The organism is Bdellovibrio sp. CKG001 (assembly GCF_055397465.1).
In genome coordinates this window covers 515,324-976,696 of the sequence record NZ_AP029173.1, presented here as the reverse complement: position 1 = coordinate 976,696, position 461,373 = coordinate 515,324, and the positions used below count along the sequence as shown (strand labels likewise).

Genomic DNA, 461,373 nt, shown 5'->3' with positions numbered 1-461,373 from the left:
CAGACCCAGATTCAGGATGGTGTCCATCATACCCGGCATGGAAGCACGAGCTCCGGAACGAACGGAGACCAACAACGGGTTGGCCACGTCGCCGAACTTTTTGCCGATTTTGGCTTCCACTTTCTTCATGGCCTCCAGAACAGAGGGACGAACCCACTCTGGCAGTTTTCCACCGGCTTCATAGAAGTGAGCACAGATCTCTGTAGAGATTGTGAAACCCGGAGGCACCGGAATACCCAAAGAGGTCATTTCCGCCAGATTGGCGCCTTTGCCCCCAAGGATGTTTTTCATTCCCGCATTGCCTTCGGAGTCCCCGGCGGCAAAGAAGTACACAAACTTCTGAGGAATGGTGGTTTTGGTCGTTTTATTTTCAGAGTTTACATTCTGGTGCATTAGTCTCCCCCACCGAAAAGTAAATTTATCGTCTATACGATGTAATAAAACATCGCTAAACCCTTAATATCAATGAAATTTATTGGCGCACCGAGGCTCTGTTTAATAGAGCTAAGATTCCACCCTCCGGGGTTGCGGAGACTCGCGGAAAAGCTTTCATTTATCGAATACTTAGGCATTTTTACAGGCTGACACAATACTGACACATTCCTGACGCCAACAAGCCACCCGCCGTGCTAGAAGAGCGCATTCATAAAATTCAAAGGAGAAAACCGTGAAAACACTTGCGTTCGCTCTGACCTTGCTTGTGGCCAGCTCGTCTTTTGCCTTCCCAAACTGCACTCAACTGGAAGCTCAAATGATGACCCAGGTGGCCTCGGTGGAACCTGTTTCCGAGACCCAATGCCGCGTAAAACTGGCGTGGACTGGCAACTGGATGTTCAATCCTTCGTATGTCTGCCCTCTGGATATCGACGAAGCCAGCTCTTTTGGCGTAATCACCTCCTGCAACTACAAAGTGGGCTCACAGATTGACGGCATCGTCTATCGCAATGTCGATGGTGATCCGGCCCACCTGTCATTGTACTAAATACATTCATGTGATTTTTGAATAATAACTTATTTCTTATTCACTTACCAAAAATCACACCGCTTGTTACAAGCCTATCCGTCATCACACATGGGGAGTTATTAAATGAAATTGTTTATTTTTGTCCTGTCTTTGTTCGCGGTTTCCACATCCTTCGCCAAAGGCCAAAAACTGGAAAACCTAAAAGAACTTTGTGCCTTGGAAGCTGAACACGAAGAGGACTACGACAACACTTTTGCAGAGCTGGGCACTCTGGACATCAAAGAAATCAATTCTTTGACCGCGTTTGAGCTGAAACTAGTGAATGCGCACCTGGTGCAGGAACAGTACACAACAAAAGCTCTGACTTTTGCTGAAATCAAAAAGTTCTTCTCTGAAGAGGGTGAACAACCTTTTAATGACCTGCACGTCATCACCTTCCAATCCAAAGTGACCGGTCGCACTTACATTCAGGTTAAAACCTGGCCGGGTGACAATCCTTATGGACTGATCTTTGATGCAAAGACGGGCAAAACACTGGCTCACAATGGCGATGACAGCATTGTGCTTCTGACTCAGAACGGCCCTTACTCCTGCTGGAGCTTGAACAAGTAGTTTTTCGAATGAGATGGAAATAAAAAAGGGAGCGGTAACGCTCCCTTTTTTGTTGCTGCTTCAGCTTACGGGCCGACAGGCCCTTCAGCTCTGCCGGCTGGAGCCGTGCTTCAGCTCTGCCGGCTGGAGCCGTGCTTCAGCTCTGCCCCTGACGGGCAGTTTATTGATTGAAAGTCTTCAGTTTTGCCGCGATGTAGGTACCCAGTTGAGAGATCGCTACACGCTCTTGGGTCATCTTGTCACGGTGACGAACGGTCACAGCCTGGTCGTTGATGGTGTCAAAGTCCACCGTCACGCAGAACGGTGTTCCGATTTCATCCTGACGACGGTAGCGCTTACCGATAGAACCGGATTCATCCAAAGTCACATCGAAGTCTTCTGCCAGTTGGTCACGAACTTTGTCGGAAATGGACGTCAGTTCTTCCTTCTTGGACAAAGGCAATACCGCCACTTTGTACGGAGCAATTTCCGGGTGCAAGCCCAGAACCACGCGTACGTCCTCTTTACCCGCCTCATCCGTGGTGATTTCCTCACGATAAGCATCGCACAGGAAGGCCAGGAACAGACGGTCACAACCCACGGCTGTTTCAATCACGTAAGGGATGTATTTCTTTTTGTTCGGTTCATCGAAGTATTCCAGACTTTTGCCAGAGAACTTCATATGCTGAGTCAAATCGAAGTCTGAACGGTTGTGAATACCTTCCAATTCAGAGAAGCCCATCGGGAATTTGTATTCCACGTCCACTGCTGCGCGCGCATAGTGCGCCAGTTTGTCATGGTCTTTGAATTTCAGATTTTCAGGCTTGATACCGTACTTGATATAGAAGTTCCAGCGGCGCTCTTTCCACTCCATAAAGAACTTTTCATCCGTGCCGGGCTCAACAAAATACTGCATTTCCATCTGTTCGAATTCACGTGTGCGGAAAATGAAGTTCCCCGGTGTGATCTCGTTGCGGAAAGACTTACCAATCGCCGCAATACCAAATGGAATCTTATAGCGAGAGGACTGCTGACAGTTCAGGAAGTTCACAAAGTGCCCCTGAGCCGTTTCCGGACGCAGGTAAATCACGCTGGCAGAATCCTCCAATGGTCCCATATGGGTTTTGAACATCAGGTTGAAGTTACGCTCTTCCGACAGGTTTTTGCTGCCACAGTTCGGGCATTTCTTTTCGTTGATGTAGGAGTCCGTGTTATCGGCACGGAAACGAGTCTTACAGTCTTTGCAATCCACCAAAGGATCCGAGAATCCATCGACGTGGCCCGAAGCCTTCCATACCGTTGGGTGCATCAAAATAGCTGCATCCAAGCCCACGATATCCGGGCGACGGGTCATGGCATTCCACCATGCACGTTTCACATTTAACTTCATCAATGAGCCCAGAGGACCATAATCCCAGCAACTTGCAAGACCACCATAGATCTCACTGGATTGGAAAACAAAACCACGACGTTTGCTGAGGCTGACAAGAGTATTGAGGTCCTCACAATGCTTAATTTTCATACAGAACTCCACAGGTTGGGTTTCAAGTTAATATGGGGTCTAGAACCAGTCAAGAAATCAGGGTCCTCCCTTGCCTGAGGCCGGGTCCTCGGAGAAGCTATTCCTATGCAGTGCATCCGAAAAAGCTTCTATCTTCTGACCCTTTTTTTGAGCCTTTCCATCCAGCCCGCACAGGCGCAGTCCGTGTCTAAATTCGTGACGAACGAAGAAAAGATCCGTGAAGAGATGATCGGCATTTCCCGCGAACTGGGAGTGACCTGCAACGCCTGCCACAATGTTCAGAACTTCAAAGCCGACGATAAAAAGGCCTTTAAAGTCAGCAAAGAGCACATGAAGTTGACGCAAATGCTGAGGGACAATGGCCTTGACGGAAAAAAAGGCCCCAAAGCCACCTGCTACATGTGTCATCGTGGGAAAATGATGCCCGACTACAAAGAGCCTGCTAACGCAAAGGCTTTCTAGATTTCCTCTGGTCTTACAAAAAGTCCACTCTTCCATGAACCTTCCAGGTCGCTCTTTCGTCTAAAGTGACATGCCCTCCAGTCCCCTCGTTGACTCTCGCTCAACTTGGGGAAAAATGAATTGTGCGAAAGGACTGCCATGAACTTGATTGACCTCTCGATCCGACGCCCGGTGTTTGCATGGGTTCTTATGTTCGCTCTGATCGTTTTCGGAGCCATCTGTATGAATCGCATGGGCATCAGTCAACTTCCAGATGTGGACTTCCCGGTGGTCAGTGTTTCCGTCGACTATGAAGGCGCTGCGCCAGAAGTCGTCGAAGCCGAACTCCTGGACCCTATCGAGGAACGCCTGCTGGCCATTGAAGGCATCAAGGAAATGCGCTCTTCCGCCCGACAAGGGTCTGGCTCTGTCACTTTGGAATTTGATATCAACCGCAATGTCGATGTCGTCCTGCAAGAGGTCCAAACCGCCCTGGGCCGCATGCGCTGGCCTCCCGGAGTCGATCCAGCCACCATCCGCAAACAAAATCCCGAAGAAGACCCGATCATCATTTTGTCCGTCTTTGGTGAATCACCTTTGCGTGACATGATCAATTGGACTGAAAATTACCTGCTGGACCAGGTCCGCTTCCTGCCGGGAGTCGGCGAGGTCAGTATCGGTGGATTCAGTCAGCGCAACCTGCGCATCTGGGTGGACACCAAAAAACTGGAATCCTTGTATCTGACCCTGAGTGATGTGGTAGCCGCGATCAACACCCAGCACCTGGAAAGTGCCGCAGGTCAGTTCACTGAAGGTCAGCGCGAACTTCGCGTGCGCTGGCTGGGCGAGGCCACTGACGTCAACGAGGTCGCTAATATCCAGATCCTGCGCCGGGGCGGTCAACGCATTTTTGATCGTGACATCTTCATCAAAGATGTGGCCCGCGTGGAAGACGGCCTTTCAGACATCCGTCGAACCGCTCGTGTGGATGGACGTCAGGCCGTTTCAATCATCGTGCGAAAGCAGCGTGGCACCAATGAAGTCACCGTTGCCAATGAAGTTCGTGAAAAACTGGAAAGCATCAAAAGTTCTTTCCCCGAAGGTTTCAATTTCCGGGTCAATGTGGACTTCACCCGTCCGACAGAGGCCACGGTCAATCTGACGATTGAAAAACTATGGGTGGCAGCCCTGATTACGATTTTGATCTGCTTCCTGTTCCTTGGAAACGTCCAGGCGGCCATCAACATTCTCTTCTCGATTCCGACCTCCATTGTTGGAACGTTTATCATTCTTTACTTCTCAGGCTTCACTTTGAATCTGTTCACTCTGCTTGCTTTGACACTGTCGATCTCCATCGTCGTGGATGATGCCATCATGCTGCTGGAAAATATCATTCGCCACTACCGCATGGGGAAAGGGTCCGCCAAAGGCGCCTCGGATGGATCAAAAGAGGTTCTGCCTGCCGCCATTGCCGCCACGCTGGCGGTGATCGCCGTGTTCCTGCCTGTGGTGTTCATGGACGGGATCATCGGCAAATTCTTCTTCCAATTCGGCGTCACAATGAGTGCCGCGGTTTCATTGTCACTGCTTGAAGCAGTCACCATCACCCCGATGCGGGCGGCGGCCCTTCTCAGTACAGAACCGAAAGTTTCAAAACTGGAACACTTCCTGGATGAGTTGTTTGAAAAGTTCGCTCACTCGTACCAAAAAGTTCTGCACGGGACTTTACGTTTCAAATATCTGGTGGTTCTGGGCTCGATGATCTTCTTTGTCGTGTCCTTGGTTTTAGTCAGCAAGGTCCGTCAGGAATTCGTCCCGGCACAGGATCAGGATTTTATTATTTTAAATGCGCAAATGCCCCCGGGCACGTCATTGGAGGCCACCAGCAAAGCCGCTGAAAAACTTGAAGCCGTCCTGAAGGGCGATGCCACGGTTGAAGGATTTGTTGTGTCTGTCGGCGGCGGTGGCGGTGGATCCAACGTCAATCAGGTGTTTATGCCTGTCGCCTTAAAACCCCGCGCCGATCGCAGCGAAGGACATTTGCAGATCATGAATCGCTGGCGTCAGGAATTCCGCAAGATCAAGGATATGCGTGTGTCCATGCGAGACATCTCGGCGCGAAATCTTTCCTCCGGACGACAAAATCCGCTGGCTATCAACTTGCGAGGGCCGGATCTGGATGTGCTGTTTGAAAAATCCAACGAGCTGATGGCTCGCCTGGAAAAAGAAAATCTGGCCGTGGATCTGGATACGGATTTCCGCAAAGGGATCCCTGAACTGGTTCTGACCCCGGACCGGAAAGCCATGGCGGCCCGTGGTGTTTCTGTCGAGGACGTCGGCGCCATTCTTTCCGCCGGCGTGGGTGGGCTTCGTCAGGGACGCTACACCGCCGATGGACGACGCTACGACATCCGCTTCAAGTTTCTGGAAGAGCAAATCCAAAAACCCGCGGATTTCAAACGTCTTTATGTGCGCAACAACTTCGGCAATCTGGTCCCGCTTTCACAGTTGGTGAAGATTGAAGAGAAAAAAGCCATCCAGGGCATCAGCCGCGTAAACCGTCAGCGTGCGATCTCGGTCTTCGGGAACCTGTCGCCAGGTCAATCCCAGGCCGCGGTGCTGGAACGTGCCAGTGCCATTGCTAAAGAGATTCTGCCTCAAGGGTATTCTTTTGCGCTGGAAGGGGCTTCGGCCGGATTTGCTGATTCTTTTAAAAGCCTTTATTCCGCCATGATGGTCGGAATTCTGGTGGCCTATCTGATTCTGGCGGTGCAGTTTAATTCTTTCATTCATCCCATCTCGGTTCTGGTGGCGCTGCCCTTCTCGGTGACCGGAGCATTGGTGGCTCTCTGGATGTTTGATATTTCCCTGAATCTTTTCAGCTTCATCGGCCTGATTGTTTTGATGGGTATCGCCAAGAAGAACTCTATCCTCCTGGTCGAATTCACCAACCAAGTGCGGCACCATGGACAAACCGACATCGCCAAGGCCTTGCTCGAGGCCTGCCCGATCCGCCTGCGCCCGATTTTGATGACCTCTGTCGCCACCGTCGCTGCGGCTTTGCCTTTGGTCATCGGTCATGGTATCGGTTCTGAAACACGTATCCCTATGGGTCTTTCCATTATTGGGGGAACCATTGTTTCAACACTGCTGACCCTGTTTGTGGTCCCAGCTTTGTATTTGATGCTTTCACCACTTGAAAGCAAAAGGAAAAAGGTCGAACTGTGAAGATTTTAAAGCAAACCCGACGGACAATTTATTTTGTGTTGGGTTGGCTGTTTCTGGTCTTGGGGGTCATTGGTGTCTTCCTGCCTCTGCTTCCCACGACACCGTTCTTGCTTTTGACGGCGTTCTTTTTTGCTCGCAGCTCCATTCGCTGGCACAAGTGGCTGCTGACGCAACCCCACCTGGGCCCGATGATTCTGGACTGGCAAAAACACGGTGTCATCCGCACGCGGGCCAAGATCATGGCCACGGTGCTGATGGTTCCTTTGGTGTCGATCTCCCTTTTCTTTGGCGACGTTCCACTGTACGCCAAGGTCAGCGCGGCTGTGGTTTGCTCCTGCGTATTGGCTTTTATCTGGACCCGTCCTTCGGCCCGAGACTGACAAGAGACGGCATTTCGACGTATCAACCTAAGATTTTGTCTGTGACCTCAGCTATAACCCATCTGACGTGTGCACGAAGCTTGCTCCTTGAAAAAGGAATGAAGGAGTGTGCATGCACTGGCCTCGTTTGATTCTCATTTTGGGACTGCTGTTGTCCGATGTTGCGCAGGCGCTAACGGCCTCACCCCCCTTGCCTGGCGCTGAGACCGCAGAAGGTTACTATCGCCTGATCAGTGGTACCGACAACTGCCCCACTGAAGTGGAGTGGGCGGAAGACTGCGACGGCTTCGCTCTGTATCCTTCTTCGCAGGGAGCCTCCATGGACACCATTCGATTCTGCCAGATCAACCGGGGATTTAAGGTTCTTCAATCACCGGGAAAAAAGGTTCTGCGCGAAGTGGTCAGTCGCGACAACTACATCACTAAAAAAGAGACGACCCTTTATTTGGATAAAGACAACTCTCTCAGCTTGCTGCAAGAGGACACTGTCATTCAGGACGGTCCCAAAAAATTCCTATGGGAACACAGCCGTAATGGGCGAGGCTACAGCTGTCTCTACACCAGGTAGTGTATTCCTCGAAACATTCTTTTTGTCTCAAAGTGGGAATATGAGCTTATTGGCTAATTGCAGGTCCTTTTTATTCCGAATAAATAGTCATGAATTGCCAGGCACGTCTCGGAAAAATTGGTGTTTTTCTCTCTCTGATATTGGCGTTATCAGGATGCAACCTTAGCGCACAGATTCAAGACCTTCTGGAAGCGGAATCTCAAGGCCCCATACAACTTAAGATCTCTGAAAAAAGTCCTTATCTTATCGTCAATGCCGCCAATGTCGCAGCCAAATCCATTTCAGGAACCTGCACGAACAATGATGGCTCCGTCCAAATTACGTTGAACACTGATGCCCTTGCATCCGCTGCCTGCAACAACAATCAGTGGTCCATTCTTCATGACTTCTCACCAACTCCGGACAGTGACAACCTGACTCTCACAGTCCAGGAAACTACCGTCAATGGAGAACTTCTCACAGATACAGCCGTGCTCCTTAAAGACACTCTTCCACCGCAACTCACTCCCCTGAGCAGCCAGCTTATACCTGCTCTACCGCAAACAGCCTCCTGGAGCTGCCTCGACCCTCTGGATCTGTGCCAGTTCCGCGTTCAGGAAAGTGATTCTCCAGCCTTTGTCTTCGTTGCTGAAGACTTCAACAGCACCGCCAGCGCTTCACTGTCTACGCCGGGCATTCGTTATCTATACATCCAAGCCACTGATAAGGCACAAAATCTGTCTGCTCCGGTCCAAGTCCAACTGTACGTGGGCCAGCCGAAAATATTCATCGGCGCGCTTTCAAAAGAACTGACTTTGAATGGTATCGAAGATCTGAATATCCTGGCCCCGGCCTCCCTTCCGGAGATGGCCCTGTTCAACAATGAAACTTGTTCTGGGACCAAGAATTGGATCAGCACCGAAAACTTTGTGCCTAACTGGGCACTAGACCCAACCGCTGAAGGTGGCACTGCCTATGTCAGTGTAAAGTTTAGAACTGCAACCATGCAGGAATCCGCCTGTTACCACGACTCCATTCAGTGGCCTATCTACACCTCCCACACTATGTGCACCAGCACCAGCTCCAGCCTTTCTCGCGGACGTATCGTCGACTCCGGTGGAACATCGGGACCTTATCAAAACAACGAAAACTGCGCACTGAACCTGACACTTGCTGGCCCAACAAACTTCACATTTGACCTTTTTGATACAGAAGAAGGCTATGACTTCATCAAAATCTATGACGGCGAGACCAAGATTTTAGATCACTCCGGCACCGAGTTGCCAGATTCTTTCACCACGACCTCGAACAACGTTCGGGTCGAATTCATATCAGATGTAAGTTACACGCAAGCCGGCTTTAATCTTCGTTGGGAAAGCGCTGGGACTGGCGCCACTCAAACCATCTCTTTAAATAACGGCGATGCGATCGCGGTCAAAAATCTTGTTGATGTCGCGCTCAGCACACCCTCTCCCATGTTCCAAACCTATCTTACCGAAGACCCCAGTTGTTCTTCTGGAGGAACCTGGACAGCATTTACCGCTTCGACAACCTGGACTTTTGCAACTGCCAGCTCAGGCCCCAAAGAACTTTTTGTCAAGTTTCGCGACGCCTTTAACCAGGAGACCTTCTGTTCTTCGGCCAGCATCCGTCTGGAACTTCCAGAGATTTCCATTGATTATCCCGCAACTGAGGATCAGATCGGCAATTCGCTTGTGATCGGTGGGTATTGTTCGATCCCCAATAAACAAGTCCAACTTAGCGGCACTCTTACAGGCAGTACGACCTGCGCCCCGGACCAGAGCTGGGAGCTTACGCTGGACACCAGCGCTCTGGCTAACAACTCGGCGGTCAATGTCACCGCCACCCTCAAAGACGGCAGCGAGACCCTGGCCAGCAATGCCAAGACCTATACAATCACCAGAACTCTTTCACTGCAAACGCCCGCTCCCGCAACCACGATCGGACCCACAACTCAATTTGGCGGTTCGTGCAATATTTCAGGGGCGACGATCAATATCACAAGTCCGGTGACGACAACGACCACGTGTACAGCTGGAAGCTGGTCGGCTTCCATCAATGTACCTGGAGCTGACGGAGCCACCATCACCTTAACCGCGCAGCTTCTGCACAATTCAATCGTTCAAGAGACAAAATCCGCCACCTACACTTTGTCCACCACTCCGCCGACGGTGCAGATCACAGGAGCGCCTTCTGGCGTCAGCGTTCTGAGCTCTGTAAATGTCAACTTTGGCGGCACCAACGTCGGCTCGGTTCGCTACAAAATCGGAAATTCCACCGATTGCTCTTCGTCAACAGGCTATTCAACGGAAACTGCAGCTCCGGCAACAAGAACGCTGGATATTTCCGGGCTGAGCAATGGTAACGTCACTCTGTGTGCCGTGGGTAAAAATCCGGTCAATGGATTATGGCAGGACTTCGCTTCGGCCAGCAGTGTCAGTTGGACCAAGGATTCCGAAGTGGTCGCCACCATCACTTCAAAAAATATTTCCGTCGACGAGGGCACCACCAATAACACGATCACCTTCGCCCTTTCCGGCACGAAGACCTATGACGTCAAAATTTACTTCGACTACTTCGGCAGACAAATCTACATGGCGGATCACAACCTGGCTCCCGGATTTGTCACAATCCCGGCGGGAACTCTCACTGCATCCGTCAGCTATGATACTTTCGATAACGGACTGAACGACAGCGATCGGGACTTAAGAATTTATATATCGCATACCGACCAGCCGGCCGTCCGCATTGGCGCGACAAGTCTGGTCTCTCATCTGATCAAGGACAACGACGCAGTCTTTAAAACCGTCCTCAAAGTCGTCGCCGCCCGCAACAATCAATGTGCTATTTATTCTGACAACCGCCTGTTCTGCTGGGGTGACAACTACTACGGTCAACTTGGTTTGGGTCACAAAAATCGGGTTGGCACTATTGTGGAGCCCCTTCCAGGAACCACCTTCATCGATGTCTCCATCACGACCCAATCCATTTGCGCCATCACCTCCGCCAAAAAACTCAAGTGCTGGGGATACAACTACTACGGCGATCTGGGGATCGGCTCCACCACAGATCAGACCTCTCCTGCAGATGTCGACAGTGCAGAAAACTATGTGCAGGTATCCCTTGGAGCCAATGGGGCCTGCGCCCTGACCGAACTCGGAAAAGTGAAATGCTGGGGGCGAAATGTGAGTGGAACGAACGGAGATGGCACCACCGCCAACAGCTCCACGCCTCAGTTGATTGACAGTTCTGTCACCTATACCAGTGTTCACCGAAAATCCGGTACTGCCTGCGGAATCACGGCGGCTCAGGAATTGAAATGCTGGGGCGGGAACTCTTACCAGCAGATTGTTGTCGGAAGCACCAGCAATGTGCTGACACCGACCGTGGTCGACGCCGGAACGACGTATCTTTCTGCGACTGGCGGGTCCACTGTCTGCGGGATTACAACAGCCAACAAATTGAAATGTTGGGGATGGAACAACAACTCAAATGTCGGAGCTTATGCTGGCACCAACCCCGTTGTCACACGGGCCACCATCGACGGCGCCACCAATTATCTTTTTATATCAGATGATATGGGTTATCGCTGCGCCATCACCTCTAACAATGACCTGAAGTGCTGGGGCGAGGTTCGCGGCACGGTCAACTCCAATCAAACCACACTTTTGACGTCGCCCACCGATGTTAACGACGGGATCAAGTACTCTCAGATTGCGATGGCTGGTTATGGGGCTTGTGGTGTTACTACGGATGGACAGATTGTCTGCATGGGCGATCACTACAACAACTGGTTTGAGCCCGCGATCCTCTTTGACCTGACCCTTGTGGATACCGATACCACCGTATCAGACTACGGCGTCGGGTCTGCGGGTGCCTGCGCGATTAAGTCCGACGGCCTGGCCCTGTGCCTTGGCGCACATGCCGGAGCGGGATCGACAGTGTCCACCCCCGCTATTGTCGACAACGGCTCTAACTTTACCGGAGGCAAGGCGGTTCCTTCGAATAACGGCAGTTGTGTCATCAATGGCAGCGGGCAGATGTTCTGTTCCGGAGCCAATGGCTTTGGTGCCGTCGGAAATGGTGCGACGGAATCGTATGTCCCTTATATGTTTCCGGTTGCTCACTCAATTGCTTTTGCCAACACAGCCAGGGAAACTTTCTATTGCGGGTATGGCATATCAACCAGCGGCACCTTTTACGCCTGGGGATCTGAATCAAGCTGCCCCAGTCGCACACCGGCAGCGGTGGATACGGGCACAACGTACAAACCTGAAACCCTGGCCGTCGCCGACAGTTTAGCTTGCGCCATCACCACCGGAGATCAACTGAAGTGCTTTGGCTACGATGGTGGAACAGGTCATTTGGGCGGTGTCTCGCGCAACACACCGACCCTTATGGACAGCGGCACCCAATATCGATTTGTGTCTGTCGCCTACGCGCTCATCTGCGGAATTACCACCGCGGATAAAGTCAAATGCTGGGGCGCAAACAGCACAGGTAAAGTGGGCAATGGTACCACCACCAACACCAGCGTTCCTTACACTGTGGACTCAACTGAAACCTTCACCAAGCTAAGTGTTGGCTCCAGCCCGGTCTGCGCGATCACCAGTGGACAAGTTTTGAAATGCTGGGGCTACTGGGGGGATTACACTGGGAATTTGACGGTCACTTCGCCCACTGTGGTCAACGCTGGAACATCCTATCTGGACATCAAGGTTGGAAGCAGCTCCGCCCTGGCGATGACCACGGACGGAAAACTGCACTACTGGCCAACCGCACGCTTTGACCAGGCACCCATAGCCATTCAGCCTGCGACGACTTTCACCAGCATCAAAGGTCATGGCGCAGGGTACACTTACTGCGCCATGGACACCTCTTCAAAACTGTGGTGTTCAAAAGCAAGATGGGATGGAACTTTCGTATCCACCCCACGCTATATGCCTTACCGAAGACAGTAAAAATTCTAAGCCGATTTATTAAGGATAGCCTTGTAAGCCGTCTCCAAAAACTCCAGCGATTCGCGGTCGCTGCGATGGATGGCGGCCTGATAGGCCTCGGTCACAATTTTGATGGAGGCCCCCGCAGGAACCCCTAAAACCTCATAGGCATCCCAGGAATGCCCATTGTAGTTAAACATCACATTTAGATTTTTGGATTGGCTCCCCGCAAGATCAGGGTGAACCTGAGGGGGTGCAACATTTCGACGCAAAGGCTCGACTGCCGGCGTCTGAGATGGCGCAGGATCGATTAAAGGCGGGGCACTGTCCTTTGCCTTCAGGTTCAGTTGCGTCGGACGACGGCTGCCACCCCGAGAAACGAGATACCAGAATATGAAAGCCCCTGCTCCCACTAGATTCAATGTCAAAAAGTCTTGGCTATTCATCCAAGTTCTATTATTGGTGGTGTGGACCAATTTAGCAAGGAGTCACCTTCATGGCAGCCCCAAATCCCTTTGAAAAACAGGCAGGCATTCCCGGAGTGAAACACATTATCGCCGTCAGTTCCGGTAAGGGTGGCGTCGGCAAAAGTACCGTGGCCACAAACCTTGCTATGGCGTTAGGCAGAAAAAACAAAGTCGGCCTTTTGGATGCTGATATTTACGGCCCGAGCATTCCTCGTATGTTAGGTACTCTGGCACAAAAGCCCCATATCAATCCGGACACCAATCAACTGGAGCCGATCGTTCGCTATGGCATCAAACTGATGAGTATCGGCTTCCTGGTCGAAGAAGGTGCCGCCGTGGTTTGGCGTGGACCCATGCTGTTTAAAGCGATGGATCAGTTCCTGCGTGATGTGAACTGGGGTGAGCTGGATTATCTGGTGGTGGACTTGCCTCCGGGGACTGGCGACATCCAACTGACTTTGGCGCAAAAAGTTCCGGTGTCCGGTGCCGTGATGGTTTCCACTCCGCAGAACGTGGCATTGGTGGATGTGAAAAAAGCTGTCGACATGTATGCGCGTGTGAACGTGCCTCTCTTGGGGCTTGTGGAAAACATGGCCTACATGATCAACCCTGCCAACGGTGAAAAGATGCAACTTTTCCCGAAGGGTGAAATCGATTCCTACGCAGAATCCAAGGGCATCAACAAGCTGGGTGAAATTCCCTTCAACCCGTCTGTGGGCATGGCGTGTGAAGCGGGTATTCCGATCGTGGAAGCCAACAGCAATGGCGCTGAAGCGCAGGCGTTTATGAAGATCGCCGAAGAAATTCGCGAACTGCTTCCAACCACCTAGTTCAAATTTTTGAAATTCTATTTTTTATTCTCAAAAAAGGCCGTCGTTCTGACGGCCTTTTTGTTTCAAGCCAAAACAAAAAACGACCTTGTTTCCCACCCTGATACGTAAATCTGACGTAATTTGAGAATCGACATCCGTGCTATTGAAATTAAAACTTTGGTCGGGCTATCCTGATTGTGTTGAAACCACAAGGCTCGTGAGACTTACCTCTGAGTAAGTGAATGCTAGTAGGGCCAGCTAAAGGAGGACACGGATGAATTTTCGTTTTTACGAACATCACGATGACGAACTGAAGTGAAGACGCGTCACCAGGATTATTACAAAGAGGTGCGGTTCATGCCTCTCTAAACAAGAATGGGCTGGTTGGATCTGATGAATAACTCAAAGGAGGTTCCTAGGGTTATACTCGTTAGGATTAAGATCCTTCCTTTGCCTCAAGGCAAACCGCTCGGAAACGGCGGGACGCAAAGCTAAAGGGGTGTCGGCGCAAGCCATGCCAGCCAGCTGCCAAAGGTCATGAGTCACCTGAGGAATCAGAGGTGTGCATATGGAAGGAACAAATACATACAAGGATTGGTTTCATTCCCCTTAGCTAGCGAGTTATCACTGACGATTCCTCGCTAGCACTTTTTTTGGGCCCTGCCTTTTCAAGACAACCCGGCCCGCACACAATCAATACAAAAACTATTTCTTAAGAGGCACCAGCCAGTTTAATTTATCCGGCTCAGTTCCACGCTGAATGGCCGTGATCTCTCGGTACAGTTCATTGCTCAGTGGACCATTTTCATTGTTATTGATGATCCAGTCTTTACCCTTGTAGTGCAACACACCCACAGGGGAAATAACCGCCGCTGTGCCAGTTCCAAAGACTTCTTTAAGCTCTCCCCGCCCCAGGCGCTCGATCACCTCTGTGATGGTAATACGACGTTCTACGACTGGCAGACCTTTGGAACGCAAAAGTTCCAAAATCGCATCACGGGTCCCACCCGGAAGTATGCTGCCGTTCAAGGCCGGTGTGACGATCTCGTTATCGAAAACAAAGAACACGTTCATGGTGCCGACTTCCTCGATCCCCTGGTGTTCCACATCCAACCACAGAACCTGGGAATAGCCCTGCTTTTTAGCCTCCAGGGCCGCCTTCAGACTGGAGGCATAGTTTGCTCCGGCCTTTACGGCACCCAATCCACCTGGCGCTGCACGAAGATACTTTTCTTCCGCCCAGATTTTTACCGGCTTGGTTCCTTCAGAATAATAAGAGCCCACCGGGGATAAAATAATAAAGAAGATCGTTTCACGCGACGGACGAACCCCCAGGAAAGGCTCTGAACCAATCAAGGTCGGACGAATGTACAAAGAAGTGTTGGGCTCTTTGGGAATCCAACGCTCATCAACCGCCACCAACTCCTGCAAAGCCTCCATGAAAAGCTCCAACGGGGGCGCTTCCAGACACAGGCGAGCAGCGCCATCTGCCATACGACGATGATTGAACTCCGGACGGAAGAACACCACTTTACCGTCCTCCTGACGAAAGACTTTCATCCCTTCAAACAGCGCCTGACCATAATGAAAAACAGAAGCCCCCGGATCCAGAGACAGAGGACCATAAGGCAGGATGGCAGCCTCGCTCCATCCTTTGCCTTCCGTGAACTTTGCCACGAACATGTGATCAGAAAAATGCTGTCCGAATCCAAGTTGATTGGACGGAGGAAGCGCCTTCGGCGACGTCGTCAGAGTTTTGGTAATTGTTGTCATACCAAGGACCTACCGAACATAGGCACTTTGGTCAAACTTCGATTGCGATTTTCACCTTTTAATAGACCCGAAGCCCCGTGTTAAAAGATATCACACGAACCTTGCTCATAAACTTTATTCACTAAAGCTTGAGCCCGCACAGCCGCAGGGTCTTCCGATGTGTCTGTGGTAATGTCAAAACCCATCAAGACACTGGTGGCACTGTTTAAATCTGCGGCAGAATGTGGAAGTCCCTGACGCTTCATATGCTCCAATTGCTGAGCCGCCACACAGTCCGCCTGAAGCTCCATTGCCAGCCCACTGGTGGCCAGCAATTCCTGTATCGAAGCTAAGAGGTCCCGGCCCGCCGGCCATTTGCCTGCTCCCACAGACTCATAGATAGTTTTCAGCTGATAAGCCACCGCCCCCAAAGGCAGCGGTGTTTTTTGCATATTGTGAGCTTTTTCAGAATGCGCCAACTCATGGGCAATCACGGCCGTCAACTGAGCCGGGGTCAACATCTCAACAATACTTTTGGTCAAGAACATGTTGTTACCAAAACTAAATCCGTTGGGCTCTCCGGGAAGACCCTGAATGATAACAATCGAAAGCTTGTCGTAACGATACTTGAACGCCGGATATTGATAGATTTTCTGAAGTGCCTGATCCGCCCTGCGCTTTATTTCGGGTGCCTCAATTTCCTTGAACTGTGGGTGACTGATCTCAGCCGCCGCCATCAAAATACCGCGCACCAACTGCCCCAGATAGTAATCCGGAGAAATATACTGCACAACCGAGGCCTGCACCTGAAAAGCCACCATAAAAGACAACACGAAATTGACAGCGAAAACATTCTTCCAACGCATAAGACCTCTTTCTTAGGTCTTAGCGATATTCGTACCCAGGCCATAAGCAACCTAAAGCCGAGAGAGGATCAAATAAACGCCTAAAATGATACCTCTGCCGCGAATGGGCCCTTGCCGCTGCGGGGCCCCTGTCTAACATATTAACAGCGTGAAGAACGCCATGAGGGCCTGACTTTCCCCTCAGTGTGGCTTCGGCTTTGCTGAAAAGCCAGACATGCGCATTCAAGCTTTTAAAGTCTTTATTTCAGCTTTACTGATCTCTGGCACCGCCTGGGCCACCGAGGTTCCGGCCCACTGCAAAGAACCCATTGTCCGTCTGAAGGATTCCGAGCAAAAAATTCTGAATCCGTCCCTGACAGGACACCTTTATCAGCGCGCCTTCCTGAAGCTTGCGCAAAGACTGAGTCTTGAAAATCTCAATACGATTGAAGCCTATGCCGCCACACTGAGCACACGCCTGAATAAAGATCAGATTGAAAGTTTCAAATCTGTTTTCGTGAACTACGGCCAGGCTTCAGATTATGAAAACTTCATTCAAACTTTGAAAAAAACCGATTACTGGAAACCTGCCACCCGCATGTCGAACTCTTATGTTGCAGTGCTGGCTGCGCTGGCCCGCCATCTGGGTGAAATCAATCTAAGCGACAGTGAAATCGAAAGCCTTTGGATTAGCCACAACTGGCCTCACATCGACGGAACTTCATTGTCTAAAAAACTGGCCTCTATTTCAGGGGCCACTGAAAAGAAACGTCACTTGACGGTTGTGGAGTTTAATTCCCTGCTGCGCAGTCTGGGCCGCGACTGTGGCACAATTACCGACGCTGAAATTCAAAAGAAAATGCGTCAGGATTATTGGCTGACTTTGCGTGAAAGTCAGACGTCCGACGTGGACGGCGCACGCATTATTGTGCTGGGACAAGTCTTTGTCGCAGTTCCTTCTGTCAAACTTCCCGATCAGCGCCTGAATCAGGGCACAACCCAGATTGTAAATCTGAAAAAATATCCTGCGGAAAAATATGAAACGTACATTCAAAAACGTCACGCCGTGAATCAGAAGGCGGATCTGGATGTCATTCGATATTTCCACACCCACTATGGTGATTCAGCCTATGTCGTTATCGACAAAAAACAAAAGCAACTGCTTTACTTCCGTCAGGACGGAGTTGAACTTTCCAGAACCGGACTTGAAACATTCGCCGGTGACGAAATCAACTCTGGGGGCGCCGGGATCTATTTCTATGCCTCCCAGTCTGCCGGCTTCCATTTCCTTCAAGCGGAAAGAGACAACCTGACCCGCGCTGTGTTTAAATCCAACGCTTCTGTCCCGGTTGGCACCCCTGTCTATGTGCTGCCGGCAACCACCGAGCATCGTTTCCGGATCCGCAATCACCGTCTGACCTTTGGTGCCAGCAAAGTCTTCCGCAACCGCGTGGCCTACAACTACACTCCACTGAATCGTGACTTCAAAAAGGTGTCTATTACCGTGAACCTGCAAGACAGCTTCACCAAAGCTTATGTCAAAGCCCTGCAGGACGAAAAAAGCACGCTGATGGCGTTGTTGCGAATTGAAGACGATGACTACAACATGCTGGCCCAGTTCGCCTTCGGAGTCTTGGCACCAGAAACAGACTACGGTCAGAACTGGAAATACAAAATCAAGGAATTGGCGCCGGTGCTGGTCTCTTTGGCCAAGGGAAACGGCTTTGATACGGACGCCAACAGTCGCGGCCCAACACAGATAAAACGCATTCCGGAAGTTATTATCGAGCACTATAAAATGGAAAAAAGTGATCTCAAAGACCCCAAATCAGCCGCCGTGGCAACACTGGCTTTCTGCGCGGACCTGATGAAGGATCTTAGAAACGTGGCCCATTACCATCCTGAGATCACAGAGGAAACTTTGCAGAACTATCTGTATTATCTTTATCAGGGACGTCGCTGGGAAATCCGTGAAGCCACCGCGACGCCGGATAAAAATGCTTCGATCCGCAAGATCAAGAGCGCCATTTCCCTGCTGTCAATTCAGGATATTTAGTAGCGAGCCGGGCAGGTCACAGTGACTTGCTCTGAATTCTTCTTTAAAGACAACGACAGGTCACTGTCGGTCATTGTGTGTACGGAAACATCCGCGAAAGTCAGCGTCGCCATATAATGCCCGTCAACTTCCACCACACGCACCTTGAATTCCTCAACCCATTGATCCAGCACCCAACTGGCCAGATCGGTGTTTTCTTTTACTTCCACTGTCAATTCCACCGGAATCTCATACGCTTTGGAGGGGCTGCGATAGTCCACCCTACAAACTGGATTTGCAGCCAATGCGGCGGACGTTGTCAAAAATGTCAAAACAGAAACAACAAGATTTTTCATAGGACCTCCACAACGAAGGCCCTTATAACGCTGAAATGATATAATCAAAATTGAATTAATTTTAATTTAATAATAAAATTTTATTATTATGTCTGAACCTAATATTTACCATCTGAAGTACTTTATAAAAGCCGCTGAACTGGGCAGTCTGGCCGCGGCCGCCAAAGCGCTGAACATCAGTCAGCCCGCGATCAGCCAAGCCATCAGAAAGCTTGAAGAAAACCTGCAATGTGAACTTCTTCTGCACACTAAAAACCGCTTCAAGCTGACGGAAGAAGGGCGCCTGCTGCTGGAGCGCTCCCGAGGCATCCTGACCCAACTTGAAGATTTGAAAAGCGAACTCAAAGGCCGCTCTGAAGTGATTTCCGGCCCCCTGACGCTTGCAACTTCCAGCGCGGTGGCGCACTATCTGCTGCCGAAATTTTTAAAGGACTTTCTGAAGACTCATTCCGCCGTTTCGCCGGAAATTCAATTTGGGTCAGTGCCTGAGATCCTGCAGATGGTCCGTTCTGGGAAAGCTGAACTGGGGATTATCATCGACGAAAACCGGCCACCGGGATTTGAAGGACGACTCTTGGGGGAAGGTGGTTTTAGCTGCATTCACAAATCCTCAACCACCCCTGCCCAGCCACGCTTTATCAGCACTTTGGAAGGCCCCGGCAAACACGAGCTGGAGAAAGCCTATAAGAGGGCCACAGGAAAAAATGCACTGACGGCCTTAACAGTGGAAAGCTGGGAGGTCATTGCTCAAATGAGTCTGCTGGGAATGGGTGTGGGCCTTGTCCCGGACTTTGTCGCCAGCGTCCAGACGGGTCTGAAAACCGTCGAAGAGTTTTCCGTTTGGGCCGAACGGATCCGCTATAAGATCTATCTGATTCATCTGGGAGAGCATCAGCTTTCCAAACCCGCGCGTCTTTTTGCTCACGAATTGACCCAGGGAATTTTAGAATAAAAAAAGGGACTCTTTTCAGAGCCCCTTCTTAGTATCAACCGTTTTGGCTATTTTATTGATTCACTTCGTTGGGGATCACAATACGTGTTCCAACCATCAAAGATGCCGGATTGCGGATATTGTTTCTTTGTTTAATATCCGAAACAGCCACATTGTACTTCGCAGCGATCACGGAAAGGTTCTCACCACGGCGAACAACGTGAACTTTGGCTTTAGGTTTGCTGGACTTAGCCACATCCACAGAAGCCTTCGCAATGGAAGAACTGCCTGGGACTGGCACTTTCAATTTCATGCCCACCTTCAAAGTACGGCCACGTTTGATGTTGTTCATGCGCTGCAATTCAGAAACACTGGTGGAGTATTTGCGTGCAATCGTGAACAAAGAGTCACCGGACTGAACGATGTAGTAACGACCATCAGCGCTGACGGTCACTGAGTTCTTTGGCTCTTCAGAGGTGGATTTCTTTGCCACCATGGAGCGCGTTGCTGGACGATCCTTCACTGGAGTGCGGTCCGGAACCTGAATGCGCATACCCACTTTCAAAGGTTTGCGACGAGGCAGATCATTCAAATCACGCAGGTAAGCCACTGTTGTGCGATAGCGACGAGCCACGGTGCTCAGAGTGTCACCGCGACGAATGCGATACGTCTGTGTATCACCAGAGTCTGCAACGAAACGAACACTGGATACAAAGCTTTCGGTTGCAGCCACTTTTGCTTCATTAGATGTACCCGGCGGCACACGCAGAACCAGGTCGCTGCCCTTAAGAATTGCCACTTCCCCTTTGAACTTCGGATTCAAAGCTTTGAAATCTTCATAGTTCAGATTCAGTTTTTCAGCCATCATACGCAGATTCACCGGTTGATTGACTGTGATGTGATCGAACTCAATGGGTGGAAGATAATCGATATCGTCGAAACCATATTTCGCCGGGTCTTTGCCGATCATTTTCGCGGCAATGAACTTAGGCACGTAATTGATGGTTTCAGCTGGAAGTCTTTTCTTACGAGCCAGTTCCCAGAAATCGCGCGTATAGTGGTTCATCACTTCGCGTTTCACGCGGTTTTCACCCACGTTATAGGAAGCCATCGCCAGATACCAGGAGCCGAACACGCTATAAAGGCCTTTGAAATATTCAGCGGCCGCTTGGGTTGCGAATACCGGGTCACGGCGTTCATCCACAAAGGCGTTGATATCCAAGCCATAGCGCTTTCCTGTACCACGAATGAACTGCCAGTAGCCCACGGCAGACGCATGAGACGTCGCACGGGAACTGAATCCGGATTCAATCAGGGCAATGTAGAAAAGATCTTCAGGAAGTCCGTTGTCACGCAAAACTTTTTTCATCAGTTTTTCGTAACGGGTGGATCTGGCCAGATAACGTTCCATGTGCGGGCGACCGCGACCTTGGAAGTAGGCAATCCATTTTTCTACCAGGGGGTTAACTTCAGTAGGGATGGATTCCAATTCCTGATCCACCACCTTGGGGCCTTCGGGGTCAGACAAGCGGAACGAGCCAATGTCCTTCAAATCCCCTTCACTGTTGGTAGCTGGTCTGCCAGCTTTTGTGCCCAAATCCTTATGAGCACACCCTGCCAAAAAGGCCAGGACCAAACTCAATGTTAAAAGTCTCCTCATGAGTCCTCCGACGCAGGTTTCAGGCTACAAAAGTCAGAGGACTTTTTCAATAAAACATCGTCCTTATTTTGCCTTTTTAATCAGCAAATCCTGCCATAGGACGGGATTTGGGGCATAATTTCCCTTCTCCGAGAGACGATAGAGCAGGACGTTCCTTAAGATGGCCTTCACATAAAAGCTCGTCTCTGTCCACGGCAGCTCGTCAAACCACAGCTCATCAAGGGGTTCAGAGCTGGGCTTGGAAACTAATTCGCTCACCTCAGCTCTTGCTTCCATCCACAATTTTACGCGATAGGGTCCTGCGTTATAAGCCGCCAAAGCAAATGGCACACTTCCTTGGAACTGGTCCAACATCTGGGAAATATAGAACGACCCCATCGGAATATTCACCTCTGGGCGGAACATATCATCAGGAAGCTCCACCTTCATTCCCAGCTTGCGCGCCACTTCCTGCGCGGTGGGAGGGATCATCTGCATCAAACCCAAAGCATTGGACGTGGAAACAGCTTTCAAGTTAAAAGCACTTTCCTGCCGAGTCAGACTCTTAAACAACACCGCATCCACGCCATAGCGTTCTGCCTCAGCCTGATACAAGCTCGAGAAAGCCTCCGGATAGCTGATCTTCACAAATTGCTCGCGACGCAGACGAGGATCTGCTTCCATCGCCTCATTGATCCAGCGAATGGCCGTGACGTACTGCTGGCGTTCCATCATTTTTTCCGCCAGATTCACTTTCAATGTCGCGTCTTTCATGAACGGCATAAAAGACAACTCTTCCTGCGCCTCGCCGACCCAACCAGCCTCTGACAGGGACTTAAAGCGCTGCCAAGCCGTCTTTTGCGAACCCACGACATAGAATTCATTCGTCAACGCCGGAACCTTGTCTTTGTTTTCAGGCCAGGTCAGTTTGCCCGCCTGAGACTCCGCCCGCAGGCGCAGCCCGTAATAGGAAAACGGATAACGCTCCATCAAATCCGCAGCCGCTTGTTGCGCCCGATCTGACTTGCTGCCTTGAAGTGAACGCACCAACCAGTACTGCCCGTTCAGTTCATAGCGTTCGCGCCCCTGCTGAAGAAGTCGTTCCAAAAGGGCTGACGCGTTGGTGAATTCCTTCTTTCTATAGTAAATCAAACCGGAACGGAATAAAGCCTCTGCAGCTTCGTCAGATCCCAGATGATGGGTGAAGAGTTTCTTGTAAAGATCCAATGCACGATCGTACTGCCCCAGAAAGTGCGCAGAACGCCCGGCAATCCACAACGCGGAGGTCGTGCTGGGTGCGGTGGGGCTTTTATCCAAAGCCTTCATCGCCAAAGACAGAGAGCCCGCATAATCCGCACGACGATGCAGACTCTGAGCCCAGTCCATCAGCCGTTGAGTGTCGGCCTCTTCCATTTCATTCAACGCTTTGACCTTCACCAACTGCTCTGACAATGAATTGTAGATCTCCAGTGGTTTGTCCTTCATGCGACGGGCGGCACGACTTCCGGGATATTCATTCAGAATTTGTATAGCGTCTTTCAGGGCCGAGATCGGATCATTCTGCTTCAGGGTTGAGGCCACACGTTCTTCCAGTTTGCCTTCCTCACCGCTGACCTCAGTGACGGTCGCCGCAGTCTTCACGGGTGTCACCACCGTGACTTTCGTGCGACTGATAAAATCCAGTTTATCCTGAAGATATTTTGAATCCCGCTGATCCTGCGCCTGCTCATAGAAAAACTGCGCTTCGGGATAATTATTATCCACAAGCGCCAGATCGCCCAACATCTGATACGCCCGGGACTTTTGCTCTTTGTTCAAAGAGTAGCTGCCCCCCAACAAAGCATCTATCCCAGCAGCCGCCGATTTAATTTTGCGATTGACCTGATCTTCCAGCGACATCAACTTCAGATTGACATAAGACTTCGCCAGATTGGCGGACCAAGGGCCTTCCTGCATCAAATCCTTGTGCGCTTCCAGAGTGCTTAGGGCCTTGTCGACAGACGCCGCATCCTTGCGCTTGCTCTGCGCCCCTTCCAGACAGTGCAACCAGGTCGTTGCCACCCAACCCCGCAGATCCTTGCGAGCATTGAACACTTGAGGCGCAAGCTTTGCACACTCCACCCACTTCAGATGAATTTCGTAATCCTTCAGTTGAGAAAGCGGCGACAATTTGACTTTCTTCTTTTCCGGCGTCACTCGATACAGATCCACCACTTTGCCAGAAAGTTCTTTTTTTACATCGACCTTATGTACTTGTGCTGAAACATTTAAGCCCGTCAAAAGACTTGCCAAGACCAAACTTTTTTTCACGGAGCATCCTCCTCTGAAGGGCCCACAACCTGCAGGCTTCCTTGGTAACCGCTCATATCAAAAGCGGACTTCTTCAAATACACGACACTGGCTTCCTTGCCCTGACGGAAAACTGTTTCAATCTTCCAGTAAGGTTCATTCAAAAGCAGTTCCAGTGGTTCGCTGTCGATTTTTTCGCAGAAATACACCAAGGCATCCGGCAAAACTCTTTTACTGCAAAGCTCAAAAGCGGCCCCTTTGGAGTCCCGCAGAATCCACGGCCACGGCCATTGTTCCTTGATTCCGAATTGCAAAGTTTCCTGACGCAATTCCGGATGATCCCGCAAGACGCCTGTGATTCGATCGGCCAACTCTGCCAGTTCGTAACTTGAATTCACATAAACATAGGGATGTGTCAAATCCATCGGCACCTGATAAACGGAAATATAAGTGCTTCGGAAACCTAGCAAAGCCAAGAGTCCCCCCACAGCCAGCAAAGGCCAACGCCCTTGGGATCGGGCTGAGAAAATCTGTTCCGCCGTGAATGCCAGAACAAAATAGAAACCCCACACCAGCGACAGCACGCACCATACGGTCTTATAGGGAATCAACGAATACACCAACAGTTGCACCAGCGAAAAAACACTGACAACTCGCAAGGCCTTCTGGCGGGAAAACACACCCCAGCACGAACAAGCCATCCCCAGCAAGACGAGCGGCTCTGCCGCATAAAGCACCTGGATCCAGTACCAGAAGCTTTTTTCGTGTCCCTGGCCATGCACTCCCGTTTTCAACCATGGCAAAATCGCCTTAAAGAAGTCCCCCAGTCCCGACGGATTCTTAAAAAAGCCGGTGAACAACTGCACGTACAGCAAAAGTAAAACCAAAAACAGCACAGTGACCGAACGAGTCCACGCCTGCGAAATGCGCCTGACTGAAAACAGTTCACGCAATGCCCGGGGCCCCAAAGCACCCAGCCCCACAACCCAGGCAAACAATGTGACAACGAAGGTTTCCTTCAAAGTCACCATCCCCCACAAACCCAGCAAGAAAAGCCCCAGGGCTTTGCCATCTTGCTGCTGCAACCAGCGCAAAAGCCCCAATGCAAAGATGAGCTGAAAGAACACGAAAGGCATTTCGTGAATACCGGATCGACCGAAGAAGATAAACGCAGGACTGATCAGCAGCAAAATAGCCATGCTTCGGTTCACAAATCGGGACGAAAGCGCCCCGTAAAAAAAGACCATCACACTTAAAACACTGAAAAATGCCGGAACAGCCCGAAGAACTTCCAGACTGCGCCCCCAAAGGGATTCGAACAACTGAAGAACATAGAAGTAAAGAGGTCCGTGATAATTATTGGGATCATATTTGTAAAACCCCAACTTGGACATCTGCATGACGAACCAGCCATTGATACCTTCATCAAAATGAATAGGCTTGTTTGTCAGCAACAGAAAGCGACTGAGAATTGCCAGCAGTAAAAGCCCCACCCACAGCGCCATTTCAGAGAAGTTCGTGACCTTCGATGATTTCATTGCTAACTATCGTAAAGATGGAATCTGCTGTGTCAACCCCGCTCTTGTCATTGGTGATATATTTGAATCAGGAAAACAAACACCTGACGGACTGTCTGCGTGATTTGCAGACCTTCTTTGCCAAGTTTCCACTTCCCTACGAAGTCATCCTGATGACAGAAAAAGGTGTCGTGGTTTCAGATCCACCCAAAGCTGTGAAGGTGATACGGAATGAAAAACATCTGGGCCGCGCTGCCAGCCTGTGGCAAGGACTGCAGGCTGCTCAAGGTCATTTCCTGACAATTTCATCCGTGGAAATGAGCACTCCCCTGGGTGATCTCTTCCGTTTGTTGCAACATTTGATGAGTGAAGAAAAAATAGACCTGTACTGGGGCAATCGCTACGCACAGAAGAACAGTTCTTTTTTAAAGACAGAAAATACCCGCCAGACGAATGAACATCTTTTCAACGGAATTCTAAAGGAAAAGTTCGGACCCGTGCCCGCGGACCCACTCAGTGATGTCCTCATGATCAAGCAGGACGCACTTAAAAAACTGACGGTGCATATGAAAAAGCAAAAGATACAAGGCTGGTATTTGGCACCGTCTGTCTTGCGAGCCCTGCGGCAGCAGCCTTTGCAGGTGGAACAACTGTCGGTCCTTGATTCTGGTCAGACAGCACCAGGTTATTCCCTATGGTGCACTCGCTGGAGTCTTTTCAAAGAGTGTTTGCTCTAGGCCACACAGGGCTTCGTAAAGATAATAGTCCAGCCAGCGATTTCCACCGACTGGCAATGCCCCCTGATGCAGATACCCCATGTGCCCGCCACGCTTTTCAATATGAAGCTGTACATACTTGGAAAAGGGCGCTTGAAAATAGTCATGAACGGAAACAAAGGGGTCGTCCCCCGCCGTCAATGAATACGTCGGGACGTCAATATTGCTGACATAATTGATTGATGAACAACGCTGATAATAGTCTTCACGACTGGAAAAACCCGATGCCGGAGCCGTGTAGATCTGATCCATGTCCCACAACGTGGCCCAAGGCGGAATTTCATAGCGCTCCGAGATCAGCCCCATCTTGTACTTTTCATCCACCAGTTTGCGCAAACGGGACACAAAACGCAGATCATAAAGCCTGTTCAGCCCTGACTTAAGCAGCAGAGATCCACTTTTAAGATTTAACGGCGCATTGACCGTGATCGCTCCATCGGGCTTTTCTCTTCCGGCGAATCCCCCCAACAAACACAACATGATATTGCCACTTAAGGAGTAGCCCACTGAAACATGCTTATGGTTCGGGAACATCCGACGCAAATGACTTAAGACGAGCGACACATCTTCAGCACTGCCGGAGTGATAAGGACGTCGCGCATAGGGTGCCCCTTCGCCGGCCCCTCGGTGATTGACCAGGACCACGGTATGTCCCAGCTTTTGGCAAATCAAAGCTGTTCTTTGCATGTAATCAGAGGAAATATCGCCAGACAAACCGTGAAAAAGACTGACCACGAGGGGTGATGAACCCGGCAGATAGGAACAAAAAAGCCGATCCCCGTCTGGAAGATCGACTTGAAACTTTTTACCAAAATCAGAAAGTTCTATGGATTTAAGGAAGTGCGCCCACAAAGTCTGACCATGACCGCTGTCGGCCCAAAAAGGCGCAGAGCATGGAATCAGATCAAGACGTCGCAAAGTTACTCCTTACAATAGAAGGTTCCGTTCACGTAAACATATCCGTCCGGTCTTCTGCCGCGCGGATCGTGATGCAGCCAGTGCAGCAGGCCGCCTTTGTTGGTCCAGATAAACTGACCACCCATCGCAACTCGATCACCCACTTTCAGCGGGACGCGAGGGCACATATCCAAATTATACACCGCCTGCATGGTCTCGCCATTAGAAAGACGCACAGTCCATTTTTGATGTTCAAGACCACTATTGTCGTCGGGCAGAATTTTGGTCACCACCATATCGGCGCCCTCAACAAAGTCCTCGCGGCGGCGGTTGTTGACAGCCTCCACCAAATCGCGATCGTCACTGATTAAATCATTTTCCTGATATTGCTTGAATCGAGCCGCCTCAGCAGACTCCATTTGAGAAAAGACAACAACCGCAAACGCACAAACATAGATCGCAACGCGAACCCAAGACTTCATCACATCCCCCTTCATGATTGAAGCACCCCACCACGGGGACGAAGTCTGCTTCAAAGGAGGACATCTGACAATCAAAAAGAGTCTTACATTCTCTGTAAAATTTACTGCTAACAGACCCCTAACACCATAAAAGAAAAAGGCTCACTTCTCTTTCTTTGGCACTCGAAGAGGGTCTTTGTTGGTCGCTGACATGTAGCGAATGTCGTTTAGAGAGAGTTTGAATTTCTCGCCCCACTTCTTCAGCAGGCCTTCGTACTCTCCAGAACGAATCAAACTGTCCATGCCGGCGTCAAATTTACGCGCCGTCTGCTCTCCCAGAGGATGCTGCTTACTGATCATCAGATAAAGGCCGCCGGTTCCTATCGGCCCCAGGACTTTTAAGTTCTTCTTCACTGTCTCGGTCTGTGTTCCCAGCAGATAGTAATAGGTCAAAAAATTCACCACGCCATGCGAAACTCGTTTGCCGGCCACAAGCTTTAAGACATTCGAGTCTGAACTGACAAACTGCTTTTCGATTTTAGGGTGATAGTCAAACTCGGGTCCGTAGGAAAAGCCATTGGTGACAGCCACCTTTTTCCCTTCCAGATCATTGACCTCATCCACCTTGCCTTCTGTACTGTCTTTATGAGCGATGGCAATGGCACTGGTAATGAGCAAGGGATAGTCGGGGAAAATCAGAACATTCAACATGGTCGGGTCATAAGTGGTGCTGAAACATCCCAGTTCCGTTCCAGCCTGCACCTTCGCCATACAGCGCGAAAATGGTACTGCCTCAAATTTAACTTCGATATGCTGAGTGCGAAACACACTGCGAACAATATCGACCGACAACCCTTCGACTTTATTGCCTTGTCCAGAGCTGTACGGAGGAAAGCCATCCTCCGCCAGAAGCTTCAGAACTTCTGCACGCGCAAAAGAAGCCAGAAATGTGAACCCTAGAAAAAGGACCTTCCACGCACATGGCACCCGCTCACCTCGCTGCAAACAAGATTCTTCGACCAGTACATCATGTCTGCCCACGGATGTAAAAACTTTGTAGCTCTCTCTGACAGCAAGAGCTGTCAGCTCGCAAACAAAAGGCTAACGAAACTCGACCTTGTCGATGGTGACAAACTCTTCCCCAGCCGGTTTGACAATGCGGACTTCGTCGCCCTCTTTCTTGCCCAACAATGCTCGCGCCACAGGTGATTTCCAGGAAATCTTGCCTTGTTTTGGATCAAACTCATCTTCACCGACGATCTGATAAACAACTTCGTCGCCATCTTCATTTACCAAAGTCACAGTTGCACTAAAAAGAACAGTGCTACCCTTCATCTGTTTTGGATCAACAAGTTCGGCATCTTCGATTCTTTTTGTCAGAAAGTGCACACGACGATCAATTTCGCGCAAGCGACGCTTGCCGTACTGATAGTCTGCGTTTTCAGAGCGGTCGCCATTGCTGGCGGCCCAGGCCACCACTTCCACCAACTTCGGACGCTCGACGTGCATCAGTTCGTGATATTCCGCTTTCAGCTTAGCCAGACCTTCAGGGGTGATATAATTCTTCTTGGTATCCATAAGCCAAGACTAGACCATCTGCCAGAGTCCTTACAAAGGTTTTTCCCTCGTATTCCATAATTTATCACCCGAACGGGGCGGACCTGGACTTAAGCGCCATTTAATAATGAGACTTTTTCTCCGAAAGAAGATTGAGGAGGAATCGATGAAAAAACAATGGAAACGTCTGCTTATCGCCGCTTTAAGCTCGTCTTCCGTGTTTGCAGGAACGTGGTTTTGGTATCAATCCACGGACAGCAATCGCGCCTCTCAATCCAATGAAAAACCGCTGGCTTACGTCGGAAAAATTGTTGAAGACATTCAGCGTCGCCCGGCATCGCGTCTGTTGTGGCAACTCGTCAACACAGGCGAGCCATTATATAACGGCGAAGCCATTCGCACCGGTGAACGTGGCGAAGTGCGTATTCAGTTTGTCGACTCGGATCGCTATTTGGATCTGGAGCCGGAATCTCTGATCGTCATTAAAAAATCCGAAGGCGAAATCGCTCTGGATCTGATGGAAGGTAGTTTGTTCGTTAATGCCAAAGCCGGTGCGGGCGACAGCAATGCCCCGGGACTGGTATTAAATTCCGCCAATGGCAAGGTCGATCTGTCCCAGGCATCCGCCTCCCTTTCAAAAGGCCGTGGTAACGCCGTGGATGTTCAGGTCCTCGAGGGTAAAGCGTCCATCAAAGACAGCAATGGTCAGACGCAGGATTTGACCACTCGTGAAGAAGTGCAGATCCTGTCTCCATCGCCGCAAAAACCTGTGGCGATGAATGCAGAAAGCCCTGATCCAGTCTCTTTCCAATGGCGCGGCTTCCCGCCTAACACGCAAGTATCCTTGTGGGTGGGCCCAAGTCGTAAGCAACTTAAAGAGATCAAAAAGGCCAGTTTGAATGCCAGTCAGCTCCAGGCCGCTTTGCCGTTTGGCCGTCACTACTGGAAACTTGTCGCCACCACACCTCAGGGCTCCGTCGCGGGTGAAAGCCCCGTTTACAAGACCGAGGTGTTGGCGCGCTATGCTCCGACAGTGACGTTCCCGACTGCAGATGCAGAAATTCAGGCTCCCCAAGTTCCTTATGATATGAATTTCAAATGGCAAAAAGGTGATGATACACGACAGGTGACTTTAGAAGTCTGGTCCGATGAACAAATGACCCGCAAAGTGGCAACCCGGACGCTTACCAAAGAAGATAACTTCACCCTGCCCGGCCTGAAAAGTGGGACCTACTTCTGGCGCATGACTTCATATTTTGTTGATACGGAAAAACCAGTTCTGGGCAAAGTGCAAAAATTCACAGTCGGTTCGTTGGCAGAGTTCAACGCCAAAAAAGCGCCGATCCCGGTGGTGGTGGATTTCACCATCCCAGAAAAGGATCTGGTGCAGTACTATGTTGAACAGCCTCAACTGGGTCTTTCTTGGAAAGGGGACCGGCCGGATCAGGTGGCATCCTGGAGAGTTAAATACCGTGGCGAAAATGACGCCCCCGAGTCCGCCCAGAGTATGAACGTCAAAGACACTAAGTTGACTGCTCCGGTGCACAAACCCGGCCGCTATATCGCTTCCATCGAAGCTCTTTCCGAGGACGGAAAAGTTCTGGGGGCGGCAAGCTCACAGGTCTTGACCGTCAGCCCATTGCCACTTTTACAAGCCCCTGTATTCACACCTGCCGAAGGTGTGCTGCAAGCCTCGAACGATGGTCGCAGTCAGTTGATCTGGAGCCAAGTGGAAGGTGCCAAGGAATATTGGCTGACCATCAGAAAAAACGGCAAGGAACTTAAGCGCAGTAAATATGCACAGAACTCCACTTCGCTAAAAAATCTTCTGCCGGGTGAATATGAGGTCGAAGTCTCTGCCGTGGACACTTATGGCCGAAGCAGCGAAGTTCTGCCTGCCCGCAAACTTTTGGTGCCGGATACTTCTAATATCAAGGCCCCTACTTTAAAGAAGATCAAGGTTAATTGATGAAGTTAACTAGTGCGTTCCTTCTTTTGCTAATCTCTTTCTGGACCTCACTGGTCTGGGCGGCGCCCTATCGCCGACTCGTGAACTTCGAGTGGGAAGCAATTGAAAACGCCAAGTCTTATGAGATCGAACTAAAACAGGTCAAAGCCAAAGGGGAAGAGGCCAAGACCTTCACCTTTAAAGTGACCGAAGCCGCCTGGAACGGCCGCCTGACCCCTGGCAAATACATGATGAAACTGCGTTCACGTGACTATCGCGGAGTTCCTGGGAAATGGAGCGAGGAAAGCGAATTCAATGTGGGCCTGGAAACCGCCGTGCTGAAATTCCCGGGCTCCCGCCTGCAACTGCCCACGCAGGAAAACGACAAGACCACTGTGAACTTCAAGTGGGAACCTGTTGGCGGGGCGGATCAGTATCAATTCACGCTGATCTCTGAAGACGGCAAAACTCAGATCTCGGAAACTTTGAAAGAACCTTCCTTTAAGGCAACGATTCCCGTGGCTTCCCACTATACCTGGAAGGTTTCCTCTTCCAATGCTGAAGGCATCGTCAGCGATGCCACTGCCGTGGGACAATTCACGGTCATGGGGAAACCTGTTGAAAACCCTCGTATTGATAAGCCCGAAACCGATTTCGTTCGCGAACTGAAATGGTCCAAGCCCGACTACGTCACCGGCTTTGATATCTATATTTTGAAATTCAACAAAACAGCCCGCAAATGGGAAAAGATGAAGGTCCTTGAAAACTATCAACAGGACACTCTGCCCTTTGATGAAAGCTGGCCTGGCGGACAATATCAAATTGGTATTCGCGCCAAATCAGATTTGCGACCTTCATCCAAACTGGCGAAACAGTCGTTCTCTGTGCGCCATGGAGATCGCTCTCCAGCCGCAGAATACACAACACTGGTCAGAAAATCCATTGAGCGGGTTACCGGATGGTATGCCGTGGCTAGCTATCTGATCACCGAAATGCAATACCAAGGGATCAATCCGGAAAAGAATTCTTCCGTGGCATACAAAGCTCTGGGCGGCACGGGACGCCTGGGAATTGGCTGGTTCAGCCCAACAACCCCTTGGGGGTTCCTGGGAATACTGGATTTAAGCGGATTCACCTTCAACGGCAAGACTCAAACCTTTGCTTCCGCCGAAGCCAATGCCGTCTATCGCAAGGCCGTGGGCGATCGCGGGGAAGTGCGCTTCCAAGCCGGGCCTTACTATAAAGAGCTGCCTGAAACTGTCGGTGATCCATTCTCGGGTCAATCGTCGGACTTAAAAATCAGCTCGGCCGGGCCGCATTTCGGAGCGGAATACTGGTACTCTTTGACGCCCAAATTGGGAGTTCAGGTCAATGCCCATCTTTATCTGTCACTGATGAAGATCAGCACCCCCAACGGCGAACCCATGGAACCGAAGATGTCCACACAGTTTGGATTCCTGGGAAGTTACCGCTTTACTCCGCGCTTTACGGGGTTGATCGGTTACGCCCGCCGTGAAGATAAAATGTCTTACAAGGCCGCCACAGGAACTGACAGCTTCGCCAGCGATGGGGACGTGAATGAATCCACCATCGTCGGAAATTATCTGAACGTTTTTGCCGAGTGGAGCTTCTAGTGATCAGGAGAGAATTATGAGAATACCCATTTCTACAAAACTCATCACGGTCACCATCCTGATTCTGGTGGCGGCCACAGGCACGATCACCTGGATCTCCTCTTCCTATTTCGAGAAGAAAGCCGCCGAACAGGTGGATATCGCCAACCTGGAATCTGCAGCCGCCAAAGCCAAGGAAATTGAAAACATCGTGGCAAGTCTGGTCGACAAGACCCGCACGACAGCTTCTTTGCTGACAAAGGGTGCCGCTTCGCAAACGGAGGCCGGTGATGATTTTGATTTTAACTTTACTAAAGATAAAAACTTTATTGCTTTGGAAGTCCTGAAGCTGGATGGCCCGGCGGTGGAAACCGTAGCCCGTAAAGTCAAAGAGGATGTGCTTAAACCGTATGGTCTGACTCCGGCTTATATCACTCACCTGCGCTCCTGGCAGAAATTTCCGATTCGCTCGGTAGCTCAGGGAAGCATTGAAATCAAAAATGCCTCTTATCCCAAAGCCCCAGCGATGATCACCATCGGGATTCCCCTGATCCGCGATGAACAGGGAAAAATCACGCACATTGCCCTGGCGGATGTGACGCTGGCTCCGTTCGAAAAGCCGTTCACCGATCCGTCCGAGCGCACTCAGTACCTGATTGATCGCAACGGGGAGCTTCTGGCTCACAAAGATGAACAAAAAGCCATGGCCCGCCTGAACATGGGGAAATACCCTATTGTGCAAAAGGCTTTGACACAAAAATCCCCGCAGTTCCAGACAAAGTTTCTGAATCCTGACAATGACAAAGACTATTTCGGAGCTTCAGTTAAGACTTCGTACGGCGCAACCGTGATTTCACAAACTTCAGAAGAAACAATTCTTGAAGTTTCCAATGAGGTGAAACGCCGGGCGATCTTTGTGGCCGGTTCCGCCATTTCCATGGCGATCTTCTTTATCTTCCTGTTTTCGATGACACTGACCTCCCCTATTGAAAAGTTGGCGGAGATGATCAACCTGGTTTCAAAAGGAAACTTCAACGTCAAAGCCCGCGCGGCCGTCAGATCCCACGACGAAGTGGGCGACCTGGCAGAGGCTTTCGATCAAATGACCGAGGGTTTAAAAGAGCGCGACAAAGTGAAAAGCCTTTTCTCGAAGTTCCACGGATCTTCTGTCGCTGAAGACTTGATCAACAAGGACATCGGGGTTGGTGGCCAGACCAAAGAGGTCGTGGTCTTCTTCTCGGACATCCGGGGTTTCACGGCGTTTTCAGAAAAGCGTTCGCCAGAAGAAGTCGTTGAAATGCTGAACGAATACTTTGGTGTTATGGTTAAAATCATCAACAGCCACGGCGGAGTTGTCGACAAGTTCATCGGGGATGCGATCATGGCGGTCTGGGGGGCACCGAAGAGTTCTGACCGTGATGCCCATCAGGCGGTACGCGCCTGTCTTGAAATGAGACGTGCCCTGGAAGAACTCAATGAACGCCGCATTGCCCGCAGCCAACCGCCAATCAACATCGGTATGGGCTTACACGCCGGGAAAGCAATTTCTGGAACCATCGGTTCAGACGAGCGTATGGAATATACGGTCATAGGAAACACGGTCAACACCGCCTCCCGTATTGAGGCCTCGACAAAAGCCTTCGGGGCGGATCTGTTGATTTCAGACACCGTCATTGAAAGAATCGGTGAGGATTTCAAAACGGAACTAGCCGGAGCGGCCGAAGTCAAAGGGCGTTCCGAGGCCCTGAAGATGTTCAAAGTCCGTGGCTACAGAGCTGAAGACGGAAGCATGGTTGAAGTCCGCACTCCTTATTCCGACTATGAAGCCGAGGCCGCAGACAAAGTGAAAATCAAAGACGCTGCCTAGCGTTCACTGGCTGGAGCGCGTGATCCTGACGTAACCACCGCACTTGCCGCGGTGGTTTGTTTTTCAACCATGGCGATCCGGCGAAACTCGGGATAGATAAAGGCCTCTGTCACATACAAATTCTTTGTGGGATCTTTTTTGGATGACACCAAAGATGGTGTGCTGGCGCAAGATACAACATTGATTAGAAGCAGGCACAACCACACAAGTTTCAACTTCATACATCCCCCCGGATATCGTAGATAGAACCTTTTGCATTCTTCCTGCCACCCCTATTGCAATAGGTTGCTTATAAACGGAAAGTCCTTAATCACTGTCTAAAATATATTAGACAGTCGTTTTTCATCGCATCACAACTGTACAGACTTAGCACATGTTCAAACATTTTCCGTTTTCTAAAAATCACACCTGAAAACAAGCACTCGCATCAAACTTGGAAAACTTTTGGCTGAATTTCGTCGACATTCAGATTTGTAAGATTTCAGCAGCTTAGAGGCTGGCCCGACCGTTGCTTTGTGATTCCTCGCAGGGGGAACGATGAAAAAGATTTTGTGGGCCATTTTATTTGTCGCAGCAGCGGTTCCGGAATATGCCTTGGCTAAAGATGTGGTGTCCACAGGCACCTTCAATCAAATGATTGATGAAGGCAATGCCGCCGCCAAAGATCTCAACGCCACAATCGCACGTAATGTCAGCTCCACCGGTGGAGCCACCTTTAAAGGCGACGTGATCACCGTCGTGGACAGTAAACGCAATCCAGTCAAATACAACCCGTTCCTGATTGAGGACGAGGTTGAGGTCAAGTCCATTCGCGATTCTGAATAGCATTTACGATCCGGGGGGATTCTGTGAATAAGCTGACTCAATTTTCAAAATTAGTACTGTGTGGAGCTCTTGTAGAGGCTGTCGTAGGTTGCAGCCAACCCGTACGTTTCGCCCCCTCAGCCCTTGAACAAAGCTCTTTGTCTGACAATGCCTTTGGCCAGACTCCAGTGATTCCGGAAGTGGAAATCCCTGAAGTTCCCAAAGTTGATCCATTTAGTCCCTATAAGCACATGACGGACGTTGCCAATGGTGACGATTCGATGACACCGAATCTGGCCAGTGCTGATTCCATCAATGGCAAACCGGTTTCCAACTGTGAGCGCATTCGTCCTGACGGTTCGGACCGCTACGAAGAGGAACGCCAGGCCGCTTTGCTTGCCGCCAAAGAAGACACCTCTTTGATTCCCGTACGCTTCTCGGTTTCCGCCGGGAGCGCCGTGGACAACATTGCACACTGGTCCCATCAACGATCCATTCTAAGAAAAGACACTGAGGGTGTGACGCCTATCTATGTAGGCGCGGCCAAGAAGGATACTGATGCCTGCAAATGGTCAACGAATTGCACCCCCAAAGCGACAATCACCAATCACTTCCATTATCTGGCGGATCACATGACAGCTCGCAGTGAATTCATCAGTGGTAAGAAGTGTTTCTTCAGCACGGTCCGCGCTATTGCCAGTGTTGAAAACACCGGTGCTGTGACTGTTTTCGGCGACACAAATCAGGTCATTCCTGATGCGGTAGCCCTGCAAAACCACTCTTTGCGCAACCTGTACTATGGTGAGTCTTACGCTGATGATGTGAACTCCGGCAGTCCCCGTCTTTTTAAAAGACTGGGTGATGGGACGCCGAATATCGTGAATCTTTATCTGGCGGACTTGCGTGAAAACATCAACGACACCAATCAAAAAGCCTTTAATATCCTGACTCCGGAGTTCGTTAAACTCAGTAAAGGTCTGACTCGTGGTGATGAAGTGACTTTGACCTTCAAACAGATCTTTGACCTGCGCACCGTATGGTCGCAACGAGACTTCATCACCGAAGTTCTTTCCACCCAAAGATCCGTAAAAACAGGGACTGGCACCACAGTCACAATGGGCTCCTGCAATACCGGAGATCTGTGTTATTCCGCCTATGAGGCGGTCCCACAACTGATTCAATGGATGGTTCATTCCGGAGTGGACGGTACCGCCATGTCAACGAAGTACACCCCACTGGTTCTGGATCTGGGTGAGAAAAACGTACAAACCTCCAGTGTGGAGGGTGGCACCTTCTTCAATCTGGCAAACCTGAAAGTGGACGGCAGCGACAACGACTTGGATGGAGGTCAAAAAGTCAGCCACATGACCGCCTGGCTGGGTGGCAAATTAGTTACCAAAGAGTCTGAAAACTCAGTGAATAAAACCTTGTTCAAAAGAGAAATCGAAGATGGTTTCCTGGTTGTTCCCAATGCCGATGGCAGCATCACCAGTGCAAAAAATCTTTTTGGCTCGGAAATGAAAGTGAAGGTCGGAGATGAGGAAAAAACTTTTGCCAATGGCTTTGAAACCCTGATCGCCTTGGCTGGCAAGGACTGTCAATCTGAAGACCCCAAGAAACACTATCTGGGACCTTGGGATGGTGAACTGTACAGTCAAAAGATTAAAGTATGGGTGGATAAGAACCGCAACGGCATCGCCGATGATTCCGAAGTGATTGCTCTGGCTGACGCGCGTGTTGCTGCGATCAATGCCTGCCACGTGGTCTATGCAAACGAAAAGGACAAATACGGTAACAGCACCGAGTTGCGCGCTCCGTTCCTGATGCTCGAACCGGGTGAGGTTCTGGCTTCCGCGGAACAAACAGAAGGTGTTTCTGAAGATGAAATTCTGACTCGTCTGGCGACAGGAAAAAACAAAGACGGCCAAACGGCGCAGTTCCGCCTCATGGTGGACATCTTCTTCAAAGCTAAAACAGATGTGATTCTTGAAAACGTGGACCCTTCCCGAGTCCAATCGACAAAGGGAGGTGTCCAGCTAGCACAGATTGGTCAATAGTTTAGATGATTCCAAAACCTAAGAGACATAAAGCCACCGCGGTCAAACAAGGTGGCTTTTTTCTTTAGGTACGAACGCTAAGGCCGTCTTTCAAAGCCAGCTTCTGAGCGCGCAGGGCCGGAATCAGGCCAATCACCGTTCCACCCACCAAAGTAATCAACAGATAGACCAACTCAGAACGTGTAAACCACGGCCCCACCAGATAAAGACCAAATTCAGTCTCGATCCAAGGCTTCAAAGCCGCCACCAGACCAACTGACAAAACCACCCCAGAGAAAACACCCACGGCGGTCAAAAGAGCGGACTCAAACACCAGCAACCCGACAATCTGTGTGGACTTCGCACCAACAGCGCGCAAAATGGCCATCTCACGACGGCGTTCATTCAGGGTCGTCGTCAACGCAATCAACATCGCCATAAATCCTACAACGACCACCATCCAGGAAATCATGCGAAGTACGCCTTCGACATAGGACAGACCATTCCAAAGCTCACTCAAAGTCGCCCCGGGAATGATCGCCAGCAAGGGCTCGTCCTTGTAGGTGTTGATTTCCCGCTGCAACTTCAAAGTTTCAATGCGGGACTTCGCCCCGACAAAAAAGGCCGTGATTGTGTGCACAGGCAGGGTCTCTTTACTTAGCTGGTTGTGAGGCACGATTTTATCCGGCGAAGGGGCTGAGCCATCCTGCCAGTCAATGTGCAAAGCCTCCATCCCCTGTAGGGACATATAAACCGCGCGGTCCAGTGGCGTTCCCGTAGCTTCTAAAATTCCGGAAATCTTAAACGGACGATCATCGTGCTGAAGAATGCCTTCACCCTTGGTCACCCCGTGAGTCACCACCACACGATCACCCAGCTTGTAACCCAGCTTGCGAGCCACCTCGGCACCGACAACCACATCCCAAAGGTCGTTGAACTCCTGTCCTTCAGCCAAAGTGACTTTGCGATCCCCACGATAGTGATAGTACTTAAAGAAATCCTGGGTGGTTCCGACAACTCGGAATCCACGATGCCCATCCCCCAAAGAATACGGAATCGTCCATTCTATCGCCGGGTTGGTGCGGACTTTTTCGTAAGTCTCGTAGGAGATATTATGGGTCGCATTTCCCATATTAAACACAGTGTACAGAATCAACTGCAATGGACCACTGCGAGCCCCGACAATCAGATCTGTTTTACTGATTGTCTGTGTGAAACCTTCCTCCGCAGCCCGCTTGGCACGTTCGACGGTCAACAGCAAGGCCACACTTAAAGCAATGGAAATCACCGTAAGCGTTGTCGCAAACGCCCGATTCTGCAAAGACTTGATTGCCAACTTCAAAAAGACCATCACACAACCTTGTTAATGGATTCTAAAGAAAGAGAACGACTGAATAGTTTTTCAATGCTGCGGTCATGGGATACAAAAATCACCGTGGTGCCATACAGCTCGGAAAGTTCGAACATCAGTTTCAGGAATTTTTCGCGATGATCCGCATCCAGAGCCGAAGTCGGTTCATCCGCCAGAATCAGATCCGGTTTTCCTAACAAGGCTCGGGCCACAGCTACACGCTGCTGCTGCCCGACACTCAGCTCAGTGACCTTCTTTTCCAGAAGGTCCGCAATCCCCAGGTTGCCGCACAAAGCACGGATCACCATTTCGGTATCCACAGTGCCCAGACGAGCCTTGCGGGACGCACTTAAATGCAATGGAAGTTCGATGTTTTCCTGCACGGAAAGATACGGGATCAAGTTGAAGCTTTGAAAGACATAGCCCATGTGCTCGGCACGGAAGGAATCACGCTGGGCATCGGACATCTTTGCCAGATCTTGCCCCAGAATCTCGACCGAACCTGAGGTCGGGCGCAGAACCCCGGCCAGAATTTCCAGCAAGGTGGTTTTCCCTGTTCCGCTGGGACCGTACAAAAACAGCTCTTCGCCTTTGTTCACCCGGAACTCAGGAACGTGCAACGTGGGAGTTGTCTGCCCACTGTATGTGTAGGTCAGATCTCTCAGGGTGATCAATTCACTACTTGAGCTCAAGACTTTCTCCGTTCTTTTTCACTTCCAGAGATTTTTGCACCTGGTCCACAAGAACTTCGACCTGCACCCTCTTCAGGCGAGGATAAAACTTCTGAAAGTTGAAGGTCACCGTGCTACCCGCCACCGGCGCCTCGCAATTCACAGCAAACTCTGCTTCGACGTCGGAATGGCTTTTTTGTTCGATGACTTCAAAGATCTCCTTTTTCACTTCGCATTTCAGCGAAGGATCAAAGACCATCATCTCGGACATGTTGTCGAGCTTGGCCAGACCTTCCTCTTTTTTCTGTTTGTCTTTTTTGCTTTTTGCGGAATGCTCGAAGCCGTAAATCGCTTCGGATGGAGCATGGAACTCCACTTTGCCTTTTTTACCGTCAAAGGCGATACTGACTTTTCCCGCGCCATGAACATGAGCTCCATGTTCCGTGTGCGCCAATGCCATCAATGACAAGAGAAGAACTTTTAACACAAAGACCTCCTTGAGGGTTTTTATTTATACGGTTCGATGGCCTCTCCGATCAGCTCGAAGGACGCATCCCCATACATAGATTTCTTAGTGACTAGATTCAAAGTTCCGTGAACCCAAATCGGGCCAATGGCCGCATCGGTTCCCTTTTTCATTTTCACATAGACCATTTGATTCGGAGGAGGTGGCGGCACGTGAATACAGGCTTGAGGACTTGGCACCAGCAGAAACTCCACCACTTCTTTTTGATTGTCCTCCAAAGGAACCATGAAACCCGGAATTTTCACCGTTTTCCCATCCAGTGCCTTCAACTCTGAAGAAGAATTCCCGGTGATATAATCCATTTCACCGAGCAACCGCCAATCCACTTCGACACCGTTTAAAACAGCTCCACCAGAGCCTGCCAGCTGATAAACAACTGCGGCTGTCACGGCCACCAAAATGAAAATTCCTGCTAAAACCCACTTCTTCATATTTCCATTAAAGACTCTGCCCCCATTAAATGCAATAGCTTTGCGCAGCGCCCGAGCCTCTGCTATAACGAGTACTTGTTAGTCAAAAAAGGGCCAATTTTATGAGCAGCAAAATTCAAAGTGTCCGCGGCACTCGAGATCTTCTTCCTGAAGACAACCTTCTTTTCCGATTTGTCGAAGAATCCGCCTATAAAAAGGCACTTCTGTACGGCTACGGCGAGATCGAAACCCCAATTTTCGAGTTTTCTGACGTTTTTCACCGCACTTTGGGCGAAACCTCTGATGTTGTTAATAAAGAGACGTATGATTTTACAGATCGTGGTGGAGAGAAATTGACCCTGCGTCCCGAGGGCACTGCTGGTGTGGCTCGCTCTTTTATCTCTGAAGGCATGATGCAGAATCTTCCTTTGAAGTTCTATTATTCCGGCCCGATGTTTCGTTATGAGCGACCACAAAAAGGACGTTATCGCCAATTTTACCAATTGGGCGCGGAGTGTTTAGGTTACGAATCCCCATTGGCCGACGTGGAGTGCATTGCCCTGGCGTGGGATCTGCTGAAACAAATCGGCATTTCCGAGGACTGCACACTGGAAATCAATACGCTGGGTGACGCCGAAAGCCGCGCGGCTTACCGCGACACCCTTGTTCAATACTTTACAACTCACAAGGATCAACTTTCCGAGGATAGCAAAATGCGTCTGGAGAAAAATCCTCTGCGCATTTTGGACTCCAAAGACGAGGGCGATAAAAAACTAAACGCCAATGCCCCGAAACTTGAACAATCCTTGAATCAGACTTCTCAGGACTTCTTCAAAAAGGTTCTGGCGGGTATTGAAAAGCTCGGCATCCCTTACAAGGTGAACAATCACCTTGTGCGCGGTCTGGACTATTACTGCCACACCGTTTTTGAGTTCACCACGTCCAAACTGGGCGCGCAGGGGACTGTTTTGGCAGGGGGTCGTTACGATGGTTTGATTGAAACCATGGGTGGGCCGAAAACTCCGGGTGTGGGATGGGCTGCGGGCATCGACCGTTTGGCCGATCTAGTTCCTAAAGAGCTGGCGGTGAAGCCCGAGGTTCTGGTGGCTGTGATTGGCGCGGATGACCAGGGTGAGGATGAAAGCGTGAAAGTCGCCCATGAAATCCGCAGCCGCGGCCTGAAAGCTGAAAACTTCCTGTCCGGCAAAATGGGTAAGAAAATGCAAAAGGCCAACAAAGCCGGTGCCCACTATGCTTTGATTTTGGGAGGCAACGAAGTCACAAATAAAACTGTGACGGTGAAGAACTTCGCCACCGGGGAACAAAAAGAAATTTCCCGCGAGGAACTGAAGACCTTTCCGTTTTCCATTTAAATCCTACGAAAGAAAAAACCCGCTTTGAAAAGCGGGTTTTTTTGATTCTTTCTTACTTGATATTTCGCAGTTTGAATTCCATTTTCGGGAAGATGATTCCCCCACCAAACCCCAGCTTCACCGCGACGTGAAACAAATCATTCACCCTGTTCTGAGCTGGCAACCAAGAACCCTCAAGTCCCAGAAAAGCCTCCGCGACGACGCCGACCCCCCGGCCATAAACCGCGCCATTGAGTTCGCTGATATTCACCCCGCTGGGAATGAAGCTGAACATCCACTTGTACGCAATCTCAAACTTGAGTCCGCCGTTTTTGAAGTCACACAAATACATCTCAGGGATCCGCACCACTTCGTCAGTTCCTGGCACCAGAAACGCAGCATCAAAGGTCCACACGTCGTGATCCATCAAAAGAGCCCCGTTCATGCCATGCGCATAAAGATAACCTTTGATGGGAATCTTCTGATCCGAATCAACCTTGAATTGCTGTTGCAAGGTCAAAACCAACTGATCAATCTGTTCCTGATTCAGACGAGTGTTCTTTTTCAAAGAGGCCACCAGAGTTTCCCGGGACATCCCCTCGTCCTTGTCAAAATCCAAAGCCCAAGCCTTTGACGGACTCAACGAAAGCCATCCCAACAACAACACGGACATGACAAGTCTGACGATCATGGTGATTTCTCCTTCTCAAAAAGGCTACCGCGAAAGGTCGGTCGTGAAAAGACTCTGTTGAGCTATTTTACTGAAATAAAGATCTCTATCTGCGTGTTGCCCGGATCAGCACTTCTGTGATCGTACACTTCAAAGTCCGCACGATAAGCACGCTCGCCACCCAACTGCGTGGCTGACAAGCTCCAAATATGCTGCCATGCCTCGATCACCACGTTCGGCATCGGACCTTTCGGGGTGGTGAATACGGAATACCTGGAAGCTGGCAGAACCTTTGACACCAATCCTGCAGGAACGTCCGCGAATGAGCCGACCTGCTTCCCAAGCACAAACGAGTATTCGCCATTCACATCACTTTCATAATCCGTATAAATCGCAAAGACGTCATCCGAAACGGCGTTAACGATCTGTCCCGCTACATTTTCCTGAAAAAACCTCTGCCAATGAGCACCAATCCTACCCGCCCCGTTCATTTCCGCCTGGTTGCTGGTACGCACTTCAATGCCCACAATCATAATATCGTTCTTTTCCATCATGACAGATTTCACTGCATTACCTCGTTTATTTCAGAAACAAAAAAGCCACCGGGAGGTGGCTTTGATGCTTTTACTTGCGATTCAACTTGATCGAGTGTCCCTTACTCCAGCCGGAGATCTTCAAAGAACTTGCTCGCGTCCAGACAAACATCATGATCAAACCAACGACAAACATCACCAAGCTCAACCACTGACCGCGGGTCAGCCCCAAAGCCTGGAATCCGATGTGTGCATCTGGCATACGGAAGTGTTCATCCACTACACGCACCACCGCGTAAATCAGGATAAAGCAAGCCGCAATGAAGCCGGGCTTGCGAGGCTTTCTCCACAAGAAGAACAAGAACAGGAAGATCACCAGCCCCTCGCCCACTGCGGCGAACAGTTGCGATGGATAACGGGGGGTCAGCAACGGTGCAATCGCCTCTTTGGCCGCCGTGTTGCCATCCTGAATGGACTCGATCACCTTATTCAAAATGGAATAAAGCTGATCACGCGCGCCCATGTCGAAGCGGAATTTATCGACGAGTTCCAACCACTGCTCGCGGCCCACGCCGATTTTCTCAACAACCGGAACCAGCTCGGACAACTTGCCGGCTTCCTGAGAGGGCCAGCTTGTGATGTCCTGCGGAAACTTCACTGCCAAAGGATAAGTCGGATCGCAAGGACGACCCACCAGCTCACCGTTGATGAAATTCGCGATACGACCGAAGAACACACCGACCGGACCGCTGACAGCCACTAGGTCAAAGAGATAAAGAGTGTTCACGGAGTACTTGCGTGCATACAACCAACAAGCGATCACGATACCGATTATACCACCGTGGCTGGCCATCCCACCTTCGTTCACCGCCAGGACACCCCAGTACGGGAAGGTTGCTTTGAATTTCAAAAACAGATCCGGGCCATAGAACAAGACATAACCCAAACGACCGCCCACCAGGGTTCCGATGGCGGCGTAGGTGATAAAATCGCCCACCATTTGCGCTGTCATGCCTGCACGCTGTCTGCGCACCAACCAGGTGATCAGCAGATAGGCGCAGATAAAACCCATCATGTACGACAGACCATACCAGCGAACGCCAAAGTCTCCGGAAATTCTTAATGCAAAGGGATCGAAATCATGAACCACAGGATATCCTTCTTTTTGTAAAACTAATTCTTAGTCCACGTCGCAAAGTGATGCACTCACGACATCGTGATCTACCTGATTTGAGACGCTCTATGGACCTGGGACCATAAAAGCGAGAAAATAGGGGTATGTCTAGGTTTTCATCTGTGCTTCTACTCTGCATTATTTTGACCGTGTCTCTGGCCGAGGCACAAAGTGCCAGCCGCTGGGGCAGCGGGATTGATTTCACCAAGCGAGCCGCCGCCCGGGAAAAGGGCCGCTGGTCTCTGTCTGAGTGGATGGAGACCAAAAACCGCAACCGCATGATGGACATGTGGCTGTCGGTCAACTCACCCTCCCCCTATGAGTTCGCTCTGGGAGGCACCTACAACTCTTTCAAAACGGAAGTGGAAGGTTCAGGCACGAGCGAATCTCACGTCTCGTACAGCGGTGAGGTTTCCGCCTATGCCCAGTTTGTCGGCCTGACCGGCGAATATGAAAACAACACGGAAGAAAACTTCAGCGACCTCGGTGGAATGCTCAACATCCGCCTGCTGGGGAACTCGATCCAAAACACCGCTTTTACTATCCATTACGGTCTGCGCACACGCGAAGGCACCGGAGACCGCCTGTCCCAGCAGTTTGGGCAGGTTTCACTGCAGGTGTATCTAACCAAGTATTTCGGAATCGACGGAAAATATCGTTATTTCCTTCCCACCTCCACGGATGATTTGGGGGATGTCGAAGGAAATCGGGCCGAAGCCGGGCTTTTTATAGACTTTAAAGCCGTCCGGATCTTCGGAAGCTGGTTTAAGGAGAGCCAGAAAACAAAAATCCCTGCCGCGACGGATGACACAGTCACCGATCGCACAGGGATCAGGTCAGGAATCAAGATCTTCTTCTAAGAAGACGAAACCCTCCCCAAGCAGAAAACCGTCAAAAAGGTTCGTATGCAAGGCGGAGGGTTTTTTGCGTATCGGAGGCCCGGATGGCCCGACACAAAACTAGCAGGATGCTAGTTTTGCGCGCAGCCCGAAGGGTTAAGGGCAGGAGCCCTTAACACGAAGTCAGACGGGCCTTTTTCACGGTTTTAATCCAACTGGATCAATTTGTTTTCGCCGCTTACGAAGTACGACTCAGTCGCTTGCTCGTAGGCCATTGGAGAAGTGGCTTTCCACTCCATGTTCATTTGCATACCAGCTACAGGATCACGTTTTGTACCTGTGTTGAATACAGAAGGGATCACGGCTGTTGCGTCGAAGTTGAAGCCCCAAGCAACAGAAAGGTTTGCAGGCATGAATGTCGCGTTTGTGATGTATTTACCAACGCCATCAGCAGAACCACCGGCAGTGTAAGTTACACGGTAAGAGAAATCGACAACAGCCATGCCGAAGCCGTTTTCATAAACTACATTGTAAACTTTGGACTGAGGAACATTCCAGCCATGAAGGTCAGACCAGCAAGTCAAACCAGCAGGAAGAGCATTGGCAGTGTCCATTTTCAAGTTAACAACAGATTTACCTGCGTTGATAACTGCGAAGATTTTTTTACCGATGTTGATGATTTGATCCACGATCAACTCAATTGCATTCAATGGATTCACTTCGTTCGCGATATCGCTTTCGCCAGTGAATTTCACGCGCAATGGACGTTGAGAGTTGCAATCCTGAGACAAACCGTTTGCACCTTTGGCAAACGTATCCATCTGCGGATACTGCTCAGTCACGTCACGAACTGTGACTTTTTTGATTTCGAAGTAAGCTTTATCAGTAGCAAAAGCGGAAGACGCCATACCCAGTGTCAACGCCGCTGCGATTAGAGAACGAATCATTTGGACCCCCTTGTTTCGTTGGCAGGGGTCATATCAAGGCAAATACGAGCTTTCAAACGAAAAAGCCCAACTGCTAACTATTTAATCTTCTGCATTGCGTTACCACTGCTTAGTGAGCGTAAGCATAGGGAAAATCCAGGATTTCGAGTTCGAATCGTTCGATTCCACTCCAGAAACAGTCTTCTTCGAGTAAGTGGCTAAATAGTAATTCAGTGATGCCCCCAAATGGAAGCCTTCGCGCACTTCTGGCATGACACCGAACTGAAACCACATGCTGGTCCCCGTCCACTCTTCTGTGGTGGTCCCATCGGAAAACTTGCCCTTGCTCAGAATATTGTAGGCCATGCTCAGGCTGTAAAGCTGATTGCGCCCGAACTGCCACTTCAGATAAGGTCCCGTGTCAGTAGAACTGTAGGTCGTGGTCGCCGTGTCCTTGTCCGTATGAGAAATGCCCGAGTAGTTCCACCCACCCCAGATATTCTTTTTCAGACTGAAAAGCGCCCCGAGATTATAAAAATACTTCGTTGAGGTTTGAGTTTCAGAGGTGGAAAGGGTGTCCCCCATATAGGTCCCCCCCACTTCCAGCAAAAAGCCGGCATGGGCGGTGCTTGATACGAACAAAAAAAGCAGCGGCAACAATAGTCTCACAGCTTTTCTATCGGAAGAATTGATTAGGACCCCAAGGCCAGTCAGGGTCCAGGAGGGTCCGGTTATTTGTTACGCTGAAGAAGGGCGGCATAGAAGCCGTCATAGCCCTCTTTATCCGGGCGCACATGAATCTGCTTGAGCAAAGTCCAGTCGGCTCCGTGTTCGCTCATGAACTTTTCAATCTGCTTTTCATTTTCGCTCGGGAACAGACTGCAGGTCGCGTAAACCATCTGCCCGCCTTTTTTGGTCATCTTGCAATAACCTGTCAGGATCTCGTACTGCAAACCGTGCAGGCGGTCGATCTCTTCATTGCTCAGCTTCCACTTGCTGTCAGGGTTGCGGCGCAAAACACCCATCCCTGAACAAGGCACATCCAAAAGCAGGCGATCGGCAGTATCGTACAGTCGTTTGATCACCTTGTTGGAATCAATCAAACGCGTTTCGATGATATCCACCCCGTCACGGCGCGCGCGGACTTTGAGTTCTTGCAGCTTCCACTCATGAATATCCAGAGAGATGATCTTGCCCTTGTTCTTCATCATCGAAGCCAGATGCAGGCTTTTTCCACCCGCACCCGCACACGCATCAATCACACGGTGGCCGGGTTCAACTCCCAACAAAGGTGCGACCATCTGAGAAGCCGCATCCTGAACCTCAAACAAACCCTTCTTAAAAGGCTCGGTGATGAATACGTTTTTACGTTCCACCAATCGCAAAGCATTCGGCAGATCCGGAGAAACTTTCGTGGCGTTGATACCAGCGGTCTCGAGCGTTTTGATCAGTTCATCCGGAGTCGTTTTCAAGGTGTTGGTGCGCAAATAAACTTCAGCGGGCTTATTCAGAGCGCGCATGGCGTCTTTCCACTCGTCGCCCAACTCCTGCTGTCCACGTGCGTGCATCCAGTCCGGGATCGACTGAGCCACGGCAAAAGAAGACACATTCTTTTCACGCGCAATCACTTCGGCCGGGTTCAACCCCTGCAGCTCTTCCCAGTCAGGAAGCTCATTTCCCTGACGAATCCAGTAAGCGCCCCAGACCTTCCAAAGATCATTGTCATCAGCCATGTGACTGAGCAGACGTTCCCAGCGCACGATTTCGTAGACGGATTCGGCAAAGAAACGACGGTCGCGGGAACCCCAGCGCGTGTTCGCCTTCAGGTGACGCTGAATAACTTTGTCTGCATAGAAGCCCTGTTCAAAGACTTCATCAAGGGCAGTAACGATTTCGGATACGAGGTGCTTATGAATTTTCAAAATGTAAATACCAGGCCAGTGGCCAAAAAGGTTCCGTTGAACTGCCCGGAGGACAGAATAAGAAGGTGGTTTTTTAAACCAGCTTCGATGAAGAATCCAGTATTTTCAAAGATATCAAAGAAACGAGCGCCTGCGATCAACTGATAGTCCAAAGACAGTGCAGATTTTCCAGAGGCCTGTTTAAAGAACACACCCAGCCCCAGCCCCGCACCGAAATAAAGCGGAAAACGTGAGGACGCATCAGGGAAGGTGATCAAAGGCAGGAAGGATAATTTCGTCGGATTTTCATCGGCCAGCTCAAATTCTGAATAATCCAGGCGCAGTGCCAGATCCATGGAGTTGTACCACTCACCCACTCGGTAAGTGACGCCAAACTGATTTTTCCCCGCATCGTCCTCCTGACCATTTTTACCCCAGTCATAGGATTGCGATGCCATATAGCGGCCGAAGTGCAAAGCCAGGTAATGATCAGAAGCCGCTCGCACCGAGTCTCCATAGGACTCAGCCGGATCACGGGGCTGGAAGTACTTGGCCGCCGCCTCACGTCCAACGACAGGCTGGGAATTTTGAGCTGTGGCCACAGAAGCGACAAACAAGGGCAAAATCAACGATAGAAAAGTCTTCACACGCACCTCAATTCTGCCCTCTATTCTATCCAGCTTTTAGCCCGCCACGGAAGGTCTATAACGCACATAGGCAAAGCCACTGGACCCGTTGACTCAAGACGGTCGGCTCCCTAATCTCCGGCTAGCTTTTGAGACGGGACTAAAGACTATGAAATGCCCATTTTGCGGACATGCTGATGACAGAGTTTTGGATACCCGAGTGCAGAAAGATGGCAGCATTCGCCGCCGTCGCGAATGCCTCGAGTGCAAGGCTCGTTTTTCAACAGTAGAAACCATCATGCTGGCTTTCCCGTTCATCATCAAAAAAGATGGACGCCGTGAACCGTTCAGCAAAGAAAAGATCCTGAAAGGCCTGCAAGCTTCCTGTCAAAAGCGCCCGGTCAGTCTGGCGCAGATTGATGCCGTGGTGGAAAAGATCTCTGCCTGGGTGATCAACCGCGGTGAATCCGAGATCTCTTCCCGTCTGATCGGGAAAAAAGTCATGGCGGAACTAAAACAACTGGATGACGTTGCCTATATTCGCTTTGCAAGTGTATACAGAACTTTCAAAGACGTTCAGGAATTTGTGGAGACCCTGGAAGACGCCGAGCTTCTTGATTTTGTCGACGCAAGTAATCCACAATTAAGCCTCACCGCTATGACATTTGTTGAAAGCGAGAAAAGTACGAACCATGAAACTGACAGCAAGACGCCAAGCCCGCGAACTCGCCCTCCAGGTCCTCTTTCAAACTGAGTTTGCTCCGCAGATCAGCTACCAAACCTTCCTTGAAGTGTTTGAGCAGAGTCTTGACCCCGAAGTGATTTCCTACGCCGATCAACTTGTGACCGGTGTGCAGTCGCAGAAAGCCGCCATTGATTCCAAAATTCAAGCCTCCAGTGCTCACTGGAAGGTCGAACGCATGGCCACAATTGATCGCAACATTCTGCGCATCGCAGTTTATGAAATGCGATTCGCCGCAGATCCGATCAAAGAAAACATCGTCATCAATGAAGCCGTGGAAATTGCCAAGAAATATGGCACATCGGATTCCGGCAGCTTCGTCAACGGTCTTCTGGATCAAGTCGGTAAGGCTCGCTAATGGCACTCAGCGTACTTTCCCAGGCCAGCGCACTGAACCCAGGTTCCGACCTGTGGATTGTGCCTGATCTGGAAAAGTCACCTTGGACCGCCAAGCTGGACTGGTATCTGAATTTTCAAGTTTGCAAATCTTCGCGCCATCACACTCCGGCCATTCCCGCGTTTGTGGAAACTGTTGTGCAAGAGGCAGAACTGGAATCTCCGTTTCAACCTGCCACATCTTCGGCCCCTTTGATGATCGCCTCTGAAAAACTGCTGCCCAATAAGTGGGTCGTGGTTCTTCCGTGGAACGGGGATCTTGCCGCCTGGACGGCGGAAGTGTTCGGCATCTGGAAAAACCTGAAAGAGCCGACCTTGCGCATTTTCCTGCCACCTGGACAAAGTACCGGGAACCTGCAGATTGCCTGGCAAGCCCACCACCCTGCACAGGATTTCACTGTCGTACTTGATTAAGTGCGTGTTTCTCCCCAGAATAAAATGATCAGCGTGGGAGAACGTCATGGAAAAACTGTCGCAAACAATCGTGTCAAAAATCACCAACCTACAGAAGCGTTTGGAATCCGTTCTGGATAATGATTTTGAGGCGAAGGTTGAAGCCAGCGAACGTACAGCCCACTTTGAGCCATCCCGAGATCTGTCCTTGGTGCGCGGTCTTTCCCTGGGGCTTCCAGAGGATCATATCGACCGTGCGATTGTGGTGTTTTCCCGACTGGCGATGTTGTTTGATGCCGGAGTTCTTCTGGAAAACAACGATGCTCAATGGAAGGCTCAAGCTTATTTCCATAAAGGGGCCACTCAGCTTTTAAAAAACAACTCCAAAGCCGTTCTGCGCCTGCCACCGATGAATATGCTTTCGGTTTTGACCACCAACTCCGAACAAATGCTTAGCAAACTGCAACTGCAGCATCTGGATCCGGAAAACAAAACGTCCTGCCTGCTGATCAAGGCCAGCCCTGACTTTGCGTTTTTACTGTTTTCGGGAATGGCCGATCTTTGGCTGAAAGAGCATATCGAAAATGTTCGCACAGCTCTGATCAATGGACTTGCTGACTAATGACGGACTCTCAAACCTACACGATCTATATTCTTTCAGACAGTACCGGTGAAACTGCCGCCACCATGATCCGTGCGGCTCTGGTTCAGTACACCACCAAAGACGTCAACATCATCCGCTGTAAAAATGTGCGCACCGAAGCCCAGGCCGAAGCCGTGATCGAAGAATGCTTTGAGCGCCGCGGAATGCTGGCCTACACGGTGGCCAGCCAAGGCCTGCGCGCCAAGATCCGGGAAATGGCTTCTGGCAAAGGCATCCCTTACTTTGACCTTCTGGGACCTTTGCTTTCCACCCTGGACACGTTCTTTGGACAACATTCCGAAGACGCCGTGGGCGCTTTGCGTGCGGTGGATGAAAGATACTTCAAACGCATTGAGGCGATTGAATACACGGTGAAACACGATGACGGAAAAACGTTTGCAGAGCTGGACAAAGCCGACATCGTGCTGGTCGGAATTTCCCGCACCAGCAAAACTCCGCTGTCGATCTTCCTTAGCCACAAGGGCTGGAAGGTCGCCAACGTGCCGCTGGTTCTGGACACCCCCCTGCCGGAAGAGCTTTTCAAAATTGATCAGCGCCGGATCGTGGGTTTGATCATCGATATGGATTCCCTGCAAAGAATTCGCAAAAGTCGATTGGAAAAGTTCGGCCAAGATCCCGGCGGATCTTACGCTTCAATGTCTCATATCGCCAAAGAAATCGAATACGCCGAGAAGATCTTTAAGGTGAATCGGCGCTGGCCGGTGTTTAACGTCACCGAACGCGCCTTGGAAGAAACGGCCAGCGAAATTGTGCGCATCATCGCCGCCCGTCTGGGACTTCCCGACAGCGTGATTTTCTAGGAATGGCGTACTTCTTGCTGCCATTAAGTTGACCTGCGGAGAGATTCCTCCAGCAAGGCAGGAGGATGAAGTGAAAAAGCTGATCTCATTAGTAGTTCTGTCTCTTTTTGGGACACTTCAGGTTCAGGCACAGAGTGCAGAACTCAATACTCGGGCCGCGATCGCCGCTCGTTGTACCCCCAGTGTCAACCCCCTTTACACCAAAGACTTCAAGTGGGGCTATGAGCTGCCGGAAATGCTGCTCAAATTTACAGAAATGTATGAGTCTCCGAAAAGACTTTCCAGGAACGCCTATTTCGATTCAACGACACAAACAATCCGCCTGCCCTATTATGCTGACCGAGGCGGAGATGTCGTGGTGGACGAATCCTTTGTGCAAACAGTGGCTCGCCACATAGAAAAAGGCCTTCAGTTGGATGTGGTTGATGCTGTGTTCTTTCCGGACATGGGACATTCCCATCTTTTGATTCCCGAGAAGTTAATGCAGGAGAAGTACGATCGCTTCCCTGTGCAGGCGATGTCCCGGTTCTATGAAGAGGTTTTCCGCGACGGTCAGATCAAGTTCCTGTATCACACGGCAGAACAGCTCAAGATGCTTGATGAAAATAATCAGGTTCTTCCCGATCCGAGAGTTCGTCACCGCCATAGAACACGAAACCTGGTGGGCGAAAATCACACCCAAGCGGAAATGTCTCTTGTGCAAAACCCAGCCAGCGCCGCCAATACGGCCAGTGAGGTGAAGGGATATTTCTGGTGGGGGGCTGGCTTTAATCTGAGCGCGAATAAAAAAGGTTGTTTTGCCTATCGCGCCCACGGCCGGGTCTATTACTTTGATATCAGTCTTTACGATCTGGAATATGATCCTTCCGACGGCGGATGGTAGTCTCTGATTCCCCTAGTATTTGAATTTGATTGTTTTAATTTTCAGGCCTTCGGATTCTTTGACGAAGGCCACATAACCTTCCCCATTCTTCGTTTTGCCTTTCAGTTCCATGCAGTAAAACTCAGATCGCTTTTGAGTCGGCTGGATTTTGTTTTTTTCGGTGCAGTCCTGCAATCCTGTGAACTCATAACCGATATCCAAAAACTGTATCATTTTGTTTTGCTCGGGCATCACCAGCGTGGAAGCTAAATATCCCCGAGCGCAGGACACAAATACATCCTGCGGTGTTCGTTTGGCGCAAGCCCGGAAATCCTTCCAGACTTTGTTGGCGTCATCCAGAGAGCCTTGCGCTGAGAGCACGAAAAAACTGGCAGCGATGGCAGCGCATATCGGAAGAATCCTCATCGCACACCCTGCCCTTTCTTTTCGCCGAACAACTTAAAGAGCAGATAGTTGGCGCCTCCGCCCATCACGGCCTGAGCGGTGTCGAGAACATCCTTCGTGGTCATGGCCGAGGCCTTTTCCACTTGAGATGTCCCTGTGCCCAGACAGCGCGGATGCAACAGCAAAGAGGCGAATTCGCCATTTTTGGATTTCATTTCCTCGCAAAGACCTTCCACCGCCGGGCACTTCTGTCCCCACTTCTTAGTGACCGTGGCTATCGCCTGATACATCTCCTGATCGGCGTAGCTGTTGCAATTGATGGTTTCATCCATCGATGGCACGAAGTAATCTTCGATTTTAAATTCCCGGTTCTTTACAAAACGACCGTTCTGACAAAGGGCAATGGCGGGCTTGCCATCAAAAAGATCCCGCCAGAAATAAAGCCCCTGATAGTTGGCTGACAGATCCGCATAGGACTTCACGCCCGGACGCTGCAATCCCCATGTGGCCTGTTCCTGCAGAACTCCGACCTCCAGGGCTTTTTTGACCTTGTCCTTGGGAAGAGCCGGATCCTGCCCGACCATGTCCCAATAAGTCGCCCCATGCGCGAAAAAGTGATCGATCTTATCCAGACCGATATAGAATGTCTGACCTTGGATGTTCACCTTATAGGATTGGGAAAAATAAAGATCGGTGTAAGGGCGGCCGGCCCGATAAGGCACTTCGCGGGCGAAGCGAGGCCCCGCAACAGGCGCATTCACATAGACGGCCTTATACACTTGCGGCAAATTGCGATCCAGATCGTCCTGCACAAAGTCCAAAAACTTCTTTCGATCACACCCGAACTTTGCGGGGAACTCCTGCAGATTCATGTCCAGAACGCCATTGATGGCTTTATTGATTTCCGCATTAGCGACCACGGCTTTGGAATCCCGGCGCGCAGAAAAATTATCGGGCTCTCCGGCACTGACGTTCCACGATAAGAGAAGGGCAATTAAAAAGGCCATGGAATCATTATCCAATGGCCTTTTGTTTTTGCCCAGACCCATCGCCGGTCCTTCTTTATATTCAGACCTAAGCCGCGCGCCCTAAGGAGCTTCGCCGCGTTTCCCTGCCCAGAGCCACAGCCCTTGCGGCCCCATCTGCAGGATAAAGCGATCCTCCATGGAGCTTTCAAAGGTCATTTCAAAAGACTGGGGAAAGTCTTGAGTTGCCACAAATGCCTTCACACTGCGCCCCTGAATCGTCACACTTTCAGACGGCAGGAAGCGAATGGTGCAAGTCGCTCTGACATCTTCACGGGCACATTCAATTTTCACACTTTCATCCACCGACAACCAACGGAAACGACTGTCGGCACCGACGGCGTCCATGAATTGCTGAATACGCCCCACTGCGGCTCGTTCATTCAACAGAACACCCACTTTTTCCGCGCGATGAAAGACTGCGACTGAATCAGCTGCTGCAAAAACTTGCGCCGAGCCCAAGAAGCTCACTAAGAATAAAAAAACCTTCTTCATAAAATCTCCTGTTTGTCAGATTGCGTTCGCGTTTGAAAAATTACCCGCTATTTCTGGAATGGTGTAATGCCCCTGCAACGCTTTGTTTGTAATCCCGCACCCAACCACAAAAGCGATGGATTGGAATCTGTAACCCCCGATACTCTTTCACAAAATCACCAAGGAGACACCCATGAAAAAAATGTTTTTACTGATTCTTACTTCGTTTGCATTTGCCGGCACGGCAGGCGCGATAGAAACCTATAGCTCAGCGCAGGATATCCCAGAGATGGCGGCTGTGGAGCCTATCTGGACAGCCGACTTCGAACGTCCCTCGTGCCCCAAGGGATACTTGGTTGCCAAGAAATACTGCTGGAGCAATTCGTCCCTCTGCTTTGAGCATTGTGGCTATATCTGCAGCAAAGTGCCTAAGCCAAATGATCCAAGCGAGCGTCACTGATTTAGACACCCCTGCAAGTTTTGCCCGTTGGGCAGGAAGGGGCTGGACACCGGCCCCTTCTGATTTTAGCTTCGTTTTCTATGTCTCGTTTATTTCTCGCTTTTATTACTGTTTTGGCGTCTTTTGCAGCGACGGCCTCATCCTGCCTTCCCAGCGACCAATCCTGCGACTTCTACGCCTGTAAAGAGCGCGAACAAGCCTGCGGCAAAAGAGGTTATTGGCAAAATTTCGGATATCCCTATTGTCAAAAATTCCTGAAAGATGAGGCCCGGTTTTCACCACAGTCGCAGATCTGGCTTCAGGATGTTCGATATTGCCTGCAGGAACGTATTCAGGAAGTGGCCGAAGGCACAAGCTGCAAAGACCTGCACACCATGGCCATGGACAGCCACGTCAGCTGTTACGTGGACACCGGATTCTGCGATCTAAAGTACATGGAACAAGTGCGCATCTACTGGTACTTAAAGGGAGCCCTGCGAAGCGCCGACACCTGGCGCGAGGCGTATCTTTTGAAACAAGCTTGCGCCCAACGTTTTAAGTAAAGAGCTCAATCGGTCTGTTTTTCCCAGATAAACTCCAGATCCTCTTCGCCCATAAGAACTTTCAAATAAAGACGCTGGTCTTTCAGACGAAGAGTCGTCCAGCTCTCAAAGCCCAGGCGCATGTCAGGATCCTGGGAACACCAGGACGCATTGTCAGGATGAACTTCGACAACCTTTTGATAGAGTTCTTCGCCCCGCCAGCTGTAACGAGCCCGTCTTTCACAGAAGCCATGTTCTCCGTCTCGCCAATAGCGCAGGATGTTTTCGCTTTCAGAGCCAAACTGATAAACGATGTGCAGTGCCGGGTTCGGCGGTGGCAGCTCGCGATCCTGATACCACAGACCCACAAAAATCCAGATCCCCAGCAAACTCATAACAACCCCCGCTTGGAAAGTATCGCCAAGGCCGCTCCGGCATCCTGAGCTGACAATTTTTCCAGACACACATCCTTCAAAGTTTTTCCAAAGTCGGCAAAATCGCTGCCTGGAACCAGTCGATTCAGAACGCTCATGGCGATTTCCAGGCCCTTGCTTGCACCCAACTGTTCAGACAACTCCCACAAGGTTCCGCTGACAATTCCAGAATCATGATACAGCCCCCCGTTGCGATCCCCCAAGGACAGGCTGTTCAAAACAGTTCTGCGAAAAGGTGCTTTCTTATAAGAGACTTCTCCCATCCGCGGACTGCCCAACTGCATGGCTGTGAAATAGTCGGCAAAGCCCTCATTCAAAGATCCGCCCTCTCCTTCAAAAGGAAGCTTGGCCAGCACATCAATCACTGCATGAGCACTTTCATGAATGACAATGGACGGATCCCGGGGAATGTGTTGATAGTACTCATCATCCCCCTGCCCCAAACGGATTTTTCCCTGATAATAAAAAGCTGAATTGGTCTTTTCCGGATAACCGACAAACACTTCCGCCTGCACTTGAAAAGGCAAGGTGAAGCCCAGACGACTTTGGAACCAACTAAAGGATTCGTTTAAGTAGACAAATGCCTGCGTCTGATCAAAGCGATGATCCTCCATCGAAAACTTCAAAGGCCCCGCAATTTTACTAATTTTATTTTCAGCCTGGGAACTGACATAAACCCAATGATTGGCCAACGCTGGCTCCAAATAGAGCCCCTTCAAGGGAACCTCCTGAACACCACCCCACAAAGGCCCGCGAGGAAACACCCAGGCACTGGTATCGATAAACTGCGAACCAGCGGGGCGAAGAGAGCGAACCTCCAGATTTTTATTCAGCTTCAGAGTCCACATACGACCTTTTTCATCGGCATAATCAACCTGCCAGACGATCTCGTAAAAGCCCTCGCGCTGAGTGATCACCGGAGTCACACTTTGTGGAGGTCTTTTGCGAAAAACAGGAAAGGCCGATTGCAGCTTTTGACGAATCCTCTGCGCATCCTGGTTGACCGCATTCGTATCCAGATGGGCCAAGGCAATTTCGGGTTTCACCACGCCAGCTCTTAGTTGCTTGAGCGCGCCCTTTTCAGAATGAATTTCTTTTCGATAAGAGGATTCAACCACAAAACCGCGATAGGTCTGAGGCTGAAGTCGAACCCACTCGCCCTGGGACAGATTTTTAGGGGCAGCGGCGAAGTCATAGACCGCAAGTTCTTGGGTGATGGGGTTCTCGTCTCCGGCTTTCCAGTCATACACTTGAAAAGATGATTTCGTGCAGGAAGCGAACACGAGAAAAAACAGAGGCAGGATCTTATTCATGACAGCATCCCTTCAAAAACAAAGAGGGCTCGTTGAAGCCCTCTTTTGGGTGCAATTTCTTACTCGATCATCACAGATTTTTCGATGTAAGTGCCATCCCCATTTTCAAAGTGCAAAGTGTGTTTTCCCGGCGCAAAACGGCCCAGACGAACTTCTTTCTGGAAGGGAATTAGTACCATCAGACACATGCCCGGGCTGACGGTCGCGATGGACTTGATATTGTGATAATAAGTGTCCTTGTGCTCGATCTCAGCATTCTTCCACTTGTAACAACCATTCTGGAAGATCCCGTTCACAACAACGTAAACGTCAGAGGCAGAATCAAAACCGCCTGGAACATAAACTCCACTGATACCAATTTGGACATCTTTGGCCACACCTTGTTCTTGGGATGCCAAAGCCACTGAACCTAAACTGACCAACGCTGCCATAATCAAAGAAACGATTTTCATAGTGACTCCTTGAACTCTGTCGTCCATCGACAGGGACCCTTGCTTGGGGTTGATTGCACTCTATCCCCTTCACAAAAAAATTAAGCATGACCAAGGTCATGCTTAATTCTGTGAGTCATGAAAATACAACCTCCTGGTGGAGGCGCTGACTTAGGCCGCTTTCCAGCCCTCTTCGTCCATTTCCGGATGCTCTGGTGGTGCCTTCGCCGTCAAAGTTGTCGCTGGAGCCGGCTGCTTGCCGTCCCCATAAACAACTGTGTTCAGTTCATCCACCACATTCTTCATGATCGCCGCCTGAGAGTTGATCTCTTGCGCTGTACCGGCGATTTCCTCAGAAGACGCGGCATTAGACTGAACTGACTGATCCAGCTGATTCATTGCCTTGGAGATCTGTTGAATGCCCGTGGACTGTTCTTCGCTGGCCATGGAAATTTCGTTGTTGAGATCCGCCACTTTCTTAACCGAAGTCACAATGTTTTTCAGCATTTCGCCGGATTTGTCTGCCTTGTGCGTTCCGCGATCAATTTTCTCTACAGATTCTTTGATCAGACCTGTGATGTCTTTGGCTGCACTGGCAGAACGCTGAGCCAATGTGCGCACGGCTTCGGCCACAACCGCAAAGCCTTTACCGTGTTCCCCGGCACGAGCCGCTTCCACGGATGCATTCAAGGCCAGAAGATTTGTCTGGAAGGCAATATCATCAATCACATTGATGATCTCTTCGATCTGTTTGGATGAAGAGGAAATCTCATTCATGGAAGCCAACAACTCGCCCATCTCTTTTTCACCCTGAACGGCTGTTTCAGAGGACTGCGCCGACAAAGCCGCCGCCTGTTTCGCGTTGTCAGAATTCATTTTTACCATGGAAGTCATTTCTTCCAAAGCCGCCACAGTTTCTTCCAAAGAAGCCGCAGAAGAACTGGAGGATTCCGACAAGGACTGCCCCGCAATGGACAACTGGTGAATTGCAGAAGACACCAGGTCACCAGAACTTTGCAGCTTGTTGGCCAGGCCACTGACAGATTTGGAGATCATTCGGGCAATTGCCATCACCGCCACCAGCAACACGAAGATGCCGGAAAGAGCGATAATAATCTGAGTCCAAACCATCGTGTTAGCTTCAGCCAACACCGTGCTGGTTGGAGTTCTGACGATCAAAGCCCATGGCTCTTGTGTGTGACCCAAATTCATCGGAGAGACCACATACAGGTATTCCTTTTGATCCTTCGGATCCACACCTGTGATCGTCAGCTCTTCACCCTTGCTGATCGCCGCTTTGAATTTTTCAGCTTCAAACGGATATTCAGCTGGTTTGGTAATCATCTTTTCATCGGGATGTGAAACGTAGTTACCACGAGCCGTCACAAGATATGCTTCGGAAGTTTCAAATGGCTTTACACCGTTGGCTTTGGCTTGAATCTCTTTCAAAGGCAGATCCACACCGGAGTTTCCAACGAACTTGCCATCAATAAAGATAGGTACAACCGCCGAGGTCATCAACACCTGTACACCGTCAATCGGATAGAGATAAGGCTCGATCATGGTTTCTTTACCACGGGCTTGAGGCACCAGATAGTAGTCTCCTTCACCCGGCTTGCTGTAACCGATCAATGGAGTCAAAGAAGACTTGCCGCCTTCCCAGTTCAAATATGGAACAAAGCGACCTGTCGTATCGTGCCCCTGAACTGAAACATAGTCAGCGTCCTTGCCATCCCAGGCATTAGGCTCCCAACCTGTCCAGGCACCAATCAGAAACTTGTTCTTTTCCAGAATTTCACGCAAAGCCTCGGCCACTTGAGAACGGCCCGTGGTGTTGCGCTTCTTAAATGATTCTAAAACATGAGCCATGCTTCGGGCGATATCCAACCCGCGCTCAACTTCCAGGCGCATTTCTGCCGCGTAGGCTCTTGCCGTGGCGACGGTTTTATCGGTCGCTCCCTTTTTGGCTGTTTCGTGGCCGTTGCGTGCCATCAAAAAGGTCATCGTTCCCAATACAAGCAATGCAATCAAAATAATAGGGACTGCCAACTTGACCTGAATAGAATACTGTTTCTTCATTTAAGACTTCTCCCGAAATAGAATCTGAATAATTCTTTCGGAAAAACTTGTTCATAAATGAATACTACAAAAGTCTAACCTTTTTCCTGTTGAGCCAGAGTTTGATAGAAGACCTCGACCAAGGCCTTGCTTTCTGAATTCTTTTTATAATAGAACATCAGATCAATTTCGTAGTGCATGTCTTTTACGTACACCCGATTCAAACGACCTGAACGCACTTGCTTTTTAATCGAGTGCGCGGGCAGGAATCCCCAACCCAACCCGGCTTCGATCACACGTTTTAATGTCCCCACATTGGAAGACTCAAAAATTGCGCTGACCTTCGCTCCTTGTGACTGAATCTTGCCGTGCAGTTCACTGTAAAAAGCCGGGAACTCTTCGGTGAAGTCCACCAAAGGGAAGGCTCCCATATCCTTCACCATAATCTGCTGAGGCATCTTTTCGTCTTTGCTGGAGCCCACCAGCCACATTTCCTCTTTCAACAAAAAGCGTTGTTCGCTGCCGTCAAGTTCAGAGTCGAACTCTGTCTTGGTGTCAGGCAGAATCAACACATCGTAGTGACCTTTTTTATAGCCCTTGATCAGCTCATCACCACGATCGTACTCGATCTTCAGGGTCAGTTCCGGATTATGCCGCATCAGACGCCCCACAATGGGACTCATCACGTGCAATCCCAAGGAGTTCAGTGTCCCAATTCGCAACTGCCCCTTCATCTGATTCCCGATGGATTTGATGGCTATTTCCGCCTGCTGGGTCAGATGTATAATCTTTTTGGCATACTCGTAAAGAACCTCCCCTTGAGGAGTGGCCTTAATGGAACGCACCCCCCTAACCAGCAGCTCAACCCCTAGATCTTCCTCCAGATTACGAATCTGCTGAGAGACTGCGGGCTGGGTCAGATAGAGCTTGTCCGCTGCCGCAGTCATGCTGCCCTCGCTGATGACGGTCACGAATGTGGTCAGCTGATAAAGGTTCTTCACAGGAAATCTCCCTTTTTTGCTCTTTGATCCCAGAGGAAATTGTTATTATACTTACTGCAGCCTACTTCGGTGAACCCGAAGTGTAAACCCATCCGGCACCGCCGGATTGTAAACCAGTACAGCACAGCCGAGGTCTGCATGAAGTATCGTTTGTTAGCATCACTCGCCGTTATTCTACTCAGTTTTAGCGCCCATGCAAAAGTCTTTCGTAACGCTTACATCGCATTTGAAATGCCAGAGTCCTGGAAGTGCAATCTGGAGCAAACCGAATGGGTCTGCCGAAGTGAACAAACCAAGGAAGCCAAAGAAGCCATCATCATTCTGACCGCCAAAGAAGTCGGTCCGACGGACACCTTTGCTCTTTATGAATCGCACCTGAACACACCTATTTCTGTGGCCTTGAAGGGCGGCGGCTCTGCCGAATCCAAAATCGTCTATAAATCCAAAAGTGTGCAGATCAACGACCAGACATGGGTGGATTCACTGCACCTGGGCTCTGAAGTTCCCAACTATTTCACTCGCTATTTGGCGACCATTAAAGACAAAATTGCCATCCTGATCACCTTCAGCGCCCACAAGCAGTACTACACCAAATACAGCCAGGATTTCTTCAAGGCGGTGATGAGCTTACGCGTGATCGCCTCTAAGAACCTTCTGGCTAAACCGGAACTGGGCCCAATCCGCCCTGGCTCGGAAACGTTGGGAGCCCCGATCAGTTCCGCCATGCCTGCGGATATGCTGCAAGGTGAAGAAGAAGGTGGCAAAGGCAACAATAAGACCCTGCTTCTGGCCGGAGCGATCCTGTTAGCTGCTTTGGGTGCCTTCATCTTCTTGAAGGCCCGCAAAAAACGCAGATAAGATCCAGATCAAAAGTTAAAAACAAAAACCCCACAACCTGCAAAGTTGTGGGGTTTTTATTTGTCTTTATGTCATCTTTTACTTCAGGCGCTCAATGACCGGCTTGTACTTTTCAAACTGAGGAATGATCTTTTCATCCCCGTAAACCAGAACCTTGAACTTAGCCGGGTTTACGACTTTCCTGAAGGCCGCATTGGCCTCTTTCGGCTTGATGGCTCCGACATTCTTGTTGAAATCCGTCAGATAATTGACCGGGATACCATAAAAATCCAAAGCCAGAAGATTGTAAGCCAGGCGATCTGCAGTCTCAATAGCTCTCGGGAACTGACCGATCAACTGGTTACGTCCCGCACTGACCTCAGCTTCGGTCGCCCCGTTATTGACAAAATCTGTCAGTACCTTCAAAGCCTCCTCCAAGGTCTTTCCAGCAGTTTCGTTCTTCGTAAAGGTCACGATGTCATAGCTTCCACGTTCTTTACGAACATCGAAGTACGAATAGATGGAGTATGTCAGTCCCAGATCATCACGTACTTTCTGGTTCAGACGACTGGCAAAACTGCCACCCACGGTTTCATTTGCCAGACGCAGGCGCAAGTAATCAGGATCTGCGCGATCGATTCCCACCTGTCCGATGCGAATTTGAGTCTGCTGCAGCCCCTTTTTCACTATCAGCTTCACCTGAAGGCTCTCACTGACTGGAGGAGCCTCGACCTGAACCTCTGGAGTGGTGCGCTTTGTCCATTTTCCAAAGACCTCTTTTACGCGGTTTTCATAGGCTGCATCGTAGCTTCCCACCACCGCCAGCAACGAGTTGTTCGGACGGAAGAATGTCAGATAGTGCTTGATCACATCCTGCTTGCCGATGGACTTCAACCCCTCCGGAGTGCCATTGGTGTCACGTCCATAAGGATGATTGCCAAAGATAAACTGATCCATTTTTTCGTCAGCAAAAGAGGACGGATTGTCGATCTTCTTTTGCAAACCCGCCAGCATCTGGGAACGAATGCGGGCGATTTCCGCATCTTTAAAGGCCGGGTTCATTGTCACATCCGCGAAAAGATCCAGTAACGTCTGGGCTCCGGTTGTCAAAGCATCAGCATACACCGTTGTGGCGTCTGCACTGGGGCTGATATCCACGCTGGAACCCAATTGCCCAAACTCATCCGCCAGTTTCAAAGCGTCCCGTGATTGAGTGCCCTGCTCCAGAAGATAGGACGTCAAGGCATTCAGGCCGGCCTTGGAGCCTTCCTGCATGCTGCCAGTCTTGATCATCAAAGTCAGACTGACCCGCGGAAGACTGGCATCATGAATGAAATAAACTTTCAAACCATTTTCCAAAGTGACTTCTTTATATGGCTGCAAAGTGAAGGACCCATTGCCCTTTGTGACATACCCCTCTGTCGGAGGCTTCACTGTTTTTTTGGTCGAGCTGGAACAAGCCACCAGCGCAGAACATACAAGAGGAAGTGTCAAAGCTGCGGTAAATATTCTCATGGCTATTGTTCCTTTTTCACTTTAGGTTCAAGAGTGATAATGGATCGCTGAGTCTGCTGCGTGAATTTGTCGGCCACACGTTTGATATCATCAGCAGTGACCGCCTGATACTTTTCAAGGTCGGTGAAAAGGCTTTCATAGGTGCCATTCACGATTTCATTCACTGCCAATGCACGAGCCTTGCCATCCATCGTTTTCAGACTGTCCACCAGATCCTTCATGACCTGAGTTTTGGCTTTTTCAAGTTCCTGAGGCGTCACCTTTTGATTACGCAACTTCCAGATCTCATTGTAAACAGTCTCCAAAGCCTCAGCGGACCCCAGCCCCGGCTTCATGTTCACTCCCACTGCGAACATCCCATGATCTTTCATGGAATAGTTGTAGGCATAAGCGGAGGTTGCTACCTGTTTTTGATACACCAGGCGCTTGTACAAACGGCTGGAGCTGCCGTTACCCAGAATATTGGCCGCCAGATCCAGAGCGTACATGTCGGGGTCGCCTTGTTTCGGGCTCTGATAAGCCACTACGAACGAGGTATTCTGAACATCTTTGCGCAAGGTCGCATTCTGCTGCGCTTTCTGCAGAGGCTCTGTCGCATACTTTCTTTCCGGCAAAGGACGGGACGGCAGTTTTCCATAATACTTTTCAATCAGGCTTTTCACTGTTGATGTCTTGAAGTCCCCGACAACAACCAGAACGGCATTGTTCGGCACATAGAAGGTATTATAGAAATAGCGAAGCTTATCCGAATCATAGGCTTCAATATCTTTCATATACCCAATGACTGGCCATTTGTACGGGTGAACTTTGAACAAGGTTCCCATCATCAGCTCACGCAACAATCCCATCGGATTGTTATCCACGCGCCAGCGACGCTCTTCCTTGACGACTTCTTTTTCACTTTTCAGATCCTCAGGACTGATCAGAAGTGAACTCATGCGATCCACCTCCATGTCCATGACCAGTTCCAGCTTCGAGCTGGGCAAGTTTTCATAGAAGCCTGTGTAATCATTCGTTGTGAAGGCATTATTGGTGATGCCATTTTCGTGGAAGATGCGATCGAAGGATTTGCCGTCGTATTTCTTAGCACCCTTAAACATCATATGCTCCAGCATATGAGCGGCCCCCGTCACACCCGGGGACTCATCCCGGGAACCCACGCGATACCAGGTATGATAACTGATCATCGGCACCGCATGATCTTCCAACAGAAGTACGGTCAATCCATTATCCAGAACAAATTTTGTGACAGGAAGAGACAGCTTCAGATCTGGGCGACTGTTTTCAGTCCATCCTTTGATAGCGCCAATCACCTCCTGCCCTTTCGGGGATGGTGCAGGTGACGGTTCGACGGCGTAGGCAGAGACAGCAAGCCCCAGCCCCAAGAGCAAAGTTGAAATCCGTTTCATAGGTGCTTCTTTCGTTAGTTAATACAGAACGACTCTGCACCTAGTTTGAAACCGCAGGGCTGTGATGACAATGACCTTAAGGACTTTTAAGACTTTTGGCAGATATCCTATTGAACAACGAAGTCAGAGAAGAAAACATCCTTCACAATGCCACGACGAAGGATGCCGTTCACTTCCCCGGCGATCTTGTCCTTCAAGAAAAGTTTTCCCTGAATACTGTCCAGGTCTGCAAAGGGTTTATCATTTAGCAGACGGACGATGCGATCGCGGGCTTTGGCGCGGTTTTCAGGCTCCATGACCTCTTCAAAACCTTCTTTACCCAGCATTTGCAGATTGATTTCAAGACGGATGGTGCGTTTGGGCTCACCACCCAAATTCACCGTGAATTTATCCATGGTATAGATCAACGGCGCCGTGTCCGCTTCACTGGCTGTGGAGGCCAATTCCCGCTCGGCCTCTTCTTCTGTCACCTTGGGGCTTTCCCATCCAATAGTCGAGGCATAAACCATGTAAGCCCCGCCCCCCATGACACCCAGATTCAGCACCGCGAAGGCCACTTGAAAGATCATTGCCATATTGCGCGGTTTCGCGGTCGATTGCTCTTTTTGTTCAGCCATGTATAAACCTCTTGTCATAGATTTTATCGGTGAGACAGGCTTAGGTCTTAAGATCTTAGACCTCATTATTTACAACTAAATTACGCGAAAAATGTCCAACCTCTGGACACCTGAGGACAGCCACTTGACAAGAACAAGACCTTTTCGGGCATAATAAGAATATGAGATGTTTCCTCACGGGCTGTGCTTTACTTTTCCTGAGTCTGCCGACCATGGCGGATCCTGTTGTCGCGCCCAAATCCCAAAACGAGAAAGAGCTGCTGCCCGCTTCTTTGCTGCAGATTTCAGAAACCGAAGCCTTTTCCCGCTATGTTTTTCTGGTCGATAAAGAACAGCGCAAACTTTCTGTCTTTGAACGCAATGGGGAACTGATTCAAAAGATCACCGAATACCCAGCCGACATCGGCAAAATGGGTGGCAACAAAACCAAGCGAGATGACCATAAAACTCCAGAAGGTATTTACTTCCTGCAAGAACGCCTAAGTCAGCCCAAGATTCCTTTCAGTCTTTACGGGGCACTGGCCTTTACCACGAACTATCCTAATCTTTTCGACAAACGCGAAAACAAAACGGGTTCTGGTATCTGGCTGCATGCTATTCCGGACTCAGTTCCCTTGACTCGTGGTTCCCGCGGCTGTGTTGTGGTTCGCAATGATGTAATCAAAAAGCTGGCGGACTACATCAAGCTGGGTGAAACACCAATTTTGATCTTTGATCATGTGGACTATGTCAGCAAAGACGAACACGACAAGCGCCGCCTGGCCCTGAGCAACTTCATTGAAAGCTGGAGACAGGCTTGGGAAACCCAGGACATCGAAAAGTACATGTCCTACTACGATGCGGGCTTTAAAGCTCCGGGTTTTAATTATAACTCCTGGAAGAATCACAAGAAGAGCCTGAAATCCAAGTACGAATACATCAAGGTTCACCTGTCCCAACCTTATATCGTTCAGCACAACGATCAGCTGTTGGTTAAAACGCTTCAACGTTATGAATCCGACAAGCACATCGACTACGGCGTTAAAACGATCTATGCGCTGAAATCCGGTGACTCTTTCAAAATCATCCGTGAAGAGTGGGCCCCCTTCAATCAAAACGAAGTCGCGGCAGCCATTGCTCGCGAAAACTCCATGACCGCCTCTTCAAACAAAACACAGTAACTCTTCAGCCCGACCCACCCCTTCACGGGCGTGGTCTTTTGGCCATAAAAAAAGCACAACCACTTTTGATGGTTGTGCTTCTTAGTCCCCAAAAGTTTTCAGCTGGGGCGGATCAGATCACCGGGAATTAGTGAGAGTCTTCATCCTTCGTATTTTTACCGTCCATAGTGAACGTTTCTACGTTGTGAGAAAGATCAGGAAGTTGCTCTAGGTGCTTCTGCCATTCTTCTTTGGACAACTCACCTGCGTTGATTTTGTTTTCAGTCATACGCTTATCATATTTCAAATTCTTATTAGCCTGAGCCAAAGACATAAAAACTCCCTTTTGCGATCGAGCCCTTTTTTATAGCGCAAAATCCCCGCCCCGTCCAGCGGAGGATGCCACATAAAACACCAGAAGCCTTGATTTTCACAAGGCTTCTGAAGTTAGTTCCAATATTTGGGGGGACGGTCGTTTTTATCGTTCTTTTCGTTATTAACGACCAGACGCAGGTTGCGCCCCTTGTTTTTAGACTTCTTCCGAAGGTCATTGCGATCCAGCCAGCCCTTGGTTTTCAGGCAGATAAAGCCCGAAACAATGCCCCCCAGATGGGCCAAATAAGCCACTTCCCCGCCACTGACGCTAGAGGTCATCAGAGAGGCCAACTGCACCAACCCCATTAAAGCCACGAAGAACTTGGTCTTCATCGGGAAAAGCATAAAGAAGTAAACAATACGCTCACCAAAGATCAACCCTTGAGCTAACAACAGACCAAACACAGCCCCGGAAGCCCCCACCACCGGCACAATCAATCCAGTCTGAGAACCCGTGGTCAAGGCATAGATCCAAACCCCCAGGCAGTATAAAATCGCCGCGCCAATGCCGGATACGAAATAATAGACCAGGAAGAACTTCGAACCCCAGCGCTGCTCCAGCTCGGCCCCGAAGAACCATAACATCAGCATGTTAAACAAGATATGTGTGACCTGCATTGAGTGCAGGAACATGTATGTGCCCAACTGCCAGATCTGGAAATCAAACAGAACCTTCCCCGGGAACAAACCGAAGATCGACGTGAAAGGAACACGCAGAAAACCTTCCATGATCACTTGGAAGACAAACCAGATAGCCACATTGATGATCAGCAACCACTTCACCGCCGGTGTCAGTGGAGCTGTTTGGAAAGTCACGCCTCTATTCATATTTTCTTAAAATACTCCAAACCTTCTCGTAGGTCTGCTCAAGACTTTCAACCAAGACCTTGGTCTCAGCAATTAAAGGGAAGAAGTTAAGGTCCCCGGTCCAGCGTGGAATGACATGGTAATGCAAATGTTCCGGGATTCCCGCCCCGGCCACCGCCCCATGATTCAAACCCACGTTGATGCCACCTGGCTGATAAAGCTCGTTCAAAGCTTTCATCACCAAACGGATGGTGTTCTGCAGATCCATGTATTCTTCATCAGAAAGTTTTAAAAGATCGCCACAGTGGCGCTTTGGCAATACGAGCAGGTGTCCACTGTTGTAGGGGAACTTGTTCAGCACCACCATGGAATGTTTGCTTTTAAACGCACAAAGAGTGTCAAAGCTGACTTTTTCTTCCGAGGCCCGACAGAACACGCAGCCTTCAGGTTTGATCAGCTTACGCACATACTTCATGCGGTCAGGACGAAAAAGAACATCGCGCTCCATCGGCCACACATCTTTGCCGATCTGAATTTTCCCGTGGGTCGCTGCCGGTCGTTTGATCGGCGCTTTCTTGGTGGAGGGTGTCTTTTTACGAGCCTTTTTGGCTGCCATGATTACTCCGTGCTGTCAGTGAAATAGCTGGAGGTGCCAACAAGACGATTTTCCACAAAGAAAACCATCACGCAGTTCTTGCGCATCTCAAAGCCAATTTCCGTTTTGTTTCCACCCGCAGGATTCAACAAAACCAATTCTGTTTCAAGCTGCGGCGTCTCGCACACCAAAGGTTTCAGCTCAAATACAGTGACAGGCACATAACCACCACCCCCGGTGATTCCGACAAATTCAAACTTCTGCCCGGTCTTAAAAATCACACCCGGCGCAGGCTCAATATCCGCCGTCAGATAGTAATATCCCTTCCAACGAATATCGAACCATGACTGGGGCTGACGAGGATCCTGAGGGTTGGCCTGGGCCCATCCTGCACAAAACAATGTCAGCAAAAAGAAACCTAGAGCTTTCATGACCTACTCCCAGTAACCCGGCATCAACATCAGCGGCTGATTCAAATACTTCGCGCGCAGGATGTACTTCATCGCACCTTCCATGTCCGCACCGAAAGATTTGCCTTTCAGAACATCGGCGAATTCCGCCAGGCTGTTGAGATCGTCTTCAGTTTCACCGCCCCCCAGGTCAAAGATGCTGACTTTCTTTTTGGGGATCTCGAAGACTTCATAGTGTTCACCCAGCTTCGCCGTTTCCGCCGCTAATTTCACCGCATCTTCGAAGTACCCTTCTTGATCGGCAAAGCCCATTTTCACGGCTGTGGCGCCCGTGAAGACACGTCCATCCGCGTACTCAGCAACAACATCTTCCTGAAGCTTGCGCTCTTTTGCCACGGTCCCTTTGAACTGGGCATAGACTTCATCAATCATGCTTTGGAACAAAGTTCTTTCATCTTCACGCATCGGACGGTACTCAGCACCCGAGTCCTTGAACTTGCCGGAAGTGATGGAATAGCGAGAGATCTTTGCCCAGTCGTAGAGCTTTTCCAGATTGGCGAACTCCATGATCACACCAATTGAACCCACCAAAGAGCCCGGAGCCACGACGATCTTGTCACAAGCCACCGCCGCATAATAAGCCCCGCTGGCCATCACGCCCGTACTGACACAGATCACAGGTTTTTTGATTTCATCACGCACGCGCTTGATCTCAGCAAAGATTTCCTGGGAAGGCCCGACAGAGCCGCCTGGTGAGTTGATGCTGATCAGGATCGCTTTCACCTTGTCATCATCACGGTATTTTTTAAGATTCTTGATGAACTTTTTGCCGTTAAGAATAACGCCGTTCATTTCCAGATGCAAAATGGTGTTCTTGGCCGTGACCTTTTTGTCCGGGCTTCCGAAGAAATCGCCGCCCATTTTCAGCAAAGCGCCCAACCCCACAAACACTAAAAAGATAATTACCAGTTTTTTGAAAAAGCTGCCCTTCATATCGGCCCCCGAACGGATGGATGAAAAAGGTCCCTTTTCAAATAAAAAAAGGGACCCTACTAGGGTCCCCTTTTAAGACTTGTCAGTCAATCGTCCTCGACCGGCTGAACCCTTGCGGGTCAGCCTTTGGTCTTGATCGAATTACTGCTTGTCAGTTTTTACGTTTTTCAACTGGTCAGCGAACAAGTCACCGAAAGTAGACTTGGAAGTCGCAGTTGCTTTTTTAACGTAATCGTCAACGTCCGCTTTTGCTTCGCGAAGTTTAACAAGTTTTGCAGACAAACCGATCTTACGAGCGTCTTTGTCGATAGAGATAACTTCTGCTTTTACAGATTGACCTGGCTTAATGAATTCTTCAACAGAGTTGATTTTGTCTGTTGTTAGTTCAGAAATGTGGATCAAACCTTCGATATCAGACTCAAGCTCTACGAAAGCACCGAAATCAGCTGTTTTCGTTACTTTAACATCGTGCTGAGTGCCGATAGCGTATTTGTTCTCGATGTTTGACCAAGGGTCAGACTCAAGTTGTTTGATACCCAAAGAGAATCTTTCGTTCTCGATGTCTACGCCCAATACAACCGCGCGAACTTTTTGGCCTTTAGTGTAAAGCTCATTTGGATGATTTACACGCTTAGTCCAAGAGAAGTCAGAGATGTGAACCAAACCGTCGATGCCTTCTTCGATGCCGATGAAGATACCGAAGTCAGTTACAGACTTCACTTCGCCTTCGATGATCGTACCTGGAGCATAAGATTCTTTCAATTCAACCCATGGGTTGGCTTGAAGTTGCTTCATGCCCAAGCTGATGCGGCGGTTTTCAGTGTCAACTTCCAGAACCACAACTTCAACTTCTTGATCAACAGCTACGATTTGAGAAGGGTGTTTTACACGTTTAGTCCAGGACATTTCAGAAACGTGGATCAGACCTTCAATGCCTTCACCAAGCTCAACGAATGCACCGTACTCAGCCAAGGAAACAACTTTTCCTTTAAGCTTAGTGCCTGGAGGATAAGAAGCCTTAACAGATTCCCAAGGATCTGCATGAAGCTGTTTCATACCCAAAGATACGCGTTCTTTTTCTTTGTCATACTTAAGAACTTTAACTTGGATTTCGTCACCAACGTTCAACATCTCAGAAGGATGTTTTACGCGGCCCCAAGACATATCAGTGATGTGCAACAATCCGTCCATACCACCAAGGTCGATGAACGCACCGTAGTCAGTGATGTTCTTAACAACACCAGTAACCACAGAACCTTCTGCCATAGTGTCCAAAGTTTGAGAACGCAAACTGTCGCGTTCTTCTTCAAGAAGCGCACGGCGAGAAAGAACGATGTTGCCACGCTTTTTGTTGAATTTGATAACTTTGAATTTGAACTTTTTGCCCAAGTAAACGTCCATGTTGCGAACCGGACGCAAATCGATTTGAGAACCAGGCAAGAATGCTTTAACGCCGATATCAACGCTCAAGCCACCTTTAACTTTAGCAACAACAGTACCTTCGATAACTTCTTCGTTCTCTGCTGCTTTAGAGATATCAGTCCATGCACGAAGCATGTCTGCTTTATCTTTAGAAAGAACGATCATGCCGTTTTCGTTTTCGATACGGTCGATCAAAACTTCTACTTTGTCTCCAGCTTTAACTTCGCGAACACCGTCAACGATACGGAATTCATTGATCGCGATCAAGCCTTCAGACTTGTAGTTGATATCAACAAGAACGTAGTCAGACTGAACTTCAACTACAGTACCTGTTACAACGTCGCCGACTTTGAAGTCTTGCTCTTTCATGGATGCTTCGAATAGAGAGTCGAAGTCACCTTTCTCAGATTTTGCATTCAAAATGCCAGGATTTGCTGGGACTTTGGAGTCCTCTGCATCCAAGAAAGCTAGAACTTTCTGTTTTTCCAATTCGGCTTTGTTCAATTGTTTTGTCATATCGTGTTTTGTAAACCTCCCACGTAGTAAGATCTCATGGACCCTACCCGTTACCTTTCTTCGCACTTAAGGCGAATCACTGGTTTAGCGACCTAAGGGGCTGGAAGTCAAAGGTTTTACGCGGTTTGGCAGAGATTTAAGAGTTCCCGGATTATGCGAACGCACATCCTCTGGGGGAATCCTAGACCAGCACTCCTTCAGATCAAACCTATTGGACCTGAGCACCTTCAAGGCACAAGCCCCCGATAGATCTCGCGGACTTTGCCTCTCATCTCTTTCGGCAAAGATTTCTGAAAATAATCAAAAATTCGGCCCCGGACGTTCTTTTCCACCACAACTTTTGAGATCTCTTTGATCGTGACCTCACCCCAAGGGGTCTTTTCGCAAGAGGCCCTGACCGAAATATAGGGGGGAGCCTCTTTCACCGGAAGATACTTCAGCAAATTTGATCCCTGTCCTTTGCGATGATTCCATTCTTCAAGGTAATACGACAGCACCCCGTCCAGCCGGTTCTTTTCCAGCATGGTGAATAGACCACCCACCGCCTGATCGCTGACGTGGCGGTAAGAGTCTTTCGCTTTCAAAATCACTTCATCTATTTTGTTGGAATAGGAACGCCCCTGCACAACCCCCAGCCGGAACTCCCCCCTCTGTACCAGCTTGGCCAGCTCCATGCCTTCGGAGGTTTCATACTGCTGAAACCTATTGTACGAGGTGGAGGACATCACAAGACCGATAGGCAAGGCTCTGGCCACCTCCGCTCCAAAAATCAAATAGCGGGCACGTTCGGGCGTGTCCTGCAAAAGCAATGTGCAAAAATGTCGTCCTGATAAAAACAATCTTTCCGCACGCAAAAAAGAAGCCCTGACAAATGTGTGCTTGTACTGCGGCAGGGATCTTTCCAGTTCACGATAAATCTCAGCAAACGGTCCTTGAGATTTTTGAATATCGACCTTAGCGCCATCGGAAGAAAGCAAAATAAACGGCGGGAAATCCGTCATCGCCCATTGAATGGTCTCTGCGCCCGGCTTTTCGGCAGCAAAAATCGAACAGTTCACAAGAAGTATGAAAATAGCAAAACCCAGAGCTTTCATTGCTTCATGATAACAAAGCCCCAGGTCGCATCCCTATGTGATTTCCAACACTGGCCCGAAAGAGCCCTGACGTTTTTCCGCATTGATTGGCTAGTTATTTGACGAAAACACCCCTGAAAGGAGCTGGCACGGGCTTGCATGTAAATAAACACTCTTGAACTTAAAAACGCACGAGGTGGTACGTGGTGAGATGGCGTTACTTTTTATTAACCAGCATCCTGGCTTTCACCAGCTCTTCCGGAGCTGAAACCTATCATTCCTTTATCTACAGGGACTCCTCCCTCTACAATCGCGCGGACATCGTGGAGGTATTTCCAAAGCTTCCGCTGGAGGTTTCCCGTCAGCACAATGACTCCGTGTCTCGCGTGACACTGGCTGATGTGGACCTCTATTTCTTCAATGAGCTGACTGAGCTGCTGAATACGGTCAACAATCCCAGCAACACCCGCTGGCGCCCTTTGTCGGCCACGAACCTCTGCGAAAGCCACAAGGGTCTTAAAACAGAACACCTGCAGAAAATTAAAAACCATTGCGTGTTCCCGCGCGTGACCTTCGCCAAAGTTTTTTCGGCGGAAAACCTGCGCGCCTCCTGTGAAGAGGCCTATCAGCCGGAACTTTACGTGAACGATCTGGGACCGGGAGAAATTCACTACTCAAAAATGGACGAGATAAGCGGACTGGCCCAGGCGATCGCCGCCCCGCTAAGATACGTGAACTTTGCTGCGAATCTGGTGACGCCGGAACTTCTGGAAAAAATGCGCCTGATGCTGAGCAAAGTTCGCATGACCGAGTTGCTGGATAAAGTGCAAAAACAGAAAAAGGACTATCAGCAGATCCTGAGTTTGCTGGATTCGAAGAACTGCCTGACTCTGTCCCCCCAAGAACGCGCTGAGCTGGCAAAGACCCTCGAAACTTTACAACAGGAGATCCAACAAGCCGAAGCACACCTGATCGACATTGATCAAAAAGGCCGTCAGCAGGCAGAAGCAGACCGGCAGGCCATCACAAAACAGGGACTGCACCGCCCGCGTCTGCCTTATCCCAATTTAAGCGACGCCGATCGTGAGTTTATCACCATGTACATCAGCTCCATCATGTGGAGATTCCGTGGTGGGGGCATCGTGGAAAAAAGCGACAGCACACAGATGAGACGCATTTTTTACACCTGGGCCCCCGTCAAAGCTTTGGGAAAGCTCAATGGCGGCAACGATGGCGATCAGTTAGGGCGTCAGATTTTCATGGGCCTGATGAAGGGCTGGGGTGAATACTTTGACATGGGCACTTGGCCGGCAGGTAAGGATAAATACTATGACTTCACGAAGATGACAGAACGAGGCATCTTCCAGGTAAAAAGAGCCGCAGCCACGTTACAAAACAAAGGCTACGACGTGACACCGCTAAAAATGGCAGGCCTGCAAATGGGACCTTGTTATTACTATTCGTATGATCAGAATTTGCCGCGCTTGAAATACGTGGGCAGAAAAGATTCAGGCTTTTTAGCCTTTGTGGAAGGTGGAACCGACTGGGGTGAAGTGTGCTTTGGCGCTGCGCTGGGGCTGGGAATTTCCAAGACACTATTGCAGGGATCTAAGAAATAGATCCCTCGGGTTCTGATTAGATTTTTCCTTTAACGTAATCGACGACTTTATCAACGACCTGTTCCAGGTTCAAAGTCGTCGTGTCCACGACCAGGGCATCCTCAGGAATCGCCATCGGCGCCACTTTACGTGTGGAGTCCTGCAAATCACGCTGTTGCTGAGCTTTCACCATATCACCATGATCCAGCCCCAGCTCCGCTGCCCGACGAGCGGCGCGGTGTTCAGAGTTGGCTGTCAGGTAAACCTTCGCTTCCGCCTTTGGGAAGACCACAGTGCCGCAATCACGACCCTCAGCCACCAAACCATGGGGGCCTTCAGAGCAACCACGCTGGGCATCCAGAAGGGCTTTACGCACTTCTGGATAATGACTGACCTTACTGGCAAAATTACCCACATCTTCATGAGCGATCAGATCTGTCACGTCCTGATCCTGGAAGAACACGCGGGTGCGGTCTTGGTCCATTCTCACACTCCACACGGGATTGTGAGTCAACTCAGCCAGATTTTTGACGTCATCAAGATCAATTTGCAGTTGAAGAGCGGCAAACGCCAAACCACGATAGAAAGCACCTGTGGAAACCCACTGCCAGCCCAAACGGCGAGCCAGCTCACGACTTACTGAAGATTTACCAGAGGCCGCAGGGCCATCAATCGTAATAACCATTCCCATAATTCTCCAAAACTACAGCGGCGGAATTTCTTTTAGAACTTCTGCCAAGGCCTTCAAAGCGGCCTCATTTTCATGCTCCAACCCTACACTCAAACGCAAATGCGTCTTGAACCCGTAGTTCAATAGCGGTCTCATAATAATTCCACGACGTAACAAGGCTTCGTTCACCTTGGCGGCGTCGCGGAGGGTGTCAAACATGACAAAATTTCCCTGAGATGGAATGTAAGGCAGGCCTAATTCTTCTAACTTCTTGTAGAAGTAATCAAGCCCTTTCCAGCAAATCTGCTGCGATCGCTCAATAAATTCTTTATCTTGCAGAGCCGCATTTGCAGCCACTTGCGCTAAATCGTTGACATTAAATGGTTTGCGCACCCGGTTAAAGACTTCAATCGTCTCTGCCGGCGCAATCATGGCCCCGATGCGGAAACCCGCCAGACCATAGATTTTAGAGAAAGTGCGAAGAACAATCAGGTTCTTATACTGCCCCATATAACTTTGTGCAGACGCATAGTCTTTAGCACGCACAAACTCATTGTAGGCCTCGTCAAAAATCACCATCACGTCGTCACGATTTCCGACCTTTTCCAAGAAGGCTTCGATCTCAGCCTTGGTGGCATAAGTGCCCGTCGGATTGTTGGGATTAGAAACAAAAATCAAACGGATGTTTTTTTCCGGATGAGACAGGAAATAATCCGCCACCGCCGGAAGATCAAAACGATAGCCTGCTGCCATGGGCACTTTGTGAATAACCGCTCGATTGGCCGGTGCGCTGACTTCATACGCATTAAAAGCCGCCACGGATGTCAAAACACCGTCTTTGGGTTCGCAATAAATGCGCGTTAAAAGGTCAATCAGCTCGTCGCTGCCATTGCCAATAGCAAGTTGTTTTGTCGGGAAGCCCCATTCTTTTGACAGAGTTTGCAAAAGCTCATAATGCGAAGGATCTGGATACAGATTTTGATGCTCCAGGGCCGCTTTCACCGCCACCATGGCTTTGGGGCTAGTACCCAAAGGATTCTCGTTACTTGCAAGCTTATACACTGTCGTGAGCCCGTACTCACGTTGTGTCTCGGAAATCGGTTTACCAGGTTTATACGGCACCAGATTCAAAATTTCGGGAGAAATCTTCACTTTAGAATCCTTTTCTTAGAGAGAATATTTTGCTATACCTGATCGCCTAACTTAATTCCAGTGTAAATTCAATAGAGAGCGTTCTAAAATGCATAACAGCCTTTTGCTGGGAGTGAGTGTCGGTGATTCTTTCGCCGAATTCTCTCTCCTGTCAGATTCCACTTCCCTTGCGCAGAAAAGAGTCTATCTTTCGCGTGAGAACCTTAAGACGTCGCTGACCCAGTTCGTCGCCCCCTACAAAGAGCAACAAATTGCCAAGGCATTTATCAGCCTGCGCGTGCCTAAAAAACTTCTGGACCACCGCCTGAGCGGCGCTGTGGCCCACGTCAGCACGGAAGGTGTTGAGCACTGGCTCAATATCTGCGGATCCCCGGAACACACATTGACCAGCAAAGACCTGCAATTCTCTGTGCGCGAGCGCATTTTGGCCGACGGTCAGGTCGAACTGCCTTTGCAAGTTGAAGAGGTTGAAGCCATCGCTGCCAAGGTGCAATTGATGGACTGCAAGAAAGTATGTCTGAACTTCCTGCACTCTGCGACGAATCCGGTTCACCTGGAGCAAGCTAAAAAAATCTTCCAGGAGAAAGGCCTGGAGGTCTTTGTCCCGGAAAAATCTGACAATCCACACGAAGTCAGCCGCTGGACCAAAAATGCGCTGAACGCCACACTTTCCGGCGTCTTTGCGGAAATCAAAAGCGAGCTGTATGCCGGCTTGGAAGCCGCCATCGACAGAAAGAACATCCACTTCCTGGACAGCGCCGGGGATCTTTTCCAGGAAGAAAGCCAGCGCGAAGTGGGAAGCCTGTTTGCGTCGCTGTCTGCTCTGGGGTTGGCCGACGCGTCCAACACCGCTGATATTCTTTATCTGGGACTTGAGCAGTTCGCCCTGATCTCCCCTTCACAGTGGGAATCTGCATGGCAAAGTCCATGGGGACCGGTCGAAGTGCGCCGTTTGAAAACCCACAACCTGGGCATTCAACCAACACTTGGCATTCAGCTCAACAGCTTTGGCCGTTTTGATTTTTCCAATCAACAGGAAGCGTGGGAACCAGGCCCGATGTTCCTGGGGCGTGGTCAGAAGATGAGTTTGCTGGATGTATGGTCTGACAACTCGAAGCTGGCAAAAATCGCAGGCCTTGAAGACCGTGTTTCCACACAAGGAATACAGCGCTTTAAAAACGCACTTTTGACTCTTTCGAAAATCAGCTCTTTGCGCGACACGGACTTGCATCACCTGACCAAGGAACTGCAAAGCCTGAGCGTACAGCGACTGGCGATGGAAAGCCGTCTGCGCCGTCAGACCAAGAAATTGAAAGTCACCGGCCCGCTGGCGCCTTTGTTTGCGAACATCTTCAAAAAAGATCCGCACACCACCATCATCGAGCAGGAATTCTGCGAATCTGAATCCACAGCATTGTGGGGCGCTCAAGCCCTGAAGGCGGCCTTGTCATGAACTATCAAATTGAACTTTTGCATTCCCTGCTGAATGACTTTTTGGTGGGTGAATCCGCACTGATGACTTTGGACGGCGATGTTCTGGCTGTGCGCGGGCAAATGCCCGTGACTTACGGAACCCTGACCACAGCCGCCACCACGGCTGCGAAATATTTAAATCTGCAGGAAGGCGACATCGCTCTTCTGAATGACCCTTACAGCGGCGGCAGCCTGCTTTCAGAGATGACTTTTGTCATGGCCGTGTCTGAAGATCTGTTGTGGGTCACTCGTCGTGTACTGGACACCAAAGTCACTCTGGTAAAATCCGTGGAAGAGGAAGGCTTGCGCATTCCGCCCATGCCTTTACGCCAAAAAAATCAGGTCAACGAAATGATCCTGACGGCCATGCAGGCCCACCCGGCCTGCCCCGCACATTTTGTGGATTGGCTGAAAGAGCAAGTTCAGGATCTGAGCTTGCGTGCGCAAAAACTGATCGAAGCCATCGAGTTCACCGGTTTCACCATCACGGGTGAACTGATCGAAGACTATTTGCAACTTTGCAAGCAGGCCGCCTCTCAGAAAATTTCTGAAAGCGCTTCGGGTGAAGCACGTGTGGACGTGGTGCTGGACAGCGGTGAGCTTCTGCGTCTGACATTGGAGATTCAGGATGGAAAAGTGTCCATGGATTTCAGCGGCACCAGTGCTGCAAAAACTGTTTCTTTGACCGAGTCTGCGACTTACGGCGCCTGCTTCCATGCGATCAGCCGTCATTATGGTTTCACAGATTTGGCCAACAGCGGGTCCTTCGCCGTTTTACAAATCACCAAACCCACTGGTTGTTGGCTGGTTGGAAAATATCCTGCCCCCACCTTCAAGGGCATGACGTGCGGGGTGGCGGCTTTACAGTCTGCAATCGAACTGGCCTTAGCACAGATTCATCACAAACAAGAAACCTCTTTAAGCAGCCACTGTGCCTTGCACTTTGATCTGCGCTCCGGCGACAAGCACCAATTGTTGCGTCTTCCTGGGGGCGAATCCGCCCGGGCTGACCGTGATGGTTCTTGCGCCACCCTGACTCCCTTTTCCCTGGAGCAGCTGGAGCGAGACTTCCCAGTCAAAGTTTTGCGCGTGGATCAACGCCAATCCAATGGCGGCAAAGGCAAGTTCAACGGCGGTCGTGGCTTGATTCTCAAGCTGCAAATGCGTGAAGAGGCGGAGGCCACCTGGCTGACCGACTTGACTCTGCACCGTCCCCGCCTTTTGAAAAACTGTTCCCACGGTGACCCGTGCGAGGTGGTGGTTGAAACTGGTGAGACCGCCAAACATCTGCCGGTTCTAGGACAGCAGAAATTCGCAAAACAAGACATCCTGACCCTGTGCTCGGGTTCGGGTGGCGGATACGGTCGCTCTGAATAGCAAATCTTCCTCACAAAGACCGACACCTTGTCGGTCTTTGTTTTTTGACATACTCAAATCCATTCAGATGCTGGCTTGTCAAATGTGTCGGTGCTAAAATCATTGCCATGAAAGCACTGATCACTTTAATTATTGCATTGGGTGTCAGCTTGAGTTGCCTTGCACAGACAACCAAGCCCAAGAAAGGAAACAACGTGAGTTCTTCAGAAGTGGCTTACCTTGCCGGCGGATGTTTTTGGGGTATGGAAGATTTATTGCGCAAACTGCCTGGTGTGCTTCAGACCGAGGTGGGTTACATGGGTGGGGAAACCAAAAATGCCACTTACAACATTGTCAAAACCGGCACAACCAATCACGCTGAAACCGTGAAGATCACTTTTGATCCGACAAAGTTGAAGTATCAGGATTTGTTGCTTTACTTCTTTAAGATCCACGATCCAACCACAAGCAACCGTCAAGGCAACGATATCGGCACTCAGTATCGCAGCGCTATTTTCTACACCTCTGACAAACAAAAAGATGAAGCGGAGATTGTGCGCGCTCGTGTGGAAAAATCAGACGCGTGGAAAAATCCCGTCGTCACCCAGATCGTCAAAGCTGCGGACTTCTGGAGCGCTGAAGAATATCATCAGGATTATTTACAGAAGAATCCGGGTGGATACACCTGCCATTTCGAAAGAAAGATTGAGTTCAAGTAATATAGGTTACATTTAAGAAAGGTCCCCCTTTTGTCCGTGCAACTTGCTGAACAGCACAGTATTGCATAGGAGTAAGTAATGAGAGGGGCCCTATGAACTCGGTCATTCTAACAGTCCTCATTCTGTTATTTGCCTCCGGTGCGAAAGCGGATGTGATTGTCCTGCGCTCGGACTACTGGTGCCCTTACGTCTGCAACCCGGACTCCTCCACGCCTGGCTATATGGTGGAAATCGCCAAAGCCGTCTTTGAGCCCCAGGGGCATCACATTCAAATCGTCACGACGAACTGGGCTCGCTCTATTAAAGACGCGCGCGCCAACAAAGCTCAGGGCATCTTAGGGGCCTGCGTGGCAGATGCTCCTGACTTTATCTTTCCGAAAAACTCTTTGGGTTTGATGAAGAATGCCTTCTTTGTTCCCAAGGATTCGCGATGGGAATACACCGGTCGCGGCTCTTTACAAGGAAAGCGCCTGGGGGTCATTAACGGGTATACCTATGGTGGCAGCATGGAACCGCTGATTCGTCACCGCCATCGCACGTTCATTCCTTTTTCTGGGGACCGTCCCCTGGAACAAATGATTCGCATGCTAAACGCCCGGCGTCTGGATGGATTTATTGAAAACCCTTTGGTGGTTCAGTACACCACTCACGCCAACAGCCATAACATTGAAAAATTCAAGATCGCTGGCTGGGTCGATGACGAGGCCGTGGACTTGTTTATTGCCTTTTCGCCCAACAATCCTCATTCGGAAACCTATGCCGACATTCTCAGTAAAGGTGTAGAAGAACTTCGTCGCAGCGGGAAATTGCAGCGTATTCTGAACAAATACAATCTGCACGATTGGAAGGAATCCCCACAAAAGTATTTGTCGCTGGATTCGGCGGAGAAAAATGATTCTGAAAATAGGAAGGCAAAACCCAGGGCCTCACACAATTTGATGACCCTGTATCCGGAGGCCTAAGATAGCAGGCCCTACGAGCCTGCCACCACTTTGGCACCTGTTTGCTCCAAGGCCACTTTGATTTTTTCAGCATGATCAATGCTTGAAGTTTCCAGAACGAAGTCGATGCGGGTTTCACGCAAAGACAATCCCTTGGAAACACGGTCGTGACGTACTTCCAGGATGTTGGCTTTCTGAGCGGCAATGGCCTGAGTCAAACGACTCAAGTTGCCTGGAAGGTCGTCCACGATCACAGACAACTCACACAGGCGCCCACGCAGAATCTGACCACGATCTATGATCTTGGAAACGATATTCAAGTCAATGTTTCCACCACTGATAATCACGCAGGTCTTTTTACCCAGATTCAAATTGCGCGACATGGCTGCGGCCATGGCGGCCGCTCCCGAGCCTTCGGCCACGGTTTTGGCTCTTTCCATAAGGAATACAATCGCCTCTGCGATTTCGTCATCACTGACGGTCACAACTTCATCCACGTACTTGGAAATAAAACTATCCAGCATCACCTGAGACGGATTCTTAATCGCGATCCCATCGGCAATCGTCGCGGCTCTTTTGGCCTGGGACAGAGGCTGTTTGTTAAATAGATGTGCCATTCCCGGTGAACGATCACTTTGCACACCGATCACACGTACATTCGGGTTGATGGACTTAACTGCCAACCCCACACCACTGATCAAACCGCCACCACCGATCGGCACGATGATGGATTCCAGATCAGGCACCTTCTCGAGAACTTCGATTCCGATAGTCCCCTGGCCCGCTATCACATACGGATCCTGATACGGATGCACGAAGGTATAGCCATGTTCTTTTTCAAGCTTCTGGGCATACTCGAAGGCCTCGTCATAGATCTCGCCTTTCAGAACAACATTGGCTCCATAGTCGCGAGTTGCCGAGGCTTTGCTGATAGACGCCGTTTCCGGCATCACAATGGTGGACTTTACCCCCGCAAGTTTCGCCGACAACGCCACCCCTTGTGCGTGATTTCCGGCAGAACTTGCCACCACGCCGCGGGCTTTTTCTTCCGCTGTCAGATTGGAGATCTTGTTATACGCACCACGGAACTTGAAGCTTCCGGTGCGCTGGGTGTTTTCAAATTTAAAATAGACTTCGCTCTTCAGAAGATTACTGGCACTGATGGAGTGGCTCAGCTCGGTGGGGCAAATGATGTCTTTTAATAACTCTCGGGCTTTCTGGATGTCTGCAAAGCTGACTTTCATTTTGGATCAGGGCTCCCAATACACAGTTAACCCCAATATCGGAGGATACTCCTTATGGGGAAGGACAGACGCCGTGCCTTTCACCCCGCTGATACTGGAGTAAAAATTCGATTCCGTCATGCCCATGGCCTTACTCTCGTCGAAAAAGTAAAAGGGTGCAAGGTGCTTTCCACAGCACTCACAGGCCGTCACAAGCTCGGCTTCCGCCGAGTTCACCGTATCGCAAATATGACACAATCGAAAATGAGTTCGGGTTGCCATAAGGACTCCTTCCTGAAGCCATCCTTATTCTAGGCCTCCCCAAGACCCCCAGCAAGACGCGGTCTCAATTTAAGTTATTGATATCAGGAAACTAGCTGCCCAATGACTTTTCGCGTTATGCGCATTTTGAGTCCCCCCATAAGCTTCCCGAAAAGATCTCGTGCAATCGCCTCGAAGCGAGACCGCAGGTTCTTGCGCACCAGCCCGAAGAGAGATAGGTTATTTGGATTGCTGAAAGGGCCTTTATGGAAACAACATTGGTAAAATCACTATTTAGAGAAACCGAAAAGCACCTGGACAAGGAAGTCTTTCTGTCCGGCTGGGTTCGCAAAATTCGCGATCAAAAGAATTTCGGATTCATTGAATTGAATGACGGAACCTTCTTCAAAGGGGTTCAAGTGGTCTTTGACACCAATCTTTCCAACTTTGAGGAAGTGGCAAAGCTTTCCATTTCAAGTTCCATCTACGTGACCGGCAAAGTGGTGAAATCCCAGGGCGCTGGCCAAAGCTTTGAAGTGATGGCTACCAAAATCGAAATCGTTCAGAAAGCTGATCTGGAATATCCTCTGCAAAACAAACGTCACAGCATGGAATTCCTGCGTGAGATCGCTCACCTTCGTCCACGCACCAACACCTTCTCGGCCGTCTTCCGCGTACGCTCCGTGCTGGCTTTTGCGATTCACAAGTTCTTCCACGATCAAAACTTTGTGTACGTGAACACCCCGATCATCACCGGTTCTGACGCAGAAGGCGCTGGTGAGATGTTCCGTGTGACCACTTTGAAGCTGGATAAACCTCCACGCAAAGAAGATGGCAGCATCGATGCCAGCCAGGACTTCTTCGGCAAAGAAACCAACCTGACTGTGAGCGGTCAGCTAAACGGCGAAACGTTCTGTGCGGCCTTCCGTAACATTTATACTTTCGGTCCGACGTTCCGTGCGGAAAACTCCAACACCTCCCGCCACGCGGCGGAGTTCTGGATGATTGAACCGGAAATTGCTTTTGCGGATCTAACAGCCAACATGGAACTGGCTGAAGACATGATCAAGTACATCATCCGCTATGTGATGCAGGAATGTCCGGAAGAGATGGAGTTCTTCAATCAGTTCGTGGAAAAAGGTCTGTTCGACAAACTGAACAATGTTCTGAACAACCAGTTTGCCCGCGTGACTTACACGGAAGCCATCGAGATTCTGCAAAAATCCGGCAAGAAGTTCGAGTACCCTGTGCAGTGGGGCATCGATATGCAATCTGAACATGAACGCTTCCTGGCTGAAGAGCATTTCAAAAAGCCGGTGTTCGTGACGGACTATCCAAAAGACATCAAGGCCTTCTACATGAAGTTGAATGCGGATGGAAAAACCGTGCGTGCGATGGACTTGTTAGCACCGGGAATCGGCGAGATCATCGGCGGATCTCAGCGTGAAGACAATCTGGAACTTCTGGAAGCGCGCATGAAACAAGTGGGTCTGCATCCGGAAGAATATTCCTTCTATACGGATCTGCGCCGCTATGGCACCTTCCCGCATGCGGGTTATGGTTTGGGCTTTGAACGCATGATGATGTACATCACCGGCATGGGTAACATCCGCGATGTAATCCCGTTCCCACGAACACCAAAGAACGCTTTATTCTAAAAAACTAAAAGGAGGCGCAAGCCTCCTTTTTACTTTCCCTTTGCTTCATTCCAAGACTCCCTCCTGCTGAGAAACCCTGTTCATCTCCTGTACGAATTCACGCCCCCCTGACAACGAAAGCCTCTCCAACTGCGTTGTAGTGTCCTCCGCCCGGGTACAGATATTGAATCAACTTTTTGAATACTTCGTTTACTGCCAAGAATCGATCTCAGACCGAGACACCTTGTAGGCCCCACGAAGTCAGCAGGACCTTCGACTTGTTTAAAGATGATCAGCTTCATATTTTAAACAAAAGTCCGAAGAGCCCTTTAGGAGTATTAATTTGAGTTTATTGAATCGCGTTCTTCGCATCTTTGTCGCACTGACCCTGCTGGGAAGCTCGGCCTTGGCTGAAGTCCCCCAGGAGCTTCAGGACGTGGTTTTCTCCGGAGACCTGAACGGCCGCTCCTCCGTCGACTTCCGCTCCAAGGCCCGCAATATCACATCCCTTGTCCCCAAGGACTCGGAAGCCACCATTCTTGAGACCCGGCAGCTGAAACGCACCGGCTCGTATGGCCTGAAAGTGCGCCTTACAAAAGTGGGCGCCGCCAAAGGAACAAACTCCGCCAAAGTCGGTGATGAAGTCTGGGTGTACTTCTCTCAAAAAGATCCCTGGCTGGAATTCAAAGACAAAGAAGGATCTGAAGTTCAAGACCCGGAAGTGGCCCTGACCTCGCGCGCACGCCGTGATGGGGAAGGTCTTCCCATTGAAGGAACTGTCGCCAATCCGACTTTGCCAACAAAAGAACTGGTCAAAGCCAACCAAAAGCCCTTGCCGTCCGTTGATCCCAACTTAGCTAAAAACACAGACCCCAAAAAAACAGAGGGTGACATCTGTATCAATTGCTCCGTGTCGCAAACCACGGATCCCGCTGAGCGAAATATTCAGAACATCAAAGACGTCGGCACTGAAATCAAACGTTCTTCTGATGAGTCCATCCCCCGCAATGCAGCGGCTGGTAAATGGGCCGATGATCCAATGATCATGCGCTATTCTGAAGGAAAAGAAGTTAAAAACTCCATCAGCTATGGGATGAGGAACAAACGTCCCCGATCGACGAAATACTGCTATCGCTTTGTCAAACGTGCTTTGATGGGTGGTGACATGATTGATCGCTATCCTCCGGGGGGCCATGCTCGCGAGGCCGTGCGTGATTTGAAAGCACAGGGCATGATCAATCTGCTGGACAATCCCAAGTACCGCGACATGATCAAAAGTCCTGCGGACGTTCCCAAAGGAGCCGTCATCGTCTATCATAACAATACCAAGGAATCCGGCGACGTTCAGATCAAAACAGACTGGGGTAACAACGGCGGATTCCTTAGTGACTTCTATTCCGGCAATTCGTTCTTAAGCTCTCCGAAGGCCCGCAGATATGCCGCCCAAGGAAAGCCTTACCGAATGATCGGCGTGATGATTAAACCATAGGAAGGAGAGCCCAATGAAAACAAAACTGATGACTCTGATTCTTTGTTCTTTCTTTGCCTTCCCTGCAACAGCAGCGTTCTATGACGTGCGCGAAGCCATCGAAAAGCTTCAAGCTGCCAAAGTGGATTCTTTAGTCACAGTCACAGAAGAAACCAAGCTCTCTGAAGATGACATGAAAGCCCAGGATAAAGCCTTTGCGGCTTTGGAGGCAGCTGTTGCCACAGCCATTAAAGAATCCGGTACCGATGAACTGCAAGACGAGATCATCAAAGCGGCCGTTGTGCTTCTGAAAAAAGATCCGACCCAGTATGCGGGTGAAGTGATTCTGCCCTTGTACGAGAAAAACAAAAAAAACTTCCTGAACAATCTCAAGAAGCTTTCCACATCAGACGCCAAGCTGGTTGAAGGCGCCGTCAAAGATGCCGCTCGCCAGAAAAAAATTGGCGACGGCTGAAGGAAATCAAATCCCGTTAAACGGAAGCAATCTCGCTGAAGGATTTTGCTTCCAAAGAAGCTCCTCCAACAAGGAAACCATTCACGTGTGGCTGCTTGATCAGTCCCGCAGCATTGTCCGGCTTGACACTGCCTCCGTAAAGAATCGGCGCAGATTCAAAGCCTAAAGCTTTCAAAATTGAATACACGTCAGTGTGCGTTTCTGCCACTTGTTCCGGTGTTGCAACCTTCCCCGTCCCGATGGCCCAGACCGGCTCATAGGCAATCACCACCGGTTTTGTTTTGTCGGCTTTGGCCAAACCCAAGTTCAGTTGGGTTTCCAAAACACGGAAGGTTTTTGCGGACTCACGTTCTTGCAGGGTTTCACCAATGCACAACATGGGGGTCAGTCCCAAGCCCTGCACGAAGGCCACCTTCTCAGCGACCAAAGCATCCCCTTCACCGAACAGACTGCGTCTTTCACTGTGACCAATCAGGATATAGCTGCCACCCAGTTCTTTCACCACCTGTGCTGAGTTTTCACCCGTGAAAGCCCCTTGCGCCTGGAAGTAAGCGTTCTGCGCGCCCCAATTGATGGCGGTTCCTTTTAAGGATTCACTGGCTGCTTCCAGGGAAATCGCGGAGGGGAAAAAGACCACTTCGCCGGTAGCTTTGCTCGCCAGCTCTTTGAACTGAGCAAAGAACTCACGCGTTTCTTTGGGAGATTTAAAAAGCTTCCAGTTAGCAGCAAAAATCTTTTTCATTAATTTCATCCTTTGAAAATTGAGAGGAAGACAGACCAAACCAAGGCTGATCAAAAGGGTCCAGATGCTTAGGGAGACGGCCCGCTGACAAGAATAGCAGGATGCTATTCTTGAGCGCTAGCCCGAAGGGCCAAGGGCAGGAGCCCTTGGCACAACGAAGTCTGATGGGCCCTTTTCACCAGCCGCCCTTAGCGGATGCGGGTTCTTAGTATTTCCAAACCTGGCAATTTATCGCCCTGAAGGTATTCCAAAGAAGCACCACCACCAGTGGAGATATGAGTCATCTTATCTGCAAAGCCGGAAGCTTCCGCCGCCGCAGCAGAATCACCACCACCCACGATTTTGATCGCGTTGCTTTCAGCGATGGCTGCCGCCACACCGAAAGTTCCTTTGGCAAAAGCCGGATTTTCGAAGATGCCCATAGGACCATTCCAGAAAATAGTGCCCGCTTCACGCAAAGCTGCCGAGAAGTTCTTGATGGATTTAGGACCGATGTCCACACCCAGTTCGTCTTCCGCAATCGCCACGTCATTGGTCACATGCGCGTGCGCTGTGTCCGTGATGCCTTTGGTAGCCACGTGATCCACGGGCAACAAAATAGTTTTGTTGCGGGCTTCAATACGTTCGATCATTTCTTTGGCATATTTAAGTTTATCATTTTCAACCAAAGATTTCCCGACTGGCAGACCTTGTGCTTTCAGGAACGTGTACGCCATCGCGCCACCCACGATAAAGCCATCCACAACGTCCATCAGGCGTTCGATCACTGCAATCTTGTCAGAAACCTTCGCACCACCCATCACCGCGATGTACGGGCGTTTTGGGTTTTGCAGCAAAGAATCCAGCATGGTGATTTCTTTTTCAATCAGAAGGCCAATGCCCTTGTCCTTCATCACTGAAGGCAAAGCATGAATGGTTGCGTGAGCACGGTGAGAAGCCCCGAAGGCGTCGTTGATATAAACGTCGCAGTAGTTGGCAATCTTTTGTGCGAACTCGATAGAGTCTTTGGTCTCCCCTTCTTCAAAACGAACGTTTTCAAGAAGGATCAACTGATTTGGTTTCAAAGATGGAAGCAGATGTTTGGGAGCATCAGAATCCGGTTCTTCCACCAGAATCACTTCGGCATTCAAAAGATCCTGCAGGCGCTTGGCCACTGGCTCTAAAGAAAACTCTGTGTCGTCTTTTGTTTTAGGACGACCCAGATGGGAAGCCATAACCAGCTTCGCCCCTTTTTCCATGCAATACTTGATTGTCGGCAAAGAAGCCGTGATGCGGTTTTCATCTGTGATCTTGCCGTTTTCCATCGGAACGTTCAGATCCAGGCGCAGGAAAACAACTTTTCCCGCCAACTCGAAATCACGAACTGTCTTAATGCCTTTCAGACCGTTAGCCATGGATTAAAGACCTTTCTGCTGCATGTACAAAGCAACATCCACCATACGGTTAGAGAAGCCTGTTTCGTTATCGTACCAAGCCAGAACCTTCACCATGCGAGGACCGACAACCATTGTGGAAGCCAAGTCGACGATGGAAGAATGCTTGTTGCCGTTGAAATCAACGCTGACAAGCTCATTGTGCTCAACAGCCAGGATGCCCTTCAAAGCGCCTTTGGAAGCTGCGATCAAGGCTTCGTTCACAGATTCTTTCGTCACGTCTTTTTTCGCTGTGAATGTGAAATCCACCAAAGACACGTTCGGAGTCGGAACACGTACGGAGATACCGTCGATTTTGCCTTTAAGCTCTGGCAAGACCAAGCCCACGTTTTTCGCAGCACCCGTCGTTGTCGGGATCATGCTGACCGCAGCCGCACGTGCACGACGCAAATCTTTGTGAGGAGCATCCAGGATTTTTTGATCGTTCGTGTAAGAGTGAACTGTCATCATGGTTCCGTGTTCAACACCAAAGGTGTCGTTCAGAACTTTTGCCAAAGGAGCCAGGCAGTTTGTCGTGCAGGAGGCGTTGGAGACAACCATGTGCTTGGAGGGATCATAGGATTCATGGTTGATACCGTAAACCATCGTGATATCCGCACCTTTTTCCGCAGGGCCGGAAACCAGAACACGCTTTGCACCACCCGCGATATGTTGCATGAATTCTGCTTTGTCTTTGAAAGCGCCGGTGCACTCTAGAACCAAATCAACGCCCCAGTCCTTCCAAGGAACTTCAGCCGGGTTGCGAGTTTTGGAAACGTGAATCTTTTGGCCGTTCACAACAAGGTTATGGCCTTCGGTGGAAACATCCGCACCGAAAACACCGTGAGCAGAGTCATACTTCAGCAAGTGAGCATCACCTTCGATGCTGTCCAAAGAATTGATTCCGACGATATCGAATTTTTCAAAACCCGCGCGGAAAAGAACACGACCAATACGACCAAAACCGTTGATACCAACACGCAACTTAGACATGAGTGAGCTCCTTGTTTTAAACCCACTCAATATCTGCTTTTGAACGCTAAAAAGCCAGTCTAGACACTGTTTGTCATAGACTGGCTTTTAGTGAAATTTCCTTAAAATTTCAGGCCCCTAGGCCGTTTTCAGGCCTCCCGAGCTTTCTAGCGACCTACAGACAAGGACGGGCGGTCCTGATTAGAAATCGCGTTCACCAAGATATCGGCATTTCCACCCATGGATTCCGCACGAAGGTCGATGACCTGGATGCGTTCACGGATGTTCAGATTCTCGGAAACTTCGGATTGACCCGCATAAATTGTGCGAGTGTTGGACAGGTAGTTGATGCGAACTGGCTGGTTGGAGGCTGTGTAAACCATCGCTTCATGGATTTTCACGCCTGCAGACAGCGCACGAACTTCAATACGCTCCAAAGTCACTGGATAACGAAGAGTCACACGGATCCACTCCCCGCCCGAACGACGAGTGATCTGGCTGATTTGCACAGAACCTTCGTAGCCACGACCATGCTGGCCTGGAGGAGGTGGAGGTGTCGGGCGAGTTGGCTGGGATGGGTACGTCGGTCTTACCGGTCCATCATTGTGTCGTCCACCGCCACCGTAGCCGCCGCGATTGTCAAAACGAACTTCGGTTTCACGCACTTCATACCAAGAACCGTCTCGGCGAGAGCACGCAATACCGCGGGTTTCTTCAGTACGGTCACGAAGGTAGATCACGCTTGTGTATTCACGGCAGTATTCACCAGTGCGGTTATTGTAACCTTCACGAGTAGAAGTGAAGCTTCCGCGAGCGCCCGTGCGGGAACCGTAGTCACGACCATCCCAGTCACGACGACTGCCCAGGCGGTCTTCCAACGAGCGTCTTTGCGCTTCTGCCAAGGCACGGCGATCAGCCTCATCCAGGTCCCTGCCGACTTTAGAGCCAATCATCGTCCCGGCAATAGCACCAATGATAATTGCCGCTTTATTGCCGTTCCCTTTACCGATCTGAGTACCAATACCACCACCGATGATACCACCGATAATTCCACCGATGGTTTCCTTATCCGCGAACGCCGGGCTTGTATATTGTACAAGGGAAGCGACAATAACTGATCCTAGAATGAGGTTCTTTTTCATAAACGTCTCCTTAAAGACTGAATAGTGAATCCGTTGAGCCTATATCCAAACTTTGTGCCAAGAAAAACAGTGTCAAAAGGGGACCGGGCCAATCCCCTTCCTATTATCTGTTAACAACTGTCAAAACATCCCGGGCAAAACTTTCTGCTATGCTGCCGGATGGAGCTCGGCGGTATTTGCCTTCAAATTCCTCTATCAAAGAATACTTTTGCTCTGCACTCATTGAAGACACCTGATTTTTCAGGATATCCAAGGCACGATGACGCGCTTTCAAAATCATCTGACGATACACGTCCTCGGAAATACTTCCAGAAGGTGCTGCGTTGTATTTCGCCACGAAATTTTCCAGCTCCGCCACAACCTGACGGAAGTTGTATTTTCTTTCCAGCTCTTTTTCGTATGCCGGAATGACTTTAGCCTTCGCCGCCACGATCAGTTTACGATAGTTGTCTTCTTCACGACTGCCCGAAGGAGCTCTGTTATAGGCTGCGATGTAGCCTGTCAGCATATTCAGAATCTGCTCGGAAGAACCATTCATTCTCGCGATCGTGCAGTCCATTTCGCGATTCATGACCTTCACACTGGCATCACTGAAGCCGCGAGCGAGCTTCGCATACACAGCCTCGGGACGACTGCCTGATGGAGCGGAATTGTACTTCTGATTATAGAACTTAAACAATTCCTGCATGTAAGCCAAAGACAACTGGTTGTGATTGTTTTGCAGAATGGACAAAACATCATTTACATATCTATCCAGTTCTTTGGCGGCAAAACTTTCCTGGGTACTTCCACCAGGTGCGGCATCCATTCGGCGACTCCACAACGCGATTGCATCCAGACGCTCTTTAATCAAATTATCACCGCGTGTGCTGGCAGAACAAACCTCGACAGAACCGGAGCCAGACTGCCCCCCATTGCCGTTTTCAACAACCACTGGACGGTAAGTCATTTGAGGACTGGAATACATACTAAAGGCAATCAAACGAATATCAGCTTCTGCGGAATAGGACTCGCCCACGATTTCAATAGCTGTGATTCTATCTGACAGATTCAGGTTTTCCGACGATGTGGTAGTGCCGGAGTTCAGCACGCCTGTATTCGTCAGTTCCCGAACAGACAGCGCCTGACCACGCTCAGTGATCACCTTTACAGAGTGAACCTTCAGACGGCTTTTAAGAACCTGCAGCTCAAGGCGACTCAATACAGTCGCTTGTGACAATGAAATACGATAAGTCGTCCCATTGGATTTACGGGAAAGGCTGCTAATGACGACAGAACCAGAGCGTTCCTGCTGCTGATTCGACACCGGCGGCGGAAGTGGCGGCGGAGTTCTTGGTCCGGATGACACTGTTGTCACTGTGGAGGATACAACCTGACTGCCAGATTCCCCAGGCACCGGGAGATCCGAAATGACTTCGGCGTGGGTTGTAGATTGCATCATCGTCAGAGCCAGCAAAACTGCCGTTACAAGTTTACGTTCCATATTTCTTATCTCCCTATCAAATCGTTTCAATATTTAATTTAAAAACTATTTCACCAGATTGCGAATTGTGACATGGTCCACGGAGCTGTATCCGTCGAACTTCACAGAGGCATATCCATTGCTGAAGACTTCTCTGACCGTGCCTGTATACTGATTGTTGTAGATCACGCGATTTCCAACACAGATCCCACCGGAGCAATTCATGGCGTGCCCCAAACGTTTGGTCTCGATGTAATCACTGCCAGAGTAACCATCAAAGCGCACCGCCGCTGTGCCATTGGCAAAAATCTCTCGGACAGTACCAACGTACACACTGCTGCCCGCGAATAGAACTCTTGTTCCCACAGAGAAGCTACCAACAGAAGTAACCGGCTTCGTCAAACGGTCGGCTTTGATGTAGTCATAACCACCGTATCCATCAAAACGAACTTTGGCTGAACCATCACCGAAGATCTCGGCCACGCGCCCCAAATAGTGGTTGCTGCCGTTGTAATAAAGTACGCGATCATCCACACAGATGCCCGAAGCGCAGGATTTATTCTTGTTCAATCTCTGGGTGCTGACGTAATCATTGCCGGAATACCCATCAAAGCGAACTGAAGCCTGACCACCGGCAAACACTTCCTGAACTGTGCCCGCATAATGATTGGAACCACTTTTGTAGACCACGCGATCTCCGCCGCAGATCTCGTCTGCACATTTCACAGACTTTTTGAGGCTTGCTGATCTGATATAAGATGGAGAGCTGTAACCCGGGAAACGCACCTGATGTTTGCCATCAGCAAACGACATCGTGATCACACCAACATAGCTATTTGAGGAATTCTGGAACAGAACCCGGTCCCCGACGCAACGACCATTTTTACAATTCACGGAACGCCCCAGGTTCTTAACATCTATTATGGATGGCTCAGAATAGCCCTCAAATTTTACACGCGCCTTGCCGGATTCAAAGATCTCAAGCACCTGACCAACATAGTCGTTGCCGTTGTCAAAATGAACTTTGTCACCGACGCGGATCACCGCCAACTCTTCCGCATGGTTGCCCGGAGCAGGCAGTGGTGCCGGTGTGGATGATTTCACAGCCGGCCCTTGCGCCGTCATATTCAGCGCCCCAGCATAAGACATTGCTGTCAGCAACAGATCACTTTCCACACCATAGGACTCTGCACGGATTTCGATCGCCGTGACTCTTTCACTGACATTGAGGTTCCCGGAAGAAAGCGTGGTGCCCGTGTTGGCGACAGCAGAATTGCGTAGTTCTCGCACGTCCACTCGCTGTCCACCGGCCAGAAGCAAGGTCACTTCATGAACTTTCAAACGGCTCTTCAAAATTTTAATTTCAAGATTCTGCAAAGTGATAGGTTCACGCAAAGTAACCTTACGAATTTCTCCGTCTTTTCTGCGGGACAGCTCATTGACCTGAACCTGTCCCGTGTACTGACGACTTACATCTTCCGTCACAGGAGGTGGTGGAGTTTTTGGACCGGAATGTTGAGTTGTGGTCACGGTTTCAGTGACTGCCATCTCGCCGGACTCTCCGGGCACAGGCAAATCAGAAATCACTTCTGCATAGGCAGATGCCTGCATCATTGTCAGCGCCAAAAGCACCGTCGCCACTAACCTACGTTCCATAGCAAGGACTCCCATCAAGTAACTCATTTTTTGAACAACCTCCCTAAAGCAAGGTACATACCAAAATGAGTTCCACTTAATTCCGCGTTCGAAAAAAGAAGTTGATCAGAAGTTTGTCAGCTTGCCCCTTTTTGTCTTTTTGCAGTTTACATAACCGCAACGGGCAAACAGACTATTCTCAAGATAGCAATTGGAGATTCATCAAGGAGCCACATTATATGAAAGCACTTCCACTGCTTGCCGCCGTCATCTTGTCCCTTGTTCTGGGCGCAACAGCCTGCAGCCCGAACTCTGCGTCGTTATCGAGTTCCAACGAAAGTTCTTCATTTGATATTATAGGTGGTACACCTATATATGAGCGCGCCAGCCAGGCGGCTCGCAGTGTGGTTTTACTTGATATCAAAAATCGTTTTGGCCAATCCTTGGGTTTCTGCACGGCCACCCTGATCGGGCCTCAGACGATTCTTTCTGCAGCCCACTGCTTTGATGAAAGTCGTATCAAGGGTTTTGCAGGCTTTGATGTGCGCTTTACGAATAACTACGATATCTCCAACTCGGTCGCCCGCAAAGGTTTGAATTACCAGCGTCATGGCACTTACAACTCCACCCTACGCTATGACCATGACATTGCAGTGGCCACCTTCCAGGGGGGCATCCCCGAAGGCTATGGCTATGTGGATATCGACATGGACACCAAGGCCAACTATGCGAACAAAACGGTCTATGTCTATGGATATGGGCGTTCGAAAGACTACACCGGGCGTCCGGGGGAGGATTCGTGGGCCTCGATCGGTCAGCTCCACAAAGGAATCATGAAGGTTGAAAGCACCTACAGCCGCTTTGCCGATCGCTACTGGCTGAACTCGGAAGTGCCGTCCTTTATATGCCAGGGCGATTCTGGGGGACCACAGTTCTTTCATGAAGGGGGAACCCTGAAGGTGATCGGCGTGAATTCGGCCGTCTTGGGTAAAAAACTTCCTAACGGCTTCAGCAGCTGCAAAGGCATTGGTCAGGCCACGAAGGTCGCACCATTTGCCGGATGGATTGCAAAAACACGCACCAAACTGCTGAGCATGTCCCAAGAGTTTGTCGAGTAAACTCTTGGTGTTTTACTACCACTGAATTTTTGGAAACATCTTTAGCGCATTGATTTTGGTCTGCTCACACAGTTGCTCAAGGCTGATCCCCTTGAGATCCGCTACGAACTTGGCGGTGTGAAGCACATAAGCCGGCGTGTTCTTTCTTCCGCGCATTGGAATCGGCGCCAGGAAGGGAGAATCCGTCTCCACATGAATGCGATCCAGCGGCAGCATTTTGACGGTTTCACGCAGACTGTCGGCACTTTTGAAAGTCACAACGCCACTGATAGAGATATTAAATCCGACGTCCAAAGCCTGACGCGCCAGCCACTCCGTCCCGGTAAAGCAGTGGATCAGACCATTCACTTCACCTTTGAACTCTTTTAGAATCTCAATCGTGTCTTCTTCCGCATCCCGCGTATGGATTTCCACAGGCATCTTGGTGCGTTTGGCGATCTCTAGCTGAGCCCGGAAGGCTTCTTTCTGCAGATCCCGCGGGGAATTGTCATAATAATAGTCCAGTCCGATTTCACCGACAGCCACCACACAAGGCTCGCTGACATGCTCTTCAATAAACTTCCCTGCCGCTTCGGTGTAGGTGCCTCCGTCATGCGGATGAACCCCAAGGGTACAGTACACTTCGGGATAGTATTTGCGGGCGATGTCCAGGACGATAGGATGATCCTCGGGCTGGGTCCCAATGGTGATGATCTTCTTCACGCCCACGGCTTTGGCGTTTTGAATAGCGGCGTCAACACCCTCTTCGAGCATGTTCAAATGTGCGTGAATATCAATCCATTCCATGGGGCGCAGTATATTCAACACCTCTAACAACTGTCTAGCCTGTTTTGTCACCAGGCCTGCTTAGATCCCCTATATTACAGACAAACAGGCCCAGCCTTTGCTTTTAAGGACTCTGAGTGAATTTTTATTTATTGAGTCTCATTCTGAGACATCAGGGAGCATTATGAAAAAGGCCTTTATAAGCGCTATTCTCGTTTCCTCCAGCCTCGCGGCCCAAGCCCAGGAAGCCAGCGGACTGAGTTCTGCTTATGCGTTCGGTGGAGCTTGTGCCTCCCAAGGGGTTTGGACTCAGAATGCTCTTTCCGCCACACAGAATTTACGCAAAATCACTTTGCAGTTAAAAGATGATCCAAACTGTCAGGCTCTGGGAAATGCCACCCGAGCGGCTATCGACGAACTTCAAGGACAGGTTAAAAACGTCTCTGACAGCCCCAAGCGCTCTGCCCGTCTGTCACAGATCCCGGCCGAAATCGAAGCTCTGCGCACTTTTGCCACCAGCAGTCCTGAGATGAAAAATCAGGTCATGAAACTGATGATGAATCGATCGATTGAAGGCGCAACCCTTTCCGCTCAAGTGGGCGCTGACAACGCCAGCACGGCCATGGCGCAAAACATGTCCAGTCGCCTGGAAGATTTTGGAGAAAGAATTCAACGAAGCACCAAAGCTGGTATCGGCATCCTCAATAAAGTCGTCGACAGCCTTCCCCAACTGGATCAGTGTTTGATGGGCGATAGCCAGCAAGTGATGGGTAACTTCCTGGCCTCCACGATTCAGGTGGCGACAGCCTTTGCGGGTTCTGGACAGGATTCCACAGGCAGCCAGATGGCCACCCTAGTGTCCAAACTTTCCAGCGTCGTGCGCGAACGAAAATTTTCAAAAGTTCTAAGAAAACTCAACGAACAGGAATTCCTGGCTTCCATGTCCTGTTTGATGGAAGTCACCAGTGAATCCTACTGTCAGGCCCGCGATGCCATGAGTTTATTCAAAGATGGCATGAACAATATCGAATGGCGCCAGGAAAAAGGCAGCAAAGTGGATGCAAAAAATCCGTTCCTGGGTCATTACGTTCTAAATACCCACATTCCGAACATCACCAAATGGATGCAAAAGATCCAGATCGGGGTAGACCCGAAACTTCCGACCGATGCAGACTTCCAAAACCGCATCCAGCAGGAAGTAGCAGACTTCTATAAAGGTCTAAAGACTTTGCTGGGAACATATAACTCCACTTTGATGACCATCAAACAGCTTCCGTCTTTGGAAGCCAAACAAAATGCCGTGGTGAAATTGGTTAAAACAATTTCCGAAGCCATGATCAACGGTGAAGGCTTCCGCGGTGAAGGCCGTACGAACTTCTTCACCATGAATAAGACTCCGCTGAAAATCCCATTCTTCCTAATCGGTATGGATGAGGTTCCGGATCAGGTCGCCGGTAAAGCCGTGGGAATGATGCCGATTTCAGCGGATGCCTGGTTGCAGGCACACTACATGGAACTGAAACAGTTCCAAGACCCGGTGACCTTGGCTGAAACGATTGGTCGCAACATGCAGGATCTCGGGCGGGAAGCCAATATCTCGGTTATTTCCTACTTCAGCAACTGGTACATCGTTGATAAGCAGGCTTTGGTGAACGAAGCCCTGACGGATGTAAACTACACCGTGAAAGACAGCTTGCGTGTGATCCATGACTATCTGGATATCGTGAAGGTGCGCGTGGAAAAATCCGGTGATGCCTCTGTGGTGTCCACCATCATGGACACCCAGTCCCGTATCAGCCGTATTTTGAACAGTTTCGATGAAGTCGAGCGTATCGGTAAAACCTTTGCATCGAAAGTGAACGCTCGCAACTTGACGGAAGAGGACATCAAGTCAGCAGCGACAGCAGCAGAAAAGCTGATCAACACGGTCTTTGATGAATTCATGGTGATGCAGGCTCGCTCTGGCTTCCTGGCAAACCGCCTGGTGAACTTCGTTTATCAGGACTATATCCAGCTCTTGAAGTCAGAGGAAAACTTCACAGAGAAGCAAAAAGAGATCTTCATCCAGGCCGGCATGGCGGCTTTGGACCGTATGCTGCAAATGTATAACGGGAATCCAGCCAACATTCAGTCTGACTTGAACATGGCTTTGAAGATCAACAAAGGAAATCTGGAAGCTCTGGAAGAACTTTTAAAGGACAACATCATTGCCAACATCGCAACGCTAAAACGCGTCAGCGACGGTCGCACGGGCCGCATGAGCACGATGGTGGACTCAACTCACCGTCTGATGCTGGACTTTATGAAGGATGACTGGGATCTTATCACGAATCCGACGTCTGCTTTGGGCATTTACATGTACTACTTCAAACATGCGGACCGCTATCCGTTGAAAAGCACTGGTACGACGTCACCGCAGAGTGAGTTCGATGAGTCCTCTTACCTGCAAGCGCAACTGTGTGTACAGGCTTTGGCCTTTAACGATCAAAGAGCTTTGAAAACGATCTGTAACGGCACCGTCCTGAAGTCCCCGTTCAAAGGCGTCACAGGCTACGATATGTCCTACGATCAGCGACTGAACAGCCACTTGAACGACAAAGGCGTGAGCAAACAAATGCAACAGGCTTTGAACCACTCTGAACGCATCTGCGCCTTCCGCGACTTCAACCGTAAGAACATGGTGCTGTTCATGTCGATTAATAAGAAATAAGCTTTCGCAAAGCCCTTGATAGAATCGCGGGCGTCGCAAAGTTCACGAAAAACAAAAAGGACTGCCGCAGGGCGGTCCTTTTTGTTTTACAACCGCATCAATGTCGGTGAGCTTGTTTTTTCCAATTAAAATAACTAAGGACGCGTGGAAATATAAAACTCTTCCACAACCAATTGCGGGTCACGGTTGGCGCCGAAGGCTTGTTCTACTTGCAAAGCTTTTTGGACAAGTCTTAGCAGATACTGACGATCGAGTTCTGCCAGGGATTTAATCAACGGAGCCTGATCCAGATTCACGATCTGGGTCTTTGCACCCTCTTGCAGACAGATGGCGTCTTTCACAAAGCCGATCCAGTAAGAAATCATGCGCTGACCTTGGGCGCGGTCTTTGAATTCTGTACGCCATAGTTCATTGAGCAGAAAATCACTGTCCTGAATAAACAACGTCAGAATCTCAACCGCTTTTTCGCGCACTTCCTGTTCGGGACCTTCCTGCAATTGCGCCAGCTTTTCAAAGCTGCCACCGGCGGCCTTCAAAGCCCAGGTCGGAGCTTTCACTTTTTTGCCCAGATCTTCCTGAGTCAATGGACGGAACTGCACAATGCGGGAACGCGAACGGATCGTTGGCAAAATCCCCGCCACACTTGGCGCAATCAAAAAGAAGAAGGTGCCTTCCGGCGGTTCTTCCAAAGTTTTCAGCAAAGAGTTGGCGGCTTGCGGATTCAGGGTCTGCGCCTGATCAATGATGATCACACGATTGCCCGTCAGACTTTTCAAGCTTAGGAATTCCAGAACCTCTTTGGCCTGTTCCATCTTAATGTTCGCCCCGGACGGAGCAATGACTTTCAACCCCTCGTGACTACCTTGAGACATACGGAAACAGGACGGGCACTTGCCACAGCCCCGTTTACTGGAAGGACAAAGCAGAGCCTGTGCAAACCCCATGGCAGTCAGTTTTTTGCCGATACCTCCGGGACCGACAAACAAAAACGTCTGGCCCGGTCTTCCGTTTTCGAAAGACTCCACCATTTTTTTGATTGTCTCCTGATGTCCCAGGACGAAATCGAGCATACGTGCCACAGGTTGCAATTCCTTTTAGTTCAAAATTTTTCTGTCTGCCAAAGCCTGAAGAAGTTGCTTGAAAAGAACTTCCGGAGTTTCACGCGCATCCAGAACCAACCACGCGGCCTCATCAGCGCGAGCTTGTTGCAGGAAGGACTGACGTACTTTTTCATGAAAAGTGTCGGCTTCAGACTCGATACGGTCTTCGCTTTCACCCGTCTGAGCCCCGCGGCCTTGACGGCGACGGCGGCTTTCTTCTACAGGAAGATCCAAAAGCACTGTCACATCGGGCTTCAATCCACTGGTGGCAAAGTTGTTCAGCATGACCACATCAGCTTCAGAAATTTCACGCCCACCACTTTGGAAAGCGACAGAGCTTGCAGCAAAGCGGTCACACAAGACCCACAATCCTTGAGCCAGCTTCGGGCGGATCACCTGATCGACATGCTGGGAACGGCTGGCTTCATACAGCAGCAATTCCGTGCGCGCCGTGGGGGCCGGGCCTTCTTTGCGTAAAATCATGTGGCGGATTTCATCACCCAGCGGGGTCCCACCAGGTTCACGCGTGCGATGAAACTCAATGGAGCGTTTTTGCAGCTCTTTTTCCAAAGCTGCCATCAAAGAACTTTTGCCGGAGCCATCAAGCCCCTCGAATACCAGAAATTTCATTTCGCACCGCAATATCTAGTTAAATACGGGGCCGCACGCACGGCGTCCGCCCAAGTGGACTTTTTCAGATATTGCACGATAGACGTCAACAAATCGCATCGCAACAAGCTGCATTCCGCCGCGAACATCGGCGATTTGGATACGAATAAAGCCAGGAACCACCGGGGACACCGTAATGCGGATCAAAGAATGTCGTTCAAAGCGGTTGGTAAAGGTCAAAAGATCTGCGAAAGGCGGAGGCGGAAACCCCAGGCTGGAGCTTAATCCAGACGCGAAAAACTCTGGCGAAGAAGTGCTGTAGCCCGGAATCGCCGGAGGATAAAATGAACTGCCCTTCAGGGTTTCAGCCCCTTGCCTGCGTCCCATGCTCACGCCCATTTTGCCGACAATCCCGGCCACCGTCACCGCCGCTTTCGAGTTATCAAAGCGTTCTGAATTATGAAACAGTTCAAACACAAAGGCCTTCTGGGCTTTATTGTAAGCCAAGCTAAAACCCACTTCCTGGGCGCCACCGCCGCCTTTATGAAGGACACCGGCTTCGGCGACAATACCCGCAGAAATACTCAGACCAAATTCATTGGAATCAATCACTAGCGGAGCTTGTGACCACAGCTTATAATCCAAACCACGTAAGATCGCCTGAGCGGCCTCGTGACTGCGAACCTGGAACGAACGCTGAACGCGGGTTTCAACTTCGACTTCTTTGCCGATCGCTTGTTTGGCTTTTACTTTAACGAAATTCAGACCGTCACCGACAACACTGCCCGCCCCATAGACAAACTTGGTGGCGTTCAAAATACGAGCGGCATTGGTCAGGAAGAGAACACGCATTTCCTGAAACTTCCTCTGGCGATCCGCCGGCAGACTTTCAAATGCCTTCATCGGATCGGCTTCTTCAATCGAACCACCACGGGCCAGGATCTCGGCTTTGACTTTCTCTGGAAGTTTCAGTCCCAGGGCCTCTTTCATCGCCTCGCGGTCCGGCGTTGTTTCGAACTCGAAAACCCGCTCCCGCTCGCCCTGCCCGATCTGAATACGCAGGCGTTCGGCTTGCTCTGAAGCCTGCACCTTTTCCAGGGTTGTTTCGATGACCTCGGTTTCGACTGTCTCAATTGAAGACGACAGACCAGCCCACGCCGGGAGGGAAGGAGCTAACAAAGCGGACGCCAACAAAAGGGAACCAAGTAGAGTTTTCATCTTAAGGGCGGCAGTTGCAAACCCAAGACCCGGTATTTTACATTGCTAACTATTTGATTCCTCTATTTTTCTCTGTTTAGGGCTTAGACAGCGAGCCCAAGCCTGCTCTGTCCTTGGTTCAGCCGACCCTTGACGGTCCCCGAAGCTTCTGGAAGTCTCCTCCCACTATGAAAGAATTTATGAAAGCCTTGATGATTCTTGGGACTCTATGGATGTTGGCTGCCTGCTCTGCGGAAAGCAAAGACGAAAGCTTCAGTTATCAGTTCAGCTATAACGGCTGCGACACCGGCAAACAGACTTTCAACTCGTTGAATGCTTACTGTGATGGTTTGCGTGATGAGGCCCGCAACAAGAGCTGCGCCTACACACTTCGCTATGACACTTTCACTGCAAAATGCCCCGGTAGAATCTGGTAAGGATTAAAACTCCACCACCCAAGTTCCGGCGGATGTTTTATTGAACTTGTAGGTGATCAAAGGCTGCTCGACAGTTTCTGCCGTGCCGCCGGTTTGCTGACCCACCAGACCTAAAGCCTCGCTAAAATTAAAGCGACGACTGCGCGAGTTTTCAATGCCCCCGGCGATCTTCGCCAAAGTCCGGCGCAGGGAAACCGGATAACTTTTCACGATCACAGCCGCCGTGGCCCGGGTTTGGCTTTGTAATTTCACTTCACTGACCATAACTTCGGATCGTTCCGTCATAAACTCTACATAAGCTTTGTTCAGCCAATCGGATTGTTTGATGTTTTCATCGGCTTCCTGCTGCAGAAGCTCCTGGAACTTTCTTTCTCCCAGCTCCTGAGCTTTCTTTTCAATTTTTCCCTCTTGAGAAGTGCATCCCCCAAGAAGCCCAAAAAACAGGCACAAAATCACAAAGCTGATCTTTTTCATAGACTCTATGGTGACCGGGAAGGCCGCGAGACTCAACACACCCATGACTATGCGCATCAAGTCGCTAGGATTGGGTCACTTTGGGGTGGACGAAAACCTTCAATATCCATATATTTGGGGGTCTTTGGGAGATTACAGAAAATGACTACATTTATCGGCGTTTTGCATATCATCGTTGCTCTCGTTTTGATCGTTTTGGTTTTGATCCAAGACTCAAAAAGCGACGGAGCTTTGGGCATGGGTGGTTCCAGCGGTTCTAACTCTTTGTTGGGTGCAACTGGCGCACAATCTTTGGCTGGCAAAATGACAGTATGGGCAGCCATCATCTTCGCAGTGACTTGCTTGGCTTTGGCGACAATGACTTCTTCCAAAACTAAATCTGTTGTTGATAGCCTTCCGCTGCCAACAGCCCCTTCTCAAGAGCATTTCCCAACTGAAGGAACTGACGCTGCTGCGGGTGCGGCCGCTGTTCCTGCTGCGACTCCTGCTGAAGCGGCAACTCCAGCCGCTTCCCCTGCTGCGACTGCAGCTCCTGCTCAGAAGTAATTTTAGTACATTCCTTACAGGTTCTTCGCTATAGTTTCTCTATGGCGAAGAACAACTGGCTGATCCCATCTCTGATTATCATTGGCGTTATAAGCGTCGCACTTTCTCTCTTCATCGCTTCACAAACTGAAAAAAGCAAACCTGGCGCACGCCCTTTGGCCCGTCTTGAATTGAATCTGGGAAAAGTCTTTGTTCTTCGCAACAACATGACTTCCAAGGAAACCCTGACTCGCAAATCCACCCTGTTCGCCCTGGATTCGGTTGAAACCAGTGTGGATGGCGATGCCACGATGGAATTTGATTCGGCCTATCGTATCCGCATTCTGGAAAACTCGCTCATCACTTTGGATGAAGAAAACGAACGCATTGTTCTGGTGATCAAGCGCGGCGATGTTCAGGTTGAAAACTACGGGCGCGAAGGCAGTGTTTATATTTCCAAAGACGGCGTTCGCTGGACCGCCACCGATTATGAAATGAACTACAAAAAACAAGCTCCGACGGAAACTTTGCCAGACCTGGCCCCGGCAGAGACTGAAGTTGCGGGTTCCCCGGCGGTGAAAGCCGAAGGCCTGACCTCGGAGTTTATTCAGGACACCTTGCGCACACATCGCAATTCGTTCTTTAAGTGTTACACCCAGTTGCTACAAAAAACACCGGGCGTGGTCGGACAGGTTTCCATCAGCTTTACAATTGAAAAAACCGGCAAGGTTCATCAGGCCGATATTGCCAGCAGCAATCTGAACGACCCGGCCTTTAAAAAATGTCTGCTGGAAGCGATTCGCCGTGTGGAGTTTAAAACCTTCGGTGGCGATCCGATTTCAACCGTCTTCCCGCTGCGCTTCGAATAGCGCTATTGTTTAGCAACCTCACGCCATACCTCTAGCGGTAGTCATGGATGTAATCAATGCGATCAGGAATCCAGGGTTCATGCACGCCCTCCATCTCATAGACGTGCCCTTCATCCACCAGCTTTTCTTTCAGTGGCGCGACGCTGGGCTCGTAAGAAGAATGCAGCAGACCTTTTTCGATAAAGAACGGACGAATCTCCAGGTAAGCTCTTTCGCCCAGAACCCCACGACGAATGAATTCGTCGAAGCTTTTCATCAATTCTTCCGGAGTATAGCCGTAGTTATAGACCATATCCTGAACCACGCTGTAGATGGCTTCCAAATTCAAACGATGATCCTGATAAAGATCCAAAGCCACCTGGAAAGTGTTGTAAGTCGCCAAGGTACGGCGGCCAAATTTAAGATAATAATCAGGATCCGTGTCTGTCGCCAGATTGATATAGATCTTTTCAACCGGATCGTTTTCCGGAATCTGCGCCTGCAGCTCCAGAATCGTATTGACCTGCTCGCCTGTGACGTTGAGCTTTTCCAAGATCGAACGGATATCACTGGGCCCCAATCGGCGCGAACAAATATCCGAATACAAATTATAGATGATGGCATCGGTTTCGCTGTCATCACCCCAGCAAATCTGACGGACATTTTCAGCCAGACGAGTGCGCAACTGCAAAAGGGCTTGCAGCTTATAACCCACTTGCTTGGTCAGGCGCCAGAACCGCCCCGGGCGAAGATTTGCCAGATTGTCTTTATAGAAGCAGCCAAACGGCCGGATGTTGTCGAGTGCGAACTTTTCAGAGATCCGCTCTTCCATCTGCGGAGGTGACGCCGTGATGAAATAGATCGGGAAATACATGTAACCTTTTTGCTGCTTGCGGAATTGGGAAAGAGACTGCAGCAAAACATTGGTCCCAGGAATGTTCTTTTTATTGAGAGCCCGCTCCAGAATGGTTGTCATCAACCCGGACAAAGAATCGATGGTCGTATCCAGATAAGTCTTATCGAGATCCCACAAAAAGACCTCTTCGTGACTTTTCTCCATCCCTTCGGAAACATACCGAAAGAACACCACATCCCCATTCATCTCGCTTCGATCACGCCAATCCGCCATACCAAGATTCTGAAGCAGCCAACCCCAGAGAGCAAGCAAACACCCTCCAAAAAAACGCGGCGCCCGAAGGGCCAGCCCTAACAAATGGATAAGCGGCCTGTCAAAAAGGTCCAGATGCAAGGCCTGCCGACAACGCAGCCAGATGGGTCTTTTTCACAAGTCGCGGCTAACAACCGGTAGTGTTTACGGGCTCCGCCATCTGACGGCAGCGGACTTGAGCTTTCGAACACTTCACACGCAGGTGGAAGTGATTGTGGTGGTCTTTTTCAGAGATCAGACGACGCAGGGTTTGCGCCGCCAGACTTTGCATATCGCCTTTTTTAAGCTCTCCCGTGGCAATCGCATGTTCACACAGGGCCTTCTTCAAAGTCCCGTGAATAAAGATACGATCGATCAACTGAGTATTAACAACTTCCTTAAAGAGCTTCCATTGCTGCTTCATCATCCAGTTCGGATGAGGTTTATTAATGGTCACAGCAGATGTGAACGCACCTTGCAAATTCTTATTGTCGAAATAAAAAGCCACGTCCGCATCCAGACCGTTGGTGTGGGACTTATGACGTCCCAGCTTCCCACCCTTTTCTCGGGACAAGTCGCCGATGGGTAGCTCATAGCCAGGCATATCCTTTTTCGTAAGATTTGCCATTTGCACGATGATGTAAGCCAGCTCATTGGTCGCAAAGTGAGCCTTACGTTCCGGACGGATCACGTGGAAACCTGCCGGTTGATGATTCTTTTCATACACCAGCATATTAGCCGCATTTTCCAAGCGACCAGCATTCACAGCTCCGATGGCCTGACTGACCTTGTTGATGACGGGTCCCACCGCAGGGGTTTCTTTCTTAGGCTCTTCCTTGGGCTCCTGCTTTGGTTCCTCTTTTTTGGGTTCTTCCTTCTTAGGCTCGTCCTTTTTGGGAGGAGCTGTTTTAGGTTCCTCTTTTTTAGGAGGAGCTTCCGTCTTAGGTGGCACTTTTTTAGGTTCTTCTTTGCGCGGCGGAGTCTCTGGCTTTGGCAGATCTTTTTTGGGCTCCTGCTGCTTTGGCTCTTCCTTCTTAGGCTCTTCTTTTTTCACTTCCGGCTTTTTGACTTCCAGAATTTTTTCGATATCATCCACAACGTCACCGACGTAACGGCCTGGCTCACCTTCCACATCATCAGAACCGCCTTCGGTTTCCAAGTCTTCCTCTGGAAGCTGCTCTTCCTCTGGATCAGCGGCTGTCAAATCATCCTGAATGGACTCGACCTGATGATGATAAACGATGTCATTGTGGTACACATAGATATCAATGAAAGACGAACGGCAGTCACCGGATTCACTTAAACAAGTGGCTTTGGCGGCCACTTTCAAGGACTCGGACTGCGCCTGTGCAAGGTTCATCGGTTTTAACACGATAAAGCCATTTGCATCCAGGACACCCGCCAGATTCAGATCCACAGTCTGCACGGTCTTGCTTCGTACGGGAAGAAACTCCACACGCCCCTTCAAGGTCATGCCTTTGGTGGTGGAATCGAAGTTCACACTCACATCCTGAACACGGGTTGAGCCACGAACGACTTTGTATCCTTCTTCATCTTGAATATTCGGCTGGGCGGGTTCGTAGGTGGTTTTCACCTCAGAACCCTGCTCACGGGAATCCGGCGCACAACCGGTGGTCATCATAACAAAGGAAACTAAAATGGTGAGTGTCTTGATAAAGTACTTCATCCTGCCGAATACGTTGCAAAAACGTGTCCCAAAGGAGACGCACTTTGTATTGAAATTAAACAGTACCCGCTACTTCAGGACTGTCGAAGTTTTAGATAGATAGGACGTGAATTGTTCCCGCAGCTCCCTGTTGCCCAGCTCGTAAAGGTCGCCATGATGTCCCCCGGGGATCACCCAGATCTCTTTGGGGGCCGCCGCTTCTGCAAACATCCTGTGGGTGTTTTCCGGCTCAACAGCCTTGTCATCGGACCCTGTTATAAACAGCATCGGAATCGGTGAAAACTGGCTTAGCGAGGCCGGGGCATACTCATCACTTAAAGCGAGATAAGTCATTGGCTGCAACGGCCATGTCCACCAACGACGACTTAAGACATCACGGCCCATACCCTTATAAGAGCGGAAACTGGCTTCGATCACAATGTTGCGCACGGGAATGCGGTCTTTGATTTCTTCAGCGGTCTTCAATGCCACAATCCCCCCAAGACTGTGGCCATAAATAATCAAAGGACGAGAATCTTTTTTCTGATGCAACCATTCCGCAGCGGCTATCCCCGCTTCGACGGTGCTTTCCGGACTGGGTTTGCCATCAGAAAGACCATAACCGGGGTAATCAAAGATGAAGTAGTTGTAGCCTTGGGCTGGCAACCAATGAAACATCAAAAAATGTGATGTGATGTTTTCCGCATTGCCATGAAAGAATAGCATCGTGCCACGACTGTCTTTTTGTGCAGAGGCAAAATACCAACCATGGACCGTGTTGCCCGATTGGGTTTTTAGGAAGACATCCTCTGGCTGCATTTTGACCTTGGCCGGATCAAAAAGCTTTTCTTTCATTGGATAATAAAAAAACGACTGACATCCCGTCAGAGATATCGTCGCAATGCATCCGAAAAAGAAACGGCGAAGCCTGGAAAACTTTGTCATACTGAAATCATGAAACGATTTGAACATCAATGGCAAGACTATAAGTGGGTAGACTGCGAAGCTCCTTCGCAAGAGGAACTTTTAAAGCTGGCCGAAGAGTTTCCAATCCCTTTAAATGCCCTGATGAGTTGTCTGGATCCGGAACATCTCCCCTCTTGCACGTTCTTTGAAAAGTCCTGCTTTTTCATTCTGCGCCACCACGATGCTACGGCAAAACCCAAGGCCGGAACCATTCAATCTTTAACCACCAAAATCGCGTTCTTCGTCGGACGAGACTTTGTCCTGACCATTCATCGCGCCCCCCTAGAATGCATTAACATCAAAAAAGACAAAGTGGCTTTTGAACAGATCCCCTTGCTGGCCCTGGTCAAATCCCTTTGCCTGCAAACGGTGAAAAGCTTTGATGCCCCTTTGGATGAACTCGATGCTAAAACAGATGTTATCGAAGAGCGCGTTTTCACCCTGAAACGCCGAAGCATTCTGCGGGAAGGCTATCAGATCAAACGCAAAGCCGCTTCGTACCGTAAGATTTTTAAGTTCACCCTGGATGTCTTTAACAAAATTCATCAGCACGAAGAACTGCCCCTGCGAGATCTTCAACAGGTGCGCGAGCCCCTGGAAAAGCTCAGCTTCTATGCCGATGACATCTATGAAGAGATCACCGGACTCTTAAGCCTGCATCTTTCCCTGATGTCACAAAAGACGAACGAGGCTTCGTACCGCACCAATGAAGTGATGCGGGTGTTGACCGTGTTCTCGATCTTCTTCCTGCCACTGAACTTCATTGCCGGAGTCTATGGAATGAACTTCGAAAACATGCCCGAGCTGCATCAGCCCAACGGTTACTATGTCACGCTCAGCTTTATGCTGTTCGTGGTGATCGGAATCACTTACTGGATCTACAAAAAGGGCTGGTTGAAAAAAGACGAGCTCTGACCGAAATTAGGTCCGAGCCCGTGCCTGTACAAACGAATAGAAAAAGACTGCATTCGGGTCATTGGCAACCCGGGCCATTTCATCTTTCATCCCCTGAACGACTTCTTCAGAAATACATTTAGCTTCGATCAACTGTTCACTGGCGCTCAGAAGAAGTTCCGTCCAATACTCGATGCAATCCTTGCGCGCCTGGGGATAGCGGTTGTCCAGGAACCAGGTTTTGATCTCGGTGTGAATATCATGGTATCCCAGCTGCATCAGGAAGTTCCCAAGCTTCGCACCAACGAAGGGATCACCACGCTGCTCGAGCTGGTATTCATTAAAGGCCATCCAGTACTTCCAGACATTCGGAGAATAAGGATCCAGGAAGAAGGACGCATTCATCACTTCTGTCACATACACGACGGACCCTGGGCGCAGGACACGGCGAACCTCTGACAAAACACGAATCGGATCCGGAACGTGCTCCAAAATCCAACACAAGAAAGCTCCATCAAAAGAGTTCGACTGGAACTTCATGGAGGTGGCATCCATCTCCTGTAAATGGAAACGCCCTTGTGCAAAAGGCAGACTGGAAAGTCTTTGCTGAGCTGCCGCCAGTTGCTTGGTGCTGCGGTCAATACCGGTTAATTGCAGATCGGGGAAACGGCGCAAAAGGATTTCACTTTGGGCCCCGACTCCACAGCCGACCTCGAGCAAATCCTTTACATTGGACAAATTGATATTCTGGTAAACCGTGTGCTCGCCGAAGCGCGCCTGTTTGCGCAGGCGATCTTGTTCTTCCGCGGTAAAACCATGCAGGTAAGGAAAATCAGCCATTAAACACCTCAATAGTAATTTAATAGCTGCAGACTGCTTTCCTCAAGGAATCTCTGGTTACGGTACACAGCGCGAAGTCCCCAAGTCTTGCTGAAACTCCATTGCGTCTGAATCTGGGTTTTTAGATAGTCCTGTCGGTCCCATGATGAGTCGCGGCGGTACTGCGCCAAAGCCTCTACAGACCAATATGAGTTCACCTGATAATGCAAATCCACCAGCGGACCGGCACCGCCCCATAAATTGTTTTCTGACAGCGTTGCGCCGTAATGCACTTCGCCCTGCAACTGGGCTGTTAAATCAAACTTTCCAAGACCAAAAGTCCAGCCATAGCCCAGACGAACCACGGCTTCATGGACGGGGTTGAAGTTTTCATTTTGAGTGCGTTCCACCCCCAACTTGAATCTCCAGGAGTTTTCCGGCAACAAGGACGTCCACTCACTGGCAGAGATCAACTCAAAGGCCGAGAAGTTTTCCAGATCAAACTTCTTTCGATCGGGTTCGGAATAGGATTCTCCATAGGAAAAATCCAAATCAAAAAAGGAAATCTGGGAATAGCGTGGATAGCCCCACGCCGGATCCAGACGATCATGTAAAGCGAAACGATGGGACAACAACAGATAATCGCGGTCCGCCGTATCGTGCTTGACACCCAGGCCCCAACGGCCTGAAGGATGCGCCAGGTGAGGCTGATCCTGCGGCAGTGGATTTATCGTCACAGCTTCCGGAGCCAGTTCAATTTCACTGCGCTTACCAAGCACCCGCATTTTCAACTGACCTTCGCGACTCGCCTCTTGCACTTCTGTGGAGTATCGAAAATCAATGAAGTCGATAAAAGTGTCCAAAACACGCGCCTGCGAAGCTGCGGGACTTTTCAAAAACTCCTGTGAATAGACGATTTCATCCTGCACCGTGATTTGATGCGCCAACCAAGACAACTGATCTTTTTCACTGTCTGTCAGCCGGTTCCAGCGCACAAAAAAAACTTCCCGCACAGAGGGACGATAAGCGAAGGACTTCACCAGATCTGTTTTCGTCCAGAGAACACGCACGGTGTCTGCCGGTATCACATACTGATCCAGTTTGCTTAGTACGTCCACACTCGGATCTGCGGCTTCCAGAATGCTCAGCATGTGATAGGAGCAGTTTTCAGTCAGATACCAGTAATCAATCCGGGCCGGTCCCAGTTCCCACACATGCGCCACCAGCATCGCGACGGCTTCAGGTCCCAGGCGCAGTTCGTACTCCCACAAGTCGCGCGACTCTGCATTGTTGTATTCACGAACTTTGTAATAGTAAGGAATCGCGCGGAAGGTGCCTGGGAACATTCCAAACAAGCCTTTAAATCCGTATAGGAAAGCGTTGTTGGTGTCTGTGTCCGCTGCGTAGTTCAGGCCATAGTCCAAAAGCTCGTGGCGCTGACCATCTTTTGCGGAGGGCTTTTTATTAATGCGCAAAAACGTATGACCAAAAGCCGAAGAGGGATTGTTCATGTAATAACTGGAGAACACCAAAGAGACGGACTCGCCTTGCAGACCTTTGGCAAAAGCCTCGTAGCGTTCGCAGGAAAGGTCCGGCCACTGAATCTTGAGATCTTTCAGTTGTCCCTTCAACCAGCGATAGCGCGCCGGAAAGCGGCATTGTGCGCGATCGTTGACATCAGTGGCCTCCCCTTGAAAGAAATTCTGTGCCGTGGCTTCAAGTTCGGCCACAGGATTCTTTTTCCCGACGGGTGAATAGAAGAAAGAATCACTGTCGATCTGACTTTCCTGAATACGGAAAAAATCTTTTTCAAAGTGCAAAAGCTTATGCCACTGCCGCTGGTTGCCAAGTCGGCGATCACGAATGGATTTTAGTACTAAATCCCAGTCGGCAGAGGCAGAAAAGGCCTCTTGCGAGGCCCCAAAAATCAAAACAAAAGCTAAGAAAATCCAACGCATAAACCCATCTTTGTGGGTTCATGCATTTTTATCAAGCCTTCTTTTTCTTCTTCCACCAGTAATAGGTGCCGGTGAAGTAAAACACCAGCGGCAGAATTCCTGATACAAACACCAGGAATCTTCCCAGTTCGCCCCAGAAATCACCGACGTGCCAGGCTCGCTGCAAGTCGCCGAACTTTTTCTTGAAGTCACGGTCCTTGACCAGCTTGGTATTCAAAAGCTCCCCCGTGGCCAGATCCCACTCCCAGCCGCTGATACCATGCTCCGGATCACGCGCCAAACCCATCAGCTTATTGTCCTTCATATCAATACGGAACTGCGCAATTTGATCTTCTTCCAGCAAAGAAGACAACACCGGCTGCACGACAGAGAAAGACAAGACTGATGAAGTCGCAGGCCCTCCACCCCCGGGACCGCCTCCCTCACCGGGACCACGTGGGAAGAACCAATCCGGCCTTGCCAGATAAATCCCCGAGAACGTCACAATACACATCAGAATCAAGGAATAAAAACCTAAAAACTTATGCAGCTCCAGATTGAATCCCAGAAAAGATCTTTGTTTGTTATAGCGAAGACTGCGCTTCCAACTTTTTCCCTGACCAGGCCACCACAAGTACAATCCCCCCAAAAGAAGAATCATGCTTAAAACCCCTGTCACCGCCACGATCGTGCGACCGGTCCCACCCGAGAATAAATCATGGTGGAACACAAAAAAGAATCCCCCCAGTGTTTCCTTGAACACCTCGGAGCCTTTGAATTCAAAGGTTGCGGCATCCACATAGGCCGTCACAAAGCGGCGCTTTTGTTCACCCTTGGGAATATTGAACATGATGCGATGATTGTAGCGCGAATCTTCAGAGGCGATCGTCATACGTGTGGGGTTGGAATCCACACCCAAACCCTGACGGGCACTTTGAACAATCCGCTCCAGATCCGGCACCACCGGCGCTGCGGAAGCCACTTTTAGATCAGGCTTCATCAAGGCATCAATTTCTTCGGTATAAACCAGATAACTTCCCGTCAATCCTAGAAGAACAAAGTGAATCCCAATGACAATCCCCAACCAGCGGTGGGCCCATAACATGAATTTGTGAACGGCTCTTTTCATGGCCACTGGATAACGGTTTCAAAGTGAATATACAACTTAGTGACCTTATTAGTTCTTCATTGATGAGATTTTGAAAATCTAATGAAAACCAATTATCAGGAAAATAAAAAACGCAGTGGGGTGACCACTGCGTTTTGATAGATTCTCAACTATTGAGATCTAGATATTAAGCACCACAAACATTGTTTTGGGAAACAACTGCATTGATGTTTGCTTCGATAGAAGCAGGTTGCATGTTTGTTTCAACAAAGATTTTGTTGTAGTTCTTTTTCAAAGTTGTGCCCATAGCTTTGGAATCACAACCCATCAAGTTTGCAAGACCCGCCAAAGTCTCACCTTCACCACGAGCAGCATCGTTAGCCAAAGCCACTTTGTTCACTTCGATGAAAGCTGGAACTTCTTTACCGGATTTGAAGATACCATCTTGCTGGCAGTTCAAAGTCCCTGTGGAGATACCGAAAGTTTGGTTACCAGAAGTGCCGTTTGTAGTTGCAGCAAGAATCTGATTACCACCAGAACCCATGACGATAGAACCCAAGCCACAACCTGCAGAACCATAACCTTGGCCGGACGCTTCTTCCAAAAGACCTTTTTTCTTTTGAGCGTGAGCCACACCAGAAACCAACATTGCTACAACAACAAATTTAACCAACTTCATTTCAACCTCCGAAGTATATTGGATTTGCCTGAAAAAATTGTGTCCTCGAATCACACAAACGGCAAATAGTTTTGTTATCGTTGGGCACAAGGACCTGTACGCAGATGGACACTGGGAGCTAGACCTAAGTCCAAAGATCTAGAACCCATCCCAACGCACGTTGATCTTCGGGAACTCAATCCAGTCTTCTGAAGAAGGGAAGCCCTCCGGACGAGGCTCGGTGCTGCCTTTGAAACTTAGGAACGCAGTCAAGGCACAGATAAAGGCCTCGAAGGCGTGATTGTTTTCGATCATCAACTTCACGTCCTGATCATAGACGAAGGCGACATTGTGAGCACTTAACGCGTGTAAGATCTCCCGTCGGCTTTCATCACCGCCAATGGCATGCTTATGGAAACGCAGGTGGCTTTTCATTACATTTAACGAGCGCCCGATGCGCCAGACGGAAAGCTTTGGAAAGACTTCCACACACTTCATTTTCAAATGACGGCGCAAGAACATGGCACGCGCCAACAACGGGGCACTGTTTGCGCCCATCGCATGTTGCAAGATAAATGGCTCTTCCAGCTCAGAAGACAGGTACATCTCAACGCATCTTTGTGTGTACGGCGTGAAGAGCTTACGTGGTTTCTTCTTCTTGTGCAGCTTGCGAGTGTATTCCCACATCCACTGTACATGGGGCTTCTTGCAGGTCTCTATACTTCCACAACAGTCCTTGGACTCCAGACAGACCGGAAAACGGAAGGGCACGTCAAAGGCCACCATATCAACTTCATTGTGATACTGGTCGATGACTTGCTGAACTTTGAAGTCCGCAGAATGGACTTCATCACTTTTAATTTTTTCAACCAGACGGGAAAGAAAGATTTTCTTGTGCTTGGGATAGTATTCCAGGACAGCAACGCAGGCTTTATCGGATTTGCCGCCCCCCAGGGACAAGCCGATAAAACGATGCACCTCTCCGGCATGTGACGACGACTCGGCCGCAGCTTTTTTGGGAGCTGCGGTCTTCTTCTTCGTCGTTTTCTTTACAGGGGATCGACGGGCTTTGCGTCCATCACCTGGAAGCCGGCTTTTTGGCATGCGTTGGCTACTCCCTCACGTTTATCCGGAGGACACCAGACCAGAACACATCCGCCGCCCCCAGCTCCACAAATTTTAACAGCCTCAGCCCCATTCTGCAAAGAGACTTCGGCAAGCTTGTAGATCTCAGGACTTGAAAATTCCGGGGCCAAACGAACTCGGGCATCGAACTCACGTTTAAACAAGGGTCCCAGCTCTTTCCAGTTTCCTGACCGGACCGCGTGCTCCGTTTCTATGGCAATGCTTTTTAAATCACGCAAGGCCTGAAGAGTCCGGGCATCCTTCACCACAGAGTCTTTCATCACCTCAAAGTTATTCAATCCCGAGTGATGAGCCTTCCCCGTGTAAACCAGCATGAACTTTTCAGCCAATGGAGACTGGGATACCGGCAATACACTTTGCTGGATTCCATCATAGCTATAATGAAGGACATTCAGCCCCCCGGAAGCCGCTGGATAGTAGTCCTGTGTTCCGGTCGGCGTATTCAGAATCTCCGCTTCGATATTATGAGCCACCTGCACCATATGATGAACATCACGGAACGGTTTCCCACAGAATTGCGAAAAGGCTTTCATCAAGCTGATTGTCAGACTTGAGCTGCCACCAAGGCCGCCTCCCACCGGGCTTTGCGAGGAGGTCTTCAGGGTGAAACCTCGCTCAGGCTTCCAATACCGAAGCTGAGTCTGCAACAGAACCATCTTAGGATCCGGATCAGACAACGCATCCACCAGATTGTTATAGGCTTTGCGAATCTTCAGATCAGCGGATTCCAGCACGATAGTCGCATCGTCGTGAGGGGTCAGCTCTGCCACGGTATAAATATCGATGGCCACATTCACGGTGGAAGCTCCATTGATAAACAAATAAAGGGGCCACAAATCCAGTGTGCCCCCTGCCAAATCCACGCGTGTGGGAGATTTAACGACAATCTTCTGCATTACTTTTCTTTCTGCTCGGCCATCATGGCCTGCTGCTCATCCGTCGTGCTTTTCTTATTATCCTTCGGAGCTTCCTCTTCGCGCAAGTCCGCGAGGACAATTTTGATAAAACGATCCAAAGCCCCCGCTTCCATTTTCATCTGCTGGGCCGGTTCGGAAACCTTGGCATAAATCCCCAGATCCTGCGCCTGCCCGACCTCGGCTTTCCATTTCAAATCCTTCATCACCAATTCCATGGTGAAAAGGTTTTTCAATGCGGGAAGCTTGCCTTCCACAATTTCAGAGGCTTTGGCATCTGCGATCTGACTTAGAAGTTCACGCACTTTGTTTTGATCCAGTGTCAGATCTTTCTTGTCCGGCGCCAGCCACTTGCCATCTTCACGGCGGATCAGTAAACGACCCTTGTCGTTTTTGATACTGATCTCATCGACACTGGCAATTTTATGACGTAGGAAGCGGCGTTCACGAAAGTCCATCACGGTCTTATTCACACGGTTCTGCCAGACAGAGTTGACCAGCAGAACACGGTTTTCACCATTACGACGGGCAAAAGTGTTATCCTCGAAGTTGCGTTTCTCTGAAATTTCAAAAACATCCTGAGTGCCAGCCGTGCTTTTGAAAGTGACTTTTCCCAAAGGCTTATCCAGCCCATAGAGGGCCCATTGTATTCCCTCACCCTCTTTGGCCACTTCGATGATACGCTCGGGGAAAGCCCCTTTGACAAAGTCATCCGCTGCGGTATTGTCTGCCGCGTCCTTCAACGGCTCCAGCATGGACCATCCGTCCACGCCGCGCTTCAGAACGATTTTCTGATTACCTTTTTCAACTTCGATCTGCTCCACCTGATCGAACTCCACGGTCATCAGACGGGCGTCCATGGCGCGCTTTTCTTCAGCCTTTTTTTCACTGAAGAAGTCATACACGGCATAACCGCCAAAAATCAGAAGACAAATGACAAGTATTGTACGCCCTTTGAGTTTCATTACGCATTTCTCCTTCTAAGCCACAGCCCAATGCTGGTTCCCAGCAAAAGAATAGGCAGTGGGATGATGAAAGCAAACAAGAAAACACCGAACTTGGTTTCTGTCATAAGCATTTGTGTCGCCATAGGTTCTTTCGGCGTGATGCTGATCAGGTTTTCCTCTTTAGCCAGAGCCGCTATCGAATTCAGAACAAGATCCCGGTTCAAATTCTGATAAAGCATCTGATTGGTCAGGAAGTCCACATCTCCGGCGACAATGGCCGTGAAGTCTTTGGCGTTTTCATCGCCACCCCACTTGCCGCTGACTTCATCCACCAGTGCATAGGCATCCTCAACACCTTCTCCTTTGATCTGCAAAGAAGGGAATGCCATCGCGTTCGGCGCTGTAGAAACAAGTTCATCCACCACGATGCCTTTCACGCTTTCCACCTTCTTCAAAGACTGCGGGAAACGGAACAAGGTTGCTTCGCTGCGACCAAATGGTTTGGTGATCTTGTTGTTCATCGAGAAAATCACACCCAAGGTCGGACCCTGGTTGATCCCGCGGCCCATCACTGTTTCCACCTGATTCAGGATGTAGTTGTTCCCCAACTGCAATCCCATCTTGGAGGTCAATTTTTCAAGACCCGCAGAATTCTGAGACTCCAGGGCCAGCAAAAGGCTGCCGCCGCCCTTCAGGTAATTCTCCAGCGCTTCAATTTCAAAACTCTGGAACCCCTGAACCGGCCCCGCGATCACGATCACATCCGCATCTTCAGGAATCTTCGGATTCTGAATCAACGGCAGCTCCTTGACCAGATAGCGATTGTTTTCCAGCAGGGACTTCAAGGAACCCAGCCCCAGGCCTTCTTTGTTGTCATTGAGGCTCTTTTCACCGTGACCGACCGTGAAATAAACTGTCTTGTTTTTTTCACGCGTCACTTTGACCAGAGCACTTGTGAAGTCCTGCTCATCGATTTTTTCGATGCGATTGCGGCGCCCCTTGTAATCCAGGAACACCACACCACTGCCTTTATCCACGCCAAATTCCTGAGACAGATCCGGACGTTCATTCACTTCCACAAAGTCCAGCTGGATTTTTGAGCTTTGATCCTGATACTTCTTAATCAGTTCCCGGAAAAGACGACGATTTTCCTCGTTGCCCTCAACACCCTTCTTATAGAAGAAGTACACTTTCAGATCGGAATCCAAAGACCTGACCAGCTTGATCGACTGATCCGACAAAGTATTGGTCTGGGCTAAAGAAAAGTCCCAGGTTTTGGTATGACGAACCCCGATGTAGTTCACCACAATCAACAGAGCCAGAGTCAGAAGGATCAAAACCCCCATGCTCATGCCTTCTTTGGTGGTCTTCATGGTGAAGAATTCCTTGAAAAAGCCGCGGTCTTTAACCAGACCCACAATCAGGAACAACACCGCCATCCCCAAAGACAGCCAGCAGAAAGGCACCCATTCACCTAAAAGGTAACGGGTGATGATCATCGCCACCAATGAGATACCAGCAAACAAAAATGAAATTTTACCTAATTTGCTCATTATTATCTCCAACGTGAGGATTCAACAACACGCTCTGCCAGGAAGCAGAACAACACAATAATACTCAGGAAGAAAACCAGACCATTGGTTCGCACGGTGCCTTCCACCAAACCCGACAAATGACTGCTCAGGGACACGTGCTCAAAGATCTTCCGTGCACGTTCCCCGTCCACCACTTCGGTGCCGATTCCAATGAACCAGACAGAAATGTTAAAGATCACCGACGCCACATAAGCCACGATGCTGTTTTCCGTCAGCGAAGACGCAAACAGGTTCATCGCCGCATAAACCCCACCCACCAGGAAAATACCCAGGAAGGCAATAAACAACGGGCCCCAGTTCACAGTTGCCAACAGCGAAGTTGCCAGCGGATACAGCAGTGCCAAAAACACGATGCCCGCGACAGCACCTAAAGCCGCCATATACTTACCCATCACGATCTGGAACGACGTCACCGGCGAGGTCAAAAGCAGATCAAAGGTGCGAAGCTTCTTTTCTTCTGCAAAAAGTTTCATGGTCAACGCCGGCACCACGAAAATCAAAAGCAGATTCAGATAAGAAAGCTGACGCAGGAACACACCATAGTGAATGTTCAACTGATTCTGCGGAACTCCCTGCTGCATCACATAGTTCATCAACAACTGCGAAAACAGATTCAGCTGAATCGGATACACCCAGCTAAACACCAGGCTGACCAAAAAACAAATCATCCAGAAAGTCGAATTCAGATAAAAACCTTTTAGTTCTTTTTTGAAAATCACGAGAGTGCCGCTCATGCCGGGCCTCCTTTTTCCTGTTGTCCATAAGTCAGTTTCAAGAACACATCTTCCAGATCACGCTTGGCGGGGGTGAGTTCCAAAAGACCATAGCCTTTGCCCACCAGAAGAGCAGAGATATTGTCCACCGCTTCTTCGCTGCCCTTGATATCAATGTCCCATTCTTTCGCCGAAGCTCCGGAATGAACCCCGATCACTGAACCCATGTCGGACAAAACACTTTGCATGTCTTCTACGCCTTTGCGCAAACGAACATGCAGGCGGATCTGTCCTTGCTCCATGGTCGCCAGATTGTGAATACTGTCTTCCGCGACAATGCGGCCTTTGTTGATGATGATGACTTTTTCGCAAGTTGCTTCCACCTCGGGAAGAATATGCGTGGAAAGAATAATCGTGTGCTGCCCCTTCAGGGCTTTGATCAGCTCGCGGATCTCAGCCACTTGTTTGGGGTCCAGCCCCACCGTCGGTTCATCCAGAATCAGAACCTCAGGATCCGACACAATGGCCTGCGCGATCCCCACACGCTGTTTGAAACCTTTGGACAAGTGATGAATCAAGCGCTTCTGCACATCGCCCAGATTGGTTTTTTCGATGGCATTTTTAACTGCGCTTTCGATTCTTTCTTTCGGCACTTGTTTCAAGGCTGCCACATAGCGCAGATAATCCTGCACATACATGTCGGCATAGACTGGCGGGATCTCCGGCAGATAGCCGATTCGTTTTTTAACTTCCAAAGGATTTTCAAAAACATCAAATCCTGCTACTGAAGCACTGCCCTGGCTGGGAGCCATAAAGCCGGTGATGATTTTCATAGTCGTGGATTTGCCTGCGCCGTTGGGGCCGAGGAAGCCCACAACATCACCTTTGGAAATAGAAAAGTTTAACTTATCAATGGCCCGTCTTGGACCATAATCCTTCGTGAGATCTTTGACTTGAATCATGGTGCAATCTCCTCTGTAGTCTAAATGAAAATTTTAGGCTGAGCCTGTCACCAGTCAATCCAAAAGGTACCTGCTTACTTTTGCAGAAGCGATGCGCCGTAGTGTCAGGAGAGTGCAAAATTTAATGTGCGTTCGGAATGATACGTCACGCGCCCCAGCTTGTCGCCTTTGATCGGACGAACGAAGCGGCATTCCACGATGACCACGGCCACCTTTTGACCGACCATCAGGGATTTTGCCGATAACGACTCTCGGGCCACCCAGGCGGAGACCTCTTGAATTTCTGCCGGCGTGATTTCCTGATCACGTTGTCTGTGAATAATAGCGTGCGCCCCCGGATAGTCGCGCAAATGCAGCCAGTAATCCCAAGCTTTGGCCTGACGAAGCAGCGCTAAATTGTCTGCCGCGGACTTCCCACAATAGGCTAAAGCGCCTGAATCCAGATGCAACTTGCGACCTCTGGCATCGGCCTTTTTCATCAAGTCTACCAAGGCGGGTTTTTTCTGCTTTTCAGAATAACGACTGTCTTCCAGCTTCTGGATTTCACGAACCAGCTCATCCAGGCGTTCGCGAGCTCCTTCTTTCTTTCCGACCAACTGCTTGGCTTTGGCAAAGCAGTTTTCGATATTCCAACTCAGACTCTGCTTGGTATCAACACAGGACTGTAGATTCTCCGGAACCTCCAGCGTACCATGGGTCTTCAAGAACTGACCCGCTTCATACCACACCTGTTCGCGATCGCTTTCGATTTGTTTTTGAATCTCAGCAAGCGCCCGGCGTTTTTTCTCCAGATCCTTTTGTTTTTGCCGCTCCCACTGCTCGGCCGGATCCAAGATCGTTTTCTTGGATCCAGCCCCCTGCTCAGCCAGCCATTCTTCGTGGATAGCCACCAAGTCCCGGGGCTGCGGAGGATTTTCCACATGCGGAGCCGGAGTCAGCTCCAGGGGGCGGTCCCAGGAAATCTGCTTACCCTGAGACTTCACGATAAGGTTGCTTTGTTTGGGAATCAGGCGAATCTCCAGATCACAATCCGACGAGGAGTTTCTAAGATGAAGTTCGACCACACGACCGAACTCCTCTCGCACCGTCATGCCGGCAAAGAAGAGATTGCGTCCATGGGAATTCAAAAAAAGACTGACAGGCTTGCCCTTGGGGGCCTTTTTAAAAGGGCACTGGTTTTCAAAACACAGCATCATCGGAGTGTTTGGCACAAGGTCCAGTATCAGCCAGAACATACTGCCGCGCAGATGGAACCCCAGGGCCAGACCTCGGTCGTTGGCCTGCACCTCTTGCAATTGAGCACCGTCCAAAATTGGTGCGAAGTAACGGACAAAATGCTGCAGTTCTTGCTGAGTCAGGGCTTTCATCCCTCCAAGTCTCTCATTCTTTGGACCAATTTTCCATCACTGATGCTCAGGTTCGTAAAAGGAAAGCCGATATTTCTAGGGTATGAATACAGACATGCTAATCAAGATCGTTGAGACCCAGCTGCAAGAGACCGCCAACCTGCGTGAAAAAAGCCATGACTTTATCCGCCGCGTGGTTCACCTCTACACCCTGCAACTAATGAAGACCGGTACCATTCCCTTGGAGTTTATGGACGATGTCCTGACCGACATTGAGGCCGAAGCCGTGGAAATCTATCGCAAGAAAACCTACGGCTTCCTGACCTTGGAAGAATACCGTCGCCACAAATTCCGTCAGAAAGACGACAACTAGTACAAACGACTTTGCGCCGATAAAATTCGGCGCGGACTGACGGAAGTGTCAAACTTCATGCACACTTCCTCCACCCCCAGCACCTTCATGGCATTCAAAGAGGCCAATAGCAAAGTGTCCGAAGTGACTCCACAAGCAACCCCTCCCGACGCCAAATCCAGACACAACTCCACTTCTGAAACTGTTTGTTTTTCAGGCAAGGCCGCAGTGTATTTCAGATCCTTACGAACCTGACCGCACAGCTTTTCCACCGGATTGCGGCCACCACAGGAACCGCACGACACTTCCGCCCGCGCCTGTGAAAAAACGACCAAACAAGACGCAGCAATAAACACCAAGACCGCGAAAAAAGATCTCATCCATGACTCCTTTTAATTTTTGTTGGAGGCACTAGTGTAGGGATCTTTTTGCGCCAGAGATAATTTCAAGTTTGTTATCTGCTTCTTATCAGAGGCCCTTTTGGTGAACTACTCTTCGACCTTCTCAATCACGGCAAAGTACAATGGACCAAAGCCGCATTGATCCGGCATATAGGCCACTCCCAACTCCGTCCGCTCGCCACCAACCCCCAGGGGGGCCTCCAGCAATTTGACCGCCGACTTCTTCTTTTTTAGAAGCTTGCGAACGACGTCATCATTTTCCGCCGGACTGATGGAGCAGGTTGAATAGACAATGCGCCCGCCGGGCTTTACTGCCAGGAAGGCCGCCGCCAACAAAGAGTACTGTCTGGCAGCAAGATGTTCGGTGCGGCGTGGACTCCATTCATCCTGTGCCGCTTGATTTTCCAGAATATGTCTTTCACCAGAGCACGGAGCATCCAACAACACACGATCAAAGCTGGAGGGTTCTTTCAAACCAAACTGAACACCGTCCTTGCCTGTCACCCACACCCGGTTGCGCACCTCGCGAGGCACATACTGTTGAATGACTTTCTTCAAACGCTCGCGACGCTCCGGGGAAAGATCGTTGCAGAAGATCTCACCGTCTTCACCGAAGGATTCAATCAGCACCAGACTTTTCCCGCCCGGAGCCGCGCACATATCCAACAATCGATCCCCCGGCTGAACATCCAAGGCTTTCGCCACCATCACACTGGCCGGGTCCATGATATAAATATCCAAAAGTTCATCCGCATTGCGTTCGGGCTGGCAGCCATGCGCCGGTGTCAGCCAATGACAACCCGGAAGCTCGGCTTTTTCAGGAAAGGTCGCCCAGGATTTTGTTTTTAAGTCAGAAGGGCTCCAGGCGTTAACACGAGCCACTTGTTGCTCACGCGTTTGCAGGGCCGCAAAAAGCGCGGGCCAGCGGGAACCATAGACTTTTTCAAAATGACGATAAAAGGGATGATCGGCGTTCATCCCCCGGATTTTACTTTCGGATTGGGAAAGAGCAAATAAATTCAGAGCCCTGGTCGATAATACTCTTCACAGCGACGGTCCCGCCATGACTTTGCATAATATGCTTCACAATAGCCAGCCCCAGGCCGGTGCCGCCCGCATCACGGGTGCGCCCCCGGTCAATGCGATAGAAACGTTCAAACAGCCGATCCAGATGCTGCTCCGGGATCCCCTGGCCGTCATCAATCACACGCAAAATGATATATTCCTTGATATCGCGCTCCCAACGGATGCGAATTGTTTTTCCCGCAGGAATGTATTTTACGGCGTTGGACACCAGATTGCGCAAAACCTGCTCAACCTTCCGCGCATCTGCCATAAACGGAGGCACATCCCCGTTCACGTGAATTGAAATATTCTTTTCCGCAGCCATCACCGCCAGCTCAGAAACCACGTGTTCTGAAATGGACAGCGGGTGAATCATTTCCAGCTTCAGCTCGGAATTGGAGGCCTCTAAAGAGTTGATACTCAGCATATCATTCACAAGGTCCATCAACCGATCAATGTTGCGGGAAACAATATCCAGGAACTTTCCGGCCTGCTGGATCTGGCCGGTCTTCACGTCCTCTTTCAGCGTATCCACATAACCCTTGATGGACGTCAAAGGAGTGCGCAGTTCATGAGAGGCATTGCCAACAAAATCCATACGGATCTGCTCGGCCCGCTTCATATCCGTGATGTCGTGGAAGATCCCCACAACGCCATAGATTTCGCGCGTCTTTTCATTGCGAATAGGATTCACCGACACGGCAAAGTAACGCGGCTGATTGTCAATCAAGGTCGGAAGCTTCACGGTGAAACGTTGAACCTTGCCCACTTGGATTGTCTTGGCAAAACCTTCCAGAACATCGGAAGAACGAATAGCATCTTTCAGACGCAAGACCTGCCCATCCATCAGGTTGGAAGACAGGAACTGCGCTGCAAACTGAGAGTTAAAATAAAGAATCTTTTCATCCAGACTGACGCTGACCAAGCCTTCGGCCACGGCACTCATAAAGGCCTGGGATTCCTCTTGCGCCTGCAGATAACGAGCCTTACGACGTTTCATTTTACGGTGGATGTGATCTAAAGCCACTTCCAATTCAGAGATGTCAGCGGTTTCATCATCGAGAAGATCATCATCCTGGCCTTCCACCAAATTCCCAAACGTGCGCTTGCTGGAAATGCGCAGGGCCTTCAAAATCACCCGATGAATGGGCTTGGCAAAACGGTACGAGGTCAAAGCCGCGACCAAAATGCTGAAAACAAAGAAATTCAAAAGGGCTTCGTTATAGACGAACGGACGCACGCCATAGCGAACATCGATGACAGATATCACGGCCAGAAAAAGACCGTTAAAAGCTACAACCTGCCAGGAAAAGTAGCGCCAATAGACTTGCCAAGGAAAACGGATAAATCGCTTCATGCGATATCTACTTTAACCCTATATCCGACGCCACGGATAGTCTCAATACGGTCGCCCCACTCGCCTAACTTCTTGCGCAATCCGAAGACATGGGTGTCAATAGTGCGTCCAACGACATTGATGCCCTCGCCCTGAATATTCTCAATAAGCTGTTCGCGAGTCAGAACACAACCATGATTCTGCACCAGAGCCCCCAGCAGCTTGAACTCAGAAGGCGTCAGGTGCAACGGCTCGTTATTATAAGAAATTTCATAGGATTTAAAGTTGATCTTAAGCCCCAACAGGGACACTTCCCCATCATCACTTGCGGGAGCCGCCTGCACCTGAGACCGGCGCAGAAGAGCTTTCACCCGCGCGATAAACACGGAAGGGTTAAAGGGCTTGGTCATATAATCGTCAGCACCCTTTTCAAGGCCCGAGACGATGTCCTGAGGTTCGGTCTTGGCAGTCACCATCAAAACCGAAGCTCCAGGATTTTTTGATTTAATTTTATCAACGATTTCAACGCCGCTCAGACCCGGCAGCATCCAATCAAGTACGAACAAAGAAAAACTCTGGCGATTCAATTCCTGCAAAGCCTCTTCGGCGGAAGCACATTCGGTCACTCGGTAACCCTGCCGCAAAAGGTGCAGAGCCATCAGCTCTCGGATCTCTTGCTCATCTTCCACCACTAACACTTGCACTGAGTTGTCAGCCAAACTTTCCCCCGTGTCGAACATCTTTGCCGGTGAAGGCAAAGATCACGTCTTCGGCGATATTCGTCGCATGATCCCCTAGACGTTCCAAATTTCTTGCAATCAAAATCAAATCCATGCCGGCTTCCACATCTTCCGAGTGGGCCTTCATGTGCGCCATCGATGCGTTGAACACCTTGTTCTTCAACGCATCGATTTCATCGTCCATCAGAAGAATTTTTTTGGACTGCTCAACGTCACCACGAACAAAGCAATCCAAAGACTCTTTCACCATGCGACCGGCGATCTCAGACATTTTCTGGATATCACCCAGCTGCGACTGGATCGGCTTGCGCCCCAGATAGTCCTTGCCGGAATAAGAGATATTCACGGCCTGATCCCCCATGCGCTCCAAATCGTTGTTGATCTTCAAAACAGAAATGATCAAACGAAGATCCTTGGCCACCGGTCCTTGTTTGGCCAGCAGGTGCATGCAGGCATTGTCCACCCGGATATGGTCTTCGTTGATTTGTCTTTCGATCGCATGCACGCCATCGAACATTTCCAGATCCCGAGACAACAATGCTGCTGTCACCAAAGACAGCGACTTTTCAACATGGCCACCCATCAAAAGAATCATTTTTTTGAGGTCTTCCAGTTGAATGTCTATCGCTCTTTCCATGGCATCCACCTTATTAGCGCTTGGCTTGATTTATAATGATTTGAGAAATAAAGACACCGCTTAACACGGCATCTCTATGGATTCTAACAGAAACTTAACACACTTTAAAAGAGGACCTGGGCCGCAAATTCGACTCGGGATCGGTCCCGCACTCCGGGGGCAAATTCCTCGGCATAACGAGTATAATCCACAGCAACAGCCGCTTTAATATCCTCAGTCACCTGATATCCCAGGGCCAGGAGGCCCGTTTGCAGGTCTTTGCCTTTTTCACCGACAGCCGCGTTTAAATAGTCATAACGAAGCATCACCTCCGCTTTAGGGCCCGTATGCACCACCGCGTAAAGACTGCCCCCCTGTCCGTGCACAGACTCCCCACTCAAGGAAGTCACATCCACGCCATCGGCCATCTTAAAGTCGCTAATGGCATCGGCAGGATCTTTGGAATCCAAAAACTCCAAAGCCACCGACCAGCGGCCTTGTTCCTCATAACTGATAAGAGCCTGTACACGCTCTTTCAACCCCACGCTTCCGCCATAGACCTCATAATTTCCACGCACATAATTGAAGCTCAGGGACCAGGGGGACCAGCGGAAGAACCGAACAAACAAGGCCGCCTCTTTGTGCGGACCTTTTTCTTCCTCCTCAGCACCTTCCCCGTTAGACAGGCTTACGGCCCATTCGCCGTAGTCATGCGGCAGTTCGGACATGAAGGACACCCCCAAATCCGAATAAGAAAGATACTTCCATTTTTCAGTGATGGCCCACGCCGTCCGCCCCAGGAAACGATAGTTGCTGGACTGATACTGAGCCTCCTGCCAGGTTTGAGGAATCAAACCCAAGCGCAAAGCCTTCATCCCGCTAAAGGTGCTGACCACATCCAAGTAGGCTTCGCGAAGTCCCACATCGAAACGGTTCGGGCTGGTTTCTTTTTCTTCAGAGCCTTCAAAAGACAGTACCAGAAGATTGTCGTCTTTCAGCGGCACATTGATATCCATAAACATGGAGGGCACATTAAAGGATGAGTTTCCACGCTCTCCTGTAGGCAGAGTCCACACCGATGCCGTCACATCCAGTTCGCCGGAAATCTCGATCTCAGAAAGAGCCACAGCCTGCGAGCAAACAAAAACAGAAAATAAAGAGCCCAGAACCATTTTTTTCATGCTCTCATGCTGCCATCTTTATATACTGTTGCCAAGGAAAGGGAAGTTTATCGTGTCACGTCGAGTATCCGCCATCGACATCGGTTCCAACGCCATCCGTATGATGGTCGCCGATGTTCATCCGCAAGCCCCCCACCTGCACATTGTTAAAAAATTCCGGGCAGCGGTTCGACTGGGGCATGATGTCTTCACCCAAGGACTGATCACCCCGGCCTCTCTGGAAATCGCCAAAGCCACCTTTCACCGCTATGCCCTGACCAATCAGGAGCTCGGCGTTCAACAGTGCCGGGCCGTGGCCACCTCGGCCAGCCGTGAAGCCAAAAACCAGAAAGAATTTGTCGATCTCATTTATAAAACTTCCGGCATTCAAATCGAAGTGATTAATGGCACTGAAGAAGGGCGACTGATCCATCTGGCCGTCCGCCGCGAACTGGATCTGGACAATCGCAAAACCATGTTGATCGATATCGGAGGCGGCAGCGTTGAAGTCACCTTTTCTCAAGGCGCCACCATGCTGGCCACAAAATCGTTTCCGATGGGCACAGTCCGCGTGCTGGAAAACTTAGCCAAAAGAAATCTGACAGAAAACCATCTGAATATTATGATGGGAGAGTTCATCACCGCCCTGGGCGAACACATTTACAAGAACTGCGATCTGGACCCAGTGGACTTCGCCATCGGAACAGGTGGAAACCTGGAATGTCTGGGGCAGCTGAAGGTCCAGCTTCTAAAAAAGTCCCCGCACACCTTCCTGACGCTGCCCGAGCTTTCGGAAATCATCGTGCGACTGCGCGCTTTGAAGATCAAAGAACGCATTGAAAAACTGAATCTGCGCCCGGATCGTGCCGACGTCATCGTCCCTGCCGCCATGCTGGTAGAGACCATCATGCGCCAGGCAGAAACACATAAAATCCTTATTCCGTCTGTGGGGCTTCGAGATGGCCTGATCTGGTCGATGCTGCAGAGCTAATCCGCCAGAAACTTCGGTGGAATTGCAAATAACAACTGCGCCCGCCCAGCCTCGGCTGTGGCAAAGGATTCAAGCTCCAAACCGATGATGCCACTTTTTTTCAGATCAATAAAACTTTCAGATCTCAGTGACAGCATGTAACTGGCAAAAGTGCTTAAGTGTGGCTCATGGCCGACAACGGCAATTCGCTTGTGATTCTTCCCTTGCACGCGCAACCATTTTAGAAATGCCTGCGGCGGACTGTGAGGCACCAGCTCCGGTGCCTCCACAACTTTGGTTTCATAGTAAATCTGGGACACGATTTCTGCCGTCTGGCGTGCCCGGGTCAAAGGACTTGAGACAATCAGGTCAAATTCCTTGATATAGTCGCGCAGATTCACGCAGACCTTCTGCATCCGCTTACGCCCCTTCAAGGTCAAAGGACGCAGATAGTCCTCCTGTCCCTTTTTAGCAAACTCTTCTTTGTCTTCGGCGACTGCGTGCCGGATGATGATCAACTCCACTGCTTTAACTCCGACCCTAATCTGAGGATGTGTTGGTGCTGTCCTCAACAAATGTAACCCGGGCTTTTGCAATTTGCATCAGAGTTTGATGAATTCCCACATCCGTGGAGTTCTGACGCACATAAGTTCCGTCAGCCTTCATCTCCCAGGACTGTCGCTGCTCTTTCACACACAGATTCAGGATCTCCCAGCACTTTTCTTTTAAAGTACGATCCAGAATCGGCACGATGGCCTCCACCCGAGCATGCAAATTGCGATACATCCAGTCGGCAGATCCCAGGAAGAACTCGCCATCCACCGGGTCCTTTTCCCCGTTTCGGAAATAGAAAATGCGGGAATGCTCCAGGAAGCGACCAATGATCGAAGTCACGCGAATGCGCTCGCTCATGCCCGGAACCCCCGGACGCAAGCAGCAGAAACCACGCACAATCATGTCGATGTCCACGCCTTTTTGTGAAGCCGCGTACAAAGCCACAGCGATATCATTTTCTTCAAAGTTGTTAAACTTTGCGATGATCCGCGCCGGACGCCCTGCCTTGGCGTGCTCTGCTTCCCGCTCAATCATAGCTTTAAATTTGGTAAACATATTCACCGGAGCAATCAACAGATTCTGATAATTGCTCTTCAAAGATCTTCCTGTCAGGTAATGAAAAAACTCCACAACATCGGAAGTGATTTCCTCGCGGGCGGTCAACAGCCCCAGATCTGTGTAAAAGCGCGAGGTCGCCACATTATAATTGCCCGTTCCAATGTGACAGTAACAGCGCAATCCCTCTTGCTCCTGGCGCACGACCAGAGCGGTTTTGGCGTGGGTTTTCAATCCCACCACCCCATAGACCACATGGACACCGGCATTTTCAAGCTCGGTCGCCCAGTAGATGTTGCGTTCTTCATCAAAGCGCGCTTTCAGCTCGACCAGACACACCACTTGCTTGCCTTGCTCTGCTGCACGAATCATGGCCCTGATAAACGGACTGTTGTCCCCGGTGCGGTACAACGTCATCTTGATAGCAAGGACCTTCGGGTCTTCGCTGGCGACACGAATGAACTTTTCCACCGATCCCGCAAAGCTTTCGTAAGGATGATGCACCAGCTGATCGTTCATCTTAATGGCATTGAACATGCCCGCTCCGTCTTCAGCAAAGGCAGGCAGAATCACTGGATTGTAAGGTTCAAACTTCAACTTTGGCAGATTCACATCAGAGATGGACGACAAATCGGTGAAATCCAAAAGACCCGGAGTTTCATAGATGTCCTCTTCAATCAACTCCAACTCTTCCATCAAAAACTTCAACATCCACGGATCAGGATTTGGCCCGTGCTCCAGGCGCACGACTTCGGCAAAACGGCGCTGGCGCAGCTCTTCCTCGATCGCCTCCAGAAGATCTTCCGCATCCTCCTGATCCTGGTCAGAGTCCGCATTTCGAGTCAAACGAAACGGCATCACCCCCAGCACCTGCATGGACGGAAACAGATCAGCCAGATTTTCCTTGATCACATCGAGCAAACTGATGAATCGATAAGATCCGCCTTCAGGATCGGTGCGCACCCATTGTGGTAACACTTTGGGAATCTTCACCCGGGCAAAAAGTTTTTCATCCACATGGGGATGCTTCAAAGTCACACCCAAAGAAATGGAAAGATTTGAAATAAATGGAAACGGATGCCCCGGATCCACCGACAACGGAGTCAAAACCGGAAAGACGTTTTTGTTGTAATATTTTTTTACGTTCTCTTTTTCTTTGTCGCTGAGAACCTTCCAACCCAGTAAAAAGATATTCTCTTTTTCAAGGGCGGGCTTCAGAACTTTATTAAAGACCTGCGCCTGATCCTGAATCATCGGAATCACGAACTGCCGGATTTCCTGCAACTGATGCATGGGGGTTTTTCCGTCCGCCGATTTTGGTGACACTCCGTACGCCACATGGCGCTTCAGCCCGCCAACCCGCTTCATAAAAAACTCATCCAGATTGGAGCCCGAGATACTGAGAAACTTCACACGCTCCAAAAGTGGATTGCGTGCATCCTCGGCTTCAGCAAGAACGCGTCTGTTAAAATTCAGCCATCCGATCTCACGGCTGGAAAAAAGACTTTCAGATGACAGAGGATGTTCGACAACCTTTGGTTTCCGTGTTGATTTCTTCTTAGATGTTCGCTTTGGCGATGTCGCCTTCGGTGTGTTCAAAGAATCCTCCTTGACTCCTGAAGCTTCTATTTCACAATAAAGTGACATCTTAAGCAATGTCTTCCCAAGGACAACGACATGCAAAACACTCCCAAAGAATGGTCCATGATTGAAAAGATCCGTTTTCGGGTCCAGCGTCAAAACAAACACAACATCGTCCCGTTGGGCGATGATGCCTTTGTTTTTAAGAACTATCCCGGATACTCCGTGATCTGCCAGGACATGATGGTTGAAAACGTTCATTTTAATTTAAAGTACACCAGCGCCTTTGATCTGGGCTTTAAAGCCTTGGCGGTCAACTTGAGTGACATTGCCGCAATGGGAGCCCAACCACACTATGCTCAGGTATCCCTGGCCCTGCCACCGAATCTGAACGAATCCTGGCTTGACGATTTCTATCAAGGTATGGCTCAGCTGGCGGACGACTGGCGGACTGAGGTTGTCGGAGGAGATCTTGCCGCGTCCCCCGACAAAGTGGTTGTCGACGTCAGCGTCCACGGCTCTTGCGAACATCCCATCACCCGCAAAGGAGCTCGTCCCGGCGATATGCTGATGTCCAGCGGCCCGCTAGGGCTGTCGTTCACCGGACTGACTGCTTTGCAAAAGAATCTGCCCGGGTTTGAAAGCGCGAAAGAAAAACATTTGCGCCCCCGCCCGCGCCTGGATTTAGTCAAGGGCCTGCAAACACATCACGCCCGAGTGCACGCCCTGATGGATTGCAGTGATGGCCTGATCAACGATGCCATGCAACTGACACCCCCAGGGGGAGGCTTTCATATTTTTGCTGAAAATCTTCCCGTGCACACAGAAAGCCAGCAAATGGCTTTGGAGCTGGGTATGCCTGTCTCTGATTTTGCTCTGTGGGGAGGCGAGGACTATGAACTCCTCATGGCGATTTCCCCTGATGATTATGACCATTTTTCAGGATGGCATATGGTCGGACAGTTCACAGAGAAGCCCGGTGTTTTTTTGACTTTCGCCAAGGGCCAGGAGGAAATCACCGACTTCAAAGGATGGCGGCATTTCAAGTAACCTAAAATCTCAATTCAAGACACTTGTTTGACTTCAGAGAAGGTCTGGTTGAACCGATAAGGTTTGCATGACAAGTCTTGCCCGCTATCATGGTCGATCACCTCGCTACATTCTCAACACTGAGGATGAAAGCCTGGTTCGTGTCGCGGGCCCCAAACAAATCCCCTGGGAGGAAGGCACCGAGATCAAAAATGTCTCGTTGACCGGACTGGCCTTCACGGCACCGGATGACCTTTGCCCTCTGCTGGGAGAAGTCGTTAAAATTCAATTCACACCGCCGGGCTCCCGACAGATGGCCTGCTACGGTATCGTGACTCGCCTGGAGAACATTTCAGATTCTCAAATGCTTGTGGGAATTCATTTCTACAAACTCGAAATGCAACAAAGAATTGTATTGGCGCAGGGCCTGGCCCGTCGGTTCAAGGAAAGCCAGGAGCGCGGTCAGATTGACGATCTTCTGAATCGCCCCCGCAGCAATCTAAGTCTGGCCAGTCTGCCTCAGCTTGTGGTGATGGGAATGCTGGCAACACTTTGGTGCGCCAGCATCTGGATGCTTCTGCGATATGAATACGTCGGACTTTATAAAATGATTCTTGGCTGGTTTTCCTAAAAAACCGCTTCTATTTCACTTCACAGGTAACAGCATACTCTGTGGCCGCGTTACCAGGAGCTCCCATATCCGTCAAAGTCCCGGCAAGCTTTTGATTCTCGCCAGCAACATTCAACTCAAGGCCCTTAGCATTGGTGAGATCAAGCATCATCACTTTCAAAGACGCATCGGTTCTTACCGTTTCCATCACCATGATATCCGCATTTTCACTCTCAGTCCCCGTCACAAGAGCCCCACGGATGTCTCCATCGATGACCCCAAGTTCAATAGTGACCTTTTCATCCCTGCTCTGACAGATAATGGACTCGGCCATCGCCATCTGTGAGCCCAACACACCAAGAGCCAAAACCAGCAGTGCCTTCTTCATAGAAACTCCTTTACTTAGACATGAGCCCAATAAAGCAATTTCTTTACCACCCAAAAGCAAAGCAGGATCCCCTTAGTGAGATCTGAGAGTCCCTCTCCTGTTTAAACTCTGCACACCAGGCAAGAACCGTCACCGCCAGAGCGTGTTTCGCGCGAAACTAACCAAAATACTCCTCTTTAAGGCGCTTATAGGCGAAGTCCATAAAGCGCTTCACCTTCTGGGAGGTTTCTTTCGTGTCCGGCGAAACCAGACTGACGGGCACCTCTTCGCTGCGCAGATTCTTATGAATATGAATCAAACGTCCGTCGCGCAGTTCTTCTTTGCACAGGAATTCAGGGATGTAGGCATAACCCTTCCCCAGCACGGCCATCTTCAGCAACAAGGCCGGATTGTTGGCGCTGAGAAAGGGATTGGTTTTTAAACTCAGTCGTTTTCCATCCGAGGTCCGCACCACCTCCAGCTTAGGATTCTGGGTCATCGCCAGAAACGGAGCTGCACTGAGTTTTTCCAAATCCTCAGAAACCCTGTAACGCTCCAAAAAACCAGGTGAAGCCACCAGCACACTGCGAACTGTTCCAACCTTTCGCGCCTTCAAGGAGCTATCCTTCAGATTCCCGATGCGAATCCCCACATCCACGGATTCTTTCACCAGATCCACATAAGCTTGGGTCAAGTACAGATCAAAACGCACCCGGGGATACTGACGGGTGAATTCATCCAAAATCAAAGGCAACTGCTTGACGCCCATATCATCCGAGGCTGTGACTTTGATCACTCCGGAAATTTCCGTGGTGGATTCACTGACTTCGCCACTTAATGTTTCCAGACCTTCAATCAACCCCCGGGCCCGCTCGTAATAAACCCGCCCCATTTCCGTCAGCTGAAACTGACGCGTGGTTCGATAAATCAACTGAACCCCAAGGTCCTTTTCCAACGCCGACAGCCTTCTACTGACGCGGGATTTGGGTTGTTTGAGAACTTCGGCCGCCTTGGTAAAGCTTCCAGCCTGCACGAGTTTTACAAATGTCCGTATCTGATTGAGATCAAATTGTTCCATATACGCAACAGTTTATCTCGAATGTGTCACCTTACGCAATAATCAAAATCGCTCGATACTAAACGGGTCGAACAAACAAAAAAAAGGAGACCTTACATGAAATCACTTATTCTTTCTTCCCTGGTAACCCTGGCAAGTCTTTCTGCATTTGCAGGCCAAAGCATTCCCGCGGGCAGCTACAATATTGACCCCGCTCACTCCAAAATCGGATTTGAGATTCCTCACTTGGTGATCTCGACCGTGGAGGGTCGCTTTTCAAAGTTTGATGGTTCTTTGGTTGTCGATTCAAAGCTTGAAAAATCCAAAGCCAGCCTGAATGTGGATGTGGCAAGCATCAGTACCGAAAACAAAGACCGCGATGATCACTTGAAAAGTGCGGACTTCTTCGATGTGGCAAAAAACCCTAAGATGACATTCGTCACTAAAAAAGTGATTGGCACGCCAGAGGCCCTAAAAATCGTTGGCGATTTGACAATCAAAGGTAAAACTAAAGAAGTGACCTTGGATGTTAAATATCTGGGCGACGTGAACGACGCTTACGGTAACAACAAGGTGGCCTTCTCTGCGACAGGCAAAATCAACCGTAAAGATTTCGGTTTGAACTGGAGCAGTGTTGTTGAGGCAGGTCCGGTTGTAGGTGACGAAGTGACTTTGATTCTAAAGATCCAAGCTGCTAAACCTGCTGCCAAGAAAGGTTAATATATGCCCTCCCTGATGCCTGTGCTGTTTTTTGGCCACGGCTCTCCGATGAATGCGCTCGACAAAAATCCCTTCACGGAAAGCTTAAACCAATTGGGCAGATCCCTGCCCAGACCGCAGGCGGTTCTTTCTGTCTCCGCCCACTGGGAGACAGAAGGAACCAAGGTTCTGTATCACCCCGACCCTCCCACGATTCATGACTTCTATGGTTTTCCCAAGGCCCTCTTTGATGTGCAGTATCCTGCGCGGGGGCCTCTTAATCTTGCCCACGACGCCCAACGCCTTCTTCCCAAGTCCGAACTCTATGACAAATGGGGGCTGGATCACGGCACCTGGTCTGTTCTGACTCACCTGTACCCGCATGCGGATATCCCCGTCTTTCAAGTCAGTCTGGATGTCACCAAGACGCCAGAACAACACATCGAGATGGGAAAAAAACTTCGTCCCCTGCGCGAACAGGGTGTGCTGATCATCGGCAGTGGCAATATCGTCCACAACCTGCGCCTGGTGCAGTGGAGAAATCCCACAGCGCGATTGCCCTGGGCGGAAGAGTTTGATGCCAAAATCAAAGACGCTTTGGAAAAACGCGATGACAAAATCCTGACGGACTATGAAGATCTGGGCGAAAGCGCCACGCTGAGCGTTCCAACCCCCGAGCACTATCTGCCGCTTCTGTATGCTTACGGAGCCTCCACAGAAAGTGACTCGATCAGCTATCCGTATGAAGGATTCGAGATGGGAGCGCTGTCCATGCGCTCCGTAATGTGGAGTCGCTAGAACACAGGCTTGGCGACAGCCAGCCAGATAGCGGCAACCTGCCCTTTGCGCAATCCTCAGGACAAGTACGGGAAAAAAGGCACCGAAGGCCGGATTCTTCTGGAAAAGATTGGGAAGTAAAAAAGCCCGGGATGTCCCGGGCTTTTCAGCTTTAAGCATCAAGGGCTTCGTTACCCACGGCCGCGAAAGCCTGCTTGGTTTTTTCACGAACTTCGTCGCGAGTCTTGAACTTATCCATCAGCAGGTAAACCGCCGGAACAACGAACAAGGTCAGTGCTGTAGAGACCACAACCCCACCAATCAGACAGATCGCCATCGGACGCATGGTTTCAGAACCGGCTCCGCGCGCTGTCGCCGAAGGGATGGCCGCTGCAATTGTCGCCACCGACGTCATTAGAATCGGACGAAGACGTGTCGGACACGCCTCAATCAGCGCATCCATCGCCGCACTGGTGCCGCGATCACGAACGGTGTTGGTGAATTCAATCAACAGGATCGAGTTCTTTTTCACGATACCCATCAACAACAACAAACCAATCATCGAGAACATATTCAACGACTGACCCGTAATCAGCAGGGCGAAGAACGCTCCACTGAAACTGAATGGCAAAGCCATCAGGATCGTCACAGGATCAATGAACGAGTTGAACTGGCTGGCCAGAACCATGTAGGCAATCACCAGACCCATGACCAAAGCAAAGATCAAGCTCTGGAAGGATTCTTTGAATGTCTTGGAGCTTCCGCCCTGATCAATCATATAACCCGGCTCCAGGATCTTTCGGGCTGTTTCCTCAACATAGGCCATGGCCGCCTGCTGGGACACACCCGGCTTCATATTGGCGGTCACAGTGATCGCTCTTTGACGGTTGGATCGCGAAATAGATTGAAGGCTTGAACCCACTTCTTCTTTGGTGACTCTTGGCAGAGGAATCAGATTTCCGACCGTGTTACCAACGAACAAAGTTTTGATCTCATCCAGAGGATTGCCCTGATCGACCAGTTTCACCTTGATGTCATAGCGATGCCCACCTTGCGGATATTCTCCGACCTTCACCCCGCCGATCAACGCACTGACCGTGGAGCCAATAGAAGCAATGCTGACCCCGTGATGAGCCGCCGAGATACGATCCGGCTTCACCTGAATTTCCGGCATACCCAACAGATAGTTGGAATCCACGTCGACCATCAGACCGCTGTCGGACATCGCCTTCATCATCTGTTCTGTGTACTTCGCCAGCTTATCCCAGTCCGATCCCAGGATCGTGAACTCGATAGGATAACCGCGTCCACCCGAGAAACCTTGCTGTGACAAGTCCATCAGGACCGGACGCATGTCTTCGATTTTTGCCAGGTTGGTACGGGCCACCTGCATGAATTCCTGCTGCGACAGAACCTTGCCTGTTTCCGGATCCGCCCCACGTTCTTTCTTTTCCTTCAGGGTGATAAACATCATCGTGACGTTGGCATCCGAAGCACCACCACCGAAGCCCCCCAAGGCCGCGTAGACCTGCTTCACTTCCGGACGAGACAACAGCCATTTTTCCGCTTTTTGTGTCTGCTGATCCGTGTACGCCAAAGAAGTTCCCACCGGCATTATCAGGCGGGCCATGAAGATGCTTTGATCCTGCGCCGGACTCATCTCCTTATTCAGGAATTTGATCGAGATAAAGGACACAGCAACAAACACCAAAGATCCGATCAAAACTTTCCACGGATGCTGCAAGGTCACGCGCAACCAGCGATCATAACCCAGGCGCGTGGCTTCCATGAAGGCCTCAAAGCCCTTACCCAATTTCGTTTTTCTTTCACCATGGTGAACAAACCCTGCACAACGCATCGGCGTGATCGTCAGGGACTCCACCAAAGACAGGAAGACCGCGATGGAAATCGTCACCCCGAACTGCATGAAGAACTTCCCGATGATCCCCTTCATGAAGGCTACCGGAAGGAAGATCGCAATAACGGCGGCCGTTGCTGCCATCGCAGCAAAGGAAATTTCGCGCGCACCCAGAATAGCGGATTCAATGCGCCCCCGCCCATTTTCATTGTACCGGAAGATATTTTCCAGAACCATGATGGCATCATCCACGACGATACCGATCGCCAATGTCAGACCCAACAAGGTGAATGTATTTAGCGTGTAACCCAGGAAATAAAGACCGATGAACGCCCCTAAAAGCGAGGTCGGAATCGACAATAGCACGTTAAAGGTGGCCGACCAGCTTCCCAGGAACATCCAGCACACGATGGACGTGAAGATCACCGCCAGCACCAAGTGTTTGTTCAGCTCGCCCACGGATTGTTCGATGAACTTTGTACTGTCAAAGTTCACCTGAATGTTCATGCCTTCGGGCAATTGCTTTTGAATCTCGACAATTTTTTCTTTTACCGCGCGGGCCACAGAAACAGCGTTCGTTCCACGCTGTTTACGAATTCCTAGGCCCAGTGCCGTCTTGCCGTTAAAGCGGGACATCTTTTCAATTTTGTCCAAACCCATGCTGGCATCGGCCACCTGGGAGATGCGCACCATATTCGTGGGATCGGCCACCGCACGACCACCACGCTTGCTGACGACGATGTTGCGGAACTCCTCTTCCGTTTTCGCCTCACCCATCGTGCGAACGTTGAAGGTCTTTTTTTCAGTCTGGATATAGCCGCCCGGTACTTCCGAGTGCTCGCTGCGGATGGCATCCATCACGTCGTTCACAGAAATATTATAACGAAGAAGATCTTTCGGGCGCACATGCACGCGCATCACCGGATCGGTGTAGCCCCCCAGGAAGATGTCACCGACACCTTCGACTGTGGTGAAGCGGTCTTTCAGATAGTCACGCGCATAACGCATCATGAATTCGGGATCGTTTTTATCGTAAGTCAGAGCCAACCACAGGATTGGCTGATCATCCGGATTGGTTTTGGAGATTGTCGGAGGATCCACATCATCCGGCAACAAGCGCTGAATACCGGAAATCTTTGCCTGCACATCCTGAACAGCCAGATCGATGTTGCGATCCAGATCGAATTCCACCGTAATGCTGGCGGTCCCCGTTTTACTGTTGGATTTGATGGATTCAATCCCCTCCACCGTCATCAGGGCACTTTCAATGGGATCCACCACCTGGGTTTCCATCACCTCAGGAGCAGCACCGCTCAGCGTGACGCTGACAGTCACGGTAGGGAAATCCACATCCGGCATCTGGCTGACACCCATGCGTGAGAATGAGATCAATCCGAATATCATCAGACCGAACATTAACATCCACGCAAATACAGGATTCTTAATAGAAATATCGGATAACCTCATGCTCACCCCTTAAAAATTCCTAGCCACTGTAGGTAAAGCGTTGAAATTAGTCATCTGGTTTTCTTTCAACACAACGCTCTCAAAGCCTTGAAATGATAGGATTTATAAAGGACGCCAAAGCAAGTCAATGGAGGGTTGACAGCCCCCTACCCGCAGTCTATTTCTGACGCACATTTATTCAGGGGTGACAGTATGAAATGGGGTCTTTTTCTATCCGTTCTTTTCTCTTCCGTTGTTTGCAGCGCACTCAGCCTGAAACAGCAAGCCGTTGCCGAAGCGAAGTTTGAAGGACTGGAAAAAGCCACAGCCACCGATGCGCAAGTTCCAGGAATGCTGACACTGAAAGATCCGCGCCCGGAAATCATCACGCGCAGCTGGAAGTATTCCGCAGCCCTGTCTCTTCAAAACTTCCAGCCCGAGGGCTTCGCCACCAAAGAAGGTTCAGGCACATTTGATCTTGGTCAAAATGGCACAACCGTGATGCCAGGTCTGGAGCTGGGTGTTCTAAGTCCCGCTTTCGCAACCAAGCAGGTTTTGTGGAAAGTCGGCTTGCGCGCCAAAGGCCACCTGGCGTCCCAAGAAACGTCTGTCACTCTGGATTCTGGATTTGAAATCAACGATGCTCGCTTGAACACAACTTTGTTCAGCGGCGGCCCGGTCCTGAATGTTTCCTGGGATCGCCTGCGCTGGTTGTCTCTAAATGTTTCTCCACAGATCGGCAGCCTGAGCTACACTCAGACCAGCTCCAACGACTTTGCGACCTTCTCCAAGACAGGATCCTTCAATGCCATGACCTATGGATTTGATTTTCTGATCGGGAGCAAGTGGTCGGTCTTCACTGAATGGACACAACGATCTCTTAAAGACAGCTCTGAAATCGCACTTCAAAAAGACAACTTTGAATTAGGGACAAAAGTAACATGGTAAAAGTTTTTCTCGCCCTCCTCAGTACGACTGCAATGTCGGGAGCTTATGCCCAAGCTCCCAAAGAAATTACTTTGAATCAAAGAACGGTGGCAGAGCTGGTTCTGAAGCAGGGACTTCAAACCAAGGAAGTCAATCTGAAGTACCAGCAGTTCCGTCTGGCTCCGGCCGAGGCCTTGTCCAAGTATGACTGGACCTTGAAAGCGGAAAGCGGATTTGAATATGACAAGTCGGCCTCTCTGCTGACTTCTTCCGATATCAAAGAAGACAAATTTGAACGCTATAAAACCACCGTCAGTCTGAACAAACCTTTCACCACCGGAACGACGCTGGGTCTGGAGCTAAGTCGCTTGTCACAAAAGGCTGACTATGACGGTTCTCCCACCAACCCACCGCCTAGCGAGCAGACTTTGGACAGTGCCGGTTTGTTGCTGGAACAGGCTCTATTGGGTAACTTCTTCGGGGTTGCCGACCGTGGCAACGTGAACGCGGCGGAGCTGACTTACGAAGCGCAGACCATCACCCGCGCCAATGATCTGGAAGACGTTGTACTCAATGCAATCCGCCAGTTCTGGAACACTTATGTTGCGCAAGAGAACTTCAAAGAATCTGTTGCCTCCCGCGATCGCACAAAAAAGCTGGTTGATGCCGTCAAACGCAAAACGTCTTTGGGCTACTCAAACCCAGGCGATCTGCCGCAAATTCAGGCCGAATTTGAAACTCGCGAACAAAGAGTTAAAACCTCTTCCACTGAATACCTGAACAACCTGGAAAATCTGATCACCCTGCTTTCCCTGGAGCCAGGCACAGAGATCAAATTCCAGATCCCGGAAGGCATTCCCCCGGTACCGAAACTTCCAACCAAAAAGGTGGAAGACTTGCGTTCCGTTCGTTCACAGAAACTCAAGGTGGAAGCTGCAGCTGAATCCCTGTCTGCTGCTGAATCTGAAAGTTATCCGACTTTGAACTTTGTGGGAAAAGTATATACCACAGGTGTGGATGAGAACTCCGAAGGTTCCTATTCTGATGTCGTATCGGGTTCCCGTCCGAAATATTATATGGGATTGCGTTTTGAGTACAAATTCGGTTCTGATGTTCAGAACGAAAAGATCATCAACCGTAAGCTGACCAAAGATCTTGAGGCGACTCGCTTGAGCCGTCAGCTGCTGGAGGCTGAAGACACCGAATTGCAGGCGCAACGCAAAGTTCAATCAACTTATGCCGTTGTTCAAAGTGCCCTGAAACAAAAAGGTTACCGTGAAAAGGCTTCTCAAGAGCTGAACCGATCCTACAACCAGGGCCGTACTGATATTTCCATTCTGATCACGGCGATGAACAATTACTTCGACTCGGAAGTACAATACATCCGTGCGCTGGGTGATTACGCCATCGCATTGAATGAGTGGGCCGCCAGCCGGGACGAACTGATCCCGGATGATGCTCCGGCCACTGACAAATAGTTTTTAATTTTTAAAGAGGGGTTACCATGTTAAAAAATCTTATCCTTGCCATGACAGTTCTTAGCTTGTCCGCTTGCGCTTTTGACCAGGACAAAAACGCTGACAAACAACGCGAGAACGAAAGAAATCAAGCTTTGCAAAAAAGCTATAAGCCTGTGATCGGGACTTACAAAGGCACCCTGACCACAGCGGATGGCGCTCAGGAAGTGGATCTGGTTTTCTTCGACCTCAAAGTGGCTAATGGCAAAAACTCTGATGGCTCGACTCGTTTGGTTTCCCAGCTTCACGCGACTTTGAAAAAAGCTGGCGGCAACTTCGACTTTATCGTGGCGTTGACCGAAGAAACGGGTGCAATCTCAATGGTAAATCTAAAAGATCTATCCGGCTTGGGTCGCGATGACATTCAAACCATCGATGCTCGCGTGAATGGCGATAAAATCGTGGGTGAAGCCAAAGGCATCGCTGGTTCCATTGGAATTCTGGACGTGGTCTTGAAAACTCGTGAAAATTCCGGCAACAACTCAGGTCGCGAAGAAGTCGCTTACTACGAGCGTATTCGTGCAAAGCTGAACACGATCGTGGGCACTTACACAGGCTCCCTGAAACAGGTCGGTGGCACCTTTGACGGAAAATCCGTGGGTATCACCGTGAAACTTTACATTCAGGAAGTTCCAAACGGTGCGATCACTGTTCCGACACTGATCGGTGACTTCAACCGTGCTGATGACGCCAGCGGAACCGTGGCTTTGAACCTGAAGGGCGAATACGACTTTGAATCAAACCCTCCGCGTTTGACACTGGAAGGTACTCCGCGCTTCAACCCTGGCTCCAACTACAAAGCCAGTATTTATGGCACAGTTGTAAATGGCGCTTTTGTCGGTGATATGACAACAAGTGTTGGTTTCGGTGGTGGTAAGTTCACCCTGGAAAAACAATCAAACTAAGGAGCTGACAATGAAAAAGATTTTGGTGTTTGCACTTGGAATTTTGGCACAACCGGCGTTGGCATCGGACGTGCCTTCGGTGGTCAGAACCATTGAGCACTCTTACAATGTGCAATGCTCTTACACTCGTACTTCCAAAATGGAACTCTGCTTTGGCTATATCTGTAAGTATAAGAAATATTATTCTTGTGAAGGTCAGCAGAATGCACTGGATCTGGTTTTGAATATCAAAACCATCCGCTATCCGGGCGAAGTTGCTGAAGAGCAAGTGACCGACTACTTAGTTGAGTATAAATAGAAAAAAAGGGGCATCGCTGCCCCTTTTCTTTTTCAATCTAACCTTGACCTTGAGACTTCTTTTCTAGCTCAGCCCAACGAGCATACAAAGCTTCAATCTTCGCCTGCAACTCTGAAATCTGCGCATACAGTTCTTGAACCTTACTGGCCTGACTAACAACTTCCGGCTTGCCCGCTTCCGCTTGCAGGTCGGATAGCTTGGCTTCAAGATCAAAGATCGTGGTTTCCATGTTCTCCAGTTCGAACTTTTCTTTGAAAGAAAGTTTCACTGGCTTGCTTGCAGCTGCCGCCTTTTCCACTTTCTTTTCCTTCTTCAGTTCCTGCGCCTGAAGTTCTTTTTGCTCCTCAAACCACTCTTCCCACTGCAGATAACCCGCAAAGCGCTCCATGGTGGTTTCGCCGTCAGGCTGCTTATGGAAGGCCAGGATGTCTGTTGCCACCTGGTCCATAAAGAAACGATCGTGCGTGACTAAAATCACGGCCCCGTTAAATTCCTTCAAGGACTCTTCCAACACGGTTAGTGTTGCCACATCCAGATCGTTGGTCGGCTCGTCCAGAATAAGAACCTGGGCTTCGTTGAGCATCAACTGGGCGATACGCAGGCGGCTTTGTTCACCACCAGAAAGCTTTTCGACCGGAAGATCCATCTGCTGACGATTAAACAGGAATCTTTCCAAATAGCTGCGCGCAAAGACGTACTGCCCCTGATAATGAACATAGTCCCCGTCAGGGCAGATGTTTTTAAGAACTGATTCCTTGGGCTTCAAGGTTTCACGGTTTTGTTCGAAATAGGAAATCTTCAACTTGTCGGCCTGAACCACCCGTCCCGAGGTCGGCTGCTCCTGCTGCAACAAAATACGAATCAAGGTGGACTTTCCTGAACCGTTGTCCCCCAACAAAGCCAAACGAGTCTTCGGCGTCACCAAATAGCTGAAGTCTTTAAACAGCACGCGACCATCGTAAGACTTCGTGACATGATCCACCTCGATCAGCTTTTGCGGATTGCGATCGGTTTCCTTAAATTCAATTTTTACTTTGCGAGCGGCATTCTTGGCAGAAAGCTCTTCGACATCTTCCTTCAAGGTTCCGGCCCGTTCAATGCGTGCTTTTTGTTTTGTCAGACGCGCTTTGGCCCCGCGACGAAGCCACTCAGTTTCACGGCGAAGAGTGTTCTTCATCGCCAGCTCTTTTTGCTCCTGTCCTGCCAACAAAATCTCTTTTGCTTCCAAGAATTCCAGATATCCACCATTTGTGGAAATCAGATAGTTGGGGTTCTTTGGATCCAGATCAAAGATCTTGGTCACCGTTCGCTGCAAGAACAAACGGTCGTGCGTGATCGTCAATGTCGCAAACGGAGCGCGGCTTAGGAACTCCTCCAGCCACATGATACTAGAAACATCCAGATGATTCGTCGGCTCATCCAGCAGCAGCAATTCAGGGCCCAGCACCAGTTCGCGAGCCAGGGCCACACGCTTCTTCCAACCACCAGACAGATCCTGAACCAGGAAGTTCTCGCCAAACTGGGAAAGTTCCAAGCGGGCAATCCACTCATAAGCGGACCCGATGGATTCGTGCTCGTCCTGACATTTACTCAGAATGGCTTCCAGGATGGTTTCGCCGGGGTTGAAAACAGGAGTCTGCTCTAGATATCCCAGGCGCAGACCTTTTTTTGCCGTCACTTCCCCAGCATCGGGACTCATTCGTCCGGCAAGAATCTTCAGCAGCGTGGATTTACCGGCGCCATTGGGGCCGACCAGACCAACACGCTCACCTTCTTCAATTCCAAGGCTGACGTTCTTAAACAGGACCTTGCCTGCAAAGGATTTCTCTAATTTATGGGTATTAATAAGAAGCATGACCCAACTTACAGTTGATTCTTGATATCGGCCAGAATTTTCTCTATGGGCATGACGAATTCACCCGTACACTCATTGTCATGACAATGGCGCACCGACGAACCATTTGGGGCCTCGCCAAATGTCGATTCATTAAAGTCATTCTCACCACTAGACAGAATTCCGACCAGTTTATTGCGATCTTTTGAATAGATCGGTGATCCAGAGTTACCTTCAAATACATCCAGCTCTGAAATCATCATTCCGTTATCCGCCTTAGCCAATCGGATCTTACCATCGGCCTTCTTTAAAGGACTGCCCAACGGATAACCCAAAGAATAAACTTCCGCTCCTTCACGCAATGCCACAGAATCTATCTGTGCTGCTCCCACATTCACCATTTGAGTCAGTTTCACCACAGCATAATCCAACCCCTTGGAGAAGTCCTGCCGAAGATGAGTAATCCCTTTGCACTCAAAGGCCTCCATTTGCGCTGCTGGCAGATCTTTACGATAGTTGCGAACAAAAACCGTGTTTTCGCATGTATGAAGGTCATCAAAGCAGTGACCTGCCGTAAGAACCACGTCGGAACTCATCAACACGCCAGAACAAAATGCGAGATGGCTCTGATCCCGCCAGACCAGTTCTTCGCCTGTACTATAAACTTCGTTGATAAAGCTTGTCTCGCCTGACGTTTTAAACAGATCCCAAGATTCACGAGATACCAGAGCAAAACTACTGCCCAGATTGAGCATCTCTGAAGTGACTTCCCGGACCGAGTCATCTCCATAGATCACACCCTGCCCGTTCTTTTCCGGACCAGAAACAAAGCCGGGCGTGGAGTTTTCTCCACACCCGAATAAGTTTATCAGCAGGGTCCCTATCAGGACGGCGCGAACTAATTTCACTTAGTGTCCTTTTGTGAAGTCCACTTCATCTGCGTGAGCCTCAGGCAAGTGGCCTAGTTCCCAACGCTTCTCAATATTCTCTTCGTCAATAGACTCAATGTCAGTGCCGATGGCTTTTACTTTATAAGTCGCTGTAGCAATCTCTTTGTTTGCTCTATTCTCAACAGAGATTCGAACCAATGCATCCTGACCAACTTCCGACCATTGACGAACATCTCTAAGATCCACAACACCGTCAATTTCTTTCGTCACATCACCTACAGTCACGAACTGCTTAAGGCCTTTCATCTTCGCATCGTTACCAACCAGATCCACTTTCATCAGGTCTTTCTCGGATTTCATTTGAATCGCCAGATCCAAGTGGCGTGGGGAAGTCGCCGATTTAGGACGTGGTAGTTTTGCAAACTCACCCTTGCGGAAAGCCGCAATCTCAGAAGCACTCTTGCCTTCAAGGAAGTTCATCAGTTCGGTGTAAGTCACACATTTTACTTCAGGCTTAGAGCAAACTTCGTTCGCGAACTCAAAGAACGCTTCATAGTAGGCTCCACCCATCCACTTGGAGAAGTGGTGACCGATATGAACTGGCGCACGGTTGCCATAATAGTTTGTGTTGAAGTAACTGCGATAGATTTCAAGCATATTTGCTTTTACTTTCGCCTTTTGTGCTGTTGAAACTGCATTCAAGCAATCACGGGCCTTATTCGCCTTCACAACCTGACCGTTTTTATCGGTCGTCATCATCTGCATCGTTTGAGGCTCTTCTTTCAAAACACGAGCTGAATCACGAACACAATAGTTATAATCCATGGAAATCCAATTGCGAGATCCACCAGGCTCAGGAACTTCAGCCAATGGGAAGTTCCATGTTCCATACTCGTTTTTCTCAGGCCAATAGTTTGGCCTGTTCAACTTGGAAGTATCGTATTTAATACCGAATTTAGGAAGATTCGGCCACAATCCATCACTGACACCCAAAACCGGAGCGCGGAAGCCGTTTATATCCTTTCGGAACAAAAGGCCCTTCCTCTCTTTGGGACGAATGTTGTTCAAAGAAAAGACATTGTCCACGATGTAATAGAATTGTTGGAACTCGGACTTCCAGTCAGCCTCGGACCAGCGCAAGTCCCACTTCCACTTGATATTATTGTCTGAATCACGCACGCACTTACGTGTAATGGGAGAGATTTCGCACTCCCTATATCCCGCATCGAAGTGGCCAACTGCGTGAGAACCAATTTCATGACCTTCGCGATAGGCCTCGTTCATTTGGTCGATACGCTGGGAGATATCCTCGCGGTCATCACCCCAGCCAATTGCTGAACCACGGTTTCTCGTTGCAACAATCTTATCTTTAGAGTCTCTGGTAAGGCGCATTCCCGGAGGATTATAGACATTCTTATTTTCCGGGCTTAGCAAATACACTGGATTAATAAAGAAAGTAAAACGGGTATCCACACCGCGATCTTTTCTCATCTGAGAGTAATCACGAGAATACTGCCAAACGTCGTTATTGTAAGAGCCGTCAAAAGCAAATAATACGAATTGCGGTGGTCTTTCCACCTTATGACTTTGCGCCCACGCAAAGTGTTGTGTGAACAACGACAACGTCACAAGACCTTTTGCAATTAAACTTCTCTTAGACATTTAAGCCTCCCAAATGTTATTTATTTCACAATGGAGGGGTTGCAACGCCTATGCCCGCGAAATCACGGGATTTAGGCCCAAAATGCTGTCTAGAAACTGAACAAAGAACAATTCACGCCTACCACTGTTTTAAAGTGAGACAGTCAGAGTTCACCGGCAGGCCAGATCAGATGAGGGGGCACATCTTTCTCTGGTTCTTCTTCATATTCATCGGTTAAAGGTCGGATTCGATCTGGCTGGGTTAGAAATGCCGCCTTCCAGGGAATCCTCGCCCCCACAAGATCCTCATCCTTCACCCCAGCCAGATAAGGAAACAGTACCCCCGAAAAATCAGCCTTTCCGGAACAATAGAAGCTGGTGAAATAGTAGATCACATCTGATTCGACCAGCAACGGACGCACATCTCGAGGATAGAATCTATTTAAAGAGACCACTTTCCCATCAAGAGTTTTGATAAGCTCAAATTTCGATCTTTTGATACCGGAGGTCGCCACGATCTCTTGCACTTTCTCATCTTCGTCTAAATCATAGGCACAGGCGGCATGCTCAATCCTTCTATGAATTGAACACTGCCCTTCCTTTAAAAATTCATTGTCTGCCGACCAGGCGATCCTAATTAACAATTCCGGCGCCAAATAAATGCCTGAATTGTCAATATTCCACATTGTGGACTTCAGATTAGGATGATGACTAAGATAAGCCAAAAGAACTGGTTCTGCGAATAACGATTGGAACTGTCGAATTAGCTCTCCTTCATACAGCAACTGAACCTGCGAAGATCCTAGCTCTTCCGCACAAGGAATCTTTTTCAGAAATCCCATCACCGCATCTGAGCTAGCAACTTCACCCATTTGAATGCTCTGTATGACTTGGGACTTCACAAAAAGACACGACAAGCCAACTCTCTCAATCGTTGAAAGCGCCGCGTTCACATTTCCTTCAGACACTTTGGTCAGAATCTCTTTTATAGCCTTCAAGTAGAAGTCCAATACGAAAACCGTTGTCTCGCTGGCCTCAACTTTGATCTCTTGTAATTTCCTGGTATGATTTAATAGCTTCAAAAGACTTTCATAACGTAGTGTCAGCACGTTCCCATTAAAGGCCGCCTGTTCACTTCCCAAGTTATAGGGCCCTATCGACCTCTCTATCAGAATCTTTGCAATCTCCAAATTGTCTGCTTTCAGAGCCATACCCAGCGGGGTTTCTGAAAGACCTGCAAATGAATACTCGGACATTTCCAATTTTTGTAGCTCCTGCTCGACCACAGTAACATTCCCCGAACGAACAGCTGCCAGTACATTCTTCTGCTGCAAAGAGGCCGTTGAACTAGTGACTGGCCTCATAGCTAAATTCTTATCGTCACCAGCATCCTTACTGAATGAACACGCCTGCAGCCCCAGAACTAAGACCACTAAAAAGAGAAATCTTATCATTGAGTTCTCCCTTCTGGAATACTGCAAAGCTCTGAACGGAATTTCGTTCCATCAGTAGGAGTAAGACCAGTAGAGCTGTCTTCAAGAGAGCGTCCGCTATAGAGTTCTTTGAATTGCGCCTTTGACAACCGAATATCAGGAAACTGATAACGGAACAACGCCCACAGACTGGCATTATTCTCTTCATCCTCAGGACAATATATACTGTCTTCCACGCAAGATAGCTTAATACTGCTGCTCATTCCCTCTGCAAGAGTGTAAGGATATGTATAGCTACCCACTTCAGGATTAATCAGCTTCGTCGCCACATCCATCCACCTTTCAAAAGAGGCCTTGTCACTAAAACAGGGTTTCTTTAGCATCAGCATGGTCACTGGACTAATCTCCGCATGACTGGAGCTCAAGCCCATTTTACCGGAGTGCCAACCACCCGCCGGTACCATGATACTGACTGTGGTAATTTTCTTTAGCCCCATCAAAGTCGTTAGAAAATTTATATCCTTAAATGCTGACTGAAACTGGTAGAAGTATTCAAAACTGATCCATTCAGAAATTTTATTCAAAGAAAAACGATCTTTGTACTTTGAGCACGCTTTGCTATTAATGACTTCCAAAAAAGCGGAACCCGTTGATGCATTAGAAGTATAAATGCTCTTCACCAGCATATCTGCCAGATCTTCACAGCCACTCGGGCCTAACTGATACTCCTCGAGGCGAGCATAAAATGCCTCCCGGTCAGTGGGTCCCGATCCAATAAAGTAACTTGAAGCAATATCACGAAAGCTCTCTCGTTGAGCAGACCGCACAAGGCTGCTCAACTCCTCATCATACCCAATCTTCTCCCGGCTGTCCTGATTCAGAACAAATGGACTGTGACCACTAATCAGCAGATAGCTCAAGATCTTGGTTTTCTTGTGTTTAATAGCCAAATCAATCGCACTTGTGGATGTGTCCTTGGCAAGAAGGTCGACCTCGGCCTTCCGTTCCGCCAGTTGCTCGATGGCTTGCTCTTCATCTTCACCGGCTATGATTTCCTCGATACTTGGAACAACAATCGGACGTGCCTTTTCTTCAACAAAGGTCACTTGAGTAGGCCGTACGGGGTTCTTCTTAAAAGAACACCCCGCCGTTGCCAGCAGCAACAACGCAAAGAATCCAGACATGACAAAACGACCTGACATTTCCATCGCTGCGCTTAGCTGCAAGGCCTGTTCCCACATGCCCGTGGGTCCAGGTGCAAATCAGTGTAAATCCTCTAACCACGGTGACATTTCACGTTCCGCCAGATGCCAGGACTAAAGCCCAAAGTTTGGAACAGTAAAGCAGTCAAGATCCTGCTAAAGATCAAAAAAATGTTCCGATTCAACTTTTCACAGTTAATATGAGGTTAATGAGAATACAGATCGTTGCCTTACTGACTTCAATAATTGGCGTGTCCTTTTTAAACTCCGAGGCCTTGGCCGGCTCCATGACCTGCAACAGAAAGCAGTCAGCCACCAATTGCATGGTCTGCAATTGCTATCACGAATCCCGTGGTGAATCCTTCGACGGCATGGTGGCCGTTACAAAGGTGGTCCTGTCCCGTATGGAGGCCGATTCTCACCCCGACAGCGCATGCGGCGTGGTGTATGAAGACTCCCAATTCAGCTGGACCCAGGACAAATACTCCAACAACATCAATCCCAGCCGGGAAGAAGATATCGAAGGCCTGGAGCAATGCAAGAAGGCCGTCAGCCTTGCCGTCAGCGAAGGACCCAATGATATTATCTACTATTATAATCCCGACGTAGCCCGGCCTTACTGGGCTCGGCACATGACCAGTTGCGGGACGATCGGAAATCACAGATTCCTGGTTCCCCGTGGCGAATCCTGTCCTAAAAAGCTTGGAGCCAACGGAAAAACATCACAGAAAAAATCAGGTGGTGGCAGCAGCAAAACAAGCACAGGAGTCCGCTAATGATAAAACCGTTTATTGCAACCCTACTGATTGGCACCTTCTGTTATGCCGCCCCCGTGGAAGTTTCCAAAACCGGCATGGTTGAAGTCATCGTCAATGACGGAAACGCAAAGATCTCTTTGCCAGCCGAAGCAAAAAAAGCTCTGATCTCCTGGAATCCGGAGTTTCTTGTTTTCGATCTGAAAGACTACAGTGAATCTGTTTTGAGTCTGGTCAAAGAAGTTGAACCTCAGGGTGTACCTATGGCCTTTATAGCAGACCTGGATAATAACGGCGAAAAAGATATCGTCCTTCTTGGCAGCGATCTGCATCGCCAATATGCCGTCGCGTTGACTAAAAAGGATAACAAATGGCAAGCCGTGGAAATTCAATCCTGGAATATTGCCAATATCAAGTCCACCACTCTGCCAAAAGTTGATAAATCAAAACCGGCTGAATCCGGCATTCCTTTGTATGTTCTGCCCGCGGAAGGCGAGCACGCAAAAAAACTGGGCAAGAAGATCGGCATTCAGGTTGAAAGATATATGGGTACAGCTTCGGTCTATGAAATCAAAGACGGAAAAGCAGCCCAGGTTCTTCTTAAATAAGTCCTTTCGAACTAAAATTCAGTACGAAACCTATCATGTGGTTTCGTACTGAAAATGTCTCTGTTCCAACATTTCCAGATATTGTTCACGATCCACAAGCTTGCCACCCATGCTGGCCACAACTGGCGTGACCATCTGCACATCCATCCACTGATGTCCCATCTCTGAAAGCACTTCGACCAGCCGCCACAGAGCCAGCTTCGAGGCGTTGGGCTTTTTATAAAACATGCTTTCCCCACTGAAGACACCTTCCACCAGAACACCATAGATCCCACCGATTAGAATGTTGTTCTCGCGAACCTCGACTGACATGCAATAACCCGCTTTGAAAAACTCCAGGTACGCCCGCTTCATCTGCGCCGTGATCCAGGTTCCTTCCTGACCCGGACGCGGCTGCTTGGAGCACTCCTCCAGCACCTGGTGAAAATCTTTGTTCACAGTGAAAGTTATTTCAGAATGACGCCGACGAAAGCGTTTTAAACTTTCCGGCACGTGAAAGTCCTGAAAATCCAAAATACCCCGCTGTTCGGGGGAAAACCACAGCATGGGAAGCCCTGGCTGCGGCCACGGAAAAATGCCTTTGCTGTAAGCGGTGTAAAGGGTGCCGACATCGAGAACTCCCCCGATGGCGATAATCCCCTCGGCCAAAGTGTCGCGGGCATCTGGAAAATCAACCGAAGATCGAAACTTTCCCTGCATTATTTCTGAGCCTTATAAGTAAGTCGATAAATCACCCCGGCCTTATCGTCAGAAATCAGGAGGGAACCATCTGGCAAAACCTCAACGTCCACAGGACGCCCCCAGGCCGAGTCGCCCTGCAACCAGCCTTCAATAAAGCCTTCGGTTTTTTCAACCTGAGACCCATTGAGTTTTACAAAGGTCAGACGATACCCCTGCGGAGTCGAACGGTTCCAGGAGCCATGTTCTGCCAGAAGAATGCTGTTGTGGTATTCTGCCGGGAACATATTACCAGTGTAAAATCGCATTCCCAACGGGGCCACGTGGGCCCGCAGCTCTACCACTGGAGCCACATAGTCGGAGCACTTTTTACCTTTGCCGAACTCGGGGTCCACGATGTTTTTGCCATGACAAAAAGGGAAACCAAAGTTCTGCCCTTGCACCGTCAGCCGATTGACCTCACAAGGGGGACGATCATCCCCCATCCAGTCTCGGCCGTTGTCTGTAAACCACAGTTCTTTGCTGACCGGATGAAAATCAAATCCCACCGTGTTGCGCACTCCCGAAGCGACCTCTTCCTTGGAGGTCCCGTTCACATCAATACGATAGATGCGTGCATAGTCCTTCCCAGGATCACAGATATTACAATTGGCACCAACGGGAACGTAGAGTTTGCCATCCGGTCCAAAACGAATGAACTTCCAACCATGATGCGTATCTGACGGAAATTTCTGTGGCAAAGTTCGCAAAGGTTTTAAAGGCAGCTTGGCCTTCGGACTGCCGTCATACTCATGAATACTTGAAATTTCGGCGATATACACTTTGCCATCTTTAAACGCAACCCCGTTAGGGCTTTCTAATCCTTGCGCAAAGACCTGGGTTTTTCCGTCTTTAACGACATACACTTTATCGCCCGAGCGAGACCCCACAAACACACGGCCATCTGGCGCCTGCGTCAGGGACCTGGCCCCCGGAACCCGAGCCCAGACAGAAATGGCAAAGCCTGGTGGCAATTTTAATTTATCCAAAGGCAACGACGCTGCCTCCAGAGAAAGCGAACTAAAAAGCAATCCCAACAAAAGTAAAACCACCCTCACGCGCCCTCCCAAGTCCAATCTCAAGTTTCAAATTTCGAATCTCTATTTTTTCTATTTTCTATTCTCGATTTTCCATTTTCACCAAGCAGACATCACACTTGCCACAAGGTGTTTTGTGCTCATGCCCGAAATAACTGTAGATGCGATTCATCCGGCATTCGCTGTCCTGATTCGCCCATTGCACCATTTGTAAAAGCTTGGTGTTCTGAGCACGCAAAATGGCCTCGCCATTTTCCGCTAGGAACTGTTCATCCGTCGGCGCTTGTATACAAGCATATGGGAACGGATCGTCGGATTTTTGCAGACAGCCCCAGCGCTCCAAAATACTGACCGCCGCTTCAGAACGGAAATCCCGGCGATTTCTAAAATTCATTTGTTCACGAAGGAAGTCAAATCCCCCCTGATCCACCTGCATTCTTTTGTCTTCTATCAATTGATAGATTTTTCGAATGAACTCAGGCTCGGGATGAGACCATTTCAAAAATTCCATCTGAATGCTGACATCGTCCTGATCGTACAACAAGTGACAGAAGGACTCCTGTCCGTCACGACCGGCACGCCCCACCTCTTGAAAATAGGATTCCAATGAGTTCGGAGTTTCCGCATGAATCAAAAGACGAACATTGCTTTTATCAATCCCCAGCCCGAAGGCAGGCGTCGCAATCATCAACGGAGCTTGTTCACTTTGAAAGGCTTTCTGATTGCGCTTGCGATCCTGAGGAGGCAAGTCGCCGTGATAAACCAGGTGCTTGATTCCCATACGACTTAATGAAGACGAGATTTTTTTTAACGTCTGAATCAGAGAGCAATAAATAATGGCGGCGCCATCAACCTGATGACGAAGACCCACGATGGCCCGAATTTTTTCATCCAGTCCGTAGATATCATGCACATTCAAAGCCAGGTTGGGGCGTTCGATCCCGGCCGAAACAATCGGCGCCTCTTCGATGTTTAGCTTTTTAAGAATGTCCTTTTGGACCTCGGGGGTTGCTGTCGCCGTCAAAGCCAGGGTCGGAGGATTCCCCAGCATGGCCCGAAACTCCCCCACCCGCGAATAGTCCGGGCGGAAGTCATGGCCCCATTGAGAGATACAATGAGCCTCGTCCACGGCCAAAAGCTGGATTTTACGCTTTTCGATGGCGCGCAGGAACTCTGATTTACGAAAACGCTCGGGGGTCACATAGATCAGTTTATAAGAACCTTGGGCCAAGCGCTCCTGCCGCGACTCACGTTCCTCGCGGCTTAAGGTGGAGCTTAGAAATGTGGCAGAGATCCCCAACTCCTGGGCTTTCTGAGCCTGATCCTGCATCAGAGCGATCAAGGGCGAGATCACGACCACCAGACCGTCTCGAGTCTTGGCTGGGAACTGAAAACAGAGGCTTTTTCCCATTCCCGTGGGCATCAAAGCCAGCAGGTTTTCATTTGCCCAAACTTTGCGCAGAATGGACTCCTGTTCGCCCCGAAAGGAAGTAAAAGGAAAGTTCGCTTTTAATAGGTGAAGAAGATCGGTCATAGTGCCGATCAGTTTACGCTACGAAGAAGGCGCTCGGAAGGCTTCCCATCCTAGATAGTTGCGGTGCGTCGTGAATCTGGGCTAGAATCTTTTTTTGCACTTAGTAGTATTTGATGATAATTCGATTGCTTTCATAAATTTTGCTAATGAAAACAGCGGTTAAAACCATATAAACGAAGGGTAAAGATATGTCCAAAAATTGGAATATTGATATGGTCAGAAACATCGGTATCTCGGCGCACATCGACTCCGGGAAAACGACCACTTCTGAGCGTATTTTGTTCTATGGAGGTAAGATCCACGCTATCCACGAAGTTCGTGGTAAAGATGGCGTCGGCGCGACAATGGACTCCATGGATCTAGAGAGAGAAAAAGGTATCACGATCGCTTCTGCTGCGACTCAAGTTCAGTGGAAAGACTATACCATCAACTTGATCGACACACCGGGGCACGTGGACTTCACAGTTGAAGTTGAGCGTTCTCTTCGCGTTCTTGACGGTGCGATCCTTTTGCTTTGCGGTGTTGCGGGCGTTCAGTCCCAGTCCATCACTGTTGACCGTCAGATGAAACGTTACAACGTACCTCGTTTGGCTTTCGTAAATAAATTGGACCGTCAAGGTGCCAACCCTTACCGTGTAACTGACGCTTTGATCGAAAAGCTTCGTTTGAATGCTGTTATGATCACTATTCCAATTGGTCTAGAAGACCAACACAGAGGTCACGTTGACCTTGTGGAAATGTGCTCTTACATCAACGAAGGTAAAGACGGTGAAAACGTTATCCGCGGCGAGATCCCACCAGACATGGTTGATCAAGCTAAGAAATACCGTCAGATCATGATCGGCAAACTTGCTGATATCGATCCTACCATCGAAGAGAAATTCTTGATGGAAGAAGAACCAACTCTTGAAGAGCTTCGCGCTGCTATCCGTAAAGGCACTATCGGCTTGAAACTTGTTCCGGTTCTTTGCGGTTCTGCGTTCAAAAACAAAGGTGTTCAACGTCTTATCGACGCTGTTACTTACTATCTTCCGTCCCCTGCTGAGAAAAAAGAGCAAGCTCTTGATCTTACTAAGAACGAAGAGAAGTTCGACCTTACACCAGACAACAACAAACCATTGGTTTCCTTGGCGTTCAAACTTCAAGAGACTCCATTTGGTCAGTTGACTTACATGCGTATTTACCAAGGTAAGATGTCCAAAGGTGACTTCGTTATCAATCAGTCAAACAAGAAATCTGTTAAGATTCCTCGTTTGGTGCGTATGCACTCTGATAAGATGGAAGATATCGACACAGCTTACGCTGGTGACATCGTTGCATTGTTCGGTATCGACTGTGCTTCCGGTGACACTTTCTGTGATGACAAGATCCAGGCGTCCATGCAATCCATGCACGTTCCTGAACCAGTTATCAGCTTGGCAGTTGCGCCGAAAGACAAAGCTGCAGCGAACAACTTCTCCAAAGCTCTTCAAAAGTTCCGTAAGGAAGACCCTACTTTCCGCGTTCACCGTGACGAGGAATCCAACGAGACTATCATCTCTGGTATGGGTGAGCTTCACTTGGAGATCTATGTTGAGCGTATGAAGCGTGAATTCAACTGTGAAGTTATCGTGGGTGCACCTCAGGTTGCTTACCGTGAGACTATCTCCGTTGAAGCTCCGTTCGACTACACTCACAAAAAACAAACTGGTGGTTCCGGTCAATACGCGAAAATCGTTGGTAAGATCGTTCCACTTCCACCACAAGAAGACGGCTCTGTATTCAAATTTGAAAACAAAGTTGTCGGTGGTCGTATTCCTAAAGAATTCATCCCTGCGGTTGAAGAAGGCTTCAAAGAGCAAACTGTTAAAGGTCCTCTTATCGGCTTCCCAATTGTTGGTGTTGAAGTTGTTCTGGAAGACGGCGCGTACCACGATGTCGACTCCTCATACATGGCGTTTAAAATCGCTGGTATGGCGGCTCTTCGTGAAGTTTACACGAACGCAAAACCAACTGTTCTTGAGCCAATCATGAAGCTTGAGACAACAGTTCCAGACGAATACCAAGGTGCAGCTGTTGGTCAAATCAACCAACGCCGTGGTTCTATCGTGGGCACTACTGCCTTCGAAGGAAACGCAGTTATCGAAGCGGAAGTACCACTGACAGAAATGTTCGGTTACTCCACAGATCTTCGTTCTGCGACCAAAGGTAAAGGTGAGTTCTCTATGGAATTCGCGAAGTACGCTCCAGTACCTCGCAACATCCAGGAAGAACTTGCGAAGAAATACCAAGCGAAGCGCGCAGCTGAGCAGAAGTAAGCCGCAAGGCTTATCCCGCCATAGCTTCAGCGATGGCGGATGGTATTTTCAGAGTTTTTTCCGCCTTTGCCCAGGCTTCGGCGGACAAGCAAACTTCAAAGCCCGGTGGAAACACCGGGCTTTTTTTTATCCAAAAAGACTCTGGACCTTGGTTCATCATCCCCCGACCTAAGCCTTCATCTGCCTTGCACGCCCTAAACAATCCCTACAAGCATGCCGAAAAGTCCTGCGTATTAATCCGAAGCAACTTCTTGAAGGGACAGCCAGCATGGATCGCGATCAGCTTATCGCCGAAATCAAAAAGCAACTGCAAGAGGAAATGAAGCAGTACACTCAAACCCTGAAGGACAAGGTCCCGGCCGAACACCGTGAACAGATGAAAGATCTTAAGGACACTTTAACTGTAAAGGTGAAAGACAATCCGTGGGTGTCCGTCGGCATCGCTGCCTTAGCGGGCTTTGTGATTGCTCGCATGCTTTACAAAAGAAAGGACGACTAAATGAACTTTCTTTTGCCGATTCTTTCATTCTTTATTGGTAACGCCAGAAGCCTTTTTAAAGAGCCTGGAACCGCAATCACTCAACAACTTGTTTTGCATCTGCGGGCCATCACGTTTGTTCTGATCTCCACCATAGGATCGCTGGCTCTGAGCTGCGTGGGGCTGTCACTGTTCATCGCAAGCATCGCCGGTCAATTGGATAAAGGCGAAGAGTTTCAAATCTCCGGAGGGATGATTGTCTATCTTTGTATGACTGTGGTCTCTGCCGGTGTGCTGGCCTACAGCTTAAACCGCAAGACCTGGTTAAAAGCACTGGGTTTTGAAGAACGTCCCGCCCCACCCAAGCAAAGTGGTGCCCTGGAAAATGCCGTGGCCCTGCTAGTGATGGACTACATTGAAGAACGCCAGAACAAAAGAAACGAAAAACAAGAACAGCAAGCGGGTTAAGAACCCGCTTCTTTTTTTGCTGTGTTCAGAAATAAAGAAGGGCTGGTGTTACCAGCCCTTTTCAATGCGAACTCTTACAGATAAGCTTTTACATCGGCCAGCGATTACAGAACTCCTGGCTTTCAGAAGAGATCACTTTGCCTGTAGCTTTAGCCACAACAAGCACAGAGATGGTCGTGCAAGTTTCATCATAGCTGATATCTTCTTGAGTGTGAGTTGTGTAAACTAGAACATCACCACGATCTTCTACTTTTGTAGAGGATGTCACAGGATAGGTTTTGGAGTTTGGCACAGAGAAGATCTCACCGATCATTCCGCCTCCGCCGCCATCGCCACCACCATAGCCGCCTCCATCGAAGCCGCCACTGCCGTAGCCACCACCATCAAAGGAACCACCACCACGGTCATTGCCTTCGTAAGTTTCTTCGCGAGGATCTTTTTCCTCACCACGCTCTTCACCGTCTTTAGGAGCTGGCTCACTTTTACCTTTTCCTTTTTTTGCAGAAACAACGTTCTGATCACCAGAAGTGATATTGGCGAAAGTAGGGGCCGCAAAGGCTACGGAAAGCAGGGCTGCCAACAAGATAGTTTTCATTCTTAGACTCCTTTTGTCTTCAAAACGAGTCTTTAGCACAAGGTGGTCCCGAGAGCCATTCCACGACACCACCCTTGCCATATTTTCATGCTTGTCCAGTTTCTGGACAGCTTAAAGACGCTTATTTTTTAACTGACACTGGCGCCACTTCGTCCAGGAAAGTTAACAAAGCCTGCCAGGACCTGCGAGCCGCAGCTTCATTGTAGGCAGCACCTTTGCTCGGATCATTGCCAGCCTCTTTCTGAGTAAAGGCATGAACGGCGCCCGAGTAAGCAATAAACTGATAGTCCACTTTGGCATCGTTCATCTCTTTCATGAATCCCTCCACCTCGGTGGTGGGGACATAGGGATCAATGGCTCCATGAAGAACCAAAACCTTGCCTTTGATATTCTTTGCCTCTTCAGGTTTTCCCGAAGCCAATCCCCCATGCACACTCACCGCCCCCACAACAGGAAGACCCGAGCGAGCGGCTTCCAAAGCCCCGGTCCCGCCGAAGCAATAGCCCATGATCACAATGTGCTTGGCATCGACGTTTTTGTTTTTCTTCAAGAACTCAAACGCGGCCTTTTCACGCTCCCGGAAAAGCTTGGTGTTCCCCTTGTATTCACCCGCCAGTTTTCCGGCCTCTGTCTGATTTCCGGGACGCTTGCCCTTGCCATAGTTATCAGCCGCTAAAACGACATATCCTTTTTCTGCCAACATGCGCGCACTGTTTTTTTCATGATCCGTAAGCCCCATCCACTGATGCACGATAATGACGGCCGGACGTGGACCCTTGATCGCTTCGTCATAGGCCAAAAACCCTTCCAGGATGGTTTTGCCGTCTTTGTATTCCACAGTTTCGGCCTTCACCTCAGCTCTTGCAAACGCGCCGGACAAAATGACTGCGCCCATCACCATTAAATTTCGTAGATTCATCTGAACTCCCTCTTACTTTACCAAAGTCTATGAAGGGGTCTTAGAAAGGTCAAAAACACCCATTTAAGGAGTGCTGAGTCACAAAAAGCTCAATTAAATCAAATATAACAGGACTTCTTGCAAGTTGCGTTATAGACAGGGGCCTTCCCCATCGTGGTACACTAAGACCTCATATGGAATATCACAGGCCTAGGCCCGTCACATTTAACTTCTCTGAATTAAGCATCACTCTATGACAATTATTATTGTTCTGTTCATCAGTACCATCGGTATCTCGTTTTTGTGTTCAATGCTCGAAGCTGTTCTTCTGACCTCGACCTCTGCGTACATCGGGGTGCTGGTCAAAGAGAATAAAAGAAGCGGAAAGCTTCTTGAACACCTGAAAGAAAACATCGACCGCCCCATCTCTGCCATCCTGACCCTGAACACCCTGTCCCACACCTTGGGTTCCGCTGCCATCGCCTACCAGATTCAGATTCAATACGGACAAGAAGCCGTCACGGTGGCCTCTTTTGCCCTGACTTTCATGATCCTGATTCTGTCTGAGATCATTCCCAAGTCTGTCGGCGCCGCCCACTGGAAAGCCCTGGTTCCCTTTGCCGCCTACACCATCCAGTTCATGATCCTGATATTGTATCCATTGGTGATCATGTCGGAATGGCTGGGTCGTTTCTTTGCAAAGACCTCTGAAGACCCGGAAGTGACCCGTGAAGAGATCCTGATGACCGCCGAAATCGGCGTGGAAGAAGGAACTTTAAAAGGCAAAGAATCCAACATCATCAAGAACCTGCTGATGCTGGATAAGATCTATGTGTCTGATATCATGACCCCAAGATCCGTGTTCTTTGCTTTGGACAAGGATCAAACCGTAGAAGAGGTGTTTAACAAATACCGTCCGCTGCGTTTCTCGCGCATTCCGGTTTACGATGGCAGCCTGGATAACATCATCGGCATGACCTATCGCTACAAGATCCACGAAGCCCTGTCGAATGATCAGCACGACAAAGTGATCGGTGATATCGTAACCCCGATCTCCAGCATCCCGGAACGCATGACCGTGTCCCAGGTTTTGGACTTCTTCATCAAAGAAAAAGAACACGTGGCTTTGGCCGTGGATGAATATGGCATCGTCGCCGGCCTGGTCAGTCTGGAAGACGCGGTTGAAACTCTGTTGGGTGTTGAAATCGTCGACGAACTGGACAGCGTGGAAGACATGCGCAAGTTCGCTTTGGAACAATGGCAACTGCGCAAACAAAAACTGCGCCGGAGCTAGGCTGTGATCCTGTTCTATATCCCCTGCCCTGACAAAACGTGCGCCGAAAAGATCGCCAGAACTCTTTTGGAAGAAAAACTGATCGGCTGCGCCAACATCATTCCGGGAATGGAATCGATGTACTGGTGGGAAGGAAAAATAGAGACAAGCTCTGAGCATATCTTGATCCTGAAAGTCTTGAAAACCTCTGACGCACAGGACTTAGTCACAAAAAGAGTCAAAGAGCTTCATCCCTACGATGTCCCTTGCATCATGACTCTCCCCGTCCTTGGAATTAATCCCGAATACAAGAAGTGGCTTGAAGAAACCTAGGTACAGACTTACTTTTGGGAGTGCGGGCGCAATAGAGACTTTTCGCGCCGGCACCAACCCTTAGCAAAAGGCTTATCTCGATGACTCGACAAGAACTTGCCAAGAAGATCTATGACATTGCCCATCTGACGGGAGAATTTAAATTGCGCTCCGGACAAATCTCCAACGAATACTTCGACAAGTATCGTTTTGAGGCACAACCCACTTTGCTTCGCGAGATCGCAAAACAGATGGCCCCTCTGATTCCCGCCGGCACCGAAGTTCTGGCCGGACTTGAAATGGGCGGCATCCCGATCGCCACGGCCCTGTCCTTGGAAACTGGCATCCCTTGTGTTTTCGTTCGTAAAGAAGCCAAAGAATACGGCACCTGTAAGTTCGCAGAGGGGCTTGAGATCTCTGGTAAAAACGTCTGCGTGATCGAAGACGTTGTGACCACCGGCGGCCAGGTGGTTCTATCCACGGCGGATTTGCGCTCGATCGGCGCGAAGGTTTCCACAGTTCTGTGCGTGATCCACCGGGGTCCGTCATTCCCTGAGCCGAAGCTGACTGAGATAGGGCTGGACCTTCGTCCGCTCTTCAAGAAATCCGATTTTTAGCCGATACAGAGAACTGGTTTATCTTATCAGGAGAAGACAAGATGAAACAGTTCTCTAAGGCACTTTTAGGCACAGCTATTGTTTTCGCCACATCGACGGCCGTTGCGGGGTATGACGACTTTGATTGTCGCTCTAATGGCACTATGGAGTTGACCGGGTTGAAGTGCGTTTCTTGCGGAATTCAAAAGTACTATCAAGATCAAGGCCAGGAAGTTGAAGTGTCTGACAAGTGGCTGGCTCTTATGGGGCTTCTGGTACAAAAAAGATTTGATGGCGATACGGTCAGGTCACCACAAAATCGTGAAGTCTTTCAAACTGCTGTCATCAAGCTCGTGCAAGCCTATGGTGCTTGCTCAGAGTATCTTGGAAAAGACACTGTAAAAAATGGTCGCAGCAGGCAATATCACGACATGAGTGTGGAAGAATGGAATGTCATTAAAAAATATCTAACGGGTACCTCTCCCGTTTCAGACAAGGAACTCAATAAAATCGCAAGTATGTTTGGCTTTGATTCATTTTTCTGGCGCCAGCAGGATAACAAAGACAGTTTGGATTACCTGTTCGATGGAGCCTTCGATGGACAAACCACGCTGGAATATAAACGCGACATCTTCAAGGAAAAGTTAAACCAAGCAACTATTCCTGATTACAATGTTTCTGGAGAAAAAATTGAGCGCCCCAAAGACTACATCAAAAAAGGCGAAAAGGACCAGGGACTGCGCAAATGTCTTGCAGACATAAAAGAGCGCTACTTTAGAAAGCAAATGGGCGACAAAGCATCTCATAAGTTCTGCGCAACTATCGCAGATGCCTGCGACATTCCAAGAAAAAACCTTGCTTCCACTACAGAAGACTTCTGTCTTCGCCAAGGCATGGCACTTCGCCCTTTCTCACAATCTCAGCCAAAACCATTTGGCAATGGTGGCGGGTCAAATGGCGGTAAAGGCCCAACACCTCCGGGACTTAGTCGTCCAGCTGGCGGCACAAGATAAAAAAAGGGGCTTTCAAAGCCCCTTTTGCATTTCTAAACTCCGCACTTCTTGTCGATAGCGTTTTGAATGATTTGCAGTTTCTTGGATGGGTTGGAAACATTCCACTGCCATTTGAAATCACGACAGTCCTGCCACCATGGGAACACCATTTCACCGAATCTTTCGTGACCGTCATCACGCAGCAAGCGCTTGTAAACGATTCCTTCAATAGGCAAATAGGCTTTCTTGGACAGAAGACCTCTGGAAATCAGATCTATTGTCACTTCCACACTGGTTACAAAACCAATCTGACCTTCCATCGTTGGATATTTCGAGCGATCCATTCGGGAATACGCTTCGCGGATGTAGCTCACCGCCGGAATCTGCGGGAACTCTTTCACCATTTGATCATAGACAATGGCATCAAACTGCCCGTTATCACCAAAGTAAATCACCAGCTCCGGCTTCTTCGTGGCCAAGAGTTTGCGAATGACTTTTTGCTTTAATTCTGGGTCTTGTTTCACGCCTGAGTTCATGTGTAATTGAGTGATCGGGAAACCATTTTCTTCCAGGAAGTCCGAGTGCTGATCATTCATCAGAACCTTGGGCGCCAGACTGACATAGTGGAATTCGATATCCTCGTGCTGATAGTTCAACAACTGGAAGATTTCCGGCATTCCCACAAACAGACTGTCGTCGTCCAAAAACGAAGTCGCTGCCCCTTTTTTGGAAAGGACATGGGACACCTTCAGGGTGTCATCGATATCGGAAACCACTAAAACCTTGGCTTCGGCAAAGACAGAAACCAACATTCCCGCCAAGAGTACTGCAAGCTTTTTCATCCGGTGCTCCTATCTGGAATCAATTTAAAGGCCCCCGGCGGAAGTGACAAAGTTCTAGACAGCCAGAGCCGTCCAGCGTCTTTCGATGCCACCACCTGCGGTTAAACCTGTTATCAATCTACATATCCCCGAGAAAGCAAGAAGAGCGCCAAAAGAAAAGGCGCTGAGGGTCCCCCATCAGCGCCTTATTAGATTTCATTTCAGATCAATTTTTTATTTCTCACCCACTACATAGGCAATCCAGCTTTCACAAGCCTCGCCGTGATCCACCCGAGTGAAGTTGCCATCCCCGGAGCCATCTGCCGCCGTGCCTTCCCAGAACACATGCACCTTGCGGAAACCCACTTCCTGCATCAGGTCCTTGATCTCCGGGATCGTCCACAAGCGCCAGTCATAGGTGAACACCTGCTCAAGCTTCTTCCCACCCACTTTGAAGTGGATATGGAAAAGGGCTTCATTGGTCACAGGATCAAAGTTCGTCTGATCCCAATAGTAGGTGAACCCTTCATGCTTGATCGTGTCTTCGATGGCGTCGTGGCACTGACTTCCGCCGAAGATGTCCACCAGGAACATGCCGTCTTTGTTCAGGGTTTTATAGACGTTGGTGAAATACTTTTTCATCAACTCCCGCTGTTTAAAACAGAAGTATGAAAAATTCATCGCCGCCACGATATCCGCCTTCGGCAGGTTCGGATCCAGAACATTGCCTTCGATCAAACGCATTCGACGCTGCTGTTCGGGCTTGAGCTTGGTCAGATAGTTGTTTTTTCCGTAAGCCATTGGCTCCGGATCAAGATCAATCCCAATCGCTTCATGACGTGGATTAAGCTTAATCCATTCAGTCGACAACGCAAAGGTCCCGCAGAAGTCCTCACGGAACAGACGAGGGGCCTTCCCCTTCAGTTCCCGGTATGTATTCTGGATGAACTGCACGTCATTTTCCGCCGACTGCACGGCCTTGCGATACAGCTCGTATTTATCAAACTGCATCTTGGAGGTTTTCTTGGCAACCCGGCGACGAACCTTCTTGCGATGGGAAAGATCTTTTTTACTCATTAAGGCACTTCCGCAACGACTTCACGAATTGCAGTTTCAATATCCTGCAACTGTGGCACAGAGTTCTTTTCAAGATTCGGATGCAAACCAATACCCGGCAGGTTTTTACCCGCCAGCACACGTGGACGCGCCATCAGATGATAGAAACACTCTTGAGTCGCACGATAAGCCAAGTGCTCTCCGAAGTTGGTCACTTCAGTGTCCTCGTTCACGAACAACACGCGACCGGTTTTTTCGATGGATTCTTTGATCATCGGCCAGTCATACGGATAGATCGAGCGAAGATCGATCACCTCAACAGAGATACCTTCTTGCGCCAGCTTTACCGCCACTTCGTCACACAAGTGCACCATGCGGCTGTAAGTGACAACCGTGATGTGTTCACCCGCGTGAGTGATCTTACCCTTTCCGATCGGAACCATGTATTTTTCAAGTTCCGGCCAGCGAGGCTTCCAGCCTTCAGAGTTCTGAACGGGTTTGTCGATCATGGCTTTGAGCTCTTTTTCATCCGCAGGTTCACCTGGGATCAGCTCATCGCCCTTATGGCGCATCAACGCCTTGGATTTCAAATAAAGAACCGGATTTGGATCTTCGATCGCAGAAAGCATTAATCCATAAGCATCCAACGGATTGGACGGCATTACGATCTTCCAGCCCTGCAGACGGGACGCCCATGCATCGAAAGAGTGAGAGTGGTAAACGGAACCAAAGATCCCCGCACCCACCGGAGTCATCACCACCATTGGCAGTTGGATCTGACCGTTGGTGCACCACAAAGTGTTGCCGGCGATTTTCAAAAGATCGATGGTGTTGAAAATATAATCCGCAAACTGGATTTCAGCCACACAGCGATCACCCGCCATCGCGATACCCATCGCCATGCTTATGATCCCACGTTCATCCAGTGTGGAGTTCCACGCAGTTTCCAAACCTTGAGTCGCCGTGAACACACCGCCCAATGGAGCGCCCACGTCCTGACCGAAGATGTCTTTAACTCCCATGTTGGCTTCACCATAGTGAAGGGCCATTCTGATGGCCTGAGCAATACTTGCCATTAGAATTTTCTCCAATCTGCATTTTCGTTGTTAACAAAGACATGATCCCAAACAGACTCCGGAGTCGGTACCGGTTCCTGACGGGCTTGTTCCTGGGCGCTGACGCCTTCGGCTTCATAATTTTCCCAGATCTTCTTCGCCGTCTTTGGATCAAGAATACCAGCGTCGATCAGGTTTTTCTCGAAAGTCAGAACCGGATCAAACAAGTGTGGCTTTTTATTGGCACCGTCAGCAGAAGAGTGACCGTACAAACGAGTAACCTTCGCTTCGATGAAGGATGGTTTGCCGGTTTTACGGATGTATTCCATCTCTTCTTTCAGAGCCAGATAAGTTTCAATCGGGTCATTGCCATTGATCACGCGGGAACGAATGTTGAACGCAGCAGCGCGGTCGGCGATGTTCGTTTCACCGTGCTGACCTTCGTACGGAGTCGAAATGCCGTAACCGTTGTTCTGCACGGTGATCAACATCGGAAGCTCCTGCCCTTTGCGGGACGCAAGAATCAAACAGGACGCGAAGTCACCTTCGGCAGTCCCAGCGTCACCGCCAGTCACGATGGAAATAGCACCCTTACCCACACGCTTTTGCACGTGAGCCGTACCGCAAGCGATCGGATATTGAACCTCCAACGGAGAAGTCACCGGAGCCACATTCCACTTCGGGAAACAGTAGTGACTGGAGAAGTTACGACCACCTGTGGATGGATCCGTCGCACGATTCATCATCAAACGAATGGAGTCGATCATGTCCATGCCCAATGCGACCATCGTTGGCGTACAACGATAGTGCAAGTGGAACCAGTCGTTCTCGGGACCAGAGCCTTTGCGCGCGAGCATTCCGAGTGGAACACCCCAAGCTTCCTCACCAGGACCACCGATCCAGAAGTAAGCCTCACCAGCTTTGTAGATTTTGATTAAACGCTCTTCCAGAACGCGCGACTTGACCATCAGGTCATGCATACGCAAAAGAATTTCTTCAGACAATCCACCAAAGCTCTGCTTCTTTTTCGCAGGAGCAGCAGCTTTCTTAGAAGCTTTCACAGTGGACTTCGCAGCAGGTTTCGCAGCTTTCTTGGTTGTCTTACCAACAACTGCCTTACCCCCTGTTTTCACAGTGGTCTTTTTAGACATCTCTAGGGCCTCCATTAATCGCGTCTATCTAAGCGAAAACACAACCCTTTGTCACGCCCAATCAACCCTCAAAAACCACCCCCGCCCCAAAGCCAATAAACAAGCCCCACCCCCTATAAAACCCATAAAAAATGCCCAAAAAATAAGCTGAAACTCCATCCCCCACCCCCCCCAGTTCCTCATCGGCGGCGGCAAGGCCCGAAGGGGCGCCCTCGCAGCGCAGGCGTGCTCCCTGCACGTCGGAGCGAGAAGGCGCCCCGACAACGCAGGAGATGGGCCCTTTTCACCACTCGCGGATAAAAAAAGCCCGGGTTTTTGCCCGGGCTTTTCAACAACAACGTATCGCTCTCTATTAAGTCACACTATTTGGCATTGGCCTGCTTCTGCGGGACAAGGGCTTTCCCCTCTTCCAACTGAATCAGATCCAGAAGAACATTCTCCGCTTCCTGAATATCAGGACGCTTCAAGTACTCTTCATTTTTCTTCGCCTTACTAGCGGTCTTTTTAGCTTTTTCTTTCTTTTCTTTTTCGTTCTTATCTTTAAGAACTTCGCTGACGCGGATGACTTTACCGCGGGATTTTGCCTTATTCAGCTCATCAACAATCTTTTTGAATTCATCGTTCTTCGCGACGCGCTCAGAAGATCTTTCACGCAAAGACTTCAGCCACTCCGGCTTGATCTCTTTCCAAGCCCCTGGGCCTTCTTTCACGTAAGCATCCGGAGACAGGAAGGACTCGATTGTTTTTGGCGGCAAAGAGTAGTCCATGTACTTTTCACCGATATCATCCGTGCTGAACGGACCAGGCAGAACCACGTCGGCATCCACACCACGGTGTTGAGTGGATTTACCACCCGGGATGAAGAACATGCCCACTGTTACTTTGATCGCCCCCAGATTGTTCGGGATTGGAAGAACAGATTGAACGCTGCCTTTACCATAAGTGTGGTCACCACCAACGATCACCGCACGCTTGTAATCCTGCAAAGTACCGGACACGATCTCAGAGGCTGAAGCTGATATACGGCTGGTCAGTACAACCAGTGGGCCTGCCCAATCCACCATGGGATCTGTATCACGCAAAGCCGATTCGGCGCGGCCTTCGTTTTTAGAAGACTGCTTCACCACGTTACCAGTCTGGAAGAACAAACCGGCGATTTTCACCGCGTCTTCAAGAGAACCACCACCGTTATTGGAAAGATCCAACACCAGGCCGTCCACTTTCTTTTCGTTGGCTTCCTTGATCAGTTTCTTCATGTCAGCCGCGGAAGATCTGCCACCACGGCGGGAGTCAGCATAGAAAGATGGGAAGTTGATGATACCCACTTTCTTCTTCTGACCGTTGATTTCACGATCCTGATAAATGATGGAAGCTGCTTCGTCTTCCAAGTTCACTTTTTCACGAGTCAAAGTAACGTCGAAACGCTTCTTCCCCTCGCCGGATTTTCTCAAGATGGTCAGGCGAACCTTTGTGCCTTTGTTCCCGCGGATTTTTTTAACAACGTCTTTCAAATCCTGATCGATCACGTTTTCCATAGGTCCTTTTTCCTGACCTACAGCAATGATCTTGTCTTGTGGCTCAATCAAACCGGATTTCGCTGCAGCTCCACCTGGAACCAGTTGTTCCACCACTGTGAAACCATCCTGAGAGGAAAGAGTCGCCCCGATACCTTCCAAGGACAAACGCATCTGGATTTCAAAGTCTTCCAAAACGTCACGCGAGAAGAAGCTGGAGTGCGGATCCAAAGCACGAGCGAAAGAGTCCAGATAACCAGAGTACAGGTCATCCTGGGTTGTCTCTTGCGTTCTCTTCACCGCGCGTTCGTAGTTTTTGATCACATTCTTTTTGGCTTCATCCATTTTCATGTCTGTTGCCATGTAGTTCCCGATCTGGAACTGAATGTATTTTTTCAGGTATTCGTTGGCTTCGTTGGCGTCTTTCGGCCAGGCCTTTTTTTCCGGATCAAAAACAAATTCTGTTTTTTCATCAAACTTGAAGTCTTTGCCCAGATACTTTTTTGCAAACTCAGCACGGTCTTTCACTCGCTCCAGAACGATCTTTTGTGCTTGATCAAGGAAAGAACAGTCACGATTCTTTGTTTTTTCAAAAACATTCCCGGCCGCTTTTCGAATTGCATCCACATCAGCCTGGGTCATATAGATTTTTGAAGGATCAAGTCTTTTCAGGTATTGCTCAACAACGCGATTCTGAAGATCTGTATCTCGATTCGTGTACTTAACGTGATTCGCCAAAAAGCCTTGTTCAATGACTGTCAGATAGCGGCACTCTAGGCCCTCTTTAAGTTGTGCGGAGGCCAGTGAAGACACTGCCAATGAACCAGCAACAACCAAACCTCTAATGCCTTTCGAGAATGAACTCATGATGATCCTTCCGTGACTCCCCGAACGGGAGCAATCCTAATTGCATTAGATTATCAAAGATTTAGCAGAGAGCATTCAATTTATGAAGCTCGTCATAAATTAGGACGTAGAAAGGATTCTTAAGACTTTCGTCGATCTTCTTCAAAGAAAGACAGTTGTGAGAGGTTGTCCACTTTGTCACCACGAAGCCCGCTCAATTTGACTTCGTGCTTAATAAAGCTTCCGTGTTGAGTCTCGATCATGAAGAAGGACATCTCCGGATACCTAGCCTTTAGTCGGGTCATTTCCTCGACGATCAGCTGGATATTCTTGGGATCGTCATCAGACATCCCGAATCGATGGTGGGCATTGTAACCATAAGTTTCAATGGCCTGCTCAACACTGGCGCGAATAGCCCGTTGCTTCAACTCCGCTGTACCTGCTTTGAAGTCCGAATCACCCAGCAAGACCCGCGTTTCTTTGTGGCTCACCGGATAAACGCTGAGATAGTTGGGCTCTAGCGGCAAAACTTTATTCTGCACAAAGACGCGGATGCCATCCTTGAGGGTTTCCGGGTGATGACCACGGGCTGTGATCACGGAAAGTGGACGCTGATTGAAGGCGGCGTGGTAGAAACATTCCCAGGAAGGTCCCTTCCACTGGAAGTCCGGAAAACCCAAGGCCGCAGCAACGTCTTGAACAAAAATCTGCTTCCTGCCGTTCATTTTTTCCAGCTCATCCAAGTGGACATCGCGGAAATTTCTAAAGGTGCCAGTCGCATCACAGAAATCAATTTCGTAATCGGCAAAAGGACCGGATTCACCAATGGATTGGTGATACTGGGCAAAGTCCCCACTGGAGATTTGCACTTCAGAACGATCTTTCTTATGGAATAAAATCAAAGGCGTGGTCAGGAACGCAATATTGTCGTCGAAATCGAAGAAATAGAAACTGCGGCCTCCAAGATGGAAGTTTCTATCCTTCTCTTTGGGGCGATTAATCCCCAGTTCCAATTGTCCCTTCAGGGGACTGTCACTCATACCGACCGTTCCTTCCAAGTTTTTCAAGCTAAACAGTGGGTTGAATTTACCAAATAAAAAAGACCCCGAAAAGGGGCCTGAACAAATTACTTCTTCGCCTTGCGAGTGACTACTTTTTTGACACCCAAGGCTTCGGCTTTCTCTTTCGCCGTGGCCGCTTTCTTCAAAGCCGGCTTTTTAGGAGCCGCTTTTTCACCAGCCGCCTTGGCAACCTTGGCTTTCGGGGTGGCTTTTGCCTTCCCTTTACCTTTGCCCTTTGCCGGGCCCTTTTCATTAATCAAGGCCACGGCCTGTTCCAAAGTGACCGTGTCGGGAGTTGACCCTTCCGGCAATGAAACATTGACCTTACCAGATTTGATGTACGGACCATAAGGACCGTTGAAGACCTGAATCGCATCACCCGTTTCCGGATGCGCACCCAGCTCTTTCAGTGGAGCCGCACGGCCACGTCCTTTTTTCGGTTGCGCCAGCATCTCCAGAGCTTTTTCCAAAGTGATGTTGAAGATGCTTTCACCCTTAGGAATCGAACGATAATCCCCGTCATGAACCACGAATGGACCAAAACGACCCAAGCCTGCTTTGATTTCTTTGCCTGTGCCTGGATGAGTTCCCAAGGTCTTTGGCAATGAAAGAAGGCTTAATGCCATCGCCAGATCCACTTGTTCTGGCTGAGTGCCCGGAGGCAATGACGCACGTTTAGGTTTGTCATCTTCCGGAGTCACATCCCCCAATTGCACATAAGGTCCATAGCGGCCATTTAAGACATACACCGGCAAGTCAGTCTCTGGATCATTGCCCAATGAATCTGCGCCGTTAATTTTTTGATCAATCAGTTTTTCTGCGATTTCCGGAGTGATATCCGCCGGAGACTCATTATCCGGCAAAGATGCGCTCACATCTTCGCCATCACGCTGAGTTGTCACATAAGCACCGTAACGACCAACATGGAATTTATACTTATCCATGCCTTCCAGGGTCATGGTACGAGCTTCATTCGGATCAATCTTGTCACCCTGACTGTCCACCAAGGCACGAAGACCTTTCGGCCCTTTGTAAATGGAGGCCAAGTAGCTTTCCCAGTCCAATTCGCCATCAGCGATGTTATCCAGGCTTTGCTCCATTTCAGAAGTGAAGCCCAGATCCACGTACTGGGACAAATACTGACTTAGTAATTTGGAAACAATCATCGCCGTGAATGTCGGCACCAGCGCCGTTCCGTTCTTACGAACATAGCCACGATCAATGATGGTCCCGATGACAGACGCGTACGTGGAAGGACGGCCGATGCCTTCTTTTTCCATTGTCTGAACAAGACTGGCCTCGGTGTATCGAGCCGGTGGTTTGGTTTCGTGGGATGTTGGGTCGAGTTTCGCACATTTCACAGCGTCTTTAACTTTCAACGCTGGTAAACGCACTTCGCGTTCTGCCAAATCCGCTTCTGGATCATCACTGCCTTCCACGTAAGCTCGCAAGAAGCCCGGGAATTCAATCGTCATACCGGAAGCCCCAAACAGCGCATCACCCACAGTGATCTTCGCGCTGACTTGTTTCTGACGAGCATCCACCATCTGAGAAGCGATAGTGCGCTTCCAGATCAAATCATACAAACGGAACTGAGTGCCAGTCAGACCTGTTTCATCCGGATCCATAAACTGGTTGCCGGCAGGACGGATCGCTTCGTGGGCCTCTTGGGCACCTTTGACTTTTTTGGCTGCGTAATTGCGCGGCTGCGGAGTCAGATACTCTTTCCCGTATTTGCTTTGGATGCACTCGCGGGACGCAGTAATAGCCTCGTTGGACAGGAAGGTGGAGTCCGTACGCATATAGGTGATGAAACCTTGTTCGTACAATTTCTGCGCAACCTGCATGGTTTCGCGGGAACTCAATCCCAGCTTTCTATTGGCTTCCTGTTGCAAAGTAGAAGTGATAAACGGAGGTGCGGGTTTACGGAAGGTCGGTTTTTCTTCGACATCTGTCACCTGCCAGTTGCCGGATTTCAAATCCATGGACAACTTGCCAGCCGTTTTTTCATCCAGCACCAGAACGTCTTTACCCGCGGTCAACTGACCAGTCAGACCGTCAAAATCCTTCCCTGTCGCCACACGCTGATTTTTGTATTGTTGCAGGCGGGATTCGAAGTTCACCCCGTCTTTGCTGAGTTCCGCCAGCACGCCCCAGTAAGAGGACTTTTTAAAGCGCACACGCTCTAGTTCCCTTTCCACAATCAGGCGAACCGCCACGGACTGAACACGGCCGGCGGAAAGACCGTAAGCTACTTTTTTCCAAAGCAGCGGAGAAATCGTATAACCCACCAAACGATCCAGCACACGACGAGCCTCTTGGGCGCGCACCAGGTTGAAGTCGATTTCGCGGGTGTCTTTCAAAGCTTTTTGAATCGCGTCCTTGGTGATCTCATGGAACACCATGCGTTTGGTTGGAACTTTCGGTTTTAGCACTTCCAACAAGTGCCAGCTGATGGATTCCCCTTCACGGTCTTCATCCGTTGCCAGATACAGCTCTGAGGCTTCTTCAAGTTTGTCTTTGAGATTCTTGACGACTTTGGTTTTGTCCTTGGGGACGCAGTACAGCGGCTCGAAGTTCTTATCGACGTTCACACCCAACTGAGCCCATTTTTCTTTTTTGACCTTCTCAGGGATGTCTTTGGCAGATTGAGGCAAATCGCGGATGTGTCCCATGCAGGATTCCACGACATAATCTTTACCCAAGAACTTACGGATGGTCTTAGCCTTCGTGGGAGACTCCACGATGACTAATTTGATTCCGTCTGATGCGTCGCTTTTTTTTGCCATGACTTTAAGCCCTTCGTCTAGGGGCCGTCATCAAGATGAGAAGCTGTAGCGGCCCCTATATAATAGACAAAACATGAAGGTGAAAGCGTCCTGGCGCAAGTCTAAACTTTGACGAGCCATATCAACTTAGACCTTGGCTCGATGTCCGGCTATAATGCAAGGATGAAAAATGCCTCTGAATTTTCCAGCCCTTTGCGCTTTCTGCTGACTGATATCGATGACACTCTGACTGACGAAGGACAGTTAGGTCCAGAGGCTTACGAAGCCCTGTGGGCTCTTCATCGTGCCGGCATTCACGTCATCCCCGTCACCGGACGTCCTGCCGGATGGTGTGAAATGATCGCCCGCGTCTGGCCGGTCAGTGGTATTGTCGGTGAAAACGGTGGCTTTTATTTCCGCTATCACAACAAAACCATGCATCGCCATTTCTTCTTTGATGAAAAAACTCAAAAAGAAAATCGCACAAAACTTCAGCAACTTGAAAAAGAAATTCTGCGGAAGGTTCCCGGCTGCGATCTGGCCAGCGATCAGTTCTGCCGATTGATGGATTTGGCCATCGACTTCTGCGAAGACGTCCCTGCCCTGCCGAAATCCGAGGTGCAAAAGATCGTGGACATCTTCCATCAGCATGGAGCCCAAGCCAAAGTCAGCTCTATTCATGTGAATGGCTGGTTCGGAAGCTATGACAAACTGACCATGTCTTTAAGATTTCTGGAAAAAGAATTCGGCGTGACTGCGGAAGACGCTAAAAGAGTTTGCGGATTCTCGGGCGATTCCCCGAATGATGAACCCATGTTCGCCTACTTCCCACACAGCTTCGCCGTGGCCAACATTCAAAACTTCATCGATCAGATAAAAAACAAACCCACCTATGTCTCTAAGCGACGAGGTGGGTTGGGTTTCACTGAAATTGCCAAAGCAATTTTAGAAAGTCATACGCAGGCCTAAGACGCCTCCGTCTGCCAAAGGCATAAAGCCAGGCTCAAAGGTGATTTCACCTTCACTGGCCGGCAGGCGGGATTTCAGTTCACGATAACGGCGGTTCAACTCCGGTGGAGCCGCCCACACATCGACGATCTCCCAGATACGGAAGCCGATAAAAGAAAAGGCCCCAATCCAGATCAAGCCCCCATTGCCATTGCAGTTGTCAGAGTGCCATGAGCTCATGCAGCTGCCCAAACCAGCAATAAGAACTGCCAAAGAACCCGCCTCACCCACCGTGAAGATCCAGCCTTTTTCTGTGAAACGCCCTTGAATGGCATGTCCAATACCAAAACCCAAAGGATAAGTGCCCAGAATTCCGCCAACCACATAACGAGTTTTAGAAATCTCACCGCGCGCCAGAATCTCGCGATCACGCTCGCTCAACGACGCATAGGAAATTCCGTCGGACTTGCTGACCTCCAGAGAAGATTCCACCGCCCCGGCCGCCATCACCGGCTCTTTGCTTGCTTTCTTTTCAAATGTCATCCCGGCCTGAACCTTGCCCGCCACAACTTTCACCAGGGCCTTCTTGCCTCCGATGGAAATCTTGGTGATTTCACCCTCCCCCGCCGTATCCAGCTTGGAATTCAGGAAATGAACCCGGTCCCCCACCTGCAAGGCGTCCTCAGCACTCAGATGAACGGTGGCCTCTGTGCCTTGAATTTTGATAACGGATTGTGCGAACGAATAAATGGAAGAGAAAAGCAGAGATAAAAATAAAACGAACTTCATAGCCCCTCTAAAAACTTTAAATAAGAATAGGGGGCAAAAGAATAAGCCGCAAATAATTACCCACAGGTACGGACTTACTTCTGGTAACAACAGCGCGCAAGTCCGTCCCTTTGGGGTTTAGCGAAGCTCCACTTTACCCTCTTTAGAAAAGGGAATTCTAAAGAACGAGAGCTTAGCGTCGCCTTCGATGCGATAGCTCACTTCACGAGCCATCAGGATGCTGCCGATATTGCCAAGAACCGCTGAATACTTCACAGGCAACGGAACCTCGACCTTCGCCGATTGCTTCGCTGGAACTGTGACAGGTTTTTCAGTCTTTGCTTCCGTCAGCTCTTTACCGGACAAGAAGACCTTGTAGGTGATCTCATCAACGTTAATGTCGCGTTCGTTGGGATTCTCAACGTCGATCACAAACACCAACGTCGTCCCCACCAAATCCGCGTCTTTGACATAGACCTCGTGCAGTTGGACTTTGGGTTCTTCTTTATAACCCAGCAGGCTGGCACATCCCAGCCCACTGACCAACATCCACACAGACAATACAACCGCAATAACGGACTTCATCTAGGCACCCGCAAAGCTCAGGGACTTCACCAACACATCCGGGCAGATAAAGGAGCTGCCTGGTTTGTTGTATTCATTCCCCAAAGCTTCGATATCACGAAGCAGGTCCAAGACATTTCCGGACATGACAAACTGATCTATTGGTCCCACCTTCTGTCCGTTTTCATACAAGAAACCTTCCGCTGGCATCGAGAAATCCCCGGTGGATTCTTTAAAGCCCGCATGCAGTCCGCCGGAAAACTCCGTCAGATAGACAACCTTGTCATGAGAAGACAAAAGCTGCTGCAGTGATTTTTCGCCTTTTGCCACCACCAAATTCGTCGGCCCAATCGCTTGTTGAGAAGCCGGACTGCGACGAGCATGTGCTGTGTGCGGAATATTCATCTTCTTCGCGTATTCCAAATTGGAAAGGAAGTTTTTCAAAACCCCTTTTTCAAACAAAACCGTTTTCTGTGAAGCAGCCCCTTCATCATCAAACGGACGCACGGCTGTACCACGAGTTTCGAAGGGATCATCCACAAGCTCAAATTTTTCGCTGGCAATTTTCTGACCCAGTTTCCCCTTGAACAAGGACTTCCCTTCATGAACTTCCTTTGCAGAGAAGTACTGATAAATCATCTGCAAGACCATCGGGAACTCATCCCGGCTGATCACAACCGCATAGTTGCCGGTCGCCAGCTTTTGCGCGCCCAAACGGGAAACCGCCTTATCGACGCCTTCATGCGCCACTTTCTCGGCATTGATGTCCTCAAAGCTGCGGGCAAAGAAACCTTCGCCGCCCATTTTTGAGCTTTCGCCCTCTTTCGCCAATGGATAAGCATAGCCGGAATAATAACTTTGCTTGAATTCCTGATCCAGGCCTTCCGAATTCAGAATCCGCTTGAAGCTGATGTTTTCACTGAAACCAGAATAAGGAACTGCTGTGATACGCGCATCTTTTTCAAGACATTTTTCTTCCAACAAGCGCGCAACTTCCAATTTTTTGTCCATCGCCACTTGTTCTGTCTTAAACAGATCATTCATCGCTTTCACAGTCTGAGGTTTCACCAGCTCCACTACCGCCGTGTCACCACTTTGCACGGTCTTGGCATTATTTAAAGCCTCCACATAGGTTCGCAACAAAGAGTCCTCAGAAAGGTTCTCGGTGTAGGCATAACCCTGACTGGCCCCCAGCACCACACGCAAACCCGCCATCTGGGATTGCGTGGACTCGAAAGATTCCAATTTCTTTTTAGAATAACCAATACTCAGACTTTCACCGCCAGAGATCAGCATCTCGACCTTCGCGCCATCTTGGCGAGCTTTTTCAACAATTGTTTGGAAGGTTGATTTAACAGTATCCATTATTTCGCTCTCCCCCCAACCATCAGGCTGGAAACAAGAATTTGCGGCTGACCCACGGCTGCCGGGATAGAACCACTAACTGATCCGCACATTCCGCGCGCCAGCTTCAAGTCATCAGACACTTTGGTGATTTTTCCCAAAGTATCAATTCCGCGACCAATCAGGCAGGCGCCCTTCACAGGCTCCTCAATACGGCCATTGCGAATGATGTAGGCTTCACCGACCTGGAAGTTGTAATCCCCCGTTCCCGGATTCACTGAGCCACCACCCATCTTCTTGGCATAAAGGCCATAATCCACATCGCGGATCATGTCCTCGAACTTATCCTTGCCGGCGGCAATATAGGTGTTACGCATACGGGACGCCGGAGCATACTTGTAAGACTGGCGGCGACCACTGCCCGTGATATCGTAACCGGTCTGGCGCGCCCCCATCTCATCGACGATATAGGATTTCAAAACGCCGTTTTCAATCAGCGTCGTCTTTTTGGTCTTATTGCCCTCGTCATCCATGTTCAAAGAGCCCCAGCCATTCTCGATCGTTCCATCATCAATCGCCGTCACGCTTTCATGCGCAATTTTCTGCCCCAGCTTTCCGCAGAACACAGAAGCATCCTTGGCAACAGAAGTCGTTTCAAGACCATGCCCGCAGGCTTCATGGAAGATCACCCCACCAAAGGCATTATCAATCACCACAGGCATTTCACCCGCAGGCGCATAAGCCGCAGTCGTCAACATCATGGCGCGATCCACGGACTGCTCGGCCAAAGATTTCAGATCCACCTGATCATAGATCTCCGAAGTTCCCATGTGGCCTTCGTCTTCAGAAGCGCTTTCTTTCACGCCATTATTTTCAACAAAGGTCTGCATGCGAATGCGGGTGTAAGCGCGTTCATCATAAGCCATCAGTCCGCGCGAGTTGGCGATTTGCACGCGTTGGAATTTTTCGTTCAGTCCCGCCTCGACCTGAGTCACTGCCGAGTTGCGCGCCCGAGACACCTGGTCGATCGTGTTCAACCAGCGGAACTTGCGATCACGGTTCATCTCCCACGGTTTTTCACCATAGGTGTGGATCGTATCAAAAGGCACCTGCATCAAAGGCATCGATTTGGATGCAGCTCCCGAACCGCGGCTTTGAGCCGCATTCAACGCCGCCTTCACCAGGCCTGCTTCAGAAAGATCATTGGTCGTCACATAGACAATCTCATGACCGAAGAACAGACGAATGCCCGCCCCATAAAGCTGACCTACAATGGCCTGCTCGGGCTTGGAATTCAGAACACTCAATTGAGAGGAATAAGTATCTTCCAAAAAGATATCAGCGAAATCAGCCCCTGTACTCAAAGCTGCATCCAGAGCTTTTGTCAGGATATGAGGTTGAACGATCATGAGGACCTCCTTAAGAACCTCAAGAGTATCCTACCTGAGTTCTCCTCCAAAGCGAAAAACCCCACAGGTCGTGCCGACACGCCCCAGAGTATCGCCAGATGGATCTTTTCATTTGGGAACTTATGGAACAGGGTTTGAATAATCCCTGCGCAGGAGTAACGAATGAACTCTCAACTCAAATTAAACCCCTTCCAATGTCGAGCCCTTTGACAAGGTGACGACTATTGCCGGCAGGGCTCGAGAATTTGAGGAATTGTAAGGAATTTGTATGAACGTGATAACATTGATTCTGTCCGCCGTGATGCTGTCAACTTCCGCCACTGCCAGCACTCAACCATCTGTAAGCGAATCTCAAGAAGCACTTCTTGTAGAGATCAAAGCAAAAACCATCGACCTGGTGGAAAAACAAAAAAGCGAGGCCGAGAAGCTGCGCCGATGTTTTGCATTCCCTAACTTGTGCGACGAAAAGATTAAAGCCAAGCTTCCTCTGATTCGCGCCGCCATTAAACAGAAGTCCGAGGAATATCGCCTGCTGGTGGGGCTTGCGAATGGCCAAAGCATCGCAGGACAGGGCATTTACTCCACCAACACCTCGGCCAGACTGGGCATGACTTTGCCCTATGTTCACTACGAAAAAAGATTCGATCAGGACCAGACCGAGCTGAAGTTACTGCGTAGCCTTTATAAGGAAGACTATCAGGCTATCGCTGACAAGGCCGCCTTAAAATATCAGGACGTTCCAAAAAGCCCTCGCTTTGATCCGACAGGATACGCCATTGAAAACGAGCTGAAACAAGCGGCGGAGTTTTATCGCATGCAGGCTCTGCTGATCATCCACCAGGTGCCGTTTGTGATTTATCTTCCCAATGACAAACCGACGGATCAGCAAGTCGCAACAGCCCTGGGGAAATATATCGAACGGGTGCAAAAAACCCTGGGCGAGCTTTACGACACAGAGAAAAATCCTCTGATAAGCTTCCTGGTCTATGAACCCATTGTTGCCAGTGTTGTGGCCGGAAATCCGGTCAAACAACGTATGGTTCAACTGATGCTGGTAGATCAGAAACACTCCGTGGGTCTGAAAGCCTGGATCGAAAGAAATTCTCCAAGCATCAAATTGGCGGCGTTTTCAACTTGCTCTTTGGTCGCTGCGGTCTTGCAGGCATGGCCGGTGTCCTTGGCCTGTGGTGGAACCGTCACTGCGATCACAGGAAAACAGCTTTACGATGACTATCATAAAATGAAAGACAATTTTGCCTTGTGGCTGACAGGGGCGCAAAGCCATGCGGCAGTGAAAAACGCCGAAGCACGCGTGTTGTACTCTACCCTGGCCTTGTTCTTTGCCGGACAATCCGTGGGTAACACCATTGTGGCCATTGAAACCAGTCTGGTGACGACTCTCAGCACGCTGCCGTCTGTGGCCGCCGCTCGCTTCACCAGCTTGACGGCTTTACGTGAAGGAGGCATCCGCTTTGCCTCAAGAACCATTGAGATGAAAGGAAAAGACCTGGGTGCCAGTTTGTTTGCCGCGTCCTATTCGAATGTGACTGACAAGGATCTGCACACATCTCGAGAAGACCGCATCTTTACTTACAAGGATCTTCTCCTGTTGCAACAAACTGCCCAGCAGCAGCCGTAGTCTTTTCTGAATCGATTTGAAAACAAAAAAAGCGCCCTTTCGGGGCGCTTTTTTCTTGGCAAAAACTACTTACGGATTTTTGCTTTGTACATACGTTTCTTGGTCAAGATACGTTTTTTTCTGTGACGGATACCTTTTCTGGATTTTCCTTTAGCTGCCATTTTAGTTCTCCTTATTATTTTTTATTAGTCGGAACGTTCATCAAAGCTGCAAACGGATTGTTGAACGGATTTGCAGGCTTCATCGGCGCCTGAGCAGGTTTTCCTGCCGGAGGACGCTGACCCTGACCCATTGGGCGGGAAGCCCCACGGTTTTCAGGACGACGTTCCCCACGTGGCGCAGTCGCCTCTGGTGCATCATCCATTTTCATGGTCAATGAAATCTGGTTCTTAACAACATCCACCTTCAAAACCTTCACTGTCACATGGTCACCCGGATTCACCACCTTACGAGGATCATCCACGAATTTGTGCGACAATGCAGAGATATGCACCAGACCATCCTGGTGAACACCGATATCCACAAACGCACCGAAGTTGGTTACGTTCGTCACGATACCCGGGCAGATCATGCCCTCTTTCAGGTCTTTTACTTCCATGATGTCATCACGGAACTGGAACACTTTGAACGGATCACGCGGATCGCGGCCTGGTTTTTCCAATTCTTTGACGATGTCGTCAAATGTGAACTCACCGACCAGTTGTGCCCATTTGGTTCTTTGCGCCATCAACTTCTTCGCGCCTTCGCCGATGATTTCAGACAAAGAAACACCAAGGTCCTTCGCCATATCTGTCACGGCCTGATAGCGCTCAGGGTGAATACCTGTGGAATCCAAAACCTGTTTGCTTTGTGGGATTCTCAAGAACCCTGCAGCTTGTTCGAAAACTTTTGCAGAGAACTTAGGAACTTTCAAAAGCTCAGAACGGTCGTTGAACAAGGCCTTCTTACGAGCCTCAACAATACCTTTCGCCAAAGCAGGACCAATACCCGCCACGTGCGACAGCAACGCTGCCGAAGCTGTGTTCACGTCAACACCCACGTTATTCACGCAGGACTCAACCACTGCTTCCAGGGATTTTTTCAACTGGGACTGATTCACATCGTGCTGGTACTGACCCACACCGATGGATTTCGGATCGACTTTAACAAGTTCAGCCAATGGGTCCTGCAAACGGCGCGCGATAGAGATCGCCCCTTTTACAGTCACATCCAGATCCGGGAACTCTTCACGAGCCACTTCAGACGCTGAGTACACAGAAGCTCCGGACTCAGACACCATCACAACCGGGATGTTTTTGCCCAGGTCTTTCAAAACTTTCTTTAGGAAGGCTTCAGTTTCACGACCGGCAGTTCCGTTACCGACAGCAATCGCTTCGATCTGGATCTGTTTCATCACGTCGCCGAACAAAACTTTCGCTTTACGTTCAGCATCGTCACCCAAAGTGTATAGAACGGTGTGAGAAATGAACGCACCAGATTTATCGATCAGGGCCACTTTACAGCCTGTTCTCAAACCAGGGTCCACGCCCAGAACACACTTCGGTCCGTACGGGGAAGCCAACAAAAGCTTACGCACATTTTCAGCAAAGACCGTGATTGCATCCTGGTCCGCTTTTTCTTTCAACTGACGGTGAACTTCGTTCACAACAGAAGGAAGAACGTAAACATTCAAAGCCAGACGAGCACACTGTTTCAGGTAATCGCCGATCGCATTATCCGGAGTGGATGTCGCGAAGTTTTCGTAAGATTTCAAGATCGCTTCATCGTCGCCTTTAACGTCAACGGTCAGCTCTTCTTCCTGCCAGCCACGTCTCATCGCCAGATAGCGGTGATTGTTTTTCGCATCCATCAGGTTTTTCACCGGCTCTTCAAATTCCTTGTACATTTCGTACTTGGAGTTTGCTTTGTAGCCCTTGGCTGCCTTGGCAATCACACGACCGCTGTCGTTATAGTTTTTCGCCACCATCGCACGAAGGTCCGCATCATTGGCGATTTTCTCGACGATGATATCCTGCGCGCCTTTAAGCGCCTCTTCGTAGGTGTTGATTTTTGCAGTTGGATTGAGGAAGTTTTTCGCCTTCATTTCCATCGTCTGATCGTCTTTGATCAGGCCGTGGCCCATTTCCCAGATCCAGTTTGCCAAAGGTTCCAAGCCCGCTTCGCGCGCGATGGTCGCTTTGGTTTTCTTTTTCTTTTTGAATGGTTTGTAGATTTCTTCCAACTCACCCAGATCCCAGGAAAGCTCGATGCGCTTCTGGATTTCCGCCGTCAGGTTGTTTTGTTCGCCGATTTCTTTAATCAGGAACGCCTTACGCTTGACGATTTCGTTGTAAGTTTCGTGACCTTCGATCACAGCGCGGATCTGAACCTCGTCCAGATTGCCTGTTTTCTCTTTACGGTAACGCGCGATAAACGGAACGGTCGCTCCTTCTGCCGCTAGTTCGATCACAGCCTGTGCTGACTTAACGGGAACGGTTGGAGCAATGCGAGCCAAATAACTCTGAAGAGCCTGATCCATAGAACCTCTAGATTTAATTGGAAATGTTAGAAGATATTAAATCGGTATTATTTATGACGGAATTGGATCAAGCCATGAGATGGGTCGTAAGGAGAAACCCCTACGCTCACACGGTCGCCCACAACCACACGGATATTAAAGCGTCTCATTTTTCCGCAAAGCTTTGCGTTAATGATAACTTTATTATCAAGTTCAATTTTGTATAGACCACCCGCCAGGGCGTCGATCACTTTTCCGTCAATTTGTACCAAATCGTCTTTTGCCATGCAGATAAATTTCTAGGTCAGTTTCCGGGGCCTTGCAATACTTTTCTGCCCGTCGCACCCCGAAACATGAGTTTTGGACTTACTTAAGACAGTTTTCTATTGCTGATCAGCATGCGTTTTCCATCCTCAAAAAGGACTTCCAAACGGTCATATTCATTGGAAAGGATAAAGCCCCAACCAAAGATTTTATGCTGAATCGGAGTCTTTGCCTCAAATTGACCCGAAATGCTGTAGGAAGGGGCTTTCATGGCCTTGTACTTCTCGTGAAGCTCATGCCATTTCACCTGGTCTTCAGACAGGCCGGTCTTATCAATTTTGACTTTCTTTTCTTTTTTAGGAGCTTCGACAACCTCTTCAACCGGAGCTTCTTCAACCAACTTCAACTTTCTCTCAGGTTTTTCAGCCTTCGGAGCCTTGGCAGCAGGAGTCTTTTCAACCGGTTTTGCAGCTTTCGGAGCAGGCTTGGCTGGAGCAGCGGGCTTGGCCTCTTTTTTTGCCGGAGCCTTCGTTGCTTTCACTTCCTTCACAGGTTTAGCAGGTTTCGCAGCAGGCTTGGCAGGTTTAGCCGCCTTTGCAGGGGCCTTTGCCGGAGCTTTCTTCGCTACAGGCTTCGCTGTCTTCTTTGCCTTTGCCGCAGGTGCTTCCTTTTTCGCAGCCTTTTTCGCCATCTCGTTTCCTCTCCAAAATTAAAGGTGAGAAAGAATCAAAAAGTGTCTATATAAGCAGCTTTATACTATCACCCAGTGTCTTGACATCAAAAAAATAATAGTAAAGTGTTAGCGCGAGGCATCACTATGATTACAGCACAAGTTATTACTGAGCTAAATTCTTCTGACATCAACTTCGTTTCCGGCTCCCTCGATGCCGTGGCATCCAAGGTTCTTCCGCCAGAAAACTGCGACTCTGAAAGCCTGGTTTTTGTTTCAAAACCAGAGCAATTGGCAGCCGCTCTTGCGGCTCGAGCACCGGTCGTCGTGGCTCACAAGTCCCTGGCGCTTCCGCCCGACAGCACATCGACGCTGTTTTCTGCGAACTCTGTCCAACTTGCCATGGCAGCCATCCTGCCTCTGTTTGATGGGAAAATGAATCGCTTCAATCAGACGGAAAAAATCCACCCTACAGCGATCGTTCATCCGACAGCCCACTTAGGGAAGAATGTCTGCCTGGGTCCTTATGTGGTCATTGGCGAGCAGGCCAAGATTGGCGATGGCACAACCATTGGAGCTCACACTGTTGTTGAATCCTTCGCCGAAGTGGGCGACCACAGCCTGCTGCATCCCCACGTGTTTGTCGGCTCACACTGCACCCTGGGCGCCCGCTGCGAGATTCACCCCCACACCACCATCGGATCCGACGGTTTTTCTTTTGTGATGACCAAAGAAGGACATCAGAAGAAGATCCCACAAATCGGTCGGGTTGTGATCGGGAACGATGTCGAAATGGGCGCTAACTGCGCCGTTGATCGCGCTGCTTTGACGGAAACCCGTATCGGCAATGGCACCAAGATGGACAACTTCTGCCATATCGCCCATAACGTGACCATCGGCGAGAACTGCGTGATTGCCGCCAAGTTCAGCGTGGCTGGCTCTAGCAAAATTGGAAACAACTGCATGTTCGGTGGCGAAGTGGCTGTTTCAGACCATGTGACCATCACGGATCGCGTGATCATCGCTGGACGGGGCGCTGTGACCTTCAATATCACAGAACCTGGCCAATACGGCGGCTATCCATTGGAACCCCTGCGTGATGCTCTTAAAACATTGACCAACAAAACCCACATCACACGCATCCGCAAAGACCTTGCCCGTGTGATCAAACATCTTGGCCTTAAAGAAGATTAACAAGGAGATTCCTCAATGACGTATCAATTCTATAAAATCATGCACTTCCTGGGTCTTATGACCTTGTTCTTTGGCCTTGGGGGTCTTCTGGTGGCGAACTATGCTCGCGTGCAGCTGAACAAACAAGCTCGCATCATGTGCTTTGCAACCCACGGTTTGGGTTTGATGCTTTTGCTGGTGGGTGGCTTTGGTATGATGGCCAAACTTGGCATCATGGGCGGCATGCCAGGCTGGCTGTACGGCAAACTTCTGATCTGGGTCCTTTTGGGCGTGGCTGTTTCTTTGATCAAAAGAAAAGGCTACATCGGCTGGCCGATTGCGATTTTGCTTTTGGTTCTGGGAACCACGGCAGCGATCTTCGCAATCAACAAGCCTTTCTAAAGATATCACAACCGACAAAAAACAAAAAACCGAGGTCATAGCCTCGGTTTTTTTTATTTGCAGACCACTTTTGCTTCCACGAAGTATTCCCAGCCGGAATCATCTTCTTCATAAACCAGGCTGGCCGTGCCGTCGTCAGATACCTCCAAAGAAACGAAATACTCTGTACGACTGCCGTAGGCCGAAGTGATTTTAGTGCGACCACCGATGGTGCGATAGACTCGGGTGTTTTCACCCACCCATTCATTTTCGTGGTCGGCACCGGCAAACTTCACAATCGCATAATCGTTATTATCAACCGAAATCTCCAAACGAACCGGAGCCTGTTCTGCCGTCCTGCCTTCACAGACATATGATTTCGCGGCAAAGCTTTCTGCGGAAAACATCAAAACAACTGCACTCACCCAACGTTTCATTTCTATCCCCATAAAAACCGGTTGAAGTCTTACTGAATTGGCTCTGGAAGGTTGCACTGAACCATGTAACCTTCGTTTGTTGTACGCACCCAGTTCACCTGCTGCGCTGAAAACTCCTGAGACGACTCACGCTCGCCGACCTTCAGGTTTTGCAGAAAAATCATGGAACCAGGAACAGAAGCCTCCGGATCGTTTTCGATCAAAAGCTGATACTGAATCAGAGTACTCTCATCACCGAACTGGATCTGGATGAACTTCCCGTATTCCTGATCAATGACGATATTCATCATGTACGCTTCTTTTTCTTTCAACACCACGCCATCGTTTAACAGACGGCATTCCACCTTCTGAACCACTTCATTAGAGGTCAATCCCGCCCAGGCCACACCCGGCAACAAACTCATCAACAGCAAAAAAATCTTCACAAAAATCCCCCTCAGGATTCGGCGGGCGGCCACTTCAAAGCGCCCCCCGGAGAAAATAACTAGAACATTGAGTACTTCAGGAATCGGCATTCAATATTGCCGTTGAACACAAAGTGCTTACGCGTGGATTTCAGCTTCAAATCAGCAATCAGCTCTTTGTTACCGGAAAGAATCCAGGCATCCCAGCCTTTGAATCTATGCTTCAGTGTGAAACCCAGGTCGCGATACACGTCGCGCAGATTGTCTTCATCCCCGATACGCGCACCGTATGGAGGATTCACAATGATCAGACCTTTTTCAACCGGTGGCTCCACCGTCGCAACAGATTCTTTCTTGAACTCGATCACTTCATCAACACCCGCACGCTTGGCGTTGTCTTTGGCGTTCATCAAAACGCGCTTGTCGATATCAAAGCCATAGAACTTAAACGGAAGCTCTTCTTTCTCCGCATCCATAGCCTCCTGAACAACCTTTTCCCAGGTGTCTTCTTCATAGTTCAGCCAGTTCTGGAAACCAAAGCGTTTGCGGTTCACACCCGGCGCGATATTCATCGCCATCATCGCAGCTTCAATCAGGAAGGTTCCGGAGCCGCACATGAAATCCACCAGCGGAGTTTGTTTGTCCCATTCGGACAAACACAAAAGACCCGCCGCCAGATTTTCCTTCAAAGGAGCATCGCCCACTTCCTTGCGGTAACCGCGCTTAAACAAGCTGTCACCCGAAGTGTCGATCGCCACATTGAATTGGTTTTTGATCGCGCGAACATGAATGCGCAAAGACGGGTTTTCGTTATCAACATCAGGACGGACACCGAATTTTTCACGGAACTGATCCACGATAGCGTCTTTGACTTTCATCGCAACAAAGCGCTGATCGCGCATTTTGGAATCAGACACGCTGGCATCAATCGAAATTGTCTGTGTCGGCTTAATGTACTTGGTAAAGTCGTGACGAAGAATTTGATTGTACAACTCTTCTGGCTGATAAGCCGTGAAATCCAAAACGGGCTTCAGGATACGGCTGGCAAGACGGGAGTGAAGATTGGCTTTGTAGCAGCCTTCCCAGTTGCTCTCAAAGAACACTCCACCGATATAACGGTTGGTGACTTTAAGTCCTAGATCTTTCAATTCTTGTTCTAGTGGTTCTACAAGTCCACGGGCTGTGGAGGCAAAAAACTCTGGCATGGGGCAGTCCTTTCTGTTGGTTAAGAAAGCCCAGTCCCTATGCGCTGGGCTTTCCTTACCGCCAGTCAGGACCCCCTGAGGGAATCCTAGACTTCGCGGTACTGTGGTCCACCGCCCCCTTCAGGAACGGTCCACTCGATGTTTTCGAATGGGCACTTAATATCACAAGTCTTGCAATGAATACAGTTCGTATAATTGATTTGTAAGTCCTTCTTACCTGCTTCTTTTGTGGACGGAACCATCTCATATACAGAGGCCGGGCAGAAATGATTACATGGTGATTTGTACTGTGGCTCACATACGGTGCGGCAGATATCCCCGTCCTTCAAAATAAGGTGGTTTGGGGAGTCCTCGTCGTGCATGGTGCCCGTCAAATAAACACTGGAAAGCTTATCAAAGAACAGTTCGCCATCCGGTTTCGGAAGCTTGTTGTCCTCGTGATCCAAACCATAAGGACCCCAGATATCCACAACCTTTTCGGTCGTTTCCGCATCTGTGTGTTCAATAGGCATTGGGTCCTGAAGACCACGGCCACCCGTCAGCTCCTGAAGAGCCAACAAAGGCATGCTTTCCACCAAGCCTTTGCTGAGCGCCTGGTGGAAGTTACGAACGCGATAAAGCTCGGATTTCACATAACCGGCTTCAATACGGTCGGAATAGCCCTTGGTAACAGATTCAGAGAAATCAGCGCCCTTAGCCAAACCATCCACGATGGTTTCAGCGGCCTGCATACCAGACTTCATCGCCAAATGGATACCTTTTAGCTTCTGCACGTCCACCATGCTGGCAGAGTCCCCGCACACCATGAAACCGTCGCCATAGAGCTTCGGCATAGAGTACCAGCCCCCGGCCGGCAAAGTCTTACCGCCGTAAGCGATCACTTTACCACCTTTGAGCATGCTCTTCAGGAACGGATGAGTTTTCAATTTTTGCAGTTCACGGTGTGGATCCAGCAATGGATCGTTCGTGTCCAAATAAGCCACCAAGCCCACGATGATCTTATCACCCGGCAAAGTGTAGATGAATGTCCCACCGATAGATTTGGACAGCGGGAAGCCCATGGTGTGGATCACCTGACCAGCTTCCACCGTGCCCGGAGGCATCTGGATGATTTCTTTCACGCCCTCTTCAAAAACTTCTTTGTTTTTGCCAGCGCGAAGATCCAGTTTCTTTTCAACCTGTTTAAACAAAGACCCACGCGTTCCTTCCGCGAAGATCACAACTTTCGATTTCAGGATCAAACCGGGCTCGAAGTTGGCTTTTGGATTGCCGTTTTTATCGCGACCCTTGTCGCCCGTGCGAACACCGACGATTTTGTTGCCTTCATACAACGCTTCCACGGCGGCAAAGCCCGGGAAGATGTTGATGCCTTTTTCCTCACACTTAGCGCCCAACCAGCGGTTGAACTTGCTCAAGGAAACAATGTAATTGCCTTCGTTGTGGAACGGCGGCGGAGTGATTGGCAGTTTGAAAGAGAAATCAGAACCCAGATAATAAACGGCGTCCTTCTTCACTTCGGAATCCAGCGGGCAGCCCTCTTCCTTAAAGTTCGGAACCAGCTCTTGCAGGGCTTTTGGATTCAAAACCGCGCCCGAGAAACTGTGTGCCCCCACTTCAGAGGCTTTCTCCAGAACTACGATCATTTGTTCAGGGATTTGTTCGCCTTGTTTGCGGCCGGCAGAAACATCTTCGTTGTGCTTCTGAATTTGATTTTGCAAGTGAAGGGCGCAAGACAAACCAGCAGCACCGCCACCGACGATCAGGACATCAACGTCCATCGTTTCGCGTGTAACACCTTCAGGTAGTTGATCGTTTACAGACATATTCTCTCCATTCAATTCAAAACAACTTCAGGCAAAAGGCCTATTCTTCCATCGGCTCGTCTTTGACTTCCGCCTGCGGGGCCAGTTTTCTTGGCGGCGTCGACAGCTGAGACTGCACCTTCAAGTCCTCTTCATCCCGACCGCCAGGGTAAAGGCGTTTTTTGGCCTTCGTGGCGATCTCTGCTTCGCGAGCCTCATCGTACTGGGGCTCAGTGGCATCCTGAGCCAGGGCCGATTGGACACCTACTGAGGATAGCAGAAACAAACATAAGAAAACTCGGATCATATCCAGCTCCATCTTCTGCGCTCGGGGCGCATATTAAAAGCTAACTGAGAAAGTTGTCATTGAAATATTGCAGGAAATCCCGGACTCCGTCCAGTTTTCAAGTGCACTTTAGGACTCAGTTTTTACAACGCGCGCGAAAGAACCGCACCTAGCCCACGGGCAGGCGACGGTGAAACTTCATAGGTATTTGGCGGCGCACAGAATCGATGCGGTCTCGGGTCAGTTTGGAAAGAGTGACCCCCGGAACCCGCTTTTCGACCTGACCAACCACAGTCCCCCAAGGGTCAATGATCAAGCTGTGCCCATAGGTCTCGCGAGTGCCACCACGAAGACCCAGATGAGTCCCCCCTTGAGCGGCCGCGATCACATAAGATTGATTCTCAATCGCACGGGCGCGCAGCAGGATTTCCCAATGCGCCTCCCCCGTTTTAACCAAAAATGCCGCTGGCAGCAGAATCGCATCCACTTCCTGGCGGGCATACTGGGAAAAAAGCTCTGCAAAACGCACATCGTAACAGATGGCTTCACCGATCTTAAATCCATCCACCTCAATCACACTGGGAGCCTGCCCGTGACGGAACACATCCGACTCGCGAAGCGGCGCCTGTCCATCAAGCTGAATATCGAACAAGTGCATTTTTTGATACGTGGGACGAATCTCCCCTTCGGGAGTAATTAACATTGAGGAGTTGTAGAGATGCCCCTCCAAATACAAAGGCACCGACCCCAGATGCAGATAGGTATTATATTTTTTTGCAAGATCCGCTAGCTGCACAAAGGCTGGATGACTGACCGTTAGGCCTTCAATCTTTTCACCCTCTTTCAGGCGCAGATAAAGACAATTTTCCGGAAAACTCACGAATCGCGGTGATGCGCTCTGAAAGGCCTCTTGCAGAAGATTTTCCATCTGAGTGAGGTTGGTTGCGACATCATCCACAGATGTCATTTGAATAGCAGCAACAACCAGTTCAGCACTCATGAAAATCCTCTCTTACTCTGCATTAAGCAGAACATTGGAAGTGCGGGCCTCTTTGACCTCGCGACAGCTCCATTTGGCATCTTCAAGATTTTTTCTGACATTCGTGACGAATTCGCTGCACGACTGATGATTTTGGCCTGAGCCAATCACTTCATCCACACCTTGTTTGGTGTAAATCGTACGGCAAACTTGATCTTTGTCGATCTCAACACGCAGGGTGCGCACTGTTTTATTGTGTTTGCATAAAACCAAGGACTCGCCCAGCTCAGCGGCCTGACCTAAGGACGAAAAAAAAAGCACCGTCATCGTTACCGAGAACAGTGCTTTTAATTTATTTGCTTTAAAGATTTGGTCCTGTTTCAAGCTGCTCTCCTCTTTTAACAAGTTGGCCGAAATTAACATTTCTAAACTCAACTTAGATTTTACGCAGCTATGTAAGAGACTAAAACGAAGAGATCGCTTTAAGGACCAAATTTAGACTTTGTCTTAGGCAAACTTTGCCCGGTTGATCTCGTCAGAACAACCGGATGAAAGACTATGCAGATTTAGACTTAGTCGCTTTTTTAGAAGTCTTCTTTTCTTTAGAAGCGCCTTCAACCAACTTCACATTGGAGTAGTCGATGAAGCCTTCTTTTTTCAAAAGACCGTCTTTTTTGTCGTAGTGTGTTTGTACTTTCACACCTTGAACTTGGATTTTCATAGCTTTTGCGTCAACAGCAAGAACAGAACCCTTCTTACCTTTGTCAGAGCCTGTGATAACTTGAACTGTCGCGCCTTTTTTGATTTTCAATTTCATGTCGGCCAGCCTTATTAGTTCTTAATTTTCTTCTTAATTCTCATTTTAACTGCCAAAGCTCTTTTAGAAAGCTTGGAGTCATCTTGATTAAGAATGAAGTTGTCGAAACCGCCAACGTGTTCCATGTCACGGATAGCGCTTGCTGCGATTTGCAATCTAACCATTTGGTTCAGAACGCGGCTAAAGATGCGTTTTTTCTGAACATTTGGTAGAGCAGTTGACTTCGTTTTAATGTTGGAGTGGCTCACCAAGTTCTTAACAATGGGGCCTTTTCCCGTTACTTCACATTTGCTCATTCTAAGCTCCTCTGGCTCATCTCTTACAGGCAGGCCTCAGGCCCGCTAACTGGCTACAAGTCTGGATTGGCGCCTATTGGCGCGGCAAAACAAGAAACAACCATATAAAGTAAAAAGACACTTGATGGCAACTGTTTTTTCTCGTATACACAAGAACTCGCTAACCAATAGGAAATCGAAAGAGGATAGTAATGAAAAAGACAACTCGTAGCAAATACCGTCAGGAATTCTCTGGTGACCACGTATTCGATTACAAAGATCCAGCATCTTTGACTCGTTTCATCGGTGACGGTGGTAAAATCACTCCATCCAGAATCTCTAAACTTTCCGTTGCTCAACAGAAAAAAGTTGCTGCAGCTGTAAAGAAGTCCCGTAACTTGGGTCTATTGCCTTCTGGCTCTGACTCTTACGATACATTCCACAGAGCAGAAGCAATTTCTCCAGTTCCTTTCGAGATCTAATCCGATCTGAACTTGTAGATAGGTTTCCTGATTGGGAAGACAAAAAAGCCGGTGATGAACCGGCTTTTTTGCGTTTTGAACCTGATTTTAAGCCCTTAGGACTTTTTTCGGGATAATTTCCACCAGCACCAGGCCGTCACCGCCATCATCGCCATGTAACTTTTACTGGACCATTGATGCAGCACAGGACCCGGAATTCCAATAAATGAGAGTTGCTCAAAAGGCACCCCCCAGTTCGCCAGCCGAATCCCCAAAATAGGCAACGCAAACAGCGTCCAAAATTGCATAACCACGACAAACCACAGCATTTGACTGAGTTCAGCCCGGCGGTACTCCCAAGTCATCAAAACAACCGGAAGCGCCACGAACAAGATCCCAGCCAGAGTGGCCGCAACCTGACGGTCTTCAACACCCCGGAACAGGGCCATCACAGAGATGATAACAATGAACTGGGCGATCAAATATCCAAGAAAGGCATTTCGTCTCATATCCAAGAAGCTAGACCAGCCTCGAAGACAACTCAAGACCCAGGGCAGCCGAAACCCCTTTAATTTGCAGCAGACGTCCGACTCCGCCCGGCCCCCGCCTTGCACTAGGGGTCTTTCAACAACTTAAACAATGGGGGAACCATGAAACTCTATGCACTCAATCTTTTGCTTCTACAAAACCAACTTAAAAACTTTGGCCTGAATCCTGCCGAATGGAGCCTGCTCAAGATCCAAAACTTCGGCTTCCGCATCCAACATCGCGAGGACCACGATCTGGTACTGTATGGGCAGATAGAATATCGCAACCAAAGCCCTCGCTGGAAGTCTTTGGAAATCTCACTCTAAAGACCTAGTAAACCTCACAGCGCACAGAGAACAGACTGCGATTCCAGATATCCTGCTCGGACAGGACCAGAGTGGCCTTACGAGGCTCTGCCGCCACGTAGTTTGGATCCGAAGATGGCGGGATTTCTTCACCAGGAAGCTTTTCGTAAACTTTTCTACGGAAGCTGACCCAGGACTCTTCGCCATTGGCGCGCGTGTAGATACTCTTCAAACGGCAAAAAATCGCGATTTCTGCGTCTTGCATCCATCCGAATCTCTCCAACCCCGGCTCTGGGGGCTTTGTCCCCCACGCCAGCCGCGCCATCAACTCCAAACCATCATTCAGGGCCGAGCGAACCTCGGCCAGACCATAAAGCTGAGGCGTGCACTCCGCCGACGCCTTCCCAACACCTTCAGCCACTTGACGCAGAATCGTGAAGTACTCATAACAAGACCCCGCACTGTTCCCGAGCTGACATGCCTCTTTTGCACGCACAATCGTCGGTGGGATTTTGTTTTTCTTGTAAAGGGTTGGGAAGATGTTGCCTTTTTGCAACTCCTTAAAGGTTTCCGCCTGCGTATCGCACACAGAGTGAGGCGGGCTCATGACCATAAACACAACAATAGCGACTGCCAGGACCAGGATGGCAAGGACAGGCTTCGGCAACGAGTTCAAAAAGTTTTCCATGGAAAAAAGGATAGCTTATATTGCGCGTTAGAATCTAGTAGTTTGACAACTGGCCCCACCATTATGTAGTTTCCTTTCTCTGTCGGGGAGTAGCGCAGTCTGGTAGCGCATCTGGTTTGGGACCAGAGGGTCGTAGGTTCGAATCCTATCTCCCCGACCATTTTAGCCTTTTAAAAGTGATCGCAAAGCGATTAGTTTTAAAAGGCTTTTTTCGTTTCAGGGCCACAACGTCCCGAGTTCCATCCTCGCGCAACACCAAAATCAAAGTTAAGGAGTTTTTTATGTCTCATTCTTCGGATCCAAAAAATGATGCTTTGATGATGGACTCTTCTGCGCAGCTGACTGCGGAGGCTGAGTTGCTTGAAGAAAATTTTGAATCCGCAGACACCCTTGAGGATTTCACAAAAGCTCTGATGGAAAGTCTCACTTCAAAACTTCATGCAAATATCGACGAGATCTTTAAACAGAACAAATAGCTCGCTGAAAAACGCACTGACGTTCGGTGCGTTTTCCATCTATCAAAACAATTCTTTTAGTTAGCCTAGCCTGTTTGAAATCTCGATAATCCCCCAGTGGCGGTTTTCAATTCGAACAAACGCTTTGTCAGGATTTCATTTTGATAGTCCGCCGCACCAAGACATCCCGTATTTCATGATTGAAACGCAAAAACCCGCTTGATAATCGTGAAATGTCTACAAGGGGGGAACTGTGGGCCGTTCGTTATTTTTGTCAATTGCGCTAGTTTTAACATCTTTTGCCGCCAAAGCTGACCTTCGCGGTGATCTAAAGAAACAAATCACTTCCGAACACCGCCCAATCTCTTACGATAAAGCACAAGTCGAACTCCTCGGGAACGTCTCCCTGATCCGACTGTCTGACGGCTCTTATGCTATTGACGAAGTGTATTGCTCGACTCCCTATGGCCGAACCCACCTGGGAAGCGGCGTTGGTCCTGGCAAAGAACCTTCCTCAACGATCGTTAACGTTGAGCACACCGTCGCACAATCTTGGTTTAAAGGACGCCATTACTTCAATGTTGGGAAGGCTGACTTGCACCATCTTTATCCTTCTGACTCCAGAGCCAACTCAATGCGCGGCAACTTTGCCTTTGGTGAAGTGAATACGGTTAAAAACACACCAAGATGTTTTGACGAACAAAGACAGGATATTTCCACCGAATCAAAGCTGGGCAGTGGCAGCGGCAGTGAGCTGGTTTTTGAGCCACCCACAAAGCACAAGGGCAATGTGGCTAGAGCCGTATTTTATTTTGCAGTTCGCTATGACTTCCCGATCCCAGCCAACTTGGAAAAAACTCTTCGCCGCTGGAACAAGCTTGATCCCGTAGATCAGGCAGAACTTGAACGCAATGACGCTATTGAAAGAATTCAAGGAAACCGCAATCCATTCATTGATCATCCGGAATACGCTGATCAAATCTCTAAATTCTAGTCTTGAAGAGTCTTCTTCAAGACTACTTCTAACTTGAAGCTAAAGACTGCCGAAGAGCTTGGCTTGATATATCAAGGCAATTTTGTCCGATTGTGAACCAAGCTCAAAAAAGAAAAACTGAAATAGTTAAACCTTAAATGCTTCAGGACTCATCCTGCGAACTTGAAACTCTTCGGACGCCAAATGAGGCAACAAAAAGTTCCCGAAGGCCCCGGAAACAAACTCAACCAAAATTCCCGAGCCTTTTGTTCTTTTCGCCAAAGCCAGTGCCTCGGCAAAAGACTGCACGTCACTTGCGGGCTGCCCTTGAACGGCTTTCACAAAGTCTGAAACCGAAATACCCATCTCGTCCGCCAGACTGCCGGGCACCACATGAGACACCACCAGCTTGGATCCCCCCAGATAAAAATCCCGAAGAATCTGATCGCGACTGTAACCAAAGGCAATCAATGCCGAAACAACATCAGTACAAATATCCTGCAGGATCAATCCGCCGAAAGACAAATAGGGCCTATCGACCAAAACAGGTCTTCGCGAAATCTCTCCGGACTCCCAAGAAAAGATTCGGCCTTTTAACACCCGCTTCTTTTTTTTCCTCAGAATCGTGACAGACACTTCTCTTCCTTCAGGCACACCGTGAATGACATCGTAGATGTTTCTTTTCCTATCACTGGCCATAGGCAACACATTGCCATGTCGATCCAATGACTCTCCGGCCATGGCCAGAATCACATCCCTGCTTTGCAAACCCATGGCCTCTGCCGGACTTCCGGGAAGGACTTTACGAATGATAACCCCCGTGTCGGCAGGGACTCCCAGCAGCCGGTAATTCCATTCTGAATTTTTCTGAATCAACAGCCCCAGACGGGACAACGATGCCTTGTCTTTTTTTAAAAAGGTTTCCAAAACGTTTTTGGCCAGATGAATCGGCGTGATAAAACTAAAATTCTCTGCACCTTCTATCACGGCCGTATTGATCCCGACCACCCAGCCTCCTGCAACAAGCGCCGGGCCTCCGCTGTTTCCAAAGTTGATGGCAGCATCAGTGACCAGACGCTCAGTGGTGTCACCCGTGCCTGCAATAAAGTTTGAAATTTCGCCTCCGGAAAAATGTGGCTCATCCACCCCCAAGGGAAAACCGATGGTCTTCACCTCCGCACCGCGATGCAATTTCACATCAAAACCCAACTTCAAGGCCGGGATCTTCTTCAACCCGGTCAGTTTCAGGAATCGTTTGATGTCATTTGCCCCCAGACGGAGCAGGGCCACATCCGGCTCCAGGTCCTCGACCATCCCCAGAATTTCCGCGCGAAAGGATTCGTCACTTGTCAGGGTCGATCGCACTTCAATACGCACCGAATTTCGAACGACATGGCTGTTGGTCAGGATGTATCCCCCCTCGCCATGAAGTTGAATAAAAAAACCGGAAGCACTCCACTGCTCAGGCGCGACAAAGCGCGGATCCAAAATTGAACGTGGATCCGTCTCGCTAAATCCCTGGACAAAGATGCGAACGACCGCTCGGGTGGCTTCGTGAGCCTGCCTGGCCATGCTGGAAATTTTTGGAGACATACTCCCGAAGTTTAGTGGACGGATAGCGTGAAAACCATCGACGGGCTCAGCTGGTGTTAAGACTCAAACTATAACTTAGCCATGACAGCGGACCGTTGCCAAAGCGCAGATCTTTCTTTCATGTCCCGCACGTAACTCGCCTGATCGTTCTTTGAATGACATCATTTAAAAATTAAAAGGAGTCGGCACTATGAAATCTCTTCGGGTTCAATCCCTTCCCCTGCACAAACCCATCATTCTCAAAAAAGACAAATCTCTGCGCCAGGCAGCTCTTGCAATGAACCGCAACCATGTCGGAAGTGTTATTGTCTCTGACGGCCATGGAGTTCTGCGGGGTCTGTTTACGGACCGCGATCTGGCTTTGGCTCTGGCCCTGAAGAACATGCGAACTTCCGTTCCTGTAGGAGAAATCACTCAGCAGTCACTTATTTATGTCGACGAAAACGCGACCCTGGAAAACGTTATTGATCTGATGAAAAAATTTGCCATCCGCCGGGTGCCCGTCGTGCGCAGTCGGCACAATGGGAAGCAAACCTGCCTGGGCATTATCACCCTGGATGATCTGATCAAAGAAGGACTTATCGACAAAAAAGATGAAATCCAGATTCTGCGTTCGCAGTTAAACTTGCCGAGCGAAAGACGCACCCGTAGCCGGTTAAAAAATATCTTCCGCGCACAAGAACACAAAGAGCATGCAATGGCCATCTTCCTGAAATCCATTTCAGAGTACACCAATCTGAACCGGGCCAGCGCCAAGACACTGACCCTGGAAACACTGACATTGGTTTTAAGAAGAATTTCAGAAAATTCGGGGTCTAATTTCTTGTCGCAACTTCCCCACGAGCTTCAGATGCAATTGCTTTCAGAAGTCTCCCCAGCAGATCGATCCATCAACGCTTCCCTGATCTCAGAGCATATTCAAAGGAAGTTTAAAGTCCCTCCTAAGCAGGCCGAGGCTTTGCTTCAAAGTTTCTGGAGAGCCCTGGCCCGGTCCGTCTCCATCACCGAGCTCCGCAAAGTGGAGCGGGATTTACCACGGGAGATCACGCAAATGCTCTCCCCTCGGGCCTCGATGATCTGAAACAATCTATGGAGTCGAACATGAAAAAAATGAACACCTTGATTGCCACACTGGTCCTGATCACTGCTGGTTGTGCGACCATCTCAAAAGACAGTGCAGATCTGGATCGACGTATCCAATCAGAAGCCCCAGCGAACACTCCTGAAGAAATCGCACAGCGGGCTGCGGATGTCTTTTCATCCGCCCCCGGGCTGAGCCAGGACCAACGAGCCAAGCTCAATGCCTTGTACTTAAGAACCTATGCTGACTCAAGACAGATCCGCAAAGAGATTGGCCAGATGAAGTCTCTTTTATTTAAAGAAGCTGCCATCAAGAAATTCAAATCCAAAGACATCAACGATCTCACCCGAAGAATCATGGACGCCGATCAAAGAAGGTTGAATATTATGTTCGCCGCCCTGGAAGAAATGCAGACCATTGTGGGGCATGGGGATGACAAAAAGGAACTTTACGAATACTTGCGCAAGTACGACTATCCCGGAAGCACTTTACGATAGGACTCCGGGATCAAGGTGAAAGGGCGGGATTCATCTGAAGGGCTTTTCGCGCCTCTTCGTACCCGCCCAGATTGGTCAGGTTCTTAAAGCCGAGCTTTTTCATGATCGTCACCGCCTGGGTCGCTCGCTTCCCACCTTTGCAATAAACTTTATAACTGTCCTCACGATTTAGTTTTGAAACCCGGTGAGGAAAGCTCTTGTTTAACACATCGATATTGATGGCTCCGGGCAAGTACCCTTGGGAATATTCTTCCGGGGTGCGCACATCAAGCAAAACTTCTTTGGCCGAAGCAAAAGAGGCGTTAAAAGCAACGAGACAAAGAATCACGCCCCAAAATCTTTTCATCTGATCCCCCGGACGCGAGGGCCGGACATGCAATCCATATCCGGCCGTTTCAATCAATGAATTGAAATCTGCTTGCTTTTGGACTCTGCCGTTTTAGGAATTGTCACGGACAACACTCCGTTTTCAAATTTAGCATCCACTTTCTTCTCATCGATCGCCTGAGGCAAAGTGAAACTTCTCATGCAGGAACCGTAAGAAATCTCGGAGAAATATCTCTTTTTGCTTTTTTCTTCCTTCTCCGACCTTCTTTCTGCCCGAATGGTAAGTCGATCACCCTCGACCTCCACCTTCACATCTTCTTTTTTTATGCCAGGAAGATCCACCTTCAAAAGGTAATTCTTATCCTCCTCAATAAGCTCGCTGGAGGGCATCAGACTCAACTCTTCCCCCAATTCCCCACTTCTCAGCTCCATCAGTTCGTTCAGCAGACGATCAATCCGACTTTGATGCCGACTCATCTCTCTAAATGGGTTCGCTAAAGATCTTTCGCGCCATAAACTTGGTAGATTCACCATAGTAACTCCTTGGTTAGACAGTAGACTAAAACAAGACACCTGGAGTTCTTTATAGAATTCCTCAGCATTTGCATAGAAACAACCAACCATAAAAAACGACTGACCTGTATCAAATGCGGCCTGTTTGCCAGCTTACAGACGCGACTTTCTTACCCACATTAAACCACTTAAAAGAAGCAGCACCAGCGTGCTGGTCACAACCCAATCCTCCGGTCGCAAAGGAGACAGCCGGAGGAAGCTAAGGGAATCCGAAAAGTGAATAAGCCCCACCGATGAAAGGAATGTTGTGAGCGCCAGAGCGGTGGCAACCTTGGACTTAAAACGAGTGAGATACAAAGCCGCTCCGCCACTCCAGAAAGTCAAAAGCGCCATCGCCATTGCGCGAGCCCGCTCGGGATCACCGGACTCTTCCAGAGTATGCGTGAATCCCCATCCCATTGCTCCGGCCAAAAGCACCCCAGCAAGACAGATGCTGATCATTTGTTGAGAAGAAAAGATCTTTGGATTGTTCGGCTCTTCTGGCGCTGCGGTCGCTGCGGCTTGGAAAGCCAAAAGTGCCGTCGGGTGAATCAATAGTTCCAGCCACACTATATGAACAGGAAGATAGACCAAGGGATACCCAGCCAAAGGTAAAATAGCCGCAGTTAAGACAAGCGGAACATGAAGAAGCAGAAGATATTCAAAACTCATTTTCAGATTTAAAAAAAGCTGTCGGCCTTCCCGAATTGCATTGATGATCGTGCTAAAATTGTCGTCCGCCAGAATAATTGACGAAACTTCTTTTGCACTTCGCGAACCTCTTTCGCCCATGGCAATTCCGATATCAGCCGCCTTCAAGGCTGGAACATCGTTCACGCCATCCCCTGTAACAGCGACAAGCTCACCCAAACGCTTAAGTGCCATGACGATCCTCAACTTCTGCATCGGAGTACAACGAGCCACTACATCCACGGTCTTCAAATAGCCCGCATTGTGATTCAGCCACTCCTCCTGAAACTTTTCAGACTCCTCTTCCGCGGAAACGACAACCGGCTCGGTCAAGGTTAGGCCTGCATCCTTAGCGATCGCAGCCGACGTCTCAGGATGGTCCCCGGTAATCATTAACACTCGTATGCCATTGCTGCGGCAGTATGCCATGGCGTCTGCAACCTCCGGGCGCGCCGGATCCTCAAAAGCCAGTAAGCCGCAAAACTCCAGACCTCCCTCCGGTTCGTTTTCAAAGAGCGCAGCAGACCTCTTCTTGGCAACCCCAATGACCTTGTGCCCAGTTCTCGCCCACTGAGAGACTCGCTCCCCCCACAAGGCTCTTTCATTCACAGCAAGGCCGGACATTGCAAGAATCCTCTCAGGGGAGCCCTTTACATGCGCCATAAAATCGCCACCGGATTCCTGAGTCAGCACGGTTTCTCGTTTTCTGTCCTCTGTAAATGGGAAGACTCGCAACCTCAATGGACTGTCCAAGTTCATTTGTTGCGCGACCTGCCTGATGGCAGTATCAACAGGATCCGAATCCGAGCTTGATGCAGCCAACGCAGTCCTTAACAGAGACAAGACATCCCCCTTGTTCGGCTCCCAATGTGTCAAAGTCAAACGGCCATGCGTGATTGTACCCGTCTTATCCGTGCAAATATGAGTTATCCGACCAATATTCTCAACGCTGACAGCTCGCCGAACAAGCGCACGCTTTTTTGCCAGGCGATAGACCCCGACTCCCAGGAAGAATGTAAATACGACAGGAAACTCTTCTGGCATCGCCGCCACTGCCATCGTTGCGGCACTTAACAGAGCATCCAGCCAGCCATGCCCTTGATAGATCCGGACCGCAGCCAGAACTAGACAAAGCAGGACCGACCCCAGAACCAGAATCTGTACCAACCGCCCGATCGAAGCCTGCAGCGGTGTGCGCTCATGCGGCATGCGGGCCACAGAGCGCACAATTTCACCGTAAGACGTGCTGGAACCGGTGAGCAAGACTCTCAAAGCACCACTGCCTGTCAGTACTCTTGTACCCGCATAACCCAAGGTCTCAGAAGGAACTCGGACCTCTTCCAGAGCAGACATCGCAAAGAGATCCAGAGTGCTTGGCATTTTCTTGACCGGCTGTGACTCTCCCGTCAGAACTGATTCATCCAACTGAATATCTTGGGTCCTTTCAAAAACTCCGTCAGCGGGAACAACCACCCCGTGTACTAATAGCACCAAATCGCCTGGCACCAAATCCCGGGCATCAATCTCAATTTCCCTGGATTCACGATAGACTTGAACACGGCTGGACAACTGCCCCCTCAATGACGACGTCGAGGCTTGAGTTCTCCAGTGTAAAAAGGCATCCATAAATAAGAGTGGAAAAATAGCAACATACAGAGTTATGCCGTCCGTCGGCTCCCCAACCAAAAAGAAGGCCGAGCCGACCGCTAGCAGAAACCAAATCATTGGATCTTTCAATGTATCAGTCAGGAGATCGATCCAAGGGCTCCCGGAAACTTCGACAATGTTATTGGGTCCGAAGCGCTCCCTTTGTTTGGCCACATCCGCTAGAGTCAAGCCACCATCCCAACGTCGAAGTCTTTTGATGTTTTCTAAAGAGATGGTCTTCATCTTAACTCCGATTCAATCCCACTTCAAAGGCCCCTCCATTATCCCCTCAACAAACTGATGCACCAGCGGATGTGATGATTGTCGGGTCTGCTCAGGAGTCCCCGCCATGATGACCTGTTTATTGCCAACAAGTACAATCCGGTCCGCCATTTTATAAGCACACACCAGGCTGTGAGTAACCATGATGATAGTCGAACCATGCTCTCGTTTCAGATTCAGGATCAGATCCAGAAGAATTTCTGTGTTGATCGGATCCAGTCCGGCAGTGGGATCATCATAGAATATAATTTCAGGATGAAGCGCCAAAGACCGGGCGATCCCCAAGCGTTGCTTCATGCCACCAGACAGCTCATGGGGCATCATATTCTGTGCCTGGGACAGTCCCACATCAGCAAGACATTCACGAACTCGCACCTCAATTTCATCCTCGGTCATGGAAGTGTGCTCCCGCAAGGGAAATGCCACATTTTCATAGGCGTTCATCGAATCAAAAAGAGCACTTTTTTGAAACTGCATTCCTATTTTACGGGCCAATCGTATTTTCTCTTCGGACTGCAGATCCTGCCAATCTTCTCCCTCGCAGTAGACATGACCATGCTGGGGCTTGTAAATTCCGGCCATGGTCTTTAGCAAGACCGTTTTCCCAGCGCCACTGGGCCCAATAATCACCAGGGTTTCCCCTCGCTCAACCTCCAGAGAAACGTCACTTAATACAACTTCTCCGCCCAAAACAATTGTGACATGATCAAGCTTGATTGCAGGGTGATTCATGGTTTCATTCTATTTTCTCCTCAGGGATACATAAAGAAGGGAAATGGAAATGTGTCATCTGACTTACAGTTACACTTTTACCCCGAGAGCCTATCAGGTGATGGCAGCCTGTGGCTTAGATTTGACTCAAGGACCCGACGACAATGGATTGCTGGTTTGTGATCTGTGGCTCAACTCTCAAACGGGCCTTTTTTGTTCACGCTTTATCGAGATCATCGATGAACGACATCTTCCGCAGCATGAACCTCGCAAAGAATTTCCACTTTGGCCTGACTTTGCGCAAAACCTGCTCCAGCCCGTGCCGAAGCATTCCCCTCATTTTACCCTTGAAGGTTTTTTAGTTGAGGATCAGGTTGCTGCAAAAGAACGGATTTCCCGTCTTGACCTACCCGCCTCCGTCTATTTTCGGAATCGGGAAACAGCACTGGAACAGCAACTAAGTTATAAAAAAATATCCCCTTACTGGGCGCTGTTGATCCGTCCCCTGACAACCCACGCCCGGCCCCCTCTATCCAACGACATAAGCGCCATTCGATGGGACGGCCAGGAGGCTCTGTGGCTTCAGCTGGAAACAACATGTTGGGATATCATTATTACTTGAACTAAGGGCCTTAACTCCGGTCGAGCGCTTTCAGGCGTTCTCGCAAAGAACTGACGAAAAGATTTTGAAAATCCACGTTCATCTCTTTGGTCTTAAAGAACGGATTCATAATACAGATTCGAGCCAGAACCAGCTCCTCCGAATCCATTTTCCCCTGCCACGAACTGACAAAACTTTCAAAGTACTTCGCATAACATTTTTTATAGATTTTCGTCTTCGAGATGAAAAAGTCACTTTCTTTGTCAGCGGCGAAAGATTCAAAAAGGCGCAGGGTTCTTTTGTTCACCTCTTGCAGAGAGTCTCCAGGCTTTGCCACACAGAACCCCAGTAGATTGGCATCCCCGCTGGGAGCCACGCGAAGATTCGGAACTTCAGAGCGCAGCCGATCCTCCAGCTCTTTTCGCAGGCGAATGGTGCGTGCGATCAGACGCCCATAGCCTTCCTGGGAAAAACCTACACATTGGGCCGTCATCCAGGTCGCCACCGCTCCGGCGGCGGACCGAGATCCTTCTAAAGTAAAAGGTCCTTTGTCTTTGTTGACAGCAAAGTTCACATACGGCGCACCGAAGGATCGTTGGAAGTAGTCCCTTTCATCCGCGGCAATAAAGGCCCCCGAAGAATAGGGCACATACCCCAGCTTGTGAGGATCAATGGTCACCGAAGTCACGCGTCCCATGGCCTCAACCGCTTTTAAACTCTGTGATGACAACACACTGCTGACTTCTGAGTTCTTTCCCCGTAAAGAACACAGGAAGCCGCCATAGGCCGCATCCACGTGATGCCATATGTGCCAGCCTTCCACCTGACGATACATGTCCAGAAGCTCTTGAATTTCGTGGATGGGGTCGACCATCCCCAGTTCCGTCGTTCCCAGGACGGAAACCACCATCAAGATCGGCCGGTCCTCGCGCTGAGCGCGCTGAATTTGTGCCGTTAAACTTCGCAAATCCAGATGCCCGCGAGAATCCAACTGAACAGGCCAAAGAGCCTCGGCCCCCAGGCCAAAAATATTGGCTGATTTGGTCCAGGAATAATGTTTGTGCTCAGGAATTAAAAGAACAGGACCAAGGAAATCGCGCCCGATTTTTTGGGAAATTGCACGAGCTGCAACAAAGGGATTGCCCTCAAAAGGGTTCAGTCTTTCCGCAGAAACTTTGACGGCCTCCGAGATCTCTTTATAACTTCGATACCCCATCGAGGCACTGGCAAAAGCGGAACAGCAGCCCTGCTCCAGCCCCGCGACCATCCAGCTGTAACAGCGAGTCCGGGCGCGATAGACGGCCTCAAAATTTGCGATGGTTCCCCCGGAAGTGAAGTGACCAACTGCTTTTTCCAGACCCATCATCTGGGACAAGGCCGCAATCGCCTCCTCTTCAATCGAAACACCGACCCAAGAGGATTCACCTGAGATGTTATTTGGATTATGCAACAATGTCAGGATATGACCAAACAATGCCGGCAAAGAGGTCTCGGAAAACATGTGCCCAATGTAGCGCGGGGAAAATTTGGGAATCTCTCGTTCAAAGCGTGATGCCAGTTCTTGCAGGACATCGGCTGTGTGCTGGCGACGTTTTATGTAATCGGCGGACTCCATGTCACTGCGGGAAACCGCCTGACCGTCCCCAGGTCGAAATCGGCGACGCCAGTCAAACCAGGAATTTAGAAGTGTGTTTATCTGCGTGGCAACCCACTGACTGTTTTCTGCCTGTGGCCCCAGAAAAAGCCCCTTTAAGGCGGCTTCCTCGGACAGGCATAACGGCACGATTTCTTCGAGTTGGTGTTTCATAGATGCCCACCTTAGCAAAATCCCTTACTTCTGGAATCCAACGCCCGGGTGGATTATTCGAACACTCAAGACCTTGTCAGCCTCCAGCACAATTCTTCGAATCTTCATTCGCCAGATCTCTTGAAAGGACAGATCTGACAGATCCCCCTTCAGATCAACGGTGGAGGAATCATAAAAGATCTCTACCTTTTTCCCGGTACCCAAATGTGTGAATCGGTATGTGCCCGGAGAAAGATCCGGAACCTGATAGGAAAGAAGTCCCCGACGTACAAAGTTCCCCTGAATGCCACCAAAACCACTTTTTTCCCAGGCGCCGAAAATCATTGAAAACACATTCGATATAGGTCCGGTCGCCCCCCGGTCCACGGAAGAACCCAGCTCCACGGACACCTGACCGCGAACCAACACCCCTGTTTCAGGAAAAAGCTCGCGGACCGCACGCTGAGAAATTACAAAGGCCCCGACCATCGAAGGACAGGCATGTCCGGCAAACCGCACCACATCCAAGAGTGAAATTGGAAAAGCGTGCTCCTCTGGATCCGCCTTAAGAAAGTGAGCAAAGGGCTCATGCACCGGAATTTTCAGCTGCTTCATGTCCTCTGCTGTCATCATGATTCTGTCTTCCATATGGCCCCCTGCTTAAAACGACAATGCTATTGGTCCCAGCTCAACAGTCTTTTTTCGCCCTGAATTTTCTGAATGTCCGTGATGTCCTGGGACATCTCCAAAACACCTTTATATTTCTTTTCTTTATCGCGAACCGCAAAGTATCTGATATGAATGGTGCGGCCCTTAAACTGAATCCAAAACTCCGCTTCATCCTTACGACCGGCTTTGAACTCTTCCAGAATACGCAAAACCGTATCCACACTTTTCGGAGGATGACAGAAACGCACTTCACGACCGATCACCCCGGCACTGCGCGGAAAGACCCGCTCCTCTCCCCGGTTGTAAAAGGCCACTTTGTCGTTTTCATCGACAAAGGTCACATCCACAGGAAGGAACTTTAAAATCAGATTGATCTGCTCTAAGTTCAACACTCCTTCATCCATTTTAAGTTTGGAGACATCCGGAAATTCTACGGCCGCCGTCCGGGATCTTTCTGCAATTGACTCTGTTGCTGGTGCCGTCGTCGCACGGCGATCCCGATCCACCCAGCCGATTTCTTCATCCCCGGTGGTCATCGCGGCCCAGTCTTCCGGTTGCAAAAGCTGAAGAGCATTCGGAAACAGTCGGTTTTCCTCGACATGGATCATGTGATGCATATTCTCAATCAGAAGACGAACGCTTTCGCTCAGGCTTTTGATTTCTTTGTTGTCTATCTGCCCGCGGATTGTACGAAGGATATCACGAATGCTGTCATGGAAAGACCACATCCCCTGACTGGGACCAAACCATCCCCGCTTTTCCAGATAAGGAAATAACTGGTTTTCTTTACGTGCATAGCGCTTTTCAATTTCACATACATGATTAAAGACATTCACGAATTTTTGAAAGTCCTGATGTGGTGGAGACATTTGCAGCTCCACCAGAAGTCTTTTGATAAACTCATTTTCTTCGAAGTAAACCCGTAAAGAGTGGCTTTCTGGAAGTCCTGTAATGTAATCGGGAAGTTTTGGATAATGCATCGGACGAACCTCTATCTCTGCGGATAGATTAGCTCTAATGATCACCTGTCTCATTGATTCAGATCATTTTTCTAACACTTCTGCCTGCAGAAGGCGGTCCGTACCCGACTATTCAAACACAGGGCCCAAAGACCTCGTAAAAGTCTGGAAAAATATTCAGAACCCAGCTAGGCCCTGAACATTTCGTGTGAAGTCTTTCCCGGATTCGAATAAGACGATGTCATGTCACGTCGCGGTCTTTATCTTATTTTGATCCCTATCCTTGCCTTAACCGCCTGCCAACCAGCGAAGCAACCGCTAAACACAGAGGCAGCCCACCCCCAAGCCATCATTGGGGGAACCCCCGCAGCTTTGGGGGAGTTCCCTTTTACGGTGAATATCTGGTTTAATGATCCCAAAGAAAACTATGTCTCCCATCACTGCGGTGGCAGTTTGATTGATTCCCGTTGGGTGCTAACAGCCGCTCACTGCGTTTTAGAAGATGAATCTGAAACCCGTCAGCGTCTAGTTGCACCAGGAAAACTAAGACTGTTTATCGGTGGTATCGAACAATCCGGACGTGACGGTCGCGAACTGAAGGTCCGCTCCATTCAAACCCACCCTGAATTTGTCTGGCCTCGGGTTGATATTGCCCTGATCGAATTGGCGGAAGCGGTGACCGACATCACTCCGATCGCCTTAAACGAAGAGGATCTGGGAAACTCCACTGCCAACGTCTTTCTGGCTGGCTGGGGTCTGACGGACACTGAGGGCCACAAAGACAGTGCCTGGTTGCAAAAGCTTAAAGCGCCGCTATTACCTCGCTCACAGTGTGCTCTGGATGACTTCCCCAAAAAACGAGGTTATGAGCTGGGTCCAGAAACACTCTGCATTGAAACCCACCAACATCAAAAGTCCACCTGTCCAGGCGACAGTGGCGGGCCCATGTTCCTTGAACAGAACGGCCGGTATGTGCAGGTCGGCGTGGTCAGTTGGGGTTCCGCGTGCTCTGGTTTCCGGGCCCAGGGGTCTTCAGTGGCTGGTTATGCTGCTGTTTCCTATGCCCTGCCTTGGATCAAGAGGGTTCTTGCTCGCAGCAAATAATGCACAAAAAAGTTCACAGCTTAAACTGCGTCGTTGATCGAGAAGATCCCCGAAAAGAAAAAAGCCCTCTTCTCTAAGAGGGCTTGGAATTTACCGTAAGACTATGGGGCTTCTTCAGCTTTTTGATTCACAAACCACGTGGCGAAGCCATCTAATGACTCCACAACCTTGGCAAGAACACTGTAGGTCTCTTGATCCTCGCTCAAAAGCTTTTCAATCAGCTCTTTCATCCCTGTCTGATCAGATTCAAATCCTTTGTATTTGGGATTGATTGCAACTTGAATCGAGCCCCGCGCACCACCGGTGGAAATGCGCAAAGCTGCCTGAATAGAACGAACCTCCACGTCCTCCACTTTCATGTCTGCTGGCAGTTTTTCCATGTCGATGGTCGCATTCATGCGCATGCTGACTGATTTCAAATGGCCCTGCTGGTCCTTCTGGACATCTTCCATGGCGATATCCAACACCGCCGCTTCGCCATACTTTTTGATATAGTCGGCGGCAAGTTCTTCGGCCAGTTGATCAAGCTCTTCACCAAACTGATCCAGAGTCTCTTGACCGAAGGCTTTTTTCAGATCTGTTTGCATTAACAGATCCGCCGTTGCCATCGGGGCGGTACCATCACCATACTGGTACTTCGCATTTTCAATGGTCAACGCCAGGTTGTTCTCCGGACCTTTCTTCGTGATGGCAACTTTCACACCAAAATCCAAAGCACGCACATCATCCACCAAAAGATCCGTGAACTGCAGATCCATCGAGGTGGTTTGATTGTTGTAGGGCGCAGTAATGGCGGAAACTCGTTTATTAACTTCTTCCTTTGTAATAAGGCCAGCGGCAACCGCCAGGGAAGATCCGACCAACAAGAAAGACAAAGTTTTTTGAATCAATGGTTTCACTGCATATCTCCTTTTTTAGGAAATCAGCTTTAGGGAAGACCCACCCCAGAGTCAAAGACCCAAGAATTAAATAAATTCAATCTGCCGCAGTTGAGACCTTGCCTTCCCGTCAAGGGGAGAGCCTTTTTGTTTACCCTGTCAAAAGCTTTAACACCTCAGAAGCCTTAAGGTGCATCCCCGTCGGGCATGGCTCTTGGATACAAAGATTCTTATGCCTCAAAAACCAACTCAAAGCAGTTTTCTTACAAAGCGGCAAAGTCGTCGGGGAAAGTTCCTTGTCGTCGTCGCATTGCTTCTGGGGACCCACTTTGCCCAGGCAAAAAATGAACACTCCTGGGATAAGATCGATTATCGGGAAAATCTTTACTTTACACGAGACCAAGAAATCGCCCGCGGCGAGAACGTGGCCCAAAAGAATGCCGACCTGCTTGAGGAAATTAAGAACTTCCGTCCCACTTCCAACGGCCGCGCAGAAGGTGTCACCTTCGCACAGGCACAAAAGATTTTATCTATGATCAGTAAGAATGAAATCACCGGTTCTCGCGGTGACAGGAAATATGATCCTGATGGTTCTCGAGGATTCTGCTTCGGACGGGCTTTGTATGCCCATCTGGAGCTTCTTCGTCATGGAGTCGACGCCGCCTCAATCAAAAAAGTCTTCATCGTGGGACCGATGAAGGCCGGTGGTATTAATTGGCAGTTTCATGTCGCCACGATCGTCAGAGCCAAAGACAAAGATGGCTGGTATGCACTGGATACGGTCGTGGGTGAACCCGTTCTTTTGGATCAATGGCTGGCCCGGTTCTTAGGCTTTTCCTCGGACAAAAAGCTTCGCATGTACATCACCCGGGCTGCCAAGATTGGCCCCAGCTCATGGGAATACAACAAGCTCCCTGGCGGGCTCTTTGACCCGTTCTATAATGAATACTTCAAAGACATGTTTGAAATGTTCCGCAAACAGCCGGTTAAGGCCGAGGACAAGTTCGTCCTTCGCTGCTCCAGGATTTTCTCCTAAAAAAAGGCCCCGCTATTGCGAGGCTTTTTGTTTTTGGGCCGTCAACTCCATCTGGCAGACTTTCACTTTGGTCTCGTACTCATCCTGGCGCTTTTCCAGCGTGGCCTTGTAGCCGCGGAAACGGTTCATACGATCTTTCAGGAACTCCTCTGAAACCCCGACGATGCGCTTTTTATCCTCAACACCAATAGAGGAAAAATCCTCATCCGGAGTCACGTATTCCCGGGATTCTGTCCAGCGAACCTTGCCATCTCCACCGTTCTTAATGTCTCCGAGTTGAACCCGGCAGTCGCGCAAAACTCCGTACAAACCGCGGTTGTCCAGATAACGGGGACCACCAAAAACATTGGCCTCCAGATTATACACATCCAGTTCCAAACGACGCAGTTCTTCATTCATGGCGACTTTGCGCTGATAAACCATATCACCATCTTTGACGCCGACAACAGAGTCCCCACGGACTGGAGCTGACATATCCACCTTCGTATCAACATCTTTGGCCTTATGTTGAGACGCACATCCAACAAGAGACAGGGCAACAAAAGCAAAAACTATAGACCGCATATTTTCCTCCACATGGGTTTGGAAAGCTTAGAATCCTCATTTTAAAACGTCAAATTTTTGCGTTTAATGCAGGACTGCAAGACCCATTTCAGACGGATTGTTTCTTACTTCGAAATGCTCATTGAAATTATCATCCATCATGCGATGAGCTATTACTTGAAGAATGGAAATTCGTATAGGTACGTCCGGCTGGGTTTATCCGCCCTGGCGAAAAACTTTCTACCCTGAGGACCTTCCACAAAAGAAGGAGCTCTTCCATGCCAGTCGTCACCTGACCTCGCTGGAAATCAATGGATCCTTTTACTCCTATCAAAAGCCGTCAACCTATCAGCACTGGTATGAGGAAACTCCGCCGAATTTTATCTTCTCGGTGAAGGGGCCTCAGTATATCACCCACATCAACCGACTGAAGAATGTCGAAGACTCTCTATGTAACTTTATGGCCTCGGGTGTCTTGCTTTTAAAAGAAAAGCTGGGCTGCATTCTTTGGCAGCTGCCCCCCAATTTTGTTTTTAACGAGGAAAAAAGCCAACGTCTGGAATCCTTCTTCCGCGGACTGCCAAAAACTTTCTCTGAGGCCGCAAGACTTGCGAAAAAGTCCAAACGTTTCACCGCGACTTATACCCAAGAGATCGTCGAGTCCACCCAACCCTTACGTCATGCCCTGGAGGTCCGTCACCACAGTTTTGAAAGTCCAGCTTTCATTGAGCTTCTGCGCAAGTACCGAGTGGCCCTGGTCTTTGCCGAAACGGCGGGCAAGTGGCCTTACATGGAAGACATCACTAGTGATTTTTTGTACTTGCGCCTGCACGGGGATGAAACATTCTATAAGGATGGCTACGACTCGGAGGCTTTGAAGTTTTGGGCACAAAGACTGAACAAATGGGCGCATCACCAACGGCCAAGCCATTGGCAGAATGTGGTCAATAGCATGTCTTTCCCTGAAGTTAAGATCGCCTTTGTCTATTTCGACAACGACCTAAAGATCAAAGCTCCTCGGGATGCGCTGCAGTTGCAAAAAATCATGCGCTAATGGGACACTGGCGCGTATTGGCTTGCCGCCACAGCATCTACTTTGGCAGCACAAATAAAATCGTTCTCGGAAAGGCCACCAAATCCCTCATTGACTGAATGCGTGTTAAATTTTACCAGACAGCGATTGTAGGAAATTTCCAATTCAGGATGATGGTCTTCCGCATGTGCAACATAGGCAATGGCATTCACAAAGGCCATTGTTTGATAGTAATTGTTAAAATGGAAGGTCTTGGCAATGTGCGGGCCCATTAAAACCCATCCCTCCAGAATCGCCAGATACTGATCGATCTCTTCAGGAACCAGGGCTTGGTCCACAGGATGACTGCGCTTTCTCAGTAAATCGATTTGACTGATCATGAGGTCTCTCCTTCCAGAATCCTGATTGTCCCTCAGCTCGGAAAGGGTCTCAATTTGTTATTTCCCAAAGGTACTCTTTTGCGGCAACTGTGTTTATGGGATTTAACAACTCTTCGGACAAATAAGAAAGGCCAAGGATATCATCCTTGGCCTTCAGCAGTCATCTGTAAGTGAAATCTTAGCGAACAACCTCAGGGATCACGATATTGCCACGTGCCGCCTGCAGGATTTCCGGAACAGAATTCGTGAAGTCAGGCAGACCACCGATACGAACCGCACCGCCAGTCGCTTTGTAATTCGGATGAGCGTAGTCCACGAAACGACCTTCATCGATCAGGAAGTAGCCACGGAAGTTTGTTTGGCCGTTCTTCGCTTTTTCGTCGATCTCATAGCGGTCACCTGACAAGCCAGAAGAAGCGGACTTCTTATAGTTCAGACCAGCCACTGTCGGATAACGATCCACACGGTATGTCCCTTTTTCAATCAAGTTACCACTGTGAACCGAGATACCCTGCGCACGAATCGTCGCCGCATCCGCCGTCAAACCATTGGACTGAGCCGCGCCGTTCGTCAACAACATCCAATCCCAAGGAAGTGGGATCTGAGCATCACGGTATCTGGACAAGGATGCATCACGAGTCGCCTCACGCGCATAAACACGGTAGATGTCTGTGCCCGGACCCAACAGGTGTCTCATGTAGGCCACGGCCTGATTTTCCAAACGTGTGCAACCGTGAGAACCCGGGTTGCTGAAGAAGTTGATCATCTTCATTCGAGTGATTTCAATGGGCTTGGCACCATCTTTACCCCAGCCAATTGTACCGTGGATCCACTGATAGTTAACTCCACCGTTTTCACCCGCCGGTGTCAACTTGGCAGCATACCAACCAAACGCACCGTGGATGGAGGATTTGCCCTGATCATTTCTCACAGACCACTTTCTTGCACCCATGTACAAACTCATGCTGTCTGTCACTGGACCTGGGATGTCTTTCAAGGACTGCCCTGGAGTATACCAACGCGGATAGAAACCTTTGCCATCCTGATAGAACTTCACCCATTCAGAAATACGAGAATGTCCCACCCAGGTTTTGTAGGCGTTTGGATCATTTTTATCACCCTCTTCAGGACGACCGACCACGGTGTCTGTTTCCATAACCATTTTGTGTGGGCAGCCAGGAGAGGTTGTGCAACGCTCATAGATACGAGTCTTTTCCGTCGCAATATTCTGAATCACGAAATAGCGCGATGTCGGCAAAGTGATTTGCTTATCACTCAGATAGTCCTTGGACACGTAGAATTCAGATGCCAGATAAGGGGACACGGTCGAGGAGCTGATGATTTTCACCTGAACCAGAGGAGAGGCCTCATTTAAAAGATCATAGATCTCCACCACGTCGTTGCGATTTAGTTTTCCAACGATATTGCTGGCCGTTGTGGAGTTGCTGGATCTAACATTCAACATGTCAGTAGAAATGTAGTACTGCTTTCCAACGATCAACTGGCTCTTGCTCACCACCTGCGCCACAGAGTCCTGGGCTCCAGCAAAGCTGCCAGTTAAAACACTCATAAGTACGGCCGCTGCGGCCCCAACTAAAGAAGCTTTCATGTCATCTCCATTCGTTTGCACCTGCCAGTAGAGCAAGAAGCATGTTACAGAGATGGCATCTTGAAAACGAATTTAGAGGGCCTCCGCCCCACTCCCCATGAAAGAAATACCTGACGAAGCTCAATGAAGGCACCTTCAGCCTTCTGAAGAACTGTCCAATCTTTTGACACTTCCTACGGGAGACCTAGAAATGACGGCCGTTTTCGTAATAGGCCTCTTTTGCCAGCACGTGGAAAACTACCACAACATCCTCATAGGGTCCCAGCTGCTTCAGTTGTCGGGTGATGATCCCGGCACATTCATTTTGCACTTCCTGGGGGCGTGCAAACCACAGCACCTCAATAAAAGGATAGGATGCTGTCTCAGCTCCCCCACTGAAAAACTGTGTTTGCACCAGTTCAAAGGTAAAATTGTCCTGAGGTGTGTTCATTGAACGCGCCAATTCGGCGGGCAGGGATTGACTGAGTTTTTGGACGTCTTCTTTCTTAACAGCACGAAATCTTACATGTGGCATTCAACAATTATAGGCTCAACGCCCCTACTTTGGATATATCCAATTCTATTTATCTCGACAAAATAACCTCAATCTTCCTTCAAAAAATTGACCCATAAAACCCAAGATCAATACTGAAGGCGTTCCATAAAAAAGGAGAAGACTATGAAAACGATCATTCTAACAGCTTTGCTTAGTGTCGGCCTGACGGCACAGGCCAACCAAGACTCAGCAACAACGAGTGCATTGGAATTCTCCAAAGAGGAGGCTGAAGTCGCACCTCGCGGAGTTCTTCCGTTCATTGGCCTTGGCGGTGGTTATACGGGCTATGACACCAACGGTGCCGCAGAGGGGACACCATCGACAATTAAACTCTTGGGTTCATGGTATCTGGAAAGTCCCTGGGTCATGGATCTGGGGTATGGTGTGAACAACCAGCAGTTCTCTCAAGCCGGCGACGGCCAGGAAACGGCCATCACCGATGGCGCCCTGGAGTTTGCGGCCCGCTACAGATTTGACAACCGCTGGCAACTGGGTGTGGTTGCTAACCAGCTGTACAATCAAGGGGAAAACTATCTGGCAGACCAGGCCGATGCTCACTTCGTCGGGCTGCAACTGCTCCGAGAGTTCAATATGACGCCAAGCTGGCTGGCCCGCCTGGGTCTGCGTGCCGAGTCCCTGACCAACAATACTGATGGTCTGGTGAATATGTACCTGATCGATTTGCAAATCGGTTGGAACCCCGGCGCTTACAAAACCTCCGTTCGCTCCACTGCGGCAACAGAGCCGGCAGAACCTGCTGAACCTACATACCAGCGAACCGAGCCTGCGCGTCCTGTGGCCGCCATGGAGGCTCCAGAATCCGCCCTTAAAGACGTGAACATGAACATGATTGCCGGTGCTGGCAGTGCGATTCAGTTCCGTTCTTCTCAGTACGCGATCTCTGGCGCCGACCGACGTAAGCTGTCCCAGGTGGCCAAGGTACTGAATGAAAATCCTGACCTGGTTGAAAGAGTGGAGGTTCACGGCTTTGCCGACGCTTCAGGCTCTGAAGAAACCAACCAAAGAATTTCCCAAGCCCGCGCTGATTCCGTGAAAGCTATCATTGAGCGAAATGGTTTCACCAACGTTGAAGCCGTGGGTAAAGGGGCCACCGATTCCACCGGAATCAAGTCCCGTGACCGCAGAGCTGAATTGATATTTGTCGGAGTTAAAGATGAAGAGGCTCTAAGAAGAGCTCTTTCAGAAATTCGTTAAAGTCACCTAGGTCTAAGAATACAAGACGCGGCTTCCTTCGTTGAAGTCGCGTCTTTATTTTTCAGCAAACATTATGACCATCTCTGGATCATAATCCGAATCCACCTCTTTGGCGAAATCCTGCCACTCCTGATACAGATAATCCTCCTCCCCTGAAACCTCAGGAACCGTTACCGGTCGAGGATTTCCAACCATCACCACGACAGCCATGGAGGCCGTCAAAAGAGGTACCAGAACCAGCCAAGCCCCCCTGCGCTTGCGTTTTTTATCTTCAATCTTGCGCCATATGGCTCTGTCCTCTCCCAGAGGACTAGGTGGCACGGGCGAGGCATTTTCTTTCAAAAATATCTTAAGATCGTCGCTCATAGTTTGACTCCTTTCTTTTGCAAAAGGTCATTCATTCTTTGTCGGGCCGTGTTCAGCCGCGACTTCACTGTGCCCTCTGGAATATCCAGGATCGTTGAGATATCCCGCAGCGATTGTTCCTCCAGATAAAATAATACAACCACGACGCGCAGATCAGTTTCCAGGGATCTCAGGACCAGATCCACAATTTCGCGATTAGAAAAGTCCTGCTCCAAGCGCTCTTCAAGATTGTCAGTCTCGACCTCCGCGCTTTTCCTGTTTTTGCGAAGATAATCAACTGCACAATTATAGGTGATTCGGTACAACCAGGTGGAAGCCTCACTGTCCCCGCGAAAGCGATGACGGTTTTCCCAGGCCTTCAGAAAGGCCTCCTGAGTCAGATCATTCAGCACGCCCTCTCCGACCAGACGGAAAAGAAGACCCCGCACTTTTGTTGCATGGGCCTTATAAAACTCGGAAAACTGTTCAGCCTCGTGCAAACTCACAAAAGACCTAATCCTCTTTTGCAGTCTTGCCGAAAAGCTTGGCTTTTTGATCGTCCGTCAGAATATCCCGAGCGTTCAACAATGAATCCAGACGGCTCTTGGACAACTGATTCTTCTTATCCAACATCAACTGATAGGCCTTCGTCACATCCTCTTTTGTTGCACTGGTGCGTAGGGACTCCTTGAACGCCTTGCGGGCCGCCTTCATTTCCTCTCGGATCTTCTCGGACTCCACACGATTTGCCTGTCGAATGGCTTTTAATTTTTCTTTTTGTTCGTCAGTCAGCCCCAGATCCTTCATGTTCTTAGGACTGAAATGCTTTTCCAAGGGAGAAATCTCATCCCCTTTGTGATGACCCCCGCCGTGCCCCTCGCCGCGAGCCCAGGCTGTTCCCGCACTCAAGGTCATGGCCATTGCGACTGCTATTATGAGGTTTTGCATAATGTCTATCCTCCTATTGAAACTTTAGACGAAGCATCTTCAGTAAAGGTTCAGGAAATTCGGTGGCGTTTATTTTGAGATAGGCTTCTCTATAAGAGCTTTGAGGATTAAATGAATCGCTTTCTCCATTTGGTCCAGCTCCATAAACGGCGTCCCGGGCGCCTTGCCTGCTGTCTGCTCGGGTAAATAAGGGACATGGATAAAACAAGCCTGAACGGACAAACCCCGGTCGCGGATGGTCTTTAAGGTCTGGTAGTACAGGTGATTGCAAACATACCCCCCGGCACTCAGGGAGATCTCGGCGGGGAGCTGATTTGCTTCAAGCAGAGCTTTCCACACAGGCAATGGCAAGTCCGTGAAATAGGCACCTTCGGATTGAGATTCAATGACTCCCCTATGGGGGACAAACCCGTCTTCATCAGGGTGTTCGGTTTCAATCCAATTCAGAGCCACCTGCTCTAAAGATATTTTTTTGCGCCCACCAGCTTGCCCCAGCATCAGAACAGCTTCATACCCTTGAAGCCCCAGCTGCCGCACTAACAACGGACTAGCCTGTTGAAAAGACACCGGCAACAGCAAGGTGTCGATCCGATCCTGAAAAGCCAAATCCCTCTTGATTCTTTCAAGAAGGACTTGGCTGGGATTCATGCTTTCTCCCAGAAAGGGCAAAAAGCCGGTGATAAGAATTCTTTTTTCTTTCATTACTCGAAGTGACTTCTCCATGTCATATAGAAGTCGTTACTGTATGTACCATTCAAAGGATGACCTTTGATACGGAATTCCACTTTCGTGTTAAACTCACGGGTCAAGGCCTGTGCTTCAGCATCTGTTCGAGGCACACGAGCCCCCATCTGTTTAAGCTGGGAAATCGGAATCCAATATTCACGAGTGCTGACGCAAGTGCCATTGCCGGACCACGGGCCATTTTCCGCACAGTCACGACCCCCGTTCCAATTGAACAAACGGAAGACAACCTTGGCCTGATTTGAGTTAGAGAAGAAATGCCAGTTCTGACCAATATGCTCGTACTGGGAACTCAGCTTCTTGAAACCCCAGCTCCATGGAAGCTGTTGTTTGGTATCATAGCTATCCACAAACTCAGGACTGTGGGTCAGAACAAAGGTGCGTAGCACGGCCGCTGAAGCCTGTGCACCATAAGAGGAAGAGAAGCCACAGTGATTGCCGTATTTAAGATTCAGGACACCCACTTGTGCGGACTTTTCGTAGACATCATCATGCTCCATCACTTCGGCGTTGATGCCATTATTTACAACCATATCGTCTTTGGAAGCCCAGATCATCAGAGGTGTTTTAACCTCATCCTTCCAGTTCCAGAAGTTGTTGCTTTTCATAAAGGCCGATGGCGTGCTGGCAATCCCACGACGCTGCAATGAAGTGGAGGCCAGTGTTGCAATATAGTCCGGCATGTCTCTGCGATTTGAGGGAATTTTACTGTCGCTGATAAGATCCGGTACATCAGTGACGTAGTTACGGGCCTCTTTGAAATGCTCTTTGGTCATTTTCGCAAAAGCTCGGCCGACGATCTGGGTCCCGTACAGATGATCCAACGTCGGACGCAAACTGATCACCGGGCAAATCGCCGTCACCGAATTATAGACCTTGCCACCATTTGGCAAAAGATACTTGTCATTGTAAGCAGCCCCCAGAACAGCGGCATTGCCGCCCAGGCTGATTCCCATAAAGTGCAGACTGGAAATGCGGTCCTTATGCTCCCACTTCTGAAGCATCCATTTACCCACCTCGATGGCCTCGAAGCCTTCAGACCATCCGCCCAAGGTGACACGTTTGTTCAAATAGATATAGTCCATACCCGTTTGATTCGCCAGCAACAGAACATTAAAAGGAGACTGGTCAAACAAGTGCATCAGATAGCTTTTCATGGAGGCTGTCTGAGCCGCAGAACAGAAGACCCCGCACTTCACGATCACCAAAGGACGTGGGCGAGTATCCTGCTTCAGCGCCAGAATTCCTGGAACTCTTGTTCCATCCGAAAGTTTCACAGTGAATTCTTTCACCTGTGGGTGAGACAGGAAGGGATACTGATACTTGGAAAACTTCAGCAAGCCCAACATTCCGGTCCAAGAACGTTGAGTCAATTCACCTGAACATTTTTTGAAATACGCCCGCGCCACATTGTAGTATTGAGCAGTGGTCAGTTTGCGACCCACCACACTGTCTTCAAAGCGACGAGGATCACAGCCTGGGGAGATCTCTTTCGTACTCAGACCATCGGGCACTTCCTCAAAGAGGCCTTTGGCAGAAGGGACATCCTGACCGGACTCTTTTGCCAGCTCCTGATAGAACTGAGTTTCAAGATCGACTGTTGGAACCTGGGCTTGAGCCAAAGATGCCGCACAAATTGATAACACCGCCATCGTACCGATAAACACGCTGCTAAACTGCGTTGCCATTTTTCTACCTCACGTACTTCGAAAGGCTTATCGGGGGCGGTTTTTAGCTGGTTTAGAAAAAACTCAGATTGTCTAAAGTCTCGACATTTTCCCAAACAATTCCAGAAAGGGGGCAATAATGAAAGGACAGGATTTGAGTAATAAACTCGTTGGCCCTGTGCCAGCCGTGCTCGGGAATTGCTCCATCCTGAAACAAAAAACCGCTCGTTAAAGAGCGGTTTTTGTGTTTTATGTTCATCTTTAGAAAGTGCTCTATGCAATTTTCTTAATTTGCGAAAGCTTGTCTTTAAGAACCGAATTTTCATGCTTCAGGGCATTTATTTCCGAGGAAAGCTGATTCACTTTGCGTTTCAGGAACTCATTTTCCTGCTGGGCCGCAGGATCTGACTCGCCCACGATATTGGGTTTAGAGTCAGACTTGGCCGGTGCCGACGCAGACATATCAAATGTCGGTGTGGCAAAGGCATTCACACTCAGAAGCTCTTCGATGTTTTCAGGAATGTGCAGTTCAGGATCCACTTTCTCCAGGCGAATAATACCTTGAGAAACAAAGCCACGAACTTCCGACAGCATTTTTGAAATACAAGTCGACTTTTCCGCCGGCGTTGGCGATGACTCGGCCATCATATCAGTGATTTTTCTTTTTGAAATGGGCGGCAGGCAGCTTAAGAGACTGTCCACCTGCTCCTGAGGATTTCCATGCAGAGCATTGGCCAACGTCAGGGGCTGAACGCGAGAGAAAATCTCCACCAAGTATTGACCGTCCCAGCTATAAACGCGTGTGATCGTCAGGATGCGCTTGCGAAGTGCCTCTTCCCATGCAGGGCTTTCCCCGCCAATCAACCCCAGGAATTGCTCTCGCTTCGCCGCTGGAGAAGTTTCAAGAAGTTGCAATAGTTGATAAAAGCCGCCCTTTTTCTTGTATCTGTCTAACATACCCATAACTAGTTTATCGGAAACGTAATACAGGACTAAAGCACCTGGATCGTCAAAATGTCTGATCAAAAAAGTTTGATCCAGTTTGAAACCAACTCGCATTTACAAAGTTTTGAATTTCATCACTTTTACACAACTTCACTGTAAAACGTCTCATTTTATACAAATCCTGCTGTCTTTAAACGAAGCAGCTTGGTTTTTGCGGACCAGAGTCTCAAAATGAAAAAAGGCAAAGCCGATTTGCAGCTTTGCCTTTTGGTGATTTTAAATCGTCCTCTTCTTACTGAAGGGCATCGCACTTATAGGACAAGTTCACACTGGTACCCGGCGACAGATACTGATTAAAGCGCAGTGTTTTACCATCCAGGTAGTAACCCACAGGTGTCCCTGAAACCGTCACAATCAGATCACTCGGATTTGCACAGTTCAGCATAATATCCTTGATACGATCCGTGATTTTAGATCGGATCTGACCCAACTGGGAAGTATAGTCAGAGGAACAAATGTCTGCTGCCACACCCCAACCGGCTGTTGCGAAGGACAGGTAAACATTGCCAATACTGCCAGTCACAAGGCCTGTGGTTGGAGCATATCCATCCAGCGCCTGGCTGTTTTGTTGAGTCAAACAAGTATTATCTTTAACAACAATAGAGTGCACACTCAAAGAGTTGAACTTGTCAGCTCCCAGGCTGTTTTTAACATTCGTGATCAGATAGTTCGGCTGATCCATTTGATCCAGAACATATCCGTTTTCGCCATAAAGGCCGCTTCTTTCATCTTCATCCGAAAGGAAAATCACCGCCAAGTGAGCATCGTTGCGGATAAAGCTTGATGGATTGTTCTTCACAACCATATTTGCAGCATAAACACCGCGTTCGTCCCCGGAAGGACAGTTCTGAGAGTACTTCGTGGAGTACTCTGAGGAGTTTATGGAGTTCACATCACCACCACGATCCCGAATCCACTTTGCAATAAACTTTTCACACGCCAAAGTCTCCGGGCGCTGAATTGTATTGTCGAACAGGGACATACGATCGGTGTGAGCCGGAGTGATATAAGGAGTCCCTTCTTTATAATAAATCAAATTTCCACCGCGGGAACCGCTCACATCCGTTGTCGTCATCGCGATACGATAGTCAATTTTTTGATTGTCGAGTTCCGCAATAAAGTTTCTAAATCGTGGCGCCAGGCGTGCCTGCTCAAAAGACATCGAAGCGGAGTTGTCGTTGACGATCAAAATATCGACCTTTCCACGACCCGCCGTTTGCGTGTAATTAAAGGCGTATTTGCCGTTTTCCACCACGCACCCGGAGTCTTTACATTTGCTGTCGTCCAAAGAGAACTTCACAGGGGAACATCCCACGTAAAGTCCTACGAAGAAGGAAATGGCAGCCATCTTAGTGAGTGTTTTCATAGACACACCTCTCTCACCCCTTTACTTCCAATCTCAGTGCCAAGATCGGGTGTTTTTTACAAACCACTGAAATCACTGGAATTTTTATGTTTCATTTCAAGACCCCTGCACCTCCAGGTTTGTCGATATCTTTGACAGAAGCCCGCGAAGGACACTTTTTTGACTGCAATTTCAAGGGGTTAGTTTTTTCTGGAGGCCTAGGCCGAAGGAGCGATTTTCGTCTGTCTGGGGTAAAGGCTTTGTCGCGCCTTTCGTTCTTTCACATAATAAATGAGCAGCTATATTCTCTGCCCCTACACAAAGCTCATTGGTAGAGGGCTCTTACATACAGGAGTCGGCATCATGGTCGCAAAGCTTCTTGGCACACTCATCATTCTGGCAGCCCTTACGATTGGATATACCATCTTGAAAGAGGACCTGGATCTTCCAAAAAAATCCGAAAAGAAAGAGTCTGCAGCATGTGTACAACTGACTCCAGCCCAGCAGCTGGCAAAAATGATCAACGATGATTTTCAGAATCTTGAAGCCGAAGGCCAGCTCCCACCGGAGTGGAAGGACATCGCCACCGTGGAAATCCGCATGAACTCCACCCTCGCCCGAACAATTCTTGGAAAAGAACGCCCGAACATCCAGCGGGTAAAACAAGGTGCCAACTATCTGGAGCTGGAAATCGTGGATCTGCCTGACGACGAGAATCCCGGCGTGATCATTCAAGCCAGTCTGTTCAATATCAAATCAAAAAACAAAATCTTTGAGATCGGTCGCACTTACACGATGAATGATCTTAACAAGATCATTCCGGAAAAAACCACTGAAGGTCCGGCAAAAAAAGACGCCACAACTTCTCTACAAGATGTCCCAGGAACAGATACATCTCCAACTGCAACAGCCGCCCCTGTTGAAGAAACCACGGCTCCGCCAACACCCCAAAGTCCGCAGCAACCACGGAAATAGTTTTTCGGTCAGTGCTATTAAAAGAACGAGTCCTTCTCAGTGACTCGTTAAAAAAATCAACAAGGAGAACCTTTTATGATGAAAAAGCGCCTCTTCCTTCTGCCCGCTTTGATGCTGCTTTCGGCCTGCGCATCTCAGCCAAGAAAAATAGAATCTATAACTCAGCAAGAGACTTCCCCAACGAAGGGCTTCGATGCCGTATTGTCGCAGTACAAATATCCATTCCCGGTGCGCTACTACAACTTCAAGTCGCAAGGTCAAGAGCTGAAGATGGCCTATATGGACATCAAGCCGGAAAAAGAAAGCAAAGGTGTTATTGTTCTTCTTCATGGAAAGAACTTTCCCGGAGCCTATTTTGAACAGCTCATTAATTCTTTAAAGGCCGAAGGCTTCCGCATCATCGTGCCTGATCAAATCGGCTTCGGAAAATCCACCAAACCCAGCTACTACCAATACAGCTTCCACACATTGGGACAAAACACTCAGAATCTTCTAAAGTATCTGGAAGTCGACAGATACAAACTTCTCGGACACTCGATGGGCGGCATGGTGGCCACCCGAATGGCGTTAATGTTCCCGGAATCTGTCAGCCAACTTTTCCTAGTCAATCCAATCGGTCTTGAGGATTGGAAAACCATGACAGGTTACCGGCCAGTGGAGGACATCTATCGCTCGGAACTTGCTAGCTCTGCTGAGAAAATTAAACAGTACCAGTTAGATAGTTACTACGATGGACAATGGAAATCAGAATATGACAAGTGGTTGGAGATTCCCACGGGATGGATTCAGGGGCCAGACTATCCGGTAATTGCCTGGAATTCTGCCTTAACCGCTGACATGATTTTCACACAGCCGGTCTATTATGAATTTAAAAATGTTAAAGTGCCAACTGTTCTGATTATCGGCCAACGCGATAGAACGGCGATAGGAAAAGCCTGGGCACCAGAGAAGATGAAAAAGAAAATGGGAAACTATCCCACCTTAGGAAAACAAGCCGCTCGTCTCATTCCACAGGCAAAGCTGGAAGAACTTAACGGCCTTGGGCATATGCCTTTCATCGAAGACTATTCAACCTTCTGGAAAGCCTTCAAAAGACATATTTGATAGACAAACACCTATTCAAAAACAGAAAAAGCCCGGGCACTGCCGGGCTTTTTTATATCTAGAACCAGTTTTCAGGCAAAAAAAAACCCGGCTTACTTTCGTAAGTCGGGTTCGAGTAAAAAAGAGCTGGCATCGTGCTACTCTCCCACATGGTCGCCCATGCAATACCATCGCCGCAAGAGGACTTAACTTCTGAGTTCGGAATGGGATCAGGTGTGGCCCCTCTGCTATAAACACCAGCAAAGCGTTTATTAAGTCAAAGTGGTTAGCTTCTTACACTAACCTTTCTGTTCTTTGCAACTTGCTTCCAACACAAATGGAGAAGTTACTTCTTTTAGTTACAATCGAATGATTGATTTAATTGATTTTTAGCGATTAACGGTTAGTCCCATCAATCACTCTCTTACTTATTCAGAGAGCTAGTCTCTCGTTCCTTTAAAAGGAAGTCTTTGAGACGAAATCTTCGTCAAGCCGAAGCCTGAGAAGAAAAATTTTAAAAAAGCCTCACGACCTATTAGTACTGATCAGCTCAATGTGTTACCACACTTACACCTTCAGCCTATCAACCTCGTAGTCTCCAAGGAGTCTTTAGGGGGCCGAAGCCCCAGTGAGATCTAATCTTGTAGTTTGCTTCCCGCTTAGATGCTTTCAGCGGTTATCAATTCCGAACATAGCTACTCTGCATTGCCGCTGGCGCGACAACAGAAACACCAGAGGTTCGTCCATCCCGGTCCTCTCGTACTAAGGACAGGTCTACTCAAATCTCATACGCCCACAGAAGATAAGGACCAAACTGTCTCACGACGTTCTGAACCCAGCTCGCGTACCACTTTAATTAGCGAACAGCTAAACCCTTGGGACCTGCTCCAGCCCCAGGATGTGATGAGCCGACATCGAGGTGCCAAACTCCATCGTCGATATGGACTCTTGGATGGAATAAGCCTGTTATCCCCGGAGTACCTTTTATCCGTTGAGCGATGGCCCTTCCACGCGGGACCACCGGATCACTTTGGCCTGCTTTCGCACCTGCTCGACTTGTAGGTCTCGCAGTCAAGCCCCCTTATGCCAATGCACTCGACGCCTGGTTTCCAATCAGGCTGAGGGGACCATCGCGCGCCTCCGTTACTTTTTGGGAGGCGACCGCCCCAGTCAAACTGCCCACCAGACAGTGTCCCTCTGCTCGTAAAGAGCAGCAGGTTAGATTTCAAAGGTGCCAAGGGTGGTATTTCAAGGTTGACTCCACAATGGCTAGCGCCACTGCTTCAAAGTCTCCCACCTATCCTACACATGCCAACTCTAAAATCACTGCCAAGCTACAGTAAAGGTTCACGGGGTCTTTCCGTCTTTCTGCGGGTACTCGGCATTTTCACCGAGAATTCAATTTCGCGAGGCATTTGGTCGAGACACCGGAGAAGTCGTTACGCCATTCGTGCAGGTCGGAACTTACCCGACAAGGAATTTCGCTACCTTAGGACCGTTATAGTTACGGCCGCCGTTTACTGGGGCTTCGATTCTCTGCTTCGCTTGCGCTAACAAATCCTCTTAACCTTCCAGCACCGGGCAGGCGTCAGTATGTATACTTCGTCTTGAGACTTTGCACATACCTGTGTTTTTGATAAACAGTCGCTACTCCCATTTCTCTGCGACCCGAAAAAGCTTGGGGAGTAAATCCTTACACTCTCGCGGGCACACCTTTTCCCGAAGTTACGGTGTTAAGTTGCCGAGTTCCTTGACCAAAATTCACCCCATCGCCTTAGGATATTCACCCCACTCACCTGAGTCGGTTTACGGTACGAGCTAATAAAACTAAACTTACGAAACTTTTCTTGGATGCATGGCTTTTCACACTTCCGGGACAAGTCCCTCGCATTCACACCTCAGAGTTACGACCAGCGGATTTGCCTACTGATCCTCCTACATGCTTACACCTCAATCCAATAAGAGGCTGTGATATCCTACACCGTCATTCCTTAAGCGCGATTTATTAGGTAACGGAATATTAACCGTTTTGCCATCGACTACGCCATTTGGCCTCGTCTTAGGGCTCGACTAACCCTGGGAAGATTATCTTTACCCAGGAATCCTTGAGTTTTCGGCGCCCGGGTTTTTCACCCGAGTTCAACGCTACTTATGTCAGCATGATCACTTCTAGTTCGTCCAACTGTCCTACCGGTCAATCTTCATCCTACACTAGAACGCTCCCCTACCACTAAAATATAAAATATCTTAATCCAAAGCTTCGGTAACACGCTTAGCCCCGTTGTATCTTCCGCGCAGAGTCACTAGACTAGTGAGCTATTACGCTTTCTTTAAAGGATTGCTGCTTCTAAGCCAACCTCCTAGTTGTCAAAGTAACTCCACAACGTTCTCCACTGAGCGTGCATTTAGGGACCTTAGCTGTTGGTCTGGGCTCTTTCCCTCTCGACTCATGACCTTATCACCCTGAGTCTGCCTGCCAGGGAACATATCTATGGCATTCGGAGTTTATTTGGGTTTGGTAATCCGGTAAAGACCCCTAGCCCATTCAGTGCTCTACCTCCATGATATTTTTTACCTGACGCTATACCTAAATATATTTCGGGGAGAACCAGCTATCACCCAGTTTGATTGGCCTTTCACCCCTAATCACAGATCATCAAAAGAGTTTTCAACCTCAACTTGTTCGGTCCTCCACGAGGTGTTACCCTCGCTTCAACCTGTCCATGATTAGATCACCGGGTTTCGGGTCTATGCCTGCATACTAAATCGCCCTATTCAGACTCGCTTTCGCTACGGCTCCACCTGCAACGGCTTAACCTCGCATGCAAACATAACTCGCTGACTCATTATGCAAAAGGTACGCTATCGCCCACTTAAGGGGCTCTAACTGCTTGTAGACTTACGGTTTCAGGTTCTATTTCACTCCCCTCTCGGGGTTCTTTTCACCTTTCCCTCACGGTACTTGTTCACTATCGGTCACTAAGGAATATTTAGCCTTATGAGGTGGTCCTCACAGATTCCCACAGGATTTCACGTGTCCTGTGGTACTCGGGATGCCGCTAGGGCCTTCGAAGTTTTCGAGTACGGGGCTATCACCCTATCTTGCCAGACTTTCCAGACTGTTACTCTAACTTCTCCGGTCCCACATCGCGGTCCCACGACCCCTCCTTCAAATTAATGAAGAAGGTTTAGGCTGTTCCCCGTTCGCTCGCCACTACTGGGGGAATCTCGGAATTGATTTCTCTTCCTGAGGGTACTGAGATGTTTCACTTCCCCTCGTTCGCTTCAAACAACTATGTATTCATTGAGTGATACCATAAATGGTGGGTTTCCCCATTCGGAAATCTCCGGATCAAAGTGTGTGTGCCACTCCCCGAAGCTTATCGCAGCTTACCACGTCCTTCATCGCTTCTTAGTGCCAAAGGCATCCACCGTAAGCCCTTTGTAGCTTAAAAAAATGGAACTAACCTCGCTAAAAATCAACTAAATCAATCTATTCAATTGTCAAAGAACAAAAACTTGTTCACGTAAAACTCTAACTTACACCGCATTCAACCGTCAGTAGAACTTGGTGGGCCTGGGAAGACTCGAACTTCCGACCCCACGCTTATCAAGCGTGTGCTCTAACCAACTGAGCTACAGGCCCGTTAGGCTTCACTCTCTCAAAACTAAACAGCTAGATAGATTTTTGGGACTCACTTACTCGGGAAGAGTAAGTTGACCTAAGATTGGGTCATTTTAACTTATCAAGAACAAGTCTTGATGAAGATTGACCGGATAATCCTTAGAAAGGAGGTGATCCAGCCGCAGGTTCCCCTACGGCTACCTTGTTACGACTTCACCCCAATCATCGACCATACCTTGGGCGCCTGCCTCCTTGCGGTTAGCGCAGCGACTTCTGGTACAGCCGACTTTCATGGTGTGACGGGCGGTGTGTACAAGGCCCGGGAACGTATTCACCGCGGCATTCTGATCCGCGATTACTAGCGATTCCAACTTCATGATCTCGAGTTGCAGAGATCAATCTGAACTTAGATAGCTTTTAAGCGATTTGCTCTACCTCGCGGCTTAGCTTCGCTCTGTGACTACCATTGTAGCACGTGTGTAGCCCTAGGCATAAGGGCCATGAGGACTTGACGTCATCCCCACCTTCCTCCGGTTTAACACCGGCAGTCCATCTAGAGTGCCCAACTGAATGCTGGCAACTAAATGCAGGGGTTGCGCTCGTTGCGGGACTTAACCCAACATCTCACGACACGAGCTGACGACAGCCATGCAGCACCTGTGTACCGACCCTTGCGGGCGACGACATTTCTGCCAATCTTCCAGTACATGTCAAGCCTAGGTAAGGTTCTTCGCGTTGCATCGAATTAAACCACATGCTCCACCGCTTGTGCGGGCCCCCGTCAATTTCTTTGAGTTTTAATCTTGCGACCGTACTCCCCAGGCGGGATACTTAACGCGTTAGCTTCGTCACTGAAGGGGTCAATACCTCCAACAACAAGTATCCATCGTTTACGGCGTGGACTACCAGGGTATCTAATCCTGTTTGATCCCCACGCTTTCGGATCTCAGTGTCAGTGTTCGGCCAGTTACCCGCCTTCGCCTCCGGTATTCCTGTTGATATCTACGTATTTCACCACTACACCAACAATTCTAGTAACCTCTCCGACACTCAAGCTTCGCAGTATCAAATGCACTTCTGGGGTTGAGCCCCAGGCTTTCACACCTGACTTACAAAGCCACCTACATCCGCTTTACGCCCAATGATTCCGAACAACGCTAGGATCCCTCGTCTTACCGCGGCTGCTGGCACGAAGTTAGCCGATCCTTTCTTACAGGGTACATTCATTGTGTTATTCCCCTGCGACAGAGCTTTACGACCCGAAGGCCTTCATCACTCACGCGGCGTCGCTGCATCAGAGTTTCCTCCATTGTGCAATATTCCCTACTGCTGCCTCCCGTAGGAGTCTGGACCGTGTCTCAGTTCCAGTGTGACTGATCATCCTCTCAGACCAGTTAAAGATCGTCGCCTTGGTGAGCCATTACCTCACCAACTAGCTAATCTTACGCGGACTCATCTTAGAGCGAAAAACCTTTGACCCCTTGAGCCGCAGCTCTTGTGGTCTTATGCGGTATTAGCTAATCTTTCGACTAGTTATCCCCCACTCTAAGGCAGATTATCCACGCGTTACTCACCCGTGCGCCACTAGGTATTGCTACCCCGTTCGACTTGCATGTATTAGGCACGCCGCCAGCGTTTGTTCTGAGCCAGAATCAAACTCTCCAGTTTAAATTCTGTTAGAAGCAAACAGCTAGCTTTTACGCTATTGTTTGTTCGAATATTTTTTGAAATTGTGAATACTAATTACTCAGTATTCAAAGAGCCCAAAAATCTATTTTATCTAGCTATTCAGTTTTCAAAGAGCGAAAATTTCTTTTCATTCACTTCGCTATCGAAGCGAGAGGAACCAATCTTATCGATTTCTTGTTTCTCGTCAACAATCTTTTTTATTTTTTCTTCATCGAGACAAAAGTCTTAAAGAAGAAAAGAATCTCGATACAGCGGAACTTCGAAAAGTTCTTATATGAGAAATTTGGTGGAGGCAACAGGGATCGAACCTGCGACCTTCTGAATGCAAATCAGATGCTCTCCCAGCTGAGCTATGCCCCCAAACGAAGTGGAGCTGTTTTCTCGTAAGGGCCGAAAAAGGTCAATAGCTTTTTTTCGAAATTTTAATAACCCACCAGAAGTTGCTCAATAAATAACCGAGGCAGGGGCCTCGGTTATGGCAAAATACATTACTAAACTACTGAATTTACGTGTATTTAAGCGCTTGCTTTGAATTTTGACGCTAGAAGTCTATTTAGCCAGGCTCTTTCAAAACTAAGGTCGAACCCTACCTTCTCACCACCAGAAACAATCGCCGTATAGACCTTTTTTAGGATTTCGACCTCATGATCCAGGCCATTATCAGCTCCCATGGACTCTTCAATGGCTTCATAGACACTTAAAAGATCCGGGGTTGTGACCACTTTCGGAATGCGGGACATATCCAATCCCAAGGTCTCTAGCGGCTTAAAGCCCACCAGTGTTTCCGTCAGTAGCACCTTCGTTCCATTCTTAAAGTTCACCTGAATAAACGGCTTCCCTTCAGAGTCCGCGCGATGCAAAACCTCACTGACTTCCTGGGTATTGAAGGAGAATACTTTACCATCGAGGTCCTGGCGGATTTGTACTTTGCCAGACTCGTGAATCTTCGCTCTAAGACCCTTAGAGGAATCGACAAAATTCAGAATGTTGTCTAGCTCAGCGTGTGTCGACTTAGTTTTAGAACTGCTCAAATTACCCTCCCCTATAAATAGGGTCCTTCCAACAATAGAGATATCGACAATCCACAAAAGGACTTAACGAGAAAACAAAAAAAGTTGAGAATCAGGCCTCTTATCCTGTCGCATTTCGGATATTTTTTCGTGATACTGTTTCAAGGCGAGATTCATCGGCACCGTGACTTGTAAAGCCTGTGCCGATTTGAGATAACGAGGGCCGAAAGAGGCGCACTATTATGATCATCACACGTTGGCAAGCACCCATTGTTCCGAACAAACAGCAGGTAAATCTGATCCTGGAATCCGAAGGCATGGAGCCCTATGAGCAGGTTCTGGAGCCCCACAAAAAGGTCGCCGACCATCGCAAACCTTTCGCAGAAGTGCGGGTTATCATCAGCGGTGAAATGATTTTCAATGTTGCTGGTAATCAGTTTGTTTTGCGCCCCGGGGACCGCGTGGAAATCCCCGGCAATACGCGCTTTTCATACGTGGCACAAGGAACTGAGCCTTGCGTGAGTGTCTGCGCCCAGAGAGCCATCTAAGGTTTAACCATCTTAAAATAAAAAAAGCCTGCTTCGTGCAGGCTTTTTTTTTCACTCAAGGTCTTCAGAGATTTATTTCACTATATATGTCTTCATCCGGACGACTACTAATAAGAATACCGCTATAAGCACCCGAACCTCCTGCGCTTATAGAGGTGCTCCGCACCTCAATCCTTCTTTAGCTTCATCCAGTTCAAATAGTCTTTGATGTTCTTTTCAAATCCGCGAGAAGTGGGCTCATACAACGAAGGTTTCTCTTCGATTTCGTCTGGCAGGTAGCTTTGCTCCACCCAGCCGGTGGGATAATTGTGGGGATATTTATAGTCGCGACCGTATCCCAAATCTTTAGCCAAGGCTGTTTTGGCCGAGCGCAAGTGCAATGGGATCGGCAGCGTGCGTGTCTTTTCCACCAACTCACGGGCTTTATGCAAAGCCATGTAAGATGCATTGGATTTGGGGCACGAGGCCAAATAGGTCGTCACCTGAGAAAGTGTGATCGCACCCTCCGGCAGACCAATGGCTTCCACAGCCTGCAAACCGGCAATGGCCACAGAGATGGCACGTGGATCCGCATTGCCAACATCTTCACTGGCCAAAACAATCAGACGGCGAGCGATAAAAATCGGATCCTCCCCGCCATCCAGCATGCGCGCCAGATAGTACATGGCCGCGTCCGGATCACTGCCCCGAATGCTTTTGATAAAGGCCGAAATCGTATCGTAGTGCATTTCAGAATTCTTGTCGTAACCCAGCGGATTCTGCTGAAGCAGTTCACGCATATCGTTCACATCAAGAGGTTCGGCCTGATCTTCGTCCTTGGTAAAGGTGTATAAAATCTCGAGACTGTTTATCAGTCGGCGCGCATCCCCGTCTGAGTACTCAATCAGATTCTGTCGTGCCGCCGAGGTCAGTATCTTATCCAGGGACTTCGCATAGTGGGCCTCAGCCCGTGCGATAATCTTATTAAGATCCTGATCGGACAAGCGTTCAAAGATGACCACGCGACAGCGACTCAGCAGAGCGCGATTGAGCTCATAAGAAGGATTTTCCGTCGTCGCCCCCACAAGCACCACATCGCCTTTTTCCACAAAGGGCAATAACACATCCTGCTGGGCCTTATTGAAACGATGAATTTCGTCCACGAAAAGAATCGTCTTTTGCTGGAACTGGATACGGCGGTCTTTCCCCGCCTCCCCCACTTCACGCAGGGCTTTAGCGCCTGAGTCCACAGCATTAAGATGGACATAGTGAGCGTTAAAGTGCTGAGACAAAGCCAGAGCAAAGGTCGTTTTCCCGGTTCCCGGAGGGCCCCAGATGATCAGGCTGGGCAAATAACCTTTGCGTAACATTTGGCCCAGTTTGGACTTGGGTCCCAAAGTCTTTTCCTGACCAAAGATTTCATCCAGATTCTTTGGACGAAGAATCTCGGATAAGGGGGATGTTCCGGTAGAGGACTGCGCAGCTGAAAAAAGATCCATGAAAGGGTCATAAACCATCCCCCCGACGGAATCACCTAAAAAGGCCGCTGACCGCGCGCGGAGAAATAAAAAAGGGCTCATTGCTGAGCCCTTTTCCCGTTTCTTGTAATACGTCACTAAGGACTCTGCCCTAGTCCCCTAAACTTTCAATGGAGATGAACCCTGTGGTCCTTTCCGGAGTCAGCTCGCCTTTAGAGTCACGCGAAAAACCAATGATATCCACAGTCCCGGAAGACTGGAAGGACGCCGAAGCATTCAAACCACCACAGACAATGGGGCATGTCGTGGAAACCACTTGAGCAGGGGTGTATCTTTGAGCCGCGTTAGTTGGTTGTTTATAACTTGGAATTTCCGGCCCGCCGACCGCAGCCTCCCCTTTAGCGTACCAGATTTCGTTGAGAGCCAGAAGATTATCCCCCGCGAACTCACAAAGATAGGTTCCCCCAGAGAACTGAGGCCCCTGGAACTTCAGGCGGATTGCCGCAATAATCAAAGTCTTTTCAGTGTTTGGCCAAGCGATATTCAAATACTGAATCTGGAAGAAGGCCGCTCCAACATCATTAGGCGAAGGATTGGACGGGTCTTCTGTTTCCTTGGTCAGACAGCTTTTCGCAGTGGCATTGATGACATACGTGCGAGTTGTTCCCAACTGCACGGCCAACTGGCTGGTGTTCTCGGAACAGCTGGGCAGGAAGACCGCAACAGTAGAAACCAAAAGCAGAACTTTTAAAAATTTCATACGTCGTCTCCTCTAGAGATCTGTTGCATTCGTATTCATGGAACCCGAACCCACCTGACCCAGAATTCTTGGCGTCAGGAAGATCAACAGTTCAGATTTTTCTTTCGTGATATTTTTGGTCTTGAACAAGTGGCCCAGAACCGGGATTTCACGGAACCAAGGCACCCCAGTTTCCCCGTCAGTCGCGTCACTTTGATAGATACCACCGATAACGGCAGTCTGTCCGTTCTTAACCAAAATACGGGTATTGGCTTCACGACTGTTCACCGCAAAGGCCCCTTGACCCGCACTACTCACGTCAGCTCCACGGAACTGTCTGTTCACAAGCACTTTCATTATAACAGATCCGTCCGCCGTTACTTGCGGAGTCACATCCAGCTTCAGAGTCAATGGCTTGAACTGGAACGTTTCCTGAGTCGCCGTCCCGTTTTGAGTCACCTGACGAACCGGAACTTCCGTCGTTTGACTGATTTCAGCTTTCTCGTTGGACATGGTCGAAATTCTTGGAGCCGAGATGATTTTCACCTGGTCGTTGATTTCGTTCAAAGACAACGCAGCTGAAAGAGTCCCGAAGATATCCAAAGTCCCCACGTTCAAACCGAAATTCAAAGCCCCGTTTTGGCCGGCGGCTGAGGAGTTCACATTAAAGCTTGGATTCATATTCACAGGACCACGAGCCGTGCTGCCCAGTTTGATCGGTGCACCGGAAGCACTCCAGTTGATCCCGATATTTCTGGTGAAGTTTTCCGAAGCTTCCACGATTTTACCCTCGATGGAAACCTGTGGTGGCTGCGTATCCAGGCTTTGAATCAATTTCGCCGCACGCTCCAGGTTTTCCTCGATGTCTGTCACAACCAGGGCATTGGTACGAACATCGCCCACAACTTTGCCGCGATCACCCAGGAAGTCTTTGATTTTCTTTTCCAGCTCGTCCACTTTTGCGTAGCTGACCGGGAACATGCGAACCTTCAGCGGCTCCAGATTTCGGCGCGCTTGAGCCAGCTTGGTGGCATCATCCTCTTCCGCCTTCAAATCCTGAACCGGAGCAATTCGCAGGACGTTGCCCTGACGAGTGTAACCCAGCTTTTTGGCTTGCATCAGAACCACCAAAGCCTGGTCCCAAGGAACCTGGCGCAGTTTCAAACTGACGGCGCCCTTCACATCCTCGGAAATCACCATGTTTACGCCAGATTCTTCCGTGATGAAGTTCAAAGCGTCACGGATGTCCATGTTATTGGTCTCGATGGAAATCTTTTTGCCGTAGAATTTGGTGTTGCCTGCCAGGAACTCTGTCAGATTCTGACTTGGAAGGATTTTGTTATCCCCCATCGCGTTGCTGACATCAGTCACTTCCACTGACTCTGCCGGAGCGGCACCAGTACCACTGGCCACGATCAGCAGGCTGTTTCCTTCCTGCTGAACAGTGGGTTCACCCACACCGTCACGCAGTTGGATCACAAAACGTGCTGTTGAAGAGCCCGGATTCTGATAAGCATCAATAGCGCCTACGCTGCCTTTGATGTCTTTGGTGTTCAAAGAACGCTTCAGACGATCCGGCAGATTGGCGTTGTCCACTTCAATAATGTACTGGTTCAAATCGGGATTCGTGCGCGTTGTATACGTCAACGGGCGATCCCCTTGCACGATCACCGTTCCGCCTGTTTCGTTGGCGCGGAACTTAAGATCCGTGATATTCGCCGGAGCTGCAGAGGGCGCTGTTGCAAACGAATCCTGCGCCGGAGGCGCCGTTTCCGTCACCGTCGGCTGTTCAGCAAATGGATCCGGAGTGGTTTCAACCACTGTTGGTTCTGGTGCGGCCGGCTCTTCCGTTGCAGGAGCCGGGACATCCGCCACAGAACTGTCCGCGAACGGATCTTCTGTCGGATTGGATTCTTCTGTCGCAGCAGGAGCATCCTGAGCCACCTGTTGATCCTCGGATCCGCCAGCCTGATTCACTTCCTCTTCAATCGCCAGATCCTGGTCACCCGCAGGAGCGGACTCCGCCTGAGCCGGTTGATTGTCAATTTCATCGAATTCAGCAAAATCACTGTCGGCACTGGACGGTGCCGCTTCTTCAGCAGGCGCAACCTCTGCAGAGGAATCAAATCCATCCAGGGACAAATCGTCTTCCACCGGCTGACTTGCACAAGAGGTCAAAGAGGCAATCATTGCACTCAGGATTAACAATCTAATGAATCCGTTCATTAGTTCCTCCTAAAACTTAGAATACTATTTTTTCAATTCCATCACGCGGGGCTCTTTAAAGGCTTTGCCATCTTCGTACTTGGTTTCCATCACGACGACTTCACCCTCGCGAATGGTCGCCACGAATCCTTCGCTACGACCCACTTTGGAATTTTTAGTCACTACAAATACAGCCCCATCGGGATCTCTGATCATCGCACGAGGCGTCTTCACATCCCACAAAATACCCACAACCTGCAAACGATCAATTTCCCAACGTTGCAAAGGCTCAAGCACTTCGTTTTGCTTGGCAGTCTCTGGCAAAATAGGACGGACTGTCTTAAACACCTTAAACGGATCACGCTTGCCCGTAGGATCGTAAACATAACCATCGCGAGGCACAATTTCCTGCACCGGAGGAGGTGCCGTCACCGCATCACCCACCGGCATATCCTGCGCAGGCGGAGCCGGTACTTGCGTAGGCTCTGCCGGCGGCGGCGGAACTTCCTTCGCTGCCGCAGGAGGAGTGGCCCCTGCTGGAGGCACTTGTGTGGACTCGACCTCTTTTAGGAACTCAGCAGGCAAATCTCCGTTCGACGGAGCGTCCTGAGAATGAGCCGGCGCCATGAACTTCATGCTGACCGCAAAGGCCAGCCAAAGCCCCAAGGATGCCACTAAAATGTAAGATACAATCCATCTTACAGATTTCACTGCTGATTCTCCGTCGCTGCCGGTTTCTTTTCTTCCGGAGCCAGTTTATAACCCACTACCTGTCCTTCAAACTTCAATTTCTTTGAACCCGGCTCGGCTTCGCTTAGAACAATGTTCTGCACACGGGCCATACGCTCGGCTGTGGAAACCAGGAAAGTGAACTGAGCCAGTTCGGCATAACTTCCCTCCAGAGTCACTTCCACCGGAACCTCTTCCACAACTTCTTTTTTGATGTTCTCACCCGGTTTTTTCGATTTCACACTGACACCAGCATTCCGGGCAAAGTCATCGATCGCCTTGTTGATATCAATTGAGAACAACACCGCCGGCAATCGACGGGAGATCTCCTGATACTTCTGGCTGAGCTGACCGACTTTTTCCTGCATTTCCTGCACTTGTTTCAAAGTCGCATCCGTGTCTTTTTTCTTGTTTTCCTCTTCCTGCAGCTGCTGATTCACAGTTGCAATCTGAGCGTCGACGGCAGAACCATCATCATAGATGAAGTTCCAGTACAACCCCGTCAGGGCCAACCCGATCACCAGAATTTTTCCAATCGTTTGAACCGCGAGAGTGTCAAATAACTTATTCATTTGGTCTCTCCAGCAAACAACTGATCTCAAACTTCTTCAAACTTACCCCGTCCTGCACGGACTCGCTGGAGCTGACCAAGTTCACGTCCATTAAGAACACACTTTTTGTCAGAGCCTCCAGGAACTGAGATACTTCAAAGTCACTCAAAGCCAGCCCCTGAATGTTCACGCGGCCCGGATTGATCTGCACCCGGGTCAACCAGGCTTTTTCCGGAATCACGGTTTGCAACAGATCCAGAACGCGGATTTCGCGCTGACGATCTTTGGAGATCTTTTCCAAAGCGGAAATACGAGCCTCCATTAAAGCCTCGTCTTCCTTAAATTTCTTAATTTCAGCCACGGAATCTGCAGCCTTGGCGTTATAAGACTGCAGTTCGGCCAAAATCTGATTCTTGGAATTCAGTTCAGCCACTTTGGTCGGCACATTCTGATTCTCATAGATATACAGAGCCAAAGGTCCCACAACCAAAAGCACAAGGCGCTTTAGTGCCTCTTTGCGAATTTCCTCGGCCCCCATGAAGGATTCGGTGGAAATTCCCAGCGAAGACCCCAGTGAGGCTCCCGCAACTCCTGAGCCTGATCCATTGGCAAGATTAATCTTAATCATGTGGAGTCCCCCTGCTGGCGCAAAGCCAGTCCGGTGACAACACCTGCAAAAGCGCTGATCTGATCAAGATACTCAGGTGAGAATTTTTTAGGATTGGCCTTCACGCGCAGGAATGGATTGAACTGTTCCATCATAATGCCCGTAACCCGCGACACCGTCTCAACCAGACCGGAGGTTGCCGAGCTCCCCCCGGTGTAGAAACAACGGTTCAAGACAAGGCCATTGGTGGTCGCACTGAGGAAGTCCAAACTGCTGCGAATTTCTTCCGTCACGGCTTCGTTCGTCGCACTGATAATGCTGTGAACCTCATCCGGAACCTCACGACGGGAAATGGCACTGAGCTTTAAAGCCTCGGCTTCCGCCACGGTCACACCCATAGCTTTATGAATTTCGTTGGTGTAGTTGGCGCCGCCAACTGGGATATCACGGCAGAAGATGACCTCGCCGTTTTGCAGAACCACGAAATTGGTGATGGAAGCGCCGAAGTTCAGGATGCCGACGACTTCACCAGGAATCTTGCCATAGTTCAGTTCAAAGGCATTGGCCAGGGCAAAACCACTGACGTCCAAAACGCTGCAGTTCAGACCGCTCACTTCAATGACCTGAGTGTACTGGCTGACAAGTTCGTTTTGTGCGGCAATCAACAAGATATCCATCGCATCAGGCGAAGAACTGGTGTTCAGAATATGGTGAGCCAGACTGATGTTGTTGATATCAAAAGGAATATACTGCTCGGCCTCAAAGCGGATCTGATCCTTGATCAGCTTGCGATCCATCTTCGGGATCGTGATCTTTTTCACGATCACGGCGGTTCCCCACATGGCTGTGGCGATGCCCTTGCGTTTGGTTTTCACTTCAGCAATCAGTTGCTGAATCGCGATTCCCACCGAACCGATATCCACAATTTCCCCGCCAGACACGGCGTTGGGAGGCGTTGGTGCAAAACCAAAAGAGAGAAGCTGGGCGCCTTTGCCACTGACGTCCATTTCAGCAAGTTTGATGGAGCTCGATCCGATGTCGAGTCCGATGACTTTTTTCGATTTAAAAAACATGCTTTCGCTGCTTCCCCAGTTGTACCACTCAGATGTCTTTTCAAAGACTTACGTCTTTAGACACAAGTCTAACATACTAAAATTATTTCTGCTTGGGTGGGGAATGTCAAACAAGGGTCGAGGCCATACCCAAAGGTCCAGCCTCGGTCGAACCACTAACTCAGACCCGGAAGGAACAAGTCGAGGTACCAAAGCGCGATGGTCTCGCCTCCGAACAGATAGAGAACCGCACCTAAGGCCAGGTAAGGGCCAAATGGAATCACCGTCTTTAGTCCTGCTTTCTGCTTTCTGGCAGCGATCAAGCCAATCACGCTGCCAATGACTGCTGAAGACATAATCACAAAAGGAATTGCCTTCCACCCCAGGATCGCACCGATCCAGGCCAGAAGCTTGATGTCACCACCGCCCATGCCTTCGTTTTTGGTCAACAAATAATAGACGTAGGCCATTCCCCACAGGAATCCGCCCCCCATCAGCATCCCAAAAAGCGCATCCAAAAACTCGCGCTGCGGATTCAAGGCCGCCCCAACCAGCCCTATGACAATGCCGGAAAGAGTGAATTCATCAGGCAGAATCATGTGGTCCAGATCAATAAATGTGCACACCACCAAACCGAACACGAAAATCAGATACTCAAGCAGCGTCCAGGAGAGGCCAGCGTAATGGTAGCTCAGTGCGAACAACACCGCCGTGATCAGTTCAACCAAAGGGTAACGGAAAGAGAACTTTGCATGGCACTTGCGACAACGCCCGCGAAGGATAAACCAGCTGAAAATAGGGATGTTGTCGTACCACTTTACCGGGGTCTTGCAGCTGTAACAATAGCTGCGTGGCTTGACGATGCTTTCCTCCCTGGGAAGACGATAGATGATGACGTTCCCGAAACTGCCAAAGATCGCACCCAAAACAAAGAAAAGGACATAAAAGCCCGTATCCAAATCAAACAATGTCTTTTCTCCTGAAGAAGAAGTTGGTCAACAAAATGGCCAGCAAAGCCCAGCCTGTCATGTGCGCCAGCATCCATAGAATGTTGTCAAACGGAATGCCATTTTCAAGGAAGTAAGCGGATTTCCAGTTCATGCGGTAGAAGTTGGGTGTCACCCAGTGCAGAACCTTCACAGCCTGCACAAAGACCTCTTCCTTACTTTTTTCAGCGAAAAAGGTCAGGTCCCCCAGCCAGTGCCCCAGCAGGAAAACCATAAACCCGGCCCCCAAGGCCAGAACAGGTCGCACCACCAGACTGAAGAAGATCACCAGACACAGAATGACAGCACTTTCACACCACAGACTTAGACCGATTTCCAAAAATGCCGGCAGAAGTTGGGACTCTTTCCACAGACCCAACAGCAAAAAAAGCACCACACCCAAGGCACTCATCAGAAGAGTGTTCAATGCCAGGACCCCAAACAGCTTCCCCAGAATAAACTGAGCGCGACTGACGGGTCGGGAAAGAATCAACAGACAAGTCTGCTTTTCAATCTCCTTGGCCAACAGATAAGCTCCGGCAAACAAAGAAATCCCCAAACCGGAAATTTGAATCGCCATAAAGCCAAAGTCTGCCAGAATTTTTCTTTGTTCCGCAAAAGACAATGCCCCCAAAAGGAAACTCAGGGCCAACAGGGCCACGGCAATCAGGACCGCCACCATAAAGATCTTTTCTCTTAGCATTTCACGCAAAGTGGTGCGCGCTAAAGTCCATACCTTATACACGGCCTTCCTCCTTGCCCTTCAGCACTGAGAACGCTTTTTCCAGGCTTTGATATTCCGCCATGAACGAGCTTAAAACTCCGTCATAAAGAATCTGCCCCCGATTGATCACCACAAGATGTGAACACAACTCCTCCATATCCTGAAGAAGATGGCTGCTAAAGAATAAACTGACTCCGCGTTTTTGTTCTTCCCGCAGAATATCTTTCACCATGGCCCGGCCGTCCGGGTCCAAACCGGACATGGGCTCATCCAGAATCAGCAGATCCGGACGCGTCAGAATCGCCTGAGCAATCCCAATTCTTTGCAGCATACCTTTGGAATAAGTACGCAAGCGACGGTCTTTGGCCTCAAAAAGATCCACCTTTTTCAGGGCCTCATGAGCCCGCTCGTGGAAGTCCTTTAGAGACGCTCCATAACAAAGATTCCAGTGCAAACGCAGAAATTCCATCCCCGTCAGAAATTCGTAGAGATAAGGGCGTTCGGGCAAATACCCCACGCGGGTTTTGCTTTCACTGGTCAGCGGCTTTCCGAAAAAGTGAATCTGTCCGCTGTCGGGACGGATAAAATCAAATATACATTTAATGGTGGTCGTCTTGCCAGCACCATTGCTGCCGACAAAGCCGGAGGTTTGCCCCTCTGGAAGCGCGAAACTGACATCACGCAGGACATGACGGTCTTTTTCAAAAAGACCGCCCTTGAATGTCTTATTCAGCTTTTCAATAGATAATACAGACATTATGTGCTTAAGGCTTCAGCTCAATATTCAGAGCCTTCACCATCTCCCTCACAGGATCATACTGTTTAGAAGTGGCTGGCATCAAGTCACGAGAACCCAAAATTTCAGAGTAAGTGTTCTTATTACGGGTTTGCTCCAGAATATCGATCAAAGTGAACATCAAAGTGTGCGTGATTTTCGGATAGGTGTCGTAAAATTCCTGACGAACACAGAAAGGATCATTGGGGATCGGTGCACTCTTCCATAAAATTCGGTATTGGGCCTTTTTATCTGTCCCAAACTTTTCCCAAGCTCCCTCAAGCCCCTTTTCATCATCGCTAAAAACAGCGGCTGCATCCACCTTCTTTGCTTCCAGAAACTGAATGGACGCCTGATGATTTCCAGTGAAAGCTACTTCCTTGAAGTCCTTGTCCTGCAGACCAATTTTGCGCAAAGCCACCTGAGGATACAGGTAACCGGACGAGGACTTGTCATCCACAAAAGCAATACGCTTGCCCTTGAGATCTTTCAACTTTTTGATCCCAGAATTCTTCGGGGTCACAATCACTGAGTAATAGTACGGATGATTCCACACTTTTTTCAGCAAAACCTTGGCTTGGGCCTGTTGTTCCGCAAAAACATAAGTTGAAGAGGAGAAAAACGCAAAATCCACTTTTTTGGTTTTCATCGCCTCAACAAGGCCCGCATAGTTCTTGGAAATATAGATATTCACCGGAATGTTGAGCTTGGCCTGAAGTTCTTTTGCCAGGGCCAACCCCTGCTCGCGCAAATTCTCGGGATTACCACCCGGAATCACCCCCAGAGTGATCGACGGCGGGACTGCTTCCGCAGTGACTTCCGCCGCATGTGCTGTGGAAAGTGAGAGAATTGCCAGCAAACCGAGAATGAGTCGTTTCAAAATGCCTCCATAGCCCCCAGGGCCTCGACTGATGATGACTCATTTCTTTCGTTTTTCAAAGCAAGAACAAAGGCCTCGGCCGCATCACTTTCGGTGATACACGGGATGTTGTAGTCTGTACAAGCTCGACGAATGTCGAAGCTGGCCTCGATTGCACGACGGCCCGAGGTGGTATTGATCACAAACGCCACTTCGCCTGAACGAATCTTGTCCACGCAGTGAGGACGACCTTCATCGACCTTCCGCAAAGACAGACAGTTCACACCTTTTTCATTAAAGAATGACGCCGTTCCCGTCGTGGCCGAAACCCCATAACCCATGCGTTGCAGTTCGCGCGCCAAAGGCAGCATGATTTCCTTGTCCTTGTCGCGCAATGAGAAGAACACCTGCCCGATCTTTGGAAGTCTTATGTTACTTGAAAGGAAGGCCTTTGCCAGTGCTTCGGAATAGTTCTTTCCGCGCCCCATACTTTCCCCTGTGGATTTCATTTCGGGGCCCAGAATCGAATCAGATTCCGGGAACTTTTTAAACGGGAAGACCACACCTTTGACAGAAACTGTCTGAGTGTTTCTCCAGTTTAAGGTATCCAGCTTCAGATCTTTCTTTTTCTTCCCCAGCATCGCGGCAACACCTAGATCAATCAGCGGAATCCCCGTGGCTTTGGCCACAAAAGGAACCGAGCGGGAGCTGCGCGGATTGGCTTCGAGCATGTAAACCACATCGTCTTTCACAGCCAGCTGCAGATTCAAATGCCCGATCACCCCAATACGATGGGCAAGCTGTTTGCTCAGATCCTCAATACGCGCACAGGTTTCATCTTTCAGACGGTGCGGAGGCAAAACCCCCATCGAGTCCCCTGAGTGAACTCCCGCGGCTTCGATGTGCTCCACGACTCCACCGACGACCACCCAGTCCTCGCCCCGAACCAGATCCACATCCACTTCCAACGCACCGGCCAGGAACTGGTCCATCAGGCAGGGCTTGTCTTCCGAGATATAGTCCTTGTGACGTTGGAAGTATGACAGAAGCTCTTCGGTGTTTTCGATAACTTCCATACGGCGTCCACCCAAAACATAACTTGGGCGGCAGATCATCGGATATCCCACTGTTTTTTCAAGTTTCAGGGCTTCTTCCAAAGACCCTGCCATACCGGAATTGGGAATGGCAAAGTTCAATTCGCGGCAGATCTTCGAAAACAGCCCACGGTCTTCCGCAAGATCTATTGTCTCCAACGAAGACCCCAGAAGACGATAGCCGGCCTTCACCAACTCCGGAGCCACCCCGATCGGCGTCTGTCCGCCCAGCTGTGCGACAAAGCCCATCGGCTTGATAAAGCGCATGATTTCACAAAGACTTTCTGCGGTCAGAGGCTCAAAGAACAAAACGTCAGAAGTGTCGTAATCAGTTGAAACCGTTTCTGGGTTGGAGTTCACCATGACGACTTTTTTGCCGTTCTTCTGGAACCCCTTCACCCCGCGCACGCAACTGTAATCAAACTCAATGCCCTGCCCGATACGATTCGGACCGCTGCCAATAATAACCACGGCATCCGGTGCATTCACCGTCGCCGACATCATAGGCCAGTAGGAAGAGTAAAAGTACGGCGTGGAGGATTCAAATTCGCCCGCGCAGGTGTCCACTTGAGAATAGCGCGGAAGGATTCCGTGCTTTTCACGCAAGGCGCGAATATCGGTTTCTTTCTTACCCACCAACGCCGCCAGTCTGGCATCGGTGAATCCTTTCCTTTTGGCCTTCAAAAGCAGTTCCGCGTTGCTGTCCGTAAAATCAGCCTTGAAAGTTCTTTCAAACTTGATCAAAGCTTCGATGTGCTCCAGGAAGTAGGGATTAATGCGGGTTAGCTCTTCGATTTCAGCCACGGTCTTGCCTTCACGGAAGGCTTGGAAAAGATGATAGATCCGCCGACTGTTCGGGTACGAGATCTTACCCGTTTCCAACATCACTTCCGGGATGGCTTGCGGATCTTTTTCCAGACTGGCCAGAGCTTTCATCAGGGATTCCTGCAAAGTTCGGCCGATTCCCATGACCTCGCCCACGCTCTTCATCTGCGTGGTTAAAGTGTCTTTGGAACCCACAAACTTTTCAAAAGCAAAGCGCGGGATTTTCGTGACGACATAATCCAAAGCTGGCTCATAACAAGAAGGTGTCACCTTGGTGATATCATTCTGCAGCTCATCCAAACTGTAGCCGATCGCCAGCAAGGCCGCGATTTTGGCAATGGGGAATCCGGTGGCTTTACTTGCCAAGGCCGAAGATCGGCTGACTCGAGGATTCATTTCAATCACCACGCGCTCGCGAGTTGTGGGATGAACCGCAAACTGAATGTTTGCCCCACCTGTCTGGATTCCGACTTCGTTGATGATCTTGCAAGCCTCATCACGCATGGCCTGATATTCTCGATCGCTCAAAGTCTGCTGAGGCGCCACTGTGATACTGTCACCGGTGTGAACGCCACAAGGGTCGAGATTTTCGATACTGCACACAACCACGAAAGTGCCCTTGTAGTCGCGCATGACTTCAAGTTCATACTCTTTCCACCCCAGGATGCTTTCTTCCACCAAAACTTCGGAAGTGGGGCTTTCATGCAGGGCGGTCACCAGCATTTTTTTGTATTCTTCCGGGGAATAGGCGATTCCCCCCCCGCCGCCGCCCAGAGTGTAGTTTGGGCGAAGAATCATCGGATATCCCAGCTCTTCTGCGATCTGCAGGCCGTGTTCGTAAGTGCGGATCAAATGACTTTTAGGGTACTTTGCACCGATTTTATCCAGCAGACCGCGGAAAATTTCACGATCCTCTCCGGCCTTGATCACTTGCGGAGTCGCACCCAGTAACTGCACTTTATGCTTTTGCAGAATACCCTTGGCATGAAGATCCAAGGCAAGGTTCAGGGCGGTTTGACCTCCTAAAGTGGGGATCACCGCATCAGGCTTTTCTTTTTCGATGATTTTTTCAAGATAGTCCACTTTCAGTGGCTCAACATAAACCCGGGTGGCGATTTCCGGGTCGGTCATGATGGTGGCGGGATTGGAGTTCACCAGGATAACTTCCAATCCTTCCTTCATGAGTGCCTTACAGGCTTGAGTGCCGGAGTAATCAAACTCACAGGCTTGTCCAATAACGATGGGTCCAGATCCGATAATAAGAACTCTCTTAATACTGGACTTGCGCGGCACTCTTTCCTCCTAGGTCACGGCCATCAGATCCCCAATTTCCCCTCATTGGAGTAAATCATTTCGGGTCTGACGTGTTTGTACTGTTCAAATTTATAACGCATCTTAATCAGGCGAAGCATCAGCAGATCCGGATCCAGATCCGGATCTTTGCGGTGACGTTTCACCTCGGCCAGAATGAACTTCTTCGCACTTTCAGGGTGGAAGCAGAAGCCGCGGGTAAAGACATAAGAATCCCCTTGGGGGATCAGGCGGACTTCGAAAAGCTCATCTGGATCAAAACCAAAGACGAAAGGAGAAGCCTTCACTACCAGAGTTTCAGCTCCAAAAAGGCCTTTCTTCCCGTACAGAAGATCTTTGATATAGACGTCCCCGTCTTTGATTTTAACAAACTCAAAAATGGAATGGCGGTGCTGCTTTAGCACTTCCAGTGTTTGCAGTTCTTCTTCAGAGAAACGCAATTCCCGCACCAGCAGGCAGGCCTCCAAAGGGGTCTGACCGAATCCTTTTAGTTCTCTGGTGAAAAAATACCAGTCATAGAACTGAGCCATGCGCGATTCATAGTGCTCGGAGTTTTCATCCAAGGTCCCGGCATTTTCAAAGAACTCTTTTTTGGCCATGGCCAATTCGTCTTTGAAGGCATCGCTGACAAAGTGATTAAGGATTTTTTCGATCAGTTTTTCGTATTCGTTCATATCATCCGCTCTACAAAGTAGCTAAACAGCCCGGAGGCCTCATGCGGCCCCGGACAACTTTCCGGGTGATATTGTATTCCTAAACACTTGCGTTTTTCACTATAAAATCCTGCCACAGTGCCATCATTGAGATTCACGTGAGTCACTTTCACGTCAGGAGGCAATGTAGACTCTTCCACGGCGTATCCATGGTTCTGACTGGTCACATAAATCTGATTAAGCACAGTGTCGCGAATAGGATGATTGCTGCCTCGATGACCAAATTTCAGCTTGTAGGTCTTAGCTCCCAAAGCCAGGCCCAGAATTTGGTGGCCCATGCAGATCCCAAAAATGGGTTTTACACCCAATAGTTCACGGACAGTCCCGATAGCCACTTTCACGTCAGCCGGATCACCGGGGCCATTGGTCAGCATAATTCCATCAGGATTATAGGCCAAAATGTCCTGCACCGACGTGCGGCTGTTGAAAATCTTGAGTTCTGAACAGCGATGTTGAAGCTCTCTTAAGATATTTTCCTTGCTGCCAAAATCCAAAACAGCAATACGAGGCCCCACCATATTATCCCCACGACGCACTTCTGGCTCTTTGCGGGAGGCAAGGTAAACCCAGTCCTTATCCATGGTCTTTTTCTGAGCAATCAAGGCTTGAGCTTTAGCAACAGCTGTCGTTTGATCCTGCGCCTGAATCAGGGCCCCCCAGGGAGTGCCCCCTTGACGAAGACGCAATGCCAGCATTCGCGTGTCAATTTCAGTCAAAAGAGGAATTCCATTTTCTGTCAAACGCTGCTTCCAAGCCCGATCACGCTCGGAATCTTGAACCTCTAGACAGATAAAGCCATCGATCCACAACTGACGCGACTCCCAGACAGCATCCTCGACACCGTAGTTGCCCTGCATCGGCGCGGTCATCACCACAATCTGAGAAAAGTATGAAGGATCCGTCGCAATTTCCTCGTAACCGGAATGAGACGTGTTGAACACCACCTCGCCCGCGCGATCCGTGCCACCCTGCCATTCGCCCGTGTAGACTTCCCCAGTTTCAAGCACCAGATAGCCGCGCATTACTGTACCTCTTTCATTGTCATATGAATCAGACTTTGACGAACCAGAACACCGTTGTGAACCTGATCCAGCACTTTGCAGCGTGGATCCTGCAGAACATCCGCATCCATCTCGGTCCCCTGATTGATCGGCCCAGGATGCATAATCAGGGCTTTTGCCGACAGAGCTTTCAGGTTCTTTTGCGTGAACCCGAACTGCTCGCGATAGTCCGTCAAAGAATACTTATGATCGTGACGTTCCATTTGAACCCGCAAAGCCATCGCCGCTGTCGCCCATTGAAGTCCTTGCGAAAGATCGCTGAAGACCTGACATGGCGGCAGCTGCGGGAGGAATTCTTTCGGGCCACACAAAGCCACTTCATAACCAAGCTTTTCCGCCAACTCGAAGTGAGACGCTGCCACTCGGCTGTGACGAACATCACCGACAATCAGCAGTTTTTGTCCTGCGCAGGACCCCAGATGCTTGCGAATGGTGTAGGCATCCAACAAAGCCTGTGTTGGATGACCTTTCTTACCCCAGCCCGCATTCAGGATCGGAGTGGCGATTTTTTCAGAAAGTGCACGCAAATCCAGATCATCGCCCGTGCGAATCACCAAGAAGGACGGCTGCATCGCCTCGACATTTAAGACGGTATCTTCCAGAGATTCGCCTTTTTCCAGACTGCTGCCAGCCGCGCCGTCCAAGCGCAAAGGATGAATCCCCAGACGTGCGCAGGCCGTTTCAAAGCTCATGCGTGTGCGTGTGCTGGCCTCAAAAAACAAAAGGGCTCCGGTTTTTCCGAAGCCCTCAATAGCAGACGATTTTCCCGCCGCAATTTGATCGGCGAAAGAGAATAGGATATCGATTTTTGTTTTTTCAAGAGAACGAAGATCAATAAGAGAGAAATTTTTCCTAGACGACATCTAGAACCCAAGCCTAGGTTCCAAGGGTAGACTTGTCAATGGACCGTGGAAAAAACTCGGTCCCAACGCACTGAAGGATAACGGTCCCCGCCCCATTTCTGCTGCCAATCCAGCGAAAGCCAAATTAAAGCCACCCGGCCCACCACCTGGGCCATAGGAACCGTGCCCCAATAGCGCGAGTCGTCACTGGCGTCACGATTATCTCCCAGCAAGAACACTTCTCCAGGAGGCACCACCAGGGGACCAAAATCCTTATCATCCGGATTTTTTTGGAAAATCACACGCCACGAGGACGCACCCACTTTTTCAGAGTAAATATCGAAAAGTTCAGGATTGGGATTGTCACCCGCCACAGCTTCCAACTTGTCGTAATTCACGGGCTCCTCATTTAGAACAAGTCGCCCTTTGATAATCTGCACACGATCCCCGGGCAGACCAATCACACGTTTTACGTAAGTCACGGAAGGTTGATTCGGATAGGTGAAGACCACGACATCGCCTCTTTCAGGCAAAGTCAGGGACCATCTTTGACTGGCAAAGGGAATCTGCACCCCATAAGAAATGCGGGACGCAAAAATGAAATCACCGGGTTTGAGCGCGGGCTGCATAGAGCCCGTTGGCACCTTATAGGCTGTTACCAGAAAATGACGCACAAACAGCGCACACAGCACAGCCAAAACTAAAGTTGTCAGATATTCCCGCCAGCGATTCATCCTTAAATCCTAAACGGAACAGGGACGCGCCTTCAAAGGAATTTTACACACAGAAGGTCTTTTTCGGGAATCAATGCAAGGACTGGAAGAGTCTGTTAAATCGGATTTGCGAAGGATCACACACAAATGTCATCGTCGGCAAGGTGCTGTGACAAGAAAGCCAGATCACTGACGCCCGCCCCACCAGATAATCGTTCTTCACGAATCCCCAAGCACGCGAGTCCGCAGATTGATCGCGGTTGTCACCCATAAAAAAGTATTCCCCCTCGGGAATCTTATAAACTTGCACGTCTCCAGAATCCTCAGGGGAAAGAAAACGAACCGTGTAAGATCGCTCACCATTATTCTCTGTGAAATATTGAAAGCCCGCCTCAAATCCACGGTCCGACATGGGCGTCATCGTAAACGGATTGCCATTGACCGCCACGCGGCCGGCTTTGATCTCCACTCGATCCCCAGGAAGACCGACCAGACGCTTGATGTAGTAGACATCCGGATTTTCAGGATATTTAAAGACCACAATATCGCCACGCGAAGGTGTCGACCACTGCACCAACCAGCGGTCACTGAAGGGAATATGCAAGCCAAAGGCGAATTTTTTTACAAGGATATGGTCGTGAATCAAAAGATTCGGAATCATGCTGCCAGAGGGAATGACAAAGGGCTCAAACAAAGCCCAGCGCACACCCATCACCAGTAAAATTGGAAAAAGGAACGTTAGAATCGCCTGATTCCAAGTTCCTTTTAAATTAGGTGTGCTTTTTTCTTCAGACATCTAGTTAACAGAGTGGAAGAAGCGGCCCCAGCGGATTGTCAGAGGGTTGCACAGGAATGGAAGATTCGGAACCGTCTCTTCACAGCTCAACCATACAAACATCGCACGGCCCAGGATGTTTTGTTTGGGCAGGAAGCCCCAGCCACGGCTGTCGTGAGAATTCATACGGTTGTCACCCATGACAAACAGATGATCATCCGGAACTGTCACTGGGCCAAAAGTCTCATAGACATCACCCTTGCGAAGAAGGATGGCGTGTTCTTTACCCTCTTTGGCGCCTTTACCTGCCGGCAAAGCTTCTGTGAATTCCACATAGTTTTCTTTGTTGTCGTTGATGTTGCCATCACGCTGGAAGTCCGCATCGCGCAGCCATGCAAAGTCATCCATGTTGGCCGGAACCTTTTTTTCAACCGGTTTGTCGTTGATATAAAGAGTTCCGTTTTCGTAATAAACCTTGTCGCCCGGCTCACCCACGATACGTTTGATGAAGAATGTGCTCATGTCCTTCGGGAACTTGAACACGATCACTTCGCCACGTTCTGGTTCGTTGAACTTCACCAACCATTTTTCACTGAACGGAACACGCAGACCATAGGTCAGCTTGTTCACAAAGATATGATCGTGAATCAGCAAGGACGGCAGCATGGAACCCGACGGAATCACATAAGCTTCAATAAAGCCCCAGCGAATGAACAAAGCGATAAAGACCGCCAGGAACAAAGAGCCCCAACCTTCGGTCCAAAAGTGCTTCGTTTTGAAGTCCCAGCTTTTAGGTTTGTTGTCACTCATGATGATTCTCCTAGTCTTCCACTTTCAAGATGGCCAAGAAGGCTTCCTGAGGGACTTCCACATGGCCGATGGCCTTCATGCGTTTTTTACCCTCTTTCTGCTTTTCCAGAAGCTTACGCTTACGGGAAATATCACCACCATAACACTTCGCGGTCACGTCTTTTCTGATCGCGCCCAGTGTTTCACGAGCAATGATCTTGGCACCAATCGCAGCCTGAATCGCGATCTGATACTGCTGACGAGGAATCAATTCTTTCATCTTTTCCGCCAGCAAACGGCCGCGATTTTGAGCCTTGGATCTGTGAACGATCAAGGACAACGCATCGATCGGTTCGCCATTGATCAAAATGTCCAGCTTCACCAGGTCGGATTCTTCAAAGCCGATGAATTCGTATTCCAAAGAGGCATACCCTTTGGAGATCGACTTCAAGCGGTCGTAGAAATCCATGACCATCTCATTCATTGGCAGTTTGTACTCAATGATGACCTTTTTCTCTGTCACATATTCCATCTTCAACTGAATACCGCGCTTGTCTTCACACAGTTTCAGAATGCCACCGATGTAGTCCGTTGGCGTATGCAGAGTCACCTTCACATATGGTTCTTCAAACTTGGCAATCAACGTTTCATTTGGCATTCCGGAAGGATTTTCCAGCATCATCTCCGTACCATCATTTTTGGTGATACGATAAACAACCGTTGGTGCCGTGGTGATCAGATCCAGATTGAATTCACGCTCCAGACGTTCCTGGACGATTTCCATGTGCAAAAGACCCAGGAAACCGCAACGGTATCCAAAGCCCAAAGCGGCGGATTTTTCCACTTCAAACGTCAAGGAAGAGTCATTCAGACAAAGTTTGTCCAAAGCATCTTTCAAGTTTTCGTATTCCGACGCCACGACCGGGAAGATCCCGGCAAAGACCATCGGTTTGATTCTTTGGAAACCTGCCAGAGGCTCGGATGCCGGATGTTTTGCTGCCGTAACAGTGTCACCCACCTGGACGTCACGGATATCTTTGATACCGCAAACCAGGAAGCCCACTTCGCCGGCCTCAAGAACCTCTTGCATCGCTGGGAATGGTTTGTACTTACCCATGCGCAGGACTTCATAGTCACGATCCGTGGCCATGAATTTAATCTTGTCGCCTTTTTTAATCACGCCATCAACCATACGAACCAGGACAACAACGCCCTGATAAGCATCGAACCAAGAGTCGAAAATCAACGCTCGCGGAGTCAAAGAGCGATCCGCTTTTGGCGGCGGAACTTTTTGAACGATGGCTTCCAGAATATCCGTGATGCCGATTTTTTCTTTGGCAGAGGCATGGATAATATCAGTGCAGTCCAAACCCACGGTGTCTTCAATCTGCTTCGCAACCCCTTCAGGGTCCGCAGAGGGAAGGTCAATTTTGTTCAAAACAGGAATGATCTCCAGATTGTTTTCCATGGCCAGGTATACGTTGGCCAGCGTCTGAGCTTCGACACCTTGAGCGGCATCAACAACCAGAATCGCACCTTCGCAGGCCGCCAATGAACGGGACACTTCGTAAGAGAAGTCCACGTGCCCCGGCGTATCGATCAAATTGATCTGATACATGTTTCCGTCTTTGGATTTGAAATCCAAACAGACCGTTTGAGCTTTGATAGTGATACCACGCTCGCGCTCAAGTTCCATGTTGTCCAGGAACTGATCCTTTTTCTCACGATCCGACAAAGAGCCGGTGGCAGAAAGAAGACCGTCAGCCAAAGTAGATTTGCCGTGGTCGATGTGAGCGATAATAGAGAAGTTACGTATAAATTTAGGATCCATAGGGCGGTATTATAAATAAGAAGCGCCGAGTTGCTAGGAACAACTCGGCGCAATGATTAAGGTTTTAAAGATTTTTAAGCCAGTGTTTTAACGGCATCTTTCAGTTGGTCGACCTTATTCAGGCGCTCCCAAGTGAAGGAATCTTCGTTTCGGCCAAAGTGACCGTAAGCCGCTGTGGGGCTGTAAATGGGTCTTAGAAGGTCCAACTCCTTTGTAATGCGAGCTGGGCGCAAATCGAAGACCTGACGAACCGCTTTTTCCAGAACTTCTGGACCCACTTTGCTGGTTCCGTAGTCGTTTACAGTGATGCTCACTGGTTCTGCCACACCGATAGCGTACGCAACCTGAACCAAGCAGCGCTCGGCCAAACCCGCACCTACGATGTTCTTAGCGATATGACGTGATGCGTAAGCTGCGGAACGATCCACTTTGGATGGATCTTTACCAGAGAACGCGCCACCGCCGTGCGCTCCGTGGCCACCGTAAGTGTCCACGATGATCTTACGACCTGTCAGACCCGCATCACCCATTGGACCGCCCGTTACGAAACGGCCTGTTGGATTGATGAAGAATTTGGTTTTGGAATCGATCCACTGAGAAGGGATGGATTTTTTGATCAGTTCTTCTGTGATGAATTCCTTGATCGTCGCATTGGAAACGCTGTCAGCATGCTGAGTGGAAATCACCACCGCATCAATGCGTTTTGCAATGCCGTTTTCGTACTGAACTGTCACTTGGGATTTTGCATCCGGGCGCAACCAGTCAACCTTGTTAGCCTTACGAAGGGCAGCAAGGTCCTTCACCAACTGGTGAGACATCGCGATGCTTAAAGGCATCAGTTCCGGAGTTTCATTCACAGCGTAACCGAACATCAAGCCCTGGTCGCCGGCACCCTGATCGTCAGAAAGAGTTTCTTTTACACCCACAGCGATATCCGGGGACTGCTGACCAACTGCGATCATCACACCGCAAGTTTTGTAGTCGAAGCCTTTGTCAGAGTGATCGTAGCCAATGCGTTTGACAACATCACGAGCCACTTCAGAGAAGTTCACTTTTGCAGACGTCGTGATTTCACCAGCAACAACAACCAAACCCGTTGTCAGCATTGTTTCACAGGCAACACGTCCCTTTGGGTCTTGAGCCAAAATGGCATCAAGAATACCGTCAGAGATTTGATCCGCCATTTTATCCGGATGGCCTTCAGACACAGATTCACTTGTAAACAGATAGTTTTTCACAGCTTTCGTTCCTCATTAGGGGAAGGTTGTTAATGAGCTCGGCCTCGTCAAAAAGGCCATCCTAAAATCAGTCTGCCCTCTTTCAAGCCCCCTCTGGGAGCGGAAATAAAAGCGGACTTTTTTAGCGAACGGCCAACCTAACAAAACGAGTCGGAGGGGTCAAGAGTCCTTGGGTTTGTGGTGGTAAAAATAGGCCAACTCAAGGAAAAAGACTGTAAAGCCTCCCACCAGGCCGATCAGCCCCATTCCAATCATGAACTGAGCAAGTGTTTTCCCCAGGGCGCTGATGGACGGTTCGGGAACCCAGCCCTGATTTTGCAATAAGAACATAAGGATGTAAGCAGCAACACTAATAAAGGTCCAAGCAACGGCATGAGTCCGATTCGTCAGCAGCCCGACAATCAAAGGCAACACCGCAAACCATAAAAGCGTGGGCGAGAAGAAGCCGCCGGTATAGAAAGAAAAGGAAAACTGAAACACCATTCCGGCCAGTACCATATTATAGGCTGCAGCCACCATCGAACGGCTGATTCGATAAACCAAAGGTGACAAGGCATGAATGATGGAGCAAGTGAAGCCAATGCGGGCCAAAACCGGCTGTTCCACAAAAAACAAGGAAATCAGACTATAGGTCCACATCAGCAGACCCGTGAGAACCGTGATCAGAACAAGCAGACGACCCTTGTAATGACGAACCAGATTATCCTCTTTGACATCCAAAGAGAACAGACTAGCGCCCCAATGCAAACGATCTTCGTGTTCCAAACAACGTTCCAAACGAAAAAGAGGTGGATAAGCCCACCTCTTCATTATAGTTCGGCACTATAAAAATTGCACGAAAATCAGGCCGCCTTTTTCCAGCGGGCAAAAGTCTCATAACGGGTCTCTTTTGTGCTTTCCGGTTTCTTATGGTCTTTGTATTGTTTGTTCACCTTCAGGAACTGCTTTTCAAGCTTTTCCGCCGCGGAATCGACAACACTGTACGCATCCGGTCCGTAGGCCGTCGCCTTGAAATACTTCTCTCGGGTGTTCACGGAAATCTCAACGCAGAATTCATTCTTCTGCTTACTGAAATACACGTTGCCGTAGCCCTCTTTAAGCAGGAAGCGCCCGATCTCAGACATTTTTTCTTCTGTGTGTTTCACCAGGGAATCGGAGTGATCGAGATGCTTAAAGGTATAGTTGAGTTTCATGTTTTCTCCTTCTTGGCCCCTTTCAAGGCCTTGGTTTCGTACCTGGACTTCTTATCGGTCCAGCCGGACTAAAGATGAGCCCTATTTTGAGACTCATTTGGTTTTTCTTTGGGTTAATAAACAGGCCTTAAAAATTTCAACGTCCTGCTGATTTTTTAGATATTTCGCCACAGGAGCCATGGATGCATAAGCCTCCTGACATTGGCCGCGACTGAATTCAAGCTTGGCATCAAAATAAGAATCCCTCAAAGCTGCGGGCAAACGGTCGACCGAGCGAGGCTCCACCTCCCCGGCTTCGATTTTTCTTTTATATTCACGCAAAGCCTCTTCGGACTTGCGGCGCAGTTCCCGGATATCAGCATAGCGAGGAACATGTGGTGGAATTCTTTTGGATGCTTCCAGTGCTCCTTCATAGTTTCCGGCCTGGAAATAGGTCTCCGCACGCTCTATTCGCGTGGCAATTTCATTCGGATCAATCTTTTTATTTGAAGAGCCAAAAGGATTGGCAAGGATTCCCAAGGACAGGCCCGAAAGGGCGACCGCATACATGGCGAATTGTGCTGGCTTAATCATAGGGAACTTATCGGAAACCCCCGACTAAAGATGAGGAATTTCCATGTTCCAATTCGAGATTTGGGCGAAGAAAAAAGCGCGCTTCGCCCCGGGAATGTCTACAGATTCACCATTTTTTTATAATACTCCAGAAGCTTTTTGGCCCCGTGAAGTAAATTGGCTTCCCAATCATTGTGCGCATTATGATCCGCACCATCGGTGATATATTTTAAAGAAATCAACTGCACATTCATTTTGCGACAGACTTTGGCCAGCGCATAACCTTCCATGTCCACCAGATCACAGGCCACTTTGGGTGTGCCGGTTTCAAAGGCGTCACCCGTTCCACAAATGCCTGAGCTTAGTTCAGGGAAATACGGAATCAAATCAATCGCTCCGGGCAAGGGATCAAAAGGAGTTTCCCCCACTTTGAAACCCAACGGGGAAATATCCATATCCCGCTGCACGAAGCTGGACACCTCGACAAGATCATGGGTTTTAAAGCGCGAACTGCCCGCCGTGCCCAGATTGATCATCACTTTGCACTTGGTTTTGTGAATGGTATCCAAGGCGGCATAGGTGGCGTTCACCTTGCCGATACCAGAGTATATAACAGGAATATTTTCTTTTTCAAAAAGCCCCTGCGACTCTCCGGGAAGAGCCATGATCAGAGCCACGTCATTAATATTGAACAAGGGAATAGACCTCTTCGTTTTTAAACTTCATTTTATTCAGGAATGTCAGATTCACCAGAACCGCGACGGACTCCACCTTGTAGCCCGCAAGAACGCTTAAATCAATAGCCGCCTGCAGAGTCCCGCCCGTGGCCAACACGTCGTCGATGATCATGATATTGCCCTGACCCAAAGGCAGCTCAATTTCCGCCGTGCCGTATTCCAAGGCGTATGAAACTTTTTTGGTGGGTGGAGGAAGCTTCCCTGCTTTGCGAATGGGAAGAAAACCTTTTTGGTGTGTCGCTGCCATATGAGAGGCCAGAATGAACCCCCGGGACTCGATGCCCGCAAAATAGTCCACCTGACTCAAATCCACATTCTTCACAAGCTGCCTCGAAACAAACGCCATGGCATCTGGGTTCTGCAAAAGTGGTGACATATCACGAAACAAAATTCCCTCTTTAGGAAAATTTGGCACGTCGCGAATCAAACTCTTTAGATCCATAAAGCCTCTCCCCGAGAATCCTTATCTTATTTACAACACTGCTCCGAGTAAAGAGGCCTTGGTCTTGATGGACCTAATTATTCGTACTAGCCTCATTTTTGATGAAAAAATCTCTCATCTTAATACTGTTTGCTATGCACTCACTTTTAAGTGCCTGCTCGAGCAAACAGATTATCCGCGACTCCGAATACACCCTCTCTGAGGCGGCGTTCCGCTCCGGCGACATCAATCAGGCGCTGGACCGCTTTCCCCAAAAAGAGCAACATGGATTCGTCACTTCAATTGAAAAAGCCTGGCTGGGGCTTTGGAACGGCGAATCTGAAAACTCTGACCTGCTAAAGCAGGCGAAAACTCTTGATGAGCGCAACTTCACCAGTGTCAGCCGCGAGGCCCAGTACTTCTTCTACAGCGAATCGGAAGATGGTTATATTCCAGCAGAGCATGAGGTCATCATCATGCACCTGCTAAGTTCCATGTACTTCCTGCGCAGTGAAAAATGGACTGAAGCGCGCGTCGAAGCTCAACGCGCCACCTTCTTCCTGCAGAACTATGTCAAAGACGGACAGTCGCACTTTGACGACCCCGCTTTACGGCTGTGGCTGGCTGGAATCTGGGCGGCTTTGGGAGAATGGAGTGAAGCCCAGGTGGATTTACGCAAGGCCTATGAGCTGAGTAAAAACAAAAATCTTCTGCCATTGCTGGAGCAAACCAAAGCACCCGAAAAATTTTCTGTGATCTTCGAGGGCGGAGGTCCCGAGATCATCTGGCATGAAGGTGTTTTACAGCCGGAGTTCTTGGAAAAAAGTGCGCCACCTTTAACGGCGGTGCACTTCACTACTCTTCCCTGGTTTTTACGTCACCAGGAAAGGAACTCGCAGATTCGCAACATCGTCATGAAGTCAAACTACATGACTCAGTACTATGGACTGAACACCAGCGTGGGTGCTGAAAAGACCCTCGGCTTTGCCGCCTCAAACACCCTTCGAGCAGCGGGACTCCTGATTGGCTCGGCGATTATCGGCGGGGGCCTTTATGCTCTGGCCAGTACCGGATCCTCGGGAGCCGGCGAGGTCGCGGGTTATATTATTGGTGCGGGGTATTTAGCAGGTTCCGAGATTTGGAAAAAAGGAGATCAGGTGGCGCGCAGCTTTGATGAATCCGCCGCCGAAAGCAAGAAATCGGGCCTGGAGAATCTGCGCATCTATCGATTTGTGCGTTTTATGCCCAGTTGGATTTCGGTCTCAATCAAGCCTGAATCGATTATTCCTCCTGCGAAGGGCTTGAACTTAAAAAGTCCCAAATCCCCCACATCGGTTGTGTTCCTGCAAAGATTTTAATAGAAAAAAGCCCTCTCGAAGAGGGCTTTTTTTAGAAGTATTTCTTACGTTGCGAAGATGGCAAGATCTTCAGCATATCGCGGTATTTCGCCACGGTACGACGGGCAATCTGGATACCTTCGACCTTCAAAAGATCCACGATTTTCTGGTCGGACAATGGGTTCTTCGGATCTTCTTTGGAAACCAGATCCTTGATCTTGATCTTCACGGACTCGGAAGCCAGAGAATCCCCGTCAGAAGAACTGATACCAGAGTTGAAGAAGTATTTTAGCTCATAAATACCCTGAGGCGTGTGCACGTACTTGGCCGTCGTTACACGGCTGACCGTGGATTCGTGCATGCCGATGTCATTGGCGATATCACGCAAAACCATCGGCTTTAAGTGCTCAGAGCCTTTTTCAAAGAAGTCGCGCTGATGCTTCACGATGGATTCTGTCACCTTGTAGATCGTGCGCTGTCTTTGGTGGATGGACTTGATCAACCAAACGGCAGAACGAAGTTTCTCCTGGATATAATCCTGGGTCTTGTCGCCGGTGGTTTTGCCGCCTTTAAGCATGTTTTTGTAGAAGTTGGAGATTTTCAAACGCGGCAGACCGTCTTCATTCAAAGACACCACATAGTCATCACCGACTTTATAAACGTAAACATCCGGAGTCACATAGTGCGTGTCGCTGCTGACAAACGCGCGACCTGGCTTGGGATCCATGGCGTAGATGATTTTGCAGATTTCCACAATGTCTTCCACGTCACGGTTCAAGGCCTTGGCAATAGCCTCGTAGTTTTTCTTTTCCAGATCCTTCACGTGATTTTTGATCAGAGTGACCAGATCGTGGGTGTCTTCTTCCATGTGTTTGGCCTGGATCAGAAGACATTCCTGCAGATCACGAGCCCCCACACCCGGGGGATCAAATTCGTGAATCAGGGTCAGAGTGTCTTCCAGAAGCGCCAGATCCACTTTTTCCTCTTCCGCAATTTGCTCCAGAGGAACTTTGATATAACCGTCGTCATCGATGGCGCCGATCAGGGCGTCTGCGGCTCTTTCCTCTTCTTCAGAGAAGCCGTTCATTTTCACTTGCCAGTAAAGGTGATCATGCAGGGTTTGAGACGCCGTGATGACGTTCTCATAGTTCATGATTTCTTCAGAACCTGCCATACCGGATTGAGGCGGTTTTTGGTTGGCTTCGATGTAGGATTCCCACTCGAATTCATCCTGCTTTTGCGGGTCCTGAATATTCTGCTGGTCCGGAGCTTCTGAGTGCTCCACTTCGTTGGCAGCCTCCTTGGTGCGCTGAAGGTCTTCTTCTTTCAGTGCGGATTCTGCCTCCTCAAGAATAGGATTTTCCTCCAGCTCCGAGCGAACAGCCGATTCCAACTCCATACGCGACATCTGCAAAAGCTTGATCGCCTGTTGCAGCTGCGGAGTGATTACCAGAGACTGGCTCAGGTTCATCGTCTGTCGAAGAGCCATTAAAATTTCCCTTTCCTGTGAAACTGCTATAGCTGGAGGCGACTGCCTTTATCAGCTTTACAGCTTAAAGTTTTCGCCGAGATAGAACTTACGCGCCAATTCGGAATTTGCAATTTCGTCTGAACTTCCGCTGACCTGGATCTTCCCGTCCTTCAGTATATAAGCATAATCACAAATGCCCAAAGTCTCACGCACGTTGTGATCAGTAATTAGAACTCCTATACCTTTGGCCTTAAGTTCGCGGATGATATTTTGAATATCGGCGACCGCGATCGGGTCAATCCCGGCAAAGGGTTCATCCAATAGAATGAACTTCGGAGAGCCTGCCAAAGCCCGGGCAATCTCCACACGGCGGCGCTCCCCTCCGGAAAGGGCATAACCATAACTGTCACGGATATGACCCACGTGGAAGTCCCCGATCAACTGCTCCAGGCGCTCTGAGCGCTGCGCTCCTGAATAGCCATGGGCCTCCAAAGCCACCGTGATATTCTCCGCCACCGTCAGCTTGCGGAAGATGCTGGGCTCCTGAGCCAGATAGCTCAAGCCCACGCGGGCTCTTTTATACATTGGTTCCTGCGTGATGTTTACTTCATCCAGATTGATCGAGCCGGAATCAGGCTGGACCAAACCCACCACCATGTAAAAGGAGGTGGTTTTCCCCGCCCCGTTGGGCCCCAGCAGACCGACCACCTGGCCGGATTCCACAGAGAAAGAGGCGCCATCAACGACCTTGCGCTTTTTGAAAGATTTAGAAATGTCTTTGATGGTGAGCATGCTCATTGGTCTTTATTCTCCACCTTGGCCCGTACTCTTTCTACCTTAACCTTTTTTCCGCCATCGAGAAAGATGATTTCCTCGCCGGTCAGTTCATCATTATTCTGAATCACTTTTGGACGGCCTTTGAAGGTGTATTTATTGGCCAGCAGGTCCAGATCCACATTTTCCGCGGTCGCAAACTTATCCATGTCACTGACCCGAACACCGCCCTTAATGGCCACGGAACTCAGGACGTCCGCACCTTTGCCATACAGGAAGGAGGCCTCAGGCCCCTCCAGCTTCATGTTATCGTAGCTCATGCGAACGGCCCCCAGAAACCGGGCCTCACGGCTTTTACCGCTGAACTCAGCTCCATCGGCGACGATGTCGAAGGATTTGCCATCCTTCATCGGCTTCTGCGCCGTCACTCGCTTTTCGATCAGCATCTTGGATTGATCTACCAGCACCTTCATGCTGGCCCCTTTAAGGAACAAGGCCGCACCTGAGGAATCCCGGGGGCCTTCCATCAGCACTTGCTCTGGACTTTCAATGCGGCGGGTTTTCGAGGAGTAAAAGATCGAAGGCGTCTTGAAAACATAGCCATTCTCGGACTTGGTCACTACATTCCCGATGACACTCAAGTCCTTGGATTTGGAATCAATGGCACCCTCATCCCCGGTCACGGTGAATTCCACTTTTTCCATATTATAGAAAAGCACCCGAACCTGCTTCAGTTTCCAGGTGCCTTCCCCCTGATTGCCCTCGGCGGAAACGGCATACAATTCCCAGTCACGGGTGCCGGACTGGCTTTCCACCAAGTGCACCCCACCCATACGCTGCTCTGCCAAGCTGGAGGGGGGTGGCACCCCTTTATTCTTCTTCGCCTCTTCATTTTGACGTTCCACGCGGGCGCGCACTTCTGCCTCGTCCTCATGCTCGAGTCGGGCTGGGAAAATAATAAGAATCTCGACAAACAAAGCGAGAAGCAGAACCAGAAAAATAATATTCTTATATTTACCCATAGATGAAGGAAAGCTTAAACCATCCCGCAGGATCGGTCAAAAAGGATCGCCTAGCCGGGCTGCATAGAGCGCAAAAGATAAAGGCCCCATTATGAGGCCTTTCACAGTTTGTTTCATTTAGTTGGACGTGGGTTCCTGTGGAAGCTTCATAACCGCGAAGTTGATCTCGCTGGCTCCTGCTTCAGTGACGGTGTACATCACTTTTTTCACTGTGCCGAAATCGACCCCTTTATCGGCCTGCACGGTCACCTTGCTCCAGGCATTCGGATCTTCTTCAGTCTCGCCACGTGCTGTTTCCACAACATCGCGAATCTTGTTCTGAAGTTTGCTTTCCTGCTCTGCCTTGGATTTTTGCAAAGCATCCACCAACTGATCCTTCAGCTTGGCGATCATCCAATCCTCCTGGCCCTTGACTTCATCAAAGGTCGCAACAACCTCTTTGTCCAACAAAATTTCCTTGTTGGAGATCGTCACAACGTGGGAGGGCTTCAATTCCCGCACCGAAGCCGCTTTTGGCAGAACCACTTCCTTCGGGATGTAAAGAATTTCACCCGTCGCATTGTAGTTCTGCAAAAGGAAGATAACCAGAACCGTGAACATATCCACCATCGCCGTCAAAGACAGCAACGCGGTCACATCACGCTTCCCTTTTCTTTTGCTTAAAATATTGTGGTAGCGATGACGCTCCCCCGGTCTGAAGATGGCCATTACTGTGGCCCTCCCGTCGCAACAGAGATCGCTGAAAAGCCTGCGGCCAGACAGTTATCCATTGCTTTAATCAATTGTTCATAAGGAATGACATCTGCAACCGAAACAATCGCATCCACTTTTTCAGGGTACAGTTGTTTTACACGTTGCAGTTGCGCCACAAGACCTGCTTCGTCAAATTGTTCGTTCACCATGGGAAGACTGATCACTTGTTTCCCAACAGTTAAAACATAGCCAACTTCCTTCACATCCACTTTCAACACCACATCGGCATTCGGCGGAGGCGTCGGGCTTGGCTGCGTGTCCGATTTCTTCCCGTACAGGGAACTACCAATTTGAATCATAGACACTTGAGTCCAAACGGCGGTGATGAGCAGGAACGTGATAAGAACGCTCATCAAGTCGATGAAAGGCACGAGGTTGAGCTCGATATTCTTCTTTCTGCCGCTGGAATCGCCGCTATCTATGTGAGCCATTGAAAACCTCTACTAGTCTTTGATTTTTTCTCTATTAGCAACAACCAGATTCAAAAGGCTCATGCTTGTTTCAACAACTTCATTTTCAGTTTTCTGAATACGATGCTGGAACAAACCGTAAGCCACGATGGAAATGATCGCGACCAAAAGACCAAACGCCGTACAATTCAGGGCGTGGGAAATACCTTTGGAAAGCTCCAAAGCTTTGGTTGCAGGATCGGCTGCCGCCACCGCACGGAAGGAACCGATCATACCGATGATCGTACCCAAAAGACCCGCAAGTACCGCGACGTTACCAAACACAGCAAGGAAGGAAGTCCAGCCTTCAACTTTGGGCATTTCACGCATGACCGCTGCGTCCATGGCAACCTGAACCTCTTCATCCGGGCGCTTGTTCATCGCCTGCACCAAACCAGCTTTCACTGTGTTTGTCAGAGGAGCCGGACGAGCATCACAATAGCTGATCGCCTGGCGAAGATCACCGGCAACAACCATACGGAAGATCTGGTCAGTGAACTCCTTTTTGTCCACGGAAAGATTTTTTAGCTTCATCATTCTTTCGATGATCACAAATAGCGCCAAAATAGCGATTACTGCGATCACGTACATGACGAAACCACCCTCAGCGAAAGCACGCTGGATGAAATTCATGTTGTCTACTGTAACTGTTGGGTTCACGAGAACTCCTCCTTAAAAAACTTAATAAAAAAATTAATTAGCCTGGTTCAAAACAAACGGATACGCCTGCACTTCGGCCGTCATGCCCGTTGGGGGTTCCGGGAACACCCAGCTTGCCAGACGACGGCGGATACATTCCTCCACCTCAGCATTGCCCAAAGTGGAGCTCACCACTTTCACATTGCGCGCCTGACCGCGTTCGATGATTTCCCAGCCCAGAATCACTTTACCTTCCATCTTACGACCTTTTTCCAAAGTGTTCAGAGCGCGCTCATAGCAGCTCTTCACTTCATTCAACTTGGAACGGATCACACGACGGATGGCTTCCTTGTCTATGGTTGGATCGAAGGATTCTTCGTTACCACCACCTTCGATAGCCACTGTTGTTTTAGAGCCAAAGCCTTCCGCCGCCCCATAGGCCGCCTGACCTGACCCACGACCCTTGGTTCCGATACCGGCGATCCCTTGTGTCGCTGTTCCTTTACCGCCGGCTCCGGCGTCTTTGAACTTGGAACCCAGATCATCTCCCGCACGGTCTTCATTGAAGCCGGAAGTTCCTGTGGCTTTGTCCGCCATCCCCAGAACCTCACCCGCACCGGAATAGGCTTTGTCGATGTTGGCGCGACTGCCACCGCCACCAAAGGCACTGAACAGACCCACTTTGGACAAATCCTTGTTCGAGGACTGCGCGTTCGCCCCGGCTGTGTTGCCGGTTTTCACCGCGCCACCCTGACGAGTGGAAGTGAACTTCTTCGTTCTATCTTTAGCATTCGGCTTCGGAGCCACCTCACTGGCCCGCGCAGCCACTTCATTTTTGGCAGCCGCATTCTGAGCCTTGGCACCTTTTTTCTGCGCGTCCTTATTCTGATCTGCCACAACGACCTTCTTAGGAGGAGGCGGTGGTGTCGGTGTCGCCACCGGTTGTGGTGGTGGCGTCGGAGGCTGCGGTGGCGGAGGCGTCGGTGTTGGTGTCGGCGCCGGAGGTGGATTATTAAATACCACCTGTGCGATACGCTGCACTTCTTCCTGTTTGTTTTCCTGCCAGTCCTTCGGGGTGGTCGCTGAAATGTACAAGGCCAGCAAGCCCACCATGATGAGTGACATCAATACACCCATCGTTTCTGAACCCGACAGCATCAACGGAGGCAACATTGGAACTGTTGGCGCTTGAGGCACGAAGCGGATGTAAAGACAGATATTCCCGCCGGGCAAAGTGAGGCAAAGCATTTCGTTTTGATCAACGCGAACGCTGTATCCGCTTCCACCTTTTTGCGCTTTGCCGGTTTTAACCAGATCTTCCGCATACTGGGTGCCCGCAGAGCTGACCAATTCTGATTCCATCTCGTTGGTGGTATTCACGCGAAGGCCTGCGGACATATCCAACAAAGCATAGCCGCGCGGAACCAATCCTTCCGGCAACGCCACTTGCTGGTCACCACCGATGTTTACACGGATGGTTTTATTACCTTTGAAGTGGTAAGTCGTCAGGATGCGCTCTTTCCAGGCCACAAGGACTTCGACTGTGGAGCCCTTGCCAGGTTTTAAGTGCGTCTTCAAATTTCTAATTTCACTTGGAGGAGCAAAAGTTTTGCTCTTCTTGGCTTTTTTATAAGCACCACGCTCTTTGCGAATCTCAGGCTTGACTGGAATCGAGGTCAGAACCGGCTTTTCTTCAGCCTTCACAGTTTCTGCCGGAATCACAGGAGTTGCCACCGGAATCACCGGGGTGACTTTGATTTCTTCTGTTTTGACCACCGTTGCCGGAGGCATGGAGGGCTCGGGTTTGGTCGGTGGAGCTTTGACTTCCACCACCGGCGCCGGAACATCCTCATTTACAACCGGAGCTGCACCGGGCACCACTTTTGGCTTCGGCACACCAACAAAGAAAGCGATGCGGAAAGGTCCTACTTCGATCTCGTCACCAGAAGAGATGGATTCATCCAACACGGCCTGACCGTTCTTAAAGGTGCCCTGTGAAGAGCCCAAATCACAGACATACCATCCGTTGTCGCGAAGTTCGATCAGACAGTGAATCGGAGAAACGCCGTCGGCGTCCAGATCCAGATGCACTTCGGCGTTGTGTCCGACCACGATCTGATCCTGGTCAAACTGCTTCACGCCCACGAGCTGATTGTTTTTGAAAATTCTAAAAATTAACGGCGATCTCAATTAGCACCCCGAACTCGCTGTATATCCTCTGTTGTTCTTCTCATCTCGGGTAAAAAGTTCTCTCTCAACTTGATCAATCTCTTGTAGTTGAAATTCTTCTTTTGGAAGAGATAAAAAAGCTCTGGCTTTTGAGTCGAACCCTCAACCAATTCATCTTCGAAACTCAACGTCGCCTTTTTTTTGGCCGTTGTTGTCGTCGTGGTTGTTGTGCTGCGGGAAGTGGACTGGGCAAAGCTGACTTCAAAGACCAGAAGCGCCGCTAGCAAAATTGTAATGTGTTTTAGGTATCGCAACATAGTCTTCACCCGACCCTTCACTCTATTTTAAACCAGCTTTCGCCTTATTTTCCAAAGCAATTATTCGATTACGGCTCTCAGCAGGTCCACCTACAAACTTTAGTCTATTAATGACTTCCAACCCGTCCTGATACTTCTTCATGTGATCGACAAGAAGAATTGCGTAATTAAAAAGCACTTCTTTATTATTGGCGTTGTCTTTCAAAGAGGTTTTATAAAGCTCTTCCGCGCGATCCAGTTTCCCTTGAGCCGTCAAAGCGATCGCGTAGTTATTGAGAACTCTCGGATCCCGGACCCCTTTGCGATAAGCTGTTTCCAGAACAACATTGGCTTTGTTGTAGTCGCGTTCCTGGACGTAAATGGCACCCAGATTAGCAGCGGCAACAGCTTCATCGTTGTTGATTTCCAGTGCTTTACGGAAGGACTTGATCGCATCACGACGCTCGCCTTGCGCCAACTGAACAATACCCATATTCGAATAGAGCTCAGCCGTTTTAGGGCTGGCTGCAATGGCTTTACCCAAAAGGTAGCGGCACAGATCAAAACGACTGCGCTTGTAGTGATACATCGCCAGAGCATTCAGGGCGCGAGCATCATTTGGCGACTGGGTCAGGATCTGCGTCGAAGCCTGATAGATCTTCTCATCATTCTGAGCTTTGATCGCTTCATTCAAAGACGCATACTGGGAAGGAGCTGGCGGAGTCACCGGACGAACCGGCTCGACCTTTTCCAGATCCTTGAATTCGTCCATCTCCGCTCGCGGGCCTTCGGAGACGGTCGAAGTCTTGGTCTCTTGCTGAGGGGTTTCTTTTGTGGGGCTGGATGAACAAGCCGCCAAAGCCAACAGAGAAAAACAAGTGATGATCTGTTTCATTATTGACCTATCCAATTCACTAGACGAATGTCAGATCCCACTTCGCCACCGTTGTAGTAGTTCTTGGGATCCTGTCGGTTCATAAAATCGTACGCTGACTTGAATCCGGCGTTGTAAACTTCCAGCTCAAGGCCGCGATCCACCGTCGCTTTATAACTTTCGCGAGCCTTCGCATTGAAGGGTTCTGCAAACTTCTCGACTCCGGCCTGATACTGTTTGGTCTCTTCGGCATTCAAGCCCGGAGGCAGTGGCGCATTGAGGATCGATTGAGCCATATTCAGGTTGGCATCACCTAAAATCGAAAGCGCGCTGACGATTTCTTCGGCGCTGTCAAACTTGATCACTTCCGCCAGCTCCCCTGTCAAACGAGTCAGCAAAGCGACCTTCTTGTCGGCTGCCGCTTTCTGTTTGGCCGGATCTTTCGGGAATGTGATGGCTTTCATTTCCTTGTAAGTGTCTTCCGCGTCACTCAACTTCAACTTGGCAGCATAAGAGGCCCCGACACCTTTTTTGTTCGGTGCAAAACGCTTTTGAATCGCCAAAGTCTTCTGCTTCCATTCCTGAGCACGGGTGGTGGCACGCTGGCGCGAGGACAACTCCGACACCCAGTAAGCACTTTCAACCACTCTTTCCTGATCACGACCGCCGCCTTCCACATACTCGGTGTAACGGGCAATCGCAGCTCCGGTCTGACCCGCTTTGCGATGGATCTGAGCCATGCTGTACACTGCTTCAATATTGTCGCTGTGCTTTTTATTGATCTTTGTAAAGTCCGTATAGGCGCGGATGGCTTCATCTGTCTTACCCAGGGCCTCATAAAGAACTGCCGCATTGAACAGCAGATTTGGAGACAATGGGTCGGTCGGACTTTCTTGTGCGGCCTGTTTGTAAAGCTTCGCCGCTTCTTCAAACTGCGCTGAATCCTGATAAAGCTTTGCCAGCAAACGTCGGGATTTTGGTTTTAACTTATCCGCGGCAGGGTCTTTGGAGTTCAAGACACTCTGATACGACGCAATCGCCGGACCGTTCATTCCGGCCCGCTCGTAGTTGACGGCCGCATTAAAGGCCGCCGTCGTTGCCAGACTTGATTTTGGATTCTGTTTGGCAAAGGCTTCAAACACCTGCGCACTGTCTGCATACTTCTTTTCCAGCTCCAGATCCTGACCACGCTTGAAGGATGCTTTTTCCATCACGCCACGGATGTCCGCTCCGGCCTTGGAGGAAGCAATGCCCGGCACAGCCAAAAGCTCGGCCCCGGTTTTTTCCAGACCGACATAGTCCTTGCGCAGATTGTAGATATCCAAAAGCAGATTCGCAGAATATTCCGCCTGCTTGGTGTTTGGATACTGCTTCACAATCTCACGGAACTGCGTGGTTGCCGGATCAAAGTGATTGCTTTGATAGTAAAGACGACCGATACGGAACTTGATCTCGGGCGTTTTTTCAGAAGCCGGGAACTTTTCAACATACCACTGACCGGCTTTAATAAAGCGGTCCACTTTCGGCTCCAAAGGAACCGGGTCGGTGGAATCGCCCACACGTCTTTGCATTTCCTGATCCGACGGAATGGATCTTTCAACGGAAAGAATCAGGTTCTGGGCTGCTTTACCATAGAATTTGCTTTGTGGAGCATTATCCACAACCCATTTATACTGGGCTCCAGCCTCGTCGTACTTACCCATGTCATAAAGCAATTCACCGAAGTAAAAATGCATGTCCGGGGCGGTGGCTGAATCAGGGAACTCTCGCAGGTAAAGCTGATAGCCTTCGTAAGCTTGAGTCTGAGAGAAGGCCGCACGAGAGTTTTGTGCTGTCTGGTGCTGTTGCAGAACGTAGTTGCGCAACGTGGTTTCACGCAATTTGTAGGAGTTCTCAACCAGCTCTTTATTGTTTTTATTGGCCGCATACCACGCACTGGAGGAATCGTAGTCCTTCACCCAGCCATAGAGTTCGTTTTTAAAACGCTGCGTGTTCTTGGCATAGAAGTAGTTCTGAACAATTTGATACTGATACTCAAAAGCTTTCGGCGCTGCCGGATTCTGTGAAATCAGAAGCTTAAACACCTCGCGAGAGCCATCTTTGTTTCCGCGGTCAGAATATTGATAAGCCAGTCTTTCAAGATAAGGGCTGTAGTTATTCCCGACCAGATTCTTAAAGTAATTGGCCGCATTATTTGGATCGCCGCCTTCCGCATAGAAGACCACGATGTCACGCAAAGCTTCCCCTTCCAAGCGAGTGCGGTTGACCTTCATACGGCTGGCCAATTGGTCACCCGTCTCGGCTTTTCCGGCCTTGATGATGTACTCCAGATAATTCATTGCCTGCTGAACCTTGCCCAGACGGAACAAGCACCAGGATCCCTTATACAAGGCAAAGGTGTGCAGACGATGTTTCTTTTCCTTGATCAGGTGAGAATATTCTTTATAGGCATTCGCCCACTTTTCATTTTCAAAATAGTATTCCGCTAAAGCGAAATGAGCTTCACCTACGAACGGAGAATTCGGATAACCCTTGGTCAAACGCTCGTAGTATTCAGCACCTTTTTTAACATCGCCCAGTTCAAAGTAATTGTAGCCCAGGAAGAACAGGGCTTGGCTCATCTTCTCATCACGAGGGAAATCACGCTGGAACCACTCATATAGCTGAACCGCTTTTTTGTTGTACTCACGAGCTTCAGCCGTGTCCAAACGCGGTTTGCTTTTGGTTTTCCCCGCCTGGAAAGCACGAAGCTTCGCATCGTATTCGTCCTGTTTACGGGAATCTATCAAGCTGGCTTTTTCGACATAAAGTTCTGCCAAACGCAACCACAGCTCACCACGGTTGGGGCTGGTTTTGAACTTTTGGGTCAGCTTATACAACTCTCGAATCTGCTGATCCAAAACGCGTTCGTATTCGGCCTTGTTCCCGCCTCCGGTATCGTGTTCCATGATCTCCGAAGAGCGAGGAGGTTTCACAGACTCCAGATTGTAGTTCTGAACATCCTGTTTAAAGCCCATATTTGCCGATGGCAATGAGGTGTCCGTCTTGGACATCTGCATCTTGCCACCACGGCTGCTTTCACTGGCCTGGGACAACAGTTCACCGACTGTCTTTTTCTTCACGGTTTTAGTGGTTCTGACAGTCGTCGTCTGGGCCTGCGTTGCCGGGGTCGCCAGAAGAAGACTTAAAAATCCTGAGACAAGAAGTTGATGCCTGTTGAATTTCATATATTACTCGCAGCTCTGTTTTCCAAGGTAGTGATAATTTCCAACTTCATCCAACCAGTATTCACCTTGGAACGGATAGTACTCATAACCATTTTCGATATAGAACTTGCGGTTGACGTTTTCGTCGATCTGATCCCCGCTGATGTCCTTACCGGCAATTTTCTTTTTGATGCTTTCCTTGCGACCCGTGATCATCTCGTAGCGGATGAAACCGGCCTGCTCATAAAGATCACGCAGTTCCACGCGCATGTTCAGCAAGTGCGCTTTGGCCATATCGCCAATTGCGAACTTGGTGTTCTTGCTTCGATTCGCCAGAATCTTCAAAGAGTACTGACCCAGCGGAGACGCACGGAAGGAGGAGTTCGATTCCACACGATGTCTTTCCTGAGTCAGTTTTTCCAGATAGCTCATGGAGCGCTTCACATCCCCCTGATCCAGAACACTTCTAAGGACAATGTACGGCAAACGAAGATTCGCCGATTTATCCGTGGTCTTCATCAGGTGCGCTTTTTCCAATTCATTATAGAAGGCGCCAGCCTCGTTCGTGGACTTCAGGAAATCGCCGATCTTGGCACGAACTGGTCCGTAAGTTTTTTCAAACAAACTCAGGACCTTTTCCATCTCGTCATACTTACAGATGTACAGGTACACGATGGAACGCAGAAGTAAACTCTCCGGCATATAGAAGTCTTCGTAATATGCCGAGTGGAGAGTTTGGAAGTTACTAAGTGCCGAACGGAAACGTGCTCCGCGCAACATCGCCCAGCTTTGTTCAAAGACAGCGTCATGCCACATCAAGGTGTCTCGGGGAACCTGGGCATAAGCTTCGACGGCCTGATCCCAATCCTGCTTTTGATAAAGCGCACGCGCCAGACCCATCTGAGCCGCCACTTTATTCGTATCAGTCACTGGAGCCTTGCGACGGGCATCGAGCATCTTATTGAAAGTGCCGATAGCAAGAGAAGTTTGATTCGCTTCAAGTTCTGCCAGACCTTTGGAATACAAAGCCTGGAAGTAATAACTGCTGGTTGGGCTGACCTTGCTGAAGAGCTCTGCCGCTTTCGCAAAATCACGGTTTCTTAGACGGATTTCACCCAGGCGATAGTTGATCATGTCACGCAAGTTGGCCGGGAAGTCGTTCAAGTCCACGCGGGAAACGGCGTAGTTCAAAATCGTATCATCCCCCAGGGTGTCAGCCACCACGGACAGTTTTTCAATCGCCATTTTGGAATATTTGGGATGCTTCATGCGGATGACATCCACAAACTGGAAGGCCGCTGTCTGGTAAAGCTTCAGCTCCACAAGCATGGTCCCTAAGATGTACTTGATCTGAGGTCTTTCTGCTGCGAGTTCAGAGCGACGGCTCAAAGAGAACAAAGCATTTGCTGCGGATTCGTACTGTCCGCCTTGCGCCATTCGCAGCGCATTGCTCAGCTGATTTCTCAGTGTGGCCTCACGTGAATTGCCCGGCATTGCTGAACTGCGCGAAGGTTGCTTCTTCAGCGTCTTTCTTTGCTGGGCATCCCCGACAACCGGAGTCACGATACTTGCTGCAATCAGGAGTAATAATAATTTCTTCATCTGTAGCTAGCCTCCGGGAAGAACCAACTCATACCCACGGTAAGGAAGAGGTTGTTGAAAGAGTTTGTCGAACCGTCGATGCCTTTGGCGTTAAAGAAGTTCCAGCTGAAGTCCCAGCGGAAAGCATAAGCTTTGCTGAGGGCAAAGATCTGACCGGTTGCCAAATGGATAGTACCGGCACTTTCACCGGACTGGGTGTTCGTGGTGCCGTAACCTGCAGAAAAGTACAAATCAAACGGAATGATCTTTTCATTGAACCAGGTCATTTTCCCATACACTGGAATATACATCAGATCTGCACCCACGAAAGACTTCGGATAAACCAGATTCTCAGTGGATACACCGTTGATTTCGCGCAACTCATCCGTCGCCTGGCGGTTGGAGGTCGTCAGGCCGAAGTAATTCAGCTCCAATCCCCAGCTTTCATTCAGGAAGTAGCTGGCTTTGGCCACTCCACCAAATGTCAGGAAAAACGGATCATTTGTGACTGTTGTCAGACCGCCGAACAATTGAAAGCGCCCGGTCTTGGGCAGGAAGCGTTTCTGGATAACAGAAATTTCCTGAAAAGGAGCCAGTCCGCCCAGGCCCGAAAAGTCAGTCAGGGTATTGTCTTTTGGCGACGTCTCCTGATAAGAAGGGGCTGAGTCCGTAATCGCTGGACGAGGAGCTTCTTTTTCAAGCTCCATCTCAATGACATCCAACTCTTCGCCTTCTGATTGTGCATATGAAAGTCCGGGAGCCATCAGAGTCAGCAGCAGTAGCAAAGAAGAGAGTTTTCTATTTAACATCTGTCAGCTCCTCTTAGAACAGATAAGACAAACCCACATCCAGGTTTGTCGTGTAAGTAACGCGTTCTTGGAAATCACCATAGTCGGGAACAGGCTGGTTCGGCTTTAACTTCCCGTTCAGGAATGGAATCGGTGCCTGATGGGCATACAAGCGAAGATCAAAGCGGAAGGCCCACTGCTTGGTGAAATAGAACTTTTGCCCGATCCCGAAGGCTACAGCGGGATAGGTTTTATGCACATACTTCACCGCTCCCGCAGACAAAGATCCGTACAACTGGGTGTTAAACACGATGGACTTGGTCAGACTCATCTTTCCGTAGAAGGCTTTGAGGTTGTAGTCCCCCATAATTGTCATCTCCGGCGCCGGAGCCCGGTTGAAGTCCAACTGAAATTGTTGATTCAACTGATCGGCATAACTGGAAAGGCCCGAAAAGTTCTTTGCCACGATCAAACCCCAGGCATGATTTTCGCTGGAATTATAGTAAAGCCCCAGTCCCAGTTTGCTGACATTGGCGATGGGCTCTGTCATGGCGTAACCATAAAAACCGTCAATTTCAAATCGCCCTTGAGTCACCACATTGCGGTTCTTTACACTGACCGGCTTGTCGAACACAGGAAGGACGGACTCTTGCGCCAGCTCTTCTGTTGGCAGATTCACAACTTCCGCAGCAAAGGCGGCCTTATGAAGCATCAACGCAAGAACTATGATGAGCGCGGCTTTGAAACCATTTTTTAACATGTATTACCTACCCGATGAAAAGGCACCGTATTTATAAATGTAATCGCAAACTTCCCGAACCGCCCCGCAACCACCAGGTCTGCGAGTCACGTAATCAGCAACTTCCATAACTTCGTCCACCGCTTCGGGGACGGTTGCTCCAAAGGCCACTGCCTGAATCATCGGAATATCGAAAATGTCGTCACCGATGTAAGCCATTTCCGCTGTGGAAATGCCGGATTCCTGCTGCAGTTGTAAGAAAGAAGGCTCTTTGTCGAGAGCGCCTTCGTAAAAGTAATGAATTCCCAGGGATTTCACACGAGCGCGAATGTCTTCTGCTTTACTGCCGGTGATGACCGCAATCTTGTAACCCGCTTCTGTCAGGCGTTTGATGCCAACGCCGTCACGAATTGAAAAGAAGCGACGCCATTCTTTGCCGTCAAACCACAAACGCGTGTCAGTTAAAACGCCATCAACGTCGAGCACCAACATCTTGATATTTTTAAGTTTTGATATTTCTAATCCCACTGAATCATTGTGAAAAATAAAAGATCAAGGAGCAAGTGCCCCACCCTGATACAGGACTTAAGGTTTGATTCAGTTCACGACGAACGTCCAGCAGGCTGTAAACTAAGACCCAGGGCGTTTTGACAATAACTCCAGTTCATTTACTCGCTGCTGTAATTTGAAAAGCTGCTTTTCAAGCTCCTGGACCCGCTGCTTAAGAGCCTGGCTGTCCGCAGAGGGTTCAGCCGCTGGAACGGTCCCGTTCAAAAGTCCAGCCCCAAGTTCAGCCCTACGCAAATTCAACTCCTGAAGCTTTTCCAGATCCGCATCTTCCACAAAACCATCACCCACGGCCTGCTGACTTTTCAAAAGCTGATGTTGGTCGTGAATCTGGCGACTGAGCTGCGCCATTTTTTGCAGATTCTGCCAGGAGTTTTGCAGTTTCGAAAAATTCGGCGGGAACTCTCGGGTGATCACAGAGAACACGACAACAAACATGACCAAAGAAACAAACAGACTGCGTAAAAGAGAACTTAAAATCTTGGCCAATGCCGTTTTCATTCATGACTCCTGAAATGATATTTGACTCAAGATAGAAGCGATGGTCAAGTGAGCCTAAATGGAGATCGCTATGACCAGACTCGCGCTTCTTTTGACCAGCTTCTTGCTTGTTGCCTCTTTCGGATGCACCCAGAAAAAGGAGGAGTCGACTTCCTCCCCTGCGGAAAAATCCTCATCAAAAAAAGAACTCATCGTCGGAACAGATGCTGCCTATGCCCCGTTTGAAAGTGAAAATGCCGACAAAACCTTGAGCGGCTTTGATATCGAGATCATGCAGGCCGTGGCCGCAAAGGCGGGTCTGCAAATTCAGATTATAAACACCCCTTGGGAAGGTTTGTTTAATCAATTGAATTCCGGCGACCGGGATATTCTGATTTCAGCCATCACGATCAATGACGAGCGCAAGAAGTCCATGGATTTCTCGGATCCCTACTTCGAAGCCGTTCAGCTGATCGCAGTTCCGAACAAATCCACGGTCACCAAATTTGAAGACCTGAAGAAACTTAAAGTCGGGGTGCAAATCGGGACCACTGGCGACAGCGTTGTCACACAACTTCTGGGCCGTGACAGCTCCAGTATCAAACGTTTTGAAGGAACGCCTTTGGCCTTGCAAGAACTGATTAACGGCGGCGTGGATGCTGTGGTGGCCGATAACGGAGTCATCAACAATTTCTTTGCCAACAACCCGAAGAACTTCAAAGTTCTTTCGGACACCAGTTTTTCCAAAGAGGTGTATGGCATCGCAGTTAAAAAAGGGAACACAGAGTTGTTGCAAAAAATCAACTCTGGCCTAAGCCAGATCAAGGCTGACGGCACCTACGACAACATTTACAGAAAGTACTTTGGGGAAAAGAAAAACTGATGTTCGCGTGGTTTCGCACTGACATTATCATCGAATACTGGCCCTTGTTTTTACAGGGGCTGAAAACAACCCTGATCCTGACCGGTATTGGCATTTTCTTCGGCACCATTCTGGGACTTTTTCTGGGCCTGGGAAAAATCGCCACGGTCGAGCGGGGCCTCTGGAAGTGGCCGGTTCAGCTTCTCATCCGCCTTCCTTCTCAAGTCTACATCGGCTTTTTCCGTGGAACTCCCCTTTTCGTTCAAATTCTGCTGATCCATTTTGCCTTGGTGCCACTTCTGATCCATCCCGATGAAGGTCTGTTGATTCAAGGAGAATGGGCTCTGTACCTGAAGCGCGAATATGGCGCCTTGATTTCCGGTGCGATGGCTTTGAGCTTGAATTCAGCAGCTTATATCGCCGAAATCTTCCGAGCCGGTATTCAGTCCATCGACCGTGGACAATTTGAGGCCGCTCGTTCTTTGGGGTTAAGTTATTTCCATACGATGAAGTCCATCATCATTCCACAGGCATTCCGTCGCATGTTGCCACCGCTGGGGAACGAAGCCATAACACTTTTAAAAGATTCATCCCTGGTGTCGGCCATCGGCTTAGCTGAGCTGGCCTATGCGGCCCGCACTGCCGCCGGTGCCTATGCTCGGTACTGGGAACCATATTTGTTCATCTCTTTCCTTTATCTGGTTATCACGCTGGCCATGTCCTTTGTCGTTCATCGTCTTGAAAAAAGGTATCAATCCGCATGATTAAAATTCAGAATTTGCAGAAATATTTTGGCAGCAAGCAGGTTCTTAAAAGTGTCACGTGTGAAATCAAGGACAATGAGGTCGTCTGCGTGATCGGTCCTTCCGGATCTGGGAAAAGCACCTTTCTTCGCTGCATTAATGCTTTGGAAACGGCCCAGGGCGGAACTATTGAAGTCGACAGTTTCACCGTGACGTCTGCGGAAGCGGACCTGAATAAACTGCGTGCTCATGTAGGCATGGTTTTTCAGCGCTTTAATCTTTTTCCCCATAAAACGGCCCTGGAAAACATCATGCTAGCACCAATGAAAGTCAAAGGCCTGTCGTATCAGGAAGCCAAGGACAAGGGGCAGGACCTTTTAGCGCGTGTCGGCTTGGCGGACAAAGCCCATTCCTATCCTAGTGAGCTTTCCGGAGGCCAGCAGCAACGTGTGGCTATTGCACGCGCACTGGCGATGGAGCCTCAAGTAATGCTTTTCGATGAACCAACTTCAGCCTTGGATCCGGAAATGGTGGGTGAGGTGTTGGACGTTATTAAATCTCTGGCCCATAGCGGAAAAACCATGATTGTCGTGACCCACGAAATGGGTTTTGCCCGTCAAGTCAGCGATCGTATTATATTCATGGACCAAGGCCAGATCATAGAACAAGGCCCCCCGGACAAAATATTCAGTTCGGCGGAAAGCGAACGCACTCGCACGTTCCTAAGCAAAGTCTTGTTACATCATCAATAAAGAATTCCGGGCCTTAAAACTTCCGGGGGCTGCAGATGGGTCAGCATCGAGTTTCCAAACTTGGAAAAGGATCCTTGCTCCAACTGGAAGTAACGAATCAGGTCGACCATCCATAAGGGAATTTTCTTTTCACACTTTAGCTCCAGTATGACATTGCACCCGGGCTCCTCAAAGGACCCTGGGTGATCATAGTGGCTGAGGTCTTTCTCATCAGGTGTCACACACCATCGATCCATCTCTTGATAACGCAGGTCTCGGTCAAAGGTCACCCGGGCATAATCATCAATAAATGACAAATAGGCCTTGCGTCGATACTGGGTCAGAATGACCGGGCCCACGTTGTAGGTCTGCTTCATAAAAATAAAATTCTCAAGATTCATCCTGGAGCCTAACTCCATCCCCGCAGGTACTTGACCGCACTCTAAGATGTCCATCCAATCGGCAGTATCGACTTTGGCTCTTTTCTTGCGCACAAAATCCCGCAACTTATATTTGATCTCGAAAAAGTACGGGGGCTGAGGCGAACCGCCGTAGGAACGAACCCGCATATTAAAGCTAAAAGCATTGGCCGCTTCTTTAAAGCGCAGTAGATAGAAACTGGGAGTGTCCAGATAAAGACTGTTGATTGTGTAAAACTGGTCCGGCGAAACCCGAGAGTAATAGTCCATTTCGCAGTACCGTTCCACGAACTGAGAGATCGGCCCCACCAGACTGAGGGGTATTAGATACTTCAGCTCATAGCGTTCCAACGCCAAAGGAGAAATCGGCCCGCTCATAAGGACACCGTTTTTAAGGTTCGACTTAAAAAATTGCGGGTGGGCTCTTCCGTCAGCCGCTCGTTTTCCAGCAGATATTCCACATAAAGAACTAAAATTTCCTGCTGCTGGGAAAGTAACTCCAGCTGAACCTGTTCTGATGACATTCGATTTTCGATTTCGGTCAGTGTGTCCACACTCCGCGACTTCTGACTGAGCACCAAACCGGACTTCAACATCTTATAAAGACTTCCCAGGTTCTGAATTTGATTACGCAAACTCTGCAGTCGGTCCTGACTGCCCGAGGCTTCCTTTAACTTCAGCGCTCTTTTTAGAACCAGTTCGTTCTGCTTTTGTCGGGACAAATCATCCGCCCCCAGACCAGGAAGCTGAATACTTAACTCCACTTTATAGCCGATCTCTTCATCCTTACGGCTTTGCGAAACACCCACCCCTTTGATCCACTGGTTCTCTCGTGCGCGCAGAATTTCAAGTTCCTTTCCCAGATCTTTGTATTCTGCTCTTAAGAGCCGTGCCGTTAATGAGCTGTTATGCACCTTCTGAGAATTCACCGCCTCAAGCACATCCTCTACGGTAAGCAAGTCGAAGTCTGCCAGGCTGTCCTCTTTCCAGTCCGGAGCCCACTGCCTGATTTTCTGCACAACAGCCTGGTGCTCTTGAGCCAAAACATTTTCAAGACGTTTGAGCTTGTAAATATCAGCCTGTGCCGAAAGAAAAGACTTGCTGGTGCTGCGGCCTGCCCGCAAAGAAAGCCCCTGAGCTTTAAGATAGTTCTCGGAAAGTTTAAGAACTTTATCCAGTGCGATTCTTTTCTGACGGGCGATTTCAAATGAAATCAAATGCACATAACGTTCATGCAGAGCCCAGGCAAGAGACGCTTCTTTTACAATTTTTGTTTGTGAGTCCGCGCCAGCCCCGAGCTTCCACTCTGGCCAAGAGCGGAACTGAAACTTCAAGCCCACCTCGTACTCACGATTTTGATCTTCACTTTCCACAGAGGCGAAGGCCTCGACATTTCTTAGGGGGTTGCTGGAATCCGTGGAACGCATTTTTTCCTGGGACAAAACAGTTTCATCCTGCCAGGCCGTTTTCAGAACCTGCTCAGCAGTCAAGGCCAACGAAGGCGTGGAATAAAACGAAAGACAAAGCACCCACAGCATTAGGGTGTCCTTTTTTCTGATGTTGGCAGAACCACAAATCGTCCACCCGATTTAGTTTCAAAAACCGCAAAAAGTTTTTTACTTTCCGGATGCATGGCCAACGCCTCCAGATGAGAGTATGAATAATCACGAACCAGCTCGGCCTTGGGTTTTTCGGGCTTCACTTTCCAGACGGCACTGCATGAAACACCCCGGCAACTGGATGCCACATAAAAGTCCTCGCCCAGTTTCACCACATCAGTGACAACAGATTCCGCTTTCTCATGGGGCAGCGTCATCTCAAACTCAGCCTCGACATGAACCCGCTCCGGTGCCAGTGGACGATCCTCAAAAAGATCCTGGAAATCATCGATTCTTAAAATCAATCCTTTATTCAGAGCCAGAGCCGGCCCCTTGAGCGCCAGATACAGACTTTCACCTTCTATTGCATGACCTTCCACTTCGAAACCCGTTCTGGGATTCTGCTGATCCAAAATTGCCAGCCGATTCAGAGTCTGATCTTTGGATCGCGCCAGGGCCTGCAAAATCTTTTCGCGCAGCTCAACTGTCTGCTCCAGATGATAGCGCAAACCATGGCGGCGGACTTTGGCAAACAGATGTCGATCCCGTTTCAATTTGCCCTTTTTAGTTCGGGACATTGATCCCATCAGATAAAGACGGTCGCCCCGCAGGGACACGGACTCGATGTCCTGCATTTGCTCCAGACCAGCTATCGAAATCTGATGCGATTGCACCTGACCCTTTTCATTCATCAGGAAAAGAACAGGTCGGTCTTTGGGGTAGTCATCTGAAACCAAAACAAACTGGCGCAGCTCGGGAATGAAAACCATGCCCGACATTTCCGGACGGAACCGGGTCAGAACGTCTTCAGGCAATTCCAGATCTTGTGGCAGATCATTGGCCGAGTCAGTGACGACTTCATCCGCCTGAGCAAAATTAACAAATGAAAGCCCCCAGCGCTTATGCACAGAAACTTTTTCCCCGAGCAAAAATCCATTCGTTGGCGGAATTTTAATCACCACCTCGCGTCCCCAGGCCGGCAAGGTCTGAATTCGCAAAAGACGCTCTGGAATAGGCACGATCCGTGAACCAACACTTATGACCTGACCGCGAACAGATTTGCCAGCACTGGAAACAACCTCCACGCTTTGGCCCACGGACAACGAGGAGTTCAGGTTTTCATTCACATAACCGTTCACATAGGTGGGATTCAAAGGCAACAAAGTGATCAGTGGCGCAAAGGATGGAGCCTTTTCACCGCTTTTAAAATTAACCGCTCCAACCGCGCCATCCACTTCGGCAAAGACAAAAAGATTTTTCAATCGGCTTTCGATCAGATCCATCTCGCGCTTGGTGTCTTCCAGATCCACACGCAAAGGATCCGCTTCGCTGGGCACCGCGGAACCCAGATCCTGGGCGATGCCCGCAATCTCACGGCGCAAACGCATTTCAGCATTGAGTTTATCATAGCGACTTTTTAAGACTCTCAGCTGAGCATGCCACTCGGACTGTTCCAACTCTGCCAGCAGATCGCCTTTTTTAACAATTTGGCTGGGCATCACATAGATGTGCTTAATTTCAACGGGACTGTCGAAATTGATCTGATATTCACGTGATTCTGCCACCCCCAGAATATTCACGGGATCTGAGCTCAAGAAAAAGCCCAATACCAGCACCAAAACCACAGCGCCAATCCAGCTGCCTAATAAAAAACGGTTTTCGGTCCCGAAGACCTCGCTCATCTTCAAGCTACACCTCGATCACCGATTCCTGGTTCATGAAATTCAGACCCCGAACCGAGGGGACTTTGCCCAATTGTTCCACCAACTCCGCCGATGTTGCGCGCGGATTCAGGCGCACCTGATAGGAAAAGTCCAAACGATCTCCCTGCGCCACCTCCCGGATAGTAGCCAAGGCAAAATGGCGGCAGGATTGTCCCAAAATGCTTTCCACCTCACGCTGATCATCGCCAGAACGGGAAAGATTCAAACGCAACAGACCATCAAACTGCGGGCCCGAGGCAAAAGGAGACCTTTGCAGCACCAGCAGTGCCGAGATAAAACAAACGGCCCCGATAATCGCAATGCCATAAGCATGCACCCCCGAGGCCAGACCCACCGCCAAGGAGGCAAAAATAAAGAACATGTCCCGCGGATCTTTGACATTGGTGCGAAAGCGCAACAGGGACAGAGCCCCGATCATCCCAATACCGCGAGCGACATTGTCACCGATGGCCTGCATCGCGATAGCAATGACAATCGGAAGTAGAATCAAACCGTGCAGAAAATTAAGTGAATAGGAAAGACCGCGAAATGTGCGTACGTACGCCACCGCTAAAGCCGTGCCCAAAATAAAGCTGAGTAAGAACGCATAGACGACGGAAATCCAAGTCGGGTTTGCAAATGATGAATTAAGGACCGCAAAATCCAACATACCCTTGCCTCCTCATAAAGTCAGGAAGGGCCCATCTTTCAAACAATCCCCTGTTATCTCAACCAAAATAAAACATAATGACAGAGACTTAATAGCATCTCTGCCCCTGCTGGATCTGGCAATTCACATACTGCTATCTGACAGATTGCACACAAGAAATCCTCTGGTGTTTATTCTGCCACTAAGACCTCCTGCTGTTGGCCGATTCTTCTGGCTCAGCTTAGGCTTTACTCAAAGGACCTATGCACTTCAAATCAGGAGGATCTATGAAAACTCTGTTTGCAATCGCCTTATTTTCGTTCTTGTTCAGCCTTTCCTCAGCACAGGCCACTGAGGATGTCAGTGCGGGCCTGAACTATTTGAATCAAGTTTTGGAAGTTTCACAGGATATCAGCGGCGGAACGGATAAGCTCAGCTCCAGCCCCGAGACACAAACTTACACGTGCCGGGCCTGGACTCGTTGCTATAATGGCTACACGATTTCCTGCTGGGCACGGGGCTACGGCTGTTATGCTGAATACATCCCTGGCTATCGTGTGTACTGCGAAGCCTGGGACCGTTGGGGCAACACCCGTTACGCTGTCGATTACTGCTACTGATAATGAATGCCCTCAGATAAAGGGACCTTTTTTGGGTCCCTTTATTGTCACCTGTCAGGCAATTAGACACCCCTTCCCCCCACAGATGGCAGCAGATTGAAAAAACTCCAGGCACAGATTATGAAACAGCGGCAAACGTCTGGAAGGAGTGCCCATGGTACGTCTGTTCACAAAAAATGTTTTAACGATTTTGGCTGGAACCCTGATGGTGTCGTCCGTGGCATCGGCCAAAGTCTATGTCAACTCCGTCTGCCACATGAAAACCTCCGCTAGCACCAAAGAAATCAAAGGTGATGGTGATATCACTAAAAAATTCCCTTTGGCCTCGATCTCCAAAATCGTGACTTCTCTGTGGGCGGTTGAAAAACTGGGCGTGGACTATCGTTATAAAACGATTCTGCATCTGACTCCGACGGCAAACGGCCGTATGGACATCCATATCGAAGGCAGCCGTGACCCGATGTTCGGGCGCAACATGAGCTACTTCCTGATCTCTGAATTAAACCGCATGAAGATCACCAATATCGAGAAGCTGACTTTCGATGAAAACTTCCTGATGCACTGGCTGGCCGAAGAATCCCCTTTGATCGGCGGTGTCACACCAAGGTATGAAACCATCGAACAACAAGCGGCCGTGGTTCGCAAGCACCTGCTTGAATATTTTGCCACTGCCATCAACAAGTCGATGTATTCCAGCCTGCGCACCAAAGCCACGAAGAATAATGTTTTCATGCTTGAAAAGCCAAGCATCACGGTCCGCTCTGTGGAGTTTGTTCCGAAATCCCAATACAAAAAAGAGCAATTGACGGCTTCGGTTGTTCTGAAGTCAGCGCCGTTGCGCATGCTTTTAAAGCGCATGAACAATCAATCCAACAACTATATTGCTGACAATCTTTATTGGAATCTAGGAGGCACGTCGGCCTTTAATTCTTTTGCCCAGTCCACGCTGAATGCAACCAGCAGTCAAATCGTGTTCCATAATGGCTCCGGCAATAACGAAGGAACGACCGCCAAGCCGATCTACAACGAGGCCAGCTGCGAAACGATGATCAAAGCCATCTATGCCCTGAATAAGGCTCTGACGGCAAAAGGTTACAAACTCAGCGACGTGATGGCTGTGGCTAATAAGGACTCTGATTCCACTGTCGACAACTTTGGTGGCGTCGCCAGCGGTGCGATGGTCGCTAAAACAGGAACGGTGAACAAGGCTAAAACTTTGGCCGGCAGCATTTCCACCAAAGACGGTGAGTTCTTCTTTGCCATTCTTCTGCATGCGGATATGGACCAGAATAGTTCGGATCGCGGTGTGGCCACTCAGATGATCAAAAACAAAGTGGCTCAGATGATCAACAATCGTTCCGGCCCGCGTGCGATCAATTATACTGAGTTCATTCCTTTGGCTTTCGATACAGGTTCCTACCTGACGGAATATCAGACGATCACGCCTGCACCTTCAGTCAGTCTCAACAAACAATAATAAAATTGTTTTTCAAAACCCTGGAAAGGTCTTCTATAATAAAGACTCTTTCCGGGGAAAATATGCCTATTATACTGTTGTCGGTCCTGACCTTGGTCCTGGTTCAATGTTCCTATTTTCAAAATAAAAACAATCCCGTTCAACGCGGAACTGCCGCATCCCGCATGGTGCTGGATAAAAGCGGTTATCTTTACGATCCTACTGACACCTCCTGCGACGGCTTTCCGCGCGTACAGGTGGAAACGATGCCGGGCACCTGCCTTGGAATGGTCCTCCCCCGGGATCGCGCCATGGACAATGCCACACAAAAAAGCTTTATCAAGCCCCGCACCATTTTGCAGATCGGAAATACACGCAACTTCCTGGTGGTGGACATGGGGGGCTGGAGTCCCCAGAATGGCCGCCTGTTCCTGCTGACCCCTTCCGCGGCAGGCCCTTATGAAATCAAAACACTGAAAGTGGGCCTGGAAACACCGCATGGCCTGGCACTGGGACCAGACGGATTCTTCTATATCGGTGAGCGCACACGCATTTCCAAGTTTCACCTGCACAACAATCAACTGACAGATTGGACCCTGGTGATTGGCGACATCGCCCGCAAAGAGGGCTACATGCATCCACTGTCCCAGTTCGTTTTTGATCCGCGCAATGGGGATCTTTATATCAATTCCGGATCTCCGAGCGATCACTGCGTGGTTCAAGGCACTGGGGCTTATAAGACGTGCCCGGAAGAACAAGCTCAAGGCAACGGAGCCATCTATCGTATTCCAGCAGAGCATCTTAAGAATCTTCCCCCGAAAGGTTTGCGCTTCTTTGAAGTGGCTGCGGCGGGACTTCGCAACTCTATGGCGATGGCCATTTCCGATGCGGGCTTCCTGATTCAGGGGGAAAACAGCCGTGACTTCCAGGAACTGGAAGAACCCTATGAAGAAATCAATGTCGTCGATCTGGATAACGGTCGCGGTTATCACTATGGATGGCCTTACTGCTATAACTTCCACGCGACGTCCCCAGAGTGGCTGTTCCCGGAAAATAAAAATCTTCCTTTGCACAAACAATTTAAAAAGCCCGTGGACTGCGAACAGAGGCAGCCCCGCGAAGTCGGTGACTATCAAGCCCCTTGGCTGCTGATGCCACCACACGTGGCGCCTCTGCACATGGCCTATTATAAGGGTAAGATGTTCGCAGATCTTTTCGGCGGACAACTGCTGGTGACCTGGCACGGTTACCAACCCGCCGGGCATCGTCTGGTGGCCTATCCGGTGGATGACAAAGGCCGACCCCGTGCTGATGAAAAAAGCTCCGTCTACAACGTGAATCAAAAAGGGGCCTGTTCTGCTCGTAAGGCCTTTGCGCCTCACGGGGGTATGGATCGCCATGGATCTTACCGCGAAATCATTTCCAAGTGGGACGAGGTCAAGGGCCTTCGCCCGAAGGGAGCTCCCGTAGCCTTTACGGAAGCTGTGGATGGTTCTTTGTGGATTGTCGAGGACCGCGAAAATCGCACGATCCTGCGTCTGGCCCGCACTCACAACGCAAATTATCAGGAGCCCTGCGAAGGGAGACGCTCTAGCGTGGACCCGCAGGTGCAACTGCTGGCCTGGAGATCAGCCATCCGTGAAAATGCAAAACTGGAAGAAGGCTACCGCCAAATTCAAACGGGCCTGATTCAAAAGCACTGTCTGGGCTGTCACGGTAATATGCAGGCTCAGGACATCGCAAGCGACCGCTTCAGCAATCTGGATTTCCTTATTAAGAACGAATGGATTTTGCCGCGTGAAGTGGAACGCAGCAAAGTCTATGGAGCTGTGGCCCGTATCGAGGGTTACACTCCCATGCCTCCGGCAGACAAAGAGCAGATCTATGGCACCGCCGAAGGTGAACGTGTGAATAAGATCATTGCCGCCTGGATATCAGCTCTGCCGACAGATGTGGATCAGCGCTATTCGCAGGTGAAGATCGTGGATACACGCAATATCCGCGCCGCCCCCAGCACCAGCGCCAAAGTCTGTGGGCAGGCTGTGAACGGGGATCTGGTTTATATTGATCCTCGCCCATCTTCCGTGGTCACAAACAACGGGCACAAATGGAGTCGGGTCTATCTTGTGCCTTCGCACAGTCGTCTGTTTAAGGGTACCTGCCAGCCCCCGGAAGATGGCGTGTACTACATAGCCCGCTAGTGAGGTTTTCCGCCGCTCTGTCAAAAAGAAGGACAGTTCTTGTATTACAGAGTGATCAGGAAAACCCGTATAAAACTCTGTATTAGAATCCAAGCTCTAGCTTCGATGGCATCCTTTATGCTTTACCTCCGGAGATATCTATCGGTCTGGAGGATCTATGATTCGGGATTCACGTTTGAAAGCCCTGTTGGTGCTTGCCTGTGTTGGCGGCCTGACCAGCGCCTGCGAAGTTAAAAAGAACCTGGATGACATGCACAAAGCCACGGTGGAGATGAGTGAAACCACCAAACGCATGGAAGAAAAAACCGGCGAGCTGGATAAGAAATCCGGCTCTTTGGACGATAAAACCGCTGAGCTCTACGATGCCTTAAGACAGGGTAACGCCGCTCTTTTGCGCAAAGAGTTCCTGCAACAAATGAATGAATCCAAAGAAATGGCCAAGAAGCTCAGTCTGGGCGTGAAGTACTTCTGGGCCTATGAGTTCCAGTTGTGGTCCATGCAAGGCTTGGATAACGATCACCGCCGTGAGGAGTTGGCTTCCTCCGCCGCCCGTGAATTCATCCGTGAGATCCATGAATATGCTCCGACGGAAGAGTTCATTTCTCCAACTTCAGACAACAATACCGATATGAATTTCCTGGCGCTGGTGACCACTTTGCACGAGGTCAACGACAAGCAGAAAACCCGCGTGGACCCTAAAGGTATTGAGCATATGTCGATGCTGTCATTGATTGAACGCGCTCTGAAGCAAAAGACGGATCTGGATGCGGGTCGTATTTCCATCAATGATCTGAAACCAGCTTCTTACGACCTACTGGCTTTTGAAAACAAGCTGATCCAGATTCTTCAGGCACGTCAGAACTTCATCCTGACCATGCTGGTGGCCAAAGCCAGCAACATCGATAAAGACCTGAAGACGAAAATCAAACTGGGTCTTTTAGGTATGAAGTGGTCGTTGGATCTGGGTCGTTATAACGATGTTGAAATCAACGAAATGACCCGCTATCTAAAGGCGGTCCTGGACACAAGAGCCATTCTGAAGAATGCCGGCCACGCGATTGTCGTGGATGAAACCATTCAAAAAGTCATGATGAATGGTCAACTCACTAAAACCAAGCCCCAGAGCAAAGCCCGTTTGGCAGCAGAGTCCCAGATCGCGGACTACATCCGACAAGTCCGCAGCGAAGCTATCACAACAAAGTAGTTAAGTTCCTGTGCCAAACAAGACAACAAGACAATAAAAAAGGAGGCTTGGCGCCTCCTTTTTTATTTAACAAACCGACACAGCAAAATGCTCAAGTTGTAAGAGTAACTAGGAGCAATTTCTCGATACCCTTGGTTTCCATTCTTTTGCACAAAGTTCCGCTCGACGATCCCGGTTCCAGCCACATTGCTGCCATCGCGAGAGAGAATTTTAATCTTGCTTGGATACCCCGCATAGGGACCACTGGTTTCCACACTGACCAATTTCAGCATAAAGTCATCATCAGAAATCCGGTCATAAAGCCCCGGTTCCCGCTGACAGTAATAGTTTTCAATACCTTGCACAGGAAACACATTGGTCTGCGCCAACCCCTGAGCCCCACACAGAACACCGAATATCAGGACAAACAAAGATTTTTTCATATCTGCATGAGATGCCAGAACCATTCCATATCCAGATGAAATCAATTCGCCCTGCCCTGTCAGATACTTTGCCATCTGCCAAAATTAGTTTCCAACTCCCAAAGGGAGCGAACCTTGTGCCCGCGGTAAAAAGCGCCAGTGGGAGGCGCCCCGCGAAGGCAGGGCGGCGACCGACGTTGCCGGGCTCGCATCCCGACACAAGTAAAACCCACCTCGAAGCCAAAATACATACAATTAAAAAACAGAAAAAAGAGAAATTGGTGGAGCCGATCGGGATCGAACCGACGACCTCAACACTGCCAGCGTTGCGCTCTCCCAGCTGAGCTACGGCCCCACATAGTGACAAGATCCAATAATAGCCCTAAAATCTTTTAAATGAAAAGCCAAAAATTGCTGTTTGTCTGCCTGGGAAATATCTGTCGCTCCCCCACTGCCGAAGCCGTGGCGGCTCACTTTATTCGCCAAAAGGATCTTCCCTGGGTGGTGGACTCTGCCGGGACCTCTGGCGCCCATGACGGCGAAACTTCCGACCCCCGCAGCATTCTGCACGCTCAGCGGCGAGGGTATGAATTAACAAGCATCTCTCGGCAAATTCGCGAGTCCGACTTTTACGATTTCGACTAGATTCTGGCGATGGACCGATCCAACTTGGACTTTATCAAACGCATCTGCCCGGATGCCAGCCTGCTGTCGAAGGTCTCGCTCATAACCGACTATTGCTCTGAAAAAAATTATCAAGGAGTCCCCGATCCTTACTATGGAGGGGCCCAAGGCTTTGATGAGGTGATAGACATACTGGAGGATGCAATCGAGGGCTTGTTTGAAAAAGTCCTCGATCACGGTGATAAAACTTAACGAACCTTGGCGCGCAACAAATCCTGGATGTGCAGAATACCCACCGGCTTTCGTGGCTGGGCAGAATCCTTGTCCAGCACAAAGACCATTTGGATCTGGAACTGCTCCATCACGAACAGGGCCTTTTCTGCCAGCTCGTTAGCATCAATGGTGCGTGGGTTGGTCGTCATCAGGTCTTTGGCGACTCCTGTCAGAGGATCATTGGATTTTTCCAGGCGGCGACGAATATCACCGTCGGTGATAACCCCCACCAAATCCCCTTTTTCATCAACAATACCTGCAGCACCACGCACGTCTTTATGGGTCATGATAGAAAGGACCTGACGTACTGGCGTATCCAGACTGACCGTCGGCAAAGCTTCCCCCGCATGCATCACATCGCGAACACGAGTCAGGAGACGATACCCCAGACTGCCCCCTGGATGGAATTCTGCAAAGTCTTCGGAGCTGAAGCCTTTTTCCGCCATCACGGCCATTGCCACAGCATCGCCCATTGCTAATGTCGCCGTGCTGCTGGCCGTTGGCGCCAACCCCAAAGGACAAGCCTCTTCCGAGACATGCACGTTCAGGGTCACTTGGGCGGCTTTAGCCAGCGAAGATTCTGGCTTGCCGGTGATGGCCACCAGCGGGATGCCTTTGCGATTCACAAAACGCAGAATGCCTGCAAACTCTGGAGATTCACCGCCATAAGATAGAGCCATGACCAGGTCATTATTTTCCACCAGCCCCAAATCCCCGTGAGAACTTTCAGCCGGATGTAAAAAGACCGCCGGCGTTCCTGTCGAGGAAAAGGTGCTTGCCAGCTTGCGTGCGATCTGACCGGACTTCCCCATCCCCGTCAAAACAATCTTTCCGTCGCAGGCTTTGATCATTTGAACCACTTTTTCAAAGTCCGGGCCGATGCGTTCTTTCAAAGCCAAAATAGCCTGCGCCTCGACATCCAAAACTTTCAAAGCCTGCTGAATCACTCTAGACATAGATCAAACCTTTCTTACTTCTTCTTCAGGCTGGCTTTTACAAAGTGCACGAAGAGAGGATGCGGAGCCAGGGGCTTTGATTTAAACTCCGGATGGAACTGCACCCCAATAAACCACGGATGATCCGGCAGCTCCACGATTTCAACCAGATCACGTTCTTTACAGATCCCTGAAGCCACCATTCCGTTTTTCTCAAACAGAGCTTTGTACTTGTTGTTGAACTCAAAGCGGTGACGGTGACGCTCCATAATAGAGGAGCTCTTATAAACCTGATGCGCGCGCGTGCCGGAAGCGATCGCACATGGGAAGGCCCCCAGGCGCATCGTTCCGCCTTTGTTGACGATGCCTCGCTGTTCGACCATGGAATCGATCACAAAGTTTCCACTGCGTTTGCTTTCCGCATGGAACTCGCGACTGGTGGCATCCTTAATGCCACAGACATTGCGCGCAAACTCAATTGCTGACAATTGCATACCGAAGCAAATGCCAAAGAATGGAATACGCTTTTCACGGGCAAACTTGATGGCCGTGATCTTGCCTTCCACTCCACGGGTTCCAAAACCACCCGGCACCAGAATTCCGTCCACTTTACCCAGCAAGGAATTCACCGTTTTTTCATTCACATTTTCTGAATCGACATAGATGATTTCCACACGGGCATTGTTGGCCACGCCCCCATGAACCAAGGATTCATGCAAAGACTTGTAGGACTCTTTTAAGTCGACATACTTTCCAACCACACCAATCTTGACGGTATGAGCCGGGTTCCCCAAAATCTTCACCAGATTCTGCCAGCCTTTTAAATTCAGCTTGCCAGCAGACAGACCCAAACGAGCAATAATCAATTCATCCAGTTTTTCTTTGTGTAAAGACAGTGGGACTTCATAAATGAAACGACTGTCCTGCGCGGCAATGACGTTTTCAGGTTTTACAGAACAGAACAGCCCAATTTTGGCCTTCAGATTATCATCAATGACTTTCTCACTTCGGCAAACCAGGAAGTCCGGCTGCAAACCGATTTCACGCAGCTCTTTCACCGAGTGCTGGGTTGGCTTGGACTTTAGCTCTCCCGCCGCAGCGATATAAGGGACATAGGTCACATGCACAAGGACGGAGTTTTCCATGCCCACATCATTGCGCATTTGGCGGATGGCTTCCAAAAACGGCTGACCTTCGATATCCCCGACCGTTCCGCCGATCTCTACCAGAATGATCTCGCTGCCTTGAGCCGCCTCATAAATACGTGCTTTGATTTCATCAGTGATATGCGGAATGACCTGAACCGTCCCCCCCAGATAGTCCCCGCGTCTTTCACGGTTTAAAACCGTGTCATAAATCTGACCGGTGGACACAGAGTTGGACCGATTCATCAGTGCAGAAGTGAAGCGCTCATAGTGACCCAAATCCAAGTCGGTTTCAGCACCGTCTTCGGTGACATAAACTTCACCGTGCTGCAACGGCGACATTGTCCCAGGGTCCACATTCAAGTAAGGATCAAATTTCATGATGGTCACTTTGTGACCGCGGCCTTCCAGCAATGCCCCAAGGCTTGCTGCTGTCAGCCCCTTGCCAATCGAGGAAACAACGCCCCCGGTGACAAAAATAAATTTCTGCTTCAAAGCCTTCTTCGTCGACTTTGCGGTTGAAACCCTGGTGGTTGCCTTTCTCTTCGCCATTACATCCCCTGTGAGCTTAAGAGTTTTTCGAGTCGCGCCAGATCCTCGGGAGTATCCACCCCGACACTGGCTTCCTTGACTCTGATAACTTTGATTTTAGCGCCTAAATACAGTGCACGAAGCTGCTCCAGACTCTCGGCTTTTTCGATGAGGGCCGGAGGAGCTTCACAGAACTGCCTTAAAAAACCTTTGGAATAAGCATACATGCCAATATGTTTGAGACACCCGTCCATCGTGCCAGCTTCAAGCGCAGACAAGCGCGAATAAGGAATGGCATACCGGCTGAAATAAAGAGCCTCATCACGGAAGTTTGTGACCACTTTGACTGAATTTGGTGACTGCAATTCTTCCGCGCTGATTGGGTGAGCCAGCGTAGCCATGTCCATTTTCGGGTCGTCCACAAAGACCTGCGCCAAACGGTCAATCAGCTCGCCAGTTACCAGCGGTTCATCCCCTTGAATGTTGACAACAACATCACAGGGCACGTCTTTGATTGCGGCATGAATACGATCACTTCCCGTCGGAAGGTCGCTGTCAGTCATCACGACTTTAACACCCACCGCTTCCGCAGCGGCCCTGATGCCCTCGTGATCGGTGGCGACAATCACCTCGCTCAGAAGTTTCGACTTCTTGGCTCCTTCCACCGTCCACTGAATCAGGGGGCGGCCTTTCAAGTTCACCAGAGGTTTTCCGGGAAATCGTGTAGAGCCAAAACGAGCGGGAATCACGCCAACAATTTTCATTCTTTTACCCAATTTTCATAAATATATTCCTCGACCGCGTCCTGCCCTTCCTTTTTCAAAGAGGACACCGGAAACACAGCACTGAGGCCTGAAGCCTTTTTGACTTTTGCTGTCGCCTGCAACATTTGACTGCGGGACATTTTATCGGCTTTGGTCAGCACGACCGCCAAAGGGAAACCACGTCTTTCAGAGAATTCTTTCAAGAGTTCCTCATCCTGGGTCCACGCACGGCGAATATCCATCACCAGCACCAGACCACGCAGATTCTCTCGATTCATCAAATAAGTTTCAATCATGCGATGCCATTCACGCATTTCGTCGCCCGAACGAGCCGCAAAACCGTACCCTGGCATGTCCACCAGTACATAGGACTGATCCAATTCAAAGAAGTTCAGCAGACGAGTTTTACCCGGCGTCGAACTGACTTTGGCGATCTTGTTTTTGGTCAGGGCATTGATGAAAGACGACTTTCCAGCATTGGAGCGACCGGCGATGGCCACTTCTGCTTTTTTGTGTACAGGGAAGTCTTTTTCCAGAACGGCACTTTTAATGAATTGAATCGTCTTTGGCATAGCCAAGACTATCAAAGCTCACCCCTTTTCTCAATTCTCGGAATCAAGTCTCCTCACCGATAATCTGGTGAGTCGAAAAACCCCGAGCCCCTCTTATATTTGATCCCAGCCTGGCCAGGGACTTGAAAAGGCCCAAAGCATCAAAACCAGCACTTATGCTGGACATTTTTTAAGCAGGAGACCCCATGTCACAAGCCTTTTTGAAAACTATGGATGAAAACGGAAAAACCCTCAGCCTTCAAGACTTCTCAACTCTGGGCAAGGATTCAAACTGCCAACTCCAGGTCCTGGGAGTGGATGTTTCAGATCGCCATGCTCGCATCGAAAAAAAGGATCAATCCTATCTGATTCGCGATTTGCGCTCGACCACGGGAACCTTTGTTAATGATGCACGTGTCATGGAGGCCTTTCTTAGCGACGGTGATGTGATTCGTCTGGGAGATCAGGAGTTCTTATTCCTGACTCAGGAGCAAACCACCAATCCCTTCCCCATTACCAGCCGCAACGAAGTCTGGAATGAAGAACTGCAGGCCCTTTCCAACGTCTCGCAAACTGAATTCCCTGTTTTGATTTTGGGCCCCTCTGGAACCGGTAAAGATGTTATTGCGCATGCCCTGCACGAGCAAAGCAATCGCAGCCAGGGGCCTTTTGTCAGCGTGAACTGTAGCGCTTTAAGTGAAACCCTGATCGAAAGTGAGTTGTTTGGTCATATCAAAGGAAGTTTTACTGGTGCCATCAACGACCGCAAAGGGGCCTTTGAAGCCGCTCGCGGGGGTACCCTTTTCCTGGATGAAATCGGCGATCTGTCTTATGGCTTGCAGGCCAAATTGTTACGCGCTTTGGAAAACAATGAAATCCGCCCCGTGGGGGCCGATCGCAACGTGCGCACGGATGTTCGCATTATCGCCGCCACCCACCAGAACCTGGCGCAAAAAATTCGTGAAGGTTTGTTCCGATCTGATTTGTACTTCCGCTTAAACGTTGTCACCATTGCGCCACCAGCATTGGCTTTGCGCATGGAGGACTTTGAAGAGCTGCTGTACAGTTTTGCCAAAAAAATGCGTGTGCGCTTTTCCCATGGTGCGATTGTCCGCCTGAAAAAACATCCGTGGCCGGGAAATATTCGTGAACTGAAGAATCTGGTCAGCCGGGCCGCAGCCCTGTACCCGCGCACTCATATTACGGAAAGTCATATCGAAAAGCTGCTGGATAAAACTCTGCTGGAAAAAACAGAAGAGCGGGTCACCAATGACATCCCGGTCATCAAGGAAATTGAAAAGCAGATGATCATAAAGCGTCTGGAAGCCAATCGCGGCAATCAGCGCCGAACGGCTCAGGATCTGGGAATGCCGAAAAGCACCCTGCATGACCGCCTGAAGTATTACAATATCGATCTGGCGGCTTTTAAGGTTTAACGATGGCCGTTTTTATAAAGATGCGACGAACATAACCTTTCGTCAGAATCTTGTTCACGTCTTTGCGCAAACGATCGCAAAGAGCCTGCTTGCCCTCCGCCGAGGAAACCTGATCGAACGTCATCTCTTCGATCGTCCTTAGGAACAAGTCCTCCACTTCCGCTTCGCGGTCTTTGATTTCCACGACGACATCAGAGGCCGCGCCTTCCACGTAGAACTCGAATGCTCCCATGGGGTTTGATCCGGCTTCACCGGAACGACGCAGATTCACCACCATTCGTTTCATCAGGAAAATATTCTGAGCGGCCCGCGTGGAATCGTAAAAAGGCTCTGTCTCTGTTTTGGGGTCATATTGATATCGCTGTGACGACCAATCCGCCAAAGAGCGAACAAACAGATCTTCACTGTGTGGCAAAAGCCCCTTGGTGCTGACCCGATACAAAACAAATCCGCCGACCCCGGTCGCCACAATTAGCCCCACCAGGCTCAGTTTTTTGATCAAGGAGTAACCCTTGAACGCCGCCAGAGCTTCACCCACACTTTTTTTGAATCCTGCCAGAAGCCCTTTCAACCAGGCAACCGTCAAAGGCCCCGCGTTCAGAACACGATGGCGCAACTGTTCTTTGAATTTTCTAAAGCTCAGACGCAGTCCCGTGCGCTTCATCTTGATCTTGTAGGAAAGCTTGGGGATAAAAGGGAGGACTTTTAAAAGCTTCGCACGCAAGCCTGTGGCTGACTGCCACAACTTTTCCTCTTCCGCCAGAGTGTACTCCAGCTCAAGCCCCTCTTCGTAGATCTCACCGGCCCCTTCCACATCGGGACCAATTTCATTCAAGGATTTGGCAAACTCCGGATCTTCTTCGGCCAAAACAGAGTCCAAGGACTCCAAGGACATCAAATCTTCGCCATCCCCTTCGGCGGCGCCATCTTTGATCTCCTCCTCAACTTTGGTCGTGTTTTCCTGTTCAGCCAACTGCATTCCCCCAAGACGATTGTAAGGAAGGAATCAAATACGCCGCAAGAACAATTTATAAACAGAAGTCCATCGGCTAGCATTAAAAGGTAGGAGTTTTTAATGAGAGTATTGATTTCGGTATTGGTGGCCGCAATGGCCTTGTCGGGTTGTGCAAATTTCCATCGTTCCGCAGAAAGTGGATACGCAGGCAGTCCTGAAGACATCCGCTACAGCGATCAAGCAGATCGCGGCAGCTATGATCGTGAAACACGCCAGACCGCCTACGAACTGGGCAAAGACCCCGCCTATCTGAGCGGCAAAGACCTGCAGGATATCCGCAATCGTCAGCAGGTTCGCCAGCTGGAAAGAAGCCTGTCCTCGCGCAAAGAGCGCGAACAGTACTCAAAAATCCTGCCCTGGCTGAAGAATGACGCCGAAAAGATTGAGTTTCTGTCGGTACCTTCCATTGAAGGACGTCAACAATGGATCAATCGCAACAATGTCTGGAGCCGGGCACAAGCTCCCCAAGAGGAGATGAAAAGCCTGATCGAAACCCAGGACATCGCCGTGGGCATGCCCCAGGATTATGTGAAACGATCCTGGGGAGACCCCATGAGTGTCGAAGTGTCCGGAAATCCGATCTATAAGAACGAACGCTGGAAGTACCAGAAATTTGTCTCCGCCCCCGAAGGCTATCGCAAAGAAACGCGATACGTTTACTTTGAAGGCGGGCGCGTGGTGGGTTGGGAAACAGAATAGTTTCCCTCCCCCTGCAAGGCCGGCTTAGTGGGCCTCGTCCCAGTTGTTGCCAATGGCGTAATTCACCTTCAGAGGCACTTTCAACTTCACCACATTTTCCATGATGGAGACCAACTGAGGTGTGTGCTTCTTTAAGCTTTCTTCAAAATCCTCAAAGATCAACTCGTCATGCACCTGCAACAGCATGCGCACAGGCACTTTTTCAAACACTTCGATCATGGCCTTTTTCACCAGATCGCTGGCAGTCCCCTGAATGGGAGCATTGATGGCTGCCCGTTCACCGAACTTCTTTAGGGCCATGTTCTTTGATTGAAGCTCTTCGATATAACGACGGCGGCCGAACAGAGTTTCCACGTAGCCCTTTTCGTGCGCCATTTTTACCGTGCCATCAATATACTCACGCACATTCTTGAAGCGATTAAAGTAGCGTTCGATAATGTCCTTGGCCTCAGTTCTGGAGATTCCCAGGTTTTCTGCCAAACCAAAAGCTCCCTGCCCATAAGCGATCCCGAAGTTCACCGCCTTGGCGGAGCGACGCTGTTCGGAAGTCACCTCTTTCAAAGGAACTCCGAAGACTTCAGAGGCTGTCGCCGCATGAATATCCAGATCATCAGCAAACGCTTTACACATATTCGGATCTTCTGAAATGTGCGCCAAAATACGCAGTTCAATCTGCGAATAATCGACAGAAAGAAGTTTCATGCGAGGAGCCGCGATGAAGGCCTTACGCACCTGCTGACCGCGCTCTGTTCGAATGGGAATATTTTGCAGATTGGGCGCGGTGCTGGAAAGACGTCCTGTGGTCGTTAAAGCCTGATTGAAGCTGGTGTGCACACGATCATCCTTCGGATCAATCATGGTTGGCAAAGCATCCACGTAAGTGGATTTCAGTTTCGACAGCTCACGCCAGCTTAAAACCAATTTGGCGATCGGATGATCCAGCCCCAGCAAAACTTCCTCGTCCGTCGAATAGCCTGTTTTCGTCTTCTTACCCGCTGGCAGCCCCAGTTTTTCAAACAAGACCACGCCCAGCTGTTTGGGGCTTCCGACATTGAAGGACTCTCCCGCAGCGGCATGGATCTTTTCTTCCAAACTGGAAATTTCTTTGGCCAGATCCGCACTTTGTTGCGCCAGCAGCTCTTTATCAATTCGCACACCATAGCGTTCCATGGACAGAAGCACCCGGGCCAGAGGCAGGTCCAACTCACGATAGACTTTTTCGCCCTGGACGTTTTTCAGTTGATCCTGAAGAGTTTTGGCAAAGTTTAAATGTGCATTGTACAAATACGCCGGCGATGCCAATTCTGGCAGAACATCTGCCATGAAACGTGTGTAGATCTTACCAAAATCTGATGTGTCGCCGGCTTTCAGTACATAGGCCGCCAACTGAGAATCCCATGCCGCCGTCGGAGTTCGTGCACCGATTTTGTGCCAGAAACTTTTCAGGTCATATCCGTGCCATTGAATCTGGAAGGTGTCTGTCAACTTGCCTAAAAATTCTGCGTCAGGCACCTCAATGATCTCGGTCTCGGTGCCAACAAAAACACCGCGAACACTAGCAAAGCCCCACAAGCCCTGTTTTTCACTCAAAATCTCGGCAAGCTCGCGTGTGTTCAGGCTTTTTTCAACGAAGTTTCTCTCATCCTTGGCGATCACGAGTGTCGGAACCACGTCATCTTGTTCAGACGAGGTCGTCCCAACAGGCGCTGCCGTCACCAGCTCTTTTGAGACTGCTGCAGGAGGTGGTGTCGCGGGGGCTGTTTCTGAAACAGTTCCAAACAAGCTCTTTTCAAAGCTCTTGAAGTTCAACTCATGCAATAGTGCTTTGAGCTCTTCTGTATGGAAAGGTCTTAATTTGTACGCCGCCAGATCATCCGGCATTGGCACATCCAGAGAAATCGTGACCAGCTTTTTGGACAAAAGAGCATTTTCTTTCGATGCCAGCAGCTTTTCTCGGACGCTCTTGCTTTCAACCTTGTCGATGTTTTCGTAGATATCCTCTACGTGCTTGAACTGCTCCAGAAGCTTGATAGCTCCTTTTTCTCCGATACCCTTCACTCCAGGCACGTTGTCTGAGGTGTCACCCACAATTGCCAAATAGTCTATGAATTGATCAGGGCGCACGCCCCATTTTTCAAAGACACCCTGGGCATCGTAACGGACACCTTTCATAGTGTCGTAAAGAATGATGTGATCATCAACCAACTGCCCGAAGTCTTTATCACCACTGACAATGAAAACTTCCATGCCATTGCGGCGGCCCCATTTGGCGGCAGTTCCAATGATATCGTCGGCCTCAAAGGATTCCACTTCAAAGGAAGGAATTCCCAGTAAGTCCGCCAGCTTTTTGATGTAAGGCACCTGTTGCGCCAGCTCATCAGGCATTTCCGTACGGTGAGCTTTGTAGGCCTCATACATCGTTTTACGGAAAGAAGGCTCTTTACGGTCATAGCAGAACACCAAGTACTCAGGCTTTTCTTCCTTGAGCAGCTTGATGATCATCGCCAAGAAGCCGTAAATGGCATTGACTGGCAATCCTGAAGGTGACGACAGTGGACGAATCGCATAATAAGCGCGAAAGAACATGGCGCTGACGTCAATGAGGTAGAGTTTTTTCATGAGGACCTCCGGATGTAAAACCTAAGGTCTACACCGCAGGGGCCCGAATGTCGATGCTTGATGCTTATTCCAAGTCGGCTTTCACGCGGGAAAAGTCGATCTGTTCCAAGGCCTTTTTATCCAACTCAGCTTCAGCAGCTGGTGTGTACATGACCTCATCACAGCAAGCCTCCGCCTGACGAAGCAGGATCTCCAATTGACCCTTCAAGGCTCCCTCAATAGAGCGGTGGCCCGCTTCAAGCGCTTCAACATCCAAAGATGAACAATTTAAACGACGGGCCAGATCAGAACGGCTCCAACCCAAACGAAGGCGAAGCGTGTGAAGAGATTCTTTAGTCCAATCAAGCATTTGATTCTCAAGCATATAAACCCCTAGATTCACTTAAAAAAGTATCCTCTAATAGAGCAGGAATACTATTTCCATTATAGGCGGTTTGCACTAGATAATGCGACGAGCTACAGACTATTGTTCAGGGAAAACAAAGACAAGGTCGTGTTCGCCCGCCAGATCCAATTTATCACGGGCCTGGCGCTCGATAAACGCGGGGTCTTTGGCTTGTTTGAGCTGCCCCGACAACGCTGCAATATTCTGACGCGTTTGCTGAATCTCATAAGTAATACGATCGAAATCCCGGTGCAGACCCCATAGACGGAAGGCATTGCCATTCACAACGATGGAAGTGGAAAAGACCGCCAGACAAGCTACGGCTACTTTTCCCGGGCTGTTTAGAAAACGTCGCAAACCTACTGCAAACTGAGTGTAAGACATGAATTTATTCTAGCCAGATCTTGGGTGTGTGGCTACAGGACTGAGGCCTAGGTCCAGCTCTACATCCATAGATAAAATCAATAACATAGATGACTTTTATCGATTCGATTTATCCATAGAAATCACCGATCTTAGCGGCATGAGAGGTGTTATGAGAACATGGTCCGACTATCTTAAAACGGCGCAGATCGAAGACCCGATTTTTGCGTCTGTGCGCGAGGGTCAATATGCCGAGGTCCTGGAGTATTTGGAGAACCTGGGAAATCCCAATTTGCGTAATCACAAGGGGCATTCCCTGCTGATGCTGGCAGCCTACAATGGGCACCTGGCCTTGGTCAGCCTTCTGATTTCCTGCCATGCAGATGTGGACTCTCGCGATGATTCAGGCAACACCATCCTGATGGGTGCGGCTTTTAAGGGCCACAAACAGATTGTCCAGCAACTGCTTCGCGCCGGAGCCGATCCGCATGCAGTGAATCCCAAAGGGCAAACAGCTTTGACCTTTGCCGAAGCCTTTGGGCGCCATGAAGTTGCGGCATTGCTGGCGGATCTGGATTCTGAACGTCTGTCGGACCACCCCCGCTTTCTTCGTCGCATTTCAGCCCTGATGAAACTTTTTTCCCTTCCCGCAAAAGGAGCTTAATTCCATGAGCAGAAAAACACTGACGACAACAGCAGGAATCCCCGTTTCTGAAAACCAGCACAGTTTAACCACCGGCCCCCGGGGTCCGGTGGCCTTACAGGATTACCATCTGATTGAAAAGCTGGCCCACTTTAACCGCGAACGCATTCCCGAGCGTGTGGTTCATGCCAAAGGTTCTGGAGCCTACGGCACCTTCACTGTCACTCACGACATCACCCGTTTTACCAAAGCAAAAATCTTTTCTCACATCGGCAAGAAGACTCCCGCCTTCCTGCGCTTTTCAACCGTTGCCGGCGAAAAAGGCTCGGCCGACACGGAACGAGACCCCCGTGGTTTTGCCTTGAAGCTTTACACCGAACAGGGCAACTGGGACATTGTCGGCAACAACACACCGGTGTTCTTCGAGCGTGATCCTTTAAAATTCCCGGACTTTATTCATTCACAAAAACGCGACCCGCAGACCGGTTACAAAAACCCTGTGCGTATGTGGGATTATTGGGCCAATGCGCCCGAAGCCCTTCATCAGATCACAATCTTGTTCAGCGATCGCGGCATTCCCGATGGCTATCGCTTTATGAATGGTTATGGCAGCCACACCTTCAGCTTTATCAATGACAAGAACGAACGTGTATGGGTGAAGTTCCATTTTAAATCCATGCAGGGAATTAAAAATCTGTCTGTCGAAAAAGCCGTTGAACTGTCCGGTACAGATCCGGATTATGCAGGTCGTGATCTCTTTGAAGCTATTGAGCGCGGCGAGTTCCCCAAGTGGGCTTTGAAGGTACAAATCATGAGCGAACGTCAGGCTGAACAATTCCGCTTCGACCCCTTCGATCTCACCAAGGTGTGGCCACACAAGGAATTTCCCCTGATGGATGTGGGCGTGCTGGAACTTAACCGCAATCCAGAAAACTATTTTGCGGAAGTGGAGCAGGTCGCTTTTTCGCCTAGCAATGTGCCTCCGGGAGTGGGGTTCTCTCCCGACAAAATGCTGCAAGGACGATTGTTTGCCTATCCGGATGCCCAACGCTATCGCCTGGGTGTGAACTATCAATATCTGCCGGTGAATCGACCGCACGCGGAAGTAAACACCTATCACCGCGACGGAGCCATGCGCTTTGACGGCAACAGCGGCCGCTTAGACAACTACGAACCCAACGGCTTTGGTGGACCTGTGCAAGACGCCTCCGTGCGCGAACCCGCTCTGGCCTTATCAGGCACTTTGGATCGCCACGACTCTCACAAAGACAATGATGACTTTACGCAAGCCGGGAACTTATACCGCATTCTAGGTGAAGCCGAAAAAGACCGCCTGACCACCAACATAGCAGGCACCATGAAGTCGATCCCCGAAGAACTGCAACGCCGAAACATCGCCCACTTCATGAAATGCGATCCTGACTACGGAACACGCATCGCCACCAAACTAGGTTTGAAATAAAAAAAGCCCTGTGATTTTGACCTCACAGGGCTTTTTAAGTTCTCTTTTTTTGCAGACTATCTAAAAGCTGCTTTGTCCCAGTAAAGACCCATACCGCCCAAGTCTTCTTCGATACGCAGAAGCTGGTTGTATTTGGCGGTTCTTTCGCCACGGCACAAGCTGCCAGTTTTGATCTGATGGCAGTTCAATGCCACAGACAAATCAGCGATCGTCACGTCTTCGGTTTCACCAGAACGGTGAGACATGATCGTGCGGTATTTGTTTCTTTGCGCCAAATTCACGGCATCAAACGTTTCAGACAAAGTACCGATTTGGTTTACTTTCACAAGCAAGGCGTTTCCGGCTTTCTTCTCAAGGCCCATGCGCAGACGTTTTGGATTGGTCACGAACAAGTCATCACCGATCAGCTGCATGGTGGAACCCATCTCAGATGTCGCCTTCACCCAGGAATCCCAATCGTCTTCAGCAAAACCGTCTTCGATGGAAACCAGTGGGTATTTCTCAGCCCATGATTTGTAGATACCCAGAAGTTCTGCCGGGCTGATGTGGCCACCTTGCCATTCGTATTTACCGTCTTTGTACATTTCAGTGGAAGCCACATCCAAAGCCAGGAACACGTTTTGACCTGGATCATAACCAGCATCCACGATCGCGTTCATCAACAAATCCAAAGCCTCCTGATTGGAACCCAATTTCGGAGCAAAACCACCTTCGTCACCCACTGCTGTGGAAAGACCTTTTTTCGCCAGAATCTTTTTCAGCGTGTGGAAGATCTCTGCACCGGCGCGCAGGGATTCAGCGTAGGAGTTATTCACAGTCGGAACAACCATGAATTCCTGAATATCCAGGCCGTTGTTCGCGTGCGCACCACCGTTTAGGACGTTCATCAACGGAACCGGCAAACGAGTCGCCTGAGAACCACCCACATAACGATACAACGGAAGATTGCAGTCAGCGGCTGCGGCTTTTGCCACCGCCAAAGAAACACCCAGAATCGCATTTGCGCCCAAGTTTGATTTGTTTTCGGTGCCATCGATATCGCGAAGGATTTTGTCGATGTATGTTTGTTCAGTCACTTGCAGACCGATTATTTCCGGAGCGATCTTCTCACGAACGTTATCAACAGCCTTGAAAACGCCTTTGCCCAGGAAACGGTTTTTGTCGCCATCACGAAGCTCGCAAGCTTCATGGGCTCCCGTGGACGCTCCAGATGGAACCGCGGCACGGCCCATGTTGCCATCTGCAGTGGTCACCTCAACCTCAACAGTTGGATTGCCACGGCTATCAAGAATTTCACGAGAGACGATGTTGATAATTTCAGACATGATGAGTTCCTTCCTTCTCGGCGTTCTTATTCATAGTTTTCTTTACCAAGTCCATGCTTTCAAAGACCGTACGTGGATACTGGGTCTTGACGAACTCCCAGTCCACTCGGCGCATGGCCTCTTTCACCGCCGGGGTCATTTTCCCCTGAGCAGCGAGCATGGTGATCAGTTGCTGCGCTCGCACCATGTAGTCGTGCAGTCGCGCCAGATTCTGACTTAGAACATACCCCGGTGTTTCGCTGTCAAAGTTCAAGTGTGACAGAGATCCTTCGTGAGGCAACAGGGAAGAAGCATTATTCGTGGCTTCCTCCGCCTGCACGCCCGTGGAGGCTTTCAGATTCTGTTTTTCAATTGTGCGGATTTTTTCTTCCAGATCGCCGACGTACTTTTGCAGATCCTCACGCTCACGCTGAGTGCGCTGAAGATCGTCAATCAGACTCTGAAACAAGGCCGGACTGACTTGATGTCCGACGCTTTCACTGAAGATCGAACTCTGCTGTGTGGACCAGTTCAACTGGATCGTGATGCCTTCCCAGTGACAGACCGCCGGCGGTTGACCGACATAGACTGGCAACGACTCAAAGGCCGATTTCAGGTATGTCGTCACCAAAGGGTACTGCTCTGCCGGAAGTGGCAGATCAAAAGAGATGCTGACTTCGTCACGACGAAGATTTTCAATCGGCGGCTTCGGAGAAATAAAGTACGACAGGAACTGTTCCGGCTGATTGAAGATCTCCTGAGGATGCGGCATCATGCGCAGAACGCTATCCAACACACCCCAGGCACGCAGCTCCGGGCCTTCATGCCCTGCCCGCTGCAGAATATTTTCTTCTCTTTTCAGGGGAAGACGCAGCACCGACTCCAGAAAATTTTCCATTTCTGGCGCCGTCATCCAATACGACGAGTCCTTGAGCAGCTCCATCGGAAGATGGGCCTGCTCATACAGCTGGCTAAGGTCTTCGCCTTGCTGTTCCAGAACGGTTAAAACTGCGTTTGAAATCTTACAACTAAAGTGCACGAAATAGGTCTTAGCCTAGTTTTCCCACTCTTTAAACACAAAAAAACACACCCTCTTTTCACTCGAAAAAGAGCACCCGCGTCACAATCATGACGCAATATCGCCAGAAAAAACAACCAGGCACCTTTTAAGGTAAAGCGGTCAAAACCGTTCCAGCGCAAGGCGGAGGGCTTTTCGCGCAGCGGAGGCGTGCTCCCAGCACGTCGGAGTGAAGCGGAAGGCCCGACAACGCAGTCGATGGGGCGGTTTTCACCGCTTTAAGCGGCTTTGGTAAATTTGGATTTGGGGAATGGGAGGTTATTGTCGATGATCTCTTCCATAAACGAGGGGATGTTCCCCGTTGGGATCAGCTTGCCTTCCAGCGTTCCATCGGGACGGCGTGTTAGGCGCGACATTTCGAAGATTGGAATCACGTTGTATGAACCATCTGCATTGAATCCGCATACTTCGCTGATTGCCGCAATACGTCGAGATCCATCGGAAAAACGCGAGACCTGGATGATAATTTCGATCGCCGAAGACACTTGAGAGCGCAAAGCCTTCTCACTGACCTTGGCGTCGCCCCCTTGAGCCAGGGCTTCCAAACGCACAATCGCATCTTCGGGCGTGTTCGCGTGGACCGTTCCCATACAGCCTTTGTGACCGGTGTTCATCGCATTGAGAAGTTCCATCGCTTCACTGGAACGAACCTCCCCCACAATGATTCTGTCGGGACGCAAACGCAGAGCGGACTTGAGCAAGTCCTTGATCGTCACTTCCCCCTTCCCGGCCGCATCGGCCTGGCGGGTTTCAAACATCACCACGTGCTCATAGTCGACCTGAAGCTCGGAAGAGTCCTCAATCACCATCACACGCTGACCTTTCGGAATGCGCGTGCACAGCAATGACAACAGCGTGGTTTTACCAGAGCCGGTACCACCGCTGACGATGATGTTCTTGCCAAGGAACATGCAAATATCCAGGAAGCGCGCACCATCTTCGGTGATCGCTCCGAACTTGATGTAGTCGGCAAAAGTGATTTTGTTATTGGTGAACTTACGAATAGAAAGAGTTGTTCCCTTGCGCGACATGGGCGGGATCACCGCCGCAATACGCGAACCATCCGGCAGACGCGCATCCAGACGAGGCGATTCATCGTCGATACGTCTTCCCACACTTTGCGCGATACTGTTGACCGCCGCACGCAGATCATCTTCTGACGGGAAAGACTCCGCAACCCTTTCGAGTTTGCCTTTTCTTTCCACAAAGATTTCCTTATGGCCGTTTACAAGAATTTCCGACACACCCTTGTCTTCGAGGTATTTCGCAACAGGACCGAGATTCTGCTGAATGGTCTGTTTGAAAACGTTCGACTGATCAGACATGGGTGCCTTTCCTCACTAAAGATTAGTTCGATGCGGGCTTGCGGTCTGCCGCAGCCGTATCTGAATAGATGATGAACTTCCCCTGCACCGCTGTTTCAGGGCACTGATACGAGAAAATCCCATCGGTCTTTGGATTCACAAAGAAAGTTTTTTGTTCGCCAAACACCGTGTTGTGATGTTCAGAGAACGCATCCAGCACGAAGCTGACGTTCTTTTCCTTGCTGTTCACATTCACGATATGAACCCGGTAGTTGCCCCCCTTTTTAAGGCGCACCTGCTCGGGCACAAAGCCCTTGTCCGTATTCATGATTACGATGTCCTGAGTCGGCTCTACCGAATCAAAGACCTTGCTTAGAATATTGACGGATTGATCCTCCTGCACACTGGCCGGAAGACGGTCTTCATTTTTGACTTTATTGAATTCGACCTGACGACGGGAGAAGTCCACTTCCCACGCATTCGCTACAGAAGAAAACAACAACAGGCAAAGAACCTTAGTGCAACTCTGTGCGATCCTGGAACTCACAAAACTCACGGGCCACCTCCATAGCGATATAATTCACGGACCTTGGGTCCATCATGTGGAGCTTCTGAATCAGAAGATCTTTGTCGCCGCGGCAGCCGTTGATTGTCTGGAAAGCGTCGCTCAGGATTTGTGGGTTTGCCATCATCTCCTTCGTCACTTCACTCCAATCCAACTTCAATACAGGGTCGATCGCCCCTACGCTGTAGAGAGCATCAAACACTAATTGCAAATCGCCTTGCAGAAACATCGAATCCTCCTAATTGCTCAAGGGCATCCAGCCCACATGGTGTTTCTATCGGTAGGAGTTCACTAGAACTTGAGTCAATTTGAGGCGATTTTTAAGGACTTGAGGAGATCTATCGTTTGACGCTGGCCCAGAGTCGAATCAGACTTGGGCCCGGTCAAGTCGAGGGAAATTACTGTTCGGAGGCGGCAGAATCTGCCGGTTTTTCGGTTGGAACTTGAGAGGATTCAGTCAGAATTTTGCCCGCAATTTCGGACGGAGACGTTGTGTCCTTCATCATACGCAGCTTTCTTTCACCGACCGCTTCTTTAGAAACTTGGATTTTTGCATCCCGAATGCGCTCGGCAATCTTTCTTTCAAATCCGTCATTCTTGATATAGGGCTTGATCTCTGACAATAGATTTTCAAGAAAAACGACGTAGGTTGTTTGGACGACGGGTTTAAAAGCCCGAGGATTTTTCAGAGCATTGATGGCTTCGTCAGTAAGTTGACTGATCGTTTTTTCCCAGGACTCCAATTCATCGAGGTTTGAACGCAAGGGTGACACGATTTTTTCGATCATCTCATCATCATTAGGACGAGAATACACAGCCTGAAGTGCCTCTTTCAAAGGCACCACTTTGCCGCTGGATGACTTTTTGGACTCAGTCACCTTGTCACTGACCAACTTGTTCATTTGATCCAAATCTTTCAGGGCCAGTTGAGAATAGTTAAACAGCAGACCAGCATGCGCCGTGCCGCCAAGAAACATAAGAGCGAACATTGTTAAAAGGAAATTTGATTTATTCATAGAACTCAGTTTAAAGGGGTCCCAGAGTGAGACAAGTCCTGATTAGCAGGACCTTGGACCGGGATTTTTTCCTTCCCTCTAAACTGAAAATGATGTCAATATAAAGGGGCTCAAAAAATTACAATCATCCATCTTGGAGGAAGACATTGAAAGCACTTAAGTTATTTGGAATTTCAGCACTGGCACTTACCCTGGTAAATTGTGCCCCTTCAGCTAAACAACTCAAGGAAGCAGTAGAAAAGGACCCGAGCATCGTTTTCGCAGCGATCGAAAAAGATCCTGAACAATTCATCGAAGTGGTGAACAAAGCCGCCCAGAATGCTCAACGTAAAGCTCAAGAAAAAGCTGTTGCCGAAGAAGGCAAAAAGCGCGATGACGAATTCAAAAATCCGTTGAAACCAGCTATCGAAGAAGGCCGTGTTATCTTTGGCCCTAAAGATGCTAAAATCACGATCATTGAATACTCTGACTTCGAGTGCCCATACTGCGCTAAAGGTCACGCGACTGTTGATGAAGTGATGAAAGCTTATCCAAAAGACGTTCGCGTTGTTTACAAGCACCTTCCTTTGGATTTCCACCCAATGGCTATGCCTGCGGCTGAGTACTTCGAAGCGATCGCTCTTCAAGATCACGCTAAAGCTGAAAAGTTCTACAACCTAGTGTTTGAGAACCAAGGTGACCTGCGTACTAAAAAGGAAGGCGCTTTGAAAGACTTCGCTAAAAAAGTAGGCGCGGACCTGAAGAAAGTTGAAAAAGACCTTAAGTCTGAAGTTGTGCAAAAGCGTATCGAAGCGGACATGGAAGAAGCTCGTAAATTCAACTTCTCCGGCACTCCAGGCTTCCTGATCAACGGTGTTTCTTTGCGTGGTGCTTATCCATTTGCGGACTTCAAAGAAATCATCGATCGTCACCTTAAAGAAGCGAAGTAATTCTTCTTTAAAAAAGATCAAAACAAAAACCCACAGTCTCAAAACTGTGGGTTTTTTTATTTGCCCCGACCCACGTCCTGCCTCTAAAGTGAAAGGAACCACTCACCCAAGGAGTTCCATCATGAGCGCCCACGCCAAGTCGATGATTCTAAAAGCTCAGGACGACCTCGACATCGCAAAAAAACACCTGAACGATGAAAAGCAGCACGATCTGGTCGGCTACAACCTGGCTCAAGCCTGCGAAAAATTCTTAAAAGCTCTTTGTGAAATGCGTGGCCTTGAATATCCCCACGACGAAGAAGGGCATGATCTGGACGCCCTGATGCAGGTGCTGGAAGAAAATAACTTCTCGGCGATTTCCTCTCACGCCGATGTGATCGAACTGACTCCTTACAACTCCCCGAACGCCCATGTGCGCGCTGATGAACGTCTGGATATGGAAGAATACTTCGGCTACGTTGAAAATCTAAAAAAACTTGTCGGCGAGCAGCTGCGAGTGCTTCTGTAAAGAAGGCCCCGCTCCGCTCCTTATGGCTGACTGAAAAAGATTAAGTCAGTCGAAAGAGTTTGCGAAATCGTTGGCCTATTGCTGTAGGCCAACGACGTCCGCGAAAAGACTTACAACTTCTTTAGGTTTTTCGATGCGTTTGAATAGACTGTACTTTCGGGCGCAAACCAGCACAAGTGAAGTGTTGATCTCCTGGTTTGTGGAATAGACGGTAGAATTGACATAGATCTTCTTAGTCTCCAGATCGAGCCCCTTTTCATTGTCGACCACGTTTATAACTTTAAATTTCAACCCGGCAGGCAGAACGATCAGACCTTGCGCATTGACGTACTGACTATTGCGCAAATTATTTCCCACCAAACTCATGTAACAATGATCATTTTTACGCAGCACATAGATAGACTGACTGGAACGACTGTTCTCTGCATTGAAAGCAATATCCTTTTTCAGAATCAACTGAGTCTCTGCCAAAGAGACTGACGACACCAAGGTAACACCCATCACAACTGCCAATAAACGAGAAATAGTAAGCATAAACATCCTTTCCAAGAAAGATCTTACGCTTACCATAACTGCTGACCAGTGTTGCATTAACGCGTGGGAACCTCTGAATCTTTATAAATTTTCCCTGTTCTCAAGCTGCGCCGGAACACTGCTCCTGAATGACTATTTGAACGCGTACAGCAGACTGCCGCCCTTGATCAGATTGATAACCTTGTCACGGTTGGATTGGGAGACGGCCGGGCACCCCCAACTGCGCCCTTGGATCACGGCTGAATCCTGAACATAGTTGGCGCCATGAACCACGATCGCCCGAGCGCGGGCATTGGAGTTCGTGGAGGACAAACCATCCAGACGCAATGAATAGCCGTTGCTGCCCTGATAGGTTTCTGCGGTTTTATAAAACCCCAAAGACGAGGCATTGGAACCAGACACGTTACTGAACTTTTCAGCAAAGCCATCATGGTTGCTGTCGGAGCCTTTGCCGTGTGCCACATGAACATTCCACACCGCCCCGGTTCTCATATCGATAAAGTACCAGCGTTTCTGCGTGGACTTCTGACTGAAATCCAGAACCGAAATGACATTCTGATTCTTGAACGAAGTTTTATTCTTATGGAAGTACAAGACCGCCGCCTTCAGCCCCGCTGTCGGCACGATGTGGTTTGGATCCAGATAGTCATATTGCTTTAAAATCGCCTCGTCGCCATCGACGACCTCATCAGGAACTTCTGGCGTTGTGGGTGGGGTCACTTCAGGAGTTTCAACAACCCCGGGTGTTTCCGTACCGCCCTGGGAGCTGTTGTCCTGGCTTGGCATTTCAGCCGCAGGTTCGTTGTTCGGGTCATCAGGCAGCACCGGCAGTCCGGGGCCGCACGCGGCCAGCAAGAACGTCGTCGAAAGTACCAAGAGTGTTTTTGAGTTGATAAATGCCATGGTGATCCTCCGTGATTTTTCACAGAAGCGGATCGGCCACTCATATTTGAAACTTTAAAGACCGTGGAACTGGCTGAAAACTTGCCAGCTTTTCAGAGGGAAACTGTCGAGTTTTCCGACACTTTACGGACCTTGGATAAGGCCTATACAAAAAGAGCGGGGTTTTAATCCGCTCTTGCTAAGACCAGCTAAGAATTCCGCCAACCTACTTCAAGGAGGCAATATCAATCACGAAACGATAGCGCACATCGCCCTTCAGCATTCTTTCATAAGATTCATTGATTTTATCGATGTTGATCAACTCAATGTCCGACGTGATTCCGTGCTCAGCACAGAAATCCAGCATCTCTTGAGTTTCCTTGATACCACCGATCAATGAGCCCGCAAGACTGCGACGTCCCCCGATCAACGGGAAGGCGTGAAGGGCTTCTGGCTTGTCCGGCACACCCAACAACACCATCGTTCCGTCACGTTTCAACAACTGCAAGTGACTGCCCAGATCAATCGGCGCTGACACCGTGTTGATGATCAAATCAAAACTGCGATTGTACTTTTTGAAAGTTTCTTTTTCAGAGGTGGCTGCGTAATTGTGTGCCCCCAAACGATGGGCATCGTCCTTCTTCTTGTTGGAGGAACTGAGCACCGTGACTTCGGCTCCCATGGCGGCGGCCAGCTTCACAGCCATGTGACCCAAGCCCCCCAAACCCATCACCGCCACCTTTTTGCCTGGTCCAACCTTCCAATGACGAAGTGGTGAATACGTCGTGATCCCCGCACACAAAAGCGGAGCCGCCTTGTCCAAAGGAAGCTTCGGGGAAATCTTCAGCACAAAGTCCTCGTTCACCACGATCTGCGTGGAATAACCACCTTGAGTGACCGTCACACCGTCCTTTTCCACCGAGTTGTACGTGCCGACCGAGCCGTTTTCACAGTACTGCTCCAGCCCTTCCCCGCACGAGGGACAAGTACGGCAGGAATCCACCAGACAACCCACACCGACGGAATCGCCCACTTTGAATTTTTTCACCGAGCTTCCGACATGGATGACTTTCCCAACGATTTCGTGACCAGGAACCATTGGGAACTTAGAGCCGCCCCATTCATCACGCACCTGATGCAGATCCGAATGACAAACGCCGCAGAAGTGAATGTCGATCTGAACATCATGAGGCCCCGGATCACGGCGTTCGAACTTGTAGGGCTTCAAAGGCTCTTTGGATTGGTACGCAGCATAGGCATTCACTGGGATCATCGGAACACTCCTTACAGTTTAAGAGGAAGAACTGTCTCTGATAGTTCAATGGATTCCGGGGTTAAGTCCAGAACAAGTGGCGAAATTTTTACGCCTTTTTGATGAGCCTCCCGAAGCAAACGGCCATACTCGGGATCAATGTCATCCGCAGGGGCAAAGGTGCCACAATCGTGACGTTGAACCGTGAATACGATCTCGGCGGTATGCCCCTGATCCATCAAGGCCATAAGTTCGCGCAGATGCTTTTGCCCCCGTTCGGTCACGGCATCCGGGAATTTGGCAACCCCGTCTTCCCCCAACGTCACGTTTTTCACCTCGATAAAGTGCAGGGACTCGCTGCCCGACTTTTTCAGGGCAAAATCCAAACGGGTTTCCGCGCTGATCTTGTATTCAGGCTTCACTTCATCAAATCCCGCCCAGTGAGCAAAGGTGCCCACGACGTCCTTTTTTCGACCCACAACATGCTGTAAAGTTTCGCGCACCACGGTGTTCGGCGTGGCGGTGTTAACACCCACCCACGCGCCCGATGGAGATTTAATCATTTCCAGGGTGTACTTCAGCTTTCTTTCGGGATTCGTGCTTTCGGAGAAGAGACAGTGCTGCCCCGGATTATTCACACTTTTAAGGCTGCCTGTGTTTGGCACGTGGGCCGTGATAGTCTGGCCTTTCCACTCAATGTCTGCAAAAAAGCGCTTATAGCGTTTCAGGAAAATACCTTCTTGCAACTTGCTGTGAAACTTCATGAAAACCTCATTTGAAAATCGAATTCTTTCTCATGAAACTAGTCTGTGAGGCGCCCTTTTGTCGATTCCTTTCAAGCCCCGCCCGACACCCTACAGCTTTAGGGCGTCCCTGCAAAAATGACACTGTTGCCTAGCAGCTAGGAAGAGCCCTTCAGATATCCCTTTATGCGGGGTGTTAATGGGTGCAAATACTCTACCGTGAGCATAGAACGGGATGCTGCTCTCAACCCGCCACTTTGATCTTCGCTAAAGTCTCTTCTTTGCGAAAGGCGAGAGCTTTGAATTTGATTTGTTTAAGTTATGCAACAAGGAAAGGAACTTTCTCAACATGGCAACTGATGTAAAACTGCCCGAACTTGGTGAAGGTGTTACTGAAGGTGAATTGGTAAAATGGTTGGTGAAACCCGGCGATTCTGTAAAAGCTGATCAGGCAATCGCAGAGGTATTGACCGACAAGGCAACGGTTGAAGTTCCGTCTCCTGTTGCTGGCGTGGTAAAAGATTTAAAATTCAAAGCCGGCGACGTCGTTAAAGTCGGCTCCACGATGATCACTCTTGATGGCGCGGGTGCGGCTGCAAAACCAGCGGCGCAACCAGCAGCAGCAGCGGCTCCGGCCAAACCTGCGACTGCCGCCCCTGGCAAAGCCCAAGACATTAAGCTTCCTGAACTGGGTGAAGGCGTTACTGAAGGTGAACTGGTTAAATGGTTGGTAAAACCAGGTGACTCTGTCAAAGCAGACCAGGCAATTGCTGAAGTTCTGACTGACAAAGCGACTGTCGAAGTTCCGACTCCAGTTGCAGGTCTTGTCAAAGAATTGAAATTCAAAGCAGGTGAAGTTGTTAAAGTCGGCTCCACCATGATCACTCTTGAGAGTGCAGGCGGCGCAGCTTCTGCTCCGGCTCCGGCAGCTCCAAGTGCTGGTCCAGTGCAACCTGCGCCTGCACACTCCGCAGCTGTTGCCGCCAAAGCAGCTCCAGCGGCAACAGCTTCCACTTCCGCAGGCATCTTCCCGCCTGTGGCTGACTCCAAAGTATTGGCAACTCCGGCGACTCGCCGTCTGGCGCGTGAAATGGGTGTTGATATCAACTCTCTGACCGGTACTGGTCTTGCGGGTCGTGTGACTCGTGAAGACGTGATGGCTTCCGGTGGCGGCACAGCTCCTGCGGCAGCGAAATCTGCTCCGGCAGCAGCGGGCTCCATCTCTATTCCTAAGCCTTCTTACCAAGGCCCTGCAGGTGCCGCGGAAGAGCGCGTTCCTCTGATCGGTATTCGCAAGAAGATCGCTGAAAACATGCAGCGCTCTAAACACGTGATCCCTCACTTCACCATCATGGATGAAGCGAAAGTGGATGCGATGGTGGCCCTTCGTGAAGGTCTGAAAGACCATGCTGAGAAAAACGGAACGAAGATCACTTACCTTCCAATCGTGATGAAGGCTTTGATCGCAACGATCCGCGAATTCCCAATGTTCAACGCGTCCATCGACGATGCGGCTGGCGAAATCGTTTACAAAAAATACTTCAATCTGGGCTTCGCAGCAGACACTCCAAACGGCCTTGTCGTTCCGGTGATCAAAAACGCGGACCAGAAATCCATCCTGGAAATCTCCAAAGAGATTTTGGATCTTTCCAAGCGTGCTCGTGACGGCAAGTTGAAACCGGATGAAATGAAGGGTGCGACTATCACTGTGACTAACATCGGTTCCATCGGTGGAACTTATGCGACTCCGGTGATCAATCACCCTGAAGTTGCGATCCTGGGCATGTACAAAATTGACGAAAAAGTCGTTCTGAAAAACGGTCAGGTTTCTGCGATCAAAGTCATGAACTACTCAATGACTGCGGATCACCGTTTGATCGACGGCGCTGTGGCTGCAAGATTCCTTGCTGCCTTCATCGGCCGCATCGAAAACCCAGGCAAACTTTTGGTGGAACTGGTTTAATCGGCCCCGCAAAAGAGGCTGAAACGCCAGTCGGCGTTTCAGCTGGACTAAATTTGGAGATTATATGCAAAATTTTGACGTAGTAGTTATTGGTGCGGGTCCCGGCGGTTATGTCGCTGCCATCCGTTCCGCACAACTTGGTTTTAAAACAGCAGTTATCGAACGTGAATTCCTGGGTGGCGTGTGCTTGAACGTGGGTTGTATCCCGTCCAAAGCCATGATCACTGCGACTCACCTTTTGCACAAAGCCCAGCACAATTTCAAGGAAATGGGTTTGAACATCAAAGGTGGCATCGACGTCGACATGAAACAACTTGTGAAATGGAAACAATCCGTTTCTGACAAGATGTCCGGCGGCGTGAATCAGCTTCTTAAAGGTTACGGCGTAACCATCATCAAAGGTGATGCTGAGTTCAAGTCCTCTAAAGAAATCTCTGTGAAATCCTCTGCAGGCACTGAGTCTGTTCAGGCGAAGTACTTCGTTGTGGCAACAGGCTCCCGCCCGATTGAAATCCCTGGTTTCAAGTTCGACGAAAAAGACATCTGCTCTTCCACTGGCGCGTTGGCGTTTGACTCCATCCCTAAGCGCGTGGCGGTTATCGGTGGTGGTTACATCGGTCTAGAGATCTCTTCTTACCTGCGCAAGCTGGGCACCGAAGTGACTGTGATCGAAGCACAATCGGCTTTGTTGGCGGGTGTGGTTGATCCGGACTGCGCGCAGATCGTGACTCGCAAGCTGACCAAAGCGGGCGTGAATGTTCTTTACGGAGCAAAAGCCAAAGGTCAGAAAAAAGTCAAAGACGGTTACGAAGTGACTGTTGAGATCAACGGCAAAGACGAAGTTGTAAAATGCGACAAGATCCTTGTGACTGTGGGTCGTCGTCCAAATGGCGATCAGGCAAACCTGAAAGCTGCTGGCATTCAAGTGGACGAGCGTGGCTTCGTAAAAGTCGATGCTCAACGCCGCACGAATGTTTCCAACATCTTTGCTATCGGTGATATCGCCGGTCAGCCGATGCTGGCGCACAAAGCATCCCACGAGGGTGTTCTGGTTGCGGAAGTGATCGCGGGCCATAACCGTGTGTATGATGCGAAAACAGTTCCGGCAGTTGTCTTCACCGATCCTGAAATCGCAGCAGCCGGCATGACTGAAGCTGAAGCGAAAGCCAAAGGTCACACCGACCTTCTGATCAGCAAGTTCCCGTTCGCAGCCAATGGCCGCGCGGTGAGCATGATGGAAACAGACGGCTTCGTGAAAATGATCGCTGATAAGAAAACCCACGTTTTGTTGGGCGTTCACATCGTCGGTCCGGAAGCTTCCAACTTGATCTCTGAAGCTGTTTTGGCGATCGAAATGGGCGCACGTATTGAAGACCTGGCTCTTTCCATCCACCCTCACCCAACTTTGGGTGAAACCATGATGGAAGCCGCTGAGGCGACTTTGGGTCACGCGATCCATATCATTCAAAAACCTTTGAAAGCATAAGCTTTCGCACTAAGGCCGGCCGTCAAAAGCCGGCCTTTTTTTTAGCTGCACTCCAACCTCAAGCTGCTATCATCTTTTCATGCGCCATTTTTTGCTGCTGATATCGACATTGCTTCTATGTGGTCCCGCGTGGTCGGCGAAAACCAAAGCTCCGCTCAGGGTGGCTATCCCTTACAGTCTGGCCCCCCCTTTATTGATCACTGACGCGAAAGGCCAGGCCACTGGGATTGTGCGGGACTATATTCATGCCATTGAAAAGCGCGTTGATCGCAAATTCGAATTCATCGTCATTCCCAAGTTCCGTATTCACGAGATGATCAGCAAGGGTTTGGCCGAAATCAACTGCTACACCAGTCCGTCCTGGGTTCCGAACCCTGAAAAATTCACTTGGTCCAAGGTTCTGTTTATAAAAAAAGAAGTGCTGGCCTCACGCAAGAGTGTGCACTCTTATTCCGATATTAGGGGTGAGCGCGTGGGAACAGTTCTGCGCTATATTTACCCGAGTCTTGACCCACTCTTTAAAAATGGCCGGCTGATTCGCGAGGACGTTCCCACCGAAGAACAGAATCTGCGAAAGTTCGTCAATAAACGCATCGACAACGTCGTGGCCGACGAAACTCATCTGGATTATTTCCTGAAGAACGATAAAAACAAAGCCCCTATTTATAAGATGGTTATACAGGAATATCCGATTCACTGCCTGATCGCCGCCAAAGACACTGAGTTGACTGCTTCATTTAACAAAGCCATTGAGGACATCAAAAGCTCAGATGAGCTGGACCGCATTTTTGCTCATTACAAATGATCGGAATCCACGATTCGTAAAGTCGAAAAATCTTTATCGGATTCGAAGCCAGGTCCTTTTCACATTCAGATCCCACAGCCGTTTTCGCAAAGGCTTCTTTCGCGACTCCACTGTGCTGTCAGCGAAGAACACTTTGTTTGGCGTCGACTGGCTGAGAATGGAGCTGACGTCCGCAAAAACGGCAAAACCACTTTGCCCGGGTTGCACACCACTGTAAAGACCGCCATAACCTGAGACGGCGTTTGAACTAAATCCCGTAAAAAGGTTGGCGATAATCCCGGCACTGATTGCATCTGTGCCCAAGGCATAACCCAGAACCACTTTCGATGCCGCCAGGTCCACATTCAAATAGAGTTTGGAAATACGACTGTCACTTAAGGCGATCGAATACCAATTGTCAGTTTTAACCCCCATCACCGGGAAGAAGGTTCCATTGGGAAGACCTTTTTCCGCCTTCATCGATGGAATCTGCGTCACACGCGTAAAGTTCACCAATAGATCCACTTCTGTGGTTCCGGGAACTGGAGAGTTCACTTGCAGCATACCCAAAATCTCCAGCGGACTGTCAGGGTTATAGATCGGCAATTGGACATTCATAATCTGAATGCTGTTGGAATCCAGATGCGTCTTCAGGCCCACAAACAGGTTTCCCTGCTGGGTTTGAGTGGTCAATTGAGCCCCCTTGATCACACTTTCCTGAGAACAGGCGGCCAAACTGACTATGGCGGCAAGGGCCAAAAACAGATGTTTCAACGGGGATGCAATCATTCGGAGTCTCCTTGTTGGTGCAATTCGCGCACTAAGTTTCGGCAGGCCCGGCCTAGACTTAAGCCCCAGCATCAGAATCTTTGCAGAAAGGAAACAGAGCCAGAATGTGGTTTATGAAGTTCTGGCTCAGAATAAGACGGATTAGGGTCAGTGAGCCCCAATCTCGTGGTGAATCTAAAATAGCTATTCCAGGTATTTATCCTGAAGGGCTTTCAGACGATCTGGTGTTAAATTGAACTCTGCCGCAAAATAGCGATCCATGCTGCCATAACGCTGATGGATTTCGTGAAAAGCCGCATTCAGGAACTGCTCTTGGACAGACATCAGATAGCGCAAGGTCTCAAGACTTTTACTGGAAAGTTTCTTTTCGTTCTGATTCAGGATCAACTCGCGGAAAGGCTGCAGGGTCTGTTCGGTGCGCAGATAGTCCTCTATGACCGTTTCCTTCTTCACACCCAAAGACATCAACATCAGGGCAGATCCCACGCCGGTGCGATCCTTTCCCACTGCGCAGTGCTGAACCAGGGCCCCGTTTTGCAAGGGCTCCACCCGCTCAAAAAGACGCTTATAAGCGTTATTGGAAAACGGCAGCTGCTGATACAGGCTTTCCATAAAATTGCCGGGAATTGCCCGCAAGGATTCTTCGGCATAAAAGTCATGACCCGCGACATTCACTGCATGAGAGTCCGGATTAGCCGGGCAACATTCATAGTGAGCGCCCTCCCAAATCACGTCCTTATCTTGTTCAGACTCCTTGATGTCGCGATAGTCATGTATGTGGGTGATCGACAAAGCTTCCAACTGAGCACAGTCTTCAGCGGTCAGACGAGAGAGGGAACCTGATCGATACAAGCGGTTCTTCTTCACACGACGGCCATCGGCCGCCAGATATCCACCTAAATCTCGAAAATTAATTCCGCCCTGTAGTTTCATTCCAACTCCTTCCACAAAAGACCATCATAACACGAAGCGCACCTATTTTATTTTCATTTAACTCGGCCCTGATTTGAAAAATACACAAATCCCATCAGCCCACCCGGGTGGCAGATGCAATTAATCGCTATTTGAGGGTCTCTAGCACTTTCATTTGGTTTTCATCTTCAGTCGCTTCTCATTTAGACCCACTTATCAATCATCAGTTGTGAATCGGGCTTCTTTTGAGGTATTTCCTGCGCCATTAACTAAAAGGAGTCTTTCCATGAAAAAGCTTATCGCCGCCGCACTTGTCTCTTTGACGGCTGTTGTTGCTTCTGCAGAAACACTGACAATCTACACGGACCGCCCTACCGCACGTGTTCAACCGATCGCGGATCAGTTTAAAGCACAAACAGGTGCAGATGTTGTGATCGTGGAAAAAGCTTACGCTGACGTTTTGGCGCAGCTCCAGGCTGAAGGCGAAGCAACTCCCGCAGACCTGATCTTCACGAAGGATCTTGTTTTCCTTTCTGACCTGACTCAAAAAGGTTTGTTGCAGCCATTGGCTTCTGCTTCCTTGAAATCTCGCGTTGCTCCGGCAATGAAAGATCTGAACGACAACTGGATTGGCATCACTTACCGCGCCCGCACTTTGGTGTATGCACCAGACCGTGTAAATCCGTCTGAGATCTCTGAATACGCAGACCTTGCCGATCCTAAATGGGCTGGCCGTGTGTGCATGAGAACTTCCAAAGGCACTTACAACGTGGCATTGATCGCAAGCCTTGTTCACCACAAAGGTGCTACCGCGGCGAAAGACATCATGGCTGGCATCCTGGACAACCTGGCAGTTGACGTTTATCCGAACGACACAGCGATGATGACAGCGATGGCTAACGGTGTGTGCGATATCGGTATTGCCAACACTTACTACCTGGCGGGCATGTTGGATCAGAATCCAAACTTCCCAATCAAACCATTGTTCGCAAACCAAAACTCCACAGGTGCTCACGTTAACGGCTCCGGTGTTGGTATCGTAAAGTATTCTAAGAAAGCGGCTTTGGCTGAACAGTTTATCTCTTTGATGCTGCAAGAAGATAATCAACTTTGGTTGTCTGGCAGCCACTTGGAATACCCAGCAGCTTTGGGTGTGACTCCAAACACTGTCATCAAAGACTGGGGCACTTTCAAAATTGACCCAACAAACTGGACTGTGCTTGGCGAATCTGTTCCGGCAGCAAAAGAAATCATCAAGGAACTTGACTACAAATAATCATGAACAAGTTTGTTTCCACACTTTTTGTTATTTCCCTCTTCGGCCTGTCTTCACAGGCCGAAGACGTTTCTGAGGTCTCCACTTCAATGTCCGAATTGGGCGCCGTGAAGGTCATTGGCAGTTCTGAAGAGGAGCTGACTCAGCCCAATTCCGCCCACTTTTTCGGCAAAGAAAAACTGGAGCAGCAACAACAGACCGACGTGACCCGCGTACTAAAACAAATTCCCGGCGTTTACGTGCAGGAAGAAGATGGTTTCGGTCTTCGCCCGAACATCGGGTTGCGTGGAACGCATCCTCACCGCAGCCGTAAAGTTGTTATTCTTGAAGACGGCATTCTGATCGGGCCGGCTCCCTATTCAGCTCCGGCGGCTTATTATACTCCTTTCATGAGTAAGATTGAGTCCCTGGAGGTCTTTAAAGGGGTCGCCTCTGTTCCCTATGGCCCTAACTCCATCGGGGGCGCGATCAACTACATCACGCGCAGCCTTCCCACGCAAAACCGCGCAGAAGTGGAAGTGGCTGGTGGCAGTTACAACACGCAAAAATATCGAGGCAATCTGGGCTATGTCTGGGACCGCGGTGCCATCATGTTTGAAGGCACACACCTGAAGACAGACGGTTTCAAGAAACTTGATACGGGTCGCAATACCGGCTTTGATAAGAATGACATTCTGATCAAAGGTGAATACAGACTGCCCGGAGACCGCCAGCAGTCCCTTTCTTGGAAGCTTGGTTATGCCGACGAAGCCTCTGACGAAACCTATCTGGGGCTGACCCTGGATGATTTTGCCAGCTCGCCGTTCCGTCGTTATGCCGCTTCTGAAAATGATTTGATGAAGTTCGAACACGAGCAAATGCAGTTGACCTATAAAACCCAAATGACTTCCACTTGGGGCCTGTGGTCCACCGCTTATCGCAACAACTTCCACCGTGACTGGAATCGTTTTAACAACTTCCGTGACACGACCATCGATGTGAACAAAGTTCTGCGTGATCCGACAACGGGTTCTAATCAGCTGTACTATGACGTCATCACAGGCCAAGCGGATTCCTCCAGTGTAGGTGCTGGTGCGGATATCGTGATGGCGAACAACGATCGCTATTTCTACAGCCAAGGTCTGCAATTGGGGTCTTTCTCGGCTCATCAGGCTGGGGAATTCCTGCACCAGGTAAGTCTGGGACTTCGTCTGCATGAAGATCAGATTCGCCGCAATCACACCGAGAACATTTTCTCGATGACCAACGGACGCCTGGTGCGCACCGCCGATGCGGAAAAGAACACCAACAAGATCCAGGACACAACTCAAGCAGTCACTGTCACCGCTTCGGACGAGATTCTGTGGAACTCTTGGAAGTTCACAGCCGCCGGCCGCTTTGAAAGTCTGAACTATGAATCCTACAACGGTCTGACCGGTGTCACCACCGACGGCAGTCAAAGTGTCTTTGTTCCGGGCGTGGGAACGCTGTATCAGTTTAATGAAAACTGGTCCTGGCTTGCCGGGGTCAATCGCGGCATGAGCGCCGTAGGACCTGGCCAGACACAAAGCAATAAGGCGGAAGAAAGTGTGAACTACGAAACGGGCGTGCGTTATTCCAATGCCGATCGCGAGTTCTTTGCTGAAGCCATCGCCTTCCGCGCCGACTACAAGAACATCAAAGACACCTGTTCGTTCTCTTCCGGCTGCACTGGCAATTCATTGGATCAGGAATTCGATGGCGGCAAAGCCTTGATTCAGGGTCTTGAGGCGCGCTTTGCTAAAGGCTTTCAATATAAGAACGTATATATGCCAGTCAGTTTGAATGTGACTGTGACCAAAGCAGAGTTTGCCTCGGACTCTCAGTCTTCCAATCCTGAATGGGGTGTGGGGGACATTCAATCCGGTGATCCATTGCCTTACGTACCGCAAGCCCAGTACAGCCTGAGCTTCGGAACTCAGTACCGCAAGTACACTCAGGATGTGATCCTGTCCTGGACCGGAAAAATGTACGACCAGACTGTTGAAACTGATCGCTCTGAAATCCCTGCTTACGGGGTCGTGGACTGGACAGCGAAGTATCAATACAACAAACAGGGTAACTTCTATGCCCGTGTTGATAATATCTTCGACAATGACTATCTGGTTTCTTTGCGCCCGTTTGGTGCGCGACCAGGCAAAGCCAGAAGCCTTCTGGTGGGAATCAAACACGTATTCTAAACATGACCATCCACCCGTCGAGGACCCGAAGGGCTGCTTGCAGCACGTCGCTTCGGACAGTCCTCGCGGACGCCCCTCCCCTTGGGAGGGTGCTGCTGTGGAACTTGCGTCGTGCTGCAAGCAGCCCTTCGGGCCCTCGCCGGACGGCGTTCGGTTTCTTTAAGGCTATTTAATTACTTTTTGGGGAAGGTGCGTGGGGGGAGCGCTTTTTTGGCAATAGAGCCAGGAATGGGTCTTTGTAGTGGTGCCATAGGGATGTGCGGAAGCGTTCGTTGAGGCCGACTTTGAGTTTTCCTACTTGTTTTGAGAAGATCAGTGTTCCGAAGAGGGCGTCCCAGATTGACAGGCTGACTCCGAAGTTTTTGTCGTAGTGGGCCTCGTCTTTAGAGTGATGCACTTGGTGCTGGATCGGGCTGATCAGAAGTCTTTCCAGGAGGCCGAAGCTCAAGGGGATGTGGCTGTGTCTTAGGTTGGCGCCGACCAGATTGAACAGAAAGCCGAAGCCGTTGATTCCCAGTAGCGTCCACAGCGAAAAGCTGGAACCGAAGAGGAAAATGAAGACCCCGATGGAGGTTCCCAGGCTTAGACTGTTGCGGAAGATGGCCAGGATCGATTCAACCGGATGCGCGCGGTACAGGGTGATTGGCGTCAAGACGCGGGCACTGTGATGGAGTTTGTGGAACTGCCACAAAAACGGAATCTTGTGCATCAACCAATGGTGGAAGAACCTGAGGAAATCGTCCCAGACGAAGACCCCCAAGGTGAATGCCAGCAAATATCCATTATTGACCGGAATATTTAAAACATCCCCTTCGCTGAAGCGCACCAGGAAGCGAATCACCACCTGCGAGATCACAAAACTGCACTCAAACAGCGGCACCAGCAGAAAGCTCTTGAACAGAGCATTCAGGAAATAGATCAAATAGTCCTGCTTGGTCGAATGATTCCACCAGTACTTTTTGCGCAGAACCCAGCGGCGCAAAAGAGGCCAAAGCGGAGTCTTTTGCTGACGCCCCAGAATGAACAGAACCACCAGAATCAGACCCAGGCTGGACAGAATATTGACGTGATAAAGCCTTGATGTGGGCTCATCAAACTGAAAGAGTAATTTTTGCAGCCTTGTCCAATTCTCGGGCATTTCCAGCATGGATTCTTTGTAGCATAAAACGCTGCTGAAGAACACTCGCAAGTCCCGATCCTCATTGGGTTTTCAATTATACAGGGGTCCCTATGAAAACTTGTCATTTCGGGGGTTTTTCAGGCACAAAGAGCCTTTGAAAAGTGAGGAATTCATGATGGCAAAATCTATGATTTTGAAGGTTTCTTTAGGGGCCGCGGCCTGCCTGCTAATGGCATCCTGCTCGGACTTCTTTGACACTGACAAACCCACCACTTCCCGTGGCACTCTACCGGGCAACAACTCTAACAAGCCCCAGGACGGGTCCTTACCGGGTGAGTTCCAAAAACCCAACGACGGTCCTTTCACAGAAGAAAAAATGCTGATTAATATCGGCGTGAATGTTCTTTCCCGTTCGGCTGATAACTTCGCTGCCACAATTCCAGTTCTAAAAAACTCTTTGCGCCAGTACTGTGAAGCTTTGTCCAGTGGTTCTTCCGCGCGCCGAGAAGAAACCCAGGCCCAGTTGGACTGGGAACGCGCCATGCTGGCTTTCCACGAGCTGGAAGCCGCCCCATTTGGCCCCTTGATGGATGATGGCCGCTTTCTGAACGATTACATCTATTCCTGGCCTTACCTGAACACCTGTGACATCGACAAAAAGGCTTATGAAAACTCCAACTCATCCATCAGCAGCGATCGCCTGTTGTTCAACGTGCGTGGTCTGAGCGCGATTGAGTATCTTTTGTTTGAAAAGTCCTTGAAGAGCACCTGCAACCTGCGTGCAAACCCAGCGATGAAGGAATGGAATGAACGTCCAGCCTCCCAGAAAAAGCTGGACCGCTGCCTGTGGGCCCAGGAACTGGTGAAGGATGTCGAAGCCAAATCCGCCACTTTGAAATCCCGCTGGTCTATTGCTGAAGGCAACTTCACCAAAGCGCTGATTGATGGTTCCCGCTACAAAAGCATCAAAGAGTCCATCAACGGCTTGACCGATGCTCTGGCCCATATCGAAAAACTCAAAGACGCCAAACTGGGTGCACCCATGGGACGCCACAAAGACTGCAGCGAAGACAAATGCGCTCGCACGGTGGAGCACCTGTACTCAGGACTTTCTTTGGGATCTGCCGAAGCTCAAATGAGAGGCTTCCGTGCGATCTTCACAGGCAGCTTCAGCAACCAGCCAGCTTATGGCTTGGATGATCTTCTGGAAAGATCCGGCCGTAGTGACGTGGCTGCCAAGGTTGTATCAGCCCTGGACAAGGCCATTGCCTCTCTTCAAGCGGCTCAGGACAAAGGTTCCCTGTTTGACCAAATCGAAGCCGTGGACCCCGCTCTGTGCAAAGCCACTACAATGACTGACCGTAAAGAGGAAATCTGCGCGGTTCACGCGGATGTCCGCGAAGTGGCCTTCCTGCTAAAAACAGAAGTGCTGGCGGCTTTGGCATTGCGTGCACCGCCGACTCATCAGGGCGACAACGACTAGCTGCCGGCCCGAACTTCCTGCAAGGGGTCCTTTTCGTGGACCCCTTTTACAGTCTATCCAACAGCGGACAGCTCCACTGTGTGTGGATACTTGCCAAAACTTCGGATTTCACAAGTTTTGCGTTCCCCGCTTCCTGACGAAATGACATTTCTGCCAACCCCAGCTTCCGGGCCCAACCGGTATAATAATCCATTCTGCTGGGATGAAAAGGCGCCACCGCATTGATCAAAGACGGTGGCGATGGCACTTGTGCCACCGCCATGATGATCTTTATCAGATCTTCACGATGAATCAGATTCACCGGAGCAAGCCCGTCGGCCAGCATTTTGCGACCGGCAAGATGATAGACCGGATGCCTTGCTCCACCAATCAAGCCTCCCGGCCGAATGACGATGACTTGATCTTTAAACTTTGCCACAAGCCCCTGCTCGACCTGGCGCAACCATATCTGGGAATCATTCAGAGGCTGCGGCAAGGTGCTCTCGACCACCTCACCCCCCTGGCCACCGTAAACAGAGGTGGAACTGATGAAGATAATCCGTTGTCCTTTTTGAATTGGAATCTTATCGATATAGTCCTCGGGGGACAGGCTAGGAAGTGGCGGCGTGTTCAAGAAAAGAACATCACAGAAATCCCCCGGGAAGCGATCCTTGCCCCAATCAAATTCACCTCGGTGAGTTCCCCAAAAAGGCTGCTCGGCCTGTTCCAGTTCCTGCGCCAAAGCGGATCCCAGCCAGCCCAATCCAATGATTCCCCAAGTCTGTTTTTTTTCCATAACAAAGGCTTACTTTGATTCAAAGTCAGTTTCAAACAAGAAAAACCACCCCTCAAAATCAGAGGTTGGTCAAAAGGGTTCAAGCGCAAGGCGGACAAGGGCCCTCGCAGCGCAGGCGTGCGCCAAGCACGTCGGAGCGAGAAGGCCCTTTTCACCAACCGACCTATTTTAGGCAAGAGTAATAAACTTCGTAGTTACCTTGAGGCAGCATCTGGTCGAACACCAGGTTAAGGCCTTCCATTTTTCTTGTTCCATCATACACCTGCCCGTCTTTCAGGACCAGGATCGAGCGCATGGCATCGACCACGGGCGCACAGGACAACGTGATGGACTTCAATGTTTTGCGTACACCTTCTGCGATCCCCTGCACTTGCGCAGCATAGTCTGTCGCACAGACGTCACCAATCACACCGCCAGTAAGTTTGGAAATCTGCTCATAGCGGAAGCCGGCAGAATAACCTTCACCCTTCAGACATGCCTGGTCCCCAGGACGTGCAATGATGGAATGGAAGCTCATGGCCTTCTGGGAGCCAAAGCTGTCCTGCACGAACTTCACAAAGTTGGCTGGATCATTCTTAGCTCCATTGGCGGATTCGTCTTCATCTGAAATAACCACCACAGCCAGCTGCGAGTCATTGCGGATAAAGTTGGCATTGCCACCGGTGGCGCTCAGGGATCTTTCTATCGCTCGATAGGCGGCATAGATGCCCTGTTCACTTCCGCTGCCTGTTTCACTTCTTTGCAGAGTGTTGCTCAAAGTGTTTCTGGCATCTGTGTCATTCATGGAAGATGTCAGAATGTACTGACCCGGCTTGTTGGCAAGTTGCACCAGACGACCGTCACCCAAAGTCTTATGAACCGGATCTGTGGTCGTCACAGCAATCTGCCAATCAAGACCCTTCACCACATCCAGGAAGTTGCGTACACGCGACGCCATGCTTTTTTGTTCGTATTCCATCGAACCGGAGTTATCGACCACGAACAAAATATCCACTTTCTGATACTCGTTCACACGCACATTGTTCACCATCTGTTTGTACATGGACGACACTTTAAAGCTGACTGATTTTTCTGAAGCATTCCCCAGCTTGTCTTTGGCGGCCACCTTCAATGTATAGTCGCCACCGGCCATTTTCGGGAACGTGATCTTGTTCGTTCCCGCAGCACAGGACTTCGTGGTCGTGCCGAACGAGCATGTCACACTCGCCACCCCGGCTGGCACGTCAGAAACGGTGAAGACAATCTCCACATCCAACCCCTCTTCCACCGGAGCAGATGGATACTTGGCAAAAATGATTTCCGGGCCTGCCTGGTCAATATAAATGCTTCGGGTATAACAAGAACTGGTTCTGCCGTCATGGTCGCGGAACTGCGCACTGACTGGAACATTCTGATTGATCTTAGAGCTGTTCAGAACGCCGGAATCCACATAGTCCACCCAGGTTCCTGTGGCGCAGGTATCACCTTCAGAAACTTTCACATAAGCTGCAACAAACGGAGAGTAGAAATCCAGAGTCAACTTGGCGGACCCTGTCAACGTGGCACCTTTGTTTATTTCAAGCCCTTCCGTCACCGGCACAGGAGGAGTCGTTGGAGTGGAACCACCCCCGGCGCTGCCCTCGTCGGTATTGCCGCCAGAGTTGCCGCCACCATCTTCCGGATCTGTAACAACACTGAAGTCTCCGTTATTGAGGTCTTGTTTGACCTCGGAGCCACCACCGTTATCAAGACACCCTGTCAATGCGATCATCGCCACCAAGATGCCCATCAGTCCTAGATTTTTCATAAGATCCTCTCCCTGCTCTATGTGATCCTGAATCCATTGTGACGGCATCTTTTGGGGCTTTTCAAACGAATCTCATTTTGAAATTTTTGTGACCAAACCCTTTACACACTCAAAAACATTGCTGTCTAAAGATTTCTCACTCCCCTCTGAATTGGACCTTCGAAGAGAATACATGACATGTCCAAAGATCAGTGGCACAAAGAATTCATGGCAGATCTGATTTTTCAGGATTGGGGTCTCATTGACTATGAGGAGGCTCTAAAAAAACAAAATGAGCTGGTGGAAAAGGTCCATAACAACGACCTTCCCGGCTATCTTGTTTTCTGCTCTCACCCACCGGTTGTGACCGTGGGCAGAGCCACCAAGCCTGATGATGTTTTCGCGTGGGAGGGCCGCATCGTTGAAGTCACACGCGGAGGCCGCGCCACTTATCACGGCCCCAGCCAACTGGTTGTGTATCCAATTTTGAATCTGACAATGAATCGTAAGGGACGCCAGGAACGCGACATTTCCGCCTACCTGCGCGTTTTGGAAGAAGCGATTGTTGACGTGGTCAGAAGCTATGGTCTAACAGGCGTGGAAAGCCGTTCGTCGGCAAAACATGTCCAGGCTCCGGGTGAAGCCGACGAAACCGGCGTGTGGGCTCAGGGGAAAAAATTGGCGTCCGTCGGTGTGGGCGTGCGCAAATGGGTGAGCCTTCATGGCGCCGCCATCAACATCACTCACGACCCCAAAGCCTTCCAGGGACTTCACCCCTGCGGCTTCAGTTCAGACACCATGATCAGCCTGGAAGAGCTGCTGAAACAATCCGTTCAACTGCCAGAGTTGAAGGAAAAACTAAAAAGACGTCTTCTCGACGTCCTTTAAAAAATCCTCACACCTTAAATCCGTAAAAAAGATTCCAATACAAGGCGGAGCGAACAGACCCTCCGACAAGAATAGCAGGAAGCTATTCTTGTGCGTCAGCGCGAGGCACAACGCAGTCAGGTGGGCCTTTTTAGCGTTTTTTACTTAGAGGTAAGTTTGTGATCGATGGACCAGCGACCAGCACCGTGAATTACGAAGAACAAGCTGGCGAACAGATACAAAAGCGACATTTCCTTTTTAATAAACGGATCGGCCGCGTGGACCCCAAAAGCTGCAACGGCCATCGTGAACACCACAAACGCTGCTGCAGGACGAGTCAGAAGACCCAACGCCAACAAAATTCCACCGACAAACTCAGCTAGGCCCGCACACCAAGCGAAAAACTCTGGCATAGGGAACCCCAGAGAAGCGACCCCACTCACCAGCATCTCTGGCGGGGGCAACTTACCCAAACCGTGAGAGAACGCCATCGCCAGACCGATGAACACACGTAAAATCGTCAGTGCCATATCGTCATACTTGGTGTTGAAATTTCTTGAAGACATGATTTTTTTAAATAGAGATGTCATGAGGAAAACCTTTCTTTCGATGTTTAACTAATGATGCATTGGCGATCCCAAAAAAGAACCAGGAACCTTTTTACTTCAAATCAGGGGCAGAGGCGCGGAATTTTCTCAGAATCGGCATAATCAGATTTTTCTTAGTCATGCCACCTTCCAAAACCGCTTCAAACAAATCCACCAAATGCTGCGTGGAGTTCGTCGAAATGTCTCCGTCGTAAAAGGCCATGGACCAACCCTCAAAAAGGCGGTCGGCACTTTCTGTTTCAATCATCACGCGGATAGAGTAATTGCGATCATCTTCACGGATTCTGTTTAATATATCCCGAACGTCTTTTTCTGCGCCTTCCAGAAGCTGCAAAAAGAATCCATCCCGAAAAATCAGCAGGCCGGTAATGCCCAGGGCGGTGTTGTTCCGCCGGGACACATCGAGGATCTCACGGATGTCCGTGTAACTAAGATCCTCGGCTGCCTTGCTGTAGTAGACAAGATGGAAAACGGAACTCATATGCCTGCAGGACCAGTGGATGACATCATGATAACAGCATCACCCTTCACCACAACATCGCCATTCAGCTTCGCGACGTTGGTTTCAACAGTGGCGATGCCTTTTTCTTTTCGAAGACCTGTGATTTTGATGGTGATCACAATCGTATCATCAACAAAAACAGGATTTACGAATTTCATGTTTTGCGCCAGATAAATGCCACCCTGACCAATGCCATCAACAAGCGCTCTGGAAATCAGAGCGCCGACGATCATACCGTGTGCGATACGACGACCAAAACGTGTCTTTGATGCATATTCATCGTTCAAATGAATAGGATTGTGGTCTCCGGATAGCTCCGCAAATTGCTGGATCATTTTGTCCGTCACTTGCACAGTTACCTTTGCTTCGAATCCTACATCAATCACTTCAGCCATGAAAAAACTCCTAAAAAACTACAAGATATTAGCTGCCAGTTCAGCCAGCTCAGATCTTTCACCTTTCGTCAGAGTCACATGGGCAGCAATTGGATGCCCTTTGAATCTTTCGACCGCGTAAGTCAAACCACTGTTCGCGGAATCCACGTAAGGATTGTCGATCTGATAAACGTCACCCGTGAGGACAACCTTCGTCCCACGACCGGCACGCGTAACAATTGTCTTGATCTCGTGCGGAGTCAAGTTTTGTGCTTCGTCGACGATCAGGTATTGCTTCGGAATGCTGCGACCGCGAATGTAAGTCAGCGGCTCAATGTTCAACATCCCTTGATTGATCAATTCCTGTGCACGGCCCGCAGCTTTTTTGTCCGCACCCATCAAGAACTCAACGTTATCAAAGATAGGTTGCATCCAAGGATTCAATTTCTGCTCGATGTCACCCGGAAGGTAACCGATATCGCGACCCATCGGGAAGATCGGACGAGAAACCAACAATCTTTGGAACTGACCTTGATCCAAAGTTTTATGAAGACCCGCCGCGATTGCCATCAAGGTTTTACCTGTACCGGCTTTACCCACCAGCGATACGAACATAATTTCATCATTCAACAAACAGTCTAATGCGAAGGCTTGCTCGACATTTCGTGCATGAATACCCCAGATCGAATCGGCCGCCTGCATCAAAGGCACAATCGCTTTTTCAGCCAGGCTGTAACGACCAATCGCCGAGTGATTCGGATTCGCCGTGTCTTTCATGATCACGTACTGATTACCGTAAAGTTTCACATCCGTGACGAAACGTTTTTCTTTGTAGAAAGCATCAATCTGGTCAGGTGACACCATGATTTCTTGATAACCTTCATACAGATCATCACGGTTGATGTCGTTGGCATCGTAGTCATTGGCGATGACTCCATAAACGTCAGCCTTGATACGAAGATTGATGTCCTTGGTGATCAGCTCCACCTTGTAGCGCGGATGCTGCTTCTGCAAAGCCAACGCCGTATTCAGAATACGGTTGTCCGCTTTTTGGTGATCCAGTTCTGATGGCATACCTGCCAACATCAGATCCGTGTTGATGTAGACCATCGTTTCTGAATTGTCGATCTGAACACCACTGGCCAAGGAACCCTTGGAGCGCAAAACGTCGATAAAGCGGCTGAACTGACGGGCATTGCGTCCGTTCTCACCCTGATCTCTTTTGAACTTGTCCACTTCCTCGATAACAGAGATAGGGATATGAACATCTGCCTCTCCAAATCTCAAGATTGCCTGAGAATCGAAAAGGATTACGTTCGTATCGACCACGATTTTTCTGCGTTTTGCTTTACTCAATGGACACCCTCCGTAGTTATAGTCCATGTGATCTGCCGCTTGAGAGCTGCAGATACTCCACAGCTAAATTGCAACAAATCGCAGGACCAAAGTCCACGTAAAAAGCATCACTAAGCAGACAGGTCAAAATCACCGTCTGAAAAATAAAAAAGCGAGGGGACTGTGATCCCCTCGCCAGTTATCAAAATTTTTAGGAAATATGAGATACGAGCACGTCGCCCGTGTCGGTTTTCAGACTTGCACTGACGTTTTCAATGAACTTCACAAAATGATGAAGTGCAACATCATTCATCGTGCCCTTTACAAAGCCCGCACCATGACGAACAACGCCTTCGTCTTCAATCGCACGGCTGTTGGACACAACAATCGTGAATGGGAAGTACGTTGAATGATTCAGGTACACGCGCATTGCCACTTCATCCCCTGGCGCAAAACCACCATCGGCCAACTCCAGGTCAAAGGCCATCCCGTTTTCTGAGATGTCATACAAAGCGGCCTTCAAAAGACCCCTTTCAGGCAATACGACAAAAGCTCCTACAAATTCAGTTAAAATGGTTCTTTTTACATCACGGCGATCGCGGCTCAGAATCTCTTGACGAGCCTCCGTAATGTCGAGCACCTCCGCACGAGCCTCAATTCCCTTTTTTTCTGAAGAATTTTGAGATCTTAGGCGTGGTGTGATATCCAGAATTTTCCCCATTTGTCCCCCTGTGACCTAATTCTTATCGGCAGGATGTGTTTCAACTTTAGCCGTCTTGCCCTTAGGTCTAGTTTCGGCTTAAAATGAGACACATGGCGGTTGTCAGGGCGATTCTATGCAGTTTTATGTTCCATTTGCTGGTTATCATCGGCCTGATCTGGCTTGCGCCCAAACTGCAAATGCCCGAACCCGAAGTGATCGAAGTCACTCTTTCCCCAGAACAGGAAATCCTGCAGGCGCTCAAACCCAAAGATCGCAGCGTGGTTCGTCAGGCTTTGGTTCCCGAAAAGGTGAAACTTCCCGAAGACGACACGCTGGCGCGATTTCTCTCTGAAAAAAATCAGCGCGTGAAAGAAGAAACTCAAGCTGCGAAAACCGGGATGACTCAAAACCGCAGCAACCGTGACAGCAGCGTTCCACAACAAGACCCCAACAAAGCTCCTCAAGTGGCCGAACAAAAACGCGAGCAGCTCAAGACTGAAGAAACCGACAAAGATGGCTATCGCAATGTGGATATCAGCAAAGAACTGGCTGAAATGAAGCGCTTCAATGATGGTTATTCCTCCGTCGGTGAATCTCTTCCCACGGACGTCAAGGTGGGCTCGTTCACCGCCCTGAACACGGACCGCTATTTGTTCTACACATTCTATGCACGCGTGGAAGAGCTGATTCGCTTCCGTTGGGAGACCCGGGTCCAGCAGGCCATCGACAGTTTCGATCGCATTGATCGTATCAACGCTGGCAACCGCAACTGGGTGACTCAGGCCGAGTTCATTCTGGATAAAAATGGAAACCTAAGATCGGCTTTGATCATGAAAAGTTCAGGCATTAAAAACTTTGATATGGCCGCGATCAATGCCTTTAAAGAGGCCCGCATCTTCCCCAATCCCCCGCAAGAGATGGTCAAAGAAGATGGCTTTATTCATCTGGTGTTTTCATTCACAGTGCGCTACAGCCCCCCAGCTCTGGTGAACCGCAACTAAGGCTTGTCGGTCATTCCCACCCTGCCGACCATCGGAAGCTTCAAGGCCGGACGCCAGAAGTCGACACCGAAATTCAGACCCAGCAAATTAATCTCCACGCCTTCATGCAGCCCCACGGTCAACCCCAGCATTCCCAGCAGTGAAAACTGCACGCCAGTTCCGGACTCACTCCAACCCACGACATCAGCATCGTTGATCCAGTCCTTGCCGATGGCGTTGGGAGGAAGCTCCACCGTCAACTCGGGAACATTGCGAATGATATGTGAAATGAAAGTGTTGCTGTTCGGACCCGGATAAGCCCGGTAGGTGTTTTTATAAACATAGTTCCGCGCCAGTTCGTCAATCTTGGGAATGGCCGCCTCGGCCCTTTCGCCACGCAGATCCTCGATAAGTTCGGGCTTGGCTCCAAACCAGTGACGGTCCGGGATGTCGTTTTCGATTCTGACGGACTCCAGCCCCCGCTTCACGCGCCAGCCGATCACGTGATAGGTGGTGTATTGGGAAGCGTCTTTGGCTTTGGTTGCAATCCAGGAGTGAACGGAAAAGTACCCGCGCCAGCTGAAGGTGCGTGCCGCATAGACCTGCACCACGGCCTGCTTTTCTTCCTGAGGGGTCGGCGCCAGATGAGCGCTTTCACGCGTGGCGGTTCGCCAATCCTGAGCAAAAACTTGAGAACCCCAAACGAACAAAGAAAGAAAAAGTCCGAACATTTTCATCGTCACATTATGGACGATTTTCCCTTCCTTGCGGAAAAAAAATGCTGAGCCCGCCTCAGCACATCAGGACTTCTTGGGAATAAAACGCAAAGACGCCGAATTGATACAATAGCGCAAACCTGTCGGGCCGGGGCCATCGTCAAACACATGCCCCAAATGCGAATTGGAATCCCTGGAGCGCACTTCAATCCGGGTCATACCATGGGAATGATCCACAATTTCCTGCACAGCCGCCTTGTCAATAGGGCGTGTGAAGCTGGGCCACCCCGTTCCGGAATCAAACTTGTCCTGACTTGAAAAAAGGGGCGTGCCAGAAATCGCATCGACATAAACCCCCTCTTCATGATGATTCCAATAAGCATTTTGAAAAGGTCTTTCCGTGCCGTTTTGGACCATGATTTGAAATTGTTCAGGGGTCAGTAGTTTTCGCAGTTCCGCCTCATCCGAGGGCAATCCGCATTTTAAAATCTTTCCATCCATACTTTAGTTTTACCCGGTCCAGCAGCTTTAGTCCAGAGTGTGAATGAGGACATGTCGTTCGCCATTCAACCTTGCTAAGATCTAAGGATATGAAGAAGTTTTTATCTCTGACCACTCTGGCCGTTTTACTGTCAACTTCCCTGCCCGCACACGCCCTGTTTACCGAACTCGGGCTTTCCTACGGAAGAAAAACCACCACGTTCGACCAAGACAACTCCTTCGACTCTGAGTCCATCACCGGCTCGCTTTCTCTTTACTTCCTAGAGCGAATGGCGCTGGAGCTCAGCTACACCGATGCCAAAGGTGTGCGCGAAGAAAAAGCCAGTGCAAGTGATGCTCGTCGTACCACGACTCAAAAATCACAAATCCTGGGGGCCGATTTAATTCTGACCTTTGCCGACCGTAAAGCGCTTTTCCAGCCCTACATCAAAGGCGGCGGAGCCCAGATCAGTCGATTCCAACAAATCAAGATCGAAGGGCAGGACACCTATACCATTGAACCTGAAAGTGTCACCGTGCCCAGCTACGGAGCCGGTTTGAAAATTCAAGTGACCGAGTCACTGGGAATCAAGCTGAGCTATGATGTCTGGAAAACACCCATCGGTGGCGGCCTGCAAACGGATGACAGCTCCGTGCGTGCGGGTGTGACTTGGGCTCTATAAAACAGCTCCTTCCGGTGACTCTGCTGGCAATGGCCCTGCTCAATAGTGGCTGCCAGATGGGCTATCTGATGAAGTCAGGGTACGGCCAGATGAAACTTCTTGGCAGTCGCGTTCCTCTGAACGAAGCGCTGGAAGATCCGAACCTGGACGAAGCAAAGAAAAGAAAATTGCGTCTGGCCGAGGAAGCCCGCGTGTTTGCCGAGCGGGAGCTGCATCTGGCCACCTCTAAGAATTACACCGCTTATGTCGAACTCGGGCGTCCCTACGTCACCTACGTCGTCAGTGCCGCTCCGAAGTGGGAACTGAAGCACTATCAGTGGTCGTATCCCTTTATGGGGAAAATGCCCTACAAGGGTTTCTTCAATGAAGCCGATGCTGTGGAAGAGGAAAGATCCCTGCAGCAAGAAGGGCTGGACACCTACATGCGCGGTGTTTCTGCCTATAGCACCCTGGGATGGTTCAACGACCCTATTCTGAGTTCGATGCTTCGCTATGACGACTATGATCTGGTCAACACCATCATTCATGAAACCGTGCACGCCACTTTGTACATCAAACATGCAGCGGACTTCAACGAACGCCTGGCGACCTTTCTGGGTAACAAGGGGGCCGAACTGTTCTATCTGAAAAAAGAAGGAGCTGACTCAAAAACCCTGAAGCAGATACAGCTGGAAAATGAAGACAATAAACTGTTTTCCACCTTCATTTCCTCTGAGCTAAAACTACTGGAACAATGGTACAAAGAACTTCCACCCGACGAGCGAAAAGAAGAAAAACGCAGCGAACGCATTCGTGAAATCCAAAAGAAATTTGCCGCAGAAGTCATTCCGCAACTGAAGACCGACAACTACAAAAAATTCGGCGAGGCCCGCCTCAACAACGCCCGCCTTCTGGTTTATAAAACCTACCTTCAGGATCTCAGTGACTTTGAATCTCTCTACAACCTGGTAGGACAAGACTACTCAAAATTCATTGAAAGTTGCCGCAGCCTTGAAAAAACTCAAGATCCAGCCTCCGCCCTCAAGGCTATCCTTGCAAAAATGCAACAATAGAGACCATTTTCCGTGTCTAAAAATGGTCAAACATTCACATTCTCCTGTGAAAATTTAAACAAATAAAAGTTTCTAAAACGACATAGCCCATTCGGGCTACTCCATGCGGTAAAAAATTCTTTACACTCGCCAAGTTTACAGTGGCGAAACGTGAGGATTAGGACTAAAACCCAACCACTTTTTAAAAACCTGTCAGGAATCAAAGGTACGTGCACGGCACCTGACGGATCACAAAAAAATCGGAGAGCAATATGAAATTGAAGTTCCTTGCTGCAGGCCTTGTCGCCTTGGCAATGTCCCTGAACGTTCACGCAGATGAATTCGACGGTGGCAGCCCAGATTACGATCCTCGTCCCAACCCACACTACTCTGAAGCCGAGATTCAACGAAAGATCGAAAACGAAATGGCCGTTGCTTGCCGAGGCAACCTTTGCTCTATCGTGGGCACCGATGGTCACGGCGAAGGTTGGACTGTCAGCTTCCAGGTTGGCTACGGTAACAACCCAAACTCCGGCGGCAACAACTTCTACATCGGTGATGGCAAAGGCTCTCAACAGCAGGATGGCTCCGATTACTACGCGGGCATCACTGTGACTTACAAGAACTACTCCTGTAACTCCACCCTGCGTGTGACTCCATCCGTTTATCGCTTCGTGAACACCTACATGTACAACATGGTGAACTCTGACGGCTCTACAAAACGCAATTTCTCTCCGGCTGATCAGACTGTGATCCTGTTCTACACAACGATGTTGAACAAAGTTGATAACTGCAAAGCACTAAACTAATTGCTCACTGACTGAGGACTCATGAGGATCACCGCAAAGATCTCAATTCTAATTTCCGGATTTATTCTGGCAGGATTCGTCCCTGGAATGGCGCTGGCACAGGTGCCAGCGCACCAGACGACACTTCTGAGTCCTCTGAATTTCACCAACAGAGCGCAATGTGCCTTGGATGCTGACAAACCGACTTCGTCAGTTTTGGTGATGATCGATGGTTACAACGCTGGGAAACTGGCTAACTCCGTCGCAAAACTTCAGGGCTTTGCCCCGGAAGAGTACAGTAACAAGGCCATGAAAGAATTCCGTCTTTCTGTGGCTTACATGACCCTGAATATCATGAACAAAATGATTCGTGGCCACTTGCCGGTTTTGCCAACGAATCTGAAAACGGCCCAGCTTACCAAGTATGTGGGCGCCTCCCAACGATGTGAAAAAGCCGGCAACAACTGCAGCGATATGAACGATTATCTGGCGGGCATCTGGGCCCGAGCTGGCAAACGTGCGGACCTGACCGCTTATGATCGCTTCACCCAGGACAACTTCCCTCTGCATGCTTCCAAGGACCGCCTGGGCTGCTACTACATTAAAAAATTCTCGGCCCTGCAAGGGCACCTTCACAACTCCGAGGTCAACAAAGCCAATTTGCAGGATATCGCCCTGGCGTATCTGAACGAGGCGGACTATCTGACGGGCTGCTTTGATTCTGATGACAAACTGCCGAATCGTTTTGTGACTTTGCAAATCGACTGGGAGACCAACAAAAACTCTCTTGAAATTCAGGGCTTCGATTTCTGGAACAGCCTGAAGATCTATCTTTCCTGGGCATGGCGCAACACCAATGAAGTGGAAATGCTAAGCCCTTCCTTTGGTCGTTTGTTCCGCTCTATCGCGCTGGAAGAATCCATCATGTTCTCTCCAAACGGCTGCAAGAGCATGACCAAGCCTTCCTGTGACAGCGAATATCTTTCCGTCAACAGTGTTCGTGAACTGGCAAAACTCAGTGACTCCGTGACTCCGGAACAATTCGACAATGTCCCGGTAGGCACCGAACTGGAGCTTCTTGAAAAAGGCGTTCGTGGCGTCAACAACGACTTCCTGGGCACGCAGTCTCACGACACAGCTCAGGGTTGGCTGTCTAATTTCCGCAAGAACCTGATTCAGTCTCGTGCGCTGATCAAAACCAAATATCAGGCGGCCACCATGCATCTGAATCTGTTGCAGGATCAGTTGGGCGTGGATCTCTTGACCCATGGATTGAACAAAGAACTGGCCTCCAATACTTCATCGGAAAACCTGATGAACGAGCTTTATTATCTGTGCACGGAAGTGCGCCTGGCCGGTGATAACTCTTTGGATTTCCTTAAATCCAATATCGACCGTATTGCTGAACTTAAAAACATGACTCAGATGCAGTATTCCGAAAGAAGACCCATCAAAGAGCACATTGATTTCTTCAACAAGCTTGCCGCTCCGATTCTGGCGACCTGCAATCAGCTTGAAAAACAAAACTTCTGGAATAAACCCGGCTACACCGTCAGCAAAAACGGTTTTTCCGCCTGGGCCAAAGAAATGCTGCAAATCGGTCCAGATCCCGAGGCCGCTCCGTTTGTGCCAGCCACATTCTCTGGAATGCCAACTCTTTCCTGGAGCAGTCAGACTGTCGGCGGCGCTCAAGCCCTCTGCAGCAGCTCCATTGACTGCGCCCGTTTGGCCGTGAAAAGCGTTGTCGATCTTTATGCGGTTTCCGTCTATGCGGATGCGTTGATCCCACTGGCTGGCAAATCCTCAGATCCCAATCTGTTCAACCCGTATGCGGAACTGACGACTTGCAAAATGTATGATCCGTGGTTCCAAACCCAGCGCATGAACAAGGTCTTCATGATTGATCTTGCCAACACAGCCCTTTTCGGCTGGAACATCCTTCCCATCTATCTGGATGTGAATTTCACCGCCCCGAAAGTGGTGTCGTTCAATCAATTGATGAAGAATGGGGTTCTGAAGTTTGATCCTCGCCTTGAAAAATCCAAAGCACAAACTTCGCTGGTTGCTGATTTCGGTCCTTTGCTGGGAGCCCCTTGTGCGGTGTCCTTGAACACCAACGGGATCAAGCACTATAACTTCTATTCATTCACAGGTCTGACCGTGAACTACTGCGATTCCAAACAAAAAAGCGAAGTCATCTCGTTGAAAGCAACAGACTTCGCCAACGGGGCCAGCACCGAGCGTTCTTTCTGCGGCGGTTGCACCTTGAATTTCACTGCGGTGGCAGCGGCCTCTACAGCGAGCTGGAGTGGTGGCGTGAACCCTGCCAAGTTCATCGTTTATCTGTTCCGCACCTTCCAGAAGTACTTCAAGGCAAAAAAAGACAAGGTTAACATTCCGCGTGGATGGACAGTGAACCCGGCTTATGCCGCCGAGGTTTACAAAAAGTATGGCGAGATCCCTACTCACTGCGTGGACATGCTGGGAAAAGGCCTCAACTGCTTCGCGGACACGTGTGCCGCCAAAGCGGCTCAGTACTTTGAGCAGACCTATAATGCCAAGGTTCACAGCGCCTACATCCACAATAACGGGGACTACCAAGGTTTGAGCACGGACACTGTCCTAAGAACCAATCTTTGCGAAGGTGATATTTCTATCACCGCATACTGCAACGAAAACCGACTTGAGAAGTTCCGGGTCACGAATGTTTATGGCTGGAGCAAAAGCTGCCGCAGAGCTTTGGGGAAATAGACTATGAAGCATTTTTTGACCGCCCTTATTCTGCTAGGAACCATGAACGCCCAGGCCTGGACTATTGAATCCAAAGTCCAAGTGGGGCCCAAAGGGGAATTCATCGACACCGTGACTTTGTTCTGCCGGGCTGATGAAAGCCTGTGTGAAACCGTCTGCAGTGACAAAAACGCCTGCCACAAAGAACAGGAGCTTTGCTTCAACTGCCTGGGCACAGCCAACCCGGTTCTGCGCACAGTCTTCACTGAGGTGGACCGTCTTTATCGCAACACCCTTCAGGCTGTTCCGGTGCAGGATACGGCCAAAGTTTTTAAAAGCAGTCACGTCTTTATTGCGGCTCGAAGCATTTATAACTTCTATTCGGCTATCGACAGCGTTGAAGTGCAGACTCGTTTCCAGAATCTGTGCCCCAACCCTTCCGCGCAGCCGTTGCTGGTTCTGGAAAAGAACCTCAACAATGAGCCGACTCGTATCAAGTACGTCATCTGTGACGGTACGGGTCCTTATAATCAGGAAATGCAGGTGCTGGAATACTCACCCCGAGTCGAATCCGGCGCCCAAGAAATTAAGTTAAACAAACCTTAAAAACAGAACGTTAGATCAACAAGGAGAAAACAATGACTAACATTATGAAATTCGCAGCAGTAGCTATGCTATTGATCTCTGCACAAAGCGCGAACGCAATTTCTTTGCGTTTCAAATTCAAAACATTCAGCTCTGGTCCAAGCATCTATGCTTGTAACGCGGGTATCCGTGCAGCAGCTCAAACTGGCAAAGTTTGCTACAACCAAACAACAGGTGCTTCCTGTACTCCAACTGCGTGTGACACAGCCAAAGAAATCTGTGACACTCAGTGCGTGTGCTCTGGCACAAACGGCGGCGACACTTTGATGAACTACATGAAAGTTAGCTATGCTCCTTGGACAGATCACCCTTCTGCTGGTTCCGCTGGTCAAGCTTTCACTAACACTGTAACTAGATCTTCTGAAGACGGTGGTGCTTGGAACGCATTGTTCAACGGCAGCAACGGCGAAAACGAAGCCTATGGCAACCGCATCGGTGACCTTTCTTTCAACTTGGGTTCTGAGCTTTATATTGCTGAGTACTTCGTTGATATCTGCTATCGTGGTCCACAAATCGAGTACAATGCTGACAATGTTGTTGCTAACTTCAACATCATCGCTCAGGTTTCTGCAACTGACTTCCTGAACTCTGCAGTTGGTCATGCTCAAGACGGCACTGGCGCTGTGGGCACTCCTGGCTTGGAACAAGCTACTGCTGACGCTTTGAAATACACGAAGCTTTCCGGTCTTCAAGTAAAAGCACACGTAGTATGTGACCAACAAGGTTTGGGCAGCTTGCAAAATGCAGCTAACAACCAGGGTTACTATGACACAACAATCAACGAAGCGACTTTCCAATTCAACGCTTCCAAAGCAACTGAGAAGCTTGCTGGTGATTTGTTCGCAACGGCTACTCCTGCTTCCTCTTCCGCATTCGGCACAACTGACTTCGGTAGCGGTGCTTTGAACCTGAACTTCTCCGGTCTTCAGTCTGCTGGTGGCAACAACGGTCAATGGTTGAACGTAAACAACACAAAAACTCCACGTTTCTGCAAAGTTAGATATGTATTCACTGAGACAAACGGCCGTCAGACTTTGAACTCTGCAAACGCATTGAAGTTCAACCTGAGAAAATGGCAACGTCACGGTGCTGAGCTTTGCACTCACACAACTATTGAAGAAGTTCACTAGTTACTGATACCGGATTACTCCAAGAGGCTGTTATGAAATCAAATGTTGTAAAAATATTTACCTTCGCAACTCTTCTTGGAGTTCTGGTCTCTGCTTCTTCGGGCTTTGCGGCCTGCAGAATGCAGAATCTCGGTGCCTTGAACATCTTTTTGAATTCCGAAACAGGTGCCGTTGGACGATTCTCCAACGGTGCCAAGACTTCCCAAGTTCCCTCTCTTGTTGAACACTGTGCTGCTACTGACGGTCCTTTCCTGATGTTGGCAGTCGGCATTGTTTCACCTCAGGTGGATGCCAACTTTTCCGATTTGGTGTTTGACGGTAAAATGGAAGCACCCCGCTGCTCCTTTAAATACTCTCCGTTCCAGCTTAAGGAACCGATTTATCCCACAGCCAGTCTGGTGGCACGACAGCATCAGATCCTGAAATCATGCACCTATCTTTCGGTTGCTGATCTCGAAGGCCGCGCTTTAAATTTCAAAGTTGATCAAAAAGCCTGCAAAGTCACCAATGACAACCGCGGCTACATTCGCATGGAAGGCGACTATTGCTTCCTAAGACTAAGACCCTTCAACCGAGTTTCCATCAGTGTGGCTCTGAAGGATGAATGTCGAAGTCCTGAGTTCCTCAAAACTCATGGCATCAATCCCCAGGACATACCCTTTGCACTTAACTCTTATCTTTCCGGGGACGACTCCGGTCTGAGCCCTGATTTGACGGCCCTGGGTACACGCCAAGGACGTCTTTATATTCAACCCTCTGAGCAACTTATGGCGTTGACCGAAGACAATGGTGAAGAGAATCCACGTTTCCCAACCGACTTCATGGTTGACACACACATGGGCAACATCAGCATCACGGGGCAAAACAACACCTACACTATCATCACATCTTTGGCGGCTTCAAACCTTGGCCAGAACAGCTGCAAGCAAGGCAACTGCTCGACCCCAAATAACTTCATGGCTCCGGTTGCGGCAGAGATGGAACTGTATCGCATTGCCACCAACGGCAAAAAAGAACTTGTCGATTCATGGTGGTATGCTGACTTTATCTTCCCACAATGGCAGGGCCTATTAAAAACGGTCCCTCATAATCTGCAAGAAACTCACATCGAAGCCGGTGACGAATACGAATTAGTCACTCTGTTCGTTGACCCCCTTGACGACTTTACCATGGCAACTCAAGACTTCTTCCAGTTCCTGATCAATATCCAGGGAACGCTGGGAACTGCGGGCATCGACCCTATCAGTTCTTTGCCGGGTTTCACGAGCAGTCGCGGCTTAAGACCGGTTGCAGGTTTGCCCTCTTTGAGTTCAGGCGATGCCAATCAAATCGTAGAGCAGGCTATTCAGTCCCTGCGCATGTTTGGCGACAACAACCAATGGCCGTCTTATTACAAAAAAGTCTGCAATCCGTCCAAGTCATCCTGTGCTGATGCCGGGAAGACTAAATTCTACTCCAAGCTAACAACGCGCTTTAAGGTTCTGGAGGCAGACGCGTCATCTGGGGCCCTGAAACTGGGTCAGTATACTTACAAACGTGAATCTCCAGTGCTGGGCAACTATACACAATCTTTCCAACAAGACCCTGCTGTAAACTGTGAGGCCCCAAAATGATTCGTCTTTTTACTGCTATACTCTTGACCTTGGGAGTAAGCCTGCAGGCCTTTTCCAAGGTGAATATCAAAAATAAAAAAGACGAACCCCTTCCAAATGGAACATATTCGGAAGATATTTACTTGTGCAATCTGGGAATTTCTCACCCACGGCAACCGGCTCAGAATTCCGGGGCCTGCGAAAACCCCCTTTGCCAGTCAGAAGTCATCACCAACCCGATGGCGGGAAGTGACTCCCTGACCTTCGAACTTTCTGATCGTCACAACAATCCGATCGATAAAGATGTACTGGTGTCTTCGTCGGAGCCTCAAGTTTATTCCCCTCCACAAACCCAGTGGTTTAACAACATTACCGAGCTGACTGTGAACTTGGCCAGTGAGCACTATGGAGCCACCTACCACCTTGATTTCTGCTATCTGGGGCCGGTGTATGAAACGCCTTCCAAAAATGGAATTTGCGACAAGGGACTTAAAAAAAGCAATGGCAATTGCTATGGCCAGTTCAAGAATCCTGACCATGCCAACGACCCTGAAAGTGTCGACAATGAAAACCCTGGAAATGGAAACGGCCCCGGGGGCAATGGCAATGGCAATGGCAATGGCAATGGCAATGGCAATGGCAATGGTGGTTCCAATCCGTTGGAAGACTTGTCAATTGGTAAATACAGCATCCAAACTCTTTTGGGGGCAACGAACCGCAAATACATTCAGAATTCGGGCCTGCAAGTTCGCTCTTACTATGTTTGTGAATACCGCAGCAACGGCGGGCCGCGTGAGTTGAACGAAGTGTCCGCTCCGGGCCTGATGTTGGGTAATTCCAGCGCGCCTTTCATGAACTTCCCTTCTCTGCAAGTGACATTCTATCGTCTGCTTTTGAATTCAAACCCGATGAATGTGCCTCGTTTCTGCCTGATTCGTTTCGAATTCCAGGAAACCAGCCAGGCCCCCCGCAAGAACACAGAAGATCAGGTTGAATTCACCGTCGGCACCGACATCATCAAAGAGGCCACGGAATCCTCCTGGCCCGGATTGAACTAACACGATGAAACAGCTGGTTCTTTGGTCGTTGTTTCTTCTGCTGCCGTCGTGGGGACATGCTGCCGTGTGGAGCATCCAGCAATCGTGGACTCCACAGCATGAAGTGGCCTTTTCAGTTTTCATTGAAAAAGAATTTCACGCCGAGATCTTTTCATCCCCCACTTCGCCATTCTATGGTCTGAAAACTGACTGTGCAGATGCCGTCTATGCCGCGCGAATTATCTTTGCGGCGAAAAATGGTCTGCCGGTTCAATTTGCCGACCCGACTAAAAGTGGCAGCTACATCACGCAGAAGATGTCTCGCTGGGATCATCTGCCCGAGGCACAGCGCCTGCGCGGCTTTCTGGAATATGTCAGCGATCTCAGCTCCACCTACACGCTGGAGCTGGACACCTATCACGTGCAGATTTCCAAAGAAGGCTTCCGCCCAGGTGTGATCTTCCTAAGCCCCCACCTGTCGGACGAGGAAAAGCGCCGCACGGGCTTTAATGGCGGACATGCAGAGTATGTCAAATCCATCACCGACACCGGTTTTGTGGAGGTGATTTCATCAACCTCTCCGAGGCTGGTGCGCACTTTGAGTCAGAGCAAAAATCCGTATATGGCACCGCTTTTAAAAAGAGCCGGTTACAGAATCTGGAAGCAACCTGGTCACTATGGCCAGCGCCCGGAAAATCTGCCCAATTTCGGTTTGAATCAGTTTGAGCTTGCGGACTGGGCACCGCTAAAACTGATCAACCGCCGACAGATCTTTCAATGGCACGAAGAAATCCGTCGACTGCTGCGCACGCGCATCCCGACTTTTGAAGAACGTGTGGATGTCGTCGTGGAAAGTATCTGTGGCCTGCTAAAAACTCGCGCCAAGCTGGTTCATCAGGGATGGAGCCAAGTCGCCAGCAATGGCAACCGCTGCCTGTCGGGTGACTTGCGTGACGAGTTCTCAACCGACAGCCGCGACAAACGCATCCGGGATGCTTACCTGCAAGTGCGCGATCTTTATGACTGGAAGAAAAGAACTGATGGCGATGCCGATCTGGCCGGTGATATCAGCGATGGCCAGGCTCTACTGGAACAGTGCCGCTTTGAGCACTGGCCCGGCCGACAGACATCTGCATGGGAGATGGCCTCCAGATCCCTTCAAGGGGAACTGGTTTCTTCAGCAGACTATGCCCCCGCCGTGCGCTGGGGGGATCGACGTCCTGCCGGGAAAGACTGCCGCTAGTTTATTTTTCCTCGATCAGCTTGGGTGCAGGCAGCGGCTTGGTGGCCTTGGGGTTGCCCTCAGGATTAGTCAGCATCGTCTTTATTCGATTGGTAAGATCCTGCTTGATTTGCAGATACTGCACCATGCGCTCTGGCCCCAGCAGAGTCTTAAGCTTGTCGAACTCTTCCTCGCTCATCCGACCATAACTCTGCAAGGATTTGCGATAAGAGGTCAGTTCCTCTTCCTTGGCTTTGGCCGTCGCTGCTTTATTCATCCTTTCAACAGAAACCTGAAGCTCCTGGTTGAATTGGGCTTTCTTTTTATTGATCTCCCGGACGATGTCGGAAAACTTCTTTTCCTCAGCGGTGTTGAGCTTGAGCTCATCGCTCAGTTTCCAGATTAATAGTTCTTCGAGTTGGTTGCGTTTCTCCGCAGCGTGGGCCGCCACGGAGAAAGCCGAATTTAGACAGAAAATTGAAAGTAAGAACAGAGTCAGTCTGCGCACGTCTTATCACCCGAAGTCAGGGTGTTAGCGTCCGCTTTCACCCATGATTTTATTGAATTTATCTACAGATAAATTTTCGAATGATTCGCGAGCTACGTCCATAAAAAAGTCAGATTCGCTCTGCGTGGAGATCAAGGTCTGGGAAATTTCCTCTGGGGACAAAAGGGCCTCAGAGACAATTCTTTCATGGCCATCACTCAGCAGGCCGGCGCGGGTCATCGTCTGGTTTACTTTTGACACCTGAGGGATCAAAAGTGACGCCAGTACGAACAGGGATGCTACGCCGCTGACGGGATAAAGCCATCCTCGCCAGTGCGAGCGCAGCAAGTTTCTGGGGGTCATCAACACGGGGGTGGGTTGAATCACGGTTTGTTCAACCTCAGCCATGATCTTGTCGTGCAAACGATCGAAGAAATCATCGTTCATGGGCAGTTCAAGATCATCGGCTGACTTCAACCCCTTTCGCACTTTATCCATGCGATCCATACGGTCCACTTTGTCCATGTGCTATTCCTATCCTTCTGCTTCCGCAAATCTCTGGTTTACTTCGAGGAAGAAGCCACCTACTTCTTCCGTCCAGTTTTTGAGCTCTGATTGTTGCTCAAAAGTCTGACGAAGTTTCATCAACGCATGTCTGTAATTCGCCTTCGCTGTGTCGTATGGACATTCCATGATATCAGCGATCTCGTTAAAGCTGAGATCCTCGTAAACACGAAGAACCAGGGCTGTTTTCTGTTTAAATGGCAACTTTTCTACTTCATTCTTAAGAATGTCAGAAACCGCCGTATGAACCAGTGTCGTTTCAGCTTCCGCATCCACTGCCAACTGAACATCATCGATATCCACGGTGTCTCTTTTCCACTCGCGAATTTTGTTCCTGGCAGTGTTCACTGCAATCTGGAACAACCAGCTCTTGAAAGAAGCGCGACCTTCAAAGGTATTGAGCTTCTCGTAAGCTTTGATGAACGCTTCTTGCGTCACATCCTCCGCTGTGTCCATGTCCTTTACAAACCTCAAACTCAACCGCAGCACACTTCTTTGATGTCGTTTCACGAGTTCGGAAAAAGAACGTCTGTCCCCAGACTTAACTTTTTCTACCAGTTCAAGATCCGTCACGTTTAGATCTCTCTCCATACTTTGACTCGTTTCTGTCTAAATTCGGTTAACGTCCTGAATTTTTTTCCCAGAAGAGCCATTCTGCCCCCCTCAGCCCCCGGTAAATTCGCCCCCAAACCCGCGGTGCCTACACTCTTTCACTACTGCAACGATGATGCCTAAATGACAGGAGTCAAAGTGGCTCTAAATATATGAAATATCTTAGAAATTACGCATTTTGTTATGACGCCCATAAGCATCACTTATGGGCTGGACCAAGGTCTATAACGTTGCATTCTGCTTTCTGCGCAGCAGTGTCTGACCCGTCCTCTATATAATATGTTAAAGCCGCCGGCTTTCTTGGATAGAGTTTCAGGGAGCCCTTAAAAACAGGAGGCCTCGTGAAACACCTGTCTGTCTGCCTTTTACTGATTCTGCTTTCTTCGCTGAGCCATGCCACCAGTGTGCGCGCTTTCCGCATTTATTCTGTGCGGGAGCTGACCCCTGTTGTGGATCGCTATTACGGTCAGGATGGTTCTGCCTTTGCGACCTTGTTCTGCAATGACAAAACGTCTGAGGTCATGTTTGTGGACAGCCGTTATTCTGATCTGGATGGCAAAGTGTTTTATTTCAGTTCGCAGGAAGCCTGTGCAGAGGCCCGCCGAGTTGCCAAAACCAGCCGCTGTGGCGCAGATCTGGTTTTGAATACAACAACCACCGGAGCCGCCATTACAGCAGCCCGATGCAAATAGTTTTATGAAACAATCGTGGTGCGGTTACGGCCGCCCTGTTTGGATTGGTACAAGGCCTTATCGGCACGGTCGTATACTTGAGTCCACTCGGTCTCGTTCGGAAGTTTTGTGGCAACCCCAACAGAGATTGTCACCGGAATCTTCTTCCCTTCAAAAACAAAGTCATGGGCCTCAATAGTCTGGCGAATACGCTCGCCGACTTCGCCAGCAGTCTTTGACGGAGATCCGGACAACAGCAAGACGAACTCTTCTCCGCCATAACGGGCAAAGAAGTCATTGGAACGAATCAGTTTCGTGATCACGATACGGCACAGCTCTTTGAGAACATAGTCACCGCCCGGGTGACCAAAGCTGTCGTTGATTTTCTTAAAGTGATCAATATCAAAAGTCACAAGGCTGAAGGGTTCATTCAGAACTTCGGCGCGCTTCATGGCCTCAGGTCCCTTATCCAAAAGAGCCCCTTTGGAATGAGCCCCGGTCAAAGCATCCTTCTGCGCACGATCGTACATCGCCGCGTTGGTCATGGCTTCAATACTGCCTTTTTCCAGGAACTTGAAAATCACGTTACCAGTTTTGATCTGATCATTGTTTTTCAGAAGACAAGAGGCCAAAGGCGGAATCACCTGTCCATTCACGATAGTTTTATTGGTGGAGCCCAAATCAATGACAGACACTTCACTTCCGTTCACGGCAAATTTCGCGTGAGAACGGCTTAAACTTTTATCATCAATGTAAACCTGGCTTTCAACAGAGCGGCCAATCACAATGTCACTGGCCGTGATGGGATATTGTTTTCCGACGTAACCCGGAGGTCCAATCAATACAACAATTGCCGGAGGCACATCATCGGCCTCCTTCAAACGACCTTTGAAGGTGTCGCTGGCAACAATACTGGTTTTTTCTAAGTTGTCTGAATTGTCATCATTGTGAGCCATAGGAAAAAGTATAAGTCCCCGAGGCGACGAATGACAATCATGCTTTCTTCAATTTCTCTTTCGCTAGTCTCTTGCCCAGCTCGACACCGGGTTGATTGAAAGCGTCGATCTGCAGATATTCCCCCAGACCCGCAACAACCAGCTGCCAGTACATGAACATGTACCCCAGACTGTGTTCGTCTAGGACCTTCGTCTTAAGAGTCATCGTTGAAATCCCATTTTGACTCAAAGCCTCTTGCGTGGCCAAACATTCTGCCCGCAGAAGCTCACCCATCGTACGACCTTGAAGATCCTGCGTTTCTTTAAATTGAGCCCGATGAATTCGCTGAGAGCCGCCTTCGGATTCCTCCACACGTTGGAAGATCACAAACTTGTCTTTCGTGCCTTCCATCACCTGCTGCAAAATGGAGTGCTGATCTGAAGCCCCCACCGCACACATCGGAGTGCTGACGCGTGCTGCTGGTTTCCCGTCACGTGTGACAGGCTTCCCCAAAGACTCTGCCCAAAGTTGCTGATACCAAGCTCCGAATGATTTCATACGGGAATTATAGATCCACAACAACGTGATCCATTCATCCCGCTGATAACTTTGCACCACTTGCGCCATGGTCTGAGTAATCACCGCCGTATCGTTCAGGGCCCGCATCGCGCCCACACGGAATTTTTCCAGGTCCAAGCCCAGGAAAGCCGCCGGCATCATTCCCACAGGAGAGAGCACAGAAAAACGCCCTCCGATATCCAGTGGGATTTCACAAATAGCCACAGAATTATCACGCGCCCACTTGGTCAGACTGCTGTCTTTGGTTTCAGAAATAACAACACTGTTGCGTGCAAGGGACAGCCCTTCCTCCTGATAGATCTGATCCACCAGTTCCAGAGCACACAAGGATTCAATCGTCGTTCCGCTTTTGGAGATAAACGCCCAGGCGACATCTTTCAGATCGCCCAGTTCCTCGATCATGGCTTCAAAATCCAAAGCATCGACATTGTCGACAAAGTACATGTTGCGAGCGCGAAAAACCTCGGCAATCACACGAGTGCCCAGAGAACTTCCGCCAAGACCGACAATCACCAGTTTCTTAAACTTCTCTGCCAGCTCCGTACCCACTTTATAGGACTGCTGCCACAAAGAAACCCGCTCCATCAGTTGCGGAAATCCAATCTCTTTGCGCTGTAAAAACAACTTCAAAGACTCCTGACACTTCCCCAAAACAACTGGATCCACCTTATGCAGCCCCTGAGTAATCTCCAACATACCAATGTCTCTTTTCTGAAATATTAAAATCCTGTTTTAAAAAAAGGGATTATACCCAAAGCTGAAGGTCAATCAAAACGGTCCAAGCGCACAAAAATGCCCTGGCATTTTTGAGGCGAAGCCCACGCGGAGGGAAACCCTCGCAGCGCAGGCGTGCTCAAAGCACGTCGGAGCGAGAAGGTTTTCCGACAACGCAGTCGATCGGGCTGTTTTCATCGGCCGGTTAGGAAATGGCTACGTCTTCTTCGATTTTGTGATAACCCTTCCACTCCTTCAAACGCCCTCGCGGTCGTCCTCCGTCCTCCGGGTACTCGATAAGAACATAGGTCAGCTTCGTGATTTTTCCCAAAGACACGATATCCAAAGATGTGACTTCAGTCCATGTTCCTGTGTTGAAATATTCTTTATTCTCTGACCACTGGCGATACTGATAGACGTGCGTGTGGCCAAAAACCACAGTGTGGACACGTTCATCGTTCAGAATCTTGCGGGCGGATTCGCTCAGATCAGGGAAAATGGCACTTTCGGCGATCACCTGGATGATCCGCTTTAAGGGCCAATGGCGTCGAGGATCCTTCACAAAGGCACTTTTAATAAAGTATCCCACGGCCATAAAGAAGGCCTTGATCATGGTCCCTGTTTCATTCAGGAAAGCCCAGCGCAACATCTTTCCGAATGGACGAATCTTGTCCACATGCGGATAGTGCTGCTTGATCTTCAGCACGACCTCCAGGAAAAAGTGAGATCCAAAAGGCAGATTCAAGATGGGCTCCACCAGATCCTTTTTCAGGAAGAATTTCTTGGGGTCCATGCGATTGGCGGCCTCGTGCATGTGACCATGCTCGATGTGCACGCCATCAAAGAAGTACACGATATTTTTAAAACGAATCGGCGTGCCAATAACCTGATTCAGGTAAGCACGACAAGCGGGCCACAACATGCCTTGGTCATGATTGCCAACGATATAGGTGATGGTGTTCCCGGGTTTGGCGGCAAATTCGGCCAGCGCGGCGAAAACATTGCGATGACCGTTCACGCAGTCTTTCAGAATTTCAAGAGTGACCGCTTCTGTGATCACAGAAAGAAAATGCCCTTTGTAGTCGCACTGCAGGAAATTCAGGAAGTCGCCGTTGATAATCAATTCAACTTCGTAGTCACGATAGATACCGGTGGAATAGTAGTGGATGAACTCCACCAGTTTTTCACCATAGTAGAATTCTTCCAGCGAGTTGATCCCGCCCTGTTCCAATAGGCGACCCTTCCCCAAATGGAGATCACTGATAATGACCTTAACCTTTTTAATGGGAGCGGGCTTCGCGACGGCGGTGCCTTCGCTACTCTCAACCTGGGAAGTGGCTTCCATACTACTCAGCTTTCTTCAACGGAACGAGATTCTCTTCCTTCGCCTCCAGGTTCGTCAAAGCCAAACGCAGTGCGCGCTCGGTTCGTTTGACCTGATCCTGATTGGCCTCGATCGTCTTGTTAAGCTCAAGACATTTCTTACGGTAATTATCGAGTTCCTGAGAGAGCTGATCAATCTTTCTTTTCTGTTCTAAAATATACTCATCTTTGGACCGAACAAGGGCGGACTTTTCCGCACGGAGCAATTCCAGGCGGTTTTCCAGCTCCCGTTCGCGAACGCGGATCTTCTTGAAGTCGGATTTTAGTCTAGCTTCAAGCTCTTCCACCTTGATGCGGGCCTTGGCCACTTCATTTTCTTTGTACTGAAGGTTGCCCTTCAGAATCAGAATCTCGCTTTGTGCGGATTCCTGCATTTCAATTTTTTCTTTTTCAATCTCGGAAATACGGACGGTCAGGTCATCCGTGCGGGAGCGGATGATTTCGCCGGCAGAAGCCAGTTCTTCATTTTCCGCACGCAGGAATTCCACTTCCTTTTCCAGTTCCAGAATGCGCTGCTGCGCCAGCTTCAGGTTTTCAGCCTGAGCCAGACTGGCATCCACGGACGTCATCACGTTGGCAGAGCCACGGCTGCCACGGAAATTACCCACGCTGACCTTAACATCCACTTCCGGAGCCTTGCGGGCACCGACACGGGCATTGGCAAAACCTTCAACCGCCACAGTCTTGTCGGCATCAGTGCCTACCACAGAACTGGTCGCACCAAAATCCTGCTGTATGGAAACTGTTTTATCTTCCCCCGCCGGAGCCGGAGAACTAAAGACCGGACGAGTGGAGTCATCATCCATCGTCGGAGTCGGAGGGGATGCAAGATCCTCAGCGGACTGATAGCCCGCATCTGCGGAAGGACCGTCAAAACGCTCCTCCTCACCCACGGACGGGCCCACCATGAAACGCTCGGAGGCTGGTATATCACCAAACCCTTCGGGCATTTCAAAGTCACCAACATCCTCTGAATCTTCAGAGCTTTCAAGAACGGCCTCTTTGAAAGAGCCCTCGTAAGAACTTGCTTCGGGATCTGCCGAATAGTCTGCCCCACCAATAAATTCTGAGGCATCCAGTTCCTTGCTGGGATCTTTGCCGATATCTTTTTCAAGACTGTCCCAAAGATTCCCGGCCGAGGTTTTCTCCAGACGGTGTTCATCAGCATCAAGACCCGGCAAGCCGGCAAAATCATCATCAGAGCCGCCCGCACGATACGAGGACTCGGATTGAATATCCTTGAGGTCATCCATCAATGACTCAATGAGATTCTCAGCAGCTGAAGATTTCTTTTTCTTTTTGCTCATGTCTAAGGGAAATATCGGAATTTTCCGGTCCTCCCTTTAAGCCTAAAACAAAGCCGGATCAATATCAGGATCTAGGTCGAGCCTGTTTCATTCCGAGACATCCGGAGGCTAGTCCACATCCTTCTTCTTCTTCTTTTGCAAATAATCCAGAATGAAAAACGCTGAAACCAGCACAACCAGAGGGATAAGAATAACCAAAAGGTTCACGAACTTCTGAGGAAGATCCATGGGCACTCCTTATGATGGCGACCCTACCATCCATAAACTTCCGGAACCTAGTGCCCCGGAACCCAAAGATTCCTTTACTGATGTAAAAATAGATTAACAAATAAACCACCTCATGTCCGCATCAATCGGCTTTTTTCAAGCTGCGTCTTTTTCAATAATTACAACTTTCCATGTCGTTTGATCGGCTGGTGCGTTGTGAACAGTATTTCTTTTTGCGTCCGCGAAATCATCGCTGCGTCCATGAAACCTAGGCTTGTGACGTATTTACTGACCGGCGAAAAATACGTAATTTGAATCAACAAACAAAGGATTGTTGTATGCCCAAGCAAGCCACAGCACTCGAGTTTCAAGAAAGAATGTCTGGATTCTTTGTCTCGAAGAAGTTCACTCTGTCGCCATCTTCTCCCCTCTCACAAAATGAGTTTGAACAAGAAGCTGAACGTTTTGACCGCCTGCCTTTCGAGTTCAGTTTAACCATTCAAGTTCCGAATCTGGAAAAATTCTTCGGCGACAACAGCGCTCCTTCGACTGTTGCGGGCACTGTCACAGACATTCGTTTTGGTGATTCCTTGTCTATTGAAGAAGGATATTTTCATCTCTTTACCCGCCCCGCGGCCAGCCCGGACCGCAATACAGCCAAAGAAATGCACTACACCCTCTTTTTCACAGACCGAGAGAAAAAAAAGTGGACCTTGTTCGGATACAAGAACCTGCTGAAGGAAAACACAGCCGACATCTGGTCACAAACCACGACTTTGTACTTCTATCTGTGGGAAGGTCATTCCCTATATGAAAACTTCAGTGACAAGACCATCACCGGTGTCGGCATTCTAAAAATCAGTCCGGCTGATTTTTTAAAGCAGCTTACGACTTTCAGAACCAACGCCGCATCCGCCATTAAAGACAAGCAGTTGATCCTGAAATACTTCAAAGCTTTTCTGGGAAATCTGTGGGAGGTCTACGCACCTTTCGTCTTCAGCACAACCACACAACGCTGGAATGAACACTTTTTCCCGCCCCAGACCATTCAAGGTGTGCATCAAGGTGAATGCACTCTGCACCCCCTGGACACCCGCGACGGACTGAGCATTTCAATCCAGCGCTTTAAAACCCAGCCCAGTCAGGATGTGGTGCTCTTAATTCACGGACTGACGTCTTCCACCGACATGTTCATCATGCCCGAACACGAAAATCTGGTGAATCACCTGCATAAATCCGGTTTTAGTGATGTCTGGTCGCTGGACTGGCGAGGCAGCGGCCGCTTTACATACAACCTGACCCCCCATCGCTACACGATCGATGATATTGCAGAGTACGACATTCCCCGCAGCCTTCAGTACATCCGAGAGCAATGCGGAAGAGATGTGCGTATTCATGTGATCGCCCACTGCGTGGGATCGCTGGCGTTTATGGCCTCCTATGCTGCTGGGTATGTGGATAACCTTGCCAGTATCACGGCCAACAGTGTTTCTCTGACTCCTCAGGTTCATCGGCCCGCGATGATGAAGATGATGGTCGGGCCCGAACTGCTTGAGAATATTCTGGGATATCCTTATATCAGTCCGCGCATTCCCTACATGCCAGGGACCACCTTCGGTAAATGGATTCCCGCCATGGAGCGATCATTACGTCGCGAATGCAAAGAGCCGGCCTGCCATATGATCAGCTTTATGTGGGGCTGGGGCTTCCCGGCCGTTTTTAACCATCGCAATATCCATCCAACCACCCATCGCAGACTGGCAGATCTTTTTGGTGGCACCAGCTTTCACTACCATAAGCACATTCGAAAGATGTTGCTGCAAAAACAATCGGTTTCTTGGGACGGGAAGATCAACTATCTGGAAGAAATGAAGAAACGGAAGCTCCCCCCGACTCTTTTAATTTCCGGTGCCGAAAATCATATCTTCCCCCAATCCAACAGACTCACCTTTGAAGCCTTCAAGGGAACTCTGAACGAAACGCAAGTGCAGTACCGGGAGTTCGCTCACTATGGCCATCAGGATATATTCATGGGGCAGTTCTGCGATCAGGAGATCTTTCCGGAACTTGTTCAATTTCTAAAACAACACTCTGTTCAACAACCTCAGACAAAGGCACGCTTGCGCATTGCCTAGGATTCTTATGGACTTTGACTATATCGTGATTGGTTCGGGATTCGGCGGCTCTGTCATGACCTGCCGTCTGGTGGAAAAAGGATATAAAGTCTGCCTGCTAGAGCGCGGTCGACAGTGGAGGATGAATGAATTTCCCCGCCGCCCCCACGACATCCAACAACGGATGTTTTGGGAACCGGAAGATCAGAAGTTCGGTTTGATGGAAATTCGTGACAACCCTGACAGCGATGTTCTGACTTTGACCGCCAGTGGCCTTGGGGGCGGCAGCCTTATTTATGCCAATGTCCTGTATCGCATGCCGGACCGGTTCTTCAAAGGTTGGCCGCAGATTTACCGCCGATCTTCCCTGGACAAATACTATGACCGAGTTCAGCAGATGATGGAAGCCAAACCCTACCCCTTCGAAAGCCAGAACTACTATCGCAACACTCCAAAGACGGCTTTGCTCAAACGTCTTTCCGAAGAAATGCCGGCGCCAGAAGGCAGCACAGAACCGCCTCGTTTTGCTCTGCCCGCCTTGGCGGTGCGTTTTGAGGGAGGCTTCCCCGGCCATCAAACACATAACATTCACGGAGCTTTGCAAAGTAAATGCAACAAATGCGGCGACTGCGACATTGGCTGCAACATCCAGGCTAAGAACACATTGGATTTAAACTATCTGTTCCGGGCGCGCCATCTTCGCAGCGGCCCGGACGCTCTGGATATTCGAACTCACGCCCAGGTCGTACGCATTGAATCCGTAGGCGATCACTATAAAGTGACTTATGTGATCCCGGAGTTTCCACAGCAGGAAAACAGCTTCACCTCCCGCAAAGTCATTCTGGCGGCGGGATCTGTCGGTTCCACATCATTGCTTCTTAAAATGAAGAAACACGGTCACCTGCCACATCTGAATCGCTGGCTGGGAAAAAAATGGAGCGGCAACGGGGATCTTCTGGGGCTGATTTTTGGTTCCAAAGAAGATGTCGATGCAACCAACGGTCCGGTGATCACAAGCGCCATTGAATACAACTTTCAAGACTATGCCGATGGCTATCCGCACGGTATGTATCTGCAAGAGGCCGGTTTCCCCGTGGGCTTTGCGTGGTACTTGTCGGGAAAAATCCCGCAACTGCACGGACTGGCCGGATTGACCAATTTGATAACACAAAGTCTAAAGAAATACGCCTTGAGAATCCTTGGCGCCAAAGACACCGGCCCCGTCAATGTCGGAGAAGAGTTCGCTCGCGCCATTGATCGCGCCGAGTTCACGAAAAGATGCTTCGTTCTTTTGGGAATGGGACGCGACAAACCCGATGGTGAAATGCAGCTACGCGAAGACAACCAAGCGGTGATCAAATGGAAAATGGAAGGCAGCCAGGAACACTTTGATCGTCTCAGAACACAGATGAAAAAGATCGCGGAAAGAATTGGCGGATTCTTTGTTGATAACCCTTTGACCTACTTAAACAAGGTCGTGGCCGTTCATCCCCTGGGGGGCTGCCCGATGGGAGAGACCCCCGAAACCGGCTTGGTCAGTCCCTGGGGTGAAGTTTATGGACACCCCGGCTTGTACGTAGTCGACGGCAGCATTCTGCCCACTTCCACAGGCCCGAATCCCTCGCTGACCATTGCCGCCATTGCAGAGTACATCGCCGAACAAATCCCCACAAAGGCTGTTGCCACAAACAAAGAGACCCTGGAAGCCCAGAGTCTCTGAAAATTTCATAGCTTTTGAATCCAATTCTAGTTGTTCACACCCGGCCAGTCCGGGTACTGATCCAAGCCACCTGTCGGATCTTCATTTTCATCCGAGATCATGACTTTGATGCTGAAGACAGGTTCAGCCCAGAATGTTTCACACCACACGTAGTAGTCATTAAAGGTGCCACCAACGCGCTCTCGGGAGGCCGCTAGATCCGCCGGAGCATTCGCATTCGCAGCGCGATCAGGAGTCGGAAGGTCATTGGTCACCAGATAGTTCACGCCAGCGCCATAATAAGAGCGCAATTTATTTTCTGAATCCAAGGTGTAGCTGGATTCCGGTGTCACCTGGGGCAGGAAGTAGCGACCCGTATTTTCCGGGAATCCTTCCACCATGTGAGGAGCGGCACCACCAAAACACAGAGCATCTTTGCCATCAGCGCAAGACAACTCGGTGTCAGAGCCCGAAGGTGTATAACCCGGAGCAGTTTCATCGCCCGGTGTTCCCGGATCATCCGCCACCGGCGAGGCCGCTGACTTCTGATAATAGTACGGACGGAACTTTAAAATCGGGCAAGAGGCCGCCGCTTTACTTCCCATTCTAAACTGAAGAGTGCTGTAGTAGAGCTGCCCCTCTGGAATTGTGAAGCTGCAGGTGATATCCGGTGTGACAGACGTCACAACACAGTCCCCACTTTCGGCGCGACTCAGATTCGTAAAGGCGGAATCTTCAGCAGCCGATTCCCATTTGATCCCCAGACGGAAATACAAGCCGGTGCCATCCGGAACTGTCGCATCCAAATCTGTCCCTGTGTCTGTTCCTGGATCAGTTCCCGGATCTGTACTTGGAGTTTCGGTCACGGACGGAAATGCCGCTTCGTCTCCCGAACAGGAGATCGTTCCAAACATAGTAAGACAGAGAACCCATGCTAAGATATGCTGTGTTTTCATATACACTTCTATCGGCAGAAGTTCGCATCTTATTGATACGTCAGAATATTTTTACCTAAATTTTGTTTCGTTTGCCTGACCAAGCCAGACCAAGGATCAGAAAAGATGGCGGGGTGTCGCGCAAGAACCAGACCAAGGGCCTTCTGGACAGAAGACCCCCGACTTTACAGACATTAAACTGTGATGACTTTCTTGTATTCAGCCAAACGTTTTTCAAGATCACCCAGCGTGACATTCGCCAGCGCCTTCACAGAGAAATCCTGAATCGTGTGAGAGGCCATCATGGAACCCATGATGCAGGCTTGCTTCAGATGCGCAATCGTTGGAACTTCTTTTTGAGCTGCCAAGTAGCCAAAGAATCCACCGGCGAAGGTGTCCCCAGCGCCCGTTGGATCTACAACGGTTGGAATCGGCATCGCCGGAAGGATGAAGTAACCTTCGTCCTTAGAGTACATGGCAAAACCGTACTCACCGCGTTTAATCACAACAGCCTTTGGGCCCAACGCGGTGATCAAAGGAGCCGCCGAGATCGCATTGGCCGCGCCCGTCAACATCTTCGCTTCACCTTCATTGATCAGAACCAGATCCACCTTCTTCAAAACTTCCACAAGCTTGTCTTTCTTGATGGAGATCCAGAAGTTCATGGTGTCCATGCCGACAAATTTCGGGGACTTCACCTGTTCCAAGACCTGCAACTGCAGTTCCGGCGCAATATTCGCCAAGAACACAAAGGAAGAATCTTTGAAATGCTCTGGCAACTGTGGATTGAAATCCGCAAAGACGTTCAGATCGGTTTTCAAAGTCTTGGCTTCGTTCAGGTCCCCTTCATAAGAACCTGCCCAGTGGAAGGTCTTCCCCGGAACCTTGGACAAACCCGCCAGATCCACACCGCGGTTGTTCAGAAGATCATAGTCCTTCTGATCGTAGTCTTCCCCAACAACACCGACAACACGAACTTTAGAAAACAAAGACGCTGCCAAAGAGAAATAGTTCGCAGAACCACCCAAAGCGCGGTCCACTTTGCCGGATGGAGTTTCAATGGAATCGTAAGCAAGACTGCCGACAACAAGAATTTCAGACATAATGTTACCTCTAGTGTTGATTGTTTTGTTCTGCTTCCTGCGCAGCCAAAAGTTCACGTTTATATTTAGGAAGACCCGCCAGACGAGAATTGGAAATATCCATCGTCTGAGGACGCTCTTTCACTGTGGTCAACTGACCGCAAGCTGCAAAGATGTCACGACCCATGGAGCGACGAAGAAGAACATGCGCCCCCAGGTTCATCAGCTCGGTATGGAACGCCTGGATCGTGTCATCGTCAGGACGCTCGTAACCAGAACCCGGATGTTCATTGAACGGAATGATATTGATTTTGCACGGAACGTCTTTCACCAGTTTCACCAACTGACGGGCATGTTCCAGCTGATCGGTCACGCCTTTAAGCAAAACGTACTCGAATGTGATCTTGTCTTTGGAAACACGGTAGTGCTCTTTACAAGCATCCAGAAGTTCTTTGATGTTCCAGCGTTTATTGATTGGCATCACCTGAGAACGGATTTCGTCATTCGGACCGTTCAAGCTGACTGCCAAACGAACTTTCGCATCCGCCACACGCCACATTTCAGGCACGATACCGGATGTGGAAACCGTGATCTTCTTGCGGGACAGATTGATACCCCAAGGGGAATGGATCACGTCGATGGTTTTAAAGACCGCTTCTGGATTGTCCAGCGGTTCACCCATACCCATGAACACGATATTGGTGATACGCTGGCCGTCACCCAAACGATCATGCACCTGCATGAACTGACCAACGATGTCTTCAGTGCGCAAACGGCGTTTTAGCTTTTGTTTGCCGGTGAAGCAGAACTTGCAGGCCATGTTACAGCCCACTTCAGAGGAAATACACAAAGTCAGACGGTCTTCGGAAGGAATGACCACGGCCTCAACAGACATGCCGTCTTTCATGTCGAACAGGAACTTCTGAGTGCCATCGACAGATTTCAAGTGCTGAAGCACCGGAGGAAGATCAAAGGACAACAAACTTGGCAACGCCTGACGGAATTCTTTGGACAGATTGGTCATCTGTTCCGGATCGGTCACACGCTGTTCATAGACCCATTTGAAAATCTGCTGAGCACGAAACTGCTCTTTGCCTTTGCTTTTGATATAGGCTTTCAGATCTTCCAAAGTCAGGGAATAGAAATTGACCGGTTGATTTTCAAGGGGTTTGGCGACGTTGTCGTCAGAATAATTAACGGGCGCAAGAATGCTGCCGGCGTTTGCTTCCATCTTCGGGCTCCTTGGCTTGTTACAGCCGTGCTTGTTACAGCTGGGATCTTCACCGATCTGTCGGCCGACCCCGTTTGGTTAAAGGATTATGTGTGCAGGGTTTGTAGCATAAGCCCCCTTCATTTCCTAGGGATTTCATATAATTGAGACATCAAGAAGGGGGTTTTTGAGGGCTTTTCGGGAAAACTTACAAGGAATCAAAGCCATCTATAGCCTTAAAGCCACGCCCAATATGAGGGCTCGGTCACAAGCCGGTCGGCACCTATGGAAAGAATCCAGTTGCAAACTTCCTCTCTTGTTTTTCCCGGGCGCATCTCTATATTGAAGGGCATGATTTGGCCCTTTATTTTCCTGTCCTATGCCAGCCTTTTTGTCTTCGGTCTGACCGACAATATCCGAGGGCCCCTCTTCCCAGAAATCCTTAAGCAGTTCGCCGTCAGTGACGGCATGGGCTCTTTGATGTTCGCTCTCAGCAATATCTCGGGCCTGATCTCCAGCTATGCCTGCCGCTATCTTTTGCGCCGTTATGATCGCCTGACCGTTCTAAAAGGTGGCACCATCGGACTGGTTGTTTCACTTTTGGGCCTGGCGGCTTCACCTATCTTCCCGGTCTTTTTGATCTTCAGTTTTGGCTTTGGATTCAGCATGGGAATCCTGGGATTGGTGCCGAACGTTCTGGTCCCGATGGGCTCCAGCCCCGAACGCAAGCAGCGGATGCTGGCCGGACTTCACACCATGTATGGACTAGCAAGTCTGATGGCGCCTTTGCTGGCGGCTTCCATCGAATATCTGACCGGCAGCTGGCGCTGGACTTTTGCGATCGCCTCGGTGGGGCCTTTGTGCCTGCTGGCGTATACCTATCACCCCAGTCACAAGTCCCTGCATTCCCGCTCGACCGTGACGGACGATGAACATCGCGCCAATAAGAAAAAGAATCTCAAGCCGCAGCTGTTTCTGGCCATCATGCTCAGCTTCGCCGTCGCGGCAGAGATTATGATCTCCTCGCGCCTGGCTCTGTACATGCAACGTACCTGGAACTTCTCGATGGAAGCTTCCAGCCTGTATGTGACTTACTTCTTCGTGTGCATGATGGTGGGGCGCCTGATTTTCGCGGTGATTCACTTTCACCAGTCCGCACGCTTTCTGCTGTCCGCGTCTTTAGTCGGAAGCCTGATCCTGATGCTGGCGGGGCTTTACATTCATCCTCTTTTCCTGGCGGGATCGGGTTTGGCCGTGGCTCCTTTTTATCCGTTGGCAATCTCTTGGATATCTTCCGAGTTCCCGCAGGATCTGGACACCGCCGTCACTTATATGATGACCACAGATTCCTTGATGCTGATTCTGATGCATCTGGCGATCGGAAAACTGACAGACTTTATCGGAATCCAGAATGCCATTTTGGCAGGGTCCTTCTTCCTGATAGCCTCCCTCGTCATGGTCAACAGCTACGCTTGGTTTTTCAAAAAACCTTCCCTGCTGGCGCAAGCCTCCACACCGGCCCGTTAATATTTACAATTTCCATGATTTCAGAGGAAATTCGCACCCATTTTATTTAAAAACAAGCCCATGCGCTCAGGGCTTTTTTTAATCCTTATTTTGATTTCGCAATTTGCACAAGCCACTCTGGTGAACTTGCCACCCGAGGCTCAACTGCCGGTCTTGATGCTCAACCAAAACGACGAACAGCTTTACCTGCGCGGAATCATCCCGGGGAAAGGGCCCAGCTCTTTGTGCGGTCCCGCCAGTGCCATCAACTGGTTGCAACTTGAATACGGCAACTTTAATAAGGACCAGCAGATTCGACTGATTCAGCAGGCCGAACTGCTCAGTCGAACTCAAGGAGTCGACATTCACCGCGGGCTGATCGAACCGCAATTGATTCAATACATGCAAAATTTGGATGCACTGCTTGGAAGAATACACCGCTATGCAGGCAAGGGGCGTTACTTTTCCGACAGCGAGCTGACTCTGAACGATCTCTTGTCTCCAGAACCACAGATTCTTTTGCTGCGCTATGATTCTCGCCCAACACCGCCTCCCCCTATGGGACGCCGTGATCGCGGGCCTCGTGGAGGCGATCCGATGATTCCTATTCTTGACGAAAGTGAAATCCGCGGATTCCATTTTGTCCTAAAAGTGACGGCTGATTCAAACGCTCAGGAAATTCTGTTTTTAGACCCCGAAAACCCTTCCCGCTATTCACGAGCCCGACTGGAAATGCGCTTAAATCCCCGCAATCAAAAGCCGGAGCTGCGCCTGCTGCCACTGTCGCGTGAAGACCTTGCCAGCTTTACCGGTGGCGGCCCCCTGCTTTGGACTGCGCTTTCAGCGATCGAAAAAGATCTTCCATAGCTCGGGGCTTTTACACAAAGCCCCAGTTTCAAATGTTCGATAGTCGCGTTCTTTTGCGCACCATCTGCCCATCCTCGGGGATTCTGCGTAAGCTGATGGCATGAATACACCAAAGATTGTTGCCAGCTCGGATGACTCAAGTCTTTCACAACACCGGGAAGACGGACGCCAACTTCTTTATGATCTTGTGAAAGAACTTGTGACCGACAGTTCCAGCATTCAAGTCAGCCTCGAGGTGGGGGAGCGCACCACAGTTTACCATGTGGCATGCAGCAAAGACTGTATCGGTCAAATTTTGGGATCCAAAGGAAAAAACATCTCTGCGGTCAGAACACTTATTGGTTCTATCTCTGCCCGGAAAGGATTTCGCGCCATAGTTGAAATTCCCTTCTTTCAAGACTAAGATGGCGCGTGCTTATTTGGAGAATTTTATTTCTTTTATTTTGTCTGAATCAGACTGCGCAGGCCGCATCGTCGCTAAAAACGGTGATCGGCGAAAACATGTCGGCGCCATGGTATATTGCCAACTCTCAAGGCCCTCCCAAAGGAATTACCGCAGAATATTTGTTCGCCCTGAGTAAGGAAATAAACCAAAAGATCGAAATTCTGGTGCTGCCAAAATTTCGCATTAAGGAATACTCACAAAAAAATAAAATTGATCTGAACTGCTACACCTCCCGAGAATGGGCCCACATCAGCGATGAAGACGTCTTCTGGTCCGAGCCTCTTTTCGTTTCAAAAAATCTTATTGTTTCAAAGACGACGCCGCCAAAATCCCTTGATCAACTGACGGGAGAAAGGATCGGCACTGTATTAAAGTACAATTATCCAACTCTGCAAGACAGGTTCGATTCCGGAAAACTGATTCGAGACGACTCTTCCAACGAAGAAACGAATTTGCAGAAACTCGAAAGCTCCCGCTTCAACTATGCCTTGGCAGAGGCCGTTCATCTGGCCTATTACCTCAGTCACCACAAAAATTCCAAAATTCAAAGCCGGGGCTTGGTTGTGGAAGAAGTACCCGTGCGCTGTTGGTTGCGCAAAGGCGCCCCTCTGTCCATCGGGGAACTTAATGCCGCCATCCGCAAACTTAAGACCGACGGAATTCTTGAAAGGATCTTTGCCAAGTACCGCTAAGATCACAAATTTTAAGCCCCCCAAGACTGACTCTGAACCTTGTCAGACCTACCGCAATGCGCCATGTGGCTTTGACTCAAGCCACATTTCCTATGGGCGCCGCACTTTTTTGTTTAAATGCAAGGTGGAGTCATGAATTAATGAACTCCATGACTGTACAGAAATTCATGCAATCTCAGCTGAAGAAACGCCAAGAGAAGAATCCCAAGTTCTCTCTAAGATCCTTCGCCCGACTGCTTAAAACGGACCCCAGCTCTCTGTCAAAGATCCTCAATGGCCTGCGCATACCTTCGGACGAAACGGTGGCCAAGTGGGTGGATTGTCTGAAGCTGTCTGCGGAGGAAGCCGACGCTTTAAAAAATGCCGTTGACGAAACCCACTCCTTCAATCCGTTGAACGCAGAGTTCTTTGAGTCCACCTACAGCTGGGTCCATCCCATTTTGCTGGAAGCCCTGAAGCTTCCGAATACCTCCCGCAACCTTCCGATGCTGGCTGAACTTTTTGGCATGTCCATCGGTGAGGTTGAGCAGACTATTGCATTCCTGGAAAACCATCAAATTCTGCAAAAGAACACTCAAGGAACGGGATATACGCCTTCAAATCTGACCACGGTCCAAATCCCTTACACAAGTGATCTGCGCCGCAACCTGCAAAAGAAGTATCTGGAGATGGCCCAAAAAGCGTTGGACGAAGTTCCCTTGGAAAAACGCGACAACAGCACACTGACCGTTGCAATTCACACCGATGACATCCCAGCGATGAAGGACATTATCCGTGAAGCGCGTCTTAAAATTCATCGCCTGGCTGAAAAAAGAAAAAACCAACTGAACGCCGTCTATAACTTTAGCAGCGCCTTTTACCCCATCAAAGAGGACGGTCTATGAGACTGACACTGACAGCTTTACTAATCTATATTCTGAGTTTCTCAACCCACGCATCAGCCATAAATGACGGTCAGGAAACCAACGGCGGTGACCCCTTTGTGGCCGAGTTCTTACTCGTTTTAGATTCGACTCTGGACCGCCTGCCTTGGACGTTACCTCTTGAAAACGGCGCCTCCATCCACCGCGAAGTATTGGAGAATGCCAAAACCACAGTGGTCTTTTCTTCGGTCGAAAAACTTGTTTTGGAAGGCCGAGAAGTGGCGGCCATCAATCAGCCTCTCGCCGTTCCTCCCCGAATTGTGGTTTCACGAACCGCCTGGAAAAATCTCAGCGAAAAGCAGAAAACTCTTCTGGTTCTGCATGAGCTTCTGCCCATCGTTGGCATCTTTGACGAAGACTACAAGAACTCCATCGCACTTTGGCAGCTGCTGCAACCGGACAGTCCCCTTTCTTTTGCTAAAATGGAAACTGCAATCATGCAGTGCAATCGCGAGCAGCTTGAGTCCGTGCCTGAACAACGATTTAAAAGAATGATAACCCCATCTCAGATCGAATCTTTGATCTTCCATGCTCTGGATTACGAATGCCCGGCCTTTATCGCCAAAATGAAAGACTGGAACATCAATATGGATCTTTGCGTCGGCTCAATCAGCCTGACCAACTGGTTTTTACGAAGTGATATCCAAAGTGCCCCAGCCGCCCTCGAAATTCTGCAAACACTGCGAAGCCAGGGCGTTCCGACATCCAAGATATGCGCACATAAGGTCAATGATAGCTGCGAACAAGTCAAAAAGACGAAGCTTCCATTTCAGTCTGAGCTCCGCACCGTCATGGGTTGTGAATAAAAAGGGCGTTTGAGGCCCTTTTTATCATTCATCAGTGCAAGACAATACCTTCATCCTCTTCAGGAAGTGAATCCTGAATCTCTTCCGGTGTGGCTTCCCGAACCTCCAAAGCCTCGATTTCAAAAATCAGATCCTGGCCGGCCAAAGGGTGATTGCCATCCAAAGTGATTCGGTCCTGCGACAGATCCGTCACTCTGAACTTTTCCACCTTTTTGCCTTCACGGGCAAAAAGAACACTTTCCCCTACTTTTAATTTAGAGCCTCCGACCAAAGATTCCCGCGCTAGCTCCAACACCTTGCTGGTGTCGTAGAACCCGTAGGCTTCTCCAGCGCTCAGTTCAATCTGGCGCTTTTCACCTTTGCGGATATTTTTTAAACCAACGGATAAACCCGGCAGAGAGAGATCTGCACCTGGCAAAGAGGTCAGCACATCGCGGTTGTAGGTCGAACTGATGACCTGACCCAGCCTGTTTTTAAGAACACAGTGAAACGATACAATCTGAACGTTCATAGCATGTCCTTTGTTGGCGAAACATTGTTGGGTTCAAAACCCTGATGCATTTGCGGTTCAGTATCTAAAAAAACAGCTAACAAGTATCAATTTGAGTCACGTGGATCACATGGGCGACCTGGCAAGAACTGCGGTCTTGCTTGCCAGTATAACATCCTATCGGCATCTGGCCAGTCCAAATAAAGAAAAAATAACACGAAGATTACTTAAATCTATCGTATTTGAGCTCTACGGCCGGGCCCAGCCACAAGGCCGCCTGAGTATGGTCATACAAATCATCCCCGGTCAACTCATGCACCAGGACCGAAAGCTCGCCGCGCTCATGCATCAGCCACAGAACAACTTCCGTAAAATGCTCTTTGGGGAAATTGATTTCAAACATAGGTACGGGGTGAGGTCCGATGGCTTCGGGAATCATCTCACCCACAAAAACTTTTTTACCTTCAAACATCCGAATGGCTTCATCACGCAAGTGAGCCGCCTTTTCGCGATGAGCTTTATCAAAGTAAATGTGCGCATCAAATTCACGGGGAAAACCTGCTGGCAAAAGCTTGCTGTTCACAGTGTAGGTCTTTTGCATCGCTCCCCCGATCGCTTAGTGAGCTGTTTGGATATACTCTTTTAGCTCAGGAATTTCACACGGAACACAGCCCACTTTGCCAACAACCACACCTGCGGCGTAGTTTGCCAACATACAAGAGTGAACCAAAGAAAGACCCGACATCAAGCCCAACGCCAATGTGGCAATGACGGTGTCACCGGCTCCGGTCACATCGAACACCTTGCGGGCGTAGGTCGGAACTTCTGTGATCTCGTCACCGGACACGATGGTCATTCCATCTTTTCCGCGAGTCAGAACAACTTCCTTCGCACCGGTGATCTTTTGCAGCTCTCGCGCCACTTCGATCACCTTATTTGGATTGTCGCGCAGATCATTGAAGTCCTTGCCCGTCAACACAACAGCTTCATCGTAATTGGGCTTGATCAAATCCACACCCTGATAGAATGAGCCATGATTGTTGCGGTGTGGATCGACCATCAGTTTTTTGCCGTGCTTTTTGCAAATTGCAGACACTTTTTCCACCACATTGCGAGAGATCACACCCTTGGCGTAGTCTTCGATCACCACACAGTCTGCTTTGGCCACATTCTTTTCCACAGCCTCAATCAAGCGGGCTTCGGCTTCGGCAGAAAGATATTTTTTTAACTCATAGTCCACCCGCACCAGGTGATGGTGCTTGGCCATCACACGCGTCTTGCGGGTTGTCGGACGGGCTTTATCCACGATCATGTATTCCCAGCTGACGCCATTTTTTTCAAACAATTCACGCAGCAGATTCGCCCCGGTGTCGTCGCCGACAACAGAAATCAACATGGCTTCCCCACCCAGGCTGGCGACGTTCTGAGCGACATTGGCCGCCAACCCCAAACGCATGTCTTCTTCTTCCACCTCAAGCACCGGAACCGGAGCCTCGGGGCTGATACGACGAACCTGACCCATGACGTATTCGTCCAGACCGACGTCGCCAATAATCAGGATCTTTTTACCCTTCAGAAAGGGGATCTGATTTAAAAGAAGCTCTTTTTCCTGAGGGCCAACGGTGGCCTTTACGGGTGTTGTCATTTTTTCAATCTCCGGAAGCTGATATGGCTCTTTTGTAGCCCATGGGGACGGGACTGTCACCCCTAAAACCCCGGACTTGGCTCTGGGGCGGGCCTCGTGATAGAACCTGCAGCCTATGTTCAAACCCAAAGGCAAGTTTCAAGGCAAATCCCCCGCCCACAAAGGCGCCCCTGTTCGCAACCACGGGACCGAGCGCTCCTCGGAAAAAACCCTGCCCTATGGTTTGATATATAAACAAAATTACATCTCTGCTCGGGAAAAAGCCGAGATCATGGAATACCTGCGAACACTTTATCCGATCTGGGAAATGCGCTATTCCAAAAACAACCCGCCTCCGGAAAACCAAAAGCAGAGGCCACTTCTGCGCCCGGTGTACTGGCTGGGGAACTGGCAGTTTGCCTGCCTGAACTACTATCACCCTCCCAAAGGAATTTATAACCGCTGTGTCACTGCGGAAGGTTACCCGCCGATCCTGGAATACCTGATTCAGAAAATTGAAGCTCTGATACACGACACCTATGCTCCACGCGACATTCCCCGCGGCTGGCATCTGAACACATGTCTGATTAACTATTACGGCGACCAGATTGGTGAAGACGGCAAGAAAAATGATTGCGCCCGCGTGGGCGAGCACAAGGATTTTGAACCAGGGCCGGTGGCTTCAATTTCCTTCGGTGAACGTGCGTTCTTCCAGTTTGTGTCCAGCCAGGGAACAGAGTCCAAATCCAACGTCGTCTTTCAACAGTGGCTGGAAGACAGCTCTTTGCAGATTTTTGGCGGAGATAAATTTAAAAAGCAACTTTTCCACCGGGTGCAGCGTGTGGACCGCAAGGAAAACCATATCTTCCCGTTAAACGAGATCGACAACTTTGAAACCCGCCGGATCAACTTCACGTTCCGCTATGTTCCCGATGAACACGTCACACCGTTTTATCGCCTGTCCGCGGAAGCCCAAGAAGACGTCCGCGGTTACATGACAAAACTGGCCGAGCACTCTGAGTTTTTTAAAGAGCAACTGGCCAAACAGCCCTGAGCGTCGCCCTGCCTGCACTCTGGTCGATGGAGATTTTCAGATTCTGATTCAACCAGCGCACGATCATTTCCTGCTCGGATCCAGTCATATCCTGATTCAGGAAACGGAAGTCAAATTGTGACAGTGGCAAGCTCAGGTTCATGGACTTTTCTTTGCCCTTGGCATTTTCCACTTCCAGCGCGATGGTCACAAAGCCGGATTTCTTGCCAGGCTCTTCAACCTCAAACCGCACCCTGGAACCCTGATCAAAGAAGCCTTTCCATTCCTCGTCCGACAGATCCACATCCAGATGTCTCTCGGTCATTTTGAAGTCCGGGGAATGAGACAGAATATACGACTGGAACAAGGACGTGATCGCAGACCAGTCATAGGGCACCGGCAAAGTGCAATGAACCCCTTGAGGCAGCTCCACGACCCGGATGTTTTTACTGTCCACTTTCAATTCTTTGTTCTGCAACTGCTGGGAGTTTAAATCATATGGCACCGCCGGGTCCTGCTCAGTTGCATAAACCAGCACGGGCTCTTCCACATGTTTGTAGTGACGCCAGAAATCGTTGAGCTCCCAGAAGTGAGTATTGTCTTCAACCCCCGGAGGCAGTCGGACCGAGTTCACATACGAAAGTCCGCCATGATATGTTCGGGCAATTTCAGAGATGGCCTTGCTCAGGTAAGAGAAGCTTTCAAAACTTTCAAGCGCCGGGATTTTTCTATCCAAACCTTGCAAACGCTGACGGCTCCATAAATCCACAAAGGCTGACTTCACCCCACTGTGGGTCAGGCTTTCCATCGTCGCGCGCAAGTTCACGACCGGACACAGGGCCGTAAACGAGTTGATCAGCGGTCCTCGCTTCGGCGAGTTGTATTTGTTCAGCAGAGACGAATACAGAACTCCATGCCCCCCCAGGCTGATCCCGAAAAGATGGATGCTGTCCACCAACTGCGACAGAGGCTCCACCGGGTCCGTCAACAACCGGGCCACCTGAATGTTCTGAATGCCTTCGTCATAACCGCCGAAGGAGAATCGACTGTTGTTGGCCACAAAGTCAGGGCTCGACATGTTTTCAAGCATCAGGACATTGAAGGGCGACTGTTCAAAGAGCATCATCAGCCACGCACGCTCGGGCTTGAAGTCTTCGACATTTGAGAAGATTCCCAGACGCACAATCACCAGCGGACGGCGTTTCATATCCCCCTTGAGTCCCAGCAAACCTTTGAGTTTTACATTGCCCGGCAGATTCACAACCACCCGGCGCAGGAAGGGATGCCCCTGAGGATCGTACTTCATCGTCATCATCCGTCGAACGTTCATAAACCAGCCGTCGTCGCCGGTCTCGAGTTCCGTCCGACAGTCCTGGAAGTATTTCTGAACCAACGCCCCCTGCAACTGCACCGACTTTTGGACGCGCGGGTCCTGCAATCGTGCCGCCCACACTTCAGGGGAGCATGCCGTGGACATCAGCTTCGGCGCTCCTGTCGGAATCCAACTGATGATGTTGGTCATTATAAAGTTCAGAGGCTCTGGATAACGCCCCGGGCTGTCTGCCAAAAGAGGAGAATTGTCGCCGGGGAAACTGATGCGAGAGCTTTGAAACTGTTCAAGAAAAGCTCGTTGCGGGTTGGCGGCAAAGACGTTGGAGCTGACGACTATAAGGCTGAAAAAACATAACCACGACCGAAGCATAGGGCCTCATTGTGGCCAAAAAGAATCATCGAGTCATCACCTTTTTCCGGAGTGACTTTGAGTATTTACTTCAATAAAATTTTTTGGTGTATTTAAGGAGACACATACCATGGAACACAAGATAGAGCCTCTCTATGACGGGCCTCTTTTCAGAAACGCCATTCAAACTCTCGATGAAGCTGCCAAAATTATCAACTGTGATCCCAACATCCTAGAGCGTCTGAAAAGGCCTCGTCGTTGCATCACTGTTTCCGTCCCTGTGCGCATGGACGACCACAGTGTGAAAGTCTTCACAGGTTATCGCGTGCAGTATTCTCCAACCTTGGGCCCTTACAAAGGGGGCATCCGTTACCACCAGAATGTGGACCTTTCTGAAGTTGTGGGCCTTGCGGCTTTGATGACTTTCAAGAACTCTGTTTTGGGTCTGCCATTGGGTGGAGCCAAAGGTGGTATCACTGTTGATCCAACCAAACTTTCCCGCGCGGAAAAACAAAGCCTGACTCGTCGTTATGCTTCTGAGATCGGGCCTTTTGTTGGACCGACAAAAGACATCCCGGCTCCGGATGTGGGCACAGATCCTCAGACCATGGCTTGGTTCATGGACACTTATTCTCAGGAAAACGGCGGCTTTGCACAGCCGGGTGTTGTGACTGGCAAACCAGTTGAGGTCGGTGGTTCTTTGGGTCGCAACCATGCCACAGGTCTGGGTGTTGTTTATGTTGCGGAAAAAGCTTTCGAAGCTTGTGGCATGAACTTGAAGGGCGCGTCCATCGCCATCCAAGGTTTCGGTAACGTGGGCTCTTTCGCGGCGAAATTCGCTTTTGAGCGTGGCGCCCGTATCGTGGCTGTCAGCGATGTGTCCGGTGGTATCTTCAACGGTGACGGTTTGGACATTCCTGACGTCATGGAATACATCAAGGCTCACAAGTTCCTGAAGGGCTACCCAAAAGCTCAGCCGATCAGCAACGAAGAACTGCTTGAAGTGAAATGTGATGCTTTGTTCCCGTGCGCTCTGGAAAACCAGATCGACACGCACAATGCTGAAAAAATCCAGGCAAAAATCATCGTCGAAGGCGCCAACGGTCCTGTCACAAATGCGGCGACCAAGATCCTTCATAAACGCGGTGTCTTCATTGCTCCGGATGTTATTGCCAACGGCGGTGGCGTGATTGTTTCTTACTTCGAGTGGGTGCAGGACACTATGTCCTTCTTCTGGGACGAAGAGGAAATCAATGGTCGCTTGAAAGGCATTATCACAAAAGCTTTCGACAAGGGTTATTCCCTGGCTAAAGAAAAGAACATTGACATGAGATCCGCAGCAATGGCGGTTTCTGTTCAACGTCTTGAGCGTGCGATGCTTTTGAGAGGCCTGTACCCTCGCTAGTGCTTGGGGCAGGATGTGGGACTGGATTTCATGAAAAAACCCTGGCTTCTTTTACCACCCCAGTGGGCTCACGACCTGAGCTCGCTGGCCTTACCTGCCTACGCACTTCTTCATGGCAAAAAAATCCCGCACTGGAAAAGCTTTACGTGGCGGGATCTTTACTTCCCCAACCCCGTGGGCATTGCCGGTGGCGTTGATAAAAATGCGGAACATCTGAAAGACTGGTGGGCCCTGGGCTGTGGTTTCGTGGAAGTCGGCACCGTCACTCCCCGAGCACAGACACCGAATCCAGGTAAAATCATGGACCGCGATCTGAATCTTCAGGCCATGTGGAATAAGATGGGATTTCCCAGTCATGGTGCGGAAGAGGTGTTTTATAATCTGGCCTCCTATGCGCCTAACTACCGCACCCCTATCTTTGTAAATATCGGAAAAAATCGTCACACCCCCAACAACAGTGCGGTGAATGACTATCTGACCTTGGTGGACCAATTCCGTCCGTTTGCAGATGCCTTTGTTGTGAATATCTCCAGCCCCAATACGGCCGGCCTGCGAGATCTTCAGAAAAAAGAGAATCTGCGCTCTTTGATTTCTCCGATTGTGGAACGCGTCTCTCACTTTGAACCCACACCCGTTCTGGTAAAACTGTCGCCGGACATGGGCGATGAGGGCCTGGCTGAAGCCGTAAACAACTGTCAGGAGCTGGGTGTTGATGGCTTTGTGCTGACAAACACCACTCTGTCCCGCCCTGAAGGCTGCCACTTTCCTGCCGAAGGGGGCTTGTCGGGAGCTCCCTTAAAGAATCTTTCCAAGCATGCACTGGAAGTGGCTGTTCAAACTTTAGGCAAAAAACGTGAAGGCCTGCTTTTAGTCAGCGTTGGGGGCATTATGAGCCCAGAAGATGTCTTTGAAAGATTGCAAATGGGCGCCGATCTTGTTCAAATTTATTCTGCACTTGTGTTCCATGGACCAGGTTTCTTCCATAACGTAGCAAGAAGGTATAATGACGGGCGATAGCGCAGTGGAGACAAAACCTAAGAAATCAAAAATCCGCAAGGGTCATTGGATTCCTGTGGTGGCTGGTTTTTTGCGCAAAGACGGCAAGATTCTTGTCGGTCAACGTCCTGAGAACAATTCACTGGCTGGCCAGTGGGAATTCCCTGGTGGCAAAATTGAAACCGGCGAAACCCCGGAAGAAGCTTTGGCTCGCGAATTAAACGAAGAGCTGGGCATTGAAGCCGAAGTAGGCGAACTGAAGCTGGCCTGCACTCATTCCTACGGAGATGTAGGGATTCTCATATTATTCTATGAAATCCTATATTGGAAAGGCGAACCCCGTGCCAAGCATCACATGATGCTGGAATGGATTCATCCGGAAGAGCTCAAACACCGCAATATTCCGGAAGCCAACCGCAAGATCTTGCACAAGATCTACAAAGCTTTAGGACTTGAATGGCGAAAATAATACTGGTGAGCAAACATGTGAATGCGACTTCCTGGCAGCTTGCACAAGCTCTCAAGGCGCAACAACATGAAGTGATTCTGCTGACCAGTTACGGTGAAACTCCCCGCGACACCAGCGGTATCGAGTTCATGGGTTATTTCAAAAAATGGAGTTTCCTGGAAGGTGTTCGCATCATCCCGGGATTGTTCGGCCTGCAACCGCAAATCCTGCATGTCCTTTTGGATGAAGACCGCATGAGCCCCGCACAGATGGTGCTTTCAACCTTCGCCAAATCCCATCCGACTTGTGTTTTAACGACGTCCCTTCTGAATATCCGCAAAGGCCTGAGCCGCAGAAATCCGGTTCGCTATCTGATCGAAGAAAGTGACATCATCACCTGCCCCACCGTGGAAGCACTGGGGTTGTTGCGTGGACTGGATGTTCGCTCCAACCGCCAGGGTCGCGGAATTTTACCGCCGGTTCTGGATTTGAAGGCGACCCCTCCTTCCGAAGAAGCCGTCGAAAGCAGCGAACTGCATTTACTGGAAACCCTGGCACAAAAGCCTTATGTGGTGATTCCTTTCAATGAACCTCGTTTCAATCCGGAATCTGAAAGCTTCATCCGCCTGCGCACGGTTGCACAAAAATATAAAGTGGCTTTGTGGGGAACGTATTCTCACTGGTCGCTGCGTGATCGCAAAAGATTCGCCGCCTGGATGGAAGAATTCCAATGCGGGGATCGCTGGCTGCTAACTGGACCTCTGTCTGCTTCACTGACTCAAAATCTGCTTCAAAAAAGCACGGCTTTGATGCTCGCAGGCCAGCAGTTTACTCCGGTGGAAATGACGGAATACTATCTGCGGGCGATTCAGTCTCAGGCTGTTTTGATACTGGACTCGCGTCAGACCAGTGTGCATTCCGACCTTTGGAAAAACACGGTGAATTGCTGGGTTCTTAACCAAGGACAGTTGCAAAAAGACCTCATCAAACTTTTGGCCAAAAGCCATCTGAAACTACCGGAGTCCCTGTCTGAAAAACTGGCTGAAGACCGCCATCTGATCGACTCTTCCATGAATGAACTCAATCGTCTGTACAACAAGGCCTTGAATCATCTAAGATAGGACATGGTCAAAAAGTCCCGTCTGCCGGAAACCCTCAATATCTGCCTGACATCCCATCGCTTTCCGATTCTCAGTCGTGCGACCGATCATGGTTTTTTGTGGCCAATCGCCAAGGGTCTGGCTCGCGAAGGACACAAGGTCACAGTTCTGGCGGCCAGCTCTGCCATGAAAAAGCCGGAAGTGCTTCGCGATGGTGTGAAAGTTCATTATCTGTTCGAGGGCGAAAAGAATCTGTCCCATTTAAGCTTTCAAATGGCGGTTCGCCAGAAGTTCGCACAACTTCATAAGGAAGATCCATTTCACATTCTTCACAGCATCGACAAGTCCGGTTACCGCGTCGGGACTCGCAAAAAAAATTTCAAAGTGGCGATGGCTTACGATGTCGAAGCTACTCAGATGTCCCAGCTTTTTGCCATTCTGGCGATGAAGCAGGAAACCCTGGGCAGCATGCTGACCACCGGAATTGCGACAGCCTATAAGTTTTTGACCACCTACTATGGTGGCGACCGTCAGTTGCTTTCGACCGCCGACGGAATTTTCGTCACCAATCCCCAACAAAGAATCATTCTGGAGAGATATTATCTTTATCCGGATTTCCACACCTACACGGTGCCTTACGGGATTGAACTGGGTGACTTAAATCCGAAAGAAAAATCCCTGGAGCTGAGAAAAAAACTGGGCATTCCTGAAAACGCCCATGTCGCTGTTTCCATCACCGACATGACCGAAGTTCAAGAGGTCATTCCGTTGTTGCGGGCTTTCGAAAAGGTCGCCATCAAAAAACCAGGCAGTTACCTTTTACTTGTCGGCAATGGGCCTAAATTTAAAGAAATCGAGTATCAAGTGCTGAACCTGGCCCTGGGCAACCGCGTGATCATGACCGGCGCGGTTCCGACGGGGGAACTGGAAGATTACATTGTTTTAGGTGATGTCTTCGTCAATATGGGCTCTCGTACAACCGGGTTTGAGCCCTCCACCTTAGAAGCTATGGCTCAGAAAAAGGTCGTTTTAGGTTCGGAAGTGTCCCCAATTGCCAATATCATCGAAGATGGCCGCGATGGGTTCCTTCTCAGACCTGCCGACGTCGACTCTATGAGTAATTTGCTGGTTGAGATCTTTTCCGGGACGATGCCCGCCGAAGAAATCGGCGAAAGAGCCCGCCAGAAGGTTGTTGACCTGTTTGACACCCAGAAAATGGTCCAGTCGGTCCTTGATGCTTATCGTAAAATCCTGCTCAATACGGGCTTGTATAAGAAGCATTGAGTTAAATCATTGAAAAGTGGTAGTCAGCCCCCGGCTCTTCTGTATAATCGAGAGTGTTATCAATACTTTAAGTAGGTCAGTTGAGATCTTGGAAGTTCTGAAGGACGCGAGAACATGACAAAAGCGGATTTGATTAATTTGATCTCTGAAAAAGCGGGTATCACCCGTGTAAAAGCAGAAACCGTTGTGAACACCATTTTTGATTCTATGGTTGAAGCTTTGATGCGCGATGACCGTATCGAAATCCGTGGTTTTGGTTCCTTTGTGAACCGTCAGTATGGTGCCTATAAGGGGCGTAATCCCCGCACAGGTGAAATCATCAATGTTGATGAAAAGAAATTGCCGTTCTTCAAAGTCGGCAAAGAGTTGAAAGAGGATATCAACGGCGGCCCGGACGACGGCAAAGAATAAAAAAAGGGAGCTTCAAAGCTCCCTTTTTTATTTTCTGCGAATGAAGCAGCTTACTTACAAGTCGTATAATTCACTTGATAGAAGTACTCAGAGTCCACAAACGTCGTCACGCAAGTATAAGTCTTGCCATCGTAAACACGAACAGTGGTTTGCACAGCCAGATCAGCCCCGGCGACGCTCACAAATTTATGACCTTCGATCGCGGCGATTCCTTCATCAAAACCCAAAACTTCATAAACGCTTTCGTTGGTCATCGTGTAGATCTCTTTCATTTTCCCGGCAAATGCAGGAGCAGAAACAAACACCAAAGCAGCAATCAAAAGACCTTTCATATTGGAACCTCCGTTAGAATTTAAAAAGAGGCCCCTTTCTAACGGAGGCCCCGCAAATAAAACAGTCAAGATTCCCTTTTTGTCTTTTTTTCACCCGAAAAACCATGCGATCATCCCTCTACGGAGGCGCTATGAACACATCCGATCTGATCATCCCGACTTTACAGACTGAACGTCTTGTTCTGAGGGCCTTTTCACTGAACGACGCCAAAGAAATTCAACGTCAGGCCGGCTCACCCAGAATCGCCGCCACCACGTTGGCCATTCCTCACCCCTACCCTGACGGAGCCGCCGAGGACTGGATTGCCCGTCATCTGGAAACTTTCAAAAACGGCCACGGCGCCGACTGGGCCATCACACTCAAAAGCACCAACGAACTTATCGGCAGCATCAGTCTGATGAGCAGTAAAAATCATCATCGCTCCGAAGTCGGCTATTGGGTTGGCGAAGAGCACTGGGGCAAAGGTTATTGCACAGAGGCCACACGCGCCGCCATTCGCTATGGCTTTGAATCTTTGGGACTGAACAAAATCACATCTTGTCACATGGCCCACAACCCAGCTTCCGGCAAAGTCATGATCAAAGCCGGAATGGAAAAAGAGGGCTATCTCAAGCAGCAGATTTTAAAGAATGGCGAATACACTGATCTCGTCGTGTACGGTCTTTTAAAAAACGACTGGCTCAAGCAAAACAACACAGTGTAGCCAGAAAAAACAACCAGGCACCTTTTACACCTTTTACAACTTGGAAGCTTTCGAGGCGGGATAACTGCCGAAGATAATTCCGATCAGGGCTGAGAACCCGAAGGACAGCAACACGGAGGATGGAGAAACCACCGTGGTCCATCCGACGACTTTGGCAATAAACAGAGAAAAACCCACACCCAACGCGATTCCCAGAAGGCCTCCACAGACACTGACGACGATGGATGCCAGCAACATCGACATGGTCTGACTGGTGGAGTTCAGGGCCTGTTGAATATCGGCCATGTTGAAAATATTAAAGGCATCCCCTTGAGCCGAAACCGGCACACGATGACGCTTGTTCATAAGTGTCGACAGGGAGTCCTGCACATCCGGAATCTCCTGAGCGTCACGCACTTCAATGTCGACTGAGTCCACATAGTTTTTTCCGTACAAACGATACATCGCCGATATGACAGGCACTAAGATACGATCATCCTGATCCTGCGGACCAGCTGCGCCTTTTTCCGGAAGGACACCGATCACCCGGAAGTTGACCTTGTTGATTTTGATCATTTCTCCGATCGGGGATTTTTCACCAAACAGCTCTCGCGCTACCGTTGTTCCAATGACCGCCACCAGGGCACGTCGCTGATTTTCCTCTTCCGAAAAAAATCTTCCATACATCGGTGTGCTGGCACGCATCTGTTCATAAGCAGGTGCCACGCCCATCACGGAGGTGTTCCAGTTTCTATTTAAATAAGTCACCTGCCCCCGTCCCGAAGACGTAGGCGACACCTCTTTAATTGCCGGTATTTGCTCTTTGATTGTGGCCACGTCATCCAGAGTTATGCGGATGCGAACCCCGGATTCCTCGCCCCCCCCTGAAAGCGCAGCCCGACCAGATTCAGATTGTCTGCGCGACGTTTTAGGATATTTTTGGCAAGCTTCAAAGAATCCTGTGCATACACCACACTGGCAAAAATGGTTTTTAAATCATAACTCAGTTTTGCTTTTACTGTGCGCAGATTCGCCTCGGTCACTATGACCTTGCCTTCGGCTTCAGAAATCCGAGCTTTGTTCAGCAGCAATCAGTTCCGTATTATTCTTTTTTAGAATTTCCACACAATCGGCAAACGAATAGGTCGCAGCCCCGACCGGGCCACAAGAGAACGTCAGAATCAGGAAAATAATATTCTTTTTCATCACTCTAAATCTCACAGACTTTATTGCAGCTCTCCCCAAAGAGTCAGTCAACTGTCTTAGGATAATCAATAAGTGATGACGAAATATGGAAGGACCTTCTGTGCGTCGAAGGTCCAGAATCTATGATATATCGGGGGCTTTACTTTTACTCTTGGCAGAACGCAAGACTCGCATCCTTGCTGCATAGAGACTTTTTAATGATCGTAATCTCTTCGACTTTCTTTTTAAGACGTTCGTTTTCCTCTTTCAAAGAGGCTATCTCACGCTTTTGTGTCGAAAGTTCACTGCGAATTTCCAGGGAATCCCCCAGCCATTTCGCATGGAGTTCCTTGAGCGCCTCAATCAATGGCGCCACCAGATTCTGATAGGCTACAGATTTGTAACCACTGGCATCAGTTTCAACAACCTCGGGGAAGACCTTTTCCACTTCCTGAGCAATCAAACCCATCTGTTTGCTTTGATCTTTCTCTTCGTCTTTCCAGTAATAAGTCACACCCCGCAGGTTCAGAATGTCATTCAAAGCTCCGTCAATATCGACGATGTCTTTTTTAAAGCGACGATCTGAAGCTTGTGTCAACGTTCCCGCCAACCAAGCATTCCCCGTTGTATACAAATTGAAATAACAAACACCCGTGGCAAAGCACATGGCGTTCGATCCTAGAGAAGCCGTCGAGGACGAGGACAACCACTGCCACTGCTGCCCACCCGCCGCCGTGTTGGCATTGATGATCGACGTATATGCCGAATTCGAGGACACATGCAAACGACCCGAGGGATTGTTAGTACCAATCCCCAGTGTCCCCGAACTGGTCAAACGCATTTTTTCTGACATCGCTGAGCCGCTTTGTTTGTAAGCAAAGCGAAGACTGTCCTGAATGTCATCACCAAAGTAAAGCGTCGTATCGCCATCATTTATTGTTGCCGGATCCTCATCGCGATCCCACAAAGTCAAACCACCGAGATCATTTCCAGCACCATAGACAGCAATTCCCAACCCCGTCATATCAGTTCCACCCACGTACAAATCAGCAACGGTGAATTTGCTGATCGGAGTTGTCATATTCACCCCGACATTTCCCGTAGCAGCAACCGTCATTCGAGGAATATCACTGGTCACAAAGTGCACTGGATGAGCACTGCCGGTCCCCACCCCAAAGTTCGCTGCTGGGTTTGTTGTATAACTTCGAAGCATGACCGAGTCCGCCTTGGGAATCGTGCCTCCCCCCCAGTTGCCGGTCACTCCGGTCCCATAACTGATCAATTGCACACCACTGCCATCAGTTTCCAAATCCACCGCCGTCGTGGCATTATCACCAGCGCTGGAGTTTTTAATTAGCAGTGCTGTATCGGAAGCCTGATCCCTTTGAATATGAAGGTTCTTGGTCGGAGCAGAAACACCGATGCCGACAAATCCCTCCGAAGTCACACGAAGCTTTTCCGTCGAAGTGCCTGCGGTCATCGTGACAACACTTAAAGCGCCGTTAATCGTGCTTGGCGTGGCACTGTCCCAAACGGTTTCGGTATAAGTACGTACACCCGCGGCCTCGGCAAAACCGACCCCGTTATAAGCTCGTGATTGAATAGAACCCACCAAGCTTCCCGCCGGCATCACGGCCGGGGCGGCAGCAGTGCCATACGATCTGTTCATGATGAGGGCCGGAGTGTTGGTGGTTGAATACGTGAAAATACCAAGATCATCGTTGGCATCCCCGACACCATCATTGACCAAAGTCAAACCCGAAGCGGGAGCCGTTGTGCCAACTCCCAGGCGTCCTGTTGTTGTCAAGGCCATGCGAGCGGTTCCACCTGTTACAAACTGCAGATTTTGTGCATCGGTCGTTCCAATATTGGCAGTCGCTCCGAAGGCGTTGCCGCCCTGTTTTAAGTACGTGCTGTCATATCCACCCGCAGGAAGATCTGCCGCCGCAATAGTTCTAAACGTCGGAGCTCCACTGGCACCCGATGGTGCGGCAAAGAAAGTCTTTGCTGACTGCGACCCAAAGTTCACTTTAGCCGAAGCAATCGAACCGGAGATATTGGATTCCGTAATGGAGATGTTCTGACACGTGAATGAATCTGTCAGCGAAGACCAGGTCAAAGTTTTATCCGCTGCACAGGATGAACCAGGGAAGATCGTATTTCCCGGAGTCACAGTCGAGCGAATGTCAGCAAGACTCAAGAAATTCGGTACATACTGAGTGCCATCATAGCGAAGCAACTGTCCTGCGACTGTGGGTGCCGTGGCTGAAATCGCTTTTCCACGCAGCTTCACCACATCGGGATTGGGATAGGTCCCGTCCAGATCACCACCTGCAGTTCCCGCAGGAGCAACACCGGCAATAGTCACCTCTGTAACCGCCGTCAAACGACCTTGTGCATCCACCGCAAACTGCGGAACTTTTGTCGCAGTCCCGTAAGTTCCCGCCACAACGGAGGTGTTAGCTAAATTCAACGTGACTGCTCCGGAAGAGCCGCCCCCTGAAAGACCGGTGCCCGGATTGACTGAGGTGATCGTCCCGCCCGTTCCCGTGGCACTGATCGTAATACCACCGGGACCGTTATTAATACTGACACCACTGCCGGCACTTATCAGCGCCGCTTGCGGAACATCCCCTGTTTTACCAATCAGAATCTGCCCGTCTGTCAAAGCCGGGGCTTCAACAATTTTCCCGGCGTTGGAAATCATCATCCGGTTGTTATTAAGTGCCGTCCCACTGCCGGTACCTCCCTGAGCAACCGGCAGTACCCCGGTGATGCCACTGGCTTTACCAGCAATATCCCCAGAAATTTTGGCCCCTGAAATCGAGCCGGATATCTGAGTTTCGGTGATTGTTAAAGTCTGACATTCAAATTTGTTGGCCGGAGTCACAAACACCACGGCCTGCCCTGCCGTACAAGCGGCCGATGGCAACACGGAGGACGAAAGTTTATTGCCCATCGCCGTATCCAATCCGGCAATATCAGCAGATGTCAGGGTCGCTGGCACCCAGGTGCTGGAGCCGTCCAGTTTCAAAACCTGTCCCGCAGTTGGCGCCGTCGCACTCACGCTGACCCCATGGATCTTTTCGGCATTCAAAAATCGATTGTCATTGCCCGCAGCCAGGGTGCCCGCCGAGTTCCCGATGACAGCCGAGATTGTGGGAATAGAGGCCGTTCCGCTTTTCACAAGGTAGGGGCCTGTCACATTCAAATCTGAAACCATTCCCGCTCCGCCGGCATCATTCTGGCAAAGGAAGTTGGTCCCATCGAACGTCAGATACTGACCCGCCATACACGAGGTCACTTCATTCTTCAGAACAAAGTCTGTCGGCAGCTTGTCACCGATTCGTGAAGACGAGTAAGCATAGTTTGCAAAGGGCACGGCCCGGATGATGTTGTTGGGGGTGATTGCCTTCCACCCGGTTCCGTCATGAAACTGAACCCGTAGAACCCGGACTTCGTCATGGGCCGGAGTGTAAGGAGTGGCAACACCGCTGCAACTGTGCGCGATGGAGTTGTTAAAAACGTCACGCAGACTGTACGTGCTGGCCGTCGGAAACAGCTTGCTGCCTTCGCCGATCGCAATATCAAAGACCCCTTTGGATCCCTGCATGTTCACGCCATCACGTTGTTCACGGTAAAAGACACAAGATCCACTGGCATTTGTGATTTCAAATGCAAAGCTGACGTTGTTATACTCCAACGCCGTTCCGTCGGGTCGCAGAATACGCCCCTGATAATTCAATGTTGTCGGAGTGGCCCCCGCCAGATCTGAAAAAAGCAGGAGGATCACAGCCATATACCAAATACGTGCCGTTATATGTGTTCTCATATAGTACTTTTCGGCGACATTCCCAGATGGCGTTAATAAAGTTTCGCAATATTAATTCGTATTTGGACGAACTGTTCCGTGGTTGTACGTCAGTTTTTCCGGGAACTGTCTCTATATAAGACAGGCTCTGGCTGCAGGCTTTTCAACAAAAAAACCCCGAGGATTTCCTCGGGGTTTTTTCACTTTATACTCTAAAAGTAAAGCTGGACTATTGTTTGACCAGCTTCAAAGTCATGCTGCGCTCTTCATTGGCGTTTTTAGCAAAGTGTTCGTTGGTCGCGCACTCTGCCGGATTGGAAAGATCCGCCACAAAGTTGTTTTCAACAGTCACAGACGCTGTTGTGGAACTTGTTTGTGTCAAGGTCATCTTGTCGATGTAAGTACCACCGCAAGTGATTGTGCCTGTGCGATCTGCATTCGGGAATGTGGAATTGAAATGATGATTTTCCATCACAGTCCCTACGTTACCGATGATGAACAATTCCCCCAGCATGAACTGGTCCTGGGCTTTTTCCATCTGGAACAACACTTTGCCGGAAACGGAATCACGGCAACCGTCAAAGGACGTGTCAGAACACGTTCCGCTAGCGAACACACCTGCATCCGAACCAGGTCCTTGATAGTCCTTATCTGATGCCAGTTCATTGTTGTTTTCCCAGAAGACTCTGTAGCGTTTTTTACAAGTCGCCGCACCCCAATCAAAGTCAGGATTGTCGCCCCCGCTGCTCAAAGCGCCCATCACGCAATAAAGCTTACAGGCATCTTCACCCATGCCCCAGCCACCACCAGTGAAATCAACTTCACTGCAAAGTGTAGTTCCAGAAACGATCGCGCCGCCGCCCGTCTTCGTCGTTTTTCCACACACCGCCGTCATCTGGCTGTTGTGATCCGGATGCATTCTGACTTTAGCTTTCGTCGCCAAGGTCCCCAGCTTGTTGGTGTTGCTGATATCCATCGACACGCCACCAGTCATCGCACCAGCCCAGCCACCCGTCGCCGTCCAGCCACCATCCAAGGTGATACCTTCTTTGTCACCACAAGCCAGGCGAGCCGCCGCGTCTTTCCAAACTGACAAGCCCGTTTTTGTTGCGCCATCTTTTGTGGCTTGCAACTGTTTCAGATAAACGGAGGTTGGAATGTCATCTGCGCCTTGTGCCCCGTTACAGCTGGTCACCGGAATCCCGTTTTGATTTAAGGACGTTTCACAAGCGCCCGTGATGCTCCAAGTCCCCGTCGGATCAGCCCAGACAACTGCCGGAGCAACCGATGAATTTTGAGTGATGTTTGCCACGGGAACAGACACCTTCGCATCCGTGATAGACAGATCTGTTGGAAGCTGAATGGCCGTGGCTCCTTGATTGACAGCAAGACCGGACCCACCTGTGGCCCCTGTCATCCCGGCTTCGGCGGCCGTAAATTCAAAGTCTGCAACACGCTTTCCGGATTTAACCACCATACATCCAATGGGCTGTCCGGCACCGCCCGTGATGAACAATGAGAAACTGCCATCATCCGACAGCGCGCTGTGGCCTGCGGTGAAGGGTTCAACCATCATGGCGCAAATCACTGTGTAGTCAGTGGCCGCAAATGTCGTGAAGTCGCCGTTTTTCGCCATGGGCTTTTTCAAGGACTGCAAACTTACGCCGGAAAATCCACCGCTGATCACAAGGGCGGCGCTATCCGAAGGACTGTCTGAGGAACCTCCGCCACTGCATGCAGAAATCAAAAGTGCTGTTCCAGTCACCGCAGTCACCATTCCAGCCACCACTCTTACTCGAGAGCTTTTAAATAACATTCGCTTGTCCTTTCACTCTAAATGAGTCTTTATTTAAAGTTAATTTCACATTAGCTTTATTCGCTTTGAAAGACTGACAAGGAACAATAAAGAATGGGAGTCCTTTGGACTCCCAACTAGACTGAAGTTTTCAAGATATAATAAAAGTGAACTTAGTTTTGTTGAGAAAACAAACGAAGGTCTGAGATGTTCTGGACATCGGTCAAAGCCATGAAAAGACGTTCCACACCCAAAGCAATCCCACCACTGGGCGGAAGTCCAGCCTCAAGACACTGGAAAAACTCCTCGTCCAAAGCGACGGCCTCTTTACCCATCAACACTTTCTTTTCAAGATCCTCTTCAGAACGCAATCGTTGAACCATAGGATCATTCAGCTCATGAAAGGCATTGCAAAGTTCAAGGCCCTTCCAGTAGGCCTCAAGGCGATCCCCCCAGCCATCTGCTGTCAGCCTTGCCAACGCGGCCTGATAGGGAGGATATTTTTCCACGAAAATCAATTCATCCGCAGGAAGCTGGGTTTCGATTTTATCCATGAAGATCAAAAAGAAATAATCATCGATACTTTCGGCGCTGCGAACATCAACACCGCATTTTTCAGCCAGCGCCTTCAGTTCGTCTTTGGAGGTCTCTGGTTTCAGTTCAAAACCGCAGTGAATTTTAAATAGCTCGGCCACCGTAAACGAGCGCACGGTTGTGGGAGCGGAAACGCCCAGAACTTTCGCCAACACCTGCACTAGCGAAATCATGTCTTCTTTGATGAGTTTCAGGTTCGCATAAGCCCGATACCATTCCAGCATCAGGAACTCGGGCTGATGGCGTTCCGTCACTTCGCCGTTACGAAAACACGGCGCCAGCTCAAAGATTTTCTCAGCCCCCAAAGCCAGGGCCTTTTTCAAGTGCAGTTCAGGACTTGTCGGCAAAAACAATTTTTGTTTTTTAGAGCCCACTTTCAGTTCGGTTGAAAACACATCCAAACTCGGCTCCGTTCCGGGGCACACAACAAGGCTTGGAGTTTTTAATTCCACGAAACCCTGGTCGACAAAAAAGGCCCGTAGAGCTTTCAAATAAAGCCCCCACCGCATCGTCATTTCTTTGTTCCAGGACCGATTCGGCAGCACCTGGCGTTGCGGCGCCAACAAGATCAGCTCTTGCGCAGAAATCACGGCGACCAAGTCACCTTCAATCAGGTGTTCGGAATAAGGCGGTGCTTTTTCAAATAGAATTTTATGTGTCTTTGAGTCGCGGTGAAGGGTCAGCTTTAATCCACCGTCTTCCCGCTCGATTTTATAAATGCGCCCGGCGGCCTGAGCATTGTCGGGCATTGCAGGATAGGGAGACCAAATCTGGGTTAGGTATTCATTTCGATTCAAAGCCCTGCCACTTTAGCGGCAAAGGCCCTGATCGCGCAAGGAATCAAGCTGGGACAAGATCGAATCCAGGTCATTGGCGCCATAAACGACATCTTCGTTCACTACGATACGGTGCTTCACCCAAGCTCCGTCGAAAAGACCTTCACTTTGCATCTGACAGCTGGGAGTTTCCAAGGTTGCCGCCTGAGCATTGAGGTGCACAACCATCATCATGAAACCTGTTGCTAACGCTGCTAGAAGTACTCTCATAATCTTTCCCCTCCCCTTGTTTGGCTGTAAGCCGGTTCCTTATGGCACCAGCAACCTCCTTGGTTTTATATAAAGCAAATGCCTTGCCAGAACATTTTGACCCCTTTTGCCACCCTCGCCCCCAGAGTACCAACCCACGAGACTTTTCATTCCGCGCCTTGAAAGGTTGTTTTTTGCCCCCTCTTCCGCTATGGAAGTGCTTAATTCCATTTAACTATTCAAAAAAGGACTGTGGATGCTTCACCTTGAAAGAACCATGAACTCCCTGAAAGGGGCGGCCGACTGGATCAGTTTGCGTCACGTGACTGAAAAAACCACCTTCCGCACCGTGCGCGATGAAAAACCCGATCGCAATCACATCTCGTTCGATCAAGGGATCATGGTCGAGGTTCTTGTGGACGGACACTTCGGCTTTGCTGGCACCAGTGACCTCAGTGAAAACGGTATCAAGCGCGCTTTGCACAAGGCCGTTTCCATCGCCAAAGCAGCCGCCTTGCACAAGGTTCATTCTTTCAGTGCCGAACACCGCCCGATGGCTGAAGGCAAATACAGCTCTCCGGTGGTAAAACCTCTGGATTCCTTCTCGGCCAAGGAAATTTCTGACATCTTCGTTGATGCCACTCGTGCCATGAAGGTGTCTGACAAGATCGTCAGTCGTTCAGCTACGGCCATGATTGTAGAAACCCACTTCCACACTGTGACTTCCAGTGGTTCAGACTTTGAACAGCGTTTTTCCATTGTCAGCACGGACTTCTCGGCCACGGCTGGAGCCGGGGGTGAAATGCAAACCCGCTCCGACAGTGGCGGTCTGGCCCGCTGTCTGCAAATCGGTGCGGAGGTCTTTGATCGCGCTTCTATTATCGACCGCTCCAAGAAGCTGGCCGATGAAGCTGTCGAACTGCTTTCTGCTGAAAACTGCCCGGATACGTCCATGGACTTGCTGCTGGCACCAGACCAGATGACTTTGCAGGTGCATGAATCCATCGGGCACCCACTGGAATACGATCGTATCCTGGGCGATGAAAGAAACTATGCCGGCTGGAGCTTCGTAAAGCCTGAAGACTTCGGAAAACTTCAATACGGTTCCAAGCTGATGAACGTGACTTTCGATCCGACGGTGTCCGATGCCATGGCTTCTTACGCCTTTGATGATTCCGGTCACAAAGCAACCAAAGAGTTTTTGATTCACGATGGTTTGCTAGTCCGCGGCCTGGGAGGGCTTGAATCCCAATCCCGTCTGAACCTGCCGGGTGTTGCCAACTTCCGCTCATCTTCTTGGAATCGTGCGCCGATTGATCGCATGGCGAATATCAATCTGGAGCCCGGCACTTCCAAGCTGGAAGACATGATTGCTTCCGTTGAACGTGGCGTGTTCATGCAAGCTAACAAATCCTGGTCCATTGATGACTATCGCAACAAATTCCAGTTCGGCTGCGAATACGGGAAGTTGATCGAAAACGGTCAGCTGACCAAGACTGTGAAAAACCCAAACTATCGCGGCACGACTGTGAAGTTCTGGAACAGCCTGAAAGCCGTCAGCGAAGTGCGTGAGACCTTTGGATCTCCGTTCTGCGGAAAAGGTGAACCAAATCAGGTCATTCGCGTGGGTCACACCAATCCTTATTGCCTGTTCTCTAACGTTGAAGTCTTCGGAGCCTAGAGGAGTCGCCCATGAATTTTACTGAAAAAACAAAACTTGCCTTCAACGCCGTGGCGGACCATCTTCTGGGAAATCTAAAATCCAATGAGCAGGCTTTGGTGAATCTTCATGCCGAAGAATCCCTGTTCGTTCGTTTCAACGGCAACAAAGTCCGTCAGAACACCCACGTCGAGCAGCGCTCTTTAAGTCTGCAACTGCAAAAGAATAAAAAAACCGCCAACATCACTTTTTCCATCACTGGTGAAGCGGATGAAGACAAAAAACGCGCGGACTTCTGGTTGGAACAAGCCCGTCAGGAATGTGATCTTCTGCCTGAAGATCCGTATCAGGTTCCCATCACCAACAACGGCACCAGCGACAGCACTTTCAAAGGCGCGCTATTGACCGACGAAGACGTGGTCAAAGCCATCACCACGCCGGCAGCAGGAACCGACCTTGCGGGGCTTTATTGTGCAGGACCGATCATTTCTGCCAATAAAAACTCTCAAGGCCAAAGTCACTGGTTCGCGACAGAGAACTTCTTCGTGGACTATTCCCTTTACTTGGGTGAAAAGGCCGTGAAGTCCATCTATGCCGGAACCAACTGGGACCAGAAGGCCTTTGAGGAAAATCTGGCACAAGCCAAAAACCAGCTCAGTCTGATGGATCGTCCTAAAAAAGTTCTGCAGCCGGGAGCTTACCGCACGTATCTGGCTCCGGGGGCTGTGGCGGAACTGTCCACAATGTTTGCCTGGGGAGCCTTGAGTTTTAATGCCTACAAACAAGGGGCCAGCGCCCTGCAACGTCTGGCTGACAAGGAGCGCACCCTTTCACCTTTGTTCAGCTTGCGTGAAAACTTCGCCATGGGGCTGACTCATCAGTACAACTCTTTGGGGGAACTGGCGCCGGAGAAACTGGATCTAATCAAAGAAGGACAACTGCAAAGCTTCCTGATCAGCAGCCGTTCAGCCAAAGAATATGGTGTCACCAGCAACGCCGGTGACACTGGTGAAGGTCCACGGGCGATGGAGATCCTTCCTGGCACACTGAAAAAGAACGAGATCCTGAAAGAACTGGGCACCGGTCTGTATCTATCGAACCTGCACTATCTGAACTGGTCGGATCGTCTGAACGCCCGTATTACAGGAATGACCCGCTATGCCTGCTTCTGGGTGGAAAACGGGGAAATCGTGGCTCCGATCGCGGATCTGCGATTTGACGAGTCTCTTTTTGATTGTTTAGGTGCGAACCTTCTGGCTGTGACCGACTTCCAGGACATTGACCCTCAGGTTTCCACTTATGAGAGCCGCGCTTTAGGTGGCAAAAAAATTCCGGGCATGCTAATCAAGGACTTTAAATTCACTCTTTAAGGGGCGACATGGTTACTTATATTGTTCATATCTCTGTCAGACACGAAGTTTACACTGAGTACGTTGAGTGGCTCAAAAACGAACACATCAATGAAGTACTTGCTCTACCTGGCTTCATAAAGGCCGAACTTTGCTTGAGAAAAGGCGGCAGCATGGAAGCCTCCAGCAAAGACGTTAAGATCGTCTACACACTAAAAGACGAAGACGCGATGAAGACTTACATGACTGAATACGCAATGGGATTGCGTGAAAAGGGACTTGAGAAGTTCCCGGGCCAGTTCTCGGCCCACCGTGAGGTCTGGTTGGAAACAATTAATTTTACGTCAAAATAGGCTTGAGGGACTAGGAAATCCCCCGGGCGCAGTGTATGTTGGGAATGTAAACAAAGGAGACCGTTGTGGCATCTGCAGCTTTCCAAAAAATTCTTGAGAATCTTTCTGGTAACAAAAACATCCAAAACCTTCTTGAAAGCTTCCAAAAGCTAAGCGACGAAATCAAAAAGAAAGAAGCGGAACTAAAAGGCCGTTTTGACCAGGAAAAAGAAGACAAGATCGAACTTGCCTGGAAGAAATACCAGGAGATCGTAAAAGCTCTTTCTGTTTCTGAAGCAAAATTGGAAAAAGAAGTGAACAGCACTATTTCCAAAATCAAAAAGTCTGCTGATGACCTGGAAAAGAACATTCAGGCTTACAAGAAAAAAGCCATCGTTCAAAAAACGAAGCTTGAAAAAACTTTGTTCAAAAAACAAACGACGAAAAAAGCTTCTTCCAAAAAAGCAGCTCCTAAAGCAAAAGCTGCCACGACAAAGAAAGCGACTGCTAAAAAAGCTGTGGCTCGCAAAACCACCAAGAAAGTCGCGAAGAAAAAATAGTCTTCTGACTTTTCATAACTTTAAAAAGGGAAGGCCAAAACCTTCCCTTTTTTTATTTTCAGATCCAGGCACCTTCACTCGCTTCCCCACAAGACCCAACGCACTTGCTGTCGGCTCTGTTGCCAAGGGGTTTTGACCAATGATCTTTCTGTATATACTGGCGCAAGACACAGAAAGAGGTCGAGCCCCAAGTCTTGTTCCACGATAACCTGTGGACAGCTCTTCTTTCGCCCTGAGAGCATAAATATGTTTGAACGTTTTTCGAGGGGGAAATTATTATGAAACACCTATTACTTTCTTTGACCGTTTTGCTGTCTGGAGCTGCGGCGCAAGCCCAGGATTTATTCTGCAATCTGAAGGTTAACAACGACGTGATCGTAGACACGAAGGTGTCAACGATTGAAGGTAAAAACGTGACCTTTGGAAATTATGGAAGCTACCAGGCCAGCGTGCGCAACCTGGGGTCGTCTAAGTTCTATATCGAAATCTATGAAACCAACGTCTCTCGCACCTATGCGGACGGTGTTCTAAGAACCGAGGACGACGAAATCAAGTGGACTCTTTGGAGCCGCGAGATCCTTATGGAAGCCTCCTGCCGTCTGGCGATTTAAGGTCCTTTCCCGGCAAGGGTGACAGTTTTGGGCTCACCCCCACCCCCCTTGCACTGCCATTTCAAATATAAGCCATCCTCAAAAAGGCAGGGTCCTTGCTGTCTTTCAGAGAATGGTTAAGAAGTTATTATTCTTTAGTTTGTTCGTCCTTCAGCTTCTGGTCACCCCGGCCTGGGCGGACTCTTATGACTATGCTCGCATCTTCGATGTCACCTTCAAAGCCATGACCCAAAAGGACCTGTACAAGGCCCTGAATGAATCTGTCCTGCAGCAGAAAAAGCCGCTGACACAGAGTCAGCTTGTCTTCCTGCTGAAAAGGAACCCCGAATACATCCGTATTCTTGAACAGACCGTCCACCGCCTGAAGGAATCCCAGGCAGAATCCCCGGAGTCCTATGCACAGGCTTTGAGTGAAATCAAAGTTCAACTGAAAGCCGTCGTACAGACACCGGCCTTTGCGGCTCAATTGGCCGCCTATGAAAGTCCGTCTCACCCCCTGACGATGGATCTTCCCGGTGGAGCCCCCGGGTTTCGCTCCATGCGCCTGTTCGTCAACCATCCTCGTCTGAAAGATGCAACAGATCCAAAAAGCCGTGTTCTGCCCGGGGAGGATCTGCGCAAAGTGGTGGTCGACTTTATTCGCGGGGCAGAGCAGGAAATCTGGTACAACGTTTTTGATTTTGACCTGAAAGTCATTGCGGAGGCTTTGAAAAACCAGCATCTCAAAAAAGGAGTGAAGGTCACCGGCGGTATTGATGCCGGAACCATCAACGTCCGCCCTGAAGTCAAAGCCATCTTTGATGATCTGGCGACCTTGGAAAGTGACACCTTTAAAACTGTGGCCGTTCGTTCGGTCGGGTTGAACCACCAAAAAATCATTCTGCGCGATCCCTTCGGCCCCAAGGCGGCCGTCCTGTTCCTGTCCGGAAATTTCACGCAAAGCTGTATCGGACCGGAAGGCGATCTCGTGGATCTTCCCAAAGAAAAACGCACCGAGTACTCTATCCCCAATGCCAATCACGCCTTGCTGATTCTGGGTTCTTTGCCGGCTCAGGCGACTAAGGCCGAACTGAAAAAAACCCTGGAATACAAAATCCGTGGTCAAAGCCAGTACCCGATCAGTGGCAGTTACAAAATTTTTGGCGAAAAACTTAAAGCCGATGAAGAGGCGCCCTACATCATTCTGTCCTTCTCCCCGAATGGCGGCGAAGGGGACGTGAACAAAAGCATTTATGTTCCCTTGATTCAAAATACCAAAGGCTCCATTGAGGCAGTGCACTTCGCATTTTCTTCAAAGCAGATTCAGAATGCTTTGTTGGAACGCGCCACCCGCGACATGCAGAAAAAAGGTCATTTTGATTTCCGCTCTGTGGGTGACACTCCGTTTGCCCTGCGGGAGTGGAGCGCCTTCCTGTTGCTGTCCGGTCTGAAAAAAGATCTGCCTTCCGGCAAGTATCTGACCGACGGTGAAGCCCCGATCCTGCAGGCCCTGGGTGCTGCGGGAGTCACCGACTTGCAGAATAAAATCAGAACCGCTCCGGCGATTTATGGCGAACGTCATTTCCGTTTGGAGGATGGCAGTGCTGTCAAGACCACATCGAAAATTCATCACAAGGTTTTCATTTTCCCTGAGGACTCTTTGGCGGTTCTGGGTACCTCTTTCAATCCCAGTGAAAACGCCGAAAATAATAATGAGCAAATCGTGATTGTGAAGGACGCCAACATTGTTCGCCAAGCCCGAGGTCTGTTCGGATATCTGTATAAGAATTCTGCTCGGTCGGTCACGGCCGAAGCCAACCGCCGTAATTTGAAGGCCTTGCCAACCCCGGACGAGACTGTGGGCGGTGAGCCCAGCGAGCGGGATCAATAGAAGCTGACAGACGGTAGCCTTTTTGTTAATTATCACCCTATGAGATTTCTGCGTAGCTCTCTTAAATACTTTGCCTTCTTTGTGCTGGGTCTGTTGACCTGTGCCTTCGTGGGCCTTGGGGCTATTACCTACTATGCCGTCGATTATCTGACACAGAACCCTTCAGCCCCCCTGACCCAGAAAAAACCTTACCCGGTTGCCAAAGCCTCGCTGACACCCGAGATAAAAACTTCTAAGACGTCCACCGCCGACGATCTCATTCCCGAATCCTCCAAAGAAAACTTCCGCAGCGCCTTTAACACCAGCCGCTCTTTCTTGGAAACCAGCGCGCAGATGTCTCGTCTGCTAGGAAAACTGGATAAGCTCTCCATGCCCCCCTTGTGTCCGTCACTGTGCGACGCCAGCGCCATGGACAAAGAACAACTGAAAGCAGACGGCGTGGCCTATCTTGAAAGGTATTTACGCACTGAAGGGACTCGCGCCATTCAAGACCCCGAGTTCCGCCTGCTTACTGACAATATTGGTCGCATCTATCACCTGATCGCTCCAGCACAGAAGATCATGGCAAAGATAGATCGTCTGAAAGCTCAGCAGGAAAAACCCGATGGCGCCAGCACCACGGACAAGCTTCTGATCACAGCTGAAATTCAAGGCATAATTATTTCTGATTTCTACAGCTTCGCGAATCACGTCGAACGACTCAAAGAGGACGGCGGCAAAATGAAGCTTATTCGCGATCTGCGCCGCGCCTGCCACAAAGGCAAGTCTGTAAAACAGCTCATATCAGAGTGCGACTCAATACTGTCCCAGCCCTGACTCAATTCCCATCTATTCATTGAATCTGACATTCAAATGAATTACCTATAGGAGCCTATGGGAAAAGGCCTTTCGCGTTCACAAGTTTTCTTTATGACCCTGACCTGCATTCTGGTCGTGGGCAACCTTTACTACAACCAACCCCTGCTAGGAATTCTGGCGCGCGAATATGGTGTGACCGAAGCCAAGGTGGCTTTGGTTCCGGCCTTCACTTTGATTGGCTATGCCTTGGGCATCTTGTTCCTGGTGCCGATGGGTGACATGATCGAGCGCCGCAAACTGATTCAAGGCGGTATGACGGCTGCAGGTCTGTTGGCGGTGACATTGCCTTTCAGTCCTTCCCTGGGCGTGTTCTGTGCGATCAGTTGCGCGATGGGTTTCTTCAACGTGTCCCAATCCATTCTGATCCCCTTCGCAGCAAATCTGGCCAAACCTGAAGAGCGTGGGAAAGTCGTCGGTATCGTTCTTTCCGGCATTCTGATCGGCTCTTTGATGGCGCGCACTCTGGCGGGGTTTATTGCCCAGTACTTTGGCTGGAAGACCGTTTTCATTTTTGCCGGTTCTGTCAGTCTGATTCTTTCCGTCGTCAGTCAGTTTGTCCTGCCGCGCTCCCAGCCGACGTTCAAGGGAACTTACAAAGAACTGATGGCATCCACCGCCCGCTTATTCAGAGAACTTCCCACCATCCGCGAAGCTGCTGTCATGGGTGCTATTTTGTTTGGAACCTTCTCGGCCTTCTGGACAACTTTGACCTTCCTGCTGGAAGCGGCTCCTTTTAACTTTGACCCAAAAACTATCGGCTTGTTCGGTGCGCTGGGGATGATCGGAGCTTTGGCCGCCCCTCTGGCCGGGCGCTATGCCGACAAAAAAGGGGCTGCAGCCACCATTCGCATGGGACTTTACAGTGCGATGGCCGCCTTTGGTTTGTTGGCCCTTTCCTCTCAAGTGGTGATTGGAATTGTCCTGGGCGTTCTGCTTTTGGATCTGGGCATTCAGGTGGCCCATATCTCAAACCAATCCCGGATTTTCAACTTTGCCCCGGAAGCCCATTCCCGACTGAATACGATCTATATCTTCTTCTACTTTGTCGGAGGAAGCCTCGGATCTTATATCGGCTCAGCTCTTTGGAGCTGGGGTCAATGGCCTGCCGTCAGTCTGGGCGGCCTCGGCTTTTGCCTGATTGCCACGCTGATCTTCATGCGTGGGCAAAAAATCCGGGCAAGCTCTGCGAAAATGGCCTAAAATAGACTCATTTCGCCTTGCATTAGCACTTCTTCCCCACACTTCAACGACGCGGCCACGCAGCAAAAATGTTATCTGACGAAGTGGCCGGGGGTGTGCTAGTCTCGGGGCGTCTATTTTAGAGGTGCTCATGAAAATTGCAGATCTTTCTTCCAAGAACGAATTTATTCCCCGTCATATTGGTCCAACAGATTCCGACATTCACGAGATGTTGAAGACTCTGGGCTTCAACTCTTTGGACCAAATGGCTGACAAAGTTATTCCTTCGCAAATCCGCACAACTCACAAATACGAAGACGTGGGTTCTGGTATTTCCGAATACGCGCTTTTGAATCATCTGAAGCAGATGGTTTCCAAGAACAAAGTTTTCAAAAGCTACATCGGCATGGGTTACCACGACACCATCACCCCGACTGTGATTCAAAGAAACATCTTTGAAAACCCAGTGTGGTACACCGCCTACACCCCTTATCAGCCGGAAATTTCCCAAGGCCGCTTGGAAGCTCTGTTGAACTTCCAAACCATGATCGCGGATCTAAATGGCATGGAAATCGCCAATGCTTCTTTGCTGGATGAAGGGACTGCCGCTGCGGAAGCCATGTTCATGGCCCATTCCCTTTGCAAAAACAAAGCAAATGCCTTCGTGGTTTCCCCGGACATGCACCCGCATGTGATTGAAGTTCTGGGCACACGTGCCGAGCCTCTGGGCTTTGAGATGATCATCGCAGACCCGGCGAAATATGATTTCGCCAAACCTGTCTTCGGTGTGTTCTTCCAGTATCCGAACACCCATGGAAAAGTGGAAGACTACTCTGCCATTGCCAAAAAATACAAAGATCATGGCGCCTTGGTTACGGCTTCCACGGACCTGTTGGCAATGACCCTGTTGACACCTCCGGGGGAATGGGGCGCTGACATGGTGGTTGGTAACTCTCAACGCTTTGGTGTGCCGATGGGCTTCGGTGGTCCTCACGCTGGTTACTTGGCGACGAAAGATGCTTACAAACGCTTGATGCCAGGCCGCCTGGTGGGGGTCAGCGTGGATTCTCAAGGCAAACCTGCATTGCGTCTGGCTTTGCAAACTCGCGAACAGCACATCCGCCGCGAAAAAGCGACATCCAATATCTGTACAGCGCAGGTGCTTCTGGCGAACATGGCTTCCATGTACGCTGTTTATCATGGTCCACAAGGGCTTAAGAAAATCGCGTTGCGTGTGCAGCGCCTGACCGCGATTCTGGCAGAAGGTTTGAAAAAGCTGGGCCATAACGTGGCTGACGGCGCCTTCTTTGACACTCTGACTGTGACGACCGACAAAGCAGCGGCCATCATCGCACAAGCTGAAAAGATGCAGATGAACTTCCGCAACTTCGGCGACAACAAGCTGGGCATTTCCTTGAACGAAACAACTTCTTTGGAAGATGTGGAAATGATTTGGGCGGCGTTCAACCTTGGCAACATGGCCGGTTTCACCGCCTTGTCCATCGATGAAGCGCTTGGTGATGTGACGATGCCAACGGCGTTGACTCGCTCCACGGCGTACATGACTCATTCCGTGTTTAATTCTCACCACAGTGAGACTGAGATCCTTCGTTACATCCACCATCTGCAGAACAAGGATCTGACCCTGACTCATTCCATGATCCCACTGGGCTCCTGCACGATGAAGCTCAATGCAACAACGGAACTGGTTCCTGTTTCCTGGCCGGAAATCAGCAAGCTGCACCCGTTCGCTCCAACAGCGCAAGCGACCGGTCTGATCGAGATGATCCATGACCTTGAGAAAAAACTTTGTGACATCACCGGCTTTGCGGCTGTGAGCTTGCAACCAAATGCCGGCTCTCAAGGCGAATACGCCGGACTTTTGGTGATCCGTAAATACCACCAGTCCCGTGGTCAGGGGCACCGTAACATCTGCTTGATCCCATCCTCCGCACACGGAACCAATCCGGCCTCTGCGGCTTTGGTGAACATGCAGGTTGTGGTGGTGGCCTGTGATGACCAGGGTAACGTCGACGTGGCAGACCTGAAACTGAAGGCTGAACAACACAAAGACAATCTGGCAGCATTGATGATCACTTATCCTTCCACACACGGTGTGTTTGAAGAAGGCATCGTGGAAATCTGCAAAATCATCCACGACAACGGTGGTCAGGTTTATATGGATGGCGCCAACATGAATGCTTTGGTTGGTATGTGCCGACCTGGCGTGTTTGGTCCGGACGTTTCTCACATGAATTTGCACAAAACCTTCTCCATCCCTCACGGGGGTGGCGGTCCGGGTGTGGGTCCAATCGGTGTGGCAGCACACTTGGCTCCGTTCCTGCCAAAACATTCCATGGTTCCTGAAGCCGGTCCGAAAGAGGGTATTTCTGCGGTGACGTCTGCTCCTTGGGGTAGCGCCAGCATTCTGCCGATCTCGTGGGCTTACATCACGATGATGGGCGCGGAAGGTCTGCGCAAAGCCACTTTGGTCAGCATCCTGAGCGCAAACTACATCGCGAAAAAACTGGAGCCGCACTACCCTGTTCTTTACAAAGGTAAAAATGGCCTGGTGGCGCACGAATGTATCGTGGATGTGCGTGAGATCAAGAAAACATCCGGCATCGACGTGACAGACGTTGCAAAACGTCTGATGGACTTCGGCTTCCATGCTCCGACCATGAGCTTCCCGGTGGCGGGCACCCTGATGATCGAACCGACTGAATCCGAATCCAAAAAAGAACTGGATCGCTTCATTGATTCCATGGTGACCATCCGCAAGGAAATCAGCGCTATTGAATCCGGAAAGATGGACAAGGAAAACAACGCTCTTAAAAATGCCCCGCACACAGCACAGATGCTGCTGAAGCCGGAATGGAATCATCCGTATTCTCGTGAAGAAGCGGTTTACCCGGTTGAATGGCTGCGCGCGAACAAGTTCTGGCCGGTCGTGGGCCGAGTGGACAACGCCTACGGCGATCGCAACCTGGTTTGTTCCTGCCCAAGCATTGAAGAGTACACGTAACGAATGAAGCGTGTTCTTCTGATCCGTTTAGACAAAATCGGCGACCTGATCTGCACCATGTGTGTAGATCAGGTTTCTTTTTTAAATGACTGGGATCAGCAGTGGGTTATCGCCAAAGGATTGGGGTTTGTCCCCGACCACGCCGATCCCCGCCGGAAGTACATCGAGCTTTCCAAAGAAGACTCTAAAGAGTCCCTACAAAAACTTCGCGCTTTTCTGAAAGAATACAAACCCGACGTGGCCGTGAGCTTCCAAGCCCCCTGGTGGGTCAGCTATGCCCTTTGGGCGGAAGGTGTGCCGGTTCGTGCCGGTGTGCGCTCGCAGTGGCACAGCTTTTTGTTCCTGAATAAGGGCCTGCGCCAGCGCCGCAGTCTGGCGGTGAAACACGAAGCCGAATACAACCTGGATGTTCTTAAGCATGCATTGAACAACACCAGTGCGGACACGGCCCCTGTCTTAAAACTTCAAGGCCCGACAAATCCTGACCTCCTGGCAAAACATCAACTGACTGCCAATGGCTATGTCGTGGTTCATCCAGGTATGGCCGGGTCAGCGCTGAACTGGCCAATTGCCAACTACATCGAGTTCATCAAACAAGTCAGCCCCCGCACCCAAGTTGTTCTGACAGGCACGGCGGCGGATGAAAAGTGGCTGACCGATATCAAAGCCACTTTCAAAAATGACCCCAACGTGATTTGCCTGCAGAGCCTTCTAAAGGCCTCAGAATTGTTCACCGTACTTAAAAACTCCAAGGCCGTGGTTGTGCCCAGCACGGGTGTCGCTCACATGGCAGCGTCTTTGGGTGCGGTGGTTTTGGGTATCTATCCGCATGTGCGGGTGCAAAAGCCTGTTCGTTGGGCAGCCCGCGGGCCTCATGTTCATATTTTTGAAGCCCCGACACTGAACCCGGACGGCAGTCACTGCGATGGCACCCGCTGTGAAGAATTTCACTGTATGGAGAAAATCACAGTGGAACAATTGCTTCACACCCTGTCCTCGCTTTAGAATACCGGCATGCAAAGAGAATTCAGTTTTCCCGCTTCATTTGAAGAATCCATTGACCGTGCCCTGGCGACTTACAAACTGTCGCTGAAGGACTCCAAGGCCTTGGCAAAATGTGTGCTGGCTCTTTCTGATTACTTTATCACCAAGCCCGACAGTCCAACACCCTGGAATGAATCCTGGGCTCAGGTGGCCTATCTTTGCTACTATCTGCCGCTGAATTCCACGCGTCTGAATGGGATTTTTGCAGAAGCCGACAAAAGAAGCTTCTTCCAGGGTCTTGAACGGGTGATTGATTTCGGCGCGGGACTGGCAACGGCTTCGATCACTTTGAATGAACGTCATAAGTTCAGCTATCAGTTGATTGAGCGCGCCTCTGAACCTCAGCAGATTATTGAAAAGCACTTCCCTCAATTTCCACCTCAGGACTGGCAGCGCACCTTCAGCTCCGCTCGCATGAAAGATGGGAATAAGACTTTAGCTTTGTTCTCGTATTCCCTGACCGAACTCAGTGACCTGCCCGATTGGGCTTATCAGTGCGAAGCCTTGATGTTGGTGGAACCTTCCACCCAGCAGGACGGTCGCAAACTGTTACAACTTCGCCAAAAGCTTCTGGAAAAAGGTTATCATGTCTGGGCCCCGTGCACCCATGAAGGGCCATGCCCGCTACTGACCCAATCCAAAACCGACTGGTGTCATGATCGAGTGCATTTCAAAGCCCCGCAGTGGTTCCTGAATCTGGAAGCCGAACTTCCGATGAAGAATCGGACCTTAACCATGAGCTATCTTCTGATGCGAAAAACCCGCCCGACGGCCATTGCAGCCGCTAGGGTTGTCGGCGATCGATTGAAGGAAAAAGGCAAGGATCGCCAGATGATCTGTCGTGGTTCTGATCGCGAGTTTTTGGCCTGGATGCACAAGAACAAGATGGAACAGGAAATTCCTCGTGGTGTTCTTATTGAACTGCCAGAGAATCTACAGAAAGTTTCCAACGAACTTCGCGTCAGTCAGGAAATCACCATCTTGTAAGTCGCTTTTGCTGCCCAGAAGCTTTTTCCATTCACCGGATCGACGCAAACGCTGAATTTCACCTTCCAGCCACTTTTGCAGATTTTTATCCGCATCTCTGGATAAAAGAAACTTCCGCTCAAACTTCTCTACCGAGCGGTCGGAAATATAAATATCCTGACCCAGTTTCAAATCCTGAATCAGATAATCCGCCACGAGACGACCGGTGATCACAAAATCAATGCGTCCCCGGGCAAGCATTTGCAGGCCGTTACTTAAGGAGTTTGTCGTCTGGGAATCCACTTCCCCCGCGTGCTGCAACTTGCTGACGGTTTCCATGCTATGACCTGTGACGACAGTGGTCTTCAAATGCTTCAGGGATTCCATGCCACGATAGTCCACTGGTTTTTTACGCGAAGACAGGACCAGGTTTTCATCATCCATCATGGCCGAAGTCCAAAAGAATTTCTTTTCATCCGTGTCTTCAAACCACTTCGGTGCCACCAAGGGAACGACCACAACCCCGTTTTTTTCCAATACTTTCAACAGACGTGCCCGGGGCAGAACCATCACTTTAAATTCATCCTTCCCCAGGGATCGGGCCGTCAGCAAAGATGCCAACTCAAACACCAGTCCCGTTTCTTTCTTCTGATCCACAATAAATGGAGGAGTATCATAAGGCGATATCATCTCGACGACTTGTTTAGCGAAAGCCTTTGTGGAAACTGCCAGAACAATTATTGTGATCCAAAGCAGACGCATAATTAACAGCTCCTTCGCCTGTATATCCATTGTAGCACAGTCATAGAGGCCCCATTGATCTAATTTGAAACATGAAAATTACTGGCACGTCATAACATGGACCTTAAAGATAAATATAAACAAGCCGATATATATTTGTAACGGGGTTTTACTTTGAATACATGGAACGTAATGGGAAAATTCATTGTATGGATTTGCGTCAGTGCCTGGATTGCTGGTTGCACGATTAAGACCAGTGTTCACAACGGCGAACTCAAGGCTTCCCTGCAAGGCGCAGAGTCCCCGGCCTACTATACCAACAAGTCCCCGGTCAAAGTCCGGATTCAGTTCAACCGACCTCCGGATGTTGTGCACGCTGATCAATTCCAAGCTCAGAATGCCACGATCTCTGGTATTACCCGCCTCACAGGAACTGAGTATATAATTGAGTTAGTTCCAGATCATCAGGGACTGATCCGAATGCAATTGCCAGCCGGCATAGCCGTTGGAAGCCGGGGTGAGAAATCCGAGCCCTCTGAAATCTTTGAAATTCACTTCGATGACATTCTGCCCACGATCGATACCGCCACTGTTCTGCCTGGTGCCGTCAGCTCGGTGGCTCGCCCCTCCGTTGCCGGCACAACAGAGCCCAAGGCCATTGTGACTTTATTTAATTCCATCACCTGCAGTGGTGATATTCTGGCAAACACCACGGCAGATGCCACCAGCGGAAATTATTCCTTCGAACTGGGACAAGCCCTGACGGCGGAAGGCTCCTATGCCTGGAGCCTTCTGACTGAAGATGCTGCAGGAAACACCTACTGCTATCCTTACCCGTTGGCTTACACTTTGGATCAGACAGCTCCGTCCACGCCTGCCATCTCCTTGGTTCACGGGACTATTTCCGACAATCCGGTTGCTGTGGATCTGGGCTCCTGTGCAGATGACAACCAGAATCCTGATTCTTATTATCAGGTGATTTTCACTCAAGACAGCTCGACTCCGCCAGCCCTGGACGATCCCGCATGGATGACCTGCACCGCCGGGACTAATCATTTCACACTTTCTGGTGCTGATGGCGCCCATACCATCATCTTGTGGGCCCGCGACGAGGCAGGGAATCTGACTGCGAGCAATACCATCCATCTGACTTTGGATACGGCAATCCCCAGCCTGACTTTACCGGCGACGATCAGTCTGGATCGCAACAGTGCCAGCACCGAACTTTTTGCTGATGCTTTGGTTGATTCAGACGAGGAAGGTGCTGGAACTTACAGTCTGGCGACAGCCGATGCCCCTCGATGTTCAGACTTCGGAAGTGTGTCGATTGATGCCGCAACGGGAGCTTTGACCTACGCCCCGACGACTCATTACTTCAATCGCTACAGCGGAGCCGACTATCATGGTGGCCCCTGCAACATCAAAGTGCAGTTTGCCGATCAAGTTCTGCCTGCACCTCACACCGTCACTGCCGATGTGGCCGTGACAGTGAATTTCGTTAACGAGCCGGTCCAGATCACCGTCTGGCCAGGCACCAACGGAACCACGTTGGAAAAATGTGGTAACAAGTGCTTTGCAAATTCCATCTTTGATCTGGCCTTTACCGTGTCCCCGGGCGGCAATGCAACCTTCCCGGACCCACAGCCTTTGACTTGTGCAGGCTCCACTGCCGATGCATATTACGTGGATATCGCCAATTGCGGAGTCTCTGGCACCACGGGGACGTTGGCGGTGCAGATGGGCACGGCTCACGCGTCTTCTAGTGATGGCACTGTGATCACCTTCACAGCCAGCGATGGGATCGGCACGGACTCAAAAACTTTCAGCCTGCATGTAGACAACTATGTGATGAGCATGTATCCAGCCCTGGCCGTCAGCAAACAGCTTTCATGTATTTTGTGTCACGCTAACATTCAGGCCGATATCGTCACTGATTTCGGCGTCTCTCAAGCCAACTATGGCAATGCCTCGGACATTTTGGGTGTGGCCAACCTGGCTGGTTCATACATCTATCACAACGACAACAGTGTTATTGATTTTCTGGTCACGGGCTCAATCTATATGCCGAACATCACAGTGACCGACAAAAACTTTATCAAACAAACTTCCGGTAATCCGAACTCAGGTCCGCTCAACCTGCGAAACTTCCTGCAAAACAGCTGGAATCAGTACAGCCCCATCACCGACAGCCAGGGCACCATCCTGATGGATGGCGATGGTTTTATGCAAGTAAACCCCACCCCAGTGGCCAAGGCCCCTCAACTGGTTCCTCCGAAAGTTCAAGGAGGACTGCAACTGAAGTCCTCGATCACGATCCGGGCCCCTTCCGATGCAGAGGTCTTGGCGCTGGACAGTTCTTTAAGCGCCGGAACAACGGCTTTTGTCTATAAAGGCCCGAACTCCAAACCGGGTTTAAGCGGTCTGCAAATTCATGACTTCGGTTATGGATCGTTTGTGCGCAACAATGGCACGATCATCTGTCATGGAAGTATTATCATCAGCGGAACCTTGTATTTGAATAATCCCGACATCCAAACCGATGACGTCGGCTGTTCTATTTATGTTGCAGGTAATGTCTTTATCGAAACCAATCGCGGCACCGCGATTCAGTACGTGGGGGGCGCAGCTTCGCCGACTTTACAGATCACAAGTTCGCGCAATATCCATATGGGTATCGGATTGTACGACATCCGCTTTATCCGCCGAAGTTTGAATAATTTTGAAGACGCCCAGAAGATCGTCAACGCCGCCAATCCGGGAGGTCTTCGCGACGCCGCAGAAGGCGCTCTGACCATCAAGTCCAACAATGATGCCGGAGCCTGGGAATGGATGCGCTGTCCACTGCGCCCTGAGCATGCCCAGTATCTGGATGCTCACTATATTTCCAATGGAAACTATTCCGCTTGCGATCCTGGTGTCGATCCATGGAAGTGTGGCATGGCCAAAGAATTGTTTGATGATTGGACCGGGCCGGTGACGGGTTATGATCATGTCTTGGACGTCAAGGTCATCAACCAATCCGGCACTTTGGTCAACCCCATCGTGGCCTATGAAAACATGTGCCGCTGGAACGGCTATCAGATGTCGAACTATGCTGCCCACTCGTGGCAGTGGTCAGGATACTGGGGTGAACAACCCGATCGAGTGGGCGCTCCAACGATCAATGCCACCCGCGTTTCAACGGTTTTTGATCACATTCGCATCAACGCGCAGAACGTGCACAGCCGCTATTATGGAGAATTCCGCGGATCCGTGATCGCCCCCTGGGCTCTGTTCGCGGTCGGAAATCTGGTCTTTAAATACGACACTCGCTTAAACAATGTCGTACCTTACCCCCGCCTCATGGTCCCCAATCCCATCTTCGATGTACAGTAATCGGCCCGGCCGAGCAGAACTTCCCGCCAGGGGCAGTGCTGGAGCGCCGGCAGGCGCGCAAGCTGAAGCAGCTCCCCAGAAAATAAAAAACCGAGAGCTTTTGGGCTCTCGGTTCCTAGTCGAATTTAACTTTTGAATTCCGAAGCTACTCAGTCACGTAGCCAGAAACAGGGATCAAGGACACAGAGATCTGATAAGTCTTGCCTTGAACAACCCCAGCATCCAGGAATTGCGCCAGCTCACGACGGAAGCCTTTGATTTTTTCTTTAGCTTCAGCCAAACGCGCTTCATCCACATTGATTGTGATCGTGGAATGTTCACGTTCTTCACTTGGCATTTTCTCCAGAAGACGTTCCAACTTGCGTTTCATCTTCTTTTCACGGCTGATTTCGCCGAAACGCTGAAGTTCATCCGGAGTCAGGTTCAAACGCTCCCCGAACATACGGATGGTTCTCATTGTCACAGTACGTTTGCCGTTCAGGATTTTGGACAAGAAAGACGAGTCCACTTCCAAATGACGAGCAAACGCACGCAAAGAGTAACGGGGATAGTTTTGGCTACGGCGAGCCAATTCATCTTCAAGAAACTGTCTAAAATCTGAGTTTTTATTTACGTCCTGCATGAGGACACAATTATTTGCAGGGCCCCTGATAATCAATATTTTGTTCACAGTCTTACAGACATTTAATCTAGCTATTCGAGGCGCGTCATAAGGCCCGCGAACATTACAGAATTTTATCGAATATCAACAACTTACGATTTCGACCGCGCTCTTCGACGGAAAGCATTTCCGAGGCCCTCATGAAGTCGTTCGCCAGGGTTTTTTGCAATAAATCAGACAGCATCTGTTCGTCTCTTTGTGGACCCAATATCAGTCTGTCAGCGCTAAGAAGTCCCTTTTCCCGCAAAGTCTGCACAATTTTTAGAATCGTGTGAGCCCCCACTCCGGTAATGACCACCGTGCCTGACACAGACTGCCGCAGATCCTCCCCGGGCCGAGAGTGAAAAGCGGCCTGCGTAACAGCGTCTTCGCGGAAATATTCTGCCAAAAAACGAGCCTCCAGCTGTTCTACGATGTGCGGCACCTGATCCACGAAATGAACCTCGGAAAAAAGCCCGCTTTCATAGGCATTCAACCCCAGATATCCGTGGTCGCAGCAGAAGTCCCAGACGGGCTTTCCGGGCAAAAGGTGATCGTAGATAAGCTGCATGCGGCGAGAGAGTTTGAACATCGGGTCGCAAGATAGAATCCTCATTGACTGAATGTCACGGGGAAAGGGATATTCATGCGCATGAAAAAGACTCCATTAGCAGAAACACACGAGAAGCTCGGCGGCCGCATGGTCGATTTCGCCGGTTGGTATATGCCTGTTCAGTACGTGGGTGTGCGTGAAGAGCACAACAACGTGCGCACGAACGTAGGCCTGTTTGACGTTTCCCACATGGGGGAAATTCGCGTTAAAGGCCCCAAAGCCCTGGAAACCCTGGAATGGCTGACGACCAACGACGTGGCAAAACTGAATGTCGGAGAGGCTCAATATTCTTTGCTGCCGAATGATCAGGGCGGCCTGGTGGACGATATTATCGTTTATTGCCTGGAAAAGGATGCCGATTACCTGGTTTGCGTGAATGCCTCCAACAAAGACAAAGACTTTGCCTGGATGACCAAACACAATAAAGGCGCGGATATCACCGATGAATCCGACCGCTGGGGTCAGATCGCCATCCAAGGTCCAAAAGCTCTGGAGCTTTGCGACCGTGTATTCGACATCAAAGTCAGTGAAATGAAACCTTTCACTTTGAAGTCCGGCCAGTTCAAAAATCACAAGATCATGATCGCCACAACTGGTTACACCGGCGAAAAAGGCTGCGAAGTCTTTATCGAAGCCGCAGGAACTGTGGATCTGTGGATGACTTTGCTAGAAACCGGCAAAGACCTGGGCGTGATGAGCATCGGCTTGGGGGCCCGTGACACCCTAAGAACCGAAATGAAGTACTCTCTTTACGGCCACGAAATTGATGACACGACGAATCCCTACGAGGCGGGCCTGAGCTGGGTGATTAAACCTGCCAAAAAGGACTTCTTCAATAAAGCCCAGATTGTGGGCAAAAAAGAAGCCGGTTTAAGCCGAAATCTCGTGGGATTTAAGATGCTTGAGAAGGGCATCCCTCGTCAGGGCTACAGCCTGTTTTCTTTTGACAACAAAGAAATCGGCAGGGTAACTAGTGGTACTCACTCCCCGACCCTGGATGAACCTATCGGTATTGCTTTTATCGATGTAGCTTACGCAAAAGAAGGAACCGAGTTCCTTCTGGACATCCGCGGTCGCAAAGTGAAAGCCGTGGTTTGCAAAACACCGTTTGTAACGAAATAAGGAGCCAGACATGGGATATCACATTCCTGAAGACTATTATTACACTAAAGAACACGAATGGGCTCAGGTTGATGAGAACATCGTTACTGTAGGTATCACTGAATTTGCTCAGGATTCCTTGGGCGAAGTCGTTTACGTGGAGCTTCCAGAAGAAGGTCAAAAGATCACTCAAGGCCAAACTTTCGGCGTTATTGAGTCCGTTAAAGCGGTGAGTGACCTTTATGCCCCTGTTTCCGGCACGGTTATCGAAGTGAACTCATCTCTTAGCGATGACCCGTCTGTTTTGAACGACGACCCAGTGAATGAAGGCTGGTTGGTTCGTATCGAAATGGATACCGAAAAAGAGCTCGCAAACCTTATGAGAGCTCCAGACTACAAAAAATTGATCAGCGAGAAATAAGCTGAGTTGAGGCCAAGCGGACGTTTTTTTGAAATTTCCGCTTGCAATCTGACTCTGAAGTAAGCTATCAATAGTGCTTCCTTAAGCCTAGAGATGTGTTGCCCCGCTGGTGAAATTGGCAGACACGCTAGACTTAGGATCTAGTGCGCAAGCGTGGGGGTTCAAGTCCCTCGCGGGGCACCAAATCTCTAAGCTTAAGAACCACTAAAAAGCCAACTGAATAAGTTGGCTTTTTTTATGCCCAAAATCTTCAGACGACCACGAACTGTTCCTATTCCTAGACCTTCCTCTGGACCCGGCCTTGCTGAATAACACGCTGAAATTCATACTTTAATTATGGATTTATTTATCGTTACAGGCGGCTCTAAGGGGCTGGGGGAACAGGTTTGTCTTAAAGCTCTGCAGCAGGGCCACCAAGTCGTAAATCTGTCCCGCTCCCGTCCCTCATTCAAATCACCCAATTTCAAACATATTACCGCTGACTTCAGCCGCGGCCTGGGGACGATCCAAAAGATCGAAGCCGTGCTGGAGAATCTGGATCTGGCTTCTTTCAAACATATCCATCTGATTAACAATGCCGCGTTGATCAATCCCGTGGGCTCTTTGGTCGATCTGGATCTGTCTGAGATGAACACACATCTGGTGACCAATCTGATTTCTCCTGTTCTGCTGTCCCAGGTCTGCGCCCGGCTCGCTGCTGAAGAAAAAAAGTCTTTGACGATATTCAACATCGGCTCCGGCGCCGCGTTCCGGCCCATTTCAGGATGGTCGATGTATTGTTCCTCCAAAGCCGGCCTGAAAATGTTCACCGAAAATACGGCTTTGGATCTGCAAAACTCTAAGAACAAAAAAATCAGAATCTATCACTTCAGTCCCGGTGTGCTGGATACACAAATGCAGCAGACCATTCGCAGCTTCAAAAAGAAGGACTTCCCCGAAGTGGCTAACTTTAAAAAGCTGAAGACGGATCATCAGCTGCGCCAGCCCGCAGATGTCGCTGATCTGGTCGTCCGCTTCTGTCTGGAACCGAAAAAATTCAAAACTCAATCGTCTGTGATCTCCATCCAAGATCTGGAAAAGAAGGTACGTTAAAATGAAACGATTATTTACCGGTGCTCTCGTTGTCGGGTTCTTTATTCTTGGCTTCAGGATCTCTAATCCCGAGGGGGGCTTTAACACCGCTCCCGTCAGTTCGACTGAGTTCAGTTCAACCTCTTCGCAGTTCCAGGACATCACGGCGTCCTCGGGCCTGCCGGCGATCCATTCAACAACGCTGGCTTTTGGTGACTACGACAACGACGGCTGGGTCGATTTGCTGGCTGGCGGACGTCTGTTCAGAAATGTCAGCAGCAAAATGAACATTCTTTTCTCTGATGTGACAGATCTTGTGGGCATTCGCGACATGAAGGGGGCTCCTTTATTTGCGGATCTGGACAACAATGGCCTGCTCGACATTCTGACAACCAAAGGACAGATCTTCATGCAGGTCTCCAAGGGTCAGTTCGTTGAATCCTCACGCCAGTGGGGCTTTTCTTTGCCAGAGCACGCCCATGCACTGGCTATCGTTGATGTGAACAAGGATGGGTGGATTGATATTATGGCGGGCTTCAGCGAACCCAAATTCGGCGATCCCCTTCTTCCCCAGAAGATGTACACCAATGTCAAAGGCAAGTTCCTGATCGACAGCACCCCGGTGGCTTTCCGGATGAACCCAAACTATCTTCGTGGCATTGCCGTGGCGGATTACAACAACAACGGTTCCATCGAAGCTTACTTTTCTAATTATCGCCTGCGCCCCAACAACCTGTACAACCTGGGAAGTGCGATCCTGATGGATCAAGCAACGGCCATGAACATTCAAGGGGATCACGACCCTAAAAAGTTCTACGACCAGTCCCGCAAGGCCTACTATGGACCACAGTACGGTCACACGATCTCCTCGATCTGGGCGGACTTTGACAATGACGGAAATCTGGATCTTTGGGTTTCCAATCTGGTGCATAAGTTCGTGGGTATCAATGGCAAGGGCGTCTTTGATCAGCGCGGCTATCTGTGTGACGATTCTAAAATTTATCGTAACACCGGAAAGCCCTTCTACCGCCTGATTGACGTTCGACCTTCTTCCGGTATTGCCTATCGTCCCATTGGTGATTTCTCCAAATATAAGGGTGACGAACTGTGGGCGCAAACGACGCCTGCTGATTTTGACAACGATGGTCTGTTGGATGTTTACATCAGTCAGGTTTACGATCTGGCCTATTCTTACTCTCTTCTGTACAAGAATATGGGTGGCTTCAAGTTCAGGGACATCAGCGCAGAACAAGGCACTCGCGTTTTTGACAGTTATGCGGCGGCCTGGGCTGACCTGAACAACGACGGAAAAATGGACTTGGTTCAGTCAGGACGACTGCGCAACGGCGCCACTCCGGCACTTCGGGTTCTGCAAAACACCTTGGGTGACAACAATAACTTCCTGCGCGTTCGACTGAAAGGCACCCGTTCCGGCACTCAGGCGGTGACGGCACAGGTTCGCGTTTACCATCGCAACGGGGTTTTCCTGCGCCAACAAGATGGTGTGACAGGGACCATGAATCAGCAAAACGATCCGACCCTGCATTTCGGCCTGGGCCCCGTCAAAGAGATCACCAAAGTGGAGATCCGCTGGCCTTCTGGAAAAGTGCAAACACTGGGACCGACTGCCGTAAACCAAACACTTAAGATTGAGGAACCACGCCAATGACCACCGAACAAAGAGTCGCCCTGGTACAGGGGCAACTGGATGCCTATAACAATCGCGACATCGAAAAGTTTTGCTCTTTTTACCACCCCGAAGTGACCGCCTACCGCCTGGGACAGGAAAGCCCGTTCTGCGTAGGGATGGAGACCTTCCGCAAACTGTATGATGAAAAGTTCAAAAACACACCTGACTTGCACTGCACCCTGAAAAGCAGAATCGTCCTGAACAACAAGGTGCTTGATGAGGAATCCGTCGTGCCTAGCGGGTCTCACGTCGTTGCCATCTATGATTTCAAAGACGGACTGATCAAAGACATCTGGTTTGCATACTAAGGCCTTAGGGGCCTTACAGCGCCTCTGATCCGCGAAGAGGCCCCGATTCATTATGCATTAAAGGCATATATACTTTCTTTTAATATAATTTACAAATAGCCCTCAAAGACCTACAAAAGCCCCATCAAAACATGGAGTTTTAATTATGAAGTCTTTGCTGGTGCTTTTATTGACTATTTTTCCTTTGCTTTCCCTGGCGTCTTCCCGTGGTGAAGATCAATTCATTGAAAAAGTTTACTCTGTGATCGAGGCCAAAAACGGAACTTTTAGGGAGGTGGCTCCAGCAGACCTCAACCCAAAACAGCTCGCGGGTCTTATGAAAGCCGCACGCGAAGAAGCTGATATCTGGTATGACACCATTCTGGAGGGCGACTACATACTGAACTCCGAAGCTGATATTGAGGTGGTCGAATTGAGCCAATACTATTCTGCATCTGGTGAACTTGTAGCTTACCGCGCGGTCATTCAACATGCGGCCTTTGACGTGGGAGAGGACAACTGCACCCCGGGCTACATTTCCAGCGGCATCTTTATCAGTCCTGACTTCAGATTCCACTTCCGCGACGAAGATGCCATTGAGGACTTCACCGAACTGTAATGACCTCTCAGGGACCTGTCACCATTTCAGGTCCCTTTGATTTCCGACAAAGGAACATCAAGCCGGCAACAATGTGTCTGGAATCATTTTGACAGCCAGGGCGCGATTTCCAGATCATGATGCCACCATGAACATCAGCCGCCTCATTCTGATCTTTCTATTTTCTGTGACCGCACAGCTTGTCCCTGGCTTTGCAGTTGGCGGCCTGAAGTTCGGCTTCAATCCCAGCAATGCGCCCCCTTTGCTTTATCAGTTTGAAAATAACGGCAACCCCATTCCCACGGGGGGATTGATCTACGAAGTTTCTGTCGCCATTGGCGACGAGCTGGGGGAAGACTACACGATCGAACGCATCCCCAGAAAACGTATTGCTCAGCAGATTGTGGAAAATCGCGTGGATTTGATCTGCCACAACAGCATCCGGTGGCGCCATGAATTTGCTGACAATGTGTTGTGGAGCGCTCCTCTTTTTACCACCTCCAATGTACTGGTCAGCACAACAGCGATTCCTTTTGAAAAAGTCAGCCAAATCACAGGAATCACCATCGGCACGGTGGAAAACTACGTCTACGCAGACTTGGAAGATCGCTTTAAAAACAAGGAACTGCAAAGATCTGACAGCGCCTCCATCGAAGTCAGTGTTAAGAAGCTGCTCAATGACCGTGTCAGTTATATTATTCTGGCCGAGCCCGAATACATCTATTTTAAGTCCCGGTATCCGCGCCTGGTACGCAGCTCCTTTAGCTTCGATCAGACAGATATCCAATGTTCTTTGTCACGCAAGTCCTCTTTGTCATTGGAGCGACTGAATCGCGCGATTGCCAATCTTCACCGCAAAAAGGTTCTGCAAAGAATTCTCGAGCGCTATTCCAACTCGGCGACGATGCCCCAGCCCTTCAGTTATGGTTTGAATAGCAATGATTCGCCCCCATTTATCTTCTTTGAGAAAAATGGACACAACCTGAATCGTGTGCGTGGTGGATTGTTCTTTGATATCGGTCGCGAAATCGCCAGAAAGCTTCGCCGACCCGTTCATTTTGAATTGCTGCCACGCGGGCGCTTGGATGCCCGCCTGGCCGCCGGGTTGATTGAGATGGTCTGCTACGACAACGAGGCCTGGGCCGGTGAATACGCCAAACAATATCAATGGAGCCAGCCTATCTTTCGTCAAAGTGACCTGATCGTCAGCCTTCGCAACGACAAGGCTGACACTAAAGTCCGCTCGCTGGAGGATCTGAAGGGAAAGCGTCTTGGCACTGTGCTTAACTTTGTCTATCCCGCTTTATCGCCGCTTTTTGAAAACCGCAGTGTCCTGCGTGAGGATGCAAGTTCAGGAGCCTCCAATCTGGAGAAGCTCTTTTCCCAGCGAATTCCGTTTATCATTCTGAACAATCTTGAATACCAGTACTATGAAAGCAAACACCCACACCTGCAAAGAGCCGCTTTGGAAGTGGACCCGGTCGATGTGAAGTGTGCCGTTTCAAAAAAAGCTGACTTGAAAATTCAAGAGGTGGACGCCGCCATTCGGGAACTGCAATCCTCGGGGAGGATGCAGAAGATCTTTTCGCCACCTTATGAACCTTAAAATAAAAAACTTACCACTTAAGACTAACCCAGATCATGCCGCGAAGACGGTCATTCACCCGCTCACCCTGCAGCTCCGGAGTAAAGCCCTTGTCATAGAGCGGATAAGTGCGACGCCCCTGTTGATAGGACACTTCGGCTCCGGCCTGAACGAACTTTGCAAAATCCTTTTTCAGCCCCACACGGAACGAGTTGGAAGCAGGAATGTCATAGAAAGGATCCTGCTCTTTGTTGCTCATGACCTTGGCCATGTCGAAAGCGACATACACCTGTCCCATGCGTCCAGCCGGGAAACTGGCTTCTACAGTGTTCTTCAAAGCCGTCGCCGACATGTTTTCAACACCTTCGAACAAGAAGACTTCTCCGCGCACCAAAAGATAGACCTTGCCAATCTGCTTATCGAAAACCACAGACACTTTGTCAGCCTCAGTCACCCATTCAGTCTTGGATGAATAGTGACCTTCCTTCACACGACGGAAAGAACGTTCATAGCCTGCACTGACGTTGTCAGATACACGCTGGTCTACTCCGGCACGAACAACCAGATCCGCCGCACTGGCATCACCACCGTGAAGATTTGCATCCAGGTTGGTTCTCTCCAACTCCACTTTGCCTGTGGTTTTGTTGATCCGCGCTGTGCCTGTAAACTGAATGCCGTGGAAAAGAACTGTGCGCTCCTTCTCACTCCAGGTCATAGTTGGATTCAAAGTCGGGGAACCCACTTGGCCGATGCCGGCATATCCCTTGGCCACCAAACCGATTTCCTCTACGACCGAGTTCACGGCAATATTACCTCCGGCCTGCCCGGAAACACCCATACCCGAGAAACGATAGCTGCCCTCGGCAGCATTGTGCTGTTGGTGCAACATGAAGGCGCGAACGTAAGAACTGTCTTCAAACTTTTTTACGACCTGAACACCGACAGCATTGTCCTGATTCCCGATACGCAACTGCAAGATGGAACTTTCCGTCGACTTATAGGCCAACGAAGTAATACCTTCCTTGATCCACAAAGCTGTTTGAGGCAAATAGGCGTGATAACTGCCCTTGACGCCTTCCACATACACTGTACCCACCAAAGGCCCCAGAACCCGACTGCTGACTTCCAGCATGTTCTGCTGCGTCTTTTGACCGGTTGCAATCACCTGTGAATAGTTCTGGATATAATACTGACCTGTTTTGGGATCTTTAAAGTGATAAATAAAATGACCACCGGAATCTTTACCTGATTTATCCTTCTGCCACACACCTGTGTGCATACCCACATCAGTGAAACCCAATGCCCGCGCCTGCCCGGCCAGATACTTATGAATGTCCCCGCAAACTCCGCCTTGATTGCCGTTCATCAGGGCGTTGCGGAAGACTTCTTCTGAGGTGTTACGGTTTTCCGTGGTCACTGAATAAAATCTGGAAAGATGCGATCCAGACAAAGACAGGATCAACAGTTTCTGATCCCGGCTTAGGACGATGGCCTCACGTTTCAAAAGACTCAGACTGCCTTCGTACGAAAGGGCTTTGGAATACATCGTGTTGTCCATGCCCGAAGCCGCTTTATAAAGCTCCACGGCAGCCCGATAATCATCCGGTCGATTCTTAAAGACATCGTTAATACTGAAGGCCGACACGTCAAGATTCGCACCTGACTTGGCGGTGTTGTAATAGAAATAAGAATCAAAGTACTTGGCTTGTTGGGCCTGTCCCTTGGAGGAGTTTCTAAGCTTGTCCTGGTAAGCCGCCTCCCGGCGAGCCGCTTCTTCCTGGAATGCACGGTCCATATCCTCTTCGTATGTAGAAGAAGATGGCGTGTCTTGAGCCATAGCCACAGAGGCCGATACCAACAGAACAGAACTGACAAGAATACCCAAACGCTTCATAGAGCACCTCAATAAGGAGGTCTCTATCCAAGAATCCGGCCAGCCCCACGACCGCTTAAAACACAAAAGAGTCTCGCAACTGCCTAAAGTGCAAATAAAAACGCCCCAAATTGTCTCTGCAATAAGGGGCGTTTGTTAAGACAAATCGAACACTTACCAAATATTAATGAGCCTTAAAGCTGTGCCTTCATCCCAGCAGGAACATCAGGTTTCAGGAATTGGAAGACCTTGGTGGGTTTAAACTTCCTGGTGATATCGCCACTCAACTCATAGTTTTTCACCAGGTTGATTTTTTTAACTCCGGCATTCTTTTTAAAATTCAATTTCGGCAGATCCACCCATACGATGAAGGGACTCATGGTGCTTTCATAGAAGTACAAGCCCCGATTCAGATCGGCTACGGTTCTCCAACGGGTCGTAGAAATATAGGGACGGGTTGGATCAGGAGTGCCAAAGGGCTGGGATACGTTTCTTAACACGCTAAAGACGCCGGCAATGGACTCTCGATAGTCGTTTGGCTGCGGCAGCTGCTGAGCATAGAAAGCCGCCCGAACAAAGCGATCCGCCGCCGCTGTTGTGCCAGGCAGGTCTTTGTTTCCGCCAAAGCCCTTGTACTGCTTCATCGTCACAAGCTGCTGATCAAACGGAGGCGAATTCGTCATTACTTTGTATTCACGTCCATGATAGATCTTCGGCTGACCTTTGATGTACTCAATCACTGCACTGTCACCCGTCTTGTCAGAGATCGCCAAATGCACAGTCCCTTGTTTGATTCCCTGAGACGTTTGCACGCTGGCCATCAACACCTGGAACGGAGTTTTTTCCATCGCAGCCACAGCTTCCGCCACGGTTTCAAAGTTATCCAGGAAATACTGAGCCCACATACTGACGGACATGCCCGGGATCTTTTCATCTCGCACACCGAAATCGCTTTCAGTCAAAAACAACAGATTCGCCGTCAGACCTTTTTCATTAATACCATCCCCGGTGCCCATGTCATACATGGACAAAATCACGCTTCCGTATTTGGAAATCCATTTCAAAGAGTTTTTCTCTGCCAGGCCATCGCGCTCCATCCCCCGGGGAAAAAGCCACATATTTGAACCTGTGTCCTCGGCCCAATCCATATTTCGACCCACGATAATATCGTGTTTCTTGGTGTCCCACAGAACACGAGTGCATGGATAAGCCGGAACTGCCAACAAAACGGTCAGTAAAAAAGAAAGTGTTTTCATGCCCCATAGCCTAGATAAGAAGAATGTGGAAGCCAAGTCCAGATATAAACAAGGTTGGGTTTTGACATATTTCTTATATTTGCGAGTCCTGTTTTTAATGGTCAAATCGACCTCGATATGATTTAGATGTACTCATGAACAATCCAACGAACTGTCCAAAATGTAATTCAGAACACATCTACCAAGATGGAAATTTATGGGTCTGCCCTGAGTGCGCTCACGAGTGGAGCCCCGAGGCTGTCGCTGCCGCCGCTGCTGCCGAAGCGGCCGCCAATGTGATCAAGGATGCCAACGGAAACATTCTTCAAGATGGCGACACGGTCACCGTGATCAAGGATCTGAAGATTAAAGGATCTTCCTCTGTGGTGAAAGTCGGAACTAAAGTGAAAAACATCCGCCTGGTTGACGGTGGCGACGGTCACGACATCGCTTGTAAGATTGACGGCTTTGGCGCAATGAACCTGAAATCAGAATTTGTTAAGAAGGTTTAAAACGAAGGCTCCGCAAGGGAGCCTTCTTCTTATCTAATTGGCAAAATACGAGTTTGATCTGGAATTCGAACGATTCGTCCCAAGGACAGCGTTTTCACAACCTTTGCAGATACGCCTGCGACCCTCTCGGACACCTCAACATCCACATCTTCATGCACGACGATCATATAACTTGTGGTCAGAAAATCCCCGCTGCCGACATGGCGGAAGCCCACAAAGTAAGTGTACTGGGCGCCAGCCGCAAACCACCCCGCACGACCAAATGCTGTTTGAGCGCCGTGCGTGATCTCAATCCCACCGCAGTCTTCCACCCAACCGTCACTGCGTTGATCTGAATCCTTGCAGTTTTCATTTTCGATGGTTTTGCGCAGCTCTGTCAGTCGCGAATCAGGATCATCCAAAATCATTTTCAGAAAACGCTCATTGTCGCTTCCATCCACATAGTCATGGGCCTGAACGGACTGCGAATCCTCCACCATAAAGCTGATGACGGCTCTTTCTGCTGAAATTCTTTCCATAGTTCGGGATTCCGCGGCCTGACAGACGCACGCAAGACTCATAACACATAGACTGATCCATGCTTTCATTCGCTAACTCCTTATTTTATGAGCGGCCATAGATAGCCCCCAATCTGCAAGAAAACAAATGAAGATCAATTAATGAAAACTCTGTCATCGGCGAGTCTTGCCAATATGCAAGACTCTGTTAACCTTAAGCCCATGACACAGCTTAAAGAACGCCTGCTCAACTTTTACGAAGAACATGAACGTACAGTAGATATCGCTTTCTTTCTTGGCGGCTTCTTCTTCGACGTCTGGACTCTTTCTGATATCGATGATCCCTTAGCCATACTTCAACAGGTCGTTTACCTGCTGATTCTGGGTGGTCTTCTTTATTTTGATTTCCTCAAATCCCACGGCTTTATTAAAATTCATCAAAGACTGGAGAGGGTGTGGGATTACCGCCAGCTGGCTGTGCATTTTCTTCTGGGCAGCTTGTTAAGTGTTTATTCTCTGTTCTTCCTGAAAAGCGCCTCGCTGTTCTCATCGTTGATTTTTATTCTGTTGCTGTTGGGACTGATGGTGGCCAACGAACTTAAACGAGTTCGTGAAAGTGAAATCAATCTGAAAATAGGCCTTTTCGTCATTTGTCTTTTTTGTTTCTTTTCGATGATGGTTCCCACCGCCCTGGGCTTTGTCGGTCTGGTGCCATTTACCCTTTCCCTGCTTCTGACTGCAGGGGCTCTATTCGGCATCTATAGTTTGCTGAAAAAGAACATCCAGGACATCACCGTCTTAAGAAAAAGTCTGATCATTCCTTCAGGCACCGTGCTGATTCTTTTTACGGTGTTTTATCTTTTGGGTTGGATTCCACCGGTGCCACTGTCCGTTCAAAACATGGGCATCTATCACAGCGTTGAAAAGGTCAATGGCACCTATGTGCTTTCTTACGAAACACCTTCCTGGCAGTTCTGGCAAAGAGGGGATCAGAACTTTAAGGCCGAGCCGAACGACAGAATTTATTTCTTTGCCCAGATCTTTTCCCCCGCCCGCTTCAGCGATTCGGTGATTCTTCACTGGTATTACAAAGATCCGGTTCAAGGCTGGCAGACCACGGATAAAATCCCCATGACCATCGCGGGCGGCCGCGAAGGTGGCTATCGTGGTTTTGCTTCGAAACAGAACTATTCAGAGGGTCGCTGGCGTATCAGTGTGGAAACCACCGATGGCAGAGAGATCGGACGAATCTATTTCAACGTCACAAAGGTCAGTGACATCAATCCGAACAGAGCCTTCTATAAAGACATCTTTAGATAAAAAAACACCGCCGGGGGACAGCGGTGTTTGGGGGAAATATTGCCAAATTTTCTTAACTAGTGCCGAGCCTGCACCAAGCGAACTTCAAAGTCCTGGGAGGGGCTTTCTGTTTGAAGTTGCTCAGTCGCTTGTTCATTGGCCGCCACCGCCACCTGCTGCGAATTTAAAATTCGCAAAAGCTTCTTTCTGAGAAGCTTCTGACTCATCGAAGCCTCCTGAATCATCCCGTTAAAGTTCTGAACCTCAGCCTTCGAAAAGGCCGCCCACAATAAAACCGTCATCACAATCAAGAAGCGCATCCGTGCCCTCCTAACAATTCCTACTAGAAAGACCCAGAACCCACCCCAAAAAGGTTAAAAAAAAACATCCCTCCGCACCCTAATCCAACCCCTCCCCGCCCAGCAAAGCGCCGGCAAAAGCGGCGGCGAAGCCCAGCCAGCCCCCCACCTCCGTCTCCCCAGAAGGAGCAGGCAGGTCAAAAAGGCCCAGCCGCAAGGCGGAGGGGGGCCCCCGCAGCGCTGGCGTGCTTAATGCACGTCGGAGCGAGGAGGCCCCCCGACAACGACGTCGGATGGGCCTTTTTCACCTGCCTGCGGTTCGATGTAGGTTTTTTCGGCGTCTTCTTTGAGAACCTGAGCCAGTTGCTGAACCGCCTGTCTGGATACGTCTATAAAGCTCTTCTGATCATGGCGGACCTTGAATTGTTCCAACAACATCAGCTCATCATGACGACGGAACCGTTCGATAATCGCTTGTGCCCTGGCTTCCGGTGTTCCCATGGCAATCAAAAGCTGACCACTAAGGCTGATGCTGGAATCCAAAGTTTCACGGCGAATAAATTTAACTCCAGCCTCCAGCAAATCAAAGGTGTGCTGGCGATTGCGGGCACGGGCAAAGACCTGAACGTGCGGATAGTCTTCCTTCAGGATCTGGGCGATCCGATTGGACGTTTCAACATCATCCACAGCCAACACGAAAAACTTGGCATTACGAATCCCGGCAGCCTCCAGGATTTCCTTACGAGCGGCATCGCCGTAATAAACCTTATTCCCAAATCGACGAAGCAATTCAATTTGTTCGGTATCATGCTCGATGGCCGTGAACGGAATTTCCTGAGTTCTTAGGATGCGACCGAAGATCTGGCCGAAGCGACCGAACCCCGCAATGATAACGGGATTGTTGGTTTCCTCAAACTTATCAAATTCCCGTCCCCCTGCCGCCGGAGTTTTACAAGCAATCCAGGCTTGTATCTTTTCATTCAAAACAATGATCAGCGGACTGGCAATCATGGACAAGGTCACCACCAATGTGAATCGCTGTGTCCAATCAGCAGAAATTACCTGCGCACTCTGCCCTACACCAAAGATCACAAAAGCAAACTCCCCGCCCTGCACCAGATACACTGAAAGATTGTTGGCGGCCTGAGAGTGCAACTTCATAAATCGGCCCACGGCAAAGATCAGAAGACCTTTTATAACCATATAACCGACCAACAACGACAGAATCATCGCCGGGGCCTGCAACAGCAACGAAAGCTTTACCGACATACCGACGGAAACAAAGAACAGCCCCATCAACAGCCCTTTGAAGGGCTCCAGATCCGCTTCCAGTTCGTGGCGATACTCGGACTCTGAAAGAAGCACTCCGGCCAGGAAAGCGCCCAATGCCATCGACAGGCCGACACTTTCCATCAGGAAGGCCACGCCAATCACAATCAGCAATGTCACACCGGTGAACAGTTCGCGACTGCGGGTTTCAGCAACCACCTGCAGAAATCTTCCCATCAGCAAACGACTGGAAATCGCCAGACCAATAAAGATCGCGATAGCCCCACCCCAATTGACAGAAGGCGTGTTAGCCGCCACCAGTCCCAAACTGGGAATCACCGCCAACGCAGGAATGGCCACCACGTCCTGCATTAGTAAAATCGCAAAAGAGGCCCGGCCAAACTCCGTGTTCAGAACTTTTCTTTCAGCCAGAGATTGCAACGCAAACGCCGTGGATGACAAGGACAGGGCAAAACCCACGACAGCGGCGCTGGCCCAAGGGATGCCCAGCTGATATCCGATCACGGTAAAGACGACCGTGCAGAACAGAATCTGCATTCCACCAAATCCAATCAGGGTTTTCCGCAAAGACCACAGCTTGCGAGGCTGCAGCTCCAGACCGATCATGAACAACAGGAACACGACACCGAACTCTGCGATGTGTTGCACGAACTGGAAATCGGATATCAATCCCCACCCCATGGGGCCGATAAGAATTCCCGCCGCCAGATAACCTAAAATAGTTCCCAGTCCCAGTTTTTGAAACAAGGACACCAGAACAACAGAAAAACCCAAAAACGCCAAAATCTGCAAAAGCTGCTCGTGTAAAACCATGCTCACAACGCTATCAAGAGTGCCCGGGCCACGCAATTGGATAGCAGAAAGTAAATTTTTATTAATATCAAAACAGCTGCTGACATTTGCAGATCGCTCTTCTAGCCTGAACCGTATGAAGAACTCAAAAGCGGGCATCTGGTTTATTTTTATCACTGTGACATTGGATATGATCGGACTGGGTCTGGTGATCCCGTCCCTGCCGGATATCATGCGCCGGTTCGTTTCCAGCGAAACTTCCGTTTCGGAATACTTCGGCTATTTCATTTCTGTCTATGCGCTGATGCAGTTTTTGGCCTCTCCTCTTTTGGGTGCGCTGTCAGATCGTTTCGGCCGCAGGTCCATCTTATTGGTGTCTCTGCTGGTCGCGGGCCTTGATTATATTCTGATGGCCTTTGCTCCGACTCTGGGAATTCTTTTCGCCGGGCGCGTGATTGCCGGGCTGACCGGGGCCAACATCACTGTCGCCATGGCATACATCGCCGATGTCAGTGATGAAAAAAATCGCTCTGCCAACTTCGGGATGGTCGGTGCCGCCTTCGGTCTGGGCTTTATCATCGGCCCAGCCATCGGCGGCCTGCTGGGGCATTTGGGGCCTCAGTATCCATTCCTTGCCGCCGCCGGTCTCAATCTTCTGAACTTCCTGTTTGGACTTTTCATTCTGCCGGAATCCCTGCCCCAGGAAATGCGTCGTAAGATTGACTTGCACAAGACCAATCCATTGCACTCTTTGGTCACCGTCTTCCGCTCCAAGCATCTGTTGGCGTTGTTGCTGGTTTACTTCTTTTTCCAACTGGGCGGTCAAACTCATCCGTCCATTTGGACATTGTACACAGAAACCCGCTTTAACTGGACAACCTCGCAAGTGGGACTCTCCCTGGCGGCGGTGGGTTTGTTGTCGGCCATTGCCCAGGGCTGGCTGACTCGTCTGGTGATCCCGAAACTGGGTGAACATCGCACGGTGGTGATCGGAGCTTTTGGTTATGCCGTTTCCTTCGCGCTTTTCGGGTTCGCCACTGAAGGCTGGATGATGTATGTCATTCTGCTGGGCTCATCGATTTTCTGGGTGGCACCTCCGGCATTGCAGTCTTTGATCAGTCACAACACGCCTCCGCAAGAACAAGGTGAACTGCAAGGGTCTTTGGTCAGTCTGGCAAGTCTAGCTGCCATTATCACCCCTTTGGTCACGACCAAGCTGTTCGCTCACTTTTCCGCACCGGCGGAAGGTGTGCCCTCCATTCCAGGTGCCCCTTATTTTTTTGCCGCGATCATCTGTCTGATTTCATGGGCGATTATGGCTCGCAGGAAGGTTTCCTAAAACGGCTGGCCTTGCGGGTCCTTCCCGTCAGGAGTACTCTTAAGAAGTCATGGATTCTGGTATCAAGTCTTTACTTCAAACTGCCATCACCGCGTTAGAGCCTCTGGATCTGGCCCCGATAATGGACCCGCATGCCTGCGTGGCGCTGATTCTGCGGGGACAGTCTGAAGAAAATCTGGAGCTGGGCTTTATCCAAAGAGCCCAACGCCCCGGGGATCGCTGGTCAGGTCAACTGGCTTTTCCCGGTGGCAAGCGTGAAGCCTTTGACATCACTGATCTGGATGCCGCTTTCAGAGAAACTCTGGAAGAAATCGGAGTTCGCCTGAGTTCCCACGAACTGCTGGGACGTCTGGATGATATTCAGGCCCGCAAAGCCGGAACAATGCTGGATTTTTATATCCGACCATTTGTGTTTTACACTGAACAGAACTTCCACGTCACTCTGGATACCAACGAAGTGGCGGACTATTTCTGGGTGCCTTTAAAGAACATCCGCGATCCCCAAAGGCAAACCGTTTACAAAGTTCAGCGCGAAAACATGTCGATTGAACTTCCCGCTGTGTATCTGGATCGCGTGCCGCCTTTATGGGGTCTTTCCTACATGATGACTTTGAATCTGTTCGAACGCTTGCACAGGCTTTTAAAATAGCTTCGTCGCGATCAGAAACGGTTTTTCCGTTTCAAAGCAGCACAATTCAATTATTTTAAACTTTTTCATTAAAAGTGCTCAACTATCCCAAGGTCCAGCCGATAAGTCTTATGAACCCAATGAGGTTCGCCTTGCACGAAAGGAGCCTTCAATGGCTAATAAGACAGTACGTAAAGAGTATATCTGGAACAGGGAGATTCGTGAATTGGTTCTCCTGACCGGAACGGGGCCACCATAACTCCAGTAAATTTTAAATTGGTGATTAAATAAAAAAGCCAGGACGAAAAAGGCGCCCTGGTTTTTTTATTTTTCAATTTGAGACAGCTCTTAAAGAATCGAGAAAATGGTCGAGAAGCTCAAAGTTGTGGATTCCGCTTTCATGTCTTTCGGGTAGAAATTCAAATAAGGTGCAAAATAAATGTCGCGGCTGAAAGCATAACCCATGCCCAGGCGACCGCTCAGGGTTTTGTTCAAAAGATCCCATTCCCCATCACGGGCGCGTGGATTCCAGAAGTTCATCGCCACAGAAGTATAAACGTTCATCTTGTCAGAAACATTGTATTTCACTTGCGGATAGAAACCCAGGTGATAACGGGAAGCCTTGCCGTCTTTCTTCTCGTATCCACGCTCATACAAGAAGACGCTCAGGCCAGTATCCAGGCCTGCCGCGAAGCCGGAATTGCCCAGGTTGTAAACCAAAGAGTTATCATAGGACAAAGAAGCGTACTGACCCACATCACGGAAGTTTGGAACTGTTGTCCAAGAAGCCCCATAAGAGTTTCTGACTTGCAAATCGCCCAGACGAGAATTGCGGTCATAGCTGATGAACGGCGTTTTTACGTCCGTGCGCTCAACCCCGTGGAAGGGAGTCAAAGCGTTGATGCCTGTTCCGGCACTGATCGCGCTTTTGGAATCCAAACGGTAACGGCCGCTGATGGAACCGCTCAAAGAAACCTGATTCACACCGATGGAACCATCCGGATTTGGCTGCATTTTGCTGGAAAGATCACCCACAGGAGGGCCGAAGTAAGAAAGAGAGAATTTCAGAGAGTAACGGGACAAGGAACCGGATTCAGCTTTGAGCTTTGAGTCTGTGATATCTTTGTCGTCCTCAAATTTTTTGTTCTTCAGAACATCACCCACAGAAGTGGATGTTTTTTGAGTTCCGGATTCCACAGAAGGAGTGGAAAGTGTGGTGGAAGAAGTCTGCGCATTGGCTGCCAAAGAAATCCCCACAATAAACCCGATCAAAAGCCCTTTAACCATGAAAACCCCCAAAAGTTTCGAGAGTTTGTACCTGCCCCGAGGACAAAAGAAAAGTCATGCTTTTGTTATGTAATGCGCCAAGTAGAATTTTCAATCACCCTGACGAAGCTTATAGAGGACTTGAGGCAGCATATCGACCACATCCGAGGCCGTCATCGACAAAAGGTCCTTTTTTTGCGCTTTCCAAAGATTCGCCGTGGCCCCGTGCACATAAGCCCCCAAAAGTGCCGCCCGGGTTGGAGACAATCCCTGAGCCCTCAGGGACGTGATAACTCCTGAAAGCACATCCCCGGTCCCTGATTTCGCCAAGGCAGCATTCCCCGTTGAGATTCCATAAACACGCCGCCCATTGGCCACCAAAGTACCATGCCCCTTTAAAAGCACCACGCACTGAAAAAGCTCTTGCGCCATCTTGATAAATTCATAGCGATGCGCAGAGATTTCCTCTGCCGAAACTCCCAGACAGCGGGACAATTCCCCCGTGTGAGGCGTGACGATCCAGGTACGAGGTAGCGGGAACAAGTTCTGTTCCGCACAAACCGTGATGGCATCGGCATCCAGAATGACATTTGAAATATTTCGTTCTTTCAGCTCACAAATAATCCGGGCCGTGAAAGAATTCACACCAAAACCCGGTCCGCATAAAATCGCATCGAACTTTTGCGTTTGCCATTGTTTCTTGGCTAGATCCAACAGAAGAAAATCCGGATTCTCCAGCGAGGACACGGAAATATTTTTCTGCGCCAGAATCACATAACCACTTCCCATGCGCAGAGCCCCGCGGGCGGCCAGAATTCCGGCCCCGGGATAGTCGGCACTTCCCGCCAGCAGCAGACTGCGTCCGCGCGTGGCTTTGTTATCCTTTGCGGAAACAGCAGGTAAAAGTTTCCTCGCAGATGATTTTTTCAGAATACGCACGGGATCGTTGGCTTTTTCCATAGGGATCAGTGTATAACCCGAAGTCATGATCGTAAAGACAGAAGCCGACCTGGAAGGTCTTAAAAAAATTGGAAAGATTGTCGCCAACTGCCTGCAATACATGGCGGGCAAGATCGAACCGGGCATGAGCACCAAAGAGCTCGATGACCTGGGTGGCAAATATCTGGAGCTTCATGGAGCCAAGTCCGGCCCCATGGCAGTTTACAACTTTCCCGGCTACAACTGCATCAGCCTGAATCACGAAGTGGCTCACGGCGTGCCTTCTGACACTAAGAAAATTCACAAAGGCGACCTGATCAACATTGACGTGTCTGCCGAGCTGGGTGGCTATTTTGCAGATAATGGTGGATCCTTCGTCGTCCCGCCGGGGAAGAAAGCTGACGAAGAACTTCTGAAAGTCACACGCCTTGCTTTGGAAACCGCCATCAAAGCGGTCAAAGCCGGTGAGCTGATCAACGTGATCGGCTACAATATCGAAAAAGTCGCCAAAGCCCACGGGTACAGCGTGATTGAAAATCTGGGCAGTCATGGTGTGGGTCGCAGCTTGCACGAAGAGCCAAAGTTCATTGCCGGTTACTACGACAAAGACGATCGTCGCAAACTTAAAGAAGGCCACGTCATCACGATTGAACCTTTTGTATCCACCGGCGCCCGCTTTGTCGATGAGGAGTCTGACAATTGGACTCTGGTGGCTGGTAAAAATCATCGCACAGCACAGTTCGAACACACGATGGTGGTGTTAAAAGACCGTGCACTGATCGTCACGATTCCTGATCCTGTCTAAAAACATCAGGCCTTTCTTTGCGACAGACCCGTCTAAAGTTCTAAGATTTCCTTTCAACCTTAGGAGACCTTATGAACATGTCGAACTCACTTCTTTTTGTTTCCCTGCTTCTTGCAAACACCGCGGTGTCAGCCGCCCCCACTCCGGCAGCGGGGCTTAAATTTGAAGCCACAATTTCCCTGGCCCTGGCAGAAGAGGCTGCTCGCGAGGCCGTCGCCAACTGCGCCACCAAAGGTTATCAGGTCGCTGCCACCGTCGTCGATAAGGCAGGCGACATCAAAACTCTCTTTCGTGCCGATGGGGCTGGTCCGCACACTGTTGATGCCAGTCGCCGCAAAGCCTACACAGCCGCCTCTGCCAAGAATGGCACCTCCGCAATGCTTGCAACATCTCAAAGCAATCCTGCCGCCCAAAATCTGGGGGACATTGACGGATTCCTTCTGCTCGGCGGGGGGCTTCCCATACGAGCTGGCAGTATCGTCATTGGTGCTATTGGTGTGGGTGGCGCTCCAGGCGGTCCTTTGGACGACCAGTGCGCTCAAGCTGGAATCGACAAAATCAAGGATCGAATAGGCAACTAGTCCACCAGATTCCGCTTGAAAAGAAGCTAGACACACTGCCTAAAGGCTTTCAGGGCGGAATAAAAGGTGAAAGGCTATGGATGTTTCATTTATCACGGAGGACCTTTATGAAAATGTTTTTTGCAATCGCTTCTTTGTTCGTCGCTTTCTCAGCTCACGCTTCGGACCGTAAAGTTGGAAATGTCATCGCAGTTGAAAGAGAAATCTCTGACCTTTACAACACTTGCTTGAAGGCTGTTGAAGGTCCTACGGACAAACCTCAGAGCTTCTTCTCTTGTGCGATTAAGTATGTAAAAGATGGCGAGATTCCTGTGAGCAAAGGTCGTCTGTTGAAATTGATGGATGAACGTTGCCAAGTTCACGGTGAGGCAGTGAACGGCGTTGTTTTCATCACTTTCTCTGGTCCTAAAGCTCCATCTTCTTTCGAAGCTTCCCGCGCCTGCCTGGAAAGAGCACTGAGCGATAAAGATTTCGCAAAAGTGATCGTTTACACTCTAGAGTAAGAGATCTTCACATATCGCCCGATTTTACGAGGAAGAAGTACTCCACACTTCTTCCTTTTTTTATTCTCCCTCAACTGCAAATAAACGGCGTTTCAGAGGAGAAAGGCGAGATAAGTTATGCTTTTTGTGCGTCCTTTTGCTTGCTTGGTCTTAGCCCCCTAATTAAACTGATACGGTGACTTGAATATGTTTGCTGACAGTTCCAGGAGGTTTTATGGCAAAGCTTTTTTTAACAGAGATTCCCTCCCGCGAAGCTATCCAGGAAGAAGCTGGTGTTTTGTATCCCCAAGTGAATCCTGAAGCTTGGTATTCGCACATTCTGTTGCGCAAGATCACCACGGAATTTGAAATCAATCTGGATAAGTTCTTTTCTCAGTACAGCCTGTCTTCCGGCCGTTTCACGCTGATGATTCTTTTGAATAAATACAGCGATGGTCTGATGCCATCCGAACTGGCGCAGATGGTGGGCGTAACCCAAGCCACGATTTCCGGTCTGATCAACAGCTTGGAGAAAGCCGGAATCGTGCAAAGAACCACGCACGAAAAAGACGGTCGGTCTTATGTGATTAAACTGACGGAAAAAGGAAAGACACAAACTCAAACCATTCTTCCCGAGTACCAAACGCGCATCAACAACTTCTGGGCCGAATTCGCCTCTGATGAAAAAAACTCGATCAACGATTTCTTCATGCGTCTGATCAAACAGATGAAAGAGATCGGACAGAAATCCACCGAGTCCTAAAAAGAGAAAGCCCGCTGAGAAGCGGGCTTTCTCTTTTATTAATCCCTTACTTTTCAATCTTACAAGTCACCCGCCAAAGAGCAGCTGACGATTGTGTCGAGCGTATAACCAGAAGTATTCTGGAATGGACCGAAGTGATTGTAAGAGCGACCTACGGCCATGTGTGGGCTCACACAACGCTCTGCTGGAGCTTTCAAAGTGCCGTTGGATTTCACATTGTACGGATGCGTGTTCTTGGAACTTGTCGCATTCACTTGCACCGCAAAGCTGCCTGTCACTTTCGCCGCCGCACAGAAGGCGTTGAAAGTCTGCAGGGAGCTGCCAAGGATGCGGATCAATTCTGCTTGAGAGGCATTCGTTTTGATCGCGTTTCTTGGATACAACTGATTCCACTCACGGATACAAGCCTGGATATTCCCACCAGCATCTGGCGTAAACTGGAACAGACCGATATTCAAACGGGATTCTGCCGGTTGGTAAGGATCTTCATAGAAGTTCACACCTGCTGGGCGTCGATAGCCCGCTGGAGCATACTTAGCCGCCACATTTTTTGCTTTTTGTGTGTCGGCGGTCGTCAAAGACTCCATGTACGACAGACACATCATGAATTTAGACCAGAGCTTGGAAGCCTTCACATATCCTTCACGATTGCCGGACAAAGCCTCACGACGGTAGCCATTCATCAGATCTGCAAACGTGTTGATCTTTTTGATTGTCGCTGCCGAAGGAATGTTCTTACCGGACAAAGTCGTATTCAAAGTCTCTGAGGTCACATTACATAGTGGATGTGAAATCAAGCTGTTCGGCAGATAAGTGTTAACGTCTTTATTCAGATTGAAGTAAGACGCCACATAACCCAGTTGCGCCTTGGACGGCTGCATTTTCAGTTCAACTGCATAAGCGATGCGATCTGCGAAACGGTCTTTACCATCCAGTTGTGGATCGGCGCTGTCGGTCGCGTGACCTTCCTGTGCATTACGAACCAGCAAAAGCTCGCGGTAGTTTTTATAGTTGTTATCTACAACACCACCCACCGGATAAGAAACTTCGGTAAAGACATCAAAGTTTTCCGGAGTGATGGAGTCAGCGATCGCCGCGGGTTCACGACCTGGAGCTGGAGCCGGAGCTGGACCCGGTGCCGGTGTTGTTGGAGGTGTCGTCGCTGGTGGCTTCGTGGAGCCGGAGTTGTTTCCCGAGTCGATCGGTTTTTTCGCCATCGCGAACGCCGCCGGAGAAATAAGGGTTGTCGTAACGATAAGGCCTAGCAAGATGTTGGTTGTGCTTTTTTGTGTTTTCATACCTCCTAGATCGGAGCTAGGTCGCGCGACTAAAGGCGTCCTAGACCATTTTGAGGTCCAGTTTTCAGGATCTTGGTAAAGTCGGGGAAAACTGAAAAATTATTGTTCAGCCATATCCACGACCATAGTCGATGAACCGGGTTTAAGAACTCCGCAGGGGCATCCGATAATATGAAAGTAACCAAACCTACAAAAGGGAGTCTCATTATGAGTCAAAAATATGATGTACCGAACCTCTATAATTTCCTGCTGCACACTCCAGAGGGCGGTCTCAGAAAAATGCTCGTGGATAACAAGCCTTTCACGGAAGCGCACTTCAATCTGATGATGAAGGTTGTTCGTGCCTGCAACGAAAGTCAGTTTACAGAGCATTTCGACAAACAGGATTTCCCAAAGGTAAAAATGGGTCCTGGCGATATCAAAATTAAAGAGAAGTTCTGGGCCGACTGCATGACAGTCTGGGATAACCGTGGACTTCTGACTCCGGCTGTGGCAACTAAGGCGGCATGATCGCGTATCTTGCCCCTGAAAAATTTCTGCCAGAACTTCTTGAAGAGCTTAAAGACGTAAAGTCGGTTCACGGGAATCTGGTACTCACTGATGGGCCCTTGCAGAATTCTGTCTGGGCCCAAAACATTTGGCTTGATGCCCAGATCATTCCGTTTGAATCCATTTCCCAAGCGGCCAAGGCATTAAAGAGCCTGGGAAAACTCTGGGCTTGTTATACCTTCGAAAATCATCGCCGCGCCCAACTGATTCAGGACCAGCTTCCGAAGTTGCGTCCGCGTGTTCTGGATTTCCTCAGCGAACTTCCTGAAGACAATCTGGGAGCCTGGACTTTGTTGGACAAAAACACGCTGCTGGCCTCCCCGACCACGAACTCCCGCTTTCCTTTAGGGGAAGTAAAATTCAACGAAGACAAAAAAACACCGCCGTCCCGGGCTTACCTGAAACTGTGGGAGCTTTTCACCGTCTATGGCATCCGCCCTGAACCCGGTCAGAAGGTCGTTGATTTCGGCAGTTGCCCCGGGGGATGGACGTGGGTGCTTCAACGTGTGGGCTGCGAAGTCATCAGTATCGACCGAGCTCCTTTGGAGCCTTCCATTGCGGCCCTGCCGGGTGTGAAGTTTATGAAGACCAATGCGTTCAATGTGAAGCCGGAAGATCTTGGCCGCATTGATTGGTTCTTTTCCGATATTATTTGTTACCCTGAAAAACTGCTGGAGCTGGTACAGACCTGGCAAGCTTCAGGACTTTGCTCAAACTTCGTTTGCACGATAAAATTCCAAGGTGAGACAGACTACAAGACACTGAAAAAGTTTTTGCAGATGGAACACACCCGAATTCAGCATTTGCACCACAATAAGCACGAGGTCACGGTATGGATCAAACCACCTTCAAGCTGATAAGTCGCGCTGACGAAAAGGCGAAACTTTGGGATGATATGGCAAAAGCTCGCGGCGAGTTTTTGTGCAAGGGCACCGACGACTTGATCTGCAAACTGCGTGTGCAGTTGTTCAACTCCAAACTTCAGGCTTTGGAATGCACCTTTGAATCCCCGACACAAATGAAGGATCAGGAAGAATATCTGGGACACTTCTTTTTAGGTGGTGAAAAGTATTACTTCCAGGCCAAGGCGCAAGTTCAAAATGGCAAGGTGTTGATCCCGGTTCCACAGGAACTCTACCACTTGCAACGCCGCCAGAATTACCGAGTGCATATTCCGGATGGTTACCATGCGTTCTATAATATCGTTCTGGTGAATCAGAAACCGCAGAAAATCACCGGACAACTGGCCGACCTCAGCGGACAGGGTTGCCGCGTGATCTATCGCCTGGATGCCCCGCTGATGAAAGTCGGTGACCAGGTCACAGGTCATCTCTTGATTGGCAAACGAGCTCCGATCGAAGTTCAGGGCGTCGTCCGTCACATCAAGGTCGATGACAGCAATAAAGTCATCCAAACCTTCGGCATTGAGTTCACCCCGCTGCCTCCGATTCTGGAAAACAAACTCTTCGCAATCACTCTAGAAATCCACAAAGAAATCTTCCGCCGTTAAAAGGTGCCTGGTTGTTTTTTCTGGCTACTGCGCAGCAGACCCCACAAAAAACAAAAAACCCCAGCACAATCTCGCACTGGGGCTCACCTTAGTTACGACAATCCACGACTGATGCGTCGTAGCCAGAAAAAACAACCAGGCACCTTTTACTCCGATCCTAGGACTGTCGGGTCTTTTTTGCGGATCGATTCGTATTCCTGATCGAGTTGTTGTTGCAGCTGCTTCTTTTTTAGCTCGGCTTGTTTTTTCTGATCGGCCAGAGCTTTCTTGCTTTCTTCAAAGCGTTTGGAATAGTCGCGGTGAAGCTGGTTGAATTCATCGGTTTTAGAGCGAATGTAGTCGTCGAAGTTCTTACGTTTGTCGCGCATGTCGGCTTCGAAGGAATCACGCTTTTCTTTTTGATTTGCATAGAAATCTTTCCGCTTGGATTCCAGATCATCATAGAATTCCCGGCGTTCGTCCGACGTCGCCTTTTTCTTGGCAAAAGCCTTCCTTTGATCTGCCAGTTCTTTCGTGAACTCATCGCGCTCTTTCTTCTGCTGCTTGCCGAACTGTTCACGGGCCTTGGTCATGTCTTTGTTAAAGGCACTGCGCTTTTTATTCACAATCGAACTAAATTGATTGCGAACCTCGGATGGAGACCTGGAAAGATCTGACACCAGTCCGTCCATGAAGGCCTTTTCATCGTTTTCCTTGCGGACCTCTTCAGGAATGTTCTTGCGTAGAGCCTCCAAAGCCTCGCGGTCTGCTTTCAAAGAATAGTTTTCATCCACCAATGCCCCGCCGCCCGGACCTTCTGCTTCTGCCCTGGCTTCCAGGAAAGACAGCATCACGACCAAGACACAGAAAAGAAGAGTCAAAACAGACTTAAGTCTCAATGTATCTTGCGCCTTGGACCCTGCAAAAGAAGGTGCCAGTGGTAAACTCATGGTGTTCTCCTTACGAATGAATCTTTTTGAGAATAATTGGACTCTACTCAAAACACAACAGACCGATAAGGAACCTATGTTATACGGTAGAAGAGTCATCGAACCTCAACGCGTACCACACGGGCAACACCCGCGTCGCTTTATTCTGAATAAAGCCTTTCAGTACAAATACAGCTGGTACATGATCACAGCCGTCGCTGGCGGAGCGTTGCTGTTCCTGATTCCGGCCTTTTACTTTATTAATCAGAACTATGACCTGTTCAAAAGTCTGGCTTACGACACCTATCCAAGCCTGGTTCAGCACCTGGAACGCGAAACAACGTGGCTGCGCATTTTCCTGGCCGCCAGCTTTGTCTTCCTGATCGGCGTGACATTGTTCCTCAGTATCCGCATGACCAAAAATCTGCTGTCCCCTTTGATCAGCATGGAAAAGCACATGCACCAATTGATGCTGGGTCAGTGGCATATCCCCGACTATCAAATCCCGGAAGAAGATGACTTCCGCGATCTTTCCATGACCTATGATTACTTCTATCGCGCCCTGAAAGCGAACACGGAAACCGAACTGAAACTTTTGGAAAAGCTCAGCATCGATCCGCAGAATCGCGAGGCCTATGCCGCCTGGAAGACTTTATTGTCTGAAAAACGCGCGCGCCTGGGTATTAAGGAAGAATTTATCCTTAGCGAGAACGTCGTAGAGATGAACGAATTTGATCAGAGACGTCGCGTTTCTTGATCGCCTCACGCTTGTCGTGAGTCTTTTTCCCCTTCACCAAAGCAATCTGAAGTTTCGCGCGCCCGCTTTTGAAGTAGATCTTCAACGGCACGCAGGAATAACCTTTTTCACGTAAAGCCCCGAAGATTTCATCGAGCTCTTTTCTATGCATCAAAAGCTTGCGATGTCTTTCCGGGACGTGATTGTTATAGCTGGACGCTTTGTATTCAGCGATGTGGGCATTTTGCAAATAGGCCTCATCCCCTTTGAAAGAGATGTAGGAATCCTTCAGCTGAACATCCTTGTTGCGCAGGGATTTCACCTCACTGCCCATAAGCTGCAAGCCCGCCTCGTAGGTTTCTACGATCGTGTAATCAAACCGGGCTTTTTTGTTCTCATGAACAATCAGGATGTTTTCACTCATTCTTCAAATCCAAAATGCTTGTATAGCTTTACGAACTGAGCCGGACTGAGCTCCTCAGCACGGGCGGTTTCTTTAAAGCCCAGTTCTGACAGCCAACCGATCAGCTGCTCTTCAGTTAGCTTCTTTTGACTTAAAATACCAGACAAATTTTTCTTCAGAAGCTTACGTCTTTGCGCAAAGGCCGACTTCACAAAACCCAGGAAAGCCTTGCGGTTTTTGACCTCAGACTCAATACGCTCAAAGGACAACACTCGGCTGGCCACCCGCGGAGGCGGCTGGAAGTCCCTTGGACCGGCTTCTGTCACGGTTTCAATTTTCCAGAAAGTTTGTGCAAAGACACTTAAAAGACCGTAAAGCTCGGCCCCCACGGAACCGCGTATCTTTTGGGCCACTTCCTTCTGGAACATCAGCACCATCGCTGCCACACCTTCGTTTTCCAAAGATCTTTCAACCACAATACTGGAAGAAATCTGATAAGGCAGGTTGCTGACAAAGACCACGCGTTTTCCGGTATAAAACTGCTTCCAATCCAGGCGAAGGGCATCTTCTTCAATGACCGGCATTCCCTTGTCGCGCCAGTAAGCCGCAATGGCATGATCCAGTTCAATCAACTGCAACGGCAAATTCAGTTCACGCAACAGATCCGTCAAAGCCCCCGGGCCCGGACCGACTTCGATCAGGGCTTCGGGCTCAAAAGCCTTCACCTGATTGACGATGCGCTCAATGACCGTGTCACTGACCAGAAAGTTCTGACCTAAAGATTTTTTGGCGGCAATGCCCATGGCCTCTTGCGCGCGTTGCAGACGTTCTCTGGAATTACTCATCTAAAATCCGTAGCTAAAGGTTGAGGCGATGGCCCCAGATCCAAACTTGAAACTTCACCGCGGGCCATGCGCAAAGCCCCCACATAACCAATCATCGCGGCGTTATCAGTGCAATAACGAAGAGGCGGAATCACCAAAGTGTATCCCTTTTTATCCGCCCATTCCTGAGCACGCTGACGCAAGCGCGAGTTCGCACTCACCCCGCCGGTTAAAATCACCCGCTTTGAGCGGAACACTTTGGCAGCGCGATCTAATTTTGCAATCAACACATCGACGATAGCTTCCTGGAAAGACGCACACAGATCCGGCAATCTTTCCTGAACCAGTTCAGGCCCCAACTGCTCGATCATGCGCTGACCCGAGGATTTGAGCCCCGAAAAGCTCATATCGAAAGTGTCATCATGGATCATACTGCGCGGGAATTCGAAAGCTTCGGGGTTGCCGGTTTTGGCCATTTGATCCACGCGGACTCCACCAGGGAACCCCAGACCCGCCATCTTGGCAAACTTATCGAAACATTCTCCGGCAGCATCATCCTTGGTGGCACCCAATATGCGGTAATCGCCAAGGCCTTTGATTTGATACAAACTTGTGTGTCCACCACTGATCGCCAGCCCCACATACGGATAACCGAAGTCTTCCGGTGGAGCATACTTATCATCGCGCAGGAATGGCGCCAGCAAGTGACCTTCCAGATGATTCACACCCAAAAAAGGCAAATGTTTGGCTTGGGACAGCGACTTCGCCGTCACCAAGCCCACAATCAGGGCCCCGATCAAACCCGGACGATTGGTCACGGCGATCCCTTGAACGTCGGACCAGTTCATGTTGGCCTTTTTAAAGGATTCTTCGATCAGCGGAATCAGAGCGATGGAGTGGTTGCGGGCGGCGATTTCAGGAACGATACCGCCATAGATTTCGTGATCCAGATCCTGAGAAGCGGCCACCACGGAGTGCACCCAGCCCGTGCGATCCACGATCGCCACAGAGGTGTCATCACAGCTTGTTTCAATGGCCAGAACTCTTTCAATCACGATATTACTTTTTTAAACCCTTCAAACGGATCTTAGCACGACGAGCCTCTTCTGACTTCGGAAACTTACTGACCACCTCGTCATAAAAGGTTTTGGCTTCGTCTTTCATGCCCAATTCCTGGAAAGAGACCCCGATTTTGTAAGTCGCATCCGCAAACTTAGGACCTTTCGGATTTTCATCACGGTATTTCTGGAAGTTCAGGATGGACTGCTTCCAGTCTTTCTTATTGAAATGGTCCTGAGCCGCCTCATAAGGGTCTTTTTTCGCCTGTTTGGCCGCTTTTTCAGCCGCCTGGGCATTGGCCACGCGTTCGGCGCGCAAAGCATTGACTTCCGTGTTCAGCGCATAGATCTGCTTTTCCATGGTAGCGAGGGCTTCTTGCATAATGCTGACCTTGGTATTTAAGTCGACATTTTGCTGCTGAGAAGCCTTCAAAGCACTTTCCACACCGGAATGGCTTTGACCCAGCTTATTTTCAACCACATCCACGCGACCATTCAGTTCACGGATTTGCTCTTCAATCTCGGCCACACGTCCGGCGGCGTCGGCGTTGGTTTTTTGCAAAGTCACCACTTGCTGTTGCATCACCTGACGCTGTTGATTGTCGCGAACGTCGTTGCGAGTTTTCAAACAACCTGTCAAAAGCAAAGAGGCTGCCGCCACTGAGATAATTAACTTCATAGGATGTCTCCAGTTTTCTGACGGATCAGACGGGCTGAGTTTTCAGCCTTTTCCGCTGCCATACGGGCGCGGATGAATTGTTCTTTGGCTTTTCCGTAATCACGATCTTCGAAGTAAATGCGTCCCTTGCGATAGGCCTCTTCCGCCTGATGCCAGTATCCGGGAGAGTGTCGGGCCGCTTGAACAGAACGAGCCGCATCCAGTGCGGCTCGAGCGAGAGAATAGTCATCTATTGGAACTGGCGCAGTTTGACAGCCGACGATCACCGTAAAAAGTAGAACTCCGATGAAAAGTCTCTGTAATTTCACTCTGCGCCTTTCTAACTATTACTGAGCAGGTACGAAGTTCGCACGACGGTTTTTCGCCCATGCTGCTTCAGAGTCACCCATCTCAAGTGGTTTTTCTTTACCGTAGCTGATTGTGCTCAAACGCTCTGCCGGGATACCCAAAGATACCATGTAAGCCTTAACTGCGTTTGCACGTCTTTCACCCAACGCCACGTTGTACTCGATTGTACCACGATTATCACAGTGACCTTCGATTTGTACGCGTACAGAAGGATTTGCTTTCATCCACTCGACGTTAGTCGCGATGTCTTTTTTGGAAGAAGCATCCAGGCTGGATTTGTCATAACCGAAGTGAACAGTCACCAAACCAGCGATTTTACCAGAGTCAGAACCCATTGGGTCAAAGCTCAGTGGTGTGGAATCAATAGCCGTTTGATCGCCTGTAGGCATCGTTTGAATGTCCTGATCAGACTGAGTTTGTTTTCCTTTACAACCTGCTACGAAAGCGATGGCAACAAGACCAAGAGCCAATTTACGAACCATGATGTCCTCCTATGAAGTTCGAGTCGTTATCATTAACAGTAAAAACTTTAATTTATAGCAGCTCATTGTCAAACCTTAGATTTCCGAATTGATGTTGCGTTGCTGTACGGCTAAGAAATCATATGCAAAAAAGATCCTTTGTTTACGGGCTGGCGTCTCTTCTTATAACAACGTTCCTTTCGATATTCCAAGCTGAGGCGCAACTGGAAGTTCCGCCCGATCTGAAGTGGAAGACCCTGCACACCCCACATTTTGAAGTTATTTTTAATGCCGAGCAGCAGGACCTTGGGTATCTGTACGCCGAAAAATTAGAAAAAGCCTATGCAGAGCTGCGATCCTACTTCCGCACACAGCCCGAAAAAACCGTCGTTGTCATCAACGACAAAACGGACATCACCAACGGTTACGCCACTCGCATCCCCTATCCGCACATCATGGCCTATCCGGTTTTGCCCGGCCCCGAAGAAAGCCTGGCCGACACGGGGGACTGGGCGTTTGAACTTCTGGCCCACGAATACACACACATCCTGACGTTTGAGCCGGCCAACGGAATCATGAAACCCTTGCGAGCTGTGTTCGGCACCATTATCGCTCCGAACATCCTGATGCCTCAGTGGTGGAAAGAAGGCGTGGCCGTGGAGATGGAAACCCGCCTGGGCCACCATGGACGTTTGCGTTCCTTGTACCAGGATGCCACGGTCCGGGCCATGGTGGATGCTCAGAACTTCTATGAATACGACATCGCCGAAGCCAATGAATCCATTTACACATGGCCTCAGGGGGCTCGTCCCTACTTATTCGGCTCTCTGATGTGGAGCCAGATGCTGGCCGATCATGGCAACGCCCTTGTCGCCGATCTGCACGAGGCCCAAGGTGGTCGCGTTCCTTACTTTATTGAAGGCCCTGCCCGCCAATACATGGGACGCAGTTACACCAGCCAATACGGTCACATGATGAAAGACACCGAACAGCGCGCTTTAGAACAACTTAAAACTTTGCGCGAAGTCAGCCCCACAGAAATCATTCTTCCGAAAAATAATTTTCAGTCCGTCAGCGCACCCGCCATCTCTCCGGACGGGAAGCACCTTGCGGTGATCACCGAAGATGATGGCAACTCGCGTGCAGTTCGCATCATCAGCAAAGAAAACCTGCAGCAAAGCTTCCTGGATGCCAAAGCCGCCAACACGGTGGAACGGTTTAACGAAGGCTTTATCCCGGCATCACAAAAAGACGGCCCACCCACCGGAAGCATCCAGCGCATCAGCTGGTTCCCGGATTCGCAAAAGCTGATCTATGACAAAATCGACTACACCAATCGCATTCAGCGTTACTCAGATCTGTTTGTCTATGATCTGGGTAACAAAAAAGCCCAGGCTCTGACCAAGGGGCTTCGCGCCCGGGAACCTGCAGTCTCTCCGTCCGGACAACGAGTGGCTTTTGTTAAACTCGACGGCAACCGCACGCATTTGGGAATACTGAAATTGAACGGAGAAAAAAATCCTCCGTCTGAAATCATCTTGTCCCCCAAAATGCAGGAGCGCATTTCCTATCCCACTTTCTGGGATGAAAACACTTTGATCTACTCCTTGCGCAAAGTGGACGGCAGCGAAAATCTTTATCGAATCAATTTGGATTCGCGTCAGCCTGAAATTCTGTTTGCCGACTACCCCAGTGCCCGCTTCGCCCGCAAAACCAGCGAAGGGCTTTTGTTTGCCTCGAGCAAAAACGGTGTGCTGAATCTTTACCTGGCAGATCTGAATCTGCAGAATGTCCGACCTGTTTCTCATACCTTGACCGCTCTTTTCACAGCGGATCTGGACCCGGTTAAAAAAGAAATCTTCACCACTCAGATGACCAGTCAGGGATTGCGCGTTTCCGCGATTCTTCCCGAAGAATGGCAGAAAACTCCGACCCTTCTACCGCAGGTTTCCTCGATGGTCGGCGATCGCTATGAGGCTGTTGAAAAAAATCCGAAGGCCGAGGCTGAAGCCCAAGCGGCGGTGGCTGAAGCCACCGTAGAGGACTATTCCCCCTACGGCTATCTGCTGCCTCGTTATTGGATTCCATTTATTTCCGGTTCTTCCAGTGAAACCGGCGTGGTGTTGCAGGCGCAAACGTCAGGATTTGATCCACTGAAGAAACACTCCTATGCCATCGCGGCCTCCTGGGATACGGCTCTTAACAAAGGCAGCCTGCTGGGCAGCTATCTGAATCAGACAACGTCGTTGCCTGTGTCCTTGCTCGCCTACAAACGCAGCTACTATCTGGGCACCACCGTCAACGAAATTGAAGACACGGGCACTCAACTCTCAGTCCTTCCCGACAGCCACTGGATGTCGATTTACACCAACTTGCAAGTCGGTTGGCAGTACCTCGAACGCACCAATGCGGTTCACACAACCGTCAAGCGCACGGGCCCTTTTGTCTATTTGAACTATGCCAATTACTCAGAGTCCGGCGCACAGATTTCTCCTGAATCCGGCGGCGGGGCCTATGTGGGTGCTTACAACTACATTGCTCAGGATGGCTATCTGAACCATTCGCAATTCCTTGCGGGTGGTGAAATCTATCTTTCACGCTATCTGCCCAAACATCACGCCATCATGTTACGAGCCAATGGAGCCCACATACCAGAAAAGGTGTCTTCGATCTACGGAGTGTCCACCGAGTCCATGGTGTTCGTTCCCGACAGCCCCCTGCCACAGTACATTCTGCGCGGATACAAGCGCGGGCAGCTGTTCGGCCGAAATCTGGTCACCATGAATGCGGAATATCGCCTGCCGCTAAAAGAAATCTACAGTGGCTCAGGCACGGACCCTCTGTTCCTGCGTCGAATCTATGGTGCGGTGATTGTGGATGGCGCAGCCGCGGACGGAGTTTTCATCAACGAAACCAAGCCCTCCGAAATCGTGTCCTTCGATAAGAAGCAGTTCTGGAGCTCCGGAATTGAGCTGAAATTGGAAACCACTTTGGGCTATGTCGTCCCCGTCACTTTGGTCGCTGGATACTATGTGGCTTTCCAAACCGAACAAGGTCCGGAAGGTGTTCTGGCAACAGCTCTGCAAATAACTGGCTTCTAAGTCGATATAGTGCGGTGAGCCAAACCGCTCCATCTTGACAAAGACACAGCCCCTCGAAATTATTGAAGATATCGACAACTAGCGGCGAGGATGCCGCTCTATGCTGTCACCTTGGGGGGAGATTCATGGAAAAAATCAGCTGGATTAAAGAACTTGTGAAGGCTGAGCAACAGATGGAGGAATCCGGTCTTGTTGATATGAGCTTCGGTTTTGACGCCGAAAAGATTCTTATCAACGACACGATTCAGTTCCTTCTTGCTATGAAAACCGAGTTCGTGGACGCGTCAACGTCCTTCAACGAACTAAAACCGTCGGCTTTGGGCCGCATTAAAATCTACGGTATCGCAAAAACTCATGCAGACTTCATGCTTTTCCGTAACGGCTTTAAAATGATCTTCTCATTGAAAGCTCCGGGACAGATCAGCATCCGCTTCAACTTCATCGGCACCAACTACATTCCAACTCCGGGCATGGAGGCAGCACAAACTGCAACCAACGTGATGGATGAACATATCGTTGAAGCCAAATGGGGGGCCTTCGGCGAAGTGATCTGGACTTATCAAGGTCAGCCGATCAAGCTGGAATACATGGTTCGACACTACATGACTCTTTTCATCAAAGAGAGCTCCAAATAAGAAAGGCCCCGATGGGGCCTTTTCTTTTTTACTCAATTGTTTTTGATACCTGATCCGCTTAGTTTCCGCGAAGTTCAGCCACTGCTTTGGCAATGAAATCCTGATGGGCATCCACACGAGTGAAAACTGAGAAGAGCATACATTTCGGAGTCAGAAGACCTGGCAAAGAATCTCCGCGACTTGCCACACCCCAGACATGCAGGCGACCGTTCAGTTCCAGATAAGCCGGACCACCCGAATCACCGCTGCAAATTCCACGGCGCACAGACTGACCCAACATCACTTCCGTGCGAGAGAAGTTTACATCTTCAATGGACAGCTTGGCAGTTCTCAGTGTGCCCGCACCTTTGCTTAAAAGAATTGTCCAGTTCAGACCGTAACCGGCAACGATCGTGCGCACGTTGTTGTTCAGGTAACCTGAATCGAACAACATCGGCGCCACTTGGTATCCTGCTGGAGCCTCCCCTTCAAAGCGAAGAACCGCAATATCATTCGTGTCCTTGCTTTGCACTTCACCTGTGTAACCGTCATGAACAACCTGCCCCGTCACACGACGGATCTGTTCTTTGCCGGCTTTTTTCATTTCCGGTGCAAAGATCACGACGAGATCTTTGGCTTTAGGGTCCACACAGTGAGCCGCCGTCAAAATCAGATTCTTTGCAATCAAAGTTCCAGAACAAATGTAGCCGAGTTTGGATTCATAGATACCCACTGTGCTGCGACCGATATTGCTGGAGCTTTCAACCTTGTCACCACCAACGATCTGGGAGGAGTCTGTCGGATGGACTGTTTGTTCCTGAAAATTCTGAGGCGCACAAGCCACCACCAGGAAAAGAGACGCGATCAATAATACTGCTTTATTCATAAAGCCTCCGTTTTGTATGGGCGGAGGTTTATTACAAGACCCCGAACCCGCGCCAGTCTATTGCTTGACAGTTTTGCGCCCTTTTTGTCAGTCCCCCCGCCTTTCCTGGAAATTCCCCCTTTAAAACGAATTTATCGCTTCTGGCAGCGAATTTCTTGGCCCCGAGTTCGCATTAAATACTCTCCATGAAATCCCTTCTGTCGCTGACTCTGTGCCTGCTTCTACTCCCTTGGTCCTCTTGGGCCGGGGCGGACTATGCTGTCTCTGAATCCTCCATTCGTCAGGCCCGCTGCCTCTTTGAGGTGGCACAGACAGATCAAGAAATTCAGCGATACTTTCACAACAGAGCCGATGCTGTGATCAGCGGAACCACAGCGCAAGGTTTTACTTTCAAAAACGACTCAGCAGAGTTGATCCGGGTCTTTAAAAATCTGACTGAAGCCGATCCTTACCGGGAAACAAGGCAGGATACACGCGCCTTCAGTGGAGCAGCTCAAAACTGCTCCACCGTGATCTGCGCCACGGAGTATCTGTTCGGAAAAGAAAATGCCTGGAAGGTGCTATACCTGAACAGCCGCTTTAATCTGAATGTGTCACACTGGCGTTTTGAACACGCCTCGGCGTGGACAGCAGCTGAATTGAGCACGATCTTAAAAGCTTTAAGCCTGGTGCCGACAGAACTAAGTCGTTTTGCTGAAAACAAGAAGCTCGTCCACTATCGTCGGGGCACCAAAGATCCCCGCAATGAAAGCGCTGCGGTCGCTGCCAACAGTGAGATTCTGGTGTATGATTTCTGGAACACCTTAAGCGAAGAAAAAAAGATCTATATTCTGTTACACGAATTTGCCCACCTGTGGGCCCTGCGCGAAGATGGCAACGACCTGGATCGCAGCGAACCGTGGTTGCAAATCACCGGCTGGGAAATGATCCCCGCAATCCCGGATGTACTGTGGCAGCACGACGGTCGCAAGACCTTCTGGGTGTCCAACTATGCTCAAAGCAATTCAATTGAAGATTTTGCCGAAAGCGTGATGGCTTATCTGTTTGAACCAAACAAACTGCAACAAAACGACCCGGCCAAATTTCATTACCTGAAGAAGACCCTTTTTAAGGGTAAAGACTTTCACCAGCCCGGTCAGTGCGAAAACTAAACCACACGCTGAAACTTGGGACTGCCTGACGAAAATATCTGAAACTGCAAGGGGTGCACACTTTGCACCTGCAACTGAATGGGGTCGCCTTTTTTAAGGGGTCGGCCTGTGTGATTGAAGATCAGTAAAAGCTCACCCTGGAAATTGCACAGAGCCTCTGTTGAAGAGGTCACCTCTTCAACGATGGCGTTCAGAATGCGGCCTTTTTCCAAAGAGCGAATAAAAGCCGCAGATGCCATGACTTAGTCCATGTCCTTGGTCAGATCAATACGACGGAATTGCACAGGACGGATCTCGGGTTCACCGATGTACTGCACTGGCTTCTGAGTGGCCACAGTCGCCGCCGTTGGTGCGGCCGGCGTCGGTTTTTCACTTAAGAACGTCTGCGCAATATTCTGAGTCACATTGAACAAGGCCGATACATTGTTCGCAGTCTGTTGCGCGGCTTTTTCCTCCGCCTTGACTTCCTCGCAGGCGGCTTTAAATGCATCACCCAGTTTCTTCAAGGCTTCTTTATCAGCCTTGGGCACCTCAAAGGCGGTACTGATTTCAATCGGAATCTCTTTTTGCAGTGGAGGCATGAAGCTGATGTTGTCCACGTCACTCAGGTCCGACGAGTTTGCTTCTTGTTGAACCTCGTCGTTGACCCACTCTGGAAGACTATCTTCGCAGAACATCAGCTGGTCGCGGTTTACTTTGGCGATAAACTCAATTTCACCACGGGACAGATCCACTTCGCGAGCGATTTCATCCACACTCATTCCCTGATGGGCCATGCGCGCGGCTTTGACATATTTTACAGTGTTCTGACGTTCAATGATTTCCGTGTGGGGAATACGATCCTGGAAGATCTTGGCCACTTCCAGACTCTTTTGCATATTTTGTTCGATTTTGCTGATTTGCTTGTCTGCGGCCTGAATCTTGGCCTGGATGTCTTTGACCTTTTGTTCCAACAAGGCGGTGAGTTGATTGACCTGGGTTTCAGTGCGATCTGATAGATCTTCTAAAACCGCGATCTTGCTTTGCAGAAGCTGCAGACCCTTGCTGAGGCGTGGATCATCTTTTGGCGGACGATTTAAGCGCACCCACATACCAACGACCCCGGCCAAAAGAATCAAGTTCACCAGAATTTGTAATAAGACCCAAAAGCTCACCCATCGCCTCCCCGGCTACAGCACTCCTTTAGTTTAGATGGGCTTGGTCCGTCTCACAATGAGACCTAGGTCCTAAATGTATCAAAGCAGGACCTAGACCCCAGATCGCTTTGGGACAGAAAATTCAGTGTGTTATTATGCAACAAAGGGGAGTTTGTATTATGTCGTTGAAAAGATGGCGTGGGGTTCGTTGGACCTCACTGTTGCTGGTGTTGGCCCTATCCGCCTGTGGACCTGTAAAATTTTCTGCGCCATCTTCTGATGATGTAGATACGGACGGAACTGGCATTGCGCCGACTCCAACCCCGAATATTCCACTCAGAGATGTTCACTACTCAAATCAAGTTCAGGCCACCGACAACAAACTGGATATCGTTCTGATTGTCGATGACTCCAACTCAATGAAACCGGACAACTTGAAGTTGGCGGCGAAGCTCTCCTCCTTCGTCAATAAGCTTCAGGCGTCCAATATTGACTGGCAAATGTGTGCGACCGTGACGCGCGCTCTGCCCGTCAGTGCGACAGATTCTGCCTGGGGGGCTTCAATCTTCTGGCAAAACAGTGCCACTGAAAGTTATCAGCTGGGCATGGTCCTTAGAAAAACAAGCTCTTCTGACCTGAACAGTGTCTTCGTGCACACGATGGAATATATCGATGCGGGCTGGAAGAACTCTGACGATGAACGCGCGATTAAAGCGGCCTATCACCACGTCTATAACGGTGACTACAATGAAACCCCGAACAATGGCTGTTATCGTCAGGACTCTGCGATTGCCTTCATCATTATTTCTGATGAAGACGAACGCAGCATCGGGGGCGATGCTTCCCAGCAGGTTTACACAGGCGAACTGAAACCGTTGGAAAACGAAGACAAACCACAGGTCTTTGTGGACTATGTCCGCCAAACTTTTGGGGCCGATCGCCGATTCACCGTGAACTCGATCATCGTAAAACCGGGTGATTCCGCCTGTAAGCAGGCGCAAGACACTGGCTCTGCAAAAAGCCACTATGGCTTTAAGTATGCCGAACTGTCCAACCTGACAGGCGGTGGTATCGGAAGTATCTGTGACAGCGATTATTCCACGAACCTGAATCTGTTCATTGATAAGATCAAAGATTCTTTAAGCTCTATTCCTTTGGAATGCAGCCCCATTGGCGCGGTGAATGTGACCATTACTCCAAGTATTGGGGTGGTTGAATCCCGCATCGAAGGCATGAACCTGATCTTCAGCACGCCGGTTCCGGCTGGTAAAACCATTGATGTGACTTACCAGTGCGCCGACAATCGCGCTCCGAGCTCCGTGGGTGGAAAAGTGATTCCTCTGAAAGAAGAAGGCTTCTTTGCCCGCATCATGTCCTTCTTCCGCAATCTGTTCTAAGATTTAAAGCTCTAAAATAAAAAAAGGCGTTGAGAGATCAACGCCTTTTTTATTTCCTATGATCGATCTGATTAAACCAACTGCCCCACGAAGTCTTTCATGCGGGCGATGCCTCGTTTCATGGTTTCTTCCGAAACCGCGAAGCTCAGACGCATATACCCCTCGGTCCCACACTCGGCTCCCGGCACGGTGGCGACAAAGAACTTCTCCAACAGCACATCGCAGAAGTCCTTGGAGGTCCGAATCACGCGATCCTGATAGGTTCTTCCCAGACAGGCCCGGATATCGACCCAGAAATAAAAGGCCCCTTGCGGCTCTGCCGTTTTAAATCCGGGAACGGTGGCCAGCTCCTTCAGACCGCTGTTCTTACGCGCCACCAGTTTTTTCACAACCTCAGCAATGTCCGCCTCCGATGACCTAATTCCTTCCATCAAAGCGTGCTGTGAAATACTGGAGGGCGAGCCGGTGCTTTGGCTTTGATAATCTGCCATTGCCGTGATCAGACGCTCGGGCCCCGCCGCCCAGCCGATTCTCCACCCCGTCATAGAATACGCCTTAGATCCACCGTTCACCAGCACACAACGATCCTTCAGATCGGGTGCCACCGTCAAAATATGCGGCGCCACCAGGCTGCCATCAAAGACCAGACGATTGTAAATATCGTCAGAGATGATCACAACCTGCGGATGCTTTCTTAAAACTTCCGCCAGCGCCTTAAGCTCTTCCGTCGAATACTGCAGACCCGTCGGATTGCTGGGTGAACAGAATAAGAACCCTTTGGTTTTGGCATTGATAGCGGCTTCCAACTTTGCCGGGGTGATTTTAAAGTTTTCAGTTTCACCGCACTCGACAATATGCGGAACCCCATCAGCCAGCTCCACCATTGCCGGATAGCTGACCCAATAAGGAGTTGCGATCACCACTTCATCCCCGGGTGAGCAGATCATTTGCAGGGCGGAAAAAATTATGTACTTCGCACCTGAGGCCACTGTGATTTCCTTGGGCGAATATTCAAAGCCCAATTCGTTCTTCAGTTTCTGTGAAATGGCTTTGCGAAGTTCGACGGTTCCATTGGCGGGAGTGTACTTGGTAATGCCTTTTTGAATGGCTTCAATCCCCGCCTGGGAAGGGCCCGCGAAAGTGGGCCAGTCCGGTTCACCAACCGTCAAAGAGATCACATCATGGCCCTGGGCCGCCAGCTCTTTTGCTTTAGCCACCAAGAAAAGCGTTGGGGAAGGCTTTAGATTTTGTGCTCTTTTGGAAAGCTGGATCAAGACACACTCCTTTATCTTTATCTTTTCAATTTTTCATTCATGGCATCAATCACGATGTCCGGAACCAGGTCCTTCAAAGCGCCACCATTGGCCGCCACTTCCTTCACACCTCGCGAAGAGATGTAGTAGTACTCGGGACTGGCAAAAACCAGCATCGTTTCAAAGTCGGGAGCCAGTTTGCGGTTCATATTGGCCATGGTCATTTCGTACTCGAAGTCGACCACCGCTCGCAGACCACGCACGATCACCTGAGCTTTGGCTTTCTTCATGTATTCCACCGTCAGGCCACCAAAGATGTCGACTTTGACGTTCTTCAGATGCGCAAGAGACTTTTCTATCAACTGTTTACGTTCTTCGCCAGTGAACATGCTCTGCTTCTGGGAAGATTGCGCAACTAAAACGATCACCTGATCATAAAGCGGCGAAATGCGGTTGATGATATCCACATGTCCCATGGTGATCGGATCAAAGCTTCCCGGATAAACGGCAATTCTACTCATGGTTTTCCTCTTCCTGCTGCAAAGCACTTTCATGGCAGAACATACTCAAGATCTTGTCGCCATATTCTTTTTTGCTGTAACGAACCAGTGCGCCGTAGCGATCTTCCATTCTTTCTTTAGCCTGTGATTCAATGGCCAGCAAAGTCGTCGGCCCAAAAGCCACACTGCCACTGGCCGCTTCCATCACTGCATGCGCCATTTTTTCCGTAAACGGCGGGTCTGCAAAAATGATGTCGAAAGGCTCTCCCGAATAAGATTTCAGGAAGGCAATCACGTCCATATTGACGATCTTGTAATCCGAAGCTGGCACGCGCAGCTTTTCAAAATTCTGACGAGTGATCGCCAAAGACTTCGGATTCTTTTCCACAAACGTGCAAAACTCAGCACCACGGGACAGGGCTTCAATTCCCAGATTCCCCGTGCCACAGAAAAGATCGGCCACACGAGAGCCTTCAATTTCAAACTGCAATTTATTGAATAAGGTCTCTTTGACTCGATCGGTTGTGGGGCGGATATGGTCTGCATTGAAAGAGACCAACTGGTGTCCACGATATTTCCCCGCAATAATTCTCATTTTTCCAAATCCTCGGCCATCTTAACGACAGCAAAAATATCTTCAAATGGTTTGGGTACAAAAAGATTGGCCCCCATTTGCAAAGCCGTTTCCATGTTATGTTCACCGGCAAACGCCGACATCAAGATCACCTTGGCTTCGGACTGTTCGCGCATTTCCTTTAAGACTTCAGGTCCGGTTCGACCCGGCATCAAAACATCCAAAAAAACCAGATCGGGCTTGGAGCTCTGCCACAACTGCAGACCTTCATTGCCGTCCACAGCTTCCACGACATCATGACCCTTGCCTTTTAAGGCACGGCTCAAAGAGCGACGCACCAGAGCCTCATCATCCACAATCAAAATCTTCACGGCGCATTCCTTTGCGGCAGCATGATCACAAAGCAAGTGCCATGCGGCTCGACGTTACGGAACTCGATGGTTCCCCCGAATTTTTCGATGACTGACTTAGACATACTTAACCCAAGACCCGTACCATGTCCCTCTTTTTTTGTCGTAAAGAAAGGCTCAAAAATACGACGGCGAATGTCCTCTGGAATCCCCGGCCCGGTGTCTTCAATTTCCAGATACACATGCCCCTGATCGTGACGGGTTCTCACACTCAGACGTCCGGCTTCTTTCATCGCCTGACAGGCATTGTTAATCAAATTAAAGACCACCTGCTGCAAAAGATGAGGCTCCACATAAACTGTCTGCCCTAAAGTTTCCAAATCCACTTCCAGACGATGGGTGCGCAGCGCCGACTTCAGCATCGGCAGGGTTCTTTCGACCACTTCATCGACGCTAATGTATTCGGACGGCTGATCCTCGCCCTTTGAGAAATCCAGAAGATTTTTGATAATTCTTTGCGAACGGGCGGTGGCCTTTTCGATTTCCACCAGATCCGAATGCAGGTTGCTGCCAGGCTCTGCCTCTTGCAGTAAAACCTGTGACAACGAACGCAAACCTGTCAGAGGATTATTCAGTTCATGGGCGATATGGCCCGCCAGCATCCCGATCGCACCCATTTTTTCACTTTGCAACATGCGCAGGTACAACTCGCGCGATTGAGTGATATCCACATACTGATTCACAACGTTGGTGGGTCTTGTGCTTTGATCCAGAAGAACCGGATAGCTATGCACCTGATAAATCCGCCCATCCACCTGAATCTGACCTGCCGCTGGCGCACCGTCTTTCAGGGCCTGCGGCACCGGACACCCCTCACAGGCGGCATTACGACGAGCAAAGCTTTCATGACATTTATTGTGCATAAAACGATCGCTGAACTTGCGATTGGCGCGAACTACATTGTAGTCAATGTCCACAATCGCAATCGGATCACGCATACCATCGAAAGTTTTTTCCCAGCGATAGGAAAATCCTGAAAGCTGACTTTCCAAAAGAACGCGATCCAGGGCCATACTTAAGGGGCGCACCCGATCGCTCATAAAGTCCATGAAAGGACCCATCTCTTTGTCGTTCAAAGAGTTTTCAATACATAAAATAGCCTCACCCTGCCCGCTGGTCAGGTGACTGGTCAGACGCAGCTCAAAGGGCACAATATAGGCTTTGATAAAAGGTCTCCCAAAGTGATTCGCAAAATAGCGGGTCAGCTCGGGGCTTGGCACCTGGGCTGCTTTAGGAAACTCAAAGTAGCTGGCCGTTTCAGTTTGGGTGAAATGCCCGGACTGGAAGCTTAAGAAAAAGGTCTTCGCGCCCCCCAGGCGGAACGACAAGATGGGGTCACCCATCTTGTGGAACTTGCGAAGCTCCTTGCGCAGGATCGCCAGAATATCCTCGAAAGAGGTCTGCGTCGCCAGATCCTTGATAAACCGGATCAGTTGCCTCTCACGATTCAGTTTCTCACTTTCCTCGTGGTGGGACATTTCGATGTACTGGGTTCTTTCTTCGACCATCGCCTCTAACGAATGGGTCAGAGCTTCCAGCTGTTTGTTCTGGTGGGAGGATTCCTTGAGCAGCAGGGAGCGGGACAAAAACATCGAGTGGCGTTGCAACGCCAGATCCAGCTGCTCCCAGATCTCGTGCTCCGACAGTGGCCAGCGCATAAAACGATAAACTTGAGCCTTATTGATGCCCTCGCGCACTTCCTGTTCATTCAGATCCTCTGCAATCAACAAGCGCGGCGCCATTGGCTGCAAAGTGCGAGCTTTAAATAAGAACTCCAAGGCATCACTGTCCGAAGAACCCTGGACCAAGATCGAGGAAAATCGCTGGGTTTGCAAAAGAGGCAGAGCCTCACTGGTGGAGGCTCTGAATATGATCTCAACTTCCCGCTTTTGAAACGGAAAGAAATGCGGCAGTCTAATTGGCGATACGTTTCCGACCCACAGGATTGGATCCAGTTTGTTCGGAATCGAAATAAGACCCTGAGTACTCGCCATTCAGTGATTTCTCCAACACTCTCAAGTGGTCCAGCCACATCTGAAGAACATTGTTCAAATCATACTCCAGGACATCGGCTAAAAGAACAAAATCCTTGTTTTCCAAAGCGCGCAAAGCCTCAAGAACCGTTCTTTTACTTTCAGCTTCGGTCTTTTCCCAGCGAACTGGACTTCCCCCTAGGAATTGATCTCCCATGGTTTCTTTGATCGTCATGGCGCTGTCGATCAGGAATTCGCAGTTCTGCACCAGATCGTGAATGGGCTTGAGCAGACCACTCAATCCCTGAACGCGCATGCGCTTAGCCAGATTCTCCGTTCTTTGCATCAGTTCCGGCAAAGCCTCCATCCAGCCGCGCAATACCAGTGCGGTCAGATCACGGCTGTTTTCAGTCAGGTACTCCAGGGTTTCAATCTGCTCCAAAGTCACAGTGGAAAAACGGGCTTCGTCGGCTTCGGCGATTTCCAGACCGTTGACGATATAGCGACACACCACTTGGTTGGTGTGTCTTAGATCCTGTTCGATGTCGCTAAAGACTTTGGCCAAAGAAATGTTCTCTTGATAAAAATTGCGAAGGTCTTCTCCGCTGACTTTAAAGCGCTCCATTGCCTACCTCTTCCTTGAGTGCCTCATGCGGAATGTATACATGAAGATGGCGTTTCAAACGCTCATGCACATTCAAAGTTGCGGTACGGATTTCCTCGAGCGTGCCGGGTGCAATGCGGATTCTTTCCGCATGATACCAGCTTACTAAAGGACTCAATTCCGGAACCATTCGGCTAATATTTGAAATAACTTCTTCAGCACTGTCCAGGAACGGAGCCACCTTCTCCACCCCTAGGGTCGGCAACAGTCCCAACTGCTCCATAGCAAAATTGTTGATATCATTGAGCTTCATCGCCCCCTGAACAATTTCCATGCGCTCGGCCACCGGGAAGTCACCCCCCAGATAAAGTGCCTGAACCAGGTCCCACTGGAATCGCTCGGCCACGGATTCTTCGCGAGCATAACTCACAAGACCGCCACTTCGAACAATCAGCCCCGGATCCACATGACCTGCCAAGAGGTTCGCAATCGCTGCTCCCACCTGTTCCGGCACCAGTATTTCCTGATTTTCTGCGCGATAGATAAAGCCCAAGCTGGCTTTCGGACCCGTTTCCCAGAAGTTCACCGGTCCGACACTGATGTTCAAAGTCGGGGTGTCCGTCAAAGACGCCACATGAATCGGCGCACTGTCGCAACCGATCAGCAATTCCGCATTTTTAAGAATCGCAAACAAATCGGACATCTGCGTGCGGCCGGCCAAATTTACAAACTGAAGTTCCTTCACTTCAGTTTCAATCTGCAATGCCACCGGCGCTTCCCCCGCAGAACCGATCAAAACCACCGGCAGCTCTGTAAACTGACGCGCCAACTGACGAAGCGCCCGCACCCAGGCCCCCGCCGACAAAGCTTTGTTGGCATCACTGGCGCCCACATGCAAAACCAGATAGCGTTCCGGCAGCGTCAACTTGCATTCCGGAATCTCGGCAATGCTCCAGTCCGCTTCCGTATATTGAAGTTCAATCATTGAGGCCATGACATCGGCCACGTGTACCCGGTTGGGTTTGTCCAAACCCACCTGGGCATAAAAATAAGCACTGACCTCATCGGCCAGACACAAACTGCCATCTTTAAAGCGGGTGTATCCCTGAACCTCGGTATGCAACTCAGAAACTGCATGGGTCAGGTAGCTGGAAAACGGAGAAAATGTGAAGTTAATTATTCGGTCAAAGCCTTCCGACTTCAACTCGCTCACAAAACGATCCATTTCCTGCAAAGAGGCTTCAATATCCGGTTCTGCCTGAACCAGTGGAGTCAGGATTTCACTGGAGGGCAAAGACCAATGACGATCCACCGCCTGCAGACCCATTAAAGCCCCTTCAAAACGAGGACGTGTCAGCAGATGGATCTCGGCCTTCGGATACATACGACGCAAGCCCTGCAGTGCCGGCCACGTCATATAGATATCGCCCAATCTAGCGAGTTGCAGAACGAGTATTTTCATTTTTGATCTGTTCCTTCACAAGCTCTTTGAGCATTTGAATTTTTTCAGCTTCTTTACTATAGCTCTGCGTTTTCAGGATTTCGCTGGAGGCTTTTTCCAGTCTCTTCAAAGCCGCTGATAGGTAATTGTCCAATTCCTTTTGCATAGTACGCTCCTTCCCTGGAGAGAGATTGCAAGTGACGGTAAATATCTTCACGGATAGTTAGCAACTCGCCCTGCTCCTGCAAGGCGGTCAAAACACGGTCCACGATCTGCACCGGTTGGGTATAACGTGCAATCAGGGCTTCCACAAAACCCTGGAAGTAGCCGGCTTCGTCCTTTTTGGAGCGCACAATTTCCTGTGCCACCAAAACCAGGTCCGCCATTTCCGACGCCTGCACCGACTTCTTCTGCAGCATCATTTCCCTGGAAGGCAGAGCCTCCTGGATCCTCGCCTGCCAGCTCTTAAACAGATCTGTCCGTTCAGCAAAGTCCGCAAGGATCTCTTTGGCACCTTTTTGGGGTTGCTCCCGCAACAGCCCTTGAACAGCGGTCAGCAGGGATGCAGGCGCTTGATCCAGATAGGTCTTCCAAGTGGCCCGTTCCAGGGCCTGGGCAAACTGGGTCACCTGATGTTTTTCATCACTCAGCTCGTCCCACACCGCCTCAAAAACCTTTTCAACTGTTATATCCTGCGCGCACAAATGACTTGGCTGAGAACAGGCTTGAGAATGCCCGCACGGTGAACAAGGCACCTGCGTTGTCAGCATTCGAACCCCTTGAATGAAGGCTCCGGTCTTCGTGGCATCACTGCTTCCCAAGACAAGCTCCACCAGGGGAGTCCCCAGTTGTGCCGCCAGATGCTTGATACTGGTGTCACCGGTCACAAGAAGGGCGCAATCCTGCAGGTGACGACGGGCCTCATTGAGATCACAAATCAACAGATCCTTCTCCGCAAAGGCTTGCAGCAAAGTCTCTTTTTCAAAAGACGCCCCCAGGATTTGAACCTTATAGTCCACCAAGGCGACTTCAATAGTTCGTTTCAACTGGGCAAAGTTCTCTAGCCCCCAGTTCTTCTTTTCATTGCTGGTCAGGCACTGAAACAAAATGCGCTTGTTTTTCTTTTTCTCTCCGCGAACCTGCGGCTGAACCGGCAAATCAAATGAATTCCCCAAAAGTTCGACGTAATGGAAAAGTGACTTTTGCGAACCCGCAAAGCGCTCATTAAAGTAGCGAATCCAGCGATTATCCAAACCCCGGAAACGCCCCGCACTGTGATACAGACCCTTTTTCACTGGAATTTCCAACGCCCCCAGCAGATAGCCGCTGAGTTTGTTGTGAGTGAAGTTAAATGCCATATCATAGTTCTCGACATCCAGGGACTTCACCAGCTCCTGCACCTGAGAAAAAGACCAAAGAATGTTGAATCCGCCTTCCCCTAGGCCTCGCTGAATCATTTCGCGATCAAAATAGATATAGCGATCCACCAGTCCCTGCAGCAGTTTTTCCACCTGAGAAAACTGACGGTTGACCAGAAGGTGAATCTCCGCCTCAGGATGCTTCGCACGCAAAGCGCGCAACAGCGGTTCCTGCTGAATGATGTCACCAAGCCTTAAAAGGGAAAGAACCAGAATTTTCATTATTTCACCAGCTCACCGAGCACTCGAAACATCTGCTTTTGCTTTTCAGCCATCGCCGATGTTTCCACTACAGGTGTAATGTCGTTAATGGACAAATTATGACGAGGAAGATTGTACAGGGCCTTCATGTTGATGCCGAACTCCTGGAAATGATACTTCAAAGAATCCAAAGAACGACCTGTCATGTGAGAGAAAAGTTCGGCGAAGAAGTCCGCCTGCTGACCCCAGCACTCACGGAAAGACAGAACGAAAGAGCGATGATTCAGGATCTCCTGGAAAAGGTCGGACTTGAAAAGTTCCTGAGCATCCTGAACCACGCGGATTTCGACGCGTTCTTCAAGCTCGGGGAACTGCGAACGGAACACCGGGATCAGAGACTCGCGGGATTCAACCACCGTGATACGCACATCCGGGTCGACGTCAGCCAGTGCGGCCACATGGAAACCCGCACCCAAACCGACAACGATGACATGTTCGGCCGGCAAAACACCCAAAGAGTAAGCCCATTTCAAGCCCTCACCACGAGGGTCCTGCAAAGAGGCCAGAGGCTGACCTTCTTCAAAAGCAATCAATGAAGATTCGTGGTTTTCAGAAAATGTGATCATTGACATGTTAAGCAACCTTCTGTGAAGCGATGATTTTCTTTTTCAAGTTACGAACTTCCTGATGATCCGGATTCCAAAGAAGGACACGTTCCATCTCCAGCAAAGCCTGATCCACCTGACCTGCGCTGCACAGCAAGTTGATCAGAACCAGCGACATATCCTCGTCTTCTTCCACACTGGCAAGATAACCCTGAAGCGCTTCGATGGCTTTTTGTAACTTACCATCACGCAGACCCCAGTTCGCCGCCAGATGAACAGCCGTTCGGTTTTGTGGATTGATATCAATAGCAGATTCAATGTTTGCCCAAGCCAGTTCAAGATCGCCGAACTGACTGTGTACCATGGCAAGTCCCACCCAGGCTTTGTCGTTTTCTGGATTGATTTCAACAGCCTTGCGGAAGCAGAACAAAGACTTGTCATAGTCATTGCGCTGCACTTCCAGTGTGCCGAAATTCACCAATAATACATCCGACTGAGGATTCAGAGTGTAGGCCTTATTATAGTATTCTTCTGCCCCGTCAAAATCACCCTGACGCACAAAAATATTGCCCATGTTTTTGTAAGTCTCAAACAGCGTGGAGGTCTCTTCCGTCAGAACTGCCAGCGCCTCGTAGTACTTATCCAAAGCTTCCTGGTCACGGCCCGCTTTATACAGAGCGGTGGCATAGCCATGCAAACTTTCAAAACCATAATCCACTTCCGCCAAAGTCTTGCGTACAATCAAAGACTCTGAGCTGCGTGACATCTTATCAAGGCAGTTTGCCAGCATGTTCAAAGTCGCCGGATTCTTGGAATCTTTATTCGAGGCTTCTCTGAGAAGATTCATCGCTAGAGGATATTCACGGTGCTTCATCAGCACTTGTGCATTGCGAATGAACTTGGCTACACGTTCATCGACAATCTTTTCTTCTTTGACTTCAGACACTTCCGCTTCGAAGTCGGCAATAGCCTGTTGCGGATCAAAATAAATTTTGGGTGCATCCTGATAGCTTTCAGGATTTGAATTAATACCAGAAATTTCACTGGACTTTTGAACGATCTGATTTTCCAACATCTGACGTGATCTCCTCGCGCAGAATTGAAGGAGCAACACAGATGCCAAAGGGTGCTTTGTGCTTTAATTGATTCTGAGGCAGACTCAGCCAGTTGTTTGACTCTTTGACCGAATCTGCCGTCATGTTTTTGTCAGGAATTTTTTTCCTAGACCTCTTCATCCAGACGCTGATTGAAGGTCTTGGTCTTGTAACCACCGACTGCTTTACGGCTGCGGCGGACTTCCTGCAATTCACGGATGATGGAGTTCTTGGCCATTTCAATGCACGCCAGGACCTGAATATCCTGCTCGATAATGCGGGCTACATACTCGTCTTTGATAGCCAGGGCTTCCTTCACCTCGCGGCGTTCATTTTCCGGAATGACGGCTCCAGCCCCCATTTCGTCGTGAGCCTTTTCGATCTGCGCATCCACATATTTCAGAACATCCAGAATTCTATCGCGGGTTTGATAGAAGTGTTCCAGATTGTCGAACTGCCCTTGGGCAAAGTTCGCCAACTCCACTTCATTCAAAGAGTAGAACTTCTCGAGGTAGTGATTCTTTTCGTTCAACAACGTGATGATTCTGGTCATGTCCCCTCCACAGTGACTCATTCTTAACCCGCTTTTTTATCTGTATTGTTGGCTTCTTGTTTCAGTTTTTCCACGGCTTGAACCCAACCATCATAAAGAGTGTTGAGAAGCTTCAGATTCTCTTTCAGCGGCTCTGGGCTGCCAGAGATGTTGGCTTTCGTGTACTGCTCCATCATGAACATATAGAGCTGTTCCAGTTGATTAGCGACTTCACCACCGACCTTGTGATCCAGGGTGTTGTTCAGCTCCATAATGATGTCGAAGGCACGGCCGATATTCATGCCGCGATCGGCGATCTTCTTTTCTTCTGCGGCCTTGATCGCCAGCTTGGTAAACTTAATGGCACCCTCGTATAGCATCAGCAGGATTTTTTCCCTGCTGGCACTTTGCACGGAAGTTGTTTTGTACTTCTGATACGCATTCTTATTCATAGCCCCTCACTCCATCATGTTCAAAAATCAACGCTCTTAACCCTGTGGTTGCGCCATTGCCGCAAACTTCGCCTGTTGCGCATTCAAGGCAGACATCTTCTGCTCCAGGTCCGCAAACTTACGTCTTAGGCTGTCTTCTTTTCTTTCCAATTGGCGTTCTTTCGTCTCAATACGGTTGTTCACCTGCTTGATACGATCCTCCAAACCGCGTTTGCGGTTGGAAATGGTGCCGAACTGCCCATTCACCAGATTTCCAATCTCACGCTTGACCGTGACCACAAAACCGGTGTTAAAGCCATCCCCTCTCAGGAAGGCAGCCACCCCTTGGGGATTGGCCTGCAGTACTTTATTGAACTTGTCCTGGGAAAAGTTCAAAGTACCGTTTCGGTTGAACTCAATCCCCAGCTCACCCACACGGCGAATCGGAGACTCCACGCCCATCTGCGGATTCAGAATCACCCGGCGCAGACTGTTTTCAATTGAGCGCAACATCCCGTCACCACCCAAAGGGCCCAGTGACGGATTCTTGCCGTTTCCGGCCTGCAGCTTGTTCTGCTTCTGGATAAACTCCAAAGCCGCGTTATAAGCATCAACGAAGCTTTTAATCTTGCCGCTGATGACTTCGAGGTTCTCTTTCACAGAAAGACGAATCTCGCGCCCCGGAGCCGCTGATTTGAAATCCAAAGTCACACCCGGCACCAAATCCGTGGATTTGTTGTCAGGAAGTTCAATCTCAAATCCGTCGACTTTCACTTTCGCGTTCTGAGCCTTGCGGGATTCATCGAAGTACATGTCCTGATCGCCATCCAGAAGATAGATCTTCGGGAAGCTCACCTGACTGTCGCTTCCAGTCGCCAAACCGGAAACCAGCAGCTTGAATGGATTCTCGCTGTCTTTGCGATCCTCCAGCACCTGCGCCTTGAGTCCCACATTAGAAGCATTAATCTGCTTGGCCACCCCCTCCAACGTGGAGTTGCTGCCATTGATATAAACTTCCTTTGTTCCTTCCGGAGTCTGGAATTTAATATATCCAGTCCCCATCTGAGTTTCATTTTTGTCCGGGAAACCGTTGGAGATCGCCGCCGGCTTCTGCGCCAGCTGCACGACTTCAATCGCATAGTCCCCTGGAATTGCACTTTGCGGATCGACCAGGCCATCCACCACATTGGGATCACCACTCAGGAACTTTTTGTCGATAAATCCGCTGGTCGATGTCAACTCACCCAGATTCTTGGTGATATCATTGACCTTCGTTTCCAGATCCTGCACCAGCTTGAGTTTGTCCTCTTGCTTGGCGCGACCGGCTTCCATCTGTTTCACAGGAATACGTTCAGCATCCATCAGCTGCTCAACGATATTTGGTGGTAGCCCAGAGGCCATGCCTGTAATTCGGAATCCTGCCATGAATTCATTGTGTCAAAATGATTCAGCAACCGTGAGTCAATTAAATGTCTCTAGGAAAGGCCAGTGGCAAGGCTTTCAGGGCTCTAATGAATTTTACGCAGCAGGGATTTTGACAGCAGGTCTTTTTGCTGGACCTCCATCCGGGAATCAAATGCTCTTTCGGAAATGAAAACTTATGCAGAACGCTTAAGTAGCTGTCCTCTTGGAGAGTCATCCGAGGGTAAAGTCCACAGCTCCAATTCGGGAATACGACGTATCAAGGTGCCCAGATTGTCTTTCACAAGAACGAAGCGTCCACTTTCTGTGACCTCAAGCTCCACAGTCCACTTGTGTTCTTTCATCGCCGGAAGATTGCGAAGATGCTCCATGGATTTCTCCAGCTGCTCCTCTGTCATCGGCTCGCGATGAGGCTGTTCCTGACTCTGATACTGTTCTTGCCCGTTGGCATCGCGATCATGAGTGGAATCGGACTTGATAGTTTTACCGATGGACTCGACATTGCGAACCTCGTTATTCGGTAAAATGTTAGAGATCAGTCCCTTGATATTCATGCCCATCTTATCGGCACATCCTCCCTCCCCCAAAAGGTGCCTGGTTGTTTTTTCTGGCTATAGCGCATCAATCCAAGACTCTTGCCCAGAAAATAAACTTACTACCTAGACGAATGAAAGAGGCGTACCCTGTCCCTATGTAGAGGAGGCTCCCCCATGCAGCAGCAACTTGCCAAAGAACTCACCTCTCTTGTGGATTGGTCGGTCACCGAGTTAGGAAATGTCATCCGGGCCGAACTGGGGGCCGCTGCCTTCAATCGCATTGAAAAGATTCGCCGCTATGTAAAATCGCCTGCCAGCAATCACCTACAAGGATTACTAAAACTAAAAGCGCAGCTGGAAAAGCTCTCTGATCAAGAACGCTTTGGCATTGCCCACTCGTTTGCTCTGATGCTGGAACTGATCAACGCCTGCGAATCCGCCTATCGCACCCACCGTCTGGAAGAGGAAAGTTCCGCAGCTCTTAAGAGGGAAAAATATTCTTACGGTCGTGTGATTCACGTCCTGACGGCGCACCCAACAGAATCCCGCAACACCGACATGCTTATATACCTGCGCAAAATTCATGACCTGCTGGTGCAACGCCTGAAATCAGAACAGACTTCACAAACTCATCAACTGCATTCCCTGCTAAGAATGGCCTGGAACCTCCCCATGTCCAAACAGCGAAAGCCCAGCGTGATGGACGAAGCCGAATATATTTACTCGTTGGTGTTGCAGGACAATGTCATTGAAATTTACCTGCAACAACGCCAGGAACGGCATCCCTTCTATATCCGCACCTGGGTCGGCGGAGACAAGGACGGACATCCCGGAGTAAATGAAAAAACCATGCTGGGAAGCCTGGGCATGTCCCGCCTGCGCCTGCATCAGTGGGTTGTTCGACAATTTTCTCAGTATCTTGCAGAAATTTCGCCTCTGGCACGTTCCGGTCTGGAGCAACGTCAACACATTCAGAAGCTACAACGACAGGCGCAACAAGTAAAAGCTCACCTGAAAAAAGTCCGCCGCATTTCCGCAGGAGATGCCAGTCGAGTGCATCGGCTGACGGAATCTCTGCAACATCTTTCCCATGCACAAAATCGCCTGTTTGGCGCTGAATCCGAGCCGCTGAACCGCATTCGCTACCTGCTCAAGATCTTTCCTGGCCTGGTCGTCCCCCTGGAACTTCGCGAGGACAGCGCCTTGGTTCACGAAGCACTCGCCCAGCCAAACAAACAGACAAATATCTCTCGTATGCTGCAGACTTTGGCGCGACTTTGCCCTGATCACAGTCCCCGGAATTATGTGCGAGGGTTCGTTCTGAGCCAGTGCGAGTCCGCGCAGGATATCGACGCAGGTGTTCGTTTGAGTTCAAGGTTTCTCAAAGCCCCTCGTCTTCCCGTGGTTCCACTATTTGAAAGTTCACGCTCTTTAAAAAACTCCAAAGAAATAATCACAGCGTTTCTGGGGAAACCCAGGAACGTGCAACTGGTCAAAAAACACTGGTCTGCTCAGATTGAGGTTATGCTGGGCTATTCGGATTCGGCCAAGGAAAATGGCGCTTTTCCATCCCGCTATCTGATTCAATCCGCCATCGGAACCTTGGAAAAAACCATTGAAACCCACGGCCTGACGCCTATTTTCTTCCATGGCTCCGGAGGCAGCATTGAGCGCGGTGGCGGGTCTATACAGGAACAAACCGAATGGTGGCCATTGTCTGCGATGAAGACCGTCAAGATGACCGTACAAGGAGAAATGATTTATCGTAATTACAACTCTCCGGCTATTTTGCAGCGACAGTTGAATCTTCTGGTGCAAAACCGAGATGCCCGTAAAAAAAAACCCGCCATGCGTGGTTCTGTCAGGACAGAAAAAGCCCTGCGAACGCTGGCTGATTCGGTACAAACCAGTTACCAGAGTATTCTGAAGCAGGAGGACTTCTTAGAACTGATCGAAAAGGCCACGCCGTATTCTTTCATGAAAGACCTGCGCATGGGCTCCCGCCCTTCAAAAAGGCAGGGCCCGGTTCAACTCAAGAGTCTGCGCGCAATTCCATGGGTGCTGTGCTGGACTCAAACTCGGGCGTTATTCCCGACGTGGTGGGGACTGGGTGCCTTCTGGACGAATCTAACCGTGAATGAGAAAAATCAATACCGCCGGGCTTTCAAAGAATCCTCCATGTTCCGCACCTACATCAAGGCTGTCGGTTTTACCTTGGAAAAGATCGAACTCGACGTGTTCTTCATGTATCTGCGCTCTTCAAAGCTTTCCGCGGATACGGTTGCCAAATACGAAAAAAGCTTCCGCACTGAATATGCGGAAGCCATCAAATGTGTCCGGGAGATCACCGGAGAAAAAAGTTTGCTTTGGTATCGACTGTGGCTAGAAACCAGCATCCGCCTGCGTTCCCCGTTGATTCATCCACTGAATGTGCTGCAGTTGATTGCCCTTGAAAAGAAGGACATCAAACTGCTGCGCGAGACAGTCACGGGTGTTGCCAGTGGAATGCTGACTACGGGGTGATTTTCAAGGAGTCTCGCAGCCTGCTAAGATCCATTAGTTTTTCAACCTGGCCGCCAACATTCTGATCCATTCTGGCGGCGGCCTCACGAAGACCTTCCTTCACAACTGACACTTCACCTTCACTCAGGCCCAGATTATTCAACTTGCCTGCGGCAATCGCAGCCTCAGCCTGATTAAAGAAGAAGTTAGGTCCCATTTCCACCTGTGGATTCAGGGACTTCAGATAAGCCTCCCAGCCTCCCAGCGCCTTGATCTGTTCGACGATCAAAAGATCCCCTTCGCCATACTCGTTGCTATTAAAGTCCGGCGCCCCTACCCCCCACTTCATATAGGGTTTTAGATATCCGCCGACCAACGAATCAATTGTCAGGAACAGATTCTTTTTCTCTGTCTTATAAAGCTTCTCCGCCAAAGAGAAGCTCGGAACGAAATTCACTCCAACGGACTGCTTATACTCATACTTAAATCCGGCTTTTTTGGCGTAGCGAATAGTCTCAAGCGATTGGTCTATCACCTTCATGGCCTCTTGCAAGACCTCTTGCTTCGCCTCAAAGAAGATATTTCCATAAAGATCGTGGCGTTGGCAGCCAAGGATCTCGCGCTCGCCCATCATGGCTTCCAGGATATGCTCATCCGAACAGTAAGCATGCTTCACCTTGCCGGATTCGATGTCGGCATACGCCCAGCCTATTGCCTTCTTGTCGTAAGAAAGCACATTATTTTTGATGTAGCCACCCACCACCAGCGTCGGCGCATCTGTCGTGTAGTCCATCACAGTGCTACTTAAACCGACTGGCTTTGAATTGTCTCCTCGAGAAGCTCTTTCCACGGCGTTCTTAATGTCCAGATCCGATGCATCCGGAACAAAAGTGCCGGCAAAATTGTGGCGCAGCCCCAAAACATGCCCTATTTCATGGGCGATCACACTTCGCACTGAATCTTCCTGTTCAATCAACGGACGATCCACGACCAGCCCACACAGATTTCCATGCTTTAGAGAAAAGAAGCCATTAACTTGTGCTGACTCATGCTTCTTTGTGAAGCTTGAAGTCATGTACACATATCCGCGGAAGGCCTCACCCGTCAAAGGGTCCACCTGAGCATTGGCATAAGCACCAAAGCCTTCATCCCATTTGATCCAACGAATGACGATGGACCGATCCGTCTGCGGCTCGCTGTCTTTATAACCATATTCCACCTTGAGCACATCTCGACCAAAAACCCGGTTCCAGTATGTCACGCCATCTGTCACCGCGCTCTTCATCGCCTCGGGCACGTTCGCATCCAGAAGGACACGAATATCCCCGTCTTCTGGAGCCACACTCCAGCGGGCGATCTGAGTCGTCATGTCGTTCTCGCCGGATCCAAAGGTGTTATTGATAAAGAATCCAAAACGATTTTGGCTGTCCGTAGCTTTGGCTTTGAAGCTCTCTTTGACAATGTAGGGTTTGATTTCAAAGAAGACCGTCTTGCTGCTTTCCACTTTTTCAGGAGCCGCCATGCCCATCATGGCCAGCTTATCCTGCTCGTCTTTTTTTCTTTCTCCGGCATAGGGATTTTTGTACTTTTCAACGACTCGCACAACCTGCTTCATCAGGATCGAGTTATTACGAATGGAAAGTGAGCTCACGAAAGAATCTTTGATATCAAAGTGGGTTTCTTTCTTATTTTGACCCATGAACTCCACGTCCACATAAGTCTGAGGAATCAGAATGTCCATGGCTGTTTGATAGTTCATGGACAGGAACCCCTGCCCCATATCAAACACCAGCTTGTCGTCCGTTTCCTCGACCACCGCGAAAGTCTGCAGAAGTTGATCGGCTGTGACGGATTCCACGCTGTCCCGGACAGTTTTATTGAAGACCGCAATACGATCACCGTTTCTTTCAAAGGAAATCAACTGCGGTCGAAAGAAACTTGGTGCCGCGGCACGGGAGCCATCTATAACAGTCGGAACCAGAAGGAACAGTTTACCCAAAGATGACTTTTCAAAGGTCACAAGATTTTTTCTGACCTGTGCAGAGGATTCGATTTTGGCCGGAGGCAGGGACTCTTTTACGATGACTTTCTCTGTCTCTTTACTGCAGGAAACCAGCAGGGAAGAGCACAAAAGCATGACAACAGACGTACGGCTCCAGGAACTCATGAAGTACTCCCAAATAAGATAGAACCCCGGAACAATGTCTAAAAAAGAGACAATGAACCCAAAATTGGTCAGGGCCGGAACCCAGTTCCAATATATAAAGTCCTAATTTTCAGGAAGTCTAAGAAAGCAAGAAGTGCTCCTGCACGAAACGCAAAAAACCCCGAGGATCCGAGGCGCCTGTAAGATTCAAAATGTGCCGCAAGATGCCCCAACCCGTTAAGTACCCCAGGAAGCTCAAAGTCTTCCTGGGTAGGTTGGTACCGAGAGGGAACGGAGGTACCCTCTCAGGTCAAATCCTTATAAAACAATTCTAATATTAACCAATCAATCTTAGTGCAGAGTTTGGCATCGCGTTGGCTTGAGCCAGTACGGATGTATTTGCCTGCAAAAGAACCTGGTTACGAGTGGACTCCGCTGTTGCTGACGCCACGTCTGTATCACGGATACGAGAGTTGGCTGCGGAGATGTTCTCGTGTTGCACACCCAAGTTATCCACTGTGGACTGCAATCTGTTTTGAAGGGCACCGAGACTTGCGCGGAAACCGTTCACCTGAGACTGCGCCTTATCCACTGCTGCTAGGGCGTCTTGCGCTCCCTCTTTGGAAGAGAAGTCGAAACCTTCAATTCCCAAGCTGGAAGTTGTTGCATCTGTTTCACCGGCGTTGAAGGAGATTCTGTCTGCTTCACCGTCATTGTTGATACCTACCTGGAAGTCGAACTTGTCGCCGGAACCATCCAGAAGTTTTGTTGTACCGAATCTAGTTGTTTGCGTGATACGTTGTGCTTCAGCTTTCAATTGCTGAACCTCTTTATCAAGGAAGCCACGCTCTGTATCACCGATAGTGTCAGAAGAAGCCTGAACACCCAATTCTCTCATACGAGTCAGGATGTTGGAGATCTCAGACAAACCACCCTCTGCCGTCTGAACCATGGAGATACCATCGTTCGCATTTCGGGAAGCCTGACCTAGAGAGCGAATTTGTGATTTCAAGTTTTCACTGATCGCCAAACCTGCTGCATCGTCTGCCGCTTTATTGATGCGGGAGCCAGATGCCAATTGTGACATTGATTTACCGATTTCACGCTGAGAGTTCACCATTGTTCTCTGTGCGTTGATAGCGGATACGTTCGTAGAAATTCTCATTCCCATGTGGGACCTCCATTAATTCGGCCGCCTTATACCTACTTAGGCTGACCAAGTTGTACACGTTGGTGACTCAAACTTTCGTCTGGCTCTCTCAAGCGAATCTTCGTAAGGCAATCACTCCTTGCGGGTTCCTCGAGAGCTTCGACTTGGTTTGCGTCGTTGCTTCTGACATACCTTTCGGCGAGGTCTTGAAAGGCTTTAGTCGCGTCTAGCACTTCTGGACCATCATCCAGTAAAAGCTAGACCAAGATCCTGAAAAGCAGACCAAAACCCGGCATTTTTCAATACCAAGGTCCAGCCAAACCAAACGTCTGCCCCGACCAACAAAAGGTGCCTGGTTGTTTTTTCTGGCTACAAAGCAGCAAAGTTCGCCTGCCGGACCTAAGAATTAATAAAAGAAGCATTCTCGGCGGCAATTCATTTGCTCGTGGCAGGCGATATGACTCGAAAAAAGTTTGAAAATCACACTGAATTTCCCTATCACATCACTGCAAGATGCATTAACCGCGACTGGTTTTCGCAAGACTTGCCGCAGGTGTGGGAGATCACCACTCGACATTTGTATTTCACTTCAATGGCGTTTGATCTACGCATTCACAACTTCGTCTTGATGAGCAATCACTTTCATATGATCTTACGTTCACCACAGGCGAACTTGAGCGAGGCGATGCAATACTTTATGCGTGCGTCAGGAGATGATCTGCGACAAATCAGTGGTCGAATTAATCAAACTTACGGCGGACGATTTCATCGTAGCCTGATCACTCATCCGCGACATTACGACCATGCATATAAGTATGTATATAGAAATCCTGTGGAGGCGGGACTATGTAAAAGAGTGCAGGATTATCCTTATTCGACAATTCAAGCGTTATTGGGCAGAAAGATGGTGGAGGTTCCCGTATTAGAAGACACTCGATGGGGCACGTGGGAAGAAAGAGTGCAAACTTTGAGGTGGTTAAATTCAAAGCCTCATGCTGACAACTGGGAATCTGTGCGCAAAGCTCTTAGAAAGGGCGTGTTTGCTCTTCCTAAAATGGATAGTCGTTCTTCGCCCCTGGAGGATTGTGCGCTGTAGCCAGAAAAAACAACCAGGCACCTTTTCCTGAAAATCCCCGGGGACGGGTGTCCCCGGGGTGGGCTTAAGACGAGGAGTATATGTGGGCGACCCCTCTTCCCGAGAGAAACCTTATCCCAGAACAGGCTTCTCCCGACATCCGTTAATTTCGCGAATGTGAATCTTAAATATTTTTAGCTGATATTACTTAGACCAACTTCATTGCCACTTGTGGCAACTGGTTGGCTTGAGCCAGTACCGACACCGCCGTATTCTGTAAAATACTTGCAGAAGTCATTTCGGCTGTCTCTTTCGCCACGTCAGTGTCGCGGATACGAGAATTTGCGGCTGACAAGTTCTCATAGGACACATCCAAGTTACTCACCGCGGACTCCATTCGGGATTGCATCGCACCGAAGTTCGCACGCATACCGGAAACCTTTTCGATGGCCTGATCCACTGTCTCCAGCGAGTCACGCGCATCACCCCGGTCTGCCATGGCAATACTGTCGATACCCAATGCTCCCGCCGTCGCGTCGGCGTCAAATTCAAATTTAATCACGTTATTCTCATCCGAGTAAGCACCCACCTGGAACTCCATCGCTCCGGCAGTACCATCCAGCATCTTCTTCGTACCGAAGACTGTTGTCTTGGCAATACGATCCGCCTCTTGGATAAGTTGTTGAGTTTCTTTATTTAGGAACTCCCTCTCTGTGTCACTCACAGTATCAGAAGCTGCCTGCACGCCCAGCTCACGCAGACGCACCAGAATGTTAGAGACCTCGTTCAAGCCCCCTTCACTCACCTGAACAAATGAGATGGCATTGTTGGCGTTGTTTCGCGCCTGACCGATACCTTTCAATTGTCCTTTGAAGTTTTCAGAAATCGCCAAGCCCGCAGCGTCGTCCGCTGCATTTACGATACGGCTACCAGAGGCCAATGCCTGCGCGGCATGCTCTGCGCGTTTCTGTTGTTTGGATAGCACACGTTGTGCTGCGATAGATGCGGTGTTTGTTGCGATTCTTAAGCCCATAGAACCCCCCTTGGGATTAGAGATCCGAGCCGCTGGTTTTTGATGGAATCTAAAATGATCTAAGGTAGCACCACTTACCCTTTGAACACCCGATGTCCGCCTACGTCCCGTGATCTGTTTGTTTAAATTTTACTTTTCAAAAAACTTTTAAAATTTAATTCAAGGTTGGAGCCGCCCCTCTCAGAAACGGTGATTGGACGTTTCTTTCGAGGAGCTTTAGCTTCAAGAGGAGGTATCCTGATTTGATCTGGAGATCCTTTTTAGCTTGCCCAACGTGTACAACAAACTCTTCGGACCTAGGTCCAGAAAACTTTAGCCTAAGGTCCAGGATTTTTTTCGGCGCTTTGCTTAATATTTGATTTTACTGGAAATTAAGTACCCAAAAATTTTTGACCTAGGTCCAGTTCGGGCTCGACCTAGGGCTAAAAAACGATGATTTATCGAAGTGTTATGTTACATGGGGACAAGTAGATTCATCCCCGCCATTGTAGGTGATGCCATCATCACACGCTCAACATAGTCAGAAAGCACTTCTTTTTTTACTCTCATGCTATCATCGCTACCATCACGAGAAGCTCCGTTACTGGCGTGAACCATATACAGCACACCATTCTCACGAACTAAGAAGCCCATGTGAGAAATATCCAAGCGAGTTCCGATAGCTTTACGCAGATCCCAGTTGGGCCTCATAACATGAAAAATTGTGCCCGAAGGAATACGCGCCAGCAGCTCTGAGGATGAAGTCAAATCTTCCTTCGCCACATAGGGAAGTTGAGCAAGAATTGGCTCGAAACCTTCGCCCATTCTCTCAAAGGCAGAACCCTTTCTTTTGAACCACTCACCTTTTTCTATCCAGGTCTGTGACCACTTTGTCTTAGCTCCGGCAACACGCCCCGTGATATCTTTCACAAAACCATTTTTGATATTGTTGGGGATCCAGTCGACACTTGGGAAATGATTCCGAGTTTGATAGGAAACGATCGCATCTTTATAGCGAATTTGATTCATGCGCTGACGGAACTGCTCTTCACTAGAAGATAATGCAAGTGCCAACACCGTCTCAACAAAAGTTGTACAATCAAAACCATCAAAACGGTACAAAGGCCCCTGACTGACAGTGCCAGTGCTTCCCTCACCAAGAGGATCAACAAGATAAGGAACCTTTTGCTGAGCAAATAAATTGGCAAAATCACTTACTCTTTGTGCCGTAGAAACAGAGACCGTCTTCTCGGAAGCAGCCATCAGGATAGTCAGTTGCTGATCCGCAACCACCTGATCAGCATGCGCAAATCCAGAGACAAAAAAAAGTCCACTGAGGAAAATACGTACAAAAAGATGTGCTTTCATATACACCTCAAACCCACAACCCTAGGGGCCGCATGTATACAAGCAAGATTGGGGCTGGGAACTACTGGCTCCTACAAGAGTTAGAGGCAAAAAGAGTGTGTATCAATTTGACACGGAGACGTTTTCAGACACCCCGTCAGTGAGCTGGCCTTCCGCCAAAACGTCTTTGCGAAGGCCGGGATAACCCCGTCGCTCCCGGGCTGCTACGGCTTCACTTTCCGTGGCCATGCGATAGTGGATGCGACTTCGTGGGTCTCCAAATCCAAGGCGAGCCATGGGATTGTTCTTGTCTTTGTGATTCAGAAAGCCCGTAAAGAAATCAAAACGACCTGCTCCATTGATCCCGCCACCCGCATCGCGAATGACCAGGAAGCCATCATGGATTTCACCGTTGGGCATCTTTACTCCAATCAAGCGGGGCACATAGATCACTTCCCCGACTTTGTGAATCTTCAGATCCGCCGCAACCGAGAAATACGGATCCAGACAAACACTGCTGACTCCATAGCCGTAAGGGCACTTCTTTAGATCTGTCACAATAAAGCGCGCCACACCTTCTTTGGTGGAGTGATAGTTGTAAGACGTCAGAACCCCTTCATCTTCAACGAAGCAGGACCCTTGCATCAGACAGGACTTGTAATCGGCTTCACACAACGTGGCCAGGGTGACCCCTTCCGGCGAAAGAATTTCGCGCAACTGCGAAGAGGCACACTTAGTTTTACCCAGCTGAATTGTCGGCTTGTAGTAGATTGTTGGCGTCATGCCACCCGATTCGGACGACGTCTTCGGAGCTGCACATGAAATCAAGGTGGATGAAACAAAAAGGAGCGACAACAGCATTCGTACCGACTTCATATTTAAGCTCCTTTCCAACAGGCTCAAGATATATCAAACCTTCGGCCTTTTGAACGGAGCACCCGATAAAATACAGCAAAGTAGTGAAAACCTTACCGGGCTGTCAAAACTTTAATCAAGACGACGCATGTACTTAAGCAAGTAATCGTCGACGATGCGCTGATAGTTCACTTTGGTCAGCGCCTTATTAAGTTTTTCAGCTTTATCCTTGTTGTGAATGTTGAACGCAAAAAAGTGATCCTTTTCCTCGACAATGCGAGTGCTCACAGACACACGCCCGGCAAGCTTGGGATGAGTCACATGCATTAAGTAGCGGGCATTATTGATATCCATCAAAGCCCCATCCAGCTGCCCCAACGCCACCTTCCGCAGGTTCGTGTCATCACTCTTTACGGCCTCCACCTTCAGCACCTTTTCCTCAACCAACCGATTGAACTCCCTTGTGTTGCCATATCCCTCAGTGATGCCGATCTTCTTGCCCTTAAGATCACTCAGCTTGGTCCACACCAACGGTCTTGAACGCTGCTGGATAAGTCCCAGAGGAGATCTAAAAAGCAGGTTTGAAGGACTAAATCCGGGACGAAATGTCTCGGGCCAAACAGGAAAGAAGCCGACAACTTCAGGTCGCTCGCCTCTTTTGATGGCCTGGGTCCAAGGATAGAAAACAAATTCGACGCTGACACCGACGGTTTTCAGCGTGTCTTTCAGGGCTTTGGCGGCGGCCCCGTTTTCTGGGCAACGAGAACAAGTGAACGGTGGCCACTCCAAAGTCGTTACAACCCAGCGCTCAGCAAGGGCCGAAGAGGCAAACAACTGTATGACGAGAGCTAAAACAGCGCCTTTGATTACACTCATTTAACATCTCCCTCGAACGACTAGTTTCATGCCTAGTTTACTCGCTTTTTGCAACTCGCCCATTGCCCATGGAACACCTATACGATATCACTAAAACTGCATAGGCTAATCAAAAAGCATGACGTTACGTTTAAGAATTTTCTTATTCAATCTTATCTCTGTCTTTCTTGCGACATTTGTTGTTGCGTTGATTGGCCTCAAGATCGTGGAATCCACAGTCATCGACAGCACTTATGAAAGACTCACTCAGATTCGCATCAGCAAAACCAGTGCTATTGAATCCTATTTCCGAGATCTGCAGACGGCCATCAACCTCATATCCTCTCATGAATTGACCGACAATCTTCTGCAGGACAAGCGTCTGGACAGCCATCCAGAATTCCGTCGCCTTCTGGACAACTACGTTCTGGACTTCAACATCTACGACATGGCCTTGGTCAACAAGGACGGCGCCGTGGTCTATACCACACGCAAAGATATCGAAGATGGCGTCTCTGTCTTTACCGGCTTGCCTCCGGGGGCAAAGCTCAAGGACGTGTACACCTGGGGAGTGAAAGCGCAGGAGGGTTCAACCCTGTTCCTGGACTTCGACAAAGATGCCCTGAATCCCACCTCAGCAACGGGCTTTGTGGCTTCCCCGATCTATCGCAATGGCAAGGTCCTTGGGGTTCTGGTTCTGAAGATCTCTATTTCTGAGATTGATCGCATTACCAGCGACAACTACGCCTGGCCAACTCATGGAATGGGTCAAACCGGCGAAACTCTGATTTACGGGGAAGACTGGAGTCTGCGCAACACCGGACGCTTCCGTGTTGAAGCCGGCGCCCAGGGAGAGACCGGCCAACTGGAAGCCGAGGTCCTGTCTTCAAACCGTGGCGATGAGGATATCAAAAAGATTGAAAACCTCAGTGAAGTGCGCGAACTGGGCACGGACTATCGAAATCAGAAGGTCATCCGCTCTATTGGTAAGATCTATCTGCCGAATGGTGAGTTGTGGTATATCCAGACCAAGATCGATGAAAGCGAGGCCTTTGCCGTCCTGGACCGCATTGCCATCGCCTCCAGCGCCGCGGCCGTTCTGATCTTTATCCTGTTCTTCTTTGCCACCTTTGCCGCCACCGGAAAAGTCGTGGAACCCATTCAGCTTCTGACGGATCGCCTGGAAAAACTGGGCACCAGCAACCTGACCCAGAAGATCAACTATAACTCCCGCGATGAAATCGGTCTTCTGGTCAGCAAGTACAATCAGCTGGCGGACCGCTTGGAAACCACGACCGTTTCCAAAGAGTTCCTGGACAGTGTCATTCAGTCCATCAAATCGTTCCTGTTCATTGTCAAAGTGAGCCACCACGAGGACTGGCGCCAGTCTTCGTACGCGATCTCTCAAGCCAACGAATCAGCGCTTAAGTTCCTGGGCTATTCCATCAATCAGATATCCCAGGTGGATTTAAGAAAACTGATTCATGCCCAGGACGAATTCAACAACTACACCTGGCTGCTGCAAACCCGTCACAGTATCGAAGCTGAAATCATAGCCCATGACGGACGCCGACTGCCGATCCTGATGAACTGGACGGCACTTCCCAACCGCACCAGCAAAGATCTGACTTTTGTGTTCGTCTGCACTGACATCACCGATCGTATTACCGCTGAACAAGCCCTGATCGAGGCGCGTGAGCAGGCCGTCAAAGCCTCTCAGGCCAAGTCCGAGTTCCTGGCCCGCATGAGTCACGAAATCCGCACTCCGCTAAACGCCATCATCGGAATCACGGACATTCTGGCGGAATCCGACCTGAAACCCGAACAGGAACAACTGGTCAAAGTCTGCGCCAATGCCGGAGAAAACCTACTGGCCCTGATCAACGACATTCTGGATATTTCCAAGATCGAAGCCCGTGAAGTCCGTCTGGAGAAAATCGCCTTCGACCTGGAATCCACAACCACCAACATCTGCGACATTCTGAAACAAAAGGCCACCGAGAAAAATCTGCAGTTCAGCCTGACCATGAACCTGCCGAAGGACCGCGCGCCACTGGTTGTCGGCGATCCGACTCGCCTGCGCCAGATCCTGTTTAATCTGATCGGCAACGCCATTAAGTTCACACAAAGAGGCCGCATTGAGGTTCACGTCGACTTTGAAGGCAATCTGAACAGATTTGTGCGCTTCTCAATCAAGGACACCGGGACTGGAATTCCAGAGGACAAACAACACCTGTTGTTCCAAAGCTTCGTGCAGGCAGACAGCTCGATCACGCGTAAATACGGTGGAAGCGGCCTGGGTCTGACAATTTCAAAAAATCTGGTGGAGCTGATGGGGGGACGCATCTGGTTCCAAAGTGAAGAGGGCAAAGGAAGTTCCTTCCACTTTACGATTCCGTATGTTCCTACAGAGGGCGGCCTGGAACTGGCAAGTTCTGAGATCTCCATCAGTGGTGCACCGACCCCGGACCGAGGTGAAGAGACTTTACTGGCTCGCACCGCGCGCATTTTGGTGGTGGATGACACCGAAGACAATCGCTTCCTGCTTTTGACTTACCTTAAAAAATTACCATTTGAAGTGGTACAGGCCGAAAACGGAAAAGATGCGGTCGAGAAAGTGCTGGCAGAACCATTTGATCTGATCCTGATGGACATTCAAATGCCGGTGATGGACGGCTATGCGGCAACAAGAAAAATCCGCGAGTGGGAGCAGAAGAACCACACCAAGCCCACCCCTATCATCGCAGTCAGTGCCAACGCCATGGCAGAAGATGTTCAAAAATCTTTGGATGCGGGATGCTCCGAACACATGACCAAACCCATTAAGAAGTCAGCTCTGCTGGAAATGATCCAGCGATATATAAGCTAAGACTCCACCAGCTTCCCGTTACGAATGGTCGTGATTTTATTGGCCATCACCTCAACGTCGCGCTGATCATGTGTGACCAGCAGGGTCGGAATTTTTTCCCTCTCGATAACATCCTTGACCAACTTACGGCTTTCTTCCCGCAGTTCCTGATCCAGGGCTGAAAAGGGTTCATCCAGCAGCAGAAGACGCGGCTCCCCCATGATCGCGCGCGAGATCGCCACGCGCTGCTTTTCCCCGCCAGACAGCACAGAGGCCGGCCTGTTCAGAAAGGGTTCCATTTTCAAAATTTCAACAAGCTCTTTCATTCTGGAGCGTGCCTTGCCAGGCTCCACTTTGCGAGCCCGGGCGGCAAACATCATATTTTCTTCCGCCGTCAGATGCGGAAACAGATCCAGCGTCTGAAACACCACACCCAAACGACGATCCGGTGTTTTTAACCGAGCCAGATCCAGTCCCTGGTAAGTCCACTTCATGCCGGGACATTCTTCTAAACCCAGCAAAATGCGAAAGACCGAGGTCTTGCCCGAGCCCGACGGCCCCCACAAAACGGTGACTCCTTCATCCAGGATCTCCCATTTGTCTATGGACAATTTGAAGTCGCCATAATCACGGTGCAAATTTTCGACTAAGGACACGGCTTCCTCCCACACAAATCAGGAAACAAATCAATCCGGCAACAATGATAAGACTGCTTAATACGATGGCCTGATTCAAGCGATAACCTGACATCAAAGTTTCAGTCATCATGGCAATGCTTAAATCACGATGAGCCAGAATGCGCGAAACCGCAAAATCACCACACGCCCAGATCGAAGCCACACCTGCCAGCAGACCTGCCCGACGCGATAATTGCGGGAACAACACTTCGCGGAAGATCTGTCCGGACGAGGCCCCCATGGAATACGCCACAGTCATTTGATTCTGCAAAGCATGAAGTTCAGAATCCCAGCCCATACGGAACAGGCTGTTTAAACTTAAAATGGTCAGTGCCAGCGGAATTTTAAAAAAGGGAAATAAACCTTCATTAGGTCCTAAAATCAGCAAACTGAAACATGCCAACGATGTCGAAGGAGCAACATACCCATTCAAGAATCTTTCAAACCATTTTTTGGGCCAGCAATAGGCAATCCACATCAGACCCACATAACAAAGAAGGCCAACGGACAACCCCAAAACGATACTGCCTAGAAAATTCCAGATCAGCGCGGACTGCAGTTCATAGAAAGTGGAAATCATCGCCAGACCTGAAACAAAGCCCTGCACATATCCGAACAGATACACAAAGGAAAGAACGGCGATCACTATCAGCCCCGAGTAGCTGCGCAGTAACTTCAAATTGGCGGGCCGGTGATACAGACTTCCTTTGCCTCTGCTGGCGATAAAAGACAGAGCAAAAATAAACACCGACTGCAGGAAGGCCAGCAGAACCGCGTCCCCCCACTGACTGGATAAGCGGATCTTTTCATAGATCAGAACTTCAACGGTGGTTCCGCGCCCCCCGCCGACTATCAACGGCACTGCAAAACTGCCGAAGCAAACCACAAAGATGAACAGCCCCAGAAGCCAAATATCTTTCTTTAACATCGGCAGCAGTCCCTGACGCAGAAATCTGAACCGGCTGGCCCCTTCGACATACGCCAGCTCAATGATTCCACCCAACTTGGTTTCGATCGTTGATGCCAACAGCACTGCCGCCAGTCCAAAGTTCATCAGGCTGTGAATAATCACAATCCCAGAAATTCCCATGGGGAACGGATCAATCACACTTAAAGCCGACAACAGAATAAAAATCGGCGGCAGAAAGTTCGGCAGCAGACACAACAGCTCCAAAAAAAATCTCAAACGCCGTGTCCGGGGGGAATTCAAAGACAACAATCCCAGCGCGACCCAGAAGCCGATCAATAAAGAAAAAACGGCCGACAGTGTGGCCTGAAGAAAGCTGTTTTTAAAGGCCCAGGCCAGCTCGCCCATATCGGGCCAGCTGGTCACCTGAAACTGAGTCAGCAGGAATAAAAAAGGAAAGATCAGGAAAAGAACCAGTCCTATCCTGAGCGCCTGACGAAGATTCAATTGAGTTCGCCCCGGCGGATTTCAGTCCAACGACGCAGAAGGCGATCCACTTCTGTGGCAGAAAGAATCTCCACCTGCTGCAGGGTTTTCACATTCATCAATGG

General features: G+C 49.7%; 443 protein-coding genes, 5 tRNA genes, 3 rRNA genes, 2 pseudogenes and 1 riboswitch (2 of these 454 only partly in view). Of the genes and pseudogenes, 168 read left to right on the top strand and 285 right to left on the bottom strand.

The features are described 5' to 3' along the window. On the bottom strand, positions 1-393 hold the 5' end (the start) of the coding sequence (gene ppdK, locus ACZ50P_RS04825; protein ID WP_464133872.1) for a pyruvate, phosphate dikinase. The gene continues 2,319 nt to the left of window position 1, outside the view; 393 of the gene's 2,712 nt are visible here — the first part of the coding sequence; the start codon lies at positions 391-393; its stop codon lies beyond the left edge, outside the window. Between the two features lie 274 nt (positions 394-667). On the opposite strand from ppdK, the gene ACZ50P_RS04820 reads away from it, so the two are divergent. Both ACZ50P_RS04820 and ACZ50P_RS04815 read left to right on the top strand, forming a co-directional pair. Continuing rightward, the gene (locus tag ACZ50P_RS04820; RefSeq protein WP_464133871.1) at positions 668-982 is read left to right on the top strand and encodes a hypothetical protein; all 315 of its coding nucleotides are present in this window, start codon (positions 668-670) and stop codon (positions 980-982) included. A 105-nt stretch (positions 983-1,087) separates the two neighbouring features. Continuing rightward, positions 1,088-1,576, top strand: a complete 489-nt coding sequence (locus ACZ50P_RS04815) for a hypothetical protein (RefSeq protein WP_464133868.1) — start codon at positions 1,088-1,090, stop codon at positions 1,574-1,576. Positions 1,577-1,736: 160 nt separating this feature from the next. Here the strand turns inward: ACZ50P_RS04815 and ACZ50P_RS04810 are convergent, their stop codons facing one another. Then, positions 1,737-3,077 (bottom strand): glycine--tRNA ligase, encoded by a 1,341-nt coding sequence (locus ACZ50P_RS04810; RefSeq protein WP_464133866.1) that lies wholly within the window; start codon positions 3,075-3,077, stop codon positions 1,737-1,739. A gap of 105 nt (positions 3,078-3,182) precedes the next feature. Between ACZ50P_RS04810 and ACZ50P_RS04805 the strand changes: the two genes are divergently transcribed. From ACZ50P_RS04805 to ACZ50P_RS04785, 5 genes are all read left to right on the top strand, one after another. Next, positions 3,183-3,539, top strand: a complete 357-nt coding sequence (locus ACZ50P_RS04805; RefSeq protein ID WP_464117860.1) for a photosynthetic reaction center cytochrome c subunit family protein — start codon at positions 3,183-3,185, stop codon at positions 3,537-3,539. 138 nt (positions 3,540-3,677) lie between these two features. Then, positions 3,678-6,746 (top strand): efflux RND transporter permease subunit, encoded by a 3,069-nt coding sequence (locus ACZ50P_RS04800; protein WP_464133864.1) that lies wholly within the window; start codon positions 3,678-3,680, stop codon positions 6,744-6,746. After that, on the top strand, positions 6,743-7,126 hold the full coding sequence (locus ACZ50P_RS04795; RefSeq protein ID WP_464133862.1) for a YbaN family protein: 384 nt from the start codon (positions 6,743-6,745) through the stop codon (positions 7,124-7,126). Before ACZ50P_RS04800 ends, ACZ50P_RS04795 begins: the two co-directional genes overlap by 4 nt. Before the next feature lie 112 nt (positions 7,127-7,238). Further along, positions 7,239-7,694: a hypothetical protein gene (locus ACZ50P_RS04790; protein ID WP_374001461.1), complete on the top strand. Its 456-nt coding sequence runs from the start codon at positions 7,239-7,241 to the stop codon at positions 7,692-7,694. A gap of 140 nt (positions 7,695-7,834) precedes the next feature. After that, on the top strand, positions 7,835-12,655 hold the full coding sequence (locus ACZ50P_RS04785; protein WP_464133859.1) for a CUB domain-containing protein: 4,821 nt from the start codon (positions 7,835-7,837) through the stop codon (positions 12,653-12,655). A 5-nt stretch (positions 12,656-12,660) separates the two neighbouring features. Here ACZ50P_RS04785 and ACZ50P_RS04780 read toward each other — a convergent pair whose 3' ends face one another. Continuing rightward, positions 12,661-13,062, bottom strand: a complete 402-nt coding sequence (locus ACZ50P_RS04780; protein WP_464133857.1) for a hypothetical protein — start codon at positions 13,060-13,062, stop codon at positions 12,661-12,663. Positions 13,063-13,130: 68 nt separating this feature from the next. On the opposite strand from ACZ50P_RS04780, the gene ACZ50P_RS04775 reads away from it, so the two are divergent. Then, positions 13,131-13,931, top strand: coding sequence for an Mrp/NBP35 family ATP-binding protein (locus tag ACZ50P_RS04775; protein WP_464117871.1), 801 nt, complete (start codon positions 13,131-13,133; stop codon positions 13,929-13,931). Between the two features lie 431 nt (positions 13,932-14,362). Beyond that, positions 14,363-14,446: riboswitch (cyclic di-GMP riboswitch) on the top strand. A 172-nt stretch (positions 14,447-14,618) separates the two neighbouring features. Here the strand turns inward: ACZ50P_RS04775 and ACZ50P_RS04770 are convergent. Further along, positions 14,619-15,686 carry a branched-chain amino acid aminotransferase gene (locus ACZ50P_RS04770; protein WP_464117872.1) on the bottom strand — a complete coding sequence of 356 codons (1,068 nt, stop codon included), beginning with the start codon at positions 15,684-15,686 and terminating at the stop codon, positions 14,619-14,621. Between the two features lie 80 nt (positions 15,687-15,766). Beyond that, positions 15,767-16,531: a M48 family metalloprotease gene (locus ACZ50P_RS04765; protein WP_464133855.1), complete on the bottom strand. Its 765-nt coding sequence runs from the start codon at positions 16,529-16,531 to the stop codon at positions 15,767-15,769. A 214-nt stretch (positions 16,532-16,745) separates the two neighbouring features. Here ACZ50P_RS04765 and ACZ50P_RS04760 point away from each other — a divergent pair, with 214 nt between their 5' ends. Continuing rightward, a complete protein-coding gene (locus ACZ50P_RS04760) occupies positions 16,746-18,566 on the top strand; it encodes a hypothetical protein (RefSeq protein WP_464133853.1) in 1,821 nt (606 codons plus the stop codon). Here the strand turns inward: ACZ50P_RS04760 and ACZ50P_RS04755 are convergent. After that, positions 18,563-18,901, bottom strand: coding sequence for a hypothetical protein (locus ACZ50P_RS04755; RefSeq protein ID WP_464133851.1), 339 nt, complete (start codon positions 18,899-18,901; stop codon positions 18,563-18,565). The genes ACZ50P_RS04760 and ACZ50P_RS04755 overlap by 4 nt on opposite strands. An 88-nt stretch (positions 18,902-18,989) precedes the next feature. Here ACZ50P_RS04755 and ACZ50P_RS04750 point away from each other — a divergent pair, with 88 nt between their 5' ends. Further along, complete coding sequence (locus ACZ50P_RS04750; protein WP_464133849.1) at positions 18,990-19,853, top strand: LysR family transcriptional regulator; 864 nt, start codon at positions 18,990-18,992, stop codon at positions 19,851-19,853. Between the two features lie 52 nt (positions 19,854-19,905). Here ACZ50P_RS04750 and ACZ50P_RS04745 read toward each other — a convergent pair whose 3' ends face one another. The 3 genes from ACZ50P_RS04745 to ACZ50P_RS04735 all read right to left on the bottom strand — a co-directional run bounded on the left by ACZ50P_RS04745 (position 19,906) and on the right by ACZ50P_RS04735 (position 25,298). After that, on the bottom strand, positions 19,906-21,492 hold the full coding sequence (locus tag ACZ50P_RS04745) for a LysM peptidoglycan-binding domain-containing protein (RefSeq protein WP_464133847.1): 1,587 nt from the start codon (positions 21,490-21,492) through the stop codon (positions 19,906-19,908). 63 nt (positions 21,493-21,555) lie between these two features. After that, a complete protein-coding gene (locus ACZ50P_RS04740; RefSeq protein ID WP_464133845.1) occupies positions 21,556-23,781 on the bottom strand; it encodes a lytic transglycosylase domain-containing protein in 2,226 nt (741 codons plus the stop codon). Further along, complete coding sequence (locus ACZ50P_RS04735) at positions 23,778-25,298, bottom strand: flippase activity-associated protein Agl23 (RefSeq protein WP_464133844.1); 1,521 nt, start codon at positions 25,296-25,298, stop codon at positions 23,778-23,780. Before ACZ50P_RS04735 ends, ACZ50P_RS04740 begins: the two co-directional genes overlap by 4 nt. Between ACZ50P_RS04735 and ACZ50P_RS04730 the strand changes: the two genes are divergently transcribed. Beyond that, positions 25,289-26,014 carry a hypothetical protein gene (locus tag ACZ50P_RS04730; protein WP_464133840.1) on the top strand — a complete coding sequence of 242 codons (726 nt, stop codon included), beginning with the start codon at positions 25,289-25,291 and terminating at the stop codon, positions 26,012-26,014. The two genes, ACZ50P_RS04735 and ACZ50P_RS04730, sit on opposite strands and share 10 nt — an antisense overlap. Here the strand turns inward: ACZ50P_RS04730 and ACZ50P_RS04725 are convergent. From ACZ50P_RS04725 to greB, 4 genes are all read right to left on the bottom strand, one after another. Further along, positions 25,970-26,971 (bottom strand): YheT family hydrolase, encoded by a 1,002-nt coding sequence (locus ACZ50P_RS04725; RefSeq protein WP_464117887.1) that lies wholly within the window; start codon positions 26,969-26,971, stop codon positions 25,970-25,972. The two genes, ACZ50P_RS04730 and ACZ50P_RS04725, sit on opposite strands and share 45 nt — an antisense overlap. Positions 26,972-26,973: 2 nt before the next feature. Then, the gene (locus ACZ50P_RS04720) at positions 26,974-27,432 is read right to left on the bottom strand and encodes a DUF3465 domain-containing protein (RefSeq protein WP_464117889.1); all 459 of its coding nucleotides are present in this window, start codon (positions 27,430-27,432) and stop codon (positions 26,974-26,976) included. A 141-nt stretch (positions 27,433-27,573) separates the two neighbouring features. Continuing rightward, on the bottom strand, positions 27,574-28,398 hold the full coding sequence (locus ACZ50P_RS04715; protein WP_464133837.1) for a substrate-binding periplasmic protein: 825 nt from the start codon (positions 28,396-28,398) through the stop codon (positions 27,574-27,576). Between the two features lie 114 nt (positions 28,399-28,512). After that, positions 28,513-28,989, bottom strand: coding sequence for a transcription elongation factor GreB (greB, locus tag ACZ50P_RS04710; protein WP_464133836.1), 477 nt, complete (start codon positions 28,987-28,989; stop codon positions 28,513-28,515). A 145-nt stretch (positions 28,990-29,134) separates the two neighbouring features. Between greB and ACZ50P_RS04705 the strand changes: the two genes are divergently transcribed. The 3 genes from ACZ50P_RS04705 to ACZ50P_RS04695 are packed head-to-tail and all read left to right on the top strand — an operon-like array spanning position 29,135 to position 34,396. Beyond that, a complete protein-coding gene (locus tag ACZ50P_RS04705; protein ID WP_464117894.1) occupies positions 29,135-30,937 on the top strand; it encodes a FecR family protein in 1,803 nt (600 codons plus the stop codon). Next, the gene (locus ACZ50P_RS04700) at positions 30,937-32,550 is read left to right on the top strand and encodes a fibronectin type III domain-containing protein (protein WP_464133834.1); all 1,614 of its coding nucleotides are present in this window, start codon (positions 30,937-30,939) and stop codon (positions 32,548-32,550) included. The genes ACZ50P_RS04705 and ACZ50P_RS04700 overlap by 1 nt, the downstream gene beginning before the upstream one ends. Positions 32,551-32,566: 16 nt before the next feature. Further along, positions 32,567-34,396: an adenylate/guanylate cyclase domain-containing protein gene (locus ACZ50P_RS04695; protein WP_464133832.1), complete on the top strand. Its 1,830-nt coding sequence runs from the start codon at positions 32,567-32,569 to the stop codon at positions 34,394-34,396. On the opposite strand, the gene ACZ50P_RS04690 is transcribed toward ACZ50P_RS04695, so the two are convergent. Continuing rightward, on the bottom strand, positions 34,393-34,617 hold the full coding sequence (locus ACZ50P_RS04690; RefSeq protein WP_464133830.1) for a hypothetical protein: 225 nt from the start codon (positions 34,615-34,617) through the stop codon (positions 34,393-34,395). The genes ACZ50P_RS04695 and ACZ50P_RS04690 overlap by 4 nt on opposite strands. Positions 34,618-34,933: 316 nt before the next feature. On the opposite strand from ACZ50P_RS04690, the gene ACZ50P_RS04685 reads away from it, so the two are divergent. Together ACZ50P_RS04685 and ACZ50P_RS04680 are read left to right on the top strand one after the other, a co-directional pair. Next, complete coding sequence (locus ACZ50P_RS04685; RefSeq protein WP_464133828.1) at positions 34,934-35,221, top strand: hypothetical protein; 288 nt, start codon at positions 34,934-34,936, stop codon at positions 35,219-35,221. Positions 35,222-35,244: 23 nt separating this feature from the next. After that, the gene (locus ACZ50P_RS04680; protein ID WP_464133826.1) at positions 35,245-37,257 is read left to right on the top strand and encodes an iron-regulated protein frpA; all 2,013 of its coding nucleotides are present in this window, start codon (positions 35,245-35,247) and stop codon (positions 37,255-37,257) included. Positions 37,258-37,321: 64 nt separating this feature from the next. On the opposite strand, the gene ACZ50P_RS04675 is transcribed toward ACZ50P_RS04680, so the two are convergent. Genes ACZ50P_RS04675 through ACZ50P_RS04660 form a run of 4 tightly spaced genes read right to left on the bottom strand, consistent with a single transcriptional unit; the run spans position 37,322 to position 40,215 of the window. Further along, the gene (locus ACZ50P_RS04675) at positions 37,322-38,587 is read right to left on the bottom strand and encodes an ABC transporter permease (protein ID WP_464135180.1); all 1,266 of its coding nucleotides are present in this window, start codon (positions 38,585-38,587) and stop codon (positions 37,322-37,324) included. Then, positions 38,587-39,279, bottom strand: a complete 693-nt coding sequence (locus ACZ50P_RS04670) for an ABC transporter ATP-binding protein (protein ID WP_464133824.1) — start codon at positions 39,277-39,279, stop codon at positions 38,587-38,589. The genes ACZ50P_RS04675 and ACZ50P_RS04670 overlap by 1 nt, the downstream gene beginning before the upstream one ends. Continuing rightward, entirely contained in the window at positions 39,266-39,745 is a 480-nt protein-coding gene (locus tag ACZ50P_RS04665) for a ZrgA family zinc uptake protein (RefSeq protein ID WP_464133821.1), read from the bottom strand. Before ACZ50P_RS04665 ends, ACZ50P_RS04670 begins: the two co-directional genes overlap by 14 nt. 20 nt (positions 39,746-39,765) lie before the next feature. Then, positions 39,766-40,215 carry a DUF3299 domain-containing protein gene (locus ACZ50P_RS04660; RefSeq protein WP_464117908.1) on the bottom strand — a complete coding sequence of 150 codons (450 nt, stop codon included), beginning with the start codon at positions 40,213-40,215 and terminating at the stop codon, positions 39,766-39,768. 101 nt (positions 40,216-40,316) lie between these two features. Between ACZ50P_RS04660 and hisS the strand changes: the two genes are divergently transcribed. Beyond that, positions 40,317-41,567 carry a histidine--tRNA ligase gene (hisS, locus tag ACZ50P_RS04655; RefSeq protein WP_464133819.1) on the top strand — a complete coding sequence of 417 codons (1,251 nt, stop codon included), beginning with the start codon at positions 40,317-40,319 and terminating at the stop codon, positions 41,565-41,567. A gap of 52 nt (positions 41,568-41,619) precedes the next feature. On the opposite strand, the gene ACZ50P_RS04650 is transcribed toward hisS, so the two are convergent. The 3 genes from ACZ50P_RS04650 to lgt form a co-directional block, all read right to left on the bottom strand. Continuing rightward, a complete protein-coding gene (locus tag ACZ50P_RS04650; protein WP_464133818.1) occupies positions 41,620-42,237 on the bottom strand; it encodes a hypothetical protein in 618 nt (205 codons plus the stop codon). Positions 42,238-42,299: 62 nt separating this feature from the next. After that, on the bottom strand, positions 42,300-42,782 hold the full coding sequence (locus tag ACZ50P_RS04645) for a GyrI-like domain-containing protein (protein WP_464117913.1): 483 nt from the start codon (positions 42,780-42,782) through the stop codon (positions 42,300-42,302). A gap of 58 nt (positions 42,783-42,840) precedes the next feature. Beyond that, positions 42,841-43,899 carry a prolipoprotein diacylglyceryl transferase gene (gene lgt, locus ACZ50P_RS04640; protein WP_464133816.1) on the bottom strand — a complete coding sequence of 353 codons (1,059 nt, stop codon included), beginning with the start codon at positions 43,897-43,899 and terminating at the stop codon, positions 42,841-42,843. Between the two features lie 128 nt (positions 43,900-44,027). Here lgt and ACZ50P_RS04635 point away from each other — a divergent pair, with 128 nt between their 5' ends. Continuing rightward, positions 44,028-44,783, top strand: a complete 756-nt coding sequence (locus tag ACZ50P_RS04635) for a hypothetical protein (protein ID WP_464133813.1) — start codon at positions 44,028-44,030, stop codon at positions 44,781-44,783. 185 nt (positions 44,784-44,968) lie between these two features. Here the strand turns inward: ACZ50P_RS04635 and ACZ50P_RS04630 are convergent, their stop codons facing one another. The 4 genes from ACZ50P_RS04630 to ACZ50P_RS04615 all read right to left on the bottom strand — a co-directional run bounded on the left by ACZ50P_RS04630 (position 44,969) and on the right by ACZ50P_RS04615 (position 48,236). Next, positions 44,969-45,709 carry a hypothetical protein gene (locus tag ACZ50P_RS04630; protein WP_464117918.1) on the bottom strand — a complete coding sequence of 247 codons (741 nt, stop codon included), beginning with the start codon at positions 45,707-45,709 and terminating at the stop codon, positions 44,969-44,971. A gap of 99 nt (positions 45,710-45,808) precedes the next feature. After that, complete coding sequence (locus tag ACZ50P_RS04625; RefSeq protein ID WP_464133811.1) at positions 45,809-46,357, bottom strand: hypothetical protein; 549 nt, start codon at positions 46,355-46,357, stop codon at positions 45,809-45,811. 62 nt (positions 46,358-46,419) lie between these two features. After that, positions 46,420-47,610, bottom strand: a complete 1,191-nt coding sequence (locus ACZ50P_RS04620) for an RsmB/NOP family class I SAM-dependent RNA methyltransferase (RefSeq protein WP_464133808.1) — start codon at positions 47,608-47,610, stop codon at positions 46,420-46,422. Continuing rightward, on the bottom strand, positions 47,607-48,236 hold the full coding sequence (locus ACZ50P_RS04615) for an acyloxyacyl hydrolase (RefSeq protein WP_464133807.1): 630 nt from the start codon (positions 48,234-48,236) through the stop codon (positions 47,607-47,609). The genes ACZ50P_RS04620 and ACZ50P_RS04615 overlap by 4 nt, the downstream gene beginning before the upstream one ends. 148 nt (positions 48,237-48,384) lie before the next feature. On the opposite strand from ACZ50P_RS04615, the gene nrdR reads away from it, so the two are divergent. From nrdR to ACZ50P_RS04585, 6 genes are all read left to right on the top strand, one after another. Beyond that, on the top strand, positions 48,385-48,969 hold the full coding sequence (gene nrdR / locus ACZ50P_RS04610) for a transcriptional regulator NrdR (protein WP_011163623.1): 585 nt from the start codon (positions 48,385-48,387) through the stop codon (positions 48,967-48,969). Then, positions 48,908-49,315, top strand: coding sequence for a transcription antitermination factor NusB (gene nusB, locus ACZ50P_RS04605; RefSeq protein WP_464117922.1), 408 nt, complete (start codon positions 48,908-48,910; stop codon positions 49,313-49,315). Before nrdR ends, nusB begins: the two co-directional genes overlap by 62 nt. Next, the gene (locus ACZ50P_RS04600; RefSeq protein ID WP_464133805.1) at positions 49,315-49,767 is read left to right on the top strand and encodes a hypothetical protein; all 453 of its coding nucleotides are present in this window, start codon (positions 49,315-49,317) and stop codon (positions 49,765-49,767) included. Before nusB ends, ACZ50P_RS04600 begins: the two co-directional genes overlap by 1 nt. Before the next feature lie 46 nt (positions 49,768-49,813). After that, positions 49,814-50,368 carry a GTP cyclohydrolase gene (locus ACZ50P_RS04595; protein ID WP_464117925.1) on the top strand — a complete coding sequence of 185 codons (555 nt, stop codon included), beginning with the start codon at positions 49,814-49,816 and terminating at the stop codon, positions 50,366-50,368. Continuing rightward, complete coding sequence (locus ACZ50P_RS04590) at positions 50,368-51,210, top strand: pyruvate, water dikinase regulatory protein (protein WP_347357236.1); 843 nt, start codon at positions 50,368-50,370, stop codon at positions 51,208-51,210. Before ACZ50P_RS04595 ends, ACZ50P_RS04590 begins: the two co-directional genes overlap by 1 nt. A gap of 70 nt (positions 51,211-51,280) precedes the next feature. Then, positions 51,281-52,093, top strand: a complete 813-nt coding sequence (locus ACZ50P_RS04585; RefSeq protein ID WP_464133803.1) for a hypothetical protein — start codon at positions 51,281-51,283, stop codon at positions 52,091-52,093. 12 nt (positions 52,094-52,105) lie between these two features. Here ACZ50P_RS04585 and ACZ50P_RS04580 read toward each other — a convergent pair whose 3' ends face one another. From ACZ50P_RS04580 to ACZ50P_RS04570, 3 genes are all read right to left on the bottom strand, one after another. Then, a complete protein-coding gene (locus ACZ50P_RS04580) occupies positions 52,106-52,498 on the bottom strand; it encodes a hypothetical protein (protein ID WP_464133801.1) in 393 nt (130 codons plus the stop codon). After that, complete coding sequence (locus tag ACZ50P_RS04575; protein ID WP_464133799.1) at positions 52,495-53,484, bottom strand: hypothetical protein; 990 nt, start codon at positions 53,482-53,484, stop codon at positions 52,495-52,497. Before ACZ50P_RS04575 ends, ACZ50P_RS04580 begins: the two co-directional genes overlap by 4 nt. Before the next feature lie 81 nt (positions 53,485-53,565). Beyond that, on the bottom strand, positions 53,566-53,997 hold the full coding sequence (locus ACZ50P_RS04570) for a hypothetical protein (RefSeq protein ID WP_464133797.1): 432 nt from the start codon (positions 53,995-53,997) through the stop codon (positions 53,566-53,568). Positions 53,998-54,169: 172 nt separating this feature from the next. Between ACZ50P_RS04570 and ACZ50P_RS04565 the strand changes: the two genes are divergently transcribed. Further along, a complete protein-coding gene (locus ACZ50P_RS04565; RefSeq protein WP_464133795.1) occupies positions 54,170-54,436 on the top strand; it encodes a hypothetical protein in 267 nt (88 codons plus the stop codon). 80 nt (positions 54,437-54,516) lie between these two features. Further along, a complete protein-coding gene (locus tag ACZ50P_RS04560; RefSeq protein WP_464133793.1) occupies positions 54,517-54,978 on the top strand; it encodes a hypothetical protein in 462 nt (153 codons plus the stop codon). A gap of 5 nt (positions 54,979-54,983) precedes the next feature. Here ACZ50P_RS04560 and ACZ50P_RS04555 read toward each other — a convergent pair whose 3' ends face one another. From ACZ50P_RS04555 to ACZ50P_RS04535, 5 genes are all read right to left on the bottom strand, one after another. Beyond that, positions 54,984-55,352, bottom strand: coding sequence for a hypothetical protein (locus ACZ50P_RS04555; RefSeq protein WP_464133790.1), 369 nt, complete (start codon positions 55,350-55,352; stop codon positions 54,984-54,986). Beyond that, positions 55,349-56,704 (bottom strand): gluzincin family metallopeptidase, encoded by a 1,356-nt coding sequence (locus ACZ50P_RS04550; RefSeq protein WP_464133788.1) that lies wholly within the window; start codon positions 56,702-56,704, stop codon positions 55,349-55,351. The genes ACZ50P_RS04555 and ACZ50P_RS04550 overlap by 4 nt, the downstream gene beginning before the upstream one ends. Before the next feature lie 59 nt (positions 56,705-56,763). Continuing rightward, entirely contained in the window at positions 56,764-57,156 is a 393-nt protein-coding gene (locus tag ACZ50P_RS04545; protein WP_464117934.1) for a hypothetical protein, read from the bottom strand. Between the two features lie 150 nt (positions 57,157-57,306). After that, positions 57,307-59,214, bottom strand: a complete 1,908-nt coding sequence (locus ACZ50P_RS04540) for a methyl-accepting chemotaxis protein (RefSeq protein ID WP_464133786.1) — start codon at positions 59,212-59,214, stop codon at positions 57,307-57,309. Between the two features lie 74 nt (positions 59,215-59,288). Beyond that, entirely contained in the window at positions 59,289-60,194 is a 906-nt protein-coding gene (locus ACZ50P_RS04535) for a LysR family transcriptional regulator (RefSeq protein ID WP_464117938.1), read from the bottom strand. 138 nt (positions 60,195-60,332) lie between these two features. Here ACZ50P_RS04535 and ACZ50P_RS04530 point away from each other — a divergent pair, with 138 nt between their 5' ends. Then, positions 60,333-61,052: a hypothetical protein gene (locus tag ACZ50P_RS04530; RefSeq protein WP_464117939.1), complete on the top strand. Its 720-nt coding sequence runs from the start codon at positions 60,333-60,335 to the stop codon at positions 61,050-61,052. A gap of 78 nt (positions 61,053-61,130) precedes the next feature. Here ACZ50P_RS04530 and ACZ50P_RS04525 read toward each other — a convergent pair whose 3' ends face one another. The 3 genes from ACZ50P_RS04525 to ACZ50P_RS04515 form a co-directional block, all read right to left on the bottom strand. Then, positions 61,131-62,546 (bottom strand): M16 family metallopeptidase, encoded by a 1,416-nt coding sequence (locus ACZ50P_RS04525; protein ID WP_464133784.1) that lies wholly within the window; start codon positions 62,544-62,546, stop codon positions 61,131-61,133. A gap of 2 nt (positions 62,547-62,548) precedes the next feature. Continuing rightward, positions 62,549-63,955, bottom strand: coding sequence for a M16 family metallopeptidase (locus ACZ50P_RS04520; protein ID WP_464133782.1), 1,407 nt, complete (start codon positions 63,953-63,955; stop codon positions 62,549-62,551). Between the two features lie 107 nt (positions 63,956-64,062). Further along, the gene (locus tag ACZ50P_RS04515) at positions 64,063-64,572 is read right to left on the bottom strand and encodes a flagellar basal body-associated FliL family protein (RefSeq protein ID WP_464117942.1); all 510 of its coding nucleotides are present in this window, start codon (positions 64,570-64,572) and stop codon (positions 64,063-64,065) included. A 161-nt stretch (positions 64,573-64,733) separates the two neighbouring features. On the opposite strand from ACZ50P_RS04515, the gene ACZ50P_RS04510 reads away from it, so the two are divergent. Next, positions 64,734-65,732, top strand: a complete 999-nt coding sequence (locus ACZ50P_RS04510; RefSeq protein WP_464133779.1) for a L,D-transpeptidase family protein — start codon at positions 64,734-64,736, stop codon at positions 65,730-65,732. Positions 65,733-65,859: 127 nt separating this feature from the next. On the opposite strand, the gene ACZ50P_RS04505 is transcribed toward ACZ50P_RS04510, so the two are convergent. The 7 genes from ACZ50P_RS04505 to ACZ50P_RS04475 form a co-directional block, all read right to left on the bottom strand. Beyond that, the gene (locus tag ACZ50P_RS04505; RefSeq protein ID WP_464117944.1) at positions 65,860-66,045 is read right to left on the bottom strand and encodes a hypothetical protein; all 186 of its coding nucleotides are present in this window, start codon (positions 66,043-66,045) and stop codon (positions 65,860-65,862) included. A gap of 113 nt (positions 66,046-66,158) precedes the next feature. Beyond that, positions 66,159-66,914, bottom strand: coding sequence for a rhomboid family intramembrane serine protease (locus tag ACZ50P_RS04500; protein ID WP_464133778.1), 756 nt, complete (start codon positions 66,912-66,914; stop codon positions 66,159-66,161). Next, a complete protein-coding gene (locus tag ACZ50P_RS04495) occupies positions 66,907-67,509 on the bottom strand; it encodes an HIT family protein (RefSeq protein ID WP_464117946.1) in 603 nt (200 codons plus the stop codon). Before ACZ50P_RS04495 ends, ACZ50P_RS04500 begins: the two co-directional genes overlap by 8 nt. Before the next feature lie 2 nt (positions 67,510-67,511). Continuing rightward, the gene (locus ACZ50P_RS04490) at positions 67,512-67,919 is read right to left on the bottom strand and encodes a hypothetical protein (protein ID WP_464117947.1); all 408 of its coding nucleotides are present in this window, start codon (positions 67,917-67,919) and stop codon (positions 67,512-67,514) included. A 3-nt stretch (positions 67,920-67,922) separates the two neighbouring features. After that, positions 67,923-68,891, bottom strand: coding sequence for a signal peptide peptidase SppA (gene sppA / locus ACZ50P_RS04485; RefSeq protein ID WP_464133776.1), 969 nt, complete (start codon positions 68,889-68,891; stop codon positions 67,923-67,925). A 141-nt stretch (positions 68,892-69,032) separates the two neighbouring features. Next, the gene (locus tag ACZ50P_RS04480) at positions 69,033-70,829 is read right to left on the bottom strand and encodes a 30S ribosomal protein S1 (RefSeq protein ID WP_262554135.1); all 1,797 of its coding nucleotides are present in this window, start codon (positions 70,827-70,829) and stop codon (positions 69,033-69,035) included. A gap of 227 nt (positions 70,830-71,056) precedes the next feature. Then, complete coding sequence (locus tag ACZ50P_RS04475; RefSeq protein WP_464133773.1) at positions 71,057-71,923, bottom strand: TIGR02285 family protein; 867 nt, start codon at positions 71,921-71,923, stop codon at positions 71,057-71,059. 185 nt (positions 71,924-72,108) lie between these two features. On the opposite strand from ACZ50P_RS04475, the gene ACZ50P_RS04470 reads away from it, so the two are divergent. After that, on the top strand, positions 72,109-73,521 hold the full coding sequence (locus tag ACZ50P_RS04470) for a FlxA-like family protein (protein WP_464133772.1): 1,413 nt from the start codon (positions 72,109-72,111) through the stop codon (positions 73,519-73,521). Positions 73,522-73,537: 16 nt separating this feature from the next. Here ACZ50P_RS04470 and cmk read toward each other — a convergent pair whose 3' ends face one another. Together cmk and hisC are read right to left on the bottom strand one after the other, a co-directional pair. Next, complete coding sequence (cmk, locus tag ACZ50P_RS04465) at positions 73,538-74,185, bottom strand: (d)CMP kinase (RefSeq protein ID WP_464117952.1); 648 nt, start codon at positions 74,183-74,185, stop codon at positions 73,538-73,540. Positions 74,186-74,203: 18 nt separating this feature from the next. Then, positions 74,204-75,322, bottom strand: coding sequence for a histidinol-phosphate transaminase (hisC, locus tag ACZ50P_RS04460; RefSeq protein WP_464133769.1), 1,119 nt, complete (start codon positions 75,320-75,322; stop codon positions 74,204-74,206). Positions 75,323-75,410: 88 nt separating this feature from the next. Here hisC and ACZ50P_RS04455 point away from each other — a divergent pair, with 88 nt between their 5' ends. The 4 genes from ACZ50P_RS04455 (at position 75,411) to ACZ50P_RS04440 (ending at position 79,832) form a co-directional block, all read left to right on the top strand. Further along, the gene (locus ACZ50P_RS04455) at positions 75,411-76,775 is read left to right on the top strand and encodes a hydantoinase/oxoprolinase N-terminal domain-containing protein (RefSeq protein ID WP_464133768.1); all 1,365 of its coding nucleotides are present in this window, start codon (positions 75,411-75,413) and stop codon (positions 76,773-76,775) included. Further along, positions 76,772-78,172 (top strand): hydantoinase B/oxoprolinase family protein, encoded by a 1,401-nt coding sequence (locus ACZ50P_RS04450; RefSeq protein WP_464133765.1) that lies wholly within the window; start codon positions 76,772-76,774, stop codon positions 78,170-78,172. The genes ACZ50P_RS04455 and ACZ50P_RS04450 overlap by 4 nt, the downstream gene beginning before the upstream one ends. Before the next feature lie 107 nt (positions 78,173-78,279). After that, on the top strand, positions 78,280-78,870 hold the full coding sequence (gene msrA / locus ACZ50P_RS04445) for a peptide-methionine (S)-S-oxide reductase MsrA (protein ID WP_464133763.1): 591 nt from the start codon (positions 78,280-78,282) through the stop codon (positions 78,868-78,870). A gap of 92 nt (positions 78,871-78,962) precedes the next feature. Further along, complete coding sequence (locus ACZ50P_RS04440; protein ID WP_464133762.1) at positions 78,963-79,832, top strand: substrate-binding periplasmic protein; 870 nt, start codon at positions 78,963-78,965, stop codon at positions 79,830-79,832. An 11-nt stretch (positions 79,833-79,843) separates the two neighbouring features. Here ACZ50P_RS04440 and ilvA read toward each other — a convergent pair whose 3' ends face one another. Beyond that, positions 79,844-81,055 carry a threonine ammonia-lyase gene (gene ilvA / locus ACZ50P_RS04435; protein ID WP_464133759.1) on the bottom strand — a complete coding sequence of 404 codons (1,212 nt, stop codon included), beginning with the start codon at positions 81,053-81,055 and terminating at the stop codon, positions 79,844-79,846. Positions 81,056-81,561: 506 nt separating this feature from the next. Between ilvA and asnS the strand changes: the two genes are divergently transcribed. The 3 genes from asnS (at position 81,562) to ACZ50P_RS04420 (ending at position 84,875) form a co-directional block, all read left to right on the top strand. Then, the gene (asnS, locus tag ACZ50P_RS04430; RefSeq protein WP_464133758.1) at positions 81,562-82,953 is read left to right on the top strand and encodes an asparagine--tRNA ligase; all 1,392 of its coding nucleotides are present in this window, start codon (positions 81,562-81,564) and stop codon (positions 82,951-82,953) included. A 322-nt stretch (positions 82,954-83,275) separates the two neighbouring features. Beyond that, positions 83,276-84,421, top strand: a complete 1,146-nt coding sequence (locus ACZ50P_RS04425) for a hypothetical protein (protein ID WP_464133755.1) — start codon at positions 83,276-83,278, stop codon at positions 84,419-84,421. Positions 84,422-84,434: 13 nt separating this feature from the next. After that, positions 84,435-84,875, top strand: a complete 441-nt coding sequence (locus ACZ50P_RS04420; protein ID WP_464133753.1) for a phosphoenolpyruvate carboxylase — start codon at positions 84,435-84,437, stop codon at positions 84,873-84,875. Between the two features lie 16 nt (positions 84,876-84,891). Here the strand turns inward: ACZ50P_RS04420 and tpiA are convergent, their stop codons facing one another. The 6 genes from tpiA to ACZ50P_RS04390 all read right to left on the bottom strand — a co-directional run bounded on the left by tpiA (position 84,892) and on the right by ACZ50P_RS04390 (position 92,261). Next, positions 84,892-85,617, bottom strand: coding sequence for a triose-phosphate isomerase (gene tpiA, locus ACZ50P_RS04415; RefSeq protein ID WP_464133751.1), 726 nt, complete (start codon positions 85,615-85,617; stop codon positions 84,892-84,894). Positions 85,618-85,805: 188 nt separating this feature from the next. Further along, entirely contained in the window at positions 85,806-87,011 is a 1,206-nt protein-coding gene (locus tag ACZ50P_RS04410) for a phosphoglycerate kinase (protein WP_464133748.1), read from the bottom strand. Positions 87,012-87,014: 3 nt separating this feature from the next. Then, on the bottom strand, positions 87,015-88,022 hold the full coding sequence (gap, locus tag ACZ50P_RS04405; protein ID WP_464133746.1) for a type I glyceraldehyde-3-phosphate dehydrogenase: 1,008 nt from the start codon (positions 88,020-88,022) through the stop codon (positions 87,015-87,017). 146 nt (positions 88,023-88,168) lie between these two features. Next, entirely contained in the window at positions 88,169-89,143 is a 975-nt protein-coding gene (locus ACZ50P_RS04400; RefSeq protein WP_464133744.1) for a beta-sandwich domain-containing protein, read from the bottom strand. A gap of 103 nt (positions 89,144-89,246) precedes the next feature. Next, positions 89,247-90,626 carry a beta-sandwich domain-containing protein gene (locus tag ACZ50P_RS04395; RefSeq protein ID WP_464133743.1) on the bottom strand — a complete coding sequence of 460 codons (1,380 nt, stop codon included), beginning with the start codon at positions 90,624-90,626 and terminating at the stop codon, positions 89,247-89,249. A gap of 45 nt (positions 90,627-90,671) precedes the next feature. Beyond that, positions 90,672-92,261, bottom strand: a complete 1,590-nt coding sequence (locus tag ACZ50P_RS04390; RefSeq protein ID WP_464133740.1) for a beta-sandwich domain-containing protein — start codon at positions 92,259-92,261, stop codon at positions 90,672-90,674. Between the two features lie 218 nt (positions 92,262-92,479). On the opposite strand from ACZ50P_RS04390, the gene ACZ50P_RS04385 reads away from it, so the two are divergent. Then, positions 92,480-93,358, top strand: coding sequence for a S1 family peptidase (locus tag ACZ50P_RS04385; protein ID WP_464133738.1), 879 nt, complete (start codon positions 92,480-92,482; stop codon positions 93,356-93,358). 15 nt (positions 93,359-93,373) lie between these two features. On the opposite strand, the gene ACZ50P_RS04380 is transcribed toward ACZ50P_RS04385, so the two are convergent. Further along, positions 93,374-94,195: a TatD family hydrolase gene (locus ACZ50P_RS04380; protein WP_464117971.1), complete on the bottom strand. Its 822-nt coding sequence runs from the start codon at positions 94,193-94,195 to the stop codon at positions 93,374-93,376. A gap of 112 nt (positions 94,196-94,307) precedes the next feature. Between ACZ50P_RS04380 and ACZ50P_RS04375 the strand changes: the two genes are divergently transcribed. Then, positions 94,308-96,833 carry a hypothetical protein gene (locus ACZ50P_RS04375; RefSeq protein WP_464133736.1) on the top strand — a complete coding sequence of 842 codons (2,526 nt, stop codon included), beginning with the start codon at positions 94,308-94,310 and terminating at the stop codon, positions 96,831-96,833. Between the two features lie 134 nt (positions 96,834-96,967). Here the strand turns inward: ACZ50P_RS04375 and ACZ50P_RS04370 are convergent, their stop codons facing one another. From ACZ50P_RS04370 to ACZ50P_RS04360, 3 genes are read right to left on the bottom strand one after another with little or no spacing between them, the layout of a single operon-like run. Continuing rightward, positions 96,968-97,903, bottom strand: coding sequence for a DNA polymerase III subunit delta' C-terminal domain-containing protein (locus tag ACZ50P_RS04370; protein ID WP_464135179.1), 936 nt, complete (start codon positions 97,901-97,903; stop codon positions 96,968-96,970). A gap of 24 nt (positions 97,904-97,927) precedes the next feature. Beyond that, entirely contained in the window at positions 97,928-98,563 is a 636-nt protein-coding gene (gene tmk, locus ACZ50P_RS04365) for a dTMP kinase (protein ID WP_464133734.1), read from the bottom strand. Between the two features lie 15 nt (positions 98,564-98,578). Beyond that, positions 98,579-99,760 carry a hypothetical protein gene (locus tag ACZ50P_RS04360; RefSeq protein WP_464133731.1) on the bottom strand — a complete coding sequence of 394 codons (1,182 nt, stop codon included), beginning with the start codon at positions 99,758-99,760 and terminating at the stop codon, positions 98,579-98,581. Between the two features lie 167 nt (positions 99,761-99,927). Between ACZ50P_RS04360 and ACZ50P_RS04355 the strand changes: the two genes are divergently transcribed. Continuing rightward, entirely contained in the window at positions 99,928-100,176 is a 249-nt protein-coding gene (locus ACZ50P_RS04355) for a hypothetical protein (RefSeq protein ID WP_464133729.1), read from the top strand. 3 nt (positions 100,177-100,179) lie between these two features. Here the strand turns inward: ACZ50P_RS04355 and ACZ50P_RS04350 are convergent, their stop codons facing one another. Then, positions 100,180-100,650, bottom strand: coding sequence for a hypothetical protein (locus tag ACZ50P_RS04350; RefSeq protein WP_464133727.1), 471 nt, complete (start codon positions 100,648-100,650; stop codon positions 100,180-100,182). Between the two features lie 141 nt (positions 100,651-100,791). Here ACZ50P_RS04350 and secG point away from each other — a divergent pair, with 141 nt between their 5' ends. Both secG and ACZ50P_RS04340 read left to right on the top strand, forming a co-directional pair. Beyond that, positions 100,792-101,196: a preprotein translocase subunit SecG gene (gene secG, locus ACZ50P_RS04345; RefSeq protein WP_464117977.1), complete on the top strand. Its 405-nt coding sequence runs from the start codon at positions 100,792-100,794 to the stop codon at positions 101,194-101,196. A gap of 41 nt (positions 101,197-101,237) precedes the next feature. Next, a complete protein-coding gene (locus ACZ50P_RS04340) occupies positions 101,238-102,044 on the top strand; it encodes a TonB family protein (RefSeq protein ID WP_464133725.1) in 807 nt (268 codons plus the stop codon). 31 nt (positions 102,045-102,075) lie between these two features. Here the strand turns inward: ACZ50P_RS04340 and ACZ50P_RS04335 are convergent, their stop codons facing one another. From ACZ50P_RS04335 to ACZ50P_RS04325, 3 genes are all read right to left on the bottom strand, one after another. Continuing rightward, positions 102,076-103,191 (bottom strand): phosphatase domain-containing protein, encoded by a 1,116-nt coding sequence (locus ACZ50P_RS04335; RefSeq protein WP_464117980.1) that lies wholly within the window; start codon positions 103,189-103,191, stop codon positions 102,076-102,078. A gap of 127 nt (positions 103,192-103,318) precedes the next feature. Beyond that, positions 103,319-104,857, bottom strand: a complete 1,539-nt coding sequence (locus tag ACZ50P_RS04330; protein ID WP_464133723.1) for a penicillin-insensitive murein endopeptidase — start codon at positions 104,855-104,857, stop codon at positions 103,319-103,321. 69 nt (positions 104,858-104,926) lie between these two features. Beyond that, positions 104,927-105,781: an alpha/beta hydrolase gene (locus ACZ50P_RS04325; RefSeq protein WP_464133721.1), complete on the bottom strand. Its 855-nt coding sequence runs from the start codon at positions 105,779-105,781 to the stop codon at positions 104,927-104,929. Positions 105,782-105,790: 9 nt separating this feature from the next. Between ACZ50P_RS04325 and ACZ50P_RS04320 the strand changes: the two genes are divergently transcribed. Next, positions 105,791-106,717, top strand: a complete 927-nt coding sequence (locus ACZ50P_RS04320) for a CorA family divalent cation transporter (protein WP_464117983.1) — start codon at positions 105,791-105,793, stop codon at positions 106,715-106,717. A 6-nt stretch (positions 106,718-106,723) separates the two neighbouring features. Here ACZ50P_RS04320 and ACZ50P_RS04315 read toward each other — a convergent pair whose 3' ends face one another. From ACZ50P_RS04315 to ACZ50P_RS04265, 11 genes are all read right to left on the bottom strand, one after another. Next, positions 106,724-107,536: a methyltransferase domain-containing protein gene (locus tag ACZ50P_RS04315; protein ID WP_464117984.1), complete on the bottom strand. Its 813-nt coding sequence runs from the start codon at positions 107,534-107,536 to the stop codon at positions 106,724-106,726. A gap of 8 nt (positions 107,537-107,544) precedes the next feature. Beyond that, entirely contained in the window at positions 107,545-109,473 is a 1,929-nt protein-coding gene (locus ACZ50P_RS04310) for an Lnb N-terminal periplasmic domain-containing protein (protein ID WP_464133719.1), read from the bottom strand. A 31-nt stretch (positions 109,474-109,504) separates the two neighbouring features. After that, complete coding sequence (locus ACZ50P_RS04305) at positions 109,505-110,557, bottom strand: PepSY-associated TM helix domain-containing protein (protein ID WP_464133717.1); 1,053 nt, start codon at positions 110,555-110,557, stop codon at positions 109,505-109,507. 190 nt (positions 110,558-110,747) lie between these two features. Next, positions 110,748-111,239, bottom strand: a complete 492-nt coding sequence (locus ACZ50P_RS04300; RefSeq protein WP_464133715.1) for a DUF3015 family protein — start codon at positions 111,237-111,239, stop codon at positions 110,748-110,750. A gap of 138 nt (positions 111,240-111,377) precedes the next feature. Further along, positions 111,378-112,322 (bottom strand): DUF429 domain-containing protein, encoded by a 945-nt coding sequence (locus ACZ50P_RS04295; RefSeq protein WP_464133712.1) that lies wholly within the window; start codon positions 112,320-112,322, stop codon positions 111,378-111,380. Then, positions 112,268-113,260: a GHMP family kinase ATP-binding protein gene (locus tag ACZ50P_RS04290; RefSeq protein ID WP_464133710.1), complete on the bottom strand. Its 993-nt coding sequence runs from the start codon at positions 113,258-113,260 to the stop codon at positions 112,268-112,270. Before ACZ50P_RS04290 ends, ACZ50P_RS04295 begins: the two co-directional genes overlap by 55 nt. Beyond that, the gene (locus ACZ50P_RS04285; protein ID WP_464133707.1) at positions 113,260-114,243 is read right to left on the bottom strand and encodes a DUF4340 domain-containing protein; all 984 of its coding nucleotides are present in this window, start codon (positions 114,241-114,243) and stop codon (positions 113,260-113,262) included. Before ACZ50P_RS04285 ends, ACZ50P_RS04290 begins: the two co-directional genes overlap by 1 nt. Further along, on the bottom strand, positions 114,243-115,778 hold the full coding sequence (locus ACZ50P_RS04280) for a GldG family protein (RefSeq protein ID WP_464133705.1): 1,536 nt from the start codon (positions 115,776-115,778) through the stop codon (positions 114,243-114,245). The genes ACZ50P_RS04285 and ACZ50P_RS04280 overlap by 1 nt, the downstream gene beginning before the upstream one ends. Positions 115,779-115,780: 2 nt before the next feature. Further along, entirely contained in the window at positions 115,781-116,554 is a 774-nt protein-coding gene (locus ACZ50P_RS04275; RefSeq protein ID WP_464117992.1) for an ABC transporter permease, read from the bottom strand. Then, positions 116,551-117,495 (bottom strand): ABC transporter ATP-binding protein, encoded by a 945-nt coding sequence (locus ACZ50P_RS04270; protein WP_464133702.1) that lies wholly within the window; start codon positions 117,493-117,495, stop codon positions 116,551-116,553. Before ACZ50P_RS04270 ends, ACZ50P_RS04275 begins: the two co-directional genes overlap by 4 nt. Before the next feature lie 104 nt (positions 117,496-117,599). Then, positions 117,600-118,862, bottom strand: coding sequence for a DUF814 domain-containing protein (locus ACZ50P_RS04265; RefSeq protein WP_464133701.1), 1,263 nt, complete (start codon positions 118,860-118,862; stop codon positions 117,600-117,602). A 94-nt stretch (positions 118,863-118,956) separates the two neighbouring features. On the opposite strand from ACZ50P_RS04265, the gene ACZ50P_RS04260 reads away from it, so the two are divergent. Next, a complete protein-coding gene (locus tag ACZ50P_RS04260) occupies positions 118,957-119,214 on the top strand; it encodes a DNA-dependent DNA polymerase (protein WP_464133699.1) in 258 nt (85 codons plus the stop codon). On the opposite strand, the gene ACZ50P_RS04255 is transcribed toward ACZ50P_RS04260, so the two are convergent. The 6 genes from ACZ50P_RS04255 to ACZ50P_RS04230 all read right to left on the bottom strand — a co-directional run bounded on the left by ACZ50P_RS04255 (position 119,211) and on the right by ACZ50P_RS04230 (position 124,532). Continuing rightward, positions 119,211-119,573 carry a hypothetical protein gene (locus ACZ50P_RS04255; RefSeq protein WP_464117996.1) on the bottom strand — a complete coding sequence of 121 codons (363 nt, stop codon included), beginning with the start codon at positions 119,571-119,573 and terminating at the stop codon, positions 119,211-119,213. The genes ACZ50P_RS04260 and ACZ50P_RS04255 overlap by 4 nt on opposite strands. Before the next feature lie 108 nt (positions 119,574-119,681). Next, positions 119,682-120,572, bottom strand: a complete 891-nt coding sequence (locus ACZ50P_RS04250; RefSeq protein WP_464133697.1) for an RsmB/NOP family class I SAM-dependent RNA methyltransferase — start codon at positions 120,570-120,572, stop codon at positions 119,682-119,684. Positions 120,573-120,582: 10 nt separating this feature from the next. Further along, complete coding sequence (locus ACZ50P_RS04245) at positions 120,583-122,016, bottom strand: sensor histidine kinase (protein ID WP_464117998.1); 1,434 nt, start codon at positions 122,014-122,016, stop codon at positions 120,583-120,585. After that, a complete protein-coding gene (locus ACZ50P_RS04240; RefSeq protein ID WP_464117999.1) occupies positions 122,013-122,714 on the bottom strand; it encodes a response regulator transcription factor in 702 nt (233 codons plus the stop codon). Before ACZ50P_RS04240 ends, ACZ50P_RS04245 begins: the two co-directional genes overlap by 4 nt. Further along, entirely contained in the window at positions 122,707-123,372 is a 666-nt protein-coding gene (gene phoU / locus ACZ50P_RS04235) for a phosphate signaling complex protein PhoU (RefSeq protein ID WP_464133695.1), read from the bottom strand. Before phoU ends, ACZ50P_RS04240 begins: the two co-directional genes overlap by 8 nt. Positions 123,373-123,476: 104 nt before the next feature. Then, complete coding sequence (locus ACZ50P_RS04230; protein WP_464133693.1) at positions 123,477-124,532, bottom strand: hypothetical protein; 1,056 nt, start codon at positions 124,530-124,532, stop codon at positions 123,477-123,479. Between the two features lie 52 nt (positions 124,533-124,584). On the opposite strand from ACZ50P_RS04230, the gene ACZ50P_RS04225 reads away from it, so the two are divergent. Next, complete coding sequence (locus ACZ50P_RS04225; protein ID WP_464133691.1) at positions 124,585-125,502, top strand: Ppx/GppA phosphatase family protein; 918 nt, start codon at positions 124,585-124,587, stop codon at positions 125,500-125,502. Here the strand turns inward: ACZ50P_RS04225 and sixA are convergent. Together sixA and ppk1 are read right to left on the bottom strand one after the other, a co-directional pair. Continuing rightward, a complete protein-coding gene (gene sixA / locus ACZ50P_RS04220; RefSeq protein WP_464118003.1) occupies positions 125,499-126,005 on the bottom strand; it encodes a phosphohistidine phosphatase SixA in 507 nt (168 codons plus the stop codon). The two genes, ACZ50P_RS04225 and sixA, sit on opposite strands and share 4 nt — an antisense overlap. 16 nt (positions 126,006-126,021) lie before the next feature. Then, on the bottom strand, positions 126,022-128,190 hold the full coding sequence (gene ppk1, locus ACZ50P_RS04215; protein WP_464133690.1) for a polyphosphate kinase 1: 2,169 nt from the start codon (positions 128,188-128,190) through the stop codon (positions 126,022-126,024). Between the two features lie 78 nt (positions 128,191-128,268). Between ppk1 and thiL the strand changes: the two genes are divergently transcribed. Next, complete coding sequence (gene thiL, locus ACZ50P_RS04210; RefSeq protein WP_464133687.1) at positions 128,269-129,222, top strand: thiamine-phosphate kinase; 954 nt, start codon at positions 128,269-128,271, stop codon at positions 129,220-129,222. Between the two features lie 67 nt (positions 129,223-129,289). After that, positions 129,290-129,832 (top strand): PilZ domain-containing protein, encoded by a 543-nt coding sequence (locus ACZ50P_RS04205; RefSeq protein ID WP_464118006.1) that lies wholly within the window; start codon positions 129,290-129,292, stop codon positions 129,830-129,832. A gap of 10 nt (positions 129,833-129,842) precedes the next feature. Here the strand turns inward: ACZ50P_RS04205 and ACZ50P_RS04200 are convergent, their stop codons facing one another. Then, on the bottom strand, positions 129,843-130,199 hold the full coding sequence (locus ACZ50P_RS04200; RefSeq protein WP_464133686.1) for a hypothetical protein: 357 nt from the start codon (positions 130,197-130,199) through the stop codon (positions 129,843-129,845). A 157-nt stretch (positions 130,200-130,356) separates the two neighbouring features. Continuing rightward, the gene (locus ACZ50P_RS04195; protein WP_464133683.1) at positions 130,357-131,256 is read right to left on the bottom strand and encodes a LysR family transcriptional regulator; all 900 of its coding nucleotides are present in this window, start codon (positions 131,254-131,256) and stop codon (positions 130,357-130,359) included. A 96-nt stretch (positions 131,257-131,352) separates the two neighbouring features. On the opposite strand from ACZ50P_RS04195, the gene ACZ50P_RS04190 reads away from it, so the two are divergent. Together ACZ50P_RS04190 and ygiD are read left to right on the top strand one after the other, a co-directional pair. Further along, a complete protein-coding gene (locus ACZ50P_RS04190) occupies positions 131,353-131,955 on the top strand; it encodes a YceI family protein (protein WP_464133681.1) in 603 nt (200 codons plus the stop codon). A gap of 3 nt (positions 131,956-131,958) precedes the next feature. Then, complete coding sequence (ygiD, locus tag ACZ50P_RS04185) at positions 131,959-132,732, top strand: 4,5-DOPA-extradiol-dioxygenase (protein WP_464133679.1); 774 nt, start codon at positions 131,959-131,961, stop codon at positions 132,730-132,732. 151 nt (positions 132,733-132,883) lie between these two features. On the opposite strand, the gene ACZ50P_RS04180 is transcribed toward ygiD, so the two are convergent. After that, positions 132,884-136,036: an efflux RND transporter permease subunit gene (locus tag ACZ50P_RS04180; RefSeq protein ID WP_464133677.1), complete on the bottom strand. Its 3,153-nt coding sequence runs from the start codon at positions 136,034-136,036 to the stop codon at positions 132,884-132,886. Positions 136,037-136,228: 192 nt separating this feature from the next. Between ACZ50P_RS04180 and ACZ50P_RS04175 the strand changes: the two genes are divergently transcribed. The 4 genes from ACZ50P_RS04175 to ACZ50P_RS04160 are packed head-to-tail and all read left to right on the top strand — an operon-like array spanning position 136,229 to position 139,662. Continuing rightward, on the top strand, positions 136,229-136,963 hold the full coding sequence (locus ACZ50P_RS04175) for a hypothetical protein (RefSeq protein WP_464133674.1): 735 nt from the start codon (positions 136,229-136,231) through the stop codon (positions 136,961-136,963). A gap of 32 nt (positions 136,964-136,995) precedes the next feature. Continuing rightward, complete coding sequence (locus tag ACZ50P_RS04170; RefSeq protein WP_464133673.1) at positions 136,996-138,420, top strand: TolC family protein; 1,425 nt, start codon at positions 136,996-136,998, stop codon at positions 138,418-138,420. A 26-nt stretch (positions 138,421-138,446) separates the two neighbouring features. Further along, positions 138,447-139,364: a hypothetical protein gene (locus ACZ50P_RS04165; RefSeq protein ID WP_464133670.1), complete on the top strand. Its 918-nt coding sequence runs from the start codon at positions 138,447-138,449 to the stop codon at positions 139,362-139,364. A 10-nt stretch (positions 139,365-139,374) separates the two neighbouring features. Then, entirely contained in the window at positions 139,375-139,662 is a 288-nt protein-coding gene (locus ACZ50P_RS04160; RefSeq protein WP_464133668.1) for a hypothetical protein, read from the top strand. 37 nt (positions 139,663-139,699) lie between these two features. On the opposite strand, the gene ACZ50P_RS04155 is transcribed toward ACZ50P_RS04160, so the two are convergent. The 5 genes from ACZ50P_RS04155 to ACZ50P_RS04135 all read right to left on the bottom strand — a co-directional run bounded on the left by ACZ50P_RS04155 (position 139,700) and on the right by ACZ50P_RS04135 (position 146,701). Then, positions 139,700-141,517, bottom strand: coding sequence for an ABC-F family ATP-binding cassette domain-containing protein (locus ACZ50P_RS04155; protein WP_464133666.1), 1,818 nt, complete (start codon positions 141,515-141,517; stop codon positions 139,700-139,702). A gap of 8 nt (positions 141,518-141,525) precedes the next feature. Then, positions 141,526-142,404, bottom strand: a complete 879-nt coding sequence (locus tag ACZ50P_RS04150) for a trypsin-like serine peptidase (protein WP_464133663.1) — start codon at positions 142,402-142,404, stop codon at positions 141,526-141,528. Further along, complete coding sequence (locus ACZ50P_RS04145) at positions 142,405-144,048, bottom strand: polysaccharide deacetylase family protein (RefSeq protein ID WP_464133661.1); 1,644 nt, start codon at positions 144,046-144,048, stop codon at positions 142,405-142,407. 143 nt (positions 144,049-144,191) lie between these two features. Next, the gene (locus ACZ50P_RS04140; RefSeq protein ID WP_464133659.1) at positions 144,192-145,481 is read right to left on the bottom strand and encodes a hypothetical protein; all 1,290 of its coding nucleotides are present in this window, start codon (positions 145,479-145,481) and stop codon (positions 144,192-144,194) included. Continuing rightward, a complete protein-coding gene (locus ACZ50P_RS04135; RefSeq protein WP_464133658.1) occupies positions 145,478-146,701 on the bottom strand; it encodes a hypothetical protein in 1,224 nt (407 codons plus the stop codon). The genes ACZ50P_RS04140 and ACZ50P_RS04135 overlap by 4 nt, the downstream gene beginning before the upstream one ends. Before the next feature lie 170 nt (positions 146,702-146,871). Here ACZ50P_RS04135 and ACZ50P_RS04130 point away from each other — a divergent pair, with 170 nt between their 5' ends. Together ACZ50P_RS04130 and ACZ50P_RS04125 are read left to right on the top strand one after the other, a co-directional pair. Then, on the top strand, positions 146,872-147,438 hold the full coding sequence (locus tag ACZ50P_RS04130) for a cell wall hydrolase (RefSeq protein ID WP_464133656.1): 567 nt from the start codon (positions 146,872-146,874) through the stop codon (positions 147,436-147,438). Continuing rightward, positions 147,438-148,025 (top strand): hypothetical protein, encoded by a 588-nt coding sequence (locus ACZ50P_RS04125; protein WP_464133654.1) that lies wholly within the window; start codon positions 147,438-147,440, stop codon positions 148,023-148,025. The genes ACZ50P_RS04130 and ACZ50P_RS04125 overlap by 1 nt, the downstream gene beginning before the upstream one ends. 33 nt (positions 148,026-148,058) lie before the next feature. On the opposite strand, the gene aat is transcribed toward ACZ50P_RS04125, so the two are convergent. From aat to ACZ50P_RS04110, 3 genes are read right to left on the bottom strand one after another with little or no spacing between them, the layout of a single operon-like run. Then, the gene (aat, locus tag ACZ50P_RS04120; RefSeq protein ID WP_464118022.1) at positions 148,059-148,724 is read right to left on the bottom strand and encodes a leucyl/phenylalanyl-tRNA--protein transferase; all 666 of its coding nucleotides are present in this window, start codon (positions 148,722-148,724) and stop codon (positions 148,059-148,061) included. Then, entirely contained in the window at positions 148,724-149,800 is a 1,077-nt protein-coding gene (locus tag ACZ50P_RS04115) for a PQQ-dependent sugar dehydrogenase (protein WP_464133652.1), read from the bottom strand. Before ACZ50P_RS04115 ends, aat begins: the two co-directional genes overlap by 1 nt. A 58-nt stretch (positions 149,801-149,858) precedes the next feature. Further along, on the bottom strand, positions 149,859-151,313 hold the full coding sequence (locus tag ACZ50P_RS04110; RefSeq protein ID WP_464133650.1) for a RecQ family ATP-dependent DNA helicase: 1,455 nt from the start codon (positions 151,311-151,313) through the stop codon (positions 149,859-149,861). Positions 151,314-151,501: 188 nt separating this feature from the next. Between ACZ50P_RS04110 and fusA the strand changes: the two genes are divergently transcribed. The 3 genes from fusA (at position 151,502) to ACZ50P_RS04095 (ending at position 154,556) form a co-directional block, all read left to right on the top strand. Next, complete coding sequence (gene fusA, locus ACZ50P_RS04105) at positions 151,502-153,610, top strand: elongation factor G (protein ID WP_464118025.1); 2,109 nt, start codon at positions 151,502-151,504, stop codon at positions 153,608-153,610. 268 nt (positions 153,611-153,878) lie between these two features. Further along, entirely contained in the window at positions 153,879-154,109 is a 231-nt protein-coding gene (locus ACZ50P_RS04100; RefSeq protein WP_464118026.1) for a hypothetical protein, read from the top strand. After that, a complete protein-coding gene (locus ACZ50P_RS04095) occupies positions 154,110-154,556 on the top strand; it encodes a hypothetical protein (RefSeq protein ID WP_464133647.1) in 447 nt (148 codons plus the stop codon). It abuts the gene before it with no gap. A gap of 88 nt (positions 154,557-154,644) precedes the next feature. On the opposite strand, the gene ACZ50P_RS04090 is transcribed toward ACZ50P_RS04095, so the two are convergent. Continuing rightward, entirely contained in the window at positions 154,645-155,151 is a 507-nt protein-coding gene (locus tag ACZ50P_RS04090) for a hypothetical protein (RefSeq protein WP_464133646.1), read from the bottom strand. A 121-nt stretch (positions 155,152-155,272) separates the two neighbouring features. Then, positions 155,273-156,070, bottom strand: coding sequence for a dienelactone hydrolase family protein (locus tag ACZ50P_RS04085; protein ID WP_464133643.1), 798 nt, complete (start codon positions 156,068-156,070; stop codon positions 155,273-155,275). Positions 156,071-156,302: 232 nt separating this feature from the next. Here ACZ50P_RS04085 and ACZ50P_RS04080 point away from each other — a divergent pair, with 232 nt between their 5' ends. The 4 genes from ACZ50P_RS04080 to ACZ50P_RS04065 all read left to right on the top strand — a co-directional run bounded on the left by ACZ50P_RS04080 (position 156,303) and on the right by ACZ50P_RS04065 (position 159,243). Continuing rightward, complete coding sequence (locus ACZ50P_RS04080) at positions 156,303-157,343, top strand: CNNM domain-containing protein (RefSeq protein ID WP_464118030.1); 1,041 nt, start codon at positions 156,303-156,305, stop codon at positions 157,341-157,343. Between the two features lie 3 nt (positions 157,344-157,346). Then, complete coding sequence (gene cutA, locus ACZ50P_RS04075) at positions 157,347-157,655, top strand: divalent-cation tolerance protein CutA (RefSeq protein ID WP_464118031.1); 309 nt, start codon at positions 157,347-157,349, stop codon at positions 157,653-157,655. A gap of 80 nt (positions 157,656-157,735) precedes the next feature. Then, entirely contained in the window at positions 157,736-158,251 is a 516-nt protein-coding gene (gene pyrE, locus ACZ50P_RS04070; protein ID WP_464133641.1) for an orotate phosphoribosyltransferase, read from the top strand. 218 nt (positions 158,252-158,469) lie between these two features. Next, positions 158,470-159,243: a hypothetical protein gene (locus tag ACZ50P_RS04065; protein ID WP_464133639.1), complete on the top strand. Its 774-nt coding sequence runs from the start codon at positions 158,470-158,472 to the stop codon at positions 159,241-159,243. A 32-nt stretch (positions 159,244-159,275) separates the two neighbouring features. On the opposite strand, the gene ACZ50P_RS04060 is transcribed toward ACZ50P_RS04065, so the two are convergent. From ACZ50P_RS04060 to topA, 7 genes are all read right to left on the bottom strand, one after another. After that, positions 159,276-160,064, bottom strand: coding sequence for a phosphatase domain-containing protein (locus tag ACZ50P_RS04060; RefSeq protein ID WP_464133637.1), 789 nt, complete (start codon positions 160,062-160,064; stop codon positions 159,276-159,278). Between the two features lie 213 nt (positions 160,065-160,277). Continuing rightward, on the bottom strand, positions 160,278-161,120 hold the full coding sequence (locus ACZ50P_RS04055; protein ID WP_464133635.1) for a class I SAM-dependent methyltransferase: 843 nt from the start codon (positions 161,118-161,120) through the stop codon (positions 160,278-160,280). Then, positions 161,120-162,175, bottom strand: a complete 1,056-nt coding sequence (locus ACZ50P_RS04050) for an alpha-ketoacid dehydrogenase subunit beta (protein WP_464118037.1) — start codon at positions 162,173-162,175, stop codon at positions 161,120-161,122. Before ACZ50P_RS04050 ends, ACZ50P_RS04055 begins: the two co-directional genes overlap by 1 nt. Beyond that, entirely contained in the window at positions 162,175-163,305 is a 1,131-nt protein-coding gene (locus tag ACZ50P_RS04045) for a thiamine pyrophosphate-dependent dehydrogenase E1 component subunit alpha (protein ID WP_464133632.1), read from the bottom strand. Before ACZ50P_RS04045 ends, ACZ50P_RS04050 begins: the two co-directional genes overlap by 1 nt. Positions 163,306-163,667: 362 nt before the next feature. Further along, positions 163,668-165,686 (bottom strand): S41 family peptidase, encoded by a 2,019-nt coding sequence (locus tag ACZ50P_RS04040; protein WP_464118039.1) that lies wholly within the window; start codon positions 165,684-165,686, stop codon positions 163,668-163,670. A 119-nt stretch (positions 165,687-165,805) separates the two neighbouring features. After that, the gene (locus ACZ50P_RS04035) at positions 165,806-166,705 is read right to left on the bottom strand and encodes a hypothetical protein (protein ID WP_464133630.1); all 900 of its coding nucleotides are present in this window, start codon (positions 166,703-166,705) and stop codon (positions 165,806-165,808) included. Between the two features lie 86 nt (positions 166,706-166,791). After that, positions 166,792-169,515, bottom strand: a complete 2,724-nt coding sequence (gene topA, locus ACZ50P_RS04030; RefSeq protein WP_464133627.1) for a type I DNA topoisomerase — start codon at positions 169,513-169,515, stop codon at positions 166,792-166,794. 162 nt (positions 169,516-169,677) lie between these two features. On the opposite strand from topA, the gene ACZ50P_RS04025 reads away from it, so the two are divergent. Further along, positions 169,678-170,463, top strand: coding sequence for an HAD family hydrolase (locus ACZ50P_RS04025; protein ID WP_464133625.1), 786 nt, complete (start codon positions 169,678-169,680; stop codon positions 170,461-170,463). Here ACZ50P_RS04025 and ACZ50P_RS04020 read toward each other — a convergent pair. From ACZ50P_RS04020 to ACZ50P_RS04005, 4 genes are all read right to left on the bottom strand, one after another. Then, on the bottom strand, positions 170,440-171,231 hold the full coding sequence (locus tag ACZ50P_RS04020; protein ID WP_464133622.1) for a hypothetical protein: 792 nt from the start codon (positions 171,229-171,231) through the stop codon (positions 170,440-170,442). The two genes, ACZ50P_RS04025 and ACZ50P_RS04020, sit on opposite strands and share 24 nt — an antisense overlap. 117 nt (positions 171,232-171,348) lie before the next feature. Further along, entirely contained in the window at positions 171,349-171,795 is a 447-nt protein-coding gene (locus ACZ50P_RS04015) for an LEA/WHy family protein (protein ID WP_464133621.1), read from the bottom strand. Further along, positions 171,796-173,139, bottom strand: a complete 1,344-nt coding sequence (locus ACZ50P_RS04010; protein ID WP_464133618.1) for a TldD/PmbA family protein — start codon at positions 173,137-173,139, stop codon at positions 171,796-171,798. Next, positions 173,139-174,527: a TldD/PmbA family protein gene (locus ACZ50P_RS04005; RefSeq protein ID WP_464133616.1), complete on the bottom strand. Its 1,389-nt coding sequence runs from the start codon at positions 174,525-174,527 to the stop codon at positions 173,139-173,141. The genes ACZ50P_RS04010 and ACZ50P_RS04005 overlap by 1 nt, the downstream gene beginning before the upstream one ends. 268 nt (positions 174,528-174,795) lie before the next feature. Here ACZ50P_RS04005 and ACZ50P_RS04000 point away from each other — a divergent pair, with 268 nt between their 5' ends. Continuing rightward, entirely contained in the window at positions 174,796-176,166 is a 1,371-nt protein-coding gene (locus ACZ50P_RS04000) for a hypothetical protein (RefSeq protein WP_464133614.1), read from the top strand. Positions 176,167-176,341: 175 nt separating this feature from the next. On the opposite strand, the gene ACZ50P_RS03995 is transcribed toward ACZ50P_RS04000, so the two are convergent. From ACZ50P_RS03995 to ACZ50P_RS03985, 3 genes are all read right to left on the bottom strand, one after another. Beyond that, the gene (locus ACZ50P_RS03995) at positions 176,342-178,684 is read right to left on the bottom strand and encodes a helix-hairpin-helix domain-containing protein (protein WP_464133612.1); all 2,343 of its coding nucleotides are present in this window, start codon (positions 178,682-178,684) and stop codon (positions 176,342-176,344) included. Positions 178,685-178,731: 47 nt separating this feature from the next. Further along, a complete protein-coding gene (gene infA / locus ACZ50P_RS03990; RefSeq protein ID WP_011163494.1) occupies positions 178,732-178,950 on the bottom strand; it encodes a translation initiation factor IF-1 in 219 nt (72 codons plus the stop codon). Positions 178,951-179,033: 83 nt separating this feature from the next. Then, a complete protein-coding gene (locus tag ACZ50P_RS03985) occupies positions 179,034-179,618 on the bottom strand; it encodes a hypothetical protein (RefSeq protein ID WP_464133611.1) in 585 nt (194 codons plus the stop codon). Positions 179,619-179,744: 126 nt separating this feature from the next. Here ACZ50P_RS03985 and lpxD point away from each other — a divergent pair, with 126 nt between their 5' ends. Beyond that, the gene (gene lpxD, locus ACZ50P_RS03980; protein WP_464133608.1) at positions 179,745-180,791 is read left to right on the top strand and encodes a UDP-3-O-(3-hydroxymyristoyl)glucosamine N-acyltransferase; all 1,047 of its coding nucleotides are present in this window, start codon (positions 179,745-179,747) and stop codon (positions 180,789-180,791) included. A gap of 15 nt (positions 180,792-180,806) precedes the next feature. Next, on the top strand, positions 180,807-181,172 hold the full coding sequence (locus ACZ50P_RS03975; RefSeq protein ID WP_464118050.1) for a hypothetical protein: 366 nt from the start codon (positions 180,807-180,809) through the stop codon (positions 181,170-181,172). Positions 181,173-181,225: 53 nt separating this feature from the next. On the opposite strand, the gene ACZ50P_RS03970 is transcribed toward ACZ50P_RS03975, so the two are convergent. From ACZ50P_RS03970 to rpmB, 9 genes are all read right to left on the bottom strand, one after another. After that, positions 181,226-181,588 carry a polyketide synthase gene (locus ACZ50P_RS03970; RefSeq protein ID WP_464118051.1) on the bottom strand — a complete coding sequence of 121 codons (363 nt, stop codon included), beginning with the start codon at positions 181,586-181,588 and terminating at the stop codon, positions 181,226-181,228. Positions 181,589-181,617: 29 nt separating this feature from the next. Beyond that, positions 181,618-182,013 carry a branched-chain amino acid aminotransferase gene (locus tag ACZ50P_RS03965; protein ID WP_464118052.1) on the bottom strand — a complete coding sequence of 132 codons (396 nt, stop codon included), beginning with the start codon at positions 182,011-182,013 and terminating at the stop codon, positions 181,618-181,620. A gap of 59 nt (positions 182,014-182,072) precedes the next feature. Then, positions 182,073-183,197, bottom strand: coding sequence for a THUMP domain-containing class I SAM-dependent RNA methyltransferase (locus tag ACZ50P_RS03960; RefSeq protein ID WP_464118053.1), 1,125 nt, complete (start codon positions 183,195-183,197; stop codon positions 182,073-182,075). An 86-nt stretch (positions 183,198-183,283) separates the two neighbouring features. Continuing rightward, the gene (locus ACZ50P_RS03955; protein WP_464133607.1) at positions 183,284-185,020 is read right to left on the bottom strand and encodes an electron transfer flavoprotein-ubiquinone oxidoreductase; all 1,737 of its coding nucleotides are present in this window, start codon (positions 185,018-185,020) and stop codon (positions 183,284-183,286) included. A gap of 40 nt (positions 185,021-185,060) precedes the next feature. Beyond that, positions 185,061-185,306, bottom strand: a complete 246-nt coding sequence (locus tag ACZ50P_RS03950) for a hypothetical protein (protein WP_464118055.1) — start codon at positions 185,304-185,306, stop codon at positions 185,061-185,063. A 148-nt stretch (positions 185,307-185,454) separates the two neighbouring features. Continuing rightward, positions 185,455-186,285 carry a carbon-nitrogen hydrolase family protein gene (locus ACZ50P_RS03945; RefSeq protein WP_464133604.1) on the bottom strand — a complete coding sequence of 277 codons (831 nt, stop codon included), beginning with the start codon at positions 186,283-186,285 and terminating at the stop codon, positions 185,455-185,457. Positions 186,286-186,297: 12 nt separating this feature from the next. Continuing rightward, a complete protein-coding gene (locus ACZ50P_RS03940; RefSeq protein ID WP_464133602.1) occupies positions 186,298-186,648 on the bottom strand; it encodes a hypothetical protein in 351 nt (116 codons plus the stop codon). Between the two features lie 172 nt (positions 186,649-186,820). Next, positions 186,821-187,081, bottom strand: coding sequence for a KOW motif-containing protein (locus ACZ50P_RS03935; RefSeq protein WP_464118058.1), 261 nt, complete (start codon positions 187,079-187,081; stop codon positions 186,821-186,823). 14 nt (positions 187,082-187,095) lie between these two features. Then, entirely contained in the window at positions 187,096-187,377 is a 282-nt protein-coding gene (gene rpmB, locus ACZ50P_RS03930; RefSeq protein WP_262554330.1) for a 50S ribosomal protein L28, read from the bottom strand. Positions 187,378-187,568: 191 nt separating this feature from the next. Here rpmB and rpsR point away from each other — a divergent pair, with 191 nt between their 5' ends. Further along, complete coding sequence (gene rpsR / locus ACZ50P_RS03925; protein ID WP_464118059.1) at positions 187,569-187,838, top strand: 30S ribosomal protein S18; 270 nt, start codon at positions 187,569-187,571, stop codon at positions 187,836-187,838. A gap of 95 nt (positions 187,839-187,933) precedes the next feature. Here the strand turns inward: rpsR and ACZ50P_RS03920 are convergent, their stop codons facing one another. Then, positions 187,934-188,326: a hypothetical protein gene (locus ACZ50P_RS03920; RefSeq protein ID WP_464135176.1), complete on the bottom strand. Its 393-nt coding sequence runs from the start codon at positions 188,324-188,326 to the stop codon at positions 187,934-187,936. A 141-nt stretch (positions 188,327-188,467) separates the two neighbouring features. On the opposite strand from ACZ50P_RS03920, the gene ACZ50P_RS03915 reads away from it, so the two are divergent. Further along, positions 188,468-188,671, top strand: coding sequence for a hypothetical protein (locus ACZ50P_RS03915; RefSeq protein WP_464118061.1), 204 nt, complete (start codon positions 188,468-188,470; stop codon positions 188,669-188,671). Positions 188,672-188,675: 4 nt separating this feature from the next. On the opposite strand, the gene ACZ50P_RS03910 is transcribed toward ACZ50P_RS03915, so the two are convergent. Then, positions 188,676-189,338, bottom strand: coding sequence for a hypothetical protein (locus ACZ50P_RS03910; protein ID WP_464118062.1), 663 nt, complete (start codon positions 189,336-189,338; stop codon positions 188,676-188,678). Positions 189,339-189,421: 83 nt separating this feature from the next. Here ACZ50P_RS03910 and ACZ50P_RS03905 point away from each other — a divergent pair. From ACZ50P_RS03905 to ACZ50P_RS03895, 3 genes are all read left to right on the top strand, one after another. Then, positions 189,422-189,498, top strand: a tRNA-Pro gene (locus tag ACZ50P_RS03905). Positions 189,499-189,619: 121 nt separating this feature from the next. Next, positions 189,620-189,814, top strand: a complete 195-nt coding sequence (locus ACZ50P_RS03900) for a hypothetical protein (RefSeq protein WP_464133599.1) — start codon at positions 189,620-189,622, stop codon at positions 189,812-189,814. Between the two features lie 232 nt (positions 189,815-190,046). Further along, the gene (locus tag ACZ50P_RS03895; protein WP_464133597.1) at positions 190,047-190,787 is read left to right on the top strand and encodes an endonuclease I family protein; all 741 of its coding nucleotides are present in this window, start codon (positions 190,047-190,049) and stop codon (positions 190,785-190,787) included. A gap of 126 nt (positions 190,788-190,913) precedes the next feature. Here the strand turns inward: ACZ50P_RS03895 and ACZ50P_RS03890 are convergent, their stop codons facing one another. Next, positions 190,914-192,359 (bottom strand): trypsin-like peptidase domain-containing protein, encoded by a 1,446-nt coding sequence (locus ACZ50P_RS03890; RefSeq protein ID WP_464133595.1) that lies wholly within the window; start codon positions 192,357-192,359, stop codon positions 190,914-190,916. A 190-nt stretch (positions 192,360-192,549) separates the two neighbouring features. On the opposite strand from ACZ50P_RS03890, the gene ACZ50P_RS03885 reads away from it, so the two are divergent. Both ACZ50P_RS03885 and ACZ50P_RS03880 read left to right on the top strand, forming a co-directional pair. Next, entirely contained in the window at positions 192,550-193,440 is an 891-nt protein-coding gene (locus ACZ50P_RS03885) for a CBS domain-containing protein (RefSeq protein WP_464133593.1), read from the top strand. Positions 193,441-193,460: 20 nt separating this feature from the next. Then, positions 193,461-193,937: a hypothetical protein gene (locus ACZ50P_RS03880; RefSeq protein ID WP_464133590.1), complete on the top strand. Its 477-nt coding sequence runs from the start codon at positions 193,461-193,463 to the stop codon at positions 193,935-193,937. Positions 193,938-193,947: 10 nt separating this feature from the next. Here the strand turns inward: ACZ50P_RS03880 and ACZ50P_RS03875 are convergent, their stop codons facing one another. The 4 genes from ACZ50P_RS03875 to ACZ50P_RS03860 form a co-directional block, all read right to left on the bottom strand. Continuing rightward, complete coding sequence (locus ACZ50P_RS03875) at positions 193,948-194,283, bottom strand: rhodanese-like domain-containing protein (RefSeq protein ID WP_464133589.1); 336 nt, start codon at positions 194,281-194,283, stop codon at positions 193,948-193,950. Between the two features lie 53 nt (positions 194,284-194,336). After that, entirely contained in the window at positions 194,337-194,798 is a 462-nt protein-coding gene (locus ACZ50P_RS03870; RefSeq protein WP_464133586.1) for an Hsp20/alpha crystallin family protein, read from the bottom strand. A 132-nt stretch (positions 194,799-194,930) separates the two neighbouring features. Then, a complete protein-coding gene (locus tag ACZ50P_RS03865) occupies positions 194,931-197,396 on the bottom strand; it encodes a cation-translocating P-type ATPase (protein WP_464133583.1) in 2,466 nt (821 codons plus the stop codon). A gap of 12 nt (positions 197,397-197,408) precedes the next feature. Then, positions 197,409-198,167, bottom strand: coding sequence for an ABC transporter ATP-binding protein (locus ACZ50P_RS03860; protein ID WP_464133581.1), 759 nt, complete (start codon positions 198,165-198,167; stop codon positions 197,409-197,411). 43 nt (positions 198,168-198,210) lie between these two features. Here ACZ50P_RS03860 and ACZ50P_RS03855 point away from each other — a divergent pair, with 43 nt between their 5' ends. Next, the gene (locus ACZ50P_RS03855; RefSeq protein ID WP_464133578.1) at positions 198,211-198,768 is read left to right on the top strand and encodes a hypothetical protein; all 558 of its coding nucleotides are present in this window, start codon (positions 198,211-198,213) and stop codon (positions 198,766-198,768) included. Between the two features lie 10 nt (positions 198,769-198,778). Here ACZ50P_RS03855 and ACZ50P_RS03850 read toward each other — a convergent pair whose 3' ends face one another. Genes ACZ50P_RS03850 through ACZ50P_RS03840 form a run of 3 tightly spaced genes read right to left on the bottom strand, consistent with a single transcriptional unit; the run spans position 198,779 to position 202,182 of the window. Beyond that, a complete protein-coding gene (locus ACZ50P_RS03850) occupies positions 198,779-200,554 on the bottom strand; it encodes a pyridoxal phosphate-dependent decarboxylase family protein (protein WP_464133576.1) in 1,776 nt (591 codons plus the stop codon). Between the two features lie 24 nt (positions 200,555-200,578). Next, on the bottom strand, positions 200,579-201,181 hold the full coding sequence (locus ACZ50P_RS03845; RefSeq protein ID WP_464133574.1) for a hypothetical protein: 603 nt from the start codon (positions 201,179-201,181) through the stop codon (positions 200,579-200,581). 26 nt (positions 201,182-201,207) lie between these two features. Next, a complete protein-coding gene (locus tag ACZ50P_RS03840) occupies positions 201,208-202,182 on the bottom strand; it encodes a DUF438 domain-containing protein (RefSeq protein ID WP_464135174.1) in 975 nt (324 codons plus the stop codon). A 222-nt stretch (positions 202,183-202,404) separates the two neighbouring features. Between ACZ50P_RS03840 and ACZ50P_RS03835 the strand changes: the two genes are divergently transcribed. Then, positions 202,405-203,265, top strand: a complete 861-nt coding sequence (locus tag ACZ50P_RS03835; RefSeq protein ID WP_464133571.1) for a S1 family peptidase — start codon at positions 202,405-202,407, stop codon at positions 203,263-203,265. Positions 203,266-203,366: 101 nt separating this feature from the next. Here ACZ50P_RS03835 and ACZ50P_RS03830 read toward each other — a convergent pair whose 3' ends face one another. Further along, a complete protein-coding gene (locus tag ACZ50P_RS03830) occupies positions 203,367-204,164 on the bottom strand; it encodes a hypothetical protein (RefSeq protein ID WP_464133569.1) in 798 nt (265 codons plus the stop codon). 211 nt (positions 204,165-204,375) lie between these two features. Between ACZ50P_RS03830 and ACZ50P_RS03825 the strand changes: the two genes are divergently transcribed. Next, the gene (locus tag ACZ50P_RS03825) at positions 204,376-205,179 is read left to right on the top strand and encodes a protein-glutamine glutaminase family protein (protein ID WP_464133567.1); all 804 of its coding nucleotides are present in this window, start codon (positions 204,376-204,378) and stop codon (positions 205,177-205,179) included. 12 nt (positions 205,180-205,191) lie between these two features. On the opposite strand, the gene ACZ50P_RS03820 is transcribed toward ACZ50P_RS03825, so the two are convergent. After that, positions 205,192-205,743 (bottom strand): hypothetical protein, encoded by a 552-nt coding sequence (locus tag ACZ50P_RS03820; RefSeq protein ID WP_464118119.1) that lies wholly within the window; start codon positions 205,741-205,743, stop codon positions 205,192-205,194. 163 nt (positions 205,744-205,906) lie between these two features. Between ACZ50P_RS03820 and ACZ50P_RS03815 the strand changes: the two genes are divergently transcribed. Continuing rightward, positions 205,907-206,776: a DUF72 domain-containing protein gene (locus tag ACZ50P_RS03815; RefSeq protein ID WP_464133566.1), complete on the top strand. Its 870-nt coding sequence runs from the start codon at positions 205,907-205,909 to the stop codon at positions 206,774-206,776. Here the strand turns inward: ACZ50P_RS03815 and ACZ50P_RS03810 are convergent. The 3 genes from ACZ50P_RS03810 to ACZ50P_RS03800 form a co-directional block, all read right to left on the bottom strand. Continuing rightward, complete coding sequence (locus ACZ50P_RS03810; RefSeq protein WP_464133563.1) at positions 206,773-207,135, bottom strand: 4a-hydroxytetrahydrobiopterin dehydratase; 363 nt, start codon at positions 207,133-207,135, stop codon at positions 206,773-206,775. The two genes, ACZ50P_RS03815 and ACZ50P_RS03810, sit on opposite strands and share 4 nt — an antisense overlap. A 178-nt stretch (positions 207,136-207,313) precedes the next feature. Next, on the bottom strand, positions 207,314-208,744 hold the full coding sequence (locus tag ACZ50P_RS03805; RefSeq protein ID WP_464133561.1) for a L,D-transpeptidase family protein: 1,431 nt from the start codon (positions 208,742-208,744) through the stop codon (positions 207,314-207,316). A 184-nt stretch (positions 208,745-208,928) separates the two neighbouring features. Beyond that, entirely contained in the window at positions 208,929-209,258 is a 330-nt protein-coding gene (locus ACZ50P_RS03800; RefSeq protein ID WP_464133558.1) for a DUF1904 domain-containing protein, read from the bottom strand. A 144-nt stretch (positions 209,259-209,402) separates the two neighbouring features. On the opposite strand from ACZ50P_RS03800, the gene ACZ50P_RS03795 reads away from it, so the two are divergent. Then, positions 209,403-210,494, top strand: coding sequence for an OmpA family protein (locus tag ACZ50P_RS03795; RefSeq protein WP_464118124.1), 1,092 nt, complete (start codon positions 209,403-209,405; stop codon positions 210,492-210,494). Positions 210,495-210,548: 54 nt separating this feature from the next. Here the strand turns inward: ACZ50P_RS03795 and ACZ50P_RS03790 are convergent, their stop codons facing one another. From ACZ50P_RS03790 to ACZ50P_RS03760, 7 genes are all read right to left on the bottom strand, one after another. Continuing rightward, entirely contained in the window at positions 210,549-210,860 is a 312-nt protein-coding gene (locus ACZ50P_RS03790) for a hypothetical protein (RefSeq protein WP_464133556.1), read from the bottom strand. Continuing rightward, positions 210,857-211,345, bottom strand: a complete 489-nt coding sequence (locus ACZ50P_RS03785; protein WP_464133553.1) for an RNA polymerase sigma factor — start codon at positions 211,343-211,345, stop codon at positions 210,857-210,859. Before ACZ50P_RS03785 ends, ACZ50P_RS03790 begins: the two co-directional genes overlap by 4 nt. A gap of 7 nt (positions 211,346-211,352) precedes the next feature. After that, positions 211,353-211,787, bottom strand: coding sequence for a Spy/CpxP family protein refolding chaperone (locus ACZ50P_RS03780; protein ID WP_464133551.1), 435 nt, complete (start codon positions 211,785-211,787; stop codon positions 211,353-211,355). 69 nt (positions 211,788-211,856) lie between these two features. Beyond that, positions 211,857-212,489, bottom strand: coding sequence for a pyroglutamyl-peptidase I (locus ACZ50P_RS03775; RefSeq protein ID WP_464133548.1), 633 nt, complete (start codon positions 212,487-212,489; stop codon positions 211,857-211,859). Next, a complete protein-coding gene (locus ACZ50P_RS03770; RefSeq protein ID WP_464133546.1) occupies positions 212,489-214,219 on the bottom strand; it encodes a hypothetical protein in 1,731 nt (576 codons plus the stop codon). Before ACZ50P_RS03770 ends, ACZ50P_RS03775 begins: the two co-directional genes overlap by 1 nt. Positions 214,220-214,471: 252 nt before the next feature. Further along, entirely contained in the window at positions 214,472-215,155 is a 684-nt protein-coding gene (locus ACZ50P_RS03765) for a FliG C-terminal domain-containing protein (RefSeq protein ID WP_464133543.1), read from the bottom strand. A 280-nt stretch (positions 215,156-215,435) separates the two neighbouring features. After that, positions 215,436-216,569 carry an MIDAS family adhesin gene (locus ACZ50P_RS03760; protein WP_464133541.1) on the bottom strand — a complete coding sequence of 378 codons (1,134 nt, stop codon included), beginning with the start codon at positions 216,567-216,569 and terminating at the stop codon, positions 215,436-215,438. Positions 216,570-216,911: 342 nt separating this feature from the next. Here ACZ50P_RS03760 and ACZ50P_RS03755 point away from each other — a divergent pair, with 342 nt between their 5' ends. Both ACZ50P_RS03755 and ACZ50P_RS03750 read left to right on the top strand, forming a co-directional pair. Then, on the top strand, positions 216,912-217,523 hold the full coding sequence (locus ACZ50P_RS03755) for a hypothetical protein (RefSeq protein ID WP_464133538.1): 612 nt from the start codon (positions 216,912-216,914) through the stop codon (positions 217,521-217,523). A gap of 78 nt (positions 217,524-217,601) precedes the next feature. Next, positions 217,602-218,627, top strand: a complete 1,026-nt coding sequence (locus tag ACZ50P_RS03750; RefSeq protein ID WP_464135172.1) for an alpha/beta fold hydrolase — start codon at positions 217,602-217,604, stop codon at positions 218,625-218,627. A 124-nt stretch (positions 218,628-218,751) separates the two neighbouring features. Here ACZ50P_RS03750 and rrf read toward each other — a convergent pair. The 6 genes from rrf to ACZ50P_RS03720 all read right to left on the bottom strand — a co-directional run bounded on the left by rrf (position 218,752) and on the right by ACZ50P_RS03720 (position 224,951). Then, positions 218,752-218,868, bottom strand: a 5S ribosomal RNA gene (rrf, locus tag ACZ50P_RS03745). A 252-nt stretch (positions 218,869-219,120) separates the two neighbouring features. Further along, positions 219,121-222,061: ribosomal RNA gene (locus ACZ50P_RS03740) — 23S ribosomal RNA — on the bottom strand. Between the two features lie 114 nt (positions 222,062-222,175). After that, positions 222,176-222,252, bottom strand: a tRNA-Ile gene (locus tag ACZ50P_RS03735). Between the two features lie 142 nt (positions 222,253-222,394). Beyond that, positions 222,395-223,899 (bottom strand): 16S ribosomal RNA (locus tag ACZ50P_RS03730). Together the 16S, 23S and 5S rRNA genes with 2 tRNA genes alongside form the textbook arrangement of a ribosomal RNA operon. Before the next feature lie 305 nt (positions 223,900-224,204). Beyond that, positions 224,205-224,280 (bottom strand) — tRNA-Ala (locus ACZ50P_RS03725). A gap of 155 nt (positions 224,281-224,435) precedes the next feature. After that, complete coding sequence (locus ACZ50P_RS03720) at positions 224,436-224,951, bottom strand: hypothetical protein (protein WP_464118133.1); 516 nt, start codon at positions 224,949-224,951, stop codon at positions 224,436-224,438. Positions 224,952-225,172: 221 nt separating this feature from the next. On the opposite strand from ACZ50P_RS03720, the gene ACZ50P_RS03715 reads away from it, so the two are divergent. Then, positions 225,173-225,478 carry a cupin domain-containing protein gene (locus ACZ50P_RS03715; protein ID WP_262552336.1) on the top strand — a complete coding sequence of 102 codons (306 nt, stop codon included), beginning with the start codon at positions 225,173-225,175 and terminating at the stop codon, positions 225,476-225,478. 167 nt (positions 225,479-225,645) lie between these two features. Here ACZ50P_RS03715 and ACZ50P_RS03710 read toward each other — a convergent pair whose 3' ends face one another. From ACZ50P_RS03710 to ACZ50P_RS03590, 25 genes are all read right to left on the bottom strand, one after another. After that, positions 225,646-226,956 (bottom strand): replication-associated recombination protein A, encoded by a 1,311-nt coding sequence (locus tag ACZ50P_RS03710; RefSeq protein ID WP_464133536.1) that lies wholly within the window; start codon positions 226,954-226,956, stop codon positions 225,646-225,648. Positions 226,957-227,086: 130 nt separating this feature from the next. Continuing rightward, positions 227,087-227,695, bottom strand: coding sequence for a hypothetical protein (locus ACZ50P_RS03705; RefSeq protein WP_464133533.1), 609 nt, complete (start codon positions 227,693-227,695; stop codon positions 227,087-227,089). 12 nt (positions 227,696-227,707) lie between these two features. Beyond that, positions 227,708-229,900, bottom strand: coding sequence for a type IV pilus secretin PilQ (locus tag ACZ50P_RS03700; protein WP_464133531.1), 2,193 nt, complete (start codon positions 229,898-229,900; stop codon positions 227,708-227,710). 24 nt (positions 229,901-229,924) lie between these two features. Beyond that, entirely contained in the window at positions 229,925-230,590 is a 666-nt protein-coding gene (locus tag ACZ50P_RS03695) for a pilus assembly protein PilP (RefSeq protein WP_464133528.1), read from the bottom strand. After that, positions 230,587-231,180 (bottom strand): type IV pilus inner membrane component PilO, encoded by a 594-nt coding sequence (locus tag ACZ50P_RS03690; protein ID WP_464133527.1) that lies wholly within the window; start codon positions 231,178-231,180, stop codon positions 230,587-230,589. The genes ACZ50P_RS03695 and ACZ50P_RS03690 overlap by 4 nt, the downstream gene beginning before the upstream one ends. Beyond that, positions 231,173-231,787: a PilN domain-containing protein gene (locus ACZ50P_RS03685; protein ID WP_464133525.1), complete on the bottom strand. Its 615-nt coding sequence runs from the start codon at positions 231,785-231,787 to the stop codon at positions 231,173-231,175. Before ACZ50P_RS03685 ends, ACZ50P_RS03690 begins: the two co-directional genes overlap by 8 nt. Further along, complete coding sequence (gene pilM, locus ACZ50P_RS03680) at positions 231,784-232,839, bottom strand: type IV pilus assembly protein PilM (RefSeq protein ID WP_464120249.1); 1,056 nt, start codon at positions 232,837-232,839, stop codon at positions 231,784-231,786. Before pilM ends, ACZ50P_RS03685 begins: the two co-directional genes overlap by 4 nt. A 155-nt stretch (positions 232,840-232,994) precedes the next feature. Beyond that, the gene (locus tag ACZ50P_RS03675; protein ID WP_464120248.1) at positions 232,995-233,786 is read right to left on the bottom strand and encodes a prepilin peptidase; all 792 of its coding nucleotides are present in this window, start codon (positions 233,784-233,786) and stop codon (positions 232,995-232,997) included. Next, positions 233,779-234,549: an ABC transporter permease gene (locus ACZ50P_RS03670; protein WP_464133523.1), complete on the bottom strand. Its 771-nt coding sequence runs from the start codon at positions 234,547-234,549 to the stop codon at positions 233,779-233,781. The genes ACZ50P_RS03675 and ACZ50P_RS03670 overlap by 8 nt, the downstream gene beginning before the upstream one ends. Further along, positions 234,542-235,285, bottom strand: a complete 744-nt coding sequence (locus ACZ50P_RS03665; RefSeq protein WP_464133521.1) for an ABC transporter ATP-binding protein — start codon at positions 235,283-235,285, stop codon at positions 234,542-234,544. The genes ACZ50P_RS03670 and ACZ50P_RS03665 overlap by 8 nt, the downstream gene beginning before the upstream one ends. A gap of 7 nt (positions 235,286-235,292) precedes the next feature. Continuing rightward, the gene (locus ACZ50P_RS03660; protein WP_464120245.1) at positions 235,293-236,183 is read right to left on the bottom strand and encodes a substrate-binding domain-containing protein; all 891 of its coding nucleotides are present in this window, start codon (positions 236,181-236,183) and stop codon (positions 235,293-235,295) included. After that, on the bottom strand, positions 236,180-239,374 hold the full coding sequence (gene carB / locus ACZ50P_RS03655; RefSeq protein WP_464133518.1) for a carbamoyl-phosphate synthase large subunit: 3,195 nt from the start codon (positions 239,372-239,374) through the stop codon (positions 236,180-236,182). The genes ACZ50P_RS03660 and carB overlap by 4 nt, the downstream gene beginning before the upstream one ends. A gap of 23 nt (positions 239,375-239,397) precedes the next feature. After that, positions 239,398-240,066, bottom strand: a complete 669-nt coding sequence (locus ACZ50P_RS03650; RefSeq protein ID WP_464120243.1) for a DUF7986 domain-containing protein — start codon at positions 240,064-240,066, stop codon at positions 239,398-239,400. Then, positions 240,063-241,127, bottom strand: a complete 1,065-nt coding sequence (gene carA, locus ACZ50P_RS03645) for a glutamine-hydrolyzing carbamoyl-phosphate synthase small subunit (RefSeq protein ID WP_464133516.1) — start codon at positions 241,125-241,127, stop codon at positions 240,063-240,065. Before carA ends, ACZ50P_RS03650 begins: the two co-directional genes overlap by 4 nt. Further along, entirely contained in the window at positions 241,127-242,029 is a 903-nt protein-coding gene (locus ACZ50P_RS03640; protein WP_464133513.1) for an aspartate carbamoyltransferase catalytic subunit, read from the bottom strand. The genes carA and ACZ50P_RS03640 overlap by 1 nt, the downstream gene beginning before the upstream one ends. Positions 242,030-242,064: 35 nt before the next feature. Beyond that, positions 242,065-242,742 carry a signal peptidase I gene (gene lepB, locus ACZ50P_RS03635; RefSeq protein ID WP_464133512.1) on the bottom strand — a complete coding sequence of 226 codons (678 nt, stop codon included), beginning with the start codon at positions 242,740-242,742 and terminating at the stop codon, positions 242,065-242,067. 70 nt (positions 242,743-242,812) lie between these two features. Then, positions 242,813-243,517 carry a signal peptidase I gene (gene lepB, locus ACZ50P_RS03630; protein WP_464133509.1) on the bottom strand — a complete coding sequence of 235 codons (705 nt, stop codon included), beginning with the start codon at positions 243,515-243,517 and terminating at the stop codon, positions 242,813-242,815. Further along, entirely contained in the window at positions 243,518-244,306 is a 789-nt protein-coding gene (gene lepB, locus ACZ50P_RS03625; protein ID WP_464120238.1) for a signal peptidase I, read from the bottom strand. It abuts the gene before it with no gap. A 10-nt stretch (positions 244,307-244,316) separates the two neighbouring features. Continuing rightward, positions 244,317-246,116 carry a translation elongation factor 4 gene (gene lepA, locus ACZ50P_RS03620; protein WP_464120237.1) on the bottom strand — a complete coding sequence of 600 codons (1,800 nt, stop codon included), beginning with the start codon at positions 246,114-246,116 and terminating at the stop codon, positions 244,317-244,319. A gap of 74 nt (positions 246,117-246,190) precedes the next feature. Next, positions 246,191-247,354 carry a methionine adenosyltransferase gene (gene metK, locus ACZ50P_RS03615; protein ID WP_464120236.1) on the bottom strand — a complete coding sequence of 388 codons (1,164 nt, stop codon included), beginning with the start codon at positions 247,352-247,354 and terminating at the stop codon, positions 246,191-246,193. A 159-nt stretch (positions 247,355-247,513) separates the two neighbouring features. Beyond that, on the bottom strand, positions 247,514-248,119 hold the full coding sequence (locus ACZ50P_RS03610) for a hypothetical protein (RefSeq protein ID WP_464133507.1): 606 nt from the start codon (positions 248,117-248,119) through the stop codon (positions 247,514-247,516). Positions 248,120-248,196: 77 nt separating this feature from the next. Beyond that, the gene (gene hpf / locus ACZ50P_RS03605) at positions 248,197-248,547 is read right to left on the bottom strand and encodes a ribosome hibernation-promoting factor, HPF/YfiA family (protein ID WP_464133505.1); all 351 of its coding nucleotides are present in this window, start codon (positions 248,545-248,547) and stop codon (positions 248,197-248,199) included. A gap of 93 nt (positions 248,548-248,640) precedes the next feature. Next, complete coding sequence (locus tag ACZ50P_RS03600; RefSeq protein WP_464133504.1) at positions 248,641-249,120, bottom strand: hypothetical protein; 480 nt, start codon at positions 249,118-249,120, stop codon at positions 248,641-248,643. A 98-nt stretch (positions 249,121-249,218) separates the two neighbouring features. Next, entirely contained in the window at positions 249,219-249,764 is a 546-nt protein-coding gene (locus ACZ50P_RS03595) for a 5'-methylthioadenosine/S-adenosylhomocysteine nucleosidase family protein (RefSeq protein ID WP_464135170.1), read from the bottom strand. A gap of 16 nt (positions 249,765-249,780) precedes the next feature. Then, a complete protein-coding gene (locus ACZ50P_RS03590) occupies positions 249,781-250,278 on the bottom strand; it encodes an adenine phosphoribosyltransferase (protein ID WP_464133502.1) in 498 nt (165 codons plus the stop codon). Between the two features lie 134 nt (positions 250,279-250,412). Here ACZ50P_RS03590 and ACZ50P_RS03585 point away from each other — a divergent pair, with 134 nt between their 5' ends. Continuing rightward, the gene (locus tag ACZ50P_RS03585) at positions 250,413-251,615 is read left to right on the top strand and encodes a hypothetical protein (RefSeq protein ID WP_464133500.1); all 1,203 of its coding nucleotides are present in this window, start codon (positions 250,413-250,415) and stop codon (positions 251,613-251,615) included. A gap of 31 nt (positions 251,616-251,646) precedes the next feature. Here ACZ50P_RS03585 and rpoN read toward each other — a convergent pair whose 3' ends face one another. The 15 genes from rpoN to ACZ50P_RS03510 form a co-directional block, all read right to left on the bottom strand. Then, a complete protein-coding gene (gene rpoN / locus ACZ50P_RS03580) occupies positions 251,647-253,083 on the bottom strand; it encodes an RNA polymerase factor sigma-54 (RefSeq protein WP_464120231.1) in 1,437 nt (478 codons plus the stop codon). A gap of 57 nt (positions 253,084-253,140) precedes the next feature. Further along, positions 253,141-253,863, bottom strand: coding sequence for an LPS export ABC transporter ATP-binding protein (gene lptB / locus ACZ50P_RS03575; RefSeq protein WP_464133498.1), 723 nt, complete (start codon positions 253,861-253,863; stop codon positions 253,141-253,143). After that, complete coding sequence (gene lptC, locus ACZ50P_RS03570) at positions 253,860-254,861, bottom strand: LPS export ABC transporter periplasmic protein LptC (RefSeq protein ID WP_464133495.1); 1,002 nt, start codon at positions 254,859-254,861, stop codon at positions 253,860-253,862. The genes lptB and lptC overlap by 4 nt, the downstream gene beginning before the upstream one ends. Before the next feature lie 117 nt (positions 254,862-254,978). Next, the gene (locus ACZ50P_RS03565; protein WP_464120228.1) at positions 254,979-255,569 is read right to left on the bottom strand and encodes an ExbD/TolR family protein; all 591 of its coding nucleotides are present in this window, start codon (positions 255,567-255,569) and stop codon (positions 254,979-254,981) included. Continuing rightward, complete coding sequence (locus tag ACZ50P_RS03560; protein WP_374001366.1) at positions 255,569-256,045, bottom strand: ExbD/TolR family protein; 477 nt, start codon at positions 256,043-256,045, stop codon at positions 255,569-255,571. The genes ACZ50P_RS03565 and ACZ50P_RS03560 overlap by 1 nt, the downstream gene beginning before the upstream one ends. A gap of 12 nt (positions 256,046-256,057) precedes the next feature. Then, a complete protein-coding gene (locus ACZ50P_RS03555; RefSeq protein ID WP_347357020.1) occupies positions 256,058-256,723 on the bottom strand; it encodes a MotA/TolQ/ExbB proton channel family protein in 666 nt (221 codons plus the stop codon). 33 nt (positions 256,724-256,756) lie between these two features. Then, the gene (locus ACZ50P_RS03550) at positions 256,757-258,892 is read right to left on the bottom strand and encodes an AgmX/PglI C-terminal domain-containing protein (protein ID WP_464133494.1); all 2,136 of its coding nucleotides are present in this window, start codon (positions 258,890-258,892) and stop codon (positions 256,757-256,759) included. After that, positions 258,889-259,197 (bottom strand): hypothetical protein, encoded by a 309-nt coding sequence (locus tag ACZ50P_RS03545; RefSeq protein WP_464120226.1) that lies wholly within the window; start codon positions 259,195-259,197, stop codon positions 258,889-258,891. The genes ACZ50P_RS03550 and ACZ50P_RS03545 overlap by 4 nt, the downstream gene beginning before the upstream one ends. Positions 259,198-259,210: 13 nt before the next feature. Then, positions 259,211-260,062: a tetratricopeptide repeat protein gene (locus tag ACZ50P_RS03540; protein WP_464133491.1), complete on the bottom strand. Its 852-nt coding sequence runs from the start codon at positions 260,060-260,062 to the stop codon at positions 259,211-259,213. Continuing rightward, the gene (locus ACZ50P_RS03535) at positions 260,062-263,268 is read right to left on the bottom strand and encodes a tetratricopeptide repeat protein (RefSeq protein ID WP_464133489.1); all 3,207 of its coding nucleotides are present in this window, start codon (positions 263,266-263,268) and stop codon (positions 260,062-260,064) included. Before ACZ50P_RS03535 ends, ACZ50P_RS03540 begins: the two co-directional genes overlap by 1 nt. A gap of 3 nt (positions 263,269-263,271) precedes the next feature. Beyond that, complete coding sequence (locus tag ACZ50P_RS03530) at positions 263,272-264,849, bottom strand: tetratricopeptide repeat protein (protein WP_464133487.1); 1,578 nt, start codon at positions 264,847-264,849, stop codon at positions 263,272-263,274. Next, entirely contained in the window at positions 264,846-265,637 is a 792-nt protein-coding gene (locus ACZ50P_RS03525) for an outer membrane beta-barrel domain-containing protein (RefSeq protein ID WP_464120222.1), read from the bottom strand. Before ACZ50P_RS03525 ends, ACZ50P_RS03530 begins: the two co-directional genes overlap by 4 nt. Before the next feature lie 13 nt (positions 265,638-265,650). Continuing rightward, positions 265,651-266,376 (bottom strand): outer membrane beta-barrel domain-containing protein, encoded by a 726-nt coding sequence (locus ACZ50P_RS03520; RefSeq protein WP_464133484.1) that lies wholly within the window; start codon positions 266,374-266,376, stop codon positions 265,651-265,653. Between the two features lie 3 nt (positions 266,377-266,379). Beyond that, positions 266,380-266,883, bottom strand: coding sequence for a KdsC family phosphatase (locus tag ACZ50P_RS03515; RefSeq protein ID WP_464120220.1), 504 nt, complete (start codon positions 266,881-266,883; stop codon positions 266,380-266,382). A gap of 102 nt (positions 266,884-266,985) precedes the next feature. Further along, on the bottom strand, positions 266,986-267,423 hold the full coding sequence (locus ACZ50P_RS03510) for a hypothetical protein (RefSeq protein ID WP_464133482.1): 438 nt from the start codon (positions 267,421-267,423) through the stop codon (positions 266,986-266,988). A gap of 70 nt (positions 267,424-267,493) precedes the next feature. Here ACZ50P_RS03510 and ACZ50P_RS03505 point away from each other — a divergent pair, with 70 nt between their 5' ends. From ACZ50P_RS03505 to ACZ50P_RS03495, 3 genes are read left to right on the top strand one after another with little or no spacing between them, the layout of a single operon-like run. Beyond that, complete coding sequence (locus ACZ50P_RS03505; protein WP_464133479.1) at positions 267,494-268,285, top strand: basic amino acid ABC transporter substrate-binding protein; 792 nt, start codon at positions 267,494-267,496, stop codon at positions 268,283-268,285. Next, a complete protein-coding gene (locus tag ACZ50P_RS03500) occupies positions 268,285-269,028 on the top strand; it encodes an amino acid ABC transporter permease (protein ID WP_464133478.1) in 744 nt (247 codons plus the stop codon). Before ACZ50P_RS03505 ends, ACZ50P_RS03500 begins: the two co-directional genes overlap by 1 nt. After that, positions 269,025-269,759, top strand: coding sequence for an amino acid ABC transporter ATP-binding protein (locus ACZ50P_RS03495; RefSeq protein WP_464133475.1), 735 nt, complete (start codon positions 269,025-269,027; stop codon positions 269,757-269,759). The genes ACZ50P_RS03500 and ACZ50P_RS03495 overlap by 4 nt, the downstream gene beginning before the upstream one ends. Here ACZ50P_RS03495 and ACZ50P_RS03490 read toward each other — a convergent pair. From ACZ50P_RS03490 to ACZ50P_RS03475, 4 genes are read right to left on the bottom strand one after another with little or no spacing between them, the layout of a single operon-like run. Further along, positions 269,753-270,535: a VTC domain-containing protein gene (locus ACZ50P_RS03490; protein ID WP_464133473.1), complete on the bottom strand. Its 783-nt coding sequence runs from the start codon at positions 270,533-270,535 to the stop codon at positions 269,753-269,755. The genes ACZ50P_RS03495 and ACZ50P_RS03490 overlap by 7 nt on opposite strands. Next, positions 270,532-271,695, bottom strand: coding sequence for a hypothetical protein (locus ACZ50P_RS03485; protein WP_464133471.1), 1,164 nt, complete (start codon positions 271,693-271,695; stop codon positions 270,532-270,534). Before ACZ50P_RS03485 ends, ACZ50P_RS03490 begins: the two co-directional genes overlap by 4 nt. Then, positions 271,695-273,437 (bottom strand): HlyD family secretion protein, encoded by a 1,743-nt coding sequence (locus tag ACZ50P_RS03480; protein WP_464133469.1) that lies wholly within the window; start codon positions 273,435-273,437, stop codon positions 271,695-271,697. Before ACZ50P_RS03480 ends, ACZ50P_RS03485 begins: the two co-directional genes overlap by 1 nt. 7 nt (positions 273,438-273,444) lie before the next feature. Then, positions 273,445-274,128, bottom strand: a complete 684-nt coding sequence (locus ACZ50P_RS03475) for a DUF4956 domain-containing protein (protein WP_464133467.1) — start codon at positions 274,126-274,128, stop codon at positions 273,445-273,447. Between the two features lie 266 nt (positions 274,129-274,394). Here ACZ50P_RS03475 and ACZ50P_RS03470 point away from each other — a divergent pair, with 266 nt between their 5' ends. From ACZ50P_RS03470 to ACZ50P_RS03455, 4 genes are all read left to right on the top strand, one after another. After that, on the top strand, positions 274,395-274,727 hold the full coding sequence (locus ACZ50P_RS03470) for a hypothetical protein (RefSeq protein WP_464133464.1): 333 nt from the start codon (positions 274,395-274,397) through the stop codon (positions 274,725-274,727). Between the two features lie 154 nt (positions 274,728-274,881). Next, complete coding sequence (locus tag ACZ50P_RS03465) at positions 274,882-276,204, top strand: D-alanyl-D-alanine carboxypeptidase (RefSeq protein WP_464133463.1); 1,323 nt, start codon at positions 274,882-274,884, stop codon at positions 276,202-276,204. Positions 276,205-276,266: 62 nt separating this feature from the next. Then, positions 276,267-278,384, top strand: a complete 2,118-nt coding sequence (locus tag ACZ50P_RS03460) for a PQQ-dependent sugar dehydrogenase (RefSeq protein ID WP_464133460.1) — start codon at positions 276,267-276,269, stop codon at positions 278,382-278,384. A gap of 157 nt (positions 278,385-278,541) precedes the next feature. After that, the gene (locus tag ACZ50P_RS03455) at positions 278,542-279,588 is read left to right on the top strand and encodes a hypothetical protein (protein WP_464133458.1); all 1,047 of its coding nucleotides are present in this window, start codon (positions 278,542-278,544) and stop codon (positions 279,586-279,588) included. Between the two features lie 62 nt (positions 279,589-279,650). On the opposite strand, the gene ACZ50P_RS03450 is transcribed toward ACZ50P_RS03455, so the two are convergent. Beyond that, positions 279,651-280,085, bottom strand: coding sequence for a hypothetical protein (locus ACZ50P_RS03450; RefSeq protein WP_464133455.1), 435 nt, complete (start codon positions 280,083-280,085; stop codon positions 279,651-279,653). A gap of 183 nt (positions 280,086-280,268) precedes the next feature. Next, a tRNA-Ala gene (locus ACZ50P_RS03445) sits at positions 280,269-280,344 on the bottom strand. A gap of 41 nt (positions 280,345-280,385) precedes the next feature. Here ACZ50P_RS03445 and ACZ50P_RS03440 point away from each other — a divergent pair. Continuing rightward, positions 280,386-280,865, top strand: a pseudogene (locus ACZ50P_RS03440) (low molecular weight protein-tyrosine-phosphatase). On the opposite strand, the gene ACZ50P_RS03435 reads toward ACZ50P_RS03440, so the two are convergent. Genes ACZ50P_RS03435 through yihA form a run of 4 tightly spaced genes read right to left on the bottom strand, consistent with a single transcriptional unit; the run spans position 280,862 to position 284,848 of the window. Then, positions 280,862-281,842, bottom strand: a complete 981-nt coding sequence (locus tag ACZ50P_RS03435; protein ID WP_464133453.1) for a KpsF/GutQ family sugar-phosphate isomerase — start codon at positions 281,840-281,842, stop codon at positions 280,862-280,864. The pseudogene ACZ50P_RS03440 and the gene ACZ50P_RS03435 overlap by 4 nt on opposite strands. A 14-nt stretch (positions 281,843-281,856) precedes the next feature. Beyond that, positions 281,857-283,518: a CTP synthase gene (locus ACZ50P_RS03430; RefSeq protein WP_464120205.1), complete on the bottom strand. Its 1,662-nt coding sequence runs from the start codon at positions 283,516-283,518 to the stop codon at positions 281,857-281,859. Beyond that, positions 283,518-284,261: a 3-deoxy-manno-octulosonate cytidylyltransferase gene (gene kdsB, locus ACZ50P_RS03425; protein ID WP_464133450.1), complete on the bottom strand. Its 744-nt coding sequence runs from the start codon at positions 284,259-284,261 to the stop codon at positions 283,518-283,520. Before kdsB ends, ACZ50P_RS03430 begins: the two co-directional genes overlap by 1 nt. Further along, positions 284,258-284,848 (bottom strand): ribosome biogenesis GTP-binding protein YihA/YsxC, encoded by a 591-nt coding sequence (yihA, locus tag ACZ50P_RS03420; RefSeq protein WP_464133448.1) that lies wholly within the window; start codon positions 284,846-284,848, stop codon positions 284,258-284,260. Before yihA ends, kdsB begins: the two co-directional genes overlap by 4 nt. Positions 284,849-285,018: 170 nt before the next feature. Here yihA and ACZ50P_RS03415 point away from each other — a divergent pair, with 170 nt between their 5' ends. Then, positions 285,019-286,248 carry a sigma 54-interacting transcriptional regulator gene (locus ACZ50P_RS03415; protein ID WP_464120202.1) on the top strand — a complete coding sequence of 410 codons (1,230 nt, stop codon included), beginning with the start codon at positions 285,019-285,021 and terminating at the stop codon, positions 286,246-286,248. Here ACZ50P_RS03415 and ACZ50P_RS03410 read toward each other — a convergent pair. Beyond that, a complete protein-coding gene (locus ACZ50P_RS03410) occupies positions 286,238-287,227 on the bottom strand; it encodes a flagellar basal body-associated FliL family protein (protein WP_464133446.1) in 990 nt (329 codons plus the stop codon). The two genes, ACZ50P_RS03415 and ACZ50P_RS03410, sit on opposite strands and share 11 nt — an antisense overlap. Before the next feature lie 96 nt (positions 287,228-287,323). On the opposite strand from ACZ50P_RS03410, the gene ACZ50P_RS03405 reads away from it, so the two are divergent. Next, positions 287,324-287,962 (top strand): hypothetical protein, encoded by a 639-nt coding sequence (locus tag ACZ50P_RS03405; RefSeq protein ID WP_464133444.1) that lies wholly within the window; start codon positions 287,324-287,326, stop codon positions 287,960-287,962. Between the two features lie 24 nt (positions 287,963-287,986). Here ACZ50P_RS03405 and polA read toward each other — a convergent pair whose 3' ends face one another. From polA to ACZ50P_RS03390, 3 genes are all read right to left on the bottom strand, one after another. Further along, positions 287,987-290,581 (bottom strand): DNA polymerase I, encoded by a 2,595-nt coding sequence (gene polA, locus ACZ50P_RS03400; protein ID WP_464133442.1) that lies wholly within the window; start codon positions 290,579-290,581, stop codon positions 287,987-287,989. Positions 290,582-290,645: 64 nt separating this feature from the next. Next, a complete protein-coding gene (locus ACZ50P_RS03395) occupies positions 290,646-290,945 on the bottom strand; it encodes a helix-turn-helix domain-containing protein (RefSeq protein ID WP_464120198.1) in 300 nt (99 codons plus the stop codon). Between the two features lie 99 nt (positions 290,946-291,044). Further along, positions 291,045-291,350 carry a septum formation initiator family protein gene (locus ACZ50P_RS03390; protein ID WP_464120197.1) on the bottom strand — a complete coding sequence of 102 codons (306 nt, stop codon included), beginning with the start codon at positions 291,348-291,350 and terminating at the stop codon, positions 291,045-291,047. 151 nt (positions 291,351-291,501) lie between these two features. Between ACZ50P_RS03390 and ACZ50P_RS03385 the strand changes: the two genes are divergently transcribed. Together ACZ50P_RS03385 and ACZ50P_RS03380 are read left to right on the top strand one after the other, a co-directional pair. Beyond that, positions 291,502-291,993, top strand: coding sequence for an ankyrin repeat domain-containing protein (locus ACZ50P_RS03385; RefSeq protein WP_464133439.1), 492 nt, complete (start codon positions 291,502-291,504; stop codon positions 291,991-291,993). A gap of 4 nt (positions 291,994-291,997) precedes the next feature. After that, positions 291,998-293,434, top strand: coding sequence for a catalase (locus tag ACZ50P_RS03380; RefSeq protein ID WP_464133437.1), 1,437 nt, complete (start codon positions 291,998-292,000; stop codon positions 293,432-293,434). A 56-nt stretch (positions 293,435-293,490) separates the two neighbouring features. On the opposite strand, the gene eno is transcribed toward ACZ50P_RS03380, so the two are convergent. The 6 genes from eno to ACZ50P_RS03350 form a co-directional block, all read right to left on the bottom strand. Continuing rightward, a complete protein-coding gene (gene eno / locus ACZ50P_RS03375) occupies positions 293,491-294,759 on the bottom strand; it encodes a phosphopyruvate hydratase (RefSeq protein WP_464120194.1) in 1,269 nt (422 codons plus the stop codon). Further along, a complete protein-coding gene (locus tag ACZ50P_RS03370; protein ID WP_464133435.1) occupies positions 294,752-295,777 on the bottom strand; it encodes a hypothetical protein in 1,026 nt (341 codons plus the stop codon). The genes eno and ACZ50P_RS03370 overlap by 8 nt, the downstream gene beginning before the upstream one ends. Before the next feature lie 257 nt (positions 295,778-296,034). After that, a complete protein-coding gene (locus tag ACZ50P_RS03365) occupies positions 296,035-297,141 on the bottom strand; it encodes a CpaF family protein (protein ID WP_464133432.1) in 1,107 nt (368 codons plus the stop codon). Positions 297,142-297,163: 22 nt separating this feature from the next. Beyond that, the gene (locus ACZ50P_RS03360; protein WP_464133430.1) at positions 297,164-297,676 is read right to left on the bottom strand and encodes a cupredoxin domain-containing protein; all 513 of its coding nucleotides are present in this window, start codon (positions 297,674-297,676) and stop codon (positions 297,164-297,166) included. After that, positions 297,636-297,914, bottom strand: coding sequence for a cytochrome (locus ACZ50P_RS03355; protein WP_464120190.1), 279 nt, complete (start codon positions 297,912-297,914; stop codon positions 297,636-297,638). Before ACZ50P_RS03355 ends, ACZ50P_RS03360 begins: the two co-directional genes overlap by 41 nt. Positions 297,915-298,083: 169 nt before the next feature. After that, on the bottom strand, positions 298,084-298,701 hold the full coding sequence (locus tag ACZ50P_RS03350) for a hypothetical protein (protein ID WP_464133428.1): 618 nt from the start codon (positions 298,699-298,701) through the stop codon (positions 298,084-298,086). A 146-nt stretch (positions 298,702-298,847) separates the two neighbouring features. Between ACZ50P_RS03350 and ACZ50P_RS03345 the strand changes: the two genes are divergently transcribed. Continuing rightward, positions 298,848-299,630 carry a DsbA family protein gene (locus ACZ50P_RS03345; RefSeq protein ID WP_464120188.1) on the top strand — a complete coding sequence of 261 codons (783 nt, stop codon included), beginning with the start codon at positions 298,848-298,850 and terminating at the stop codon, positions 299,628-299,630. Positions 299,631-299,751: 121 nt separating this feature from the next. Beyond that, positions 299,752-300,138: a HEPN domain-containing protein gene (locus tag ACZ50P_RS03340; protein ID WP_464133426.1), complete on the top strand. Its 387-nt coding sequence runs from the start codon at positions 299,752-299,754 to the stop codon at positions 300,136-300,138. A gap of 75 nt (positions 300,139-300,213) precedes the next feature. Here the strand turns inward: ACZ50P_RS03340 and ACZ50P_RS03335 are convergent, their stop codons facing one another. From ACZ50P_RS03335 to sfsA, 4 genes are all read right to left on the bottom strand, one after another. After that, on the bottom strand, positions 300,214-300,672 hold the full coding sequence (locus ACZ50P_RS03335) for a hypothetical protein (protein WP_464133425.1): 459 nt from the start codon (positions 300,670-300,672) through the stop codon (positions 300,214-300,216). A 132-nt stretch (positions 300,673-300,804) separates the two neighbouring features. After that, entirely contained in the window at positions 300,805-301,575 is a 771-nt protein-coding gene (locus tag ACZ50P_RS03330) for a murein L,D-transpeptidase catalytic domain family protein (RefSeq protein WP_464133422.1), read from the bottom strand. A gap of 205 nt (positions 301,576-301,780) precedes the next feature. Further along, positions 301,781-302,827 (bottom strand): NAD(P)-dependent alcohol dehydrogenase, encoded by a 1,047-nt coding sequence (locus tag ACZ50P_RS03325; protein WP_464133421.1) that lies wholly within the window; start codon positions 302,825-302,827, stop codon positions 301,781-301,783. Between the two features lie 11 nt (positions 302,828-302,838). Then, positions 302,839-303,570, bottom strand: coding sequence for a DNA/RNA nuclease SfsA (gene sfsA / locus ACZ50P_RS03320; protein WP_464133419.1), 732 nt, complete (start codon positions 303,568-303,570; stop codon positions 302,839-302,841). Positions 303,571-303,898: 328 nt separating this feature from the next. Here sfsA and ACZ50P_RS03315 point away from each other — a divergent pair, with 328 nt between their 5' ends. From ACZ50P_RS03315 to ACZ50P_RS03305, 3 genes are all read left to right on the top strand, one after another. Further along, positions 303,899-305,512 carry a 2-oxo acid dehydrogenase subunit E2 gene (locus ACZ50P_RS03315; protein WP_464133417.1) on the top strand — a complete coding sequence of 538 codons (1,614 nt, stop codon included), beginning with the start codon at positions 303,899-303,901 and terminating at the stop codon, positions 305,510-305,512. 64 nt (positions 305,513-305,576) lie between these two features. Then, on the top strand, positions 305,577-306,998 hold the full coding sequence (lpdA, locus tag ACZ50P_RS03310) for a dihydrolipoyl dehydrogenase (RefSeq protein WP_464133414.1): 1,422 nt from the start codon (positions 305,577-305,579) through the stop codon (positions 306,996-306,998). Positions 306,999-307,077: 79 nt separating this feature from the next. Further along, entirely contained in the window at positions 307,078-307,803 is a 726-nt protein-coding gene (locus ACZ50P_RS03305) for a substrate-binding periplasmic protein (protein ID WP_464133412.1), read from the top strand. Between the two features lie 33 nt (positions 307,804-307,836). On the opposite strand, the gene ACZ50P_RS03300 is transcribed toward ACZ50P_RS03305, so the two are convergent. After that, the gene (locus ACZ50P_RS03300; RefSeq protein WP_464133410.1) at positions 307,837-308,571 is read right to left on the bottom strand and encodes a hypothetical protein; all 735 of its coding nucleotides are present in this window, start codon (positions 308,569-308,571) and stop codon (positions 307,837-307,839) included. Between the two features lie 183 nt (positions 308,572-308,754). Beyond that, on the bottom strand, positions 308,755-309,504 hold the full coding sequence (locus ACZ50P_RS03295) for a tyrosine-protein phosphatase (protein ID WP_464133408.1): 750 nt from the start codon (positions 309,502-309,504) through the stop codon (positions 308,755-308,757). Between the two features lie 265 nt (positions 309,505-309,769). Between ACZ50P_RS03295 and ACZ50P_RS03290 the strand changes: the two genes are divergently transcribed. Next, positions 309,770-310,759: an extracellular solute-binding protein gene (locus ACZ50P_RS03290; protein WP_464120180.1), complete on the top strand. Its 990-nt coding sequence runs from the start codon at positions 309,770-309,772 to the stop codon at positions 310,757-310,759. 2 nt (positions 310,760-310,761) lie between these two features. Then, complete coding sequence (locus ACZ50P_RS03285) at positions 310,762-312,957, top strand: TonB-dependent receptor family protein (RefSeq protein ID WP_464133405.1); 2,196 nt, start codon at positions 310,762-310,764, stop codon at positions 312,955-312,957. 169 nt (positions 312,958-313,126) lie between these two features. Here the strand turns inward: ACZ50P_RS03285 and ACZ50P_RS03280 are convergent, their stop codons facing one another. Next, entirely contained in the window at positions 313,127-314,140 is a 1,014-nt protein-coding gene (locus ACZ50P_RS03280) for a sterol desaturase family protein (protein WP_464133403.1), read from the bottom strand. A gap of 109 nt (positions 314,141-314,249) precedes the next feature. Here ACZ50P_RS03280 and ACZ50P_RS03275 point away from each other — a divergent pair, with 109 nt between their 5' ends. Beyond that, positions 314,250-315,560, top strand: a complete 1,311-nt coding sequence (locus tag ACZ50P_RS03275; protein WP_464133400.1) for an imelysin family protein — start codon at positions 314,250-314,252, stop codon at positions 315,558-315,560. Between the two features lie 46 nt (positions 315,561-315,606). Here ACZ50P_RS03275 and ACZ50P_RS03270 read toward each other — a convergent pair whose 3' ends face one another. Continuing rightward, positions 315,607-316,335 (bottom strand): Rossmann-fold NAD(P)-binding domain-containing protein, encoded by a 729-nt coding sequence (locus tag ACZ50P_RS03270; RefSeq protein ID WP_464133399.1) that lies wholly within the window; start codon positions 316,333-316,335, stop codon positions 315,607-315,609. A gap of 163 nt (positions 316,336-316,498) precedes the next feature. Then, positions 316,499-318,121: a hypothetical protein gene (locus tag ACZ50P_RS03265; protein ID WP_464133397.1), complete on the bottom strand. Its 1,623-nt coding sequence runs from the start codon at positions 318,119-318,121 to the stop codon at positions 316,499-316,501. Positions 318,122-318,298: 177 nt separating this feature from the next. Here ACZ50P_RS03265 and lipB point away from each other — a divergent pair, with 177 nt between their 5' ends. Next, the gene (lipB, locus tag ACZ50P_RS03260) at positions 318,299-318,988 is read left to right on the top strand and encodes a lipoyl(octanoyl) transferase LipB (RefSeq protein ID WP_464133394.1); all 690 of its coding nucleotides are present in this window, start codon (positions 318,299-318,301) and stop codon (positions 318,986-318,988) included. Positions 318,989-319,128: 140 nt separating this feature from the next. Here lipB and ACZ50P_RS03255 read toward each other — a convergent pair whose 3' ends face one another. The 5 genes from ACZ50P_RS03255 to ACZ50P_RS03235 form a co-directional block, all read right to left on the bottom strand. Continuing rightward, positions 319,129-319,533 carry a DoxX family protein gene (locus ACZ50P_RS03255; RefSeq protein WP_464133392.1) on the bottom strand — a complete coding sequence of 135 codons (405 nt, stop codon included), beginning with the start codon at positions 319,531-319,533 and terminating at the stop codon, positions 319,129-319,131. Between the two features lie 94 nt (positions 319,534-319,627). Beyond that, a complete protein-coding gene (locus ACZ50P_RS03250; protein WP_464133390.1) occupies positions 319,628-320,056 on the bottom strand; it encodes a BLUF domain-containing protein in 429 nt (142 codons plus the stop codon). Beyond that, on the bottom strand, positions 320,053-320,472 hold the full coding sequence (locus tag ACZ50P_RS03245) for a MaoC family dehydratase (protein ID WP_374034937.1): 420 nt from the start codon (positions 320,470-320,472) through the stop codon (positions 320,053-320,055). The genes ACZ50P_RS03250 and ACZ50P_RS03245 overlap by 4 nt, the downstream gene beginning before the upstream one ends. An 18-nt stretch (positions 320,473-320,490) precedes the next feature. Further along, on the bottom strand, positions 320,491-321,834 hold the full coding sequence (locus ACZ50P_RS03240; protein WP_464133387.1) for a PhoH family protein: 1,344 nt from the start codon (positions 321,832-321,834) through the stop codon (positions 320,491-320,493). Positions 321,835-321,997: 163 nt separating this feature from the next. Next, entirely contained in the window at positions 321,998-322,507 is a 510-nt protein-coding gene (locus ACZ50P_RS03235; RefSeq protein ID WP_464120168.1) for a PilZ domain-containing protein, read from the bottom strand. 92 nt (positions 322,508-322,599) lie between these two features. Here ACZ50P_RS03235 and ACZ50P_RS03230 point away from each other — a divergent pair, with 92 nt between their 5' ends. Then, positions 322,600-323,490, top strand: a complete 891-nt coding sequence (locus ACZ50P_RS03230; RefSeq protein ID WP_464133386.1) for a TonB family protein — start codon at positions 322,600-322,602, stop codon at positions 323,488-323,490. Here the strand turns inward: ACZ50P_RS03230 and ACZ50P_RS03225 are convergent. Continuing rightward, positions 323,487-324,206 carry a DUF3750 domain-containing protein gene (locus ACZ50P_RS03225; protein WP_464133383.1) on the bottom strand — a complete coding sequence of 240 codons (720 nt, stop codon included), beginning with the start codon at positions 324,204-324,206 and terminating at the stop codon, positions 323,487-323,489. The genes ACZ50P_RS03230 and ACZ50P_RS03225 overlap by 4 nt on opposite strands. Positions 324,207-324,269: 63 nt before the next feature. Continuing rightward, a pseudogene (gene msrB, locus ACZ50P_RS03220) lies at positions 324,270-324,656 on the bottom strand (peptide-methionine (R)-S-oxide reductase MsrB); the annotation flags it as partial. Positions 324,657-324,775: 119 nt separating this feature from the next. Between msrB and ACZ50P_RS03215 the strand changes: the two are divergent. From ACZ50P_RS03215 to ACZ50P_RS03175, 9 genes are all read left to right on the top strand, one after another. Continuing rightward, entirely contained in the window at positions 324,776-325,348 is a 573-nt protein-coding gene (locus ACZ50P_RS03215; protein WP_464120164.1) for an outer membrane beta-barrel protein, read from the top strand. After that, positions 325,336-326,400, top strand: a complete 1,065-nt coding sequence (locus ACZ50P_RS03210; protein WP_464133381.1) for an aminopeptidase — start codon at positions 325,336-325,338, stop codon at positions 326,398-326,400. Before ACZ50P_RS03215 ends, ACZ50P_RS03210 begins: the two co-directional genes overlap by 13 nt. 251 nt (positions 326,401-326,651) lie before the next feature. Next, complete coding sequence (locus ACZ50P_RS03205; protein WP_464120162.1) at positions 326,652-327,188, top strand: protease; 537 nt, start codon at positions 326,652-326,654, stop codon at positions 327,186-327,188. Between the two features lie 21 nt (positions 327,189-327,209). Continuing rightward, a complete protein-coding gene (locus ACZ50P_RS03200) occupies positions 327,210-329,918 on the top strand; it encodes a hypothetical protein (RefSeq protein ID WP_464133380.1) in 2,709 nt (902 codons plus the stop codon). Positions 329,919-329,921: 3 nt separating this feature from the next. After that, positions 329,922-330,503, top strand: a complete 582-nt coding sequence (locus ACZ50P_RS03195) for a cation-transporting ATPase (protein WP_464133378.1) — start codon at positions 329,922-329,924, stop codon at positions 330,501-330,503. Between the two features lie 32 nt (positions 330,504-330,535). Continuing rightward, positions 330,536-331,672 (top strand): protease, encoded by a 1,137-nt coding sequence (locus tag ACZ50P_RS03190; protein ID WP_464133375.1) that lies wholly within the window; start codon positions 330,536-330,538, stop codon positions 331,670-331,672. 32 nt (positions 331,673-331,704) lie between these two features. After that, a complete protein-coding gene (locus ACZ50P_RS03185; protein ID WP_464133373.1) occupies positions 331,705-333,285 on the top strand; it encodes a hypothetical protein in 1,581 nt (526 codons plus the stop codon). Further along, entirely contained in the window at positions 333,282-334,322 is a 1,041-nt protein-coding gene (locus tag ACZ50P_RS03180) for a hypothetical protein (RefSeq protein WP_464133371.1), read from the top strand. Before ACZ50P_RS03185 ends, ACZ50P_RS03180 begins: the two co-directional genes overlap by 4 nt. Before the next feature lie 4 nt (positions 334,323-334,326). After that, positions 334,327-335,544 (top strand): hypothetical protein, encoded by a 1,218-nt coding sequence (locus ACZ50P_RS03175; RefSeq protein ID WP_464133369.1) that lies wholly within the window; start codon positions 334,327-334,329, stop codon positions 335,542-335,544. Between the two features lies 1 nt (position 335,545). On the opposite strand, the gene ACZ50P_RS03170 is transcribed toward ACZ50P_RS03175, so the two are convergent. The 3 genes from ACZ50P_RS03170 to ACZ50P_RS03160 are packed head-to-tail and all read right to left on the bottom strand — an operon-like array spanning position 335,546 to position 337,165. Beyond that, entirely contained in the window at positions 335,546-336,031 is a 486-nt protein-coding gene (locus ACZ50P_RS03170) for a hypothetical protein (RefSeq protein ID WP_464133367.1), read from the bottom strand. Between the two features lie 24 nt (positions 336,032-336,055). After that, a complete protein-coding gene (locus tag ACZ50P_RS03165) occupies positions 336,056-336,535 on the bottom strand; it encodes a hypothetical protein (RefSeq protein WP_464120154.1) in 480 nt (159 codons plus the stop codon). Between the two features lie 9 nt (positions 336,536-336,544). After that, the gene (locus tag ACZ50P_RS03160) at positions 336,545-337,165 is read right to left on the bottom strand and encodes an RNA polymerase sigma factor (protein WP_464120153.1); all 621 of its coding nucleotides are present in this window, start codon (positions 337,163-337,165) and stop codon (positions 336,545-336,547) included. Between the two features lie 362 nt (positions 337,166-337,527). Between ACZ50P_RS03160 and ACZ50P_RS03155 the strand changes: the two genes are divergently transcribed. Further along, positions 337,528-337,878 (top strand): hypothetical protein, encoded by a 351-nt coding sequence (locus tag ACZ50P_RS03155; RefSeq protein WP_464133365.1) that lies wholly within the window; start codon positions 337,528-337,530, stop codon positions 337,876-337,878. 2 nt (positions 337,879-337,880) lie between these two features. Here ACZ50P_RS03155 and ACZ50P_RS03150 read toward each other — a convergent pair whose 3' ends face one another. The 4 genes from ACZ50P_RS03150 to ACZ50P_RS03135 form a co-directional block, all read right to left on the bottom strand. Further along, positions 337,881-338,813: a diguanylate cyclase gene (locus tag ACZ50P_RS03150; protein WP_464120151.1), complete on the bottom strand. Its 933-nt coding sequence runs from the start codon at positions 338,811-338,813 to the stop codon at positions 337,881-337,883. Positions 338,814-338,850: 37 nt separating this feature from the next. After that, positions 338,851-340,068, bottom strand: coding sequence for a glucose-6-phosphate isomerase (locus ACZ50P_RS03145; RefSeq protein WP_464120150.1), 1,218 nt, complete (start codon positions 340,066-340,068; stop codon positions 338,851-338,853). A 223-nt stretch (positions 340,069-340,291) separates the two neighbouring features. Further along, a complete protein-coding gene (locus ACZ50P_RS03140) occupies positions 340,292-341,431 on the bottom strand; it encodes a hypothetical protein (protein WP_464120149.1) in 1,140 nt (379 codons plus the stop codon). Between the two features lies 1 nt (position 341,432). Beyond that, a complete protein-coding gene (locus tag ACZ50P_RS03135; protein ID WP_464120148.1) occupies positions 341,433-342,776 on the bottom strand; it encodes a hypothetical protein in 1,344 nt (447 codons plus the stop codon). A gap of 545 nt (positions 342,777-343,321) precedes the next feature. Between ACZ50P_RS03135 and ACZ50P_RS03130 the strand changes: the two genes are divergently transcribed. Together ACZ50P_RS03130 and ACZ50P_RS03125 are read left to right on the top strand one after the other, a co-directional pair. Then, the gene (locus ACZ50P_RS03130; RefSeq protein ID WP_464133363.1) at positions 343,322-345,118 is read left to right on the top strand and encodes an alpha/beta fold hydrolase; all 1,797 of its coding nucleotides are present in this window, start codon (positions 343,322-343,324) and stop codon (positions 345,116-345,118) included. Between the two features lie 7 nt (positions 345,119-345,125). Continuing rightward, positions 345,126-346,817 carry a GMC oxidoreductase gene (locus tag ACZ50P_RS03125; protein ID WP_464133360.1) on the top strand — a complete coding sequence of 564 codons (1,692 nt, stop codon included), beginning with the start codon at positions 345,126-345,128 and terminating at the stop codon, positions 346,815-346,817. 26 nt (positions 346,818-346,843) lie between these two features. On the opposite strand, the gene ACZ50P_RS03120 is transcribed toward ACZ50P_RS03125, so the two are convergent. The 3 genes from ACZ50P_RS03120 to rlmN all read right to left on the bottom strand — a co-directional run bounded on the left by ACZ50P_RS03120 (position 346,844) and on the right by rlmN (position 350,044). Further along, positions 346,844-347,752 carry a hypothetical protein gene (locus ACZ50P_RS03120; RefSeq protein WP_464133359.1) on the bottom strand — a complete coding sequence of 303 codons (909 nt, stop codon included), beginning with the start codon at positions 347,750-347,752 and terminating at the stop codon, positions 346,844-346,846. A gap of 173 nt (positions 347,753-347,925) precedes the next feature. Further along, on the bottom strand, positions 347,926-348,834 hold the full coding sequence (locus ACZ50P_RS03115; RefSeq protein ID WP_464120144.1) for a PfkB family carbohydrate kinase: 909 nt from the start codon (positions 348,832-348,834) through the stop codon (positions 347,926-347,928). A 10-nt stretch (positions 348,835-348,844) separates the two neighbouring features. Continuing rightward, positions 348,845-350,044: a dual-specificity RNA methyltransferase RlmN gene (gene rlmN / locus ACZ50P_RS03110; protein WP_464133357.1), complete on the bottom strand. Its 1,200-nt coding sequence runs from the start codon at positions 350,042-350,044 to the stop codon at positions 348,845-348,847. 330 nt (positions 350,045-350,374) lie between these two features. On the opposite strand from rlmN, the gene ACZ50P_RS03105 reads away from it, so the two are divergent. The 6 genes from ACZ50P_RS03105 (at position 350,375) to ACZ50P_RS03080 (ending at position 355,262) form a co-directional block, all read left to right on the top strand. Next, positions 350,375-351,550: an MFS transporter gene (locus ACZ50P_RS03105; protein WP_464133355.1), complete on the top strand. Its 1,176-nt coding sequence runs from the start codon at positions 350,375-350,377 to the stop codon at positions 351,548-351,550. Between the two features lie 90 nt (positions 351,551-351,640). Beyond that, the gene (locus tag ACZ50P_RS03100) at positions 351,641-352,396 is read left to right on the top strand and encodes a hypothetical protein (RefSeq protein ID WP_464133353.1); all 756 of its coding nucleotides are present in this window, start codon (positions 351,641-351,643) and stop codon (positions 352,394-352,396) included. 100 nt (positions 352,397-352,496) lie between these two features. Beyond that, positions 352,497-352,799 (top strand): KH domain-containing protein, encoded by a 303-nt coding sequence (locus tag ACZ50P_RS03095; protein WP_464133352.1) that lies wholly within the window; start codon positions 352,497-352,499, stop codon positions 352,797-352,799. Positions 352,800-352,807: 8 nt separating this feature from the next. After that, positions 352,808-353,533 (top strand): substrate-binding periplasmic protein, encoded by a 726-nt coding sequence (locus ACZ50P_RS03090; protein ID WP_464133349.1) that lies wholly within the window; start codon positions 352,808-352,810, stop codon positions 353,531-353,533. Positions 353,534-353,673: 140 nt separating this feature from the next. After that, positions 353,674-354,417 carry a TIGR02147 family protein gene (locus tag ACZ50P_RS03085; protein WP_464133348.1) on the top strand — a complete coding sequence of 248 codons (744 nt, stop codon included), beginning with the start codon at positions 353,674-353,676 and terminating at the stop codon, positions 354,415-354,417. Then, on the top strand, positions 354,414-355,262 hold the full coding sequence (locus ACZ50P_RS03080) for a hypothetical protein (RefSeq protein WP_464133347.1): 849 nt from the start codon (positions 354,414-354,416) through the stop codon (positions 355,260-355,262). The genes ACZ50P_RS03085 and ACZ50P_RS03080 overlap by 4 nt, the downstream gene beginning before the upstream one ends. A 31-nt stretch (positions 355,263-355,293) precedes the next feature. Here ACZ50P_RS03080 and ACZ50P_RS03075 read toward each other — a convergent pair whose 3' ends face one another. The 3 genes from ACZ50P_RS03075 to rfaE1 all read right to left on the bottom strand — a co-directional run bounded on the left by ACZ50P_RS03075 (position 355,294) and on the right by rfaE1 (position 357,397). Further along, positions 355,294-355,773 carry an FKBP-type peptidyl-prolyl cis-trans isomerase gene (locus ACZ50P_RS03075; protein WP_464133345.1) on the bottom strand — a complete coding sequence of 160 codons (480 nt, stop codon included), beginning with the start codon at positions 355,771-355,773 and terminating at the stop codon, positions 355,294-355,296. Positions 355,774-355,975: 202 nt separating this feature from the next. Further along, positions 355,976-356,353, bottom strand: coding sequence for a DOPA 4,5-dioxygenase family protein (locus ACZ50P_RS03070; RefSeq protein WP_464133343.1), 378 nt, complete (start codon positions 356,351-356,353; stop codon positions 355,976-355,978). Between the two features lie 15 nt (positions 356,354-356,368). Further along, a complete protein-coding gene (gene rfaE1 / locus ACZ50P_RS03065; RefSeq protein WP_464120134.1) occupies positions 356,369-357,397 on the bottom strand; it encodes a D-glycero-beta-D-manno-heptose-7-phosphate kinase in 1,029 nt (342 codons plus the stop codon). Between the two features lie 115 nt (positions 357,398-357,512). Here rfaE1 and ACZ50P_RS03060 point away from each other — a divergent pair, with 115 nt between their 5' ends. Next, positions 357,513-358,430: an alpha-ketoglutarate-dependent dioxygenase AlkB gene (locus ACZ50P_RS03060; RefSeq protein WP_464133341.1), complete on the top strand. Its 918-nt coding sequence runs from the start codon at positions 357,513-357,515 to the stop codon at positions 358,428-358,430. On the opposite strand, the gene ACZ50P_RS03055 is transcribed toward ACZ50P_RS03060, so the two are convergent. Then, a complete protein-coding gene (locus tag ACZ50P_RS03055) occupies positions 358,402-360,111 on the bottom strand; it encodes a hypothetical protein (protein WP_464133339.1) in 1,710 nt (569 codons plus the stop codon). The genes ACZ50P_RS03060 and ACZ50P_RS03055 overlap by 29 nt on opposite strands. A 109-nt stretch (positions 360,112-360,220) precedes the next feature. On the opposite strand from ACZ50P_RS03055, the gene ACZ50P_RS03050 reads away from it, so the two are divergent. The 6 genes from ACZ50P_RS03050 to ACZ50P_RS03025 all read left to right on the top strand — a co-directional run bounded on the left by ACZ50P_RS03050 (position 360,221) and on the right by ACZ50P_RS03025 (position 365,734). After that, on the top strand, positions 360,221-361,495 hold the full coding sequence (locus ACZ50P_RS03050; RefSeq protein WP_464120131.1) for a Glu/Leu/Phe/Val family dehydrogenase: 1,275 nt from the start codon (positions 360,221-360,223) through the stop codon (positions 361,493-361,495). Positions 361,496-361,525: 30 nt separating this feature from the next. Next, complete coding sequence (locus ACZ50P_RS03045) at positions 361,526-362,512, top strand: quinone-dependent dihydroorotate dehydrogenase (RefSeq protein WP_464133338.1); 987 nt, start codon at positions 361,526-361,528, stop codon at positions 362,510-362,512. Then, the gene (gene mutT, locus ACZ50P_RS03040) at positions 362,499-362,960 is read left to right on the top strand and encodes an 8-oxo-dGTP diphosphatase MutT (protein WP_464120129.1); all 462 of its coding nucleotides are present in this window, start codon (positions 362,499-362,501) and stop codon (positions 362,958-362,960) included. Before ACZ50P_RS03045 ends, mutT begins: the two co-directional genes overlap by 14 nt. Further along, positions 362,948-364,060: a hypothetical protein gene (locus ACZ50P_RS03035; RefSeq protein ID WP_464133335.1), complete on the top strand. Its 1,113-nt coding sequence runs from the start codon at positions 362,948-362,950 to the stop codon at positions 364,058-364,060. The genes mutT and ACZ50P_RS03035 overlap by 13 nt, the downstream gene beginning before the upstream one ends. Positions 364,061-364,063: 3 nt before the next feature. Continuing rightward, positions 364,064-365,323 carry a glycosyltransferase family 4 protein gene (locus tag ACZ50P_RS03030; RefSeq protein WP_464120127.1) on the top strand — a complete coding sequence of 420 codons (1,260 nt, stop codon included), beginning with the start codon at positions 364,064-364,066 and terminating at the stop codon, positions 365,321-365,323. Between the two features lie 114 nt (positions 365,324-365,437). Continuing rightward, positions 365,438-365,734 carry an HU family DNA-binding protein gene (locus tag ACZ50P_RS03025; protein WP_464120126.1) on the top strand — a complete coding sequence of 99 codons (297 nt, stop codon included), beginning with the start codon at positions 365,438-365,440 and terminating at the stop codon, positions 365,732-365,734. 50 nt (positions 365,735-365,784) lie between these two features. Here ACZ50P_RS03025 and ACZ50P_RS03020 read toward each other — a convergent pair whose 3' ends face one another. Continuing rightward, positions 365,785-366,066 carry a hypothetical protein gene (locus ACZ50P_RS03020; protein ID WP_464120125.1) on the bottom strand — a complete coding sequence of 94 codons (282 nt, stop codon included), beginning with the start codon at positions 366,064-366,066 and terminating at the stop codon, positions 365,785-365,787. 131 nt (positions 366,067-366,197) lie between these two features. Here ACZ50P_RS03020 and ACZ50P_RS03015 point away from each other — a divergent pair, with 131 nt between their 5' ends. Beyond that, a complete protein-coding gene (locus ACZ50P_RS03015; RefSeq protein WP_464133333.1) occupies positions 366,198-366,770 on the top strand; it encodes a GNAT family N-acetyltransferase in 573 nt (190 codons plus the stop codon). A 33-nt stretch (positions 366,771-366,803) separates the two neighbouring features. On the opposite strand, the gene ACZ50P_RS03010 is transcribed toward ACZ50P_RS03015, so the two are convergent. From ACZ50P_RS03010 to ACZ50P_RS02980, 7 genes are all read right to left on the bottom strand, one after another. Continuing rightward, complete coding sequence (locus ACZ50P_RS03010; protein ID WP_464133332.1) at positions 366,804-367,586, bottom strand: ABC transporter permease; 783 nt, start codon at positions 367,584-367,586, stop codon at positions 366,804-366,806. 11 nt (positions 367,587-367,597) lie between these two features. Continuing rightward, the gene (locus ACZ50P_RS03005) at positions 367,598-367,840 is read right to left on the bottom strand and encodes a hypothetical protein (protein WP_464133329.1); all 243 of its coding nucleotides are present in this window, start codon (positions 367,838-367,840) and stop codon (positions 367,598-367,600) included. Next, positions 367,812-367,955: a hypothetical protein gene (locus ACZ50P_RS03000; protein ID WP_464133327.1), complete on the bottom strand. Its 144-nt coding sequence runs from the start codon at positions 367,953-367,955 to the stop codon at positions 367,812-367,814. Before ACZ50P_RS03000 ends, ACZ50P_RS03005 begins: the two co-directional genes overlap by 29 nt. 145 nt (positions 367,956-368,100) lie before the next feature. Continuing rightward, positions 368,101-371,766 carry a tail fiber domain-containing protein gene (locus ACZ50P_RS02995; protein WP_464133324.1) on the bottom strand — a complete coding sequence of 1,222 codons (3,666 nt, stop codon included), beginning with the start codon at positions 371,764-371,766 and terminating at the stop codon, positions 368,101-368,103. Between the two features lie 208 nt (positions 371,767-371,974). After that, positions 371,975-373,561, bottom strand: a complete 1,587-nt coding sequence (locus tag ACZ50P_RS02990; RefSeq protein ID WP_464133322.1) for a hypothetical protein — start codon at positions 373,559-373,561, stop codon at positions 371,975-371,977. A gap of 152 nt (positions 373,562-373,713) precedes the next feature. After that, positions 373,714-374,931: an EF-P lysine aminoacylase EpmA gene (gene epmA / locus ACZ50P_RS02985; protein ID WP_464133319.1), complete on the bottom strand. Its 1,218-nt coding sequence runs from the start codon at positions 374,929-374,931 to the stop codon at positions 373,714-373,716. Positions 374,932-374,943: 12 nt separating this feature from the next. After that, the gene (locus ACZ50P_RS02980; protein WP_464120121.1) at positions 374,944-375,180 is read right to left on the bottom strand and encodes a hypothetical protein; all 237 of its coding nucleotides are present in this window, start codon (positions 375,178-375,180) and stop codon (positions 374,944-374,946) included. A 256-nt stretch (positions 375,181-375,436) separates the two neighbouring features. On the opposite strand from ACZ50P_RS02980, the gene ACZ50P_RS02975 reads away from it, so the two are divergent. The 11 genes from ACZ50P_RS02975 to ACZ50P_RS02925 all read left to right on the top strand — a co-directional run bounded on the left by ACZ50P_RS02975 (position 375,437) and on the right by ACZ50P_RS02925 (position 388,634). Next, positions 375,437-376,840 carry a TldD/PmbA family protein gene (locus ACZ50P_RS02975; protein ID WP_464120120.1) on the top strand — a complete coding sequence of 468 codons (1,404 nt, stop codon included), beginning with the start codon at positions 375,437-375,439 and terminating at the stop codon, positions 376,838-376,840. A gap of 11 nt (positions 376,841-376,851) precedes the next feature. Further along, complete coding sequence (locus ACZ50P_RS02970; RefSeq protein WP_464133316.1) at positions 376,852-378,189, top strand: TldD/PmbA family protein; 1,338 nt, start codon at positions 376,852-376,854, stop codon at positions 378,187-378,189. A gap of 8 nt (positions 378,190-378,197) precedes the next feature. Continuing rightward, positions 378,198-378,521, top strand: a complete 324-nt coding sequence (locus tag ACZ50P_RS02965) for a DUF4286 family protein (protein ID WP_464120118.1) — start codon at positions 378,198-378,200, stop codon at positions 378,519-378,521. Between the two features lie 65 nt (positions 378,522-378,586). After that, on the top strand, positions 378,587-379,060 hold the full coding sequence (locus ACZ50P_RS02960) for an actin-binding protein (protein ID WP_464120117.1): 474 nt from the start codon (positions 378,587-378,589) through the stop codon (positions 379,058-379,060). A 278-nt stretch (positions 379,061-379,338) separates the two neighbouring features. Beyond that, entirely contained in the window at positions 379,339-379,671 is a 333-nt protein-coding gene (locus ACZ50P_RS02955) for a hypothetical protein (RefSeq protein WP_464120116.1), read from the top strand. A 112-nt stretch (positions 379,672-379,783) separates the two neighbouring features. Next, positions 379,784-381,541, top strand: a complete 1,758-nt coding sequence (locus tag ACZ50P_RS02950; RefSeq protein ID WP_464133314.1) for a phospholipase D-like domain-containing protein — start codon at positions 379,784-379,786, stop codon at positions 381,539-381,541. Between the two features lie 39 nt (positions 381,542-381,580). After that, positions 381,581-382,357 (top strand): hypothetical protein, encoded by a 777-nt coding sequence (locus ACZ50P_RS02945; RefSeq protein ID WP_464133311.1) that lies wholly within the window; start codon positions 381,581-381,583, stop codon positions 382,355-382,357. A 57-nt stretch (positions 382,358-382,414) separates the two neighbouring features. Next, positions 382,415-383,599 carry an MFS transporter gene (locus ACZ50P_RS02940; protein ID WP_464133310.1) on the top strand — a complete coding sequence of 395 codons (1,185 nt, stop codon included), beginning with the start codon at positions 382,415-382,417 and terminating at the stop codon, positions 383,597-383,599. Positions 383,600-383,729: 130 nt separating this feature from the next. After that, the gene (gcvP, locus tag ACZ50P_RS02935) at positions 383,730-386,603 is read left to right on the top strand and encodes an aminomethyl-transferring glycine dehydrogenase (protein ID WP_464133307.1); all 2,874 of its coding nucleotides are present in this window, start codon (positions 383,730-383,732) and stop codon (positions 386,601-386,603) included. A gap of 3 nt (positions 386,604-386,606) precedes the next feature. After that, entirely contained in the window at positions 386,607-387,608 is a 1,002-nt protein-coding gene (locus ACZ50P_RS02930) for a glycosyltransferase family 9 protein (RefSeq protein ID WP_464133305.1), read from the top strand. A gap of 9 nt (positions 387,609-387,617) precedes the next feature. Then, entirely contained in the window at positions 387,618-388,634 is a 1,017-nt protein-coding gene (locus tag ACZ50P_RS02925; RefSeq protein ID WP_464133304.1) for a small ribosomal subunit Rsm22 family protein, read from the top strand. Here the strand turns inward: ACZ50P_RS02925 and ACZ50P_RS02920 are convergent. Next, entirely contained in the window at positions 388,581-389,375 is a 795-nt protein-coding gene (locus ACZ50P_RS02920) for a substrate-binding periplasmic protein (RefSeq protein WP_464133302.1), read from the bottom strand. The genes ACZ50P_RS02925 and ACZ50P_RS02920 overlap by 54 nt on opposite strands. Positions 389,376-389,546: 171 nt before the next feature. Here ACZ50P_RS02920 and ACZ50P_RS02915 point away from each other — a divergent pair, with 171 nt between their 5' ends. Then, positions 389,547-392,729, top strand: a complete 3,183-nt coding sequence (locus ACZ50P_RS02915) for an Ig-like domain-containing protein (protein ID WP_464133300.1) — start codon at positions 389,547-389,549, stop codon at positions 392,727-392,729. Between the two features lie 145 nt (positions 392,730-392,874). Here the strand turns inward: ACZ50P_RS02915 and ACZ50P_RS02910 are convergent, their stop codons facing one another. Next, positions 392,875-393,300, bottom strand: coding sequence for a DUF4423 domain-containing protein (locus tag ACZ50P_RS02910; protein WP_464120107.1), 426 nt, complete (start codon positions 393,298-393,300; stop codon positions 392,875-392,877). 154 nt (positions 393,301-393,454) lie between these two features. Further along, entirely contained in the window at positions 393,455-393,961 is a 507-nt protein-coding gene (locus ACZ50P_RS02905) for an SAM-dependent methyltransferase (RefSeq protein ID WP_464133297.1), read from the bottom strand. A 54-nt stretch (positions 393,962-394,015) separates the two neighbouring features. On the opposite strand from ACZ50P_RS02905, the gene gcvT reads away from it, so the two are divergent. From gcvT to ACZ50P_RS02865, 8 genes are all read left to right on the top strand, one after another. Further along, a complete protein-coding gene (gcvT, locus tag ACZ50P_RS02900) occupies positions 394,016-395,104 on the top strand; it encodes a glycine cleavage system aminomethyltransferase GcvT (protein ID WP_464133295.1) in 1,089 nt (362 codons plus the stop codon). A gap of 10 nt (positions 395,105-395,114) precedes the next feature. Next, positions 395,115-395,504 carry a glycine cleavage system protein GcvH gene (gcvH, locus tag ACZ50P_RS02895; RefSeq protein WP_464120104.1) on the top strand — a complete coding sequence of 130 codons (390 nt, stop codon included), beginning with the start codon at positions 395,115-395,117 and terminating at the stop codon, positions 395,502-395,504. Between the two features lie 100 nt (positions 395,505-395,604). Beyond that, positions 395,605-395,687, top strand: a tRNA-Leu gene (locus ACZ50P_RS02890). A 153-nt stretch (positions 395,688-395,840) separates the two neighbouring features. Next, positions 395,841-396,596 (top strand): SDR family NAD(P)-dependent oxidoreductase, encoded by a 756-nt coding sequence (locus ACZ50P_RS02885; RefSeq protein ID WP_464133292.1) that lies wholly within the window; start codon positions 395,841-395,843, stop codon positions 396,594-396,596. A 1-nt stretch (position 396,597) separates the two neighbouring features. Then, complete coding sequence (locus ACZ50P_RS02880) at positions 396,598-398,244, top strand: CRTAC1 family protein (RefSeq protein ID WP_464133291.1); 1,647 nt, start codon at positions 396,598-396,600, stop codon at positions 398,242-398,244. Then, entirely contained in the window at positions 398,241-398,573 is a 333-nt protein-coding gene (locus ACZ50P_RS02875; protein ID WP_464133289.1) for a nuclear transport factor 2 family protein, read from the top strand. The genes ACZ50P_RS02880 and ACZ50P_RS02875 overlap by 4 nt, the downstream gene beginning before the upstream one ends. A gap of 145 nt (positions 398,574-398,718) precedes the next feature. Then, positions 398,719-399,171, top strand: coding sequence for a hypothetical protein (locus ACZ50P_RS02870; RefSeq protein WP_464133287.1), 453 nt, complete (start codon positions 398,719-398,721; stop codon positions 399,169-399,171). A 127-nt stretch (positions 399,172-399,298) separates the two neighbouring features. After that, positions 399,299-400,756, top strand: coding sequence for a substrate-binding periplasmic protein (locus tag ACZ50P_RS02865; RefSeq protein ID WP_464133285.1), 1,458 nt, complete (start codon positions 399,299-399,301; stop codon positions 400,754-400,756). A 10-nt stretch (positions 400,757-400,766) separates the two neighbouring features. Here ACZ50P_RS02865 and ACZ50P_RS02860 read toward each other — a convergent pair whose 3' ends face one another. Both ACZ50P_RS02860 and ACZ50P_RS02855 read right to left on the bottom strand, forming a co-directional pair. Continuing rightward, entirely contained in the window at positions 400,767-402,629 is a 1,863-nt protein-coding gene (locus ACZ50P_RS02860; RefSeq protein WP_464133284.1) for a hypothetical protein, read from the bottom strand. 173 nt (positions 402,630-402,802) lie between these two features. Next, positions 402,803-403,864, bottom strand: a complete 1,062-nt coding sequence (locus ACZ50P_RS02855; RefSeq protein ID WP_464133281.1) for a linear amide C-N hydrolase — start codon at positions 403,862-403,864, stop codon at positions 402,803-402,805. A gap of 134 nt (positions 403,865-403,998) precedes the next feature. Here ACZ50P_RS02855 and ACZ50P_RS02850 point away from each other — a divergent pair, with 134 nt between their 5' ends. Further along, the gene (locus ACZ50P_RS02850; RefSeq protein ID WP_464133279.1) at positions 403,999-404,355 is read left to right on the top strand and encodes a zinc ribbon domain-containing protein YjdM; all 357 of its coding nucleotides are present in this window, start codon (positions 403,999-404,001) and stop codon (positions 404,353-404,355) included. Between the two features lie 29 nt (positions 404,356-404,384). Here the strand turns inward: ACZ50P_RS02850 and ACZ50P_RS02845 are convergent, their stop codons facing one another. Continuing rightward, a complete protein-coding gene (locus tag ACZ50P_RS02845) occupies positions 404,385-404,942 on the bottom strand; it encodes a hypothetical protein (protein WP_464133277.1) in 558 nt (185 codons plus the stop codon). A gap of 72 nt (positions 404,943-405,014) precedes the next feature. On the opposite strand from ACZ50P_RS02845, the gene ACZ50P_RS02840 reads away from it, so the two are divergent. Further along, positions 405,015-406,172, top strand: coding sequence for a DUF2914 domain-containing protein (locus ACZ50P_RS02840; protein WP_464133275.1), 1,158 nt, complete (start codon positions 405,015-405,017; stop codon positions 406,170-406,172). 56 nt (positions 406,173-406,228) lie between these two features. On the opposite strand, the gene ACZ50P_RS02835 is transcribed toward ACZ50P_RS02840, so the two are convergent. Beyond that, complete coding sequence (locus ACZ50P_RS02835) at positions 406,229-406,471, bottom strand: hypothetical protein (protein ID WP_464120093.1); 243 nt, start codon at positions 406,469-406,471, stop codon at positions 406,229-406,231. Between the two features lie 228 nt (positions 406,472-406,699). Next, complete coding sequence (locus ACZ50P_RS02830; protein ID WP_464135169.1) at positions 406,700-408,553, bottom strand: monovalent cation:proton antiporter-2 (CPA2) family protein; 1,854 nt, start codon at positions 408,551-408,553, stop codon at positions 406,700-406,702. 115 nt (positions 408,554-408,668) lie between these two features. Between ACZ50P_RS02830 and ACZ50P_RS02825 the strand changes: the two genes are divergently transcribed. Together ACZ50P_RS02825 and ACZ50P_RS02820 are read left to right on the top strand one after the other, a co-directional pair. After that, the gene (locus ACZ50P_RS02825; RefSeq protein WP_464133274.1) at positions 408,669-409,871 is read left to right on the top strand and encodes a TCR/Tet family MFS transporter; all 1,203 of its coding nucleotides are present in this window, start codon (positions 408,669-408,671) and stop codon (positions 409,869-409,871) included. A gap of 49 nt (positions 409,872-409,920) precedes the next feature. Beyond that, positions 409,921-410,520, top strand: coding sequence for an NUDIX hydrolase (locus ACZ50P_RS02820; protein WP_464133272.1), 600 nt, complete (start codon positions 409,921-409,923; stop codon positions 410,518-410,520). Between the two features lie 327 nt (positions 410,521-410,847). Here ACZ50P_RS02820 and ACZ50P_RS02815 read toward each other — a convergent pair whose 3' ends face one another. Further along, complete coding sequence (locus tag ACZ50P_RS02815) at positions 410,848-411,786, bottom strand: hypothetical protein (protein WP_464133270.1); 939 nt, start codon at positions 411,784-411,786, stop codon at positions 410,848-410,850. A 90-nt stretch (positions 411,787-411,876) separates the two neighbouring features. Then, complete coding sequence (locus ACZ50P_RS02810) at positions 411,877-412,752, bottom strand: NAD(P)H-hydrate dehydratase (RefSeq protein ID WP_464133268.1); 876 nt, start codon at positions 412,750-412,752, stop codon at positions 411,877-411,879. On the opposite strand from ACZ50P_RS02810, the gene map reads away from it, so the two are divergent. The 4 genes from map to ACZ50P_RS02790 all read left to right on the top strand — a co-directional run bounded on the left by map (position 412,751) and on the right by ACZ50P_RS02790 (position 415,335). Further along, the gene (map, locus tag ACZ50P_RS02805) at positions 412,751-413,509 is read left to right on the top strand and encodes a type I methionyl aminopeptidase (RefSeq protein WP_464120088.1); all 759 of its coding nucleotides are present in this window, start codon (positions 412,751-412,753) and stop codon (positions 413,507-413,509) included. The two genes, ACZ50P_RS02810 and map, sit on opposite strands and share 2 nt — an antisense overlap. Positions 413,510-413,586: 77 nt before the next feature. Beyond that, on the top strand, positions 413,587-414,090 hold the full coding sequence (locus ACZ50P_RS02800) for a GlcG/HbpS family heme-binding protein (protein ID WP_464135167.1): 504 nt from the start codon (positions 413,587-413,589) through the stop codon (positions 414,088-414,090). A gap of 107 nt (positions 414,091-414,197) precedes the next feature. Then, on the top strand, positions 414,198-414,593 hold the full coding sequence (locus ACZ50P_RS02795) for a hypothetical protein (RefSeq protein ID WP_464120087.1): 396 nt from the start codon (positions 414,198-414,200) through the stop codon (positions 414,591-414,593). A 214-nt stretch (positions 414,594-414,807) separates the two neighbouring features. Further along, positions 414,808-415,335, top strand: coding sequence for a MarR family winged helix-turn-helix transcriptional regulator (locus tag ACZ50P_RS02790; RefSeq protein WP_464133265.1), 528 nt, complete (start codon positions 414,808-414,810; stop codon positions 415,333-415,335). A gap of 59 nt (positions 415,336-415,394) precedes the next feature. Here ACZ50P_RS02790 and ACZ50P_RS02785 read toward each other — a convergent pair whose 3' ends face one another. Next, a complete protein-coding gene (locus ACZ50P_RS02785; RefSeq protein ID WP_464133263.1) occupies positions 415,395-416,633 on the bottom strand; it encodes a hypothetical protein in 1,239 nt (412 codons plus the stop codon). Positions 416,634-416,840: 207 nt separating this feature from the next. On the opposite strand from ACZ50P_RS02785, the gene ACZ50P_RS02780 reads away from it, so the two are divergent. The 3 genes from ACZ50P_RS02780 to ACZ50P_RS02770 are packed head-to-tail and all read left to right on the top strand — an operon-like array spanning position 416,841 to position 418,692. Further along, positions 416,841-417,143, top strand: coding sequence for a hypothetical protein (locus ACZ50P_RS02780; protein ID WP_464120084.1), 303 nt, complete (start codon positions 416,841-416,843; stop codon positions 417,141-417,143). Then, positions 417,140-418,039, top strand: a complete 900-nt coding sequence (locus ACZ50P_RS02775) for an SAM-dependent methyltransferase (RefSeq protein WP_464133260.1) — start codon at positions 417,140-417,142, stop codon at positions 418,037-418,039. Before ACZ50P_RS02780 ends, ACZ50P_RS02775 begins: the two co-directional genes overlap by 4 nt. Continuing rightward, positions 418,015-418,692: a flagellar brake protein gene (locus tag ACZ50P_RS02770; RefSeq protein WP_464133258.1), complete on the top strand. Its 678-nt coding sequence runs from the start codon at positions 418,015-418,017 to the stop codon at positions 418,690-418,692. Before ACZ50P_RS02775 ends, ACZ50P_RS02770 begins: the two co-directional genes overlap by 25 nt. Before the next feature lie 146 nt (positions 418,693-418,838). Here ACZ50P_RS02770 and ACZ50P_RS02765 read toward each other — a convergent pair whose 3' ends face one another. Continuing rightward, positions 418,839-419,621 (bottom strand): hypothetical protein, encoded by a 783-nt coding sequence (locus tag ACZ50P_RS02765; protein ID WP_464133257.1) that lies wholly within the window; start codon positions 419,619-419,621, stop codon positions 418,839-418,841. Positions 419,622-419,697: 76 nt separating this feature from the next. Here ACZ50P_RS02765 and ACZ50P_RS02760 point away from each other — a divergent pair, with 76 nt between their 5' ends. Continuing rightward, positions 419,698-420,357, top strand: a complete 660-nt coding sequence (locus tag ACZ50P_RS02760; RefSeq protein WP_464120080.1) for a hypothetical protein — start codon at positions 419,698-419,700, stop codon at positions 420,355-420,357. On the opposite strand, the gene smpB is transcribed toward ACZ50P_RS02760, so the two are convergent. The 6 genes from smpB to pal are packed head-to-tail and all read right to left on the bottom strand — an operon-like array spanning position 420,302 to position 424,130. Beyond that, positions 420,302-420,760, bottom strand: a complete 459-nt coding sequence (gene smpB / locus ACZ50P_RS02755) for an SsrA-binding protein SmpB (RefSeq protein ID WP_464133254.1) — start codon at positions 420,758-420,760, stop codon at positions 420,302-420,304. The genes ACZ50P_RS02760 and smpB overlap by 56 nt on opposite strands. Then, a complete protein-coding gene (gene rsmA, locus ACZ50P_RS02750) occupies positions 420,757-421,584 on the bottom strand; it encodes a 16S rRNA (adenine(1518)-N(6)/adenine(1519)-N(6))-dimethyltransferase RsmA (protein ID WP_464120078.1) in 828 nt (275 codons plus the stop codon). The genes smpB and rsmA overlap by 4 nt, the downstream gene beginning before the upstream one ends. Then, the gene (tsaD, locus tag ACZ50P_RS02745) at positions 421,581-422,618 is read right to left on the bottom strand and encodes a tRNA (adenosine(37)-N6)-threonylcarbamoyltransferase complex transferase subunit TsaD (RefSeq protein WP_464133253.1); all 1,038 of its coding nucleotides are present in this window, start codon (positions 422,616-422,618) and stop codon (positions 421,581-421,583) included. Before tsaD ends, rsmA begins: the two co-directional genes overlap by 4 nt. A 4-nt stretch (positions 422,619-422,622) precedes the next feature. Further along, entirely contained in the window at positions 422,623-423,300 is a 678-nt protein-coding gene (locus ACZ50P_RS02740) for a tetratricopeptide repeat protein (protein WP_464120076.1), read from the bottom strand. Continuing rightward, the gene (locus ACZ50P_RS02735) at positions 423,297-423,608 is read right to left on the bottom strand and encodes a DUF4398 domain-containing protein (RefSeq protein ID WP_347358989.1); all 312 of its coding nucleotides are present in this window, start codon (positions 423,606-423,608) and stop codon (positions 423,297-423,299) included. Before ACZ50P_RS02735 ends, ACZ50P_RS02740 begins: the two co-directional genes overlap by 4 nt. An 18-nt stretch (positions 423,609-423,626) precedes the next feature. Beyond that, the gene (gene pal / locus ACZ50P_RS02730; RefSeq protein ID WP_464120075.1) at positions 423,627-424,130 is read right to left on the bottom strand and encodes a peptidoglycan-associated lipoprotein Pal; all 504 of its coding nucleotides are present in this window, start codon (positions 424,128-424,130) and stop codon (positions 423,627-423,629) included. 122 nt (positions 424,131-424,252) lie between these two features. Between pal and ACZ50P_RS02725 the strand changes: the two genes are divergently transcribed. Both ACZ50P_RS02725 and ACZ50P_RS02720 read left to right on the top strand, forming a co-directional pair. After that, positions 424,253-427,210: a TolB family protein gene (locus ACZ50P_RS02725; RefSeq protein ID WP_464133250.1), complete on the top strand. Its 2,958-nt coding sequence runs from the start codon at positions 424,253-424,255 to the stop codon at positions 427,208-427,210. Positions 427,211-427,335: 125 nt separating this feature from the next. Next, positions 427,336-427,845, top strand: coding sequence for a hypothetical protein (locus ACZ50P_RS02720; RefSeq protein ID WP_374001263.1), 510 nt, complete (start codon positions 427,336-427,338; stop codon positions 427,843-427,845). Positions 427,846-427,903: 58 nt separating this feature from the next. Here the strand turns inward: ACZ50P_RS02720 and ACZ50P_RS02715 are convergent, their stop codons facing one another. Further along, positions 427,904-428,710 carry a S1 family peptidase gene (locus ACZ50P_RS02715; RefSeq protein WP_464133248.1) on the bottom strand — a complete coding sequence of 269 codons (807 nt, stop codon included), beginning with the start codon at positions 428,708-428,710 and terminating at the stop codon, positions 427,904-427,906. 185 nt (positions 428,711-428,895) lie between these two features. Here ACZ50P_RS02715 and ACZ50P_RS02710 point away from each other — a divergent pair, with 185 nt between their 5' ends. After that, on the top strand, positions 428,896-429,861 hold the full coding sequence (locus ACZ50P_RS02710) for a hypothetical protein (RefSeq protein ID WP_464133245.1): 966 nt from the start codon (positions 428,896-428,898) through the stop codon (positions 429,859-429,861). On the opposite strand, the gene ACZ50P_RS02705 is transcribed toward ACZ50P_RS02710, so the two are convergent. Beyond that, positions 429,858-430,100 carry a hypothetical protein gene (locus ACZ50P_RS02705; RefSeq protein ID WP_464120064.1) on the bottom strand — a complete coding sequence of 81 codons (243 nt, stop codon included), beginning with the start codon at positions 430,098-430,100 and terminating at the stop codon, positions 429,858-429,860. The genes ACZ50P_RS02710 and ACZ50P_RS02705 overlap by 4 nt on opposite strands. A gap of 3 nt (positions 430,101-430,103) precedes the next feature. Next, a complete protein-coding gene (locus tag ACZ50P_RS02700) occupies positions 430,104-431,015 on the bottom strand; it encodes a DUF2802 domain-containing protein (protein WP_464133244.1) in 912 nt (303 codons plus the stop codon). Between the two features lie 161 nt (positions 431,016-431,176). Here ACZ50P_RS02700 and ACZ50P_RS02695 point away from each other — a divergent pair, with 161 nt between their 5' ends. Next, on the top strand, positions 431,177-432,394 hold the full coding sequence (locus ACZ50P_RS02695; protein ID WP_464133241.1) for a hypothetical protein: 1,218 nt from the start codon (positions 431,177-431,179) through the stop codon (positions 432,392-432,394). A gap of 71 nt (positions 432,395-432,465) precedes the next feature. Here ACZ50P_RS02695 and ACZ50P_RS02690 read toward each other — a convergent pair whose 3' ends face one another. The 14 genes from ACZ50P_RS02690 to ACZ50P_RS02625 all read right to left on the bottom strand — a co-directional run bounded on the left by ACZ50P_RS02690 (position 432,466) and on the right by ACZ50P_RS02625 (position 445,406). Then, positions 432,466-433,668 carry a pyridoxal phosphate-dependent aminotransferase gene (locus ACZ50P_RS02690; protein WP_464133240.1) on the bottom strand — a complete coding sequence of 401 codons (1,203 nt, stop codon included), beginning with the start codon at positions 433,666-433,668 and terminating at the stop codon, positions 432,466-432,468. A 17-nt stretch (positions 433,669-433,685) separates the two neighbouring features. Then, positions 433,686-434,168 carry a pantetheine-phosphate adenylyltransferase gene (gene coaD, locus ACZ50P_RS02685; protein WP_464120060.1) on the bottom strand — a complete coding sequence of 161 codons (483 nt, stop codon included), beginning with the start codon at positions 434,166-434,168 and terminating at the stop codon, positions 433,686-433,688. Beyond that, positions 434,161-434,742 (bottom strand): 16S rRNA (guanine(966)-N(2))-methyltransferase RsmD, encoded by a 582-nt coding sequence (gene rsmD / locus ACZ50P_RS02680; protein ID WP_464120059.1) that lies wholly within the window; start codon positions 434,740-434,742, stop codon positions 434,161-434,163. Before rsmD ends, coaD begins: the two co-directional genes overlap by 8 nt. Continuing rightward, positions 434,739-435,092, bottom strand: coding sequence for a response regulator (locus ACZ50P_RS02675; protein ID WP_464120058.1), 354 nt, complete (start codon positions 435,090-435,092; stop codon positions 434,739-434,741). The genes rsmD and ACZ50P_RS02675 overlap by 4 nt, the downstream gene beginning before the upstream one ends. Then, complete coding sequence (locus tag ACZ50P_RS02670) at positions 435,089-437,125, bottom strand: ATP-binding protein (RefSeq protein WP_464133237.1); 2,037 nt, start codon at positions 437,123-437,125, stop codon at positions 435,089-435,091. The genes ACZ50P_RS02675 and ACZ50P_RS02670 overlap by 4 nt, the downstream gene beginning before the upstream one ends. Beyond that, a complete protein-coding gene (locus tag ACZ50P_RS02665) occupies positions 437,046-437,729 on the bottom strand; it encodes a hypothetical protein (protein ID WP_464120056.1) in 684 nt (227 codons plus the stop codon). The genes ACZ50P_RS02670 and ACZ50P_RS02665 overlap by 80 nt, the downstream gene beginning before the upstream one ends. After that, entirely contained in the window at positions 437,716-439,170 is a 1,455-nt protein-coding gene (locus ACZ50P_RS02660) for a glycosyltransferase family 9 protein (RefSeq protein ID WP_464120055.1), read from the bottom strand. Before ACZ50P_RS02660 ends, ACZ50P_RS02665 begins: the two co-directional genes overlap by 14 nt. 56 nt (positions 439,171-439,226) lie before the next feature. Further along, positions 439,227-440,789 carry a glycosyltransferase family 9 protein gene (locus ACZ50P_RS02655; RefSeq protein ID WP_464133235.1) on the bottom strand — a complete coding sequence of 521 codons (1,563 nt, stop codon included), beginning with the start codon at positions 440,787-440,789 and terminating at the stop codon, positions 439,227-439,229. Continuing rightward, a complete protein-coding gene (locus ACZ50P_RS02650; RefSeq protein WP_464120053.1) occupies positions 440,789-441,400 on the bottom strand; it encodes a hypothetical protein in 612 nt (203 codons plus the stop codon). The genes ACZ50P_RS02655 and ACZ50P_RS02650 overlap by 1 nt, the downstream gene beginning before the upstream one ends. Position 441,401: 1 nt before the next feature. After that, entirely contained in the window at positions 441,402-442,448 is a 1,047-nt protein-coding gene (locus ACZ50P_RS02645; RefSeq protein WP_464120052.1) for a tetratricopeptide repeat protein, read from the bottom strand. Between the two features lie 146 nt (positions 442,449-442,594). Then, positions 442,595-443,020: a hypothetical protein gene (locus tag ACZ50P_RS02640; RefSeq protein ID WP_464120051.1), complete on the bottom strand. Its 426-nt coding sequence runs from the start codon at positions 443,018-443,020 to the stop codon at positions 442,595-442,597. 23 nt (positions 443,021-443,043) lie between these two features. Further along, complete coding sequence (gene fliS, locus ACZ50P_RS02635; protein ID WP_464120050.1) at positions 443,044-443,451, bottom strand: flagellar export chaperone FliS; 408 nt, start codon at positions 443,449-443,451, stop codon at positions 443,044-443,046. A 36-nt stretch (positions 443,452-443,487) separates the two neighbouring features. After that, positions 443,488-444,831 carry a flagellar filament capping protein FliD gene (gene fliD, locus ACZ50P_RS02630; RefSeq protein ID WP_464133233.1) on the bottom strand — a complete coding sequence of 448 codons (1,344 nt, stop codon included), beginning with the start codon at positions 444,829-444,831 and terminating at the stop codon, positions 443,488-443,490. 197 nt (positions 444,832-445,028) lie between these two features. Beyond that, the gene (locus tag ACZ50P_RS02625; RefSeq protein ID WP_464120048.1) at positions 445,029-445,406 is read right to left on the bottom strand and encodes a flagellar protein FlaG; all 378 of its coding nucleotides are present in this window, start codon (positions 445,404-445,406) and stop codon (positions 445,029-445,031) included. Positions 445,407-445,562: 156 nt separating this feature from the next. On the opposite strand from ACZ50P_RS02625, the gene ACZ50P_RS02620 reads away from it, so the two are divergent. Beyond that, a complete protein-coding gene (locus ACZ50P_RS02620) occupies positions 445,563-447,911 on the top strand; it encodes a phosphoenolpyruvate carboxylase (protein WP_464133231.1) in 2,349 nt (782 codons plus the stop codon). Here the strand turns inward: ACZ50P_RS02620 and ACZ50P_RS02615 are convergent. Together ACZ50P_RS02615 and ACZ50P_RS02610 are read right to left on the bottom strand one after the other, a co-directional pair. After that, complete coding sequence (locus tag ACZ50P_RS02615) at positions 447,901-450,057, bottom strand: zinc-dependent metalloprotease (protein ID WP_464133228.1); 2,157 nt, start codon at positions 450,055-450,057, stop codon at positions 447,901-447,903. The two genes, ACZ50P_RS02620 and ACZ50P_RS02615, sit on opposite strands and share 11 nt — an antisense overlap. Before the next feature lie 316 nt (positions 450,058-450,373). Beyond that, the gene (locus ACZ50P_RS02610) at positions 450,374-451,207 is read right to left on the bottom strand and encodes a flagellin N-terminal helical domain-containing protein (RefSeq protein ID WP_464120045.1); all 834 of its coding nucleotides are present in this window, start codon (positions 451,205-451,207) and stop codon (positions 450,374-450,376) included. 436 nt (positions 451,208-451,643) lie between these two features. Between ACZ50P_RS02610 and ACZ50P_RS02605 the strand changes: the two genes are divergently transcribed. Beyond that, a complete protein-coding gene (locus ACZ50P_RS02605; protein ID WP_464133227.1) occupies positions 451,644-452,282 on the top strand; it encodes a transposase in 639 nt (212 codons plus the stop codon). A gap of 187 nt (positions 452,283-452,469) precedes the next feature. On the opposite strand, the gene ACZ50P_RS02600 is transcribed toward ACZ50P_RS02605, so the two are convergent. The 4 genes from ACZ50P_RS02600 to ACZ50P_RS02585 all read right to left on the bottom strand — a co-directional run bounded on the left by ACZ50P_RS02600 (position 452,470) and on the right by ACZ50P_RS02585 (position 456,351). Further along, entirely contained in the window at positions 452,470-453,294 is an 825-nt protein-coding gene (locus tag ACZ50P_RS02600; protein WP_464120043.1) for a flagellin N-terminal helical domain-containing protein, read from the bottom strand. 453 nt (positions 453,295-453,747) lie between these two features. Then, positions 453,748-454,641: an N-acetylmuramoyl-L-alanine amidase-like domain-containing protein gene (locus ACZ50P_RS02595; protein WP_464133224.1), complete on the bottom strand. Its 894-nt coding sequence runs from the start codon at positions 454,639-454,641 to the stop codon at positions 453,748-453,750. Positions 454,642-454,743: 102 nt separating this feature from the next. Further along, a complete protein-coding gene (locus ACZ50P_RS02590) occupies positions 454,744-455,496 on the bottom strand; it encodes a 3D domain-containing protein (RefSeq protein ID WP_464133222.1) in 753 nt (250 codons plus the stop codon). Between the two features lie 111 nt (positions 455,497-455,607). Then, complete coding sequence (locus ACZ50P_RS02585; protein ID WP_464133219.1) at positions 455,608-456,351, bottom strand: substrate-binding periplasmic protein; 744 nt, start codon at positions 456,349-456,351, stop codon at positions 455,608-455,610. A 118-nt stretch (positions 456,352-456,469) separates the two neighbouring features. Between ACZ50P_RS02585 and ACZ50P_RS02580 the strand changes: the two genes are divergently transcribed. Then, positions 456,470-459,199 carry an ATP-binding protein gene (locus tag ACZ50P_RS02580; protein WP_464133217.1) on the top strand — a complete coding sequence of 910 codons (2,730 nt, stop codon included), beginning with the start codon at positions 456,470-456,472 and terminating at the stop codon, positions 459,197-459,199. On the opposite strand, the gene ACZ50P_RS02575 is transcribed toward ACZ50P_RS02580, so the two are convergent. The 3 genes in view from ACZ50P_RS02575 to ACZ50P_RS02565 are tightly spaced (each overlapping or abutting the next) and all read right to left on the bottom strand, a layout consistent with a single transcriptional unit that may run on beyond the window. Further along, a complete protein-coding gene (locus ACZ50P_RS02575; RefSeq protein WP_464120036.1) occupies positions 459,196-459,834 on the bottom strand; it encodes an ATP-binding cassette domain-containing protein in 639 nt (212 codons plus the stop codon). The genes ACZ50P_RS02580 and ACZ50P_RS02575 overlap by 4 nt on opposite strands. Next, positions 459,806-461,269, bottom strand: coding sequence for an ABC transporter permease (locus ACZ50P_RS02570; RefSeq protein WP_464133214.1), 1,464 nt, complete (start codon positions 461,267-461,269; stop codon positions 459,806-459,808). Before ACZ50P_RS02570 ends, ACZ50P_RS02575 begins: the two co-directional genes overlap by 29 nt. After that, positions 461,266-461,373: the final stretch of a thiamine ABC transporter substrate-binding protein gene (locus ACZ50P_RS02565; RefSeq protein ID WP_464120034.1), read on the bottom strand. 933 nt of this gene lie beyond the right edge of the window; the window shows 108 of its 1,041 coding nt (coding positions 934-1,041); its start codon lies beyond the right edge, outside the window; the stop codon is at positions 461,266-461,268. The genes ACZ50P_RS02570 and ACZ50P_RS02565 overlap by 4 nt, the downstream gene beginning before the upstream one ends.

Excerpts from the sequence above, each read along its gene's own strand:
- ACZ50P_RS03075 (WP_464133345.1), bottom strand. The coding sequence starts at position 355,773 with ATGAACGTTCAGATTGTATCGTTTCACTGTGTTCTTAAAAACAGGCTG.
- ACZ50P_RS04765 (WP_464133855.1), bottom strand. The coding sequence starts at position 16,531 with ATGCGTTGGAAGAATGTTTTCGCTGTCAATTTCGTGTTGTCTTTTATG.
- ACZ50P_RS04040 (WP_464118039.1), bottom strand. The coding sequence starts at position 165,686 with ATGAGTTCATTCTCGAAAGGCATTAGAGGTTTGGTTGTTGCTGGTTCA.
- ACZ50P_RS04550 (WP_464133788.1), bottom strand. The coding sequence starts at position 56,704 with ATGAATAAGATCCTGCCTCTGTTTTTTCTCGTGTTCGCTTCCTGCACG.
- ACZ50P_RS04735 (WP_464133844.1), bottom strand. The coding sequence starts at position 25,298 with ATGAAATCATCGAAGGTCACGAACTTCTCTGAAATGGCGCTGTGGGTG.
- ACZ50P_RS03270 (WP_464133399.1), bottom strand. The coding sequence starts at position 316,335 with ATGGAAAAAAAACAGACTTGGGGAATCATTGGATTGGGCTGGCTGGGA.
- ACZ50P_RS03710 (WP_464133536.1), bottom strand. The coding sequence starts at position 226,956 with ATGGATCTTTTTTCAGCTGCGCAGTCCTCTACCGGAACATCCCCCTTA.
- ACZ50P_RS03600 (WP_464133504.1), bottom strand. The coding sequence starts at position 249,120 with ATGATTAAGCCAGCACAATTCGCCATGTATGCGGTCGCCCTTTCGGGC.
- fliD (WP_464133233.1), bottom strand. The coding sequence starts at position 444,831 with ATGGCCTCTGGGCTACCACCAAATATCGTTGAGCAGCTGATGGATGCT.
- ACZ50P_RS03120 (WP_464133359.1), bottom strand. The coding sequence starts at position 347,752 with ATGAAAACACAGCATATCTTAGCATGGGTTCTCTGTCTTACTATGTTT.
- ACZ50P_RS04340 (WP_464133725.1), top strand. The coding sequence starts at position 101,238 with ATGGCGAAGAACAACTGGCTGATCCCATCTCTGATTATCATTGGCGTT.
- cmk (WP_464117952.1), bottom strand. The coding sequence starts at position 74,185 with ATGGTTATTACGATTGATGGCCCTGCGGCCTCTGGTAAATCTTCAGTA.
- ACZ50P_RS03125 (WP_464133360.1), top strand. The coding sequence starts at position 345,126 with ATGGACTTTGACTATATCGTGATTGGTTCGGGATTCGGCGGCTCTGTC.
- ACZ50P_RS02590 (WP_464133222.1), bottom strand. The coding sequence starts at position 455,496 with ATGAAGTCGGTACGAATGCTGTTGTCGCTCCTTTTTGTTTCATCCACC.
- ACZ50P_RS02925 (WP_464133304.1), top strand. The coding sequence starts at position 387,618 with ATGCAAAGAGAATTCAGTTTTCCCGCTTCATTTGAAGAATCCATTGAC.
- ACZ50P_RS02815 (WP_464133270.1), bottom strand. The coding sequence starts at position 411,786 with ATGGTTAAAGGGCTTTTGATCGGGTTTATTGTGGGGATTTCTTTGGCA.
- ACZ50P_RS02920 (WP_464133302.1), bottom strand. The coding sequence starts at position 389,375 with ATGCGTCTGCTTTGGATCACAATAATTGTTCTGGCAGTTTCCACAAAG.
- ACZ50P_RS04205 (WP_464118006.1), top strand. The coding sequence starts at position 129,290 with ATGACAAGTCTTGCCCGCTATCATGGTCGATCACCTCGCTACATTCTC.
- ACZ50P_RS03215 (WP_464120164.1), top strand. The coding sequence starts at position 324,776 with ATGAAGAAGTTTTTATCTCTGACCACTCTGGCCGTTTTACTGTCAACT.
- ACZ50P_RS03235 (WP_464120168.1), bottom strand. The coding sequence starts at position 322,507 with ATGGGGAAAATTCTGGATATCACACCACGCCTAAGATCTCAAAATTCT.
- ACZ50P_RS03780 (WP_464133551.1), bottom strand. The coding sequence starts at position 211,787 with ATGCAAAACCTCATAATAGCAGTCGCAATGGCCATGACCTTGAGTGCG.
- ACZ50P_RS04705 (WP_464117894.1), top strand. The coding sequence starts at position 29,135 with ATGAAAAAACAATGGAAACGTCTGCTTATCGCCGCTTTAAGCTCGTCT.
- sppA (WP_464133776.1), bottom strand. The coding sequence starts at position 68,891 with ATGAAGGGCAGCTTTTTCAAAAAACTGGTAATTATCTTTTTAGTGTTT.
- ACZ50P_RS04100 (WP_464118026.1), top strand. The coding sequence starts at position 153,879 with ATGGATCGCGATCAGCTTATCGCCGAAATCAAAAAGCAACTGCAAGAG.
- ACZ50P_RS04505 (WP_464117944.1), bottom strand. The coding sequence starts at position 66,045 with ATGTCTTTGGCTCAGGCTAATAAGAATTTGAAATATGATAAGCGTATG.
- ACZ50P_RS02780 (WP_464120084.1), top strand. The coding sequence starts at position 416,841 with ATGAGTCAAAAATATGATGTACCGAACCTCTATAATTTCCTGCTGCAC.
- ACZ50P_RS02645 (WP_464120052.1), bottom strand. The coding sequence starts at position 442,448 with ATGTTGGAAAATCAGATCGTTCAAAAGTCCAGTGAAATTTCTGGTATT.
- ACZ50P_RS03105 (WP_464133355.1), top strand. The coding sequence starts at position 350,375 with ATGATTTGGCCCTTTATTTTCCTGTCCTATGCCAGCCTTTTTGTCTTC.
- ACZ50P_RS02940 (WP_464133310.1), top strand. The coding sequence starts at position 382,415 with ATGGGAAAAGGCCTTTCGCGTTCACAAGTTTTCTTTATGACCCTGACC.
- ACZ50P_RS02650 (WP_464120053.1), bottom strand. The coding sequence starts at position 441,400 with ATGTCAATGATCACATTTTCTGAAAACCACGAATCTTCATTGATTGCT.
- ACZ50P_RS04060 (WP_464133637.1), bottom strand. The coding sequence starts at position 160,064 with ATGAAAAAGCTTGCAGTACTCTTGGCGGGAATGTTGGTTTCTGTCTTT.
- ACZ50P_RS04160 (WP_464133668.1), top strand. The coding sequence starts at position 139,375 with ATGAAAAAGATTTTGGTGTTTGCACTTGGAATTTTGGCACAACCGGCG.
- ACZ50P_RS03085 (WP_464133348.1), top strand. The coding sequence starts at position 353,674 with ATGAACTCCATGACTGTACAGAAATTCATGCAATCTCAGCTGAAGAAA.
- ACZ50P_RS03340 (WP_464133426.1), top strand. The coding sequence starts at position 299,752 with ATGAGCGCCCACGCCAAGTCGATGATTCTAAAAGCTCAGGACGACCTC.
- ACZ50P_RS03450 (WP_464133455.1), bottom strand. The coding sequence starts at position 280,085 with ATGGCAAAGTATCTGACAGGGCAGGGCGAATTGATTTCATCTGGATAT.
- ACZ50P_RS02810 (WP_464133268.1), bottom strand. The coding sequence starts at position 412,752 with ATGACTTCGGGTTATACACTGATCCCTATGGAAAAAGCCAACGATCCC.
- greB (WP_464133836.1), bottom strand. The coding sequence starts at position 28,989 with ATGGATACCAAGAAGAATTATATCACCCCTGAAGGTCTGGCTAAGCTG.
- ACZ50P_RS04285 (WP_464133707.1), bottom strand. The coding sequence starts at position 114,243 with ATGAAACTCAAAGGGCGTACAATACTTGTCATTTGTCTTCTGATTTTT.
- ACZ50P_RS02945 (WP_464133311.1), top strand. The coding sequence starts at position 381,581 with ATGAGATTTCTGCGTAGCTCTCTTAAATACTTTGCCTTCTTTGTGCTG.
- ACZ50P_RS02930 (WP_464133305.1), top strand. The coding sequence starts at position 386,607 with ATGAAGCGTGTTCTTCTGATCCGTTTAGACAAAATCGGCGACCTGATC.
- ACZ50P_RS03060 (WP_464133341.1), top strand. The coding sequence starts at position 357,513 with ATGTTCAAACCCAAAGGCAAGTTTCAAGGCAAATCCCCCGCCCACAAA.
- ACZ50P_RS03985 (WP_464133611.1), bottom strand. The coding sequence starts at position 179,618 with ATGGCGAAAAAGGCTGCGAAAAAGGAAGCACCTGCGGCAAAGGCAAAG.
- ACZ50P_RS03315 (WP_464133417.1), top strand. The coding sequence starts at position 303,899 with ATGGCAACTGATGTAAAACTGCCCGAACTTGGTGAAGGTGTTACTGAA.
- ACZ50P_RS02950 (WP_464133314.1), top strand. The coding sequence starts at position 379,784 with ATGGTTAAGAAGTTATTATTCTTTAGTTTGTTCGTCCTTCAGCTTCTG.
- ACZ50P_RS04090 (WP_464133646.1), bottom strand. The coding sequence starts at position 155,151 with ATGAAAACTATCTTGTTGGCAGCCCTGCTTTCCGTAGCCTTTGCGGCC.
- ACZ50P_RS03845 (WP_464133574.1), bottom strand. The coding sequence starts at position 201,181 with ATGGAAGACAGAATCATGATGACAGCAGAGGACATGAAGCAGCTGAAA.
- ACZ50P_RS04290 (WP_464133710.1), bottom strand. The coding sequence starts at position 113,260 with ATGCAGAAGATTGTCGTTAAATCTCCCACACGCGTGGATTTGGCAGGG.
- ACZ50P_RS03850 (WP_464133576.1), bottom strand. The coding sequence starts at position 200,554 with ATGAAACACCAACTCGAAGAAATCGTGCCGTTATGCCTGTCCGAGGAA.
- ACZ50P_RS03480 (WP_464133469.1), bottom strand. The coding sequence starts at position 273,437 with ATGAGCGAGGTCTTCGGGACCGAAAACCGTTTTTTATTAGGCAGCTGG.
- ACZ50P_RS03160 (WP_464120153.1), bottom strand. The coding sequence starts at position 337,165 with ATGGAGAGAGATCTAAACGTGACGGATCTTGAACTGGTAGAAAAAGTT.
- ACZ50P_RS04025 (WP_464133625.1), top strand. The coding sequence starts at position 169,678 with ATGAAAAATGCCTCTGAATTTTCCAGCCCTTTGCGCTTTCTGCTGACT.
- ACZ50P_RS02975 (WP_464120120.1), top strand. The coding sequence starts at position 375,437 with ATGAACTCCCTGAAAGGGGCGGCCGACTGGATCAGTTTGCGTCACGTG.
- ACZ50P_RS02595 (WP_464133224.1), bottom strand. The coding sequence starts at position 454,641 with ATGAAAGCACATCTTTTTGTACGTATTTTCCTCAGTGGACTTTTTTTT.
- ACZ50P_RS02970 (WP_464133316.1), top strand. The coding sequence starts at position 376,852 with ATGAATTTTACTGAAAAAACAAAACTTGCCTTCAACGCCGTGGCGGAC.
- ACZ50P_RS04305 (WP_464133717.1), bottom strand. The coding sequence starts at position 110,557 with ATGTTATGGGCCCACCGCTGGTTGGGGATTGTCATTGGGATTCACTTT.
- ACZ50P_RS04520 (WP_464133782.1), bottom strand. The coding sequence starts at position 63,955 with ATGAAACGGATTTCAACTTTGCTCTTGGGGCTGGGGCTTGCTGTCTCT.
- asnS (WP_464133758.1), top strand. The coding sequence starts at position 81,562 with ATGGAAACAACATTGGTAAAATCACTATTTAGAGAAACCGAAAAGCAC.
- lipB (WP_464133394.1), top strand. The coding sequence starts at position 318,299 with ATGTCCAAAGATCAGTGGCACAAAGAATTCATGGCAGATCTGATTTTT.
- ACZ50P_RS03080 (WP_464133347.1), top strand. The coding sequence starts at position 354,414 with ATGAGACTGACACTGACAGCTTTACTAATCTATATTCTGAGTTTCTCA.
- ACZ50P_RS04385 (WP_464133738.1), top strand. The coding sequence starts at position 92,480 with ATGAAAGCACTTCCACTGCTTGCCGCCGTCATCTTGTCCCTTGTTCTG.
- ACZ50P_RS03760 (WP_464133541.1), bottom strand. The coding sequence starts at position 216,569 with ATGAAAACACTCACTAAGATGGCTGCCATTTCCTTCTTCGTAGGACTT.
- ACZ50P_RS03265 (WP_464133397.1), bottom strand. The coding sequence starts at position 318,121 with ATGAAAAATCTAGGACTGATGGGCATCTTGGTGGCGATGATCGCATTG.
- ACZ50P_RS03590 (WP_464133502.1), bottom strand. The coding sequence starts at position 250,278 with ATGGATCTAAAGAGTTTGATTCGCGACGTGCCAAATTTTCCTAAAGAG.
- ACZ50P_RS03560 (WP_374001366.1), bottom strand. The coding sequence starts at position 256,045 with ATGGCTCACATAGATAGCGGCGATTCCAGCGGCAGAAAGAAGAATATC.
- ACZ50P_RS02605 (WP_464133227.1), top strand. The coding sequence starts at position 451,644 with ATGACTCGAAAAAAGTTTGAAAATCACACTGAATTTCCCTATCACATC.
- ACZ50P_RS03355 (WP_464120190.1), bottom strand. The coding sequence starts at position 297,914 with ATGTTTCTGCAAGGCGATTTGCAATTAGTGTTTGATGCTCTCTACAGC.
- ACZ50P_RS03685 (WP_464133525.1), bottom strand. The coding sequence starts at position 231,787 with ATGATTAAGATTAATCTTGCCAATGGATCAGGCTCAGGAGTTGCGGGA.
- ACZ50P_RS04280 (WP_464133705.1), bottom strand. The coding sequence starts at position 115,778 with ATGAGCAAATTAGGTAAAATTTCATTTTTGTTTGCTGGTATCTCATTG.
- ACZ50P_RS02835 (WP_464120093.1), bottom strand. The coding sequence starts at position 406,471 with ATGCGCTTCTTGATTGTGATGACGGTTTTATTGTGGGCGGCCTTTTCG.
- ACZ50P_RS02710 (WP_464133245.1), top strand. The coding sequence starts at position 428,896 with ATGAAATCCCTTCTGTCGCTGACTCTGTGCCTGCTTCTACTCCCTTGG.
- ACZ50P_RS02725 (WP_464133250.1), top strand. The coding sequence starts at position 424,253 with ATGCAAAAAAGATCCTTTGTTTACGGGCTGGCGTCTCTTCTTATAACA.
- ACZ50P_RS03115 (WP_464120144.1), bottom strand. The coding sequence starts at position 348,834 with ATGTCTGAAATTCTTGTTGTCGGCAGTCTTGCTTACGATTCCATTGAA.
- nrdR (WP_011163623.1), top strand. The coding sequence starts at position 48,385 with ATGAAATGCCCATTTTGCGGACATGCTGATGACAGAGTTTTGGATACC.
- ACZ50P_RS02770 (WP_464133258.1), top strand. The coding sequence starts at position 418,015 with ATGGATCAAACCACCTTCAAGCTGATAAGTCGCGCTGACGAAAAGGCG.
- ACZ50P_RS04275 (WP_464117992.1), bottom strand. The coding sequence starts at position 116,554 with ATGAGCGGCACTCTCGTGATTTTCAAAAAAGAACTAAAAGGTTTTTAT.
- ACZ50P_RS03145 (WP_464120150.1), bottom strand. The coding sequence starts at position 340,068 with ATGTTGGAGATTACTCAGGGGCTGCATAAGGTGGATCCAGTTGTTTTG.
- ACZ50P_RS03225 (WP_464133383.1), bottom strand. The coding sequence starts at position 324,206 with ATGAAAATGTTCGGACTTTTTCTTTCTTTGTTCGTTTGGGGTTCTCAA.
- ACZ50P_RS03025 (WP_464120126.1), top strand. The coding sequence starts at position 365,438 with ATGACAAAAGCGGATTTGATTAATTTGATCTCTGAAAAAGCGGGTATC.
- ACZ50P_RS02850 (WP_464133279.1), top strand. The coding sequence starts at position 403,999 with ATGAACAATCCAACGAACTGTCCAAAATGTAATTCAGAACACATCTAC.
- lptC (WP_464133495.1), bottom strand. The coding sequence starts at position 254,861 with ATGGGTAAATATAAGAATATTATTTTTCTGGTTCTGCTTCTCGCTTTG.
- ACZ50P_RS04170 (WP_464133673.1), top strand. The coding sequence starts at position 136,996 with ATGTCGGGAGCTTATGCCCAAGCTCCCAAAGAAATTACTTTGAATCAA.
- lpxD (WP_464133608.1), top strand. The coding sequence starts at position 179,745 with ATGATTACAGCACAAGTTATTACTGAGCTAAATTCTTCTGACATCAAC.
- ACZ50P_RS03470 (WP_464133464.1), top strand. The coding sequence starts at position 274,395 with ATGAAAACTCTGTTTGCAATCGCCTTATTTTCGTTCTTGTTCAGCCTT.
- ACZ50P_RS03970 (WP_464118051.1), bottom strand. The coding sequence starts at position 181,588 with ATGAAACGTTGGGTGAGTGCAGTTGTTTTGATGTTTTCCGCAGAAAGC.
- ACZ50P_RS04110 (WP_464133650.1), bottom strand. The coding sequence starts at position 151,313 with ATGACCGATCTTCTTCACCTATTAAAAGCGAACTTTCCTTTTACTTCC.
- topA (WP_464133627.1), bottom strand. The coding sequence starts at position 169,515 with ATGGCAAAAAAAAGCGACGCATCAGACGGAATCAAATTAGTCATCGTG.
- ACZ50P_RS02845 (WP_464133277.1), bottom strand. The coding sequence starts at position 404,942 with ATGAAAGCATGGATCAGTCTATGTGTTATGAGTCTTGCGTGCGTCTGT.
- ACZ50P_RS03755 (WP_464133538.1), top strand. The coding sequence starts at position 216,912 with ATGGTCGCAAAGCTTCTTGGCACACTCATCATTCTGGCAGCCCTTACG.
- polA (WP_464133442.1), bottom strand. The coding sequence starts at position 290,581 with ATGAAAAAACTCTACCTCATTGACGTCAGCGCCATGTTCTTTCGCGCT.
- ACZ50P_RS04525 (WP_464133784.1), bottom strand. The coding sequence starts at position 62,546 with ATGAGAATATTTACCGCAGCTTTGACACTTCCTCTTGTATGTTCTGCG.
- pilM (WP_464120249.1), bottom strand. The coding sequence starts at position 232,839 with ATGTTTTTTAAATCGAAAAAAGTCATCGGACTCGACATCGGATCGAGC.
- ACZ50P_RS02610 (WP_464120045.1), bottom strand. The coding sequence starts at position 451,207 with ATGGGAATGAGAATTTCTACGAACGTATCCGCTATCAACGCACAGAGA.
- ACZ50P_RS04690 (WP_464133830.1), bottom strand. The coding sequence starts at position 34,617 with ATGAAGTTGAAACTTGTGTGGTTGTGCCTGCTTCTAATCAATGTTGTA.
- ACZ50P_RS03015 (WP_464133333.1), top strand. The coding sequence starts at position 366,198 with ATGAACACATCCGATCTGATCATCCCGACTTTACAGACTGAACGTCTT.
- aat (WP_464118022.1), bottom strand. The coding sequence starts at position 148,724 with ATGCAGGGAAAGTTTCGATCTTCGGTTGATTTTCCAGATGCCCGCGAC.
- ACZ50P_RS04315 (WP_464117984.1), bottom strand. The coding sequence starts at position 107,536 with ATGGCTGATTTTCCTTACCTGCATGGTTTTACCGCGGAAGAACAAGAT.
- eno (WP_464120194.1), bottom strand. The coding sequence starts at position 294,759 with ATGTCTGAAATTATCAACATCGTCTCTCGTGAAATTCTTGATAGCCGT.
- ACZ50P_RS02820 (WP_464133272.1), top strand. The coding sequence starts at position 409,921 with ATGGATTCTGGTATCAAGTCTTTACTTCAAACTGCCATCACCGCGTTA.
- ACZ50P_RS03335 (WP_464133425.1), bottom strand. The coding sequence starts at position 300,672 with ATGCTTACTATTTCTCGTTTATTGGCAGTTGTGATGGGTGTTACCTTG.
- ACZ50P_RS03130 (WP_464133363.1), top strand. The coding sequence starts at position 343,322 with ATGCCCAAGCAAGCCACAGCACTCGAGTTTCAAGAAAGAATGTCTGGA.
- ACZ50P_RS04085 (WP_464133643.1), bottom strand. The coding sequence starts at position 156,070 with ATGAATCTACGAAATTTAATGGTGATGGGCGCAGTCATTTTGTCCGGC.
- ACZ50P_RS02870 (WP_464133287.1), top strand. The coding sequence starts at position 398,719 with ATGAAGTCTTTGCTGGTGCTTTTATTGACTATTTTTCCTTTGCTTTCC.
- ACZ50P_RS04080 (WP_464118030.1), top strand. The coding sequence starts at position 156,303 with ATGACAATTATTATTGTTCTGTTCATCAGTACCATCGGTATCTCGTTT.
- ACZ50P_RS03810 (WP_464133563.1), bottom strand. The coding sequence starts at position 207,135 with ATGATCAGTCAAATCGATTTACTGAGAAAGCGCAGTCATCCTGTGGAC.
- ACZ50P_RS03465 (WP_464133463.1), top strand. The coding sequence starts at position 274,882 with ATGGTACGTCTGTTCACAAAAAATGTTTTAACGATTTTGGCTGGAACC.
- ACZ50P_RS04565 (WP_464133795.1), top strand. The coding sequence starts at position 54,170 with ATGAAAAAAATGTTTTTACTGATTCTTACTTCGTTTGCATTTGCCGGC.
- ACZ50P_RS04730 (WP_464133840.1), top strand. The coding sequence starts at position 25,289 with ATGATTTCATTGCTAACTATCGTAAAGATGGAATCTGCTGTGTCAACC.
- ACZ50P_RS04410 (WP_464133748.1), bottom strand. The coding sequence starts at position 87,011 with ATGGCTAACGGTCTGAAAGGCATTAAGACAGTTCGTGATTTCGAGTTG.
- ACZ50P_RS04050 (WP_464118037.1), bottom strand. The coding sequence starts at position 162,175 with ATGGCAAGTATTGCTCAGGCCATCAGAATGGCCCTTCACTATGGTGAA.
- ACZ50P_RS02840 (WP_464133275.1), top strand. The coding sequence starts at position 405,015 with ATGAAAACTCTGTCATCGGCGAGTCTTGCCAATATGCAAGACTCTGTT.
- thiL (WP_464133687.1), top strand. The coding sequence starts at position 128,269 with ATGCAAAACACTCCCAAAGAATGGTCCATGATTGAAAAGATCCGTTTT.
- ACZ50P_RS03295 (WP_464133408.1), bottom strand. The coding sequence starts at position 309,504 with ATGAAACTACAGGGCGGAATTAATTTTCGAGATTTAGGTGGATATCTG.
- ACZ50P_RS03960 (WP_464118053.1), bottom strand. The coding sequence starts at position 183,197 with ATGCCAGAGTTTTTTGCCTCCACAGCCCGTGGACTTGTAGAACCACTA.
- ACZ50P_RS04035 (WP_464133630.1), bottom strand. The coding sequence starts at position 166,705 with ATGAGTGACAGTCCCCTGAAGGGACAATTGGAACTGGGGATTAATCGC.
- ACZ50P_RS04515 (WP_464117942.1), bottom strand. The coding sequence starts at position 64,572 with ATGGCTGAACAAAAAGAGCAATCGACCGCGAAACCGCGCAATATGGCA.
- ACZ50P_RS04300 (WP_464133715.1), bottom strand. The coding sequence starts at position 111,239 with ATGAAGTTGGTTAAATTTGTTGTTGTAGCAATGTTGGTTTCTGGTGTG.
- lepB (WP_464133512.1), bottom strand. The coding sequence starts at position 242,742 with ATGAATCGCTGGCGGGAATATCTGACAACTTTAGTTTTGGCTGTGCTG.
- ACZ50P_RS04510 (WP_464133779.1), top strand. The coding sequence starts at position 64,734 with ATGAGATGTTTCCTCACGGGCTGTGCTTTACTTTTCCTGAGTCTGCCG.
- phoU (WP_464133695.1), bottom strand. The coding sequence starts at position 123,372 with ATGGAAAGAGCGATAGACATTCAACTGGAAGACCTCAAAAAAATGATT.
- gap (WP_464133746.1), bottom strand. The coding sequence starts at position 88,022 with ATGTCTAAGTTGCGTGTTGGTATCAACGGTTTTGGTCGTATTGGTCGT.
- ACZ50P_RS04180 (WP_464133677.1), bottom strand. The coding sequence starts at position 136,036 with ATGAGGTTATCCGATATTTCTATTAAGAATCCTGTATTTGCGTGGATG.
- ACZ50P_RS03750 (WP_464135172.1), top strand. The coding sequence starts at position 217,602 with ATGAAAAAGCGCCTCTTCCTTCTGCCCGCTTTGATGCTGCTTTCGGCC.
- ACZ50P_RS04805 (WP_464117860.1), top strand. The coding sequence starts at position 3,183 with ATGCAGTGCATCCGAAAAAGCTTCTATCTTCTGACCCTTTTTTTGAGC.
- ACZ50P_RS02790 (WP_464133265.1), top strand. The coding sequence starts at position 414,808 with ATGGCAAAGCTTTTTTTAACAGAGATTCCCTCCCGCGAAGCTATCCAG.
- ACZ50P_RS03595 (WP_464135170.1), bottom strand. The coding sequence starts at position 249,764 with ATGGCTCTTCCCGGAGAGTCGCAGGGGCTTTTTGAAAAAGAAAATATT.
- ACZ50P_RS04560 (WP_464133793.1), top strand. The coding sequence starts at position 54,517 with ATGTCTCGTTTATTTCTCGCTTTTATTACTGTTTTGGCGTCTTTTGCA.
- ACZ50P_RS03520 (WP_464133484.1), bottom strand. The coding sequence starts at position 266,376 with ATGTTAAAAAATGGTTTCAAAGCCGCGCTCATCATAGTTCTTGCGTTG.
- ACZ50P_RS04045 (WP_464133632.1), bottom strand. The coding sequence starts at position 163,305 with ATGTCTAAAAAGACCACTGTGAAAACAGGGGGTAAGGCAGTTGTTGGT.
- mutT (WP_464120129.1), top strand. The coding sequence starts at position 362,499 with ATGACGGGCGATAGCGCAGTGGAGACAAAACCTAAGAAATCAAAAATC.
- ACZ50P_RS04165 (WP_464133670.1), top strand. The coding sequence starts at position 138,447 with ATGTTAAAAAATCTTATCCTTGCCATGACAGTTCTTAGCTTGTCCGCT.
- ACZ50P_RS04055 (WP_464133635.1), bottom strand. The coding sequence starts at position 161,120 with ATGAGTAAAAAAGATCTTTCCCATCGCAAGAAGGTTCGTCGCCGGGTT.
- ACZ50P_RS03585 (WP_464133500.1), top strand. The coding sequence starts at position 250,413 with ATGCACTCACTTTTAAGTGCCTGCTCGAGCAAACAGATTATCCGCGAC.
- ACZ50P_RS03250 (WP_464133390.1), bottom strand. The coding sequence starts at position 320,056 with ATGAGTTCCGTTTTCCATCTTGTCTACTACAGCAAGGCAGCCGAGGAT.
- ACZ50P_RS03435 (WP_464133453.1), bottom strand. The coding sequence starts at position 281,842 with ATGTCTAGAGTGATTCAGCAGGCTTTGAAAGTTTTGGATGTCGAGGCG.
- ACZ50P_RS02615 (WP_464133228.1), bottom strand. The coding sequence starts at position 450,057 with ATGAGTTCCTGGAGCCGTACGTCTGTTGTCATGCTTTTGTGCTCTTCC.
- ACZ50P_RS03030 (WP_464120127.1), top strand. The coding sequence starts at position 364,064 with ATGGTCAAAAAGTCCCGTCTGCCGGAAACCCTCAATATCTGCCTGACA.
- ACZ50P_RS03535 (WP_464133489.1), bottom strand. The coding sequence starts at position 263,268 with ATGAAATTCAACAGGCATCAACTTCTTGTCTCAGGATTTTTAAGTCTT.
- ACZ50P_RS03525 (WP_464120222.1), bottom strand. The coding sequence starts at position 265,637 with ATGTTAAATAGAAAACTCTCTTCTTTGCTACTGCTGCTGACTCTGATG.
- ACZ50P_RS03430 (WP_464120205.1), bottom strand. The coding sequence starts at position 283,518 with ATGGCGAAGAGAAAGGCAACCACCAGGGTTTCAACCGCAAAGTCGACG.
- ACZ50P_RS03920 (WP_464135176.1), bottom strand. The coding sequence starts at position 188,326 with ATGAGACGAAATGCCTTTCTTGGATATTTGATCGCCCAGTTCATTGTT.
- ACZ50P_RS04420 (WP_464133753.1), top strand. The coding sequence starts at position 84,435 with ATGAAAACAAAACTGATGACTCTGATTCTTTGTTCTTTCTTTGCCTTC.
- ACZ50P_RS02740 (WP_464120076.1), bottom strand. The coding sequence starts at position 423,300 with ATGAAGTTAATTATCTCAGTGGCGGCAGCCTCTTTGCTTTTGACAGGT.
- ACZ50P_RS04135 (WP_464133658.1), bottom strand. The coding sequence starts at position 146,701 with ATGTGGGAACAGGCCTTGCAGCTAAGCGCAGCGATGGAAATGTCAGGT.
- ACZ50P_RS03190 (WP_464133375.1), top strand. The coding sequence starts at position 330,536 with ATGACTAACATTATGAAATTCGCAGCAGTAGCTATGCTATTGATCTCT.
- ACZ50P_RS02785 (WP_464133263.1), bottom strand. The coding sequence starts at position 416,633 with ATGAAAACACAAAAAAGCACAACCAACATCTTGCTAGGCCTTATCGTT.
- ACZ50P_RS03860 (WP_464133581.1), bottom strand. The coding sequence starts at position 198,167 with ATGAATCACCCTGCAATCAAGCTTGATCATGTCACAATTGTTTTGGGC.
- ACZ50P_RS03715 (WP_262552336.1), top strand. The coding sequence starts at position 225,173 with ATGATCATCACACGTTGGCAAGCACCCATTGTTCCGAACAAACAGCAG.
- ACZ50P_RS04155 (WP_464133666.1), bottom strand. The coding sequence starts at position 141,517 with ATGCTTCTTATTAATACCCATAAATTAGAGAAATCCTTTGCAGGCAAG.
- coaD (WP_464120060.1), bottom strand. The coding sequence starts at position 434,168 with ATGAGTAGAATTGCCGTTTATCCGGGAAGCTTTGATCCGATCACCATG.
- ACZ50P_RS04800 (WP_464133864.1), top strand. The coding sequence starts at position 3,678 with ATGAACTTGATTGACCTCTCGATCCGACGCCCGGTGTTTGCATGGGTT.
- ACZ50P_RS04000 (WP_464133614.1), top strand. The coding sequence starts at position 174,796 with ATGAACGTGATAACATTGATTCTGTCCGCCGTGATGCTGTCAACTTCC.
- ACZ50P_RS04130 (WP_464133656.1), top strand. The coding sequence starts at position 146,872 with ATGAGAATACAGATCGTTGCCTTACTGACTTCAATAATTGGCGTGTCC.
- ACZ50P_RS02965 (WP_464120118.1), top strand. The coding sequence starts at position 378,198 with ATGGTTACTTATATTGTTCATATCTCTGTCAGACACGAAGTTTACACT.
- ACZ50P_RS03255 (WP_464133392.1), bottom strand. The coding sequence starts at position 319,533 with ATGTCTTCAAGAAATTTCAACACCAAGTATGACGATATGGCACTGACG.
- ACZ50P_RS04580 (WP_464133801.1), bottom strand. The coding sequence starts at position 52,498 with ATGAGGATTCTTCCGATATGCGCTGCCATCGCTGCCAGTTTTTTCGTG.
- ACZ50P_RS02625 (WP_464120048.1), bottom strand. The coding sequence starts at position 445,406 with ATGAATATCAAGGGACTGATCTCTAACATTTTACCGAATAACGAGGTT.
- ACZ50P_RS03405 (WP_464133444.1), top strand. The coding sequence starts at position 287,324 with ATGAGAGTATTGATTTCGGTATTGGTGGCCGCAATGGCCTTGTCGGGT.
- ACZ50P_RS02955 (WP_464120116.1), top strand. The coding sequence starts at position 379,339 with ATGAAACACCTATTACTTTCTTTGACCGTTTTGCTGTCTGGAGCTGCG.
- ACZ50P_RS02995 (WP_464133324.1), bottom strand. The coding sequence starts at position 371,766 with ATGAGAACACATATAACGGCACGTATTTGGTATATGGCTGTGATCCTC.
- map (WP_464120088.1), top strand. The coding sequence starts at position 412,751 with ATGATCGTAAAGACAGAAGCCGACCTGGAAGGTCTTAAAAAAATTGGA.
- ACZ50P_RS03890 (WP_464133595.1), bottom strand. The coding sequence starts at position 192,359 with ATGTCTCCAAAAATTTCCAGCATGGCCAGGCAGGCTCACGAAGCCACC.
- lepB (WP_464120238.1), bottom strand. The coding sequence starts at position 244,306 with ATGAGTGACAACAAACCTAAAAGCTGGGACTTCAAAACGAAGCACTTT.
- ACZ50P_RS03565 (WP_464120228.1), bottom strand. The coding sequence starts at position 255,569 with ATGGCCATCTTCAGACCGGGGGAGCGTCATCGCTACCACAATATTTTA.
- ACZ50P_RS03875 (WP_464133589.1), bottom strand. The coding sequence starts at position 194,283 with ATGAAAAGATTTTGGGGCGTGATTCTTTGTCTCGTTGCTTTTAACGCC.
- ACZ50P_RS02585 (WP_464133219.1), bottom strand. The coding sequence starts at position 456,351 with ATGAGTGTAATCAAAGGCGCTGTTTTAGCTCTCGTCATACAGTTGTTT.
- ACZ50P_RS04230 (WP_464133693.1), bottom strand. The coding sequence starts at position 124,532 with ATGAAAAAAATGGTTCTGGGCTCTTTATTTTCTGTTTTTGTTTGCTCG.
- ACZ50P_RS03650 (WP_464120243.1), bottom strand. The coding sequence starts at position 240,066 with ATGAACGAATACGAAAAACTGATCGAAAAAATCCTTAATCACTTTGTC.
- ACZ50P_RS04575 (WP_464133799.1), bottom strand. The coding sequence starts at position 53,484 with ATGGCCTTTTTAATTGCCCTTCTCTTATCGTGGAACGTCAGTGCCGGA.
- ACZ50P_RS04190 (WP_464133681.1), top strand. The coding sequence starts at position 131,353 with ATGAAATCACTTATTCTTTCTTCCCTGGTAACCCTGGCAAGTCTTTCT.
- nusB (WP_464117922.1), top strand. The coding sequence starts at position 48,908 with ATGAAACTGACAGCAAGACGCCAAGCCCGCGAACTCGCCCTCCAGGTC.
- ACZ50P_RS02855 (WP_464133281.1), bottom strand. The coding sequence starts at position 403,864 with ATGAAAACACTTTCTTTTTTACTGACCGTTTTGTTGGCAGTTCCGGCT.
- ACZ50P_RS03140 (WP_464120149.1), bottom strand. The coding sequence starts at position 341,431 with ATGGAAGCCACTTCCCAGGTTGAGAGTAGCGAAGGCACCGCCGTCGCG.
- ACZ50P_RS04530 (WP_464117939.1), top strand. The coding sequence starts at position 60,333 with ATGAAGTATCGTTTGTTAGCATCACTCGCCGTTATTCTACTCAGTTTT.
- ACZ50P_RS03305 (WP_464133412.1), top strand. The coding sequence starts at position 307,078 with ATGCGCCATTTTTTGCTGCTGATATCGACATTGCTTCTATGTGGTCCC.
- ACZ50P_RS03365 (WP_464133432.1), bottom strand. The coding sequence starts at position 297,141 with ATGTCTGATCAGTCGAACGTTTTCAAACAGACCATTCAGCAGAATCTC.
- ACZ50P_RS03795 (WP_464118124.1), top strand. The coding sequence starts at position 209,403 with ATGAAAACGATCATTCTAACAGCTTTGCTTAGTGTCGGCCTGACGGCA.
- ACZ50P_RS02720 (WP_374001263.1), top strand. The coding sequence starts at position 427,336 with ATGGAAAAAATCAGCTGGATTAAAGAACTTGTGAAGGCTGAGCAACAG.
- ACZ50P_RS03415 (WP_464120202.1), top strand. The coding sequence starts at position 285,019 with ATGTCACAAGCCTTTTTGAAAACTATGGATGAAAACGGAAAAACCCTC.
- rsmD (WP_464120059.1), bottom strand. The coding sequence starts at position 434,742 with ATGAGAATTATTGCGGGGAAATATCGTGGACACCAGTTGGTCTCTTTC.
- ACZ50P_RS04320 (WP_464117983.1), top strand. The coding sequence starts at position 105,791 with ATGAAACGATTTGAACATCAATGGCAAGACTATAAGTGGGTAGACTGC.
- secG (WP_464117977.1), top strand. The coding sequence starts at position 100,792 with ATGACTACATTTATCGGCGTTTTGCATATCATCGTTGCTCTCGTTTTG.
- gcvT (WP_464133295.1), top strand. The coding sequence starts at position 394,016 with ATGCGCATGAAAAAGACTCCATTAGCAGAAACACACGAGAAGCTCGGC.
- ACZ50P_RS03705 (WP_464133533.1), bottom strand. The coding sequence starts at position 227,695 with ATGAAATTTTTAAAAGTTCTGCTTTTGGTTTCTACTGTTGCGGTCTTC.
- ACZ50P_RS03380 (WP_464133437.1), top strand. The coding sequence starts at position 291,998 with ATGAGCAGAAAAACACTGACGACAACAGCAGGAATCCCCGTTTCTGAA.
- ACZ50P_RS03955 (WP_464133607.1), bottom strand. The coding sequence starts at position 185,020 with ATGTCTGTAAACGATCAACTACCTGAAGGTGTTACACGCGAAACGATG.
- ACZ50P_RS02905 (WP_464133297.1), bottom strand. The coding sequence starts at position 393,961 with ATGTTCAAACTCTCTCGCCGCATGCAGCTTATCTACGATCACCTTTTG.
- pal (WP_464120075.1), bottom strand. The coding sequence starts at position 424,130 with ATGGTTCGTAAATTGGCTCTTGGTCTTGTTGCCATCGCTTTCGTAGCA.
- ACZ50P_RS04650 (WP_464133818.1), bottom strand. The coding sequence starts at position 42,237 with ATGATCGTCAGACTTGTCATGTCCGTGTTGTTGTTGGGATGGCTTTCG.
- fliS (WP_464120050.1), bottom strand. The coding sequence starts at position 443,451 with ATGAATAAGAATGCGTATCAGAAGTACAAAACAACTTCCGTGCAAAGT.
- ACZ50P_RS03020 (WP_464120125.1), bottom strand. The coding sequence starts at position 366,066 with ATGAAAGGTCTTTTGATTGCTGCTTTGGTGTTTGTTTCTGCTCCTGCA.
- ACZ50P_RS04790 (WP_374001461.1), top strand. The coding sequence starts at position 7,239 with ATGCACTGGCCTCGTTTGATTCTCATTTTGGGACTGCTGTTGTCCGAT.
- ACZ50P_RS03835 (WP_464133571.1), top strand. The coding sequence starts at position 202,405 with ATGTCACGTCGCGGTCTTTATCTTATTTTGATCCCTATCCTTGCCTTA.
- ACZ50P_RS04695 (WP_464133832.1), top strand. The coding sequence starts at position 32,567 with ATGAGAATACCCATTTCTACAAAACTCATCACGGTCACCATCCTGATT.
- ACZ50P_RS04325 (WP_464133721.1), bottom strand. The coding sequence starts at position 105,781 with ATGACAAAGTTTTCCAGGCTTCGCCGTTTCTTTTTCGGATGCATTGCG.
- ACZ50P_RS04245 (WP_464117998.1), bottom strand. The coding sequence starts at position 122,016 with ATGAAGCGATTTATCCGTTTTCCTTGGCAAGTCTATTGGCGCTACTTT.
- ACZ50P_RS03485 (WP_464133471.1), bottom strand. The coding sequence starts at position 271,695 with ATGCTGTGGGTGCTTTGTCTTTCGTTTTATTCCACGCCTTCGTTGGCC.
- ACZ50P_RS03975 (WP_464118050.1), top strand. The coding sequence starts at position 180,807 with ATGACGTATCAATTCTATAAAATCATGCACTTCCTGGGTCTTATGACC.
- ACZ50P_RS02825 (WP_464133274.1), top strand. The coding sequence starts at position 408,669 with ATGAAGAACTCAAAAGCGGGCATCTGGTTTATTTTTATCACTGTGACA.
- ACZ50P_RS02670 (WP_464133237.1), bottom strand. The coding sequence starts at position 437,125 with ATGGCGAGTACTCAGGGTCTTATTTCGATTCCGAACAAACTGGATCCA.
- ACZ50P_RS03540 (WP_464133491.1), bottom strand. The coding sequence starts at position 260,062 with ATGAAACAGATCATCACTTGTTTTTCTCTGTTGGCTTTGGCGGCTTGT.
- ACZ50P_RS04195 (WP_464133683.1), bottom strand. The coding sequence starts at position 131,256 with ATGGAACAATTTGATCTCAATCAGATACGGACATTTGTAAAACTCGTG.
- ACZ50P_RS04145 (WP_464133661.1), bottom strand. The coding sequence starts at position 144,048 with ATGTCTAAGAGAAGTTTAATTGCAAAAGGTCTTGTGACGTTGTCGTTG.
- ACZ50P_RS03205 (WP_464120162.1), top strand. The coding sequence starts at position 326,652 with ATGAAATTGAAGTTCCTTGCTGCAGGCCTTGTCGCCTTGGCAATGTCC.
- ACZ50P_RS03825 (WP_464133567.1), top strand. The coding sequence starts at position 204,376 with ATGCCTCAAAAACCAACTCAAAGCAGTTTTCTTACAAAGCGGCAAAGT.
- ACZ50P_RS02800 (WP_464135167.1), top strand. The coding sequence starts at position 413,587 with ATGTCGAACTCACTTCTTTTTGTTTCCCTGCTTCTTGCAAACACCGCG.
- rpmB (WP_262554330.1), bottom strand. The coding sequence starts at position 187,377 with ATGAGCAAATGTGAAGTAACGGGAAAAGGCCCCATTGTTAAGAACTTG.
- ACZ50P_RS04500 (WP_464133778.1), bottom strand. The coding sequence starts at position 66,914 with ATGAATAGAGGCGTGACTTTCCAAACAGCTCCACTGACACCGGCGGTG.
- ACZ50P_RS03915 (WP_464118061.1), top strand. The coding sequence starts at position 188,468 with ATGAAACTCTATGCACTCAATCTTTTGCTTCTACAAAACCAACTTAAA.
- ACZ50P_RS02980 (WP_464120121.1), bottom strand. The coding sequence starts at position 375,180 with ATGAGAGTACTTCTAGCAGCGTTAGCAACAGGTTTCATGATGATGGTT.
- ACZ50P_RS04360 (WP_464133731.1), bottom strand. The coding sequence starts at position 99,760 with ATGAAAACTCTACTTGGTTCCCTTTTGTTGGCGTCCGCTTTGTTAGCT.
- ACZ50P_RS02990 (WP_464133322.1), bottom strand. The coding sequence starts at position 373,561 with ATGTTATTTAAAAGCTCTCGAGTAAGAGTGGTGGCTGGAATGGTGACT.
- ACZ50P_RS03665 (WP_464133521.1), bottom strand. The coding sequence starts at position 235,285 with ATGTCTGTATTATCTATTGAAAAGCTGAATAAGACATTCAAGGGCGGT.
- ACZ50P_RS04255 (WP_464117996.1), bottom strand. The coding sequence starts at position 119,573 with ATGAGATCTTTTTTCGCGGTCTTGGTGTTTATTGCTGCGTCTTGTTTG.
- ACZ50P_RS04660 (WP_464117908.1), bottom strand. The coding sequence starts at position 40,215 with ATGAAGAAGTGGGTTTTAGCAGGAATTTTCATTTTGGTGGCCGTGACA.
- ACZ50P_RS04455 (WP_464133768.1), top strand. The coding sequence starts at position 75,411 with ATGCATAACAGCCTTTTGCTGGGAGTGAGTGTCGGTGATTCTTTCGCC.
- ACZ50P_RS04265 (WP_464133701.1), bottom strand. The coding sequence starts at position 118,862 with ATGAAAGCCCTGACTCAGCAAGAACTGCAGCATTTTGTCCGTTACTTC.
- fusA (WP_464118025.1), top strand. The coding sequence starts at position 151,502 with ATGTCCAAAAATTGGAATATTGATATGGTCAGAAACATCGGTATCTCG.
- ACZ50P_RS03395 (WP_464120198.1), bottom strand. The coding sequence starts at position 290,945 with ATGCTTGAGAATCAAATGCTTGATTGGACTAAAGAATCTCTTCACACG.
- ACZ50P_RS04770 (WP_464117872.1), bottom strand. The coding sequence starts at position 15,686 with ATGACAACAATTACCAAAACTCTGACGACGTCGCCGAAGGCGCTTCCT.
- ACZ50P_RS03820 (WP_464118119.1), bottom strand. The coding sequence starts at position 205,743 with ATGCGGTCTATAGTTTTTGCTTTTGTTGCCCTGTCTCTTGTTGGATGT.
- ACZ50P_RS03870 (WP_464133586.1), bottom strand. The coding sequence starts at position 194,798 with ATGGTGAATCTACCAAGTTTATGGCGCGAAAGATCTTTAGCGAACCCA.
- ACZ50P_RS02655 (WP_464133235.1), bottom strand. The coding sequence starts at position 440,789 with ATGAAAATTCTGGTTCTTTCCCTTTTAAGGCTTGGTGACATCATTCAG.
- kdsB (WP_464133450.1), bottom strand. The coding sequence starts at position 284,261 with ATGAAAATTGTTGGCGTGATTCCCGCTCGTTTTGGCTCTACACGATTT.
- ACZ50P_RS02620 (WP_464133231.1), top strand. The coding sequence starts at position 445,563 with ATGCAGCAGCAACTTGCCAAAGAACTCACCTCTCTTGTGGATTGGTCG.
- ACZ50P_RS04600 (WP_464133805.1), top strand. The coding sequence starts at position 49,315 with ATGGCACTCAGCGTACTTTCCCAGGCCAGCGCACTGAACCCAGGTTCC.
- tpiA (WP_464133751.1), bottom strand. The coding sequence starts at position 85,617 with ATGAAAAAGATTTTTGCTGCTAACTGGAAGCTTTTTAAATCTCCCAAA.
- ACZ50P_RS04250 (WP_464133697.1), bottom strand. The coding sequence starts at position 120,572 with ATGAACGCCGATCATCCCTTTTATCGTCATTTTGAAAAAGTCTATGGT.
- ACZ50P_RS03000 (WP_464133327.1), bottom strand. The coding sequence starts at position 367,955 with ATGAAAAAGAATATTATTTTCCTGATTCTGACGTTCTCTTGTGGCCCG.
- ACZ50P_RS02600 (WP_464120043.1), bottom strand. The coding sequence starts at position 453,294 with ATGGGCTTAAGAATCGCAACAAACACCGCATCTATCGCAGCACAACGT.
- ACZ50P_RS04350 (WP_464133727.1), bottom strand. The coding sequence starts at position 100,650 with ATGAAAAAGATCAGCTTTGTGATTTTGTGCCTGTTTTTTGGGCTTCTT.
- ACZ50P_RS04545 (WP_464117934.1), bottom strand. The coding sequence starts at position 57,156 with ATGAAAATCGTTTCTTTGATTATGGCAGCGTTGGTCAGTTTAGGTTCA.
- ACZ50P_RS03945 (WP_464133604.1), bottom strand. The coding sequence starts at position 186,285 with ATGAGTGCTGAACTGGTTGTTGCTGCTATTCAAATGACATCTGTGGAT.
- rpoN (WP_464120231.1), bottom strand. The coding sequence starts at position 253,083 with ATGGCTCTTCGACAGACGATGAACCTGAGCCAGTCTCTGGTAATCACT.
- ACZ50P_RS04200 (WP_464133686.1), bottom strand. The coding sequence starts at position 130,199 with ATGAAGAAGGCACTGCTGGTTTTGGCTCTTGGTGTGTTGGGCTCACAG.
- ACZ50P_RS04495 (WP_464117946.1), bottom strand. The coding sequence starts at position 67,509 with ATGGCAGCCAAAAAGGCTCGTAAAAAGACACCCTCCACCAAGAAAGCG.
- rfaE1 (WP_464120134.1), bottom strand. The coding sequence starts at position 357,397 with ATGACAACACCCGTAAAGGCCACCGTTGGCCCTCAGGAAAAAGAGCTT.
- ACZ50P_RS03165 (WP_464120154.1), bottom strand. The coding sequence starts at position 336,535 with ATGGACAAAGTGGACCGTATGGATCGCATGGATAAAGTGCGAAAGGGG.
- ACZ50P_RS02795 (WP_464120087.1), top strand. The coding sequence starts at position 414,198 with ATGAAAATGTTTTTTGCAATCGCTTCTTTGTTCGTCGCTTTCTCAGCT.
- ACZ50P_RS03095 (WP_464133352.1), top strand. The coding sequence starts at position 352,497 with ATGAATACACCAAAGATTGTTGCCAGCTCGGATGACTCAAGTCTTTCA.
- ACZ50P_RS03275 (WP_464133400.1), top strand. The coding sequence starts at position 314,250 with ATGATGGCAAAATCTATGATTTTGAAGGTTTCTTTAGGGGCCGCGGCC.
- gcvH (WP_464120104.1), top strand. The coding sequence starts at position 395,115 with ATGGGATATCACATTCCTGAAGACTATTATTACACTAAAGAACACGAA.
- ACZ50P_RS04685 (WP_464133828.1), top strand. The coding sequence starts at position 34,934 with ATGAAAAAGATTTTGTGGGCCATTTTATTTGTCGCAGCAGCGGTTCCG.
- ACZ50P_RS02885 (WP_464133292.1), top strand. The coding sequence starts at position 395,841 with ATGGATTTATTTATCGTTACAGGCGGCTCTAAGGGGCTGGGGGAACAG.
- ACZ50P_RS02830 (WP_464135169.1), bottom strand. The coding sequence starts at position 408,553 with ATGGTTTTACACGAGCAGCTTTTGCAGATTTTGGCGTTTTTGGGTTTT.
- ACZ50P_RS02715 (WP_464133248.1), bottom strand. The coding sequence starts at position 428,710 with ATGAATAAAGCAGTATTATTGATCGCGTCTCTTTTCCTGGTGGTGGCT.
- ACZ50P_RS04440 (WP_464133762.1), top strand. The coding sequence starts at position 78,963 with ATGAACTCGGTCATTCTAACAGTCCTCATTCTGTTATTTGCCTCCGGT.
- ACZ50P_RS03865 (WP_464133583.1), bottom strand. The coding sequence starts at position 197,396 with ATGAAGACCATCTCTTTAGAAAACATCAAAAGACTTCGACGTTGGGAT.
- ACZ50P_RS03300 (WP_464133410.1), bottom strand. The coding sequence starts at position 308,571 with ATGATTGCATCCCCGTTGAAACATCTGTTTTTGGCCCTTGCCGCCATA.
- ACZ50P_RS03050 (WP_464120131.1), top strand. The coding sequence starts at position 360,221 with ATGGAACACAAGATAGAGCCTCTCTATGACGGGCCTCTTTTCAGAAAC.
- ACZ50P_RS03805 (WP_464133561.1), bottom strand. The coding sequence starts at position 208,744 with ATGAAAGCTTCTTTAGTTGGGGCCGCAGCGGCCGTACTTATGAGTGTT.
- sfsA (WP_464133419.1), bottom strand. The coding sequence starts at position 303,570 with ATGAAGTTTCACAGCAAGTTGCAAGAAGGTATTTTCCTGAAACGCTAT.
- ACZ50P_RS04270 (WP_464133702.1), bottom strand. The coding sequence starts at position 117,495 with ATGATTCAAGTCAAAGATCTCACGAAGGATTATGGTCCAAGACGGGCC.
- ACZ50P_RS04755 (WP_464133851.1), bottom strand. The coding sequence starts at position 18,901 with ATGAAAAATCTTGTTGTTTCTGTTTTGACATTTTTGACAACGTCCGCC.
- infA (WP_011163494.1), bottom strand. The coding sequence starts at position 178,950 with ATGGCAAAAGACGATTTGGTACAAATTGACGGAAAAGTGATCGACGCC.
- ACZ50P_RS03490 (WP_464133473.1), bottom strand. The coding sequence starts at position 270,535 with ATGAGCGGGCCGATTTCTCCTTTGGCGTTGGAACGCTATGAGCTGAAG.
- ACZ50P_RS03700 (WP_464133531.1), bottom strand. The coding sequence starts at position 229,900 with ATGAACGGATTCATTAGATTGTTAATCCTGAGTGCAATGATTGCCTCT.
- ACZ50P_RS03285 (WP_464133405.1), top strand. The coding sequence starts at position 310,762 with ATGAACAAGTTTGTTTCCACACTTTTTGTTATTTCCCTCTTCGGCCTG.
- msrA (WP_464133763.1), top strand. The coding sequence starts at position 78,280 with ATGAAAGCACTGATCACTTTAATTATTGCATTGGGTGTCAGCTTGAGT.
- ACZ50P_RS03995 (WP_464133612.1), bottom strand. The coding sequence starts at position 178,684 with ATGGATCAGGCTCTTCAGAGTTATTTGGCTCGCATTGCTCCAACCGTT.
- ACZ50P_RS04815 (WP_464133868.1), top strand. The coding sequence starts at position 1,088 with ATGAAATTGTTTATTTTTGTCCTGTCTTTGTTCGCGGTTTCCACATCC.
- ACZ50P_RS03385 (WP_464133439.1), top strand. The coding sequence starts at position 291,502 with ATGAGAACATGGTCCGACTATCTTAAAACGGCGCAGATCGAAGACCCG.
- ACZ50P_RS04700 (WP_464133834.1), top strand. The coding sequence starts at position 30,937 with ATGAAGTTAACTAGTGCGTTCCTTCTTTTGCTAATCTCTTTCTGGACC.
- ACZ50P_RS02880 (WP_464133291.1), top strand. The coding sequence starts at position 396,598 with ATGAAACGATTATTTACCGGTGCTCTCGTTGTCGGGTTCTTTATTCTT.
- tmk (WP_464133734.1), bottom strand. The coding sequence starts at position 98,563 with ATGAAATTTCTGGTATTCGAGGGGCTTGATGGCTCCGGCAAAAGTTCT.
- ACZ50P_RS03200 (WP_464133380.1), top strand. The coding sequence starts at position 327,210 with ATGAGGATCACCGCAAAGATCTCAATTCTAATTTCCGGATTTATTCTG.
- ACZ50P_RS02765 (WP_464133257.1), bottom strand. The coding sequence starts at position 419,621 with ATGAGTTTACCACTGGCACCTTCTTTTGCAGGGTCCAAGGCGCAAGAT.
- ilvA (WP_464133759.1), bottom strand. The coding sequence starts at position 81,055 with ATGAAAGTCAGCTTTGCAGACATCCAGAAAGCCCGAGAGTTATTAAAA.
- rpsR (WP_464118059.1), top strand. The coding sequence starts at position 187,569 with ATGAAAAAGACAACTCGTAGCAAATACCGTCAGGAATTCTCTGGTGAC.
- ACZ50P_RS03690 (WP_464133527.1), bottom strand. The coding sequence starts at position 231,180 with ATGAATAAGTTATTTGACACTCTCGCGGTTCAAACGATTGGAAAAATT.
- ACZ50P_RS03410 (WP_464133446.1), bottom strand. The coding sequence starts at position 287,227 with ATGCAGTTGGCTGAACAGGAAAACACGACCAAAGTTGAGGAGGAGATC.
- rlmN (WP_464133357.1), bottom strand. The coding sequence starts at position 350,044 with ATGGAAGCAAACGCCGGCAGCATTCTTGCGCCCGTTAATTATTCTGAC.
- ACZ50P_RS03775 (WP_464133548.1), bottom strand. The coding sequence starts at position 212,489 with ATGAAAGAAAAAAGAATTCTTATCACCGGCTTTTTGCCCTTTCTGGGA.
- ACZ50P_RS04095 (WP_464133647.1), top strand. The coding sequence starts at position 154,110 with ATGAACTTTCTTTTGCCGATTCTTTCATTCTTTATTGGTAACGCCAGA.
- ACZ50P_RS03245 (WP_374034937.1), bottom strand. The coding sequence starts at position 320,472 with ATGGCTGAAGTGATTGATGTAGGATTCGAAGCAAAGGTAACTGTGCAA.
- ACZ50P_RS02665 (WP_464120056.1), bottom strand. The coding sequence starts at position 437,729 with ATGGAGCGCTTTAAAGTCAGCGGAGAAGACCTTCGCAATTTTTATCAA.
- ACZ50P_RS04810 (WP_464133866.1), bottom strand. The coding sequence starts at position 3,077 with ATGAAAATTAAGCATTGTGAGGACCTCAATACTCTTGTCAGCCTCAGC.
- ACZ50P_RS03195 (WP_464133378.1), top strand. The coding sequence starts at position 329,922 with ATGAAGCATTTTTTGACCGCCCTTATTCTGCTAGGAACCATGAACGCC.
- ACZ50P_RS04390 (WP_464133740.1), bottom strand. The coding sequence starts at position 92,261 with ATGGAACGTAGGTTAGTGGCGACGGTGCTTTTGGCGCTGACAATGATG.
- ACZ50P_RS03455 (WP_464133458.1), top strand. The coding sequence starts at position 278,542 with ATGATTCGGGATTCACGTTTGAAAGCCCTGTTGGTGCTTGCCTGTGTT.
- ACZ50P_RS03045 (WP_464133338.1), top strand. The coding sequence starts at position 361,526 with ATGAAAAAACCCTGGCTTCTTTTACCACCCCAGTGGGCTCACGACCTG.
- ACZ50P_RS03765 (WP_464133543.1), bottom strand. The coding sequence starts at position 215,155 with ATGTTAGACAGATACAAGAAAAAGGGCGGCTTTTATCAACTATTGCAA.
- ACZ50P_RS04355 (WP_464133729.1), top strand. The coding sequence starts at position 99,928 with ATGAAAGAATTTATGAAAGCCTTGATGATTCTTGGGACTCTATGGATG.
- ACZ50P_RS04555 (WP_464133790.1), bottom strand. The coding sequence starts at position 55,352 with ATGAGTTTGCTGGGGATCTGGATTTTTGTGGGTCTGTGGTATCAGGAT.
- ACZ50P_RS02865 (WP_464133285.1), top strand. The coding sequence starts at position 399,299 with ATGAACATCAGCCGCCTCATTCTGATCTTTCTATTTTCTGTGACCGCA.
- ACZ50P_RS02760 (WP_464120080.1), top strand. The coding sequence starts at position 419,698 with ATGTTATACGGTAGAAGAGTCATCGAACCTCAACGCGTACCACACGGG.
- ACZ50P_RS03770 (WP_464133546.1), bottom strand. The coding sequence starts at position 214,219 with ATGGCAACGCAGTTTAGCAGCGTGTTTATCGGTACGATGGCGGTGTTA.
- ACZ50P_RS03910 (WP_464118062.1), bottom strand. The coding sequence starts at position 189,338 with ATGGAAAACTTTTTGAACTCGTTGCCGAAGCCTGTCCTTGCCATCCTG.
- ACZ50P_RS04375 (WP_464133736.1), top strand. The coding sequence starts at position 94,308 with ATGAAAAAGGCCTTTATAAGCGCTATTCTCGTTTCCTCCAGCCTCGCG.
- ACZ50P_RS04125 (WP_464133654.1), top strand. The coding sequence starts at position 147,438 with ATGATAAAACCGTTTATTGCAACCCTACTGATTGGCACCTTCTGTTAT.
- lepB (WP_464133509.1), bottom strand. The coding sequence starts at position 243,517 with ATGTCTGAAGAAAAAAGCACACCTAATTTAAAAGGAACTTGGAATCAG.
- ACZ50P_RS03510 (WP_464133482.1), bottom strand. The coding sequence starts at position 267,423 with ATGAAAACGGCATTGGCCAAGATTTTAAGTTCTCTTTTACGCAGTCTG.
- ACZ50P_RS04480 (WP_262554135.1), bottom strand. The coding sequence starts at position 70,829 with ATGACAAAACAATTGAACAAAGCCGAATTGGAAAAACAGAAAGTTCTA.
- ACZ50P_RS03790 (WP_464133556.1), bottom strand. The coding sequence starts at position 210,860 with ATGAGCGACGATCTTAAGATATTTTTGAAAGAAAATGCCTCGCCCGTG.
- ACZ50P_RS04260 (WP_464133699.1), top strand. The coding sequence starts at position 118,957 with ATGCTAATCAAGATCGTTGAGACCCAGCTGCAAGAGACCGCCAACCTG.
- ACZ50P_RS03180 (WP_464133371.1), top strand. The coding sequence starts at position 333,282 with ATGATTCGTCTTTTTACTGCTATACTCTTGACCTTGGGAGTAAGCCTG.
- ACZ50P_RS04295 (WP_464133712.1), bottom strand. The coding sequence starts at position 112,322 with ATGCCAAAAAGCCGGCTTCCAGGTGATGGACGCAAAGCCCGTCGATCC.
- ACZ50P_RS02875 (WP_464133289.1), top strand. The coding sequence starts at position 398,241 with ATGACCACCGAACAAAGAGTCGCCCTGGTACAGGGGCAACTGGATGCC.
- ACZ50P_RS04020 (WP_464133622.1), bottom strand. The coding sequence starts at position 171,231 with ATGAAGTTCGTTTTATTTTTATCTCTGCTTTTCTCTTCCATTTATTCG.
- ACZ50P_RS03290 (WP_464120180.1), top strand. The coding sequence starts at position 309,770 with ATGAAAAAGCTTATCGCCGCCGCACTTGTCTCTTTGACGGCTGTTGTT.
- ACZ50P_RS03495 (WP_464133475.1), top strand. The coding sequence starts at position 269,025 with ATGATTAAAATTCAGAATTTGCAGAAATATTTTGGCAGCAAGCAGGTT.
- ygiD (WP_464133679.1), top strand. The coding sequence starts at position 131,959 with ATGCCCTCCCTGATGCCTGTGCTGTTTTTTGGCCACGGCTCTCCGATG.
- ACZ50P_RS03505 (WP_464133479.1), top strand. The coding sequence starts at position 267,494 with ATGACCAGACTCGCGCTTCTTTTGACCAGCTTCTTGCTTGTTGCCTCT.
- ACZ50P_RS03460 (WP_464133460.1), top strand. The coding sequence starts at position 276,267 with ATGCCTATTATACTGTTGTCGGTCCTGACCTTGGTCCTGGTTCAATGT.
- ACZ50P_RS04630 (WP_464117918.1), bottom strand. The coding sequence starts at position 45,709 with ATGATTCGTTCTCTAATCGCAGCGGCGTTGACACTGGGTATGGCGTCT.
- ACZ50P_RS03855 (WP_464133578.1), top strand. The coding sequence starts at position 198,211 with ATGGAAATGTGTCATCTGACTTACAGTTACACTTTTACCCCGAGAGCC.
- ACZ50P_RS02705 (WP_464120064.1), bottom strand. The coding sequence starts at position 430,100 with ATGGCATCTGCGGCTTTTATTCGCTCTTTGGAAAAAGGCCGCATTCTG.
- ACZ50P_RS04450 (WP_464133765.1), top strand. The coding sequence starts at position 76,772 with ATGAACTATCAAATTGAACTTTTGCATTCCCTGCTGAATGACTTTTTG.
- ACZ50P_RS04475 (WP_464133773.1), bottom strand. The coding sequence starts at position 71,923 with ATGAAAGCTCTGGGTTTTGCTATTTTCATACTTCTTGTGAACTGTTCG.
- ACZ50P_RS04140 (WP_464133659.1), bottom strand. The coding sequence starts at position 145,481 with ATGATAAGATTTCTCTTTTTAGTGGTCTTAGTTCTGGGGCTGCAGGCG.
- lptB (WP_464133498.1), bottom strand. The coding sequence starts at position 253,863 with ATGAGCATGCTCACCATCAAAGACATTTCTAAATCTTTCAAAAAGCGC.
- ACZ50P_RS03035 (WP_464133335.1), top strand. The coding sequence starts at position 362,948 with ATGGCGAAAATAATACTGGTGAGCAAACATGTGAATGCGACTTCCTGG.
- ACZ50P_RS03885 (WP_464133593.1), top strand. The coding sequence starts at position 192,550 with ATGAAATCTCTTCGGGTTCAATCCCTTCCCCTGCACAAACCCATCATT.
- ACZ50P_RS04745 (WP_464133847.1), bottom strand. The coding sequence starts at position 21,492 with ATGAGGAGACTTTTAACATTGAGTTTGGTCCTGGCCTTTTTGGCAGGG.
- ACZ50P_RS04010 (WP_464133618.1), bottom strand. The coding sequence starts at position 173,139 with ATGGATACTGTTAAATCAACCTTCCAAACAATTGTTGAAAAAGCTCGC.
- ACZ50P_RS03935 (WP_464118058.1), bottom strand. The coding sequence starts at position 187,081 with ATGAAATTGAAAATCAAAAAAGGCGCGACAGTTCAAGTTATCACAGGC.
- hisS (WP_464133819.1), top strand. The coding sequence starts at position 40,317 with ATGAGCAGCAAAATTCAAAGTGTCCGCGGCACTCGAGATCTTCTTCCT.
- ACZ50P_RS02695 (WP_464133241.1), top strand. The coding sequence starts at position 431,177 with ATGTCGTTGAAAAGATGGCGTGGGGTTCGTTGGACCTCACTGTTGCTG.
- ACZ50P_RS03640 (WP_464133513.1), bottom strand. The coding sequence starts at position 242,029 with ATGTCGTCTAGGAAAAATTTCTCTCTTATTGATCTTCGTTCTCTTGAA.
- smpB (WP_464133254.1), bottom strand. The coding sequence starts at position 420,760 with ATGAGTGAAAACATCCTGATTGTTCATGAGAACAAAAAAGCCCGGTTT.
- rsmA (WP_464120078.1), bottom strand. The coding sequence starts at position 421,584 with ATGAGTAATTCCAGAGAACGTCTGCAACGCGCGCAAGAGGCCATGGGC.
- ACZ50P_RS04675 (WP_464135180.1), bottom strand. The coding sequence starts at position 38,587 with ATGGTCTTTTTGAAGTTGGCAATCAAGTCTTTGCAGAATCGGGCGTTT.
- ACZ50P_RS04400 (WP_464133744.1), bottom strand. The coding sequence starts at position 89,143 with ATGAAAAAGAACCTCATTCTAGGATCAGTTATTGTCGCTTCCCTTGTA.
- gcvP (WP_464133307.1), top strand. The coding sequence starts at position 383,730 with ATGAAAATTGCAGATCTTTCTTCCAAGAACGAATTTATTCCCCGTCAT.
- ACZ50P_RS02915 (WP_464133300.1), top strand. The coding sequence starts at position 389,547 with ATGGGAAAATTCATTGTATGGATTTGCGTCAGTGCCTGGATTGCTGGT.
- ACZ50P_RS03135 (WP_464120148.1), bottom strand. The coding sequence starts at position 342,776 with ATGAGCAAAAAGAAAAAGAAATCTTCAGCTGCTGAGAATCTCATTGAG.
- ACZ50P_RS03800 (WP_464133558.1), bottom strand. The coding sequence starts at position 209,258 with ATGCCACATGTAAGATTTCGTGCTGTTAAGAAAGAAGACGTCCAAAAA.
- ACZ50P_RS02775 (WP_464133260.1), top strand. The coding sequence starts at position 417,140 with ATGATCGCGTATCTTGCCCCTGAAAAATTTCTGCCAGAACTTCTTGAA.
- ACZ50P_RS03175 (WP_464133369.1), top strand. The coding sequence starts at position 334,327 with ATGAAACAGCTGGTTCTTTGGTCGTTGTTTCTTCTGCTGCCGTCGTGG.
- ACZ50P_RS03150 (WP_464120151.1), bottom strand. The coding sequence starts at position 338,813 with ATGGCTCACAATGATGACAATTCAGACAACTTAGAAAAAACCAGTATT.
- hpf (WP_464133505.1), bottom strand. The coding sequence starts at position 248,547 with ATGAAACTCAACTATACCTTTAAGCATCTCGATCACTCCGATTCCCTG.
- ACZ50P_RS03055 (WP_464133339.1), bottom strand. The coding sequence starts at position 360,111 with ATGCTTCGGTCGTGGTTATGTTTTTTCAGCCTTATAGTCGTCAGCTCC.
- ACZ50P_RS03240 (WP_464133387.1), bottom strand. The coding sequence starts at position 321,834 with ATGGACTATAACTACGGAGGGTGTCCATTGAGTAAAGCAAAACGCAGA.
- ACZ50P_RS04015 (WP_464133621.1), bottom strand. The coding sequence starts at position 171,795 with ATGAAGTCCGTTATTGCGGTTGTATTGTCTGTGTGGATGTTGGTCAGT.
- ACZ50P_RS02860 (WP_464133284.1), bottom strand. The coding sequence starts at position 402,629 with ATGAAGCGTTTGGGTATTCTTGTCAGTTCTGTTCTGTTGGTATCGGCC.
- ACZ50P_RS04635 (WP_464133813.1), top strand. The coding sequence starts at position 44,028 with ATGTCTAGGTTTTCATCTGTGCTTCTACTCTGCATTATTTTGACCGTG.
- ACZ50P_RS04005 (WP_464133616.1), bottom strand. The coding sequence starts at position 174,527 with ATGATCGTTCAACCTCATATCCTGACAAAAGCTCTGGATGCAGCTTTG.
- ACZ50P_RS03530 (WP_464133487.1), bottom strand. The coding sequence starts at position 264,849 with ATGAAGAAATTATTATTACTCCTGATTGCAGCAAGTATCGTGACTCCG.
- ACZ50P_RS04595 (WP_464117925.1), top strand. The coding sequence starts at position 49,814 with ATGGAAAAACTGTCGCAAACAATCGTGTCAAAAATCACCAACCTACAG.
- ACZ50P_RS03070 (WP_464133343.1), bottom strand. The coding sequence starts at position 356,353 with ATGCAAAAGACCTACACTGTGAACAGCAAGCTTTTGCCAGCAGGTTTT.
- ACZ50P_RS04750 (WP_464133849.1), top strand. The coding sequence starts at position 18,990 with ATGTCTGAACCTAATATTTACCATCTGAAGTACTTTATAAAAGCCGCT.
- ACZ50P_RS03500 (WP_464133478.1), top strand. The coding sequence starts at position 268,285 with ATGTTCGCGTGGTTTCGCACTGACATTATCATCGAATACTGGCCCTTG.
- ACZ50P_RS04490 (WP_464117947.1), bottom strand. The coding sequence starts at position 67,919 with ATGAAAGCTCTAGGTTTCTTTTTGCTGACATTGTTTTGTGCAGGATGG.
- ACZ50P_RS04370 (WP_464135179.1), bottom strand. The coding sequence starts at position 97,903 with ATGCTCGATTTCGTCCTGGGACATCAGGAGACAATCAAAAAAATGGTG.
- ACZ50P_RS02640 (WP_464120051.1), bottom strand. The coding sequence starts at position 443,020 with ATGACCAGAATCATCACGTTGTTGAACGAAAAGAATCACTACCTCGAG.
- ACZ50P_RS03900 (WP_464133599.1), top strand. The coding sequence starts at position 189,620 with ATGTCTCATTCTTCGGATCCAAAAAATGATGCTTTGATGATGGACTCT.
- carA (WP_464133516.1), bottom strand. The coding sequence starts at position 241,127 with ATGCGCGGCTATCTGGTGCTTGAAACTGGGGAAGTCTACACGGGCGAA.
- lepA (WP_464120237.1), bottom strand. The coding sequence starts at position 246,116 with ATGGATCCTAAATTTATACGTAACTTCTCTATTATCGCTCACATCGAC.
- ACZ50P_RS04590 (WP_347357236.1), top strand. The coding sequence starts at position 50,368 with ATGACGGACTCTCAAACCTACACGATCTATATTCTTTCAGACAGTACC.
- ACZ50P_RS04775 (WP_464117871.1), top strand. The coding sequence starts at position 13,131 with ATGGCAGCCCCAAATCCCTTTGAAAAACAGGCAGGCATTCCCGGAGTG.
- ACZ50P_RS03475 (WP_464133467.1), bottom strand. The coding sequence starts at position 274,128 with ATGTTGGATTTTGCGGTCCTTAATTCATCATTTGCAAACCCGACTTGG.
- ACZ50P_RS03330 (WP_464133422.1), bottom strand. The coding sequence starts at position 301,575 with ATGGCATTTATCAACTCAAAAACACTCTTGGTACTTTCGACGACGTTC.
- pyrE (WP_464133641.1), top strand. The coding sequence starts at position 157,736 with ATGACTCGACAAGAACTTGCCAAGAAGATCTATGACATTGCCCATCTG.
- ACZ50P_RS04395 (WP_464133743.1), bottom strand. The coding sequence starts at position 90,626 with ATGGAACGTAAACTTGTAACGGCAGTTTTGCTGGCTCTGACGATGATG.
- ACZ50P_RS03880 (WP_464133590.1), top strand. The coding sequence starts at position 193,461 with ATGAAAAAAATGAACACCTTGATTGCCACACTGGTCCTGATCACTGCT.
- ACZ50P_RS04570 (WP_464133797.1), bottom strand. The coding sequence starts at position 53,997 with ATGAAGAAGGTTTTTTTATTCTTAGTGAGCTTCTTGGGCTCGGCGCAA.
- ACZ50P_RS03230 (WP_464133386.1), top strand. The coding sequence starts at position 322,600 with ATGGCGGTTGTCAGGGCGATTCTATGCAGTTTTATGTTCCATTTGCTG.
- ACZ50P_RS04310 (WP_464133719.1), bottom strand. The coding sequence starts at position 109,473 with ATGCGTTGGATTTTCTTAGCTTTTGTTTTGATTTTTGGGGCCTCGCAA.
- ACZ50P_RS04540 (WP_464133786.1), bottom strand. The coding sequence starts at position 59,214 with ATGAAGAAACAGTATTCTATTCAGGTCAAGTTGGCAGTCCCTATTATT.
- ACZ50P_RS03350 (WP_464133428.1), bottom strand. The coding sequence starts at position 298,701 with ATGAATAAATCAAATTTCCTTTTAACAATGTTCGCTCTTATGTTTCTT.
- ACZ50P_RS03185 (WP_464133373.1), top strand. The coding sequence starts at position 331,705 with ATGAAATCAAATGTTGTAAAAATATTTACCTTCGCAACTCTTCTTGGA.
- ACZ50P_RS03950 (WP_464118055.1), bottom strand. The coding sequence starts at position 185,306 with ATGATCCGAGTTTTCTTATGTTTGTTTCTGCTATCCTCAGTAGGTGTC.
- ACZ50P_RS04760 (WP_464133853.1), top strand. The coding sequence starts at position 16,746 with ATGCGCATTCAAGCTTTTAAAGTCTTTATTTCAGCTTTACTGATCTCT.
- ACZ50P_RS03815 (WP_464133566.1), top strand. The coding sequence starts at position 205,907 with ATGGAAATTCGTATAGGTACGTCCGGCTGGGTTTATCCGCCCTGGCGA.
- ACZ50P_RS03840 (WP_464135174.1), bottom strand. The coding sequence starts at position 202,182 with ATGCATTATCCAAAACTTCCCGATTACATTACAGGACTTCCAGAAAGC.
- ACZ50P_RS04175 (WP_464133674.1), top strand. The coding sequence starts at position 136,229 with ATGAAATGGGGTCTTTTTCTATCCGTTCTTTTCTCTTCCGTTGTTTGC.
- ACZ50P_RS02660 (WP_464120055.1), bottom strand. The coding sequence starts at position 439,170 with ATGAAAATACTCGTTCTGCAACTCGCTAGATTGGGCGATATCTATATG.
- ACZ50P_RS04720 (WP_464117889.1), bottom strand. The coding sequence starts at position 27,432 with ATGAAGTCTTGGGTTCGCGTTGCGATCTATGTTTGTGCGTTTGCGGTT.
- ACZ50P_RS03390 (WP_464120197.1), bottom strand. The coding sequence starts at position 291,350 with ATGTCTTACACTCAGTTTGCAGTAGGTTTGCGACGTTTTCTAAACAGC.
- ACZ50P_RS03325 (WP_464133421.1), bottom strand. The coding sequence starts at position 302,827 with ATGATCCCAGTGAATGCCTATGCTGCGTACCAATCCAAAGAGCCTTTG.
- ACZ50P_RS04330 (WP_464133723.1), bottom strand. The coding sequence starts at position 104,857 with ATGAAGTACTTTATCAAGACACTCACCATTTTAGTTTCCTTTGTTATG.
- lpdA (WP_464133414.1), top strand. The coding sequence starts at position 305,577 with ATGCAAAATTTTGACGTAGTAGTTATTGGTGCGGGTCCCGGCGGTTAT.
- ACZ50P_RS02580 (WP_464133217.1), top strand. The coding sequence starts at position 456,470 with ATGACGTTACGTTTAAGAATTTTCTTATTCAATCTTATCTCTGTCTTT.